Below are 461,373 nucleotides of genomic sequence, written 5' to 3'. Positions count from 1 at the left end.
ATTCCTGGAGTCCCTCGAATCTCTCGAATGGCGCGAACTCAAGGGAATTGATCAACAAGTAGCCGCATTGCGGGGCAAGCGGGAGCCCTTGTGGGACAAGGAGTTGCCCTTATAGGCGGCTGAGGCGGTGTGAAGCCCCTGGGGTAGCCGTGTTTTTACCGGGCGGGGCTCCAAGATTCGCCTACGCGCGGTAAGTTTCTGGCCATGCCACGTGGACGTCACCGCCATTCCCCACCTCTGCACCGGCTGCTGCCTCCTTCGGCGATCGCAGGCGTCTCGCTCGTCTGCGCCGTGGGGCCGTGGCTGTTCACGGAACCAACGGTGCTCCGCGCCTTGGCCGCGGCCGCCGCGGTGACCGCCGTCGTGGGCGGCGTCGTCATGCGCCGCTGGGACACGGCGGCGGGCAAGCGCGTCGCGGACCTCACGCGCGCGCGTGCGAGTGACGAGTGGCGTCACGAGGAGCGCGTCGCCGAGCTCGAGACCGACCTCGACGAGTCGCGCGAGCTGCGCACCAAGCTCGAGCACAAGCTGCGCGCGAAGCGGGCGGAGCTGGCGGGCCTGCGCAACGAACACGCGGCGCTGCTGCGGCGGTACGCCACGGCGGAGACGGAGCGGGCGAGCGCCCTGGAGGGTCGCCGGCTGCTCGAGATAGAGACGGTGGCCCCCGCTCGCGCGCTGCCCGCCGCGACGGAGACCGTGGAGTCCGCGGAATCCGTGGACGCCGTGGACTCGGCGGAGCCGGAGGCTCCCGAGGGCCTGGCTGCTACGGACGAGGACATGAACGAGGGCGCGGGCGAAGGCACGGGTGAGGACACCGAGGCCGGTGTCACCGGCGAAGACGTGACCACCGTAGAGGCGGAGGACGCCGCCGAGGAGTCGACGGACGTGCCCGTGTCTCCCCAGGTCTTCTCCCCGGCCGGGTCGTCGCTCTTCCTGCGCGCCGACGCCGCGCTGAGCCGGATCACGACCGGCGATGCGGCGACCGACGTCTCCGACGCGGACACCGACCCGCACACCGATCCGGACGACGATGCGAAGCCCGGCGCCGAAGTCGAAGGCGACACTGAGGCCGACTCCGAAGCCGAGGTCGAAACCGCAGCCGCCTCGGATTCCGAGGCTGATGCCGATGCCCCCGCCTCCGGCGAGCGCGAGTCCGCCGAAGGAGAGCTCGCCAAGGGAGAGCCCGCCAAAGGAGGGTCCGAAGACGGAGAACCCCCGACGGACGGTCCTCCGAAGGGCAACCGCCCGCTGACCGACGCCAAGACGGCGGCGCTGCCCGTCCCCGCCGCACGCACGGCGTCCATCGAGGCGGAGCCGGCCGCCCCGGCGGCCCACCCGGTGAACCCTTCGAAGCCCTCCCGTGCCTCCGGGCACTTCACCGTTCCGACCGCGGTGGCCGTCGCCCCGGCCGCGCCCGTGCGGCGCCCCTCGGTCGAGGGAGGGTTCGACTTCTTCGGTACGCAGAAGGGGACGTCCTCGGCCGCCATGGAGGCCATGCAGAACGAGGACCTCGCGGACGTGGTCGGACAGGAGGCGCTCGCCCTGCACAAGGCCGAGGCCGAGTCCGGTTTCAAGCCCGCCGACGAGGGGTCCCGCGGTGTCGGCCAGGTCATCGACCTGACCGCGCACGACGAGACCGAGCACATCGACCTGACGGAGCTGCGGACCGCGGCTTCCTGAGGCCGCCTGTACGTGACTCACGCGCATGAGGGCAGTGGCTCGGGCCACTGCCCTCACGCGGTCTCGGGCCGCACCCCGATTCACGATTCACATCGGCTCACGTCAAGTCACGCAGTCTCCCGCGTCTCCCGCGTCTCCCGCAGTCTCACGCCATCCACCGGTCCGGCCGGGCCTCGCGCCGACCCGTCCGCGACCGGTCGGCCTGCGCCTGAAGAAGCTCCGCGGCCTCCGAGGCGTCCCGCAGCCGCGCCGTCACCGTCTGGTTGGCCCCCGTGTCCACATGGACGTCGGCGACGCCCCTGAAGCGCTCCCAGGGCCCCTGTGCCAGCCGTACGCTCTGCACCTTCGCGTGCGGTACGAGCGAGAGGCGGCGGCGCAGCAGCCCGTGACGCGCCGCGAAGACGGTGTCGGTGACGGCGAGCCCGTACCCCCGCCACCACAGCGGCGCGCACCACCAGGCCCGGCGTGGCGGCCGGGACAGGCCGGACGGCACCGTCACCCCTGGCAGCACCCGCGCGATCACCGACTCGGCGACCTCGCGCGGAGCGACGGGCACGAGGACGGAGTTCGAGGACCCCGCCACGTCGAGTTCCACGCGTACCCAGCCGCGTCGCCGCCACAGCAGCGGTTCGACGATCCGTACGGTCTGCACACGTCCGGGCGGCACCGTCTCGTGCGTACGGTCGAGGAGGCCGTGGTCGATGCGCAGCCCGTCCGGCGACTCGCCCACCGTCCAGTCGTACTCGCCGACGAACCGCCCCACGCTGCTCGCGCCCGCGGCGCCGAGCAGTGGCACCCCGGTGGCGAGGACCGTCCACACGCTGTGGGTGGTGAACCACAGGAACGGGGGTACGACGAGCGCGGCGGCCAGGGAACCCCAGGTGGCGCCGGTGAGGACGAGGGAGACGGCGAGGAAGCCCGCCGGGACGTGCAGCAGCTGCCGCACCGGCGCCTCGCCGACCTCGTGAGCCGTCTCGGGGGCGAAACCGGCGGCGCGGGCGAGGAGTTCGGCGCGCAGGGCACGGGCCTCGTCCTCGCCGAGGAAGGCGAGTTCGTCCTTCTTGTCCGTTCCTATGACGTCGAGTTTGAGCTTGGTGACGCCCGCGACGCGGGCCAGTAGCGGCTGGGTGACGTCGACGGCCTGCAGCCGGTCGAGCCGGATGTGCGCGGTGCGCCGGAACAACAGGCCGGTGCGGATGCGCAGTTCGGTCTCGGTCACCGCGAAGTGCGTGAACCACCAGCTCAGAAAGCCGTAGAGGGCGGCGGCCGGGACGATGACGGCGAGCCCGATGAGCAGCGCGGTCGTCGTCAGCCTGGTCAGCTGCTCCTGCGCCTGGTTGGGGTCGTGCACGGCCCATCCGGCGACCACGGCGACCGGCGCCCAGGCGCGCCGGAACGGTGTCACGGGGTGCAGCCGCCGCTCCATCAGCGGCTTCTCCTCCGGTATGGCGTCCTCCGCGCCGGGCGCCGGCGTGCTCACAGCCCCGCCGATCGGGCCTCGCCCAGCTCGGTCAGCCGGTCACGCAGCCGCTCGGCCTCGGCCGGGTCCAGGCCCGGGATGCACGCGTCGGTCGCGGCGGCCGCCGTGTGCAGCTGCACGCTCGCCAGTCCGAAGTGCCGCTCCACGGGCCCGGAGGTCACCTCGACCAGCTGCATCCGTCCGTACGGCACCACGGTCTCCTCGCGGAACAGCACACCCCGGCTGATCAGCAGGTCGTCCGCGCGCTCGGCGTACCGCCAGGAGCGCCAGTTGCGCCCCAGCATTCCCCAGCCCCACACCAGCAGGGCCAACGGCAGCAGTGCGAAGGCCGCCCAGACGGCGCCCGCGAACACTGCGAGGAGCAGCCCAAGGACGATCGTCAGCAGTCCCAGCCACACCACCAGCAGCAGCCGGCGCATCCGCAGCAGCCCCGGCGGCAGCCCGGTCCAGACCGGCTCCGTCGCCGTGCTTCCCACGGTGTTTCCCGCGGTCTCCGCGCTCCCCGTATCCATGCCGCAAGGGTACGTACGACAGACTGTCCCCATGACTCCTACGACGGAGACCATGGTCGGTATCGGCGGCGCCGCGGAGAGCACCGACATGGTGCTCAACATCGGACCCCAGCACCCGTCCACGCACGGTGTGCTGCGGCTGAAGCTGGTCCTGGACGGTGAGCGGATCCAGCACGCGGAGCCGGTGATCGGGTATATGCACCGCGGCGCGGAGAAGCTCTTCGAGGCCCGTGACTACCGCCAGATCGTCATGCTCGCCAACCGCCACGACTGGCTCTCGGCCTTCTCGAACGAGCTGGGCGTGGTCCTCGCCGTGGAGCGGATGCTCGGCATGGAGGTCCCCGAGCGCGCGGTGTGGATGCGCACACTCCTCGCGGAGCTCAACCGGGTCCTGAACCACTTGATGTTCCTGGGCTCGTACCCCTTGGAGCTGGGCGGGATCACCCCGATCTTCTACGCCTTCACGGAGCGCGAGGAACTCCAGCACGTCATGGAGGAGATCTCCGGCGGGCGCATGCACTACATGTTCAACCGCGTCGGCGGTCTCAAGGAGGACCTTCCGGCCGGCTGGACCACCCGCGCGCGCGGCGCCGTCGCGGCCCTGCGCTCGCGGATGGGCGTGTACGACGACCTGGTGCTCGGCAACGAGATCTTCCGGGGACGTACGCGGGGCGTGGGTGCCCTCGCGCCGGAGACCGTGCACGCCTACGGAGTGAGCGGGCCGATCGCGCGCGCCTCGGGTGTCGACTTCGACCTGCGCCGGGACGAGCCGTACCTCGCCTACGGGGAGCTCCAGGACACCCTGAAGGTCGTCACCCGCCAGGAGGGTGACTGTCTGGCCCGCTTCGAGTGCCTCCTCGGGCAGACGCACAACGCGCTCGACCTCGCGGAGGCCTGTCTCGACCGGCTCGCGGACCTTCCGCCCGGGCCGATCAACCAGCGCCTCCCGAAGGTCCTGAAGGCGCCCGAGGGACACACCTACGCCTGGACCGAGAACCCCCTCGGGATCAACGGCTACTACCTGGTCAGCAAGGGCGAGAAGACCCCGTACCGGCTGAAGCTGCGCTCGGCCTCGTTCAACAACATCCAGGCGCTGGTGGAGCTGCTGCCCGGGACGCTGGTCGCGGACATGGTGGCGATCCTGGGGTCACTGTTCTTCGTGGTCGGGGACATCGACAAGTAGGCCGTCAGCCAGTGGATCGTCGGCAAGTAGGCCGTCGATCATCGGGTTTGGAATTCCAACCGACTGGAGCAGCCAGCCGAAGTCGCCCAGGCCGCCGGTCGCGGTGAGTTCGGCGGCTTCCCCTGCGCCTGCCAGAGCGCGTACGTAGGCGGTGGGGTCCGTGGCGGCGAGCGTGAGCGCCGGTCGGGCGCCGCTCACGCCGAGCGCGCGCAGGGCCGCCCGCTGGGTCACCACGCGTCCTCCGGGCAGCGCGCACGCGTCCAGCGCCACATGCGCCGTGATGTCGCACGAGCCGTCCGGCACGGGCACCGTCTCCCGGCCCTCGCGGAAGCCGGTGAGTGTCCCGAAAGGCGGTCGCGCGGCGGCGAAGTGCGTGTAGTCGACGGCGACGGCGAGACCCCGGTCCACGGAGGCGACCGCACTGGCCCAAGCGGTGTCCCTGGGGAGGCCGATCTCGGCACGGGCCCCCTCGAAGGGCGCCTCCTCGGAGGGCGTCCCCGGGAAAGGCGCCTCTTCGGGGGCCAGCGGCCACCACCTCCGCAGCCACTCCGCCGCCACCCCGGCCACGGGCTCACCCAGGCGCTCGGCCCCGTCGTCATCCCGTACGAGAACCAGCCGGGGTACGCCCGTCGCGTCCACCTGCGCCACGTCCACCGGCACGTTGTCCAGCCACTCGTTGGCGAACAGCAGCCCGGTGATCCCCTTCGGGGGCTGGGCGAGCCACTCGATCCGGTGATCGAGACCGGCGGGGCGGTCTGCACGTTCGACGGCGTACCCGCGCGCGCGGGAGGCCACTTCGGCGGGGAGCGCGGCGAGGACACCGGTCACCAGCTCACCGCGGCCCGCCGCCATGTCCACGAAGGCGAGCTCGGCAGGGCGGCCGAGGGCCTCGTCGACCCGGCACAGCAGCCGGGCGACGGCCGCGGCGAACAGTGGGGACGCGTGCACCGACGTACGGAAGTGCCCGGCCGGCCCCTCGGGCCCGCGATAGAAGCCGGAGGGCCCGTACAGGGCCTCCTCCGTGGCCTCGCGCCAACCTCGCCACGTACCTGTCACCACACGTCTCACTGCACCAGGCTAGGCCCCCCTGGAAGACAGGCCCTAGCCGTCCCGGGCGGGGGAGCATCCACCTTGGGGAGTACGAGCGCCTCTTGCGGATCGACCCTCCGGTTGACCCCTGCACACTGCATGCTTCCCTACGCTGGGTTACGTGCAGCGCCTCTATGACTTCCTCCGCAGGCACCCGACGTGGGTCGACAGCTTCTGGGCCGTCGTCCTGCTCGGGATCTCCGGCGTGAGCCTGAGCAATGTCAACGGCGCCTCCGACCAGCGAGGGTCGCTCGCCGCGGCGCTCCCGATCGCCGTCGTACTGAGTGCGGTCGTCGCGCTGCGCCGCCTGATGCCCGAGAAGATGCTGGTCCTGGCCGCAGTGGTAGGTGTCGCACAGGTGGTCCTGGACGTCCCGCCGGCGCCCGCGGACTTCGCGATGTTGGTGATCATCTACACCGTCGCCGCGGACGGTGCCCGCTGGGCTTCGCGCCTCGGGCTGATCGGCGGCCTGTGCGCGGCGACCGTCGGGCAGCTCCGCTGGCCCCTGAGGGACCAGGGTCCGCTGGGCGCCGTCCTGATAGTGATCTTCCAGACGGTTCCGTTCGCGCTCGCCTGGGTCCTCGGTGACTCCATCCGCACCCGCCGCGCCTACCTCGCCCAGCTGGAGGAGCGCGCCGCCCGCCTGGAGAAGGAGCGCGAGGCGCAGGCCAAGGTGGCCGTCGCCGCCGAGCGCGCCCGGATCGCCCGAGAACTGCACGACGTGGTCGCGCACAACGTCTCGGTGATGGTGGTCCAGGCGGACGGTGCCGCGTACGTCATGGACGCCGCCCCCGAGCAGGCCAGGAAGGCCCTCGAGACCATCTCCGGGACCGGCCGCCAGGCCCTCGCCGAGATGCGCCGCCTGCTCGGCGTGCTGCGCACCGGCGAGCACCAGGAGAGCGGTGAGTACGTGCCGCAGCCCGACGTCGAGCAGCTCGACGACCTCATCGAGCAGTGCCGCACCTCGGGCCTGCCCGTCGACTTCAAGGTCGAGGGCACCCCGCGCCCGCTGCCCAGCGGGGTGGAGCTCACGGCGTACCGGATCGTCCAGGAGGCGCTCACCAACACGCGCAAGCACGGTGGCCCGAACGCGGGTGCGAGCGTGCGCCTGGTCTACTTCGACGACGGGCTCGGACTGCTCGTCGAGGACGACGGCAAGGGCGCGCCCCACGAGCTGTACGAGGAGGGCGGCGCCGACGGCCAGGGGCACGGCCTGATCGGGATGCGCGAGCGTGTCGGTATGGTCGGCGGCACTCTGGACGCGGGGCCGCGCCCCGGTGGAGGCTTCCGCATCAGCGCCCTGCTGCCGCTCAAGTCGGCTCACTGACACCTGTAACGACATCTTTTGGCCAGTTCTAAAGCTTTTTGACCGTTGATGGAGAGGGAAGAGACCCCGATGGCGATCCGCGTGATGCTCGTCGACGACCAGGTGCTGCTGCGCACCGGCTTCCGGATGGTGCTCGATGCCCAGCCGGACATGGAGGTCGTGGCCGAGGCGGGCGACGGCGTCGAGGCCCTCCAGGTCCTGCGGTCGACCGCGGTCGACGTGGTGCTGATGGACGTACGCATGCCGAAGCTGGACGGTGTGGAGACCACCCGCCGCATCTGCTCGGATCCCAACCCGCCGAAGGTGCTGATACTCACCACCTTCGACCTCGACGAGTACGCCTTCTCCGGGCTGAAGGCGGGCGCCTCCGGCTTCATGCTCAAGGACGTGCCGCCCGGCGAGCTGCTCACCGCCATCCGCTCCGTGCACAGCGGTGACGCCGTGGTCGCGCCCTCCACCACCCGGCGCCTGCTCGACCGGTTCGCGCCGATGCTGCCCCACGTCGGCAAGGAGCCCCAGCACAAGGAGCTGGAGCGGCTCACCGACCGTGAGCGCGAGGTGATGGTGCTGGTCGCACAGGGTCTGTCGAACGGCGAGATCGCGGCCCGTCTCGTGCTGTCCGAGGCCACCGTGAAGACGCATGTGGGGCGCATCCTGACCAAGCTGGGGCTCCGGGACCGGGTGCAGGTGGTGGTCCTCGCCTACGAGACGGGGCTCGTACGGGCGGGCGGGCAGCGTTGATCCGGGACGGGCACCGCTGATCCGGGCCGACGGGGCGACCGTGGGTGCGTGACCGGGGCGTGACCGGGGCCCACTAGGGTCTGCGCATGCTCCTGTGGATCAACGGCCCCTTCGGGGGCGGCAAGACACAGACCGCACACGAGATCCAGCGGCGGCTGCCCGGCAGCGTCGTCTGCGACCCGGAACACGCCGGCTTCGGTCTGCGCCGCATGCTGCCGCCCGAACTGCGCGGGGACTTCCAGGACTTGGCGTCCTGGCGGCAGGGTGTGGTCGAGGTGCTCGACCTCGCCCTCGGCAAACACGACGGCGTGGTCATCGCCCCCATGACGGTCACCAACGCCCGCTATTTCGAGGAGACGGTCGGGCGGCTTACCGAACTGGGCCACGACGTACGGCACTTCGCGCTCCTCGCCGAGCGCGAGACCGTACTGAAGCGGCTGCGCGAGCGCGGCTTCGGACACCTCCTTCAGTACGTCGCCGGGAAGGACGCCCCGCTGCGGCACGAGAGCTGGGCCGTGCGGCAGCTCGACGACTGCCTGGAGCGGCTGCGCGAGCCGGAGTTCGCGGAGCACCTGTGGACCGATCACACGACGGTCGCCAAGACGGCCGACCGGATCGCCGTGCTCGCGGGACTGACGCTGACGCCGAACAAGGACGGGGTGGTGCGGGGGCGGCTGCGGCGGGCGTGGACCGGCGCCAAGCACATCCGGTTCGACTGAGCTTCCGGAGCGCCGGACACAGGTCTGCCTACCTCGACGCGGGCCGCCGGGCTCGACGTGGGGCCGCAGGGTTCAGCGCAGGATGCCCTCAAGGAAGTCGCTGCCCAGCCGGGCCACGACGCTGACGTCCAGCTGGTGCAGCACGTACCGCCCGCGGCGCCTCGTGGTGATCAGGCCCGCCTTCTTCAGCACGCCCAGGTGCCGGGATATCTCCGGGGCCGTCATCCCGTTCACCTGCGCCAGCTCGCCCGTGGTGAACGCGCTGCGGGCCAGGCTGCGGCAGATCCGCATCCGGACCGGATGGGACAGGGCGGTCATCCGCAGGGTCAGCTGCTCCAGCGAGAACGGGGCCGCGAGCTCCGGGGAACCGACCGGGTAGTGCAGCACCGGCTGCCAGCCGTAGCGGTGCAGCACCATCAGGTGCGGCCAGCCGAGACTGGTCGGCACGAGGAGGAGCCCGCCCTCCCCGGTGGCCGTCTGACCCTGGCCCAGCTTGTCGACCGTGATCGTCCGGCCGGTCTCGTCGAGCGTCACCGCCGGTGACACCGAGGCCATGGCCTCGGCCAGGCCCTTGTGCCGCAGGAGATCCGTCTTGTGGCGGGCGTCCGCCGCGAGCTGGTGGCGCAGCCGGGACCAGGTCTCGGCGAAGAAGGCCTCGTCGCAGTCCTCCAGGAACTGCCGCAGCCATGCCCGGATCTGCGGCGGATCGTCCAGCAGCCGCTTGCTGAACCGCACCTGCTGGGGTCCGCGTGCGGCGGCCAGCTCCAGCGCGCGCTGCTGCAACTCCGGGTCGGAGAGCGTGTCCCGGCCCGGCGCCGCGTACGGAAGCGCGCAGGTGAACTCCAGGGCGGCGTCCACGAACTGCTCGTCGGTCAGCTTGTCCAGCAGGTCCAGCTCCTCGGCGAGCGTGGCGCCCGGGAGCGTGGTCCTGCCGGGAATCCCCGCGTACGGCAGGAACAGGTCCGAGAACGTCGTCCGCCACAGGAAGTCGGCCTCGCACATCCGGTCCGCGAGATGCGAGTCGAGCCGGGCGGTCACACCGGTCGCCCAGCCCTGCAGCCCGGGGTGGTGACCCGGCTCGGACAGCGCGTGCAGCGCCATGCAGAGCTCGGCCAGGGGCGACGGCACGACGGAGATCCGCTCCTGCCGCAGCCCGGTGACGTCGATGTGCACGCTCATGACCTCATGGTGCACCCCGCCACTGACAACGCCGTCGTCGATTGACGGCGACCGTCAATCGAGGCGACAGCCACCGAGGACGGGCGCAATCTGGGACGACCGGGGCAACCGCGGGCCTTCGGATCCCCCTTCCGTCGCGCGTTTCCGTCCCGAGAGGCGATGAGCCATGAGCATCACCCAGCAGTACCTGCTCGACAGCTACCGGGCCAGCCGGCACGGCGAGCCGGCCCCTCCGGCGCCCGGCGCGCACGACTGGCAGGTCGCCCGCGAGCTGCGCGACCTCCGGCGGTTCCGGGCGGTCGTGGCGGGCCGCCCGGCCCACGGGCGGATACGCCAGGCCCTGGGCCGGTGGCTGCGCGGACGGCCGCCGCACCCGGGCCGCTGACCTCCGTGCGGGGTGGTCGACCGCCGGCGTCCGTGCGGGGTCGGCCGGGCGCCGGACTCCGTGTGCGGTCAGCCGGGCAGTCGCTCGACGAACTCCCGGACGGCCGCCCGTACGTCCTGCGCCGTCCACTCCAGACCGGGCGCCGCCACCGTGACCTCGGTGAGCGCGAGCCCCGGACCACCCCGCATCCAGCTCTGAGAGAAGAGCGAGGTCTTGGTCTCCTCGGTCTGCCGCAGCGCCGCGTCCGTGAGGACGTCGGGGTCGTACGGCAGCCACACCTGGAACTGGTGGGTGTGCGGCTCTTCCGGGTGGACGCGCGCCCAGGGGACCTTGGCCTCCGTGAAACCGTCGCGCAGGGCGGCGGCGACCACGCGCGCGTGGGCCACGTACTCCGGCAGCCGGGGCAGCTCCCGGTCCAGGCCGATGAGCGCGGCGAGCACCGTCGGGAACTGCTGGAGGATCATGCCGCCGTACCGGTGCCGCCAGGTCTTCGCCTCGTCGATCAGCGTCTTCGGGCCCGCGACAGCCGCCCCGCCGAAGCCTTCGAGCGACTTGTAGAACGACACGTAGACGCTGTCCGCGAGGCCCGCGATCTCGTCCAGCGGGCGGCCGAAGTGCGAGGTGCACTCCCACAGGCGGGCTCCGTCGAAGTGGACCACCGCGTCACGATCCCGGGCGGCTTCCACGACCTCGGAGAGTTCCTCCCAGGAGGGCAGCACAAAACCGGCGTCCCTGAGCGGCAGTTCGAGCAGCAGCGCCCCGAAGGGCTCCTCGAAGTCCCGTATCTCCTGGGCCGTGGGCAGCCGGGGCTCGTCGGTCACCCGCACCGGGCGCAAGCCGCTGACCTGGCTGAACGCGTGCCGTTCATGGACCTCGGGGTGGCCGAGCGCATGGAGGGCGACGGTCGGGTTCCCGGTGCGGCCCGCCCAGCAGCGCAGGCCGACCTGCTGGGCCATGGTGCCGGTGGGGAAGAAGGCGGCCGCCTCCTTGCCGAGCAGGCCCGCGACCCGCTCCTCCAGGGTCTCGACGATCTGGCCGCCGTACATGTCGACGGGCCGGTCGAGGTCGTACACGCCCTTGGCGCCCTCGTTCAGCCAGGTCAGCCGCTCCCGGACCGTGTGCTGGTGGCTGGGCCGCCACAGCACGCGCCGGGCCGCCCGCAGCGCGGCACTCCGCCGCTCCCGCAGCCGCTCGGCCGCCTCTTCCGGATCCTGGCCCGCACTCTCCGGGTCCTGTCCCACCGTCATCGGGTCCTGTCCCGCCGTCGCTTCCGCCGTATCGCTCATCCCCGGATGATGTCGCGCGCGGCCCCGCCTCGGCATCCTCGTTTTCCGCACCCCCCCGCGACCTGCGGAAACCCACAGCCTGTGGACAACGAAAACGACGCTCGAACCAATCGCGTTAACATGACGAGAAATCGTCCGGTACCCCGAGCGGACTGGAACGGAAGGCCGCCGTCGAGTGAGTACATTCCCCCAGCCAGACCCCAAGGACCGCCCCGCGCGGCTCACCGTCGGCGTTGTCGGCGCGGGCCGGGTCGGCCCCGCCCTCGCCGCGGCGCTCCAGCTCGCCGGGCACCGCCCGGTGGCCGTGTCCGGGGTCTCCGACGCCTCCAGGCGGCGCGCCGCGCTGCTCCTGCCCGACGTGCCGCTGCTCTCCCCGGCGCAGGTCCTGGAGCGCTCCGACCTGGTCCTGCTGACGGTTCCGGACGACGCTCTGCCCGGGCTCGTCGAGGGGCTCGCCGAGACGGGCGCCATCCGGCCCGGACAGCTGCTCGTGCACACCTCCGGGCGGTACGGCGCGCGAGTGCTCGACCCGGCGCTCAGGGCGGGCGCCCTGCCGCTCGCGCTGCACCCCGCCATGACGTTCACCGGCACCCCCGTGGACGTGCAGCGGCTCGCCGGATGCTCCTTCGGAGTCACCGCGCCCGAACAGCTGCGCCTGGCCGCCGAGGCCCTGGTGATCGAGATGGGCGGCGAGCCCGAGTGGATCGCCGAGGAGTCCCGCCCGCTCTACCACGCGGCCCTCGCGCTCGGCGCCAACCACCTGGTGACCCTGGTCGCCGAGTCCATGGAACTGCTGCGCACCGCCGGCGTGGAGGCCCCGGACCGGATGCTCGGCCCGCTGCTCGGCGCCGCCCTCGACAACGCCCTCAGGTCGGGCGACGCCGCCCTCACCGGGCCCGTCGCGCGCGGGGACGCCGGCACGGTCGCCGCGCACGTCGCCGAACTGCGCAAGCACGCCCCGGGGACCGTCGCCGGCTATCTCGCGATGGCCCGCGCGACCGCCGACCGGGCGCTGGCCCACGGACTGCTGAAGCCGGAACTCGCCGAGGACCTCCTCGGGGTACTCGCCGACGGCGCGACCCTGCCCGACGACGGGAGCGACCGATGACCACCCTGCTGCGCACCGCCGACGAGCTGCACGCGCGCGTACACCGCGGCAGCCGGGCCGTCGTGATGACCATGGGCGCCCTGCACGAGGGCCACGCCACGCTGATCCGCGCCGCCCGCGAGATCGCCGGGCCCGAGGGCGAAGTCGTCGTCACGGTCTTCGTGAACCCGCTCCAGTTCGGCGCGGGCGAGGACCTCGACCGCTACCCGCGCACCCTCGACGCCGACCTCAAGATCGCCGAGGAGGCGGGCGCGGACGCCGTGTTCGCCCCCTTCGTGGACGAGGTCTACCCCGGCGGCGATCCCCAGGTCCGCCTCTCCGCGGGCCCCATGGGCGAGCGCCTGGAGGGTGCCGTGCGCCCCGGCCACTTCGACGGCATGCTCACCGTCGTCGCCAAGCTGCTGCACCTCACCCGGCCCGACACGGCGCTGTTCGGGCAGAAGGACGCCCAGCAGCTCGCCCTGATCCGCCGCATGGTGCGCGACCTGAACTTCGGCGTGGAGATCGTCGGCGTGCCCACCGTGCGCGAGGAGGACGGGCTCGCCCTCTCCAGCCGCAACCGCTACCTCTCGCCCGAGGAGCGGCGCACCGCGCTCGCCCTCTCCCAGGCACTCTTCGCGGGCCGCGACCGGCACGCCGCCCAGGAGGCCCTGCGCGCCCGGGCCCGCGAAGTGCCCGCCACGCGCGCGCGTGCCGAGGCGCTCAGCGCGATCGGCGAATCCCGCGCCGCCGCCGACGCGCACGCGGTCGCCAAGGCCGTACCCGGCGGCCCCGCCGCCGTCCGCGGCGCCGCCCGCCTCGTCCTGGACGAGGCCGCCCGCCTCCAGCCGCCGCTGGTCCTGGACTACCTGGCGCTGGTCGACCCGTCGGACTTCACCGACATCGAGGACGACTTCACCGGCGAGGCGGTCCTCGCCGTCGCCGCCCGGGTCGGCACGACCCGCCTGATCGACAACCTCCCCCTCACCTTCGGAGCCGCCTCGTGACCGCCACAGGCACAGGTACACCTACGGGTACTGGCATACGACTGCACGCACCCGCCCCCGGCTGGGCCCTCACCGCCGACGTGGTGGTCGTCGGCTCCGGCGTCGCGGGCCTCACCGCGGCACTGCGCTGCGAGGCCGCGGGCCTGAGGACCGTCGTCGTCACCAAGGCCCGCCTCGACGACGGCTCCACGCGCTGGGCGCAGGGCGGCATCGCCGCGGCCCTCGGCGACGGCGACACCCCCGAACAGCACCTCGACGACACCCTCGTCGCGGGCGCGGGCCTGTGCGACGAGGACGCCGTGCGCATCCTCGTCACCGAGGGCCCCGACGCCGTACGCCGCCTGATCGAGACCGGCGCCCACTTCGACGAGTCCACCGAAGGCGAGCTGGCACTCACCCGTGAGGGCGGCCACCACCGCCGCCGTATCGCGCACGCGGGCGGCGACGCGACGGGCGCCGAGATCTCCCGGGCACTCGTCGAGGCGGTACGCGCGCGTGGCCTGCGCACGGTCGAGAACGCGCTCGTCCTGGACCTCCTCACGGACTCCGACGGCCGCACCGCGGGTGTGACCCTCCACGTCATGGGAGAGGGCCAGCACGACGGCGTGGGAGCCGTCCACGCCCCCACCGTGGTCCTCGCCACCGGCGGCATGGGCCAGGTCTTCTCCGCGACGACGAACCCGTCGGTGTCCACGGGCGACGGCGTGGCACTCGCCCTGCGCGCGGGCGCCGAGGTCTCCGACCTCGAATTCGTCCAGTTCCACCCGACCGTGCTCTTCCTCGGCCCGGACGCCGAGGGCCAGCAGCCGCTGGTGTCGGAGGCGGTACGCGGCGAGGGCGCCCACCTGGTCGACGCGGACGGCGTGCGCTTCATGGTCGGCCAGCACGAGCTGGCCGAACTGGCGCCCCGGGACATCGTCGCCAAGGGCATCATGCGGCGCATGCAGGAGCACGACGCCGAGCACATGTACCTCGACGCCCGGCACTTCGGCGCCGACATGTGGGAGCACCGCTTCCCGACCATCCTCGCCGCCTGCCGCGCCCACGGCATCGACCCGGTCACCGAGCCCGTCCCGGTCGCCCCGGCCGCCCACTACGCCTCCGGAGGCGTCCGCACGGACGCCCGCGGTCGCACCACCGTGCCCGGCCTCTACGCGTGCGGCGAGGTCGCCTGCACCGGCGTCCACGGCGCCAACCGGCTCGCCTCCAACTCCCTCCTGGAAGGCCTCGTCTACGCCGAGCGCATCGCCGCGGACATCGCGCGGAGCCGCTCGGAAAACGGCCTCCACGCGCGCGTGCCGGTACCGGTCCCGCACCCCGAGAAGCCCGCCCACCCCCTGCTCGCCCCCGAGGCACGGTTCACGATCCAGCGGATCATGACGGAGGGCGCCGGTGTGCTGCGCTCCGCCGAGTCCCTCGCGACCGCCACCGGCCGGCTCCAGCAGCTCCACACCGACGCCCGCGACGCCCTCGACGAGAACGGCAAGACCTCCGAGCCCGGCGTCGACACCTGGGAGGCCACCAACCTCCTGTGCGTGGCCAGGGTTCTGGTCGCGGCCGCGCGCCTGCGCGAGGAGACTCGTGGCTGCCACTGGCGCGAGGACCACGCCGACCGCGACGACGCCGACTGGCGCCGCCACATCGTCGTACGGCTGAATCCCGACCGCTCGCTGGCCGTACACACCACGGACACCGCAGACTTCCCCCCGACCCTCCCGCAAACCTCCGGCTTCCCCCGACCAGGGGGGACCCCCGTGCCCCAGCGCCTTCAGGAGCAGTGACAGCAGTGAGCACCCCCGACCTTCCCCTCGCCCAGAGCGGCGGCTGCGGCGACGGCTGCGGCTGCGGCGCCGAAGCGGACGACGACACGTACATGGAGTGCGGCCTCGACCCCGCGCTCGCCCAGCTCCTCGCCGACGCCGGGCTCGACCCCCTGGAGGTCGAGGACATCGCGAACGTCGCCATCCAGGAGGACCTCGACCACGGCGTGGACGTGACGACCGTCGCGACCATCCCCGAGGACGCCGTCTCCACCGGCGACTTCGTCGCCCGTGACGCGGGCGTCGTCGCGGGCCTGCGGGTGGCCGAGGCGGTCATCTCCGTGGTCTGCACCGACGAGTTCGAGGTGGAGCGGCACGTCGAGGACGGCGACCGGGTCGAGGAGGGCCAAAAGCTCCTCAGCGTCACCACCCGCACCCGCGACCTCCTCACCGCCGAGCGCAGCGCGCTGAACCTGCTGTGCCGGCTGTCCGGCATCGCGACCGCCACACGCGCGTGGGCGGACGCCCTGGAGGGCACCAGCACCCGCGTGCGCGACACCCGCAAGACGACGCCGGGCCTGCGCGCCCTGGAGAAGTTCGCGGTGCGCATGGGCGGCGGCGTCAACCACCGCATGTCGTTGTCGGACGCGGCGCTGGTCAAGGACAACCACGTGGTCGCCGCCGGCGGCGTCGCCCAGGCCTTCGAGGCCGTCCGCGAGGCCTTCCCGGAGGTGCCGATCGAGGTCGAGGTCGACACGCTGCACCAGCTGCGCGAGGTCGTGGACGCGGGCGCCGACCTGATCCTTCTCGACAACTTCACGCCCGTCGAGTGCGAGGAGGCGGTGGCCATCGTGGAGGGCCGGGCGCTCCTCGAAGCCTCGGGGCGGCTCACGCTCGCGGGCGCCGGGGTGTACGCGAAGACCGGCGTCGACTTCCTGGCCGTGGGCGCGCTGACCCACTCCTCGCCGATCCTGGACATCGGCCTCGACCTGCGCGAGGCGTCGACGGACGAAGCGTCGGACCAGGCCTCGACGAACGAGGCGGAGTAGGACCCATGCTGCTCACCATCGATGTCGGCAACACGCACACCGTCCTCGGTCTCTTCGACGGCGAGGAGATCGTCGAGCACTGGCGCATCTCCACGGACGCCCGCCGCACCGCCGACGAGCTCGCCGTGCTCCTCCAGGGCCTGATGGGCATGCATCCGCTGCTCGGCGAGGAACTGGGCGACGGCATCGACGGCATCGCGATCTGCGCCACCGTCCCGTCCGTGCTGCACGAACTGCGCGAGGTGACCCGCCGCTACTACGGCGACGTGCCCGCCGTGCTGGTCGAGCCCGGAGTCAAGACCGGCGTGCCGATCCTCACCGACAACCCCAAGGAGGTCGGCGCGGACCGCATCATCAACTCGGTCGCCGCCGTGGAGCTCTACGGGGGGCCGGCGATCGTCGTCGACTTCGGTACGGCGACCACGTTCGACGCGGTGAGTGCGCGCGGTGAGTACGTCGGCGGTGTCATCTCGCCCGGTATCGAGATCTCCGTGGACGCGCTCGGCGTCAAGGGGGCTCAGCTGCGCAAGATCGAGGTGGCTCGGCCTCGGGCGGTCATCGGCAAGAACACCGTCGAGGCGATGCAGTCCGGGATCATCTACGGGTTCGCGGGGCAGGTCGACGGCGTCGTCAACCGGATGGTGCGCGAGCTGGCGGAGGATCCTGACGACGTCACCGTCATCGCTACGGGTGGGCTGGCGCCGATGGTTCTCGGCGAGTCCTCCGTCATCGACGAGCACGAGCCGTGGCTCACGCTGATCGGTCTGCGCCTGGTCTACGAACGCAACGTGTCCCGCACCTGAGTCCCTCGCCCCCGCCGCCCTTACCCGTCCCAACCTTCTGGGGCTCTGCCCCAACCCCCGCCAGGGGCGCTGCGCCCCCTGGACCCCAGCATCGGCCTGAACGGCCTCGTCCTCGATCGCCGGACGGGCTGGACGGTGCGGGCCGGGATGGATGGGTCGACGGGGGTGGGTGGGGCTCGGCCTTTGGCCCCGTCCTCAAACGCCGATCGAGCGGCCGTCAGCCGAACGAACCCGGGCGGGCGGGGAATGCGGGGCGAAGCCCCCACCCTGGGGGCGCGGGGAACTGCGCGAGCAACCCCCACCGTCCCGCAGCCGAAGGGATCGGGTGGACGGGGGTTCGGGGCGGAGCCCCGGTGGGGGCGTCGTCGGGGAGGACACTCACCTGCGGCCCAACCACCCGCCGACCCCCGGAGGGACACGCGCAGACGCTATGCGGATTTTGTCTGATTAGCGCGTATCGTCGCCGCATGCCCACGCCCTACGGATCCCGCGGCGGCATGGCGTTCGGAGCACAGGAGCTGCGTGTGCTCCGTCGCGCTCTCGCCCTCGCCCTCCACCCCACCCCCGCCTCGGCCGAAGACGTCCAGGACTGCCTCCGTCTCGCCGAGTCCGTCGACGAGGCGGCCCGCGAGGGAGCCAGGCTCAGGGCCTTCCTGCTGGCCGACCTCGCCCGCTACCGGGCCGCCCTGCCCGGCACCGCCGCGGGCTACCTCGTCCTCCTGGAGGAGGCACTCGGCTCGGGCTACCGTCCCGACCCGGACGACCTCGCCGCGCTCCGGGCGCTGAGCGGCAACCCCGCCGCCGCCACCCTCCTGGACCGCTGCCGCGCCCTCGTCGAGCAGGACGTCCGCACCCGCCTCGCGGGCCTCTCCGCCACGCCCACGGTCCCCGCCTCCCGTACCCGCCTGACGGCCCTGCCCGGCGGCCTGGCCGCCACCTCGGCCTCGGAGGAACCCGTGAAGAAGCCCGCGGGCAGCCCCGCCGCCGAGCCGCGGCCGCAGTCCCCGGTCAGGAGCCCGCGCCCGGACCGTCCGATCCCGACCCCGGGCGAGGTCTTCCCGCCGAAGCGCAAGCCCACGCCGCCACCGGCGAACCCGCCGCAGCAACTCGCCGCGGGCTAGCTACTCTGGAGGCATGGACTATGTCTCCGCGCTGGTGCCCCCCGTAGTGATGGCCGTGTTCTTCATCGGGTTGATCGTGACGATCGTGAAGACCCAGGGCGGGGCCAACAAGTCCAAGGAGGACGCGGTCGTCGACGCCGCCCTCGCGCGCGCGGAGAGCGCGCGCCAGGCCTCTCCCGACATCAAGGCCTGAGGCGATAGCAGGGCCACAGCCCCGGCCGACGCGGCTCGCGTCCCCGCCGGGGCACTCATCGGCGTACGACTCATACGTTCTCATACGTTTTTCGAGTCGTACGCCCTTTTTGTTGCTGATCTCCCACTATTGTTCTGAGCTGTGCCTCGCCCATTGGGAGAACTCGAAGACGCGGTCATGACGCGGGTGTGGAAGTGGAACCGCCCGGTGACCGTTCGAGAAGTCCTGGAAGACCTTCAGCAGGAACGGTCCATCGCGTACACCACGGTGATGACCGTTTTGGACAATCTCCATCAGAAGGGCTGGGTGCGCAGGGAGGCGGAAGGCCGGGCCTATCGATATGAGGCGGTCTCCACGCGTGCCGCCTACTCGGCCGCACTGATGAACGACGCGTGGTCCCAGAGCGACAACCCTGCCGCCGCTCTCGTCGCCTTCTTCGGCATGATGAGTGAGGAGCAGCGGCGCGCGCTGCGGGATGCCGTACACATCGTGCAAGGGCCTGAAGAAGGCCCCGAACATGGCGGGGCCGGCGGCGAAACACGTGTAACCCCGGACGCCGCAGACGAGAAGCGGGTCGAGAAGCCAGTCGGGAAGCCCGATGAGGCGTCGGGTGAGAAGCCGGGCGAGAACCCCGACTCCGGCCCGGGCGGTACCGGGCGATAGCGTCCGCCCATGCCAGCAGAGCATCCAGCACCGCGTCCCGAAGACACCGCAAAAGCCGTCACCGTCCGGCGGGCCAGGACCAGTGATGTCCCGGCCGTGCGCCGCCTCCTCGACGCGAACGTCCGCCGCGGCATCCTGCTCGACAAAGCGACGGTGACGCTTTACGAGGACATCCAGGAGTTCTGGGTCGCGGAACGTGATGACAACGCCGAGGTGGTGGGGTGTGGTGCGCTGCACGTCATGTGGGAAGACCTCGCCGAAGTCCGCACTCTCTCGGTGAACCCCGTGGTCAAGGGCGTCGGTGTCGGTCATCAGTTGCTGGAGAAGTTGCTGCAGACCGCCCGCTGGCTCGGCGTTCGCCGGGTTTTCTGTCTGACCTTCGAAGTCGACTTCTTCGCGAAGCACGGCTTCGTGGAGATCGGCGAGACACCCGTCGACAGGGATGTCTACGCCGAGCTGCTGCGTTCCTATGACGAGGGCGTGGCAGAGTTCCTCGGTCTCGAACGAGTGAAACCGAACACCTTGGGCAACAGCCGGATGCTTCTGCATCTGTGATCGCCGGCGGCTATTCCGCCCGACCGCCTTGCCCGCGTTCCCTATGTCCGAAACGCGCACGTTTCCGGTCTTCCAGCGGCCCCCGAGTCTCACCCAGGGGTTTGTGTTTTTCCAGCAAAAGCGGTTTGCTTTCCGACGTACTGCAGTACTGCATATAACAGGGGACGTGAAACAGCGGCAGACGCCGCAGGCCCTCGGCCCTCAAGTTATCGATGAAAGGAAATCCGGTGGCACAGAAGGTTCAGGTCCTTCTTGTCGACGACCTCGACGGTGGCGAGGCGGACGAGACCGTGACGTTCGCGCTGGACGGCAAGACGTACGAAATCGATCTCACGACCGCCAATGCGGACAAGCTCCGTGGCCTTCTCGAGCCCTACGTGAAGGGTGGTCGTCGTACCGGAGGCCGTGCTGCGGGGGGGCGTGGAAAGGCGCGTGTCGCTTCCGGTGGCAGCCAGGACACCGCACAGATCCGCGCGTGGGCGAAGGAGAACGGTTACGAGGTCAACGACCGTGGCCGCGTTCCGGCGTCCATTCGCGAGGCCTACGAGAAGGCCAACGGCTGAGTCGAGGCCCATGGCCCAGCTGCCCAGCCAAGGTCTACGAGTAGGCCGGCGGCTGGGCGCACGCGCGTCGAAGCCGGACCCGGTGGCACTGTGTCGCCATCGTGTCCACGAGTCGTACGAGATCGGGGGCGCCCCCATCGCCCCCCACGGCCGACAGAGTCGGCAACGAGGGTTCCACCTCGCACCCCGGCTCGGGGGGTCGCAGCCAGACAGCGGCCCCCTGTGGACCGGCCCCGCCGGCCCCGTCCGTCCCGGCCCCGTCCGTGGTGAGTGGCCCCTCGGGCATCCCCGGCGGCAGCGGAGCCTCGATGCTCCCGCCCGCGCCGATCGCCGTGAGATCGAGCGCGAGAGCGCCCCACTCCAGCCAGTCGAGCAGCCCCGGCAGTTCCTCCGCGCTTCCCGCGGCCACCAGTAGCCACATCCGCGTCCCGTGCCGAGCCGGCCACTTCGCACGCCGAGCCGCCGGATCCTCGCACGGCGCCGATCGGCTTGTGTGCAGTGCCACCGGAGAGGCCGGTCCCAGGTGTCGCAGGGCCCTGACACCCGCCTCCGCAGGGACGTCCAGGACGTCGAAGCGCAGGCCGGCGGCCAGTCGTAGCGGCGAACCGGGCACTGTCGCCCAGCCGAGTTCGTTCTCGTACCACCGCCGCACCGGGTCGCTCGGGTGGAGCGGGCGGCGAGGGAGGGGGACAGTGGGAAGCATGTCAGGAGCAACCGTCAGAAGGGCTCCAGAGTTACGCTGGGTGTTTCATCATGTGCGCTGAGTATCGAAAGAAGAGCTGCGCGGGGGTGATCGGTGGCGCAAGGATGTTCGCCCATAGCGGAGGGAACCGGTGCGCGCGGCATGGAGTGTCAGTGCGTACGGGTAAGACATCCCTAGTGAGAGGGGCGACACGCATGGCTCGGGCATCTCACGTTCGCCATCGGCGTACAGCCGGTGCGGGTATCTGCCTGGCCTGCGGGAACATCGTCTCGCACCATCAGGTTGGAGCAGATGTCGGCGTTCGGGGTCAGGAGGCCAAGGACGGTGTCGGCAGTTGGAATGAGCGGTCCCCGCTTGCGGGACTAAGCTGCGGAAGGACAGCGAGGGGAGCGTCCCCTCACTGCCTGACCGCTCTGAGGAGCGATTAACGATGTTCGAGAGGTTCACCGACCGCGCGCGGCGGGTTGTCGTCCTGGCTCAGGAAGAAGCCCGGATGCTCAACCACAACTACATCGGCACCGAGCACATCCTCCTGGGCCTGATCCACGAGGGTGAGGGTGTCGCCGCTAAGGCCCTGGAGAGCCTCGGGATTTCGCTCGAGGCGGTCCGCCAGCAGGTGGAGGAGATCATCGGGCAGGGGCAGCAGGCCCCGTCCGGGCACATCCCCTTCACCCCCCGTGCCAAGAAGGTCCTGGAGCTGTCGCTCCGCGAGGCCCTTCAGCTGGGCCACAACTACATCGGCACGGAGCACATCCTGCTCGGCCTGATCCGAGAGGGCGAGGGCGTCGCCGCCCAGGTCCTGGTCAAGCTGGGCGCAGACCTCAACCGGGTGCGGCAGCAGGTCATCCAGCTGCTCTCCGGCTACCAGGGCAAGGAGACCGCCACCGCCGGCGGTCCTGCCGAGGGCACCCCCTCCACGTCCCTGGTCCTCGATCAGTTCGGCCGGAACCTCACCCAGGCCGCTCGTGAGTCCAAGCTCGACCCGGTCATCGGGCGCGAGAAGGAGATCGAGCGGGTCATGCAGGTGCTGTCCCGCCGGACCAAGAACAACCCGGTCCTCATCGGCGAGCCCGGCGTCGGCAAGACCGCCGTCGTCGAGGGCCTGGCGCAGGCCATCGTCAAGGGCGAGGTGCCCGAGACCCTCAAGGACAAGCACCTCTACACCCTCGACCTGGGCGCGCTGGTCGCCGGTTCCCGCTACCGCGGTGACTTCGAGGAGCGGCTGAAGAAGGTCCTCAAGGAGATCCGCACCCGCGGCGACATCATCCTGTTCATCGACGAGCTGCACACGCTCGTGGGTGCGGGTGCCGCCGAGGGCGCCATCGACGCGGCGTCGATCCTGAAGCCGATGCTGGCGCGCGGTGAGCTCCAGACCATCGGTGCGACGACTCTGGACGAGTACCGCAAGCACCTCGAGAAGGACGCGGCCCTCGAGCGCCGCTTCCAGCCGATCCAGGTGGCGGAGCCTTCCCTCCCCCACACGATCGAGATCCTCAAGGGCCTGCGCGACCGTTACGAGGCGCACCACCGGGTCTCCATCACGGACGAGGCGCTGGTCCAGGCCGCCACCCTGGCCGACCGGTACATCTCGGACCGCTTCCTGCCGGACAAGGCGATCGACCTCATCGACGAGGCCGGTTCCCGGATGCGCATCCGCCGGATGACCGCGCCGCCGGACCTCCGCGAGTTCGACGAGAAGATCGCGGGCGTCCGCCGCGACAAGGAGTCGGCCATCGACTCCCAGGACTTCGAGAAGGCGGCCTCTCTCCGCGACAAGGAGAAGCAGCTGCTGGCGGCGAAGGCCAAGCGCGAGAAGGAGTGGAAGGCCGGCGACATGGACGTCGTCGCGGAGGTCGACGGCGAGCTGATCGCCGAGGTCCTCGCGACCGCGACCGGCATCCCGGTCTTCAAGCTGACCGAGGAGGAGTCCTCGCGTCTGCTGCGCATGGAGGACGAGCTCCACAAGCGGGTCATCGGCCAGAAGGACGCCGTCAAGGCGCTCTCGAAGGCGATCCGTCGTACGCGGGCCGGTCTGAAGGACCCGAAGCGTCCGGGTGGTTCGTTCATCTTCGCGGGCCCGTCCGGTGTCGGTAAGACCGAGCTGTCCAAGGCCCTCGCCGAGTTCCTCTTCGGTGACGAGGACGCGCTGATCTCCCTCGACATGTCGGAGTTCAGCGAGAAGCACACGGTGTCGCGTCTCTTCGGTTCGCCCCCCGGATACGTGGGCTACGAAGAGGGCGGTCAGCTGACGGAGAAGGTGCGGCGCAAGCCGTTCTCGGTGGTCCTCTTCGACGAGGTCGAGAAGGCCCACCCGGACATCTTCAACTCGCTGCTGCAGATCCTGGAGGACGGTCGCCTAACCGACTCCCAGGGCCGGGTCGTGGACTTCAAGAACACGGTCATCATCATGACGACCAACCTCGGCACGCGGGACATCTCGAAGGGCTTCAACCTGGGCTTCGCGGCCACGGGTGACACGAAGTCGAACTACGAGCGCATGAAGAACAAGGTCTCGGACGAGCTCAAGCAGCACTTCCGCCCCGAGTTCCTCAACCGCGTCGACGACGTGGTCGTCTTCCCGCAGCTGACGCAGGAGGACATCCTCAAGATCGTCGACCTGATGGTCGGCAAGGTGGACGAGCGCCTCAAGGACCGGGACATGGGCATCGAGCTCTCCCAGTCCGCCAAGGAACTGCTGTCCAAGAAGGGTTACGACCCCGTCCTGGGTGCGCGGCCGCTGCGTCGCACGATCCAGCGCGAGATCGAGGACACGCTCTCGGAGAAGATCCTCTTCGGCGAGCTGCGCCCCGGTCACATCGTGGTCGTCGACACGGAGGGCGAGGGCGACACCAAGACCTTCACCTTCCGCGGTGAGGAGAAGTCGGCGCTGCCCGACGTCCCGCCGATCGAGCAGGCCGCGGGTGGAGCAGGGCCCAACCTGAGCAAGGAGGCGTAGCGCTCGGCGCTCGCCTGAACGAAGGGGCTGCCCCGGGACTTCGGTCCCGGGGCAGCCCCTTTTTTTCACACCACGCTGTCGGTCTTCTCGATGGTGACGGCGGCGGTCTCCGGGAGGAACGCCAGGAGATGTTCCGGTAGGTCGATCACGTTCGAGGCGAGATGGAACGTGACCCTGCGCAGGCCGGGAAAGAGAACCGGGACATTCGAGAGGTCTTCGTTTCCCGTGAACTTGTTGAGCCGCAGTCTCGCCACGTTCGGCAGCACCGGACCCGCGCTCCACCCGACGGCATTCCAGTTCACACGAAGTTCTTGTAGAGCGGGAAGCCGGGTGATCTCTTCGAAGTCCTCGGGGGTGAGGTTTTCGGGGAGTGTGGCCAGACTCAGCTGCTTCAGCGAGTGCATATGACTCAGGCCGCGCAATCCGGTGAATCGCAGGGCGTTCCTGGTGAGCCGCAGATAGGTCAGCGGCAGGTCCCGGGGGAGAGCGGCGTCGAGGGAGTCGCCGTGCAGCGGAAAACCGATGTCGAGCATCCGTAGAGTGCGGGAGGCGGAGAGCGGCGTCAGGGCACCCGGCTTCTCGAGTCCTGGCACGGTATCCACCGAAAGCCATTTCAGGGGCAGTTCGGCGAGCGGGGTGAGGTCGTCGACGTTCGGGTTGCTGCCGCTGATGTCCAGGTGCGTGAGCCGCCCCTGGTCCGACAGGAACGTCATGTCGCGCAGGATCCGGTTGTCGCGTACAACGAGTTCACACAGCTGGTCCGGCAGCAGCCCCTCGCGTATGTCGTGCGAGTCGATGTCCCCGATGACCTGGAGCATGGGGCGGCCGCCGAGTTCGCGCAGGGCGCGCAGTTGGTCGACGGAGTGCGCGCAGAAGTACAGGTCGTCCGGTGGCAGGTGGGCGATGACGTCGGCCGCGTAGCGCCGGGTGTCGAACCGGTGGGCGGTCCAGGCGAGTTGGGCCCGTACGAGCAGTGACGGATGCGACCGGAAGCGGGACAGGACCGGGAGTGCCGCGTCCGTGCCGATGAGCGACGCGGTGATGACCACGGCCCTGGCCTCGTCGTCGGTGAGCCCCTCGGGTCCGGGCAGCAGCTCCAGGACGAGCGGGCCCGCGTCGGCGAGGGTACGGGCCTCCTCGGTCGTACGGGGCGGGATGAGCGAGGCGGCGTTGCGCTCCACGGCCGCGCGGACGTGGGGGTCGAGTTCCGTGGCATGTTCCAGCGCGGCCAGGGCGAGCAGTCGTATACGCGTACCCGCCGCTCCGGACGTCTCCTCGGCGGACTTGGCCAAGTCGGCCAGGAGGGTGGCCCGTTCGCGGGGGCGGGCGTGCGCGACCGCCATCCGGATGACGTCCGACCACTGGGAGTCGAAGGCGTTGCGCACCAGCAGCCCGAAGTCCCCGTCCTCCACCGCCGCTCGCGCGCCCAGGTAGTCCTGGAAGGTGCGGTGGACGAACTCGACGGTGCCGGGCATGGGTTCGCGGAGCAGGCCGCTGCGGACGAGGAGATGGCGCAGGATCGCCGGGGCGTCGCCCTGCGCGGCGGCGGACGGGAGGGACGGCAGGACGTCGGCGACGATGCGTTCGGCACGGTCGCGGTCCATCTCGGACTGGTTGTTGCGGATGAGCCAGTAGGCCAGCCGCTGGAGGAGCTGGACCTGCGGGAGTTCCGTGAGGTGGATGCCGCCGGTGCGGTCGGGCGCGAACATGTCGCGCTCCTCGTCACGGCGCGACAGCAGCATGGACAGGGCGGCGTCGTACAGCTCCTGCCGGCCGTGCGGCAGATAGCCCCGCCGGTCGCGGTGCAGCGCGCAGATCAGCCCGCACATCAGCGGATTGGTGGCGAGTCGGCCGAGGTCGGGCTTGGTGCCGACGGCGGTGAGGAGGGAGTGTTCGTAGCCGTCGAGGCGGTCGGTGTCCGGGGCGTCGAGCCGGGCCGCCGTGTGCCAGCGGCGGATGAAGGCGGTGACGTCGTCACGGCTCATGGGGGTGAGGGCGAGCTCGGTGAAGGCGTCGGGGGTGAGCCAGTCCTCGCGGACGGCCGAGGGACGGGAGGTCACCAGCCATTGGTTGCCGGGATAGACGTCCAGCAGCTCGCGCAGCCAGCGGCGGGTCCGCTCGCGGTCGCGTTCGGGGATCTCGTCGATGCCGTCGACGAGGAGCAGCCCGCGTCCGGCGCCGAGGACGCGGTCGCTCCAGCCGTCCGGCTGGGTGGCGTGGAAGGGCACGCGGGCGGCGGCGAGGAAACCGTCGGGCGCCGGGAGTCCGTCGGGGCGGCGGACGAGGGTGCGCAGGGGCAGGACGAACGGGATCCGGTCGCCGCGCTCGCCCCGGGCCGCGGTCACGGCCAGCCACTGCACGAGGGTGGTCTTGCCGGAGCCGGCCACTCCGCGCAGCAGCACCAGGTCCTGTTCGGCGAGGGCCTGCTCGGCGGGGAGGGTGCTGCCGGCGGCCGCGATGTGCGTCCCGCTCGGGCCGGTCGCCTCCGCGTCCTCGGTGGCCCGCACGGCCTGCAGGCCGAGGTAGGCGGCGTCGAGGGGCCAGCGCTCGGGGGAGTTGACGAGGTCGATGCCGTAGATGGTGAGCCGGCTGTGCTTGGTCGCGACGTATGCGAGATACCGCTGTTCGAAGGCGGGATCCGTGCCGCCGGGCGGGGGAGTCCGTGCGATCAACTCGTCCATCTTGGAGATGAGTTCGCTCTGCCTGCGGCTTTGCTCCACCAGCGTGCGGGCCACGAAGGCCGAGCGCTGGGTGAAGAAGTGCAGGATGTGCAGGCAGGCCGCGCTCAGGATCCGTTCGTAGAACAGGGTCGCGTCGAAGGAGAGGTCCCGCTCGGGGTTGCCGCTCGCGGCGCGCAGCCGCAGGGCGAGCGCCTCGTGACCGAGTTCCACGGCCTGTACGTCGGTCATGGCGAGGTCGCCGAGGGCGTGCAGGGTGTCGGCGAGGGCGTGGACGACGGCCTGTTCCTCGTCGGCGGCCAGCGGGCGTTCCCCGGTGCGCAGGGCTCGGGCGACCAGCTCGGCGGCCAGCGTGGTCAGTTCCTTCTCCCCGAGGGTCCGCTTCTCTCCCCTGAAGGAGACGAACCCGGAGATCCGCACCGGCTTCTCGACCAGCCCGGCGCCCGGCCCGTCCGCCACGAAGAGCTTCTTGACGAGCGGCGCGACCACGCTCGAGGCCAACTTGGCACCTATGGCTGCTGGTTCCATGTCGCTCCCCCGGACGGCACGGTGACGGCTGCTCAGATCACCCTAGTGCTGCTCCGCGTTAGTTCGTGGAGGGTGGTGTGGTCCAGGCGGTGGGGTCGTTGAGGTAGAGACCGCATGCACAGTCGAGCGCTTCTTCGGGTGAGCCGAATGGCAGGCCGGTAGGAAGGAAGTTGTCTTGGTATTTGCTGCTGCTGGCGAGGTAGATGGCAAAGCCCCAGGTGTGCAGGACGCCGGTGAAGCGCAGACGGCACAGTGGCAGCGGTTCCTCTATGCCCGGCATTTCGCCTGCCACGTAGGCGAATCCGGTCCGAAAACGGACCTGGATGCCCGAGAGTTGGGGCCAGCGTTCCCGCGCGCGGTCGCGCAGGCGGACGCGGAGGTGGTGCTGCATGGACTCGGGCGGGTTCTTCGGCACGGTCCCCATCCTGCCCGGCAACGATCGCGCTGCGCCATGATCACCAGTCATGGGCGGGAACAGGCAGGCAGTGTCGGTGGTGCTGGACGAGGCGTTACGAGCGCGGCTGACAAGCCTTGCCGGCTCCACGCGCGGGCAAGTGCGGGCGGTGCTGCGGGCGAAGATTGTGCTCGCTGCCGCTGCGGGAGCGTCCAACGCGGCGATCGCCCGCACGCTGGGAGTCAGCGTGAACACGGTCCGCAAGTGGCGAGGGAGGTTCACCGCCGCCGGGATGGAGGGACTCAAAGACGCTCCACGCCCAGGGCGGCCCCGCCTTTACGACAGCCGGGTGCGGCTGGCCGTGGTGGCTTCCGCGACCAGTGCACCGACCCACCCGGAGTCGACATGGACGCACCGGACCATCGCCACCCTGGTCGCGGACACTACGTCCGCCGCTATCTCCCCGTCCCAGGTCGGCCGGATCCTGGCCGGCCTGGACCTCAAGCCGCACAAAGTCCGCGGCTGGCTCACCCGCCGCGACAATCCCCAGTTCTGGGAACGGGCCGCCGACATCTGCAATCTCTACCTCAACCCGCCAAACGACGCGGTGGTGCTGTCCATCGACGAGAAGACCGCCATCGCCGCCCGCTCCCGCAAGCACCCCGGCCGTCCCGCCGGACCCGGCCGGCCGTCCCGCCAGGAATTTGAGTACATCCGCCACGGCACCGTCTCGATCAGCGCCGCGCTCAATGTGCGCACCGGCGAGGTCCTCACGCAGCCCATCGCCCGCAACAACGCAGCGACCTTCATCGACTTCCTGCGGATGCTCGAGCGGACCATCAACCCGTGCCACGCCATCCACGTCGTGCTGGACAACGGCGCCTCCCACATCGCACGGACAACCAAGGCATGGCTGGCCGACCACCCCCGCTGGCACGTGCACTGGACCCCGCCGCACGCCTCCTGGCTCAACCAGGTCGAACTCTTCTTCTCAGCCCTGACCCGCCGGGTTCTACGACACGGCGACTTCCCCAGCCGCGACGACCTCATCGACAAAATGGACGCCTACGTGATCGCGCACAACACCACCGCCAAGCCCTACCGCTGGACCTACGACGCCAGGCCACTCAAAGCCGCATGACACCTCCACGAACTAACGCGGAGCAGCACTAGGGCCTGTCGCGGGTTGGGAGTGGCGCCGCGGAGAAGATCGCGTGCCGGTCGTAGTGGCGTTCGGCGGCGAGGAGCCTTGCGGCGGCGCCGTGGGACGGGGGGATGGTGATGCCGGACAACGGCGAGGTCAGGGCGGAGCCCGCGTCGAGGAGCGCCCGTACGACGTCCGGGGTGACCGCGGTCACGGTCCGGGTACGGATCGCGTAGCGGTTCCCCGGGACGCCGCAGGAGTGAGCTGCCGCCGTAGTCGTAGTCGTAGTCGTAGCCGTAGTCGTAGTCGTAGTCGTAGTCGTAGTCGTAGTCGTAGTCGTAGTCGTAGTCGTAGCCGTAGCCGTAGCCGTAGCCGTAGCCGTAGCCGAGGACAGGGACAGGGACAGGGACAGGGACAGGGACAGGGACAGGGCCGGAGACGGCGACCCGGTCCGGGCCCAGCCGTGCCGACAGCTCATCGGCCACCGCCGAACAGCCTTCAGCCACGCCCTTGCGGTGACATGACGCACAGGCGATTTGTCCCCTACTAGGGCGGGTAGTGGACAGCGAGGAGCGGGCAAAACGGACGTAATGGTGCGGAACCCCCATGGGGTGTGCGGCGCTGCGGTCGGCGGTGCGGTGAGGGCCGTATCGGGCCGGAATGCAGTGCCCGTAAGTGGGTTTAAACGTCTCTACCCCTAAAAATCGGGCGTATTCGATACGGGGTGGGGCGTCTGTCAAGAAGGTGGAAATTTCAGGGTGAACTACGACCTGGCGTCGTAGATGAGGACTTTGAACGCCGGCCAGGACTCGGGTTACCAAGGGATGGCCCACTCGGCGACAGCTTGTCCGTCGGGTGGACCTGACCCCCGTCTCCGTTCCCACGAGGTTCCGAATGTCGAAGCGCGTCACGTCCCGCCACTCCCGTATGTCCCTGCTCCGCTCCAGGGCGGCCGTCCTGGCCGTCGGCGTGGGTGCCACGGCCGTACTGGGCGCCGGGGTCGCGGCCGCCGCCACCGAGGCGGCCCCGCAGGCCGCCGTGAAGACGGCCGCCACCAAGGCGTCCGCCTCCTGGGTCGACCCGGTGAAGAAGTACACGCTCTCCGCGGGCTTCAACCAGGCCGGCAACCTGTGGCAGCACAACCACTCCGGGCAGGACTTCGCCGTGCCCACCGGCACCGAGGTCGTCGCCGCGCACGGCGGCACCGTCGTCAAGGCCGGCGGCAACGGCGCCGGTGACGGTCCCGCGTACGGCAACGCCATCGTCATCAAGCACGGCAACGGGACCTACTCGCAGTACGCCCACCTGTCCCGGATAGACGTGCGGATCGGGCAGGTCGTCGCGACCGGCCAGCACATCGCGCTCTCCGGCAGCACCGGCAACTCCACCGGCCCGCACCTGCACTTCGAGATCCGTACGACCCCGAACTACGGCTCCGCGGTCAACCCGGTCGTCTTCCTGCGCGCCCAGGGCGTGACCGTCTAAGACGCCTCAGGGGTGACGCCGGCGCCGCCGTGCGCCTGCGTCACCAAGTCGATCGCGACCTCCAGGACAGCCTTGCGCTTCTCCTCGGGGTCGCCTTCGACGTCCTTGAGCAGGAACATCCCGGCGTGCATCGAGAACAGCGCGCTGATGCAGCGCACCTGGTCCGTCAGATCGGCGTCCGGCTCCTTGAGCAGGCCGACCATCCGGATCATGCGGTCCTTGAAGTCCTCGCCCGTGCGCAGCTCGCGGACGGCCGCCTGGTTCTCCTGCATGAAGCGGAAGAGCGGGGCCGCCTCGGCGAGCGCGTTGCTGTAGCGGCGCAGGATCTCCTGCTTCGTCTCCAGCGTGCGAGGCTGCTGCCGCGCCCACTCGATCAGCTCGTCCATGGGCCTGGACAGGTCCTGGAAGAGACTGATGAGGATGTCTTCCTTGGTCTTGAAGTGGTAGTAGAGCGCCGCCTTCGTGACGTCGAGGTGCTCGGCGATCTCGCGCAGCGAGGTCTTCTCGTAGCCGTGCTCGGAGAAGAGTTCGAGGGCGACGTCCTGGATGCGCTGGCGGGTGTCCCCGCGGCGCTGTCGCTTGGTGCCGTCCATGGTGTCGCCGCCCATCCCTGTACTCCTCGCACTCCCTGAAACGTACGTGTCGTCCGACTGGCAAATCCAGGAAAACTTACTTGACGCCCGGCTAGTTACCGGTCTAACTTCCCTCAGTGTAGTCAACTTGCCGGGCGGCAAGTAAGTACCCAGGGGAGTGGAACCGTGGCGGACAACAAGGAAGCGGTCATAGAGACCGAGAAACAACCGCGCAGCGTACGCGTCGTGCTGCTCGCGCTCATGATCACAATGATGCTGGCAATGCTCGACAACATGATCGTGGGCACGGCCATGCCGACGATCGTGGGCGAGCTGGGCGGCCTCCAGCACCTGTCATGGGTCGTCACCGCGTACACCCTCGCGACCGCCGCCTCCACCCCCATCTGGGGCAAGCTCGGCGACATGTACGGGCGCAAGGGCGCCTTCATGACCTCGATCGTGATCTTCCTGGCCGGCTCCGCGCTCAGCGGTATGGCCCAGGACATGGGGCAGCTCATCGGCTTCCGTGCCGTTCAGGGTCTGGGCGCCGGTGGTCTGATGGTCGGCGTCATGGCGATCATCGGTGACCTGATTCCGCCGCGGGAGCGCGGAAAGTACCAGGGCATGATGGCCGGCATCATGGCGCTCGCCATGATCGGCGGACCGCTCATCGGCGGCACCATCACCGACCACTGGGGCTGGCGCTGGTCCTTCTACATCAACCTGCCGCTCGGCATCGTCGCGCTCCTCGCCATCAGCGCCGTACTGCACCTGCCGAAGAAGCGCGTCCAGGCGAAGATCGACTATCTCGGCGCCGGACTGCTGGCCCTGGGTATCTCGTCCATCGTGCTGGTCACCACCTGGGGCGGCAGCGAGTACGCCTGGGGCTCGGCCAGGATCATGGAGCTCATCGGCATCGGTGTCGCCGCGCTGGTCGGCTTCGTCTTCGTGCAGACCAAGGCCGCCGCGCCGATCATGCCGCTGCACATCTTCCGCAGCCGCAACTTCACGCTGATGTCGATCATCGGCTTCATCACCGGCTTCGTGATGTTCGGCGCCACGCTCTTCCTGCCGCTGTACCAGCAGTCCGTGCAGGGCGCGTCCGCGACGAACTCCGGGCTGCTCCTGCTGCCGATGCTCGGCGCGATGCTGGTGACCTCGATGGTCGCCGGCCGGGTCACCACCGGCACCGGGCGCTACAAGGCCTTCCCGATCGTCGGCGGCGTGCTCATGGCGGTCGGCCTGTTCCTGCTCTCTCAGATGGACACCGGTACGACCCGGTTCACGTCCGGGCTGTACATGGCCGTGCTCGGCCTCGGCATGGGCTGCCTGATGCAGATCACCATGCTGGTCGCGCAGAACAGCGTCGAGATGAAGGACATGGGCGTCGCGTCCTCGTCCACCACCCTCTTCCGTACGCTCGGCTCGTCCTTCGGCGTCGCGATCATGGGTGCGCTGTTCAATCAGCGGGTTCAGGACGTGATGACCGAGCGGGCCGGGGCGCTGGGGTCCAAGGTCACCGAGCAGTCGGCGCAGCTGGACGCGGCGAGCCTGGCCAAGCTGCCGGCCGCGGCGCGGGAGGCGTACCAGTACGCGGTGTCCTCCGGAACGCACTCCGCGTTCCTGCTGGGTGCGGTGGTGTCGGTGGGGGCGCTGGTGGCCGCGGTGTTCGTGAAGGAGGTTCCGCTGCGGGGGGCGGGTGCGGGGGTGTCGGAGCCGGAGGGCGCGGTGAGCGACTCGGCGCCGAAGCCGACCGTCGCCGAGACCGTCTGACCTGGCCCGATCCGACCTCGCCCGATCCGACCCCGCTTGATCCGAAGACCCCCGGAGTGTCCGCCCCGGGGGTCTTCTCCTGTACGCGCCCGGTGCGACGTCCTCGATCGCCGGACGGGCCGAGTGCCGGACGGGTTGAAGGGTGCGGGTCGGACTTTGGCCTTGTTCTCGAAGCGCCGGTCGAGTCGAGGCTTTTGAGGGGCGCGGGAAACTGCGCGCCCAGCCCCCACCGGCCCGCAGCCGAACGAATCGGCGGGGCCGGGGACTGGCCGAGCCGGGCCCGGCCTACGGCAAGGGCAACGGCAACCGGTACTCGCTCACCCGCATCAGGTCGGCAGCATCGGATAGCTGCCGGTGTTCGTCGGCGCGTGCTCCGGCAGCCACAGCACCGCGACCGCGCCCTCCGCGGGCACGTGCTCGGGGGCCCCCGCGGGCCGGACGTTTCGGAAGGTCAGCCGCGCGCCGAGCACCCGGGCCTGACCGGCCGCGATGGTGAGGCCGAGGCCGTGACCGTGGCCCGAGCGGTCGCTGCTGCCGGTACGGAAGCGGCTGGGGCCCTCGGCGAGGAGCTCCTCGGGGAAGCCGGGACCGTGGTCGCGGACCCGGATGACCCGGCCCTCGACCGAGACCTCGATCGGCGGCTTGCCGTGCCGTGCCGCGTTGGCCAGCAGGTTGAACAGCACGCGCTCCAGGCGACGGGGATCCGTCGTGACCTCCGACTCGTGGATCACGCGTACGTCGACGTCGGCGTCCTTGGCGGCCACGCGCCGCGACACGAACTCGCCGAGCAGGATGTCCTGGAGTTCGGCCCGCTCGGAGGCGCCGTCCAGCCGTGCCACTTCGAGGACGTCCTCGACCAGGGTCCGCATGGCCTGGGCGCGGTCGCGGACGAGCTCCGTGGGGCGGCCGGGGGGAAGGAGTTCCGCGGCCGTCAGCAGGCCGGTCACCGGCGTGCGCAGTTCGTGGGCGATGTCGGCGGTCACCCGGCGCTCGGCCTCGATGCGCTGTTGGAGCGCGTCCGCCATGGCGTCCACCGCACGCGCGAGGTCGTCGGTCTCGTCCCGTACGACCCCGCCGATCGCTTCCCGGACCCGTACGTCGGTCTCACCCTTGGCGACCTGGTTCGCCGCGGCGGCGGCCTTGCGCAGCCGGCGCGAGAGCTGGCCGCCGATCAGCACGCCGAGCGCGCTGCCGCCGAAGACGACCGCGATCGAGCCGATGATCAGCGCCTGGTCGAGGTCCTTCATGACGTCGGTGTTGCGGTCCGTGAAACCGGTGTGGAGCGAGAGGACGCGGCCGTCCTTGAGGGGTACGGCCGCCCAGATGTCCGGGACCCCGTTCGGACGGTCGGCCACGAAGGTGGCCCGCCGGCCCTGCATGACCTTCGCCAGCAGGTCCTTCGGGATGGCCGGGTCGTCGACCTTGACCCCGAAGGCCTGGGTCCGCCCGGACTCGTACATGCGCTCGGCGACCGTGATGCGCTCGTCCGCCAGGTCGCGCGAGTTGTCGAGCATCGAGACGCGCGCCGCGTTGTGCACGACGAGGCTGAGCGCGACCGCGACCAGCGCGCCGACCATGGCGATCGCCGCGCTGAGTTTCCACCGGATGCCCGTGCGAATGCCGGAGTTCCCGGCGGCGGCCGCCATGCGCATGCCCACAGGCACGCCACGGCCGGCAGACGGGCTCCGACCGACGGATGCGACCCGCCCGGCAGATGGGCCCCGGCCGACGGGTGTGCCCCGGCCGGTCCGACTGCTCCCGGTCACCGCGCTGCTCCCGATCACCGGACTGTTCCCCGTCACCGAGCCGTACCCGTCGGCCGGGCCGTACCCGTCGGCCGGGCCGTACCCGTTGCCCCTGTCGCCCCCGCCGGCCGGTCTGTTGGGACCGGTCGGGCCGTTGCCGCCCGCCGGAGTCCGGCGCCGAAATATCCCCCGCATGTCCCTGCTCAGGCCTTCAACTTGTAGCCGAAGCCGCGGACCGTCTCGATCCGGTCCTGGCCGATCTTCGTCCGCAGCCGCTGTACGTGGACGTCGACGACTCGGGTGTCCCCGCCCCAGCCGTAGTCCCACACGCGTTCGAGCAGCTTGTCGCGGCTCAGCACCGTACCCGGCGCGGAGGAGAACTCCAGCAGCAGCCGCATCTCGGTGGGCGTCAGGGCCACCGGCGTACCGCCCTTGTGGACTTCCATGCCCTCGGTGTCGATCTCCAGGTCGCCGAAGGAGAGCATCCCGCCGTCGACGGACGAGGCCTCTTCGGGGGCTCCGTTCGAACCGCTCGCGTGTCCGAAACGGCGCAGCACGGCGCGGATCCGGGCGACCAGCACGGCCCCGTCGAAGGGCTTGGTCACGTAGTCGTCGGCGCCCGCCTCCAGGCCCAGCACGACGTCGATCGAGTCGGCGCGCGCGGACAGCATGATCACGGGGACGGTGGACTCGTCACGGATGCGGCGGCACAGCGAGACGCCGTCGAGTCCGGGGACCATCACGTCCAGCAGGGCGATGTCGGGACGGTCGGCGCGGAACGCCTCCAGGCCCGACAGCCCGTCGGGCATGGCCGTCACCGCGAAGCCGTCGCGCTCGAGAGCGAGCTGCGTGGCCTCGCGGATGACGTCGTCGTCCTCGACGAACAGGACGTGGGTCTGTTCTGCCATCCGGCTGCTCCGTCTGCGCTCAGTTCGCGGGAGCGGGTGTGTCCACGCCGCCCACCGCGTTGCTGTAGTCGTTGTGCGTCCGGGACCTCTCGGTGAAGTGGGTCGCGGTCCACCCGTAGGTGATCACTTCTTCACTGGAGGGGTACTCCACCGGGTCGCCCTTCTTGTACAACTGCTGGGTGATCACCAGGTCGCCCCGGTCGATCTCCGCGTAGACCGGCGGCTCCTCGGTCTTGAAGACATTCTCGTACCTGCCGCTTTCCTCGCGGTAGACGTACGAGCCGATCCCCACGGCATCCCCGCAGGTCATGACGTTGACCACGACGTCGTCCGTGGTTCCTCCGGTCAGATCCCCGTACGACACGTCGACCGGGTACTCGTCGGCGACGCACGGTTTCGTCAGCGCGTTCTTGACCGAGTCGCTGACCTCCGGGTCGTCCTTGACGAGCTTGACCGCGTCCACGCGCTTGGGCGTCTTGGACGGGGAGGCGGAGGGCGCGGGGCTCGGGGCCGCCCCCTTCGCCACCGCCTCACTGCTCGCCGGGCCCTCGTCGCGGGCGCCCGTGCCACCCGTGGCGCAGGCGGTCAGGAAAAGGCCGAGGGCGGCGAGCGCGGCCGTCACCACGCTCCCCGCCTTCAGGACCTGCCTGGCCCGAGTTCCTAGGCCGCGCAACGCTCCCGCTCCTCACGTTCGAGCGCGCGTGCGTCCAGGTCGCGGCTCTCCAGCTCCTCGCGGAGCCGGGCGAGTGCCCGGTGCAGCGTGCTCTTGACCGTTCCGGCCGACATGCCGAGGGCGGCGGCCGTCTCCTCCGTGGACATCTGCTCCCAGTGTCGCAGCACCACGACGCTGCGTTGCTTGGGAGCGAGAACCTTCATGATGTCCATAAGGAGCGCGCGGTCCGCGTGCTGCTCGGTCGAGTCGTCGACGCAGGCGTCCGGGAGCTGCTCGGTGGGTACCTCTTCGAGTTTCCGCGCCCGCCACCACTCGGTCCGCGTGTTGATCATCACGCGGCGCAGATAGGCGTCCGCGAGCCGCTTGTCCGCGATGCCGTCCCAGCGGCCGTACGTCCGTACGAGCGCGGTCTGCAGGAGGTCCTGGGCGTCGACGGGGTCGGGGACCAGGCGACGGGCACTGCGCAGCAGCGCGTCCTGCCGAGTGCGGACGTACTCCTCGAATTCGAGCACCTCGCCGTGCGCCATGATCAACCGCCTCCATCCCCGTTTCCGACGTGCCTGGCTCGCGCCTGCTGCCGGTTGTCCGTTTCCTGTGTCCCGCTGTCGTTCTGCTGTGTGCGGTACGGAAATGAAGCTACGGAGGCGTTGTCACGGGGTTGTCCGAGGCAGCCTTCGGTGAGCGCTCGGCTGTACGTCGGTTGTGTAACGGATGTATGAGGTGGGTAAGGCGGTGTGGTTACAAGTCCCGGTTGGGGTGGTTTTGCGGGTGTGACCGGTGTCCTGGGGGCGGTGACTAGGTCAAGGGCAGCCGATACAAACCACCCGGGAGCGGCTCGACGAGTCCGTCGGCGACGAGTCCGTCGAGGGCGCGGGCCCGCTGCACGGGCTCGTCCCACACGCGATCGAGTACGGACTGCGGGACCGGACCCTCTACGGCCTCCCTCAGTACGGCGAGGAGTTTGCCGCGCACCTGGCGGTCCGTGCCCGCGTACGTCTGGCCGCGCCGCGGCGGGCCGTCGTGCGCCGGCTTGCCCGCCAGCCGCCAGGCGCACTGCGCGGCGATCGGACAGCGCTGGCAGGCCTCGTTCTTCGCCGTGCAGATCAGTGCGCCGAGCTCCATGGAGGCGGCGGCCCAGTGGGAGGCGGTGCTCTCGTTCTCGGGCAGGAGGGCACGGGCGAGCTTGCGCTCGGCGGCGGTGGTGGCGTTCGGCGGATACTGCACGCCGCTGACGGCTCGTGCGAACACCCTTCGGACATTGGTGTCCAGCACGGCATGCCGCTGCCCGTAAGCGAACGAGGCGACGGCGGCGGCCGTGTACTCCCCGATACCGGGCAGCGCGAGCAGCTGAGCGTGCTCCGTGGGTACGTCGCCGCCGTGCCGTTCCGTTATGGCGACCGCGGCGCCGTGCAGCCGGAGCGCGCGGCGGGGGTAGCCGAGCCGGCCCCAGGCGCGGACGGCTTCGCCCGGTGTCTCCTTGGCCAGGTCGGCGGGGCGGGGCCAGCGGGCGACCCACTGCTCGTACACGGGCAGGACACGGCTGACCGGGGTCTGCTGCAACATGAACTCACTGACCATCACGCCCCAGGGGCCGGCGTCGGGGCGGCGCCAGGGGAGGTCACGGGCGTGCTCGTCGAACCAGGTGATCACCGGTTCGTGCAGGGTCTTGCCGACGGCGTCGGGCTGGGGGCTGGGTGTGGGCTTGGTGGGTGCAGTCATGGCGGTTCCGATCCTGCCATGCGGGGGTGGGGCTACGCGGTTTCCTCCGAGGCGCGGAGTGGCTTTTCACGCCCACCCCCTGACCGGCCGCATCCCGCCCCCGTGGGCCCCGTGGGGCTGCGCCCCCCGGCCCCGTCTGGGACTGTGCCCCCGGTCCCACGCGGGTTCCTTTGTCTGCGGGGCGGTGGGGGCTGGTCGCGCAGTTCCCCGCGCCCCTGAAGGGGCGCTCTGGTCGGCCGGAGGTCCGGGCCCAGCAGCCCCCAGAGGACGGGAAAGGGCGGTGTGGGGGTAACTCGGGTGGTGTGCCGGGATGATGATCCGGAAAAGTTGGCGCTCAGGGCGGCGGGTGGGGCGAGCGCCGGCGTGGATCTCTCGTACAGTTTGCGCCGTGGGATCTATGCGCAATCCGGTCGGGCCACTTCCCTCCACGATCTACTGGCGTCGGAGGGCCGTTCTGCTGTCCCTGGTAGCGCTGTTGGCGCTGCTGATCGTCTGGGTCGTCAGCAGCGGCGGCGGAGGCGGCAAGAAGAACGCGGACGGATCCAACGGGAAGAACCCCGTGCAGACGATCACCCCGGGCCCCTCCGGTTCCGGACCCGCGATCAGCCAACACCCGGGCGGCCGCGACGAGTCCAGCCCCGGCGCGAGTACCGGCACGGCAAGCGGCAGTGGCAGTGGCAGTGGCGGGGACGGGGACGGCTCCGGCGGGACAGGCAGCGCGGGCGGTGGTGGCTCGGCAGGCGGTTCCAGCGGTGGCACCAGCTCCGGGGATCAGGTACCGGCCGGCTCCACCCTCCCCAACTGCACCGCGAGCACCGTCAAGTTGACCCTGCGCAGCGTGCACAACACGTACGCCCCCGGTGACAAGCCTTCGATCGAGCTGATCGCGAAGAACTCCTCCGCCAGTGACTGCAAGGTGGATCTCGGCCCGAAGAGCGCGGTACTGACGATCACTCAGGCCGGTGGCGACAAGAGCTTCTGGTCCTCGAGCGACTGCCCCAAGGACGCCGCCAGTCTCTTCTTCCGCGTTCCGGCCGGCGACCAGGTGACCTACACGGTCGACTGGGACCGTACGGCCAGCGCCGCCCAGTGCGCGACACCCCCGGCGGGTTCCGCGACCGCGGGCACCTACCTGGTGGAGGCGAAGGCACCGGGCCTGGCGAAGGCGACGACGTCGTTCGTGCTGTCCCAGGACTGAGCGCGGGGGCGGGTTGAAGCGCGCCCGGCCCCGTCAGCGGTAGCGCGTCAGACGTAGCGCTCCAGGATCGACGACTCCGCCAGTCGCGACAGCCCCTCACGGACGCTGCGCGCCCGCGCCTCGCCCACCCCGTCGACCGCCTGAAGGTCGTCGACGCTCGCGGCGAGGAGCTTCTGCAGACCGCCGAAGTGCTCCACGAGGCGGTCGATGATCGCGCCGGGCAGACGCGGAACCTTGGCGAGGAGGCGGAAGCCGCGCGGGGAGACCGCGGAGTCGAGCGCCTCGGGGGAGCCGGTGTAGCCCAAGGCTCTGGCCACCGTGGGCAGTTCGAGCAGCTCGGAGTGGGCCAGGGCGTTCAGGTCGGAGAGGGCCTCGTCGACCGTGCGGGAGCGCTTCGCGGTCGGCTCCGGCACGTAGTCCCGGACCACCAGCTCCCGCTCGGGCTCCACGCCCGCGATCAACTCGTCCAGCTGGAGGGCGAGCAGACGCCCGTCCGTGCCCAACTCCACCACGTACTCGGCGATCTCCGTGGCGATGCGCCGCACCATCTCCAGGCGCTGCGCCACCGCCGACACGTCCCGGACGGTGACCAGGTCCTCGATCTCCAGCGCGGAGAGCGTGCCCGCGACCTCGTCGAGGCGGAGCTTGTAGCGCTCCAGGGTCGCGAGGGCCTGGTTGGCGCGGGAGAGGATCGCGGCGGAGTCCTCCAGGACGCGGCGCTGACCGTCGACGTACAGCGCGATCAGACGCATCGACTGGGAGACCGAGACGACGGGGAAGCCGACCTGCTTGCTCACCCGGTCCGCCGTGCGATGCCGGGTGCCGGTCTCCTCCGTCGGGATCGTCGGGTCGGGCACGAGCTGGACGCCCGCCCGCAGGATCTTGGTGATGTCCTTGTCGACGACGATGCCGCCGTCGAGCTTGCACAGCTCGCGCAACCGGGTCGCCGTGAAGTCGACGTCCAGGACGAAGCCGCCCGTGCACATCGACTCGACGGTCTTGTCCCAGCCGAGCACGATGAGTCCGCCGGTGTTGCCACGGAGGATTCGCTCGAGCCCGTCGCGCAGGGCCGTGCCAGGTGCCACGGCGCTCAATGAGGCGCGCATCAGGCCATCGGCACCGGAGCTCCCACCGGACTTTCCGGGAGCTGCTGCCCGGTCGTTGGCTGCCACTGCACTCCTCCGGTCGCGGGTTTCCGGTCGCCCAAGATTCGTCCAGGGTTCGTACGGACGGGCGAGACCAGGGCAAAGTCTACCGGCGCTGCTCCTCGTCCCGTGGGGCCTCTCTGCGACGGGAGCGTGGGAGGACCCGCAGCGCCTCGCCCATGTCGGCGACTTCCAGGACCTTCATACCGGCAGGGATCTTGCCCGGATCGCTCGGAACGAGGGCGTGCGTGAAGCCCAGACGGTGGGCTTCGGCGAGCCGCCGCTGCACTCCCGTGACCCGTCTGACCTCGCCCGCGAGCCCTACTTCGCCGATCGCCACGAGGTTCTTGGGGAGCGGGGTGTCACTCGCCGCCGACGCGAGCGCGAGGGCGATGGCGAGGTCCGCGGCGGGCTCGGAGAGCTTCACGCCGCCCACCGTCGCCGAGTAGATGTCCCGCTTCCCGAGGGCGCTGATCCGGCCCCGCTGCTCCAGGACCGCCAGCATCATCGACACCCGGGAGGTCTCCAGACCGGACGTCGTACGACGGGGGGAGGGGATCTGGGAGTCGACGGTGAGGGCCTGCACCTCGGCCACCAGCGGGCGGCGGCCCTCCAGGGTGACCGTCAGACAGGTGCCGGGGACGGGCTCGGCACGGCGGGTGAGGAAGAGGCCGGAGGGGTCCGCGAGGCCCGTGATGCCCTCGTCGTGCAGCTCGAAGCAGCCGACCTCGTCCGTCGTCCCGTACCGGTTCTTGACCCCCCGGACGAGACGCAGGCGCGCGTGGCGGTCGCCCTCGAAGCTCAGGACGACGTCCACGAGGTGTTCGAGCAGGCGGGGGCCCGCGATCGCGCCGTCCTTGGTGACATGGCCCACAAGGAGCGTGGACATGCCGCGCTCCTTGGAGGCACGGATGAGCGCCCCGGCGACCTCCCGCACCTGGGCCATGCCGCCGGGCGCCCCGTCGATCTCCGGAGAGGCGACGGTCTGGACCGAGTCCAGGATGAGAAGCGAGGGCTTCACGGCGTCCAAGTGGCCGAGCACGGCGGCCAGGTCGGTCTCCGCCGCCAGGTACAGGTGGTCGTCGATCGCCTTGATGCGGTCGGCGCGCAGACGGACCTGGCTGGCCGACTCCTCACCCGTCACGTACAGCGTGCGGTGCTCGTCGCTCGCCGCCTTCGCCGCCACGTCCAGGAGGAGCGTGGACTTGCCCACACCGGGCTCGCCCGCGATCAGGACGACCGCGCCGGGCACGAGACCGCCGCCGAGGACGCGGTCCAACTCGGGCACGCCGGTGGAGCGGGCCGTGGCCTGGCGGCCGTCGACCTGCCCGATCGGCACCGCGGAGGTGGTGACGCGGCCCGGTGCCGTCGTACGGACCGCGGGCGCGCCGTACTCCTCGACCGTGCCCCACGCCTGGCACTCGGGGCAGCGGCCGAGCCACTTGGCCGTCTGCCATCCGCACTCGGTGCAGCGGTAGGACGGCCGGTCCTTCGCGGTTTTCGTACGGGCAGCCATGACGGAACCGTAGCCGAGAGGACTGACAGCACGGGCGGGCCCGCTCGGCGGGGCATCTGCCATGGTCTGCCGTTGCCGCCTGTGACGGTGTGGGCCACGGAATCGGAGGCTCCTGTCCCCTTTTGAGGGATCGTTTCACCCGTACGGATTAAATGTGCTCAAGGGGGAAGAAGGGGCCACCCTGGGGCACCTACGGTCGCACGGGTGATGAGCAGCAGTCCGGAGACCTCCACGCACACCACCGGCGCACACCGGGCGCACGGAGACGCACATAAGCGGGTGACCGCGCCCCGTGGCGCGCACACCCGCACCCTGGCTCAGCGCCCTCCCGCGCGGTACGAGCCCTACTTGGACGGCCTTTTCACCTACTGCCTGTCCGTGCTGTGCGACCACGACGAGGCCACCGCCGCCCTCGGGGACGCCCTCGCGCTGGCCGAGCGCCGTGGCCAGCGCGGCCCGGCGTCCGCGGACGACCGCAGGGCCTGGCTGTACGCCCTCGCCCGCTGGTCCTGTCTGCGCAAGCTCACCGAGGCCCGGCGCAGGCGCCAGGCGGCCCACGCCTCCGGTCGGGGTACACCCGCCAAGGGCCACAAGGCCCTCTTCAAGGGGCACAAAGACGACCGGAGTGCGGCCGAGGCGCTGAGCGCCTCCGTCTCCGAGGAGGCGCAGGACCGGCGCCGGCACGAACTCGCCCTGCTGGCCTGGCCGGAGGCGGCCGGCACCACCCCCGAGCAGCGCGAGGCGCTCGAACTCGCCGTGCGCCACCAGCTCGCCGCCGCCGAGGTCGCCGCCGTCCTCGGCCTGGACCTCGTCAAGGCGCGCGAACTGCTCGCCACCGCTGCCTGCGAGGTCGAACGCACCCGCGCCGCCCTCGCCGTCGTGGAGACCGGCACCTGTCCGAGCGTCGCCCGTCTCACCGGCGACAACCAGCTCGTCCTGAGCACCACCCTGCGCCGGGAACTGGTCCGGCACGTCGACGACTGTCCGCGCTGTCGCCGTACCGCCGAGCGCGCCGCGCCCGGCGCCTGGCCCGGCACCAGCGTCACGCCCGCCGCGCTCCCCGTCCTCGAGGCCCCGCGCGCGGCCCTGCACATCGCGATGGCACACGTCCCGCGCGCGCGAGGCGCCGCTCCGCGCTTCGACCGGCGCGGCTTTCCCGTGGACCCCAAGGACCACGCCGCCCGCAGGGACCGCCTTCGCGCGCGTGCCGTCACGACGACCGTCGTCGCCACCGTCGTCGCCGCGCCCGTTCTCGCCCTCTGGGCGGCCTACCGCGGCGCGCCCCTCACCGGCGAGGGGGCCGACGGCCGCTCGATCACCGCGAGCGAGGCGCACGCGCCCGACGGCATCACCGGCGAGGAGGCGGGCGGCTACGAGAACGCCGGCAACGCCGGCGCCAGGCCCGGCGCCCGTTTCGCCAAGGGGAACCGCTCGCCCGACGTCTCCGTGGAGGTCATCAGCGCCCCCAGTGCGGGAAGCGGCGCCGGCCACCTCGCGGTCCGGGCCTCGGGCAGCGGCGACACGACCCTCGTCACGCTCGCCGCCTCCGGGAACTCACCGGTCCACTGGTCCGCCGAAACGGGGGCGTCCTGGCTCTACTTCAGCCAGTCGTCGGGAACGCTGGCCCCAGGAGAAACGTTCACGATCAAGGTGTACGTCGACCATCTTCGCGAGCCGGTGGGCCCCTGGGGCGCGCGGGTGGCGATCGCACCGGCGGGAGCGGTGGTCACGATCGGGGGGTACGGAACAGCGGGTCCGTCCGCCCCGGGCAGCTCCGGCCCGACGCCCGGCCGACCCACCCCGTCCGCCCCCGGCCCGACCCCGCCCGCCTCGGACCCGCCACCGACGCCCGGCGACCCCCAGCCGACGCCCACGGACCCGTCGCCCCCGCCACCTTCGCCGGACCCGTCGAACCCCGGCGGTTCGACGCAGCCGCCCAGCGACAGCTCCGCCCCGAGCCCGTCCTCGTGAAGCTCGCGGGGCGGGAAGGGGCGGGAAGACGATGGACCGGGGGGTCTCAGGCGACCGGATCCGCGGGATGCGGCGCCAGCAACGGCAGCTGCGAGGCCAGCCGCTCCTCGCAGAGCTCGACCAGCCGGTCGTACCCCGCCTTGCCCATCAGCTCGATCAGTTCCGGGCGGTACGAGACGTACACCGGGTCGCCCGCGCCGTGTGCCGAGGTCGCCGACGTGCACCACCAGTGCAGGTCGTGGCCGCCCGGACCCCAGCCCCGGCGGTCGTACTCGCCGATGGAGACCTGGAGCACACGCGTGTCGTCGGGCCGGTCGATCCACTCGTACGTCCGGCGCACGGGCAGCTGCCAGCAGACGTCCGGCTTGGTCTCCAGGGGTTCGCGCCCCTCCTTGAGCGCCAGGATGTGCAGCGAGCAGCCCGCGCCGCCGGCGAAGCCGGGCCGGTTCTGGAAGATGCACGAGCCCTGGTAGGGGCGGGTCTGGCGGTCGCCGTCCTCGTCCTCGGAGACCCAGCCGGTCTTCAGCCCCACGTCATGGTGCTGCCAGATGTCCGGCGTGAGCCGTGCCACGTGCCCGGCCACCCGCTTCTCGTCGTCCTCGTCGGAGAAGTGGGCCCCGAGCGTGCAGCAGCCGTCGTCGGCGCGACCGGCCTGGATGCCCTGACAGCCGCTTCCGAAGATGCAGTTCCAGCGAGAGGTCAGCCATGTCAGATCGCACCGGAAGACCTGCTCGTCGTCGGCGGGATCCGGAAACTCCACCCATGCCCGAGCGAAGTCGAGCCCCTTCTCGTCGGACACGGTGGCCTTCTTCGGGGACTTCGTCGGGGACTTCTTGGACGCGGAGGCCTTCGCCTGCGAAGAACCCTTGGTCGATTTGTCGGGCTTCGCCTTTTTCGTCTTTGGCACCCGTCCAGGGTAAGTCGCTTCAGCCCGCTCCGGGGACGGTCGACCGCCGTACTCGCAGTAGCGTTCCGTACATGAGACTCGGTGTCCTCGACGTGGGTTCGAACACGGTGCACCTGCTGGTGGTGGATGCACACCCCGGCGCGCGCCCGCTGCCCGCGCACTCGCACAAGGCCGAATTGCGGCTTGCCCAACTGCTCGACGAGAGCGGAGCGATCGGCCTCGACGGCGTCGAAAAACTGATCGCCACGGTCCGGGACGCCCTTGAGGCCGCCGAGGACAAGGGCGTCGAGGCCCTGCTGCCGTTCGCGACCTCCGCCGTGCGCGAGGCCAGCAACGCCGACGACGTGCTGGCCCGGGTGCAGGCCGAGACCGGTGTCGAGCTCCAGGTCCTGACCGGGGCGGAAGAGGCCCGGCTGACCTTCCTGGCGGCCCGCCGCTGGTTCGGCTGGTCGGCGGGGAAGCTGCTGGTCCTCGACATCGGCGGCGGCTCGCTGGAGATCGCGTACGGCATGGACGAGGAGCCGGACGCGGCGGCGTCGCTGCCACTCGGCGCCGGACGGCTGACCGCGGGCTGGCTGCCCACCGACCCCGCCGACCCGGCGGACATCAAGGCCCTGCGCCGCCACGTCCGGGCCGAGATCGCCCGGACCGTCGGCGAATTCAGCCGCTTCGGCGCCCCCGACCACGTGGTCGCCACCTCCAAGACCTTCAAGCAACTCGCCCGCCTGGCCGGCGCCGCCCGCTCCACCGACGGCCTCTACGTCCAGCGCGAACTCAAGCGCCGCTCCCTGGAGGACTGGGTCCCCCGGCTGGCCTCTATGACCGCCGACGAACGCGCCGAACTCCCCGGCGTCTCCCCCGGCCGCTCCGGCCAACTCCTCGCCGGCGCCCTCGTCGCCGAGGGCGCCATGGACCTCTTCGCCGTGGAAACCCTGGAAATCTGCCCCTGGGCCCTACGAGAGGGCGTCATCCTCCGACGCCTGGACCAGATGGCATCAGAGTGACCGAGTAACCGACGTCACGTTCCCCGCGCCCCGACAGGGGCGCGGGGAACCGCGCGCCCAGCCACAAACCACCCGCACCCGCCCACGGTGAACCCCACAACGGCGATAGGGCGCCCCACCCGGCGCCCCACCCAGCGCACACCCGACCCCCTCCAACGCCGACCCCCCAGCCAACCCCCACCGCCCCCCGCCCGACCGCCGGAGGCTTACGCTGTCCCTCGTGGCAGAACCAGTCGTGCGCATCCCGGATGCGAAGGTCGCGCTGTCCACGGCGTCCGTGTATCCGGAGTCGACGGCGACGGCCTTCGAGATCGCCGCGCGCCTCGGTTACGACGGCGTAGAGGTGATGGTCTGGACCGACCCGGTCAGCCAGGACATCGAAGCCCTCCGCCGCCTCAGCGACTACCACCAGATCCCGATCCTCGCCGTTCACGCCCCCTGCCTGCTGATCACCCAGCGCGTCTGGTCCACCGACCCCTGGGTCAAACTCCAGCGCGCCCAGGCGGCGGCGGAGAAGCTGGGCGCGTCGACGGTCGTCGTACACCCCCCTTTCCGCTGGCAGCGCCAGTACGCGCGCGACTTCGTCACGGGGATGTGGCGCATGGCGAACGAGACGGACGTACGGTTCGCCGTCGAAAACATGTACCCCTGGCGCTACCGCGACCGCGAGATGCTCGCGTACGCCCCCGACTGGGACGTGACGAAGGACGACTACCGCCACTTCACGATCGACCTCAGCCACACCTCGACGGCCCGCAGCGACGCCCTGCAGATGATCGACCGCATGGGCGACCGCCTCGGCCACGTCCACCTCGCCGACGGCAACGGCTCCAACAAGGACGAGCACCTGGTCCCGGGCCGCGGCACTCAGCCCTGCGCCGAACTGCTGGAGCGCCTCGCGCTCTCCGGCTTCGACGGCCACGTCGTCATCGAGGTCAACACCCGCCGTGCCATGTCCAGTGCCGAACGCGAGGCGGACCTGGCGGAGGCGCTGGCCTTCACCCGCCTGCACCTGGCCTCCGCGGTGAAGGTGCCCCGCCGGTGACGGACGCCGCCACCCCCCGTCGTAGGGGACGGCCTTCCCGTACGGAGACGGAGGCGGCCCCCGCCACCCGCGACCGCATCCTGGACGCCGCCCGCGAGGAGTTCTCCGAGCGCGGCTACGAGAAGACGTCGGTGCGCGGCATCGCCAAGGCCGCCGGGGTGGACTCCGCCCTCGTGCACCACTACTTCGGCACCAAGGAGCAGGTCTTCGAGGCGGCCATCGAGGTCGCGTTCGCGCCCGCCCTGGCCGCGCCCACCGCGGTCGAGGACGGCCCCCTCGACACGGTCGGCGAGCGCCTGACCCGCTTCCTCCTCGGTATCTGGGAGAACCCCACCACTCGGACCCCGCTGCTCGCCATCGTCCGTTCCGCCGTGAACAACGAGACCGCGGCCGCCGTCTTCCGCCGCCTGGTCGCCGCCCAGCTGCTGCGCCGCATCGCGGGCCGCCTCGACCTCCCCGACGCGGAACTGCGCGCCGAACTGGCGGCGGCCCAGCTGGTGGGGGTGGCGATGCTCCGCTACGTCATCAAGGTCGAGCCGCTGGCCTCGGCGGACGTGGAACGCATCGTGGAGCGGGTGGCCCCGGTGGTACAGGGCCACTTGACAGCCCCGTGAGCTGAGCGCCCCCGAAGGGGCGCGGGGAACTGCGCGCTCAGCCACATCGGACCCCCACCCACCCAGCCACCCACCCACTGAGAACAACCCCGGCACTCGCCCCCTGGCACTCGCCCCCCGAGACGCGCATCCCGCATTCCGGACGCCCCGTCCGAATCCTGGCGCACCGGCGTAGGCTCGACCTCAGTCATTACTCTCCGAAGGAGCGAGCGACGATGCCCGAGCTGAGGTCCCGCACAGTCACCCACGGCCGCAATATGGCGGGCGCACGCGCCCTTATGCGCGCCTCCGGTGTACCGGGCGCGGACATCGGACGGAAGCCGATCATCGCGGTCGCCAACTCCTTCACGGAGTTCGTGCCGGGCCACACCCACCTCCAGCCCGTCGGCCGCATCGTCAGCGAGGCGATCACCGCGGCCGGGGGCATCGCGCGCGAGTTCAACACGATCGCGGTCGACGACGGCATCGCGATGGGCCACGGCGGCATGCTGTACTCCCTGCCCTCCCGCGACCTGATCGCGGACTCGGTCGAGTACATGGTGGAAGCCCACTGCGCCGACGCCCTGATCTGCATCTCGAACTGCGACAAGATCACCCCCGGCATGCTCATGGCGGCCCTGCGCCTGAACATCCCGACGGTCTTCGTCTCCGGCGGCCCCATGGAGTCCGGCCGCGCCACCCTGGTCGACGGCACGGTCCGTACGCTCGACCTGGTCGACGCGATCTCCGACGCGGTGAACGACAAGATCTCGGACGAGGACATCCTCCGTATCGAGGAGAACGCCTGTCCGACCTGTGGCTCCTGCTCCGGCATGTTCACCGCCAACTCGATGAACTGCCTGACCGAGGCCATCGGCCTGTCCCTCCCCGGCAACGGCTCGGTGCTCGCCACCCACACGGCCCGCAAGGGTCTGTACGAGGACGCGGCCCGCACGGTGGTCGAGATCACGCACCGCTATTACGACCAGGACGACGAGTCGGTCCTGCCCCGCAACATCGCCACGCACGCCGCGTTCGAGAACGCCATGGCCCTCGACATCGCCATGGGCGGCTCCACCAACACGATCCTGCACCTGCTGGCCGCCGCCCAGGAGGCGGGCGTCCCCTTCGGCCTGGACGAGATCAACGAGGTCTCGCGCCGCGTGCCGTGCCTCGCCAAGGTCGCCCCGAACGTCGCCAAGGACCGCACGTACTACATGGAGGACGTGCACCGGGCAGGCGGCATCCCCGCCCTGCTGGGCGAACTGCACCGCGCGGGCCTCCTGAACGAGGACGTCCACTCGGTCCACAGCCCGTCCCTCTCCGACTGGCTGAAGACCTGGGACGTGCGCGCCGGCTCCCCGTCCCCCGAGGCGATCGAACTGTGGCACGCGGCCCCCGGCTGCGTCCGCTCCTCCGAGGCCTTCTCCCAGTCCGAGCGCTGGGAAGCCCTCGACGAGGACGCCGAGAACGGCTGCATCCGCTCCGCCGAGCACGCCTACTCCAAGGACGGCGGCCTGGCGGTCCTCAAGGGCAACCTGGCGGTCGACGGCTGCGTCGTGAAGACGGCGGGCGTCGACGAGTCCATCTGGACCTTCGAGGGCCCCGCGGTCGTCTGCGAGTCTCAGGAAGAGGCCGTCGACAAGATCCTCCGCAAGGAGATCACGCACGGCGACGTCGTCGTCATCCGCTACGAGGGCCCCAAGGGCGGCCCCGGCATGCAGGAGATGCTCTACCCGACGTCCTTCCTCAAGGGCCGCGGCCTCGGCAAGACCTGCGCCCTGATCACCGACGGCCGCTTCTCCGGCGGCACCTCGGGCCTGTCCATCGGCCACGCCTCCCCCGAGGCGGCCTCCGGCGGCACCATCGCCCTGGTCCAGGACGGCGACCGCATCCACATCGACATCCCGAACCGCTCGATCGAACTCCTGGTCTCCGACGAGGAACTCGCCACCCGCCGCAGCGCCCTGAACGGCGTCTACGCCCCCGCAAACCGCGACCGCAAGGTCTCCGCCGCCCTCCGCGCCTACGCCGCGATGGCAACGAGCGCGGACAAGGGCGCCGTACGAGACGTTTCCAAGCTGGGCTGATCCGCCCCCAGAAGCTCATCGGAAGGGGCCGCTCCGTGGGAGCGGCCCCTTCGGCGCTTCACCAGGCGGAGGGATCGCGCCCGTCGACCGCGAAGAGCGATCCGTCCGGAGCGGCCGAGTAGACCTTCCCGTCGGCCGCGAGCGGCGCCGGGATCGCGCTGACGAGCGAGCCCCGGTCGTCGCCGAGCCGCGACCTCGTCTGACCGAGCAGGGTGCCGCGTGCGGTGTCCACGGCCAGGAGCCGTCCGTCCACCGCGGTCAGATAGAGCCGTCGCCCGGACACGACCGGAGCCGAGGCCGTGCTGACGGAGGTCTCCACGCGCCAGAGCTGGGCCGACGTCCCGGTGTCCACGGCGACCAACGCCCCTCCGCCGGCCAGCAGGTACACCGTGTCGCCCTGTACGGCGCCTTGTGACGACGGCAGCGGAATGGGCAGCGGAATCCGGCGGACCGAGCGATCGGCCGTGTCGTACCGCACGACGGCATCCGTGTACTGGTCGGTCGCGCTCGAGGTGAACCAGACCACTCCGTCACGGGCTCCCACGATGGTCAGCGTCCCGTCCAGACCCCGCTGCCAGCGCGTGGCGCCGGTCTGCGGGTCCACGGCTGTCACCCGTGTCCCGTTCCCGGTCCCCGTCACGGCGTAGGCGACTGCGTCCCCGTACGAGAAGAAGCTCGGCGACGGCTGGCCGGGGATCGAGCGGTGCCACTTCTCCTCGCCCGTCGCGGCATCGAGTGCGGTGACCTTGCCGTCCGGCCCGGTGAGCAGGACGACGCCGCCGACGTGGGCGATACGACCCTGGTAGCGCGCGGTGTCTCGGCTCCACCGGGTTGTGCCCGTGGCGGGGTCCAGCGCCGTCAGCCGTCGTCCGTCCCCGCTGACGACCTGCAGTAGCCCGCCGGACAGCACGGGCGGCGCCGTCGTCGAGTAGTGGCTTCCCCGGTCCGTGTCGCCGCGCGACCACAAGATGTGTCCGTCGGCCGGGTCGACCGCGGCGGCCAGGACGCCGGGACGGACGCAGTACAACTCGTGCGGTGTGTACGCGCATCGGGGCAGGCCCGCGGCCTTGGCGCCGCGGGTGCTCAGGGAGGTGTCCCATGGCCGGAAGCCGCTCTGCGACCGCTGTCCCGCGCTCTTCTTCGGCGTCTTGACGTCGGGGCTGTCGAGGAGGGCGAAGGCGCCGACGACCACAGCGGTGACCACGGCCGCGGTAACGGCGACCGCGAGCCGCCAACGCCTTGCGAGGACCCTCTTGAGTTTCCTGGACTCCTCGGGCCTCTTCGGCATGGAGGGTTTGACCCGCGCGGACGTCGCCGACTGCCCGCTCGGTCCACGCTGTTCAGGGACGCCCGAGCTGCGCTGCTCGGCAATGTCTGATCCACGCTGCTCAGGAATGAACGCCTGCGTGTCGTACGAGGCCGACACCGACTTCAGCGCCGTCATCAGCTCGTCCGGTGTGGGCCGGTCCTCGGGCTCCTTGGCGAGGCAGCGCGCGACAAGGCCGGCCATCTCCTCCGGGACACCTGTCAAGTCCGGCTCGTCATGGACGACTTGATAGGCCACGAGATACGGGCTGTCGGAGTCGAAGGGGCCGCTCCCGGTGGCCGCGTGCACGATCACCGAGCCCAGCGCGAAGACATCGGCGGCCGGTCCGACCTCCCGCGGCCTGCGGAATTGCTCCGGCGCCATGAACGGCGGCGTGCCGATCAATTTGCCTGTCTCTGTCCGCAGTTCACTGTCGGAAGGCCGCGAAATGCCGAAGTCGATGACTTTGGGGCCGTCGTCGGCCAGGAGGACATTGCTGGGCTTGAGATCGCGGTGCACGACACCGGCCCGGTGAATGTCGCGCAGCGCCTCGGCGAGGCCGGCCATCAGGTGGCGCAGCCGGGCCGGAGACAGTGCCCCATTCCGCTTCACATGCTCGGCGAGGGTCGGCCCGGGAATGAACAGCGTGGCCATCCACGGGTGTTCGGCCTCGGGATCGGCGTCCACCACGGGCGCGGTGAAGGCACCGCTCACCCGCCGAGCCGCCGCGACCTCCTGCCTGAACCGCCCCCGGAACTCGGGGTCTTGTGCGAATCCGGCATGTACGACCTTGACGGCGAGCCGCAACCCGGAGGCGGACCGCGCCAGATGCACGATGCCCATGCCACCGGAGCCGAGCTGCGCCTCCAGCTGGTACTGCCCGGCAAATCGCGGAAGTTCCGCTTCCGGGTCTGTACCGGCGCTGCGCTCTGGCGGCATCACTCACCCCCCGTGGGTCCGTCCGCATGCGCGACGCGCAGAGCCTAGTCGATGCTTCGTGCGAACCATCGGCGGCTTGCTAGCCTCGACGCGCAGCGCGATTTTGGCGTGAACCGTTCACGGCAAGCGTTTCGGACAAGCATTCAACGGGGGAGGCCAGGATGGCCACGGAAGACATAGAGATCGCAGGCGCGGGGGAGACGGTGGCGGCCGAGCCGCTGAGCGCGGAGTCGACCCGCACGTATCCCCTCGCACCGGGATACAGCGTCAACGTCCGCAGCGGCCCGGGCACGCACTACAGCATCGTCCGCACCCTGCCGGCGGGCTCGAGCGTCCCGATCTACTGCCAGTGCCCGGGGGAGTCCGTCAGCGGTTACTACGGGACGACGAACGTCTGGGACAACATCGCCAACGGCCAGTTCGTGTCCGACGCCTATGTGAAGACGGGCAGCGACGGTTACGTCGCGCCGCGCTGCGCCTGACCGAACGAGACCAGGGGCCCGAAGGAGGTCCGGGGCCCCGCGGCCGACCGGAGCGATAATCGTCGAGTGAGTGACGAGAACCAGTCCGGGACCCCCGCGGGACCCCAGCCCGAACCCCTCCGTTTCTTCGGGACGACCTGGGTGGCCCAGGACGGCGGCTACACGGCCCGCCGCATCGCCGTGGCCGTCGGCTCGCTCGCCGCCGCGGTCGCCGCCTGTTTCGTGCTCCGCTTCGCCTACCAGGGCCTGGCGATCGCGGACGTCGGCAAACCGGTGACCCTCCTGGTCGTGGTGATGTTCGCGGTGTGCAGCGCGCTCGCGTTCCGGCACACCTGGGACGCCTTCTCCAAGCGCCCCGACCCCGACCGCCAGGCCTCCATCCGGGGCCTCCTGGCCATCGGCTTCATCGGCTCCCTCCTCGCCTACGCCTTCCGCACCCTCACCGAGGCCCCGGGCGAGCAGCTCGCCCGCGAGGAGTACGAGGGGGCGCGCCGCCAGTACGAGCGCCGCTCCCGCAACCCCTCAAAAAAACGCCGCCGCCCCTGACACACCCCCTGGAGTCCCTTCGTCGACGGGTGCCGCCCACTTCCCCGCGCCCTCAAGAGGCCTGGGCGCATCCTTCCGCCCCTCTGGCGCGCGGAACGAGGCCGATGGGCCGATGGGCGTCGGGGCACTGGGGCGCAGCCCCGTGCCCCAGGGGCGCGGGGAACTGCGGGACCGGCCCCCACCCACCCGCAGCCGAAGAACCCACCTGGGGGGTCCGGGGGCGGAGCCCCCAGGTACGGATGATGGGGGTACCCCCTGCTCGAGCGAAGCCGAGAGCTTGGGGGGAGGGTAGGGGCGGCGGGGGCGAAATCCGCTGTTCTCCACCCCCGACCCGCACCACCATTCCCTTATGACGACCCACCCGCGGTTCTCCCACACCACCCGAGCCCACTCCTTCAACACGGCCGCAGCCCAGTACGCCGCGAACCGCCCCTCCTACCCACCCGCCCTCTTCACCACCCTCGAAGACCTGGCCGCCCGCCCCCTCAAGGGCGCGAAGGTCATCGACGTAGGCGCGGGCACCGGCATCGCCACCACCCTCCTGCACGCCCGGGGCGCGGACGTCATCGCCGTGGAACCCGGCGAGGGCATGGCCGCGGAGTTCCGTCGCGCCCACCCCGACATCCCCCTCGTCCGGGGTACCGGCGACACCCTCCCCCTCGCCACCGCCTCCGCCGACTTCCTCACCTACGCCCAGTCCTGGCACTGGACGAACCCGGCCCGCTCCCTCCCGGAGGCCTTCCGCGTCCTGCGCCCCGGCGGCGCCCTGGCGCTCTGGTGGAACACGTCCGCCCTCGACGTCCCCTGGATCGCCGCCCAGTCCCAGCGCATCGATCAGTACTTCGAGGACGCCCACCCCACGGAAGAAGGCACCGCCGCCACGAAAGCCAAACAAGGCGCCGCCACCAAGACCGAAGAAGACACCGCCACCAAGACCAAGAAAGACACCGAATCCCACCAGCGAACCGCAGGCTTCCTCACCGAACGCGCCTTCAAAGGCGCCCCCGAACTCCCGCCCCACACCCACCGCATCGTCCGCTGGAGCCGTCACGTCCCCGTGGACACCCACCTCGCCAACATCGGCAGCCACTCGGCCTTCCTGGTCCTCGGCAAGGAGGACACCGACGCCTTCCTCGCCGAGGAGCGCACCCGCCTCCTGGAGACCTTCCCGGACGGCCGGGTCGAGGAGGTCTACGAGGTACTGGTGATCGTGGCCACCCGCTCGTGATCGCGCGCGGCGGTCCACCGCTCCAGGGCCGCCGCACACGCGTGGTCCACATGCCGCAACCCGCCCAACTCCAGCCGTACGTCACGATCGTGCGGCAACGCCTCCAAGGCGTCCAGCAGCTTCGGCAGCCGCAGGAACGTGGCGTTGCCCATCACCCGTACGACCATCCCCGCGGCCCCCCGGTCCTCCGTCTCCACGTGCACATGGCTGATGTCCCACGCGGTCTTTGCGACGGCGAGCGCAAGCCCGACCAGCACCCCTTCAAACAGATTCCCCACCACGATCGCCACCGCCGTCACACCCAGTACGACTACCTCCCCGCGATGCCCGCGCCACAGCACCCGCACCTCCCGCACCGGCACCAACTTGCAGCCCGCGTGCACCAGCAACCCCGCCAGCGCCGCCACCGGAATGATCCCGAGGACCCCGGGCACCACCACCGTGAAGACCAGCAGCCACACCCCGTGCAGTACGCGCGAGACCTTGGTCTGCGCCCCGGCCTGCACATTCGCCGCGCTCCGCACGATCACCGCGGTCATCGGCAGCGCCCCGAGCGCCCCGCACACGGTGTTCCCCGCACCCTGCGCGATGAGCTCACGGTCGTAGTCGGTCCGTGGCCCCCGGTGCAGACGGTCCACCGCCGCCGCGCTGAACAGCGACTCGGCGGAGGCGATCAGAGCGAAGGCGACCACCGTCCCGAGCATGCCCACTTCCGTGAGCCGGCCCAGGTCCGCCAAGGACGGCGGCTGTACGGCATCGAGCAGCCCGCGCACCTCGACCCGCCGCACGGGCAGATCGAACACCCCGGTCACACCCGCCGCGAGCGCCACCGCCAGCAACGGCGCCGGCACCACCCGCGCCCCGCGCCGCCAACGCGGCCACAGCAGCAGTACGACCACGGTGGCGCCCCCGACCGCGAGAGCCACCGGGTCCGCGTCCCCGGGCAGCGACACCAGCCCGGCGATCTTCCCGAGCCCGCTCGCGGGCGCGGACGCGTCACCCATCGCGTAGACCTGGCCCGCGATCAGCACGAGCCCGATCCCGGCGAGCATCCCCTGCACCACCGCGACGGACACGGCCCGGAACCACCGCCCGAGCCGCAGCGCCCCGAGCGTGAGTTGCACCAGCCCGGCGCCGAGCACCAGCACACCCAGGGCCCGCAGCCCGTACGTCTGCACCGCCTCGTACACCAGCACGGTCAGCCCGGCCGCGGGCCCGCTCACCTGAAGGCTGCTCCCGGGCAGCACCCCGGCGACCAGGCCACCGACTATTCCGGTCACCAGCCCCAACTCGGCCGGCACGCCCGAGGCGATGGCGACCCCTACACACAACGGCAACGCGACGAGAAACACGACGAGAGACGCGGACAGATCGGCTCGACGCAGATCGGCTTTACGCATGGCGACGGCACCTCCGGTTGAGTGCGGAAGATGCGTGGGTGCCGAGCCGGGGGAGGGCGCGGCGGATCCAACGGCGCGGCACCAAGGCCGGTGGGCATATGACCGCGCACTGAAATCCATTGTCGGTAACGGGAGTTGATCGCGCAGCCCTTCCGTGTAACCGCCGAGTGAACACGGAAGCGCACCACCCCACCGCACGCCGGAGTGCCCCCTTCCGATCGCGCCGCCGCGCGCCTGCGCCGGCGGATGCGACCGGGCTTGACGACGCCACTCCTCCCGCGCAATATTCATCGCATGATGAATATTGCTCCCCGGCCCCCCGACCGCCCCACGGCCACGGCCATCCGCGCCGAAGGCCTCACCGTCGTACGCGGCCCCCGTACCGTCCTGCGCGGCCTCGACTTCGCCGTACCCCGCGGCCAGATCACCGGACTCCTCGGCCCTTCCGGCTGCGGCAAGTCCACCCTCATGCGCGCCATCGTCGGCACCCAGGCCAAAGTCACCGGCACCCTCGAAGTCCTCGGCCGCCCCGCCGGCGACGCCGCACTGCGCTCCCGCATCGGATACGTCACCCAGGCCCCCTCGGTCTACGACGACCTGACCATCCGCCAGAACCTCGACTACTTCGCCGCGATCCTCGACCCCGGCCGCGCCGCCGCCGACCGCCGCGACGCCCATGTCACCCAGGCCATCGCCGACGTCGACCTCACCAGCCACGCCGACGCCCTCGCCGGCAACCTCTCCGGCGGCCAGCGCAACCGCGTCTCCCTCGCGGTCGCCCTGCTCGGCACCCCCGAACTCCTGGTCCTCGACGAGCCCACCGTCGGCCTCGACCCGGTCCTGCGCCGCGACCTGTGGAACCTCTTCCACGCCATCGCCACGGAATGGAAGGCGACGCTGCTGGTCTCCTCCCATGTCATGGACGAGGCCGAGCGCTGCCACCGACTGCTCCTGATGCGCGAGGGCGAGATCCTCGCCGACGACACGCCCGACGCCCTGCGCGAACGCACCGGCCGCGACACCGTCGAGGCCGCCTTCCTCCACCTGGTCGACGAGGCCACCGCGACCGGCGACGCCCGCAAGGAGACCGTCCGATGAACACGGCCACCACCACGCACACGGGCACGGACACGACGGCCCCCGCCCGTCCGAGCGCGATCAACTACTCCCGTACGACCGCCACCGCGACCCGCGTCCTGCGCCAGCTCCGCCACGACCCGCGCACCATCGCGCTGATGATCCTCATCCCGTGCCTGATGCTCGTCCTGCTCCGCTACGTCTTCGACGGCAGCGCGCGCACCTTCGACTCCATCGGGGCCTCCCTCCTCGGGATCTTCCCGCTGATCACGATGTTCCTGGTCACCTCCATCGCCACCCTGCGCGAACGCACCTCGGGCACCCTGGAACGCCTCCTCGCCATGCCGCTCGGCAAGGGCGACCTGATCGCCGGCTACGCCCTGGCCTTCGGCGCCGTCGCCGTCGTCCAGTCGGCCCTGGCCACGGGCCTCGCGGTCTGGTTCCTCGGCCTCGACGTCACGGGGTCCCCCTGGCTCCTGCTGCTCGTGGCCCTCCTCGACGCCCTGCTCGGCACGGCCCTCGGCCTCTTCGTCTCGGCCTTCGCGGCCTCGGAATTCCAGGCGGTCCAGTTCATGCCGGCGGTGATCTTTCCTCAACTCCTCCTCTGCGGCCTCTTCACGGCCCGCTCCACCATGCACCCCGTCCTCGAAGCCCTCTCCGACGTCCTCCCCATGTCCTACGCAGTCGACGGCATGAACGAAGTCCTCAAGCACACCGACATGACGGCCAACTTCGTCCGCGACGCGTTCATCGTGGCGGGATGCGCCCTCCTGGTCCTGGCCCTGGGCGCCGCAACCCTGAGGCGCCGCACCGCATGACGAACCCATGCCGACGGGCACCGGGGCGCAGCGCCGTGCCCCAGAGGCGCGGGGAACTGCGCGCCCGGCCCCCACCCACCCGAAGCCAAGAACCCACCCCCGTCCGCCCAACGGACACCCCACCCCGCCCAACCCCCCAAGTGCGAGGATGACCCCAGGACGACGCACCCCCGGAGGGCACCCGCACCATGACCCAGAAAGTCGCAGTCCTCGGCACCGGCAAGATCGGCGAAGCCCTGCTCAGCGGAGTGATCCGATCAGGCTGGGCCCCCGCCGACCTGCTGGTCACGGCCCGCCGCCCCGAGCGCGCCAGGGAACTCCAGGAGCGCTACGGCGTCACCGCCGTCACCAACGCCGAGGCCGCCAAGAACGCCGACACCCTGATCCTCACGGTCAAGCCGCAGGACATGGGCACCCTCCTCGACGAACTCGCCCCCCACGTCCCCGCCGACCGCCTGGTGATCAGCGGCGCGGCGGGCATCCCCACCTCCTTCTTCGAGGAGCGCCTGGCCGCGGGCACCCCCGTCGTCCGGGTCATGACGAACACCCCCGCCCTCGTCGACGAGGCGATGTCCGTCATCTCCGCCGGCAGCCACGCCACCGAAGCGCACCTCGCCCACACCGAGGAGATCTTCGGCGCCGTCGGCAAGACACTGCGCGTCCCCGAGTCCCAGCAGGACGCCTGCACCGCCCTCTCCGGCTCGGGACCGGCGTACTTCTTCTACCTGGTCGAGGCCATGACGGACGCGGGCATCCTGCTCGGCCTGCCCCGCGACAAGGCACACGACCTGATCGTCCAGTCCGCGATCGGCGCCGCCGTGATGCTCCGCGACAGCGGGGAGCACCCCGTGAAACTCCGCGAGGCCGTCACCTCTCCCGCGGGCACCACGATCAACGCGATCCGCGAACTCGAGAACCACGGCGTCCGCGCGGCCCTCATCGCCGCACTGGAGGCAGCCCGCGACCGCAGCCGCGAACTGGCCTCCGGCAACAGCTAGAGGCAGCGGGGCCGGGGCCACCGCCCCGGCCCGCCGTCAATGACCTCTCTCCCCTCAGGGACTTCAGCCGGCGGCCAGCAGCCCGATCGCCCGATACGCCTCGTCCACCCGAGGCCGCGCCATCTCCCGGGCCTTCCCGGCGCCGTCGCGCAAAACCGCCTCCACATATGAGGGATCCGCGCACAACCGCTTGTGCCTCTCCTGCACGGGCCTGAGGAGTTCGATCACGGCCTCGGCGGTGTCCTTCTTCAAAGCGCCGTAGGACTCGTACGCACCGCCGAGGGTCTCCGGATCCCCACCTTCACAGGCGGCGAGAATCTCCAGCAGGTTCGAGACCCCCGGCCGCGTCTCGGGGTCGTACAGGACGTCCTGCCCGCTGTCGGTCACAGCCCGCATGATCTTCTTCCGTACGGCATCCGGCTCGTCGAGCAGATAGACGACGCCGGGCCCCACGTCATCGCTCTTCCCCATCTTCGACATCGGCTCCTGCAGATTCATGACCCGCGCCGCGATCTGAGGCCGCGTGGCCCGGGGCACCACGAAGGTGTGCCCGTAGCGCTGGTTGAACCGCACCGCGAGATCCCGGGTCAGCTCCACATGCTGCGTCTGGTCGTCCCCGACCGGCACCTCGTCCGTCCCGTAAGCCAGGATGTCCGCCGCCATCAGCACGGGATAAGTCAGCAGGGACAGCCGCACACTCCCGCCCCGCTCCCGCTCGCGCGAGGCCTTCTCCTTGTACTGGATCATCCGCCGCATCTCCCCGTCGGTCGCGACGCACTCCAGCAGATACGACAGCCGCGCGTGCTCGTCCACATGACTCTGTACGAAGACGGTGCACAGCTCCGGATCGAGCCCCGAGGCCAGCAACAACGTCGCCGCCTGCCTACTGAGCCTGCGCACCCGCCCCGGATCGTGGTCCACGGTCAGCGCGTGCAGATCGACGACGCAGAACAGGGCGTCGGCCTGGTGCTGATCGACATCGACCCACCGCCGGATGGCCCCGAGATAGTTCCCCAGCGTCAGATGCCCGGTCGGCTTGACCCCACTGAAGACCCGTGTCATCACTCCACCTCCTGGTCGAGGCCGCCGCACCCGCCGGCCGGCTCCCCAGGAGGGAGACACAAAAACGGCCGCCGAGGCGGCGGCCGTTGAGTACATACGTGAGTACGGCCGCCCGTCAGGCGGCCCACCACTGCTGGGTGCACGTATGTGTAGTCATGGCTCCGAGCGTACGCCTCCGGAGGGCATCCCGGAGCGGAGTTGACACGCCCCCACCTGGTACGTAATGTTCTCCGAGTTGTCCGACGTGAGCGCCGACCCCGGTCGGTCCCCGGACAGCCATTCCGCAACAAGCACTCAACGAACGGCGACCCGTCGTCGGCTCGTTTTCATGCGTGTTTGCGAAATGAGGAATCCGCGTTCGAAAGGGCGCCACCCCGATTAGCTCGGGAGCCAGGAATCCGCTAAAGTCTCACTCGTCGGAACGGCCCAAGGGCTGGGAAGGCAAGCCCCACTGACTGGGAATCAGGCCCGAAAGGATCTGATAGAGTCGGAACCGCCGGAAAGGGAAACGCGAGAGCGGGAACCTGGAAAGCACCGAGGAAATCGGATCGGGAAACGGTCTGATAGAGTCGGAAACGCAAGAACAAAGCAAGACAGCAAGACAGCAAGACCGAAGGGAAGCGCCCGGAGGAAAGCCCGAGAGGGTGAGTACAAAGGAAGCGTCCGTTCCTTGAGAACTCAACAGCGTGCCAAAAATCAACGCCAGATATGTTGATACCCCGTCTCCGGCCGATCGGCTGGGACGAGGTTCCTTTGAAAAAGTCCTGCCGGGCACTGTCCGGTAGGCGCACAGCGAGGACGCTGTGAACCGAGGGGATTATTCCTCTCCTTGGTTCCGCTCTCGTGGTGTCGTCCCGATTACGGGAAAACATTCACGGAGAGTTTGATCCTGGCTCAGGACGAACGCTGGCGGCGTGCTTAACACATGCAAGTCGAACGATGAAGCCCTTCGGGGTGGATTAGTGGCGAACGGGTGAGTAACACGTGGGCAATCTGCCCTTCACTCTGGGACAAGCCCTGGAAACGGGGTCTAATACCGGATAACACCTGCCCGGGCATCCGGGTGGGTTAAAAGCTCCGGCGGTGAAGGATGAGCCCGCGGCCTATCAGCTTGTTGGTGAGGTAGTGGCTCACCAAGGCGACGACGGGTAGCCGGCCTGAGAGGGCGACCGGCCACACTGGGACTGAGACACGGCCCAGACTCCTACGGGAGGCAGCAGTGGGGAATATTGCACAATGGGCGAAAGCCTGATGCAGCGACGCCGCGTGAGGGATGACGGCCTTCGGGTTGTAAACCTCTTTCAGCAGGGAAGAAGCGAAAGTGACGGTACCTGCAGAAGAAGCGCCGGCTAACTACGTGCCAGCAGCCGCGGTAATACGTAGGGCGCAAGCGTTGTCCGGAATTATTGGGCGTAAAGAGCTCGTAGGCGGCTTGTCACGTCGGGTGTGAAAGCCCGGGGCTTAACCCCGGGTCTGCATTCGATACGGGCTAGCTAGAGTGTGGTAGGGGAGATCGGAATTCCTGGTGTAGCGGTGAAATGCGCAGATATCAGGAGGAACACCGGTGGCGAAGGCGGATCTCTGGGCCATTACTGACGCTGAGGAGCGAAAGCGTGGGGAGCGAACAGGATTAGATACCCTGGTAGTCCACGCCGTAAACGGTGGGAACTAGGTGTTGGCGACATTCCACGTCGTCGGTGCCGCAGCTAACGCATTAAGTTCCCCGCCTGGGGAGTACGGCCGCAAGGCTAAAACTCAAAGGAATTGACGGGGGCCCGCACAAGCAGCGGAGCATGTGGCTTAATTCGACGCAACGCGAAGAACCTTACCAAGGCTTGACATACACCGGAAACGGCCAGAGATGGTCGCCCCCTTGTGGTCGGTGTACAGGTGGTGCATGGCTGTCGTCAGCTCGTGTCGTGAGATGTTGGGTTAAGTCCCGCAACGAGCGCAACCCTTGTTCTGTGTTGCCAGCATGCCCTTCGGGGTGATGGGGACTCACAGGAGACTGCCGGGGTCAACTCGGAGGAAGGTGGGGACGACGTCAAGTCATCATGCCCCTTATGTCTTGGGCTGCACACGTGCTACAATGGCAGGTACAATGAGCTGCGAAGCCGTGAGGCGGAGCGAATCTCAAAAAGCCTGTCTCAGTTCGGATTGGGGTCTGCAACTCGACCCCATGAAGTCGGAGTTGCTAGTAATCGCAGATCAGCATTGCTGCGGTGAATACGTTCCCGGGCCTTGTACACACCGCCCGTCACGTCACGAAAGTCGGTAACACCCGAAGCCGGTGGCCCAACCCCTTGTGGGAGGGAGCTGTCGAAGGTGGGACTGGCGATTGGGACGAAGTCGTAACAAGGTAGCCGTACCGGAAGGTGCGGCTGGATCACCTCCTTTCTAAGGAGCATCTAGGCCGCCAAGCTTGCTTGGTGGTCCAGGGCCATTACGTCGGCACACGTTCGACGGTGGTTGCTCATGGGTGGAACGTTGATTATTCGGCATCTTCAGTCATCTCAGGCTGTGAGTACTGCTCTTCGGGGCGTGGAAAGCTGATCATGAGTGGCGGGGGTGTCGGGCACGCTGTTGGGTGTCTGAGGGTACGGCCGATTGTTGGCTGCCTTCAGTGCCGGCCCCAGTGAACTCCGGTGGTAACCGGGGGTGATGGGTGGTTGGTCGTTGTTTGAGAACTGCACAGTGGACGCGAGCATCTGTGGCCAAGTTTTTAAGGGCGCACGGTGGATGCCTTGGCACCAGGAACCGATGAAGGACGTGGGAGGCCACGATAGTCCCCGGGGAGTCGTCAACCAGGCTTTGATCCGGGGGTTTCCGAATGGGGAAACCCGGCAGTCGTCATGGGCTGTCACCCTTGCCTGAACACATAGGGCAAGTGGAGGGAACGCGGGGAAGTGAAACATCTCAGTACCCGCAGGAAGAGAAAACAACCGTGATTCCGGGAGTAGTGGCGAGCGAAACTGGATGAGGCCAAACCATATGCGTGTGAGACCCGGCAGGGGTTGCGTATGTGGGGTTGTGGGATTTCTCTTTCACGGTCTGCCGGCCGTGAGACGAGTCAGAAACCGTTGATGTAGGCGAAGGACATGCGAAAGGTCCGGCGTAGAGGGTAAGACCCCCGTAGTCGAAACGTCAACGGCTCGTTTGAGAAACACCCAAGTAGCACGGGGCCCGAGAAATCCCGTGTGAATCTGGCGGGACCACCCGCTAAGCCTAAATATTCCCTGGTGACCGATAGCGGATAGTACCGTGAGGGAATGGTGAAAAGTACCGCGGGAGCGGAGTGAAATAGTACCTGAAACCGTGTGCCTACAAGCCGTGGGAGCGTCGCGCATTGAGTTTACTCAGTGCGTCGTGACTGCGTGCCTTTTGAAGAATGAGCCTGCGAGTTTGCGGTGTGTTGCGAGGTTAACCCGTGTGGGGAAGCCGTAGCGAAAGCGAGTCCGAATAGGGCGACATAGTAGCGCGCTCAAGACCCGAAGCGGAGTGATCTAGCCATGGGCAGGTTGAAGCGGCTGTAAGAGGTCGTGGAGGACCGAACCCACCAGGGTTGAAAACCTGGGGGATGACCTGTGGTTAGGGGTGAAAGGCCAATCAAACTCCGTGATAGCTGGTTCTCCCCGAAATGCATTTAGGTGCAGCGTCGTGTGTTTCTTGCCGGAGGTAGAGCACTGGATAGGCGATGGGCCCTACCGGGTTACTGACCTTAGCCAAACTCCGAATGCCGGTAAGTGAGAGCGCGGCAGTGAGACTGTGGGGGATAAGCTCCATGGTCGAGAGGGAAACAGCCCAGAGCATCGACTAAGGCCCCTAAGCGTACGCTAAGTGGGAAAGGATGTGGAGTCGCAGAGACAACCAGGAGGTTGGCTTAGAAGCAGCCACCCTTGAAAGAGTGCGTAATAGCTCACTGGTCTAGTGATTCCGCGCCGACAATGTAGCGGGGCTCAAGCGTACCGCCGAAGTCGTGTCATTGCAGCAATACGCCCAACGGCGGCTGTGATGGGTAGGGGAGCGTCGTGTGCCGGGTGAAGCCGCGCCGGAAGGCAGTGGTGGACGGTTCACGAGTGAGAATGCAGGCATGAGTAGCGATACACACGTGAGAAACGTGTGCGCCGATTGACTAAGGGTTCCTGGGTCAAGCTGATCTGCCCAGGGTAAGTCGGGACCTAAGGCGAGGCCGACAGGCGTAGTCGATGGATAACCGGTTGATATTCCGGTACCCGCTGTGAAGCGTCAAACATTGAACCAGGCGATGCTAAGTCCGTGAAGCCGCCCCGGAGCCTTCGGGCAAAGGGGAGTGGTGGAGCCGACGGACCAGACCTGCAGTAGGTGAGTGATGGGGTGACGCAGGAAGGTAGTCCATCCCGGGCGGTGGTTGTCCCGGGGTAAGGGTGTAGGACGTCAGGTAGGTAAATCCGCCTGGCACATAGTCTGAGACCTGATGCCGAGCCGATTGTGGTGAAGTGGATGATCCTATGCTGTCGAGAAAAGCCTCTAGCGAGTTTCATGGCGGCCCGTACCCTAAACCGACTCAGGTGGTCAGGTAGAGAATACCGAGGCGTTCGGGTGAACTATGGTTAAGGAACTCGGCAAAATGCCCCCGTAACTTCGGGAGAAGGGGGGCCATCACCGGTGATGAGTCTTGCACTCTGAGCTGGGGGTGGCCGCAGAGACCAGCGAGAAGCGACTGTTTACTAAAAACACAGGTCCGTGCGAAGCCGTAAGGCGATGTATACGGACTGACGCCTGCCCGGTGCTGGAACGTTAAGGGGACCGGTTAGTCACTCTTCGGGGTGGCGAAGCTGAGAACTTAAGCGCCAGTAAACGGCGGTGGTAACTATAACCATCCTAAGGTAGCGAAATTCCTTGTCGGGTAAGTTCCGACCTGCACGAATGGCGTAACGACTTCTCGACTGTCTCAACCATAGGCCCGGTGAAATTGCACTACGAGTAAAGATGCTCGTTTCGCGCAGCAGGACGGAAAGACCCCGGGACCTTTACTACAGTTTGATATTGGTGTTCGGTTCGGCTTGTGTAGGATAGGTGGGAGACTTTGAAGCGGCAGCGCCAGCTGTTGTGGAGTCGTCGTTGAAATACCACTCTGGTCGTGCTGGATGTCTAACCTGGGTCCGTGATCCGGATCAGGGACAGTGTCTGATGGGTAGTTTAACTGGGGCGGTTGCCTCCTAAAGAGTAACGGAGGCGCCCAAAGGTTCCCTCAGCCTGGTTGGTAATCAGGTGTTGAGTGTAAGTGCACAAGGGAGCTTGACTGTGAGACCGACGGGTCGAGCAGGGACGAAAGTCGGGACTAGTGATCCGGCGGTGGCTTGTGGAAGCGCCGTCGCTCAACGGATAAAAGGTACCCCGGGGATAACAGGCTGATCTTCCCCAAGAGTCCATATCGACGGGATGGTTTGGCACCTCGATGTCGGCTCGTCGCATCCTGGGGCTGGAGTCGGTCCCAAGGGTTGGGCTGTTCGCCCATTAAAGCGGTACGCGAGCTGGGTTTAGAACGTCGTGAGACAGTTCGGTCCCTATCCGCTGTGCGCGTAGGAATATTGAGAAGGGCTGTCCCTAGTACGAGAGGACCGGGACGGACGAACCTCTGGTGTGCCAGTTGTCCTGCCAAGGGCATGGCTGGTTGGCTACGTTCGGGAGGGATAACCGCTGAAAGCATCTAAGCGGGAAGCCTGCTTCGAGATGAGTATTCCCACCCCCTTGAGGGGTTAAGGCTCCCAGTAGACGACTGGGTTGATAGGCCGGATCTGGAAGGCGGGTAACCGCTGGAGGTGACCGGTACTAATAGGCCGAGGGCTTGTCCTCAGTTGCTCGCGTCCACTGTGTTGGTTCTGAAACCACGAACAACCCCATTCCCAGGGCCACTGGGCATGGTGCGGTAGTGACAGTTTCATAGTGTTTCGGTGGTCATAGCGTGAGGGAAACGCCCGGTTACATTCCGAACCCGGAAGCTAAGCCTCACAGCGCCGATGGTACTGCAGGGGGGACCCTGTGGGAGAGTAGGACGCCGCCGAACTCATTGTAGGGAGAACCCCCGTACCGGGAAATCGGTACGGGGGTTTTCTGCGTTCGGGGGCCTAGGGTTTTGTCATGCGCTATGACTTGGTGATCTTCGACAACGACGGCGTCCTCGTGGACAGTGAGCCGATCTCCAACACGATCCTGGCCGCCTATCTGACCGAACTCGGGCACCCGACCTCGTACGAGGAGTCCATCCGGGACTACATGGGGTCCGCCATGCACCGCATCCACGAGCTCGTCCAGGAGCGGAGCGGGCAGCGGCTGCCGGAGGAGTTCGACGACGTCTTTCACGGGCGGGTGTTCGCCGCCTTCGAGCGGGAGCTGCAACCCGTCCCCGGTGTCGTGCAGTTGCTGGAGAAGCTGGCCGCGGACGAGGTCCCGTACTGCGTGGCCTCCTCCGGGAGCCATGAGCGGATCCGGGTGGGGCATCGGAAGACCGGGCTCGACCGGTGGTTCGACGAGGGGCGTGTCTTCAGCTCGCAGGACGTGGGGCGGGGCAAGCCGGCACCCGATCTGTTTCTCTACGCGGCCGAGCGGATGGGCGTGGCGCCGCACCGGTGTGTCGTCGTCGAGGACAGTCCGCTCGGGGTGCGGGCGGCGAACGCCGCCGGGATGGACGTGTACGGGTTCACCGCCATGACACCGGCCGCCAAGCTCACCGGTGCCACTCAACTCTTCTCCGAGCTGGGCGAGTTGGCTGACCTGCTCGTATGACGGCACCCACCGCCCGGCACTGACATTTGTCACGCCCAGCTCCGGACGATCGTTTCTGTTGGCGAGTGGGGTCCGACCGCGAAGCTGAGTACATCGAACGGGACGTACACAGCGACGACGGAGGGACCCGATCATGAGCATCACGGCCATCGAGACCAGCACTGGAGCGACCACTGTCGAGGCACCGGCCGCCACGAGCGCCGATGTCGCCGCCAGGCCCAGCTTCCTGCCGCTGATCCTCGACGTGGCGGTGCCCGTCGGGTCGTACTACCTCCTCAAGAACGGGTTCGGCATGAGCACCATGGCGGCCCTCGGCTGGAGCAGCGTGGTGCCGGCGGTGCGGACCGTGTGGAGCGCGGTGAAGGAGCGCAAGGCCAACGCCCTGGCCGGGCTGATTCTGTTCGTCAACGTTGTCGGGCTGGCCCTCAGCCTCGTCGCCGGTGACCCGCGGCTGATGCTGGCCAAGGACAGTGGGGTCAGCAGCGCGATCGGCATCGGCATCCTGGTGTCCGTGAAGCTCGGCAGGCCGATGATGACGGCGGGCATGAAGCCGTTCCTCATCAAGGGCGACGCGGCCAAGAACGCCGCGTGGGACCGGCTGACGGCCGGCTCCCCGCGGTTCCGGAAGGCCGAGCGGACCTTCTCCCTGGTCTGGGGCGTGGCGCTGCTCGGGGAGTGCGTGGCGCGGGTCGTGGGCGCGTACACCCTGCCGGTCGACACGATGGTCTGGCTGGGCACGGTCGTGATGATCGGTGCGATCGCGCTGGCCATCCTGGTTGCCGGTCGGCTGGCGGTCGTTCCGATGGAGAAGATGCTGGAGAACGAGGTCGCCGGGACCATCCAGCCGAAGAGTTGAGCAAAATTCACCTTCGGTTGGATCTACCCACCGGTAAGCCGGGGCCCTACGCTCGCCGCCATGACAGATGTGCTGCGGCGCGGTAGGGCCTCTTTGGCGTTCAGCTTCTTTGCTCAGGGCGCCACCTTTGCCCTGCTCGTGACGCGCATTCCGGCCATCCAGGACCGGTACGGCGTCTCCGACGCGTTGCTGCCCGCGTTCCTGGCCGCCGTGCCGATCCTCGCCGGGGTCGGCAGCGTGACGACCGAGCAGCTGGTGAGGCGAATACGGCCCAGTCGGCTGCTGCGCTGGTCCCAGCCCGTTGTGCTCCTGGCGCTGCTCGGGGTCGGGTCGGGGGACCGGCTCGTCGAACTGGCGGTCGCGCTCGGCGCCTTCGGGCTCGCGGTCGGCGCGCTCGACGCCTCCATGAACATGCTCGGGGTGAGCCTCCAGCGGACGTACGGGCGCAGCATCATGCTCGGCTTCCATGCCACGTACAGCCTGGGCGGGATCGTGGGCGCCTCGCTCGCGTGGGTCGGGGCGCACTGGCATCTCTCGCTGTTCGTGTCCTATCTGCCGGTGGTGCTCGTGCTGCTGCCGGCGGCGTTCGTGGGGAGTCGGTGGTACGTCGACGGGGGCGCCGCCTCTGTTCCTGAGGCCGATGCCGAGGCCGCCGCCGAGGTCGGGAAGGGGCAGGGGCAGAGTGGGGCCCTGGTCTTCAGACTGCTGTTGCCGCTGTGTCTGGTGATGACGTTCGCGTACATCGGGGACTCGACAGTTTCAAACTGGAGTGCGAAGTATCTGCAGGACGTGCTGGGCAGTTCGGAGCAGTTGGCGACCGTTCCGTACAACGTCTACATGGTGATGACGCTGGTGGGACGGGCCGTCGGGGACTTCGGGGTGCGGCGGTTCGGGGCGGTGGCCGTCGTACGGCTGGGGGCGGTCGTGGCGGCGCTGGGGTTCGCGGTGGTGGCGGTGGCGCCGGGGGCGTGGGTCGGGATGCTCGGGTTCACGTTGCTGGGGCTGGGGTTGTGTGTGCTGGTGCCGCAGACGTTCGCGGCGGCCGGACGGCTGTTTCCGGGGGCTTCGGATGCGGCCATCGCGCGGCTGAACATCTTCAATTACGTCGGGTTCTTGATCGGTTCGCCGTTGGTGGGGGCGTTGGGCGACGCCTGGAACTACCGGGGCGCCATGCTTGTACCGATGGTGTTGGTCCTGGCGACCTTGGGGTACGCCCGCTCGTTCGCGCCCGAACCGGACCGATACGGTGACGGACATGAGCGGCCGCGCACAGCTGATGTGGGACGAGGCAGTAACGGGCTATGACTTCGGCCCGGACCATCCGATGGATCCGGTCCGGCTTGCGCTGACCCGGCGACTGGTCGATGCCTTCGGGCTCGACCGGGAGGTGGATGTCGTCGCGGCGAAGCCGGCCGGGGAGTCGACGTTGCGGCTCGTGCATCGTGAGGACTATGTCGAGGCGGTCAAGGCCGCGTCGGTGGATCCGGGGGCCGCGGACGCCTCGTACGGGCTCGGGACCATGGACGATCCCGCCTTCGCGGGAATGCACGAGGTGTCGGCGCTGATCGCCGGGCAGTCGGTCGGGGCGGCGGAGGCGGTGTGGCACGGGGACGCGCTGCACGCGGTGAACTTCGCGGGTGGGCTGCACCATGCGATGCCGGGTGGGGCGTCCGGGTTCTGTATCTACAACGACGCCTCGCTCGCGATCGCGCGGCTGCTGGAGCTGGGGGCCGAGCGGATCGCGTACGTGGATGTCGATGTGCACCACGGGGACGGGGTGCAGGCGGCGTTCTGGGAGGACCCCCGGGTTCTGACGATCTCGCTGCACGAGCATCCGCGGACACTGTTCCCGCAGACCGGGTGGCCGGAGGAGACGGGGGCCTCCTCGGCGGAGGGCTCCGCCGTCAACGTCGCGCTGCCGGCCGGGACCGGGGACGCGGGGTGGCTGCGGGCGTTCCACTCCGTGGTGCCCGAGCTCGTCGCCGAGTTTCGGCCGCAGGTGCTTGTCACCCAGCACGGTGCCGACACCCACTTCGAGGATCCGCTCGCTCATCTCGCCGTCTCGCTCGACGCGCAGCGGGCCGTGCAGGTCGCCTGTCACGACCTGGCGCACGAGTATGCCGACGGGCGGTGGGTCGCGTTGGGTGGGGGCGGGTACGCGGTAGTGGACGTCGTACCGCGGTCGTGGACGCATCTGGTCGCCGTCGCGGCGGGGCGGCCCATCGACCCTGAGACGGTGATTCCCGAGAGCTGGCGGCAGGAGGTCTTCGCTCGCACGCGGCAGTTGGCGCCCGTGCGGATGACGGACGGGCGGTGGCCCGTGTCCTGGAAGGGGTGGGAGTCCGGGTACGACCCGGCGGACCGCCTCGACCAGGCGATCGTCGCGACGCGCCGTGCGGTGTTCCCCCTACGCGGCCTCCTCCCCTGACACCCACCAGCGCCCACCACCCCGTCCCCGCTCCCTGAGCCCCCGACTCCTGGCGGGGCTGCGCCCCTGCACCCCGGGGGCTGTGCCCCCGACTCCTGGCGGGGCTGCGCCCCTGCACCCGGGCGGGCTCTGCTCCGGACTTCCCGCGGTGTATGCCCGTCCCCTTGGCGGGGCTGCGCCCCGGCCCCCTTACGGGGCCGCGTTCCTGTATCCCACCTGGGGAGCCTCTGCCCCGGTCCTCCCGTGGGGCTGGGCTTCGGAACCCCCGGCGTGGCTCCGCCCCTGCATCCCCGGGGCTTCGCCCCTGGCGCCCCGGCGGTATGTGCCCCGGCATCCCCGGAGCTCCGCTCCGGTCCTCCCGTGGGGCTCCGTTTGCATTCCCTTGGCAGGCCTGTGTCCCGGACTTCCTTGCGGGGCTGCGCCCTTGTATCCCAGCTTTGGCTCCGCCCGAACTTCCCGGCCGGGCTCCGCCCGACCCCCCGGACCTCCCGTGGGGATGTGCCCCGTCCCCGCGGCGGGGGTGCGCCCCAGCCCCCCGGCGGGGCTCGGCTGGCCCCCGGCGGGGCTCGGCCTGCCCCCCGGCGGGCTGCGCCCAGGACTCCGGCGGGGCTCCGCCGCGCCCCCAGCGGGGCTCCGCTCCGAACCCCCGGCGGGAGCAGCCGGGGCAGAGTGTGTATTACGCCAAGTGTGGGGTGTTTTCAGGAAATTCGGGGTTAAGGGGGTTCATGTGCGTCAGCATCGCTGTCGTGTTGAGCACCGGAGCATTACGTGCGCACCTGCTGGCGGCCCGGTTGGCCGGGCCCGTTGCGACCTCGCGTGAGGAGAGTCTGCGGAGCTATCGGCTCTTCGCGGCCCGCGATCCCCGTGTGCTGCTCGGGCTCGATCCCGAGTGGACGTGGGAGCAGCGGGATCTGATCGAGTTGATGGCCGACAAGTGTGGAGTTTCGGCCGATCCGACGCACACGAGTGGGCATGATGTGATCGACCCCGAGCGGACTTTGGTCGCGCTCGATTCCTTCGCGGCGCGACTCGGAACGGCGGCCCGGAAGCGCGAGGCGGTACTCCTCGGGACCGGTCATCCGCACCGTCTGCTCGGTTTCTACGCCGCCCTTGCGGACGCCCTGTCGGCGGCGGGATGTACCGTCCTCACCCCCGCGCAGGGTAGCTCTGTCGACATAACGACCCGGTTCGGTCTACGCACGTACAACCTTGACTACGTACAAGGTGTCGCGCTGGTACGCGAACCCGGCACGCAAGCCCCCGGTGGTGCGACCGGCGCACATACCCACTCACCGCTGCCGGTTCGGACCGTTCTGGCGGCCGCCGCGGAGGGTGGCGGGCCGCTCCCGGAACTCGTCATCGGGGACCACGGCTGGGTCTGCGGAGCAGGTCAGCTGGGGTTCGAGGCCATGGGGCTGGCCGATACGGACGATCCTGCGCTCTTCGTCGGAGAGGCAGAGGGGCGGGTGTCCGTCGTCGTTCCGCTTGATGACGCTGTGCGGTCTGATTACTACCGACCGCTTACTCGCTATGTACTCAATCGAGCGTGTCTGTCACAGTAGGCGGCCGATGCCATCCCCTCTTCCCCACTCGCATCACCCGCCCCTACATTGGGGAGTGAGCACGCAACGACGAAGAGTCACCGGAAGGGGAAGCCGGTGGCCGTCGAGTGCGGAAGGTTCAGGTGTGTCATGGCTGCAGCTGGCGAGAGGCCTCTGAACGAGGTTCAGTTCCTTACCGTGGCGGAAGTCGCCTCGGTGATGCGAGTGTCGAAGATGACCGTGTACCGCTTGGTGCACAGTGGTCATCTGCCGGCGATCCGGGTGGGGAGGTCCTTCCGGGTGCCGGAGCAAGCGGTTCACGAGTACCTCCGCGAGAGCTATGTGGGGGTGGAGACAGCCTGACGGATGCTTCGAGGGGTTCCCGAGAGGCCCTTGTGGCCGCCTCGGGAATCCACTCGGATCCCCTCGATTACGACCTCAGCGCTCGGACGGGTAGGCTGGCCCCTCATAGGTCGTGTGGGCCCATGCAGCCCAGCACCGAGTAAAGAGAAGTGAGCGAGGGTAGTCGTGGGCTCTGTTATCAAGAAGCGGCGCAAGCGGATGGCCAAGAAGAAGCACCGCAAGCTGCTCAAGCGCACTCGCGTTCAGCGTCGCAACAAGAAGTAGGGCCGTGCCCCGCATCGCGGGGCTCGTCCTTGCGCTTGTGCGAGCGCTGCGAACGGCGCGCTCTGTGGCCCCCCACCGGCCGGTGGGGGGCCACAGCCGTTTTCCGGCCGGAGTCAGGGCCCCCGGCTTCCGCCGTCGCGGCGGCTTTCGCCCAGAGCGGGTACTTTCCGAGAGGAGCGGGCGCGCGTCTCCTGCGCGAGGGCCCCGGAGGGCGATGCTGTGCATACGCCCGTGTGCCGTGTGGCTTGGTCTGATCGTATGTCCGTGGCTGTCGTCACTTCGTGCATCGGGTGGTCATCACAGCGCAACATCAACCCGCTAGGTTGGCGGCACACGGGGAACACGGCAGGGTACGAGCAGAGCTAGGTCCGCTCATGTCCAGAACGGGAAGAGAGGCGCTGATCTTGGGGAAGGTCGTGCTCGTCACCGGAGTGGCCCGTCAGCTGGGAGGCCGGTTCGTACGACGGATCCAGCGTGACCCCCAGGTGGACCGGGTGATCGCCGTGGACGCGGTGCTGCCCGACCACCATCTGGGCGAGGCCGAGTTCGTCCAGGCCGACATCCGCCAGCCCACGATCGCCCGCGTGCTCGCCGAGCACTCCGTCGACACGGTCGTCCACATGGACGTGACGGGCATCGCGCTGGGCGGCGGCAGCCGGACGACGGTCAAGGAGACCAACGTCATCGGCACCATGCAGCTGCTGGGCGCCTGCCAGAAGTCCCCGTCGGTCAAGCGGCTCGTCGTGAAGTCCAGTACGAACGTCTACGGGTCCGCGCCGCGAGATCCGGCCGTGTTCACCGAGACCACCCCGCCCAAGTCGCTGCCCAGCGGCGGCTTCGCGAAGGACACGGTGGAGGTCGAGGGGTATGTGCGTGGCTTCGCGCGGCGGCGGCCCGACGTCGCCGTGTGTGTGCTGCGGTTCGCGAACATCCTCGGGCCGAGCGCCGACTCGCCGCTCGCCTCGTACTTCGCGCTGCCGGTGCTGCCGACCGTCTTCGGCTACGACCCGCGGCTGCAGTTCGTGCACGAGGACGACGTGATCGAGGTGCTGCGGATCGCCTCGCACGATCCACAGCGCGGCACTCTCAACAGCGGCACCTTCAACATCGCCGGAGACGGCGTCCTGTTGCTCTCGCAGTGTGCTCGACGTCTGGGGCGTCCCACGGTGCCCCTGCTGCTGCCGGCGCTCAGCTGGGCGGGCACGGCGGTGCGTACCCTGGGCGTGACGGACTTCTCGCCGGAGCAGCTGCGGCTGCTCACCCACGGCAGGGTCGTGTCGACGAACCAGATGCGCGAGACGCTGGGCTACAAACCGAGATACTCGACCGCGGAGACCTTCGCGGACTTCGCACGCAGCCGGGGGCCCGGACTCCTGCCCCCCGAGGCCCTCGCGGGGGCCGTCGACCGGATCGCCGCGCTGCGTTACGTGGGCGGCGGCAACCCCCCGACACTGAGCGCCAACTGAGGAGCGCATCGACGATGGCGGACGCCAAGGTCATTCCGTTCGACGACGACCGGTCGCGCGGGGGTGCTGTGCAGCGCCCGCCGCGGCGGCGGGCCGCGGGGAGCCGGCGCAAGGGCGATCCCGTGGTGGTACGTGAGGTCCAGCCCCTGCCCGGCCGGACCTTCCCGCAGGATGATGTTCCTGTGACGCGTGAGGAACAGCCGCCTCAGCCGTCGACGCCGAAGAACGCGCCGTCGACGTCACAGGCGCGGGAGGGTGGCGGGCTGGAACGGCGCGTCGCCGGTGGTCTCGCCTTCCTGCGCCGGCGCCTCACCGGTGACTACGAGATCGATGACTTCGGGTACGACCAGGAGCTCACCGAGCAGGTCCTGATGTCCCTGATCCGGCCGCTGTACGAGAAGTACTTCCGGGTCGAGGTGAAGGGCATCGAGAACATCCCGACCGACGGCGGCGCGCTGATCGTCGCCAACCACTCGGGCACCCTCCCGTTGGACGGCCTGATGATGCAGGTCGCCGTCCACGACAACCACCCCGAGAGCCGCCATCTGCGCCTTCTCGCGGCGGACCTGGTCTTCATGCTGCCGGTGGTCAACGAGCTGGCCCGCAAGGCCGGTCACACCCTCGCCTGTGCCGAGGACGCCGAACGGCTTCTGGAGCGCGGCGAGCTGGTCGGTGTGATGCCGGAGGGCTTCAAGGGCATCGGCAAGCCGTTCGGCGAGCGCTACAAGCTCCAGCGCTTCGGCCGGGGCGGGTTCGTGTCGACGGCCCTGCGGCAGGGCGCCCCGATCATTCCGTGCTCGATCGTCGGCGCGGAGGAGATCTACCCGATGATCGGCAACGCGAAGACGCTGGCGCGGCTGCTGGGTTTCCCGTACTTCCCGATCACGCCGACCTTCCCGTGGCTGGGTCCGCTGGGCGCCGTCCCGCTCCCCACGAAGTGGACGATCCAGTTCGGCGAGCCGATTCCCACGGACGGCTATCCGCCGGAGGCCGCCGAGGACCCGATGCTGATGTTCAACCTGACGGACCAGGTCAGGGAGCAGATCCAGCACACGCTGTACAAGCTGTTGGTGCAGCGCCGGTCGGTGTTCTTCTGACGGACGTTCCGCCGGTGACGGACATACGAGGCTGGGGGCGCCCTTCCTGAGAAGGGCGCCCCCAGCCTCGTACCGGAGTTACTTGCTGTCCTCGCTGTCGATGCCCAGACCCGGCAAGAGACCGGGCAGCAGCGGGGGCAGGGTGACGTCCGGCGCGCCACTCGTCGGGCTGGACTTGCCGGCCGACGGGGACGAGCTGGTGCTGTCCTTGGGCGGGTCCAGGAGGCCGCCCGTGGTGCCGCCGAGCAGGCCCTCGCCGGTACTGCTGGAGCTGGACGGCTTCGGCTTGCCGCTGCCGTGGCTGCCGGTGGTGGAGCCGCTGCTGTCGCTGGGCGCCGGACGGTCCGTACCGGACGACGAGCCCGGGGCGTCCGAACTGGCACCCCGGTGACGGCCTGTGCCCTCCTTCGCCGGGGTGCCCGGGAGCAGCGGGTCGACCTCTTCGTCTATGGCGGCGAACACCGACGAGACCTGCTGACTGACGTCGCCGAGCTGGACGGGCAGCCGGTCGCGCAGCGCGCCCCAGGCCTCGCGGTGCGACTGGGCGAAGGCGGACAGGGCCTGGATGGGGCCCAGCGAGCCGTCCCGCTCGTACGCCTCGTACAGCAGGCGGTGGCCCTCGGAGGCGTCGTGCTGCATGCCCGACAGGGCGCGGCGGATCTCGCCCAGGGACTCGTGGTCGAGCTGGCCCGAGCGGCCCCGCTCCATCAGCCGGCGTGCCTCGCTCAGGCGTGTGGACGCCTGGTCGAGGTAGAGCTCGCCGCGGTCGCTGTCGCCGTGGGCCAGGCCGAGTTGGATGTCCTCCATGCCTCGTTTGAGCCCGTAGAGCGAGTCACCGGGCAGGGCGTCGGAGCTGGCGGCTGCCACGCCGCCGAAGGCTCCCGCGGCCACACCCACGGTGAGCCCGCCCGCGGCCAGGCCCTTGGACAAACGCGAACGCGGTCGCAGCTTCCCCAGTCCGGTCGCCCGGTGTGCGCCCCGTGCCCGGTGCGAGCGCTGCTCGGGCACGGAACGGTCCGGGCCTTCGCCCCCCGCGGCGGTGCCTTCCAGCAGCATGGCCTCCATCGCTGCCACGAGCTGTGCTCGCTGCACGACCTTGACCTCGGGGTCCAGCTCCGGTTTGGGCAGTTCGCCGAGACCGGTGGCGAGGGCCAACAGGAGGCCCTGCTCGGTCTGTTCCGATGCAGCCCGGGACGGTGCCGATCCATCGGGCTGCTCGGCCGCCGTGCCCTGGTCGGACTGCTCCTCCAGGGCCTGGGCGAAGGCGTTCGCCCGCCGGTGTGCCGATACGTTCGCGATCACTGGCGGCACCTCCTCTCGTCAAGACGGTCGACTCCCCAGGGGGTCCTGAGGGTTGCACGCCCCGAGCGCATCCACACGATCGAGTGATCGGCGATGGCCGGGTCGTGACCACAGGGAGCCTGTATCCCGCACAACGAGCGTCGCGGCACTTGGGTTACGGACGACGGATGACCGGACCGCGAAGTCAACGGACTTTCACGGAAGGTGAGTTGAGTGTCGCAGAGCGTGTGGGATCACCATGGCGTTCGTACGGACCGGCGTTCGTACGGGTTTCAGCGGGCGTCGTCCGGGAGGAGCCGCGCCAGGGTGCGGACGGCTCGATACTGGAGGGTCTTGATGGCGCCCTCGTTCTTGCCCATCACCCGTGCGGTCTCGGCGACCGAGAGCCCTTGCAGGAAGCGCAGGGTGACGCACTCCTGCTGCTGGGGGTTGAGTCGTCGTACGGCGTCGAGCAGGGCCGCGTTCGACAGTGACTCCAGGACGGAGTCCTCGGGGCTTCGCTCGACCTCGTTCGCGTCGAGCATTTCGCCGGTGGTCACTTCGAGTCGGAATCGGCTCGATTTGAAGTGGTCCGCGACCAGGTTGCGGGCGATGGTGACCAGCCAGGCGCCGAAGTCACGGCCCTGCCAGGTGAACGTTCCGATGCGGCGCAGGGCGCGCAGGAACGTCTCACTGGTGAGGTCCTCGGCGGTCGCCTTGCCGCCGACGCGGTAGTAGATGTAGCGGTACACGGTGTCGCTGTACTGGTCGTAGAGGCGGCCGAAGGCGTCGGCCTCGCCGGCCTGGGCGCGCTCGACCAGATCCATCATCCGGGCGCTGTCGCTGTCTGCGGCCGGGCGGCGTGCGGTGGGCGTGGCGGCCGGGCCCGAGCGGCCTCGTCTGCCGACCGCCGCGCTGCCCTCGGCCAGGGCGTAGCAAGGACCGAGGGGCGCGGGGACGGCGGCGAGGGCGGGGACGGCGTACGCGGTGGGGACGAAGCCGCGCAAACGGTCCAGGACCGTTGCGCGCAGCGTAGCCAGGCCCGAGGCGTCAACCCCGACGTGTGAGTACACGGGACTCCCAGAGGCAGAGCTTCCATCACGTGCAGTGCGGGACCTTTCACCCGTCGTAGCGACGGAGGGGTACCGGTTTGCGTCTGAGGAGAATAACGCTTCGTACAGGCAGCGCTACACCGAGTTGCTCAAATCATCGATTACGTCGCTTCTGTAACCGATTGACGCCGGATCAAGTGCCGGACAGTGACCGGTTGTTGATCGGATTGGTTCGGGTTCCGTCTGGGTGCGAGGCGTGTTGTGGCCGTGTGGGGGTGGGGTGACTGGGCGGGGGGCCGCGGGGGTAGGACAGCAGATTGGCCGACTCCGGGCGAGATCCTCGGGGGCTGCGCCCCCAGACCCCCGTGGGTTGGTTGCCTGCGGGCCGGTGGGGGCTTGGCGCGCCGTTCCCCGTGCTCCTGGGGGCGGGGCTGCGCCCCAGCCCTCGGCCCCCGTCGGCCTGAACGGCCTCGTCCTCATACGCCGGACGGGTTGGAGGCCTTCAGGGGTGCGGGGAACTGCGCGACCAGCCCCCATCGGCCGGCAGCCGAACAGCTGCAGACGGCCGGGGGATCCGGGGCGCGGCCCCGGGGGTCAGCGGCGGCGGCGGTGGAGGGCGATGGCGGCTGCTGTGCCGCCGGCCACGGCGCCGACGCCGGCCGCGGCGGGGATGCCGACCTTCGCGGCCTTGCGGGCCGTGCGGTAGTCGCGCAGACGCCACTCGAACGTACGAGCGTGCTTGCGGAGTTTCGTGTCCGGGTTGATCGCGTAGGGGTGGCCGACCAGGGACAGCATGGGGATGTCGTTGTGGGAGTCGCTGTAGGCGGCGCAGCGGGAGAGGTCCAGGCCCTCGGCGGCGGCCAGCGCGCGGACCGCCTCCGCCTTCGCCGGCCCGTGCAGGGGCTCGCCCACCAGCTTGCCCGTGTAGACGCCGTCCACCGACTCCGCGACCGTGCCCAGCGCACCGGTGAGGCCCAGCCTGCGGGCGATCACCGTGGCGATCTCGACGGGGGCCGCCGTGACCAGCCAGACCTTCTGGCCCGCGTCCAGGTGGGCCTGGGCGAGGGCGCGCGTACCGGGCCAGATGCGTTCGGCCATGTACTCGTCGTAGATCTCCTCGCCGATCGACATCAGCTCCGCGACCCGGTGGCCCTTGACGATCGAGAGTGCCGAGTCACGCGCGTCCTGCATGTGTTCCGGGTCCTCGACTCCGGCCAGCCTGAACCATGCCTGCTGCCAGGCGAATCGGGCGAGGTCGCGGGTCTCGAAGAACTTCCGTTTGTACAGGCCCCGGCCGAAGTGGAAGAGGGCGGCGCCTTGCATCACGGTGTTGTCGAGGTCGAAGAAGGCCGCGGCCTTCTCGTCGCCGAGGACCGGGAACTCCGGTTCCTGGTCGGGCGCGTCGACGTCGGGCGCGGCGTCGTGGGCTAGTTCCTCCAGTTCCTGGGAGGACTTGCGCGCTGCCTCCGCCGAGGCCTCGCCTGCCAACACGCTCCGCGCGGTGGCGGAGCGCCTACGGGGAGTGAGCCATCCGAGAGCGGCCATGTCGTGAGCATAGCCAGTTTGTTCGGAGCTTCCGGAGTCGAGAGGATGCGAGGCTGTGAACTCTCCGCGACCGAGCCGTTAAAGAAGTCGTCCGACCGGCACCTCCTGGCCGCGCGGGTGGCGGGAGAATGACCCGTATGAGTTCCATGTTCCGGCGCGGTGGGCGCCGTACGACGCAGAAGGCACCCTCGGAGCGGCTGGTCACGCTCATCAGGAAACCTGGTTGTCATCTGTGTGATGACGCACAAGAAGTGGTGGAGAAGGTGTGTGGGGATCTCGGGGTCCCCTGGGAGCACAAGGACATCACCGAGGATGAAGAGCTGCACCGTGCCTACTGGGAGCAGATCCCCGTGGTGCTGGTGGACGGGGCGCAGCACACCTTCTGGCGTGTGGACGAGGCGCGGCTGCGCAAAGCCCTCGCTCCGTAGCGGCGCCTTGTGGCGCGGTGTGGCGCGGTGTGGCGCGGTGTTCCGTCCGGATTGTGCCGTGATCGGGTCCGGGCCCCGTCCTGACCGGTGAGTCCAACGGGTCCGGAAAGTCGCCTAGGATCGACGGCGATTGGTCTCGGGGGCGGGATTTGTTGAGGAGAGTGTACGGTTTTGCCCCCTTCAGGTGCGGAACGAAGTTGTGCGCGAGCCGGTTCCATACGGGCGCGCCGGGAGTGCGTGACCCCCGTCACGTTGCCCGGGCAAATCGGACACCATCTTTGTGCACGCGTTCACAAAGACATAGCCTGCATTCGACGGGGCGGTCTAGGTACGTGTGACCGCCTGCAGCCCCGCGCTACCCGCAGGAGCACCGTGGCAACTGGCCGAACTCACCGACCGGCGACCCGCAGCCGAGGGATTCCCGAGGCCACCGTCGCCCGGCTTCCGCTGTACCTCCGAGCCCTCACCGCACTGTCGGAGCGCTCGGTACCCACGGTCTCCTCCGAGGAGCTCGCGGCCGCGGCGGGGGTCAACTCCGCGAAGCTGCGCAAGGACTTCTCCTACCTCGGCTCCTACGGGACGCGTGGTGTGGGGTACGACGTCGAGTATCTCGTGTACCAGATCTCCCGTGAGCTGGGCCTGACCCAGGACTGGCCGGTAGTGATCGTCGGTATCGGTAACCTCGGCGCCGCGCTGGCCAACTACGGCGGGTTCGCCTCCCGTGGTTTCCGGGTCGCCGCGCTGATCGACGCCGATCCGGAGATGGCCGGAAAGCAGGTCGCCGGGATCGCCGTGCAGCACAGCGACGGCCTCGAGAAGATCATCGACGAGAACGGCGTCTCCATCGGCGTCATCACCACCCCGCCGGGCGTGGCCCAGCAGGTCTGCGACCGCCTGGTCGCGGCCGGAGTCACCTCCATCCTCAACTTCGCGCCGACCGTCCTGTCCGTCCCGGACGGCGTCGACGTGCGCAAGGTCGATCTCTCCATCGAGCTGCAGATCCTCGCCTTCCACGAGCAGCGCAAGGCCGGCGAGGAGGCCGAGGCCCAGGCCGGTGCCGCCGCCGTGGCCCAGGCCGCCCAGGAGGACAACGGCAAAGGTCCTGACGGGGACGTCCCCGCCGTGATGCCGGCATGAGTCTCCTCGTCGTCGGGCTGAGCCACCGCAGCGCCCCGGTCAGCGTCCTGGAGCGGGCTACGCTGAACGCGGACGCCCAGATCAAGCTGCTGCAGGACACGGTCGCCGCCGAACCGGCCGCCGAGGCCACGCTGCTCGCCACCTGCAACCGCATCGAGCTGTACGCCGATGTCGACAAGTTCCACGCGGGCGTCGCCGAGCTGTCCACGCTGCTCGCCCAGCACAGCGGTGTCGGCCTCGACGAGCTCACCCCCCACCTCTACGTGCACTACGAGGACCGGGCCGTCCACCACCTCTTCTCGGTGTCCTGCGGGCTCGACTCGATGGTCGTGGGCGAGGGCCAGATCCTCGGCCAGATCAAGGACGCGCTCGCCACCGCGCAGGAGCTGCACTCCGCGGGCCGGCTGCTGAACGACCTGTTCCAGCAGTCGCTGCGGGTCGGCAAGCGCGCGCACTCCGAGACCGGCATCGACCGCGCCGGGCAGTCCCTCGTCACCTTCGGCCTCCAGCAGCTGTCGGCCGGCACCGCCGTCGACGCCTGGGCCAAGGGCAAGAAGGCCCTCGTCATCGGCGCGGGCTCGATGTCCTCGCTGGCCGCGGCGACGCTCGCGCGCGCCGGAGTCTCCGAGATCGTCATCGCCAACCGCACCCCGGACCGCTCGGAGCGACTCGCCCAGATCCTCAACGAGAACGAGGGCGGCGACACGGACGTGCTGGCCCGCGCGGTACCGATGGATTCGGTGCCGCTCGAGCTGACACGTGCCGACGTCGCCATCTCCTGCACCGGCGCCACCGGGCTCGTCCTGACGGCCGAGACGGTCGCGGCGGCCGTGGAGGGACGTACGGGAGCGTCCGTGGTCACGGCCGAGCCCGCGGCGAAGCCCCTCGTGCGAGGTGCCGGCTCCGCTCGTACGGCGTCGCCCGCGGCCGTGGGCGACCAGACGCAGCTCGCTCCCACCAGCGTCGGCACGGACGACGACTGCCCGCTCGACCTGTCCGCCGTGCAGGGCACGGCCGGCTTCTCCGTACTCGGCGAGGCCGCCGTCGCCGGAATGGCCGCCGCCGAGCTGGAGCAGCACGCGGCCTGGGTGGACAAGGGCGATGTCGCGGCCCGTGCCCCGCGCGGGGCGGCCGTACTCGACCCGGAGGCCGACGCCGACGCCATCGCCGCGCTCGTGCTGGCCGTCGCCACCGTCGGCCGGGTGCCCGAGCGCCGCAGGCCCGAGCCGGTCGCCGAGGCCCCCCGGCCCGCGCCCGTGCTCTCGCTGCTGGACCTCGCCATGCCCCGTGACATCGACGCGGCCGTGCACCGGCTGCTCGGCGTGCGGCTCGTCGACATCGAGTCGCTGGCCGAGGCGTCCGCGGACGCGCCGATGGCGGCGGACGTGGACCAGGTGCGGAGGATCGTTTCCGACGAGGTGGCCGCCTTCAGCGCCGCCCAGCGGGCCGCCCACATCACCCCCACCGTCGTGGCGCTGCGCACCATGGCCGCCGACCTCGTCGCGAGCGAGATCGCGCGGCTCGACGGGCGGCTGCCGGACCTCGACGACAAGGAGCGGGGCGAGATCACGCAGACCGTGCGGCGCGTCGTCGACAAGCTGCTGCACGCGCCGACCGTACGGGTCAAGCAACTCGCCGCCGAACCCGGTGGCGCCGGGTACGCGGACGCGCTGCGAACCCTGTTCGACCTGGACCCCGAGACGGTCGCCTCCGTCTCGCGGGCCGAGAACAACAACGAGAACGCCAAGAACCGAGGGCGAGCATGAGTGAGCCACGTGAGCCACGTGCGCCGCAGGGGCAGGCTGGAGCGCCCCAAGGGCGACCAGATGAGAAGGCGGCACTGAGGCTGGGGACCAGGCGCAGCAAGCTCGCCATGGCCCAGTCCGGGCTGGTGGCGCAGGCCGTGAGCCAGGTGACCGGCAGGCCCGTCGAGCTCGTGGAGATCACGACGTACGGCGACACCTCCCGTGAGCACCTCGCCCAGATCGGCGGTACGGGCGTCTTCGTCACCGCGCTGCGCGAGGCGTTGCTGCTCGGCGAGATCGACTTCGCCGTGCACTCCCTGAAGGACCTGCCGACCGGGCAGCCCGACGAGCTCGCGCTGGCCGCCGTACCGCTGCGCGAGGACCCGCGCGACGTGCTCGTCGCCCGCGACGGGCTGCGCTTCGAGGAGCTTCCGGACGGCGCGCGCGTCGGTACCGGTTCGCCGCGCCGGATGGCCCAGCTGAACGCGTACGCCCGCAACCACGGGATGACGATCGAGACGGTCGCGATCCGTGGGAACGTCGACACGCGGATCGGATACGTACGCAGCGGGGAGCTCGACGCCGTCGTGCTCGCCGCCGCGGGCCTCGGCCGCCTGGGGCGGATAGAGGACGTGACGGACTTCCTGTCCGTCGACACCGTTTTGCCCGCCCCCGGCCAGGGGGCCCTGGCGATCGAGTGTGCCGCGGACAACGCGGATCTCGTCGCCGCGCTCGGCGAACTCGACGACCCGTTCACCCGGGCCGCCGTGACCGCCGAGCGGTCCCTGCTCGCCGCCCTGGAGGCCGGCTGCAGTGCACCCGTGGGTGCTCTCGCCGACCTTCTGGCCGACGGGCAGATTGTCAAGGAGATGCGCCTGCGCGGCGTCGTCGGCACGACCGACGGCACGACGCTGGTGCAGCTGTCCACCACCGGTCCCGTGCCCGAGACACATGACCAAGCAATGGCGCTCGGCCGTGAACTCGCCGCCGAGATGCTTGCCAAGGGCGCGGCCGGTCTGATGGGGGAGCGAGCACATTGAGCCCCACCACCCTTCCCGCCGGTCCCGAAAACGGGCACGTCACCTTCCTCGGTGCCGGACCCGGAGATCCGGGACTACTGACACTGCGCGCCGTCGAGGCGCTGGCGAACGCGGATGTTCTCGTCGCCGAGTACGAGGTACTCGACATGGTCCGCGTCCATGCCAGACAAGGCGTCGCCGTACTGAGTACGAATACGGACGGGGGGACGCCTTTGGGCACGTCTTCCAGTACGTATCCGGGCACAGGCACGCCTCAACTAGCGGTTGTTGACGCCGTGTCAACGTCCGCTGGTGACCCCGCGTTGAGGGACGCTGCCAATCTTGTCATGGAGGCCGCGCGGGGCGGCAAGCGGGTCGTGCGTGCGGTGTCCGGTGACCCCGGGCTCGACACGTACGCCGCCGAGGAGATGCTGGCCTGCGCCGCCGCGGGCGTGCCGTTCGAGGTCGTGCCGGGTGTCGCCGCGGCCGTGGGCGTGCCCGCGTACGCCGGTGTGCCGCTGCGCGACGCGCAGGGCGCCGATGTGCGGTTCGTCGACGCGCGTACGGCCTCCGACCGGTGCTGGACCGAGGTCGGGGCGTCGGACGGGACGGTCGTCGTCTCGTCGACGCTGGACTCCGTGGCCGCCGCCGCGGGCGAGCTGGTCGCGGCCGGTCGCAAGCCGGACACGCCGATGACGGTGACGATCGCCGGTACGACGACGCGTCAGCGGACCTGGTCGGCCACGCTCGGGACGATCGCCCAGACCCTGAAGCAGGCGAAGGTGCTGCCGTCCCCGGACGGTGGGCGCCCGGTGATAGCCGTGGTCGGTGAGCGTTCCGCCGCGGCTCAGCGCGAGCAGCTCTCGTGGTTCGAGTCCAAGCCGCTGTTCGGCTGGAAGGTGCTCGTACCGCGGACGAAGGAGCAGGCGGTCTCACTCTCCGACCAACTGCGGTCCTACGGCGCTGTGCCGCACGAGGTGCCGACGATCGCCGTCGAGCCGCCACGGACGCCGCAGCAGATGGAACGCGCGGTCAAGGGCCTGGTGACGGGCCGCTACGAGTGGATCGCCTTCACCTCCGTGAACGCGGTCAAGGCCGTGCGGGAGAAGTTCGAGGAGTACGGGCTCGACGCGCGGGCCTTCGCCGGGATCAAGGTCGCGGCGGTGGGCGAGCAGACGGCGAAGGCGCTGGTTGCCTTCGGCGTGAAGCCGGATCTGGTGCCGAGCGGTGAGCAGTCGGCCGCGGGGCTTCTGGAGGACTGGCCGCCGTACGACCCGGTGTTCGACCCGATCGACCGGGTGTTCCTGCCGCGGGCCGACATCGCCACCGAGACGCTGGTCGCGGGGCTCATCGACCTGGGCTGGGAGGTCGACGACGTCACGGCCTACCGGACGGTGCGGGCCTCGCCGCCGCCGGCGGAGACGCGAGAGGCGATCAAGGGGGGCGGTTTCGACGCCGTGCTCTTCACGTCGTCCTCGACCGTACGCAATCTCGTGGGCATCGCGGGCAAGCCGCACAACGTGACGGTGATCGCCTGTATCGGTCCGGCCACCGCCAAGACGGCGGAGGAGCACGGTCTGCGGGTCGATGTCATGGCCCCGGAGCCGTCGGTGCACAAGCTGGCTGAGGCGCTGGCGGACTTCGGTCTCAGGCGGAGGGCTGCCGCCGCGGAGGCGGGGGATCCGGTTACTCGGCCGAGTGAGCGTCGGCCGGGGGCGCGGAGGCGTCGCACGACGTAGGGGTGTGTAGGGGGTGCGGGGCGGTCGGGGCGGACCAAGGGTTTTCCGCCCCCGCCGCCCCGGGCTTTTAGGGGCGCGGGGAACTGCGCGATCAGCCCCCACCGGCCGTCAGTCGAACAGGGACCCCTTGCATCCGCGGCCGTACCGGCAAGGTGTCGGCAAGGGGGGCCCAGGGGCGGGCGTAGCGTAGGGGGCATGACGAAGTACGGATCCTTCCCCGGTACGCGGCCGCGGCGGCTGCGTACGACGCCGGTCATGCGGCGCATGGTCGCCGAGACCCGGCTGCACCCCGCCGACTTCATCCTCCCCGCGTTCGTACGGGAGGGCGTGAACGAGCCGGTTCCCATCGCGGCGATGCCCGGCGTCGTACAGCACACGCGAGACAGCCTGAAGAAGGCCGCGCTGGAGGCCGTGGAGGCCGGGATCTCCGGGATCATGCTCTTCGGCGTGCCGGAGGACGCGAAGAAGGACGCCGTCGGAACCCCCGGGACCGACCCTGACGGGATTCTGCAGGTCGCCCTCCGTGACGTGCGTGCCGAGGTCGGCGACGAACTGCTCGTCATGTCCGATCTGTGTCTCGACGAGACCACCGACCACGGGCACTGCGGAGTGCTCGACGCGGAAGGCCGCGTCGACAACGACGCGACCCTGGAGCGGTACGCCGAGATGGCCCAGGTCCAGGCCGACGCCGGGGCGCACGTGGTGGGGCCCAGCGGGATGATGGACGGGCAGATCGGGGTCGTCCGGGACGCCCTGGACCAGATCGGGCGCGAGGACGTCGCCATCCTCGCCTACACCGCGAAGTACTCCTCCGCCTTCTACGGGCCCTTCCGGGAGGCCGTCGCCTCCTCGCTGACGGGCGACCGCAAGACGTACCAGCAGGACCCCGCCAATGTGCGGGAGTCCCTGCGGGAGTTGGCCCTCGATCTGGAGGAGGGGGCCGACATGGTGATGGTGAAGCCGGCGGGACCGTATCTGGACGTCCTGGCTCGGGTCGCGGACTCCGTCGACGTGCCCGTGGCCGCCTACCAGATCTCCGGCGAGTACTCGATGATCGAGGCGGCGGCCGAGAAGGGCTGGATCGACCGTGACAAGGCGATCCTGGAGACGCTGACCGGCATCAAGCGGGCCGGCGCCCAGAACATCCTCACCTACTGGGCCACCGAGGTCGCGCAGAAGCTCCGCTAGGGCCTGACAGCCGCTCGCTCAGTAGGCCAGCGCGTCGTCCAGGCTCTGCTGCCAGTACGTCACCGTGAGCTTGTCGTCCACGTACACGCCCTTCGCCGGGAGCGCCGGGGTCGCGCTGCTGCCCTTGGCGAAGCCGACGACGAGGGTCTTGGCCGTGTAGCCGTTGCCGCCGCTGCCGTCGGCGGCCGAGAGCAGGACGCCCGCGTAGCCGGACTCGCCCGGAGCCAATGTGACGACCGCCTGCGGGTGGGTCGACTCGGCGACCGGCGGGACCGACTGGGCCTCGCCGAAGCGGGCGATCGGGTAACCGGTCAGATCGCAGTTCTTCGCACCGGTGTTGGTGACGGTGAGGAGCAGGTGGTTGAGGGGGCGGGAGACCTCGGTCGCGGTGGTCTTGCTGTTGGCGCCGTTGCAGGCGGGGTTCCGGGTGGCCGTGGTGCCTGCGCCGTTCTTGCCGGCGGAGCCGGAGCCGCCGCTGGTGCCCGCCGTGGTGGTGCCTGCCGTGGTGGTGCCCTTCGGGGCGGTCGTCGAGCCCCCCGTCTCGCCCGCCGGCTTCGCCTTCGTACCGCCGTCGGCCGTGGACCCGGTCGGCTGCGCCGAGGAATTGGACGCGGCGGACGGACCCTCGTCACGTACGCCCTTCCCGTTGTCGCACGCCGTGAGGGCGAACGCGGCGAGCGCGACCGTCGTGGCGGCGAGGAGGCGGGTGCGGGCGGTGCGTGCGGACATGGGTGATCCCCCTGTGGGTGTGGCTGGTCGGCAGCCGCTCGACCGGTCGAGGGGAGCGGCGTGCTTGGATGACCACAGCTTGGTGGTTGATCCGTCCCGGCCGCCACGGTTGCCGGGGGATACGGGACGCCGGAACGGTCGTATGGGGTCTGACCAGGGGGAATGCCGTCCCCCTGGAACGCGGCCCGGGACGCGGGGGATGGAGGAACGGTGGCCGGGGACGAGTTCGCGGGGCTGCTGCGGGAGCTGAAGGAGCGGTCCGGACTCAGTTACGGGGTGCTCGCGAAACGGCTGCACGTGAGTACGTCCACGCTGCATCGCTACGTCAACGGGGACGCCGTACCGACGGACTACGCACCCGTGGAGCGGCTCGCGCGCGTGTGCGGGGCGACTCCCGAGGAGCTGGTGGAGCTGCATCGGCGGTGGGTGCGGGCGGATGTGCTGCGGGGGCAGAAGGGGGTGCCTGCGGCGCCTGGGACGGATACAGCTTCCGTGGCGGACGTGGCGTCTGTGACGGATGAGGTGTCCGTGGCGGATGTGACGTCCGTGATGCCGGTGGGGGTGGAGGGTTCCTCGGGGGAGCCGGATGCGGCTTCGGAGGTTGTCGGCGGGCCCTCGGGTGAGGCTTCGACCGGGGGGCGGCGACGGCGTACGGTCCTCCTCGCCTCGGTCGCCGTCGCCGCGGTGCTCGCGTCCGCCGCGCTCGCGGTGCGGTTCGTGCCGGACGGCAAGGGGGACGGGAGCGGGGGGCGGGAGGTCTTGGGGGCCGCCGCGTCGTCCGGTCCCCGGGAGGGTTCGCGGGGGACGGCGTCCGCCGACGGCAAGCACCGGGAGCCGTCCGCCTCGGTCAGCGCCTCCGTCTCCGCCTCGCACAGTGGTGGGCCCGAGGCGTCCGTCTCGACGGCGGCTTCGGGTGGCGGTGCGGGCCAGGACGTCGCCGACGGCGCCACCGCGCCCGTCGTGGCCGCCAACCCGTACAAGTGGGAAGGCCCGTGCAGCCAGCACTACCTGGTGAACCGGAAGGCCGCGCAGGTGCCCCCGCCGCCGAACGAGTCGGACGCGCGCGGGTGGGTCACGGCGCTCGGCGGGGTCGCCGGTCAGGAGCAGATGCTCGCGCTGACCGTGCAGGGGACCGGGAAGGCCACCGTGGTCCTGGACGGGCTGCACGTGCGGGTGGTGGGCAAGGACGTGCCGCTCGCCTGGAACGACTATGCGATGGGCGTCGGCTGCGGGGGTGGCGTGGAGACGAAGTCGTTCGCCGTGGATCTCGACGCGGGGCGGCCCGTGACCACGCCCAAGGCCGGGCAGCGGGACTTCCCCTACAAGGTCAGCGAGTCCGATCCCGAGGTCTTCTATGTCTTCGCGGACGCGCGGGCGCACGACGTGAGCTGGTACCTGGAGCTCGACTGGTCCAGTGGAGCGCGCAGTGGCACGGTGCGTATCGACGACAACGGCAAGCCGTTCCGGACGAGCGGGAATGCGGGGCGGCCCGCGTACGACTATCCGCTGGGCGGCAGCGAGTGGGAGACGGCCGCGACAGGTTAGTCAGGGGAGGGGCACTATCAAGTCCCCCTAGGAGTTACGTTGTTGCCCATCGAATGACGCGACTCTCCAGGGAGAGGCTTTATGCCCGGTGATGCTCTCAGCCAGGACCCCGCCGAGCTGAGAAGGAGGATCGACACCACCAAGGCGCACCCGGCGCGCGTCTACGACGTCTTCCTCGGGGGCAAGGACAACTACCCGGTCGACCGGTCCGCGGCCGCCGCCGCGATCGTGGCCAATCCGCGCGGGTACCTCGACGTCCGGCACAACCGGGACTTCCTGCGCAGGGCGGTCACCACGCTGACCCAGGAATCGGGTATCCGCCAGTTCCTGGACATAGGTACCGGGTTGCCGACCCAGGAGAACGTCCACCAGATCGCGCAGCGGATCACTCCGGAGTCGCGGGTCGTGTACGTCGACAACGACCCCGTTGTGCTCGCTCACGCGCGTGCGTTGCTCACCAGTGGGCCCGAGGGACAGACGGACTACATCGACGCGGACCTCGAGGAGCCCGCGCGGATCCTCGAAGGGGCCGCGAAGACCCTCGACTTCGAGCAGCCGATCGCGCTCGTGCTGGTGGCGATCCTGCACTTCATCGAGGACGAGCAGGCCTATCCGATCGTGCGTGAGCTGGTGGAGGCGTTGCCTTCGGGCAGCCGGCTCGTGCTCAGCCATCTCACCGAGGATCTCAACGCGGAGAACATTCGGGCGGTTCAGCGGACGTTCACCGAGCGGGGGTTCACGTTCGTGCTGCGGTCCAGGGCCGAGGTGGAGCGGTTCTTCACGGAGAACGGGCTCGAGGTGGAGGAGCCGGGTGTCGTGCCTGTGCACCGCTGGCGGCCGGACGGTGCGGCTCCGCTGGCCGAAAAAGTGGATCCCGCGTACTTTGCCGGCCTCGACGACATCGAGAAGATCCGCTATCGCGACATCAATGACGTGACGGACGCGGACATCAATGTGTACGGGGTGACGGGCGTCAAGCCCTGACTCCCGCCCCCGCGGCCCCTACCCGTCCCCTCCCTACCCGGGGGCTCCGCCCCCAGACCCCCGGGTGCGTTCGCCGCCTGCGGGCCGGTGGGGGCTGGTCGCGCAGTTCCCCGCGCCCCTGAAGGCCTTCAGCCCGTCCGGCGTTTGAGGACGAGGGAAGTTCTTCGTGTCCGTATCGCGGAATTGGTCGGTGTAGGGCGCAGGTTTCTTTCTAGGGTGGCGCGTCAGGGGTTGTGGGAGCCGTAGGAGAAGGAGTCGTCCTGTGACCGGTCTCGAGATCGCTCAAGCCGTGCCGCCGCTCGCCACGCGGGCCACCGCGATCGGTGGGTCGCCGGTACGGGAGATCCTCGCGGTCACCGCGCGGCCGGAGGTGATCAACTTCGCGGGCGGGCTGCCGGCTCCGGAGCTGTTCGACGCGGAGGGGATCGCCGCCGCGTTCCGTGACGTGTTCGCCCACGAGCCCGAGCGGGCGCTGCAGTACTCGACCACCGAGGGCGAGCCCGTGCTGCGGGCAGCCCTCGCGGAGCGGACCACCGCACGAGGGCTGCCGACGGACGCGGACGACGTACTGGTCACCACCGGGTCGCAGCAGGCGCTCTCGCTGCTCGCCACCGTCCTGGTCGAGCCCGGCGACACCGTGCTCGTCGAAAGTCCCTGTTATCTGGCGGCACTCCAGGCGTTCGCGTTCGCCGGGGCGCGGGTGGTCGCGGTGCCGGTGGATGGGGACGGGATCGATCCGGACGCGCTTGAGGAGCTTGTCACTCGCGAGCGGCCCAAGCTGCTCTACACCGTGCCGACCTTTCAGAATCCGACCGGCCGGACCATGGCGGGTGAGCGCCGGGCCGCCGTCGCGTCCGTCGCCGCCCGGTGCGGGGTGTGGATCGTCGAGGACGACCCGTACGGTGAGCTCCGTTTCGAGGGCGGGCGGGTGCCGTGGATCGCCTCGTACGACGGTGCCCAGGACCGGACCGTGCTGCTCGGTTCCTTCTCCAAGGTCATGGCGCCCGGCCTCAGGCTCGGCTGGCTGCGGGCCCCCGCCGCGCTGCTGCGGGCGTGCGCCGTCGCCAAGCAGGCCGCCGATCTGCACACCCCGACCGTCAACCAGCTCGCCGCCGCGCGTTATCTCGCCGACCGGGACCTCGACGCCCATGTGGCACGGGTCGCGGGCGTCTACCGCGAGCGGCGCGACGCCATGCTGGCGGGTATCGCCGACGCCCTTCCGGCCGGGTCCACGTGGACCCGGCCCGAGGGCGGCATGTTCCTCTGGGCGCGGCTGCCCGAGTCGTACGACACCACGGCCCTGCTCCGGGGAGTGGTGGAGCAGGGAGTGGCGTACGTGCCGGGCGCGCCCTTCTACGCCGGGGAGCCCGACCTCGCGACGCTGCGGCTCTGCTTCGTCACCCAGACCCCGGACGAGATCGGTGAGGGGCTGCGGCGGCTGGCGAAGGGGCTTCGGTAGGCAGGGGAGCCGGTCAGTCCCACCAGAAGGACCACACCCGCTTGCCGAGCACCTCGTCCGCCGCGTACGCGCGCAGCGTCTCGCTCTCGCCCTGCGTGATGTTGTCCGGGCAGAAGGCGAAGTGCTCGGCGGCCACCGCCTCGGCCTCGGCCGGTGTCGTGGGCGGGGCCGCCACCGACAGGACCAGCTGGTCGAAGGTGAGGGCCACGACCCGTACGCCGAAGCGGTCCTCCCAGGAGCGCAGGACCGCGCAGAGGCGGGCCACGTCGCCCTCGTAGTTCACCGGACCGGACCAGCCGATCGCCGCCGGGATGTCCGCGCTGCGGCGCGCCGGGACCAGGGCGAGGCGCGGCTCCTTCAGCCAGGAGCCGCCGCCCGCGAGGGAGTCGGCGACCTCGGTGGCTCGGTCGTCCGCGTCCGCCTCGGGCGCGGCGGCCGGTGCCAGGCCGGGCCACTGCACGCCGTGCGGCGCGATCGTCTCGGCGAACTCCTCGGCCTCACCGAAGAGTTCGGTGACCGCTTCCTTGCCGGGGTAGTCCACGTCGGCGTCGAGCTCGAGCTCGTCCTCCGCGTACTCCTCCCAGTACCCCGCCAGTACCTCGTCGGCGTCGTGATCCCCCGGATACGACATCTCCTCGGGCATCAACTCCCATTCCTCCGGGCCGCCCTGGCCGCCGCCGACGTCTATGAGGAGGGGGAGCAGGCCGGCCGTGCGCGGGGCGGAACCCAGCGTGGCCCAGTCTCCGGGGGCGGCTGGTGCCTCGGTGTGCCACAGCAACGGCTCGTGCCAGGGGCCGTCATCCGTCGTGTCGATCAGTTTCCCGGGCGGGAGTTCGAGGCCGAGCGCGCGCCCGCTCGGATCTGCCGCCAGCGAGGGCAGCGGGTTCGGAAGTGTCGCCATGCCGGTGACTTTAGGGCCCGCCACTGACAGCGGACCCGGGGGTCCGCCCACGAGGTCCTGGAGCGCCGGGACACACGAACGCGGCGTGCCACAGGTGGTTCGTGGCACGCCGCGCGAAGAGGGTCAGGCGCGGGTCGAGGGTGGCGCAGTCCGTACGCCGGTCTCGACCCGCCAGGGGTCAGCGGTGGCCGTGGCCCGGGCCGCGGCCGTGGTCGTCGCCGTGGCCGCGACCGTCGTCACCGTGGTGCCTGGCGTCCCAGGAGATGGTGTCGACCACACGACGGTGGTCGTTGCGGAGCGTGGCGGTGTCCTTGCGGTCGTCCCAGACGAAGTTGCGGCGGTCCTGGTAGACGTCGCGGTAGGTGTCACGCCCGACACCGGTGTGGACGCGGACGGTGGAGTGGCCGTCCAGGCGCAGGTGGTGGAACGTGTAGACGCGGCCCTGACGGTTGGCCAGCGTCCAGTCGTCCAGGTTCACGCTTTCGCGCCCGCTGTTGGTGATCTGCACCCACTCCTCGTTCAGCGAGCGGTTGGACCTGGAGCCGTGTCCCGGGGCGTCGTACTGGACCTTGCTGATCTCCACCTGCGGACCGCGCGGCCCGGCTCCGTTGGCCGACGCCGGCAGGGCGGCTGCTCCCACCAGCGCGGCGGCGGACAGAGCGGCGGCGGCCAGGCGACGGGCCGTGAAGGTCTGCGAAGCGGTCATGGGTGCCCCCTTGGGGTACTGGCGGGTCGCGGCGACAGGATCGTGCCGGCGGCCCGCTGTTCGTGCACCCGGCCTGCTGGCCGGACACCGCATAGCTTGCCGACTGAAGTGCTCCGCTACGTCCCGGAATCGGAGGGCGTTGCCGATCAACGACATTGTCGTGATAGTCGCATGTAGTGCGCACGTTTTGTGAAGGTGTGTCGGGTTGACGACTCTTAGGGGGGTGTGGCCGCATCGGTACTGGCCTGCGCCACTTCTTCGCCATGCCGCGCCACCCGTCCGCGACCTCCGCTGTCACCCGAAAGTGAGTAACAGTCCCGAGCGGGCAGAGGTACCCGCGCGGGTGGTCGTGCGTACGCGCTTTCGGGTGCGGAAGCGCCTGATCCCGCAGGCGGCTTCAGCGGCCTGCGGGATCAGGTACTACGGGATCGGCGAGATCAGAGGCGCTCGGGCGTCCTGATGCCCAGCAGGGCCATGCCCTGGTGCAGGGTGCGCGCCGTGAGGTCGCACAGGAACAGGCGGTTCTCGACCTGGGCCGGGGTGTCCGCCTTCAGGACCGGGCACTCCGAGTAGAAGGTCGTGTACAGGGACGCCAGCTGGTACAGGTACGCCGCCAGCTTGTGCGGGGCGTACTCGTCGGCGACCTCCGTGATCGTCTCCGCGAAGCGGTCCAGGTGCAGGCCCAACTCGCGCTCGGCCGGGGCCAGTTCCAGCTCCGGGTGGGCGGCCGGGCGGACCTCGCCCGCCTTGCGCAGGATCGACTGGATACGGGCGTACGCGTACTGGAGGTACACGGACGTGTCGCCGTTGAGCGACACCATCTGGTCCAGGTCGAACTTGTAGTCGCGGTTCGCCGAGGTCGACAGGTCGGCGTACTTGACCGCGCCGATGCCCACCTGCGTGCCGCGCTCGGAGATCTCCTCCTCCGACAGCTGCCCCAGGGTGTCCTTCTCCCGCACGACCGCCGTGGCCCGCTCGATCGCCTCGTCCAGGAGATCCACCAGCCGGACCGTCTCGCCCTCACGCGTCTTGAACGGCTTGCCGTCCTTGCCCAGCACCGTGCCGAAGGCCAGCTGCTGCGCATGCACGTCGTCGCTCAGCCAGCCCGCCCTGCGCGCGGTCTCGAAGACCATCTTGAAGTGCAGGGACTGACGGGCGTCGACCACGTAGACGAGGGTGTTCGCCTTGAGGTTGAAGACACGGTCCCTGATCGCCGAGAGGTCGGTCGCCGCGTAGCCGTAGCCACCGTCCGACTTCTTCACGATCAGCGGGACCGGGTTGCCGTCCGGGCCCTTCACGTCGTCGAAGAACACACAGAGCGCGCCGTCGGAGCGGACCGCCACGCCCGACTCCTCCAGGAGGCGGCAGGTCTCGTCCAGCATGTCGTTGTAGCCCGACTCGCCGACCACGTCCGGGTCCCGGATCTCCATGTCCAGCTTGTCGAAGACCGAGTAGAAGTAGATCTTCGACTCGTCCACGAACTTCTGCCACATGGCGAGGGTCTCGGGCTCGCCCGCCTGGAGGTCGACCACCCGGCGCCGCGCCCGCGTCTTGAACTCCTCGTCGGAGTCGAAGAGCGTGCGCGCCGCCTTGTAGAGCCGGTTCAGGTTCGACATGGCCTCCTCGCCGGAGACCTCCGCCGCGCCCTTGTGGTCCAGCTCGTGCGGGTGCTCGATCAGGTACTGGATGAGCATGCCGAACTGGGTGCCCCAGTCGCCGATGTGATGGCGCCTGACCACGCTCTCGCCGGTGAACTCCAGGATCTGGACCACCGCGTCGCCGATGACCGCCGAACGCAGGTGACCGACGTGCATCTCCTTCGCCACGTTCGGCTGCGCGTAGTCGATGACCGTGGTGCCCGGGTTCTCGGCGAGCGGCACGCCGAGGCGCTCGCCGTCCTCGTACCGCGCCGCCAGGTTCTCGGTGATGGCCTTGTCGGTGATCGTGATGTTCAGGAAGCCGGGCCCGGAGACCTCGATGTCCTTGATCACGTCACCCGACTCGACCCGCGCCACGACCTGCGTCGCCAGCTCTCTCGGGTTCGCCTTCGCCTTCTTCGCGAGGGCCAGGATCCCGTTGGCCTGGAAGTCGGCCCGGTCGCTTCGTCGCAGCAGCGGGTCCGCGGAACCGGCCTCCGGCAGGGCTGCCGAGAGGGCGTCCGCGAGGCGCTGGTGGACGGAGGCGGTGAGGGACGTGACCGAGGCCATGGAGTGGCTGCCGTTCTGCTCGGGTTCCGGGAGTTTCTGAGTACAGGAAAGCCAGTATCCCATGCGGTGAAAAGCCGTTTTCGCGGTTCAGGCCCGAGCTGGGAGAATGGTGCGGTCAGCCGTACTGGCGTATGAGAAAGAAGGACGTGCCGATCGTGGCTCAGAGCACCGAGACCACCGACTGGGTCTCCCGTTTCGCGGATGAGGTCATCGAGGAATCGGAGCGTCGGGCCCCGGGCAAACCTGTGGTCGTCGCGTCCGGGCTCTCCCCCTCCGGCCCGATCCACCTCGGCAACCTCCGCGAGGTCATGACCCCGCACCTGGTCGCCGACGAGATCCGCCGCCGCGGGTACACCGTGCGACACCTGCTCTCCTGGGACGACTACGACCGCTACCGCAAGGTCCCGGCCGGCGTCCCCGGCATCGACGAGTCCTGGGCCGAGCACATCGGCAAGCCGCTGACCTCCGTCCCCGCCCCCAAGGGCTCGGAGTACCCGAACTGGGCCGAGCACTTCAAGGCCGCGATGGTCGAGGCGCTGGCCGAGCTCGGCGTCGAGTACGACGGGATCAGCCAGACCGAGCAGTACACCTCCGGTGTCTACCGCGACCAGGTGCTGTTCGCGATGAAGCACCGTGGTGACATCGACGCGATCCTCGACCAGTACCGGACCAAGAAGGGCCCCGCGAAGAAGCAGCAGGGCCAGAAGCCGGTCGACGAGGCCGAGCTCGAAGCCGCCGAAGGCTCCGGCGCCGCCGCCGAGGACGACGGCAGCTCGGTCGCCGGGTACTACCCGTACAAGCCCTACTGCGGGCAGTGCGAGAAGGACCTCACCACCGTCACCTCGTACGACGACGAGACCACCGAGCTGGCGTACACCTGTTCCGCCTGCGGCTTCTCCGAGACCGTCCGGCTGAGCGAGTTCAACCGCGGCAAGCTGGTCTGGAAGGTCGACTGGCCCATGCGCTGGGCCTACGAGGGCGTCATCTTCGAGCCGAGCGGGGTGGACCACTCCTCTCCGGGGTCCTCCTTCCAGGTGGGCGGCCAGATCGTGGGCATCTTCGGCGGCAAGCAGCCGATCGGGCCCATGTACGCGTTCGTCGGCATCTCCGGCATGGCCAAGATGTCCAGCAGCAAGGGCGGGGTGCCCACCCCGGCCGACGCGCTCCAGATCATGGAACCGCAGCTGCTGCGCTGGCTGTACGCCCGCCGCCGTCCCAACCAGTCGTTCAAGATCGCCTTCGACCAGGAGATCCAGCGGCTGTACGACGAGTGGGACAAGCTCGCGGGCAAGGTCACCGACGGCTCGGTCCTCCCGGCCGACGCCGCCGCGTACGCGCGCGCGGTCGGCACAGCCTCCGGGGAGCTGCCCAGGACCCCCCGTCCGATGCCGTACCGCACCCTCGCCTCCGTCGCCGACATCACGGCCGGCGCCGAGGACCAGACCCTGCGGATCCTGAGCGAGCTCGACCCCGAGAACCCGCTCGCCTCCCTGGACGAGGTCCGGCCCCGGCTCGACAAGGCCGAGACCTGGATCAACACCCAGGTGCCGGCCGAGGAGCGCACCGTCGTGCGCGACGAGCCCGACGTCGAACTGCTCAAGTCACTCGACGACCCGGGCCGCGAGTCGCTGCGGCTGCTCCTCGACGGGCTGGAGCAGAACTGGTCCCTGGACGGCCTCACCCACCTCGTCTACGGCGTCCCCAAGGTCCAGGCCGGCTTCCCCGCCGACGCCACCGCCAAGGAGCTCCCGCCGGAGATCAAGGTCGCCCAGCGCACGTTCTTCGCGCTGCTGTACCACCTGCTGGTCGGGCGTGACACCGGCCCGCGTCTGCCCACGCTGCTGCTCGCGGTCGGCCAGGACCGGGTGCGCAAGCTGCTCGCCGCGTAAGGCCTTCGGCTGTACGAGGATGGGGGCGCCCGGTGATCACCGGGCGCCCCCATCCTCGTACGCGCTGACGTGCCTACGCGATGTGGTCTTCCTGGAGTTCCGCCGTGTGGCGGTTGGTGAAGCGGTTGACCATGCGGTCGGCCTCGCGCTGCGGGATCGTGGTGCCGTACGTCGCCTCCACGTCGCCCCTGAACTGGCCCGAGGTCGGATAGCTGCCGTCTATCGACTTCTTGAAGACCAGGTAGTAGTCCTCCTCGGTCGGCTCCGAGCCGCCGCCCGCACCCAGCTCGCGGGTACGGCCCGGGCCGGACGGGATCGGGAAGGTGCCGGTGTCCTCCGGAGAGGGTTCCGGGGCGGGGGCAGGCTGCTCCTGGTACGGCTGCTGCGGGAACGTCTGCTGCTCGAACCGCTGCTGTTCCTCGAACTCCTGCCGAGCCCGGAACCGCTGCTGCTCCTCGAACTGCTCGGCCTGCTGCTGCTCCTCGTACCACTGCCGGTACGCGACATCCGGGTCGTACGTCGGGTCGTAGCCGCCCTGATACGCGACGGACTGGGGGTTCCGCGCCTGAAGCCACTGACTCTGCGGCTCGGCGTAGTCCTCCTGCTGCTCGGGGGGCTCGTTCGCCTCAGCGGCGGGAAGCTGTTCCCGGACAGGCGCCGCGTTGCTCTGTACGACGGGTGACGTCGGTTCCGGCTCGCGCGCCACCGCCAACTGCGGCGCCGGGGGCAGGAGGGCCGGTTCGATGCCAGCGGCAGCGAGGCCGGAGGGGGCGGTCTCGGCGAGCGGGACGCCGTAGCGGGCCAGGCGCAGCGGCATCAGCGACTCCACCGGGGCCTTGCGGCGCCAGGCGCGGCCGAAGCGGGAGTGAAGGCGGGCCTGGTAGACGAGGCGGTCCTGCTCCAGCTTGATGACCTGCTCGTAGGAGCGCAGCTCCCACAGCTTCATCCGGCGCCACAGGAGGAAGGTGGGGATCGGCGAGAGCATCCAGCGGGTGAGGCGGACGCCCTCCATATGCTTGTCGGCGGTGATGTCCGCGATCCGGCCGATCGCGTGCCGGGCCGCCTCGACGGAGACCACGAACAGGACCGGGATGACGGCGTGCATGCCGACGCCCAGCGGGTCCGGCCAGGCCGCCGCGCCGTTGAAGGCGATCGTCGCGACCGTCAGCAGCCACGCCGTCTGGCGCAGCAGCGGGAAGGGGATGCGGATCCAGGTCAGCAGGAGGTCCAGGGCGAGCAGGACGCAGATACCCGCGTCGATGCCGATCGGGAAGACGTACGCGAAGTTCCCGAAGCCCTTCTTGAGGGCCAGCTCGCGTACGGCCGCGTACGAACCGGCGAAGCCGATACCCGCGATGACGAGCGCACCGGCGACGACCACACCGATGAGAATCCGGTGCATTCGTGTGAGCTGGATTGGCGCGGCCACCTGTACTCCCCTCTCCTTGCGTGTTGTTGCGCGCAACAGGGTGGCACATGTGTACGGCGCACGGGTGGCCGGTATGGCAGGAGCCCGGCCCGCGAGGCGACCGGGCTCCGTCAAATACCCTGCTGGGCAGGCGATTTGCGCGCCGAAGCCCGTTGAATGTCAGTACTTCTCGAATGTCAGTTCTTCTTGGTGGCCGACGCCGAGGGCTTGGAGCTGGCCGACGCCGACGGGGAAGCCGACTTTGACGGGCTCGCCGACTTGGAGGGGGAGGCCGACTGCGACGGGGCGGTGGTCGCCCGGCTGCCGTCCTGGTTCGCGGAGGCCACCGCGGCCACCGCCTCCTTGGCGGCCTTCTCCGCGGCCTTCGTCAGGTCGTCCGCGCTGGGGGCCTTGTCGCCGGCGAGACCGGCGCCGTTGTAGTCGAGCGTGATGACGACGTTCTCGACGCGCGTCACGACCGTCTGCTGCTTGAAGGAGCCTTCCTTCTTCTTCAGGCCGTAGCGCACCGCCGTCGACGCGTCCCCGATCCCGGAGACCGGCTCCGACCGGGCGCCCGTCGCGCCGGTCACCGTCTGCGCGTCCTTGACCTGCTTGTCGTAGTAGGTCTGCGCGAGCTGGTTGCCCTCGCCGCGGGTCGCGTCCGAGTCGAAACGCAGCAGGGAGACGTTCAGCCAGCGGAACTGGGAACCCTTGACGCCCTTGTTGTCGAGGCTGTTCCAGGAGCAGCTGCTGCGGTCCTTCGCGTCGTCCGACTTGCCCGACTTGGCGGACTTCACGCCCTTCGGGACGAGTTCGCCCAGTGTGTTCTTCGAGAACACCGAGCAAGGGGCCGGTAGTGTCGCGTACGCGGCCGGCTTGACGGCGTCCGCGGAGGTGCTCGGGGACGCGGACGAGGTCGCGGCGGTCCCCTTCTGGGCGGCGTTGTCGGCGCTCGAGCCCGATCCCGAGCCGGAGCCGGAGTCCGAGGAACAACCGGCGGCGGTGAGTACCACCGGGACGGCGGCTGCGCTGACAAGGATGCGGGTGAGTCGCGGGGCTCGGCCTACTCGCTGTGCTGGTCGGTGCATGGTTCCTTCACTCGTGGCGCTCGTGGTGCGACCGCACATGGCAGGTGCGACCGGTCGGGTCCGAGGGGCCACGGTACGCGGTGAGGCGGCGATGCGTTTCCTGTTCGAGGGGTTCGCGTGGGGTGCCCCCGCGCCCCGGCGGACCCGCTAGCCGTTGAACCGGTCGACGAGCTTCTGCGCCAGATTCCGGGCCTTGTCCTGCATTTCTTTGCTGTCCGGGGTGCCGGTGGAAGCGGTCGGCTGCTCGGCGTACTCGATCCTCACGATCACGTTGGACGTGCGGAACACCACAGTCACGGTGCGCTGCTGAGCCGTCGAAGACGCGGAGTTGAGTTTGTCGTTGAGGAACGCCTCGTCGCCGAGGCCGCTGAGCTTGCGGGGCTGGAGGTCGGCGGGGGTCTCGCTCGCGCCGGCGGAGGTCGAGGCGGAGGCGGAGGCGGAGGAGGTGGCCGAGGAGGCGGGCGCGGAGGGGGCGGGCGCGGAGGGGGTTGCCGAGGGGGTGGCGCTGGCGGAACCGGTGTCGGACGGCGTGGCCGAAGCGGAGGGCTCGGGGAGGTTCGCCGCGGTCTCCTCGGTCGCGTAGATGTCCTGGGCGCGGGAGTCGTCGCTCACCGCGTTGTCGTAGGAGACCACGCGCTCGAAGTCGACGTTGAGATGGTCGGTGGCGTCCGTGGAGTCCACCTTCCAGCCGCAGCCGACGCGGCGGTCGGTGTCGTAGGTGAGGGTGGCCTGGCCCTCGTACGCCTTGTCGCGCTGGTCCTGGTCGGTGATCTGCTTGATGCCGGGCAGCAGGGAGTCGAGGCTGTCGTGACTCACCGCGGCGCAGGCCTCCGGGAGCGTGCGGTACTTGCCCGGCTGGGCGGCCGGGGTGTTCGCGCTGATGTCGCCCGGCTTGGGGTCGGCCGCCGCGCCGTTCTTTGCCGAACCTCCGGTGCAGCCGGCCAGCAGGGCCGCGAGGAGCGCGGCGATGCCGGGGACGTACGCCTTCCGCTGCACGGTCGGGCTCCTCTCGACGGCTCCCAGGGCCTGTGGCCGGGAGCTCTGTGGTGCTGTCCTGTGGTTATTCGGTTGCCGCGCGGGGGCGGCCCCTGCAGACAATGTGTATCGCACGCACAGCCGTGGACGCCGGTCCGTTGTCCCATACGTCGACCTTGGCGCAGGTTTTGCGTTCTATGACTTTTGTCGTTTGTCGGGGGAATGAGGATGTTATGTCGTACGTAGAGATACCGGGCGCCAAGGTGCCCATCCGCATGTGGACGGACCCGGCGTCGGTCGAGGACGTGGCCCTGCGCCAGCTCCAGAACGTGGCCACGCTCCCGTGGATCAAGGGGCTCGCCGTCATGCCGGACGTCCACTACGGCAAGGGCGCGACGGTCGGGTCGGTCATCGCCATGCGCGACGCGGTGTGTCCGGCGGCGGTGGGGGTCGACATCGGGTGCGGGATGTCCGCGGTCAGGACGTCGCTCACGGCCAATGATCTGCCGGGGGATCTTTCGCGGCTCCGGTCGAAGATCGAGGAGGCGATTCCGGTGGGACGGGGGATGCACGACTCCCCGGTCGAGCCGGGCGGCTTCCATGGGCTGGCGACCAGCGGGTGGGACGACTTCTGGAGGCGGTTCGACGGGGTTGCGGAGGCGGTCAAGTTCCGTGAGGAGCGTGCGACCAAGCAGATGGGTACGCTCGGATCGGGCAATCATTTCATCGAAATCTGCACAGATACGACCGGTTCCGTCTGGCTGATGCTGCACTCCGGTTCGCGCAACATCGGCAAGGAACTGGCCGAGTACCACATCGGCGTCGCCCAGAGGCTCCCGCACAACCAGGGGCTGGTCGACCGTGACCTCGCGGTCTTCGTCGCGGACACCCCGCAGATGGCCGCGTACCGCAACGACCTGTTCTGGGCGCAGGAGTACGCGAAGCACAACCGCACCCTGATGATGGCGCTCCTGAAGGACGTGGTCCGCAAGGAGTTCAAGAAGGCGAAGCCGACCTTCGAGCAGGAGATCAGCGCGCATCACAACTACGTCGCCGAAGAGCGGTACGACGGAATGGACCTGCTGGTCACCCGCAAGGGCGCGATCCGCGCGGGCTCCGGCGAGTACGGAATCATTCCGGGCTCGATGGGCACGGGTTCGTACATCGTGAAGGGACTCGGCAACGAGAAGGCCTTCAACTCGGCGTCGCACGGCGCGGGTCGGCGCATGAGCCGCAACGCGGCGAAGCGCCGCTTCTCGACGCGGGACCTGGAGGAGCAGACGCAGGGCGTCGAGTGCCGTAAGGACTCCGGCGTCGTGGACGAGATCCCGGGTGCGTACAAGCCGATCGAGCAGGTCATCGAGCAGCAGAGCGACCTCGTGGAGGTCGTGGCGAAGCTGAAGCAGCTTGTCTGCGTGAAGGGCTAGCTACAGCGTTGGGGCGCGACGCACAGCGGTGCGCGGCGCCCCAACGTGAGTCGCTCAGTCGGGTGGACTTGCGGCCGTAGGGCAGGCCGAGTTGGTTGAGTTCGCTCCTGGTTTCGAGGAGTCAGGAGAGGCCGGTTCGAGGAGGGTCGCGCGGAGGGCCGCGGTGAAGGTGGTGTCCAGGCCCAGGTTCTGTGTGACGTAGGACTGGACGGAGCCGTAGCGGGACCTCAGGTCCGACAGAAACCTGGTCATGATCTCGACGGGTGCCGTGCCGTAGGCCGGCCACATCAGTTCGCGGTCGGGGTTGTTGGCGCGCCAGTCCGCCACCAGGAGCGGCGTGGCACGTTCCGTGAGGGTGAAGTCGTCGGTGATCGTCTGCTCGGGGACGCCCAGGAGGGACAGGACCAGGGCCGCCACCAGGCCCGTGCGGTCCTTGCCCGAGGCGCAGTGGAAGACGAGGGGTGTGTCCGACTCGGCGGCCTGTGCGACGAGGCGCAGCGTCTCGCGGATTTCCTTGGTGCCGTCCTCGGCGACCTCCGCGTAGCGGGCCGCCAGGTAGGGGCCGGGGGCGACGGAAGGGGGCAGTGCCGCCTGGTCGTACGGGCGGTGCTCGATGCTCTGGTTGTGGTACGCGAGGGAGGGGTGCTCGGGGACGCGGCCCTTCGCGTCGATCTCCCACGGGTAGCGGAGGTCCACGACCGTGCGGATGCCGAGGGAGAGGAAGAGATCCCAGTCCTGCGTCCCGGGGGTCAGTTTGCCGAGCGAGTCCGCGCGGTACAGGCGGGACCGGCGGACCGTACGGCCGTCCGCGGTGGTGTATCCGCCCAGGTCGCGGAAGTTGTGCAGGCGGGCGAAGGGTATGTGTCTGTTCACATCGTGTCCGTTCACAACGCGGCAGCGTACGGCGGACGTACGGCTGCCTCGATCACTTCGCGTGGGTCACCGCGTAGATCATGACGAAGGCCACGATGTGGATGCCGAAGAGGAAGTACGCGAGGTACCACCAGACGTAGCGCTGGTTCTTCTTCTCCGCGGCCAGGTGGCGGCGCTCCACGGAGGATGCGACCGGCGCTTCGCCCGAGATCTCGCCCGACGCCTCGTCCTGCATCCCGTCCGGCATCACAGTTCCCGGTGGACCTTGGTGTTCGACGCCTGGGCGCGGGGTCGTACGACGAGGAGGTCGATGTTGACGTGGCTGGGGCGGGTGACGGCCCAGGTGATGGTGTCGGCGACGTCGTCGGCGGTCAGCGGCTCGGCCACGCCCGCGTAGACCTTGGCCGCCTTCTCCGTGTCGCCGCCGAAGCGGGTCAGCGCGAACTCGTCCGTCTTGACCATGCCGGGCGCGATCTCGATGACCCGGACCGGCGTTCCGACGATCTCCAGGCGGAGGGTCTCGGCGAGGACGTGTTCGGCGTGCTTGGCGGCGACATAGCCGGCGCCGCCCTCGTACGTGCCGTGCCCCGCCGTCGACGACAGCACGACGACCGTGCCGTCGCCGCTCGCGGTGAGAGCCGGGAGCAGGGCCTGGGTGATGTTCAGGGTGCCGATGACGTTCGTCTCGTACATCTGGCGCCACTCGGCCGGGTCGCCGGTCGCGACCGGGTCGGCGCCCAGCGCGCCGCCCGCGTTGTTGACCAGGACACCGATCGTCTTGAAGGCGCCGGCGAACTCGTCGACCGCCGCGCGGTCCGTGACGTCCAGCGCGTACGCGGTCGCCTGGTGGCCCGTCGCGTTGATCTCCTCGGCCAGCGCCTCGATGCGGTCCTTGCGCCGGGCGGTCAGTACGACGCGGTAGCCGGCCGCGGCGAGCTGCCGGGCCGTCGCCGCGCCGATGCCGCTGCTCGCGCCGGTGACGACGGCGATGCGGGAGGAGGCGGAGGGCACGGCGGACGTCATGGGCTGCTCCTAGGACGTTTGAGGCGTACGGCGTGCGCGCACACGGGGGGTGCGTGGCCACGGACGTACGTGTCTGTCCTCGTCAGGATAGGCAGGCGGTCGGCGCCCGCGGGGCCGTGGGCTCAGTTGCCGCCGCGCGGCGCGTACATGATCACGGCCATTCCGGCGAGGCAGATGAGGGCGCCGGTCACGTCCCAGCGGTCGGGGCGGTAGCCGTCCGCGACCATGCCCCAGGCGATGGAGCCGGCAACGAAGATCCCGCCGTACGCGGCGAGGATGCGGCCGAACTCGGCGTCCGGCTGGAGTGTCGCCACGAAGCCGTAGACGCCGAGCGCCATGACGCCCGCGCCGATCCACAGCCAGCCGCGGTGTTCGCGCACGCCCTGCCAGACCAGCCAGGCGCCGCCGATCTCGAAGAGCGCGGCGATGACGAAGAGGGCGACGGAGCGGACGATCAGCATGCCGTCACTCTCGCACGGGCCGCATGCGCCGCTTCCGTCACCTGATGGACGGCGCCTGTCGACGGTCAGGGGTGGCATACATCGGGTGATCACGTGAGCGTGAGTGTGTGCGGGGCCCGAGCGAAGGAAGCGACGTCATGCGGATGATGGAGATGCGGGTGCGATGGGGGACGGGGATCGGTGCGTGGGTGCGGGGCGTGGGTGTGGTGGGTGTGGGGGCGGCCCTGACGCTGGGTGGGGCGTCGTCCGTCGGCGCCCTCGCTCCCGAGGCCGATCTCGCCTATCACGGCTCGGTGGCCATGGCGGCGGGGCTCGTCGACGTGCGGCTGACTCCGCAGAACCACGGCCCGAGCGCCGTCGAGGACGCGACGGTCCGGCTGCGCTGGTCGGCCCCGCTCGCGGATGTGCAGAGGCTGCCGGGCGACTGCGCGCGTTCGGGCGAACGGGTGGTGGTGTGCCGTACGGGGCCGCTTGCGGCGGACTGGCCGGGGGACCCGATCCGGCTGAAGGTACGGCTGCTGGGGGAGCCGTCGGAGGTGACGCTGGAGATCGACACGGTGTGGGGCGGCGGTGCGGTCGACCGCAATCACGGCAACGACCAGCAGCGGGTGCTGGCGCTGGACACCGGCGACTCGTACGTGTTCTAGGACCTGTCCGGTTCCCCGTACTCCAGGATCTGTCCGGTCCCCCAGGTGGTTTCGCTGGTTGCACGTACGATCTTTGTCTGACGCGGGTGAAGCGGCAGAAACAGGCAGTAGGGGCAGACGAAGGGGCGTGCCATGTCCGGGAACGCGCGTGCGCGGCTGCTCGACGAGCTGTCCACCGTCTCGCGCCGCTACATGGCCTCGTACGCGCTCTTCAACCAGGCCCTCGCCGACCGTCTGAAGCTGCACCCCACGGACATGCAGTGCGTGAACCTGCTCAGCCTGGAGGGCGGACCGGTGACGACCGGCCGGATCGCGGAGCTGACCGGTCTGACGACCGGTTCGGCGACGCGGCTGGTGGACCGGCTGGAGAAGGCGGGCTATGTCGTACGGCAGCGGGACGCCGTCGACCGGCGACGGGTGCTGGTGGCGACCGTGCCGGAGAAGGTCGCCGAGTTCGGGCGGGTGTGGGACCGGCTGGGCGGCGGCTGGTACGCGCTCTTCGACGAGCTGGCGGACGACGAACTCGCCCTGATCATCGGGCACATGCGCCGCACGGTGGACCTGAGCGCGGAGCAGATCGCCCGCCTGCGGGACGGGGACCTTCAGGAGTCCGACGAGGACCGTCCGGAGCCTTCTGACGAGGCGTTGCCGTCGCCGTCGTCGTCGTAACGCTCCCGCGCCCCCGGAGCCGGGGGCCCGGCAGATACGGATCAAGGTCGCGGCCGCCGCGCTCAATCCGGTCGACGCCGGGGTGCGCGCGGGCGGCTTCGGGGGCGCGGGGCGGCGGCTCGGACTGGGCTGGGACGTCGCCGGGACGGTGGACGCGGCGGGCGCGGACGCGGGGTGGAGGGTCGGCGACGAGGTGGTGGCGCTGTCGTACGGCCCGGTCAAGTCCCTTGGCACGCACGCCGACTACGTGGTCGTGGACGCGGATGCGGTGGCCGGGGCGCCGGGCTCGGCGGACCCCGTCCACGCGGCCACCCTGCCCCTCAACGCCCTGACCGCCGCCCAGGCCCTGGACCTGCTGGCCCTGGAGCCCGGGCAGAGCCTGGCGGTGACGGGTGCGGCGGGGGCGGTCGGCGGATACGCCGTCCAACTCGCCGCCCACCGGGGTCTCGTGGTGACGGCGGTGGCCCGCGAGAGCGACGAGGAGCTCGTACGGTCGCTGGGGGCGGCCCATTTCGCGCCGGGCGGCGTGGACGGGGTGCTGGACGCGGCGATTCTCGGCGCGGCGGCGTTGGAGTGGGTGCGGGACGGAGGGGTGTTCGTGGGTGTCATCCCGGGGGCGCATCCGGCATCCGTACGGGGGGTGCGGACGGACTCGGTGGAGGTGAGCGCCGACGGGGCGCGTCTCGCGGAGCTGGTGGCGCTCGTCGACGAGGGGGTGCTCACGACCCGGGTCGCCGACACGTACGGGCTGGAGGAGGCGGGGAAGGCGCACGCGCGGCTGGCCGAGGGCGGGCTGCGGGGGCGGCTGGTCCTGATCCCTTGAGTCCGCGGGGTGCCCGGGAGTTCCTGGGAGTTCTCGTGGGTTGTGGTGGGTTCTCAGTGCCGGTCTTCCTGTGCCTTGAGCGGCAGTAGGCGTACGAGGGGGACGCACAGGAGGGTGACCGCGGCGACCACGGTGAGGCTCACGGCGGTGGCGTGGGCCTCACCGCCGCCGGTCCTGAAGTAGACGCTGGTGACGGCGGCGGCCCCGAGTGCGTTCGCGAGCTGCTGGACCGCGCCGAGCGAGCCGCCGGCGCTGCCCGCCTCGGCGGGAGCGATGTCGCCGACGGTCACGTCGTAGAGCGAACCGAAGCACGTGCCCATGCCGAGGCCGACGACCAGCAGGGGCGGGACCAGGGCCCAGCCTCCGGTGTCCGTACCGGAAGTCGCCACGAGGGCGAGCAGAAGGCCGGTCCCCGCGAGGGTGATCACCAGGCCGAGGAGGACCAGACGGCGTCCCAGCCTGTCGATGAGCCGGTAGCAGGCGATCGAGGCGACGACGATTCCGGCGGACAGGGGGATCAGGCCGAGCGCGGCGCCCGTGGGGGAGCGGCCGAGGCCCTGTTGGAGGAAGAGGGACACGACGTAGAGGAGGCCCGCGACCGCGGCGAAGAAGACGACGCCGAGGACGAGTCCCGAGGTGAAGCCCCGGTTGTGGAGGAGTGAGGGCTGGATCAGGGGGTTCGTCGCGGTGCGCTGGCGGTGGCAGAAGGCGGCGAAGAGGGTCAGGCCGACGGCGGTGAGCGCGGTGCCGGTGGGGGTCCAGCCGTGGGCCGCGCCCTGGATGAGGGCGGAGAGCAGGGCGAGCATCGTGGCGGCGAGGAGGGTTGCGCCGGGGATGTCGACGGTGATCGCGCGGTCGCCGGGGTCGTGGGGGAGGAGGCGGGCGGCGGCGAGGAGGGCGGCGGTGCCGAGGACGAGGTTGATGAGATACATCGAGCGCCAGCCGAGGCCGGCGAGGTCGGTGTCGATGAGGAACCCGCCGAGGATGGGGCCGGCGACGGCCGAGAGGCCCATGACGGGGCCGAAGAGGCTGTAGGCCTTGCCGATCTGGTCTCTGGGCCAGGTGGCGCCGAGGATGCCGAAGCCCTGCGGGACGACGAGGGCGGCGGAGGCACCCTGGGTCAGGCGGGCGATGACGAGGGTGGTGGGGGTGGGGGCGAGGCCGCAGGCGATCGAGGCGGTGGTGAAGCCGGTGAGGCCGGTGAGGAAGAGGCGGCGGTGGCCGTACTTGTCGCCGAGTCGGCCGCCGAGGACGAGGAGTACGCCGAGGGAGAGGGCGTAGGAGGCGCCGAGCCACTGGATGAGGTCGGCTCCGCCGCCGAGGTCCTTGGTGATGGTGGGGGCGGCGATGGTGGTGAGGGTGCCGTCGAGGAGGTCCAGGACGTCGGCGGCGAGGACCACTCCGAGGATGGCCCAGCGGGTCCTGGAGGGCGTGTTTTCGTTTGCGCTATGCAGTATCTGCGTCACGCAGATAAATCTCCCGCAGAGAGCGGCTCCCACGCAAGAGGGTTTCGCCCCCGCCGCCCCTACCCGTCCCATCCCGTTCCTGGGGGCTGTGCCCCCAGACCCCCGGGTGGGTTCGTCGGCTGCGGGCCGGTGGGGGCCGATCGCGGGGCTGCGCTCCGGCGCCCCATCGGCCTGACGGCCTCGTCCTCAAACGCCAAACGGCCCTGAAGGCCTTTGGGGACGCGGGGAACTGCGCGATCGGCCCCCACCGCCGGCGGCCAAGCGAGTGGAGCGGGCGGGGTGTGCGGGGCGAAGCTCCGCCTTGGGGCGCGGGAACTGCGCGATCATCCCCCGCCCGCCCGCCCGCCCGCCCGCCCGCCCGCCCGCAGCCGGAGTCGGGTCAGTGGGTGGTGGTTGCGTAGGTGGTGGGGGGTACTCCTACCGTCGCTGTGAAGTCGCGGACGAGGTGGGCCTGGTCGGCGTAGCCGAGGTCGGCGGCGAGGGCGGCCCAGTCGACCGGTCCGGCGGCCTCCGCGCGGGACAGGGCCTCATGGATCCGGTAGCGCAGGATGATCCACTTCGGGCCGACGCCGACGTACGCGGCGAAGAGGCGTTGCAGGGCCCTTACGGTCATCCCCTCGGCGCGCGCGAAGTCGCCGACGTGCCGGATGGTGCGGTCGCCCCGGATGCGGTCCACCAGGGCCATGGCGAGGTCGGCCTGGGGATCCGGGCGCGGACCGAGACCCAGGAGGAACGCGTCGAGCGCGGCCACGCGTGCGTCCTCCTCGGCGGGGTTGAGGACGGAGGGGACCGTGGCGGCGTCCACCGAGGGAAACACCGTGTGGAGTGGGATTCGCTCGCCCGTGAGTGACGTCAGGGCCCGTCCCGGCGCGAAGGGGCGGAAGCCCCCCGGGCGGAACTGGATCCCGCACACCCGTCCCCGGCCCTCCAGTTTCTGTGTGAACAGGTCGAGGCCGATGCCGGCCACCTCGCCGAGGCCGAGGGGGTCCTGACCCGCGTACCTCTGGAAGACGATGTTCACGGACGGGTGCGGGACCACGTGGGAGGCGTACGGCTCGGGCAGGTCCCAGTCGATCAGCCAGTAGTGCTCCAGGTAGGGGCGGAGCGGCTCGGCCGGTTCGCGGCGGCGGAAGTGGACGCGCGCGAAGAGCTCCGCGGCGTCGACGATGCCTCGGGTGTCACGGCGTGGGGCGGCCATGACGGGATCGTAGGACGGGGCACTGACAGTCGGGGTCGGGGCGAGGGGCCGGGAGGTGGATGGTGCGCGGAATAGCGAGGTGGGGTGGATCGTTTGAGGGTATAGTTGAATCGTAAACAACCTGGAGGGTGAGCGACCATGCAGTTCGGGATCTTCAGCGTCGGCGATGTCACACCGGACCCGACGACCGGCCGTACGCCGACCGAGGCCGAGAGGATCAAGGCCATGGTCGCGATCGCGCAGAAGGCGGAGGAGGTGGGCCTGGACGTGTTCGCGACGGGTGAGCACCACAACCCGCCGTTCGTACCGTCGTCGCCGACCACGATGCTCGGCTATGTCGCGGCGCGGACCGAGCGGCTGATCCTGTCGACGTCCACCACGCTGATCACCACCAACGACCCCGTGAAGATCGCGGAGGACTTCGCGATGCTGCAGCACCTGGCCGACGGGCGGGTGGATCTGATGATGGGGCGGGGGAACACCGGACCGGTGTATCCCTGGTTCGGTCAGGACATCCGACAGGGCATCAACCTGGCGGTGGAGAACTACGCGCTGCTGCGCCGGCTGTGGCGCGAGGACGTGGTGACGTGGGAGGGCAAGTTCCGCACGCCGCTGCAGTCGTTCACCTCGACGCCGCGTCCGCTGGACGGGGTACCGCCGTTCGTGTGGCACGGCTCGATCCGGTCGCCGGAGATAGCCGAGCAGGCCGCGTACTACGGCGACGGCTTCTTCCACAACAACATCTTCTGGCCGGCCGACCACACCAAGCAGATGGTCGAGCTGTACCGGGAGCGGTACGCGCACTACGGGCACGGCACGCCCGAGCAGGCGATCGTCGGTCTCGGCGGGCAGGTGTTCATGCGGAAGAATTCCCAGGACGCCGTGCGCGAGTTCCGGCCGTACTTCGACAACGCGCCGGTCTACGGGCACGGGCCCTCCCTGGAGGAGTTCACCGACCAGACCCCGCTGACCGTCGGCTCCCCGCAGGAGGTCATCGAGAAGACCCTGGCCTTCCGCGACTACGCCGGTGACTACCAGCGTCAGCTGTTCCTGGTGGACCACGCCGGGCTGCCGCTGAAGACGGTGCTCGAGCAGCTCGACCTGCTCGGCGAGGAGGTCGTGCCGGTGCTGCGCGAGGAGTTCGCCAAGGGGCGCCCGGCGGATGTGCCGGACGCGCCGACCCACCAGTCCCTGCTCAAGGCTCAGGAGGTGAGCGTCGCATGAAGCTCGTCGTCGTCTCGGCGGGGCTGAGCGTCCCCTCGTCGACCCGGCTGCTGGCCGACCGGCTGGCCGCCGCCACCGGCCAGTACACGTCCGTCGACGTCCAGGTCGTCGAACTGCGAGACCTGGCCGTGGAGATCGCCCACAACTTCACCAGCGGCTTTCCCGGGCGGGCCCTGTCCGCGGCCCTGGAGGCGGTGACGGAGGCGGACGGGCTGATCGTGGTCACACCGGTGTTCTCCGCCTCCTACAGCGGCCTGTTCAAGTCGTTCTTCGACGTACTGGACCAGGACGCGCTCACCGGCAAGCCGGTCCTGATCGCCGCGACCGGCGGCTCAGCCCGGCACTCCCTCGTCCTCGAACACGCCCTGCGTCCCCTCTTCGCCTACCTGCGCGCCGTGGTCGTACCGACCGCGGTCTACGCGGCCTCGGAGGACTGGGGTGCGGAAGGCCTCGCCGAGCGGATCGACCGCGCGGCGGGCGAACTGGGGAGGCTCATGGAAGGCCTGGGCTCTGGGGCCGGGGCTGTGCGAAGGGCCGATGTGGCGGACACGGCAGATGCGGCGGAAAGGGCGGACGCGTCGGTGGCCGTGGACACCGACACCGCCGCCGCCATCGCGCCGCGCGCTCTCGACGGGGCCATCGCCTCGGCCGACAGGTTCACCGTCATCCCCTTCGAGCAGCAGCTCGCCGCGCTGCGGCCGTAGGGGGAGAAGGCCGTGAAGGCCGGAAGAGGGGGTGGGCCGCCACCGTCGTGCGCTTCCGGCCCACCCCCTCCGCACGGGCCGGACCCCTACCGGGGGATTCGCGGGTCGGCCCGTCCTGACATACGGGACAGACTGGCCGGGCGAGGTAAGGGGCGCGCGGGAGGAGGGGTGAGAGGCCGGTAAGAAGCCCACCCTCACCACCGCCCACCAGGTGGTACCCGGCCAGGGGCTTGGCAGACTGGTGGGGTGCCCCAGAATGTGCTGCTCGCCGAGGACGACCGTGCCATCCGCCATGCCCTGGAAAGGGCACTGACGCTGGAGGGCTACGCGGTGACGGCCGTCGCCGACGGCGTAGAGGCGCTGGCCCAGGCCCACCGCACGCCACCGGACGTCCTCGTCCTGGACGTGATGATGCCCGGTATCGACGGGTTGCAGGTGTGCCGGGTGCTGCGCGCGGAGGGGGACCGTACGCCGATCCTGATGCTCACCGCACTGGTCGAGACGGCCGACCGCATCGCGGGCCTGGACGCCGGGGCCGACGACTACGTGGTCAAGCCGTTCGACGTGGAGGAGGTCTTCGCCCGGCTGCGGGCCCTGCTCCGCCGGACCGGTCCGGTGAACGGCACCCCCGCCGACGTACCGTCGCCGTCCGTGTCCGTGTCCGCGTCCGCGTCGAAGGAGGCGTCGGGGCAGATCTCCGCGGCCGGGCTGCGCATGGACATCCAGGCGCGCCGTGCCTGGCGCGGGCAGCGCGAGCTGGAGCTCACCCGGACCGAGTTCGAACTGCTCGAACTGCTCGTCCGCAACGCGGGCATCGTCCTTGACCACGCCACGATCTACGACCGCATCTGGGGCTACGACTTCGGTCCCGGTTCCAAGAACCTCGCCGTGTACGTGGGGTATCTGCGGCGCAAGCTCGACGAGCCGGGAGCGCCGGCGCTGATCCACACCGTCCGGGGCGTGGGGTATGTGCTGAGGGAGGACTGAGTGCCCCCCCGATGGCTCACGGGGCTGCGGCCCCGGCGGGTGTCCTCCCTGCGGGCCACCTTCACCCTGTCCTTCGCCGCCGTGGCCGCCGCGGTCACCGTCCTCGTCGGGTTCCTGAGTTACGACGCCGCCGCCCGGCTGGTGCGGGTGGACCAGCAGACCGTCTTCTCCGGGGTCGTGCAGGATCTGCGGGTCCAGGTGCGCGAGACGGCGTTGGACCCGGGTGATTTCTCGTCGTCCGACCCCGATCACGACGGGCCCCTGGACGACATCATCCGGCCTGCCCGTACGGATGTGCAGGTGCTCGGGCGCGGTGGGGTGATATCCGACCGCGGGAACCCCGCGCTGCCCGTGACCGCCACCGACCGGCGGACAGCCGCGTCCGCCACCGCGGGCAAGTGGGTGGAGCACGGGGAGGTCGACGTCGCAGGCGACCGCTACCGGGTGGCGACCGTCGCGCTCGGCGGCGGGCGGGGCGCGGTGCAGGTGGCCCAGCAGTTCAGCGACACGGAGGATCTGCTGCGGGAGCTGCAGCAGCGGACCGTGCTGCTGGTGGGGGCGGTGGTGATCGCGTCGGGGCTGTTCGGCTGGTGGCTGGCCCGGCGCATCACCCGGCGGCTGGTGCGGCTGGCCGGGGCCGCGGAGGACGTGGCGCGCACCGGGCGGCTCGGCATCCAGGTGCCGGTGGCCGGGTACGACGAGGTGGCCCGCCTCGGCCGCTCCTTCGACCGGATGCTCGGCCGGCTCGCCCAGTCCGAGGAGGACCAGCGCCGGCTGGTCCAGGACGCGGGCCATGAACTCCGTACGCCGCTGACCTCGCTGCGTACGAACATCTCCATGCTGCGCCGCATCGACGAGCTGCCGCCCGACGCCCGCGAGGAGCTGGTCGCCGACCTGGCGCAGGAGTCCCGTGAGCTGACCGACCTCGTCAACGAGCTGGTGGCGCTCGCGGCCGGGCGGTCCGACACCGAGCCCGTGCAGCGGATCGACCTGGCCGATCTCGCCGAGGACGTGGCGGTCGCCTCGCGGCGCCGCACCGGGCGGGACATCCTCATCAGGGTGGGCGGTGACACGACGGTCGACGGCCGTCCCACGGCGCTCCAGCGGGCGATATCCAACCTGGTGGAGAACGCGGCCAAGTTCGACCGCGAGGGCAAGGCGCCGATCGAGATCGCGGTCACCGGTCCGGTGCGCCCCGGCGTCGGGGCGGGCGGCGGTCTTCCGGGCAGCGTCCGGATCGAGGTCCTCGACCGGGGTCCGGGCGTGGTCGAGGGCGATCTCGTCCGCGTCTTCGACCGTTTCTACCGCGCCGCCGACGCCCGCAGCCTGCCCGGTTCCGGGCTCGGTCTGTCCATCGTCCGCGAGGTGGCCACCGCCCACGGCGGAGCGCCGTTCGCCTTCCGGCGGGAGGGGGGAGGCGCGGTCATCGGGTTCACGGTGAGCGCGGACTACCCGACGGAAGAGGACTGACGGACTGACTGACGGACGGGCGAGCGAGCGGGGTCACGTCACCGTGGCTAACCGACGTGCACGCGCGGTCGGCGGGCGCGGTCGGGTTCGGCCTCGCGCAGGACCTCTCGGGTGACGGGGGCGACCTCGCCCTGGCCGAAGAGGAAGAAGCGCAGGAAGTTGGTGAAGGGGTTGCCCTCGGTCCACTCGAAGTAGATGTGCGGGGTGCAGCCGGTGCGGTCGCGGACGTGCAGGAGGAGGGCGGCCAGGGCGTTGGGGACGGAGGAGGACTCCAGGGTCAGGACGCGGTAGCGGCCGTGGAGCACCTCGCCGCGTACGGTCAGGCCCGCCTCGAACTCCGAGGGGTCCAGGACGGTGACCTCGACGAAGACGAAGTCCTCCTGGGCCGGGAGGTCGTTGTCGGCGCGGATCTGTTCGATCTTCTCGCGGTACTCGGCCTTGTCGCGGTTGTCGGGTTCGTTGGCGATGAACCGGATGCGGCGGCTGGCTATGTCCCGTACGAACCGTTCCGCCATGTCGTCCAGGCTCACGCTGGTCACCCGCAGTTCGAAGGCGCGGGCCAGCCGGGAGAGCAGCGAGACGAGGATGATGCCGGCGATGAAGCAGGCACCGATCTTGACGCCGTCGGGGCGTTCGATGACGTTCACGACGGTCGTGTAGAGGAAGACCGCGGAGATGACGGCGAAGGCGATGGTCCAGTTGCGCTGGCCGGCCTTGCGCGCGGCGATGGTCACGGCGATCGCGGCGGAGCTGATGAGGACGAGGACACCGGTGGCGTAGGCGCCGCCCTGCGCGTCGACGTTCGCGTCGAAGATCCAGGTGACCAGGAACGCCACCAGGATGAAGACGATCACCATGGGGCGGACGGCGCGTGCCCAGTGCGGGGCCATGCCGTAGCGGGGGAGGTAGCGGGGCATGAGGTTGAGCAGTCCGGCCATGGCGGAGGCGCCCGCGAACCACAGGATGGCGATGGTCGACACGTCGTAGACGGTGCCGAAGGCGCCGCCGAGGTACTCGTGCGCGAGATAGGCGAGGGCGCGGCCGTTGGCCTGGCCGCCGGACTTGAACTCCTGCTCCGGGATGAGGAGCGTGGTGATGAAGCTGGTGAGGATGAGGAAGACGCTCATGATCACGGCGGCGGTGGTCAGCAGCTTCTTGGTGTCTCGGATGCGGCCGGCCGGCTTCTCGTCGGTGTCGGTGGCGTCGCCCTGGACGTGCGGCATGACGGCCACGCCGGTCTCGAAGCCGGAGAGGCCGAGGGCCAGTTTGGGGAAGACCAGGAGGGCGACCCCGACCATCGCGAAAACGTTTCCGTGCGCGGTGGTCAGGGCGCTGGTCCAGTCGGTGATCACATGCTCGGCCGTCGCCACGTGCCACAGGCCCACGACCACGACCACGGCGTTGAGCGCGAGATAGATCCCCACCAGGACGACGGCGACGCCGATCGCCTCCAGGAAGCCCTTGAGGAACACCGCGCCGAGGAGCGCCACCAGGATGAGGGTGATCAGCATCTGCTTGTCGTGCAGTGTGCTGGTGAGGTGGGGGTTCTCGACCAGGTGGGTGGAGGCGTCGGCCGCCGACAGGGTGATGGTGATCAGGAAGTCGGTGGCGGCGAAGCCCAGCAGGGTCAGCACGAACAGCTTGCCCTGCCAGAACGAGAGCAGCCGCTCCAGCATCGCGATCGAGCCCTCGCCGCGCGGGCTCTCCTCGGCCACCCGCCGGTAGACGGGCAGTGCGCCCGCCAGGGTGACGATGACGAGCACGATGGTCGCGACGGGCGAGAGGAGTCCGGCGGCCAGGGCCGCGATGCCGGGCTGGTAGCCCAGTGTCGAGAAGTAGTCGACGCCGGTCAGGCACATCACCCGCCACCAGCGCTGCCCCTGGTGCACGGGCTCCGGCAGGGCGTGCGGGCCCTGCGGGGTCTTGCCCATGTCGGACAGTCCTTCGAGCATCCACGCGCGCAGCCGGCTCGTACCCGTCGTACCGCTGGTACGAGAGTGGTCGGTGGTGGCCATCGGGGTGCTCCTGACGTGCTGCCCGGCGTGGTGCCCATTGTGATCCGATTGTGGGCAATGGGGGAGGAAACGGCAGGGCGGGTGGACATTACGGCGATCGGGGTACGGCGGTGCGGTCACAGGGGTGGCAACCCCCGGTCCGGCACCCCGGTTCGGGTCCGGCGCCCCGGTTCGGCACTCCGGTCCGGCACTTGGTCCGCCCCCGCCGACGAGGATGCCCTGCTTTTCGCACGTGTGGTCGGCCGACGGCGTCAAGGCCGCGTCAAAGTCGTCCGGGATGACATCAGGGGCCCATCAAGGTCCGGTGTGCGTGACGTGAAGCGGTCGCAGACTGGGCGCGGCACGGGGGACACGGACGAGCGTCCGTGGCGTGCCGATGGAGGGGCTCGTGGCTGTCACGGCCGGTACCACGCACAGTCCTGCGGCGCGAGCCGGGACCACGCACAGTCCTGCGGCGCGAGCCGGGACCGTCGGAGCGCCACCGCGCGTGGCGACCGCCCCCTCCGGGGGTGGGCACCAGCCTCGGCCCAGGCGCGGGGGGCCGCGATCGAGACGCCCTCGACGCGCCAGGCGGCCCCGAAGTCCCAGGCCCCCTCTCCGCCTCGCACACCGAAGAGCCGCCACCGCCCTGCACCGCCGCTTCTGGGCGACCCTGCCCGCGCGACTGCGGCTGCTGAGGACCGTCACCCTCCTGCTGACCGTCGCCCTCGCCCTGCTGCTCGCGCTGGCAGGCCTCGCCGCCACCGGCACCTGGGACACCGTCGCGGGCCGCGACGCACCCCGCACCACCAGCGCCGCGGACCTGAACCTCGCCCTCAACGACATGGACGCGCAGGCCGCCAACCTCCTGCTGGCCGGCGGCGACGGGGGCAAGGGGCGGCTGGCGACGCCGTACGAGAAGGCGGTCGGCTTCTACGGTGACGCGCGCCGCGCGATCGGCCACGACCTGCGCGCGCTCGCCGTCGCCGCCCAGGGCGACGCCACCGACGAGCACACCGTCGAGTCGCTCACCGACGACTTCGCCGAGTACCAGGAGCTGATCGGCCGCGCGCTGGAGAACGACGACCGCGCCGGCGGCAGACCGGCCGCGCTCGTCGACTACCGCGAGGCCACCGATCTCCTCCAGGCCCAGCTCCTGCCGAGCGCGAGGAAGCTGGTGGACTCCAACAACAGCGCCTTCAACCGGCAGTACGACCAGGCCCGTTCGGTGCTCTCGGCCCAGCTCGCCGCCGTCTTCGCGCTCGGCGCGCTGCTGCTCGCCGCCCTCGGCGTCCTCCAGTGGTACCTGGCCCGCCGCTTCCACCGGATCCTCAACCCCGGTGTGCTGGCCGCCACCGTCTGCGCGCTGCTCGCCGTGCTGCTCGGCAGCCAGGCGCTCTCCGCCTCAGCCGACCGGCTGTACGGCGCCCGCCGCGACGCCTTCGACTCCGTCGTCGCCCTCTCCCGCGCCCGCGCGATCGCCTACGACGCGAACGCCGACGAGAGCCGCTACCTGCTGGATCCCGAGCGCCGCTCGCAGTACGCGCAGGCGTTCCTCGCCAAGTCGCAGCAGCTGTACGGGATGAAGGGCGCGACCCTCGACTCGTACGACTTCGGGCTCGCCACGACCTGGAAGGAGTACCGCGCCGACCACCGCACCCTCCACTTCGGCGGCGAGTTCGCGCGCGAGCTCGCCAACCTCACCTTCCCCGGCGAACGGGCCGCGGCGGAGCGGACGGTGGACGCGTACGCCGTCTACCAGCGCGACGACCGGAGGATCCGGGCCCTGGTCGCGCAGGGCAAGGAGCACGAGGCCGTCGCGTTCTGCATGGGCTGGGGGCCGGGCACGTCCAACGCCCACTTCGGAGCCTGGATGACGGCGCTGGACCAGGTGACGGACATCAACCGGCGGCACTTCACGGCGGCGGTCCGCGCGGGCCGCTTCGAGGCGACCGGGCTGCTCCCGTGGCCGTGCGGTCTGCTGCTCGGCGCGGGTGCGCTGATCCTGCTGGGGCTGCGACCGAGGCTCGCCGAGTTCCGCTGAACCGGGGTCCGCTGAACCGGGGTCCGCTGAACGGGGGTGCGCTGAACGGGGGTGCGCTGAACCGAGTTCCGTCGCGGGCGCGTCACCGCTGCCGGGTGCCCGCCCGGGGCGCCGGCCCCTGCGGTTCCCCCCGCCGGAAGGACCCCGGCGCCCTGGCCGTGGGCCGGTCGGCATGGGCCGAGGACGTCAGCTGCCACGGCACGCTCGTGACCATGACCCCCGGGGTGAACAGGAGCCGGTTCTTCAGCCACAGCGCCGACTGGTTGTGCAGCAGGTTCTCCCACCAGTGTCCGACGACGTACTCGGGGACGAAGACGGCGACGATGTCCCGCGGGCTCTCGCGGCGGATCGAGCGGACGTACTCCACGACCGGCCGGGTCACCTCGCGGTACGGCGAATCGATGATCTTCAGCGGGACCTCGATGCCGTACTCCTCCCAGCGCCTGAGCAGCGCCGCCGCCTCGTCACGGTCGACGGAGACCGTCAGGGCCTCCAGCCGGTCGGGGCGGAAGGCGCGTGCGTAGGCGAGGGCGCGGAGGGTCGGCTTGTGCAGGGTGGAGACCAGGACGATCCCCAACACCCTTGACGGACGGGTGAGTTCGACTTTCGGATCGGTCACCGCCAGCTCCGCGGAGGTGGCGTCGTAGTGGCGCCGGATGCCGCGCATCATCACCCACAGCACGATCGCCGCGAGTACGGCGAGCCACGCGCCCTCCGTGAACTTGGTGGCCAGCACGATCACCAGGACCAGGCCGGTGACGACCGAGCCGAGTGCGTTGATCACGCGGGCCGTGTGGTGGCGGCGCCGCGGCGCCGGGTCGCGTTCCGCGCGCAGTTCTCTGTTCCAGTGCCGGACCATGCCCAGCTGGGAGAGGGTGAAGGCGGTGAACACGCCCAGGATGTAGAGGTGGATGAGACTGGTGACGTTCGCCTTGAAGCCCCACAGCAGCAGAGCCGCGACGATCGCGAGCGCCAGGATGCCGTTGGAGAAGGCGAGCCGGTCGCCCCGGTTGTGCAACTGGTGAGGAAGGTACCGGTGTTGGGCCAGGATGGAAGCGAGCAGGGGGAAGCCGTTGAAGGCCGTGTTCGCCGCCAGGATCAGGACCAGCGCGGTCGCCGCCTGGATCACGTAGAAGCCGACGCTGTGCTCGCCGCCGAAGACCGCCGCCGCGATCTGCGCGATGACCGTGCGCTGGGTGTACGAGCCGCAGTCGCCGGTGAGTCCGGTCAGCCGGCACGCGTCGTCCGCGATGTGCACCTTGGTGATCAGCGCCAGCGCGGTGACGCCCACGAACATGACGATCGCGAGGGCGCCCATCGCGGTCAGTGTCTCGGCCGCGTTTCTCGACTTGGGCTTGCGGAAGGCCGGTACGCCGTTGGAGATGGCCTCCACCCCGGTCAGCGCCGTACAGCCGGAGGAGAACGCGCGCAGCACCAGCATCAGCAGGGCGAGGCCCGTCAGGTTCGCGTCCGAAGGGTCCGGCGTGACCCCGTATCCGGCGCTCTCGGCGACCGGCGCGTCCCCGAGGGCGTAGCGGATCAGGCCCGTGACCACCATGACGAGCACACCGCTGATGAAGAGGTAGGTCGGTGCGGCGAAGGCGCGTCCCGACTCCCGGACGCCCCGCAGGTTCATCGCCGTCAGGACCGCCACGAAGCCGATCGCCATCAGGACGCGGTGGTCGGCGAGGCGTGGGACGGCGGAGATGATGTTGTCGACGCCGGAGGCGACCGAGACGGCCACCGTCATGACGTAGTCGACGAGGAGTGAGGCGGCGACGACCAGTCCGGCGGTCGGGCCGAGGTTGGTCGACACCACCTCGTACGAGCCGCCACCGCTCGGGTAGGCGTGCACCACCTGGCGGTACGACAGCACCACGACCGTCAACAGGGCCACGACCGCGGCCGCGATCCACGGAGTGAAGTGCAGGTAGGCAAGGCCGCCCAGGGTGAGGACCAGCAGGATCTCCTGGGTCGCGTACGCCACCGAGGACAGCGGGTCCGAGGCGAAGATCGGCAGGGCGAGCCGCTTGGGCAGCAACGTCTCGTGCAGCTCTTCGCTGCGCATGGCCCGGCCGATCACCAGCCGCTTGAGGATCCCCGTGACATTGAACACGGGCGGAGGGTAAGCCGGGGGAGGAGCCAGGAGGGGGCCCGACACTCACTCCGGCCTGCTCCTCCCCTGGAGGTCGCGCTCCTGCGGGCGCCCGCTCCCTCCGCCGGGGGCGACCAGGCCGGTCTCGTAGGCGAGGACGACGGCCTGGGCGCGGTCGCGCAGGGCGAGCTTGGCGAAGATCCGGGCGACGTGGGTCTTCACGGTGGCCTCGCTGAGGGTGAGGGCTTCGGCGAGTTCGTTGTTCGACAGGCCGCGGCCCATCAGGGCCAGCACCTCGAGTTCACGGGGGGTCAGCGGAGCGAGGTCGCGGTGGACCGCGAGCGTGCGGGCCGCGGCGGCCGGAGTGGCGGGGCGGTGCGACGTGCGGGCCTGCTCGGCATCGCGGGCGGTCGCGTAGCGCTCGACCAGACGGCGGGTGATCGAAGGGGCGAGCAGTGCGTCGCCGGTGTTCACCAGTCGCACGGCCGCGGCGAGGTGGGCGGCGGTGACGTCCTTGAGCAGGAATCCGCTCGCCCCGGCGGCGAGCGCCGCGTAGACGTAGTGGTCGAGGTCGAAGGTGGTGAGCATGAGCACCCGGCAGTGCGGGAGCAGCCGCAGGACGCGCTTGGCGGCTTCCAGGCCGTCCAGGTGAGGCATCCGGATGTCCATCAGAAGGACGTCCGGGCGCAGCCGTTCGGCTTCCGCGACGGCCTGTACGCCGTCTGCGGCCTCGCCGATGACGTCGATGCCGCGCGAGGTGAGGATGAGGCGGAAGCCGGTGCGGATGAGCTCCTCGTCGTCGGCGACGAGGACGCGCGGGGCGCGGCGGTCGGGGGCGGATTCGGTCACGGGCGCTCCAGGGGGATGCGGGCGCGGACGCGGTAGCCGCCGCCGATGCGGCGCCGGGCGTCGAAGCGGCCGCCGTAGACGGCGACGCGCTCGCGCAGACCGATCAGACCGCGCCCGGTACCGTCGTCCCGGCGTCTGCGGGCGCCCGGTCCGGCATCCGTGCTCGCGCGGTCGGCGGACAGCACGCTCGGTCCGCTGTTGAGCACCTCGACCCGCAGACTGTGGTCGGCATAGCGCACCGTCACCGCCGCGTTGCCGCCGTCGCCGTACTTGAGCGCGTTGGTCAGCGCCTCCTGGACGATCCGGTAGGCGGTGACGTCGATGCCGGGCGGCAGCGGGCGCGGTTCACCGGAGATCCGCACCTCGACCGGGAGGCCGGTGAAGGCGATCCGGTCGACGAGGGTGCTCAGTTGACTCAGGCTCGGCTGCGGTGCGAGTCCGGAGAGGTCCCCTTCGCCGTACGGCCCGGCCCGGTCATCGTCGTCGTCACCGTCGGGTGACGGCGCCAGCAGGCCCAGCAGGTGGCGCAGTTCCCTCATCGCGTCGCGTCCGGCTCCCTCGACGGCCCGCAGTGCGCTCTCCGCCTCGTCCGGCAGAGTCGCCAGCACCTCGCGCGCGGCGCTCGCCGATACGACCATCAGGCTGACCTTGTGGCTGACGATGTCGTGGAGTTCGCGGGCGATGCGGGCGCGCTCGGCCGCCACCGCCGTGCGGGCGGCGGCCTCCCGCTCGCGCTCCAGCAGCCAGCCCCGCTCCTCCAGGACCCTGCGATGGCGGCGGCGGGCCCGCGCCAGCAACACGACAGCGCGCCCGGCCACCGCCAGGCTCACCCCCGCGAGGGCGATGAGCAACCGGCTCGTCCCCGATGTCCACACGCCGTCCATCGTGCCAGGCAGCCGGCGAGCGGGCGTCCACCCTCGGGTCCACTCCGTACATCGCCAGGATGACCACCGTCGGGGGTTACCTCCGGGGACTGACGCCCGGGCGGCCCCCGCCGCCTACCGTGCCTGCCATGACCACCGAAGACATCAGCGACGGCACGGCCCCGGGGGCCGCCCCGGCCGCTGTGCGCGACCAGGAAGTCGTGCGGGTGAGCGGCCTGCGCAAGGAGTACGGCGACACCGTCGCCCTGGACGGGGTGTCGCTGGAGATCCGGGCCGGGGAGGCGGTGGCGGTGATGGGCCCGTCCGGCTGCGGCAAGTCCACCCTGCTCAACATGGTCGCCGGGCTCGACCGGCCGAGCGCCGGCTCGGTGCGCGTACACGGCGAGGACCTGGGCCGGATCAACGAGACCGGCCTCGCACTCTTCCGGCGCCGCCGGATCGGCATGATCTTCCAGTTCTTCAACCTCATCGACGACCTGCCCGCGATCGACAACGTCGCCCTGTCCGCCCAGCTCACCGGAACCACGGCCCGTCAGGCCCGGCGCCGGGCGCTGGAGTTGCTGGACGAGCTCGGCATCGCCGACCGCAGGAACGTCTACCCCGCCGCGCTCAGCGGCGGCGAGCGCCAGCGTGTCGCGGTGGCCCGCGCGCTGATGAACCGCCCCGCGCTGCTGCTGGCGGACGAGCCGACCGGCGCGCTGGACAGCCACGCGGGCGAGCAGGTGATGGATCTGCTCATCGACCTCAACGAACTGGGCCAGACCCTTCTGCTGGTGACGCACGATCAGCGGCTGGCGACGCGCTGTGCCGGCCGCCTGGTGACGATGGCCGACGGCCGGATCACCGGGGAGCGGACCCTGGAGCGGTCGGCATGAGCGCGGTGTGGCGCGCCTCGCGCGCGGCCGTGCGCCGCCGCCGGCTGCAGACTGCCGTGATCGGGGCAGTGGTCCTCGTCTCCTCCATGGCCCTGGTGGTCGCCCTCGGGCTGCTGGACGTCGCGTCCGGGCCGTTCGACCGGAGCTTCGGCCAGGCCCATGGCGCCCACGTCGTCGCCACGTTCGACGCGACGAAGGTCTCCGGCACCCGGCTGGCACGTACCGCGCACCGACCGGGCGTGCGGGCCTCGGCCGGGCCGTTCCCGGAAGCCGTGGTCGACATGCCGCAGAACGCGGTGTCCGAGATGCCCGGGATCGGGCCCGGCCCTCTGACCGTGGTGGGGCGGGCGAAGCCCGGTGGACCGGTCGACCGCCTTGACCTCTTCGCCGGGCACTGGGCCACCGGCCGCGATCAGATCGTGCTGGCGTTGCCGGACGCGCCGGGGATGGGAGAGGGGCCGCACTCGCCGATCGGCAAGCGGATCCAGCTGCCCGGGCTGGCGCCGATGACCGTCGTCGGCCTCGCGTCCGGCGTGAGCGGGACCGCGCAGGCATGGGTCTCCCCGCAGCAGATCGCGGCCCTGCACCCCACGACGTACCAGATGCTGTACCGGTTCGAACAGGCCGCGACTGCCCGGCAGATCACCGTGGACACCGCCGCGGTGACCGCCGGCCTGCCGTCCGGATCGCTGATCGCCCACCAGTCGTATCTGACGTTGAAGGCGCAGGTCGCGGCCGAGCCCAACACCTTCGTGCCGTTCCTCATGGCCTTCGGGATTCTCGGCCTGTTGGTGGCCGTCCTGATCGTGGGGAATGTCGTGAGCGGTGCGGTCGTGTCCGGCTTCCGGCACATCGGGGTGCTCAAGTCCGTGGGATTCACGCCCACTCAGGTCGTCGCGGTCTATCTGGTGATGGCCTGCGTCCCCGCGACGGCGGGCGCGGCGATCGGCACGGCCCTGGGCGCCGTGGTGGCCCAGCCGCTGCTGCACCAGGTCTTCCAGGGCGCTGACCTCGGCACGGTGAGCGTCGCGCCGGCGATTGGCTCCTGGGTGTACGCGACCACCATGCTCGGCATGCCCGCGGTGGTGGTGCTGGCCGCGCTGATCCCGGCGCTGCGCGCGCACCGGCTCTCCGCGGCACGGGCGCTCAGCGCGGGCAGCGCGCCCGGTGGCGGACGTCGGCCGGCGGTGCAGCGGTGGCTGAGCGGGGTGCGGCTGCCGCGCTCGGTGACGCTGGGCCTGGGCCTGCCCTTCGCGCGGCCCGGACGGGCGCTGCTCACCGTTTGCGCGGTCCTACTAGGGGTGGCGACGGTGACCTTCGCCACCGGCCTGTCGGCCACCATGGTCTCCTACGGCGTCGCGGTCGAGGGCACCGGCAGGACGCAGGTGGTCGTCTGGCGCGGGGAGGCCAGGTTCGGTCAGACCGTCCCGCACCACGGCGACACCGGGACACAGGCGCTGCTGCGCTCGCTGCCGCACACGGCGGACGTGTCCGCCGTGGGTTTCGCCGGCGTGCGGATGCTCGGGCAGAGCGACAACGTGTCGATGGAGGGGGCGCGCGGGGGGCGGTCCGTTCTCCAGGACGACCTGGCCAGGGGCCGGTGGACACGGAAGCCCGGCGAGGTGGTGGCCTCCGGCAGGTTCCTGTTTAAGCATGGTCTGCGCGTCGGTGACTCGTTCACGCTGAGCGCGGCGGACGGTCGGCGGGAGCGCGTGACACTGGTCGGGGAGGTCATGGCCGGGCCGGCGAATTGGCTGCGCGCGGACTGGACGACGATGACCGCCCTGGCACCGGACGCGCAGGCCAACCAGTACTGGGTGCGGCTCAGCCCAGGAGCCGATGTCAGCGCCTATATGAGGGCGGTTCGAGCCGCCGATCCTGGGCTCTACCCGGAGGAGCAGACCTCGACCAACGCCGGGGCGGTGACGGTGATCAGTTCCGCGTCCGTGCTGACCCTGATGCTGACGGTGGTCGCCGCGATGGGTGTGTTCAACACGGTCGTACTGAACAGCTGGGAGCGGCGACGTGACCTGGGCATGCTGAAGTCCATCGGCATGACGCCACGGCAGGTCACGGCGATGATGGTGGTGTCCATGGCCGGACTCGGTCTGCTCGGCGGGATCCTGGGGCTGCCGCTGGGAGTCGCCGCGTACTGGGTGGTGGTCCGGACGACCGAGCACAGCGCCCACCTCGCCTTCCCGGCCCGCATGCTGGACGTGTGGCACCCGGGTTCGCTGGCCCTGCCGGCCCTGGCCGGGGTGGCGATCGCCGCACTGGGCGCGGTGATACCGGCACGTGCGGCGGCGCGGCAGACGATCGCCCGGGTCCTGCACACCGAGTGACGGCAGCGCTACCTCTCGCTCACTCCAGCCCCGACACCTTGAAGACCGTCAGTGCCGTCTCGCGGTCGATCCGCTCCGAGACGCGGTGCAGCGCGGTCTCCCCGCACGAGAGCGTGGAGCGCAGGGCGGACAGGCGCGCGTCCTCGTCGAGGCGGCGCCACAGCGGCGGATTGGCGACCAGGACGCGGGGGTCGATCTCGACGCGTGCGCCGAACGTGTCGCGCAGCACGAGCCGCTGGCCGACTCCGTCGAGGCAGCGCACCGACACCAGGTGGTCGGTGCGCACCAGCCGCGCGCGCAGCAGCCCGCGCGAGACCAGCCAGCCCTCGCCCGCGGAGACCCGGGTGGGGTACAGCACGAGAAACAGCAGCACCGCGAGCGCGGCCCACAGGGTGGCGCGCGGCGCGGAGAGGGTGCCGACTCCCCAGTCGATGAGGACGAGAAGGGCGAGGAGCACGGCCGCGCAGCGGATCGAACTGCGTACGTCCTGGGCCCAGAGGCGGTCGCGCGCGACTTCCGCGGAGGGTGGGGCGGGTGCGTCGACCGCGGTGCGCGCGTTGTTGCGGCGGTTGCGGCGTTCCATACGACTGACGGTAGAGACCGGGGAGGCCGGAGGCAGCATGCCTTGACGGGTCTCTGATGACTTGGGCGTCAAGGATGCGACAAGAGGCGTCGGCCGCCGCTACGAGGCAGAGGCGTCGGCCGCCGCTACGAGGCCCGAGCGGCCCGGCCTCCCGCGGCCCATCGCCCGAGTACCGGCTCCGCGAGGGTGCGGGCCGGGAGGCACAAGGTCTGGCCGTGGCGGGCGAAGAGTTCGTCGCGGGAGGTGAAGTGACCGAGGTCGAGGGGGAGGTGGTCGGACAGGTCGCAGACGGCTCCCGGGCCGCCGTCGCAGCTCGCGGGTGCTGCGCGGCGGCGGCTGGTTCGACGAGCACTGGAGCTGCCGGGCCTCCGCGCGTCGCCGCAGTCACCCGACCTTCCGGGTCGACGACGTGGGATTCCGCGTCGCGCGTTCCTTCGGTCCCGTCCGCCAGAGGGGAACGTCGGCGATTTGACGGCTCAGGTCGGGTCGGCGTCCTGGTCGGCGAGGATCATGCGCGCGCCTCGGGCCGTGTCCATGTACTCGCGCACCCGGTGGATCAGCCCGTTGCGAAGCGCCATGGCCTCTTCCACGCCGTGAAGTCATGGCCCGGAGCCCGGGCACGCCCGCCCGGGCAGGGCCGGCGGGTTTCCGTCATGGTCGGAGCCTCAGTGCACGGAAGCGGTGTGGTACGGGCCGTCCAGGTCGACGTGATGCGGCCCGTGGTGGTGGGCGATACCGACCACCTCCAGGAGGTCGTGCAGGTCGTGGGTGGCGGCGACGGTCGACACCATGGTGAGGGCCAGGCACGCCATCGTGACGAGGGCGAGTCCGGGACGGCGGGCGAGGGGTGGGGCGAGGAGGGCGGCGACCCGGCGGGGGACCGGGCCCGCGCCGGCGAGCGGGCCCCGGCGGCCGAGGACACCGCGGAAGCCGAGGGTGGAGAGGCGGGGGGCGGGGGTGCCGTGGGCGGCCAGGGCCGCCTTGCCGACCGCGCGGGCGACCCGGCGGCGGTCACCGGTGGCGCGGGCGGCCTGTTCGTCGGCCCAGCGCTCCACGGTGTAGGTGACGGCGGTGGCAAAGGGCCGCAGGAGGGGGTTGGCGGCGGCGCCCAGGCCGGCCAGGGCCACGAACAGGTAGTGGTGGGCGGCGAGATGAGCGCGCTCGTGGGCGAGCAGGATGTCGTGCTCGGCCTTGTCCAGGGTGCGCAGCATGCCGGTGGAGACGACGACCCGCCCGGGCAGCCCCGGCAGCGCGTACGCGTCCGGCGCCTCGTCCTCGACGATGACGAGCCCGTCCGGCGTGGGCATGCACGCGGCGTCCCAGATGGCGGAGGCGATGGAGCGGGCCCGGCGCCACAGCATCCGCGCCGCGGTCATCAGTGCGCCGCCGAGCAGGAGGCCGGCAAGGAGTGCGACCGGCGGTTCGGCGGGGTCGTTGATCTGCGCGGTGCGGGCCGACCAGTGGCCGAGGCCGGCGAGGAACGGGACGCCTATCAGGCCGGTGATCGCCAGTAGTCCCAGCGAGATGACGGTCGCCACGCCCAGGATCAGCGCGGAGGCGGTGAGCAGCCAGGTGGCCAGGCGCGGTTCGCAGCGTTCGGAGAGCGGGCGGGCGCCGAGGGGCGCGATCACGGACAGCAGCAGCGGCAGATAGACGGCGATACGCATCCGGGCGGGCTCCTTGTCCTACCGGTCGGGGTCCGCGTCGGGTCCCAGCAGGTGGCGCAGCAGGTCCGCGTCGGTGTCGGACAGGCTGTCGGCGAAGCGGGCGAGGACCGCCTCGCGGTCGGGGCGCTCCTCGAGCACGGTGCGCATCCGGCGGGCGGCGAACCCGGGGTCGTCGGTGACGGGCGCGTAGGCGTACGCCCGTCCGCGCCGGGTGCGGGTGAGCAGCTGCTTGGTGTGCATCCGGGTGAGGATCGTGACCACGCTGCTGTACGTCAGCTCGCCCCCGAGCCGTTCGGCGACCTCACCCGGGGTGAGCGCGGCCTCGGCCTGCTGGAGTACGCCGAGGATCTCGGACTCCCGCTCGCCGTTGGCCCTCTTGGAGCCCCGAGCCTGTGAATCGCCTGAATCGCGGCCCATGGGTTTGTCGTTCACCCACCCATCTTCTACAGTCGTGTAAAACTTGAGCTTCTACGGCGGTGTAAATGCTGCCGTGGTCCGAGTCTGCCATGTGTCGCCGTGCGCCCGTGCCCCGGGGGACACGTGCTCGTCCTGTTCACCGCAGAGATGGATCCCATGAGTGCTATCAGCGTCGGCCAGGCCGTCGTACTCGGAGTCGTCGAGGGAGTGACCGAGTTCCTCCCCGTCTCCTCCACCGGCCACCTCAAGATCACCGAGGGGCTGATGAACATCCCGGTCGACGACACGGCCGTGGTCGGCTTCACCGCCGTCATCCAGGTCGGCGCGATCGCCGCCGTACTCGTGTACTTCTTCAAGGACATCGTGCGGATCGTCTCCGCGTGGGGCCGGGGGCTGCGCAATCGTGAGGAACGGCAGCACCACGACTACAAGTTCGCGTGGTGGGTCATCTACGCCACCGTTCCGATCGTGATCGTGGGCCTCGCCGCCAAGCCGCTCATCGACGGGGCGCTCGGCTCCCTCTGGGTGGTCGCCGTCTCGCTGATCGTCGGCAGTGGCGCGATGTGGGCGGCGGACCAGATGGGGCGCCACAAGCGCGGCGAGGACGACACCACCTTCAAGGACGCGATGCTGGTGGGCTGTTCGCAGATCCTCGCACTGCTCTTCCCGGGCTTCTCGCGCTCCGGCGCCACGATGTCCACCGCGCTCGTCCTCGACCTGGACCGGGTCGCCGCCACCCGGCTCTCCTTCTTCCTCGGCATCCCCGCCCTCACCGGCGCCGGTCTGTACGAGCTGAAGGACGCCGTCGGCGCGGGGGTGGGCGCCGTACCGCTGGCCGTCGGCACCGCCGTCTCCTTCGTCGTCGCCTACGGGTCGATCGCCTGGTTGCTGAAGTTCGTCGCCAAGCACTCCTTCAACGCCTTCGTGATCTACAGGATTGTCGTCGGCGTGCTGCTTCTCGGGCTGCTGGGCTCGGGAGCGCTCAACGCCTGAGGGCTCAATACCTGACCGCCGAGCCGGTGGCGGCGACCTCGGTCACCCCTGTGTTTGTTTCCTTCGCCTTTGTTCCGGCGAGTCGGTGACGTCCCCCGTCATGCCCTCACCACTCTGGAGGCTGATCCGCTGTGCCCCACTCCGACAGTCCCACCCGCATCACCGTCATCTCCGCGAGCATGGGGGCCGGGCACGACGGCGCCGCCACCGAACTCACCCGCCACCTCACGGCGGCGGGCTTCCTCGTCGACCGCCACGACTTCCTCGACCTGCTGCCCGCCCGCATCGGGAAGCTGCTCTCCGGCGCCTACCTCCGGCTGCTGACCTGGGCCCCCGGGGGCTACCAGCGCATCTACGCCGCCACCGAGCACGAACGACGCCCCAACCCCGCCGTACGGGCCCTGTTGCGCGGCGCCGAACGCCGCACCCTCGCCACCGTCACCCCCGACACCCGCGCGGTCGTCTCGACCTACCCCGGAGCCAGCCAGGTCCTCGGCGCCCTGCGGCTGCGCGGCCGGCTCGCGATACCGGCCCTGACCTACCTCACCGACTTCTCCGTCCACTCCCTGTGGGTGGCGTCCGGCATCGACGCCCACCTCGCCGCCCACGCGATACCCGCCGCCCAGGCGCACGAGCAGGGCGCGGCGGGCGTCACCGTGACCGGCCCGATGACCGACCCGCGCTTCACCCCCGCCGACGAGGACGAACGGCGTTCCGCCCGCACCCGTTTCGGCCTCCCCCAGGACGCCTCGCTCGCCCTGCTGGTCGCGGGCTCGTGGGGAGTCGGGCCCGTCCGGGAGGCCGCCGCCGAGATCCTCGACACCGGGGTCGCGCTGCCGGTCGTGGTCTGCGGACGCAATCACGCGCTGGCCGAACGGCTGCGCGCGGACGGCATCGCCCATGTGCACGGCTGGGTGGACGACATGCCCGGCCTGATGCACGCGTGCGACGTCCTCGTCCAGAACGCGGGCGGGCTCACCTCGCTGGAGGCGCTCGCGGGCGGACTCCCCGTCGTCAGCTACCGCTGCATACCCGGGCACGGCCAGACCAACGCCGCCGCGCTCGACGAGGCGGGCCTCGCCCCCTGGATCCGCGAGCCGGACCAGTTGGCGCCGACCCTGACCGAACTCCTCCACGGTCCGCGCGGCCGGGCGCAGCGCGAGGCGGGCCTGGCCCTGTTCACCGCGGCCCCCGGTCCCGTACCGGCCGTCACGGCGATGGCCCGCGGCCCGCTGTCCGCCGTACGCCCGGGACGTCAGGGTTCCTCGACAGCGGTGCCGGCCGGGACGCCGGACCTGTCCGCAGCCCCCATACTGTCCCGGCGCCGTCCGGCCGACGCGCAGACCGGCGCAACGGTCGACGCGTTGACCGCCGTAACGGCCGACGCGCTGCGTCTTCCCGTCGCCGCGCGGTTCGCCGCCAGGTCACGCCAGGCCCGGCGCCGTACGGTCCTCATGGTCGCCGCCGTCGCGGCCACCCTCTCCCTCGGTATCGGCGCCCCGCTCGCCTACGCCTACGGGGAGTCCCCCGGCCACCACTTCGGTGCGCTCACCCACTACCTGGAGGACGACGACCGATGAGGTCAGGCCCGGGCCAGTTGGCCCGTAGCGTTCGGCGGGCCGGGGCGATCGCCCTGCCCGCGCTCGCCGCCGCGCACGCCGCGCCGGTGATCTCCACCTTCGGCCCGCTCCGCAACCGGGCCATGCCCCGCCTCGCCGGCCGCGGCCACCCCGACCATGTCGCGCTCACCTTCGACGACGGGCCCGACCACCTCTCCACCCCGCACTTCCTGCGGCTGCTGGACGCCCGGGGCATCCGGGCGACCTTCTTCCTGCTGGGCTCGATGCTGGCCCGCTCGCCCGGCCTGGCCAAGGAGATGGCCGCCGCCGGGCACGAGATCGGCATCCACGGCTGGCACCACCGCCCCCTGCTGCTGCGCGGCCCGCGCGCCACGTACGACGACCTCGCGCGGGCCCGCGACGCCGTCGCCGACGTCACCGGCCGCCCGCCCACGCTGTTCCGGCCGCCGTACGGGGTGATGAACACCGCCGCCCATGTCACCTGCCGCCGCCTCGGGCTGACCCCGACGCTGTGGACGGCCTGGGGCGAGGACTGGCGCAAACGGGCCACCCCGGACTCCGTCCACCGCACCGTCACCCGCGATCTGTCCGGCGGCGGCACCATCCTGCTGCACGACTCCGACTGCACCTCGGCCCCGGACTCCTGGCGCACCACCCTCGCCGCCCTGCCCCGCGTCCTCGACACCTGTGAGACGCACGGCTGGCGCATCGGGCCCCTGCGCGAGCACGGAGTCCCGGGCCTCTGACACATCACCGGCCGTGCGGACACGTGCAGTCAGACGAGGTGGGCGAAGACCACCAGGTTCTCGGTGTAGTCCTTCGCCGAATGGTCGTAGTCGCCGGCGCAGGTGATCAGCCGGACCTCGGCGTCGCGGGTGTCGGCGTACACGCGCTTGTCGGGGAAGTCGTCCTTCGCGAACGTGTCGGCGCTGTCGACCACGAAGGTGGCGTCACGCCCGTCGGCCCTCTTCACGGTGAACTGGTCCCCCTCCTCCAACTCCCTGAGGTTGGCGAAGACGGCCGCGGAGATGGTCGTGTCGACGTGACCGGCGATGATCGCGGCCCCCGGCTCACCGGGGGACACGCCCTTGGCGTACCAGCCGACCAGGTTCGTGTCGTCGGCGGTCGGAGGCTGGAGCTTGCCCGCGGCGTCGACGGCCAGTTCGGTGAACGGGGCGTCCACGTCGATCTTCGGGATGAGCAGCCGCGTCGGCTCGGACCGCGGCAGATGCTTGCCCGCCGGCCGGGCCGCGGACGACGGTGCGAGGCCCGCCGCGGCATGGGGCTTGGCCGAGGGGTCGAATGGGCCGGAGGGCTTGCCATGGCCGCCGAACAGGCTCAGCGCCAGGACCAGGATTCCGACGCACCACACGAACAACGGCACGCCGGACCGCGGGCCCTGGAGCGGCGTCACGGACTGTGGCTCGACAGGGGAGGACAACCGGGATGCCATCGGGCACCACCTCACTGAAACACGTACGGAACAACTCACTGGACTAAGGCGGCGGAGCCGGCGCGGCACGGGGACAACCAGCCGGGCCGCCACGCTGTGCGCAGGAGGCGGCCCGGGCTGCTATGCCGTCAGGCATGGATCAGGACAGGCCGTCCGCCGCACGCTTGCGGCGCACCACGTAGACGCCCGCACCGGCGAGGGCCAGGACCGCCAGCCCACCGGCCGTCGTACCCGTCGTGGCGAGCGCACCGCCACCCGTGTGCATGCCGCCGCGGGGCTTGTCGCGCTCCGAGTCCGAGTCGTCCTTGCCACGGCCGGAACCCGAGTCGTCGTTGCCCTTGTCGCCCTTGTCGCCCTTGTCGCCCTTGTCCTTGTAGGTCTCCGGGTCGAACTTCTCGTCGTCCTTGTTCCAGTCGTCGCTGCGTACGGCGCTGAGGGCGCCGCCGCCGGTGTGCATGCCGCCGCGGGGCCCGCGGTGCTCGGAGCCGGAGTCGTCGCCCTTGCCGTGGTCGGAGCCGCCCTTCTTGCCGTGTTCGGAGTCCGACGAGTCACCCTTGCCACGGTCGGAGCCCGAGTCGCTCTTGCCGCGGTCGGAGCCGGAGTCGTCCCTGCTCGAGTCGTCGCCGCGCACGGCGGTCAGCGCTCCGCCACCCGCGTGCACCCCCCCGTTCGGCCTGTCGTGCTCCTTGCTGTAGGAAGAGTCATCGTGGCCCCCGTCACCCGCCGTGGCGGCGAGGGCGCCTGGTGCGCCGATCGCGAGGGCGGCTGTGGCCGTCGCGGTGGCGAGGAGCATGCGGGCAGATCGCATCTTCGGAGTCCTTCCGTCGCAGCCAGGCAGCTGACACTGCGTCAGCTCGTGAGAACCCGACCCCGACGTGATCCACCGTCAATCCGCCGGGCTCCGCGCACCACTCGAGCCGCTCACCTGGCGCACCCCCGAGGCCGTGTCCACCCGGCCCGTTCGGCCAACCGATGACTCGTCAGACTCCACTGACCTGCTGTTTCACCAGGGACGAGCGGTCGTGCCCCCGCCCGCACCGCGCCTCGGGTACTACCCGATCGGCGGCAACACGACTGCGCGCCCCGCACCTTCGGTCCGCCGCGGCCCTGGCGCGTCCTTACCCCTCCACACCGCACCACGCCGGTCACACTGACCTCAGACACCCCCACCCCCGCGAGGTCCCCCATGGCGTACGGCCTGGCCCGCCGCGAACTGCGGCCGAGAGTTCCGCTGCGGCACGGGGAGGGCGACAAGTACCGCCTGACCAGCGTCGAGGGGCTCGCCGCGCTCTCCCTGGACGCGCTGAGCTCGGTGGCGTACGGGCCCGAGGCGATCGTGCTCGTACTGATCGCCGCCGGAACGGGCGCGCTGTCCGCCACGCTGCCGGTGACGCTCGTCATCGCCGGACTGCTGGCGGTGCTCGTCGTGTCGTACGGACAGGTGATCGCCGTGCATCCGGACGGCGGCGGCGCGTACGCGGTGGGGAAGAAGGATCTCGGACCGACCGTCAGCCTGCTCGCGGCGGCCAGCCTGGTCGTGGACTACGTGCTGACCGTGACGGTCAGTCTGGCGGCGGGCGCGGCCAGCCTCGCCTCCGCGTTCCCGGTGCTCGGCTCGCACCTGCTCGCGATCTGCCTGATCGGGCTCGCCCTGCTCACGGCCGTGAACCTGCGCGGTGTGGCCGAGAGCGCGCGGGTGCTGATGCTGCCCACCGCGCTGTTCATCGTGAGCATCCTCGGCATCGTCGTGCTCGGCCTGGTGCGAGGCCATCCCGTGGCGGTCGTCGGCACCGACCAGCCGGTCCACGTCACCGAGGCGTTGAGCGTCCTGCTGCTCCTCAAGGCGTTCTCCTCCGGCTGCTCCGCGCTCACCGGAGTCGAGGCCATCGCCAACGGCGTGCCCTCGTTCCGCGAGCCGTGCGTCAAACGCGCCCAGCGCACGGAGTTGATGCTCGGCGCCCTGCTCGGACTGATGCTCATCGGCATGGCCCTGCTGATCCGCCGTGACCATGTCGCCCCGCGCGGCGGCGTGACCGTACTCGCGCAGCTGACGGCGGGCGCGTACGGGACGGGATGGCCGTACTACGCCACCAACCTCATCGTCACCCTGGCCCTCGCCTTCGCCGCGAACACCAGCTTCGGCGGTCTGCCCGTCCTGATGAGCCTGCTCGCCAAGGACCACCGGCTGCCGCACTTCTTCGGGCTGCGCACGGAACGGCCGGTGTACCGCTGGGGCGTGGTGACCCTCGCCCTGCTCGCGGCCGTTCTCCTGATCGCCGTGAACGCCGACACCCACCGGATGATCCCGCTCTTCGCGATCGGCGTGTTCATCGGCTTCACCATCAGTCAGACCGGTCTCGTACGGCACTGGGCCGGGCAGCGTCCGCACGGCTGGCTGCGGCGCGCGGTCCTCAACGGGGTCGGCGCGGTACTGACCGCCGTGGCGGGCGTCGTCCTGCTCACCACCAAGTTCCTGGAAGGGGCCTGGGTGGTGGTCGTCGCCATCCCGCTGCTGATGCTGCTGTTCGACCGCATCCAGCGCTACTACACGACCGTCGGCCGGGAACTCGGACTCGGCGAGGTCCCGCCGCCCGTGCACGTCGGCGACTCCCTCGTCATCGTGCCGGTCGGCGAGGTCAGCAGACTCACCCAGCACGCGCTGTCTGCCGCCCGCGCCCTCGGCCACGAGGTGGTCGCGGTCGCCGTGTACGCCGACCCGGTCAAGGTCCGTGCCCTCAGGGAGAGTTGGGACCGCTGGAACCCGGGTGTGCGCCTGGACGTCGTCGACAGTCCGCAGCGCTCGCTCGTGGAACCGATCGTCGACTACGTCCGCAGGGCGGAGGTGGGAGGACGGCAGATCGCCGTCCTCATCCCCGAGGTGGAGCCCCTCCACCGCCGCTATCAGATCCTCCAGAACCAGCGCGGTCTGCTCCTCGCCGCCGCGCTGCGGGCCCGTACGGACGTGGTCGTCTGCGTGGTGCCGTACCGGCTCAGCCTCTGAACCGGCCGCCGGGCCGAAGCCTGATCCCGAAGAGGGGGACCGTGCTTCTCGCTGACGGAGGCCTGACGCGCTGCCCCGGACCCGAACGCGCCCCTGATGTGGGAGCCTCGGTCGCTCAGGACCTGTCCTCGGTCAGCTCCCGCGCGTCGAGCGGCAGCCACAGCCGGATACGGCGGTGCACCGAGGCGAGCTCGCGGGACAGGGGCGAGGGCGGCAGGGTCAGCACCGGGCAGACGGCGTGCGCGAGGCAGTACCGAGCGACGGACGGGAACAGCGACCGGTGCAGCCTTCCTCGGCACCCCGGGCCCACCACCAGCAGGTCGTCGGCCCGGTCGGCGGTCTCGACCAGCGCCCGCCCCGGTGTGCCCCGTACGACAAGACCCCGGTACGGGATCCCGGGCCCCGCGTCGCCGAAGGCGGTGTCGAGCGCGGCGAGCAGCCGCCGGCCCGCGTCCCGCCGGAGCATGGCCATCGGCAGCGGACTGAGCGCACTGCGGTGGGCGAAGTCACCACCGGGCGGCTCCCAGGCGATCACGACCAGCAGCTCCGCCCCGCCGCGCCGGGCCTCGGCGGCGGCCCGGCGCAGGGCCGCCAGGCTCCCCGGCGAACCGCTCACTCCGGCGACCACGCGCGGTCCCCGCTCTTCCTCGCTCATCGCTCGCGCACTCCTCGACGTCGGTCCACACACGTACCCGTCCGCCATCGAAGGGCCGCGGGACGGCGGCGGACCGACGCCTTGGCGCGGGTCTGACGGCGCGGGTGTGATTCCTGACGCCCCCCTGACACCGCGGGGCCGGGCGCGGGGCGCACGCTCGAACCGGGCTCTGACGTCGGTCTTACCCCTTGCTGGCACACTGGCCGTCCGTTCCGGGAAATCCGGGGAAGGAGCACCGCATGTCGATGGTCGGCAACCTGCGCAAAGTCGCCCGTCTGGCACGCGGCGGACGCCGGGTGGACCTGAGTCACCCCGCCCGCTCCCCGCTCGGCTCCGCCGTCGTCAACTGCGTGATCTACCGCGACGGCGTCCGCCAGGAGGCCGCGCCCAGCGTCGAGGAGTCCGTCGCCCGGGTCCGCAAACGCGGCGGCCAGGGCTTCGTCTGGCTGGGGCTGCACGAGCCGACCGAGACGGAGTTCGCCCGGGTCGCCGAACTGTTCGGCCTGCACCCGCTCGCCGTCGAGGACGCGGTCCACGCCCACCAGCGCCCCAAGGTCGAGCAGTACGGCGACGTCCTGTTCGCCGTCTTCAAGACGGTCTCCTACGTCGAACACGCCGAACTGACCGCCACCAGCGAGGTCGTGAACACCGGCGAGATCATGGTCTTCGCAGGCCGCGACTTCGTGGTGACCGTGCGGCACGGACGGCACGGCTCCCTCGGCCCCCTGCGAGAGGACCTGGAGGCCGAGCCGGAGCAGCTGGCCAAGGGCCCGGCCGCGGTGCTGCACGCCATCGCCGACCACGTCGTGGACGACTACCTGACCGTCACGGACGCCGTCCAGGACGACATCGACCAGGTGGAGACGTCCGTCTTCTCACCCCGTGGTGCCAAGGGCGCCGACGCCGGCCGCATGTACCAGCTCAAGCGCGAGCTCCTCGAACTCAAACGCGCGGTGGTCCCCCTCGGCCGCCCTCTCCACATCCTGGCGACCGAGCCGATGCGCCTCATCGCCCCCGAGATACAGGCGTACTTCCGTGATGTCGCCGACCACCTGTCCCGGGTCACCGAACAGATCACCGCCTTCGACGGCCTCCTCGACTCCATCCTCCAGGCCCACCTCGCCCAGGTCTCCGTCGCCCAGAACGAGGACATGCGCAAGATCACGGCCTGGGCCGCGATCGTCGCCGTACCGACGATGGTGTGCGGCGTCTACGGCATGAACTTCGACCACATGCCCGAACTCCACTGGCGCTTCGGCTACCCCCTGGCCCTCACGGTGATCGCCGCGGCGTGCTTCGTCATCCACCGGGGGTTCAAGCGCAACGGCTGGCTGTGACCGCGGACCGGAGAGGTTCGTGTGCTCTCAGGCCAGGGATGCGTCGGTTCAGACGCTCGCCCCGCCGGCCAGCAGCCGGGCGAGCGTGCTCACCGCCCCGTCGATCTCGCGGGCGCATCCGTACAGGACAGCGTGGGGCCTCCCCCACGGGTCCGAGATGTCGTCCTCGGCCGGCGGGACCGGGGCGGTGGCACCCCGACGGCCGGCCGTGGCCGCGACCACGGCGTCGAAACCGTCCACGACCCGCGGGACCTCTCCGTCAGGTACGCCGCCCTGCGCGGTCGCCGCGCTTTCCCCGCCCCGCACTTCATCGGCTCCCCCCACGGCGAGCCGCACGAACTCCTTCAGGGTGAAGCAGCGTCGCATCGCCGACGGCGCGAGCCGCACCGCCGCCTCCCGGTGCTCGCGTGCGAGCCCGAGGACCAGCGTCGCTCCCGCGACGAGTCGCGCGGTGAGCGGGCGGGCGATGAAGCCGGAGCCGTCACCGCCCAGTTCCTCCAGTACCGCCCTGGTGGAGGCCTCCATGCCGGACCAGGGCCGCGCCTGCGTTCCGGCGCTCTGCGGCCTCAGGGCCGAACCGGGCGGAAGCCTCGCGGCCAGCAGCCGCTCGGCGAGCACCGAGCGGTGCACGTTGCCCGTGCAGACGAACAGGACCCGGGTCATTTCCCGCCCGCGAGACGTGTCGCCGCGGCTGCCTCCCTCCGGGGGTCCGACACACGAGGAGCGGGCAGCTCGCCGTACGACCCGTAGGTGCCGTAGCGATCGCCCCGGGGCACCGGAGCCATGTTGAAAACGGTGCCGAGGACGCGGACATTCACGCGGTCCAGCGATTCCGCGGCGGTGCGGACCTGCTCCCGGCTGGTCTTCGCGGCTCGGACGACGAGCAGCGCGCCCTGGGTGAAGGAGGCGAGTCCGAGGGTGTCGGCGACCGGCAGCAGCGGCGCTGTGTCGACGATCACGACCTCGTAGGTGTCCGCCAGTTCGCGCAGTACCTCTTCCATGCGCGCCGAGGCGAGCAGCTCCGTGGGGTTCGGCGGTACGGCGCCGCTGGCGAGAACCGAGAGCCGGCCGCCGGCCTGCTGCATCACGTCCTCGATGCGGGCCTGTCCGATGAGCACGGTGGTCAGACCGGCGTCCTGGACGAGACCGAAGGTCGAAGCCACGCACGGTCGGCGCAGGTCCCCGTCCACGAGGCAGGTGGAGAGACCTGCCTCGGCGAGCGAGAGGGCGAGGTTCACCGCGGTGTTGGTCTTGCCCTCACCAGGCATCGAACTTGTCACCGCGATGATCCGGGGCGGCTCGTCGACCTGCGCGAACTGCAGGTTGGTGCGCAGCTTGCGGAAGGCCTCGGCACGGTGGGAGTGCCCGTCGGCGCTGACGAGCGGTTGTTTGGGGACGTTCCTGTCGTACGGGATGGTGCCGAGACCCGGCAGCGTGGTGAACTCGCCCAGCGCCTCACTGGTCTTGAGGGTGGTGTCGAGGGTCTCGCGCAGGGCGACGAGTCCGGCACCGAGCAGCAGGCCGCCGAGCACTCCTGCGGCCAGGTTCAGCAGCGGGCGGGGTGAGACCGGACCGGTGGGGGCGACGGCTTCCTGGGTGACGCCCAGGGAGACGGGCGAGGCACCGTCGCCCGTGCGGCGGTTCTTTCCTGACTGCTCCGAGCCGGGCGCGGGCTTGGGCGCCTCCAGTCGCTCGACGACCGCGCTGAACCGCTGCGCCACGGCGTTGGCGATGCGCGCCGCACGCTCGGGCTCGGTGTCCCGGACGGTGATGTCGATGAGCACGGTGTTGAGCGGGGCGACGGCGGTGATCCGCGACGCCAGTTCCTCCGGAGTGGTGCGCAGTCGCAGCTCCTTCACCACGGGCCGGGTCACCTGACGGGTGGTCACGATCGCGGCGTACGACTGAACGCGCGCCTGCGAGAAGCTCTGCCCCTGGTTCATCTCGGCGGTGTCGTCGCCGTTGCGGGTGGCGACGAAGAGCTGGGTCCTCGCCTCGTAGACGGGTGTGCTCAAGCTCGTCGCGGCGAGCGCCGCCCCGGTCGCGAGAACGAGACAGACCACGACGGTCGGCCAGCGTCTGGCAAGAGCCTTCAGGAATCCGTGGAGATCCAAGCTGCACCCCTCATGGGACCGAGGGAACCACCCGAAATGGAATGTTCTGTTCCCTATGTACGCAGCCGACGATAGGGACTCGCGCACGTCAACCGGGGGAGCCACCCCTGTGTCGGCACGCCGAACGTGGGCCATTGGGAAGCGAGTGCTCCACCATCCGGTGGCTTCTGGCGGGCGTCACGCCAGTCGGTACCTATATATCCCATTTATTCCATGTATCTAGATGTCGGTACCCAGATCCTGCTCACGGCCGACGCTGCGGCTTGGCCCGGACTGAAGTCGAGGAGAGTGAAGAAGATGACGACACCGCCCAGATGGCGGGTTGCTCTGGCATCGGCAGCATCTGCTGCCGTGCTCGTCGCGGCACCGCTGGTGGGGGCGCAGACCGCCCATGCGCAGTACCCGCCACCGCCCCCGAGCCTCACCCTCAGCCGCACCACGCTGCCCGCCGGAGGTGCACTGACCTTCCGCGGCACCGGCTTCGCCGCCAGGCAGCTGGTCACCGCGGCGCTGTTCTCGAAGGAAGTCGACCTGGGCAGGTACAGGGCGGACAGGAGAGGAGTCGTCAGAGGCACGGTGGCCATCCCCAGGCGCACCGTGCTGGGCCGCCACACGTTCAAACTGATCGCCCGCCACCCCAGCCTGACGCTTTCGGTCCGCATCAAGGTGCAGGGCAGGGTCGGTCGGCCAGGCAGCGAATCCGGCGTTTCGTGGAACCCCCATCACCGCCCGAACCTCGCGGAGACAGGCAGTGAAAAGGCCCTGGCGCTGGGAGGCACCGCGGCGGGGCTGGTCGCGGCGGGCGGGGGCACGATGCTGGCCGTGCGCCGTCGCCGCAGTTCATGACGGAGCAGGACATCGGCACGGCGGAACCACGGCGTCCCGGCTCCGGCCGAGACGCCTTCCGCATGCGCGGGCCCGGCCGCTCCCGCGAGGGGGCACCGGGCCGCCGTCGCGTGCTCAGGAACACCCTGCTGGCCGCCGCGGTGCTTCCACTGGCCGGCGCCGTCTGGATCGGTGTCACCGGGCTGCTCGCCCGTTCGGAGCTGATCGCGGCAGGGCGGGACCTCGACGCGCTGCGGCAGTCGGTGGCGCCCGTGCCCGGCGCCGCCTCCGGTGCCGTGCCCGCGTCCGCCCGGGAGCGGGAGGTGCGTTCCGCCGCCGCCCACGCCGCTCGGGCGCATCGCCTCACCACCGGCCCGGCCTGGTACCCCGCAGCCGCGCTGCCCTTCTTCGGCGGCCCGTTCAGGACCGTGCGCGGCGCCGCGTACGCGGCCGACCGGCTGGCCGGCGATGTGCTGTCCCCGCTGGTGCGAGCCCTGCCGGCGCCCACGCCGGACAGCCGCGGTGACGGGATGTCCGAGGCCCTCATGACCTTGCAGAAGCATGCGCCGGAAGTCGTCCGGGCCGCCCGCGCCGCGGTCGAGGTGCAGGCCGACGTGGACGGGCTGCCCCGGTCCACCTGGTTGCCGGCGGCCGACCGGGCCCGGGCCGGGCTCGCGCGGCAGGTCGACCGCCTCGGCCCGGTGATGACCGACGCCTCCCTGGCGGCCCGCGTCCTGCCGCCCATGCTCGGCGCCCGAGGGGAACGGCGCTATTTCCTCGCGTTCCAGAACATCTCCGAGGCGCGTGGCACCGGGGGCGTTCCGGGGGCTTTCGCCGTGCTGTCGGCCGACCGGGGTCATCTGTCCTTCGAGCGGTTCGGCAACAACACCGAGATGGCCACGACGAAGACGGGCCTCGACCTGGGAGCCGACTTCACGGCCCGCTACCAGGGCAGCGAGCCCACCCGCGTGTGGGCCAACTCCAACATGAGCCCGCACTTCCCCTATGCGGCCCGCATCTGGGCCGCGGCGTGGCGCGAACACACCGGCGAGCGCGTGGACGGCGTGTTCGCCGTCGACCCCGCCACGCTGAGCCGTTTGCTGCGCGTCACCGGTCCGGCCCGCATGGCGGGCGGCACGGAGCTGACCGCCGACAACGTGGTGGACCTCACCGAACGGGCCAGCTACGCGATGTACGACGACGTCGCCCGGCGCAAGGCGTTCTTCGTCGAGGCGGCCCGCGCCGCCGCCGGACCCCTGATCACCGCGACCGGCGACATGCGCCGGCTGCCCGCCCTGCTCGTCGCCCTGAACGACGCCCAGCGGGAGGGCCGGCTGAAGGTGTGGAGCGCGCATGCAGCGGAGCAACGTCTCATCGAGTCGCGCCCCTACGCGGGCACGCTCCCGGAGACTCCGGGCCCCTTCGCGGGGCTGGTGGTGAACAACGCGGCCGGCGGCAAGTTGGACTACTACCTCGACCGGAGCCTGACCTGGGAAGCGGGCGCCTGCTCCGGCGGCGACCGCACGGTCACTGCAACCATGACCCTGGCAAACCGGGCGCCGACCTCCGGCCTGCCCGACTACGTGACCTTGAGGGGGGACTCCCCTCCCTACCGCACCCGGCCGGGTGACAACAGGCTCCTGGTGTCGTACTACGCGGGCGTCGGCGCCACCCTGACCGGCGCCACCCTGGACGGCCGTCCGGCGCAGCTCGCGCCCGGCGTCGAACGTGGCCACTCCGTGTACACGCTGGACCTGGAGCTGCCCGCCCGCTCCCGCCGCACGCTGGTGCTGCACCTGCTGGAGCCGCACGCGGACGGCGCCCCGGTCCTTCTGCAGCAGTCCCTGGTGACGCCGCTGCAAGCCACTCTGCGACCGGGCGGTTCCTGCCGTGTCTGAGCGCCCGTGCCGCACCGGGGCGGCCGTGCTCGTGGGTGTCCTGCTGCTCGCGTCGTGCGCGGCGGGAGAGCGCGCCCCGGACGATCCGGCAGGCGGGGCCGCGGGTGGGCGGCGGGTCGCCGCGCACCGGGTCGAGCACCTGCGGGTCAAGGTGCTCAAGACCTTTCCGCACGACCCGGCGGCGTTCACCCAGGGACTCGAGATGGCCGGCGGCACGCTCTACGAAGGCACCGGCATCTCCGGCCGTTCCTCGGTACGGGCAGGACCTTTGGACAAGAAGCCCACGGTCCGCACGGCACTCCCCGCGCCCCTGTTCGGTGAGGGCATCACCGTGCTCGGCCGAACCCTGTGGCAGCTCACCTGGCGGAACCGGACCGCCATCGAGCGCGACGCCAGGACGCTCGCGGAGCTGCGTCGCGTCCCGTACCGGGACGAGGGCTGGGGCGTGTGCCTCGAGCGGGCCCGGCACCGGCTGGTGACCAGCGACGGCTCGTCACGGCTGACGTTCCGTGACCCCAGGACGCTCGCGAAGACGGGCGAGGTCGCCGTGACCGAAGGGGGTCGCCCGGTGAAGGAGCTGAACGAGCTGGAGTGCGTCGGTGCCGCCGTGTATGCGAACGTGCTCTTCACCGACCGGATCGTGCGCATCGATCCCGCCACCGGAGCGGTGACGGCGAGCATCGACGCCTCGGGCCTGCTGCGTGACGACGAACTCGTCCCGGGGGCCACGCTGAACGGTATCGCGGCGGTCCCCGGCACGGATCAGTTCCTGATCACGGGGAAGTTCTGGCCCAGAATGTTCCGTGTGGTGTTGGTCTCGGGCTGACGAACGGGCGGCCCCGCGTATGCCAAGGCGGCCGGGCTCGTAAAGGTCCGCGCGCCCCCGCGCGCCCCCGGCACCCTCCCGCGGAATCGCCCTGCCGGGGACTCTCGCCTCTCGGCCCGGGCGTCTGCATATGCACCAGGCATGGAGCTCTGCTCATCGGGTGAGAGTTGCCCGCAGCCCAGCGTCGCGCCCCGCTGTTCGGCGGGCGGCCATTCACACTCGAATAGTCCTTTTTTGATGCGCTTGGAGGGCGAATGTGGCTGTTCGGGGAGACGATGCCCCACGTACCAGTGGCAAGACCTGCGCAGGCGCAGGTCATCCGGGAGCGGCCGCCGACCGGCCGCCGCACCGGCAAGCCCGTCTGGTACGCGCCGGCCGCCGTCATCGGCGACGTGACCGGCGCCGCCGTGCCGGTGTATCTGGCCTTCGCGCTGACCGGCGGCACGCATGCCGCGGCCTACGCGATCGTGGCGGCCGCAGCATGGCTTCTCGTACGCGGCGCACGGGACCGCTACGGCGAGCGCTGTCTCGGTGAGCGCGACAACATCGGCCCCGCGCTGCAGGACTGGCTGGTACTGGTCGGACTGCTCGCGGTGGTGCGGGCGGCGACAGGCGAGGAGTCCCCGTTCCTCCTCGCGCTGGCCGCCCTGGTGCCCTGCGCCCCGATGAGCGCCGCCGTACAGAATCTGATCCACCGTCATCTGCTCGCGCGACGCCGCGACGGCCGGACCGTCCGCAGGGCCCTGGTGATCGGGGAGGCGAACGCTGTCGACGGTCTGGTGAGCCACCTCGCGAAGCGGACGGACCACGAGTTCGTCGTCGTCGGGGTGTGCCCGATCGGCGACGAGGACCCGCATGCGCTGGCCCCGGTCGCCACCCGTATCGGCCGGCAGACACCGCCACGCCCGTCGGCCGACTCCGCCCCGGTGCTGACGGCGGCCCGGCGGCTCTACGCGGACGTGGTCCTCGTCGTGCCGGGACCGTACATGAACGGAACACGCCTGCGGCGGCTGTCGTGGGCCCTGCACGGCGAGGAATGCCCGCTCGTTGTCGTACCGGGTCTGACGGAGGTTGCCGGGCGCCGGGTGGGCGTCCTCTCCGTGGCCGGGATCACCATGCTGACCGTGGCCCCGCCCCTGAGGCGGGGGCTTGCGACGCTGCTCAAGTCGGTCACGGACCGGCTGGGCGCGGCGCTGCTGATCGTGCTGCTCGCCCCGGTGTTCGTGGCGGTGGCCCTCGCCGTCCGGATGGACTCCCCGGGCCCGGTCGTGCACCGGCAGACGCGCATCGGACGCGGCGGAAAACCGTTCACCATGGCCAAGTTCCGCACCATGGTCGCCGACGCGGAGCGGCTGAGGCATCAGCTGACCGGGACCAACGAGCAGGACGGCCGCATGTTCAAGATCCGCCGCGATCCGCGGATCACTCGCGTCGGCCGGGTGCTGCGCCGCTGCTCTTTGGACGAACTGCCGCAGCTGTTCAACGTGGTGCGGGGACACATGTCCCTGGTCGGTCCGCGACCGCCGCTGCCCGACGAGGTCGCCGGTTACGACGAGGTGGAGCGGCGCCGGCTGGCCGTCAAGCCGGGGCTCACCGGCCTGTGGCAGGTCAGCGGCCGCTCCGACCTCTCCTGGGACGAGACGGTCGCCCTGGACCTCAGGTACGTGGACAACTGGTCGCCGGCGGGGGACCTCGGGGTGCTGGTGCGGACGGTGCGCGCGGTCGTCGGGGGCACCGGGGCCTACTAGCGGTGTTTCGCCAGGGAGGGAGCGAGAGGTAGTGGCTGAGTGGTCGGCCGGTCCGCGGAGCCGGCGGCAGTCCGGCGGCAGTCCGGCTGGAGTACTGGGTGGGGTCGGAGCTCCTCGCACGGGAAGGGGCTCCGGCTGCCACGTCGCTTTCACGTCGATCTCTCGTATCGGTGCGTGGGACATCACCCGGCGAAACAGGTTTCTCATCCGTGCGGCGCATTCGGGCTCCGGAATTCACCCGGGAAGGTGCGTCGTCCAACACCTTTACGGAGATTCTGAGACTAGCCTGACTTTCCGTAACTTCGGCAGGGAAAACCGAACCAGCCGGACGGATCTTCGGAGTGCCAGTGGCCGCTTGGCAAAGCAGCAGTCTGACAGCGACTGAATTCACCGCCGATCTGATGACACCCGAAGAACTCGAAAGACGTGCCGATTACATTTTCCATCTGCTCGACGGCTGCGACTGGGCGGGCCCGGACCCCTACGACGGTCTGACAAGTCCCCTGGCATCCCTTGCCATCCATCCCTTTCTGCGCCAGGTTCTCCTGCAGACGGTGAAGAGAAGCCCGGTCGATATCCGCCCCTGGCTGGCGATCCGCCCACTGCGCACGGCAACGGCCTGCGGCCTGGGGGCGACCGCTTGCAGCCGTTTCGCCGCTTCGCCCCTCTGGCACAGTCGGGCTCGGCAGCTCGGGCGGTGGACCGCCACCAGACAACTGCGCGGCCGCTATGCGGGACTCTGGAACTACGAGTTCGACGTGCAGACGCGCTGGGGGCACTACCCGGCTTCGATGCCGAACATCGTCGCCACCACGTTCTGCGCGGACGGATGCCTCGACACCGGAATGCTGGACGGCGCCGCCGCCGAAAGTCTCGCCACAGCGCTGCTGGACCAGCTGTACACCGGTCGTCATTTCGCCTATACGCCGGCGTCCGCCACGCTGATCCACAACGCGAACCTCATGGGCGCGGCACTGGCGGCACGACTCGCCAGTCTGGACGGGATGCGCCGGCCGCTCGCCTCGCGCCTGACCGATGCGGCACGCTCGGCGGTGTCCGCCACTGCGGAGGGGCAGCGCCCCGACGGCTCGTGGCCGTACGGTACGTCCGCGAACCTCGGGTGGGTGGACGGCTTCCACACCGGCTATGTGCTGCTGCGGTTCGACGCGGCGTCTCGAGGACTCGGGCTCGAGACGAACAAGGTGATCGACTCGGGAACTCGGTACTACCTCGATCACTTGTTTGACGGCTCGGTGCCCCGCTACTACGCGGACGTGAAGACTGCGCGGGGCCGGCACGTACGCCGTGACCCGAACAACGACGCGACGGCCGTCCGCATGGCGGCCTGGGCGGAGGAACGCGGTTACGTCCGCCCCGGCTTCGCAGACCAGGTCCTGGAAACCGTCAGCCCGGCGCTTCTCGAAGAAGGCGGGGCGCAGGCGCTGTACGCCAACGCCCTGCCGGGCCCCCCGGTTCGGAGGTCGCCGCGGTGGAGCCTGGCACCGTTCCTCGACGCGCTGACCGCCTTCTACGTGACTCGGCGCGCACAGTGAGCGCGCCGGTGAGGACGACCCGATCCATGAGGATCACTCCGTCGGCCGCTTGGACCGTCCTCTACACGGCCGTCGGCATCCTCACGCTGAGCGCCGTCCTGATCTCACCGAGTGTGCCGACGGTGGTGCTGTTCACCGCCTCGATGCTGACGGCGTTCGCCCTCCTGTGCGGTCGGAGCCCGCTGGCTGCCGGTGTGGCCTGGCTGGTCCTTTCGCCGGCCCTCTACCCCTTCGTCCGCTATCCCCAGTCGGGCTCGCTTCTGACGTTCGACCGCATGTACCTGAGTGCGCTGGTTCTCGCGCTCGTCATGAAGCGGAGCACCAGGAGGCCCAGCGCCCCGAGCGTGCGCGCCTTCGTCATCGCCGCAGTGGTGTTCGCGGCCCTGTTCCTGATCCGCGCCGCGACCACGCGCCCCAATGTCGTGGGCGCGCTCGAGACCTTCGTCGACGCGGTCCTGCTCCCCTGCGCCGCCTTCTGCATCTGCCGTCACACAGCGGACACGCCCCGGAAGCTGCGGGTGTGGGCAGCGGGGCTCATGGTGAGCGGGACCCTTGTGGCCCTGCTCGGCATCACGGAACGCCTCTTCGGGTACGAGCTCGCTTCGCTGAGCGGTGGTGCCGTACGAGCCGACTCGGAGGCCGGCGGCGTGATCAGGGTCTCCGGTCCCTACTCGGTCCCGGAGGTCTACGCACTCACCCTGGCACTCACCCTGGCCGCGACGCTGTTCTGGTGGATGAGCGGACGGACTCACGGCGCACGCCTCAGAGCGCTCCCCTCGTTCGTGGGCCCGGTGCTCGCCACCGTGCAGCTCGTAGGCATGGTTGTCTCGCTTTTCCGCGTGGCCTGGGCCTGTGTCCCGGTCATCCTCGTCATCGGCCTCGGCCTGCGGTTCGGGCACAGGCTGAGATTCGCCGTCGTGGGATTCGCCGTCGCCCTGGCAACGCTGACGCTGTACGTGCCGCTCCAGGACAACGCGGTGTTCCGCACGCGCATGGGCAACACGGCCAATGTGGCGGGGCGGCTCGCCACCTACCAGATGGGAGTGGATATCTGGCGATCCGCCCCCCTGACGGGCGTGGGCATCAACCAGTTCGCCGACACGCAGAGCCGCGTCGGCGTCCGGGAGGTGTGGGGGGTGCGGGCGGTGAAGTCTCCGCACAGCTCGTTCGTCGCGACCCTGGCGGAGCAGGGAGCAGTGGGGTTCACGGCTCTGGTCGCCGTGTGCGGATTCTGTGCCAGGATGCTCCGTCGGCTCAGCCGATCGGCGTCTGCGGATCAGACGTACCAAGCGCTGCGAGCAGCAGTGATCGCCGGGGCCGTGTCCTACCTGGCGTTCTCCGTCGAGCTGACCATGCTGCCCCTGGGGCCGAGCAACGTCGTCCTCGCCGTGCTCCTGGGACTCGCGGCAGCGGCGATCCAGCAGTCCCAACCGCCGGCCGCCGAGAGGCAGGCTGAAGTCGGCACGGGCCGGGCCGCCAAACCGCGGCTGGTGGAGTCGGCGTCATGACCTCCGTCGGTCTTGGTGGCGTCGTCCGGGGGTGCGTGAAGGTCAGGATGGCCTTCGCCTCCACCACGGTCCGTCAGGCCGTCGGCTTCGCCGCCTCGAGCGCGGTGCTCGGCGGACTCGGCATGGCCACATCGGCTCTGCTCGCCAGATCCCTGGACGTCGACGGTTACACGAGCTACACCTTCGGCAAACAACTGCTGCTGTTCAGTGCGATGTTCTTCGAGTTCGGGCTGTTCCTGCCCGCGGCACGGATGCTGGCGTGTTCGGAGTCGGCAGAACGGCATCGCATCACCGGCGCGGTCGTGACGTTCTTCCTGCCCGTGTCCGTCCTGTTCGGTCTTACGATCTTCGCGCTGTCGTGGATCGTGGACTCCGGCTTCAATGTTCACGCGGGGCCGGCTCTGAGACTGGTGGCCCTCGTATCCGTGGGTTTTCCCCTTGACTTCGTGTGTCTGCAGACAGCGCAGGGGCTCGGCCGACTCCACAGCTACTCGATCGCCTCAGTGCTTTCGCGGACGGGCTTTCTCGCCCTGCTCACGGCCATGCCGGCGTTCGGAGTACACCTGACGTCGTCCGCGGTGCTTCTGGCGGACGCCCTGTTCCTTCTCGCGGGATGGTCCGCGCTCCTGGCGTACCTCCGGCCCGTTTTCTGCGGGCTCCGCGAATCCATGGCGCGGATGATCCGGGGTGCTCGTGACTATGGCTTCTCGGCCTACATCGGTCGGGTACTGAGCATGGGCACGTACCACATGGACACACTGATGCTCGGTGCCGGCAGCGATCCACGCTCGTTCGCCTGCTACATGTGTGCCGCATCGCTCGCGTTCCCCATCGGGCTTGCGGGTGCGGGTCTGGCGACGGCGCTCTTCGGGCGGCTCGCCCGCCAGCCTCGTATGGACCTGTACTGGGTCGCGGCGGTGACGGTGGCGAGTGCCCTACCAGCAGTCGCGTTGAGCATGCTTGCCGCGCCGTTGGTCCGGTTGGTCTATTCCGACGAGTTCCTGATGGGGGCGGGGCTGGTGCCGGTCCTCGCGGCGGCGCAGGTCATGGGCGCCGTGACCCGCCTGTTCAATACCTTCCTGGCGGCGCACGGTCTCGGATCCGACCTGCGGACCGCGGCGATCACCCTGACGGTGTCCAACCTCATCCTCAATCTTCTGCTGATTCCTGGCTTCGGGGCCGCGGGAGCGGCGTGGGCGAGCTTTCTGGCGCTTGCCGTCAACCTGGTTGTTCACATCATTCGGTACCGGCGAGCCGTGAGCGCGGGGGAGACCACCCCCCAGGTCGGAGAGGCGGCCTCGGGGACCGCCTCCGAAACTCTCCGTCCGGCGACGGGGCAGGGCGCGGCCGCGCGGTAGCCCGGAGCGTTTCTACGACCCTTCCGGCACCGCCGCCGTTGGCTTCCCACCACGCCACCACGCCACCACGCAGAACAGGCCGAAAGGGGCGGGCCCGCGCTCCGTTCTCCCGGAACGGACTCGGACCCGCCCTGGGGAACTCACGTGCCGGAGAACCCTGTTGTACCCACGGCTTCCTCGTGCGTGACCTGGGCTCGCTCCCGGTCCGCACCCCGGGGCTTCCCGCCTTCACCGGCGCCGGGTGTGCAGCCGAGGGCCTCCGCGAGCGCCGGGGTGGTCGGGGTGGTCCCTGCCCGACCGCTTCCCGTGAGGGCAGCGGACGCCCTGCATGCCACGAGCGAACTCCACAGCGCCAGCCGGAAGTCTGCCTCGGCGACCTTTTCGCCCTGCAGCAGCCGCCTCAGGGCCCGCATCTCCTCGGCGTGTCCCTTCGGAGCCCCCCGATAGACCGACTCCGACTTCTTCCCGCCCTTCCACACCGCCAAGGACTCGAAGTCCTCGATCCTGGCGGCGACACCGTCGCAGGCCACCTCGATGAACTCCTTGGGGGCCCCGGGCGGTGTGAGACCGCCGTACACGATGGAAGCGGTCGACGAGTCGGCGTAGGCGATCTGCAGAGTGACACTCTGGGCCGACACGGGGTCCCTGCTGTCCACGCCCGTGACGGTCACACTCACCGGCCTGCCCGGGACGAGGAAGTTCGCGGTGTCGATGAAATGGCAGACTTCACCGAGCAGTCGGCCACCCTGCCGGTGGTCGAAGTACCAGTGATCGGAAGGCAGTCGGCCGGCGAAGACCCGGTAGACAACCTGGAGCGGCACCCCCTCGGGCAGTGCGGCACGCAAGTCCCTGACTGCTGGGGCGAACCGCCGGTTGAAGCCGGCGAGTGCCGGGGCGCCGGACCGGGACCAGGCGGCCGCCACCTCCTCCAGCTCCTGTTCCGAGAGGCCCAAGGGCTTCTCGCAGTACAACGCGACACCACGGCGCAGCACTTCTGCCGCATAGCGTCCATGGCTGTCATGGCGGGACAGCACCATGACGCAGTCGGCATCGCCTGACGCCAGTCCGTGCTCGGCGCTCTCCGCGACACTGCGGAATCCCCATCGCCTGCTCTGCTGGACGGCCGTGAGACCTCGTGCGCTCGCCACCCACGAGAAGCTGACACCTCGTTCACGGCGCAAATGCGGAAACAGCATCTTGGTGGCGAAGTTCCCCGCCCCGATCGCGGCGATCCTCGCGTCCACAGCAGGCGGTGACCAAGTGGCGGGCTTGCCCTGACGCCGCGGTGGCTCGGTCACCTCGGCGGTACCGGGATAGCGCAACAGCAGAGCGACACGCCGTCGCGGCCGTTCTGTGTTGAGGACGCGGTACGCCTCGGCGGCGTCCTCGACGGCGAAGACCCGGGGGTCGAGGCTCTCCAGGCCGAGTCCGGGCACAAGCCTGAGGACCTCGGCCAGGTTGCGGCGTTCGGTCCATGGCACGTAGCCCTCGGGGTACTCCTGGCCCGACTCCTCGAAGCGCGGGTCGTACCGTCCCGGTCCGTACGAGCGGGAGTAACGGACCGAAAGTTCCTTGTGGTAGTAGGACGCACGAGGCGGGGCCACCTTGACGTCTCCCACGATGACCACGGTGGCCCGGTCTCGCGCCAGGCTCCCGGCCAGCTCCACCGGATCCGTGCTCGAGGTCGCCGCCGTCACCAGAACGGCGTCCGCGCGTGCGCCACCCCAATGACGCGCGACGGTTCCCGGGAGGTCTTCCGTCTCCCTGCGGTAGGCGACGAATCCGCTGCTCCGGGCCGCATCGACGGCTGCGGAGTCCTGGTCCACGCCGACCGGGTCGTACCCGTAGGCCCGCAGGAGCCGCAGGGTGAGCTGTCCCACAAGTCCGAGGCCGATCACCGCGACACGGGATCCCGGAACCGCCTCGGCCTGGTGGATTCCCTGGAGTGCGATGGCCCCCACGGTGGCGAACGCGGCCCAGCGGTCCTCCACACCATCCGGCACGGGCACGACGAGATTACGGGGCACGGCCACGATCTCCGCGTGGGATGCGTAGCCGGCTCCCCCCGCTGCCACACGCATACCGGGGGTGATGTCGCCGACTCCCTCGCCGACCGCGATCACCTCACCCGCGCAGGAGTACCCGAGCGTCATGGGCCGGTCGAGCCGGTCCTGGACCATCCGGTAGGTCTCCACGACGCCGAGCTGCCGAGCCGTGTTGAGGACCTGTCGGACCTGGTCGGGGCGCTGACGTGCCTTTCCCACGAGGCTACTGGCGCCCGTCTCGAGCGTCGCCCGCTCGGTACCGGCGCTGATCAGCGAGTAGGTGTTCCGGATCAGCACCGTGCCCCACTGCACCACCGGGGGCGGAATCTCCGCCACACTGATCGAACCGTCCCGAGCCGACAGCAGTACTGCCTTCACGTCAAGCGCCTTTCGGAAGAGTGGACGGCTCAGCCGGCCGCCCCTGTTCGGTATCGGGCCGTGTGTCCCCCGGCGTGGCGAGCGCGCGGTACAGGCGCGTCAGCGTCCTGCTCTCGCTCTCCCAGGAATACGCGGCCCGTGTTTTCTCGGCGTTGCGCCGGAACGTCGCCAGGTCGGCGGCGACCTCGCGCAGGGCCTGGGCGACCGACGCGGAACTCGCCGGATCGAACACCGCCCCCGTCGGGCCGGCCGGGCTCTCCAGCACGGCCCTTCGCACCTCGGGGAAGTCGCTGCCCACCACCGCGAGGCCGGCCATCAGGTACTCGAAGAGTTTGTTGGTGTCGCCCAGGTAGCAGTTCAGACCGGAGTTGGTGAGAGCCACCACGCCGACGTCCGCGCCGGCGGTGTACGAGAGGAGCTCGTCCACCGGCGCGGCGGGCAGGATGCTGGTTCTGTCCTCGATCCCGCACTCCGCGATCAGGTCGCGCAGTTTTCGCACGGTGTCGTCACTACCGAAACCGATGAGCACCCAGTGCCAGTCCGGCAGCCCGCGCAGGGCGGCCGCGACCGCCCGGAAGCAACGGGAGTCGAGGTAGAAGCCCCCCTGAAAGATCAGCACCAGCCGGTGGCCGGGAATGCCCAGCCGAGAGCGGAGGTCCTTCGGCTCCATGCCGGGGTCGGGTGTCCGTGGATAGTTGCCGATGACGGCGGGGCGGCTGCCGTGCAGTTGCTGCAGGTATGCCGCGCGTGAGGGATTGGTGGTGATTCTGGCATGCGAGTGGCGCCAGACCACTCGTTCCCATCTTTGGATCACCCATCGCACCGGCCCCCGGTACTTGCAGGCCTCCAACTCATGCGCGTCGTACACCAGCGCGGCGCCGTTGCGGCGCGCCACGAGCAGCGCGGGCAGGCTGAGGTGGAGATTGTGGCAGTGCACGGCGTCCGGCCTTCCGCGGCCCATGAGCAGCACAGCCCGCGCGGCGCCGATGCCCGCGCAGGCCAGCCGCAGCAAGCGGGGAAGATTCCGCGACGGGAAGGGCACCACGTCGTAGCGAACCCCCTCCTCGACGGTGCTGCTTCGGCGCCGGACGCCGGAATCGAAGCCCACGACCCGCACGTCATGGCCATCCGCGGCGAGCGCGGCGGCCTCCCGTCGTACGCGGGCGTCGCTGCGCAGGTCCGACACCACAGCCATGAGGATCTTCATGTCCGTGCTCCGTCCGCCGCCCGGAACCGAAGCTCCCATGAGACCGGACCCTCGGCCCGCAGCGTGGCGCGAAGGACGGGTGCGGTGACGACCCGGCCGTAGGCGGGAGACCAAGGCATCTCCTCCACGGCGAAGGTGAGCCGGGGGCCGGCTGTCTGGCTCAGGACCACCACCGTGCCGTCGGCCATCAGCAGCGTTTCGCCGTCGCGCGGCTCGGCGCGCACGCCGGGGGCCAGTGGAAAGCTGACCGTGAGGGTGTGTGGGGCGCGGCACCCGAAGTGGTCGGAAACCGTCAGGCCCTGCCGGTCCAGGGTGAACCGGCGCCGGTGCACCACCGGGTCGTCGAGCCGGCGGTACCCCTCGTGGATCGCCTCGACGACCTGACGGCCCGAGCCGTCCCCGTGGTGGTCCACGACCCGGGCGCGGTCGTCGCTCCGCATGGTGAACAGCAACGCGGAATCGAAGCGGTTCTGCTCCTGACCGTCCACCTCCACCGTGGAATGCGAGCGGGTGGCGCGCAGCAGGTTCCGCAGACGGGGATCCGGTGTGTAGACGCCGGTCCCGGGGTCCGTCACGATCTCGTGCCCGTCCACGCAGAGCACGAACGACAGCGTGTCGTTGTGGCCGTGGCCACCATTGCCGAGCTGTCCCACTCCGCCGCACTCCGCGAGGCACCAGTACGGCCCCGCCGACAGGACATACCAGCCGGCCGAAGCGAAGGAGGCAGCCTGTGGCCGGGTGCCGGTCCGCCTCGTCGGCGCTCCGCACCACTGGGCCAGTTCCGGCCCCACCGTCTCCCCGGGCGGGTCCGTTTCCTCCAGAGCCGCCGCGGCGGCAACGACCGGCGACGCGTCGCGTGGATCCCGCCCGGACTGCAGACCGATCACCAGACCGCTGTCGTCGTCCCCGAGGGCGGGCAGAAGTCCGTCGGGTTTGGTCAGTGCGGACAACGCCTCGACCGCCGCCAGAAGACGGGTCTGGACTTCGGGCCGCACCGGCATGCGGAGGCGGCGCAGCGCGAGCAGGCCGACGAGGGCCAGCTCCGTCGACAGACGGTGGTAACCCGTGGATGCCTCGAAGTTGGAACCGTCCTCGTGGAACTGCTTGACGATCTCCCGCTGCAGTTGCCGGCCGCCGATGCGGAGCCAGAGCCGTCCGGCGGGGCTGTGGCGCAGGGCCCCGCCGGCGTGGACGAGTCCGACAAGGTCGGCCAGGTAGTGGTTGCTGGTCAGGCGCGGACTGTATTCGAGGTTGGCCACGATGAACCATCCGTGGTTCCGCAGCATCCCGCCGGCCAACGACGTGAAGCGCGGGTCGCCGAGGATCTCCGCCGCCCACACCAGATTGGCCGCCCGGATTCCCGCCTCCATCGCGTTCGTCCAGTTCGGCCCGGCCCCCACCGGATTGGCGGCTGCCCAGGAACGGAGGAGTTCCACCGCCCCGTCGCGGTACCGGGAGTCGCCCGTGTAGGCGTGGGCACGCGCGAGAGCGGTGAGCCACTGCAGCCGGCCGACCTCCCACGGCACCTTGATGTCGGCGCGGCCCGGAACGGGGCCGAGAAGACGGTGGTGCCGGTCCGGCCACGTGAAGCCGTGGACCGGATCCTGATGCCAGCCATGCGGCTTCCTGTCGACTGCCACGGTGCCGTAACCAAGGACGGTGAACCTGCCCTCGAGCGCCGCGTCCGCCTCACGAAGGCATTCCTCCAGCTCCAAGGGGCTCGGCCCCACCTTCGGGCGGGCGTCCACAGCGCCGAGGACGAAGGGACGCCAGCTCTCGGGGAGCGGCGGACGTGCGCCGACCGTCCGATCCCGCCTGTCCGCACATGCCCTGCATCCGGTCCGGAAGGTGCGCCAGCCCAGTTCGGCGGCGAGCACACGGGGCGGCAAGGCGGCCGCCGAGACGGCCAGTCGGCGCAGACGGGTCAGGTGCGGGCGCCCCACACGCACGGTGTTTGTGTGGTCGTCAGCGTGCCTCAACGGTGCACCTTCTCAGCAACCGGTCGGTCAGCTCGTCCGCCGATTCCCCTTCGATCCACACGCGGTGCCACACCGCGAAGTTGAGGATCGGCCAGAGGAACCAGGCATGGTGCGCCCGTCCGGACCGGTGTTCCGCGACCATGTCGGCGACTGCGTCGGTCCGGAAGTAACGTCGCATCGCGGGTGCGGTCAGGAGATCGAGAAGTGCGTCCCCCATGGGACCGCGCAGCCAGTGCGCGATCGGAGCCCCGAACCCCTGCTTCGCCCGGTTCGCCACCCTCTCGGGGACGATGTCGGCGAGAGCTCGGCGCAGCACCACCTTGGTGCGGTCGCCGTCCAGCTTGTGGTGCACAGGCAGCCGATAGGCGTACTCCACCAACTCCTGGTCAAGGAAGGGGACGCGGGCCTCGACCGAGTGCGCCATGGAGAACCGGTCGATGCGCATGAGCAGCAGCTCGGGCAGCCGGAGCGCGAACTCGTAGTGCTGTGTGTCGAACGCCACCGTCTGGAGGGCGGTCTCATCACCGGTGAGTTGCGGTGGGATCAGAGGCGGGTCGTACGGGTGCGCCACCAGTACCTGGGAGCGAACCGAGGACGGCATGCCCAGGGGATAGTGTATCGGGAGCTGCCTGCCGCCGACGGCCCCCATCATCAGATCGAAGCCTCTTCGGCGCCGTGAGCGGGGTACCGCAGCCGCGAGGAAGCGGCGCGACCCGGCGGGCAGCCTCTGCAACAGCCGCAACTCACGCTGTCGTTGCATCGCCCGCACATAACCCGGATAGCCCCAGAACAGTTCGTCGGCGCCCTCGCCGGCCAGCACCACGGGAACCCCACGGCGCCGGGCCAGCGCGCAGACGAAGCCCAACGGCATGCACACCGGATCCGCGAGCGGCTCGTCCTGGTGGTGCACCATGGTCGTCAGCGATTCCAGTGCCTGTCGCGGAGACACCGTCACCTCGTGGTGGTCTGTGCCGAAATGCTGGGCGACCCAGCGCGCCTCGTGTCGTTCATCGAGACCGGGCGCGTCGGTGAAGCCCACGGAGAAGGTCGAGGTTCGAGCGGCCCGATCGCGGAGCAGGGCGACCAGCGAGGTGGAATCGAACCCCCCGCTGAGCAGGACCCCGACCGGAACGTCGCTCATCAGCCGTGCCTGCACGGACCTTTCCAGCAGGTTCCGTACGTGCGACGCGGCGTCGGGCAACGACACGTCCAGGAAAGAGCGTTCCGTGGTGACGTCCCAGTACCGCCAGGTACGGACCCCTCCGGCGTCGCAGGTACCGGCTGTCCCGGGAGGCAGCTTGTTGATCCCCTGGTAGAGGGTCGCCGGGGAGGGAACCACGAGGTTGGCGAGGTAGCTCTCGAGGACCGTCATGTTGACTTCGGGGGCGACCCTGGGGTGTGCCAGCAGTGCCTTCGCCTCGGAGGCGAACAGGAAGGTGCCGTCCCGAGCGGTCCAGTAGAGAGGCTTTTCGCCGAGCGGGTCCCTTGCGAACAGCAGACGTGCCGCCTTGGGGTCCCAGAGCGCGAAGGCGAACATCCCCGTCAGATGCTTGACGCACGCGTCGCCGTAGTGCCGGTACGCGTGGAGGATGACCTCGGTGTCGCACTGGGTGCGGAACCTGGCGCCCCGGCCTTCGAGATCACGGCGCAGGGCGGGGTAGTTGTAGATCTCGCCGTTGAAGACCAGGCACTCTCCGCCTTCGCCGAACATGGGCTGGGCGCCGTGAGCGAGGTCCACGATGGCCAACCGCCGGTGACCGAGACCCACCCGGCCGTCCTCGCTGACGTGGACTCCGGCGCCGTCGGGGCCGCGATGGGCCAGTCTGTCGCGCATCTGTGTGACCGCTTCGGGCGTGACACGTCCCTCTGAACGCCCGTACTCATAGATGCCTGCAATCCCGCACATGGTCAGCCCTTCTCCGTGGCCGGGTGGGGGGTCGGCAGGGACAGCCTGGAGAGGATCTGTCCGGCCCGCCGTTCCCAGGTGTGCTCGGCGAGCGCTTCCCGACGCGCGTTGCGACCGAGCGCCGCCCCGCGGTCGGTCAGCTCCAGCACTCGTGTGACGCCCTCGGCGAGGGACTTCGGGTCACCGGGCTCCGTGAGCACCGCGGTCACGCCGTCTGTCAGCATCTCGCCGATCTGCTCCAGACGGCTGGCCACGACGGGCCTGCCGAGCGCCATGTACTCGAACAGCTTCGTGGGGGAACCGAAAAAGGGGTCGGGTCCCTTCCACACGTGCGGCGAGACAAGAACGTCACAGCGCGACAGGACATCGAGCGCCTCGCCGTGAGAGACGCTGCCGGTCCAGGTGATGCGGTCGCCGACACCGAGCCTGTCAGCCATCCGCACACAGTCCTGCCGCCGCTCTCCATCACCGACAAGGACCAACCGGACGTCCGGTGGAAGGTGACGGAGGCTTTCGATCGCCACTTCCACCCCATGCCAGTGACCGAAGCTGCCGACCCAGCCCAACCGGGCTCCCTCGCGGGCCGGCAGCGGTGAGGGCTCGGGGACGCACGCCGCGTCGACCGCATTCGCGACCACCTCCACCCTGGAGGGGGCGGCTCCCATGTCGGTTGCCATCGCCGCAGCGGCCCGCGAGACCGCCGCAACGACACTCGCACTCCGCACCGCGTGCAGCTCGTACCGTGCCCCGATGACCTGGAAGAGCCTCTTCAAGGGTGCTTTCCGGTACCAGTGCCGGTTCTCCCACACGACGGAGGCGTTCCATTCCAGCACCAGCGGAACGCCCAGTCGCCTGCTGATGTCGGCCCCGGCGCGCGACAGGAACGAATTCCGCTCATAGACCAAGGAGGGCGGTGTTCGCAGGGCGAGGGCCAGTGCCGCCTCGCGCATTCCGTCATTGGCAGCCAGCTGGGCCGACTCCCGGATGAAACGTTCACCGCGTGGCAGGGGTGCGGCGATCTCGACGACATCGACGGCGGCTCTCAACTGCTCGGGCGGGCGGCCGTTGGTCACCAACGCCACCCGCCAGCCGAGTTGCCGGAAACCGTTGAGGATTCCTGAGACATGACTGACAGCCCCACCGACCCCGACCTCCCCCGCGTCCCGCCATAAAGCGAGGACCCACAGCCTCTCGGGTGAGCCGACCGTGCGGCGGTTCTGCGGAGCCCACGCCTCACGGGCCACCAGTTCACGCAGAACGCGACGGCCGGCCGTTGCCGCGTCCAGCACACAGCGGACCGTCAGCGCTCCGCGACTGCCGACGGGAACGCACTCGTCGGGGCGGCTCATGTCGATGATGCACCGTTCACGCACCGGTGCCAGCGCAACGACCAGCTCGACAAGGGTTGCGAAGGGCCTGCGTGCCCTGTCGTTGGTGAGCAGAGCGACCGCTGAGACACGCTGCCGCCGCAGCTGCGCCCGGTACCCGCGGACATCGCGGATGGCGTCGGACGCGGCCATCACCACGACGGGTTCCTGCCCGAGCATCGAGGCGGCGGTACGCCTGACGCCGGGGACCCCGAAGCGAGACTCGGTCAGGACCGCCCACCGCTGCCGGCCGTTCGTACCACCTCTTTGATCAGGATGGGCAGTCAGGGGAACCTCCGGAAGGCGACTGTGTTCGGTCCGAGGATGCCAAGGTATTCCGCACGAAGCATTGCGTCGCAATACAACACAGCAAAGCGAAGGAGTGACGTCAAAAATGAATTAATGACGGCGCGACGGGCGCTGGATGCGGCTGCCCGCAACCGCAACGGCCGATCGACGTATATCCGACCGGAAACGGCCGAGCGGTTTTCCTTCGCAGGCAGCGCCGTTGAGTAGGATCTCACGCATGAAAACCGAGGCTCGTAAAGCGGCGAGCGAACAGTGGTCGGCAAACCCTGCGGGTACAAATCACGCGGCCGCCCCTGAAGGCACGAAGGAATTCTACGATCAAATGACCAGCAGTCGTTATCGGCTGCAGCCCTGGCTGCCGAATCTGCTGCGCTCGTGGGTGCCGTCCGGACGCGTGCTGGAGATCGGCTGCGGCGCCGGGACCGATCATTCGGTGATCGCCGGAATCGCCCGGGACACCGTCGCGATCGACCTGGCGGAACGCGGGGCTCGGCTGACGCAGGCAAGACTGAAGCTCGAGGGCCGACCCGGGGTCGCACAAGTCGCCGACGCCGAGTGCATGCCCTTTCCCGACGAGTCCTTCGACGGGGTGTATTCCTTCGGCGTCCTGCATCACACCGATCATCCGGAGCAGGCCGTGGCCGAAATGTGGCGGGTCATGCGTCCGGGGGCGACATTCATGGTGGCGCTGTATCACAAGCACAGCACGTTCGCTGCGCAGAAAGCCCTCACCTATCTCATCGGAATGCGCTGGCGTTCGCAGAGCTGGCGCGATTATCTGCCGGAGCTCGAGTACGGCGCGGCCCAGCTGAAGGACCGGCCACTGGTGCGCCTGTACAGCCGGGGGTCGGCCAAGCAACTCTTCTCAAGGTTCTGTGATGTTCGGGTGACCGTCGAACATCCGTCGCTGCGCGGCTACCTTCTGCCGCGTTGGCTGCGTCCTTTCGGCTGGTACGTCATCGTCACCGGCCGCCGGTGACCCGGGCGGGGCCGGGTTCCCCTGTGGTACCCGGCCCCCGGATGTGCTGTCAGGCACGAGGAACGTCAGTGCCACAGACCGCGGGTGTCGAAGACGACCTTGCCCCGCACCATGGTGCGCTTGACACCGTGGAAGGCGTCGTGGTCGACGAGCAGCACGATCAGGTCCGACTCGTTGAGGGCCGCCTCGAGATCCACAAGCTTCGCCTGACCCGTGTCCGCGAGCACGGAGGGCAGTTCGGTGATGTGCGGCTCGACCACCAGCAGACGGCCCACCTCCTGCCGGGCGAGTTCGGCGGCGATGTGCAGGGCGGGACTCTCCCGCAGGTCGTCCACGTTGGCCTTGAACGCCAGTCCAAGGCAGGCGATGACGGGGTCCTTGAAGCGTGCCGCGGTCCTCGACACCTCCGCGATCACGTGGGTCGGCTTGGCATCGTTGACCTGTCGGGCGGTTTTGATCAGCCGGGCCTGCTCGCCGGCCGCACTGACGATGAACCAGGGATCGACGGCGATGCAGTGGCCGCCCACCCCCGGGCCCGGCTGCAGGATGTTCACCCGTGGGTGCCGGTTGGCCAGTGAGATCACGTCAGCCGTGTCGATGCCGAGGTGGTCGCAGATCATCGACAGCTCATTGGCGAAGGCGATGTTGACGTCGCGGAACGCGTTCTCGGTCAGCTTGGCCATCTCGGCGGTGGTGGCGTCCGTGGCATGGCATCGCCCCTGGGTGAACAGCTCGTACAGGCTCTTCGCCCGAGCGCCGCAACATTCGCTCACCCCGCCGATCAAACGGTCGTTGGTGACGATCTCGATCATGATCCTGCCCGGCAGGACGCGCTCCGGGCAGTGTGCGATGTGCACGTCCGCGGCACTGCCGGCGCTGTGCGGGAAGGTGAGGTCCGGTCGTCGCTCGGCCAGCCACTCGGAGAGCCGCAGCGTCGTTCCCGGCGGCGACGTCGACTCCAGCACGACGAGAGCGCCCGGTTGCAGCACCTCGGCCACCGATGCCGCCGCGTCCCGGACGTACGACAGATCCGGTTCCCGGTCCTCGCCCACGGGAGTGGGGACGGCGATGATGAAGGCGTCGGCAGGCTCGGTCTGCGAGGAGGCGCGCAGGCGTCCCATCGCCACCGCGCCGCTCACCGCGACGGCGAGGTCCGGTTCCACGAAGGGCGCCTGTCCGGCGTTGATCAGGTCGACCGTGGCCTGGTTGACGTCCACACCGACGACGTCCACCCCCTTGGTGGCGAGTGCGGCAGCGGTCGGCAGCCCGATGTAACCGAGCCCTACAACGGAGACAGTGCTGAACACACGAGTTCCTTTCTGAACTTCGTAAAGGAGCACAGGGAGTACGGCGGTTCGCCGCTGAAGTGCGGGGAGGGCGGACAGTCACGGCGCTACCGGTGCGCTTTCCGCTGCATCACGGCGTCGCGCAGGACCAGCAGGACGAACGCGGTATTGCCGATGAGGTAGCGGACAAACAGACGCCGTGGCTCCTGCATGAGCCGGAAGGACCACTCCAGGCCGACTCTGCGCATCCATCGGGGTGCACGAGCCCTGATCCCGGCCACCACGTCGAAGGACCCGCCGACGCCCACTGCCAGTCCGCAGTTCAGATCGGCCAGGTGCCGGGCGAGGAAGTACTCCTTCCGCGGCGTCGGCACCGCGAGGAAGAGGAGGTCGGGCCGGGCCGCGCGGACGGCGGCCACCACCTTGGGCTCCTGTTCGTCCGACCAGTAGCCGTCGCGGTATCCGACGACGTCCACGCCCCGGCTCGTCGCGATGGCCGCCACCCGGCGCACCACGGCAGGCTCGGCACCCAGCAGGAAGACCCGATAGCGCTCGTGCGCCGCTCGTTCCCACAGCGCCAGCATGAAGTCGATGCCGGTGACTCGTTCGGGAAGAGGACGTCCGAGCATCCGGCCGGCCCACACCACGGCCTGCCCGTCGGCATTGACCAGCTCGCAGGAACGGATAATGCGTGCCAGCTCGGAATCCCGTTGGGCCCTGACGATTTTCGCCGCGTTTACCGAGACGTGTTGGTGAGGTCGCCCATCGGCGATCAACTCATCGGCCGCGGCGATACTTTCCGCCAGGGTGAGCGCGTGCACCGGCAACCCGCAGACGGAAACCGGAACTGTGTCGCTCAAGCGGTGAGACCGGTCCATCGGTGCGGGAACATTGTCTGGCCCCATAGCCTCCGCCTGGACAGTGGACGTGTCCGCCACGCTAAGTCCAATTGACGCCCGCACGGCCCCAAAGTGCGCCAAGGGCCGGCAATGCAACTCGAACGGACCACCGCACGGCCCCGGTTCCTCCTTTCCGGCAGTCGACGCCGGACTCCCCGGACTCTTGACGGGCCGTCATGGTGAAACTTCCCCGCCTTCCCCTGTCGAAAGGGAGAGGGAAACAGCGGTATGGCCGATCAGGGACGACCTGAAAGAGCGATTTCTCTCATCCGGCCAGCCGACCGGCGCGCTCGCCTCCGCCCCGGCCGCTGTCCAGCGGGATAGCTAGCTGCATACACATCAGTACGCCCACCCCCACAGTCAGAGGCGAACCTTGAAGCGAATCATGGCCGTTTACGGAACCCGTCCCGAAGCGATCAAAATGGCCCCCGCTATCGAGGCACTACGCGAATCGGCGGACTTCGAGCCGCTGGTCGCGGTCACCGGGCAGCACCGGTCGATGCTCGACCAGGTGAACCGGCTGTTCGGCATCGCGCCCGACTACGACCTGGACATCCTCACCGCCGGACAGACGCTGACGGACATCACCAACCGCACGCTGCACCGGCTCCAGCCGGTTCTCGAGAAGGAGCAGCCGGACGCGGTGCTCGTCCAGGGCGACACCACCACCACGCTCGCCGGTGCGCTGGCCGCCTTCTACCAGAAGATCCCCGTCATCCATCTCGAGGCGGGGCTGCGGACGCGAAGCAAGTACTCGCCCTACCCGGAGGAGATGAACCGCCGGCTCACCACCCGGCTGGCGGACCTGCATCTGGCACCGACTTCGAGCGCACGGCAGAATCTCCTGCGCGAAGGAGTCGAAGAGAAGTCGGTCGTCGTCACCGGCAACACGGTCATCGACGCCCTGCTGAGGACCCTGGACCGCACTGCCGGCCAGGTGTCCGACCCCACCGTGGGGCTCCTGGAGACGGACTCCCGGCGAGTCCTCCTGGTCACAGCACACCGCCGTGAGTCCTGGGGCGAGGGCATGGAGTCCATCGGTGGCGCCCTCGCCTCACTGGCCGCGCTCCATCCCGACCTGCTGGTGGTCTTCCCCATCCACCGCAACCCGGCGGTACGGGCCGCCATCCTGCCCAAGGTCGCGGGACTGGAAAACGTGAGGGTTGTCGAGCCGCTGGACTACGAGGGCTTCGCTCATCTGATGAACCGTGCGTACCTGATCCTCACGGACAGCGGTGGTGTCCAGGAGGAGGGACCGAGTCTCGGCAAGCCGGTACTGGTGATGCGCGAGGCCACCGAGCGTCCCGAGGGGGTGGCCGCCGGCACCGTGGCGCTCGTGGGCACGGACGCTGCGCGCATCGTGGCGGAGGTGACGCGGTTGATCCGGGACCCCGGGGCGCACGCGAAGATGGCGCAGGCGGTGAATCCCTATGGTGACGGGCTCGCGGCGGAACGCACGGTTCAGGCCCTGGGACACTGGTTCGGACTGTGCGATGCGCCGGCGGACTTCACCGGTACGACGGTCACGGTCGCCGCCGCGACGACCGCGGACGACCTCCCGGCGCAGTCCCGTCGGCCCGATGCAGCCGCCACCGACCTCGAAGCGGACGGGCTCCGGTTCTCCCTCTCGAGCAGTGGCAGCAACCTGTAGGAAGGTCGCACTGAAAAGCGCGGAGCGCGTCCGGAGAGCGGGGCAGCCGCCGTCGCCGCGGGGCCGCGCTGCTCGCGGAGCCGTCACGACGGTCTGGCCGTCGTACGCCACCGCCCGGTAAGCGGTCGCGGCCCGAGTGCCCCGAAGCTGCCCGTGCCCCGCGGTACGGGCAGCAAGGTCCCCGACGGCTTCAACGGTGACGACCAGAATCCGCAAAGCCTCAGCGCACGAGCCTCAGCTCACGCGTCCCGGCTCACGGCCACACGAGGCAGTACGGCTGATGCCCCGCCTCATGAAGCCGATGTGAGAAGTCCTGCCACTCGTGCAGCAACTGGTAGACGTTGAACGCGTCCCGGGGGCCGCCCCGGTCCGGGACCGTCGACCAGATGAAGGCCGCCGCGCCGACGGCCTCCTCGCCGATGCCCCGCAGGGGGTCGACGACGGTCATGGGGAGCTTCACGACGGCGTAGTCGGGGTGGAGGACGACCAGTTCCAGGGGCGGGACCTTGTGGAGAGGGACGCCCTCGATGCCGGTGAGGACCATCGCGGCCATGGTCTCCGGCTTGATCTTGGTGAACATGCCGTTCATGCCGAGCTCGTCGCCGCCGAGCTCCTCGGGGCGCATCGAGATCGGCACGCGGGCCGCCGTCGCGCCGTCCGGCGCGCCGAAGTATTTGTAGGTCACCCCCACCCGGCCACCATTCCCGCTTCCTGCCCTGAGCCGGTCTGCCCCGCGGTCCGTGTAGTCCATACCGTCCATACGGCCCGACGGGTCGATCCGCTCAGGATCGTTCTGTGATCCTTGTGACCCGGATGATCCGGGAGAGCCCGGCGACCCCTGCGTCTGTCGTGCCTCGGCCGCTTCCTCCGCCTCGCGCCGGTGCCTTCCCCGCCGGGCACGCCGAGGACCGAGGTCATCGGTCCCCTCGCCCAGTCCGCCACCGCGATGCATATCTCCACCCGACTGCTTTTCTAAGGCGCGCGACCCCCGCCACGCAACCCGATCATCGTGACAGTGACCTCCCCCACGGCCGCACGCCGAAACGTACGCTGAAACACCTGTCCGCAGGATCTTCGCAGCCTCTGACACCATGGCCCGTGTGAGCTATCCGTACGAAGCCCCAGTTTCGCAGACTCTTTTCGACCGTGCGGCTGCCGTCACGCCCGGCGGCGTGAACTCTCCGGTGCGCGCGTTCCGCGCCGTGGGCGGTACGCCCCGCTTCATGGTGTCCGGAAACGGTCCATACCTGACCGATGCCGACGGGAGGGAATACGTCGACCTCGTGTGTTCATGGGGGCCGATGATCCTCGGGCACGCGCATCCCGACGTCATCGGCGCCGTCCAGGAGGCCGTCGCTCGCGGCACCTCCTTCGGCACTCCCGGTGAGGGCGAGGTCGTGCTCGCCGAGGAGATCGTCGCCCGCGTCGAGCCCGTCGAGCAGGTCCGCCTCGTCTCCAGCGGGACCGAGGCGACCATGTCCGCCATCCGGCTCGCCCGCGGGTTCACCCGGCGGTCGAAGGTGATCAAGTTCGCCGGGTGTTATCACGGGCACGTCGACTCGCTGCTGGCGTCGGCGGGGAGCGGGGTGGCGACCTTCGCGCTGCCCGACACCCCGGGTGTCACCGGCGCCCAGGCCGCCGACACGATCGTCCTGCCCTACAACGACCTCGAAGCCGTGAACGAGGCCTTCCACGCGCACCCCGGTGAGATCGCCTGTGTGATCACCGAGGCCTCGCCGGGCAACATGGGCGTCGTACCGCCCCGGCCCGGGTTCAACCAGGGACTCAAGGACGCCTGCGCGCGCAACGGCGCCCTGTTCATCTCCGACGAGGTCATGACCGGATTCCGGACCAGCAAGGCCGGTTGGTACGGGATTGACGGGGTGCGTCCCGATCTCATGACCTTCGGGAAGGTCATGGGCGGAGGATTCCCCGCCGCCGCCTTCGGTGGCCGCAAGGACGTCATGGAGCACCTGGCTCCCGCGGGACCCGTCTACCAGGCAGGCACGCTCTCCGGTAACCCCGTCGCGACCGCCGCCGGGCTCGCCCAGCTGCGGCTGCTCGACGACGCCGCGTACGACAAGGTCGACGCCGTCTCCGAGCAGATCCGCGGACTGGTCACGGAGGCGCTGAGCAAGGAGGGCGTGGCGCACCGGCTGCAGAACGCCTCCAACATGTTCTCGGTCTTCTTCACCGGGCGTGAGGTGCGCGACTACGAGGGCGCGAAGGCGCAGGAGTCCTTCCGGTTCACCGCGTTCTTCCACTCGATGCTGGCGCAGGGCGTCTATCTGCCCCCGTCGTCCTTCGAGTCGTGGTTCGTGTCCACGGCCCACGACGAGCGGGCTATTCAGCGGATCGCCGACGCCCTTCCGGCGGCGGCCCGGGCAGCGGCGGAGGCCACGGCATGAGCCAGGAACAGACGCAGGGTCAGATGCAGGATCAGACGCAGGGCCGGAATCAGGACATCACCGTCGTGCATCTCATGCGGCACGGCGAGGTCGCCAACCCGGACGGGGTGCTCTACGGGCGGCTGCCCGGTTACCACCTGTCCGAGCTCGGGCGGCAGATGGCCGAGCGGGTCGCCGAGCACCTGGCGCCGCGGGACGTCACGCATGTCGTCGCCTCCCCGCTGGAGCGGGCGCAGGAGACCGCGACGCCCATCGCGAAGGCGCACGGTCTCGACCTCGACACCGACGGGCGGTTGATCGAGGCCGAGAACGTGTTCCAGGGGAAGACCTTCGGCGTGGGGGACGGGGCGCTGCGGCGGCCCGAGAACTGGAAGCACCTCGTCAACCCGTTCAAGCCGTCCTGGGGAGAGCCGTACGTCGATCAGGTCGTACGGATGATGGGGGCGCTGGACGCCGCCAAGGACGCGGCCCGCGGGCATGAAGCGGTGCTGGTCAGCCACCAGTTGCCGATCTGGATCGTGCGGTCCTTCGTGGAGAAGCGGCGGTTGTGGCACGACCCGCGCAAGCGGCAGTGCACGCTGGCGTCCCTGACGACCTTCACCTACCGCGGCGACAAGATCGTGTCCGTGGGGTACAGCGAGCCCGCCAGGGATCTTGTCCCCGTCCATCTCCTCGCGGGCGCCAAGCCGGTGAAGGGGAAGGGCAAGGCGTTCGGGGCGTAGAGCGCCCATTTCCGTACACCTTGGCGCAAAGTGTTCGTATGCGTCGTTACCCGAGCTGTTCTTCGTAAAATATGATCAATGTTGCGCGTTCGAAGGAACCTATCTGCTTGTCGTGCCCTCTCATTGTGTGTCAGCTGGGAGCCAGCTGAGAGGGCGCGATGAGATGGGGACCGAATGCGGGACATCAGCCGGCGGGGAATGATCGGCCTCGGGGCGGGTGCCGCGGCGGCGATGGGACTCGCGGCGTGCGGCACCGACCAACAGGACGGTCATGGCGGGGGCGGTGGTTCCGGGTCGGGCAAGCCCGGTGCGTCCGGCAAGCCCGGCGCCTCCTCGCACCCCGCCCGCCCGATAGGCGACGGCTCCACCTCCTTCACGGGCAAGCAGCCGAAGCAGCCCGCGAAGCCGGTTCCCCTGGAGCCCGGCCAGACCCCTCCGCAGTTCGTGGTCTTCTCCTGGGACGGCGCGGGTGAGGTCGGGACCGGTCTCTTCTCCCGCTTCCTCGGGCTCGCCCGCGAGCACGAGGCGCACATGACCTTCTTCCTCTCCGGGCTGTACCTCCTGCCCGAGTCGAAGAAGCGCAAGTACCTGCCGCCGAACAACCCCCGGGGCGCCTCCGACATCGGCTATCTCTCCGACGACCACGTCAAGTCGACGCTCGGGCTCGTCCGGCAGGCCTGGCTCGACGGCCACGAGATAGGCACGCACTTCAACGGCCACTTCTGCTCCGGCCACGGCACCGTCGGCAACTGGACGCCGGCGCAGTGGCGCAGTGAGATCGACCAGGCCAAGTCCTTCGTCAAGGAGTGGCGGACCAACACGGGCTGGACCGATCTGCCCTCGCTGCCCTTCGACTACGAGAAGGAACTCGTCGGCGGGCGCACCCCCTGTCTGCTCGGCCAGAACAACCTGCTGCCCACCGCCAAAGAGCTCGGCTGGCGCTACGACGCCTCCTCGCCCGGCGGCCGCCAGGTCTGGCCGGAGAAGCGGCACGGCCTGTGGGACCTGCCCCTCCAGGCGATCCCCTTCCCGGGGCGCAGCTTCGAGGTGCTGTCCATGGACTACAACATGCTGGCCAACCAGTCGATCAACTCGACGAAGGCGCCCGCGCACAACTACCCGGCGTGGCGGCAGCAGGCGGGCGAGGCGTATGTCGCCGGATTCCGGCGGGCCTACGAGAGCAACCGGGCGCCCTTCTTCATCGGCAACCACTTCGAGCACTGGAACGGCGGCATCTACATGGACGCCGTCGAGTACGCCTTCAAGCACATAGCCCGGGAGAAGGAGAAGGGCGAGGACGTCCGCCTCGTCTCCTTCCGGCAGTACGTGGACTGGATGGACGTACAGAAGCCCGAGATACTGGCCAAGCTGCGGACGTTGGACGTGGGACAGCGGCCCGCGGGTGGCTGGAAGACGTTCCTCGGCGACACCGGCAAGGGGGCTGGTACGGGTTCGGGTACCAGCACCACTACCGGTACTGGGACGGGTGCTTCCAAGGGGTCCGGGGACGCCGCCTGAAATGGTGTTTTCCGCCCGCAAGGGGGGTGCGGAAGATCCTCGAAACGGGCATGCGAAACTTTTCACATGAGTGCCGCCTGCCGCGCCGAACAGCGCTCGAACCGCACCCGTAGCCGCGCCGCCCTGCTCACCGCCGGGGCCGCCGTCGCCGCGCTTGTCCTGTCCGCGTGCGGTTCGGGCGGGACGTCCGGGGGCTCGGGCAACAGCAACTTCGTGGCGGGCAAGGACGGCATCTCGACCGTCGCCAAGGGCTCCCGGGTCGAGGCCCCCGACCTCTCCGGCCCGACCGTGGACGGCAAGCAGCTCGACGTCAAGGACTACAAGGGCAAGGTCGTCGTCCTGAACGTGTGGGGCTCCTGGTGCCCGCCGTGCCGTGCCGAAGCCCCGAACTTCGCCAAGGTCGCCAAGGACACCGCGGCGCAGGGCGTGCAGTTCGTCGGCATCAACACCCGTGACGCCAACGTCAGTCTGGCCCAGGCGTTCGAGAAGCAGCACGGCGTCAACTTCCCCAGCCTCTACGACCCCACGGGCAAGCTGCTGCTCCGCTTCAAGAAGGGCACGCTGAACCTGCAGACGATCCCCTCCACGATCGTCATCGACCGGGACGGGAAGGTCGCGGCCCGTACGCTGCAGGCCCTCAGCGAGGAGAAACTCCGCGAGATGCTCGACCCCGTCCTCGCGGAGAAGTGACCGACGTGTCCCTTCTCGCCGCGTCCACGAACCTCGCCGCGTCGTCCGACACCGTCGTCAGCGGTGCCCTGGTGCTCGCCCTGCCGATCGCCGTCCTCGGCGGGCTCGTCTCCTTCTTCTCGCCGTGCGTGCTGCCGCTCGTCCCCGGCTATCTGTCGTACGTGACCGGTGTCACCGGCACGGATCTGGCGGAGGCCAGGCGGGGGCGGATGGTCGCGGGCGCCAGCCTGTTCGTGGTGGGCTTCACCGCCGTGTTCGTCTCCGGCGGGGCGCTGTTCGGCTACTTCGGGTCGACCCTCCAGGAGTACCAGAGCACGCTCAGCAAGATCCTCGGCGTGCTGATGATCGCGATGGGCGTGTTCTTCATGGGGATGATGCCCTGGCTCACGCAGCGCGAGTTCCGCTTCCACAAGCGGCCGGTGACCGGCCTGGTCGGTGCTCCGATACTCGGCGCGCTCTTCGGCATCGGCTGGACGCCCTGCCTGGGACCGACGCTCTCCTCCATCAATTTTCTCTCCATGAACCAGGCGAGCGCGGGCCGCGGCGCCATACTGACCGTCGCGTACTGCGTCGGTCTGGGAGTGCCCTTCGTCCTCGCCGCCGTCGCCTTCCGCAAGGCGCTCGGTGCCTTCGCCTGGGTCAAGCGGCACTACGCGTGGGTGATGCGGATCGGCGGCGGCATGATGATCGCGACCGGCCTGCTCCTGCTCACCGGTGCCTGGGACAGCATCGTGCAGCAGATGCAGACCTGGTCCAACGGCTTCACGGTAGGGATCTGATCGATGAGCACGACCGACACCGACACCGGCACGGGCAGGACGAAGGCCCCGGCGGCCGCCAAGCGGCACATCGGGGTGAGCGCCGACGGCGAACTCGGCGAAGCCGGATCCCAGCTGTCCACCGCGCCGGTCGACACGGCCGTGCCCGGCTCCTTCGGCGGGTCCCGCGCGCCCGGCGCCCTGGGCTGGCTGACCTGGACCGGCCGTGAGGTCGTCGGCTGGGCCCGCTGGTTCTGGCGGCAGCTGACGTCGATGCGGGTCGCCCTGATCCTGCTCTTCCTGCTGTCGCTCGGGGCGATCCCCGGCTCGCTGATCCCGCAGTCCGGGACCGACGCCCAGAAGGTGGCGGACTTCAAGGACGCGCACAGCATCCTCGGGCCCGTCTACGACAAGCTCGGCCTGTTCCACGTCTACAGCTCGGTGTGGTTCTCCGCGATCTACATCCTGCTGTTCGTCTCGCTCATCGGGTGCATCGTGCCGCGCACCTGGCAGTTCGTCGGGCAGCTGCGCGGCCGTCCGCCGGGCGCCCCCAAGCGGTTGAACCGGCTGCCCGCGTACGCGACCTGGCGCACCGGGGCCGAGCCCGAGCAGGTCCGCGAGGCCGCCCTCAAGATCCTCAAGCAGCGACGCTTCCGGGCGCACATCGAGAAGGACGCCGTCGCCGCCGAGAAGGGCTACCTCCGCGAGACCGGCAACCTGCTCTTCCACATCGCGCTGATCGTGATGCTGGTCGCCTTCGCCTGGGGCCAGCTCTTCAAGTCCGAGGGCAACAAGCTGATCGTCGAGGGCGACGGGTTCTCCAACACGATCTCGCAGTACGACGACTTCAAGTCCGGCAACCTCTTCAGCACCGACGACCTCACGCCGTTCAGCTTCAACCTCAAGAAGTTCACCGGCACCTACGAGCGGACCGGCCCCAACAAGGGCACCCCCCGCACGTACCAGGCGGCCATCACCTACAGCGTCGGCGCGTACGGCAAGGAGAAAAAGACCACCGTCAAGGTCAACGAGCCGCTGAGGATCGGCGACTCGAAGGTCTATCTCACCGCCCACGGTTACGCGCCGGTCGTCACCGTCCGGGACGGCAAGGGCAACGTCGTCTACCACGACGCCGTGCCGATGCTGCCGCTCGACTCGAACGTCACCTCGCAGGGCGCGATCAAGGTCATGGACGGTTACAAGAACGCGCAGGGGACGACCGAACAGCTCGGTTTCTCCGCCTTCTTCGTGCCGACCTTCGCGGGTGCGGGCAAGGGCGACATGTTCTCCCAGTTCCCCGCGCTCGACTTCCCCGTGCTCGCGCTGTCCGGGTACCACGGCAGCCTGGGTGTCGACGCGGGCATCCCGCAGAACGTGTACCAGCTCGACACCTCGAAGATGAAGCAGTTCAAGGACGCGAAGGGCAACATCGTCAAGGCGCGCCTGCTGCCCGGCGAGACGATGAAGCTGCCGAACGGCGCCGGCTCCATCACCTTCGACAAGGGCATCAAGGAGTGGGCGAACTTCCAGGTCACCCAGCAGCCCGGCAGTGACTGGGCGCTGATCGGTGCCTTCACCGCGATCTTCGGTCTCGCCGGTTCGCTCTTCATCCAGCGCCGCCGCGTGTGGGTGCGGGCGACCGCCGGGGCCGACGGCGTCACCGTCGTCGAGATGGCGGGCCTCGGCCGCAGCGAGTCCGCGAAGCTTCCCGAAGAACTGGGGGACCTGGCCGCACTCGTCCACGAACAGGCGCCCACCAAGCCCGACACAGATGAAGCCGCAGTCGAAACCGACCCCGACGCCGAATCCTCCGTACCTGCCGCCGAAGGGGCTGAGAAGTGACTCTCGCCACCGCAACCGACCTGGGTGCCGTGACCGATCTGGCCACGGCCACCAACGAACACCTCGCCAACATCAGCAACACGCTGATCTACTCCGCGATGGCCGTCTACACCCTGGCCTTCTTCGCGTACATCGCCGAGTGGATCTTCGGCAGCCGCAGCAAGGTGGCCCGTACGGCCGCCGCGCTCACCACCGCCGAGAAGGCGAAGGCCCCCGCGGTCACCGTGCAGTCGGCGGGCGGTACGGCCGTCCTGGAGCGGCCGAAGGTCGTCACCCGGTCGGCGGCGGGCGCCCGTGACGTGCCCGACGGGCCCGGCGCACACGGCGGGGACGAGCAGGGCGACCTCTACGGCCGGATCGCGGTGTCCCTCACCGTGCTCGCCTGGGCCGTCGAGACGGCCGGTGTCGTCGCCCGCGCGCTGTCGGTGCAGCGGGCGCCGTGGGGCAACATGTACGAGTTCAACATCACCTTCTCCACGGTCGCCGTCGCCGTGTACCTGGCGATGCTGGCGCTGAAGAAGAACATCCGCTGGCTGGGCCTGCCCCTGGTCACCACGGTCCTCCTCGACCTCGGCCTCGCGGTCACGGTGCTCTACACGGCGAGCGACCAGCTGGTGCCCGCGCTCCACTCGTACTGGCTGTACATCCACGTCTCGACCGCGATCTTCTGCGGCGCCGTCTTCTACGTGGGCGCGGTCGGCACCCTGATGTACCTCTTCAAGGACTCGTACGAGAACAAGCTCGCCACCGGCGGCCGGCCGGGCCGCTTCGCCACCTCCGTCATGGAGCGGCTGCCCTCCTCGGCCTCCCTCGACAAGTTCTCCTACCGCGTCAACGCCGCCGTCTTCCCGCTGTGGACCTTCACGATCATCGCGGGCGCCATCTGGGCGGGCGACGCGTGGGGCCGCTACTGGGGCTGGGACCCCAAGGAGACCTGGGCGTTCATCACCTGGGTCGCCTACGCCTGCTACCTCCACGCCCGCGCCACGGCCGGCTGGAAGGGCCGCAAGGCCGCGTACATCGCCCTGATCGCCTTCGCCTGCTTCCTCTTCAACTACTACGGGGTCAACATCTTCGTCTCCGGCAAGCACTCCTACGCGGGCGTCTAGCCTTCGGCGCGTGCGGAACGGCCCCTCCCGGGCCACGCTGGTGTCATGACCCGAGCCATCGAAGAGGGCGCCACCGAGACCCGGGAGGACGGCACCCGCGTCCTGCACTACGTGCTGCACCTTCCCCAGCCTGTGGAGAACGTCTGGGCGGCGGTGGCCACCTCGGAAGGACTACGGGGATGGCTGGCCGCCGCCGAGGTCTTCGAGCCGCGACTCGGCGGCGCGGTCACGCTGCGCGGGATCGGCAGCGGCCGGATCACGGCGTGGGACGTCGAGCGGATCGCCGAGTACACGGTCGAGGGCCGGGGCCGCATCCGCTTCCACCTGGAACCGACCCGCCCCACAGGCACGACGGTCCGCTTCACCCACGAGAGCCCCGAGAGCGAGAACCCGGGCTGGCCCCGGCGCTTCGAAAGATTGGTCGCCCACTTGGCAAGCGCCCCGGACAGGAGCGCCCCTTAGGGGCGCGGGGCTGTGACATTGTGTGGCTCCGCCGCGTGGGCGCGACCAGCCACGAACGACCCGCACGCACCCTCCCACCGATCCCCGACGGCGCCCCCGTCAAGCCGGCGGCAGACACTCCGTCGGCGGCTTCCCTTCAGGCCACGCGATCTTCACAAAGCGAGCCCGGGACTCGGGCGTCAGCTGCACGATCGGCACCGCCTTGTCGTACGGATTGCCGTGGGCGTCCAGACAGATCCACCCGCTCGCCCCGTTCACCCGCAGCTCCTTGCCCTTGACCTGCGGCCACTGGAGCCCGACGTCCGCGAGGGCCGGGATCTTCCCCGTCGGCGACGCCCCGCGGATGCCGCGCACGGCGAGCCGCATGGCGTCGTACGCGATGATCAGCTGGCCGTCGTCCAGGGCGATCGGCCCGAGGGGCCCGACCGGCTCCTTCCCGGCACTCCCCAGAAGCGACTGCAGCACGTTCGCGTCGGCCGCGCTGCCGCCCGTCTTCGCGGTGTCCTTCAGCCAGGCGTCCGGGTGGGCCAGGGACGTGTAGCGGACGGTCAGCAGCGGGTCCTTGAGGGCGGCCGGGTCGAGGTCCTTGTCCCCGGCGAGGTAGGAGCCCTCGTCGCCGGTGAGCACGGTGAACCGGCGGTCGTGGCAGCCGCGCTGGCCCAGCATGTTGATGAACTGCCGCAGCTGGGTGTGACGCCCCGCGAACAGGATGGTGTTCGTGGTGGTCGGCGTGTTGCAGAGGATGTTGGTGATCTGCATGAAGACGTTGGAGGTGCTGCCCTCCTTGCTGCGGTCTGCGGGCGGGGTGAACGGCTGGGCCTCGTAGCGCGAGCCCTTGAGCATCTTCTCGAAGGACGCCTGGAGCGTGCGCGTGTACGGGTCGCCGGTGCGGTCGTAGACGAGGAAGGCGTTGGCGGCGGAGACCTTGGCGAAGGAGGCGAGGGCGCGTGCCTCGTCGGTGTTGGTGGGGGAGACCCGGGCGAGGCCGGGGAACGGGTCCTTGCCGTTCTGCCCGTTGGCCAGGTCGTCGGCGGTGATCGAACTCCCTATCACCGGGATGCCCCGGCTGGTCAGCTCCTTGACGGCCTTCTTGTTGTTGTCGGTGCTCAGACCGACCCCGGTCACCGCGCGCAGCCGGTCGGAGCCTCCCGTCATGCCCGCCAGCTGGTCGACCGTGTGCTGCCAGTACGTGCCGGTGGAGCCGGGGTTGGCCAGCACCAGGCGGATCTTCGGCTTCAGGCCGGTGGTGTCGTGGTTGGCCTGGTACTGGGCCAGATAGGCGCCCTGGAGCTCGTGCAGCACATCGCCCAGGTTGTCGGCGTCGGTGGCGGTGAAGGGTTCGAGGAGCGCGACGGTGACGTAACTGCCGGGCGCCAGACGGGCGTTCTCGCGGTGGATGGCCCGTACGGTGTCGGCGAACTGCGGACGCCCGAAGGCGTACGTCGTCCACGAGACGCCCACGCACTCGTCGCTGCCCTTCGGCTGGACGACGCCGGGCGCGCAGGAGCGATTCTCCTTGGTGGCCGTCATGCCGCCCCAGATGCCGAGGCCCGCCAGTACCGCCGCGAGGGTCAGCGCGACATACCTGCGGAAACGAATCTCCCAGACGTCCTCGCGCAGCCAGGTCCACAAGCGCGCCATCACAGGTCCCCGTTCCCGTTCTCGTCGTCGTCACCAGGGATGCGCAGGGGGCGGCCGGCGAGGGCGTCCGACGGCCACTCCCGCGAGGCCCGCCACAGCAGCGGGTTGCCCGCGGGCCGCAGGTTCGACAGCTGCTCCAGCTCGAAACGGAGCCGGTCGGACACCTTCGGATCCGGCAGCACCAGCGGATCGGTCAGCTGCCAGACCGCGTGCAGCAGCCGTCGTACCCGCAGATGCAGTACGGCGTCCACGCTGTCCGGCGGCTGCTGGGCGGCGTCGGTGCGGCCGAGCGCGACGGCCGCCCGGTCGTCGTGACCGCCGTGACCGCCGAAGTCGCGGCCGTCCGGGTCGTGTGCGTGGTAGTAGGGCGCGGACGCGATGAAGACGAGCGAGGACAGCCAGGACCCGGTGTCGGTGCGCGGGAAGGTGTCGCGCAGGTGCGCCACCGCGAAGTCGGCCTTGCCGAGCGCGAGTTCGTGGTGCAGTCGATAGCGCGCGCTGTCCGGCAGGTCCCCGTCGCCGTAGTGGTCGATGAGGGCGCGGTGCACGGACCGCCAGTGTGCGTGGTCGGGGTCGTCGTGGTGCAGCCGCAGCAGGAGCAGCGCGCGCAGGAACGGATCGCCCACGAACTGCCCGGCGGCGCTCGTCCAGCCCTCCTCGGCGAGCCGCTCCTCCAGCGCGAGGACCCCCGACGCGCCGAAGTCGTCGGAGAGCTGGACCTCCGCGAGCACGCAGGCCGAGTCGCGGTCGTGGGCCGCGGCGAGCACGGTCAGCTCGTCGAGCCGGCCACCGGGTACGAGCCGGTCGAGCAGCTCCTGATAGGTGGGTCGGCCGTCGTTGTCCTCGTGGACGGCGACGTCGGAGGTGAGCAACTCGCCCAGGGACTTGGCTCCTTGGGGCAGGTTCTGGCGGGCGGATTCCGCGAGGAGGGTGACGCCGAGCGGGCTGCCGCCGGACAGCCGGTGGGTGGCGTGCGGGAGTTGAGGGGGGACGGCGAGACCCTGCGAGACGCCGCCCACGAGGTGCAGGGTGTCGTCCGGGGTCAGCGGCGGCAGCGCGACGAGCAGCGCTCGCGAGGACGGCGAGGTGCCCGGCTCCCAGCCGGTGTGCCGGGCGACCTCGGGGAGGGTGCGGCGGCTCGCGTTGCGCAGTGCTCCATGGCTGTAGCCGCGCAGGGCGGCGAAGAAGACGACGTGGTCGGCGATGCCGTCGGCGCGGTCGCGCAGCACCGGTTCCATCAGGCCGAGGCCCGCCCGTTCCTGCACGTTGTCGATCAGCACGACCGGGCGGCCCAGCCGGTGCGAACGCTGCATGACCCCCGCGTACGCGTCGTCGAGGTCGGCCAGCAGGGCCCGTACGAGATAGCGCTCGGCGTGGGTGCGGGAGTCGCCGCCCGCGCGGAAGTGCGAGGAGAGCAGGATCAGGCCGAGCTTGGGATTGCCGCCCGCGTTCGGATAGTCGCGGTACCAGGTGGCGGCCCTGCGCAGCCGGCGGGGAGCGGGGCCGATCCCCTCGGCGAACGCCTCCAGGGTGGCTTCGATGATCGGCGCGATCACGGGACCCGTACCGCTGAGCGAGGCGATGAGCTTGGAGATGACCTTGCTCACCCAGCGGCCCGCGAACCCCGAGAGCCATGAGCCGGTCTCGTTCAGCAGCAGGATCCGCTCCGCCTCCTGCCGGATGCGGGGCACGTCACGGTCGCTCCAGCCGCCCGCCGCGACGGCCAGCAGCCCGGACGTCAGGCGTGGAAAACCGATCCGCCCGGCGCCGGTCACCGGCTCCGCGAGCTGCTCGGCGATGGTGGTGAGCGCCTGTCCCACCGGCGACCAGGACTCCGCGGGCCGCTCGGCGGGCGGCCCGGCGAACTGCCGTTCCTCGCCGTCGACCAGCGCGACCGGCGTGTGGCCGCGGTACGCGTCGCGCAGCTCCCGCAGTACGGCGCTCTTGCCGAGCCCCCGCCCGCCCGCGAACACCACGAAGGGGAGTTCCTTCGGGTGTTCGTACGGGTTCGAGCGCAGCTGGTACGGGCGCAGGCCGACGAGCCGTGGTGCAAGACCGGGCGGATCGGTGTCGAACAACGCTCCGCGTCCGTGCAGCCCTCTGTGCACCGCATCTCCCCCTGGCGCGGTCCGGTCCTGCTCTGTGCTGCTGTGAGGTCTATCAACACCAGTGTAAAAAGGGGGAGTTGATTCGGACTAGGGCATGGGATGTCCGTTTGGTTACGAAATTTTTCCGCGCCCTTTCATTCGGCTACCCCACGGTGATCGAATCCAGCTTTTCGCGCAGATAAACATGGGAGTCGACGGGCGGATACGCGACGCGGCCCACCGGCGCGGGCACCGACTCCACCACCGTCCCCGGCGTGCACTCGCCGAAGTAGACCAGCGACATCAGCTCCTCGGCCGGCGCGTCGGCGGGCGGGGGCAGCACACGGTGCCGGCCCGAGCGCCACCGGTCGCCGGTCCAACGGGCCATCAGATCGCCGATGTTGATCGTGAACGCCGCCGGGTCGAAGGGCGCGTCCTCCCAGCCGCCCGCGTCCGTGTAGACCTGCAGCCCGCCCTTGCCGGCCTGCCGGTCGAGGATGGTGACGGTGCCGAAGTCGGTGTGGGGGCCGATACGGAACTGGCCGGGCTCCGGCTCGCCGACGACCTCCGTTCCCGGGTACCAGTTGATGTTGAAGCCGTACGTCGGGTGGTCCATGTGCCGGGTGAAGAAGTCCGGCTCCAGTCCCAGGGCCTCACCCAGGAGGGCCAGCAGGTGGTTCTCCAGTTCACCCATCCCCGCCAGGTACTCCTCGCAGAGTTTCCGCAGCTCGGGGGCCTCGGCGGGCCAGACGTTGGGCGCGTACCACTCCGCGTTCGTCTCCGGGTCCTCGAAGGGCTCGTGCGTCGCGAAGGTCAGCGACTCCTTGAGGTCGGGAGGCGTCCGAGTACCTTCCGAATAACCGTTGGCCTCGGCACCCGGGCCGAGCCAGCCGCGCCCTCCGACCTGGACGGCGTACGGCTGCTTGACCTCCGTGGGGAGGGCGAAGAAGGCGCGGGCGGCCTCGCGGATGCGGGTGCGAAGGGCCGGGTCCACACCGTGTCCGGTGACGAGGAGGAAACCGGCGCTCTGGAGGGCTTCGTCGACGGTGCGGGCGATGCGGGTACGGGCCTCGGGGTCGCCGTCCAGCCAGGGCCGCAGGTCGACGGTCGGGATGCGGGGGGTACGGGGGCTACTCACCAATGTCCTCGTTCCACAGAGCCGGGTTGTCCTTGATGAAGTCACGCATCAGCGCGGTGCACTCGGGGTCGTCCAGGAGCACGATCTCCACGCCGTGCTCGGCCAGCCAGTCGTGGCCGCCGTGGAAGGTCTCCGCCTCGCCCACCACGACCCGCGAGATGCCGAACTGGCGGACCAGGCCGGAGCAGTACCAGCACGGCGACAGGGTCGTCACCATGGTCGTACCGCGGTACGAACGCTGTCGTCCCGCAGCGCGGAACGCCGAGGTCTCCGCGTGCATGGACGGGTCGCCGTCCTGGACCCGCCGGTTGTGTCCGCGGCCCAGAAGCGTGCCGTCCGCGCCGTACAGCGCGGCGCCGATGGGGATGCCGCCCTCCGCCAGCCCGGCGCGGGCCTCCGCGACGGCGGTCGACAGCCACACCCGTGCCCGTGCTTGATCGATGCGCTCCATGACTCCACTCTCCTGTGGCCGAAACACGAGGGCAACGTGCGGAAAGTACTCTCCCGGCAACCCGCACCCGGACGGACTGTCAGCACTTCTGGAGGTTCCCGTGCCCGCACTCACCCTCCGCGACATCCTGGCCCTCGACCCCGTCCGCGGCAGCGAGCCCGAACTCCTCGCCGGCGAAGGCGCCCTGGACCGCCCGGTCCGTTGGGTGCATTCGAGCGAGGTGTACGAGGGGGCGAACTTCCTCGACGGCGGCGAACTGCTCCTCACCAACGGCTTCGGGCTGACCGACGCGGACGAGGACACCCGCCGGCGCTACGTCCGCGAGCTGGCCGCGCGCGGAGCGGCGGGGCTCGCGGTGGAGGTCGGACGGTCGCTGGTGCGGATGCCGGAGGAGGTCGTCGACGAGGCCCGGCGGCTGGGGCTGCCGCTGCTCGCCCTGCACCGGGTGGTGCCCTTCGTCCGCATCACCGAGGCCGCGAACCGGGCGATCGTGGCGCGCGGTCTGTCGGGGCGGGCGGCGTCCGTACGGCCCTGGGGCGGCGACCACACCGCCGCCCTGCTCGCCGATCTCGCCGACGGGCAGGCCCTCAACCAGCCCGAGGTGGAGGCACGCGCGGCGCTCGCCGGGTTCCATCCGGGTCCGGGCGCGCGGCTGGTCGGGGTGTCGGCGCACGGGGCGCGCGAGCTGGGCGTGGTCGACCGGGCGGCGCGCTCCCTGGGCGGGGTCGCGGTGCTGCGGGCGGCGTTCCCGGGGGACGTACTGGCGCTGGTGGCGATGCCGGACGACGCCGTACGGTCGGTGACGGCGCGGCGGGATGTCGTACGGGCCGTGCAGGAGGCCTTCCGGACGGCCGCCGAGGCCGGGGTGACCGTGGCGGTCGGACACGCGGTTCTCGCGGGCGGTGGCTGGCTGCGCTGGAGCGAGACACTGCGGGCGGCCCGGACGACCCTGGAACTGGCGCTCACCGTGTCGTCCGCCGAACCCGGCCCGACCGGCGGCCCGGTCGTCACCTCCTCCCGCGCCCTCACCCTGGAACGCGAGCTGACCCGAGGCGGTGTGGACGCCAACCGGGACCGCCTCGCCCGCCTGGTCCAGCACACCCTGGGCCCCCTGCTGGTCTGGGAGGCCGCCCACCCCAGCGACCTCGTGCGCACCCTGGAGATCCACCTCCGCCACGGCTGCTCACCCACCCGCACCGCGGCCCTGCTCCACATCGGCCGCCAGTCCCTCTACCAGCGCCTGGAACGCATCGAATCCCTCCTGGGCCTGGAGATCGACGACCCGGACCTCCTGGGAGAGCTGCTCGCGGCCCTGTGCGCGCACCGGATCGTGCGGGGGGTGCCGGCGGCCGCGGGAGGCGGCCTGCGGACGGTGGCCTGACCCGACCGTCAGCAGGTGCGCGCGCGTGCGTACTGCCGGGCCAGCGCGCGGAAGGACTCCTTCGGCTCCCAGTGCCGTCCGCCGTGGCGGTCCTCGACCGTCTTCACGATCCCGTAGCTCGCCATGTCGAGGTCGTGGCGGGGGTCGCGGGGGCGGTGCGGGGCGTCGGGGGTGACGAAGGTGTACGCTATCGCCGAGTACAGGCCCATCGACTCGAACACCGACAGCACGTCCGTCAGATACGCGGCCTGTGTGCGCTCACTGCGGACGAGACCGCCCTTGATCTCCGGCGGTTTTTTGCCGTAGTCGACGACGTCCCAGCCCATGCCGCCCTTCTCCGGCGCGCCCTCGAAGGTGCAGCAGCCGAACTCCATGACGGCGACGGGCTTCCCGAAGCGCCGCAGCGCGGCGAGGTCGCGGACGTAGGCGTTCCGGTCCCGGAAGTAGCCGTAGTAGTCGACACCGACGAGGTCGAAGAGGCCCCAGTCGACGTCCTCGTCCTGCGCGGCGGCGTACGTCAGCCGCCCGTGGAAGACGGACCTGCCCACGGACGCCGCCCTCGCCGTGAACCGGTGCAGGCGCCGTGCCATCAGTACGGGGTCGAAGTCGCCCTTGAGCAGATGTTCGACGCGCTCCTGGGCGTTGGCGCCGGGCACGATCCCGGGCACGTACAGCACGAACTCGCAGCCGACACTGAGATGCACTCCCGCGCCCCGCCGCCGCAGCCGCTCGGCGAACCGGCCCGTCTGCGCGAGGTGGTCGAGGATCTCGCGTTCCGGTACGTCGCCCAGGGTCGGCTCCAGCCAGACGTTCAGACCGAGCTTCGCCGCCTCGGCCGCGGTGGCGGTGAGCCGTTCGACGCCGTCGCCGGTGACCTTGACTGAGTCGGCGTGCAGGTCGTGCGCGATGGCGCGCAGGTCGCGGCGCATGCGCCCGGGGCTCCACCCGGTGCTCGGCGTCTCCCCGTCCGTCACCTCGTACACCACACCCCGGTACGTCAGTCCCGGCCGTCGCCCCGTCGCCCCGGCCCGCCCGACCGGCAGCACCACCGCGCCCCCGGCCGCCGCGGCCATCCCCATGAACCGTGCCCGAGTGATCTCCCGCATCGCGCCTCCCCGTGTCCGTCCTGCGGACTTCAGTCTGGGAAGCGGTCGTCCGCCCGGCAGTCGGCCGATGGTCTACGGAGGGTCGACGAAAGTACGGAACCGCTGAGCGAACGTCACACCTCGGACGCCGCCTCGACGATGCCGTTCGCCAGGGCGTCGAAGTTCTCCCGGTAGAAGCCCAGCCGGATGTGGAAGGGCTCCTGGATGAACGCGCCGTCGCGTGAGACGAACATGGTCGGCGCGGCGGTCAGCGCGCTGTGCACCGCGTGCAGTTCCTCCGCACGGAGGCGGATGTCGCGTGACTCCGTGGGGCCGCCGGTGAGGCGCTCGATGAGCGCGTCGACCGTCTCGCGGCCGGTACCGAGCAGCACGGTCAGGGTGAGGTCGCTGACGTCCCGGTGACGCAGGTAGCTCAGCGCCTCGTACATCGCCGCCCGCTGGGACGGGGTGAGGCGGGCGACGAACGCGTCCCCGTCCCGGACCAGCCTGATCCGTGTTCTCATTCGTCTCCCTCTCGCCTCCTCGTCCCGTCCCTCGAAGGGGGACCGACAGTCCTGAGGAGCTGTCGTCACGCGATGTCGGCCTCCCCGGCCGAGCCGTGGGTGCGCAACAACAGTTTCCCCGTGCTCGTCCGCGTCCCCATCAGCCGGTGCGCCTCCGCCGCGTCCGACAGGGCGAACTCCGCCGTCACCGGCAGGGACACCACCCCGTCCACCACCGTCCGGAAGGCGCGTTCGGTCAGGGCGCGCAGTTCGGTCGGGGCCGTCTGGGCCAGGGTGAGGATGGAGAAGCCGGAGACCGACAGGGCCAGCGGGTAGAGGTCCGGCTGGCCCACCTGCCACGGCTGCGCCCCGCTCGCGTTGCCGAAGGAGACCAGGCGGCCGAAGGGGGCGAGCGCGGCGAGGGAGGCCCGGAGGGTTTCGCCGCCGACCGGGTCGAGGGCCAGGTCCACCCCGCGACCGTCCGTCGCCTCGCGCACCTCCTTCGTGAAGGAGGCGGAGGAGGTGACGAAGACCTCGTCGTAACCGTGCTCCCGTGCGTACTCGGCCTTCGCCGCGCCCGACACCACCCCGTAGACAGCCCCGGCCCCCGCCGCGCTCGCCAACTGCCCCAGCACCGTGCCCACCCCACCCGCCGCGCCCTGCACGAGCACCGTCTCGCCGGGCTGGAGCCGGCCCACGGCATGGATCAGGGCGTACGCGGTGGGCAGCACGGTGGGGAGGGTCGCGCCCGTGCGCAGGCCCACACCGGGCGGCAGCGGGAAGACGGTCACCGCATCGGCCACGACGACGTCCGCGTACGCGCCGCCCTGCGTCAAGGCGGCCACCTCCTGCCCCACGGCGAGGCCGGTGACCCCGGCGCCGAGGGCCCGGACGCGGCCCGAGACCTCCAGACCGGGGACGAAGGGCAGGGCGGGCACCCGGTAGCCCTCGGCCCGTGCCTTGAGGTCGGCGAAGTTCACACCCGTGTACGCCACGTCGATGCTCACCTGCCCCGGACCGGGCTCGGGCACCTCCGCCTCCACGACCTTCAGTACCTCGGGACCGCCGTACTCCTGGATCTCGACCGCGCGCATGGCACACCCCTCGCGAGAGCTCGTCAACTCGACTGTTCAATGAAAACCGAACAGTCGGGAGTGTATGGTTTCCATCGAACACTCGGCAAGGTGTGGAAGATCTGAGGGGAGTCGGGCGTGGCGGAACGAGCGAGTCACAGAGCCGCCCCGGAACACACCCATCCCGACGACGTTCCGGTCCAGACCGCCCTCGCCGCCCTCGCCGATCCCGTACGCGTGACGCTCGTAAGGGAGTTGGCCGACTCGGCGGAGTGGACACGGAGTTGCGGCAGCTTCGATGTGCCGGTCGGCAAGGCGGGCCTCAGCCACCACTTCGCGGTGCTGCGCGGGGCGGGTCTGGTGGAGCAGCGCGACGAGGGTCCCAAGCGCGTCAACCGCCTACGACGCGAGGAGTTCGAGGCCCGCTTCCCCGGACTCCTCGACCTGGTGCTGCGTGAGGACCCGACGCACTGAACCGATGCGCCGCCCCCCGCGTCAAAGGGGCATGAAGAAGCGTGTGAGGGGTCGGACGGCCACCGGTGCCAGCGTGACGGGTGCCGTCGTGCTGCTGGGAGCGCTGCTCCAGGGATCGAGCGCCGTCGCACAGGCCGAGCCCGCGCATACCGCGCCCGTCACCGCCACCTGCGTCGGCACGCGGCCGGCCGGGAGCCCTTCCGGCCGCGGCGCCGAGGACTTCACCCCGCTGGACCGCACCCTGGCCCACGTCGGCAGGATGGGGGAATCCGCCCGCTACGCCGCCGTCTACACGGGCATGTCGGTCGACGAGGAGGACCGGGCCACGGACGTGTACCGCATGCCGTCCGTCTCCTTCGACGCCGACCTCTGCGGCGCCGCCGAGAGGGGCGTCACGGTGCGGCTGCACGACACCGATGCCAACCGGACCGACCTGGAGGCCCTCGCCGACCGGATCGCCGAGGACATGTCCCGCTGGGACGGCACCTTCGACCTGCGCGAAGTCGGCGTGGACGAGGCCGGGTTCGTGTTCGTGGGCGTCGACGACCCCACCACCGCCCGACCTCTCGTCCAGAAGGCCTTCGGCGCACGGCACATCGAGGTGGGGTACGCCGAACAGGCCTCGCTGCTGAGCGCCACCGGCTGACCGCTCAGCCCGTGCGGGGCGCCCGCCGCAGCAGCGCGTACAGCGCCGCGCTCGCCACGAAGCCCACCAGGCAGGTGATGTCGCCGAAGGACGCCCAGTGCTTCGGCACCCAGCCCACGTACTTCTCCTGGTTGGAGAAGAGCGGAACCGAGACCGCCACGCCGATCAACAGGGCGGTGATTCCGGGCCAGTTGGTGAACGCGCGGTCGCCCAGACGCCGGGCCGGCTCGTCGTCGGGTGTACGGGTCAGGAACCACCGTTCCACCAGCACCACTCCCAGCCACGGTCCGATCCAGTACGCGATGACCAGCAGGAACGCCTCGTACGCATGCCCGGCGTCGGACAGCGACGCCCACGCCGCCGCCGTGCCCGCCACGCCCGAGAGCACCACCAGCGCGCCGCGCCCCAGCCAGGCCGGCAGCCGCAGGCCGAGCGAGGTGATGGACATGGCGGAGGAGTAGACGTTCAGCGCGTTCGCCGAGACACCGCCCAGGATGATGGAGAGCAGCACCAAGTCGCCGAGCCAGGACGGGAGATGGCCGGTGAAGGCGGCCGTCGGGGTCGCGCTCCCGGGGGCTGCGATCGTCGCTGACGCCGCGCCGATGAGGGAGACGACCGCGACGGAGAGGAAGAGTCCGACGGCCGGGTAGAGGGCGGTCCTGAACTTGTTCGCCGTGCGGGGAAGGTAGCGCGAGTAGTCCGTGGCGTACGGGTTCCAGCCCGCCGCGTACCCCCACGCCGTGCTGAAGGCCAGCAGGAAGCCGCCGATGCCGCCGCCCCCGCCCGTGGTGCCCAGGGCCGCGTGGTCGAACGTCCACACCCCGGCCACCAGGAACACCACCGCCAGCGCCGGGAACGCGTACTTCTCGAAGGCGTGCACGAAGTTGTGGCCGATGAAGCCGATCACGATCTCGACCGCCACCACCAGCAGCAGCGAGGGCAGGGGGCGCAGACCCGTCAGCGTGTTCAGCGCGAACGCGGCGCTCACGCTGTTCACGGCGAACCAGCCCACGCCCGCCACCAGGGCGTTCACTCCGGCCGGCAGCAGATTGCCCCGGTAGCCGAAGGAGAGGCGGCCGATCACCATCTGCGGGACGCCGAACCGGGGTCCGTCGAGGGACAGGACGCCTTGCGTCAGGGCGCCCAGCGCCGTGCCCAGCAGCAGTGCCGCGGCCGCCTGCCAGAAGTTCAGCCCGAAGAAGAGGACCGAGATCACGCCGATGTACACGGTCGCGAACTCGATGTTCGGGGAGGCCCAGGTCCACAGCAACTGGAGCGGACTGCCGTGGCGTTCGGCGTCGGGGATCGGTTCCGAGCCCGCCGTCTCGACGGCGATGACTCTGTCGCCGTACTCGGGCGTGATCGGTGCGGTGGTGCCGGCGGGAGCGGTCGTCATGCACCGTAAGTGTCCGGGGCCCCGCCACCCCCGGCCAGAGGCGCACTGTCCGTTCCGGGAGGCTCGTCGGCGTACACCTTGTACGGGCGTCAGCTCTCGGACTCCTCGCCGGCCTCGCGCCGGCGCAGCTCCTCCTCGCGGCGCCGCAGGTCGGCCTCCCAGTCCTTCAGGAGTGCCTCGTCCTTGACGTTCTTGGACGGGGACGACTCCGCGTTGAGGGAGTTCAGGAACTCGGGGTTGTCGTCGGGGGCGACGTACTGCGGGCGCTGGTCGCGGTGCCACTCGGAGGGCGTGACGCCTCGGGTCGGGCCCCGGCCGACCTTGCCCGCGACGAGCCAGGCGATCGGGCCGACGAGGACTTCTCCGAAGAGCAGGATGATGATCACCCACACCACCTTGGGCAGGCCGCGGACCTCCTCCTCCGGCGTGTTCAGGCAGTCGATGAACGAGTAGATCCACAGCGCCAGGACCAGCAGGAACGGCAGATACCTGAGCATGGCGGAACGGTCCCCCAGTGGACGGTGGCGGGGCGGGGCCCCGGTGACGCGCACAGGGTAGCGGCTGACTTCAACGGGGGGATGACACTTTCCCCGCCCCACCGCCCCAGTCCCTGGAGCGGGGTTCTTCGGCTGCGGGTGGGCAGGGGCCGGTCGCGCACTTCCCCGCGCTCCTAAAAACCCCGGGTTGCCCGGCGTTCGAGGGCGGGCCCTTCGGGCGGTGCGGGGGCGAGAGGGGTGGTCCCGCCCACGGCGGTGGGGCGCACGTCGGTGTCGGGCGGCCCTCAGCGATACTTGGACGCATGGCTTACGACGATCTTCGATCCCTGCTGAGGGCGCTGGAGCGCGAGGGCGACCTCAAGCGCATCAAGGCCGAGGTGGACCCGTATCTGGAGGTCGGGGAGATCGTCGACCGGGTGCAGAAGGCGGGTGGACCGGCGCTGCTCTTCGAGAACGTGCGCGGGTCCGCCATGCCGCTCGCCATGAACGTCTTCGGGACCGACCGGCGGCTGCTGAAGGCCCTCGGCCTGAAGTCGTACGGCGAGATCAGCGAGAAGATCGGCGGCCTGCTCAGGCCCGAGCTGCCCCACGGCTTCGTGGGCGTACGTGAGGCCTTCGGCAAGCTCGGCGCGATGACCCACGTCCCGCCGAAGAAGGTGAAGTCCGACAACGCACCCGTGCAGGAGGTCCTGCTGCACGGTGAGGACGTCGACCTGGACGCCCTCCCCGCGCTCTTCACCTGGCCCCAGGACGGCGGCTCGTTCTTCAACCTCGGGCTCACCCACACCAAGGACCCCGAGTCCGGGATCCGCAATCTCGGGCTCTACCGCCTCCAGCGCCACGACAAGCGCACCATCGGCATGCACTGGCAGATCCACAAGGACAGCCGCAACCACTACCAGGTGGCGGCGAGGAGGGGAGAGCGACTGCCCGTCGCGATCGCCTTCGGGTGCCCCCCCGCCGTGACGTACGCCTCCACCGCTCCCCTGCCCGGTGACATCGACGAGTACCTCTTCGCCGGGTTCATCCAGGGCAAGCGGATCGAGATGGTGGACTGCAAGACCGTCCCGCTGCAGGTCCCCGCGAACGCGGAGGTCGTGCTCGAAGGGTGGCTGGAGCCGGGGGAGATGCTCCCGGAGGGGCCCTTCGGCGACCACACGGGGTTCTACACACCCCAGGAGCCCTTCCCGGCGCTGACCATCGACTGCGTCACCATGCGCAAGCGGCCGCTGCTCCAGTCGATCGTCGTGGGGCGGCCCCCGACGGAGGACGGCCCCCTCGGGCGAGCGACCGAGCGCTTCTTCCTCCCCCTGCTGAAGATCATCGTGCCGGACATCGTGGACTACCACCTCCCCGAGGCCGGCGGTTTCCACAACTGCGCGATCGTCGCCATCGACAAGAAATACCCCAAGCACGCCCAAAAGGTGATGCATGCCGTCTGGGGGGCGCACATGATGTCCCTCACGAAGCTCATCGTGGTCGTGGACTCGGACTGCGACGTCCACGATCTGCACGAGGTCGCGTGGCGGGCCCTCGGCAACACCGACTACGCCCGCGACCTCACCGTCGTCGAAGGTCCCGTCGATCATCTCGACCACGCCTCCTACCAGCAGTTCTGGGGCGGCAAGGCGGGCATCGACGCGACGAGGAAGTGGCCCGAGGAGGGTTACACCCGGGACGGGGGATGGCCGGAAATGGTTCTCTCCGACCCGGAGACGGCGGCGACGGTCGACCGCCGTTGGAAGGAGTACGGCCTGTGAGGTCCATCAACAGCACAAGGACGGGCGGCCGGTGACCAGCGCATCCGCCGCGCTCCCGCAGCAGCCGGGGCGCACCAAGGCCTTCCTCCGGCTCGTCATGATCGAGCACTCCGTCTTCGCGCTGCCCTTCGCCTACATCGCCGCGCTGACCGCGATGTTCGAGTGGGACAAGAACATCCACTGGGGCAGGCTGCTGCTCGTCACGATCGCGATGGTCGGGCTGCGCACGTTCGCGATGGCGGCGAACCGGATCATCGACCGCGAGATCGACGCCCGCAACCCGCGCACGGCCCACCGTGAGCTGGTCACCGGCGCGATGAGCGTGAAGCACGCGTGGACGGGCGCGCTGGTCGCGCTGGTCTTCTTCCTGGGCGCCGCGGCCCTCCTGAACCCCCTGTGCCTGGCCCTGGCCCCCATCGCCGTGATCCCGATGGTGGTGTACCCGTACGGCAAGCGGTTCACGAACTTCCCGCAGGCCATCCTGGGTCTGGCCCAGGCGATGGGCCCGATCGGCGGCTGGCTGGCGATCTCCGGCGAGTGGTCGTGGGACGCCGTCATCCTCGGGCTCGCGGTCGGGATCTGGATCGGCGGCTTCGACCTGATCTACGCCTGCCAGGACGTCGAGACGGACCGCGAGATCGGGGTCATGTCGGTACCGGCGCGCTTCGGTATCCCCGCCGCGATCTGGGGGGCGCGCGCCTGCCACGCCCTCACCACCGTCCTGTTCACCTGGTACGCCGTCGCCACCGACGCGGGTGCGTTCTTCTGGCTCGGCCTGCTGATCGTCGCAGGCGCGTTCCTCTACGAGCACTCCATCGTGAAGCCGCACGACCTGTCCCGTCTGAACCGCGCGTTCTTCCAAGTCAACGGATTCATCGGCATCGCCCTGTTCGTGTGTGCCCTGCTCGATCTGCTGGTCCGCGGGCTCACGGTCTGAATCCCGACAGTCGCCGGATACCCTCGACATCATGAAGCCAGGACAGACGCAGCGCCGGCCTTGGATCGTGGGGGTGTCGGGCGCCTCCGGTACGCCCTACGCCGCCTCCGTGCTGCGGGCGCTCCTGGCGGCGGGGGAGAGCGTCGACCTGGTGGTCTCGCGCGCCTCCCGGCTCACGCTGCTCGACGAGACCGGCCTCTCCTTCCGGGACGCCCACTGGCAGGACGACCTGCGGGTATGGCTGGCCCGTGGCGCGGACGGCAAGCCCGGCACCTTCGACGCCTTCGAGGGGCGCCTCGACGCCGTACGGCACTGGAGCGCCGGTGACCTGGCGGCGGGGCCGTCCTCGGGCTCGTACCCCTCGAAGGGCATGCTCATCGTGCCCGCCTCGACGGCCTGCGTGGCCGGAGTCGCCCTGGGGCTGTCGAAGGACCTGTTGCAGCGCGCGGCGAGCGTGACGCTCAAGGAGGGGCGCAAGCTCGTCGTAGCAGTCCGCGAGACCCCGTTGAACGGGCAGACGCTGCGCCACCTGGTCTCCCTGGACGACGCGGGCGCCACCGTGCTGCCCGCCTCGCCGGCGTTCTACGCGGGGGCCACGCACATCCAGGACCTGGTGGACTTCGTCGCCGGGCGGGTGCTGGACGCGGCGGGCGTCGAACACGGGCTGTACCGCCGGTGGGAGGGCGAACTCGGCGGCGGCTTCCGAGCGACCTGAGCGGCCACGACCCCGAGCACGTACGACCTCGGCACGCACGACCCGAACACGCACGACCCGAGCACCACTGAGCAACATCGCACCACTCACGACTCACACACTTCAGCGGAAGGCTAGCGATCGCATGGACGCGGTGGACAGGCAGCTCATCCAGGCCCTGAGAGAGAACGGCCGGGCCTCCTACGCGGAGCTGGGGCGCCTCGTCGGTCTGTCGGGACCCAGCGTCACCGACCGCATCAACCGGCTGGAGGCGGCCGGGGTCATCACCGGCTACCGCGCCACCGTCGACTCCGCCTCGCTCGGTCTCGGCGTCACCGCCCTGATCGGCATCTCGCTCTCCGACGCCGCCGACCACGAGGACGTGGCCCGGCGGCTGCGGGACCTCGGCGAGATCGAGGACTGCTGGTTCATCGCGGGCGACGACTCGTTCATGCTCAAGGTGCGGGCGAGTGATGTCGACGGGCTGGAGAAGACCATCCGGCGGCTCTCGGGGACGAAGGGCGTCTCCCGGACCCGTACGACGATCGTGCTCTCCACGAAGTGGGAGAACCGGGTCGGAGAGCTGCCTGAAGAGGGTTAGGCGTACGGTTTACGAAGTCTGTCTTAGGAAGAGGTAGTGGCATGGACGTCGGGCTCAAGCGCGAGCTGGAGCAGAAGGTTCGAGCCGGTGAGCGGCTGACCCGCGAGGACGGCATCGCGCTGTACGAGTCGGACGACCTGGCCTGGCTGGGCGGGCTCGCCCACGAGGTGCGCACGCGGAAGAACGGCGACGTCGTCCACTTCAACGTCAACCGCCACCTCAACATGACGAACGTGTGCACCGCGTCCTGCGCGTACTGCTCGTTCCAGCGCAAGCCGGGCGAGAAGGACGCGTACACGATGCGCATCGAGGAGGCCGTCCGCCTCGCCAAGGCGATGGAGAACGACAACCTCACCGAGCTGCACATCGTCAACGGGCTGCACCCGAACCTGCCGTGGCGCTACTACCCGCGGTCGCTGAGCGAGCTGAAGAAGGCCCTCCCGAACGTCTCCCTGAAGGCCTTCACGGCGACGGAGATCCACCACTTCGAGACGATCTCCGGGCTGTCGGCGTCGGAGATCCTCGACGAGCTGATCGAGGCGGGCCTCGAGTCCCTGACCGGTGGCGGCGCGGAGATCTTCGACTGGGAGGTCCGCCAGCACATCGTGGACCACCGCACGCACTGGGAGGACTGGTCGCGCATCCACCGGCTCGCGCACGAGAAGGGTCTGAAGACCCCGTGCACGATGCTGTACGGGCACATCGAGGAGCCCCGCCACCGCGTCGACCACGTCCTCAGGCTCCGTGAGCTCCAGGACGAGACCGGTGGCTTCCAGGTCTTCATCCCGCTGCGCTACCAGCACGACTTCGTGGACATGAAGGACGGCAAGGTCCGCAACCGGCTCCAGGCGCGCACCCAGATGGCGACCGGCGCCGAGGCCCTGAAGACCTTCGCGGTCTCCCGTCTCCTCTTCGACAACGTGCCGCACGTCAAGGTCTTCTGGGTGATGCACGGCGTACAGACCGCGCAGCTCGCCCTCCAGCACGGTGCCGACGACATGGACGGCTCGGTCGTCGAGTACAAGATCACGCACGACGCGGACAACTACGGCACGCCGAACAAGCTGACCCGCGAGGACCTGCTCGACCTGATCCGCGACGCGGGCTTCCGGCCGGTCGAGCGCAACACCCGTTACGAGATCATCCGCGAGTACGACGGTCCGGACCCGGCGCGCCGCGAGTCGCCTCAGCCGATGCGCGTCTGACGCTCCGCGGTCCGGTCGTACGCCCATGACGGCCCCGGTGCCGGTTCCCTCCTCGCGGAGGGGGCCGGCACTTCGCTTCGTCCGACGACTCCGCCCTCGTGTTCCGGAAGTTCAACCCGGCGTGGACGGGCGACATCTGCAGTTGGTCCACTCCGACCTCGGTGTTCTACGCTCGGTGGCCGTGCCACTGACCTTCACCCTGTTCACCCGTGACGCGAAGCCGACCCACCCCCTGCCCGACCAGCTGCTCACCCTCTGGACGGATGTCACCAACGCGGGCGGAGCGGTCGGCTTCGTGCCGCCGGTGACCGCCGTCGACATACGCCCCCGCGCCGAGGCCCACCTCACCGCGATAGCCGAGGGCCGCACCCGGCTCCTCGCCGGATTCGCCGCCGACGGCCGGCTCGCCGCCACCGCGTTCCTCGCCCTCAACGAACACCCCCTCATGCGCCACTGGGCCTGGCTGTACACCGTCATGGTCGACCCGGCCCTCCAGGGCCGCGGCTACGGCGCCGACCTGCTCCGCGAGGCCGAGGACCGGGCCCGCGCACTCGGCCTGGAGGGACTCCGCCTCACCTGCCGGGGCGGGGAGGGACTGGAACGCTTCTACGCCTCCTGCGGCTACAAGGAGATCGGCCGGGCTCCCGACGCGCTGCGTGTCGCGACGGGCGACGACCGTGACGAGGTCACGATGCTGCTGCCTCTCCCGCCCGGCGACTGACGACCCCCTGCACGAGGATCGGGCCGGGCGTGCTTCACTGGACGGTGCCCTTTGGGAACGTTCGAAACGGTTCGGAACGGAAGAGTGGATTGACATGGGCCGCTACACACTGATGCGCCTCGGCGTCTTCGCCGGCTGCCTCGTGGTCGTCTGGGGCCTCGTCTACTCGGGCATCGCCCCGCGCGGCCTGGGTGACTCCAACTACATGTGGATCGTCCTGCTCGCGCTGGTGATCTCCGCGCCCATCAGTTTCGTCGTGCTGCGCAAGGAGCGCGACCGCGCCTCCGCCCAGGTCGTCGCGCGCGTGGATCGCATGAAGACCAACCTGGAGCAGAACCGCAGCCAGGAGGACGGCGCGGACGACGCCGCCCGCGGCGGCGTGCAGGGCCAGACCTCGTAACGCTGTGCCTGGCCGACGGCGGCCGATCGTACGCTTGCCCGTATGGGTGCTGTGAAGAACAAGCGGATGCCGCGCGCGGTACGTGAACAGCAGATGCTGGACGCCGCCGTGCGGACCTTCGGGCAGCGGGGGTACCGATCCGCTTCGATGGACGAGATCGCCGATCTGGCGGGCGTGTCCAAGCCCTTGGTGTATCTGTACCTGAACTCCAAGGAAGACCTCTTCACCGCCTGCATCCGCCGTGAGGCGGCCGCACTGACCACGGCGGTACGCGCGGGCGTCCAGTCCGGTCTGCCCGCCGACCGTCAACTCTGGGCAGGTCTGCGGGCGTTCTTCACGCACACGGCGGAGAACCCGGACGGCTGGGCGGTCCTGCACCGTCAGGCGCGCACGCACGGCGAGCCGTTCGCGGCCGAGGTCGCGGCGATGCGTGAGGAACTCGTCGCGTTCGTCACCCAGCTGATCGTGGTCGCCGCGCGCGATGGGGGTACCCCCTGTTCGAACGGAGTTGAGAGCTTGGGGGAGCACCGTGACCCGTCCCTGGCCGAACGGGAGGTCGCCGGACTCGCCGAGGCACTCGTCGGCGCCGCCGAGTCCCTCGCCGCCTGGGCCAACGCCACGCCGGGCGTCTCCGCGAAGCAGGCGGCGGCGACGCTGATGAACTTCGCCTGGGCGGGCCTGGGCGACCTGATGGAGAACCGCCCGTGGACGCCCCCGCAGGACTGACTCTTTCGCCCTATGGGCGCCCTATGGGCTGTATGTCGCCGGTCAGATGCAGGCGCCCGGAGTCCGTGCCGCGGAGCTCGAAGGCGGGTCCGTCGGCGGCGTAGGTGACCGTGCCCGGGAGGAGGACGGGGGCCTTGAAGTCGGCACGCAGCCGTACCGCGTCCTGGGGGCCCTGTTCCGCGAGGCAGCGGGCCACCGTCCACATGCCGTGCGCGATGGCGCGGGGAAAGCCGAACAGGCGGGCGGTGAGGGGGTGCAGGTGGATGGGGTTGCGGTCCCCCGAAGCGGCGCCGTACCGCCGCCCGACGTCACCGCCGAGCCGCCACTCGGCACGGACGGGGAGGAGCTTGCCGTCGTCCGGCTCCCGCGGGGGCGTGGAGGTCGGTTCCCCGACCGTCCGGTGCCGGGCGAGATAGGTACTCCTCGACTCCCACACCAACGTGCCGTCGACCCTCGCCTCGGTCAGCACGACGGCCTGCGTCCCCCGGCGATGAGGCGCCAACCCCGCTACGTGCGCAACGAGTTCGTACATCTCCGTGGCGGCCAGTGGCTGCCGCTGGGTGATCTCGATCGAGGTGTGGACGAGCCCGAGCAGCGGCAGCGGGAACGAGCGGCTCGCCATGATCCGCATGGCGAGCGGAAACCCCAGGACGTGCGGATACGTCACCGGCAGCGCGTCCGCCCCCGTGGCGAACCCGCAGACCCGCTCGTACGTGGCGAGCCGGGCGAGATCGATACGGACGTCCGGGAGGACGAGACGGGCCGGCGGGACGTGGGCGTCCGGGCGGGGCCGCCGCTTGAGGGGGGAGAACAGGGCACCTCGGGCCAGGAGGGGGGTGAGGGCCGGGGGAGCGGTGAGGGTGAGCGTGTTCATGGTTCCCTCCCGGGATTGGTCGAGTCCGAACGGCGAAGGGGCTCCGCCCCTCAGGGGCGCGGGGAACTGCGCGACCGGCCCCCACCCATCCGCAGCCAAAAGACCGCCCCACGGGGTCCGGGGCGGAGCCCCGGAAGGATGTGGGGGTCCCCCCTGCTCGAAGAGCTTGGGGGAGGGTAGGGGCGGCAGGGACGAACAACCCTCCTACGCCCCCAGCAGGCTCTGGCCACACACCCGAACCACCTGCCCGTTCACGGCCCAGGACCCCGGCCCGGCGAGCCACGCGATCGTCTCGGCGACATCGACCGGCAGCCCCCCTTGCCCGAGGGAGTTCATCCGTCGCCCCGCCTCCCGGATGAACAACGGCACGGCCGCCGTCATCTTCGTCTCGATGAACCCGGGCGCGACGGCGTTCACCGTCACCCCGTGCTCGCCCCACGCCCGCGGAGCCAGCGCCCGTACGAACCCCACGACCCCCGCCTTACTGGCCGCGTAGTTGGTCTGCCCGACGTTCCCGGCGATCCCGGCGATCGACGCGGTGGCCACGATCCGCCCCCCGCGCCGCACCACCCCGTCCCCCAGCAGCACATCCGTCGTCCGCAGCACACTCGCGAGATTCACGTCGAGCACCGACCCCCACCGCTCCGCGGGCATGTTGGCCAGCTTCCGGTCCCGCGTGATCCCGGCGTTGTGGACGAGAACGTCCAGCCCGTCGGGCAACGCCTCCCCGATCCGCGCCCCCGCGTCGGCGGAGGTGATGTCGAGCGCCAACGCCCGCCCACCGTCCAGCCGCGCGGCGACCACGTCGAGCTCGGACGCGGCGCCGGGCACGTCCAGACACACCACCCGCGCCCCGTCCCGCGCCAGGGTCTCGGCCACCGCCTGCCCGATCCCCCGCGCGGCCCCGGTGACGAGGGCGGTCCGCCCGGCGAGGGGCCGCGCCCAGTCGTCCGGCACGGACACCTCACCAGCACCACCGCCATCACCACCGGCGCGACCGATCTCGATCACCTGCCCACTGACATACGCCGACCTGGGTGACAGCAGAAACCGGAACGTGGACTCGGCACCGGCGACGGAACCCGCCGCTCCCGCTCCCGCTCCCGCGATCCGCACCAACGTCACCGTCCGCCCCCGCCCGATCTCCTTCCCCAGAGACCGCACGAACCCCTCCAACGCCTGTTGCGCCGCCGCCTGATGGTGATCGACGGGGTCGAGCGCCGCGCCGAGCACCACCACCCGCCCACCGTCGGCGACCGACCGCACCACGGGATGCAGCGCCGTGTGCACCTCGGCGAGCGCCTCCACGTCGGCGACCCCGGTCGCGTCGAGCACGATCCCGGCAGGCCGCTGTGCCGTCGCCTCCGTCCGCACCTCGAGCCCCGTCCGGGCCAGTACGGCGGCCACGTCGTCCAGCGTCGGCTTCCCGGCCGCCAGGAGCAGCAACGCCCCCTCCAAGGTGGGCCGTTCCGGCGACCAGCGGTGCAACGCGGCCGGCTGGGGCAGCCCGAGCCGACGGGTCAGAAAGCGACCGGGTGCGGTGCTGGTGAAGCTCAGATAGCGGTCCGCCATTGTCCAACTCCCAGCTCGGACGTAAATTTACTCTGGAGTAAGGTTACCCAGGGTAAGGCTACGTGAAGGATCAGGAGCAGGTCGAGATGAGCCCCCGCAATCCACGGAGAACAAGCCGCGCCGGAAGGCCGTCCGGGACGCGCCCCGTCGCGGTCGTCGGCGGCGCCCGCACCCCGTTCGCCCGCTCCGACGGCCCGTACGCCACCGCCTCCAACCAGGAGATGCTGACCGCGACGGTCGACGGCCTGGTCGAGCGGTACGGTCTCGAAGAGCCGGGAGCGGTGGGCGAGTTGGTCGCCGGGGCCGTCCTCAAGCACAGTCGCGACTTCAACCTCGCCCGCGAGACCGTCCTCGGCTCGAAACTCGACGCGCGCACCCCGGCGTACGACATCCAGCAGGCCTGCGGCACCGGCCTGCAGGCCGTCATCGCCGCCGCCAACAAGATCACGCTGGGCCAGACCGAGTCCGCGATCGCGGGCGGCGCCGACACCGCGAGCGACGCCCCGCTCGGGGTCAACGACGCACTGCGCCGCATCCTCCTGGAGGTCCGCCGCGCCAAGTCGCCCGGCGCCCGCCTCCGGGCCCTCGCCCGCGTCCGCCCCTCCCACCTCGTCCCCGACATCCCGCGCAACGCCGAGCCGCGCACGGGTCTGTCCATGGGGGAGCACGCCGCCGTGACGGCCCGCGCGTGGGGGGTGACCCGCGAGGCGCAGGACGAACTGGCGGCCACCAGCCATCAGCGACTGGCGGCGGCGTACGAACGGGGCCTCTTCGACGACCTCGTCGTCCCGTTCCGCGGACTGGCCCGCGACCAGAACCTCCGCCCGGACTCGACGCCCGCCGAACTGGCCGCGCTCAAGCCGGTGTTCGGTACCGAACGGCCCGACCCGACCATGACCGCGGGGAATTCGACACCGCTGACGGACGGGGCGGCCACGGTGCTCCTGGCGAGCGACGACTGGGCCGAGGCGCGGGGTCTGTCCCCGCTCGCCCACCTGACCGCGTACGAGACCGCCGCGGTCGACTTCGTCGAGGGTGACGTGGTCGGCGGCGAGGACGGCCTGCTGATGGCCCCGGCGTACGCCCTCCCGCGCCTCCTGGAACGCGCCGAACTCACCCTGGAGGACTTCGACTTCATCGAGGTCCACGAGGCATTCGCCTCCCAGGTCCTCGCCACCCTGGCCGCCTGGGAGAAACGCGGCCTGGGAACGGTCGACCGCTCCCGCCTCAACGTCGCGGGCTCCTCCCTCGCCACCGGCCACCCCTTCGCCGCCACCGGCGCCCGCATCGTGGCCACCCTGGCCACACTCCTGGCGGAACGCGACACCCCCGGCCGGGGCCTCGTCTCGATCTGCGCGGCAGGCGGCCAGGGAGTCACGGCCATCCTGGAACGCCAGTAACGGCGGCACCCTCCAACGCCGCCCGCCCCGGGTCTTCAGGGGCGCGGGGAACTGCGCGCCCAGCCCCCACCGGCCCGCACCCGAAAAGCACCCGCACCCGAATTCCCGTACCGGAGGTAACTCGCACCCCGCCCGCCCCAAACACCCACAAACCCCACACCCCAAGCCCGTACGATCCCGGTCACCCATGCCTTGTTGAAACTCGCATGAACCCCCCACGCCCCAGGCACGTATGAGGCTTTGCGCCCCCAACCCGCCTCATACCGACCGGGTCCTGGCAGCCAAGGAGCCGCCCCATGTCCAGCCAGCCCAGCCCCTACGACTCCCCGCCCTCTCTCGTGGAGCCCGAGATCAAGCGGCTGGACGGAGTGGTGCGCGAGGTGTCCATGCCGCCCCTCGTCGGTCAGGTGACCCACGGCTCGCTGGCGGACATCCCGTTCGACAACGCGACCGTGGCCCCGAACGCGGCGGTTCTCAGCAGGAAGAACGCCGACGGCGCCTGGGAGGACGTGACCGCCACCGAGTTCGCCGCGCAGGTGCTGGCGGTCGCGAAGGGCCTGATCGCCGAGGGCCTGGCGCCCGGCGACCGCATCGCGATCATGGCGCGGACGACCTACGAGTGGACGCTCCTGGACTTCGCGGCCTGGGCTGCGGGTCTGGTCACCGTCCCCGTCTATCCCACCTCCTCCGTCTTCCAGGTCCGCTGGATCCTCCAGGACTCCGGAGCCGTCGCCCTCGCCACGGAGACGGTGGCGCAGGCGTCCGCGCTCGGCCCGGAGCGCGACCGGATCCCCGACCTGCGGCACATGTGGGTCTTCGACAAGGGACACCTGGAGCGGCTGGCCGAGCTGGGCCAGGACATCCCGGACCAGGAGGTCGCCGTACGCCGTGGAGTGCTCGGCCCCGACACGCTCGCCACCCTCATCTACACCTCGGGCACCACCGGCCGTCCCAAGGGCTGCGCACTCACCCACGGCAACTTCTTCGCCGAGATCGACAACGCGATCGAACTGCTCTACCCGATCTTCAAGGCGAAGACCTCGGACGCCGCGTCGATGCTTCTCTTCCTCCCCCTCTCCCATGTCTTCGGGCGGATGGTCGCGGTCGCCTGTCTGCGCGCACGGGTGCGCCTGGGCCATGCGCCGAGCCTGAGTACCGAGGATCTGCTCGCGGACCTGGCGAGCTTCAGACCCACCTTCCTGCTGGCCATCCCCTATGTCCTGGAGAAGGTGTTCAACACCGGCCGGGCCACGGCCGAGAAGATGGCCCGCGGGTCCTCCTTCGACCGCGCCGCGCGCATCGCGTGCAGCTACGGCGAGGCGGTCGAGGCCAAGCAGCACGGCACCGGGCCGGGTCCCTCGCGTTCCCTGCGCGCCGCCCGCGCCCTGTACGACCCCCTGGTCTACCGCCGTATCCGCAACGCGCTGGGCGGCAAGGTCCGCTACGCGATCTGCGGCGGCTCTCCGCTGGGCCGCCGTCTCGCCGCGTTCTACGCGGGCGCCGGCATCGAGATCTTCGAGGGCTACGGCCTGACGGAGGCCACCGCCGCCGCGACCGTCACGCCCCCGCTCAAACCCCGACTGGGCACGGTGGGCTGGCCGCTGCCCGGCACCAGGGTCCGGATAGCCGGGGACGGCGAGATCCTGCTGGGCGGCGAACAGATCTTCCGCGGCTACTGGGACCCGAACGCGGGCGGCGTCGTCGACGCGGCGCCGGACGGCTGGTTCGCGACCGGTGACATCGGCGAACTGGACGACGGGGGCTACCTCACCATCACGGGCCGCAAGAAGGAGATCCTGATCACCGCGGGCGGCAAGAGCGTGGCCCCCGCACCCCTGGAGAACTGGCTCCGCTCGCATCCGCTGATCGCCCAGTGCATCGTCCTCGGCGACCGCCGCCCCTACGTCACCGTCCTCATCACCCTCGACCAGGACGGCGTCACCCACTGGCGCCAGATGATCGGCAAGCACCCCGTCCCGCCGGAGCTCCTCACGGACGACCCGGAGCTGAACGTCATCCTCCAGCGCGCGATCGACGAGGCCAACAAGCTCGTCTCCCGCCCCGAGTCCATCCGTCGCTTCGCCGTCCTTCCGGGGGACTTCACGGAACTCGCGGGCCACGTGACCCCCACCATGAAGCTGAAGCGGGCGGCGATCGAACGTGACTTCAGCAAGGAGATCGAGGAGCTGTACGTGCGGTAGGGGCGCACCGAGGGCGAGGCAGGGCAAGAGAGACAAGACAGGGCAACGGAGACAAGGCAGGGCAAGAGAGACAAGGCAGGGCAACGGAGACAAGGCAGGAGCCCCACGCCAGGCAGGCGTGGGGCTCCTTGGGTATTGCGATCCGTTCCGGATCAAAGCATTGGGCTCATGAAGCCCGCAGACTCAGATCGGGGTGACGTTCTCCGCCTGCGGGCCCTTCGGACCCTGCGTGACGTCGAAGGAAACCGACTGGTTCTCTTCGAGAGAGCGGAATCCGCTCGCGTTGATCGCGGAGTAGTGGACGAAGACGTCCGGGCCGCCGCCTTCCTGGGCGATGAAACCAAAGCCCTTTTCGGCGTTGAACCACTTCACGGTTCCGGTAGCCATAAGCCCTCCTTGGGCCCAAAGGGTTGCCCTGCTCCAGAACCTGCGATTGTGTAAACAACTGCATACGTCTGAAAACGACGAGAGCCCGCGGTCACATGCTCCGCAGGCTCTGTACTGCAAGGGAAACCAAACTGCAACTTGCGGCGAGCCTAGCACGCAGGCAGCCGAAAGCAATAGGGGGCAAGATCACGCCACCCGGATGTTTGACCCGTATGGCGGATGGGTTGACGTGATGGTGTCGACTTGCTGTCGCAAGGGTTGACACAAGAGGGCGGAAGGGTTTCGGAAACCACGCGGGGACCCTGGAGACTGCACGGTACTCCATGGGGTCTAGCCTCGCGATGTGGACAATTACCGCACCCGGCCGCGCGTCGGCCACATCCAGTTCCTGAACTGCCTGCCCCTCTACTGGGGGCTCGCGAGAACGGGCACGCTCCTCGACTTCGAGCTCACCAAGGACACCCCGGAGAAGCTCAGCGAGAAGCTGGTGCAGGGCGACCTCGACATCGGGCCCATCACGCTCGTCGAGTTCCTCAAGCACGCCGACGAGCTGGTCGCCTTCCCGGACATCGCGGTCGGCTGCGACGGTCCGGTGATGTCCTGCGTGATCGTCTCGCAGGTCCCGCTGGACCAGCTGGACGGCGCCCGGGTCGCGCTCGGCTCCACCTCTCGCACGTCCGTTCGACTCGCGCAGCTGCTGCTGGCCGAGAGCGTGGGCGTCCAGCCGTCCTACTACACGTGCCCGCCCGACCTCAGCCTGATGATGCAGGAGGCCGACGCCGCCGTCCTCATCGGCGACGCGGCACTGCGGGCCAATCTCCTCGACGGGCCGAAGTTCGGTCTGGAGGTGCACGACCTCGGCACGCTGTGGAAGGAGTGGACGGGCCTGCCGTTCGTCTTCGCCGTGTGGGCGGCCCGCCGCGACTACCTGGAGCGCGAGCCCGTCGTCACCCGCAAGGTGCACGAGGCCTTCCTCGCCTCCCGGGACCTCTCGCTGGACGAGGTCTCCAAGGTCGCCGAGCAGGCGGCCCGCTGGGAGGCCTTCGACGAGCGGACCCTGGAGCAGTACTTCACCACGCTCGACTTCCGCTTCGGCGGCCCGCAGCTCGCGGCCGTACAGGAGTTCGCCCGGCGGGTCGGCTCGACCACCGGCTTCCCGACGGACGTGAAGGTCGAACTGCTGACTCCCTGAGAACGCGGGGGCGTACGGAACTACCCTGCTGGGCAGTGCGTCCGTGCGTACGGGGGAGGTGGGAGCGCCATGCAGCCGCTCGGAGTGGATGAACCCACGGTCGTGGGGCCCTACCGGCTCCTCGGCCGGCTGGGGGCCGGCGGCATGGGGCGGGTGTACCTCGGCCGCAGCGCGGGCGGGCGGACGGTCGCGGTCAAGATCGTGCACCCGCACTTCGCGCTCGACGAGGAGTTCCGCGCCCGCTTCCGCCGCGAGGTCGAGGCCGCGCGGCGGGTGGGCGGCGCGTGGACGGCCCCGGTCCTCGACGCGGACCCGGAGGCGTCCGTGCCATGGGTCGCGACCGGCTACGCGGCCGGTCCCTCGCTCGCGGCGGCGGTCGCCGACGCGAGCGGTCCGCTTCCGGCGCATTCGGTACGGGTGCTGGGCGCGGGCCTGGCCGAGGCGCTCACGGCGGTCCACGCGCTGGGTCTCGTCCACCGTGACGTCAAGCCCTCCAACGTCCTGCTCACCCTCGACGGCCCCCTCCTCATCGACTTCGGCATCGCCCGCGCCACCGACGGCACCGCCTCGCTCACCTCGACGGGCGTCTCCGTCGGCTCCCCCGGCTACATGTCCCCCGAGCAGATCCTCGGCAAGGGGGTCACGGGCGCGGCGGACGTCTTCTCCCTGGGCGCGGTGCTGGTGTACGCGGCGACGGGCGAGTCCCCCTTCCCCGGCGACTCCTCGGCCGCCCTCCTCTACAAGGTGGTGCACGAGGAACCCCGGCTCGGCTCCCTGGAGGGGGAGCTACGGGAACTCGTGGCCGCCTGCCTCGCCAAGGACCCGGCCGGCCGGCCGACCCCGGGTGAGGTGGCCGGACGGCTGGCCCCCGAGGGGGCGGCCCGGCTGGTGACCGCCGGCTGGCTGCCGGGGCCCCTGGTGGAGCAGGTCAGCCGCAGCGCGGTGCAGCTGCTGAACCTGGAGGCGGCGGAGGTGACGCCGTCCGGGCCGGTGGGCTTCAGCAGCCCTTCGGTGGGCACGGACTCCGGGGCCGGGGCGCCGCCGCCCGACGGGGTGTTCGGTCCGCCGCCGACCATGCCGCCGTACGCCATGCCGCCGTACGCCATGCCGACGTACGTACCGGGGCAGCGCGATGTCCAGGACGCGGTCGCGGCGCCGACGGTCCACCCGGGCAAGCTCTCCGTGAGCGTGGCCGCGGCCTCGGCGCCGGGTGCGAACGGTCGTGGCCGCAGGGTGAGTTGCACGCTCGCGCTGGCCGTCGCGGGAGCGCTGGCCGCGGTGACCGTGGGTTCGGTGTTCATGTTCCATCTGCTCCCGGGCGGCGGTGACGACAACTCGGCTTCCAGCGGCTCCGATTCCGCGGCCAGCCCTCCGGCGGCGACACCGAGCGCCCCCGGCTCGGCCGGCGCGACGCTCGCCTCCGTGCCCGCGCACTACCTCGGTAGCTGGTCGGGCGATGCCTACGCACTGAGCGGGAAGCTGCCCGCGGGCACGTTCCGGGTCACCCTCCACCAGGCCGCCGTGGGCAAGGAGTTGGGCACGTTCCGGTCGACCGACCTGATCGGCGGCATCTGTGACGACGTACTCGTCCTGAAGAAGGTCACCGACAAGCAGCTCACCGCGACGAGCACCGCCAAGACGTCCAACCCCGGCACCTGCACGACGGGCAGCCACGAGGTGCGGCTGATCCCCGCCGGGGGCGACCTCAAGTACGAGACGGACAACGCGGACGCGGGCGATCCGGTGGCCCGCATGTCGAAGGCCGAGTAGCCGTGGACCTCGAACTCTGGTCCGTCCGGCCGCTGTGGCTGACCGTCCTCGCCGCCCTCTGGGGCGCGGCGGCGGGACTGCTGGTACCGCGGGCCGCCTACCGGTTCGCGGTGGAGCCGGACGAGGCGTGGCGGACCCGGTGCCCCGACGGACACGCCCTCACCGGCGCCGCGGGCGGCTGGCTCGGCCTCGCCCGCTGCGCCGACTGCGCCCAGTACCTTCGTGACCTTCGTACGTCGTGGTCGGCGCCCGGCGACGCGGGGCGCGTGCCCGGTGATGCGGGGACCGTGCCGGGTGGTGCGGGGCGGGAGCCGGGCGGTGTCCCGACGACCTACCGCTACGGCCCCAGCACCCCCCTCGTCGCCCTCACCACCGCGGGGGCCTGCGCCGGGCTCGCCCTCGCCACCGGCGCCCGCCCCGAACTGGCCGTCTGGCTGCTGCTCGCGCCGCTCGGTGTGCTGCTCGCGGTCGTGGACTTCCGGGTGCAGCGGCTGCCGGACGTCCTGACCCTGCCGCTCGCGGGCCTGGCGCTGGTACTGCTGGGCGTGATGGCCCTCGTACCGGAGCACGCGGGGGAGTGGCCGACCGCACTGTTCGGGTCGCTCGTGCTGGGCGGCGCGTACTTCCTCCTCTTCCTCGTCAACCCGAACGGCATGGGCTTCGGGGATGTGAAGCTCGCGCTGGGGATCGGGGCCGTGCTCGGCTGGTACGGATGGGGGACCGTGGTGCTCGGGACCTTCGCCGGGTTCTTGTTCGGCGGCCTGTACGGGCTGGGGCTGGTGCTGATGCGACGCGCGGGGCGCAAGACGTCCATCCCCTTCGGACCGTTCCTGATCGCGGGGGCGTACGTCGGGCTGCTGATCGGGGCGTACGCGGCCTGACGTCGGGCCACGGACGGGGCTGGCGTAGGCTGGCCGGGTCCGCCCACCCGTCTCCCACCACCACCCTTATTTCGAAGCGCTTCGCGCCTGTTTCATTCCTTACGAAAGGGACGCTCCCGGTGACCGAGAAGGCCGACCTCACGTGTTTTGATGTCACAGCCGTCCTCGACCGTGCTGCCGCGGGTGGGCGGATCACCCCCGAAGAGGCGCTCGTCCTCTACCGCGACGCCCCGCTGCACGCCCTGGGCGCCGCCGCGGACGCGGTACGCCGCCGCCGGTACGCGGGGACCGAGCACATCGCCACGTACATCATCGAGCGCAACATCAACTACACGAACGTGTGCGTCACGGCGTGCAAGTTCTGCGCCTTCTACGCGGCTCCCAAGGACACGGCCAAGGGCTGGACGCGCGACCTCGACGACATCCTCCGCCGCTGCGCGGAGACCGTCGAACTCGGCGGTACGCAGATCATGTTCCAGGGCGGACACCACCCGGATTACGGCGTCGAGTACTACGAGAAGCACTTCGCCGCGATCAAGGCCGCCTACCCGCAGCTGGTCATCCACTCCCTCGGCGCGTCCGAGGTCGAGCACATGGCCCGCATCTCCAAGGTGAGTGTGGAGGAGGCCATCCAGCGGATCCACACCGCCGGCCTCGACTCCTTCGCGGGCGCAGGTGCCGAACTCCTCCCAGCCCGCCCCCGCAAGGCGATCGCCCCCCTCAAGGAGTCCGGCGAGCGCTGGCTGGAGATCATGGAGACCGCGCACGGGCTGGGCGTCGAGTCGACGTCCACCATGCTCATGGGCACCGGCGAGACCAACGCCGAGCGTATCGAGCACCTGCGGATGATCCGTGACGTACAGGACCGCACGGGCGGCTTCCGCGCCTTCATCCCGTACACCTACCAGCCCGAGAACAACCACCTGAAGGGCCGCACGCAGGCGACGCTCTTCGAGTACCTGCGGATGATCGCGATCGCCCGGCTGTTCATGGACAACATCGCCCACATCCAGGGCTCCTGGCTGACCACCGGCAAGGAGGTCGGCCAGCTCTCCCTGCACTACGGCGCGGACGACCTCGGCTCGATCATGCTGGAGGAGAACGTCGTCTCCTCGGCGGGCGCCAAGCACCGCTCCAACCGCATGGAGATCATCGACCTGATCCGCAAGGCCGGCCGCGTGCCCGCCCAGCGGACCACGACGTACGAGCACATCGTCGTCCACGACGACCCGGCGAACGACCCGGTCGACGAGCGCGTCATGTCCCACATCTCGTCCACCGCGATCGAGGGCGGTACGGCGCATCCCGAGCTGAAGCTGCTCGCCTCCAACTAGCCCCGCCGTGCTGACGATCCACACCGCCGACGAGCTGCGCATCAGCTGGGACGCGGACCCGCTGAAGGACGGCGCGGTCGCCGTGGAGGGCGACCGGGTGGCGGGCGCCGGGCCGCTGGACGTGCTGCTGGAGCGCTTTCCGGGGGCGCGGGTCCGCAGATGGCCCGGGGTCCTCGGACCGGCGCTCGTCCACGAGGGCCCACTGCCCGAGGCACCGTCCCCACGGGAACGTGTTCACGCGGTGCTGAAGTCGGGGGCCACGGCGGTACTGGCGGAGTACGCCGACACCCCCGACCTCCGCGCGGCGGCCTCCCGCAACGAGGTCGCCGTACTCCCGTGTACGCGGGAGACCGCGATCGTCGACGCGGGACGTGCCGACCTCGCGGTCTTCGATGCGGACGGAGCATGCATCGCGACGGTGTGCGCGGGCCGTCTGGTACACAGACGCCGCTGAACTTCTTCACCCCGGGCGGGGAAGTGCCCCGTTTTCAGGGGCGCGGGGCTGTGTATATGTGCGGCTCCGCCGCGGGGCGCGACCAGCCCCCACCGGCCCGCAGATCAGATATGCGCCCTCACCCGGCGAACGCCTCCGCAAACGCCCCCGAACTCTGCGAAACCCCACTGCAATTGGTGGCCGCATTGTCCGAAGAAGCGTCATCACTCGAACACTGCTGATCCCGGAACGTCGACCACAGCGACACCCAAGCGATCTTCTTCGACTCGGCGAACGCACGGACCTGTGCCGCGTCCGAGAGGCTGAACGTCTCATTGGCCACGTCGTTGTCCCCGATCATCGAGGTCAACGCGAGCCCCTGCCAGGCGCCCGCACTCGACAGTCCGAAAACATCCTGCAGTTGATCATGGGTCGCCTTGGCGGACGTCTCGGCGTAGTCGCCCATGTCCCCGGAGTACGAACTCCCGTAGTTCATCGTCATGATGTTGACCGTGGAGACCGTCACGGAGTTGTCGTTGGCGGACTCCAGCAGCGCCAGACTGTCCGAATCCAGCCCCGACGGCATGACCGGCAGCGTGAAGGACACCTTCAGATCACCGCGCTCCTTCTGGAGCAGCGCGATCGCCTTGGACCGCAGCGCGACCGACGCGGAGTCGGTCAGCGCGTCCCCCTCGATGTCGAAGTCGGCCTGGGTGGACCCGGCGGCGTCGAGCGCCGCCCCGTACGCCGCCGCGAGCGCGCTCGCGCTGTCGCAGACCTCCGCCAGCTCCTTGCCCGACGCCCCGCCGAACGAGACGCGCACCCTCGCGCCGGACTCCTTCAGCGCCGAGATCCGGGACTTCACGGCGGCCTTGTCGATGGCGTCCGTGCCGTTCCACTTGGCCGTGCAGTTGGTGCCGTCGGAGATCACGAAGGCCAGGTTGTACGTGGTCGGAGACCCCTTCGAGTCCGTCGCGGAGGCCTCCGTGGCGCTCACGTAGGGCGCGTACGAGGTGCTGGAGGAGGACGCGCTCTCGGAGGGCGCCGCACTCGTCCGCGGGGCCGGGGAGGTCTGCGCGGGCGCCGCGTCCGTGGCACCCGTACCACCGGAAGAGCACCCCGCCGCCGCCAGAGCAAACAGACAGGTGAGCCCGGCAGCCGGCCTCAGATAACCCCTCATTGCGTATGCACCCGCTCTCGTGATTTCTGTCTCAGGACCGAAACAAAGTGCGATTCGGGAGTTCCAAGGTGGCACATCCGAGGGTGATTCCCGAATACAGGAAGCGCATGGGTAACCCATGACTAGCGGTACGCGAATCGGGCAAGCCGGGCCGCTAATCGGTACACAAGGTAAATATGTATCGACCCTGAGCTGCGCAGATGTTCAAGGATTCTCTCAGGGAATGGACAGCTTGGGCCAAGTTTCATGGGCGCCTCACATGAGAACCAGAGAATTGGCCACATAAAGGAGCCCTAATATCCGGGGAATGCAATCCGAGTCAGCCATCGAAAACCACAGTCAAGGGCGCGGCCGTCGCCGCAAACGTGGCAACGCGTCCGAAGACGGTCCCGTGTTCGTTGACAACTCCGGGCGCAGAGCACGTCTGCTGCGCAGGTTCGGCATGCTCGTCGGCGCCGTCTGCTTCGGCTACGCGGTCGTCCTCGGGATGGCCTTCATGGGCTGGGGCACCTCGCTGACCCCGTCCTCGCTCTTCCCGTTCAGCGGCGGCCAGGCCGGCTCCGCACCCGGGGGCAATCTCCGGCCGCAGGGCGGCGTGGCCCCCACCGGCAGGCCGACCGGCACCCCGCCGTCGGGCCTGCGCACGGGCACGGCCCCCTCCTCGGCCGCTTCCCCGGCCGCATCCGCGTCCGCTTCCACCGGCGCCAACTGACCGGAACGGACCCACCTCCATGACTTCGACGACGCCTTCACGCGGCCGCCGGCGCGCCCCCACCAAGATGGAGCGGGCGGCCGGCAAGGCCGCGGCGCTGCAGAAACCGCGCGTGATCCTCGCCCTGCTGCTCCTGCTGGGGCTCACCAGCGTGATGCTGCTCGACGGCTATCTGCGTTCCGAGATCGGCAACGACGCGCGGGTGCGCGACGGCGCGGCCTACGACAAGGTGCCGCAGAAGATCCTCGACGGCGGTCCGCTTCTGACGTTCACAGGCGGCACGGCCAAGACTCAGTCCGTCCCGAAGAAGACCATCGTGCTCACCTTCGACGACGGTCCGACCCCGACCTGGACTCCCCAGATCCTCAAGGTGCTCGAAGACAACGGCGTCGAGGCCACCTTCTTCATGGTCGGCTCGATGGTCTCCCGCTATCCGAGCGTCGTGAAGGACCTCGTGGACCAGGGCAATGAGGTCGGCATCCACACCTTCACCCACGTCGACCTCTCCTACCAGGGCACGGGCCGGCTCCAGCGCGAGCTGAAGCAGACCCAGCTCGCGCTCGCGGGTGCGGCGGGGATCACGACGACGCTGTTCCGGGCCCCGTACTCCTCGGAGATCAACGCCGTCGACAACTACAGCTGGCCCGTCTACAAGGAGATCGGCAACCTCGGCTACACCAGCGTCTTCGTCGACACCGACAGCGACGACTGGAAGAAGCCGGGCGTCTCGAAGATCGTCCAGTGGGCCACGCCGAAGAACAACAAGGGCGCCGTCGTCCTCATGCACGACGCGGGCGGCGACCGCTCGGAGACGGTCAAGGCGCTCGACACGTACATCAAGAAGATGAAGGCGAAGGGGTACTCCTTCACCACCGTCAGCGGCGCGACGGTGAAGCTGAACAGAGCGGCGAACGGTGCCGGCCGCACGGGCACCGCCGGTTCCGGACAGGCCGTCGAGGCCGGGGTCGGACAGACCGGTGCCGGTGCCGGTGGGGGGGCGGGTGCCGGTACGGACACCGGCGCGCTGGGCGAGCAGCCGGGCGGCACACAGTCCGCGCCCGGTTCGAGCTCCACCAACAACTCCACCAACAAGGTGAACGTCGAGCAGTCCGGCCAGCAGAAGGCCACCGGCTCGACCCTCTACGAGGGCAAGGCGCTCGTCTACGCGGTCGCGGTCGCCGAATGGGTCCTGCCGCTGCTCTCCTGGCTGCTGCTGGTCGTCGGCATCTCCGTCATGGGCCGCTTCGGGATGATGCTGATCCTCGCCCGCCGTCACTACAGACAGCGCAACAGGAAACGCGGCAAGGGCGGCAAGTTCAGCTGGGGGCCGACGGTCACCGGGCCGGTCACGGTGATCGTGCCCGCGTACAACGAGAAGGAGTGCATCGCCAACACGCTCCACTCACTGGCGCAGAGCACCCATCCGATCGAGATCATCGTCGTCGACGACGGCTCCACGGACGGCACCAAGGAGATCGCCGAGTCGCTGGGCCTGCCCAATGTCCGGGTCATCCGCCAGGAGAACGCGGGCAAACCGGCCGCCCTCAACAACGGCGTCCGCAACGCCAGTTACGACATCGTCGTGATGATGGACGGCGACACCGTCTTCGAACCGGACGCCGTGCACCAGCTCGTCCAGCCCTTCGCGGACCCGGGCATCGGCGCGGTCGCGGGCAACGCCAAGGTCGGCAACCGCAACACCATCATCGGCGCCTGGCAGCACATCGAGTACGTGATGGGCTTCAACCTCGACCGCCGCATGTACGACCTGCTGCGTTGCATGCCGACCATCCCGGGCGCGATCGGCGCGTTCCGCCGCGACGCGGTCCTCGAGGCCGGCGGCATGAGCGAGGACACGCTCGCCGAGGACACCGACATCACCATCGCGATGCACCGCGCGGGCTGGCGGGTCGTCTACCAGGAGCACGCCAAGGCCTGGACGGAGGCACCGAGTTCCCTGAAGCAGCTGTGGTCGCAGCGCTACCGCTGGTCGTACGGCACCATGCAGGCGCTGTGGAAGCACCGCAAGTCCCTGACGGACAAGGGCCCGTCGGGCCGCTTCGGCCGCATAGGCATGCCGCTCGTGGTGATCTTCCAGATCATCACGCCGGTCCTCGCTCCGCTCATCGACGTGTTCACCATCTACTCGATGATCTTCGTGGACTTCTGGGCCTCACTGCTGGCCTGGCTGGCGGTGCTGGTCGTCCAACTCGTCTGCGCCGCCTACGCGTTCCGCCTCGACCGTGAGAAGTACCGCTACCTCGCGATGCTGCCGCTGCAGCAGCTCGCATACCGCCAGATGATGTACCTCGTCCTGATCCACTCCTCCGTGACCGCCCTGACCGGCGGCCGCCTCCGCTGGCAGAAGCTCAAGCGCACGGGTGAGGTCGGGACCCCGGCAGGAGTGAGCTGACATGAGCTGGGGCTCGGAACAACAGCGGTACCAGGGACATGAGGGGTACCAAGGCCAGCAGGAGTACCAAGGGCAGCAGGGGCAGCAGGGATATGACTATGGGTACGGGCAGCAGCCCGATCCGTACGGCCAGGGCCGGCGGCATCAGGTCCCCCAGCAGTACGGCTACGGGCAGGGGTACGTCGACCATGGCCAGGTGTACGTCACCGAGACGGCACCCCTGCCGGTGATCGAGCCGGAGCCCGCGGCGGACGCTGCCGTCCGGACCGGGCCCAGCCCTGACGCCGGGGAGCCCGAAAGCCCCGCCGCCGACCCCGCGCCGAAGGCCAAAGGCACCGGACGCGACCGCTACTTCGACGCGCTGCGCGCCGTCGCGCTGGTCCGTGTCGTGGCGTACCACACCTTCGGCTGGGCCTGGGCAGGCCTGGTCTTCCCGTCGATGGGCGTGATGTTCGCGCTCGCCGGCTCGCTGATGGCCAAGTCCCTGGAACGCCCCGCGCTCAAGGTGGTCAAGAGCCGCATGCGGCGGCTGCTGCCGCCCTTCTGGTTCTGGGGCTCCTTCGTCGTGGTGGCGATGCTGATCCACGACTGGATGCCGGGCTGGCAGATCGTCTTCTGGATCGTGCCGGTCGGCGACCCGCCGGGCAACCAGTGGGGCATCCAGGCCTGGGAGATCCTCTGGTACCTGCGGACGTACCTCTGGTTCGTCCTGATGTCCCCGCTTCTCCTGAAGGTCTTCCGCAAGGCCCCCCTCCCGGTCCTGCTCCTGTCCCTCGCCCCGATCCTGGTCTTCCAGTACGCCTGGCAGCCTCCGTACAACCGCTTCGGCAGCGGCCTGACGGACTTCGCCACCTTCCTGTTCTGCTGGCTGGTCGGCTTCGCGCACCGCGAGGGCGTGCTCCAGCGGCTGAAGCCGGCCCTGGTGATCCTGGCGTCGCTCGCCCTCCTGGCGTACGGCGGCTGGTACGCCTTCGCGCACCAGGCGGAGTTCGGTACGTACGACCTGGACGAGGTCCCCGTCGCGCAGACCTTCTGGTCGGCCGGCTTCGTGACGCTGCTGATGTACTTCAAGGCGTATTACAACGTCGACTTCGCCTGGCTCGCCCGCTTCAAGCGGCTCGACCGGACCGTGACGATCTTCAACGGGCGGGCGGTGACGATCTACCTCTGGCACGAGATCGCCCTCGTGCTCGCGGTCCCGCTGATCGACCAGTTCTGGAAGGTGCCCGCCTTCGAGAAGTGGCTGCCGCTGGAGAGCCAGTGGTTCATGTTCGGCATCGGCTGGGTGCTGATCTGGGTCGCCATCCCGCTGGTCGGCTGGGTCGAGGACGTGGCCGCCAAGAAGAAGCCGAAGCTGCTCCCCTGAAGGAACCTCCGGGAGATCCCCTGAGGGGGTTGCACGAGACCGGCGTACGGGCCGGGCGCCGCAAAGTCGCCCGGCCCGTGCTGCCACAATGGGGGAGTGACCCGCGCATCCCTGGACAAGCAGCCGCACGAAGTCGCCTCGATGTTCGACGACGTGGCGGAACGGTACGACCTGACGAACGACGTGCTGTCGCTCGGCCAGGACCGGGTGTGGCGCAGGGAGGTCGCGAAGGCGGTCGACGCGCGTCCCGCACAGAAGATCCTGGACCTGGCGGCCGGTACGGCGACCTCGTCCCTCCCCTTCGCCCGCACCGGCGCCTACGTCGTGCCCTGCGACTTCTCCCTCGGCATGCTCCGGGTCGGCAAGAAGAACCACCCCTGGCTGCCGCTGACCGCGGGCGACGCGACGAAGCTGCCCTTCAAGGACGACACCTTCGACGCGGTGACGATCTCCTTCGGCCTGCGCAACGTCCAGGACACCGACACGGCGCTGAGCGAGCTGTACCGGGTGACCAAGCCCGGCGGCCGGGTCGTGATCTGCGAGTTCTCGCACCCGACCTGGGCGCCGTTCCGCACGGTCTACACCGAGTACCTGATGCGCGCGCTGCCGCCGGTCGCCCGTGCGGTGTCCTCCAACCCCGACGCGTACGTCTATCTCGCCGAGTCCATCCGCGCCTGGCCGAACCAGCCCGAGCTCGCCGAGAAGCTGCGCAAGGCCGGCTGGTCGAAGGTGGCCTGGCGGAACCTGACGGGCGGCGTGGTGGCCCTGCACCGGGGCTTCAAGGCCGCCTGACGCCTCCTCCGGGCGAGCGCCGTCTGACTCCTCTTCCGGGCAAGCGCCGCCGGACGCGTTCTCCGGGCAAGCGCCGCCTGACACGTTCTCCCGGCGAGCTGCCGCTCTCGGTTCCGGAGAGCGCCTGTCTCACCTGAGTACTTCGAACGGGTCCCCGGGCTCGTCGAGCTCACGGCGCATGCCGCCCGACGGCGGACCCGGCAGCCGCGGCTCCCGCACACCCGCGCCGCCCTCCGCGTCACCGAGGTCGAACCACACGGTGACCACGGCCCCGCGCGGCACCTCGGAGCCGGGCGGCGGATATTGGCGTACGACGTAGTCGACGACGGTGAGATGGAAGTCGGGCCGGTCGGGCGCGGCGAGCAGCACACCTCGCGCGTCGGCCGTCTCGCGTGCGTCCACGGCCATCAGGCCGATGAGCCGCGGCACGCGCACTTCGGGTGTCTTGGGTGTCAGGCGCACGGACGTCACCCCCAGCGGTACCGGAAGGGTAAGCCAGGGCCCGGCCCTTCCGGAAGCCGTCGGGTGGCTGCCGGAAACCGTCGGGTGGCTGCGAGAAACCGTGAGGCGGCCTTCCGGAAGCCGTCAGAGGGCGAGGCGGTAGCAGTGCGCGGGTTCGGCCGTCGTGGGATGGGTGACGACCTCGGCCAGTTCCATGCCGACGCGTCGGGTCACGGCGATGGAGCGCTCGTTGCCCGCCCTGACCACGGCGACGACATCCGAGACGCCCGCCGCGCGCACCCGCTCCAGGGTGGTGAGCGCGGCGGCGGTGACGTACCCCTTGCCCCAATGCGCCCTGCCGAGCCGCCACCCGATCTCGATCTCGCCCTTCGGCCCCCACTCGCGCGGCCACGGCTGCGCGCCGGTGAAGCCGAGCACCTCACCCTCCGCGTCGACCAGGGTCCACAGACAGAATCCGAGTTCGGCGTCGTGCCGGCGCTGCCGCGCGGTGAGCTCCTCGTACACCGACAGTTCGGCCGCCTTCCCACCGTGGAACTCCATGACCTCGGGGTCGGCGAAGATCCGGTGCCAGGCGAACGCGTCCTCGTCGGTGGGGACACGCAGCCGTACGTCGGGGAGAGCTCGGTTCACGGGGCAACCCTTCAGCCAGGTGATCAGTACCGCTGCATAGACTGCCCATGTCCAGTGCCCGTCAGCACGCAGATTTCGAGTCTTGGGGAGACCCCGCCGTGACCGAGCCCCAACCCCTCTCCGAAAACACCGCAGATGTGATCGTCGTCGGGGCTGGACCAGCCGGTTCCACGACCGCGTACTACCTGGCGAAGGCCGGACTCGACGTCCTGCTCCTGGAGAAGACCGCGTTCCCGAGGGAGAAGGTCTGCGGTGACGGCCTGACCCCGCGCGCCACCAAGCAGCTCGTCTCCATGGGGATCGACATCTCCGAAGAGGCCGGCTGGCTGCGCAACAAGGGCCTGCGCATCATCGGCGGCGGCGTCCGCCTCCAGCTGGACTGGCCGGATCTCGCCTCCTACCCGGACTACGGACTCGTCCGCAAGCGCGACGACTTCGACGAGCAGCTGGCCCGGCAGGCGCAGAAGGCGGGCGCGCGGCTGTACGAGCGCTGCAACGTCGGCGCCCCCATCATCGACGACCGCACCGGCCGCATCACGGGCGTGCACGCGAAGCTGGGCGACGTGGGGGAGAAGCGCGAGGTCACCTTCCACGCGCCGCTGGTCGTCGCCGCCGACGGCAACTCGACCCGCCTGTCCCTGGCGATGGGCCTGCACCGCCGCGAGGACCGCCCGATGGGTGTCGCGGTCCGTACGTACTTCACGTCCCCGCGCCACGAGGACGACTACCTGGAGTCCTGGCTGGAGCTGTGGGACCGCCGGGGCGCCGAGGACCGTCTGCTGCCCGGCTACGGCTGGATCTTCGGCATGGGCGACGGCACCTCGAACGTGGGCCTGGGCGTGCTCAACACCTCCAACTCCTTCAAGGAGCTGGACTGGCGCGAGGTCCTGAAGGCCTGGTGCGCGTCCATGCCGGAGGACTGGGGCTATACGCCGGAGAACATGACCGGCCCGATCCGCGGCGCCGCCCTCCCCATGGCCTTCAACCGCCAACCGCACTACACCAAGGGTCTGCTGCTGGTCGGCGACGCCGGCGGCCTGGTCAACCCCTTCAACGGCGAGGGCATCGCCTACGCCATGGAGTCCGGCCAGATCGCCGCGGACGTCATCGTGCAGGCCCACGCCCGCTCGACGCCGACCCAGCGCGAACTGGCCCTCCAGCGCTACCCCCGTGTCCTCAAGGACACCTACGGCGGCTACTACACCCTCGGCCGCGCCTTCGTGAAGCTCATCGGCAACCCGAAGGTCATGAAGATCGCGACCCAGCGCGGCCTGACCCACCCGCTGCTGATGAAGTTCACCCTCAAGATGCTCGCGAACCTCACGGACCCGACCGGCGGCGACGCGATGGACCGCATCATCAACGGCCTCTCGAAGGTGGCACCGAAGGCCTGACGCCATCACGGGGCGCCCGGGGGACCTCCGGGGACCTCCCGGGGTCTCCGGGGTCGTTCCGGGGGCGTCCGGGGGCGGTCCCGCCCCCGGGGCAGCACGACGAGGCCGCCACCCACTCGGGTGGCGGCCTTCATGCCGTATGACTTACAAGGTCCCGCGACTCAGAGAACGCGCACCGCGCCCGTGGCCGGGTAGCCCGAAAGGTCCTGAATCACCACACCCTTGGAGGGGTTGGCCGCGTCCAGGTACTGGCCGTTACCGATGTACACACCCACGTGGTACGCCGAACCGGCCGAACCCCAGTACAGGATGTCGCCGACCTGGATGTTGGACAGCGAGACCGGCGTACCGGACGTCGACTGGTCCTGCGAGACGCGCGGCAGGTCGACACCGACCTGCCGGAACGCGGCCTGCACGAGGCCGGAGCAGTCCCAGGCGTTGGGGCCCGTACCGCCCATCACGTACGCGTCGCCGACCTGAGCCTTGAGGAAGGCGATGACGGTGGCGACACTGCCGCTGGCCGGGGCGGAGACGGTCGAACTCGAGGAGCCCGCGGAGCTGGACAGGACGGTCCGCGTGGACGACCGAGAGGCGGCCTGGGCGGCTGCGGCCTTGCGCGCGTCCTCGGCCTTCTTCTTGGCCTCGGCCTTCTTCTTGGCGTCCGCGAGGTCCGCCTTGGCCTGCTTCGCGGCCTTTGCGGCGGCCGCGTCGCGCTCGGCCTGCAGCTCGTAGTTGGCAGCTGCCTGCTGCGTGGCGTCCGCGGACTGTGCCAGCTGAGTGGCCAGGTCGGCCGTCAGGGTGGGCAGTTCGAGGGTCTGCGTCACGGGCTCGGCCGCGTTCGCCGAACCAGCCGCACCGGCCACGGCCAAGGTGCTGAGAACGCCACCGGCAACTCCGGCGCGCATCGCTAGCGTCGACGCGTTGCGGCGGGGCTTCCGGTGGTTGCGTATGTGAGCGGTGTGGGACATGGGTACAACCGGTATCAGGGACTCCCTCATACCTTCAAGAAACGTGTGGTGCGCCACAGTTGTTCAATCCGCGGCCGAATCCGGGGCGCGTCACTTCTTATTGACGCCGTAACGGGCATTATGGACAGAGGTGATCAAGCCTGTGATCATGCTCTTTCCGTATTACGTCCGAATTGCCCTCCGCCTACCACTGGTCGCAGCCTGTGGCCAAGGCCGGCTTATCTGACCCATAGGCCGATGTGACGCAGGTCACGGAACGGTCACCGGGCCGGCGGCGTCTCGCGCGCACCTCTCGACCGCCTCCCCCTCGTGAATGTGTGCACGCGCCGATGTCTGTCCACATCCGTCCACACCCCTCCCTCTGATGTGTGAACGCGCTCCTCTACCAAGCCCCTGCGTCCAGCACCAATTTGCATGCATCGGAAGTCTCTTGATATTGAGACGCCGCCCCGGACCTGTGGTGACGAGCGGAAATGTCACATCTGGTGATCGCACGGACGCTTCGCGTATGAAGATCACTGCTCATCCGACTTCATGATCCTTCGTCAGGTGGTGGAGATCACAAAGCTTGTGCAATACCCCGTGTCGCAGATCACAGACCGGCGGGCATAAGATGCGAGGCAGTTGGGCTTGTGACCTGCTTCACATGTACGCGATCTTCGTCGGGACGCACGGGGTTCGTGGGACGGGTGGAGCGGAAGTGCTTGCCTGACGCAACCGCCAGCAGTCAGTGCCGACTGAGAGGAGCGAGGAGCGTGAACGCGTATGCGCCGATCCTCGTACTGGGAGCCCTCGGGGCAGGCTTTGCGATCTTCTCCGTGGTCATGGCCACGCTTATCGGTCCAAAGCGATACAACCGGGCCAAGCTCGAGGCCTACGAGTGCGGTATCGAGCCGACCCCCACGCCGGCCGGCGGCGGGCGCTTCCCCATCAAGTACTACCTGACGGCGATGCTCTTCATCGTCTTCGACATCGAGATCGTCTTCCTCTACCCCTGGGCCGTCACCTTCGACGCCCTGGGTGTTTTCGGGCTCGTGGAGATGCTGCTCTTCGTGCTCACCGTCTTCGTCGCGTACGCGTACGTATGGCGGCGCGGCGGCCTGGAATGGGACTGAGGGGCCTTTAAGACATGGGACTCGAAGAAAAGCTGCCGAGCGGATTCCTGCTGACCACCGTCGAGCAGGCCGCGGGCTGGGTGCGCAAGGCGTCCGTCTTCCCCGCCACGTTCGGACTCGCCTGCTGCGCCATCGAGATGATGACGACCGGCGCGGGCCGCTACGACCTCGCGCGCTTCGGCATGGAGGTCTTCCGCGGCTCACCGCGCCAGGCCGACCTCATGATCGTCGCCGGCCGCGTCAGCCAGAAGATGGCGCCGGTACTGCGGCAGGTCTATGACCAGATGCCCAACCCCAAGTGGGTGATCTCCATGGGGGTCTGTGCCTCATCGGGCGGAATGTTCAACAACTACGCCATTGTGCAGGGCGTCGACCACATCGTCCCGGTCGACATCTATTTGCCCGGCTGTCCGCCGCGGCCCGAGATGCTGATCGACGCGATCCTCAAGCTCCACCAGAAGATCCAGACCTCCAAGCTCGGCGTGAACGCCGAGGAGGCGGCCCGCGAGGCGGAGGAAGCGGCGCTCAAGGCGCTCCCCACCATCGAGATGAAGGGCCTGCTGCGGTGAGCGACGCGAACGGCAACGGGGTGAACCCCGAGAAGGACCTCGGCGCCTCCAACCTCCCCGGCCAGCGCGGCGAGGGCGGCGAGGAGATCCGCGTCCAGCGCGGCATGTTCGGCGCCAACAACGGCGGCGACACCACCGGCTACGGAGGCCTGGTCCGCTCCATCCGGCTCCCCGGCCCGGCCACCCGCCCCTACGGCGGCTGGTTCGACGAGGTCGCCGACGAACTGGAAGGCGCCCTGGAGGAACAGGGACTCGTCCCCGACAACGCCATCGAGAAGACGATCGTCGACCGCGACGAGCTCACCTTCCACATCGAACGCGAGTACCTGCTCCGGGTCGCCCAGACCCTCCGCGACGACCCGGCCCTCCGCTTCGAACTGTGCACGGGCGTGAGCGCAGTGCACTACCCGAGCGACAAGGGCCGGGAGCTGCACGCCGTCTACCACCTGCGTTCGATCACCCACAACCGGCTGATCCGCCTCGAAGTCAGCGCCCCCGACGCCGACCCGCACGTCCCCTCGCTCGTCTCCGTCTACCCGACGAACGACTGGCACGAGCGCGAGACGTACGACTTCTTCGGCCTGATCTTCGACGGCCACCCGGCCCTGACGCGGATCATGATGCCGGACGACTGGCAGGGCCACCCGCAGCGCAAGGACTACCCCCTCGGTGGCATCCCCATCGAGTACAAGGGCGCCCAGATCCCTGCCCCGGACCAGCGGAGGTCGTACTCATGAGCACGCAGACCCCTTCTTCCGGCGCGTCCGCCGCGGCGGCGCGGGAGACGACCGAGGGCACCGTATATACGGTCACCGGTGGCGACTGGGACGAGATCGCCCAGTCCGCGGCGAAGTCCGACGACGAGCGCATCATCGTCAACATGGGCCCGCAGCACCCGTCCACCCACGGCGTGCTCCGGCTCATCCTGGAGATCGACGGCGAGACGGTCACCGAGGCCCGCTGCGGCATCGGCTACCTCCACACCGGCATCGAGAAGAACCTCGAGTTCCGCACGTGGACCCAGGGCACCACGTTCGTGACGCGCATGGACTACCTGACGCCGTTCTTCAACGAGACCGCCTACTGTCTCGCCGTCGAGAAGCTCCTCGGCATCGAGGACCAGATCCCCGACCGCGCCTCGATCATCCGCGTCCTCCTGATGGAGCTGAACCGACTCTCCTCCCATCTGGTGTGCATCGCCACCGGAGGCATGGAACTCGGCGCCACCACGATCATGATCTACGGCTTCCGTGATCGTGAACTCATTCTCGACATCTACGAGCTGATCACCGGCCTGCGGATGAACCACGCGTACATCCGCCCCGGCGGACTCGCCCAGGACCTGCCGCCCGGCGCGGTGGACCAGATCCGCGAGTTCGTGAAGAAGATGCACAAGAACCTTCCCGAGTACGACAAGCTCGCCACCGGGAACCCCATCTTCAAGGCCCGTATGCAGGACGTCGGCTACCTCGACCTGGCCGGATGCATGGCCCTCGGCGCCACCGGCCCCATCCTGCGCTCCGCGGGCCTACCGCACGACCTGCGCAAGGCCCAGCCGTACTGCGGCTACGAGACGTACGACTTCGAGATCCCGACCGCCGACACCTGCGACTCCTACGGGCGCTTCCTGATCCGCCTGGAGGAAATGCGCCAGTCGCTGCACATCGTCGAGCAGTGCCTGGACCGGCTGCAGCCCGGCCCGGTCATGGTCGCCGACAAGAAGATCGCCTGGCCCGCCCAGCTCGCACTGGGCCCCGACGGTCTCGGCAACTCTCTCGACCACATCAAGAAGATCATGGGCACCTCCATGGAGGCCCTGATCCACCACTTCAAGCTGGTGACCGAGGGCTTCCGCGTCCCGCCGGGTCAGGCGTACGCGGCGGTCGAGTCGCCCAAGGGCGAGCTCGGGGTGCACGCCGTGTCCGACGGAGGCACCCGCCCCTACCGGGTCCACTTCCGCGACCCGTCCTTCACCAATCTGCAGGCCATGGCGGCGATGTGCGAGGGCGGCCAGGTCGCCGACGTCATCGTCGCCGTCGCGTCCATCGACCCCGTGATGGGAGGCGTCGACCGGTGACCACCACCCCCGAGGGCGTCAGCCTGGGCATGCCCCAACTGCCCGCGCCCGACTATCCGGACGACGTTCGAGCCCGGCTCGAAGCGGACGCGCGCGAGATCGTCGCCCGCTACCCGGACTCCCGTTCGGCGCTCCTTCCGTTGCTGCATCTCGTGCAGTCGGAGGAGGGCCACGTCACGCGCACGGGGCAGCGGTTCTGCGCCGACGTACTGAACCTGACCACGGCCGAGGTCACCGCCGTCGCGACCTTCTACTCGATGTACCGGCGCAAGCCGAGCGGTGACTACCAGGTGGGTGTGTGCACCAACACCCTGTGCGCGGTCATGGGCGGCGACGCGATCTTCGAGGCCCTGCAGGACCACCTGGGCGTCGGCAACGGCGAGACCACCGACGACGGCAAGGTCACGCTGGAGCACATCGAGTGCAACGCGGCCTGCGACTTCGCACCGGTCGTGATGGTCAACTGGGAGTTCTTCGACAACCAGACCGTGGCCTCCGCGAAGCGCCTCGTCGACGACCTGCGCACGGGAGCACAGGTCGCGCCCACCCGCGGCGCCCCCTTGTGCAGCTTCAAGGACACCGCGCGGATCCTGGCGGGCTTCCCGGACGAGCGTGAGGGAGCCGTGGAGGCGGGCGGCAGCGCGGGCCCCGCCTCACTGATCGGTCTCCGCCTGGCCAAGGGGGAGAGCGTCCACGCGCGCGTGGTCCACCCACGAGGCGGCGGGGCACCGCAGGATCAGCCGCCGGCCGAGCACCTGAGCTCGCACGACGCGCCGCAGGACACATCGGCCTCTGATCCGTCACACCCGGCGGGTCCCGCAGCCGAGGAGGGGGAGTGATGACGTTGGCACCCGAGATCGACGAGACCAGCCCGGAGAAGCTGCTCGCACCCGTGCTGTCGGCCTTCTGGGACGAGGAGAAGTCCTGGACGCTGGACGTCTACCGGAGGCACGAGGGGTACGAGGGGCTGCGCAAGGCGCTGGCCATGTCACCGGACGACCTGATCGCGTACGTCAAGGACTCCGGTCTGCGCGGCCGGGGCGGCGCGGGATTCCCCACCGGAATGAAGTGGCAGTTCATTCCTCAGGGCGATGGCAAACCTCACTATCTAGTTGTCAACGCCGACGAATCGGAGCCGGGAACCTGCAAGGACATCCCGCTCCTCTTCGCGAACCCGCACAGCCTCATCGAGGGCATTGTGATCGCGTGTTATGCCATCCGGTCTTCGCATGCGTTCATCTATCTCCGCGGTGAAGTCGTCCCCGTATTGCGGCGGTTGCACGAGGCCGTTCGAGAGGCCTACGCGGCGGGCTACCTCGGCGAGAACATCCTGGGCAGCGGACTCGACCTCAAGCTCACCGTGCACGCGGGCGCGGGCGCGTACATCTGCGGTGAGGAGACCGCACTGCTCGACTCGCTCGAAGGCCGCCGTGGTCAACCGCGGCTCCGTCCCCCCTTCCCAGCCGTCGCGGGCCTCTATGCGTGCCCGACTGTGGTGAATAACGTCGAGTCGATCGCGTCAGTTCCCGCCATTCTCCGAAAAGGCAAGGAATGGTTCAGGTCGATGGGCAGCGAGAAGTCCCCGGGCTTCACGCTCTACTCGCTCAGCGGCCATGTCGCCAGCCCGGGCCAGTACGAAGCTCCGCTCGGCATCACACTCCGTCAACTCCTCGAGATGAGCGGCGGGATGCGCCCCGGCCACCGGTTGAAGTTCTGGACGCCGGGCGGCTCCTCGACCCCGATGTTCACCGACGAGCACCTCGACGTCCCTCTTGATTACGAAGGAGTGGGTGCCGCGGGTTCCATGCTCGGCACAAAAGCACTCCAGTGCTTCGACGAGACGACCTGCGTCGTGCGGGCGGTCACCCGGTGGACCGAGTTCTACGCCCACGAGTCCTGCGGCAAGTGCACACCCTGCCGCGAAGGGACCTACTGGCTCGTGCAGTTGCTGCGCGACATCGAGGCCGGCAAGGGCGTCATGTCGGACCTCGACAAGCTCAACGACATCGCCGACAACATCAACGGCAAGTCGTTCTGCGCCCTCGGCGACGGCGCCGCCTCGCCGATCTTCTCCTCGCTCAAGTACTTCCGCGAGGAGTACGAGGAGCACATCACGGGCCGCGGCTGCCCCTTTGATCCGGCCAAGTCCACCGCTTGGGCCGACCGCACGGAGGTGAACGCATGACGGTGACCACCAGCGCTCCCTCGGGAGGGGGAGAGGCGGCGGTTCCGCCGGAGGACCTCGTCTCGCTGACGATCGACGGAGCCGAGATCAGCGTGCCCAAGGGCACCCTGGTCATCCGGGCCGCCGAACAGCTCGGCATCGAGATCCCCCGATTCTGCGACCATCCGCTGCTCGACCCGGCCGGCGCCTGCCGCCAGTGCATCGTCGAGGTCGAGGGCCAGCGCAAGCCCATGGCGTCCTGCACGATCACGTGTACGGACGGAATGGTGGTGAAGACTCACCTCACTTCGCCCGCCGCCGAAAAGGCCCAGCACGGTGTGATGGAGCTGCTGCTCATCAACCACCCGCTGGACTGCCCGGTCTGCGACAAGGGCGGCGAGTGCCCGCTGCAGAACCAGGCGATGTCGCACGGCAACGCCGAATCCCGCTTCGAGGGCAAGAAGCGGACCTACGAGAAGCCGGTCCCGATCTCCACGCAGGTGCTGCTCGACCGCGAGCGGTGCGTGCTGTGCGCCCGCTGCACCCGTTTCTCCAACCAGATCGCGGGCGACCCGATGATCGAGCTGATCGAGCGGGGCGCGCTCCAGCAGGTCGGCACCGGCGAGGGCGACCCGTTCGAGTCGTACTTCTCCGGGAACACCATCCAGATCTGCCCGGTGGGCGCGCTGACCTCGGCGGCGTATCGCTTCCGCTCGCGTCCGTTCGACCTCGTCTCCTCGCACTCGGTGTGCGAGCACTGCGCGGGCGGCTGCGCGACCCGCACCGACCACCGGCGCGGCAAGGTCATGCGGCGCCTGGCCTCCCCCGACCCCGAGGTCAACGAGGAGTGGCTCTGCGACAAGGGACGGTTCGGGTTCCGGTACGCGCAGCAGCGGGACCGGCTCGACACACCCCTGGTAAGGGGTGAGTCGGGTGAACTGGAGCCTGCTTCCTGGCCCGAGGCCCTGGAAGCGGCGGCTCGGGGCCTGTCGGCGGCACGCGGCCGGACCGGCGTCCTGACCGGTGGCCGCCTCACCATCGAGGACGCCTACGCCTACAGCAAGTTCGCGCGCGTGGCCCTCGACACGAACGACATCGACTTCCGCGCGCGTGTGCACAGCGCCGAGGAGGCCGACTTCCTGGCCTCCCGGGTCGCCGGACACGGACGGGACCTCGACGGTACGGGCCTCACCTACACCACCTTGGAGAAGGCGCCCGCCGTCCTGCTCGTCGGCTTCGAGGCCGAGGAGGAGGCGCCCGGAGTCTTCCTGCGGCTGCGCAAGGCCTGGCGCGGACACGGACAGAAGACCTTCTCGCTCGCCACGTACGCGACACGCGGCCTGGACAAGGCGGGCGGCACGCTGCTGCCCGCCGCGCCCGGCACCGAGACCGAGTGGCTGGACGCCCTCGCGAGCGGCGTCGGTCTGGAGGGCGACGGTGCCAAGGCCTCCGAGGCGCTGCACACCGAGGGCGCGGTGATCGTCGTCGGCGAGCGGCTCGCGGGCGTGGCGGGCGGGCTCACCGCCGCCGTACGGGCCGCGTCCGCGACCGGCGCCACACTGGTGTGGCTCCCGCGCCGGGCCGGGGAGCGCGGCGCGATCGAGGCGGGTGCGCTGCCGTCGCTGCTGCCGGGCGGGCGTCCGGCCACCGACCCGCGCGCGCGGGAGGAGGTCGCGGCAGCCTGGGGCGTCTCCGAGCTCCCGCACCGCTACGGGCGCGACACCGGTCAGATCGTCGAGGCCGCCGTCGGCGGGGAGCTGCGAGCCCTGGTGGTGGCGGGCGTGGAGGTCGCCGACCTTCCCGACCCGGCACGCGCGCGTGCGGCCCTTTCCGAAGTCGGCTTCCTGGTGTCGCTCGAACTGCGGCCCGGCGAGGTCACCGAGCACGCGGATGTCGTCCTCCCGGTGGCCGCGGTCGCCGAGAAGGCGGGCACCTTCCTGAACTGGGAAGGCAGGGTGCGCTTCTTCGAGGCCGCGCTCAAGCCCGACCAGATGACCCGCCGCCTGGCGCCCACCGATGCGCGCGTCCTGCAGATGCTCGCCGACGCCATGGACGTACACCTGGGTCTGCCGGATCTGCGCACCACGCGCGGGGAGCTGGACCGGCTCGGTCCCTGGGGTGGCCTGCGGGCCACCGGGCCCGTGGAGATCGCGGCATCGCTGCCGCGTCCCGCCGCGGGGGAGGCCGTGCTCGCGGGCCACCGGCTGCTGCTCGACCAGGGACGCCTCCAGGAAGGCGATGACGCGCTCGCCGGGACCCGGCATGCTGCACGCGCGCGTGTGTCGGCCGCCACGGCCGCCGAGGCGGGCGTCAAGGAGGGCGACCTCCTCGCGGTCACCAGTAGCGCCGGAACCGTCGAACTCCCGCTGCAGATCACCGAGATGCCCGACCGCGTGGTCTGGCTCCCGCTGAACTCCACCGGAGGGGGCGTCGCCTCCGACACGGGGGCGCTGCCCGGCGCACTCGTCCGCATCGGCCCGGCGACGCTCGCCACCGAGGCCCCCAAGGAGGTGGAGGCATGACGCCGTACCTCGCCGCTGAAGACCTCTCCATGTTCGGCCGCGACCCCTGGTGGCTGGTCGTCGTCAAGGCGGTCTTCTGCTTCGCCTTCCTGATGGTGACCGTTCTCTTCTCCATCGTGTGGGAGCGCAAGGTCGTCGCCTGGATGCAGCTGCGCATCGGACCCAACCGGCACGGCCCCTGGGGCATGCTCCAGTCGCTCGCCGACGGCGTCAAACTGATGCTCAAGGAAGACGTCATCGTCAAACGCGCGGACAAGGTGGTCTACGTCCTCGCGCCGATCGTCGCGGCCATCCCGGCCTTCATGGCGATCGCGGTGATCCCCTTCGGACCCGCCGACAACGAGATCTCGATCTTCGGCCATCGCACCACGATGCAGCTCACGGACCTGCCGATCGCGATGCTCTACATCCTCGCGGTCGCCTCGGTGGGCATCTACGGGATCGTGCTGGCGGGTTGGAGTTCTGGATCCACCTACCCGCTGCTGGGCGGTCTGCGGTCCTGCGCGCAGATGATCTCTTACGAGATCGCCATGGGCGCCGCTTTCGCCTCGGTGTTCCTCTACTCCGGGTCGATGTCGACCTCGACGATCGTCGAACAGCAGCACGACCGCTGGTACATCATCCTGCTGCCGGTCTCGTTCCTGATCTACATCATCACGATGGTGGGCGAGACCAACCGCGCCCCCTTCGACATGCCGGAGTCCGAGGGCGACCTCGTCGGCGGTTTCAACACCGAGTACTCCTCCATCAAGTTCGCGCTGTTCATGCTCGCCGAGTACGTGAACATGGTGACGGTCTCGGCCGTGTCGACCACGCTCTTCCTGGGCGGCTGGCGGGCCCCGTGGCCCATCAGCACCTTCTGGGAGGGTGCCAACCACGGCTGGTGGCCGATGCTCTGGTTCGTGGTGAAGGTGCAGCTGCTGCTGTTCTTCTTCATCTGGCTGCGCGGCACGTTGCCGCGCGTCCGCTACGACCAGCTGATGAAGCTCGGCTGGAAGGTCCTCATCCCGGTCTCCGTGGTCTGGCTGATGCTCGTCGCGACCGTACGGACCCTCAGGAACGAGAACTACGACTTCGCCGACATCGCCCTGTACGTCGGCGGCGGTGTCCTCGTCCTGCTGCTGCTCTCGTTCGCCGCGGACATCTTCCGCGACAAGCAGGGTGCCCAGGAAGCGCCTGCCGAGCCCGCCGCCTTCGACCCGATGGCCGGTGGATTCCCGGTGCCGCCACTGCCGGGACAGGAGCTGCCACCCGTGCCGCGGCGCCGTCCACGCCGCGAGCGCGAGTTGATTGTCAGTGGCGGGTCCGATACTGCGAGTGACGGATCGAATGGCGGAACTCGTGACGGAAAGGAGGGGTCCGATGGCTGAGGAGCCGAAGGAGACCAAGCCCGGTTTCCAGAACCCCGTCGCCGGCTTCGGCGTGACCTTCAAGGCCATGTTCAAGAAGCGCCTGACGGAGCAGTACCCGGAGCAGCAGAAGACCACCGCCCCGCGGTTCCACGGCCGGCACCAGCTCAACCGCCACCCGGACGGTCTGGAGAAGTGCGTCGGCTGCGAGCTGTGCGCCTGGGCCTGCCCCGCGGACGCCATCTATGTGGAGGGCGCGGACAACACCGACGAGGAGCGCTACTCGCCGGGCGAGCGGTACGGCCGCGTCTACCAGATCAACTACGCCCGCTGCATCCTGTGCGGCCTGTGTATCGAGGCGTGCCCCACCCGCGCGCTCACGATGACGAACGAGTTCGAGCTCGCCGACTCCAGCCGGGCCAACCTCATCTACACCAAGGAGCAGCTGCTCGCCGGGCTCGATGAGGGCATGGTCGACACACCGCACTCGATCTTCCCCGGCACGGACGAGCAGGACTACTACCAGGGCCTGGTGACCGAGGCGGCGCCGGGCACTGAGCGCCAAGTCGCCGTCTCCAAGGGCGAGAAGCCCACGGAAGAGGGGGTGGGGGCATGAGCGCGCAGCTCGCCGCCTACTCCACCTCCACCGGAGAGGCCTTCCAGTTCTGGGTCCTCGGCACGGTCGCCGTGATCGGCGCCCTGTGCACCGTCTTCATGAAGAAGGCCGTGCACAGCGCGCTCTGTCTCGCCGGCACCATGATCGTCCTGGCGGTGTTCTACCTCGCCAACGGCGCCTACTTCCTGGGTGTCGTGCAGATCGTCGTCTACACCGGCGCGATCATGATGCTGTTCCTCTTCGTGGTCATGCTCGTCGGTGTCACCGCGGCGGACTCCCTGAAAGAGACCATCAAGGGTCAGCGCTGGCTGGCCCTGGTGTGCGGACTCGGCTTCGGCGTCCTGCTGATCGCGGGCATCGGCAACGCGTCCCTGAAGGACTTCAACGGCCTGAGCAAGGCCAACGCCAACGGGAACGTGGAGGGCCTCGCCGCCCTCATCTTCACGAAGTACGTGTTCGCCTTCGAAATCACCGGCGCCCTGCTCATCACTGCCGCCGTCGGCGCCATGGTGCTCACGCACCGCGAGCGCACCGAGCGCGCCAAGACCCAGCGCGAGCTGTCCGAGCAGCGCGTACGGGAAGGCAAGCACGTACCGCCGCTGCCGGCCCCCGGTGTCTACGCCCGGCACAACGCGGTGGACATCGCTGGCCTCCTCCCGGACGGCACCCCGTCCGAGCTGACCGTCAGCAAGACGCTGCGGGACCGCGGCCAGATCCGTGACGTGTCCACCGAGGCGCTGAGCGATCTGAAGGCGCTGGAGCAGCGAGCCGAAGAACGCCTGGAGCGCACGAAGACGGAGGAGGCGTCCAAGTGAACCCGGTCAACTACCTCTATCTTGCCGCCCTGTTGTTCACGATCGGCGCCACCGGCGTGCTGATCAGACGCAACGCGATCGTGGTGTTCATGTGCGTCGAGCTCATGCTCAACGCCTGCAACCTCGCGTTCGTGGTCTTCTCCCGCCTGCACGGCAATCTCGACGGCCAGATCATCGCCTTCTTCACGATGGTCGTCGCCGCCGCGGAGGTCGTGGTCGGACTCGCGATCATCGTGTCGCTCTTCCGTTCCCGCCACTCGGCCTCGGTCGACGACGCCAGCCTGATGAAGCTGTAAGGGGTCGCTGAATCGTGGAGAACCTGATTGCGCTGCTGGTAGCGGCGCCTCTGCTCGGAGCGGCCGTACTGCTGTGCGGCGGCCGGCGGCTCGATGCCGTCGGCCACTGGATCGGCACGGCGCTCGCGGCCGCGTCCTTCGTGATCGGCGCGGTCCTTTTCGCCGACATGCTGGGCAAGAGCGCGGACCACCGGGCCATGAGCCAGTACCTGTTCAGCTGGGTCCCCGTCGAGGGCTTCCAGGCGGACGTCTCCTTCCAGCTCGACCAGCTGTCGATGACGTTCGTCCTGCTGATCACCGGCGTCGGCTCACTGATCCACCTGTACTCGATCGGGTACATGGAGCACGACGAGCGGCGCCGCCGCTTCTTCGGCTACCTGAACCTGTTCCTCGCGGCGATGCTGCTGCTCGTCCTCGCCGACAACTACCTGCTGCTGTACGTCGGCTGGGAGGGCGTCGGCCTCGCCTCGTACCTGCTGATCGGCTTCTGGCAGCACAAGCCCAGCGCCGCCACCGCCGCGAAGAAGGCCTTCCTGGTCAACCGCGTCGGCGACATGGGCCTGTCGATCGCCATCATGCTGATGTTCACCACCTTCGGGTCCTTCGCCTTCGGGCCGGTGCTCGGTACCGAGGGGCACCCGGGGCTCGTCGGTGGCGCGACCGAGGGCAAGCTCACCGCCGTCGCCCTGATGCTGCTGCTCGCCGCCTGCGGCAAGTCCGCCCAGGTGCCGCTGCAGTCCTGGCTCGGAGACGCGATGGAGGGCCCGACCCCGGTCTCGGCCCTCATCCACGCCGCGACCATGGTGACCGCGGGTGTCTACCTGATCGTCCGCTCCGCCGCGATCTTCAACGCCGCGCCCGACGCCCAGCTCGTCGTCACCGTGGTCGGCGCCGTCACGCTCCTGTTCGGTGCGATCGTCGGTTGCGCGAAGGACGACATCAAGAAGGCGCTCGCCGGATCGACGATGTCGCAGATCGGCTACATGGTGCTGGCCGCGGGCCTCGGCCCCATCGGCTACGTCTTCGCGATCATGCACCTGGTGACGCACGGCTTCTTCAAGGCCGGACTGTTCCTCGGCGCCGGCTCGGTCATGCACGGCATGAACGACGAGGTCGACATGCGCAAGTACGGCGGCCTCCGCACGTACATGCCTATCACCTTCGTCACCTTCGGCCTCGGCTATCTCGCCATCATCGGCTTCCCGGGTCTGTCCGGCTTCTTCTCCAAGGACAAGATCATCGAGGCGGCCTTCGCGAAGGGCGGCACCGAGGGCTGGATCCTCGGCGGCGCGGCCCTGCTGGGCGCGGCCATCACGGCGTACTACATGACCCGCGTGATGATCATGACCTTCTTCGGGGAGAAGCGCTGGCAGCCGGACGCCGAAGGCCATGAGCCGCACCCGCACGAGTCCCCGCGGTCCATGACGATCCCCATGATCGTGCTGGCCTTCGGATCGGTCTTCGCGGGCGGTTTCTTCAGCATCGGCGACCGCTTCCTCAACTGGCTTGAGCCGGTCACCGGGCACTCGGAGGGCAACTCGCCCGTCAGCGCCCTCACCGTCACGCTGGCCACCATGGTGCTGCTCGTCGTCGGCGCCGGAATTGCGTACGCCCAGTACGGGCGCAGCCCCGTCCCGGTCGTCGCCCCGCGCGGTTCCCTGCTCACCCGGGCCGCCCGGCGCGACCTGCTCCAGGACGACTTCAACCACGTCGTGCTGGTACGCGGCGGGGAGCACCTCACACGCTCCCTGGTGTACGTCGACCACACCCTGGTCGACGGGGTTGTCAACGGCACCGCGGCCTCCATGGGTGGCCTCTCCGGGCGGCTGCGCAAGTTGCAGAACGGCTATGCGCGCAGTTACGCGGTCTCGATGTTCGGCGGTGTGGCGATCCTCGTCGCCGCGACCCTGCTGATGAGGGCGGTCTGATACCGATGTCCTTTCCTCTGCTGACAGCGACGGCGGCGCTCCCGGCGATCGGGGCGATCGCCACGGCCGCCGTGCCGGCCGCGCAACGCGTCGCCGCCAAGTGGCTGGCGCTGCTCGTCTCGCTCGCCACGCTCGTCCTGGCCGCGATCGTGCTCGTACGCTTCGACCCCGGCGGCGACCGCTACCAGCTCACCGAATCCCATGCCTGGATCAAGGACTTCGGAGTGCGGTACGAGCTGGGCGTGGACGGCATCGGGGTGGCGCTCGTCGCGCTGACCGCGCTGCTGATCCCGTTCGTGATCCTGGCGGGCTGGCACGACGCCGACCCGCAGGAGACAGGAAACAGGCGCTGGCGGCCGACCCAGGGCTTCTTCGCCCTGATCCTGGCCGTCGAGGCGATGGTGATCATCTCCTTCGAGGCCACCGACGTCTTCCTCTTCTACATCTTCTTCGAAGCCATGCTGATCCCGATGTACTTCCTCATCGGCGGCTTCGGGGACCGTGCCCACGAGCACGGGGACGGCGCGGCGGCGACCCAACGCTCGTACGCCGCGGTGAAGTTCCTCCTCTACAACCTGGTCGGCGGCCTGATCATGCTGGCCGCCGTCATCGGCCTCTACGTAGTGGCCGGAAACTTCTCGCTCCAGGAGATCGTGCAGGCCCGCGCCAACGGCTCGCTGCACATGGCGACCAGCACGGAGCGGTGGCTGTTCCTCGGCTTCTTCTTCGCGTTCGCGGTGAAGGCGCCCCTGTGGCCGCTGCACACCTGGCTGCCCAACGCCATGGGAGAGGCCACGGCCCCGGTCGCGGTACTGATCACGGCGGTGGTCGACAAGGTCGGCACCTTCGCGATGCTCCGCTTCTGCCTCCAGCTCTTCCCGGAGGCGAGCAAGTGGGCGACGCCGGTCATCCTCGTCCTCGCCCTCATCAGCATCATCTACGGGGCGCTGCTCGCGGTCGGCCAGCGGGACATCAAGCGGCTGGTGGCGTACGCGTCGATCTCGCACTTCGGGTTCATCATCCTGGGCATCTTCGCGATGACCAGCCAGGGCCAGTCGGGCGCGACGCTCTACATGGTCAACCACGGGATCTCGACCGCCGCCCTGATGCTGGTGGCGGGCTTCCTGATCTCGCGGCGCGGCTCGCGTCTGATCGCCGACTACGGAGGGGTGCAGAAAGTCGCCCCGGTGCTCGCGGGCACCTTCCTGATCGGCGGCCTCGCGACCCTCTCGCTCCCCGGGCTCGCGCCCTTCGTGAGTGAATTCCTGGTCCTGGTGGGCGCGTTCGAGCGCTACCCGGCCGTCGGCATCGTCGCCACCTTCGGCATCGTCCTCGCCGCGCTCTACACGCTCGTCCTCTATCAGCGGACGATGACGGGCCCGGTGAAGGCGGAGGTCGCCGAGATGCCCGACCTCAGGGTGCGTGAGCTCCTGGTGGTCGCCCCGCTGATCGCCCTGCTGATCTTCCTGGGCGTCTATCCGAAGCCGGTCACCGACATCGTCAACCCGGCGGTCCAGCAGACCATGTCCGACGTCCATAAGACGGACCCCAAGCCCGAGGTGGAGGCGGCCAAGTGAGCGCAGCAGCCGTCCACAGCCTGTGGACAACCGCGGCCGAACCGATCTCCAAGATCAACGCGCCGAAGATCGAATACGGGCAATTGTCGCCCACCCTGATCGTGATCGGGGCGGCGCTCGTAGGAGTGCTCGTCGAGGCCTTCGTGCCGCGCAAGTTCCGTTACTACACGCAGGTCTTCCTGTCCGTCGTCGCGCTCGCCGCCGCCTTCGCCGCGGTGATCGCACTGGCGGCGGGCGGATACGGCACCACGAAGGCGCATATCGCGGCCATGGGCGCGATCGCCGTCGACGGACCGTCCCTGTTCCTGCAGGGCACGATCCTGCTGGCGGGCATCCTCGGTGTCTTCACCTTCGCCGAGCGACGGCTCGACCCGGAGGCGCACGGCAACCGCGTCGACTCGTTCGCCGCGCAGGCCGCCTCTGTGCCCGGCAGCGACAGCGAGAAGGCCGCGGTGAAGGCCGGGTTCACCACCACCGAGGTGTTCCCGCTGCTGCTCTTCGCGATCGGCGGCATGTTGGTCTTCCCGTCGGCCAACGACCTGCTGACGCTGTTCATCGCGTTGGAAGTCTTCTCTCTGCCCCTCTACCTGCTGTGCGCCGTGGCCCGCCGCAAGCGGCTCATGTCGCAGGAGGCCGCGGTCAAGTACTTCCTGCTCGGCGCCTTCGCCTCCGCGTTCACCCTTTTTGGCATCGCCCTGCTCTACGGCTACGCGGGCTCCGTGTCGTACGCGACGATCGCGCAGGTCGTGGACGGCACGATCCCGAGCGTCGACCTGGCGCTCGCCGGCACCATGGGCAACGACGTGCTGCTGCTCATCGGCGCCGCGATGGTCGTCATGGGCCTGCTCTTCAAGGTCGGCGCGGTGCCGTTCCACATGTGGACGCCCGACGTCTACCAGGGCGCGCCGACACCGGTCACCGGCTTCATGGCCGCGGCGACGAAGGTGGCCGCCTTCGGGGCGCTGCTGCGGCTGCTGTACGTCGTCCTGCCGGGCCTGCGCTGGGACTGGCGGCCGGTCATGTGGGCCGTCGCGATCGTCACCATGCTGGGCGGTGCGATCGTCGCGATCACCCAGACCGACATCAAGCGGCTCCTTGCGTACTCGTCCATCGCGCACGCCGGATTCATCCTCGCGGGCGTCATCGCGACCTCGCCGGACGGCGTCTCGTCGGTCCTCTTCTACCTGGGCGCGTACTCGTTCGTGACGATCGGGGCCTTCGCGGTCGTGACCCTGGTCCGGGACGCGGGCGGCGAGGCCACGCACCTGTCCAAGTGGGCGGGCCTCGGACGCCGCTCCCCGCTGGTGGCGGCAGTCTTCGCGGTCTTCCTGCTGGCGTTCGCGGGCATCCCGCTGACCTCCGGCTTCGCCGGGAAGTTCGCCGTCTTCAAGGCGGCGGCGGAGGGCGGCGCGGGCCCGCTGGTCGTGGTCGGTGTGATCTCGTCGGCGATCGCGGCGTTCTTCTACATCCGCGTGATCGTGCTCATGTTCTTCAGCGAGCCCCGGCCGGAGGGACCGACGGTCGCCGTGCCCTCGCCGCTGACCATGACGGCGATCGGGTTCGGCGTGGCGGTCACGCTTGTGCTCGGTGTGGCGCCGCAGTACTTCCTGAACCTGGCGAGCCAGGCGGGAGTCTTCGTCCGCTGAACCACGCATGGGCCGGGCCCCGCTCCCTCCTCGTGACGGAGCGGGGCCCGAGCTGTGATCAGCGCATCGCGTGCCCTGTCTGAGCCGCCTGGCCCGGACGCCGTTGCGGTAGTGCTTCCAGAGCCAGACATGCAGGTCGTAGTGGATCGGCATGGTCGCGTAGTGGCCGGGCATCGGCCCGTCGAACTTCCGCCCTCCGAACATCGAGGGTCTGTCGTCGCTCGTCTTCAGCTTCCGGTCGGCGTCCGGAACGATCCACTCCACCCCGACGAGCTTGCGCTTCCCGTGCTTCCCGTCTTCGCAGAGGAGAGACGCGGGTTTCGCCGGGTCGACCGAGCCGTAGTGACGTATCCGTCGGCGATGGCCACTGACTCGTCGAGGTACTTCGCGGTCGCGGTGTGAGCGGGGACGGCGGCCAGCGAGACGGAGGCGACGGCCGCCGTCGCGAGAGCGAGGGCGGTCCTGAGGGGACGCTGGGACATGCGGGGGCTCCTAGAGGCGTGAGAGGCGTACGTGGCGGTGCCGGCCCGTCGATCGCGGGCCTACTCCTCCCGGCCGAGCAGCATGTTCCCGGCTGGAGAGGCGTCGCCATGCGAGTGGGGCCACCGGATTGAAAGCGCGCAGGGCGCGCCGTGAAAGGGAGTGAGACCGGGGGGACGCGAGTGCGTAGGGAAGCCGATCGGTCGCAGCCTGTGGATAACTCTCGGGCTGTCGGCGCGGACCCCTATCGTGGACGCAGTGGTCGAGGCGCGACGTACGGGGGACAGGACGATGGGCGGGACGGGTGTGATGACCGAAGCGGACGCGACGGGGATGCTGGGAGAGAGCGAGGCACTGGCCACGCTCCACCGGGTCTTCGGGTACGACGCCTTCCGCGGCGAGCAGGAAGCGATCATCGAGCACGTGGTGTCGGGCGGTGACGCTGTCGTCCTGATGCCGACGGGTGGCGGCAAGTCGCTCTGCTACCAGATTCCGGCCCTGGTCAGACCAGGTACGGGAGTCGTGGTCTCGCCCCTCATCGCGCTGATGCAGGATCAGGTGGACGCGCTGCGCGCGCTGGGCGTGCGCGCCGGGTTCATGAACTCCACGCAGGACTTCGACGAGCGGCGCGTGGTGGAGGCCGAGTTCCTGTCAGGGGAGCTCGACGTGCTCTACCTGGCCCCGGAGCGGCTGCGCCTGGAGACCACGCTGGACCTGCTGTCACGCGGGAAGATCTCCGTCTTCGCGATCGACGAGGCGCACTGCGTGGCCCAGTGGGGCCACGACTTCCGCCCCGACTATCTGGCGCTCTCACTGCTCGGCGAGCGCTGGCCGGACGTCCCGCGTATCGCGCTGACGGCCACGGCCACCCGCGCGACGCACAAGGAGATCACCCAGCGCCTGGCCATGCCGACCGCCCGTCACTTCGAGGCGAGCTTCGACCGTCCCAACATCCAGTACCGGATCGTCCCGAAGGCCGACCCCAAGAAGCAGCTGCTGTCCTTTTTGCGCGATGAGCACGCGGGCGACGCGGGCATCGTGTACTGCCTCTCGCGCAACTCGGTCGAGAAGACGGCCGAGTTCCTCTCCCGCAACGGCGTCGAGGCGGTGCCGTACCACGCGGGTCTGGACGCGGGCACCCGCGCCACCCACCAGTCGCGCTTCCTGCGCGAAGAGGGCCTGGTCGTGGTCGCCACCATCGCCTTCGGCATGGGTATCGACAAGCCGGACGTGCGGTTCGTCGCCCACCTCGACCTGCCCAAGTCGGTCGAGGGCTACTACCAGGAGACGGGACGCGCGGGCCGTGACGGACTGCCGTCCACCGCATGGATGGCGTACGGGCTTCAGGACGTCGTCCAGCAGCGCAAAATGATCCAGGGCTCCGAGGGCGACGAGGCGTTTCGCCGCCGGGCCGCCGCCCACCTGGACTCGATGCTGGCCCTGTGCGAGACGGTCCAGTGCCGGCGCTCCCAGCTCCTCGCCTACTTCGGCCAGGACCCGCACACCCCGGCATGCGGCAACTGCGACACGTGCCTCGCACCGCCCGAGACCTCGGACGGCACGGTCGTGGCACAGAAGCTGCTGTCCACGGTGGTACGGCTGCAGCGCGAGCGTGGACAGAAGTTCGGCGCCGGCCAGATCATCGACATCCTGCTGGGGCGGCGCACCGCCAAGGTGATCCAGTTCGATCACGACCAGCTGTCCGTGTTCGGCATCGGTGAGGACCTCGCCGAGTCCGAATGGCGCGGCGTGGTGAGGCAGTTGCTGGCGCAAGGCCTGCTCGCGGTCGAGGGCGAGTACGGGACGCTGGTGCTGACCGAGGAGAGCGGGACGGTGCTGCGGCGCGAGCGCGAGGTGCCGCTCCGCAAGGAGCCGCCGAAGCCGACCGTCTCCCGCTCGTCCTCGCGCGGCGAGCGCAAGGCCAAGGCCCCTGCGGCCGACCTGCCCGAGGAGCTCGTCCCCGCCTTCGAGGCCCTGCGCTCCTGGCGCGCCGAACAGGCCAAGGAACAGGGCGTCCCGGCGTACGTCATCTTCCACGACGCCACGCTCCGGGAGATCGCCACGGTGTGGCCCACCTCGGTCGAAGGCCTCGGCGGCATCAGCGGGGTGGGCGAGAAGAAGCTCGCGACGTACGGAGAGGGCGTGGTCGGAGTGCTCGTCTCCCTGGGCGGCGGCGCCCCCGGAGCAGCACCGGTTCCCGCGGCCGGCGAGGCACCGGACCCGGACTGGCCCGAGATGGACGCGGAACCCGAGCCGGAGGACTGGATATAGGGCGGCGCCCCGGCCCTCTGCCCGACGCTGTGGTCAAAGGGCCCGTGACGCGTACGCCCTGACGTCCGCGTCGGAGTCTGCCGTGGCCGTGGCCAGGGCCACGCGGGCGCCCTCGTCGATCGCGGAGTGCCGTACGAGGGCCAGGACCGCCGCCTTGCGGACGTCGGCGTTCGGGTCTTCCAGAGCTCGGGTGAGCGCCGGGACGGCGACCCCGGCCTCCGCGGCGGACAGCGCGGTCGCGGCGCCGGAGCGCACCTGCCAGGCGGGGTCGGCCTGAGCGGCGACGGCACGCGCGGCCAGGAACGCAGGGCAGCCGGTGACGGCCAGCGTCGCGAAGGCCGCTGCCCGGGCCAGGGCGTCCGGGTCGGTAGTGAGCCGGTCGAGGGTGTCCTCGACGAGCTTTCCCGGGGTCACGTTGGCGAGGGCCTTGGCCACCGTGACGCGGACCTCGCGGGAGGGGTCGGCCGCTGCCCGGCTCAGGGGCTCCGTGGCGTCGACGGAGACCAGGGCGCGCACGGCCTCGACGCGGACGGCGGTTTCGGGATCGGCGAGGGCGTTCGCGAACAGTTGCGCGTCGCCCAGGCGCAGCGCGCGCAGGACGTCCAGGGCGGCGGCGCGTACGACGCGATCGTCCTCGGTCAGGGCGGCGGCGAGGCCCTCGCGCAGGTCCGGCTCGGCCGGCAGGGTCTCCACCAGCTCGCGCAGCGAGGCCGCGGCGGTGGCCCGGACGTCGCCGTGCGGGTCCCGGAGCGCGGCGGCGAGGGCGGGACCGGTGCCGGGCGGCACGGTCTCGGTGAGGACGCCGACGGCCGAGCGTCGGACAGCGGGGGACGGGTCGTCCAAATAGGGCAGCAGCGCGCTGAGTTCGGGCTCCTGTTCCGTGAGGGTGAGGAGTGCGAGGAGGCGGGGCGAGGTGCCGCCGCCGGTGTGGTCGAGTCCCCTGCCGTCGGGATCGGTGACGGGGAACGTGACGGAAGGGGGCGCCGAGGCCACCGGCGCGGCGTCCCGTGCCCCAGCCGTGGCGACCGCCTCCGGCTGGACCTCGCCGAGGTGTCGGGAGGGGCCGCCCGTCGGGGCGAAGTCGAGAACCGGGACGAGATAGGGGGCCACGGGACGGGCCGTGAACTCCATGGAGCCGGAGGGGGACTTGTGCAGGTCGAGGTGGTGGAACCAGGAGTCGTCGTCGCGCGTGGGATGGTCCGTGCGGTCGTGGTACAGGCCCCAGCGGGACTCCGTGCGGGCCAGGGAGGCGCGGGCCGCCATCTCCGCGCAGTCGCGGATGAACGTGACCTCGGCACACCGCATCAGCTCGTGCGGAGTACGGGCACCCATCTCCGCGATGTCCGTGCGCATCCGCTCGAACGCCTCCAGGGCGAGGGAGAGCCGGGCGCCGGACTTCGGCGGTGCCACGTAGTCGTTCACGAAGCGGCGGAGTTTGTACTCGACCTGGGCCTGCGGGGGCCCGTCCGGGTGGTGCAACGGGTGGTAGACCAGTTCGTGCGCGTCGCGCAGCTGGTCCTGCGGCAACTCGCCCTCGTAGGGCTTGTACTGGGCGGCGTCCGCTCCCGCGAGGTCGCCGAAGACGAACGCGCCGATCATGTAGTTGTGGGGGACACAGGCCAGATCCCCGGCGGCGTACAGGCGGGGCACGGTCGTACGGGCGTGGTCGTCGACCCGTACGCCCGAAGCGGAGTGGCCGCCGCACAGGCCGATCTCGGAGATGTGCATCTCGATGTCATGGGTGCGGTAGTCGTGGCCGCGACCGGCGTGGAAGGTACCGCGCGTGGGGCGTTCGGTTGTGTGCAGAATGGACTCGAGGGCGCTGATCGACTCCTCGGGGAGGTGGCTGAGTTTGAGGTACACCGGGCCCCGGTCCGAGGCGATCTCGGCGGCGAACTCGGCCATCATCTGGCCCGACCAGTAGTCGGAGTCGACGAAGCGTTCGCCGTGCCGATTGACCTGGTAGCCGCCGAAGGGGTTGGCGACGTAGGCGCAGGCGGGACCGTTGTAGTCCTTGATCAGCGGGTTGATCTGGAAGCACTCGATGCCGGTGAGTTCGGCGCCGGCGTGGTAGGCCATGGCGTAGCCGTCACCGGCGTTGGTGGGGTTCTCGTATGTGCCGTAGAGGTAGCCGGAGGCGGGCAGACCGAGGCGGCCGCAGGCGCCGGTCGCGAGGATCACCGCCCCGGCACGTACGGAGACGAACCGCCCCGTGCGGGTGTTGAAGCCCGCGGCACCCACCGCACGCCCCTCCGCCGTGAGGACCCGTACCGGCATCACCCGGTTCTCGATCCGGATGCGCTCGCGCATCTCGCGGCGCCGCAACTGCCGGTAGAGGACCTTCTTGACGTCCTTGCCCTCGGGCATCGGCAGCACGTACGAGCCGGAGCGATGCACCTGGCGGACCGCGTACTCACCGTGCTCGTCCTTCTCGAACTTCACGCCGTACGACTCCAGGCGCCAGCTGGGGTTTGAGGGCCGGGTCGAAGGTGGCGATGCCGTGAGCGCCGTTGTAGAGGTAGACGACCTCGGCGGGCAGATCGGTCGCCTTCGCGACTTTCCGGGCGGCGGCCAGTGGGTGGTCGTGCAGGTAGGTCGTCGCCTCCGCCTGGGCCTTGAGGTAGGCCTCCAGCGCGGCCGGGTGCTTCTTCGTGAAGTCCTCGCGGGCGGTGACGCCGTGGAAGGTCGGCAGATCGAGTGCGGCGCCGTCGTACAGGGCCTTCGCCTTGCCCTGGAAGGCGAGCAGGCCGGGCCAGGCGACGAACTGCGAGAGCGCGTCGGTGCTGCCCGCGGCGAGGGCCGAAGCGCCCACCGCCGGCTGCTGGTTGAGCTTCTGGATGCCCTTGTCCGGGTCGATTCCGGCGCGCTGCAGGGCTCGTACGAGGGTGCCGTCGGCCGCCGAACCGATGCTGGTCGACACCTTCTTGCCGCGCAGGTCGTCGAGGGTGGCGAGCTTCGAGTCCGGCGCCGTGACGATGGTGTTGAGGCCGCCTCGGAGGTTGTAGCCGGTGACGGAGACGAGGCGGGTGGGGCGGCCGAGCTGTTTGCCGCGGGCCGCGTTGATCAGCAGCGGGAAGTCGCCCATCGAACCGATGTCGATCTTACCGGCGGTCATCTGGGCGGTGATCGGGGCGCCGGTCGCGTAGTCCTGCCAGTTCACCTTGTACGTGGTGCCGTCCCCGAGGGCGTTGAGCTCCTTCTCGAAGTAGCCGAGGGAACGAAGCAGGGTTCCCGCCGTGACGGTGTTGATGGTCTTGGACTGGTAGCCGACCGTGATGGTGACCGTGGAGCCGGCGCCGCTCGTGGCGCCGCTGCCGCAGGCGGTGAGAGGAAGGACGAGGGCGGCCGTGGCGAGAGCGGCGAATGCCTTGAGTTTCATGGGAGTTCTGTCCTCTCACCGGAGGAGGTAGGGCATGTTGACCGTGACGGCCCCGGTGGGGCAGCGGGCCGCGCAGGGGCCGCAGTACCAGCACTCGTCGACGTGCATGTACGCCTTGCCGTTGCTCTCGTCGATGGCGAGGGAGTCCAGCGGGCACATGTCCACGCAGAGCGTGCAGCCGTCGATGCACTTCGACTCGTCGATGGTCACGGGCACGTCGGCCCGCTGGGGCGCCAAGGGCATGGCTGTCTCCAGAAAATTCGTGCGTGGGATGAACCGGAAGGGCCCTTCGAAACGATGAAGGGGTGGAGGGGCGCGGTGGCGAGGGGGCGCGGTGAGGAAGGGGGGTGACGGTGACGTGGTGAAGAGAGTCGTCAGAGCGTGCGGCGGAGCTGGCCGCTCATCGTGATGCGGTCGCCGCGGAAGCGGATGAACTCCAGGTCCACGGGGCGGCCGTCGGCGAGGTGAGTGAGCCGCTCCAGCATGAGGACGGCCGCACCGCGGGGCGCTTGCAGGACGGCCGCCGAGTGTGCGTCGGAGTTGACCGCCTCCAGGGTGATCTCGGCGTGCTCCAGCGGCTGGCCTGAGATGGCTTCCAGGAGGCGGAAGACATCGGTGTTCTCCAGGTCGGCGCCGAGCAGGGCGGTGCCCAGGTCGAGCGGGATGTAGGTGAGGTCGAGGGAGAGGGGGAGTCCGTCGAGGCGGCGGAGTCGTTCGATGTAGAGGACGTCGGCGCCGGGGGCGATACGAAGGCGGTCGGCCACTGGGGTGGGCGCGGTCACGGGGCCGACCGTGCGGATCTCGTTGGTGACCTGGCCGTGTTCGCGCAGGGTCTCCGCGAGTCCCATCAGCCGGTCGAGTCCGTGCGGGTACTTCTGGGCGACGACGACGGTGCCGACGCCGGGAAGGCGTTCCACCAGGCCTTCCGCGCGGAGCAGGTCGAGGGCCTGGCGGACGGTGTTGCGCGAGGCGCGGTAGTCGGTGCCGAGGGCGGCTTCGTGCGGCAGGGTGCCGTCCGGGAAGCTGCCGGTCAGCACCTGGTGGCGGAGCAGGTCGGCGAGTTGCCTCGCCCGGTCCGCGCGCAGCCGGCGCCGGCGGGCGGCGACGGTGGTCGCGCCTGGGCCGGCGTGCTCTCGGATGCGTTCGGTGGGCATGCGACGGACCATACCGACGGGGTGCGGGTGGTGGTGTTGCTGGAGTGTTGCGCCACCTGCCGATGGTGAGGGTCGGGGGTTGGCCTGCGGTTTTGGTCGGGAGGAGGGGAGATCTGCCACCCCGTGGGGGCGCGGTGTGGGGCGGGGGTGTCCTGTGGGTGTGGGGGCGTGGGACCGGCGGGGTAGGGGTTTTCGCCCCCGCCGCCTCTACCCGTCCCATCCCAGAGACGCCGCCCCTTCGATCCCCCTTCGCCCCCGGGGGACTCCCCTCCCTGGGGGACTACCGCAGAGTGGGGACTCCCCTCCCCCGGGGGACCACCGCGGGGCTTCGCCCCCGCATCCCGACGGGGTTTGCGCCCCCGGACCGTCCAGGGCCGGGAGTCAGGAAGGGTCGGGTGCCGGGGTGATGCGGCCCGTCACCTCGCCCAGCCCCACCCGCGTGCCGCCGGGGCCCGGGGCCCAGGCCGTCAGGGTGACCTCGTCGCCGTCCTCCAGGAAGGCCCGCTTGCCGTCGGGGAGGTCGAGGGTGTCGCGGCCGTTCCAGGTGAGTTCCAGGAGGGAGCCGCGCTCGTGCTCGGAGGGGCCGCTGACCGTTCCCGAACCGTACAGGTCGCCGGTGCGCAGGGAGGCTCCGTTGACCGTCATGTGGGCCAGTTGCTGGGCGGCCGTCCAGTACATGGTGGAGAAGGGGGGTTCGGAGACGACGTGGCCGTTGACGGCGACGGAGATACGGAGGTCGTAGCCGCCGGGCTCGTCCTCGGAGTCGTCCAGGTAGGAGAGGAGGGGGTGCGTGCGCGCCGGGGGCGCGACCCGTGCGTCGTCCAGCGCGTCGAGCGGGGTGATCCAGGCCGACACCGAGGTGGCGAAGGACTTGCCGAGGAAGGGGCCGAGAGGGACGTACTCCCAGGCCTGGATGTCGCGCGCCGACCAGTCGTTGAGGAGGCAGAGGCCGAAGACGTGGTCGCGGAAGGAGGAGAGAGGGACAGGCGTGCCCCTGGTCGAGGGTGCGCCGACCACGAAGCCGACCTCCGCCTCGATGTCCAGCCGGACGGAGGGGCCGAAGACGGGGGCGGTGTCGGAAGGGGCCTTGCGCTGGCCCGAGGGGCGGACCACCTCCGTGCCCGACACCACGACCGTGCCGGAGCGGCCGTGGTAACCGATCGGCAGGTGCTTCCAGTTGGGGGTGAGGGAGTCGGTGGCGTCGGGGCGGAAGATCTGGCCGACGTTCCGGGCGTGGTTCTCGGAGGCGTAGAAGTCGACGTAGTCCGCGACCTCGAAGGGGAGGTGCAGGGTCACCTCGGAGAGGGGGTGCAGGAGGGGCGCGATGGTCTCCCGGTGGGCCGGGACCGTCACCCAGGCGGTGAGTGCGCGGCGTACGTCGGACCAGGCCGTGTGGCCGGCGGCGAGCAGCGGGTTCAGGGTGGGCTGCGCGAGCAGTTCGGCGTACGGGGAGCCGAGTGCCCGGGCGGTCGCTCCCGCGTCGAGGACGTGGTCGCCGAGCCGGACGCCGACGCTCCGCTCGGACGCTCCGGCCCGGGAGAAGACGCCGTAGGGGAGGTTGTGAGGGCCGAAGGGATCGCCCTCGGGGACGTCGAAGGGGGGCATCGGGTGGTGCCTCGCTTTCGTGGTCGTGCGCGCTGTGTGATCCGTGTGATCTGGCTTGGCCGTGTGATCCGCGCGGTGCACGTGTGGGTGTTTCACGTGTTCCGGGTGGTCGCGGCACAGGTTACGGGGGAGTGACGTGCTGTGGCAGTGCCCAGAGAGTTGCCGTGAGTCGCCGCGAGCTGTCTTGAGTCGCAGTGGCAGTACTCGAAGAGTTGCCTCGGCAGTGCCTAAAGAGTTCGCAATGTCCGAATAGGCCTTGTCGGAGGCGGTAGTTCCGGCTTAGCGTCCTTTGGGGACACGGACGGGGTGGGTCCGGTCCGTAGGGGGGGACACGTGGGGGGACCCGTGGCCAGGAGCGTCAGCGGAGTACCGGTCGACGCCGACCGGAACGTTCCGGGCCTGATCGTGAAGTTTGGTGACTATCCGCTGCACCACGGCGGTGTGGGTGCCATCCGTAGTCTGGGCCGCCTCGGCATACCGATGTATGCGATCACCGAGGACCGTTACACGCCTGCCGCGGCCTCGCGCTATCTGCGCCGTGCCTTCGTCTGGCCGACTACGGGGACGGAGGAGCCGGAGCGTCTCGTCGAGGGGCTGCTGCGGATCGGGGCCCGCATCGGGCGGCCGACGGTGCTCGTCCCGACGGACGAGGAGGCGGCCGTCCTGATCGCCGAGCACCAGGAGGAGCTGGGGGAGCGGTTCCTCTTCCCTCGGGTGGACGCCAAACTGCCCCGGCGCCTCGCCAGCAAGCAGGGCCTGCACGAACTCTGTGTGGAACACGGCATCCCCAGTCCGGCGGCGGCCTTTCCGCAGTCGTACGAGGAGATCGTGGCGTTCGCCGAGAGCGCCCGGTTTCCGATCGTCGCCAAGAACCGGGAGGCGTTCGTACGCCGCAGCCAGCCGGCGGTGAACGGGACGACGAGGATCGCGACCCGGGAGGGGCTTCTGTCACTCGCCCGGGACTGGGGTGATCAGCCTGGCGTGATCCTCCAGGAGTACCTGCCCAGGGAGGAGGCAGAGGACTGGATCGTGCACGCGTACTTCGACGCGGACTCGACGCCGCTCGCGATGTTCACGGGCGTGAAGGTCCGCTCCTGGCCGCCGCACGCGGGAATGACGGCGAACGCGTACGTCGTCGACAATCCGGAACTCGCGGACCTCGCCGCGCGTTTCATCAAACAGATCGGCTTCAGCGGCGTCATCGACCTCGACCTGCGCTTCGACCGGCGCGACGGGCGATACAAACTCCTCGACTTCAACCCCCGGATGGGCGCGCAGTTCCGGCTCTTCGAGAACGAGTCGGGGATCGACGTCGTCCGTGCCATGCATCTCAACCTGACCGGGCGCACCGTTCCCGAAGGTGAACAGCGGGCCGGTCACCGGTACATCGTGGAGAACATCGACCTGCCGGCCCTGCTCGCCTACCGGCGCAGCGGCTACACCACCCCGCACGCGCCGGCTCGCGCGAGCGGTACGGAGCTGGCCTGGCTCGCGGGTGACGACCTGCGGCCGTTCTTCACGATGCTCGCGCGCTTCGTGCGGCCGGGCGCGAGGCATCTGTATCAGCTGTGGCGGACCAACCGCCGTGGCAACAGCACCAGTACGACCACGAAGTGACGAAAGTACGTCCTGGGGAGGGACTTCGTGATTCATCCGGTAGCAGTCATCGGTGCCGGCCCGTTCGGCCTGTCCACCGCCGCCCATCTGCGGGCGCGCGGTATCCCGGTGCGCGTGTTCGGCGAGCCCATGGTGAGCTGGCGTGACCACATGCCCGAGGGGATGCTTCTCAAGTCGACTCCGGTCGCGTCCAGCCTCGACGCCCCACAGCCCGGCCACACGATCGCCGACTACTGCGACGCGGCGGGGATCCGCCGGCTCGTCACGGACGAGGACATCATTCCGGTCGAGACGTTCATCGCGTACGGGGAGTGGTTCCAGCAGAAGCTGGTGCCCGAGCTGGAGCGGGTGCGGGTCGTGTCCGTCGACCGCCGGGGCGGCGAGGGCTTCGAACTCAAGCTGGACTCGGGGGAGTCGTTCACGGCGCGGGCGGTCGTCGTGGCCACGGGACTGTACGGACTCGCCCATCTGCCGCCCGAACTCGGCGGCGCGGCGGCGGACGGCCCCACACCCACCGGCCCCGTCTCGCACAGCTCCCAGCACCACGACCTCACCCGGTTCTCCGGCAAGGAGCTGATCGTCGTCGGCGCGGGCCAGTCCGCGCTGGAGACGGCGGCGCTCGCGGCGGAGGCGGGCGCGCAGGTGCGGGTGGTGTCCCGGGGACGAGGCAGGGTCGCCTTCGGCGCGCCGCCCTGGAAGCAGCCGAAGCTGCGCCCCGAGTCGCCCTTCGGACGCGCCTGGTCCCTGTGGGCGCTCAGCTACTACCCGCACCCCTACCGCTATCTGCCCGCTGAGACCCGGCACTACCTGGTCCGCCGAGTCCTCGGCCCCCTCGGCGCGTGGTGGCTGCGCGACCGCTTCGAGGGCAAGGTCGAGGTCAGCGAGGTCTCCGGGATTGTTCGCGCCGACGTCTCCGACGGGCGTCCGGTCCTGACCGTGCAGACCCTGGGGGGCCGGACCGAGGAGGTTTCCGCCGACCATGTCATCGCGGCGACGGGCTATCGCGTCGACATCGCCGCGATGGACTTCCTGGGACACGAGTTGCGTACGGCGCTCGTGGTGAGCCGCGGCACTCCCAAGCTCGGTGCGGGGTACCGCTCCTCGGTGCCCGGGCTGTACTTCACGGGGTTGCCGGCGGCGGCTTCCTACGGGCCGGTGATGCGGTTCGTGTGCGGTACGGAGTTCGCTTCGCCGCGGCTGGCCAAGCACTTGGCGGGCGCGCACGGGTGAGGTGGCCGGGGTCCGTACGGCCGAGGGGGCGGCGGCTTGTGAGCCACGTCCCCGGGCCGGGCCCAACCGGCCGCGCCGGAGCTCGTGTTGGGCTCAGGCAGCCACAGTCACCGCAGCCGCGTCATCCTCTGGAGTGACATTCCGCTCGGAGTCTTTTCGTACCGCCCGCTTCGGTGGGCGGGCAGAAGTGCACTCTGTACGCCCGGTACGCCCCGTACGGTGAACGGCGTTGCTGACGGGATACCGGACGTCGTCCGGTTCACGCCGGGCCGATGAGTCGTTCGATCCGTATTCTTCGGATCATGGCCGCTCCGACTGCATATTCACTTATCGCCACTGACCTGGACGGAACGCTGCTCCGCGGCGACGACACCCTCTCCGACCGGTCCCGGGCCGCGTTGGCGAGGGTGGCCGAGGCGGGCGCCCGGCACCTGGTCGTGACGGGGCGCCCGGCGCCGAGAGTTCGACCGCTGCTCGACGAACTCGGCGGCGCGGGGCTGGCGGTGTGCGGGCAGGGGGCGCAGTTGTACGACGCGGCGGCGGACCGCCTGCTGTGGTCGGTGACCCTGGACAGGGAACTCGCGGAGACCGCGCTCGGGAAGATCGAGGCGGAGGTCGGGCTGCTCTACGCCGCGGTGGACCAGGACGGCGTGGACGGGCTGACGCTCATCGAGCCGGGGTACGTGATGCCGCATCCGACGCTTCCGGCGGTACGGGTGCACCGACGCGACGACCTGTGGACGGAGCCGATCAGCAAGGTGTTGCTCCGTCACCCGTCGCTGTCCGACGACGAGTTGGCATCGGCGGCTCGGGGTGTGGTGGGCTCGCTGGCCACCGTCACCATGTCGGGGCCCGGGACCGTCGAACTCCAGCCATGCGGCGTGACCAAGGCGACCGGGCTGGCGCTCGCCGCCGCCCACCTCGGTCTCACTCCCGCCGCCACCATCGCCTTCGGTGACATGCCCAACGACATCCCCATGTTCGACTGGGCCGCCCGGGGGGTCGCCATGGCCAACGCCCATCCGGAGCTGAAGGCGGTGGCCGACGAGGTGACGCTGTCGAACGAGGACGACGGGATCGCGGTGGTACTGGAGCGGTTGTTCCCGTGCCGGACGGATCGGTTCCGGGAGTCCGGAGAGCCCCGTAGTCCCCGGCAGCCGTCCGAGTCTCCTCGACCCCATCAGCCCCATCAGCTCCGGCAGTCGTACCAGCCCTACCAGCCCTACCAGTCCCACCAGTCCTATCAGTAGGGCCCGTTGACGTTGTCGATCGAGCCGTACTTCGCCGCCGCGTAGTTGCAGGCCGCCGTGATGTTCGCGACCGGGTCGTAGGGGTTCATCGACGTGCCCGGCACGTGGTAGGCCTTGAACGTCGGGTCGATGACCTGGAGGAGGCCCTTGGAGGGGATGCCGGCCTTGGCGTTGGAGTCCCAGTTGTTGATGGCCAGGGGGTTCCCGGAGGACTCGCGCATGACGTTGCGGTGGATGCCGTTGTAGGTGCCGGGGATCTTGGCGCGGGCCATGATGTCCAGCGAGTGCTTGATCCATCCGTCGAGGTTGTTCGCGTACGTCTTCGCAGGGGCCTTGGTGGCGGTGGGCGCCGGGGTCGCCTTGGTGGGGATTTGGACCCTTTTGGTGCCCACGGTCAGGGTGAGGCCCGGGCGGAGCGTCGACGGGTCGGGGCCTATGACCGCGCGGTTGGCGACGTACAGCTTCGCCGCGCCACCGCTCGTGGGGTACTTCTGTGCGATCTTGGCCAGGGTGTCGCCCGCGACCACCTTGTACGTGATGAGCTGGACGTCGGTGGTGGTGGCGGCGGTGGGGGTGGCGGCCTGTGCGCAGGTCGCGCCCACGATCGGAAGGGCGAGCGTGACTCCGCCCAGTCCCGCGGCGAGGATGCCCCGAGTGAGGATGCTGTGGGTCTTGAAGCTGCGGCGTTTGCCTCGTGCGGACATGGCGAATTCCTCTCCGGCGCCTGCGAGGTGAGCTGTCGGGTTCGGGCGGGAGCTGCCCGGCCGCACGGTGTGTGCGACTTCACCCCTAGCCGTTCCGGTGTCCGGATCGGCGGCTTACCTGGGTCCCCCGCTCCTGCCGTGCGCGTGTGGGTGGCTGGGATATTCCGGTCGGCGGCAGGATTGGGCGGTCCGTCCGGATCGACGTGAACGTATGCGAGAGCACATGTCCGGAACAAGCCCTCATTTCCCGGTGTAGATCGCTTTCACCTGCGAAATGCGTGGGAGAAAATGCCCGATTAATCCGGAACGTGACACTCAACTTGCCTTATGCAAAGGGGGAGTCGTCAAAGGGGGATAAAGAGTCCACCCCACGTGGACGTGACCCAACTCACGCGACCAAGCAGAAATAAAGCGGCACTGGCGGCAAATCGGACATCAGGCTTCGAGTGTCCAGGCCGGTGAGGCCGCGGGCGGAGCCGGGCGCACCTCCCACACGGACAGGTCCGTGTCGGGGTCGTCGTCGGGGAGCCGGCCGGCGTTGGGCTTGAAGTAGAGGCCGCGGGCCCAGTATTCGGGGAGTTCGTGGCACATCAGGTCCGGGTAGGGGCCGAACTCCTGCCCCGCGTAAGCCCTGTTGATCCTCGCAACCGCCTCGGCCCGGGGGATCCCGAAGCGCGTGACCATCTCGTCGGCCATCTCGCGGAAGTACGCGAGCATCCCCTCGTCCAGGGCCATCAGGAACTCACCGGTCCGCGCCATGCTCCTCAGGGTTGCCCATGCCGCCGCCGGGACTCCAGTCCGCCGTCCGGGGGATTCGCCTCTCCCACGTCCGATGGAAGACCACCTCGTTGCCGTCCTTGCGGATCAGCTCGTTCGAGGTGATGAACTCCCAGGCGTCGCAGCTGAGTTCGGAGCGTGTCTCGACCCGGGCGTCCCAGGGCAGCTCCGGGCGGTGCAGACGGATCGACCTCGTCGAGCGGGTGCGGGCGGAGAGCGGGTCCGACTCATCGATGGTGTACGTGTCCAGGGCGTCCTCCGTGCATTCGAGGCCGTCCGGGTGGACACGGGTGCCGTCCTGGCGAGGATCGACCTCCACACGCCACTCGCCCCTCGCCACGTCACGGGCGACCAGGCGTTCGGGGCGGGGTTCGTCAAGGGTGGCCGGGGACGTCACCCCCAGGGGCCCGGACTGCTCCGGCTCCTCGAAGGTGATCCCCGGGTCCGACTCCCTTGCTCGCACCGGAAGTTCGAGGGAACTGGCCGCCGGGTCCAGGGCGAACCCCACAGTCGAGCCCGGCTGGGGCCAGATCCACGGCCAGTAGGCGGAGGAGAGGGAGAGCCGGATGCGGTGGCCGGGCGGGAACGCGTAGCCGATGGCGGTCAGGTCGAAAACCACGTCTTCCGTAGAGCCCGGTTTCCAGGAGACCGCCTGGTCGGAGCCGTAGCGCGCTGACAGGTTCAGAGCACCCCGGGTCACCAGCGTCGAGGAGCAGTCGGCAGCGACGTCACACACCCGGGCGATCACCTGGCCCCAGGGGGAGTGGGACGTCAGACGGAGGCGGACCCTCGGGCGCCCCAGGACCCAGGTCTCCCCTGGGACCTCGAACTCGAAGCAGGCCGATCTCGCGTCCTCCTCCCGCTGGTTCGGCGGCAGGTCCGCGTCGTTCCCGTCGGGACGGAAACGGCCCGCGTCCACGCCCGTGTGCTGAGGGGAGCGCACCAGCACCGGTGCGCCCCGCAACGCGTACGCGATCGGGGTCACGGAAGGTGAGGGCCAGGCGGTGTCGCCCACCCAGCGGCCGGGGAGGGACGGGTACGTCGTCGCCGGGGGGTGCGCGGCCATGACGTAGGAGCGCAGGAGGGGCTGCGCCATCACGTCACGGTTGTTCATGCCGGGGTCCGGTTCGGCGGTCGTGCCGGGGTTCGGATGGGCGGTCGTGCCGGGGTTCGGATGGGCGGTCGTGCCGGGGTTCGGACGGGCGGTCGTGCCGGAGTCCGGGTGGGCGGTTGCGCCAGGGCCCCGATCGGCGGTCCCGTCGGGGCCGGGATTGTTGATCGCACCGAGGTCGGGATTGCCGATCACGTCGGGCTCGGGCTCTGGGAGGCTCGTATCGGTCGGCCTGAGCCAGTGGCCCCACCACCTCAGCGTCTCCTGGAGGAAGCCGATTGCCGGGCCCGGCGGCAGGCCCCGGTCCGGGTGCTGGTGGCACCAAGGGCCGATCAGGCCGCGCACGCGGTCGGACGGAAGGCTCTCGACCAGCCGCAGCACCGTGTCGCGGTACGGGTCGTGCCAGCCGCCCACCGCGAGCACGGCGGCCCGGATCCCTCCGTATCCCCCGTCCTCGCGCACACCGGCGTGGCGCCAGTACGCGTCCCGGGTCGGGTGGGGCAGCCACGTATGGATGAACGGTTCCACCGTCTCCAGGCGCTTCACCCACATGTCGCGCCACATCACCTGGCCCACGTGTGCCGGATCCGGCGGACGGGCGACGTCGGCGAGCGCCGTGGCCGCCCGTGCGTGCGTCTCGACGGCGAGGACGGAACCTCCCATGCGGTGCCCGTCGTTGTCATAGGGATCGTCGGTCGAGCAGACCGTGACGATCGCCTTGAGCGGTTCGGGCGCGAGGGCCGCGATCCGGAGGGAGGTGAAGCCGCCCAGGGAGACGCCGAACCTGCCTACCGCGGCGCTGCACCAGGGCTGGTCCGCCAACCAGTGGATCACTTCCACCCCGTCGGCCCGCTCGCCCTCCCCGTACGGGTCCGCCGGCACGCCCTCCGAATTGCCGTAACCGCGGGCATCCACCCGGACGGAGGCGTAGCCGTGGCCTGCGTACCAGGGGTGGCGCTGCCAGTCGCGTGGCGCGGTCCGGTCGGTGAGCCGGTCCGGGAGATATTCGAGGAGCGCGGGGACGGGCGTGTCGGCCAGCGGGCGCCACACGCGCGCGTGCAAGCGGGTGCCGTCCGGGAGAGGGATCCACAGATCCTCGTGAGTCGTCTCGTGCGAGAAGGACGTACGGATGTGCATGCTCATCACGGTGTCCTCTGCGTCCGCAGTGCCCTGCGGTCGTCCTCGGTGCCCCGGTCGTCTTCGGCGGTCGGCTCTCAACCCGTCCGATCAGCCAATACGTCTGATATCCGGCCGAATCTACTGATCAAGAACATACCGGCCGTGATCCCGCACCGCCCGGGTGTGGGACTGTCTGCCGCTCGGGGGACATCGGGTGGCGGGGGAGAGGGAAGTCGGGAGGAAGTCGGCGGTGGGGACGGTGGGCGCTCGTGGTGATCGAAACGTGACCGGATACGCTGACTTGAGTGATGGCAGCGACACATCGACAAACCGTGTCATCGACCGAATGATCGACCGAGTTCGCCATGTGATCGTCAGCAGACAGGAGAACCTCTCGTGACCGTCGTCGGGCCGTTCGGGCTGAGCGTGCGGGACCAGGCTCTCGAAGCCGATGTCCAGGCCGGATTGACGGCTGTGGAGGAGGGCTTGCTCGAAGTCACCAAGAGCGAGGTCCCCTTCATCACAGAGGCCGCGCAGCACCTGCTGCGCGCCGGCGGGAAGCGGTTCCGTCCGCTGCTCGTGATGCTCGCCGCGCAGTTCGGTGACCCCTACGCGCCGGGTGTCGTGCCCTCGGCCGTGGTCGTCGAACTGACCCATCTCGCCACCCTGTACCACGACGACGTGATGGACGAGGCCGACGCGCGGCGCGGCGTGCCCAGCGCGAACACCCGCTGGGGCAACTCGGTCGCCGTGCTCACCGGCGACTTCCTCTTCGCGCGCGCGTCCCACACCCTGGCCGACCTCGGGCCCGAGGCCGTCCGCATCCAGGCCGAGGCGTTCGAGCGGCTCGTCACCGGACAGATCCTGGAGACGGCGGGGCCCCGCGACGGGCGCGACCCGGTCGACCACTACCTCGACGTGCTCAGCGGCAAGACCGGCTCGCTGGTCGCCGTGGCGTGCCGGTTCGGCGCGATGATGTCGGGCGCCGACGAGACGGTCGTGGACGTGCTGACGCAGTACGGGGAGCGGCTGGGCGTCGCCTTCCAGCTCGCGGACGACGTGCTGGACATCGCCTCCGACTCGCACGAGTCCGGGAAGACGCCGGGTACGGACCTGCGCGAGGGCATCGCCACGCTGCCGGTGCTGCGGCTGCGTGAGCGGGCGGAGCGGCTCGGTCTCGCCGAGGACATCGCGCTGTGCGAGCTGCTCGACTCCGACCTCACGGACGACGACCGGCACGCGGAGGCGCTGGCCCTGCTGCGGGCGCATCCCGCGCTGGAGCAGGCCCGCCGTGACACCGTGCGGTACGCGGAGGAGGCCCGGGCCGCGCTCGTTCCGCTCCCCGAGTGTGGCGCGAAGGCCGCGCTCGTGGAGCTGGTGGACGCGGTGGTGCACCGGGCCGGATAGGCGCCCGGAACGCGCCGCTGGCGTACGCCCCCCGGTACCGACGCACACCCTCTCGGGTGTGACGCACGTCACATTGTTGGATTGAGTCCAGGGTAGGAATCGATCCGTACTCCCGTACAGAAGCTGACGCAGGGGGCGTCAGCTGCATTACGGGGAGAAAAAAGAATCATGGAATCGAACGCCACGTTCAATGCCATGTCGGACATGCGTCGCAAGGGCCTGGCCCTGGCCGGTGTCGCGGTGGCAGCCGCGGCCGGTGTGGCCGCCGCCGTCATCCCGGCGGTCGCCGCCGGCGGCAGTCACCACAGTGACCGCGGCGGCATGAGTCACTCGGCGCACGGCGATCAGACGATCGTCGCGCAGAGCGGAGTCGTCGGCGGCAGCGGCGGCACCATCCTCGCCACCAGCCTCCGTGGCGCCAACGAGGTGCCCGTCCAGGGTGGCCCCGCTGTCGGCGACAAGGACGGCGCGGCAATGGAGTTCATCAAGGTCAAGGGGGACAAGGTGTCCGTCGCCGTGACCTGGCGCGGCACCGGCAGGCCGACCATGCTCCACATCCATCAGGGCGCCAAGGGCACCAACGGCGGCGTCAAGATCGATTTCACCAAGCTGCTCGACAAGATCAAGGACCACCACGTGGTCGGCACCGTGAAGGTGAAGGACGCCGCGCTGCTGGAGCGGTTGAAGAACGACCCGGGTGCGTTCTACGCCAATCTGCACACCGCAGAGTTCCCGGGCGGAGCCGTCCGCGGCCAGCTCCACAAGGTCACCGGCTCCTTCGACTTCCGTGACGCCCTCGACAACTTCCAGGCGTCCGTGGTCAAGGGCAAGCAGATCTACGAGTGCAAGCCCGCCGAGGGCGGTGGCTACGCCTTCGCGCAGCGTGACGTCGCGGCGCTGCTCGGTGGCGACATCGTGCACACGTTCGTGAAGCCAAACTCCGGTACGCCGCAGTGGGTCGCGCCCGACCGCAGCGCGGTCACCGGAGCGGTGATCTCCAAGACGCCGAACGGCGACAAGAACATCGCCGAGCTGGACCTCAAGGCCACCCGGTCCGGCAAGCACCGCGGTCTGCTGGCCGACACGCAGGAGATCCTGCGGCTCAACACCGTGGGTGGGGTCGCCCCGGCCGGCTCCTGCTCGCCGGGCACGATCGTGGGCGTGCCCTACCGGGCGGACTACGTGTTCGTGCAGCGCTGACGGGCACGGGCTTCGTGCGGCCCTGACGGGTACCGAGGCGCAGTGAGGCTCATGCGGTGGTTTCCCCAACCCCTACGGGTCGGGGGAGCCACCGCCTCCTCACGTCATACCGCAGGACTACGTGGAGTTGAGTCCGGGGTCTGACGCTTCTCGTCGGCCGATTTGGTCAGATTGAGAACACCACTCCTCACCGGTTCGGGTGAGAATGGCGGCTACAGGGGTGGAGAAGTGAGGACGGTAGGCCGCCGCCGACGACGGAGGTAAGGCACACATGGCACCGTACGAATCCGACAGGACCGCCGGGGCGGAAGGGCTGCCCGACGAGGCCGCCGACGTCCGCGCCGGTCGGCGCAAGGCGGCTCGTTACGTCGTTCCGGTCGCAGTGGTGGGGGTGGCGGCCGCGACCATCGGGCTCGTCCCGGCGCTCGCCGACTCCGGCGACCCCAGCCTGCCGAAGATCACCGCAGAGCAGCTCATCGAGAAGATCGCCAAGTCGGACGTCCAGCAGCTGTCCGGCACGGTCAAGGTCAGCACCGATCTCGGACTGCCCAGCCTGGGCGGCCTGGAGAGCGGCATGCTGTCCGGCGCCACCAAGGGATCCGGCGGCTCCTCCGCCGACCCGCAGTCCAAGCTCATGGAGCTGGCCTCCGGCACGCACACGGTGCGCGTCGCGGCCGACGGCCCGGACAAGGCCAAGGTCTCCGTCCTGGAAAACGCCGCCGAGTACAGCGTCATCCACAACGGCAGCGACGTATGGGCGTACGACAGCAAGTCGAACGAGGTGTACCACTCGACGGCCCCCGCAGCCGAAAAGGGCCGGGAGAAGGCGCCGAAGGACGTCCCGACGACGCCCAAGGAGCTCGCCGACGAGGCCCTGAAGTCGGTCGACGACACGACCTCCGTGACGGTCGACGGCACGGCGCAGGTCGCGGGCCGTGACGCCTACAAGCTGCTCATCAAGCCGAAGCAGTCCGGTTCCACGGTCGGCGCGATCACCGTCGCGGTGGACGCGAAGACCGGGGTGCCGCTGAAGTTCACGCTGGTCCCGAAGAGCGGCGGCGCGGCCGTCGTGGACGCCGGTTTCACCCAGGTCGCCTTCGCCAAGCCGGCCGCCTCGACCTTCGACTTCACCCCGCCGAAGGGTGCGAAGGTCACCGAGGGCAAGGACTCCAAGGACACCAAGGCCCCGGAGTCCGCTCCGACCCGCGGTGACCTCGGCAAGGGGCTCGACGGTCTTAAGACCATCGGCAAGGGCTGGAGCACCATCGCGGAGTTCGACACGGGCGGCCAGGGCATGCCCTCCGGCTCGTCGTCCGAGGGCGGCAACGTCTCCGGGTTCCTGAACTCCCTCGGTGATCACGTCAAGGGCAAGTTCGGTTCGGGCACGGTCTTCTCGACCCGCCTGGTCAACGCGCTGATCACGGACGACGGCAAGGTGTACGCCGGTGCGGTCACCAAGGACGCGCTGGTGAAGGCGGCCAACGCGGCCCACTGAGCACCGTACGGACGGAACCGACGGACGGAACCGACCAGAGTACGGACGAAGCCGAAACGAGGGAGCCCATGGAGGAGCGGTCCGCCGAGGTTACGGACCCGCCTGTGGCGGGCACCGCCACCGCGTCCGCCGAGGGCACGGTGATCGCCACCCGCGCGCTCACCAAGCGCTTCCGCGGCGGACAGGTCGCCGTGGACGGCCTCGACCTGACCGTCCCGGCGGCCAGCGTCTTCGGCTTCCTCGGGCCCAACGGCTCGGGCAAGACCACCACCATCCGCATGCTGATGGGCCTGATCGAGCCGACCTCGGGCACGGCGCGTGTGCTGGGGCAGCCCATGCCCCGCGCCACCCGCGCCGTGCTCCCGCACGTGGGCGCCCTCATCGAGGGCCCCGCGCTGTACGGCTTCCTCTCCGGCCGTGACAACCTCCTCCGGTACGACGCCGCCGACCCGACCGCCGACCCGCGCACCCGGCGTACCCGCGTCGCGGCCGCCCTCGACCGGGTCGGACTCACCGCGGCCGCGGGCAAGAAGGCGAAGGCGTACTCGCTCGGCATGAAGCAGCGGCTCGGGCTCGCGGCCGCGCTGCTCCAGCCCCGCCGCCTGCTCGTCCTGGACGAGCCGACCAACGGCCTCGACCCGCAGGGCATGCGCGAGATCCGTTCCCTCGTGCGGGAGCTGGCCTCGGACGGCACGACCGTCTTCCTCTCCTCACACCTGCTCGACGAGATCGAGCAGGTGTGCACGCACGCCGCCGTGATGGCACAGGGGCGGCTGATCACCCAGGGCCCGGTGGCGGAGCTCGCGGCGGGGGCGCGAGGGCGGCTTGTCGTGACCACCCCGGACCCCGGGGACGCGGCGCGCGTGCTGAAGGAACAGGGAATCGCGGATCTCGTCGTGACGGAGACGGGCGTGACCGCCGAACCTCCGGACCGCGAACTCGCCGAACTGAACGCCGCGTTGGTCACGGCGGGCGTCCGCGTCCGTGGCTTTGGCGTCGAACGGGCCTCACTGGAGGACGCGTTCGTGGCGCTGACGGGGGAGGGGTTCGATGTCGCGGGCTGAGACCGAGGCCGAGGTCGAGGCCGAGGCGATACGCGTCCAGGACACGGCGGTACGGAAACCGAGCCCCCTGTGGACCTTCGGGCTCTTCCGCAGCGAGCTCCTCACCACCTTCCGGCGCTGGCGGACCATCGCGCTGCTCGCCGTGCTCGCGGCCGTGCCGATCCTCATCGGCATCGCGATCAAGATCGAGACCCGCGACGGCTCGACGGGGGGCGGTGGTGGCGGCGAAGGACCGGCGTTCATCTCGCAGATCACCAACAACGGCCTGTTCCTGGTGTTCACGGCGCTCGCCGCGACCCTCCCCTTCTTCCTGCCGATGGCCATCGGCGTCATCGCGGGCGACGCGATCGCGGGCGAGGCGAACGCGGGGACGCTGCGCTACCTGCTGGTCGCGCCCGCCGGCCGCACCCGCCTGCTGCTCACCAAGTACGCGACCACCATGACGTTCTGCCTGGTCGCGACCCTGGTGGTGGCGCTCTCGGCGCTCACGGTCGGCGCGCTGCTCTTTCCCCTGGGCGAGCTGACGACGATCTCCGGGACCCGGATCAGCTTCACCGAGGGGCTCGGGCGGGCGTTCCTCATCGCACTGGTCGTCGCCGCGTCACTGATCGGCGTCGCGGCCCTCGGCCTGTTCGTCTCGACGCTGACCAACAGCGGCATCGCGGCGATGGCGACGACGGTCGGCCTTGTCATCACCATCCAGATCCTGGACCAGATCCCCCAGCTCCACGCCCTCCAGCCGTACTTCTTCTCCCACTACTGGCTGTCCTTCGCCGACCTCATGCGCGACCCGGTGTACTGGGACGACCTGGTCCGCAATCTCGGACTCCAGGGCCTGTACGCGGCGGTGTTCGGCTCGGCGGCGTGGGCGCGGTTCACGGCGAAGGACATCACCGCGTAGCTGCTAGCGCGCGGCTGCCACGCCCTGCGTTTCGCGCCTCTCGCGCCTGTCGTCGGTGTCGTGCGTCTCGTAGGGGTAGCGGGCGAGCGGTGCCTCCCGTGCGAAGAACGTCTTCGCACGCGCCAGCGCGGCCGTGTCCTCCAGTACGTCACCGGGCTTGCTGCCGTTGCCGAGCAGGACCCCGCCGAAACGCATGCCCAGGTACGCGGCCGAGTGGTCGAGAGTGCCGATCAGCGGGTCGGCGACCTCTTCCTCCTCGTGCGCCAGCGCGGTGACGCCCCAGAGGGTGCGCCCGGCCATCCTGGCCTTGAAGTCGACGCCGGGGGTGCGCAGCCAGCCCGACCAGTAGTCCAGGTAGCGCTTGGTGAGGCCGGACACCGAGTACCAGTACAGCGGTGAGGCGATCACGATGTCGGTGGCCGCCAGGGTCGCGTCGAGCAGCAGGGCCGGGTTGCTCCCGGCGGCCGGGTGCACGTGGTCGCTGTCGCGCCGCAGGTCCACGAAGTCGGGCAGCGGGTGCTCGGCGAGGCTCAGCCAGCGCTGCTCGACATCCGCGGGCAACTGTTCGGCGGCCCGGCGGGCCAGCAGCTCGGTGTTGCCGTCGGGGCGGCTGCTGCCCAGCAGGAACAGGAAATGACGGCTCATGGGTCCCCCAGGGTGCGTGTGCGACGGGTCGTGGAGCACCACGACCACAACTGCATGCGTGCACAATATATGCATGCGCATGCGACGTCCATCCTGCGATACGGGGATGGGGGATGCCTGCCGCCTGCCGTTGGCTGCCTGCCGCAGGCCGCCGGGGGTCTTCTCGGGGGTCAGAGCAGACGCGCGGCGCCCGTCAGGCGGGCCAGCGGCGCCGTTTCGCGGGGCGGCGGCGAGGCGAGGTCACCGATGCGCCACGCCGGGATCCACGGCACCTGATACACGTCGATCATCGAATCGATCACCTTGACGCGTTGGGCGAGTGGGCGGGGCAGCCGTCCGGGCGCGTCCGCGACCAGCACCACGGCGTCGAGGTCGAGCCCTGGGGGCGCCTCGCCCCGGCGGAAGGTGTCCAGGGTGTGCGAGACGGCGTCCAGTCCCACCGCGTGCGTACGTCCGACGAGGAGCACCGACCCCGGTTCTCCCTGGTCGGGCCGGGGCCAGTTCCGCCCGGCGTCATGGCCGCCGAAGACCGCGGCGAGTGTGGTGGTGCCGGCCCCGCCGTGCGTCGCGACCCAGGCGAACCGTCGTGGGCCGACGGCGAGGTGGCCCGGTTCGCTCCCGGCGGGTTCGGGCCACCGAGTGGGTTCCACCGTGTCGGCGACCGGCCCGCGGAGCCAGATTTCGGGCCCCTCCGTCCCCTGCCGCGTGCTCCCCTGCATCACCTGACCACTCTCCTCGGCCGTCCGTTGTCAGTCATCGGTCGTCACCGACCGTCATCCTTGCTGTCGGCCACTCTTACGAGCCTGTGACGTCGTAGTGACGCATGCAGCGGTGGTGAGCCGAGAGACTTGACTGTATGTACCCGACCGGATCTTGAGGCAAGGTCGACGCATGGAAGTACGACCCGAGTGAGGGAAGCGATGTCTCGACTCAGCCGCGAACAGAAGCGGGAATCCAAGCGGCAGCGCTCGGCGGTCGGCCCCGGTGCCGGCCCGCTGGAGGTGTGGGTCCCCATGCCCTCGGGGGAAAGCGGGGGCGCCGCCACGGTCGGCGGTGTGCCGGTCGTCGTCGTGCCCGGCGAGACCGTCCAGGCCGCCGTCCTGAACCACCTCCACGGACTCGCCCTCGCGGTCGGTCACTCCGTCCTAGCCACCGTCCACGACGAACGGATCGGCTTCGTCGTACCGCTGGAGGTGTACGGGGACGGGTCGAGCCGGTACACGGGCGAGCCGGTACGGGTGGGGCCGCCGGCCGAGGTGCCCGGGGTGCAGGAATCCCCTCCCGCGATGCCCGCGGCTCCACCCGCGCCGCCGCAGGTGCCTCCGGTTCCGCCGCGGGACAGCGCGACGCACGTGGTGCGGGCCGTGGAGGAGCCGGTGTCGGAGCCTCAGCCGGTGTCGCAGCCGATGCCGGTGTCGGAGCCTCAGCCCCTGCCCGGGGCCGCGGCGACGCATGTGCTGCGGGCGCTGCCGGAGCCGACGCGGGACGCCACGCCCGGCGTCGCGGTGGCTCCGACGGGCGAGTTCGGCCCGCCGCCCGTGGGGCTGACTCCTGAGCGTCCGGCCCCCGCGATGGAGGCCATGTCCCTCATGGACCCCGAGCCGGAGCCGGAACCGAAGCCCACTCCCGCGCGCGGCTTCGACGCCGTCGCCGAGTCGGTGCTGGCACCGGTTCAGGAGACGGAGGGAGCGGCGTTCCTCGTGGAGCCCGTGGCGCGGATCAACGACGCCGTGAAGATGGGCCGGATCGAAGAGGCCACGGTGATGGCGGAGCGGGTCGGCGCGGACGCGGCGCGGTCGCTGGGCCCCGAGCACCCGGAGGTGCTGCGGCTGCGTGAGCTGACCTCGTACATCGCCTACTTGGCCGGTGACCCGCTCCGGGCGTTCCACCTCTCCCTCGACCTCGCCCGGGTCCGCAGGCGGCACCAGGACCCCGACGCCGCGTACGGCAACGTACAGAGCGCCGCCGCGGCCTGGCGCGCCGTCCGCGACCCCGTGCAGGGACTGAACCTGGGGCAGGACCTGATCACGCTGTGGACCGAACTCGTGGCCGACGGCGGCCCCGCCGCCGACGACCTCGAACAGCTCGACTCGGCCCGCACCCGCATGACCCGCCTCGCGGACCGGGCCCGGGCCCGCTCCCTGGCGGACAACCCGTACACGCCCTAGGAGGGCTGGGAGGACGAGGCCCCGCAGGGAAGGCTCCCTTGGGGGCCCCTGGGAGCCCCCTAAGAGCCCTCTGGGAGCCCCCTAAGAGCCCCCAGGGAGTCCTGGAGCCCTAGGAGGACAGCGTCCACACGGCGTGCGCCAGCGCGTCCGCGTTCCGGTTCAGCGCCGTGTCGTCGATGTTGGATGCCGTGTCGCAGGAGGCGTGGTAGCAGCGGTCGAAGGCCTGGCCGGAGGTGCCGCCCCACTTGGCGGCCTGGGCGGCCGTCTTGATGTAGTCGGCGCCGCTGAAGAGGCCGCCGACCGGTATGCCCACGTTCTTGAAGGGGGAATGGTCCGAGCGGCCGTCGCCCTCGGTCTCGGGCTCCGTGGCGATGCCGACGCCCGCGAAGTAGTCCTTGAAGGTCTTCTCGATCGTGGGGTCGTCGTCGTAGACGAAGTAGCCGGGGTTCGGCGAGCCGATCATGTCGAAGTTCAGATAGTCGCTGATCTTCGCCCGGTTCGCGGAGGACAGACTGTTCACGTAGTACTTCGAACCGACCATCCCCAGCTCCTCCGCGCCCCACCAGGCGAAGCGCAGGTGCTTGGTGGGCTGGTACTGGGCCCGGGAGACGGCGAGCGCGGTCTCCAGGATCGCGGCGGACCCGGATCCGTTGTCGTTGATGCCGGGCCCCGCGGTCACGCTGTCGAGGTGGGAGCCCGCCATGACGACCTGGTTGGTGTCGCCGCCGGGCCAGTCGGCGATCAGGTTGTACCCGGTGCGGCCGGAGGACGTGAACTGCTGGAGGGTCGTGGTGAATCCGGCCGCGTCCAGCTTCGCCTTCACGTAGTCGATGGAGGCCTTGTAACCGGCGCGGCCGTGTGCGCGGTTGCCGCCGTTGGCGGTGGCGATGGACTGCAGCTGTGCGAGATGGGCCTTGACGTTGGCCACGGGGATGTCGGGTGCGGCGGCCGCGGCGGTGGGGGCGGGCGCCGCGCCGGTTATCGCGCCGGTGGTGAGGAGCGTGACGGCCGCGACGACGACGGCGCCGGTGGCACGCCCGGGAACGGAGAGCTTCATGTGGGGGGCTCCGGATTCCTTGTGGGAAAGAGGTGCCTGATGGTGTTTCTGAGGCTGACGTTCCGTCAAGAGCGCAATCCGGTCAGGGTGGTTCGCATAGCGGACCCGGGCCACGGGGGTGAGCGACGCTCACTGCACGCAGAACTCGTTCCCCTCCGGGTCGGCCATCACCACCCACTCGCCGGCCGGTTCCTTCACGTGCCGCAGCACGTCCGCGCCCAGCCCCTCCAGCCGGGCGACCTCGTCCGCGCGTCGGCCCTCGCCCGGGTGCAGGTCGAGATGGAGCCGGTTCTTGACGGTCTTCGGCTCAGGGGCGCGCTGGAAGAGCAGGCGCCGCCCGAGCCCGATGCCGCGCTCCTTGTCGTACGGGTCGTCCGGATGCCGTACGGCGATCAGGTCCCGGAAGGCCGGGCGGCCGTGGAAGTCGACGGCGGCCTCGGCCGGCAGGGCACCGAGGCCCAGCAGTCGTTCGACGAGCGCGCTGTTGTCCTCGACCTCGTAACCGAGGGCGGCGGCCCAGAAGTCGGCTTGGGCGTGCGGGTCGGTGGCGTCGATGACCAGCTTCCAGTGCACGGGCGTAGGCGTCATGCAGCTACTCATAGTGGTTGCGCGACCGAGCGTGCAACGGATTCGCGTGCCCCTCGAACACCTGACCTCGAACACCGGCCCCCGGACACCCGAGGCTTCCAGGGGTGCGGGGTAGGGACGGCGGGGGCGAAACCCTCTACGACTTGGCGTCCACGGCGGCGGCACTCCGCACGCCGGCAACGGCACCCCCGGCGGCCCCGGCCTTGAGTGCCCGAGCCGCCCGCCGCGCGGTCCGCAGCGCGTCGAAGGTGAGCAGCGACAGCGCGAGCCAGACCAGCGCGAACCCGGCCCACCGCTCCAGCGGCATGGCCTCGTGGAAGTAGAGGATGCCGAGCAGGAACTGGAACACCGGGGCGAGGTACTGCAACAGCCCCAGTGTGGACAACGGCACCCGTATCGCGGCCGCGCCGAAACAGACCAGCGGAAGCGCGGTCACCACGCCCGTCGCCGCGAGCAACGTCGCATGCCCCGCACCCTCCGTGCCGAAGGTCGCGCCCCCGCTCGAACCCAGCCACAGCAGATAGGCGAGCGCGGGCAGGAACTGGATCGCCGTCTCGGCGGCGAGGGACTCGATCCCGCCGAGGTTGACCTTCTTCTTCACCAGCCCGTACGTGGCGAAGGAGAAGGCGAGGGTGAGGGAGATCCACGGTGGCCGGCCGTACCCGATGGTGAGGACGAGCACCGCGGAGAAGCCGACACCGACCGCCGCCCACTGCACGGGGCGCAGCCGTTCCTTCAGCAGCAGGACGCCCATGGCGATGGTGACGAGCGGGTTGATGAAGTAGCCGAGGGATGCCTCGACGACGTGCTCGCTGTTCACGGCCCAGATGTAGACGCCCCAGTTGATCGTGATCACGGCCGCCGCGACGCTGATCAGCGCCAGCTTGCGCGGCTGTCGCAGCAGCTCGCCGAGCCAGGCCCAGCGCCGCATCACCAGCAGGGCGACGCCGACCACGGCGAGGGACCACACCATCCGGTGGGCGAGGATCTCCAGGGCCCCGGCCGGCTTCAACAGCGGCCAGAAGAGGGGAACGAGCCCCCACATGCCGTACGCGGCGAAGCCGTTCAAGAGCCCGATGCGCTGCTCGGCCTTGGATATCTGGGGACCCGTCGAGCCGACGGGGCCACCGGAACCCATGGAGCCGGTCGCACCCATCGAATTCTTCGCCTGCTGCACGGCCACCGGCCCTCCCTCTCGCACAGCTGCTCCCGCGCAGCCTCCAAGAAGGTAGCGCCGAGCACCCCCGCCTGTCATGCCCGTATCGCTATACGGTCATGACAGGCGGGGGTGCGGGTGGCGACGGTGCCGGGGCCCGAGGGGGAGTCAGCCCTTCAGCGCCGCCGCGATCGACTCGGCGACCGGCGTGGTCGGGCGGCCGGTCAACCGGGACAGGTCACCGCTGGTGCCCGCGAGCTCGCCCTTCTCGATGGACGCGTCGACGCCCGCCAGGATCGCGGCGAGGGGGCCGGGCAGTCCGGCGCCGGTCAGGATGCCGGTGAGCGCCTCGACGGAGACGGCGTTGTAGACGATCTCCTTGCCGGACTGCTCGGCCACCAGGGCGGCGTACTCGGCGAAGCTCCACGCGGTGTCGCCGCTCAGCTCGTACGTCTTGTTCTCGTGGCCCTCGCCGGTCAGTACGGCCACGGCGGCGGCCGCGTAGTCGGCGCGGGTGGCGGAGGCGACCTTGCCGTCGCCGGCGGCCTGGGTGACGGCGCCGTACTCGAGAACCGGGGCGAGGTTCTCGGTGTAGTTCTCGTTGTACCAGCCGTTGCGCAGCAGGGCGTAGGGCACACCCGACTCCAGGATCGCCTTCTCGGTGCCCTTGTGGTCGTCGGCGAGGGCGGCGGTGAGGGTGCCCGGGGCGCTGGTGTACGCGAAGAGCGCGACCCCGGCGGCCTTGGCGGCGTCCAGGACGACCTGGTGCTGGGCCACGCGGCCCTTGTCGAACTCGTTGCCGGAGATGAGCAGCACCTTGTCGCCGGCGGTGAAGAGGGTTCCGAAGGTCTCGGGCTCGTTGTAGTTGGCGACCGCGATCTTCACACCGCGGGCCGCGAAGTCGGCGGCCTTCTCCGCGTCGCGGACGACGGCGGTGATCTGGTCGGCCGGAACCTTCTCCAGCAGCCCCTCGATGACGTGGCGGCCGAGGTGTCCGGTGGCTCCGGTGACGACGATGCTCATGACTTAGCTCCTTGTGGGGTTGGGTCTGTCACTAACCCTAGGAGGTGCGCTAACTCTGCGAAAGTACCCACTTTGAAGTAAGGTACTGGCATGGGAGTAAGTGCAAAAGCGCCCGCGGCCGTCTCCAAGTACGACACCGGCGAGGCGATGTGCCCGTACCGCCTCGTCCTGGAGCACGTCACCAGCCGCTGGGGCGTGCTCGTGCTGATCGAGCTTCTCGACCGTCCCTACCGCTTCAGTGAGCTGCGCCGGGCGATCGGCCGGGTCAGCGAGAAGATGCTCACCCAGACTCTCCAGACCCTGGAGCGCGACGGTCTCGTCCACCGTGACGCGAAGCCCGTGATCCCGCCCCGCGTCGACTACTCGCTCACGGAACTGGGCCGCGAGGCCGCCGAGCAGGTGCGCGCGCTGGCCGTCTGGACCAAGGACCGGATGGACGACGTCGAGAAGTCCCGCCACGCGTACGACGAGGCCCGGGCGTCAGCCACCCGGGCCCCTGGAACTTCTTGAACGCCTCGAAGAACGCCTCGAAGAACGCCTCCAAGAACGCCTCCAAGAACGCCTCGAACGGTCGGCTCGCTCAGCCGACGACCGTCCAGGTGTCCCCGCCCGCGAGGAGCGTCGCGAGGTCGCCCTTGCCGTTCTGTTCGATGGCGGTGTCGAGCTGGTCGGCCATCTGGGTGTCGTAGACCGGCCGCTCCACGGAGCGCAGGACGCCGATCGGGGTGTGGTGCAGGGTGTCCGGGTCGGCCAGCCGGGAGAGCGCGAAGGCCGTGGTCGGGGACGCGGAGTGGGCGTCGTGGACCAGGATCTGTGCCTCGTTCTCCGGGGTGACGGCGACGACCTTCAGGTCACCGGTCAGCTGATCACGTACGACACCCTTGGCGCGGTCCGCGCCGAAGCGGATCTGCTGCCCGTGTTCGAGGCGGATCACCGCCTCTTCGGCCTGCTGCTTGTCCTTGAGGACCTCGAAAGCGCCGTCGTTGAAGATGTTGCAGTTCTGGTAGATCTCCACCAGCGCCGTGCCCGGGTGGGCGGCGGCCTGCCGCAGTACGTCGGTGAGGTGCTTGCGGTCGGAGTCCACGGTCCGGGCCACGAAGGACGCCTCCGCGCCGATGGCCAGGGACACCGGGTTGAAGGGCGCGTCCAGCGAGCCCATCGGCGTCGACTTGGTGATCTTGCCGACCTCGGAGGTCGGCGAGTACTGCCCCTTGGTGAGGCCGTAGATCCGGTTGTTGAACAGCAGGATCTTCAGGTTCACGTTGCGGCGCAGCGCGTGGATCAGATGGTTGCCGCCGATGGAGAGGGCATCCCCGTCACCGGTCACCACCCACACACTCAGGTCCCGCCTGCTGGAGGCGAGCCCCGTCGCGATGGCGGGCGCGCGGCCGTGGATGGAGTGCATGCCGTACGTGTTCATGTAGTACGGGAAGCGGGACGAGCAGCCGATGCCCGACACGAAGACGATGTTCTCCTTGGCGAGGCCGAGCTCGGGCATGAAGCCCTGCACGGCGGCCAGGACCGCGTAGTCACCGCAACCGGGGCACCAGCGCACTTCCTGATCGGACTTGAAGTCCTTCATGGACTGCCTGGCCTCGGCCTTGGGCACCAGAGTGAGCGCCTCGATCGTGTCCGCGCTTCCTGTGGTCGTCTCAGCCATCGATGGCCTCCTTGAGCGCCGTGGCGAGCTGTTCGGCCTTGAACGGCATGCCGTTGACCTGGTTGTAGGAGTGCGCGTCGACCAGGTACTTCGCCCGGACGAGCGTGGCGAGCTGGCCGAGGTTCATCTCGGGGATCACCACCTTCTCGTAACGCCTCAGCACCGCGCCGAGGTTCTGGGGGAACGGGTTGAGGTGGCGCAGATGGGCCTGCGCGATGTTCTCCCCGGCGGCCCGCAGTCGCCGTACCGCCGCGGTGATGGGTCCGTACGTCGAACCCCAGCCCAGAACCAGGGTGTTGGCCTCGCCGGACGGGTCGTCGACCTCGATGTCCGGGACGTCGATGCCGTCGATCTTCGCCTGGCGGGTGCGGACCATGAAGTCGTGGTTGGCGGGGTCGTAGGAGATGTTGCCCGTGCCGTCCTGCTTCTCGATGCCGCCGATGCGGTGTTCGAGACCCGGTGTGCCTGGGATCGCCCAGGGGCGGGCCAGGGTCCCCGGGTCGCGCTTGTACGGCCAGAACACCTCGGTGCCGTCGTCCAGGGTGTGGTTCGGACCCTGTGCGAACTGCACCCGCAGGTCCGGGAGTTCGTCGACCTCCGGGATCCGCCACGGCTCGGAGCCGTTGGCCAGGTAGCCGTCGGAGAGGAGGAGGACGGGGGTGCGGTAGATGAGGGCGATCCGGGCCGCCTCCAGGGCGGCGTCGAAGCAGTCGGCCGGTGTGCACGGGGCGACCACCGGGACCGGGGCCTCTCCGTTGCGCCCGTACATCGCCTGGAGCAGGTCCGCCTGCTCCGTCTTCGTCGGCAGACCCGTGGAGGGCCCGCCGCGCTGGATGTCGATGACCAGGAGCGGCAGTTCGAGGGAGACCGCGAGCCCGATGGTCTCCGATTTCAGTGCCACGCCCGGCCCGGAGGTGGTGGTGACGGCGAGGGAGCCGCCGAAGGCCGCGCCCAGGGCGGCGCCGATGCCCGCGATCTCGTCCTCGGCCTGGAAGGTGCGCACGCCGAAGTTCTTGTGCCGGCTCAGCTCGTGCAGGATGTCGGAGGCCGGGGTGATCGGGTAGGAGCCCAGGTAGAGGGGCAGGTCCGCCTGTTTGGAGGCGGCGATCAGGCCGTACGACAGGGCCAGGTTCCCGGAGATGTTGCGGTAGGTGCCGGTCGGGAAGGTCTTGGCGGCCGGGGCGACCTCGTAGGAGACCGCGAAGTCCTCGGTCGTCTCGCCGAAGTTCCAGCCCGCCCGGAACGCGGCGATGTTGGCGGCGGCGATCTCGGGCTTCTTCGCGAACTTGGTCCGCAGGAACTTCTCGGTGCCCTCGGTGGGCCGGTGGTACATCCAGGACAGCAGACCCAGCGCGAACATGTTCTTGCTGCGCTCGGCCTCCTTGCGGGACAGCTCGAACTCCTTGAGCGCCTCGACCGTCATCGTCGTCAGCGGGACCGGATGGACGGCGTACGCGTCCAGCGAACCGTCCTCCAGCGGGCTGGCCGCGTAACCGACCTTCGCCATCGCCCGCTTAGTGAACTCGTCCGTGTTGACGATGATCTCCGCGCCGCGCGGCACATCGCCGATGTTCGCCTTGAGTGCCGCCGGATTCATGGCCACCAGCACATTCGGCGCGTCACCGGGCGTGAGGATGTCATGGTCCGCGAAATGCAGCTGAAATGAAGAAACGCCCGGCAGTGTGCCTGCGGGCGCTCGGATTTCGGCGGGGAAGTTCGGCAGCGTCGAAAGATCGTTGCCGAAGGACGCCGTCTCGGAGGTGAAGCGATCGCCGGTGAGTTGCATTCCATCACCGGAGTCACCCGCGAACCGGATGATCACCCGGTCGAGCCGGCGTGTTTCCTTTGCCCCCGCCGGTTTGCGCTGTTCTCCTACGACGGCTTCGTCGGCCTGCTCCGCTGGGCTACTGACCTGGCTGGTCACTTAACTGGACCTCCTTCGAGGCGGCTGTCTGGGAACGGCCTTCCCGCAGGCCTTCCCAGGACCAACCCTACGTCTGTAAGGGTCGCCTTCCCTCGGCTGTTCGCATGATGGACACCATTTTGAGACGGTTCGACGCCCTGACTTGTCATGACTTACTCGCCCCCGACGCTCCTCTGGAAGACGCTTCTACCTCATCCTTTGGTTCTCGTGCCGGTCTCGCGCCGCTCTGGTGCCGTGTCGGGCGCCCCTGTCCTTCGAGTGTCCTTCGAGGGCGATTCCGTTCGGCTGACCCAGTGTCAGCCCCTCAGGAGTTCAGATAGGTGAGGACCGCGAGAACACGCCGGTGATCGCCGTCGCTCGGGGAAAGCCCGAGTTTCAGGAAGATATTGCTGACGTGCTTCTCGACCGCCCCGTCACTCACCACGAGCTGCCGCGCGATCGCCGAGTTGGTGCGTCCCTCGGCCATAAGTCCTAGGACCTCCCGCTCCCGCGGGGTGAGCCCGGCCAGTACGTCCTGCTTACGACTGCGCCCGAGCAGCTGCGCGACCACTTCCGGGTCCAGCGCGGTACCCCCCTGGGCCACCCGCACCACCGCGTCCACGAACTCGCGCACCTCCGCGACGCGGTCCTTGAGCAGGTAGCCGACGCCACGGGTCGAACCGGCCAGCAGTTCGGTGGCGTAGCGCTCCTCCACGTACTGCGACAGCACCAGCACCCCCACCCCCGGGTGCTGCTTGCGCAGCTGTACGGCCGCCTTCACACCCTCGTCGGTGTGCGTCGGCGGCATCCGTACGTCCGCGACCACGACGTCCGGCAGCGAGTCCTGGGCCGCCAGGTCGTTGATCGTCTTGATCAGCGCGTCGCCGTCTCCGACACCGGCCACGACGTCGTGCCCGCGGTCGGTCAACAACCGGGTCAGGCCCTCCCTGAGCAGCACTGAATCCTCGGCGATGACCACCCGCACCCTGTCCTCCACGATTCTCGGCCCCCACACCATTCCCCGACCCACGCCGGCAGCGTCCCCGCTCATACCTCAGCCCACAGCATCCCAGCATTCGGACCACCCTGCGCCAGGACGAGGGGAATCAACGGGAATCAAGGGGAATCAGGGGGTATCAGGGGGAAAGAGGAAGGGGGAATACGGGGGGCGCACTTTTGGCTCCGGGTGGGGTTTTGGGGGCGGGGGCGGAGCCCCTGGGGGCCGCGCCGCCTCGCAAGGGTTCTTGGTGGGGGGCAGGGGCAGGGCCCAGCTGTGGGGCTCGGGGAGCCTACGAGGAGGGTGGGCTCGGGAGGGCCCGCGAGGGGGTGGGCTCGGGCGGGCCCGCGAGGAACCGGGGCGGAGCCCCTTGGGGGTCGGGGGGACGCCCTTGGCGGGGTGCAGGGGCGGAGCCGCGCGGGGTTTGGGGCCGTGCCCCGGTGGGGTGCAGGGGCGGAGCCCCGGGGATGGGACGGGTAGGGGCGGCGGGGGCGAGAAGCACCCCACCCCGCGCCCCCCGCTCACCCCCGCCAGGGCAACTCCGCAGTAATCCGAGTGGGCCCACCCACAGGAGAGTCCACCACCAGAACCCCGTCCACCGCATCGAGCCGCTCCGCCAGCCCCGCAAGCCCGGACCCACCGGAAACATCGGCCCCACCCACACCATCGTCGACAACCTGAAGCATCAACCGGTTCTCGACCCGCCACACATCGACCATGGCCCGCGTCGCCCGCGCATGCTTACTGATGTTCTGCAGCAGCTCGGAGACGGTGAAGTACGCGATCCCCTCGATCGCCGGCATCGGCCGAGCGGGAAGATCCACATCCACCTGCACCGGCACGGTGCACCGCGAGGCCACGGAAGACAGCGCCGCATCCAGCCCACGATCGGTCAGCACGGCCGGATGAATCCCACGTGCCAGATCCCGCAGCTCTTGCAGCGCCGTCTTCACCTCACCGTGTGCCTCGTCCACCATCCGCGCCGCCGCCCGCGGATCCTCCGTGAGCTTCTCCTTGGCCAGACCGAGCCCCATCGCGAGGTTGACGAGCCGCGCCTGCGCCCCGTCGTGCAGATCCCGCTCGATGCGCCGCAGGTCCGCCGCGGCCGTGTCGACCACGACCCCCCGGTCCGACTCCAGCTCGACCACCCGGCTCGCCAGCCGCGACGGCCCGAGCAGCCCCGCCACCATCACCCGGTCCACCGTGGTCAGCGCCCGCACGATCCACGGCGTGGCCATCGTGATCAGCAGCCCCAGCAGCGCGGTGACGGTGATCTCGAAGGGGTTGTCCAGGTAGATGCGGTGTGTGCCGTCACCGTAGAGCTGGAGGCCGCCCTGCCCGCCGTATACGGGGAACAGCCAGAACCACAGCGGATACGTCAGCATCGCCCAGCCGTACGCCCAGAAACTCAGGGTCACCACGAACGAGAACACCGACCACGGGAACTGCACCACCGAGTACAGCAGATGCCGCCACGCCGAACCGTTCTTGAGGATCGCCCCCATCCACGCCATCGCCCCGTGCTTGCGCACCCGCAGGGGCTCCGGCGCGGCCACCTCGATCCCGAGCAACCCGCGCGCCCGCGCCCGCTCCAGCGCGCCGAACCCGAGGACGCCGGCGAGGGCCGCGGCGAGCACCGGGATCCCCAGGAAGGTGACCAGCAGCCCCATGCCGAGCGAGAACATTGTGACGGCGAAGGTGAACATGAGGATGCCGACCGGCAGGCCCGACATCACATAGCCGAACTCGCGCCAGCTGCGCGCCTCGATCGGCGCCCGCAGCGGTGCCGGGAGACGGTGCCGCCGCTCCTCGGCACCCGCCTCGTGGAATCCGGGCCCGCTCGGGTACCCGTACCCCTGTCCGTACTCCGTCGCCATCGGTGTCGTCCGTTCTACTCGTCCTGCTCGTCGGCTCGTACTCCCACCCTGCTGTCCCCGGCCCTTCCCGACCATGGAGCGGGTCGGCGTCTTGGGGCGGGGGTTTTCCCTACCCCGGGGCCCGACGCCACCCCGGAGCCCGACGCCCGTACGCAGAACGCAGGGGCCGCGCCCGCCAAGGCCCGTCCACCGGTCCCGCCCGTCCCACTCGCCCCGTCAGCCCTGCCCATCCCCCCGGTCCCGCCAGGGCAGCTCCGCCGTGATGGTGGTCGGTCCGCCGGGCGGTGAGTCGACGACGAACAGCCCGTCCACCGCGCCCAGCCGGTCCGCGAGCCCCGCCATCCCCGTACCGCCGTCGAGGGCGGCCCCGCCGCGGCCGTCGTCCTGGACCTGTATGAGCAGCCGCTCGTCCGACCGCCACACGTCGACGGACGCGGTGCGCGCCCCGCTGTGCTTGCTGACGTTCTGCAACAGCTCGGACACGGTGAAGTAGGCGATGCCCTCGATGGCGGCGGCCGGTCTCGTCGGGAGGTCGGCCGTCACCTTCACCGGCACGGTGCAGCGCGAGGCGACCGACGACAGCGCCGCGTCGAGGCCCCGGTCGGTGAGGACCGCGGGATGGATGCCGCGGGCCAGATCGCGCAGCTCCTGCAGGGCCAGCTTCACCTCGCCGTGCGCCTCGTCGACCATGGCCGCGACGGTCTCGTCGGCCTGGCCCTCGAGGAGCTTCTCCTTGGCCAGACCGAGCCCCATCGCGAGATTGACGAGCCGCGCCTGCGCCCCGTCGTGCAGATCCCGCTCGATGCGCCGCAGGTCCGCCGCTGCCGTGTCGACCACGACCCCCCGGTCCGACTCCAGCTCGGCGATGCGCCGCTCCAACTCGTCCGAGGGAGACAGCAGCCCGCGCACCATGGCCCGGTCCACGTTCGTCAGCCCCCGCGCGAGGAACGGCAGCACCGGCCACAGCAGGAACAACGACGTCAGCGTGACCGTGAAGGTGACGATGCCCCACGGCAGCCGGATGAAGTCGTACAGCACCGTCCGCCAGGCCACCGGGTCCCGCAGGCTCGACCACAACCAGGGAAAGAAGCCCGTCCCGCGCACCGGCATCGGGCTCGGCTCGTCGATCCGCACGCCGAGCAGTTTGCGCGCCCGTGCCCGCTCCATCCGGCCCAGCAGCCGTGTGCCCCGCAGCCCGCCCGCGAGCAGCGGCAGCCCGATCACCGTCACGGCCAGCCCCGCGCCCGTGGAGACGAGCGTCACGACGTACACGAAGCCGAAGATCGAGACCGGCAGATTGGCGAGGAGGTGCGCGATCTCCTTCCAGGTCTGCCGGCCGAGGGCGAAGCGTGGGGGAGGCAGCCGGTCACCGTCGGCCGACCCGTCCGGTATGTCTGATGCATCTAGTAGACCCGGTATGTCCGAGGCTTGCGGCGTGTCCGACGGGCCGAGGGGGCCGACAGGGATGATGCGTTCGGTCATATTCGCTAGCCTGCCCGGCCGCGAGCCGCCGCGCCATGAGGTCGACCGCCACGATCCACTGGGGAAAACCCCACCCCTTGAGGTGAAAGCGAACGTCGCCGCGCGGTGTACCTGGATGTGCTCGCGAGGTGAAATAGGTAGTGACCGCGAGGTGCGGACGGGAACCCGGTGACACGTGAGCCGGGCGAGTGTGGGAACCCGGCGACGGGCAAGGCGGACGAGTCCCTGACATGTCCCCGATAGCCAATGCGTGACGGGCTGCTTACCGTCTCTTTAGCAGGCCCTAGACTCCCGTCCGTACAGATCGTCGAACGGGGCGCATCACAGCGTGCGCGACGGGGCGCGCGCCGGGCGCAACGAGGTCAGGGAGTGAGGGGCTGACGTGCCGGAACCGACCGTTGTCACGGCAACCGGGGCCGTCGTCGCGGCGGGCTACTTCCAGTCGTACTCGGTCGTCGGACTGCTCGTCGTCGTCGGCGTGCTCTTCGTCGCCGTCGCCTTCGGGGCGGGCCGTCTGCTGCGGCCGGTGGTCCCGACCCCCGAGAAACTCCTGACGTACGAGTGCGGCGTCGATCCCGTCGGCGAGGGCTGGGCCCACACCCAGGTCCGCTACTACGTCTACGCCTTCCTCTACGTCATCTTCGCCGTCGACTCGATCTTCCTCTTCCCCTGGGCGACCGTCTTCGCCGCGCCCGGCTACGGCGCGGCCACCCTCGTGGAGATGTTCATCTTCCTCGGCTTCCTGGCCGTGGGCCTGCTGTACGCATACAAGAAGGGCGTCCTGACATGGACGTGACCCCCTCGGACGTGACCCCCTCGACGACCTCCGAGCCGGCGCCGCTGCCCGAGCCCGTGCTGCTTCCCGAGCCGGTGCTGCTTCCCGAGCCGAAGCGGCTCGGCGTGCTCTCCCGGCTGGCTCCGGAGCCGATGAAGGTGGTTCTGAACTGGGGCCGCCGCTACTCGCTCTGGGTCTTCAACTTCGGCCTCGCCTGCTGCGCGATCGAGTTCATCGCCGCGTCGATGGCCCGGCACGACTTCATCCGGCTCGGCGTGATCCCCTTCGCCCCGGGTCCGCGCCAGGCCGACCTGATGGTCGTCTCCGGCACGGTCACGGACAAGATGGCCCCCGCCGTCAAGCGCCTCTACGAGCAGATGCCCGAGCCGAAGTACGTCATCTCCTTCGGCGCGTGCAGCAACTGCGGCGGCCCCTACTGGGACTCCTACTCCGTCACCAAGGGCGTCGACCAGATCATCCCGGTGGACGTCTACGTCCCCGGGTGCCCGCCCCGCCCCGAGGCGCTGCTCCAGGGCATCCTCAAGCTCCAGGAGAAGATCGCCCGGGAGTCGCTGGGGGAGCGCTACAGCTCCTCGCCGCGTCCGTCGGCCGCCGCCCTCCAGAGCGACCTGGTGCGTCCGCCCGCCGTGGGGGAGGAGCGATGACCGTCGGCTGGCTCCCCGCCCCCGTCGAGGAACTCTTCGGTCCGGAGGCCACGGCCGAGGAGTCGTACGAGGTCCTGACGGTCGACGTACCGCCGACTGCCTGGCTCCCCGCCCTGGAGACCGCGCGCGACTCGCTGGGCTGCACCTACTTCGACTGGTTGAGTGCTGTCGACGAACCCGGCACGGGCTTCCGCGTCGCCGCGCACGTGGTGGCTCTGTCTCCCGTGCGCCGCCTCCTCGTCCGTACGACCGTCCCGCACTCGGCACCCGTCCTGGCGACGGCGGTCTCCGTGTACGCCGGCGCCGGCTGGCACGAGCGCGAGACCCACGAGATGTTCGGCGTCACCTTCGAGGGCCACCCGGGCCTCGACCCCCTTCTTCTCCCCGAGGGCTTCGAAGGCCACCCCCTCCGCAAGGACTTCGTCCTCGCCGCCCGCGTCGCCAAGGCCTGGCCCGGGGCGAAGGAGCCGGGGGAGTCCGATCACGGTGGCCCCAAGCGCCGCCAGATGCTTCCGCCCGGCGTCCCCGACCCCAACGAATGGGGTCCCCTGAAGGGCCAGCTCCCTCCGGCCCCCGCCCGCCCGGCGCGCGGAGCGGCCCGAGCCGCCGGCGACCGCCCGGTGCGGCGGGCCCGCACGGCGGGCGAGGGCTCGGCAAGCCAGGTCACCACCACAGGCGGCGGCACGGGGACCGATCCCGCCGCCGGTGCCACCACGGCAGCTACTACTGCCGCTGCCGGCGCGCAGGCCCCGACGCCCCCTCGCCGGGCACGCAGCGCCAGCCAGGGCTCGGCCAGCCAGCAGAGCGAGGCCCCGGCCGCCGACCAGCAGGCGACCACGACGGCCCCCGGCGCCCCAGGTACCGCCGAGCCGACGCCTCCCGCCGGCCCCCGCCGTACGCGCAGCGCGAGCCAGGGTTCGGCGACGCAAAGGACACAGGCCGCCGAGCCGCCCGCTGCCGCCGCACCAGCAAGGCCCGCGGCGCCGCGCAGCTCCGATGCCCCTTGGCACCACGCCCGCCCTGCGTTCGACGAGCAGGAGCAGGATCCGAAGCACGAGCAGGAACCGAAGCACGAGCAGGAACCGAAGCACGAGCAGGAACCGAAGCGGGAGCAGGATCCGAAGCGCGAGCAGGAGTCCAGTTCGGAGTCGGAGCCGGGGGCCACCCCGGAGCCCGCAGCCGCCCCGAGTCCCGACCCCGAGGGCACCGCGAAACCCCCGGCGTCCCCCGATTCGGACTCCGACTCGGACCCCGGCTCCACCCCCACCCCCGAAGACCCCACCCCCAGAAACCCAACCGGAGGCACGCAGTGAACGACGCTCTCGACGTCGCCCTACGCCTCCTCGTCGTCTTCGTGGTGTTCCTGACGTTCCCCCTGATCGTCGGTCAGACCGAGCACAAGGTGATGGCCCACATGCAGGGCCGCCTCGGCCCGATGTACGCCGGCGGCTTCCATGGCTGGGCCCAACTCGTCGCGGACGGCGTGAAGTTCGCGCAGAAGGAAGACATCGTCCCCGCTGGTGCGGACCGCCGTATCTTCCAGCTCGCCCCCGCCGTCGCCCTCCTCCCGTACCTCCTCGTCCTCCTCGCCATCCCGATCGGCCCGGGCGAGGGCGCCGTCGGCCAGGTCGTCGACGCGGGCATCTTCTTCGTTCTCGCCGTGATGGGCGTGGGCGTCCTCGGCTCGCTCATGGCGGGCTGGGCCTCGGCCAACAAGTTCTCCCTCCTCGGCGGCCTGCGCACCGCCGCCCAACTCCTCGCGTACGAACTTCCGATGCTGCTGACCGCCGCCTCCGTCGCGATGGCGGCCGGCACGGTCTCCCTGCCCGGCATCGTCGCCGCCTTCGAGTGGTGGTGGGTGCCCTGGCAGATCGTCGGCGCGATCGTCTTCTTCGTGGCGGGCCTCGCCGAACTCCAGCGCCCGCCCTTCGACATGCCCGTCGCCGACTCGGAGATCATCTTCGGCGCGTACACCGAATACACCGGCCTGCGCTTCGCGCTCTTCCTCCTCGCCGAGTACGCCGGAATCGTCGTCCTGTGCGGTCTGACCACCGTCCTCTTCCTGGGCGGCTGGCACGGCCCGTGGGGTGCCGACGGCCTCGGCTGGGTCTGGACCCTCCTGAAGACGGCCCTCCTCGCCTTCGTCGTGATCTGGCTGCGCGTCACCTACCCCCGCCTGCGCGAGGACCAGCTCCAGAAACTCTCCTGGACCCTCCTCGTCCCCCTCTCTCTCGCCCAGATCGCCCTCACCGGCATCGTCAAGGTGGTGATCTCGTAACCATGGCCGAGCCTCTCCCGCCCACCCGCCCCCGCATTCCTGGCTCCGGACTCGCCAAGGGCCTGGCCGTCACCCTCCGCACGATGACGAAGAAGACCGTCACCGCGCAGTACCCGGACGCCCAGCCGCATCTCCCGCCCCGCTCCCGCGGCGTCATCGGCCTGTTCGAGGAGAACTGCACGGTCTGCATGCTGTGCGCCCGCGAGTGCCCGGACTGGTGCATCTACATCGACTCCCACAAGGAGACGGTCCCGCCGGCCGCCCCCGGTGGCCGCGAGCGCAGCCGCAACGTCCTCGACCGCTTCGCCATCGACTTCTCCCTGTGCATGTACTGCGGTATCTGCATCGAGGTCTGTCCTTTCGACGCGCTGTTCTGGTCCCCGGAGTTCGAGTACGCGGAGACCGACATCCACGAACTCACCCACGAGCGCGACAAGCTCCGCGAGTGGATGTGGACGGTTCCGGCCCCGCCCGCCCTCGACCCCGGCGCCGAGGAACCGAAGGAACTGGCCGCCGCCCGCAAAACAGCCGACAAACTCGCCGCAGAGGCAGCCACGGCAACCGAGGCAGCCGAACTCGCGGCGCAGACAGCCGACCAGGCTGTCCAGCCCGAACCCCCGGCCGGGGACACGCCCACGACCACGGACCCGGCCACAGGTACGACCACGGGCCCGACCACGGGCACGCCCGAGCCCTCCAAGCCCTCCGACCCGCTGGACGGTGCGTCGTGAGCCTCGCAGCAGCCACGGCCGCCGCGGCGCGGGCCACGACCACCGCCGCCGAAAGCCACGGCTTCCTCTCCCCGACGGGCGTCGAGATCGCCTTCCTCCTCGTCGGCCTGGTCACCTTCGGCGCCGCGATCGTCACCGTCACCACCAAGCAGCTGGTACACGCCGCCCTGTGGCTGGTGATGGCGCTCGGCGGCCTCGCCGTCGAGTACCTCCTGCTCACGGCCGAGTTCATCGCCTGGGCGCAGGTCCTCATCTATGTCGGTTCCGTTGTCGTCCTCCTTCTGTTCGGTCTGATGCTCACCAAGGCGCCGATCGGCCGCTCCCCGGACGCCGATTCCGGCAACCGCTGGGCCGCCCTCACCGTGGCCGTCGCCGCGGCCACCGCCCTTGTCTGGGTGGTCGTGGACGCCTTCCGCACCACCTGGGTCGACCTGAAGGGCCCCGCCGCCGGCTCCACCGAGGTCACCGGAGCGAGCCTCTTCCAGAACTGGGTCCTCCCCTTCGAGGCCCTCTCCGTCCTCCTCCTCGCCGCCCTGGTCGGCGCGATCGTCCTCTCCCGCAAGGCGAAGGCGGACGCGACCATCCCCGCGGGCACCGCCACCCCCGCGGGTGCCCAGAGCCGCCGGAGCGAGAAGGAAGGGACCCGCTGATGCACCTCGCCTATCCCGCCGTGCTCTCCGCCCTCCTCTTCTGCACGGGCCTGTACGGAGTCCTCGCGCGCCGCAACGCGATCCTGGTCCTGATGTCCGTCGAGCTCATGCTCAACGCCGTCAACCTGAACCTCGTCGCCTTCGACGTCTGGCTCTCCAGGACCGCCCGCGACACGCTCCACTCCGGCCAGGCCCTGACCCTGTTCACCATCGCCATCGCGGCCGCCGAGATCGGCATCGGCCTGGCGATCGTCCTCGCCGTCTACCGGGGCCGCGGCACCTCGGACATCGACAAGCTCCGCGACACCGCCGAGGGCCCCGCCCCGGACGGCTCCCACGGCGACGACACCGAACAAGCCCCCGTCACGGGAGACGAGAAGGCTGAGGCCACCGCGTGACCACGACCACCCTCGCCGTCCTCGTCCCCCTCCTTCCGTTCCTGGGCGCCGCGGCCGGACTCCTCCTCGGCCGCACGGCCCCCGGCTACGTCCGCCCCCTCGCGGTACTCCCGTCCCTCACCTCGCTCGTCCTCGCCGTACTGGTCGCCGTGCGCCAGGGCGGCGGCCAGGCCATCAACGCGGCCACCGAACTGACGCCCACCGGCTCGGTCCCGATCGAACTCTCCCTGCACATCGACGGCTTCGCCTCTCTCGTCGCCGTACTCGTCGGCGTCGTCGCCTCCTGCGTGCAGATCTACTCGACGGGCTACCTGCGCAACGACCCGCGCTACCCCTCGTACGCCGCTCTCGTCTCCCTCTTCACCTCCGCGATGCTGCTCGTCGTCTACTCCGGCGACCTGATCGTGCTCCTGGTCGGCTGGGAGGTCATGGGCATCTGCTCGTACTTCCTGGTCGGCCACTACTGGGAGACCCCCGAGGCCCGCGCCGCCTCGATCAAGGCCTTCCTGGTCACCAAACTCGGCGACGTCCCCTTCCTCATCGGTCTGTTCGCCCTCGGCACCGACGCCGGGTCCTTCCGCATCACCACGGTCCTCGGCACCGTCGCGAGCGGCGGACTGCACCATCCGACGCTGGTCGCCCTGCTGCTCCTCGCCGGCGTGGCGGGCAAGTCGGCGCTGTTCCCGCTGCACACCTGGCTGCCCGACGCGATGGCGGGCCCGACACCCGTCTCCGCCCTGATCCACGCCGCGACGATGGTCGCCGCCGGTATCTACTTCGTCGCCCGGCTCCTCCCCGTCTTCCAGGCCTCCTCGGCCGCGATGGTGGTCCTCGCCGTCATGGCCGCCGTCACGATGGCGGGCTCGGCACTCGCCGCACTCGCCCAGGACGACATCAAGCGTGTCCTCGCGTACTCGACGATCGGCCAGCTCGGCTACATGGCCGGCGCCCTCGCCGTCGGCGACCGCGGTGCCGCCGTCTTCCACCTCCTGTCCCACGGCGCCTTCAAGGCGCTGCTGTTCCTCGCCGCCGGCCTGATCATCCACGCCTCCGGCACCAACTCGCTGGCTGTCATGTCCCGCATGACAGGCCTTCGATCCCGCGTCCCCGACGCCTACTGGACGATGACCGTGGCGCTGCTCGCGCTCGCCGCGATCCCGCCGTTCAGCGGCTTCTTCTCCAAGGAGGCCGTCCTCGGCGCGGCCGAGCACGTCGCCACCGGCCACACCGAGCACGCCCCCGGCTCCGCGGGCTGGATCGTCCTCATCGCCGGTCTGGTCACCGCCGTACTCACCGCCGCGTATGCGACCCGGCTGTGGCTGCTGACCTTCCACGGCCGGGGCGTCGAGGCCCCCGACCACGGCAAGGAACCACGCAGCATGACGGTCGTGCTGTGGGTGCTCGCGGTCCCGTCCCTCGCCTTCGGGCTCGCGTACGGCGCGCTGCCCGACTGGTTCGACGGCCGCGACCTGACACCGGTTCTCACCACCTCCGTCCTCGGCACGGGGCTCGCCCTGGTCGGCGGGATCGTCACCTACGGCGCCTGGCGGCACACCACCGCGCTGGCTCCCCGCGTGTCGATGGGCGCGGTCGTGGCCCACCCCGACGCCGAGCCCGCGCGGGTCGAGGCGGAGGCGATCGCCAGCCACGCACCCGCGTTCGGAAACGTGGCCTACGCCCCCGACCCGGCGGACCCCGGACGGCTGCTGCTCGGCCCGCTGCACCGGCACGCGGCCGTCGGCTTCCACCTCGACGCCGTGTACAACGTGCTGTTCGTCCGCCCCGTCCAAGCCGGAGCCACACTCGTCCGGTTCCTCGACCGCGAGGTCGTCGACACCTACGTACGCGGTGCCGCCGCCCTACCCCGCCTGCTCGGCGCCGCCGTACGGCGCGCGCAGACCGGCAATGTGCAGACCTATGTGAGCGCGCTGCTCGCCGGCACCGTCGTCCTGGTGGTCGCCGCCCTCCTCGTCGCCACGGGAGCGTGAGCAGGCGTGATCGATATCAGTGAATCCGTGATGCAGATTCTTCTCGCGTTGATCGTCGTCGGGCCGCTCATCGGAGCCGCCGCCGCTCTCCTGCCTGCGCCGCCCGGACTGAAGGGAAAGTCGCCGGACCAGGCCGTGCTGCGGCACGGTGTGATCGTCACCGGCGTGGTGCTCATCGCCGCGATCGTCCTCGCGCTCGGCTTCGACCATGACCACCCGTCGAAGATGCAGGCCACGACGGACATCAGCTGGATCCCCGCACTCGACGTGCGGATCCACCTCGGCATCGACGGCATTTCCCTCCCCCTCCTGGTCCTGACCGCGCTGCTGACCTTCCTCTGCGCGCTCTACAGCTACTTCAAGATGCCCGCGGGGCCGACCCCGAAGGCCTTCGTCGCACTGCTGCTCGTCCTCGAGGCCGGCACCCTCGCGACCTTCGCCGTCCTCGATCTGCTGCTGTTCTTCCTCGCGTTCGAGATGGTGCTCATCCCGATGTACTTCCTCATCGCCCGGTGGGGCGGTGCGCAGCGCCAGGCCGCGGCCTGGAAGTTCATCCTCTTCACGCTGCTCGGTTCGGTCGTCATGCTGCTGGGCCTGCTCCTGATCGGAATCAAGGCGGGCACATTCGACATGGTGGCACTCGCCACTGACAACGGCCGGTCGCTGACCACATCCGTGCAGGTCATCGCCGTTTTGGCGATCGGAATCGGGCTCGCGGTCAAGACGCCGATGTGGCCGCTGCACAGCTGGCTGCCGGACGCCCACACCGCCGCGCCCACCGTCGGCTCGGTCCTGCTGGCCGGTGTACTGCTGAAGATGGGCACGTACGGTTTTGTCCGGATTCTGCTGCCGATCGCGCCGGACGGCATGCACACCTTCGCCCCCTACCTCGCCGCCTTCGCCGTGGTCGGAATCATCTACGGATCCCTGGCCTGCCTGGCCCTCGCGAAACAGGGCGCGAAGGGCGATCTCAAGCGGCTCATCGCGTACTCGTCCGTCGGCCACATGGGATTCGTCCTGCTCGGCATCGCGACGATGACCCCGACCGGCGTGAACGGCGCGCTGTTCGCCAATATCGCCCACGGCCTCATCACCGGACTCCTCTTCTTCCTCGTCGGGGCGCTGAAGGACCGCACGGGCACCACCGACCTCGACACCCTCGCCGAGGAGACCGGCGCCGCGCTCTACGGCAAGGCTCCACGTCTCGGCGGCCTCCTCGCCTTCGCCGCCGTCGCCTCGCTCGGGCTTCCGGGCCTCGCCGGATTCTGGGGCGAGATGCTGGCACTGTTCGGCGCGTTCAAACCCGCCGCCGACCTCAGCCGCCCCGCGTATCTGACGTTCATGGCGATCGCCGCCTTCGGCACGCTGCTCACGGCCGCGTACATGCTCGTCGTCGTACGCCGTGTGTGCATGGGCGAGACCCCGCGGCAGGAGGCGCCGAAGCTCGCCGACGTCCAGAGCTACGAGTTCGCGGCCTGGACGCCGCTCGTCGCCCTCACCGTCGTCGCCGGTCTGTGGCCCAAGGCACTCCTCGGCCTGACCGATCCGGCCGTACAGCAGCTCTTCGCAGGAGGCACCCGATGAGCTCCCTGGTCCAGTCCGTCGACTGGCTCGCGATCGCGCCGCCCACCCTCACCGCGGTCGTCGGACTCGTCGTGCTCGTCGCCGACCTCTTCATCGGAGAGGGGAAGAAGGCGGTACTCGGCTGGGTGTCGGTGGCGGGGCTCGCCGCGTCAGCGCTCATGCTGCTGCCCCTCCTGGACGGCGACCGCGCCACCTTCTGTCTGACGGGCGACGCGCACGCCTGTAGCTACACGGCGGACCGCTTCACCCTCGTCATCCAGTTCCTGGTCCTCGGCGGCGCGCTCCTGGCAGCACTGCTGTCGGTCACGGCCCTGAAGGACGCCAACAAGGAACTCCCCGAAGGGGAGTTCTGGTTCCTGCTGCTCTCCTCGGCCGCGGGCGCCGCCCTGCTGCCTGCCTCCCGTGATCTCGCGACGCTCATCGTCGCCCTCGAAGTCGCCTCATTGCCCGCCTTCGCACTCGTCGGCATCAAACGCGGCGACAAGAAGTCCTCCGAGGCAGCCCTGAAGTTCTTCCTGTCCTCCGTCACCGCGACCGCCGTGAGCCTCATGGGCGTCAGCTTCGTCTATGCGACGACCGGCACCCTCTACCTCACCCAGATCGCGGACAAGATCCAGCACGTCGACGGACAGTTCCACACCCTCGCACAGGCGGGCGTCGTCCTCACCCTCGTCGGCTTCGCCTTCAAGACGGCCGCCGTGCCCTTCCACTTCTGGGTGCCCGACACCTACGTAGGGGCGCCCTTGCCGATCGCCGCCTACTTGTCGGTCGTCGGCAAGGCGGTCGGCTTCTCCGGCCTGATCCTCGTCACCGTCGTAGCCCTCCCGTCGTACGCGGACGTCTGGGGCCCCGCACTCGCCGCGCTGGCCGCCCTCACCATGACCGTCGGCAACGTCGGCGCCCTGCGCCAGCAGGCCACGCGCGCGTACAGCGCGGTCCGCCTGCTCGCCTGGTCCTCCGTCGGCCAGGCCGGCTACCTCCTGGTCCCGATCGCGTCCGCCGGCTACTCCAAGGACGCCGACAAGGCCGTCGGCTCCACCGTCGCGTACGCCCTGATGTACGCGGCCGTGAACCTCGGCGCCTTCGCCGTGGCCGCCCTCGTCGCCCGTACGAGCCCCCTGAACCGCATCAGCGACTACCGGGGCCTGTACGCGTCGCGCCCCCTCTCGGCCCTCCTCCTCGGCTTCTTCCTGTTGTGCCTCGCGGGGCTGCCGCCGGGCATCATCGGCCTCTTCGCGAAGGTCACCGTCTTCTCGGCGGCCGTCGACGCCGGGCTCGGCTGGCTGGCCGTGATCATGGCCGTCAACGTCGTGATCGCGCTCTTCTACTACCTCCAGTGGACGACCCTGCTCTTCCGCGCCCCCGAGGGCGAGCCCGAGAAACACCGCGTCCCGGCCCCACTGACCGCCGCGATCGCCCTGACGGCAGTCCTGGGCATCGCCCTGTCCGGAGCACCCCAGCTGGTCCTGCGCTTCTCGGCCACCGGCCTGTTCTGACACCGTCACCCGCACGGCCTACGCGCGCCACCGCCCGCACAAGGGAACTAGTGCTCCCCGCCTGGCGTTGACCAGTACGGGAGGGTCCACTGAAGAGTGGACGCAAGGCATCAGCAAGCAAAGGGTTCCCCTGCCGCACCACTTGGAGGGCGTACCGTGCACCGCCGGCACAACGGGCTCAGGACCGCCGTACTCCTCGGGGGACTGTCCGCACTCATCATCGTCATCGGCAGCTTCTTCGGGCGTACCGGCCTCGTCGTCGCGCTGTTCATCGCGATCGGGACGAACGCGTACGCGTACTGGAACAGCGACAAACTGGCTCTACGCGCGATGCGCGCACGCCCGGTGAGCGAATTCGAGGCCCCGGCCCTGTACCGCATCGTCCGGGAGCTCTCGACCCAGGCCCGCCAGCCCATGCCGCGCCTGTACATCTCACCGACGGAAGCGCCGAACGCGTTCGCGACGGGACGCAACCCCCGCAACGCGGCGGTGTGCTGCACCGAAGGAATCCTGCGCATCCTGGACGAACGCGAGCTGCGCGGCGTCATCGGCCACGAACTCAGCCATGTCTACAACCGCGACATCCTGATCTCGTCGGTCGCGGGTGCCCTCGCCTCCGTGATCATGTTCTTGGTGAATTTCGCCTGGCTGATCCCGGTCGGCCGTTCGAACGACGACGAGGGTCCCGGCATCCTCGGCATGCTGCTGATCATGATCCTGGGTCCGCTCGCCGCGTCCCTCATCCAGCTGGCCATCAGCCGCTCCAGGGAGTACGAGGCGGACGCGTCCGGCGCCCAGCTCACTGGCGACCCCCTCGCCCTCGCCAGTGCCCTGCGCAAGCTCGACGCGGGCACCAAGCAACTGCCGCTGCCCCCCGAGCCGCGTATCGAGACCGCGAGCCACATGATGATCGCCAACCCCTTCCGCCCGGGCCAGGGGATGTCGAAGATGTTTTCCACGCACCCGCCGATGGCGGAGCGCATCGCCCGGCTCGAGCAGATGGCAGGTCGCCAGCAATGAAGACAATCCTGAACGTCATTTGGCTCGTCCTGAGCGGCTTTTGGCTGTTCCTCGGCTACTTGGCCGCCGGCTTGCTGTTGTGCATCACCATTATCGGCATCCCCTTTGGCATCGCGGCCTTCCGTATCGGCGTCTACGCCCTGTGGCCCTTCGGCTATACGACGGTGGAGCGCCGCGACGCGGGCGCACCCTCCTGCGTCGGCAACGTCCTGTGGCTGGTCCTCGCGGGCTGGTGGCTCGCCCTCGCCCACATCGTGACCGGCATCCTCCTGTGCATCACGATCATCGGCATCCCGTTCGGCATCGCCAACTTCAAGCTCATCCCGGTCTCGTTGCTCCCGCTGGGCCGCGAAATCGTCCGCACGGACGAGCCGTTCGCCACGCGCTGACGGGGCGGCGCGGGGGTGCAGAATCCGAAGTACGCCGTGGCGGCGTACAGCAACAGGGGCGTCGGCGAGTCGATATGGGCCCTGTGCAAGGACGCCACTGACGAGCTCTACGCCGATCCGCTCCCTCCGCCGCGCGTCCGGTACGAACTCCTCGGCTGCGCACCCCGGGGCGAGCTGGCCGGGGCCATGGAGCGGGCCCGCACCACGGGCTCCGCTCCGTTGGGCGGCTTATTGGTGCGGACCCTCGACGCCACATACACCCCGGTCGGGGAGGAATGGCCACTGGAGTACGCAAGGGTCCTCGGTGACCGCGCGTGCCCGCTCGACCCGACGCTGCGCGACATCACCGTCGAGGCGTCGGCGGTCCCGGACACCCAGCCCGAATACCCCCAACGGCCTTTACTCTCCGCGGGACACCGGCTCCTGGGCGCGGGCGGCGAGCAGTGGGGCCACTGCAGGGACCTCGGCCAAGTCCCCGTCGAATTCCTCGAACCGGCCGAGCCGCCGGTGCGCCTGCTCGGCTGCTCCCCACGCGGATCCCTGCGCGACGCGCTCGAAGCGGGCGACGAGGACCTGGGGCATGCTCGCGTGCTGCGCCTCAACCGGGTCGGCCGGACGGCCGGCTCCGTACTGGAAGGCGAGATCATCGCGTGGATCCCCTCCGCGCACGGCCGGGGCCTGGTCGATCTCACCCTCGACCCCTGGTCGCGGCGGCTTCCCACAGCAGCCCGGGAGGCCTGGGACGTGTGGTGGCACGAACGCCAGTCCGAACCGAACAGCTGGGTCCGATGCGGCCCACAGGGGCGCGAGTTCTGGCTCGACCGAGCCCGGGAAAGAACGAACCCGTACGGGCCCGACCCAGAGCCCGGCTCCACCTACCACCTCGACGGCCGCCACGTCACCGACGCGCCGGCCTTCCACTGCGCGCTGGGCGAGGCGGTGAACGGCCCCGGCGGCTACTTCGGCCACGACCTGAGCACCGTCGCCGACCGCCTGCGAGGCGGCTACGGCGCCGAGCCGCCCTTCACCCTCGTCTGGCACGACGCCGACGTCGCCCGCACCTGCCTCGGCGTGACACCGTGCCGCGACCGCAGACCCCCGACATTCGAGGAACTCCTCGCCTTCCTCACCGAGAACGGCGTCGACGTACGCATCGCCTGATGGGTTATCCACAGGCCGCCCGATTGTCAGTGCCGCGCTGCATCATGAACCCATGACCGAAATCGAGCAGTTGCTGGCACGGGTCGGTACGGAGGCCCGCAACACCCGCCCGTGGGGCTGGCCTTCACTCCCCGAGCCCGTGGACGCGACGGCGGTCACCCGCGCCGAAGCCGTCCTGGGGTTCACCCTGCCGCCCCTGCTCGCCGCGCTCTACCTGCGGATAGGGGACGGCGGCTTCGGTCCGGAGTACGGTCTGTTGCCGCTGCTCGACGGTTCCCCGTCAGGCGAGCCCGCCGCCGTCCCGCAGTACCTCGCCCACCGGGAGAGCGGCCGCCAGGACCCCGACTGGCCCTGGCCGGAGGGCGTCCTGCCGATATCCCACTGGGGCTGCGGGATGTACGCGTGCGTGGACTGCCGCAGCCCCCGGGGCACGGTCCTGCTCTTCGAGCCGAACGCCGACGAGGCCGACCACGCCTGGTACGTGGACGCACCCGACCTGGAGGCGTGGCTGGACACCTGGCTGGAGGGCTCCGGCTGGTACGAGGAGTCCAACGACGACACGGACTTGGCCCCCTGGCCCGACTTCCGCATACGCACGGCGGCGGCACAGACCTCGTAGCGACCCGCCCACCACCGAGGCCCCGCCGGTGGCTACCGCGAGGCCGCCCACACCCTCACGCCGTACGCCGCCGCCCCCACAGCCAGCACAGCCGCGCCCACGATCACCGAATCCGCCGGCAGCGCGAACGCCAGGGTCACACATCCGACGAGTCCCACCACCGGCATCACCCGCGCCGCCGGAGCGGGACTCAGCGTCCAGGCCGACGCGTTGGCCACGGCGTAGTACGCCAGTACACCGAAGGAGGAGAACCCGATCGCGCCCCGCACGTCCACCGTCGCGGCCAGCGCGGCGACCACCGCGCCCACGGCCAGCTCCGCCCGGTGCGGCACCTGGAAACGCGGATGTACGGCGGCCAGGGCGCCCGGCAGATGACCGTCGCGGGCCATGGCCAGTGATGTCCGTGAGACGCCCAGGATCAGGGCGAGGAGCGAGCCGAGCGCGGCCACGGCCGCACCCACCCGCACCACCGGCACGAGCCCCGGCACACCGGCCGCCCGCACCGCGTCGGCCAGCGGCGCCGAGGCGCGCCCGAGCCCGTCCGGCCCCAGCACCGAAAGGACCGCCACCGCGACCGCCGCGTACACGACGAGTGCGACACCCAGAGCCATCGGGATCGCGCGTGGAATGGTGCGCGCCGGATCCCGTACCTCCTCACCGAGCGTCGCGATCCGCGCGTACCCGGCGAACGCGAAGAACAGCAGCCCCGCCGCCTGGAGCACCCCGCCCGCGCCACCGGAGACCCCGGCGTCCAGCCGCCCGGCCTCGGAGGCCTCCGAACCGAGACACACGACCACCACGGAAGCGAGGACCGCGAGGACCACCGAAACGATCACCCGGGTCAGCCAGGCAGTCTTCTGCATGCCGCCGTAGTTCACCGCGGTGAGCACCACCACGGCCCCGACCGCCACCGCGTGCGCCTGCCCCGGCCAGACGTACGCCCCCACGGTGAGTGCCATCGCCGCGCAGGAGGCCGTCTTCCCGACGACGAACGACCAGCCCGCCAGATACCCCCAGAAGGCGCCGAGACGCTCACGCCCGTACACATAGGTGCCACCGGAGGCGGGATACAGAGCGGCCAGCCGTGCGGAGGACATCGCATTGCAGTACGCGACCACGGCCGCGACCGCGAGCCCGAGGAGCAGACCGGACCCGGCCGCCCGTGCCGCGGGGCCCAGCGCCGCGAAGATCCCGGCACCCACCATCGACCCGAGCCCGATGACCACGGCGTCCCCGACGCCCAGGGTGCGCCGCAACTCGGATCCGAACTGTGTCATGGGTGGCACCCTACTGATCGCTGCAACCGACCGCCGCCGACGAGGCGTCCTTCCCGAAGACGCGCCAGGAACACCAGCACGACCACCGGCTGCTCGAACTCGAAGGCATGACACAGCAGGTCCGGAGCAGGATCACAGCACAGGGACAGCGCGGAGAGGCAGGTTCAGGGCATGGGCATCATCAGCTGGATCATTCTGGGACTGTTGGCCGGAGCCATCGCCAAATTCCTGCTGCCGGGCCGTGACCCGGGCGGCTTCATCGGCACGACCGTCATCGGCATCGCGGGCGCCTTCATCGGCGGCTGGATCTCCGCGCGCTGGCTGGACCACCCGATCGCCAAGCAGTTCTACGACGGGGCCACGTGGGCCGCCGCGATCGGCGGCTCGCTCGTCCTGCTCATCCTCTACCGCATCCTGTTCGGCGACTCGCGCCGTTGAGCGCGCGCCCCGAGGCCGCAGCCAGCAGGCGAGAAGGGTGGGCACCTCCGGGGGCCCACCCTTCCTCGTACGCGCAACTTCGCTCGACGCGCAATGAATCACCGGCCGAAGCCGGTTGACGGCCGACGGCTACCGGTAGTTCACGTACTGCAGCGCGAAATCGAAGTCCTTGCCCTTGAGCAGCGCCTGCACGGCCTGCAGGTCGTCACGGCTCTTGGAGCTGACGCGCAGCTCGTCGCCCTGCACCTGCGCCTTCACGCCCTTCGGGCCCTCGTCGCGAATGATCTTCGCCACCTTCTTCGCGTTCTCCTGGGAGATGCCCTCCTCGATGGACGCGAAGATCTTGTACTCCTTGCCGGAGAGCTGGGGCTCGCCCGCGTCCAGCGCCTTCAGCGAGATACCGCGTTTGACCAGCTTGGTCTCGAACACATCGAGGATGGCCTTGACCCGCTCCTCGGAGTTCGCCTCCATCAGGATCTTCTCGCCGGACCAGGAGATGGAGGCGCCCACGTTCTTGAAGTCGTAGCGCTGCGAGATCTCCTTGGCGGCCTGGTTGAGGGCGTTGTCGACCTCCTGCCGCTCGACCTTCGAGACGATGTCGAAACTGGAGTCGGCCATGTCCTGTGGCTCCTTGTATCGGGGTGCGTAGGGGCGGCCGTCGAACCCGGCGTAGGTCCCCGGCCGCATCCGCATAAGCCTAGCCACCCCCTCCCCTCCAAGCGCAGATCAATCGGGTGGCGAAGCACCCCCGAGCATCAGGTATCGTTTACGTCGTTGCCAGGGAGCACCGCTGAAAAGCGGTCCTCAAGGCAGCAACCCCGGCGGTGTGCCCGAGCGGCCAAAGGGAGCAGACTGTAAATCTGCCGGCTCAGCCTTCCCAGGTTCGAATCCTGGCGCCGCCACATGAAGGTAGACCCCCTCCGATCTGCGGAAACGTAGATCGGAGGGGGTCTCTTCATTATCGAACGCGATCTTTCGATCGGAATCGAAATGGGGTGACTTGTCTCACCCCGTCTCGCCTGGATCCCACTCCTGATCAGCCTGCCCGTCCCCCCAGGCATCCCCCGGGGGCGGGCGGACGGTCACTCCGGCTCGTTCCACTCGCGCAGGGCAGCGTCTGTCCGCCGGTTGGCTCGCTCCTGGGTCTGCGCGAGCACCCTCGCGTAGACCCTGAACGGCACCGCGATCGTGTGACCTGCCCGCCGGGCGCATTCCATCGGGTCCACGCCGGAGCCCAGCCAGAAGGAGACCTCGGCATGACGCAGGTCGGTAGGGCCGCCGTGCGAGCGGGGAAGCGACCTCAGCCGCGCTGAGCACTTTTTCCCGAGCTTTAGCCCAGACCTCCCCGTACCCGATTCCTTGCCGCAGGCCCCCGCGGCTGGTCCGAAACGGCCGCAGGTCAGTCATCCCATACCGGCGGACGTAGATCCGGCGGACAGGGGCGGCTCTTGAGAACCGTCGTGGTGCGAGTCCGGGTGGGTTCAGATCCCACACCCACCGTCAGGTGGACGGCCTCCGACCGGGTGAAACAGTCAGAGGCCGTGGTGTTGTCCGAGCAGGATTCCCCTACTGCTCGTAAGGGTTGAAGCACTTGAGCGCGGCCCAGCCGTAGATGACCTTGTGGTCCTTGCGCACCACCTTGCCGTAGATCCAGGCCTTGTCCACCTTGATGTCCTTGTAGCCCTTGTAGTCCACCTTCGTGCCGTTCATGAGGTCGCCCTTGTAAGCGACGCCAGTGATCTTCGCGCTGGTGTTGGAGTTCGCTCGTATGTTGACCGAGCTGCACGTCGCCTTCAGCTTCCAAGTGGAAGCTGCCGAGGCGGACTCGGCGCTCAGTCCGAGCGCCCCTATGGCGAGGGCGGAAGCGCTCAGAACCGCCACCAGTGACTTCTTCAGCATTGCCGTGCTCCTTATCGACTATCGGCTCCGACTGTCCGCGGCAAGCACAGCCGACCGTGTCCGGCTGTCCGCGTGGACAGACGCGACTGTCTAGTAAACCCCCGCGAGCGGGCCGGATTTCGACAGGTCGTCGACGATCCTTCGATAGATCGTCAACGGCCTGACTCCTGCTTTGCTCAATCAGGTCCCGTGACAGCAAACGTAGTTGGCGATGGGTACGCGTTACGCGGGCGGGGTCTCAGGGGCGGCGGCCCGTCATCCGTGCTGCCGCGGCGATCGTCGAGTGGGTCTCGCGGAAGGGGGACGGCAGCGTCTGGGGCTGGGGAGGAAACCTAAAGGGGGCGTTGGGTGATGGCATCACCGGGTGGGCCGGTCCAGCCATCCTCGGTGGGCCGGACCGATGCGATCCCCTGGTAGTTGCGACCTCACGGACAGTGGGACGCTCCTGCGTTGAGTAGCGAACGGGGCGGCGCTGCTGTGCGGCCCCGAGAGCCGTTTGCGTGTTTGCCGGACGGTCGCTCGTTGAAAGGGCCCCCTAACGTCGGCTGGGGTTAGCGGCCGACTCCGAGACGCGGGATTCTGGTGATACGCCGGCCGCGGAGCTTCGATCAAAAATGTGGGCTGAACGCATCTCGCGCTGCGTGAAGCCCACCTCAGGCTCATACGGCCATCAGCGCGGCGGGTACCCGTCGCGTCTTCCGGAAGGAGGCCGGGCGATGAATGTCCCTTCGTACCGTGACCGTAGAAGCGCGACAGCACCACCGCGGCTCCCCGGCCGGGCCACGACCGCACGCAGACTGAGCACGGCTGCCGCTGTGGCGGCGGTGCTTCTGGCGGGCTGTGGCACGGGCACCCCCAAGGCGTCCCCGCACTCCAGTGGCCCCGACGTGTCCCTCGCCCCGCCCGCCACGCGTTCCCCCTCCTCTTCGTTCCTCGCTCCTGCCCTCACCACCGCCGCCACCGCGTGCACCAACAGCACGAAGCTGGCCGGGTGGTCGAACCGCCGGCTGGCCATGCTGACCATCGCCGTCCCGGTGCCGGAGACCTCGGTGTCCGGCGTCACCTCCGAGGTGAGCGCCGGTGCGGGCGGCGTGCTTCTGTTCGGCAGCAAGGCGCCGTCCGACCTCGGCTCGCGGCTGACCGCCCTGAAGTCCCACGTACCCGGCCACCTGGGCCTGCTGGTGATGACCGACGAGGAGGGCGGCGGCATCCAGCGCATGTCGAACCTCGTCGGGTCCCTGCCCTGGCCCGCGTACATGGGTGCACACTGGACCCCGGCCCAGATCCAGCAGAACGTCACCAAGGTCGCTACCAAGATGGCGGCCGCCCAGGTGAACATGGACCTCGCGCCCGTGGTCGACGTCGACGGCAGGAACGTGGCCCCCAGCCGGACCAACCCTGACGGATGGCGGTCCTTCAGCGGCAACACCTCGGTGGTCTCCAAGGCCGGTGTCGCGTACATGAACGGGTTGCGCGCCGGAGGCGTGATACCCGTCGTCAAGCACTTCCCGGGCCTTGGCGGCTCCAGCTACAACTCCGACTTCGGCCCCGCCCGCACCCTGCCCTGGTCCACCCTGCAAAAGGTGGGCATCCCGCCGTTCACAGCGGCCATCAAGGCCGGTGCCCCGGCCATCATGGTCTCCAACAACATCGTGCCGGGCCTGGGCACCAATCCGGCGAGCCTGTCACCCACCGTCATCAGCTCCGAGTTGCGCGGCAAGCTGGGATTCAAGGGGCTGGTGGTCACCGACTCGCTCAGCGCGAAGGCGATCTCCGCCGCCGGCTTCAGCATCCCCGCCGCCGCCGTCCAGGCCCTGCGCTCTGGTGCCGACATGGTCATGTTCGACCTGGGGGGCAATGTCAGTTCCCAGACGTCCTCGATCGCCTCGGCGATCACCAATGCGGTGGGCGGCGGACACCTCGCCCGCAGCCGTCTCATCGACGCGGCAGGGCACGTTCTGGCCGTCAGGCATGTGAATCTCTGCTCCTGAGTGCGAATGGACGCATCCCAACCCTTGCCCGGTCAGGGCTCCTGAGCGCGAGTGGACGCAGCCCGTGCCCAGTCGGGCCGGCCACGCCTCTCAACACCCGTAGGTCAGGGGCCGGCCCCCGCGGTCTGCGAATCCGCCGGCTCAGCCTTCCCAGGCTCGAATCCTGGCGCCGCCCGGCGTGCCCCAAAGGGGCACCGCCGGTCATTGGCGCCGAGCGCCCGCCTCGGCCACGGCCACTGAGCGCGTGCCTCGCCCGGGGCACGGCGTTCAGCGGCCGGCGAAGCGAGTGCACCGGTACGCATGCGTTGCTCCACCATCAGTCTTGACGTGACCGCGCCACAGTCCTACTGTCGCGACACCAAGTGTTCATGCTGACATATGAAGTTCATGTACATGAACGCTCCGTGCTGAGAAACACGCGCGCCCGCCAACCGAGCCCACCGAGCCGACAGGAAGGCACCCCCCATGCGCATGCGTACGCTGCTCACTTCCCTGGCCACCGCCACCGCCGTCACCGGCGGCCTGGCCCTTGTGACTCCCGCCGCGCCGGCCAGTTCACTTTCCGCCGCCGCGGGCGTGGCCGGCGCACCCAGCGGCCAGCGCAGTACCAACGTCGTTTTCTCACCCATGGCGGACCCGTCCGTCGCGCCCGGTGGGAATTTCGACCTGTCGGTATGGCAGCTCCAGGAGCCGGTGGGCTCTCCCGGCTCGCCGACGACGATCCCGTCCTCCCGGCTTCAGGGGGCCAACGGGTTCCAGGACTCGTACTTCTACACGGACACCCGTGACGGCGCGATGACCTTCTGGGCACCGGAGAAGGGTGTCACCACACCGAACTCGAACTACGCCCGCTCCGAACTGCGGGAGATGAACCGCAACGGCACCGCCGCCGACTGGTCGCTCAGCGGCACGCATCAAATGAAGGCGACGCTACGGGTCGTGTCCGTCACATCGAACGTCTGCGTAGGACAGATCCACCTCGGCACAGGAGGCTCGTCCACCAAACCGCTGCTGGAGCTGTACTACCGGTCGAGCGGTGACATCGTCCTCGGCACGGAGAACTCGCCCTCCGGAGGGCAGACACTGCACACCGTCGGCCACGTATCGGTCGGCAAGACATGGAACTACGCGATCGCAGTCTCGGGCGGACACACCATCGACCTGACGGTCAACGGGAGCACCACGCACTACGCCATCCCGTCGTCGTTCGACGCCTACAAGCAGTACTTCAAGGCCGGCTCGTACAACCAGTCGTCCTCCGACAGCACCACCAAGGGCGCTCGGGTCGCTTTCTACGGCCTCACCGTCTCCCATAGTTGAGGGGAACGTTTCCGCAGGTCACGTGGCTGGATCATGCTGACATGCCATCGCCTTGAGGCCACAGGTTCGGGCGGCGTCGGGACCTGCCGCACCGCCTTTTGCGGCCGGGGTCGGGGCCGGAGTCGGGTGCTGTCGGTGCGGCTGCTGCCGGCCGGGCAGACTGATCTCATGTCATCGCGTCGTAGGAACTGCCCCGAGTGCCGTCGGGAGATCGCCATCGTCGCGGGACGGTTCGCCCGGCATGATCCGCCTGGTGTGCGGGGGAGCGGGGAGCTGGTCTCGTGTCCCGGCTCGCGGCGGCCGGCGCAGCTGGGGGCGGCCCAGCCGACGTTGGACGGGTACTCCGTGCCCGACTTTCCCGGGCAGCTTCCGTTGTTCTGAGGGGGCCGGCGGATGGCCCGGCCCGGGTCCGGTCCGGTCCGGTCCGGGTCCGTGCGGTGGCTAGTTCCCCGCGATCGATTTGACCGCCACCGAAATCGGCGTCGAGCCGCCGATCAACTCCAGGGTCAGCCCGGCCGTCGCGGGAGTCTCCACCAGCTCCGCCAGGACCGCGGCGACGTCGTCCCGTGGGATCGGTCCGCGGCCGGTCGAGGCCTCCAGGCGTACGAGGCCGGTACCGGCGTCGTCGATCAGCGATCCGGGGCGCAGGATCGTCCAGTCCAGGGACGTACGACCGCGTACGTAATTGTCGGCCGCGCCCTTGGCGCGCAGATACAGGTCGAAGACGTCGTCGCCCGGGTGCGCCGGGTCCGCGCCCATGGACGACACGACGACGTGGCGTCGTACGCCCGCTCGTTCCGCGGCGTCGGCGAACAGGACGGCGGCGCCCTTGTCCACCGTCTCCTTGCGGGCCGGACCGCTGCCCGGGCCCGCGCCCGCCGCGAAGACGGCCGCGTCCGCGCCCTGCAGATGGGCGGCGACCTCCTCCACCGAAGCCGACTCCAGATCGCAGAGGACCGGCTCGGCGCCGGCCGCCCGCAGATCGTCGCCCTGCTCGGCGCGGCGGATGATCCCCGCGACCTCGTCACCGCGCGCGGCGAGCAGTCGCTCCAGCCGCAGCGCGATCTGACCATGACCTCCAGCGATGACAATGCGCATGTTTCCGACCGTACGCCCGGATGGACCCGTTCGCCGCACGACCCTGTGGACAACTCAGGGGTCTCTTGAGTTGTCCACAGGGGCGTGCGGCGGCGGAGGCCGTCAGGCACTCGTCCCGCGTGGTGAACAGGGGGCGCTCGGGGGGCGGTTGCGGCCGTGCGTGCACAACGTGTGGGGTCGTGGACGTTAGTTGTGGCTAGGAAGGCTCTCCGCGTCCCTGTCGGGGCAGGTCCAGCCCCGCCGCTGCCGCCGAGTTGCAGTACTCCCGCACCGCGCTGGTCCGCGCCACCACGCGCCCCCGGTGCACCACGATCCGGCTGTACGCGAGCGACAGTGCCCCTGCCAGCCGGTTGCCGCGCACCGCGAGCAACTCGGCCGGGAAACCGGCTTCCACGCGCACCTCGGGCAGTCCGAGGGCAGCCCGCGCGCCGGAGCTCACGGTGTCGTACGCGTCCTCGGGGCGCAGACCGTGCCGTGAGGCCAGCAGGTACGCGGCCTCCAGGGGGTCGCCGCGGCCCACCGGGTTCGATACGTCCCGGAGGGCGCCGCTGCCCGCCGCGATCCGTACCCCGGCCGCCCGCAGCATCCGTACCGGAGCCGTTCCGCGCCGGTCCACGCCTCCGCAGCCGCCCTGCGGCAGGCACACCACGGTCACGCCCGCCGCGGCGAGTTGGTCGGCTGCCCGGGAGGCCACCTCGGACGGCAGCCGGCCGAGGCCGCCGCACGGGCCGAGCGTCACTCCGGACCGCAGTCCGCCCGCCATTGCCGCGAGCCGGGCGAGCCGGGCGGGATCGGAGGCGTCCGTGTGCAGGTCGACCGGGCAGCCGTGTTCCGAGGCGAGTTCCAGGACCGCCTCCACGTACCCCGTCGGATCCGGGTCGGCGTCCGGGCAGCCGCCCACCACCGAAGCGCCCATCTTCACGGCGTCCCGCAGTATCGCGAGCCCGTCGGCACCGGCGACCCCGGTGAGCACCCGCGGCATCGCCACCGCCGTCAGCTCGGCCAGTCCGCGCAGCGCCCGCCGCGCCTGAAGCACCGCCGCCAGCGCGTCGAGGCCCTGTACGTCGCCGACGCGCACGTGCGAGCGCAACGCCGTCGCCCCGTGCCCGAGTTGCAGCAACGCGGCCTCGGTGGCCCGGCGCTGGACCTCCTGGGTGTCGTACGAGAGGGGTCCGTCGCCGTCGGCCGTCAGGGCCGTGTCGCCGTGTGCGTGGGGCTCGGCGGGGGCCGGCAGGAGCAGGTAGCCGTCGAGGTCCACCTTCGCGGCGCGCGAGCCGGAGGCGGGTGTCGCCAGGCTCCCGGCGGTGCCGACCGCCTCGATGCGCCCGCGGCCCAGCCGCACGTCCACAGTCCGGCCGTCGGTGAGCCGCGCCCCGCGCAGCAGCAGGGTGGCGGTGTCGGTCTGTCCCCACGAGGAGTGGGGTGGCTGCGGCTGACTGTCGGGCATCGCGCTCCTGGGGCTCGGGGGCGGCTGCGGGGAGGGGCGACTGGGGGGTGGGCGCTTTCCGCGGCGGGGGGGGTGGGGTGGCGGGAGGGTGATGGGGTGGAGGGGTGGGCGACGTCGCGGGGAATGGGGGAGTGAGGGGCAAGATCACGCAGCGTGAGTCGAGCCTAGGGTGGCGAGCCCTTCTCGTCCGGGAGGAGCGCAATAGTCGTACCGGTGTGGTCCGTGCACGGACGGAAAGCGGGAGATGAGAGCCGGACGCGCGAGTCGGGGCGGCCGGACGGAGTCGCTGGTCAGCCGGGCCGTGAGGCTGGTGCCGGGGGCTGTTGGCCGGGCGGTGTGCCCGTGATTCGTGGGGCGGGAGCGGCCGGAGTCGCGGCCGTGACGCACCGTTCGTGAGGGGCCGGAAGAGCGGCGGGGAACGGCCGGGAACGGGCCGGGGCGGGTGCCGCGAAACGGATTTGGGCGATCGGCGGGCGAGCGTGTAATGTCTTCATCGCTCGCCCCAATAGCTCAGTCGGTAGAGCGTCTCCATGGTAAGGAGAAGGTCTACGGTTCGATTCCGTATTGGGGCTCTGGTGTGAGAGGTTCCCGTCGCAAGACGGGGACCAATCGCATCACAGCGGTGTAGCTCAGTCGGTAGAGCAAGCGGCTCATAATCGCTGTGTCACCGGTTCAAGTCCGGTCACCGCTACAGACAGTAGCCGATTGTGGGGTCGGTCCTTCGATCGGCTACTCTTCTATGCGTTAATGTCCCATCCGTTCGTCAAGGAGCACTCCTGTGGCTGCCACCGACGTCCGCCCGAAGATCACGCTGGCCTGCGTGGAGTGCAAGGAGCGGAACTACATCACCAAGAAGAACCGGCGTAACGACCCGGACCGACTGGAGATGAAGAAGCACTGCCCGCGTTGCAACGCGCACACCGCGCACCGCGAAACGCGATAAATCAGGCTCGTACACGAGGCCGTCCCCAGTAACGGGGGCGGCCTCGCGTCGTTCACCGGCGGAGTGCCGACGTGCGAGTGGTCGTCGAGCAGTCGCCGACAGTCCTCGTACGGGCATCGGTCCGAGAATCGCTGCACCGGCTGAAAACCAGGAGGTACCGAGCCCATGGCGCTCGACCAGTCCTTCGTGGGGCGGTCCTACCCGCCCACCGACCCCTATGAGGTCGGTCGGGAGAAGATCCGCGAGTTCGCGGAGGCCGTGGGGGACACCAACCCGGCGTACACGGACCCGGAGGCCGCCAAGGCGCTCGGGTACTCCGATGTGATCGCCCCGCCGACCTTTGTGTTCGCGATCACCTTCAAGGCCGCGGGGCAGGTCGTCCAGGACCCCCAACTGGGTCTCGACTACAGCCGTGTGGTGCATGGTGACCAGAAGTTCGCCTACACCCGTCCTGTGCGTGCGGGCGACCGGCTCACGGTCACCTCGACCATCGAGGCGATCAAGTCCATGGCGGGCAACGACATCGTGGACATCCGTGGCGAGGTCCATGACGAGGCGGGCGAGCACGTGGTGACGGCCGTCACCAAGCTCGTGGCTCGCGCGGCGGAGGAGGGCTGACCATGACGGCGAAGATCGCGTATGACGACGTCGAGGTCGGTGCCGAGCTGCCGGCCCAGACCTTCCCCGTGACACGCGCCACACTCGTGCAGTACGCGGGCGCCTCCGGGGACTTCAATCCCATCCACTGGAACGAGAAGTTCGCGGTCGAGGTCGGTCTCCCTGACGTCATCGCGCACGGCATGTTCACCATGGCCGAGGCGATCCGCGTCGTCACCGACTGGGCCGGCGATCCGGGTGCGGTCGTCGAGTACGGCGTCCGCTTCACCAAGCCCGTCGTCGTCCCCAACGACGACAAGGGGGCGACCATCGAGGTCAGCGGCAAGGTCGCGGCCAAGCTGGACGACAACACCGTCCGCGTCGACCTCACCGCGATGAGCGCGGGGCAGAAGGTCCTGGGCATGTCGCGAGCGGTCGTTCGACTGGCCTGATGGCCGTCGTGAGGAGCGATGGGTAAGCGGGGTAAGGGGCGCTGGCCATCGCCGGCGCCCCTTACGTGCGCCTTGGCCGCGCCAGCCGCACCCGGCCGTATCCGGTTCGTCCGTCCACGGTCCGGTTGTTTGCGGGTGACTGTGGTCTGTCTGCGGTACCGGTTGTCTGCAGGCGCCCGTGGTTCGTCCGTCCGCGGTCCGGCTGTCCGCGGTCCGTCCGCTCGGCCCGCTGTGTGGTGGGTCGGGGCCGTGCCGGTACGTCGAGCCCGTCGCCGCCGGATCAGACGTGGGCCGGGCAAGGGAGCCGCTGCTCGATCCGGGCGTGAGCGACGGGCTTGCGACGTACCGGCACGGCCCCTTCCGTCCGTGCGCGGCTGCCGGTCGTGGGGGCGTACGCGTCATTCGTAGCCGCTCCCATCTACCGCTTGACTTAGTTAGTGATTGGGCACTAACTTAGCCGCATGGTCAGGATGAGCGCAGACGAGAGGCGCGAGAGCGTCATCCGCGCGGCGATCGTGGAGTTCGCCCGGGGTGGTTACTACGGCACGTCCACCGAGGTGATCGCCAAGCGTGTCGGCGTCTCGCAGCCGTATCTCTTCCGGCTCTTCCCCGGCAAGCGGGCGATCTTCCTCGCGGCGGCGCAGCGTTGCATGGAGGACACCATCCGCACCTTCGGGGAGGCCGCGAAGGGTCTGGAGGGTGAAGACGCCCTGCATTCCATGGCGAACGCGTACACCAAGGCGATCGCGGAGCACCCCGAGCAACTGCTGATGCAGATGCAGATGTACGTCGCGACCGCGGCCGCGGAGCAGGCCGGCGATCGCGAGCTCGGTGAGGCCGTACGGGCCGACTGGATGCGGCTGTGGGAGACGGTTCATCTGCCGCTCGGCGCCGACCTGAACGACACGACGGTCTTCATGGCGTACGGCATGCTCGTCAACTGCCTGGTGGCCATGGGTTTTCCGCCCGAGCACAGGGTCTGGGAAGGGATGTATCCGTCGGCGAGGTTCAAGGGTCGACTGGAGAAGTAGGTAGGGGCAGGGAGCGGGCGGAGGGGGCGGATGTCGGCGCTCCTTTCTGGTCGCGAAAGTTAGTCATCAATAACTAACCGTAGGAACGATCGCCCTTAGGGGGAGCGATGTCACAGCAGACCGCACGTCGCGGGGGAGCCACCTGGGCCCTCATCATCACCAGCGTCGCCGGATTCATGGCGGCCCTCGACAATCTCGTCGTCACCACCGCACTGCCCTCCATCCGCAAGGATCTCGGCGGCGCGCTGGACGACCTGGAATGGACCGTGAGCGCCTACACGCTCACCTTCGCCGTCCTGCTGATGTTCGGTGCGGCGCTCGGCGACCGGTTCGGCCGCCGTCGGCTCTTCCTCGTCGGTCTCTCCGTCTTCACCGGCGCGTCCGCGGCCGCCGCCATGGCACCCGGCCTCGACTCGCTGATCGCCGCCCGCGCTGTCCAGGGCGTCGGCGCGGCGATCATGATGCCGCTCACGCTCACCCTGCTGACGGCCGCGGTGCCGGCCGCCAAGCGCGGCATGGCGTACGGGATCTGGGGCGCCGTGAACGGACTCGCGGTCGCCTCCGGGCCCCTCATCGGGGGCAGCCTCACCGAACACGTGTCTTGGCACTGGATCTTCTGGCTGAACGTTCCGCTGGGCCTCGCCCTGCTGCCCCTCGCCCGACTGCGGCTGGCCGAGTCCCACGGCACCGGCGCCCCGCTCGACATCACCGGCACCCTGCTCGTCAGTGGCGGTCTCTTCGGGATCGTGTACGGCCTGGTCCGCGGGCCCGCCGAGGGCTGGACCAGCCCGATCGTCCTGACCGGTCTGCTCGCCGGCGCCGCGCTGCTCACCGGCTTCGTCTTCCACGGCATCCGCGCCAAGAACCCGATGCTGCCGATGCGGCTCTTCCGCTCCCGTGCCTTCGCCGGCATCAACGCCGCGAGCCTGCTGATGTTCCTCGGGATGTTCGGCTCGATCTTCCTGCTCAGCCAGTACATGCAGGGCGTCCTCGGCTACTCGCCCACCCAGGCCGGCCTGCGGATGCTGCCCTGGACCGGGATGCCGATGCTCGTCGCGCCGATCGCCGGGTACCTCTCCGACCGCGTCGGCGGGCGTCCCGTGGTCGCCGCCGGGCTCTTCCTGCAGGCCGCCGGGCTCGCGTACTACGCCTCCGTGGTCGCCGCCCACGCCTCGTACGCCGCCCAGCTGCCCGCCCTGATCGTCAGCGGCATCGGAATGTCCCTGTACTTCGCCCCGGCCTCCAACCTGGTCATGTCCAGCGTCCGTCCCGAGGAGCAGGGCATCGCCTCCGGCGCCAACAACGCGCTGCGTGAGGTGGGCGGCGCGCTCGGTATCGCGGTGATGTCCTCGATCTTCTCCGCGCAGGGCGGCTACGGGACCGCGCAGACCTTCGTGGACGGTCTGCGGCCCGCGCTCGTGGTGGGTTCCGCCGTGGTCGCCCTGGCGGGTGTCGCGGCGCTGCTCATCCCGACGGCGCGGCGTGCGGCTCAGGCCCGGGTCGTCGCCTCCGAGTCGCCCCAGGGGCGGGATCTGGCCCAGGTGCCGGTTCTGGAAACCGCCTCGCGCTGAGGGGATGGGATCCGCCTCGCAGCGAGTGGGAGGGAAACCGCCCGCCGGTAGAGGGTCCAGGATCCAAACCCTTGATTGGTCCATCTCGTGAACACACAGAAGCGGCCCCGCCTCGACCGGCGGGGCCCTTCTCGTACTCTTGAGCCCGTGCAGGAACTCCACGACGCCCCGCTCGCCCCGCTGACCACCTTCCGGCTGGGGGGTCCCGCGACCCGGCTGATCACCGCCACGACCGACGCCGAGGTGATCGCCGCCGTCCGAGAGGCCGACGACACCGGTACGCCGCTGCTGATCATCGGCGGCGGATCCAACCTGGTCATCGGCGACAAGGGCTTCGCCGGGACCGCCCTGCGCATCGCGACCACCGGCTTCGCCCTCGAAGGTACGAGGCTGGAGCTGGCGGCGGGCGAAGTCTGGACCGACGCGGTCGCGCGCACCGTCGAGGCCGGGCTCGCCGGCGTCGAGTGCCTCGCCGGGATCCCCGGCTCCGCAGGCGCGACCCCGATCCAGAACGTGGGCGCGTACGGCCAGGAAGTGTCGTCCACCATCACCGAAGTGATCGCGTACGACCGTAGGGCGCGCGAGACGGTCACCCTGGCCAACGCCGACTGCGCCTTCTCGTACCGCCACAGTCGTTTCAAGGCCGACTCCGAGCGGTATGTCGTGCTGCGCGTCAGGTTCGAGCTGGAGGACGCGGACGGGCTGTCGGCGCCGATCAAGTACGCCGAGACGGCACGTTCCCTCGGGGTCGAGCCCGGTGACCGGGTGCCGCTCGCCGCCGCCCGCGAGAACGTCCTGAAGCTGCGCTCCGGCAAGGGCATGGTGCTCGACCCCGAGGACCACGACACCTGGTCGGCCGGGTCGTTCTTCACCAACCCGATCCTCACCGACGAGGAGTTCGCCGTGTTCCACGCGCGCGTGGCGAAGCGGCTGGGCACCGAGATCGTGCCGCCCGCGTACCCGGCGGGCGAGGGCCACACCAAGACCTCCGCGGCCTGGCTGATCGACAAGTCCGGCTTCACCAAGGGCTACGGCTCCGGACCCGCCCGGATCTCCACCAAGCACACCCTGGCCCTCACCAACCGGGGCCTGGCCACCACCGAGGACCTCCTCGCGCTGGCCCGCGAGGTCGTCGTCGGCGTCCGCGACGCCTTCGGGATCACCCTGGTCAACGAGCCGGTGACGGTGGGCGTGGAGCTCTAGACAGAGCTCTAGACAGAGCTCAGGACTGAGCTCAGGACAGAGTTCGAGGTGGAACTCTGGAGGGTGATTCGCGCACGCCGCCAGGTCACTCGGCGGAGTCCTGGCTAGTACGCGACTCCGACGCCCTGCTTCACCGCCCCGGGGTCGTCGATCATCGCCAGCATGGCGTGCGCCACGTCGGCGCGCCCGATGAACCGGCCCTTGAGCGGGAAGCCCCCGACGACCGTCCGGTACGAGCCGGTCACCGGCTTGTTCTGCAGCCGCGGCGGGCGTACGACCGTCCAGTCGGTCGCACTCCGGGCCAGTTCGCCCTCCATGGCCGCCAGGTCGGCGTAGACGTCCTTCAGGATCAGCGAGACCAGACCCCGCGCGGCGCGGTCGGCGAACGCCGCGCCCTCGGGGTCGGGGCCGACCGGCCCCGCGCTCACCACCAGCAGGCGGCGCACCCCCTCGGCCTCCATGGCGCCCAGCACCGTACGGGTCAGCCGGGTGGCGATCCCGGCGTCCCCGCGGGTGCGGGCGCCGAGCCCGGAGAGGACGGCGTCCCGGCCCGTGACCGCGGGGCGCAGCGCCTCCGGGTCAGTGAGGTCCGCGCGGAACACCTCCAGGCCCGCACCCGTGACGGTCAGCCGCGTCGGATCCCGTACGACGGCCGTGACCTGGTGGCCGGAGCCCAGCGCCTGCCGGACGATCTCCTGGCCGATGCCGCCGGTGGCACCGAAGACGGTGAATTTCATGACGTGATCCCCCCTGGGTGGATCTGGTGGGTGAGTATTCACTCACCAGTGCTTGCTCCTAGGGTGGGTAAGCACTCACCCACCCGTCAAGGCCGAACAGGGGTGACCATGGAATCCTTGGGGCCCATGCAGCAGAAACCGGCCCGGATCCGCATCCTCGACGCGGCGCACGAGCTCATGCTCACCGTCGGCCTCGCCCGCGCCACGACCAAGGAGATCGCCAAGGCCGCGGGCTGTTCGGAGGCGGCGCTCTACAAGTACTTCCCGAGCAAGGAGGAACTGTTCGTCAAGGTGCTCAAGGAACGCCTGCCCCAGCTGACCCCGCTGCTGGCCGGCCTCGCGGCCGAGCCGGGCCGGGGCACCCTCCTGGAGAACCTCACCGGGATCGCCCGCCAGGCGGCCCTCTTCTACGAGCAGAGTTTTCCGATCGCCGCCTCCTTGTACGCGGAAACGCAACTCAAGCGCCGGCACGAGGAGTCGATGCGCTCCATGGGATCGGGCCCCCACATGCCCATCCGGGGCCTCGACGCCTATCTCCGCGCCGAACAGGACGCGGGCCGGGTCCGCGCCGGGGTCGACACCTACGCGGCGGCCTCGCTCCTGCTGGGCGCCTGCGCCCAGCGCGCCTTCGCCTACGACTCGACGGAGGAGGGCAAGCCGCCGCCCGTGGACGAGTTCGCCTCGTCGATCGCCCGCACGTTGCTGGGCGGAATCTCCGTTGCGGACGAGCCCTCGTGACGGTCACCCTGGCCCGATGAGACCAGCCCCCACGGCCGTGCGGCACTCCCCGTGCGGCTGAGCGTCACGGAATTCACGCCGCGGGTCGGCCCGCGCGCCTACCGGGTCGTCCAGCCGCGTCCGCCGCTGCGGCACACCACGCTCAGTGACCCCTTCGAAGGCTGGGGCTACCTCGTGGGCGACCATGACGGACTCGCCCGGCTCGCCGCGCTCTTCTCGTTCGCCGCGTTCTCCCGGCACACGATCGCGTACGTCCCACTGCGACGGAGCATCCCCAGGGCCTACGCGCCCGGGGTGCCGGTCGACCTCGTCCTCGCCCACCGGTCGCCGGGCCTGCGGGCCTCCGCCTGGCCCGAGCTGCGCCGTCGGCTGCGGGAGGGCACCCCGCTCACCGTGCGCACGAACGAGGAGCGCACGGTCACCCACGCGGCCGCCCGGGTGGCGCGTTGGGAGCAGAGCTGGGACCGCCTCGACGCGCGGGACCGGATCCATCCGGCCGTACACGCGGGGACTCTCTTCCTCCTCGGGGCCCGGGACACCTTCGCCTCGGCCGCCACGTACCTGGAGGCGGCGGCCGGGTTCGGGCCGCGTGGGAGGCGGGCCGCCAAGGGGCATGACGTGCTCGTCGCCTCCCTCACCCCGCACCTGCCGCTGTCCCAGGGCCGTCATGTCGAGCTGGACATCGGCTTCCAGGCGTATCCGCCGTTCACCCACTTCAGGCGACCGGGGCGGCCAGCCACTCGTCGATGCCCGACAGCAGCTTCTCCTTGACGTCCTCGGGGGCCGCCGTGGCCCGCACCGACTGGCGTGCCAGCTCGGCCAGTTCCGCGTCCGTGAAGCCGTGGTGGTGGCGTGCCAGCTCGTACTGGGCGGCGAGCCGGGAGCCGAACAGCAGGGGGTCGTCGGCGCCGAGGGCCATCGGGACGCCGGCCTCGAAGAGGGTGCGCAGGGGGACGTCCTCGGCCTTTTCGTAGACACCCAGGGCGACGTTCGACGCCGGGCACACCTCGCAGGTGATGCCGCGGTCCGCGAGCCGCTTCAGCAGCCGCGGGTCCTCGGCGGCGCGCACACCGTGCCCGATCCGGGTGGCGTGCAGGTCGTCCAGGCAGTCGCGGACCGACGCCGGGCCGGTCAGCTCGCCGCCGTGCGGCGCGGACAGCAGCCCGCCGTCCCGCGCGATCGCGAAGGCCCGGTCGAAGTCCCGCGCCATGCCCCGCCGCTCGTCGTTGGAGAGCCCGAAGCCGACGACGCCGCGGTCCGCGTAGCGCACGGCGAGCCGGGCCAGGGTGCGGGCGTCCAGCGGGTGCTTCATGCGGTTCGCGGCCACCAGGACGCGCATCCCGAGCCCGGTCTCCCGCACGGCCGAGTCCACCGCGTCCAGGATGATCTCCAGCGCCGGGATGAGCCCGCCCAGCCGGGGCGCGTACGAGGTCGGGTCGACCTGGATCTCCAGCCAGCCGGAGCCGTCCTTGATGTCCTCCTCGGCGGCCTCGCGCACCAGGCGCTGGATGTCCTCGGGCTCTCTGAGGCAGGACCGCGCCGCGTCGTACAGCCGCTGGAAGCGGAACCAGCCGCGCTCGTCGGTCGCCCGCAGCCTGGGCGGTTCGCCGCTGGTCAGGGCGTCGGTCAGGGCTTCGGGCAGCCGGACGCCGTACTTGTCGGCCAGTTCCAGCACGGTGGTGGGCCGCATCGAACCGGTGAAGTGCAGGTGCAGATGGGCTTTCGGCAGTTCAGAGAGATCACGTACGCGCTCCATCCCAGGATCCTGCCGTACGTTCCCGCCGTGCCGGTAGCGCTTTCCCCGTTAGTGGTCTTGCTCGCACGAAGAAGCGGGCCGCCTCCCCGGAGGGAAACGGCCCGCACACACGCGTGGAGCGCGAAAACGTCAGTCCCGTGCCTCGGCCAGGAGCTTCTGGATCCGGCTGACGCCCTCGACGAGATCCTCGTCACCCAGGGCGTACGACAGACGCAGGTACCCCGGGGTGCCGAAGGCCTCACCCGGGACGACCGCGACCTCGGCCTCCTCCAGGATGAGCGCGGCCAGCTCGACCGTGTCCTGGGGGCGCTTGCCGCGGATCTCCTTGCCGACGAGGGCCTTGACCGAGGGGTACGCGTAGAAGGCGCCCTCGGGCTCGGGGCAGAGCACGCCGTCGATCTCGTTGAGCATCCGCACGATGGTCTTGCGGCGGCGGTCGAAGGCCTCGCGCATCTCGGCGACGGCCGTCAGATCGCCGGAGACGGCGGCGAGGGCGGCGACCTGGGCGACGTTGGACACGTTCGAGGTGGCGTGCGACTGGAGGTTGGTCGCGGCCTTGACGACGTCCTTCGGGCCGATGACCCAGCCCACGCGCCAGCCGGTCATGGCGTACGTCTTCGCGACGCCGTTCACGACGATGCACTTGTCGGCGAGCTCGGGGACGACCACCGGGAGGGAGTGGAATTCCGCATCGCCGTAGACCAGGTGCTCGTAGATCTCGTCCGTCAGGACCCACAGGCCCTTCTCGGCGGCCCAGCGGCCGATCTCCTCGATCTGCTCGCGGCTGTAGACCGCGCCCGTCGGGTTGGAGGGGGAGACGAAGAGCAGCACCTTGGTGTTCTCGGTGCGGGCGGCCTCCAGCTGCTCGACCGAGACGCGGTAGCCGGTGGTCTCGTCGGCGACGACCTCGACCGGGACACCGCCGGCGAGACGGATCGACTCCGGGTACGTCGTCCAGTACGGCGCCGGGACGATGACCTCGTCGCCCGGGTCGAGGATCGCGGCGAAGGCCTCGTAGATGGCCTGCTTGCCACCGTTGGTGACCAGGACCTGGGCGGCCTCCACCTCGTAGCCGGAGTCGCGCAGGGTCTTCGCGGCGATCGCGGCCTTCAGCTCGGGCAGGCCGCCGGCCGGCGTGTAGCGGTGGTACTTCGGGTTGGAGCACGCCTCGATGGCGGCCTGGACGATGTAGTCCGGGGTCGGGAAGTCGGGCTCACCGGCGCCGAAGCCGATCACCGGACGCCCGGCGGCCTTCAGGGCCTTGGCCTTGGCATCCACGGCGAGGGTGGCGGACTCGGAGATCGCGCCGACTCGGGCGGAGACCCGGCGCTCGGTGGGAGGGGTTGCAGGGCTCATGGCCCCCATCGTTTCAGACCGGAAACTCCCCCGGCACGCGGGTTTCACAGACTGAACAACAAGAGAACAACCGTCCGTATCCGGACCCCTCGCCGGTCGATCTTCGGCGGACAAAGCCCGTACGGACACTTTCTGTTCGACGACCGGCCCCGGACCACGTACACTCTCACCTCGTTGGCCTTCAGCGGTCGCACTCATCCGATGCACACCGAGCATCCGGGTGGATGCGGTACGTTGGGGGAAACAAAGGGTCGTAGCTCAATTGGTAGAGCACTGGTCTCCAAAACCAGCGGTTGGGGGTTCAAGTCCCTCCGGCCCTGCTACACACACCTTCGCCAGGATGTGTGCGCATGTACGTACCGCAATGCACCGCCGTGCGGCTCAACCGGGCGCGGCACGGCCACGACCCGGAATCAGGTGAGGACGAGTGACGGACGCCGTGGGCTCCATCGACATGCCTGATGCCGAGGCGCCCGAGTCTCAGAAGAAGGCCCGCAAGGGCGGTAAGCGTGCCAAGAAGGGCCCGCTGAAGCGCCTTGCCACTTTCTACCGCCAGATCGTCGCGGAGCTCCGCAAGGTCGTCTGGCCGACTCGCAATCAGTTGACGACGTACACCACAGTGGTGATTGTCTTCGTCGTCATCATGATTGGCCTGGTGACCGTGATTGACTATGGGCTCAACCACGCCGCCAAGTACGTCTTCGGCTGAGCCGAGAGCGAAGGGCGCCGTCACCGGCGCCCCCTTTCGCGTGTTCCACCCCCATGTATCCAGGAAGAAGCAGCCACCGTGTCTGACCCGAACCTGAACGATGCCAGCGAGTCGGTCGAGTCCGTTGACGACGAGCTCGACATCGTCGAGGGCGCGGACGTCGTGGACGAGTTCGAGGCTGCCGATGCCGCCGCCGGCGAGCCCGCCGAGGAAGCGGCCCTGCACGTCGAGGACGAGTCCGGTGAGGACGTCGAGGACGAGGACGTTCCCGACGAGGCCCTCGCTGAAGACGCCGAGGAAGGCGACGAGGAAGAGGCCGAAGAAGAGGCCGAGCCCGTCGACCCCGTCACCGCACTGCGCGAGGAGCTGCGCACGCTCCCCGGCGAGTGGTACGTCATCCACACGTACGCCGGTTACGAGAACCGCGTGAAGACCAACCTCGAGCAGCGCGCAGTCTCGCTGAACGTCGAGGACTTCATCTTCCAGGCCGAGGTGCCGCAGGAAGAAGTCGCGCAGATCAAGAACGGCGAGCGCAAGACGATCAAGCAGAACAAGCTCCCGGGCTACGTCCTGGTCCGCATGGACCTGACGAACGAGTCCTGGGGTGTCGTCCGCAACACTCCCGGTGTCACCGGCTTCGTGGGCAACGCCTACGACCCGTACCCGCTGACGCTGGACGAGATCGTCAAGATGCTCGCCCCGGAGGCCGAGGAGAAGGCCGCCCGTGAGGCCGCCGAGGCCGAGGGCAAGCCCGCTCCGCAGCGCAAGGTCGAGGTCCAGGTGCTGGACTTCGAGGTCGGCGACTCGGTCACCGTCACGGACGGCCCGTTCGCCACGCTGCAGGCGACCATCAACGAGATCAACGCCGACTCCAAGAAGGTCAAGGGCCTGGTGGAGATCTTCGGTCGCGAGACCCCGGTCGAGCTTTCGTTCGACCAGATCCAGAAGAACTAACACCTTCTGGACGTACGTCTTCCGAACAGGTCAGACGGGCTCACACAGCCCGTCTGACCTGCTCGGTTTTTGGCCGCGCATGGATACCCGTTATCGTTGTGCGGTATGCCTCCATCCGGATGAACCGGGCGGAAGCTGAAAACTCTCACTAGGACCCGGAGAGAGCACATGCCTCCCAAGAAGAAGAAGGTCACGGGGCTTATCAAGCTCCAGATCCAGGCCGGCGCGGCCAACCCGGCTCCGCCGGTCGGCCCGGCGCTGGGCCAGCACGGCGTCAACATCATGGAGTTCTGCAAGGCCTACAACGCCGCGACCGAGTCGCAGCGCGGTTGGGTCATCCCGGTGGAGATCACGGTCTACGAAGACCGCTCCTTCACCTTCATCACCAAGACTCCGCCGGCCGCCAAGATGATCCTCAAGGCCGCGGGTGTCGAGAAGGGCTCCGGCGAGCCGCACAAGACCAAGGTCGCCAAGATCACCCAGGCGCAGGTCCGCGAGATCGCCACCACGAAGATGCCCGACCTCAACGCCAACGACCTGGACGCCGCGTCGAAGATCATCGCCGGCACCGCCCGTTCCATGGGCATCACGGTCGAGGGCTGACACCCACCTTCGTAGGAACCATGCGGCGTGAGTCGCACGTGGCAGGGCCTGCTCGGTCCGTACCACGACTCCTCAGAACACATCAGGAGCAGTAGTGAGCAAGCGCAGCAAGTCTCTCCGCGCTGCGGACGCCAAGATCGACCGGGAGAAGCTCTACGCCCCGCTCGAGGCCGTCCGTCTCGCCAAGGAGACCTCCACGAGCAAGTTCGACGGCACCGTCGAGGTCGCCTTCCGCCTGGGTGTAGACCCGCGCAAGGCCGACCAGATGGTCCGCGGCACCGTGAACCTCCCGCACGGCACCGGTAAGACCGCCCGGGTCCTGGTCTTCGCGACCGGTGACCGTGCCGAGGCCGCACTCGCCGCGGGCGCCGACATCGTCGGCTCCGACGAGCTCATCGACGAGGTGTCGAAGGGCCGTCTGGACTTCGACGCCGTCGTCGCCACCCCGGACCTCATGGGCAAGGTCGGCCGTCTGGGCCGTGTCCTCGGCCCGCGTGGTCTGATGCCGAACCCGAAGACCGGCACCGTGACCCCGGACGTGGCCAAGGCCGTGACCGAGATCAAGGGCGGCAAGATCGAGTTCCGCGTCGACAAGCACTCGAACCTGCACTTCATCATCGGCAAGACCTCGTTCGACGAGACCAAGCTGGTGGAGAACTACGGCGCCGCGCTGGACGAGATCCTTCGTCTGAAGCCGTCCGCCGCCAAGGGGCGCTACATCAAGAAGGCCGCGATCAGCACCACGATCGGCCCCGGCGTTCCGGTCGACCCGAACCGCACCCGCAACCTCCTCGTCGAGGAGGACCCGGCCGCCGTCTGAGCCTTCCGCTCACCACGGTGACCGCGTCGCATACGCGTTCTTGGCACGGGCCCCGCAACCTTTCGAGGTGCGGGGCCCGTCCCCATTCTTGGATACGTGTGTCAGTGGGCTGCGTTAGCGTGCAGCTCTCAGGATTCGCATAGGGGTGGGACGAATGAAGAGCACGCGCGTGCGCCGAGTGACCCTTTCGATCGCGCTGGTGAGCGCGCTGGCGGGGGTGGCCGCCTGTTCCTCGGGCTCCTCCGGAGGCTCCGGCAAGGACGACAAGGCGGCCCAGGGCACGACTCACGTCAGCCCCATAGCGGCCCTGCAGTCCGCCGAGAAGTCCACCGACGGCGCCGACTCCGCCAGGATCGAGTCCACGATGAGCCTGGGCACGCTGATGTCCATGAAGTCGGACGGCTCCATGGGCTGGGGCAACGGCCTCACCGGTGACATGACGATCACGTACACCGGCGGCACGATGGCCGAGACGATGCGCAAGACGGGCAGCACTTCCATGCAGGCCCGCTATCTGTCGGACGCCTACTACGCCAGGATGGGCGAGGCGTTCGCCAAGCAGGTGGGCGGCAAGCACTGGATCAAGTACGCGTACGACGACCTGGCGAAGCTCGCGGGTGGTTCCGGCGCGTTCCTGAAGGACCAGATGCAGAACAACTCGCCGAACCAGTCGGTGAAGCTCCTGCTGGCCTCCGGCGATGTGAAGAAGGTCGGCGACGAGACGGTCCGCGGCGAGAAGACCACGCACTACGCGGGCACGGTCAACGTCTCGGACCTCGCGGCCAAGAGCTCGCACCTCACCGCGAGCCAACTCGCCGACCTGAAGAAGCAGTTCACCCAGGCCGGCATCACGACGGAGGACGTCGACATCTGGGTCAACGGCAAGGACCTGCTCGTCAAGGCGGTCTCCAAGGGCGAGATGTCGAGCGGCACGATGTCCTCCACGACGTACTACAGCGACTACGGAGTGAAGGTCTCCGCCGTGGCGCCCCCGGCGAGCGACACGGCCGACTTCAAGGACCTGCTGAAGACGCAGGGCCTGACGCCGGGCAGCGGCGACACTTCGAGCGGGTCGGGCACCACGAGCTGAGGCTCCAGGCGCCTGGAGGACCGGGTGCCCAGGTGCCCAGAGGTCCAGGTACCAAGAAACTCGAGTACCAAGAAACTCAAAAGAATTCAGGAGACGCTCGAACCTCCCTGGGCTACGCTGCTGGCGCAGTCTGTGTATCGCTCATGTGTTCCCTGGGGGGATCCTGATGTTTTCTGTGCGTGACTCCGTACGGCACGGAGCGGCGGGGGCCGCACTCGCGGCCCTGGTCCTCGGAGGGGGCGCCGTCGCCTGTGCGAAGGGCGACGAGTCGCCGAAGATGACGCCCGCGGCGGCCGTGGCCAAGGCGGCGAAGAACAGCGAGGCCATCACCTCGCTCAGCTACCGGATGACCGGCAAGGTCCCGGAGACGGGCCGCGTCGAGGCCCAGGCGTCGATGAGCATGAAGCCGCTGGCCATGAGCATGAAGATGACCGCTCTCGACCAGGGCGCCGACGGCAAGATGGAGATCCGGGTCGTCGACGGGGCGATGTACCTGGGCGGGGGCGCGGCCGCCGCCAAGGAGATGGACGGCAAGAGCTGGATGAAGTTCGACATCTCCGGGATGGCCAAGGGCGCCGACGGCTCCGCGGGCATCGACGCGAGCAAGCTCTCCGACCAGGCCGACCAGGACCCGTCTCAGGCGTCCACCTACCTGACCGGCTCCAAGGACGTGAAGAAGGTCGGCACCGAGAAGATCGACGGCGTGCAGACCACCCACTACAACGGCACGGTCACCCTCGACGAACTCCGCGCCGACCTCAAGAAGAAGGACAAGGCGACGCGGGACAAGCGCGAGAAGAGCCTGAAGCAGTACGAGGAGCTGGGCGCCGACAAGCTCACGATGGACATGTGGGTCGGGCCGGACGACCACACCAAGCAGGTCCGGGTGCGCGCCGCCTCCGACAAGGGCCCGCTCGACATGACCATGGTCTTCCTCGACTACAACAAGCCGGTGACGGTGAAGGCCCCGCCCGCCAAGGACACCGTCGACCTCGCGCAGCTGATGAAGGACGCCCAGAAGGGCTGATCCGGCACCGAACCGCCGCTGAGCCGAGGCGCCGTGCGCCGCTGAGCCGAGGCGCCGTCGACTGCCGGGACGAGGCGCTGTCGAGCGGATTTGCTTGACAGCGACCGCGTCACGTACTGTTCCCCAGAAGCCAAAGACCGCTGGTCGTTGCCTTGCGCTCGCGAGAGGGCAGGGCGGCCGAAGGATCCGCTGAAACTGCGGACGACCCGCGTAGGTGACCGTGGATGTGCTCCCGGAGTTCGCTTGCCCAGCTTGCGGACATACCGGTCGAGCTACGCCCCGTGCGCCTGCGCCGGGGCGTTTCGTTTTGCCCAGCCCCTTCTGAGCGGTCCTCATCACCCGGAAGGAGGCCGACGCTCTATGGCAAGGCCCGACAAGGCTGCCGCGGTAGCCGAGCTCGCGGACCAGTTCCGCAGCTCGAACGCCGCTGTGCTGACCGAGTACCGGGGTCTCACCGTGGCGCAGCTCAAGACGCTGCGTCGTTCGCTCGGTGAAGACGCCCAGTACGCCGTGGTGAAGAACACGCTGACCAAGATTGCGGCCAACGAGGCCGGGATCTCCACGCTCGACGACCTGTTCAACGGTCCGACGGCGGTCGCGTTCATCACCGGTGACCCGGTGGTGTCCGCGAAGGGTCTTCGTGACTTCGCCAAGGACAACCCCAACCTCGTCATCAAGGGCGGTGTCCTTGACGGCAAGGCGCTGTCCGCCGACGAGATCAAGAAGCTTGCGGACCTCGAGTCCCGCGAGGTTCTGCTCGCCAAGCTGGCGGGTGCCTTCAAGGGCAAGCAGACTCAGGCTGCCCAGCTCTTCCAGGCGCTCCCCTCGAAGCTCGTCCGCACCGTGGACGCTCTTCGTGCCAAGCAGGCCGAGCAGGGCGGTGCCGAGTAATTCGGCTCGCGCATTGATCGCCGCCTAAGCAGTTCCGTCTAGGCAGTGGTCGCAGCGGGCCGAAAGTACGCCCGCCTCACATGTACATCCGGCACCAGCCGAATAAGTGGAAGGATCGCCCATCATGGCGAAGCTCAGCCAGGAAGACCTGCTCGCGCAGTTCGAGGACATGACCCTCATCGAGCTCTCCGAGTTCGTGAAGGCGTTCGAGGAGAAGTTCGACGTCACCGCCGCCGCCGCGGTCGCCGTTGCCGGTCCGGCCGGCCCCGCCGCCGCTGCCGAGGCCGTCGAGGAGCAGGACGAGTTCGACGTCATCCTCACGGGTGCCGGCGAGAAGAAGATCCAGGTCATCAAGGTCGTGCGTGAGCTGACCTCCCTGGGTCTGAAGGAGGCCAAGGACCTCGTGGACGGCGCCCCGAAGCCCGTTCTCGAGAAGGTCGCCAAGGAGGCCGCCGAGAAGGCTGCCGAGTCCCTCAAGGGCGCCGGCGCCTCCGTCGAGGTCAAGTAGTCCCACGGGCCCGCTGAGGGCCCCTCGCGAGCTGATACAGGGCCACTAGTGGACCTGTAACGCTGACGCACCGAAGAGCGATCACCCATCTGGGTGGTCGCTCTTCGGGGTTCCTGGGGGTCCGGCGGCGGCTGCCTTGCACTGTCGGTGGCGACGAGTATGGTGATCTTCGTTGTGCCTCCGGCCGAGCCCGTGACGGGCTGCAAGACGGGCTGCAAGACAGGTTGCACGTGACGATCGCGGCACTTGCTTAGGGCATGGGGGGCCTTGACGAACCGCACGCAGCGCGCAATTCTCAGGACGCGTCGTCACAACGATCCGGATCCGAGGCATGGATCGGTGGCGAAGAGGGCAGTATCGATGTGCATTGAGGGCGTGGCTTGCCGCAGGTGTTGAGAACAACGATGGTCTCAAAAAACCGGGACTGGACATCAGTGGGCCTAGTGGCTACACTGACCCTTTGCGCTGCCTGTTAGCTGCCTCCTGCCCGTCACCAGGGGCATGCCCTCGCGTGAGCACCGATGACTAGATCATCCCTGACCTGGCCTTTTGGCTGAATCGGGAACGGACTGTCTCTGTGCCCACAGTGGGGGGCCGGTACGCGCGTAGTGAGTCCGAGCCCTCGGAAGGACCCCCTCTTGGCCGCCTCGCGCACTGCCTCGACCGCGAATACGAACAACGGCGCCAGCACCGCCCCGCTGCGCATCTCCTTTGCAAAGATCAAGGAGCCCCTCGAGGTTCCGAACCTTCTTGCGCTGCAAACCGAGAGCTTCGACTGGCTGCTCGGCAACGACGCGTGGAAGGCTCGTGTCGAGGCGGCTCTGGACAACGGACAGGACGTCCCCACGAAGTCCGGTCTGGAGGAGATCTTCGAGGAGATCTCCCCGATCGAGGACTTCTCCGGGTCGATGTCCCTGACGTTCCGGGACCACCGCTTCGAGCCCCCGAAGAACTCCATCGACGAGTGCAAGGACCGCGACTTCACGTACGCGGCCCCGCTCTTCGTCACTGCCGAGTTCACCAACAATGAGACCGGCGAGATCAAGTCCCAGACGGTCTTCATGGGCGACTTCCCGCTCATGACCAACAAGGGCACCTTCGTCATCAACGGCACCGAGCGTGTCGTGGTGTCGCAGCTGGTCCGCTCGCCGGGCGTCTACTTCGACTCCTCGATCGACAAGACGTCCGACAAGGACATCTTCTCCGCGAAGGTCATCCCGTCCCGGGGTGCCTGGCTGGAGATGGAGATCGACAAGCGCGACATGGTCGGTGTCCGCATCGACCGCAAGCGCAAGCAGTCCGTCACCGTTCTCCTGAAGGCTCTCGGTTGGACGACCGAGCAGATCCTCGAGGAGTTCGGCGAGTACGAGTCCATGCGCGCCACCCTGGAGAAGGACCACACCCAGGGCCAGGACGACGCGCTGCTCGACATCTACCGCAAGCTGCGTCCGGGCGAGCCCCCGACCCGCGAGGCCGCGCAGACGCTTCTTGAGAACCTCTACTTCAACCCGAAGCGCTACGACCTCGCGAAGGTCGGCCGCTACAAGGTCAACAAGAAGCTGGGCGGCGAGGCCCCGCTGGACGCCGGGATCCTGACCGTCGAGGACATCATCTCGACGATCAAGTACCTGGTGAAGCTGCACGCCGGTGAGACCGAGACCGTCGGTGACAACGGCACGCAGATCGTCGTCGAGACGGACGACATCGACCACTTCGGCAACCGTCGTCTGCGCAACGTCGGCGAGCTCATCCAGAACCAGGTCCGCACGGGTCTGGCTCGTATGGAGCGCGTCGTCCGCGAGCGCATGACGACTCAGGACGTCGAGGCGATCACGCCGCAGACCCTGATCAACATCCGGCCGGTCGTCGCCTCCATCAAGGAGTTCTTCGGCACCAGCCAGCTGTCGCAGTTCATGGACCAGAACAACCCGCTGTCGGGTCTCACCCACAAGCGCCGTCTGTCGGCTCTTGGCCCGGGTGGTCTCTCCCGTGAGCGGGCCGGCTTCGAGGTCCGTGACGTGCACCCCTCGCACTACGGCCGCATGTGCCCGATCGAGACCCCTGAAGGCCCGAACATCGGTCTGATCGGCTCGCTCGCCTCCTACGGCCGCGTCAACGCGTTCGGTTTCGTCGAGACGCCGTACCGCAAGGTCACCGGCGGTGTCGTCACCGACGAGGTCGACTACCTCACGGCCGACGAAGAGGACCGATTCGTCATCGCGCAGGCCAACGCGCCGCTGACGGACGAGCTCCGCTTCGAGGAGTCCCGCGTCCTGGTCCGCCGTCGTGGTGGAGAGGTCGACTACGTCCCCGGTGAGGACGTCGACTACATGGACGTCTCGCCGCGCCAGATGGTGTCGGTCGCGACCGCCATGATCCCGTTCCTCGAGCACGACGACGCCAACCGTGCCCTCATGGGCGCGAACATGATGCGTCAGGCCGTGCCGCTCATCAAGTCCGAGGCGCCGCTGGTCGGCACCGGCATGGAGTACCGCTGTGCGGTCGACGCCGGTGACGTACTGAAGTCGGAGAAGGACGGTGTGGTCCAGGAGGTCTCCGCGGACTACGTCACCACCGCCAACGACGACGGCACGTACACCACGTACCGCCTGCACAAGTTCTCCCGCTCGAACCAGGGCACCTCCGTCAACCAGAAGGTTGTCGTGGACGAGGGCGCCCGGGTCGTCGCCGGTCAGGTTCTGGCCGACGGCCCGGCGACCGAGAACGGCGAGATGGCGCTCGGCAAGAACCTGCTCGTGGCGTTCATGCCGTGGGAGGGTCACAACTACGAGGACGCGATCATCCTGTCGCAGCGCCTCGTGCAGGACGACGTCCTCTCCTCGATCCACATCGAGGAGCACGAGGTCGACGCCCGTGACACCAAGCTCGGCCCCGAGGAGATCACCCGGGACATCCCGAACGTCTCCGAGGAGGTCCTCGCCGACCTCGACGAGCGCGGCATCATCCGCATCGGTGCCGAGGTCGTCGCCGGCGACATCCTGGTCGGCAAGGTCACGCCCAAGGGTGAGACCGAGCTGACCCCGGAGGAGCGCCTGCTCCGCGCGATCTTCGGTGAGAAGGCGCGCGAGGTGCGCGACACCTCGCTGAAGGTGCCGCACGGCGAGATCGGCAAGGTCATCGGCGTCCGCGTCTTCGACCGTGAAGAGGGCGACGAGCTGCCGCCGGGCGTGAACCAGCTGGTTCGTGTCTACGTGGCGCAGAAGCGCAAGATCACGGACGGTGACAAGCTCGCCGGCCGTCACGGCAACAAGGGTGTCATCTCCAAGATCCTGCCGATCGAGGACATGCCGTTCCTGGAGGACGGCACCCCGGTCGACATCATCCTCAACCCGCTCGGTGTCCCGTCCCGAATGAACCCGGGACAGGTGCTGGAGATCCACCTCGGCTGGCTCGCCAGCCGCGGCTGGGACGTCTCCGGTCTCGCGGACGACTGGGCGCAGCGCCTGCAGGCCATCGAGGCCGATGTGGTCGCCCCCGGCACCAACGTCGCCACCCCCGTGTTCGACGGTGCGCGTGAGGACGAGCTGGCCGGTCTGCTGAACCACACGATCCCGAACCGCGACGGCGAGCGCATGGTGCTTCCGTCCGGCAAGGCGCCGCTGTTCGACGGCCGCTCTGGCGAGCCGTTCCCGGAGCCGATCTCGGTCGGCTACATGTACATCCTCAAGCTCCACCACCTGGTCGACGACAAGCTGCACGCCCGCTCGACCGGTCCGTACTCGATGATCACCCAGCAGCCGCTGGGTGGTAAGGCTCAGTTCGGTGGCCAGCGCTTCGGTGAGATGGAGGTGTGGGCGCTGGAGGCGTACGGCGCCGCTTACGCCCTCCAGGAGCTGCTGACCATCAAGTCCGACGACGTGACCGGCCGCGTGAAGGTCTACGAGGCCATCGTCAAGGGCGAGAACATCCCCGAGCCCGGCATCCCCGAGTCCTTCAAGGTGCTCATCAAGGAGATGCAGTCTCTCTGCCTCAACGTGGAGGTGCTGTCCAGCGACGGTATGTCCATCGAAATGCGTGACACCGACGAGGACGTCTTCCGCGCGGCGGAGGAGCTCGGCATCGACCTGTCCCGGCGCGAGCCGAGCAGCGTCGAAGAGGTCTGACGGGAGTTCGGCGGGCCTTTGACCACCTGTGGAAAAGGTGACAAAGGCCTGCCGGCCCCAGGACCCCCGTTTCAGACCCCAAGACTTACAACCCTGAGAGGGATTGACGCATAGTGCTCGACGTCAACTTCTTCGATGAGCTCCGGATCGGTCTGGCCACCGCTGACGACATCCGTCAGTGGAGCCACGGCGAGGTCAAGAAGCCCGAGACCATCAACTACCGCACCCTCAAGCCCGAAAAGGACGGACTCTTCTGCGAGAAGATCTTCGGTCCGACCCGGGACTGGGAGTGCTACTGCGGTAAGTACAAGCGTGTCCGCTTCAAGGGCATCATCTGTGAGCGCTGCGGCGTCGAGGTCACTCGCGCCAAGGTGCGTCGCGAGCGGATGGGCCACATCGAGCTGGCCGCTCCCGTCACCCACATCTGGTACTTCAAGGGCGTTCCGTCGCGTCTGGGCTACCTGCTCGACCTCGCCCCGAAGGACCTCGAGAAGGTCATCTACTTCGCGGCGTACATGATCACGTTCGTCGACGAGGAGCGCCGCACCCGCGACCTGCCCTCGCTGGAGGCGCATGTCTCCGTCGAGCGTCAGCAGATCGAGAACCGTCGCGACGCCGACCTCGAGGCCCGCGCCAAGAAGCTCGAGACCGACCTGGCCGAGCTCGAGGCCGAGGGTGCCAAGGCCGACGTGCGCCGCAAGGTGCGCGAGGGTGCCGAGCGTGAGATGAAGCAGCTGCGTGACCGTTCGCAGCGCGAGATCGACCGTCTCGACGAGGTGTGGACCCGCTTCAAGAACCTGAAGGTCCAGGACCTTGAGGGCGACGAGCTCCTCTACCGCGAGCTGCGTGACCGCTTCGGCACGTACTTCGACGGTTCGATGGGTGCCGCGGCGCTGCAGAAGCGCCTGGAGTCCTTCGACCTCGACGAGGAGGCCGAGCGCCTTCGCGAGATCATCCGCACCGGCAAGGGCCAGAAGAAGACCCGTGCGCTCAAGCGCCTCAAGGTCGTCTCCGCGTTCCTGCAGACCAGCAACAGCCCCAAGGGCATGGTGCTCGACTGCGTGCCGGTCATCCCGCCGGACCTGCGTCCGATGGTGCAGCTGGACGGTGGCCGCTTCGCGACCTCCGACCTGAACGACCTGTACCGCCGCGTGATCAACCGCAACAACCGTCTGAAGCGACTCCTTGACCTCGGTGCCCCCGAGATCATCGTGAACAACGAGAAGCGCATGCTTCAGGAGGCCGTCGACGCGCTCTTCGACAACGGCCGTCGTGGTCGCCCGGTCACGGGCCCCGGCAACCGTCCGCTGAAGTCCCTCAGCGACATGCTGAAGGGTAAGCAGGGTCGATTCCGTCAGAACCTGCTCGGCAAGCGTGTGGACTACTCCGCGCGTTCCGTGATCGTCGTCGGTCCGCAGCTGAAGCTGCACCAGTGTGGTCTGCCCAAGGCCATGGCGCTGGAGCTCTTCAAGCCGTTCGTGATGAAGCGCCTGGTCGACCTGAACCACGCGCAGAACATCAAGAGCGCCAAGCGGATGGTCGAGCGCGGCCGCACGGTCGTGTACGACGTCCTGGAAGAGGTCATCGCCGAGCACCCGGTTCTGCTGAACCGTGCGCCCACGCTGCACCGCCTCGGCATCCAGGCCTTCGAGCCGCAGCTGGTCGAGGGCAAGGCCATCCAGATCCACCCGCTCGTCTGCACCGCGTTCAACGCGGACTTCGACGGTGACCAGATGGCCGTCCACCTGCCGCTCTCCGCGGAGGCGCAGGCCGAGGCCCGCATCCTGATGCTGTCCTCGAACAACATCCTCAAGCCCGCCGACGGCCGCCCGGTCACGATGCCGACCCAGGACATGGTCCTCGGTCTGTTCTTCCTGACCACGGACGGCGAGCTGCGCGACGTCAAGGGCGAGGGCCGTGCCTTCGGCTCGACCGCCGAGGCGACGATGGCGTTCGACGCCGGGGAGCTCGCGCTCCAGTCGGCCGTCGACATCCGCTTCCCGGTGGGCACCATCCCGCCGCGCGGCTGGACCCCGCCGGCGCAGGAGGAGGGCGAGCCCGAGTGGCAGCAGGGTGACACCTTCCGCCTCCGTACGACCCTGGGCCGTGCGCTCTTCAACGAGCTGCTGCCCGAGGACTACCCGTTCGTCGACTACTCGGTGGGCAAGAAGCAGCTCTCCGAGATCGTCAACGACCTGGCCGAGCGCTACCCCAAGGTCATCGTGGCGGCGACGCTCGACAACCTGAAGGCGGCGGGCTTCTACTGGGCGACCCGTTCCGGCGTCACCGTGGCCATCTCCGACGTCGTCGTTCCCGAGGCGAAGAAGGAGATCGTCAAGGGCTACGAGGCGCAGGACGAGAAGGTCCAGAAGCAGTACGAGCGCGGTCTGATCACCAAGGAAGAGCGCACTCAGGAGCTCATCGCGATCTGGACCAAGGCGACCAACGAGGTTGCCGAGGCGATGAACGCGAACTTCCCGAAGACGAACCCCATCTTCATGATGGTTGACTCGGGTGCCCGAGGAAACATGATGCAGATGCGTCAGATCGCCGGTATGCGTGGTCTGGTGTCGAACGCCAAGAACGAGACGATCCCGCGTCCGATCAAGGCCTCCTTCCGTGAGGGCCTGTCGGTGCTGGAGTACTTCATCTCGACGCACGGTGCTCGTAAGGGTCTGGCGGACACGGCTCTGCGTACCGCCGACTCGGGTTACCTCACCCGTCGTCTGGTCGACGTCTCCCAGGACGTCATCATCCGCGAGGAGGACTGCGGCACCGACCGTGGCCTCAAGCTGCACATCGCGGAGCGCGGCGCGGACGGTGTCCTGCGCAAGGCGGAGAACGTCGAGACCAGCGTGTACGCACGTGCGCTGGCCGAGGACATCACCGTCGACGGCAGGGTGCTGGCCCCGGCCAACACCGACCTCGGCGACGTCCTCATCGACGAGCTGGTCAAGCACGGCATCGAGGAGGTCAAGACCCGTTCGGTCCTGACCTGCGAGTCCGCCGTCGGCACCTGCGCCATGTGCTACGGCCGTTCGCTGGCCACCGGCAAGCTGGTCGACATCGGTGAGGCGGTCGGCATCATCGCCGCCCAGTCCATCGGTGAGCCCGGTACCCAGCTGACGATGCGTACCTTCCACACCGGTGGTGTGGCCGGTGACGACATCACCCAGGGTCTGCCCCGTGTCGTCGAGCTCTTCGAGGCTCGTACGCCGAAGGGTGTCGCCCCGATCTCCGAGGCCTCCGGCCGCGTGCGGATCGAGGAGACCGAGAAGACCAAGAAGCTCGTCGTCACCCCGGACGACGGCAGCGACGAGACGGCGTTCCCGATCTCGAAGCGTGCCCGGCTCCTGGTGTCCGAGGGCGAGCACGTCGAGGTGGGCCAGAAGCTCACCGTGGGTGCCACCAACCCGCACGACGTGCTGCGCATCCTGGGTCAGCGTGCCGTCCAGGTCCACCTGGTCGGCGAGGTCCAGAAGGTCTACAACTCGCAGGGTGTGTCGATCCACGACAAGCACATCGAGATCATCATCCGGCAGATGCTGCGCCGCGTGACGATCATCGAGTCGGGCGACGCGGAGCTGCTGCCCGGCGAGCTGGTCGAGCGCTCGAAGTTCGAGACCGAGAACCGTCGTGTGGTCCAGGAAGGCGGCCACCCGGCCTCCGGCCGTCCGCAGCTGATGGGTATCACCAAGGCCTCGCTGGCGACCGAGTCGTGGCTGTCGGCGGCGTCCTTCCAGGAGACGACCAGGGTTCTGACGGACGCGGCGATCAACGCCAAGTCCGACTCCCTGATCGGCCTCAAGGAGAACGTCATCATCGGTAAGCTCATCCCGGCCGGTACGGGTCTGTCCCGCTACCGCAACATCCGGGTCGAGCCGACCGAAGAGGCCAAGGCCGCGATGTACTCGGCCGTCGGCTACGACGACATCGACTACTCGCCGTTCGGCACCGGCTCCGGCCAGGCCGTTCCGCTGGAGGACTACGACTACGGTCCGTACAACCAGTAAGGCGTACGTCTGAAGTACTGAAGGGCGGCCACTCCGTTTCGTACGGGGTGGCCGCCCTTCGGCGTTGTCAGGGGTCAGCGGCTGAGCTGGAGGTAGGGCTCCAGGGCCTGGAGCCGGGTGTAGTTGTCCGGGTGGGTGGTCAGCAGCTTGGCCAGGCCGCCCGGTTCCTTGAGCTGCCTTCCCTGCGCTGCGGCCTGCGCCTTCACGGCGTCCTCCTGGGCTTGGAAGTGGTACAGGACCTGCGCCAGCTGGGGTGCGAAGCCGAGGTCGGCCGCCTGCCGGTCGGCACGCAGCTCGCCCTGGCGACCCACGTAGGCGAGCAGGTAGGGGGCGACGACGAGCGGCACGGTGATGTACCAGGCGGCGACGAACCCGCCGATCACGAATATCCCGATGAAGAGGTAGACCATCCCGGTCGCGGCGAGTGAGAAGACGCTCGCGACCCGGATCGCGATCCGGGCGATGCCCCGCATGAAGGCCCAGGCGATCCGGCCGGGCAGCGAGTACCAGTAGCCGAGCAGGCCCGTCCAGGCGTGACCGCCGGTGTGGTGCCCGAGTTCATGGGCGAGTACGGCGGCGAGGTTGCTGCTGGGGATCTCGTTCAGCGCGTACGTCGTGACGCCGACGACATGGCCGGCGGCCGCCACGGCGTTCAGGTCCGTGCTGTTCTCCACCATCAGCTCGTACGTGTGTGCCTCGACGCCCGCGCGGGCGGTGACCTCGCGCCAGATCGGCTCCAGACGGGCCCGCTCCTGGGCGAGCGGCACCCTGAGCTTCATCACGTGCCGGGCGAAGGCCAGCTCGGTGGGCCGGTGGAAGACGAGCGCCCCGGAGGCCAGCCAGGCGAGGATGACCAGCCAGCCCATGGCCGTGCCGAGGATTCCCACGGCGAAGGAGGCAACCACGGCGAGGCTCACCAGGAAGCCCGGCACCTGGACCGCCAGCTGCCCGATCGCGGTGGCGTCGGCACCGCGCTGGTGCGCGGCCACGTGGACGCGGGAGCCCGCGTGCCGGTAGTCGAGGTCGTCGGGTGCGGGTGCCTCCGGCGGTGCTGGAGGTACTGGCGGTGCCGTGTGTGAGGCGGCGGGGGGCGTTTGCATGGGGGGCGTCTGCGGCGGGATGTACGGCGGTGCGGTGGCGGTGGGGGGCTGCGGGCCGCTCGGGTACGTGGGCGTGGCCCCCGGATGGGCGGGCGGCGCCGCGGGGTACGACGGTGCGGCCCCGGCCCCCGGGTACTGGGGTGCGCCGCCCGGAGAGGACGGGGGCGCGGGGGCCTCCGGGTACAGGGGCGGAGTGGCTGCCCCGGGGTACGGGGGCGGGGGAGTGGCTGCCCCGGGGTACGGGGGCGGGGGAGTGGCGGCCCCGGGGTACGGTGGCGGGGGCGCGGGTGTGCCCGGGTACGGGAGGTCCGGGTAGACGGGGCCGGGCTCGGGGGCGGCCGGGTCTGGTGGGTAGGACAAGGTGGGGCTCCTTCAGGATGGGGACGTCAGCCGATGAGCAGCCCGGCGGGAAGCAGCACCGTGCCCGCGCAGAAGGCGATCAGACCGGTGCGGATCCACTGGTGCTTGCGGGCGGCGATACGGCTGGTCTCGGTGAGCGCCGCGGTGAGTCCGGCGGCGGGGTCGCGGTCGGTGTCGGCGAGAGCGGTCGCCAACTGACCTTCACGTACGGCTTGTTGGATGTCGCCGAAGAAGCAGAGGGGCCGGCCCGGGGCCCATGAGCCGGCGCGGTACCGGGGGAGCACCGCGAGCAGCAGCGCGAACAGGGCGAAGGCGAGGGCCAGGGCGCCGGTCCACCAGACGGCCGTACCGGGCGGGGAGAGCGAGCTCGGTGACCAGTTCCGTCCGGCCAGCAGCCCGCTGAACACCCCCGCCGTCATCCCGAGCGCCGCCACGAGCACGGACGCCTTGCTGTCGGCCCGGGCGATCTCGTCCCGCAGCTCCTCCAGCAGCCGTTCGGCGGTTCTGGTGCCGGGAGCGGTGGTGGTCACTCCGGTCCCGCCCCGGGGGACTCCGGAGCCGGGGGCGGGGGAGAGGGCGGCGGATACGCGGAGGGCGCGGGCGGAATGACGGGCGTGGGAGCCACGGCCGGGGGCGGCGGGGCCTGGTCGTAGGGGCTGCCGGCGGCGGGCGCGGGTGGGGCCGGGGGCTCGGCCTGGTAGGGCCCCGGCGGCACGGTTCCGGGCGCGGGCGGGACGTAGGGCTGATGGGACACGGGCGGCCCCGGCGGGGTGTAGGGGGCGCCCGGTAACCCTCCGGGGGCCGGAGCGCCGCCATAGGGCTGGGCGGCGGCCCCGTACGGCTGCGAGGGGTCGTACGGCTGTGAGGCGGCGTACGGCTGCGAGGGATCGTACGGCGGCTGTTGTACGCCCCCGGGCGGCGGCGCCGGTCGGCCGGGAACCGGCGGCTGCGGCGGAGGCTCCTGGCGGCTGTTCAGTTCCTTGACGACGCGCAGGGTGGAGCGGGCCGACTCGGCCTTCTGGTAGTCCTCCAGGGTGTCTCCGGCGATCAGCTCCAGCTGGCTCTCGATGGCGGAGAGCTGGTCCTTCTGGAGGGCGTTGATGACCATCCGGGTGTCCTCGGGGTGCGCGGCGAGGTGGAAGGCCCACTGGGCGACGCCCCCGTGTTGCAGGTGGTACTGGTAGAAGGCGATCTTCTGGGCCATCAGCTCCTGGGACTGGTGCTGGCGCAGCACCTCCAGCTCGTGCAGCTGCTGCGCCTGGCGCAGCCGGTACTCGTGCTCGGGGTCGAGCATGTCGGCCTCGTAGCGCAGCGCCCGTTTGCGCCGTCTGTGCGCGATCGCGTCGTCGTCCAGGCGTAGCCGCACCGCGCATGTGACCGTGAGCCCGATGCCGTCGGCGAAGACGCCGCTCTCGATCGCGTACTGGACCTCGGCCTCGGCCTCCCGGCTGTCCTCGATGGAGAACCGGCGGCTGACCGGCCGCGCGAACTGGTGGATTTCACGGGCCAGCCGCGTGGGCACATCGCGTTCGCCGCCGGCCACGTACGCGATCGGGTCCGAGACGCGCCAGGTCAGATCGGCGGTCGCGCTGAACGAGAACGCGTCGTCGTCGCTGGGCAGTTCGAGTTCCAGCTGGACCGGGTGGCTGCCCATGTCGACCTCGTAGACCGAGGTGTAGCGGCGGGTCGCGGCGTCCGTGCGGCTCGGCCGGTGCGGGGGCATGTACGCGTCGTAGGCGCCGCCCACGGTGGCGAACACCAGCGCGTGGTCGATCGCGGAGACCGGCCGCCGGGCCGTGTAGTCGAAACGGGAGATCGGCCGCACGGTGAGCACCGGGTCGATCAGCATGGTGTGCCGGTCGGCCTGTTGCTGCCACTCCGGCGGGCGGCGGAATTCCGCCATGGGTCAACTCCTCGTAACTCTGTGTCAGGGTGTCGGGACGGTGGGACGCAGCGCGGCGAGCAGGCGGTCGGCGAGCGGCGGGCGCGGGCCGCCGTCCCGGCCGCGCAGGGCGCGCAGTTCGTGGCCGAGGCGTTTGTGGTCGTCCGCCGTGACGACCAGTGCGGGCAGCAGCAGCTCCAGGGCCTGGGCCGCGTCCGGGCGGCGCTCGGCCACGTACACCCAGGTGTGCAGGGCGTTCAGGGCGCCCCGGGTGTGGGCGCGGTCGCCGAGGGCGGTGCGCCAGAGTGTGGCGAGGTCACGGGCCGAGTCCGCCTCGTACATACCGGTGTCGGCGTACCACTCGACGAGCGCGCCCTCCTCGGCGTTGTCGCTCGCCAGTACGAAGGCACCCAGCGCCAGCGCGCGGACCGCGGGGGTGTCGTGGTGGAGCAGCCGCACCAGCTCGGAGAGCATCTCGCCGCGCCTGAGGCCCACGGAGAGCAGCAGGGCCGTGGACTCGATCAGGTTGGCCGCCTCGGCCGGGCTGCTGTTGTCGGCGCGGGCCCGCGCCGCGAGCGCGCTGAGAGCCGGGCCCACGAGTTCCGGCCGCAACGGCGTGAGCAGTCCGAAGGCGCGGATCGCGGTCCAGCGGCGACCCCAGTGGGTGTCCGTGCACCACTGGGTGAGCAGGCGCAGGACGACGGGCGCGTCGAGGAGCTGGGCGAGCGTGAGGGTGTTCGCGGCGGTGACGCGGGGGCCGAAGGTCTTCGACACCGCCCAGCCGTCGATCAGCAGCGCGACCGCGGAGGGCAGATCGGCGAGCGCGAGCATGGCGGTGGCCGCGGCGGCCCGGGTCCGTACGACGGGACGCCCGTCGCGCGCCAGCTCCTTCAGCCAGGCGATCAGCGCGGGCCGGGCGGAGGGATGGCCCGTCCACACCTCCGTGAGCAGGGCGCGCGGAGTGTTCTCCTTCCGGAAGAACGCGGTGAACTGCGGCACCGGGCCCCATTCGGTCGCCTCGTTCCGCACTTCCCCCTCGGCGCGGGCCCGCGCGAGCCGGGTCTCGGCGGCGAGCCCGAACACCGGGATCTCCGGCGGCTCTTCGGGGTGCTGCAGGCGCTGGAAGTGCACGAACAGCTTGTCCGCGAGCTCGGCGGCGAGGACGTACGGCGACCGGTCGAAGACGGCGAGCGAGATGAGGAAGGCCTTGTCGCGCAGCGTGGACTCGGGGTCGCTCAGCCACTCCCGGCACTGCTGCTCCACGGCCGCCTGCCCGAACTCCGCGAGCCGGGCCGCAGCAGCCTCGCCACCGTCGTAACCCGCCACCTCCTTCGCGAACTCGGCCGCCTCGGCGGGCTGATGGTGCCCCCGGGCGAGGAAGTCCCGCACCGGGGCGAGGGCGAGGAGGCGGTCGGTGTCCTGCGCGCGGTGCTTGCTCACATACGCGCGGACGACGGCCGACGCCTCCGGCGGCCGCCAGACGGAAGCGGTGACGCCCAGCAGGAAGGGCGAGTTCTCGACGGTCACCACCAGATACCCGTCGACCTTCTTCAGCTGGTCGCGGGCCGCGTAGAGATGGGTGTCGCGCAGCGGCCGGTTGCGGCTCAGCGGCAGATCGCGCAGGACGTGCCCGCCGGGCGCGGTGAGCGGGGCGCTCAGGGTCGCCGGGCTCGTCTCCGGCGAGAGGGCGTGCACGACGGGCACGCCCAGACGGTGCAGGAGCATCAGCGCGGCGGCGTGGCGGCCGGTGGCGTGGGCTCCGGCGAGGACGAGGACGCGTTCTTCGCGGAGCCGGTCCAGGGCGGCGGCGAAGGCGGGGCTCTCGACGAAGACGGCGTCCAGGTCTTCGAGGTGGCGCCGCGGGATCTCTCCGGAGGCGTACGCAGCCGAAGCCGCCGGGCCGTGGTGGTGGATCTCCGTCTTGCCGCCCATGAACACGTCACCGGCGACCTCGCCGCCGGACACGCCGTGCTGGGCGCCGCCGACCAGGCTCCCGCCGAAGGACGCGGCCGAGCCGAGGATGAATCCCGGGGTGTGCGCGAAGAGCTCGCGCTGAGCCGCGCGCGCCTCCTGCGTCCGCTCCCGTTCCCCCTCTCCTTCCCCCTCTTCGTCCTGGCGCCTGGTGTCCGGTTCGGGGACCGGGTGTACGTCCTTCGGGGGTACGTCGTCGGGGGCCGGCGCCGTGGGTGGAGCCACCGTCACGCCGACTCACCCCCGGACCCGCCGAGGTGGACGTCTCCGGTGACCTGGCCGCCGGACACGCCGTGCTGGTCGCCGCCGACCAGGCTGCCGCCGAAGGTGGGGGCGCCTCCGTCGAAGTGGAAGACGGCGCCCGTGGGAGGGGCGGAGGGCTGGGGAGCGCGGGCCTCGGGGGCCTGGAGCCCGGACTCCTGGGCCCCTGGCTGGTCCCGCCTCGGTGCCGGACGCTCCCCCGAGCTGGCGCCCGGCACCGAGGTTCCCCCCTTCTCACTGTGGTCGTCGCCGCCCCCCGGCACCGGGCCGTGCAGCCAGGCGCGCAGCGGGCCGTTCTTGCTGTCCACGGTCACCGCGTGGAAGTCCTCCGCGGGGATGCCCGCGTGGCCGTGCCGCACGATCCCCGTGTGCACGCTCTCCGAGACGCACAGGGCGAAGTCGTCTCTCCGCTCCCGCAGGGCCGCGCGCAGCAGCTGGGCGTCGAGGAGGCGGCAGGCGTGGTTGAGGTCGGAGCCGACCCAGCCGTCGTGCTCGTCCACGGCGACGTAGCCCGTGGCGACGACGCCGCGCAGCCGGATCTGCGCGGAGCTGGACGCCATCCGGTTGACCGTGTGCAGCTGGGTGGGGACCTCGGTGAGCAGGGCGCGCAGCAGTGCGGTGACGGAGGCGTTGGCGTCGATCAGCTCCATCACGGAGTCGCCCCGGTCGGCGCGCAGGCGCAGGCGTTCGTCGATGCCGGCGCGCTCCAGGGTGCGGTCGGCGACGTCGTACAGCATGCGCCGCAGGTACGCCTGCTCGATGTCGTCCCGGTCGCTGTACTTCTCGATGTCGAGCAACAGGATCGTCCGGCTCACGGGGTCGGTCATGGTCGCCTTTCGCTGGTGGTGCGGCAGTGGCAGAAGAGTGGCGGGCGGGGTTGTGGTGGCGTGAGGGCGGATGACGCAGTCGGAGTGTGACGGCGTGCACAGAACCGCCGGTCCCTCGCCGCCCCTACCCGCCCCATCCCCAGGGGGCTCCGCCCCTTCGACCCGGCCCCGGCTTCGGCCTGAACGGCCTCGTCCTCAAACGCCGGACAGGCTGAAAACGCGGGCCGGGGTGGGTGGCGTACGGCCTACGACTTCGAACGCCGGACACGCCGTGGCTTTTAGGGGCGCGGGGAACTGCGCGACCAGCCCCCACCGGCCCGCAGTGATCCACCGGACCCGACCCCCACCCGCCCGCAGCGGCCCGCCCGCCCAGCCCCACCTCACCCCCGCGCAATCTGCCGCAGCACATCCGGCCGCACGATCACCAGCGCCCGGCGCCCCGTCATCACGACCCCCCGTTCCCGCAGGTCCTTCAGCAGCCGTTGGACCATTTCCCGGGAGGCCCCCACCGACCCGGCGAGTTCCTGTTTGCTCAGGGGGACGGAGAGTTCGATGCCCTGGTCGGTGCGGCGCCCGTGGGTGCGGGCGAGGTCCAGCAGCAGGATCGCGAAGCGCTCCCGCACGCTGAGGGAGGCGAATTCCAGGCGGCGCCGATCGGCCGCCCGGGTGCGATCAGAGGTGAGGCCGAGGAGGGCGAAGGAGACGGCGGGGGAGCGGGCGAGGAACTCGGTGAAGCGGCCGCGTTCGACGGCGACCGTACGGACCGGCTCCAGGGCCGTCACGGTGGCCGACCGCGGGCGCCCGGTGAGCGCCGCGGACTCCCCGATGATGTCGCCGGGGCCGCGCAGCGCGAGCAGCGCCTCGTAGCCGTTGGAGGCGGCCGCGGTCACCTTCGTCCAGCCGTGCGTGACGAACAGGACGTGCGAGGACGGCTCGCTCTGGTGCAGGAGCACCATCCGGGGCGCGTACGAGAGCTCGTGCCCGAGACCGAGCAGCGCCGAGCGGTCCTCGCTCTCCAGCCGGGCCAGGAACGGCACCCGGTCGTCGAGCCCCCCGTCGCCGGGTAAGCCCGACGAATCCCATGAATCCGGTAAGTCCGATGAGCCCGATGAGCCCGATGACCCGGATGTGTCCGGTGCGTGTGCTGCCGTCATGTTGCCCCCCGATCGCCGCAGCCGACCGATCAAAGTACTGAAGGGCATGCGATGGTGGACAGAGATTGCGCGGTACCGTCCAGGATCGGAAACTTTTGGGGACGAGGGCCCGGAGAATGCGCTAAGGCCGGCCTGGCGACCGTCCCGCGGCCCCACGACCGCACCGTCTCCCGCTCGCGCTCCCACTCGCGTCCGACCTGCGGGAGCACCGCGGTGACGTGGCAAGAAGTCCGGCGTGTCGCCCTGGACAGCATTTGTTTTGACCGAAGTCCTTGAGGTAGGTACGCTCAGACCTTGTGCCTGGGGTGTGCCCTGGCTCGCGTGCGTGCCTTCAAACCGCAAGGCGAGCCGTAACCGGCCACCGTAATCTGCGCCCTTTTCGCCTCGCGGCGGGAGTCTGCAGCATTCGACACACCCGACCGCGTGGGTCGGAGATGTTCCAGGTTAGCTTCACCATTCGGCACACAGAAACCGGAGAAGTAGTGCCTACGATCCAGCAGCTGGTCCGGAAGGGCCGGCAGGACAAGGTCGAGAAGAACAAGACGCCCGCACTCGAGGGTTCGCCCCAGCGTCGCGGCGTCTGCACGCGTGTGTTCACGACCACCCCGAAGAAGCCGAACTCGGCCCTGCGTAAGGTCGCGCGTGTGCGTCTGACCAGCGGGATCGAGGTCACCGCTTACATTCCGGGTGAGGGACACAACCTGCAGGAGCACTCCATCGTGCTCGTGCGCGGCGGCCGTGTGAAGGACCTGCCGGGTGTTCGCTACAAGATCATCCGTGGTTCGCTCGACACCCAGGGTGTCAAGAACCGCAAGCAGGCCCGCAGCCGCTACGGCGCCAAGAAGGAGAAGTAGAAATGCCTCGTAAGGGCCCCGCCCCGAAGCGCCCGGTCATCATCGACCCGGTCTACGGTTCCCCTCTGGTGACCTCCCTCATCAACAAGGTGCTGCTGAACGGCAAGCGCTCCACCGCCGAGCGCATCGTCTACGGCGCCATGGAGGGTCTGCGTGAGAAGACGGGCAACGACCCGATCATCACGCTGAAGCGCGCGCTGGAGAACATCAAGCCGACCCTCGAGGTCAAGTCCCGCCGTGTCGGTGGTGCGACGTACCAGGTTCCGATCGAGGTCAAGCCCGGTCGTGCCAACACGCTCGCGCTGCGCTGGCTCGTCGGTTACTCCCGCGCCCGTCGCGAGAAGACCATGACCGAGCGTCTGCTCAACGAGCTTCTCGACGCCTCCAACGGCCTCGGTGCCGCTGTGAAGAAGCGCGAGGACACCCACAAGATGGCCGAGTCCAACAAGGCCTTCGCGCACTACCGCTGGTAGTCGCTACCCCCATCGAGACCGAGAGAAGACCGAAGCCTTATGGCTACCACTTCACTTGACCTGGCCAGGGTCCGCAACATCGGGATCATGGCCCACATCGACGCGGGCAAGACGACCACCACCGAGCGGATCCTCTTCTACACCGGCGTCAGCTACAAGATCGGTGAGGTCCACGACGGCGCTGCCACCATGGACTGGATGGAGCAGGAGCAGGAGCGTGGCATCACGATCACCTCTGCTGCCACCACCTGTCACTGGCCGCTCGAGGACAACGACTACACGATCAACATCATCGACACCCCGGGGCACGTCGACTTCACGGTCGAGGTGGAGCGTTCGCTCCGCGTCCTCGACGGTGCCGTCACGGTGTTCGACGGTGTCGCCGGTGTCGAGCCGCAGTCCGAGACGGTGTGGCGTCAGGCCGACCGTTACGGCGTGCCGCGCATCTGCTTCGTGAACAAGCTTGACCGCACCGGCGCCGAGTTCCACCGCTGCGTGGACATGATCAAGGACCGGCTTGGCGCCGTTCCGATCATCATGCAGCTGCCGATCGGTGCCGAGATGGACTTCAAGGGCGTTGTGGACCTGGTCCGCATGAAGGCGCTCGTGTGGTCCGCCGAGGCCGCCAAGGGCGAGATGTACGACGTCGTCGACATCCCGGCCACGCACGCCGAGGCTGCCGAGGAGTACCGCGGCAAGCTGGTCGAGACCGTCGCGGAGCACGACGACGAGATCATGGAGCTGTTCCTGGAGGGCCAGGAGCCCACCGAGGAGCAGCTGTACGCCGCGATCCGTCGTGTCACCATCGCGTCCGGCAAGTCCAGCGACGTCACGGTCACCCCGGTGTTCTGCGGTACCGCGTTCAAGAACAAGGGCGTTCAGCCCCTGCTCGACGCGGTCGTGCGCTACCTGCCGACTCCGATCGACGTCGAGGCCATCGAGGGCCACGACGTGAAGGACCCGGAGCTGGTCGTCAAGCGCAAGCCGTCCGACGACGAGCCGCTCTCCGCCCTCGCGTTCAAGATCATGAGCGACCCGCACCTGGGCAAGCTCACCTTCGTCCGGGTGTACTCGGGCCGCCTGGAGTCCGGCAGCGCCGTGCTGAACTCCGTCAAGGGCAAGAAGGAGCGCATCGGCAAGATCTACCGTATGCACGCGAACAAGCGTGAGGAGATCGAGTCGGTGGGCGCCGGTGACATCGTCGCCGTCATGGGCCTGAAGCAGACCACCACCGGTGAGACGCTGTCCGACGACAAGAACCCGGTCATCCTGGAGTCCATGGACTTCCCGGCGCCGGTCATTCAGGTCGCCATCGAGCCCAAGTCCAAGGGTGACCAGGAGAAGCTGGGTGTCGCCATCCAGCGTCTCGCGGAGGAGGACCCCTCCTTCCAGGTTCACTCGGACGAGGAGACCGGCCAGACCATCATCGGTGGTATGGGCGAGCTGCACCTCGAGGTGCTGGTCGACCGTATGCGCCGTGAGTTCAAGGTCGAGGCCAACGTCGGCAAGCCGCAGGTCGCGTACCGCGAGACGATCCGCAAGGCCGTCGAGCGTCACGACTACACGCACAAGAAGCAGACCGGTGGTACCGGTCAGTTCGCCAAGGTGCAGATCGCGATCGAGCCGATCGAGGGCGGCGACGCCTCGTACGAGTTCGTGAACAAGGTCACCGGTGGCCGCATCCCGAAGGAGTACATCCCTTCGGTCGACGCGGGTGCGCAGGAGGCCATGCAGTTCGGCATCCTGGCCGGCTACGAGATGACGGGCGTCCGCGTCATTCTTCTCGACGGTGGCTACCACGAGGTCGACTCCTCCGAGCTCGCGTTCAAGATCGCCGGTTCGCAGGCCTTCAAGGAGGCCGCGCGCAAGGCCAGCCCCGTGCTGCTCGAGCCGATGATGGCCGTCGAGGTCACCACGCCCGAGGACTACATGGGTGAGGTCATCGGCGACATCAACTCCCGCCGTGGTCAGATTCAGGCCATGGAGGAGCGGATGGGTGCCCGGATCGTCAAGGGTCTGGTGCCGCTCTCGGAGATGTTCGGCTACGTCGGCGACCTCCGCAGCAAGACCTCGGGTCGCGCAAGCTACTCGATGCAGTTCGACTCCTACGCCGAGGTTCCCCGGAACGTCGCCGAGGAGATCATCGCGAAGGCCAAGGGCGAGTAACACACCCCGTTTACACGCTTTAGGCTTGACACCGACCGCCGGGGCTTCGAACCGGCAAGGGGACGAGAGATCGTCCCCCGGGGGAGAACCCCGGCGGGCGGCATCCCAGCAAAGATCACCTGGCGCCGATGAGTAAGGCGTACCAGAACCACTCCACAGGAGGACCCAGTGGCGAAGGCGAAGTTCGAGCGGACTAAGCCGCACGTCAACATCGGCACCATCGGTCACATCGACCACGGTAAGACGACCCTCACGGCCGCCATTACCAAGGTGCTGCACGACGCGTACCCGGACCTGAACGAGGCCTCGGCCTTCGACCAGATCGACAAGGCTCCTGAGGAGCGCCAGCGCGGTATCACCATCTCCATCGCGCACGTCGAGTACCAGACCGAGACGCGTCACTACGCCCACGTCGACTGCCCCGGTCACGCGGACTACATCAAGAACATGATCACGGGTGCGGCGCAGATGGACGGCGCCATCCTCGTGGTTGCCGCCACCGACGGCCCGATGCCGCAGACCAAGGAGCACGTGCTCCTGGCCCGCCAGGTCGGCGTTCCCTACATCGTCGTCGCCCTGAACAAGGCCGACATGGTGGACGACGAGGAGATCCTGGAGCTCGTCGAGCTCGAGGTTCGCGAGCTGCTCTCCGAGTACGAGTTCCCGGGCGACGACCTGCCGGTCGTCAAGGTCTCGGCGCTCAAGGCCCTTGAGGGCGACAAGGAGTGGGGCCAGACCGTCCTCGACCTGATGCAGGCCGTCGACGAGAACATCCCGCAGCCCGAGCGTGACGTCGACAAGCCGTTCCTGATGCCGATCGAGGACGTCTTCACGATCACCGGTCGTGGCACCGTCGTCACCGGTCGTATCGAGCGCGGTGTCCTCAAGGTCAACGAGACCGTCGACATCGTGGGCATCAAGCAGGACAAGACCACCACCACGGTCACCGGCATCGAGATGTTCCGCAAGCTGCTCGACGAGGGCCAGGCCGGTGAGAACGTCGGTCTGCTCCTCCGTGGCATCAAGCGCGAGGACGTCGAGCGCGGCCAGGTCATCATCAAGCCCGGTTCGGTCACGCCGCACACCGAGTTCGAGGCCCAGGCCTACATCCTGTCCAAGGACGAGGGTGGCCGCCACACGCCGTTCTTCAACAACTACCGTCCGCAGTTCTACTTCCGTACGACGGACGTGACCGGCGTTGTGACCCTCCCCGAGGGCACCGAGATGGTCATGCCGGGCGACAACACTGAGATGACCGTTTCGCTCATCCAGCCCGTCGCCATGGAGGAGGGCCTGAAGTTCGCCATCCGTGAGGGTGGCCGGACCGTGGGCGCCGGCCAGGTCATCAAGATCAACAAGTAGTCCTTGTTGGCTTGACAGCCTGGTAGCTCCTCGCGAGCTCCTTGAAGGGGCCCGTACGACTTCGGTCGTACGGGCCCCTTTGCCGTGCCCATCGCGCACACTTCGTGCGTGGATTCCAATGACCTGGGCGCGGTGGGACGTCGGCCGCTGCCACCGAAGCCGGATCTTCCGGACGTGGCGGCTGCGCATCGGCGTGGCCCGGCCGATGCCGTGGAGGCGCGGTGGCGGCAGCTGGCGCTGGTGTGGCAGTGGCGTCGCGAGCGGCAGGAGGTCCTCCGTCCGGGGGTGGGCTACCCGGGCGTCGTGCACCTCATCGAGGTGGCCCGCGCGGAACGGACACTGCGGCGGCTGTATCCGTACACCAGCCATTTCGCCTTGCATCTGAGCAGCTGCACCCGGTACCCGTACGCGCTGCGGGTGCCGAGCGTCCTGCCTCGGCACGACGGGCGCTTCCAGGTCTTCGTGCCACGCGGCGGGACCCTCCTCGGCGAGACCGACACGGCGGAAGCGGCCGTCGCCCTGGTCGTGGCCCACCTTCCGGCGGGACTCGGCCCGGCCGTGGCCGGCACCGCCGACGATCTTTGCCGATGACGGTCTCCGTATGCCGATGGCGGCCTCCGTAAGCCGATGACGGTGTCCGTAAGCGTGATGACGGCCTCCGAAAGTATTCGACGCCGACGACCCGTTCCCCCCGCGTGACCCTCCCTCCACTATTTGTCATGCCGCTGAGCAAATTCGTACGCCGTCGGGGCGAGGGGTGAGGCATGTCTGGAGACGTCAGTCGCAGAACCGTTCTCGGTGCCGGGCTCGGTGCCGGGCTCGCGGCGCTACCGGGGTTGCCGGGAGTGGCGTGGGCGGACGGCGGGCAGCCACGGCCCACCGACCCCGGCGCGTACATCTCCTTCACCGGCGGAGCGTTCTCGCTGGTGGGCGCGCCGGTCGTGGTGTCCCCGGAGGACCACCCCGGAGTCGTACGGGTGGCGGGCGACCTCCGTGACGACCTCGAACGGGTGACGGACGTACGGCCCGGTGACGGGATGGCCCGAGAGGTCGTGCTCGCCGGGACGATCGGGCGCAGCCCGCTGATCGACGGCCTGATCGCCTTCGGGAAGCTGGATGTCACGGGGGTGCGGGGAAGGTGGGAGACCTCCCTGCAGACCGTCGTGGAGCGGCCGATGCCCGGCGTCGACCGGGCCTTCGTCATCGCGGGCAGCGACCCCCGCGGCACGATATTCGGCGCGTACGACGTCTCGTACGGCATCGGCGTCTCGCCCTGGTACTGGTGGGACGACGTACGCCCGGTCCACCGAGACGCGCTCCACGTGCTGCCGGGACGGCATACGCAGGGCACCCCCGCGGTGAAGTACCGCGGGATCTTCATCAACGACGAGAACCCGGCCCTCGGGACCTGGGCCCCCGCCTTCTTCGGCCCCGGCAGGGCGCCCGGCCACGACGGCGGTTTCAACGCCGACTTCTACGCGAAGGTCTTCGAGGTACTGCTCCGGCTGAAGGCGAACTACCTGTGGCCGGCGGTGTGGGGCCGCGCCTTCGCCGAGGACGATCCGCGCAACCATGCCCGCGCCAAGGAGTACGGGATTGTCATGGGCACGTCTCACGAGGCGCCCATGATGCGGGGCATCGAGGAGTGGAACCGGCACGCGGTACCCGCCGTGCGCGACAGCGCCGGAACCGTCGTCACGCCCGGCCATGACCCGTACGGCGGTACGGGGGAGTGGTCGTTCCGCCGCAACGCCGACGCGCTCAAGGCGTACTGGCGCGACGGCATCCGCCGGATGGCCGACCAGGACTTCGAGGGCGTCGTCACCCTCGGGATGCGCGGGAACGGCGACACCGGCCTGCCGGACGGCGACGGCGTCGAGCTGATGCGGGAGATCATCGACGCACAGCGGACGATCATCGCCGAGGTGACGGGCCGCGACCCGGCCACGGTCCCCCAGGTGTGGACGCTCTACAAGGAGGTCCAGCGGTACTGGGACCGCGGGCTGCGGGCCCCGGACGACGTCACCGTCGTACTGACGGACGACAACTGGGGCAACATCCGCAAGCACCCCGACCCGGCCGAGCCCGCGCGGCCCGGTGGCTACGGCCTCTACTACCACTTCGACTACGTGGGCGCGGGCCGCAACTACAAGTGGGTCGACACGGCCGGCCTGCCCAACCTCTGGGACCAGCTCCACCAGGCGCACGCGTACGGCAACCACGGGCTGTGGGTGACGAACGTCGGCGACCTCAAGGGCAACGAGCTGCCGACCGAGTTCTTCCTCGACTATGCCTGGAATCCCGGCCGTTGGGACGACCCTGGCGCGCTCGGCGAGTGGGAGAGGCGGTACGCGCGGCAGAACTTCGGCGCGCGGCACGCGACGGCGATCGCGGACGTACTGGCGACGTACGGACAACTCCAGTCGCGCCGAAAGCCGGAACTCCTCAACCGCCGGATCACCCTCGACCCGGCATCGGGCGCGGTGGTGTACGACGACCAGGCAACCCCCTTCTACGGACGCGAACTCGAGCAGGTCACGCAGGAGTGGCGGACGCTCGCGGCACGGGCCGGGCGGATCGCGCGACGGCTGCCGGACTCGGCGCAGGACGCATGGTTCGAGCTGATCGGCTACGAGGTCGAGGCGACGGCCAACCTGTACGAGCTGCGGGAGGCCGAGTTCACGAACCTGCTCTACGCCGCCCAGGGCCGGGCGGCGACGAACGACCTGGCCGCGGCGGCGGAGGCGGGCCTGGAACGGGACTTCGCCCTCGCCGAACGCTTCAACCATGGCGTCGCGGGCGGCAAATGGGCGGGCTTCCAGACGCAGCCGCACATCGGCTACGGCGATGTGGCGCGCTACGGCCCGAACGCGAGCTGGCAGCAGCCGGAGCTGAACAACGTGGCACTGCCGGACGTCCTGTTCCCCGCGGTGCGCCGCATCGAAGTGCCGCCGGGCGCCGAGCTGGGGGTGGCGGTCGACGGCTCCCCGGGCGCGGAGGTGGTGCTGAGCCCGTACCGGACGGGCCCGGCGCCGTACATCGAGGTGTTCAACCGGGGCCGGGACGCCTTCGACTACCGGATCGAGGCCTCGGAGCCGTGGACCACCGTGGACCGTCCGCGCGGGAGAGTCCGTGACCAGGCGCGGGCGGTGGTGAAGACGGACTGGTCGCGGGCACCGCACGGTCGTACGCAGGCCCGGATCACGGTGAGCGGCGCGGGAGCCTCGGTGGTCGTGCCGGTGATCGCCGACAACCCGTCCGCCCGCGGGCTGCGGGGATTCGTCGAGGCGGGCGGGTATGTGGCGATGGACGCGGAGCACTGCGTACGGGCGGTGGGCACCTGGCGGCGGATCGACCGGATCGGCCGCACCGGGGCGGGCATGACGACGTACCCCGTGACGGCCCCGCGCCGGACGCCGGGCGGCACGGCCTCCCCCCGCCTGGAGTACGAGGTGAGCCTGTTGAGCGCCGGCACGGTGACCGTGTGGGCGTACCTGTCTCCGCGCAACCCGGCCCTCCCGACGGGCGGTCTGCGCTACGCGCTCTCCTTCGACGACGCGCCGCCGCGGACGGTCGACATCCACGCGGCCACGGGAGCCGACGACGGCCTGATGAACAGCCAGTGGGCCCGCAACACGTCGGACAACGTGAACGTGACGTCGACGAGGCATGCGATCGCCGCTCCCGGCGTGCACCTCCTGAAGTTCTGGATGGTCGACCCGACGGTGGTGCTGCAACGGCTGGTGATCGACACGGGTGGGCTCGGGCCGACGTACCTGGGCCCGCCGGAGAGTCGCCGTGTGGACCGGGGTGTCACCAGGTGACCGGCAAGGCCACCGGACCGCGGATCATCGTGCGCTGCCGGAAGGGGACCTGATCGGCGGGTACGGCGAGACGCAGCCCGGGCAGGCGTTCGAGCAGGGTGTCGATCAGCAGCTCGATCTGCATACGGGAGAAGACGGCACCCGTGCAGAAGTGCGGCCCGTTGCCGAACGACACGTGGGCGCCCGCGTCCCGGTCGAGGTCGATCCGGTCGGGGTCGGGGAAGACGTCCGGGTCGCGGTTGGCGGCCAGGTAGGAGACATAGACGGCGTCGCCGGTCCTGACGAAGGTGCCGTGGATGTCGACGTCCTCCGTGGCGATGCGGGGCAGGCCGACGGCGGCGCGGTGCGGGATGTAGCGCAGGAGTTCCTCGATGGCCGCCGGGCGGGAGACGGGGTCGTTGTGGAAGCGTTCCAGCAGGTCGGGCCGGGTGAGGAGGAGGTAGAATATCTGGCCGCTGTTGTTGGTGATGGCCTCGCCGCCGATCTGGAGCGGCCCGGCGACACTGATCGCCTCCTCCAGGCCGAGCTCGCCCCGCCGCACGGCACCACCGAGCAGGGACAACACGTCCTCGCCTGCACCGTCGCCTTCGCTGTCGCGGCGCTCGCGGACGGCCTCCCCGATCCACCCGAAGAGCCCCTTCTTGGCGTGCTCGGAGGCCTCGGCGCCGCCCGCCGTGGAGATGATCTCCCGCGTCCAGTCGTGCAACTTCTGCCGCTCGTCGACGGGTACGCCCATGACCTCGCAGACGACGTTGATCGGGAAGGGTTCGAGGACCCGCTCGATCAGGTCGGCCGGAGGGCCGTCCGCCACCATCCCGTCCACCAGGACGTCGAGCATCTCCTGGGCACGGGGGCGCAGACGCTTCACGGCGCTCACGGTGTAGGCGTTCGAGACGGCGTGCCGGAGCCGGTTGTGGTCGGGCTGATCGGCCCAGGCCAGGGCTCCGGGCCGCGGCGCGAAGTGCGGCGCCAGTCGCGTGACCTGCCGGACGGAGGCCTCCCGCCGGCTGAACCGGGGATCGTTCGTGATCATCTTCACGTCGTCGTGGCGCGTCGCCAGCCACGCCCAGCCCTCCCCGTACGGAAGCCGGATCCGCGTCAGCGGCCCTTCCCGCATCAGCTCCGCGAGCACCGGCTCGAACTCGATGGCGTTCAGCTCACCGGCGGGCCAGTCCCGAACAGGCGGAAGGGGCTGCTCGGGCCGCTCGGGGAGTGTGACGGTCTCTTCTGCCATGCGTTCAGCATCGTGGGGCGGGGGTGAGGTGTCGCGTGGGAGTGCTCCAGGCGGAGCAGCGGAATACCTTCGTCGTGCCCTCGTCGCCGCGGTCCGGCTTACTGGTTCGGGTACCGGGGCAGGTCCGCGGTCGAGATCGTCCATTCGGCGATGGTCACGTCTTCGCCGTACATGAAGTCCTTGCGGGTGGCGTAGCGGGGGCCGCTGGGGGTGGGGTGGATGTCGCAGAGGACGGCGCCCTCTCCCACGCGCGGGTCGAAGATCACGTACAACGGAATGCCCAGCAACGGATAGTCCCGCACCTTGCTCACCCAGTCGTTGTCCGGGTTCGAGCGGGAAACGATCTCGATGGCGGCGATGATCGTACGGGGGTCGAAGGAGCCGTCTCCCTCCATGTCCGCCTCGGCGATCAGCATGATGTCGGGGTGGCGCATGACGCCCTCGGGCTCGTTTTCCACGTCCGGGGTACCGGTGTGGGCCACGAGGTTCTCCGGCATCACCTTCTCGAGGCGTTTCCGGAGGCGCAGCGCGGTGAGTTCGTGCTGCTTCACGGGCGACATCATGTCGTGGACGATCCCTTCCTTGGTGATCTCGAACTTGCCGGGAAGGGTGTCGTCCATGGACTGAACGAAGTCCCGCATGGCCCGGTACAGATGGGAGGCGCCCTGTTGCGCGTCGTCCGCGGCGATGGTCATGGCGCTCGCTCCTCGTCTGCCGTGCCCGGGGGCAAGGATCGTCACGTTCATGCTAGGCGGCCTCCAGGAGATCGGATCGGCAGTCGCGGCAGTGCCCGGGCACGGGGGAGCGGAAGGCGCGGTCGCAGCCCTCGCAGTTCTGGAGCGGATGCCGTACGTCCGGTGGCGGCGTGGGCACGCGGAACGGCGGCGGAGGAGGCGGCAGCTGCACGGCGAGTCGATGGGCGAGAAGGGCGGCTGGGCGGCGTAGATCCTCCGGTGGTAGGTCCGCGGTCAGCGCGCGTTGTACGGCGGTGGGGGTGAGGTCGCGTTCCAGCCAGGCGGCGACTCCGGGGGCGAGGTGCTCCGCGTCGCTGCCGGAGAGAAGCAGGCGGGGGTCGTGGCGGCGGAGGCCGGCGAGGAGGTCGGTGGCGGTCCGGAGGAGGTCGGGGGAGGCGTGCGCGGGCCGGGGCACGGTGGGGAGGAGCTTGCGGGGCGGGCTTTCGGCTGGGTTTGGGCGTCGGGTGGGCCTGCTGGGGGTGTCGGCTGCCGGTCCGTGGTGTCCGGGCTGGTTGCAGGAGACGGTGCGGGTGACGATGCGGCCGCCGGGGGTGCGTTCGCGGGTGCGGCGGAGGTAGCCGTGGGTTTCGAGTTCGCGCAGGGCGGCGGCGATACGGGTGGGGCCTTCGGGGAACCGGGCGGCGAGGGTCTTGATGTCGACGCGGGCGCCGGTGGGGAGCGACTGGATGTAGACGGCCAGCCCGATCGCGAGTCCTGAGAGCTCCGGGTGCTGGGCGAGGTGGTTGCCGATCACCGTGAAGCGGGTGGTGTGGCGGGTGTTGTCGTGGATGACGCCGCCGGGGCGGGCGTGAGCGTTCTGGTGGGTGTGGTTTTTGCCCGCGATACGGGACTGGGCGCGCGGGGGCGCGCTAGGGTTTTGCGTATCCATCGGGAAGGGTCTTCTTCCTTGGTGGTCAGGCCCTCGCATTGGGATGCCAGTCCCGGCGGGGGCCGTCGCATGTCTGCGGTTGTGCTGTGTCGCGCTGAGCGTAAGGCAGGCAACCAGTCCCGAATCCACCCGAGTTGGGCATATTCACTCGCGGGAGTGAGTTTGCGCGGCGGTCACCGTTTCGGCGGGCGGGAGGGGTGGGGTGGGGTTTGGTGGGGTTCTTTCCCTCTCGTGTTTCTTGGGGAAGATCGCCGGGCGCACCGGAACACGCTCCGCCGTGCTCCGGTGATGCGAGATCGAGTTCGGCCCGGACCGGCACTTGGATACTCCCGCCTCCCTCATATGAGTACGGGCACTCATGTGCCGTCTCCTGCACTGGGGTTGAGTGGAGCCATGCTCTTCCTCACCGGCCTCGGCGACTGGCCGAGCCGCTACTCGGAATGGCCCGATTCCGGTCACGCCCTGCCAGAGGCTGACTGTGGACTGTCACAGCCGATAGCTAGAGTTGCTGGTGAAGCTTCGGCTGTTTTGGCTGTACGGGGGAGAGATTGTGTTGCCGAGCGATAGTGGGGCGGCGCCTGGACCGTCGTCGTGGGCGTCGGGCGTGTTCGACGCGGCGCAGAACGCGATCGGTGATGTGGTCACCGAGCTGTCGTCGTTCACGAAGTTCCAGAAGCGCGTCGACGACCTGATCCGCGACCTCAAGGGTTCGGCGGCGGGACCGGGCGAGGTGGGGCAGGAGCAGCTGGCGCGCCACCAGTTCGGCGGCGGGAGCGGGGCGTGGGCAGAGGCGTCCGGCCTCTTCAGCTCGTACGAGACGGTGATCACCGAGCTGGAGAGCCTGTCGAAACTGCTGTCCGACTCGATGGAGGGCATGGGTATCGCTGTGCTGGCCTCCCACAAGGGCTACCAGAACATCGACCTGGACATCCGCGACCGTATGACGGCGATCAGCACGGAGACGACGAAGCACTACGGGGGGAGCTACGACCCCGCGCTGCCGAAGAAGACCCACGAAGGCGGCACCGGGTCGAAGCCGGCCCAGACACCTTCAGGTGCCGACTCGGGAGGCACGATCTGATGTCCGGCAAGGGGACCGGCGGCGGTACGTCTTTCGAGGACATGAGCCACGAGCAGATGCTCGCGTGGCTGGACCAGGCGAACGCGGGGACGGTGCAGGGCGCCGCCGACCGGCTGATCGCCGCGGCCAAGGAGATCCGCAAGATCGCGGAGGAGCTCAAGGTCCGCCCGCAGTACGTGGAGTGGAAGGGCGACGGCGCGGACGCGTTCCGCACGTGGAGCGGCGACCTGGCCAACTCGACTTTGCGCTTGGGTGATTTCAGCGAGGGCGCCGCGAAGTGGCTGGGCGAGGCCTCGGGAGCGATCGCCACGGCGCAGGCGTCCATCCCGCGCGACAAGGCCGGCGCACAGGCGAACCTGGACGCGGCCCAAGCGGCACACAACGACCCGGACGCAGCGGCGGTGAGCAGCAAGTCCACGAGCGAACTCGCGGCGCTGGCAGCGGACAAGGAGAAGGTACGGCAGGAGGCGGCCGCGCAGATGCGGAAGCTGGGCCAGACGTACTCGCTGTCGGCCACGCAGCTGGACGGGCTGGAGAGGCCCAAGTTTCCGCCGCCGCCCGCGGCTTTCGTGCCGCCGCGTGACAATGCGGTCGAGGACCTGGCTCGCCCGGCACCCGGGAGCTCCGCCGGTGTGAGCGGGGGCGGCACCGCTTCCGGAGTCGTCGGAACCGCCGGAACCGTACGGCCTGAGCATGGGCATGCCGTGACCTCGGGGCGGCTTGAGACGGAGCAGTTCACGAGTGAGGCGCCGTCAGATCATCTGCGCGCGCGGACCATCGAGCCTGTCACGCATGTCGGCATTGACTCGGCGACTACTCTCCCAGGAGTTCATCAACCGCCCGCAGGAGCGGCGAACGGGATGCCCACACCCTCTCGTCCGGACACAGGCGTACCTTCAGCGGGGAGTGGCATGGCTCCGCCGTTCTCAGGCGGCGCTCCACGCATACCTTCGGCCTCCGTCGGCCCGGGTAGATCGGACGTTGCTGGACGCACGCCTGCCCGACCTGGGCAACGAGCTGTCGGCTCCCTTCCTGGTCGTGGAGCCACTGGAGTCGGCCCGATCTCGAGCCGCAACATGCCAGGCTCCGGCGTGGCTCCGAGCCGTTCCGTTCCAGGCCAAGGCTCCGGCCGTGGTCTTCCGGCCAATTCAGGCATCACTGGGGGGCGTCCGACTGCGACGCCCAGCACTGGCAGACCGGCGGGTCGGCTACCCGGCGGGACGGTCGTCGGCAACGAGCCCGCAGGCAGCCGCGGCTCGACCGCAGGACCGGGAGGGCAGGCGGTTGCCCGCCCGGCCGTCGGCCGACCCGTTGGACGCTCCGCGCCCACGCTCTCTAACGGCGTCGCGGGTGGCACCCCGCAGCAGACGGGCCGCGCGCCGGCCCGCCCCGGCGCGCCGGTACCCTCCGCACCGACGCGAGGAGGCATCTCCGGCGGTACGCCCAGCGAGGCAGGCAATCGCAGAGGTGCTCGCGGGGGTGCCGCTGGACAGACCGGTGACGCCCGGCAGGCAAAGCAGAAGCGGCAGACCGACCGCCGCGGTGAAGCACCGACCGCCGACTGAACTCCAGTTATACGAAAGGGACGTACATGCCCACCGGCAATACGCGGCACAGGAGGTTGCAGGTTCTGGCCTCAGCGGCCATCGGGCTACTGCTGGCGGGCGGTACGGGCTCTCAGGCTCACGCCGACTCCACCCGCTCCCAGCAGTGGTACCTGGACGCCATGCACGCCGAGGACATGTGGCGGACGAGCACGGGCAAGGGGATCACCGTCGCCGTGATCGATACCGGAGTCGACCCGAACAATCCCGATCTCAAGGGACGGGTGCTCGACGGACTGGATCTGGCACCTTCAAGCCGTTCCGGAGACGAGCACACGGACTATGACGGCCACGGCACGGGGATGGCCGGACTCATTGCTGGCACGGGGGCGTACGGAGGTGGAAACGGCGCGTTCGGTCTCGCGCCGGGTGCCAAGATTCTTCCCATTCGTTTGCCTGCCAAGGGTGACGAGAATGGCTTTGCGGGGCCCTCGTACCTCGGGAAGGCCATCCGCTACGCGGCAGACTCAGGTGCTCAGGTCATCAACATTTCAGCGGGTACGACTGTCACCGCACCCCAGCTGACTGCTGCCGTGAAATACGCACTGGACCACGGCTCGCTCGTTTTCGCGGCCGTAGGGAATAGCGGCGACAAGGGCAACCCCGTGGAGTATCCAGCCGCCACCCCAGGTGTCGTTGGTGTGGCAGCCGTGGGCAAGAACCTCCGGCGGACTTCCTGGTCCCAGTACGGCCCTCAGGTGGACATCTCAGCCCCAGGCGAAGACATGGTCCACGCCTGCGGCGGCAAGACGGGCCTCTGCAAGGGGAGCGGCACCAGCGACGCCACCGCCCTAGCCTCCGCCAGCGCCGCCCTGATCTGGTCCAAGCACCCCACCTGGACCAACAACCAGGTCCTGCGCGCCATGCTCAACACCATCGGCGGCCCCACGGACGGCGCGAAGCGCAACGACTCCATCGGCTACGGCATCGTGCGCCCCCGCGTCGCCCTTCAGAACCCGGGCAATCCGGGCCCTGCCCATGCCTATCCGCTCCCGAACTTCCCGGCCACGGCCTCGACATCGCCCTCTCCGGGCGCTGCGGCCTCCAAGGAACCTGCTACTCCTGCAAAGGGCGGCAAGGCGGCAGCCGAGGCCTCCTCCAAGGGCAACGACCGCAGCATCCTTTGGATCGCGCTGGGCGTCGGTGCCGTAATCCTCGGCGGAGCAGTAACCGCCGCCGTCATCGGCAAACGTCGACGGTCCATTGCATAGCCGCTGTTGTCGGTAACGCAGTCTGGACATACGGCCGCTCCGCGCCGAAACATCCCGTCAGATGGGTGGTTGTAAAGGGAATGTAGTGGCTCAGGATCCATCACGGCGAAGCTCCGGCTGGTTGATAGCCTGACAGGCGCACGCCAATTGAGCGCAACGGGGGCAGGTATTCATGGCTGAGTCTGCAGGAGAGCAGCACATAGTCAGCAGCGAGGCTGTACGCCCGGTCGGCATGCGGCTGAACCAACTCCCCGCGGACCCGGGCGGTGGGGCCCCTGGCGGTCAACCGGATCTGGCGTCGTCGCCTGCCGAGAAGCGGGCCGCGGCTCGCGCCATCGAACTGCACATCGAGCCCGACACCCGGAAGTCAGGTGACTGGGCGGACGGGGAGACCGACGCCGCCGTCAAGGCATTCGGGCCCAAGGACGGCCACGGATGGTTCACCTCAGGATGCCTCAAGAAGGCACACGAGACGTGGGGCGAACAGGTTCAGAACCTCATGAACCGGCTCGCGTCTGAGAAAGCGGCCTTGGGGAGCACCAACATCTTGCTGCAGAGCACGGACCTCGGAGTCGGGGCAGGCGTGCGCGGGGTGTCTCCGATCGACGAGTACTGACCGAAGCGCGGTTGTCCTCACCGCCATCGCGACCGACTCGCACGCCAACGCAGACAACGGGGATCCATGCCGACGTACCACGAGATCATGACGACTGACCTGGCCACGCTCACCACGGCCGCTGAGCGCTGGGACGGTATGGCGAAGGGGTTCCACAAGCAGGAGACGGCGTACAGGCGGGATGTGTACGGCATCTCCATGGGCCGGACGTGGACGGGACTGAGCGCGGATGCCGCCAACAGACGCTTCGATGTCACGCTGAAAGAGTTCCAGAACGCCCAGACCGAGGCCAAGGCGATTGCCTCCCTGCTGCGTGACGCGCACACGCAGTTCGTGGACCTGCGCAAAAAGCTGGAGGCGGCTCGGGACGAAGCCTTGGCGAAGGGCATGAAGGTCTCGGACCAGGGCGTGATCTCGTACGACACCGAGAAGCTGAGCCAGGGGGATCGGACCGCTCTTGCTCACGACCCTGATTACCAGGAGAGCATTCGCACGAGTGTCAGTTCGTGGCAGCAGCGCATCGACCAGCTGATCGGGGACGTGGACGACGCCGACAAGGGCGTCGAGGTCGCCTTCAAAGCCGTCGTGATCGACTCCGACGTCAACGACGGCACCCTCAACGGTTTCAACGGGAAGGCCCAGGGCGACATCGAGAAGTACGAGGCGGACGAGGCCAGGGACATCGCGCTGCGCATCGATACCGGGAAGGCGTCCGCGCGCGACCACCAGGAACTGCAGCGGCTCTTCCATGACAATTCAGGCGACAAGGCGTTCAGCCAGACCTTGCTCGATGACCTCGGCGCGCGCAGGACGTTGAAGCTCGCCAATGACCTCGACAGCCTCGCCCACTACGACGACAAGAAGCACAGCAGCCAGTACCTGGACATCCAGAAGGGCCTCGCGACAACGCTGGCGACTGCGACGCGTGACCCGAATTCCTCCTTCTACAAGCACTTTCGTGCGGAAATGCAGAAGGCTGGAACCGAGGAATTCAAGGTGGACGGCCTCAGCCCGATTCCGGATGAGAAGGTCCGGGGCTATCAGAGCCTGGTCACCCTGATGCAGCAGGGGCACGGTTATTCCGGCCAGTTCCTCGAGGACACCGCGGACGACATCCGGCACGCGGAGGAGTCGTACACGGCCAAGGGGCACACCGAGTCCATCTGGGCCCTGCGGGACAACTTCACTGGCAAGGATCGGGGTTGGTTCGCCAACGACCCGCTCGACGGTGTCCTCGGCATCATGTCCGATGACCCGGCGACCAGCACCGAGTACCTGGATCCGGCGCACAACGACAATCTGGAGTACCTGCTCCACGGGCGGGACTGGGACACCGTAATCGACCATTACGCGACCCCGCCCGGTGGCACCACGACAGGTCCGCCGGTCGTCGTCGAGGACGGTGACGTCCGCAAGGGGTTCGGCGCCGCTCTGGAGGCCGCTACGACCGGGGGCGCGCCGGGCGCCTATCACGCGGTCGGAGAGCACACCCTGCCCCAGGCCAGCATCCTGCAGCACACCATCAACACCCTGTACTCGGCGGATCAAGCACAAGAACTGCCGAAGAATCTCGCCACGCCCTTGGCGCACATCCTGACGTCGTACACGCCCGACACGCACGGCATCTACGCGGAGTCGTCGTCGCGCTACGACATCGACTGGGACAGTTCGGGTTCCGTCTGGAACGACAAGGACGGAGCGCACCTCGCTGTGGGGCACCAACGCCTCGCCGCCGTCATGCGGGGCATCGCCGACGATCCGGAGGCCTTCGGGCATCTCTACGGGGCGGAGCAGCAGTACTCGCACCATGTCCTGGCCGGTATTCCCCAGGACGCCGGTGACAAGACGATCCACGACCGCATTGTCGACAGCTCACGCGCCATGGGTGCCTACGACGGCGTACGGTCCGACGTCATCTTCGACGAACGGTTCAAGAAGACGCAGTGGGCCGCCGACTTCAACCACGGTCTGGGCACCTCCCTGAGCACGGCACTGATGTTCAATCCCGTGTCCGATCTCAGCCCCGTCGGAGACCTCGCCACGAAGACCGTCGATGTGTGGGCGTACGAGTCCAACAAGGAGCATGTGGCCGAGGCGAACCTCGCTGCCACCCAGAAGAACGCCGAGACCTACGATGCCGGCCAGCACGATGTGGAGCACATGGTCAGGGCGTGGGCGAACAGCCGCGGCCACGGCATCGACAGCGACTACACGCAGTTCTTTGTCCACGCAGGCCAGGATCAGTACGACTTCGGCCGCAATCACACGCTCAACACCCTTCGTAGCGACCGCTGAGCGCCGCAGAGAGCAGCCCTCGACAGAATGAGCACGATGCAGATCAACTCCAGGCTCCGACGCATACACGCAGGCTGGTACGTGGGGGCATTCGTCCTCGTCCTAGGAGTCGTGGCCCAGGTGCTGTACAGCACCGGGGCATACGACTCCTGGCGGAACGGCCGCTCACTGGACCAGGCTTGCGACGGCACGTTGGCCCAAGGCGGACTCGACGCCGCCCTGGGCTCCTCGAACCTGCGGGTCGGATCACTTGACTCCGACGGTGAGTACCTGGCCCAGTGCTCCGTGAAGACCACGAAGTCCGGCGCGCGGGGCGGCGCCCTGCAGGTCAGACTGCGCTGGAGCGGCACAACGGCCCCCTCCGGCAGCCTCGTTTGGTACAACCAGGACTACGAAGGCGTCCGGGGACAGGCGGCACCCCTTGGTAACGGCTGGCCTGGCATTGCCAGGCATGACGACACCTGGCAGGTCATGGTCGCGATCGACTGCCAGAACGAGAGGAACAAGGCTCTCGTCGCATACGGAGACCTTTATGCGTCGAGCAGCGGCCCCGCACTCACCGGGCTGGGTCGGGTAGTCACGGAGAGCGCCCAGAAAGCAGCCGCCAAGTACGGGTGTCGGGCGAGGGCCGGGAAGCAGCTCACTCAGGTGTCCGCCGCCACGCTCGGTAAGTCCCGTACGGTCAAACCACTGGCGCAGGCGCAGGGTTCCTGCGCCGCGCTTCGAGAGCCGGCTTCGACGGCGGCGGAGAGCGGCACGCCCTTGATCATGGAGTATCCCACCGATACTCAGGCTCCGCAGGTGAACTGTTACCTCGTCACACCGGCCAAGAAGCCTGGATACGGCCTGTACGCCTACTACGGTGCCGTCGCCAAGGACTTCCTTGCGAGTGAAGGTCGCAATCTCAAGGAGGGATACGGCCCCACCCGCAAGGACAACGACTACTCCTGGGCCACCGCGAAGTGCCCCCAGTCCACACAGCCTGCCGTGTTCGTGCTGTACCGCCTCTACGACAGGGACACCGACACGTACCCGGTCCGTCACTACTCCGCCCAATTCGCCGCATCCGCGGTGAAGGCGTTCGCCGACCACGAGGCGAAACAGCGTGGCTGCACCGATGTGCAGATGGCATCCCAGCCTTAGGGCCTGTCCGGCGGGTCAGGGCGCAGAGGAGCAACGGTGCCTCATGAACAAGCACAGGCGAGCGTGCCAAGCCCCGCGCGGACGGCACCAAGCCTGGGGAATCCGATGTCACACTGCCAGACCTTCATAGGTTGATCCGATGGGCCTTCTCGACAAACTGACCGGCACCAAGTACCCCGACAGCGGTGTCGTACCGCTGCCGACCATGGAACTCCGGGCCGCGCTGCTCGCGCTCAACGAGCCGGACGTACCGTTTCGCGTGCGCAACGCCCTCCCCAAGGAGAAGGCCGATTTGGTCGCGGAGTGCCGGATCCGGGAAGTGGGCGTGACCCTTAAGACCCGGATGCGCCTGCTCCCGGAGAAACGCGAGGTGCGTTTCCTCGACGAGCGGTGGGAGAACCGCTCGTCCGACCACGCCAATCCGCAGTACGGACGTGGGCACGCGCCTGCGGTGTACCGGCGGTGGGAGATGAAGCAGGGTCTCGATGGCCGCCAGCACAAGGTGGAGGCGTTCCGTTTCGACACGCGGGAGATGACGAATCCCCTCCAGCAAGCGGTCCTCGACGCGGGTTGGACCTGGCGCGGAATGCTGGTGAAGCTGTGACCGGTCGGCCCGTGAAACGCGGGGTTGCGCGGAGGGGCCGCGGTCGCTGGTCCACGCACGGCAGTTGAGTACGCGTGCTCATGCCCCCCTCGCCCTCCCCGCCACACGATCTCCGCATGAGACAGCTACGCCGTCCCCTCGGACCGCACCGGAAAATCCTTCTCGCCACGGCCGCTGCGTTGGCCATGGCAGTGACGGCAGCCGGAGGGGTGTGGGTCGCTCGCGGGGCCGGGCGGCTCTGGAACGGCGACCTCTACCCCGTCGCGGATCCAGCCGTTACCTCGCAGCGCCTCGACGGCCTCACACAACAGGTCTACGACACACTTGACGTGCCGCAGGCCACGCTGGACCCCAAATGGCCCGGCGGCGGCCAGGAGGCCGACGGCTCCGGGTGCTACTACACCGGGCTCAAGGACCTGAGCAAGCAGGTGAGCGACTCACCGCCCAGTGTGCCGGGTGTGGTCGCGGTGAGCAGTGAATGGGGGCTGAAGGGTGTTACCCCGTCTCAGGCGGTGTCGGCGCTGCGACGGGCGCGGAAGGAATTGACGCGGCGTGGATGGAAAGTCACCAGGTACGAGATCAGCGACCACTGGACGGTACTGAGCGTGCAGCCTCCGGGCACCGACGACGTCGTCCGGGTTGAGGCTTTCCCCTATGACCGTCTGGGTGTCGTCGCCTACTCCGATTGCGCCCGATATCCGTCGGGTACGCCTATGACCGAGTGGGGCGATCCGGAACTCCCGGCTCAACAGGCGCCGGCCCCACTCCGAGGCTGAGCCTCCTCGGCGCGTGGGGTGTCGGCGGTCTGTCACCGCGAGTGCGGCCCGTCATTCGTACGTGGCTGGAGCCGGATCATCGGGATACCGGGCCGCACCTTGGCGATGGCGGCGAAGTCGTCGTCGACGGGGGGCACGGTCGGGCCGTGGTGTTCGGCCGTGAACACGATCAGGGAGTCCATGGGGGAGGGCGCTCGCTGGTGTCCGATCTTCACCGGTTCCCGCCGTTGCTCGACGACCCTGCGCCACCGCTCGTCGAGCAACGGGCCCCAGCCGAAGGTCTGACTGTCGACGGGAGAACAGATGGCCACCAGACCGCGAGCGACGTGGGCCGATGCTGGGACGGCGCGCAGGTCCACCTGTCCATGCTGGACGCCGCCGACCCGCGCAACCGGTCGGTGATCCGCCTGCTCCTGACCGCCGGAGTGGCGGATGCTGGAGCCGGCCTGGCAGACCTTCTTCACCCGCAACTAGGAGAGCCGGGTGTTCCAGGTCCGTATGCGCCTGGTCCCGGAGAAGAACGAGGTGCGCTCCCTCGACCAGCAGTACGAGGTCACCTGGGTCGGCGGCACCCCTAGCCTGTCCATCTCGGCCGAGGTCCAACGTGGTCAGGTGCGGACGGTCTCGAAGCAGTGGACGCTCGGCGGGGGCGAAGACGGTGGCCTCGAAGTGACCGAGACGTTCAGCTTCGACAGCTCCGAGCTCAAGAACCCACTGCACGCCGACTTCTTCATCCTCGTGACTGTTATGAACTCGGCGGACTCGGAGGGATGGCGTTCGCCCTGGCCGATCCTGCGGACACCGGTCACGCAGCTCGCAGTGGCGGCTGTCGTACTGGGCGGCCTCTACTTCGCTCCGGGCTTTCGCCGCTTGGCTCGAACGACCCGGCTCGCCCTGCTCGGGCCCCTGGCGTGTGCCGTACCCGTATTCGTCGCCCTGTGGCCCTGTGCCGTCGCCGCATGATCCCGAGCCCGCTCCGCGCGGGATACTCGTTCATCGGCTGTGCCGGCGCCGCCCACCGCGCCGACGGGCGTCACGTACAGTGTGCGGACTTCCACTCATCGTCACGATGCGTCCCGGCCGGCCGGCTCAAGGGCGACCAGGGCGACCTCCGTCGGGGCACGCAGGCGGCAAGGGTTTGACCTGCCTCGCTCAAGGGGTACGATCCTCGGCTCGATTGGCCAGGCCCCCGCCCCGTATGGCAGACTGTCGGAGTTGCTCGGTCGAGTGCCGATGCTGCGCGCCTCCCGTCGGGAGGACCGGAAGCGAGTCCCACAGTACTCGTCGCCTCAACTGCCGTAAGGCAGCGCTGGGGCGGACGTACGGGAATCTTTCGGGAAGTGTCAGCGGGGTGCGGGCCAGGCACCCGGTGGGTGTTCCAGCCTCCGGTCCTGCGGTTGCTTTCGGGCGGGCCGCGTCCCTCGTAGGGAAATCCGTTACGGATATTTCTGCGGCAGGAGCGCGACACACCCGACCGCGTGGGTCGGAGATGCGGGACGCGAACCCCCGGGTTCCAGAGCGTTTCACGAGACAAAGGACTACTGAGTAGCCATGGCGGGACAGAAGATCCGCATCCGGCTCAAGGCCTACGACCACGAGGTCATCGACAGCTCGGCGAAGAAGATCGTCGAGACGGTGACCCGCACTGGTGCGTCGGTCGCGGGCCCGGTGCCGCTGCCCACTGAGAAGAACGTGTACTGCGTCATCAAGTCGCCGCACAAGTACAAGGACTCGCGCGAGCACTTCGAGATGCGCACGCACAAGCGCCTGATCGACATCCTCGACCCGACGCCCAAGACCGTTGACTCTCTGATGCGACTCGACCTCCCGGCCGGTGTCGACATCGAGATCAAGCTCTAGGGATCGGTGATCTGAGAATGGCTAAGCAGATCAAGGGCATCCTGGGCGAGAAGCTCGGCATGACGCAGGTGTGGGACGAGAACAACCGTGTTGTTCCGGTCACCGTCGTCAAGGCCGGCCCCAACGTCGTCACCCAGGTGCGTACCAACGACATCGACGGCTACGAGTCGGTCCAGATCGCCTTCGGCGAGATCGACCCGCGCAAGGTGAACAAGCCCCTCAAGGGTCACTTCGCCAAGGCCGACGTCACCCCCCGTCGTCACCTCGTCGAGATCCGCACCGCGGATGCCTCCGAGTACACCCTCGGCCAGGAGATCTCCGCCGAGGTCTTCGAGGCGGGCGTGAAGGTCGACGTCACCGGCAAGAGCAAGGGCAAGGGCTTCGCCGGTGTCATGAAGCGTCACAACTTCAAGGGCCTCGGCGCCGGTCACGGCACCCAGCGCAAGCACCGCTCCCCCGGCTCCATCGGCGGCTGCGCCACCCCGGGTCGTGTGTTCAAGGGCCTCCGCATGGCGGGTCGCATGGGCAACGAGCGGGTCACCACCCAGAACCTGACCGTTCACGCCGTTGACGCGGAGAAGGGCCTGCTCCTTATCAAGGGCGCGGTTCCTGGTCCGAACGGCGGCCTCGTCCTGGTCCGCACCGCGGCCAAGGGGGCCTGAGGACTATGAGCACCATTGACATTCTGTCGCCCTCCGGCGACACCGCCGGGACCGTTGAGCTCCCGGCCGAGATCTTCGACGTAGAGAAGATCAGCATTCCGCTGCTTCACCAGGTCGTCGTCGCACAGCTGGCCGCCGCCCGTCAGGGCACGCACAAGGTCAAGCGTCGTGGCGAGGTCCGCGGTGGCGGTAAGAAGCCTTACCGCCAGAAGGGCACCGGCCGCGCGCGCCAGGGTTCGACCCGTGCGCCGCAGTTCGCCGGCGGTGGCGTCGTCCACGGCCCCACGCCGCGTGACTACTCGCAGCGGACCCCGAAGAAGATGAAGGCCGCGGCCCTGCGCCACGCCCTCACCGACCGGGCCCGCAACGCTCGCATCCACGTCATCACCGGCGTGATCGAGGGCGAGACCCCCTCCACCAAGGCCGCGAAGAGCTTCCTCGGCAAGGTCAGCGAGCGCAAGAACGTGCTCCTGGTCATCGAGCGCTCCGACGAGGCCGCGCTGCTCTCCGCGCGCAACCTGCCCCAGGTCCACATCCTGGAGCCGGGCCAGCTGAACACGTACGACGTTCTCGTCTCGGACGACGTGGTCTTCACCCAGGCCGCTTTCGAGTCCTTCGTGTCTGGCCCCCAGGCCGCTGACACCGAAGGGAGCGAAGCCTGATGGCTACGCGTCACCCGAGCATTGCCTCGAAGGCCGCCAAGGCCAAGAAGGTCGCGCGCGTCGCCAAGGCGAAGCGTCACGAGACCGAGGGCAAGAACACCGTCGAGACGCCGCTGAGCAAGAGCTTCACGGACCCCCGTGACGTCCTTCTCAAGCCGGTCGTCTCCGAGAAGAGCTACGCGCTGCTCGACGAGGGCAAGTACACCTTCGTCGTGGCGCCGGGCGCCAACAAGACCCAGATCAAGCAGGCCGTCCAGGCGGTCTTCTCGGTCAAGGTCACCGGGGTCAACACGATCAACCGCCAGGGCAAGCGCAAGCGGACCAAGAGTGGCTTCGGTAAGCGTGCTGACACCAAGCGCGCCATCGTGACCCTCGCTGAGGGCGACCGTATCGACATCTTCGGCCAGGCCTCCTAACGGAGCGCCCTGGTCCGATATCGGACGAGGACTGAGAAATGGGAATCCGCAAGTACAAGCCGACTACGCCGGGCCGTCGTGGCTCCAGCGTCGCCGACTTCGTCGAGGTCACGCGGTCCACGCCGGAGAAGTCGCTGGTCCGCCCGCTGCACAGCAAGGGCGGCCGTAACAATTCCGGTCGTGTGACCGTTCGCCACCAGGGTGGCGGACACAAGCGCGCCTTCCGAGTGATCGACTTCCGTCGTCACGACAAGGACGGCGTGCCGGCGAAGGTCGCGCACATCGAGTACGACCCCAACCGCACCGCGCGCATCGCGCTGCTGCACTACGCGGACGGCGAGAAGCGCTACATCCTCGCCCCGCGCAACCTGCAGCAGGGTGACCGCGTCGAGAACGGTCCCGGGGCCGACATCAAGCCGGGCAACAACCTGGCGCTCCGCAACATCCCGGTCGGTACCACGATCCACGCGATCGAGATCCGTCCCGGTGGCGGTGCCAAGTTCGCCCGCTCCGCCGGTGCCTCGGTGCAGCTGCTCGCGAAGGAGGGCACGATGGCCCACCTTCGTATGCCTTCCGGTGAGATCCGCCTGGTCGACCAGCGCTGCCGCGCCACGGTCGGCGAGGTCGGCAACGCCGAGCAGAGCAACATCAACTGGGGTAAGGCCGGCCGCAAGCGCTGGCTGGGCGTTCGCCCGACCGTCCGCGGTGTGGCGATGAACCCGGTTGACCACCCGCACGGTGGTGGTGAGGGCAAGACCTCCGGTGGTCGCCACCCGGTCTCCCCGTGGGGTCAGAAGGAGGGTCGTACTCGTTCGCCGAAGAAGGCTTCGAACAAGTACATCGTCCGCCGCCGCAAGACGAACAAGAAGCGCTAGGAGCGGGTTTAGATGCCGCGCAGTCTCAAGAAGGGACCCTTCGTTGACGGCCACCTCGTAAAGAAGGTGGACGCTCAGAACGAAGCCGGTACCAAGAACGTCATCAAGACCTGGTCCCGTCGCTCGATGATCATCCCGGCCATGCTCGGTCACACGATCGCGGTGCACAACGGCAAGATCCACATCCCGGTGTTTGTCACCGAGTCGATGGTCGGCCACAAGCTCGGCGAGTTCTCGCCGACGCGCACCTTCCGGGGTCACGTCAAGGACGACCGGAAGTCGAAGCGCCGCTAACGCGGGGTGGAATGACCATGACAGACACTGGAAGGACAACCATGGAAGCCAGGGCCCAGGCGCGGTACATCCGCGTTACGCCCATGAAGGCCCGCCGCGTGGTGGACCTTATCCGTGGCATGGATGCCACGGAGGCTCAGGCGGTCCTGCGTTTCGCCCCGCAGGCCGCGAGCGTGCCGGTCGGCAAGGTGCTTGACAGCGCCATTGCCAACGCCGCGCACAACTACGACCACACCGACGCCGACAGCCTCTTCATCTCCGAGGCGTACGTCGACGAGGGTCCGACCCTGAAGCGGTTCCGTCCGCGCGCCCAGGGCCGTGCCTACCGGATCCGCAAGCGGACCAGCCACATCACCGTGGTCGTCAGCAGCAAGGAAGGAACCCGGTAATGGGCCAGAAGGTTAACCCGCATGGGTTCCGGCTCGGCATCACCACGGACTTCAAGTCCCGTTGGTACGCCGACAAGCTGTACAAGGACTACGTCAAGGAAGACGTCGCCATCCGTCGGATGATGACGTCCGGCATGGAGCGCGCCGGCATCTCGAAGGTTGAGATCGAGCGCACCCGTGACCGCGTGCGGGTGGACATCCACACCGCGCGTCCCGGCATCGTCATCGGCCGCCGTGGCGCCGAGGCCGACCGCATCCGCGGTGACCTCGAGAAGCTCACGGGCAAGCAGGTCCAGCTGAACATCCTCGAGGTCAAGAACCCCGAGACCGACGCTCAGCTGGTTGCTCAGGCCGTTGCCGAGCAGCTGTCCTCCCGCGTCTCCTTCCGTCGTGCCATGCGTAAGAGCATGCAGGGCACGATGAAGGCCGGCGCCAAGGGCATCAAGATCCAGTGTGGTGGCCGTCTCGGCGGCGCCGAGATGTCCCGCTCGGAGTTCTACCGCGAGGGCCGTGTGCCCCTGCACACGCTCCGTGCGAACGTCGACTACGGCTTCTTCGAGGCCAAGACGACCTTCGGCCGTATCGGTGTGAAGGTCTGGATCTACAAGGGCGACGTCAAGAACATCGCCGAGGTCCGCGCCGAGAACGCCGCTGCCCGCGCCGGCAACCGCCCGGCCCGTGGTGGCGGCAACGACCGCCCGGCCGGCCGTGGTGGCCGTGGTGGCGAGCGTGGCGGCCGCGGCCGCAAGCCGCAGCAGGCTCCCGCTGCCGAGGCCCCCAAGGCCGAGGCTCCGGCGGCTGCCGCTCCGGCTGAGAGCACCGGAACGGAGGCCTGACCGACATGCTGATCCCCCGTAGGGTCAAGCACCGCAAGCAGCACCACCCCAAGCGCCGTGGTCAGGCCAAGGGCGGTACGCAGGTTTCGTTCGGCGAGTACGGCATTCAGGCCCTCACGCCGGCGTACGTGACGAACCGCCAGATCGAGGCCGCCCGTATCGCGATGACCCGCCACATCAAGCGTGGCGGCAAGGTCTGGATCAACATCTACCCGGACCGCCCGCTCACGAAGAAGCCTGCCGAGACCCGCATGGGTTCCGGTAAGGGTTCGCCGGAGTGGTGGATCGCGAACGTGCACCCGGGCCGGGTCATGTTCGAACTGTCCTACCCCAACGAGAAGATCGCCCGTGAGGCCCTCACTCGCGCAGCCCACAAGCTGCCGATGAAGTGCCGGATCGTCAAGCGCGAGGCAGGTGAAGCGTGATGTCGGCCGGTACCAAGGCGTCCGAGCTGCGCGAACTGGGTGACGAGGAGCTTCTCGCGAAGCTTCGCGAAGCCAAGGAAGAGCTGTTCAACCTCCGCTTCCAGGCGGCGACCGGTCAGCTCGAGAACCACGGTCGGCTCAAGGCCGTCCGCAAGGACATCGCGCGGATCTACACCCTGATGCGTGAGCGCGAGCTGGGCATCGAAACGGTGGAGAGCGCCTGATGAGCGAGAGCAACGTGACCGAGAACACCACTGAGGCGCGCGGATTCCGCAAGACCCGTGAGGGTCTCGTCGTCAGCGACAAGATGGACAAGACCGTCGTCGTCGCCGTCGAGGACCGCGTCAAGCACGCCCTGTACGGCAAGGTCATCCGCCGTACGAGCAAGCTGAAGGCCCACGACGAGCAGAACGCCGCGGGTATCGGCGACCGCGTCCTCCTCATGGAGACGCGTCCGCTGTCCACGACGAAGCGCTGGCGCATCGTGGAGATCCTCGAGAAGGCGAAGTAATCAGACGGGGGACTCAGTTCCCCCGTTGCCCCCCGCCGGGGGCCTGCCGCACCGTCAGGTGCCCGGCCCCCGGCGGAGGTTTTCTCCCTCAACAGGCCAAGTAATTCCTGCGGGGCTTACCCGCAGGACGGTTCCGCCAGGCTCGCGGGGCGACCCGAAAGGGATCCCTGCGGGAACCGGCAGACAATCAGGAGATAGACGTGATCCAGCAGGAGTCGCGACTGCGTGTCGCCGACAACACGGGGGCGAAGGAAATCCTTTGCATCCGTGTGCTCGGTGGCTCCGGTCGCCGCTACGCGGGCATCGGTGACGTCATCGTCGCCACCGTCAAGGACGCGATCCCCGGCGGCAACGTGAAGAAGGGTGACGTCGTCAAGGCGGTCATCGTTCGCACCGTCAAGGAGCGCCGCCGTCCGGACGGCTCGTACATCCGCTTCGACGAGAACGCCGCCGTCATTCTGAAGAACGACGGCGACCCTCGCGGCACCCGTATCTTCGGCCCCGTCGGCCGTGAGCTGCGCGAGAAGAAGTTCATGAAGATCATCTCGCTCGCGCCGGAGGTGCTGTAAGCATGAAGATCAAGAAGGGTGACACGGTTCAGGTCATCACCGGCAAGGACAAGGGCAAGCAGGGCAAGGTCATTGCCGCTTACCCGCGCGACGAGCGCGTCCTGGTCGAGGGTGTCAACCGGGTCAAGAAGCACACCAAGGCCGGCCCGACCGCCAGCGGTTCCCAGGCCGGCGGCATCGTCACGACCGAGGCCCCGATTCACGTGAGCAACGTTCAGCTCGTCGTGGAGAAGGACGGCAACAAGGTCGTCACGCGTGTCGGTTACCGCTTCGACGATGAGGGCAACAAGGTTCGCGTTGCCAAGCGGACGGGTGAGGACATCTGATGGCTACCACCACGACTCCGCGTCTCAAGACGAAGTACCGCGAGGAGATCGCGGGCAAGCTGCGTGAGGAGTTCTCCTACGAGAACGTCATGCAGGTTCCCGGCCTCGTCAAGATTGTGGTCAACATGGGTGTCGGTGACGCCGCCCGTGACTCGAAGCTCATGGACGGTGCCGTCCGTGACCTGACCACGATCACCGGTCAGAAGCCGGCCGTCACCAAGGCCCGCAAGTCCATCGCGCAGTTCAAGCTGCGTGAGGGTCAGCCGATCGGTGCCCACGTCACGCTCCGTGGCGACCGCATGTGGGAGTTCCTGGACCGCACCCTGTCGCTCGCGCTGCCGCGCATCCGCGACTTCCGTGGTCTGTCCCCCAAGCAGTTCGACGGCCGTGGCAACTACACCTTCGGTCTCACGGAGCAGGTCATGTTCCACGAGATCGACCAGGACAAGATCGACCGTACCCGGGGCATGGACATCACCGTGGTGACCACGGCGACCAACGACGCTGAGGGCCGTGCCCTTCTCCGTCACCTCGGCTTCCCCTTCAAGGAGGCGTAAGCGAGATGGCGAAGAAGGCTCTGATTGCCAAGGCTGCTCGTAAGCCCAAGTTCGGCGTACGTGGCTACACGCGCTGCCAGCGCTGCGGCCGTCCGCACTCCGTGTACCGCAAGTTCGGCCTGTGCCGCGTGTGCCTTCGTGAGATGGCTCACCGTGGCGAGCTGCCGGGCGTGACCAAGAGCTCCTGGTAGTCCCCCAATAAGGGATTCCAGGGCTCTCGGTAAGTAAAGGGTTCGGTCAGGTGCCCTGCCCTCCATGGCTTAGGCTAGGAGGGTTGGGCGCCTGACGCCCGTACGACTTACTACGCCGTAGGTCCCCGCACCGCACCCGTCCCGCCACTGAGTGGGGAGAGGGATGGCGCATACAGGAAACCCCGGCGAGAGAGGCCGAAGGCCAATTCATGACCATGACTGATCCCATCGCAGACATGCTTACTCGTCTGCGTAACGCGAACTCGGCGTACCACGACGATGTCGCGATGCCGCACAGCAAGATCAAGTCGCACATCGCGGAGATCCTCCAGCAGGAGGGCTTCATCACCGGCTGGAAGGTCGAGGACGCCGAGGTCGGCAAGAAGCTCGTCCTCGAGCTGAAGTTCGGCCCGAACCGTGAGCGCTCCATCGCGGGCATCAAGCGGATTTCGAAGCCGGGTCTGCGTGTGTACGCGAAGTCCACCTCCCTGCCCAAGGTGCTCGGTGGCCTCGGCGTGGCGATCATCTCCACGTCGCACGGTCTCCTCACCGACAAGCAGGCCGGCAAGAAGGGCGTAGGCGGAGAAGTTCTCGCCTACGTCTGGTAGCGGAAGGGAACGGAGGAAACAGCTATGTCGCGTATTGGCAAGCTCCCCATCACGGTTCCCGCCGGCGTGGACGTCACCATCGACGGCCGTACGGTCCAGGTGAAGGGCCCCAAGGGCACCCTCTCCCACACCGTCGCGGCGCCGATCGAGGTCGCCAAGGGTGAGGACGGCATTCTCAATGTCACCCGCCCGAACGACGAGCGTCAGAACAAGGCCCTGCACGGCCTGTCCCGCACGCTGGTGGCGAACATGATCACCGGCGTGACCCAGGGTTACGTGAAGAAGCTCGAAATCAGCGGTGTCGGTTACCGCGTCCTGGCGAAGGGCTCCAACCTGGAGTTCTCGCTCGGCTACAGCCACTCGATCACCGTCGAGGCCCCCGAAGGCATCACCTTCAAGGTCGAGAACCCGACGCGGTTCTCGGTCGAGGGCATCGACAAGCAGAAGGTCGGAGAGGTTGCGGCCAACATCCGCAAGCTGCGCAAGCCCGACCCGTACAAGGCCAAGGGCGTCAAGTACGAAGGCGAAGTCATCCGCCGCAAGGTCGGAAAGGCGGGTAAGTAAGCCATGGCATACGGTGTCAAGATTGCTAAGGGCGACGCTTACAAGCGTGCTGCCATCAAGCGTCGTCACATCCGGATCCGTAAGCACATCTCGGGTACGGCTGAGCGTCCGCGCCTGGTCGTGACGCGCTCCAACCGTCACATCGTGGCCCAGGTCATCGACGACGTTAAGGGTCACACCCTCGCGTCGGCGTCGACCCTGGACACCACGGTCCGTGGTGGCGAGGGCGACAAGTCCGCGCAGGCCAAGTCGGTCGGCGCCCTTGTCGCCGAGCGCGCCAAGGCCGCCGGTGTCGAGGCTGTCGTATTCGACCGTGGTGGTAACCAGTACGCCGGGCGCATTGCCGCTCTGGCGGACGCCGCCCGCGAAGCCGGACTCAAGTTCTGAGTCGGTTCCGTAGCTAGCGGAAACAGAGAGAGGTAATTCCAATGGCTGGACCCCAGCGCCGCGGAAGCGGTGCCGGTGGCGGCGAGCGGCGGGACCGGAAGGGCCGTGACGGCGGCGCTGCTGCCGAGAAGACCGCGTACGTTGAGCGCGTTGTCGCGATCAACCGCGTCGCCAAGGTTGTGAAGGGTGGTCGTCGCTTCAGCTTCACCGCGCTGGTCGTGGTGGGCGATGGTGACGGCACCGTCGGTGTTGGTTACGGCAAGGCCAAGGAGGTGCCGGCCGCCATCGCCAAGGGTGTTGAGGAGGCCAAGAAGCACTTCTTCAAGGTCCCCCGTATCCAGGGCACCATCCCGCACCCGATCACGGGCGAGAAGGCTGCGGGCGTCGTCCTGCTCAAGCCTGCTTCCCCCGGTACCGGCGTTATCGCCGGTGGCCCGGTGCGTGCGGTGCTCGAGTGCGCCGGCGTTCACGACATCCTGTCGAAGTCGCTCGGCTCGTCCAACGCGATCAACATCGTGCACGCGACCGTGGCGGCCCTCAAGGGCCTGCAGCGTCCCGAGGAGATCGCGGCCCGCCGCGGTCTGCCCCTCGAGGACGTCGCCCCCGCGGCTCTGCTTCGTGCACGTGCGGGAGCGGGTGCGTAATCATGGCTCAGCTCAGGATCACGCAGACGAAGTCGTACATCGGCAGCAAGCAGAACCACCGCGACACCCTGCGTTCGCTCGGGCTCAAGCGCCTGAACGACGTGGTCGTCAAGGAGGACCGCCCCGAGTTCCGCGGAATGGTGCACACCGTCCGCCACCTCGTGACGGTTGAGGAGGTCGACTGATCATGGCGGAGAACAACCCGCTCAAGATCCACAACCTCCGTCCCGCCCCGGGCGCCAAGACCGCCAAGACCCGTGTGGGTCGTGGTGAGGCGTCGAAGGGTAAGACGGCCGGTCGTGGTACCAAGGGCACGAAGGCCCGCTACCAGGTTCCGGAGCGCTTCGAGGGCGGGCAGATGCCCCTCCACATGCGCCTCCCGAAGCTGAAGGGCTTCAAGAACCCGTTCAAGACCGAGTTCCAGGTCGTGAACCTCGACAAGCTGGCCGCGCTGTACCCGGAGGGTGGCGAGGTCACCGTCGAGGGTCTCGTCGCCAAGGGTGCCGTTCGCAAGAACAGCCTCGTCAAGGTCCTCGGCCAGGGCGAGATCTCCGTCGCGCTGCAGGTTTCGGTTGACGCCGTCTCCGGCTCCGCCAAGGAGAAGATCACCGCCGCCGGCGGTACCGTCACCGAGCTCGTCTGAGCCTTTCAGGCGTCTCGATGACATGAGCGATCCCGACCGGGGGTGCCCCTACAAAAGGGGTATCCCCGGTTGGTCGTTCCTAGGGGGGCAGTCTCGCCGGTAAGGTGGCCTGCACTGCCGACTTTCGTCCGGCGTTCCATCGGGCGGCAGTCGACCGATACCTACCTATTCGTCGAACCTCAAGACCGTCACCTCTGACGCAGTTGCGCGGGGGTCGCAGGAGGCACCGTGCTCACCGCGTTCGCCCGGGCGTTCAAGACGCCCGACCTGCGCAAGAAGCTGCTCTTCACGCTCGGCATCATCGTGGTCTACCGGGTCGGTACCCACGTACCGATCCCAGGTGTCGACTACAAGAACGTCCAGACCTGTATCGACGTGGCCAAGGGCAACCAGGGTCTGTTCGGTCTGGTCAACATGTTCAGTGGTGGTGCGCTGCTGCAGATCACGATCTTCGCGCTCGGCATCATGCCGTACATCACGGCGAGCATCATCCTGCAGCTGCTGACGGTGGTGATCCCGCGCCTCGAAGCCCTCAAGAAGGAGGGTTCGGCCGGCACCGCGAAGATCACGCAGTACACCCGTTACCTGACGGTGGCGCTGGCGATCCTGCAGGGCACCGGCCTTGTCGCGACCGCCCGCAGCGGCGCCCTGTTCAGTGGCTGCCAGGTGGCCAACCAGATCGTTCCTGACCAGTCGATCTTCCAGACCATCGTGATGGTCGTCACCATGACCGCCGGTACGGGCGTCGTCATGTGGCTGGGCGAGCTCATCACCGACCGCGGCATCGGCAACGGCATGTCGATCCTCATGTTCATCTCGATCGCCGCGACCTTCCCGTCCGCGCTGTGGGCGATCAAGACTCAGGGCACGCTGGCCGGCGGCTGGATCGAGTTCGGCACCGTGATCCTGGTCGGACTGGTCATGGTCGGCCTGGTCGTCTTCGTCGAGCAGGCCCAGCGGCGTATCCCGGTCCAGTACGCGAAGCGCATGATCGGGCGCCGGTCGTACGGCGGTACGTCCACTTACATCCCGCTGAAGGTGAATCAGGCGGGTGTGATTCCCGTCATCTTCGCGTCGTCGCTGCTCTACATCCCGGCCCTCATCGCGCAGTTCTCGAAGGGCAACTCGGGCTGGAAGACCTGGGTCACGCAGAACCTGACCAAGGGCGATCACCCCATCTACCTGGTCTCTTACTTCCTCCTGATCGTTTTCTTCGCGTTCTTCTACGTGGCGATCTCGTTCAACCCCGAGGAAGTCGCGGACAACATGAAGAAGTATGGTGGCTTCATCCCGGGCATCCGGGCTGGCCGGCCGACCGCTGAGTACCTGAGTTACGTACTCAACCGGATCACCTGGCCGGGGTCGCTGTATCTGGGTCTGATCGCTCTCGTACCGACAATGGCGTTGGTGGGTTTCGGGGCAACCGGCAACTTCCCGTTCGGTGGTACCAGCATCCTGATCATCGTGGGTGTCGGTCTTGAGACGGTGAAGCAGATCGAGAGCCAGCTTCAGCAGCGCAATTACGAAGGGTTCCTCCGCTGATGCGAATCGTCCTCGTCGGGCCGCCCGGTGCCGGGAAGGGAACGCAGGCCGCGTTCCTTGCCAAGAACCTGGGGATTCCGCACATCTCCACGGGCGACCTCTTCCGCGCCAACATCAGTCAGGGCACGGAGCTGGGCAAGCAGGCCAAGGCGTACATGGACGCCGGCAAGCTGGTACCGGACGAGGTCACCATCGGGATGGCCAAGGACCGCATGGAGCAGCCCGACGCCGCGAACGGCTTCCTGCTGGACGGCTTCCCTCGTAACGTCTCGCAGGCCGAGGCGCTCGACGAGATGCTGAAGGCCGAGGGCATGAAGCTGGACGCGGTGCTGGACCTGGAGGTCCCCGAGGACGAGGTGGTCAAGCGCATCGCGGGCCGCCGCATCTGCCGCAACGACTCTTCGCACGTCTTCCACGTGACGTACAAGCAGCCGAAGACGGATGGCGTATGTGACGTCTGCGGCGGCGAGCTGTACCAGCGGGACGACGACTCCGAGGAGACCGTGCGTACCCGGCTCGAGGTCTACCACACGCAGACCGAGCCGATCATCGACTACTACGCCGCTCAGGGCCTGGTCGTGACGATCTCGGCGCTCGGCAAGGTGGAAGAGGTCACGGGGCGCGCCATGGAGGCGCTCAAGAGCAAGGTCGGCGACAAGTAGTCGTCACGCACTACGGCCGCGGTGCCCTCCGGGGGTGCCGCGGCCGTAGTGTTGTGTAGGTAGTCGTGTACGTAGTGGTGCACGACTAGGTTGTGTACGTCGTCGGAATGACGGAGAAGACGGAGAGCGCGGGCCGCCATGGTGCAGATCAAGACCCCCGAGCAGATCGCCAAGATGCGTGAGGCGGGGTTGGTCGTCGCGGCCATTCACGCGGCCACACGTGAGGCGGCTGTGCCGGGTGCGACGACGAAGGACCTGGACGAGGTCGCGCGCAAGGTGCTGGCCGAGCACGGGGCGAAGTCGAACTTCCTCGGGTACGGCGGTTTCCCCGCGACCATCTGCACCTCGGCCAACGAGGTCGTCGTCCACGGCATCCCGTCCGACGAGGTGGTCCTGAAGGACGGCGACATCATCTCGATCGACTGCGGCGCGATCGTGGACGGCTGGCACGGGGACGCGGCGTACACCGCGTTCGTGGGCTCCGGTCACGCCCCGGAGCTGTTCGAGCTCTCCCGGGTGACCGAGGAGTCGATGTGGGCGGGCATCGCGGCGATGAAGCAGGGCAACCGGCTCGTCGACGTCTCGCGTGCGATCGAGACGTACATCCGCCGCCAGCCGAAGCCCGGCGGCGGCAAGTACGGAATCATCGAGGACTACGGCGGCCACGGCATCGGCACCGAGATGCACATGGACCCGCACCTGCTGAACTACGTCGAGAAGCGGCGCGGCAAGGGTCCGAAGCTGGTCCCCGGCTTCTGCCTGGCCATCGAGCCGATGGTGTCCCTGGGCACGCCGAGGACCGAGGTGCTGGAGGACGACTGGACCGTCATCACGACGGACGGCACGTGGTCCTCGCACTGGGAGCACTCGGTGGCGCTGACGGAGCAGGGCCCGCTGGTCCTCACCGCCCCCGACGGCGGCAGGGCGAAACTGGCGGAGTACGGGGTCACGGCGGCGCCGGACCCGCTGGCCTGACGGCGGTCCTCGCCACGGCCGTCGGTCGGAGGCCCGCTGGTGCTGACGGCTCCGGACCGCTGGACTGACGGCGGTGGGCGAGGTCGGCGGATCGCGGTGGCGTGGCGCCGGATCCGTTCTGGGGAGACCGGGCCGTGGGTGTCGGGCGGTGCCTGTGGGGGCTGCACGGCCGCCGGAGCGCGGGCACCGCGGCCCCGAGTGACGGGTGCCGGGCGGCTACGGCGGGTGGTGGCGCGATCGCCGTACGTCTCCCCGGTGCCGGTGCGAAAGGTCCGCGGTGGCGCGTCGGTGACCCCCGTTGCTTAACGATCTCCGTAGTGGGGCATTCTTTCTCGATTCGTCTTTCCGAGGGCCCTGACGTAGACTGACTCGTCGGCTCTCGTGCACCCGCATGTCTGCATGCGCTCGTGCGAAGTCGATCAAGGTAGTCGATTCGAAGGGCGAAGCGTGGCCAAGAAGCAAGGTGCCATCGAGATCGAGGGCACTGTCGTCGAGTCTCTTCCGAACGCCATGTTCAAGGTCGAGCTCCAGAACGGCCACCAGGTCCTGGCACACATCAGCGGCAAGATGCGTATGCACTACATCCGCATCCTCCCTGACGACCGGGTCGTGGTGGAGCTGTCTCCGTACGACCTCACGCGTGGCCGGATCGTCTACCGCTACAAGTAGATCTTGCCTTTACTCCGTGTTCCCGGTTCCGGGGCGCGGGGGGTGGCACTGACCCGGAGAACCTCACCCAATGAAGGTCAAGCCGAGCGTCAAGAAGATCTGCGACAAGTGCAGGGTGATCCGCCGTCACGGTCGGGTCATGGTCATCTGCGAAAACCCGCGCCACAAGCAGCGCCAGGGCTGACGCACGACCGCACCTTCTGCACCCGCAGATACTTCGCGCGACGCAAGCAGTACATGTTCATACGCAGAATCCAGGGCTGAGTCTCATCAGGCCTGACACCCCCGGTCGGAGGCCGGGGACCCGGTTCGTACCGAATCTTCAGCGTGAAGAGGACGGCGGGCGGGATCCGGTTCTGCGGAAGACCTCCGAACGACAACTGGAGCCATTGAATGGCACGCGTTTCCGGTGTTGACATCCCGCGCGAAAAGCGTGTGGAGGTCGCCCTGACCTACGTGTTCGGCATCGGCCGGACCCTTTCCCAGCAGACGCTGGCCGAGACCGGCGTGAACCCGAACACCCGCGTTCGTGACCTCTCCGAAGAAGAGCTGGTCAAGATCCGCGAGTACGTGGACGCCAACATCAAGACCGAGGGTGACCTCCGTCGCGAGATTCAGGCCGACATCCGCCGCAAGGTCGAGATCGGCTGCTACCAGGGTCTGCGCCACCGCCGTGGCCTGCCCGTCCACGGTCAGCGCACCAGCACGAACGCTCGTACCCGCAAGGGCCCGCGTCGCGCCATCGCCGGTAAGAAGAAGCCGGGCAAGAAGTAGTCCTCAGCGGACGCTTATCAGCGGTCTTCGCTGTAGGACCGACCACCTCCCGTAGGAGTAATAGATGCCCCCCAAGGGTCGTCAGGGCGCTGCCAAGAAGGTGCGCCGCAAGGAAAAGAAGAACGTCGCTCACGGGCACGCTCACATCAAGAGCACGTTCAACAACACGATCGTCTCGATCACGGACCCCTCGGGCAACGTGATCTCCTGGGCCTCCGCCGGCCACGTCGGCTTCAAGGGCTCGCGCAAGTCCACCCCCTTCGCCGCGCAGATGGCCGCCGAGTCGGCCGCCCGTCGCGCGCAGGAGCACGGCATGCGCAAGGTTGACGTCTTCGTGAAGGGCCCGGGCTCCGGTCGCGAGACCGCGATCCGCTCCCTCCAGGCCACTGGCCTCGAGGTCGGCTCCATCCAGGACGTCACCCCCACCCCGCACAACGGCTGCCGTCCGCCCAAGCGCCGCCGCGTCTGAGGCTCGGTTGTCTTGAGGTTCCGGGCGGTACGTCTCTTCGGAGGCGTGCCGCCCGTACCCTTGCAGTAGCAGCAGGGCGTCAAATAGCGGGCGCCCATGACTGAAGGATCGCAACATGCTGATTGCTCAGCGTCCCTCGTTGACCGAAGAGGTCGTCGACGAATTCCGCTCCCGGTTCGTGATCGAGCCGCTGGAGCCGGGCTTCGGCTACACCCTCGGCAACTCCCTGCGCCGCACGCTCCTCTCCTCGATCCCGGGTGCGGCGGTCACGTCCATCCGCATCGACGGTGTCCTGCACGAGTTCACCACCGTGCCGGGCGTCAAGGAGGACGTCACCGACCTGATCCTCAACATCAAGCAGCTGGTCGTCTCCTCGGAGCACGACGAGCCGGTCGTGATGTACCTGCGCAAGCAGGGCCCGGGTCTGGTCACCGCCGCCGACATCGCGCCCCCGGCCGGTGTCGAGGTGCACAACCCCGACCTCGTCCTCGCCACGCTCAACGGCAAGGGCAAGCTGGAGATGGAGCTGACCGTCGAGCGCGGTCGCGGCTACGTCTCCGCCGTTCAGAACAAGCAGGTCGGTCAGGAGATCGGGCGCATCCCGGTCGACTCGATCTACTCGCCGGTGCTGAAGGTCACGTACAAGGTCGAGGCGACCCGTGTCGAGCAGCGCACCGACTTCGACAAGCTGATCGTCGACGTCGAGACCAAGCAGGCCATGCGTCCCCGTGACGCCATGGCGTCGGCCGGTAAGACCCTGGTCGAGCTGTTCGGTCTGGCCCGCGAGCTCAACATCGACGCCGAGGGCATCGACATGGGCCCGTCCCCCACGGACGCCGCCCTCGCCGCGGACCTCGCGCTGCCGATCGAGGAGCTCGAGCTCACCGTTCGTTCCTACAACTGCCTCAAGCGTGAGGGCATCCACTCCGTGGGTGAGCTCGTCGCCCGCTCCGAGGCCGACCTCCTGGACATCCGCAACTTCGGTGCGAAGTCCATCGACGAGGTCAAGGCGAAGCTGGCCGGCATGGGCCTGGCCCTCAAGGACAGCCCGCCCGGATTCGACCCCACCGCTGCGGCGGACGCGTTTGGCGCGGACGACGACGCGGATGCGGGCTTTGTGGAGACCGAGCAGTACTAAGAGCTCGGGTTCCACTGCCGGTTCTAGGCTGCGGGCCGGTTCTTGGCCGGTCGCGCAGTTCCCCGCGCCCCTCACGGGGCGCGGGTCCTCCGGTGCCTTGAAAGAGGTGGCCGGATCTCCGACGGGCAATCGCCCGCTCGGACACTGACCCCGGTACCTGATACGGCCGGGGCAGACACCTAGGAGAAACACCATGCCGAAGCCCACCAAGGGTGCCCGTCTGGGCGGCAGCGCCGCGCACGAGAAGCTGCTCCTCGCGAACCTCGCGAAGTCGCTCTTCGAGCACGGCCGCATCACCACCACCGAGGCGAAGGCCCGTCGCCTGCGCCCGTACGCGGAGCGTCTGGTCACCAAGGCGAAGAAGGGTGACCTTCACAACCGCCGTCAGGTGCTCTCGGTGATCACGGACAAGAGCATCGTGCACACGCTCTTCACCGAGATCGGCCCGCGCTACGAGAACCGTCCGGGTGGCTACACCCGTATCACCAAGATCGGTAACCGCCGTGGCGACAACGCGCCCATGGCCGTCATCGAGCTGGTGGAGGCCCTGACCGTGGCCCAGCAGGCCACCGGTGAGGCCGAGGCGGCCACCAAGCGTGCCGCCAAGGACGCCGAGGTCAAGACCGAGGCTCCGGCCAAGGTCGAGGACGCCAAGGTCGAGGACGCCGCCGAGGCTCCCGCCGAGGAGTCGAAGGACGCCTGAGGCACTGCCTGGCTGTGAGCGGGTCCGTCCCTTCGGGGGCGGGCCCGCTTTCGTGTTCCGGCACAGATGCCGGCCTTGAGAGGATCTAGGTGTGAGTGACGAAGTACAGCCCGGGTTCGTACGGGTGCGTTTGGATCTGTCGTACGACGGGACCGAGTTCTCCGGGTGGGCCAAGCAGGCCTCGGGGCGTCGGACCGTGCAGGGGGAGATCGAGGACGCCCTCAGGACCGTCACGCGGTCCAAGGACACCACGTACGAGCTGACCGTCGCCGGGCGCACCGACGCCGGTGTGCACGCGCGCGGGCAGGTGGCGCACGTCGATCTTCCCGTCGAGCTGTGGGCCGAGCACGAGGAGAAGCTGCTCAAGCGGTTGGCCGGACGGCTGCCCAAGGACGTGCGGGTGTGGTCCCTGCGGGAGGCCCCCAGCGGGTTCAACGCCCGCTTCTCCGCTATCTGGCGGCGCTACGCCTACCGCGTCACCGACAACCCCGGGGGAGTGGATCCCCTGCTGCGGGGTCACGTCCTGTGGCACGACTGGCCGTTGGACGTCGACGCCATGAACGAGGCGGCCGAGCGGCTCGTGGGCGAGCACGACTTCGCCGCCTACTGCAAGAAGCGCGAGGGCGCCACGACCATTCGTACGCTCCAGAAGCTGAGTCTGGTGCGCGGGGACGACGGGGTCATCACCGCCACTGTCCGCGCCGACGCCTTCTGCCACAACATGGTGCGCTCGCTCATCGGTGCGCTGCTGTTCGTGGGGGACGGGCACCGGGGCCCCGACTGGCCCGGGAAGGTGCTCGCGGCCGGCGTACGGGACTCGGCCGTCCATGTCGTACGGCCGCACGGGCTGACGCTTGAGGAGGTCGGCTACCCCGCGGACGAACTGCTCGCCGCGCGCAACAAGGAGGCGCGGAACCGGCGGACGCTGCCGGGGGCCGGCTGCTGCTGACGTGATCTCGGTCTCCCCGCAGAGGAGATCGGTCCGTTATGCGGCGTGCCGAAATGCGTGTGTAACCAGGATGTTCCCTCTTTACATCGCCCATCATGTGCGATACCCGACTTAGTGCGCAGGTTGTACCTTACGAAGCTCTTACCTCCCGGCTATGATTTCGTTTCCCGGTCAATAGTTCGAAATGGGGTGGCTGGGGCGAGGGTGGGGGTCATCGGGTCATTTCCGACCCGGGGGTGGGTTTTGCATGAGTTCAGTTGGTCCTGTCCGCACGGGTGGGCGCCGCGCTACGCGGCAGAACGGAAGGCGAAGAGCGGGGCGCGGCGGCCAGGTCTCCCTGGGATTGCTGCCGCTGCCGCCCAGCGAGGCTGAGAAGTACTCGTACGCCAAGCGGCATCTGTGGATTTTGACGATCAGCTCGCTGGTCAGCTTTCTCTGCCTGATCGTGAGCCAGTTCAAGCTGGCGCAGTCCACGCCGGTGCTGTGGATCTACACGCCGCTGCTCGTCTTCACGGTGATCTATTACCTGATCTCGCTGCGGGTGAACGGCTTCACGCGGGACTTCGACATCAAGCACCACCGGCGTCTGGTGGCGAACTGGCGGCCCGAGGTCTATCCCTCTGTCGACGTCTTCCTGCCGGTGTGCGGTGAGCCCATTGAGGTGCTGCACAACACCTGGACGCATGTACGGGCGATGGCCGACCGGTACCCGGGCGTCTGTGTGCCGTTCGTGCTCGACGACGGGGCCAGCTCCGAGCTCGAGGCGATGGCCCATGACTTCGGGTTCCGCTACGGCACCCGGGAGAACCGCGGCTGGTTCAAGAAGGCGGGGAATCTGCACTTTGGCTTCGGGCAGTCGGAGGGGGAGTTCTGCCTCATCCTCGACGCCGACTTCACACCGCGCGCCGACCTGCTCGAAGAGCTGCTGCCGTACATGGCCGAGGACCCGCGCGTCGGGATCGTCCAGTCCCCGCAGTACTTCCGCGTCCTGGACTCGCAGAACTGGATCGAGCGCGGTGCGGGCGCCGTACAGGAGCTGTTCTACCGGTCCGTGCAGGTGTCCCGGCAGGGGAGCGACGGCGCGATCTGCGTCGGCTCCTGTGCCATCTACCGGCGGGCCGCCCTGGACACAAACGGCGGGACAACGCTGATCGAGCACTCCGAGGACGTCCACACGGGCTTCGACCTGCGCGGCCTGGGCTGGGACCTGCGGTACGTGCCGGTCGCCGTTTCCACGGGGGTCTGCCCGGACAGCGCGGGTGCCTTCTTCAACCAGCAGTACCGCTGGTGCTCAGGCTCGATGAGCCTGCTCGGCAGCAAGAAGTTCTGGCAGCGGAAGATCAAGCTGTCCAGCCGCCTCTGCTACATGTCGGGCTTCTTCTACTACATCCACACGGCGCTGTTCACCTTCGCGGCGCCGGTGATCCCGATCGTGCTGCTGTTGATGATGCCGGAGAAGCTCAAGGTCGAGAATCTGCTCCTGGTGGTGCCCAGCATCGTCTACACCACGATCATCTTCCCTATGTGGCACAAGGCCCCCTACCGGCTCGAGGCCTGGGCGGCCCGCATGATGTACGGCTGGGCCCATGTCTTCGCGATCTGGGACATACTCCGCAAGAACCGCATGGGCTGGCAGCCGACCGGCTCCTCCGGCGCCAAGAAGAACAAGACTCGGCGCTTCTGGATCGGCATGTGGGTGTGGAGCGGCGGCACCGCCTTGATCTGGGTGGGTGCCGGGGCATGGCGGATGTTCACGATGAACGCCCCCGACTTCGCCCTGATCCTGTCCTCCGGACTCTTCTACGCCCTCGTCGTGGGCCGCGTTCTGGTCCAGCCCCGAGCGGAGGCGGCCGCCTGATGTTGTTCACCCGCGCACGGTCCGCCGTGCTCGCACTCTCCGCGCTGCTCATGCTCAGCGGCTGCTCGTTGCTCGGCGATGACACAGACACGTCGGCCTCCTCCGGAGGCGCGAAGACGGATCCCTCGGCGAGCGCCGGGTCGGATGTCCCGTACGACGTCGTACCGCTGCTCAAGCCGGCGAAGAAGTACTACGGAGCGGCCGTCGCGGGCGCCCCGACCTCGATGAAGAACGTCGATGCGTACACGAAGATGACCGGCAAGCAGCCGAACCTGATCGAGTACTACGCAGGGTGGGGCGACGGCTTCGACGCCAGCGGGGTCCGCAAGGCCTGGGGCGAGGGCGCCCTGACGCTGATGTCCTGGGAGCCCTTCGACGTCTCGTTCACCGACATCGCGGCCGGTAAGTCGGACGCGTACATCAAGAAGTACGCGACGGCGGTCCGGAAGCTGAACCTGCCTGTCGTGATCGACTTCGCCGACGAGATGAATGGTCACTGGGAGAAGTGGGGCACCCAGAGCGTCACGCCCCAGCAGTACGTGGCCGCCTGGCGGCACATCCACGACACGTTCCTCGACGCGGGTGCCTCGAACGTGATCTGGGCCTGGGCGCCCAACATCATCAACCCGGTCAAGACCGTCAAGCTGAAGCCGTACTACCCGGGCGACGCCTATGTCGACTGGGTCGGCCTCGTCGGCTACTTCACGCTCGGCGAGGACAACGCCTTCGAGAGTGTCTTCGGCCCGACTCGGGACCAGATCCGCACCTTCACCAAGAAGCCCATGCTGCTTCTGGAGACCGGGGCCATGCCCGGCGAGCGGCGTCGCGCCGACATCCGCAACCTCTTCGCGGGTGTGAAGGCCGACGACAACATGATCGGCTTCATCTGGTTCAACCACCGCAAGCGTGCCGACTGGCGGCTGGAGGCGAGCCCGCTGGCCCTCGAGGAGTTCAAGCGCCTCGCCGCGAACGACCTCTTCGGCTTCGACATACGGAAGTCGCGATGAACGCCGGACAGAACCACTACACGCCGCAGCCCTACGACCCGTACGGCGCGGACGAGGAGGATGTCACGTGGTTCAACTCCGAGGGTGAGCCGGCCACGTACCAGCAGCAGTACCAAGGGCAGTACCAGCAGGAGCAGTACGCCCCGGCCATTCCCGAGCAACGGCACGACGACCAGCCCACATACGCTCTGCGCACCGTCGAGCAGCAGGTGCCCGTCGAACCCGCTTACACGATTCCCGAGACCCCGGACGCCGGGTGGGACGACACCCCCAGCCGGCGGCGCTCCTGGGTGAGCCGCGGGGTGCTGCTGTTCGTCCTGGCGATCCAGGCCGTGCTGTCGCTGCGGCTGTCCAACACCGCCTTCCAGGACGAGGCCCTGTACCTGGCGGCCGGGCACAACATCATCGACCACCTGATGAACGGCACACCGCTGCACAGCGGTTACGCGTCGTACTTCTCGGGGTCGCCGATGCTGTACCCGGTGGCGGCCGCGGTCGTCGACGGATACTTCGGGCTGTCCGGAGCGCGGCTGCTCAGCCTGCTGTGCATGCTGGGCGCCACCAGCCTGCTGTACTCCTTCACCCGACGCATGTTCAACGAGCGCGTCGCGCTGGTGGCCGCCGCCCTGTTCGCGGTCACCCAGCCGACCATCGTGCTGGGCTGGTTCGCCACCTACGATGCGCCCGCGATCTTCCTTCTCGCTCTGGCCGCCTGGATCGTCGTACGCACCAATCGGGCGCCCGCGGTCGTGGTGCTGCTCGCGGCACCCGTGATGGTCCTAGCCGTCGCGGTGAAGTACGCGTCCGCGCTGTACGTGCCCACTCTGATCGTGCTCGCCGCGCTGACGAGCTGGCACCACCGCGGCTGGCGCTGTCTGCTGCGGGCGACCCTGCTGACCGTGGGCACCGGTGTGCTCGTCGGCGTCGGGCTGATGTACACGAACGTTCTGGCGGGCGTGAAGCAGACCACCACCAACCGTGCGCACGGCACCGATGCCGCCATGGATCTCCTGGAGAAGTCGGGGGAGTGGGGCGGGCTGATGTTCGCCACGGCCTGCGCGGGAGCGTTCTTCTACGCGCGCCGGGGCCGGATGAACGAGTCCCCGCGCTCGTACGGGTTGCACGGGCCGGGATGGCGCTGGCGCACGCTGCTCGGGCTGCTGCTGACCGGTACGGCGTTGCTGGCCCCGGCGTACCAGATCCATCTGCAGACCTCCGTCTCGCTCTACAAGCACCTGGACTTCGGTCTGCTCTTCGCCGCACCGATGGCAGGGATCGGCGTGATCCGCCTGGTGGGCAAACACTTCCGCTACCCCCAGCTTGGCATCCTGATCTGGGTCACCGCGTTGTGCCTCGGTGTCTCGCAGTCGGAGTGGCGCTTCGGCCTGTGGCCGGACTCGACGCCGCTCGTCAAGGCGATCGAGCCGTACATGAAGCCCAAGGGCAGGTATCTGGGCGCCACGTACGAGGTTCCCGTCTACTACCTGCGGGACAAGACGGACCACTCGCAGTGGACCTCGACGTACGGCATCGGGTACGCGGACAAGAAGGGCGCCGTCCACCACGGCAACGAGGGTTACCGGCTCGCCCTGAAGGACGGCTACTTCGACCTCGTAGTCCTGGACGGCATCGCCACCCCGGAGCTCGACAAGTACCTCGAACGACAGGTGCGCGAGAGCGGGCACTACCGCCTGGTCGGCGCGATCCCGTTCAAGCTCAGCTCGGGCGGCTCGGGCACGTACAAGATCTGGACGAAGACGTCCTGAATGCCGGTCACCTCTCACCTTTTCGTTCCTGATCCCGTAGGAAAGGCCGTGCTCATGCGGCTCACAGTCATCGGCACCGGCTATCTCGGTGCCACCCACGCCGCCTGTATGGCGGAGCTCGGGCACGAGGTGCTCGGGGTCGATGTCGACCCCGACAAGGTGGCCGCGCTGGCCGCCGGGCGGGTGCCCTTCCATGAACCCGGGCTCGGTGAACTCGTCCGCAAGCACCTCGGCTCGGGACGGCTGCGCTTCACCACCTCCTACGAAGCGGCGGCGGCGTTCGGGCAGGTGCACTTCGTGTGCGTCGGGACCCCGCAGCGGGCCGACTGCGACGGCGCCGACCTGCGGTACGTCGACGCGGCGTTCGCGGCGATCGCCGCGCACGCGGCCGAGGACGCGCTGCTCGTCGGGAAGTCGACCGTGCCGGTGGGAACGGCCCGGCGGCTCGCGGACACCCATGCCGTGGAGGTCGCCTGGAACCCCGAGTTCCTGCGCGAGGGCTTCGCCGTCGAGGACACCCTGCGGCCCGACCGGCTGGTGTTCGGCGTCGGCTCCGCACGTGCCGAGGCGATCCTCCGGGAGGTGTACGCCCCGGTCCTGGCTGCCGGGACGCCGCTGGTCACCGCGGACTTCCCGACCGCCGAGCTGGTCAAGACGGCCGCCAACGCCTTCCTCGCCACCAAGATCTCGTTCATCAACGCGATGGCGGAGGTGTGCGAGGCGGCGGGCGGCGACGTGTCCGTCCTGGCCGAGGCCATCGGCCACGACGACCGGATCGGCGCCAAGTTCCTGCGCGCCGGCGTCGGGTTCGGCGGCGGTTGTCTGCCCAAGGACATCCGCGCCTTCGCGCACCGCGCCGACGAGCTCGGCGTCCCGCTCGGGTTCCTGCGCGAGGTCGACGCCATCAACATGCGTCGCCGCGACAGGGTGGTCGCGCTCGCCCGGGAACTGTGCGGGGGAGGGGTCCTCGGGGCCCGGATCGCTGTCCTGGGCGCCGCGTTCAAGCCGGACTCGGACGACATCCGCGACTCGCCCGCGCTGAACGTGGCCGCCCGGTTGCGGCTCGACGGCGCCGACGTCACGGTCTACGACCCCGAGGCGATGGACAATGCCCGCAAGGCGTATCCGCTGCTCGGGTATGCCGTCTCGGCCGAGGAGGCACTCGGCGGGGCGGACCTCGTGCTGCATCTGACGGAGTGGCCGCAGTTCCGGGAACTGGACCCGGGGCGGCTCGCGGCCCTGGTGGCCCGTCCGCGGATCCTGGACGGCAGAGGAGTGCTCGACGCGGACCGCTGGACCGCGGCGGGCTGGGAATTCCGGGCGCTGGGACGTCCCGCGCCCGGCGGGGAGGGGAGAAGGGCTTGACGCACGACATGGGGGCGGACACGGCGGTGACCGTGGTCATGCCTACCTACAACGAGGCGGCCAATCTGCCGAGAATGGCCGAAGCCGTACTTCAACTGCCGCTCGACGGCCTTCACTTGAAGATCGTGGACGACTCCAGCCCGGACGGCACCGGCAGGATCGCCGACGAGCTGGCGGAGAAGTACAACACCAAGGGGCGGCGCCGGATGAGCGTGCTGCACCGCACCGAGAAGGACGGACTCGGGCGTGCCTACGCGGCCGGGATGAGCCTCGCGCTCGACGAGGGCGCCGAGTACGTCGTCCAGATGGACGCCGACGGCAGCCACCCCGTCGAGGCCGTGCCCCGGATGCTCGGCACGGCCCTGGCCAACGGGGTGGGCCTGGTCATCGGCAGCCGGTACGTCGAGGGCGGCTCGCTGGACGAGGACTGGGGCGCGCACCGCGTCCTGCTCTCCCGCTTCGCCAACCGGTACGCCCGTACCGTGCTCGGCACCCGGATCCGGGACATCACGGCCGGGTTCAACCTCTGGTCGGCCCAGGCTCTGCGCGACATCGATCTGGCCACGCTGGACAGCGCCGGTTACAGCTTCCAGGTCGAGCTGAAGTACAAGGCCGTACGGGCGGGGCACAGCGCCGTCGAGATCCCGATCCGTTTCGAGGAGCGGACCGAGGGGGTCTCGAAGATGACGCTGAAGACGCAGCTGGAGTCGGCGGTGGTGCCGATCCGGCTGCGTATGAAGAACAAGTGACCCGGGTCCCGGGTGCGGGGGGCGGCCGGCCGGTTACTGGTTGGCCGCCGTCGACGCCTGGGCCTCGCCGCGGCGGCGGATCTGGCGGAAGGCGAACTCGGCCAGGTCGTCGCCGGTCGTGAAGACCTTGGCGTCCTTCGTCGTCACGTCCTTGCCGTTGATGAAGCCGGCCAGCGTGAAGTAGGCGTAACGGCCGTAGGAGTTGGTGGTCGAGCGACAGACCGCCGTACGGCAGAAGTTGGCGACGCCCTGGCCGGACAGCGAGGTGATGATGCTCTTGCTGTCCGCCTCGGACTTCGCCTTGGCCGCCTGGGCCGCGGTGTTGAAGACCGCGACGCCGACGGTCACCCCGACGCCGTCCTTGCTGTAGGTGACGCGCATCAGCCGGGTGCAGTCGTTCTTGGTGAGCACCGCGGGCAGTGTGCCCTGCACGGCCGACGCGCACTTCTCCGTCGAGGCGGTGGGGCCCTTGCGGTAGACGCGGTCACCCATCGTCAGCTGCGAACCGGGGAAGAGGATGTCCGGGCTGAGCGGCGCGGTGTCCTTCTGCACGCTGGATATGAAGTCCATCGGATCCAGCGGCGGCGGCGCCGAGGTCGGCGCGAACGTCGGTACCGGCGCCGTGCTGTCGCTCGGGATGGTCGCGGTGGCGGGCAGCTTGCTGGGCGTGTTCCCGGCCTGGTTGTCCCCGTTCGAGGAGACGACGGCCACGGCGACGGCAGCGCCGACCGCGATCGTGGCGACCGCCGAGCCGACGATCACCAGCAGTCTGCGCCTCCGGTTGCGTGTCTCGGACGCCTCGGCGAGTGCCGCCCAGTCCGGAGTCTGGTTCCGACGTCCCCAATCGGGTTGCTGAGAACCAGGCTTCCAGGGATCCCACGGAGGCTCCCCCTGCCCACCCTGCCCATAACTCATGGGGCGCATCTTAGACGGGCCATGGGGGGTGGCGTTCCGCACCGGAGGGCACTTGAGCCCCTAGCGTGACCTGAGTGCGCAAGGGCAAAAGTGACATCTCCGGGTGGTTGGTGCGACACGCTTCGACAGGCTTCCGGGCACCGGCCGTCCGGTGACGCGGGGTAGTCGGACCGTTGCGGAGGAAAGGACTCCCTTACTCTGTTTCCAGGGACTGTTCGCGTGGCCCTGAGTGCCGAGGTGCTCGGGTCGCGAACCCGCGTTTTGACCCTTCCGGGCAAGCGCGGGTACTCTTGCAGTTCGTTATGTGTATTGGCTTGCTCATTCTCACGTGAGGGGCCCTTACACCGGTCCACCGGGGCCGATGACCAGCGACCAGCACTCGGTATGCGTCACCGAGGTGCGGTCAGGGCTGTCGTGATCGTCCGTGGTGGCCATGTCAGGACCCACTCACTGAAGAAGCGAAGGCTACGACCGTGCGTACGTACAGCCCCAAGCCCGGCGACATCACTCGCCAGTGGTACGTCATCGACGCCCAGGATGTCGTCCTGGGCCGTCTGGCGACCACTGCCGCGAACATCCTGCGGGGCAAGCACAAGCCGATCTTTGCGCCGCACGTCGATGCTGGTGACTTCGTCATCATCATCAACGCCGACAAGGTGCACCTCTCCGGCAACAAGAAGACCCAGAAGCTGGCGTACCGCCACTCCGGTTACCCGGGTGGTCTGCGCTCCGTCCGTTACGACGAGCTGCTGGCGAAGAACCCCGAGAAGGCCGTCGAGAAGGCCATCAAGGGCATGATCCCCAAGAACACCCTGGGCCGTCAGGTGCTCTCGAAGCTGAAGGTCTACGCGGGCGAGAACCACCCGCACGCTGCCCAGCAGCCGGTCCCGTTCGAGATCACCCAGGTCGCGCAGTAGTTCCGGCCACCACCCCCTAAGACAGAAAAGAATCTGAGGAGAATCGTGGCCGAGACCACCGTTGAGCAGCCGGTCGAAGAGACTGAGCTCGTCGACATCGAGAACTACACCACCGAGTCCGAGGTCCCCGTCGAGGGTGAGTACACCTCGGAGTCGCTCGCGGGCCGCTTCGGTGACCCGCAGCCGGCCGCCGGCCTGGGCCGTCGCAAGAACGCCATCGCCCGCGTCCGGATCGTCCCGGGCACCGGCAAGTGGAAGATCAACGGTCGCACCCTTGAGGACTACTTCCCCAACAAGGTGCACCAGCAGGAAGTCAACGAGCCCTTCAAGGTGCTCGAGCTCGACAACCGCTACGACGTCATCGCCCGCATCTCGGGTGGCGGCGTCTCCGGTCAGGCCGGTGCGCTCCGTCTCGGTGTCGCCCGCGCGCTGAACGAGGCGGACGTGGACAACAACCGCCCGGCCCTGAAGAAGGCCGGCTTCCTCAAGCGCGACGACCGTGCGGTCGAGCGCAAGAAGGCCGGTCTCAAGAAGGCCCGTAAGGCTCCGCAGTACAGCAAGCGTTAATCACTGGCTGCTGCGTATTCGTACGACCGTTCGCCCCGGCGGCACGCTGTGTGCCGCCGGGGCGTTCGTTTATCACAGCCCAGGGCGTATAACGGCACAAGGCGCTCAAAGGCTTGCATGATCGGATGACTTCCGAAAACTGAGCTTCATCTGGAGGACACCAGTGGGACGACTCTTCGGCACGGACGGCGTGCGCGGTGTCGCCAACGCGGATCTGACGGCCGAGCTGGCGCTCGGTCTCTCCGTGGCGGCGGCACATGTGCTGGCCGAGGCGGGTACGTTCGAGGGCCACCGGCCGGTGGCAGTGGTCGGGCGGGACCCACGTGCGTCCGGGGAGTTCCTGGAAGCGGCCGTGGTCGCGGGCCTGGCCAGCGCGGGTGTGGACGTCCTGCTCGTCGGTGTGCTGCCCACCCCCGCGGTGGCGTACCTCACCGGTGCGCTGGGCGCCGACCTCGGCGTGATGCTCTCGGCCAGCCACAACGCCATGCCCGACAACGGCATCAAGTTCTTCGCCCGCGGCGGCCACAAGCTCGCCGACGAGCTGGAGGACAGGATCGAGGGCGTCTACGAGGAGCACCGCACCGGCGCTCCCTGGGACCGGCCCACCGGCGCCGGGGTCGGGCGCGTGCGCGCGTACGACCAGGGGCTCGACCAGTACGTCGCCCACCTCCTCGGCGTGCTCCCGAACCGTCTCGACGGCCTGAAGGTCGTCCTCGACGAGGCGCACGGCGCCGCCGCCCGAGTGTCTCCCGAGGCCTTCACACAGGCCGGTGCCGAGATCATCACGATCGGCGCCTCGCCCGACGGCCTGAACATCAACGACGGCTGCGGCTCCACCCACCTCGACCTCCTGAAGGCCGCCGTCGTCGAGCACGGGGCCGACCTCGGCATCGCGCACGACGGCGACGCCGACCGCTGCCTCGCCGTGGACCACACGGGTGCCGAGGTGGACGGCGACCAGATCCTGGCCGTACTCGCGCTGGCGATGCGGGAGCGTTCCGCACTGCGCTCCGACACCGTCGTCGCGACGGTCATGTCCAACCTGGGCTTCAAACTGGCCATGGAGCGCGAGGGCGTCTCCCTCATCCAGACCGCGGTCGGCGACCGCTATGTCCTGGAGGAGATGAAGGAGCACAACTACGCGCTCGGCGGCGAGCAGTCCGGGCACGTGATCATCCTCGACCACGCCACCACCGGTGACGGCACGCTGACCGGCCTGCTGCTGGCGGCCCGGATCGCCCAGACCGGCCGTACGCTCCAGGACCTCGCGTCCGTCATGGAGCGGCTGCCGCAGGTTCTCATCAACGTCCCCGACGTCGACCGCACCCGGGTGCAGAGCTCCGCGGAACTCGCGACCGCGGTCGCCGAGGCCGAGCGGGAACTCGGCTCCACCGGCCGCGTGCTGCTGCGCCCCTCCGGCACCGAGCCGCTCGTCCGGGTCATGGTCGAGGCCGCCGACATCGACCACGCACGGTCGGTGGCGGGCCGGCTCGCGGACGCGGTCAAGTCGGCGCTGGGCTAGAAGCGACCTGTTCTGGCGGTACGTTCACGCTGCTGGGCCCAGAGCCACTTCTGGACCAGCAGCGTGAGCGTGCCGGCAAGGATGATGCCGAGCAGGTTCAGCAGCAGTTGCACCGTCGATCCCCAGGTCTGGGCGGTGTCTCCGTAGCTCAGGGCCACGGCCGCGTTGGCGGCGGCCGGGACGGTGGTCACGGAGATGGCGACGCCGACCAGGGCGCCCGACTTGGCGGAGGTCAGCGAGAGCGTGCCGGCGATGCCCGCGAGCACCGCGACGACGAAGGAGAACGCGTCGGGCGCGTAGACGAAGCTCGTGTTGGGTCGCGCACCCTTCAGCTTGGCCTGGCTGAACAGGCCGACCGTGTCCATGAAGACACTGAAGAACACGGTCGTCGCCATCGCCACGGCGAAACCCACCAGCAGCGCGATCAGTGACCGCGCCGCGAGCCGTGGATGCCGCTGCACGAGGGCCGTACTGAACCCCGCCAGGGGCCCGAACTCCGGGCCGACCGCCATCGCGCCCACGATCAGGATCGCGTTGTCGAGGACCACACCGCAGGCCGCGATCATCGTGGCCAGCGTGAGGAAGGCGACGTAGGTGACCGAGAGCGTCGACTCCTCGTGCGTCGCGTCGGCCAGGTGCTCCCACAGCACCGCGTCCGCACCCTCGCCCGGCGACTCCCGCTGGGCCTTGTCGGCGCGCTTCGACAGCGACAGATCGATGTTCTCGACGGCGATCGACCCGGTCCGGTCGAGCTCCATCTCCCGCAGCGTGCCGATCAGTTCGTCGCCCGCCTCGCGCGCGACGTCGCACATGACGACGTCCCCGGCCGGGTTGCGGGCGGCGCCCGCGAGCACGACGAGATGCGTCGTGCCGACGGTCCGCTCGATCAGCCGTACGACGTCGTCGGTGCGGTCGGCCGGGGTGATCAGACGCAGATGCAGCATGCGGCGCAGGGTATACGCACGGGATGACGGCGTTACGGCGGGCGATGGCAGCCGGCGTCGGGGGCCTCGCGACTACAGCTTGCGCAGGCTCAGGCGCTGCACCTTGTGGTCCGGGCCCTTGCGCACGACGAGGGTGGCGCGGCCGCGGGTGGGGGCCACGTTCTCCAGCAGGTTGGGCTTGTTGATGGTGCGCCAGGTCGTGCGGGCGTAGTCGAGCGCCTCCTCTTCGGAGACCTGTGTGTACCTGCGGAAGTAGGAGTCGGGTTTCTGGAAGGCGGTCTGGCGGAGCTTCTTGAACCGGTTGAGGTACCAGCGCTCGATGTCCTCGGCGCGGGCGTCGACGTACACGCTGAAGTCGAAGTAGTCGGCGAGGCCGACGCGGGTGCGGCCGTCCTTGCCGGGGAGGGCGGGCTGCAGGACGTTCAGGCCCTCGACGATGAGGATGTCCGGGCGGCGGACGGTGAGCCGCTGATCGGGGACGATGTCGTAGATCAGGTGGGAGTAGACGGGGGCCGTGACCTCGTCCTTCCCCGCCTTGATGTCGGCGACGAACCGGGTGAGGGCGCGACGGTCGTACGACTCGGGGAAACCTTTCCTCGACATCAGGCCGCGCGCCTCCAGCTCCTTGGTGGGGAGCAGGAAGCCGTCCGTGGTCACCAGTTCGACGCGTGGGTGTTCGGGCCAACGGGAGAGCAGGGCCTGCAGAAGGCGCGCGACGGTGGACTTGCCGACGGCGACCGACCCGGCCACCCCTATGACGAACGGGGTGCCGGACTGGGAGCCCTTCTCACCGAGGAAGGTGTTCAGCGCTCCTCTGAGCCCGTCCGTGGCGCCGACGTACAGATTGAGCAGTCTGGACAGCGGCAGATAGATGTCCCGCACCTCGTCGAGGTCGATGACATCGCCCAGACCGCGCAGCTTCTCGACCTCCTCGGCGGTCAGTGGCAGCGGCGTCTTTTCGCGCAGCACGCTCCACTCGGCTCGGGTGAGGTCGACGTAGGGAGTCGCCTCCGGCCTGTGCCGGTGGGCGCTCCGGGGCATCGGGGAGACCGGAGAGATCACAGTCCATTGTTACGGGAGTGTGGACCGGGTGGGGGGTGGGGTGGGTCACGTAGTTGGCTACTCGGGGTCACTCTGGAGCGTCCAAGGGCGTCCAGGGGGTCGGGGGACCCACCGAAAGGTGGCTGGAATTTCCGAATTCGGGCACGGAGTGCCGGGTTCGGGCGGCCGTTGGCGCTTAGGCTGCGGCGCATGTGCGGAATCGTGGGATACGTGGGGTCGCAGTCGGCGCTTGATGTGGTGATGGCCGGGCTGAAGCGGCTGGAGTACCGGGGGTACGACTCGGCGGGCGTCGCCGTGCTGGCGGACGGGGGGCTCGCCGCCGCGAAGAAGGCCGGGAAGCTGGTCAACCTGGAGAAGGAGCTGGTCGGCCGGCCGCTGCCGACCGGGTCGACGGGGATCGGGCACACGCGCTGGGCCACGCACGGGGGGCCCACGGACGCGAACGCCCATCCGCATCTCGACAACGCGGGGCGCGTCGCCGTCGTGCACAACGGGATCATCGAGAACTTCGCGCTGCTGCGTGCCGAGTTGGCCGAGCGCGGGCACGAGCTGGCCTCCGAGACCGACACCGAGGTGGTCGCACACCTGATCGCCGAGGAGTTCTCGGCGTGCGACGACCTCGCGGAGGCGATGCGGCTGGTGTGCCGCCGTCTGGAGGGCGCGTTCACGCTGGTCGCGGTGCACGCGGACGATCCGGACGTGGTGGTGGGGGCGCGGCGGAACTCGCCGCTCGTGGTGGGCGTTGGGGAGGGCGAGGCCTTTCTCGCCTCGGATGTCGCCGCGTTCATCGCCCACACGCGGTCGGCGATCGAGCTGGGGCAGGACCAGGTGGTGGAGCTGCGCCGGGACGGCGTGACGGTGACCGGTTTCGACGGCCGTCCGGCGGACGTGCGCTCCTATCACATCGACTGGGACGCGTCGGCCGCGGAAAAGGGGGGGTATGACTACTTCATGCTCAAGGAGATCGCCGAGCAGCCCAAGGCGGTCGCCGATACGCTCCTGGGCCGGATCGACGCGGCCGGTTCACTGACGCTCGACGAGGTGCGGATCCCGGTTCACGAGCTGCGCGAGGTCGACAAGGTCGTCATCGTGGCCTGCGGGACCGCCTTCCATGCCGGGCTGATCGCCAAGTACGCCATCGAGCACTGGACGCGGATCCCGTGCGAGGTGGAGCTCGCGAGCGAGTTCCGGTACCGGGATCCGATTCTCGGTACGCGGTCGCTGGTGATCGCCATCTCCCAGTCCGGCGAGACCATGGACACGCTGATGGCGCTGCGGCACGCCCGTGAGCAGGGCTCCAAGGTGCTGGCGATCTGCAACACGAACGGTTCGACGATCCCGCGCGAGTCGGATGCGGTGCTGTACACGCACGCGGGTCCGGAGGTTGCGGTCGCGTCCACGAAAGCGTTCCTGACGCAGCTGGTCGCCTGCTATCTCGTTGCGCTGTACCTGGGCCAGGTGCGTGGCACCAAGTGGGGCGACGAGATCCAGGCCGTCATCCGTGACCTTTCCCAGATCTCCGGCGAGGTGGAACGGGTCCTGGAGACCATGGAGCCGGTACGGGAGCTCGCACGATCGCTCGCCGACAAGAAAACCGTGCTGTTCCTAGGGCGGCACGTCGGCTATCCGGTCGCCCTGGAAGGCGCCCTCAAGCTCAAGGAGCTCGCCTACATGCACGCCGAGGGCTTCGCGGCGGGTGAGCTGAAGCACGGGCCGATCGCGTTGATCGAGGACGATCTGCCGGTCGTGGTCGTCGTGCCGTCGCCGCGCGGGCGCTCGGTTCTGTACGACAAGATCGTGTCCAACATCCAGGAGATCCGGGCGAGGGGTGCGCGGACGATCGTGATCGCGGAGGAGGGGGACGAGGCGGTGGTCCCTTACGCCGATCACCTGATCCGGATTCCGGCTACGCCGACGTTGCTTCAGCCGCTCGTCGCGACGGTGCCGTTGCAGGTGTTCGCGTGTGAACTGGCGACGGCGCGGGGCAACGAGGTGGATCAGCCGCGGAACCTGGCGAAGTCGGTGACGGTGGAGTGAGTTGTCTTCAGGGCTTCGATGAAGGGGGTGAAGGCTCCGGCCGGGAAGGTGAGGGTGCGGTCGGCCGGGGCCTTTGTGTCGCGGACGGCTATGTGGGTGCGGCGGTTAGCGATCTCGACGCAGGAGTTTCCGTCACCGCCGCCGGAGTAGGACGACTTCCGCCAGTTGTCGGGGGTGGTCACCATGCGCCTCACAGTTCCTTGGTCAGCCTGTAGATGACGTCACGCGAACGGGCGGGGTCGAGTGACACGGCCTCCATTTTACGGAAGAGCTTTCGAAGGACGCCGAGTTGAGCCTCGGAATCGATGAACGCTGTGCCATGAGGTGCGTCGCGGACGGCGGTGTCGAGCTTGGGTACGGCACCACCCGCGAACATCATGGGGGTCCAGGTCCCGCCGAAGCCGTCCAGGTCGAACGGGATGACACGTACGGTGATGTGGTCCGCTTCGCAGAGTTCGACAAGGTGGGCGAGCTGGGCACGTGAGGCAGCGCGGTCGCTGACCCGGATGTGTAGCGCCGCCTCGTGGATGAGCGCTTCGTACGAGGTGGGGTTGAGGTCTTCGAGGATCACCCTGCGTTGCATCCGATGCAGGACACGCAACTCAAGTTCTTCGTCAGGGAGTTCAGGGATCCTGTCGGAGAAGACGGCGCGGGCGTAGTCCTCGGTCTGGAGCGGGCCGGGAATGTACAGGAACTGCACCTCCCGCAGGAACGTGGCGTGGTGCTCCAGCTCGGACAGGTCCAGGAATGACGTGGGCAGCAGACCCCGGTATTCCTCCCACCAGCCGCGTGTCCGGTCCGCGGCCATCGCGACCAGCGCGTCGATGAACTCCTCGTCCGTACAGGCGTAGTGGGACGCCAGACGGCGGAGTCGTTGCTCGCTCACGCCCGTGAGCCCGGATTCGATGTGGCTGATCTGGACGCGACCGGTCCCGAGCAGCGCCGCCGCCTCGACAGCGGTGAGCCCTGCCGCCTCGCGGAGTCTGCGCAACTCGACGCCCAGGCGCATCTGACGTGCCGTTGGTTCGCGCCTCAGGACCATCGATTGCTCCTCCTCGTCCGGGGTCAGATTACGCGATCGGCTTGCCTGGGATGACAGGTTAGCCCTACCGTCGGTGACGCGACGCACACGCTGCGAAACCCCGGGGCACCGGAAGCGCACCGCTCCGTCCTGCCATGACGGCTGCGTCAATGCCACCGCCCGCCACCGCCGCGTATCTCCAACCCCCCACCACCCGAACGGAGTTCACCCATGCCCGAAACCGTCGCCGAGCCCTGGGAGTACATGATGTACATCCCCCACGACCTCCGTGCCGTCACCGTCAGTCGCCGTACCGTTCGCCTGATCCTCACCCTGCACGGCCTGATCCGTCTCGCCGACGTCGCGGAGCTGGTCGCGGCCGAGCTCCTCTCCAACGCCGTACGGCATACGAAGGGCCAAGCGGCGCTACGGGTGCAGTGGCGGGCCGGGGTCCTGCGCATCGGCGCCTGGGACGCGGACCCGCAGCCGCCGGAGCCGTCCCTGCCGTGGGACCGGGTCGCCGAGGCGGAGGAGGGGCGCGGCCTCGCCCTCGTGCGGGCCTGTGCCGATCTGTGGGGCTGGCAGCCGCTGGCCAGGAACGGGCAGCGAGGCAAGTACGTGTGGTGCGAGTTGGCGGCGGCCTAGTTTCGGGCGGGCGTCCCGTGGGGCCCTCCCTCCTGAGAGGATCACCCGCACCGTACGGATATGCGAATGCAGGGTGGGGAACATGGGCGTTCTGGTGCTGGCCGGTCTCCTGGTGCTTGTCATCGGTGGGAGCGTGTGTGTGGTGTGGGCCTCGCGCGGCGGGCCCCGCTGGGTCCGGGGCGTGGCGGCGGTGACGCTCGTCGTGGGGCAGCTGGTGCGCGCCGCCGTGAAGAGCAACGGGCGACGGAGCGTGAATCAGTCCAGCAGCGACGGCGACTAGGGCCTGACCCGTCGGACAGGCCCTGGCGCCGGCGAGGAGGCTCGTTCCGAGGGTGGCGTTAGGCCGTTTGTCCCGCTGTGGGGGTTCCCGCTGCGACCCGTGGGCCGGTGCCCTCTTATTCTCGGACACGACCTTTCGAATACAAGAGGAGCAGTGCCATGGGACAGAACGTCTTCTTCGAGGTGTCCGCGGACGGGGAGTCGCTCGGCCGGATCGAGTTCAAGCTGTACGACGACGTGGTCCCGGAGACGGCCCGCAACTTCCGTGAACTGGCCACCGGCCAGAACGGGTTCGGCTACAAGGGCTCGCCGTTCCACCGTGTCATCCCGGACTTCATGCTGCAGGGCGGTGACTTCACCAACGAGAACGGCACCGGCGGCAAGAGCATCTTCGGTACGAAGTTCCCGGACGAGAACTTCAAGCTCAAGCACACCAAGCCGGGTCTGCTGAGCATGGCCAACGCCGGCCCGAACACCAACGGCTCGCAGTTCTTCATCACCACGATCGTCACCGACTGGCTCGACGGCAAGCACGTCGTCTTCGGTGAGGTCGTCGAGGGCATGGACGTCGTCAGGGCCGTCGAGAAGCTCGGCAGCCGTTCCGGCTCCACGTCCAAGAAGATCGTCATCGCGGACTCCGGCACCGTCTGAGAGATCCAGGCCAGGACTCGTCCGGCCGTACAGCACAGAGATCGAGCGGGAACGGCTGCGGCCGTTCCCGCTCGTTCGGTATCGGGCACCCTCGACCCTCGCCTCTCCTCGGCGTGACGCGGACCACACCGGATGAATTTCGGCTCGCCCTGTAAGAAGTGGGCCGTCACACGCATTGCTTGGTGAGAGAGCCGATATGAGGGGATGGCGTGTGACACATGCCCAACGCTTCAGGGATGTCTACGAGGAGTGCTATCCGCGCGTCCTCGCCTATGCCACGAGTCTGGTGGGTCGACAGGTAGGCGAGGACATCACGAGCGAGACGTTCACCGTCGCCTGGCGGCGCGTGCGGGACATGCCGCAACCCGCACTGCCCTGGCTGCTGGGAGTGGCCCGCAACCTGGTGCGCGAACTGCGCCGCCGGGACAGCCACCAGTACGCCGTCGCCGCCCAGGAGGCGCAGCGCATCAGCAGCGGTGCCCGGAGCGACGTCGGTGACGTCGCGGCGGACGTGACCGACCGGGAAGCCGCGTTGCAGGCCCTGGCGAGTCTGTCCGACGCCGACCGGGAGCTGCTGACTCTGATCGCCTGGCACGGGCTGAGCCCCAAGCAGGCGGCACGGGTCCTGGGCTGCACCATCGCGACGCTGACCGTCCGGCTGCACCGGGCCCGCCGCCGTCTGGAGAAAGCCCTGGAGGCGGTGTCCCCGGCGGAGACGGCGTCCGTAGCCCCCACACAAGTACCGCCCGCACAAGCGCCCCCTGCACGGGTGCCGCCCGCACAAGCGTCACCCGCACACGCGCCGGCCGCGCAAGTGCCACCGCCTCGGGCCCCGCACCGCAGCACCGATCGCAAAGGAGCACTCACATGAAGAACACCCACGCACGGTCCGGGCGGCCCGACGCCATGACGGTGCTCGCGGACGCCCGGCCCGACGAACTCGACCCGGCCCGGCTGGCCGACTCCCCGCGGCAGCACGACGACCTGGCACGCATCCTGGCCGGAGCGACGGACGGTCGCGCGGCACGCTCCCAGGAACCACGGCGCCTCTGGGTCGGGATCCGGCCGCTCGGGACCGTCGTGGCTGTCGCAGCCGTCGCGGCGTCCGTGGTGGTCGTGAGCACGCTCGACCGGCAGGATCCTTCAGGCGTGCGCGCGAGCGCCCACCCGCAGTCCTCCGCCGCCACGCCGGGGTCGGCTTCGGCGGCGTCGGACGGTCGCGCCGACGTCCAGGTCGACGGCCGCCTCGAACTGCTCAGCGTGGCGAAGAAGGCGGAGACACCGGCCGCCGAGGGAACGTACTGGCAGACCACCACGCGCTCGCAGGACGTGAACGTCGTCGGTGCGAAGGGGCAGCTCTTCGCCGTGCGCACCACGTCGACCGGGGAGTGGTCGGTGGGTGTGCGTCCGGGAACCCGGAGCCTGATGGTCTCCGGTCTGGACGACGTGACCGCGCCCCGCACCGAGGCGGACAAGGCACGCTGGCGGGCCGCGGGCTCGCCCGCCACCGTGCAGGCCGAGGTCTCGACAGCGGCCGGATCGGGAACGCTCGGGTACAGGATCGGAACCGGGCGGCCGATGGTCATGCGGACCGACGCCGACGACAAGATCTACGCCCTCGGCCCGCGGAACGTCTCGTACCAGGATCTGCGCGAACTTCCCTCCAACAGTGGGGAGTTGCGCCGTCAGTTGGAGAAGCTGTACGGGGAGGACGGCAGCGGTGCCGAGACCAGCGGCGGTCACACGGCCTATGTGCTGCGTCAGGCGGCCGACCTCATCACGATGCCGGTGAAGCCCGCCGTACGGGCGGCCGCGTATCGGGTGATCGCGGACCTGCCCGGCGTCCGGGGGCTGGGGCGTGTCACCGATCCACTGGGGCGTGAGGGCGTCGGTGTCGCGTTCCCTGGCACGGCGCGGACCCCGCTGGGGAGCGTGCAGCAGCGGCTGGTCGTGGACCCGTCCACCGGCGCGATGCTCTGCGAGCAGAGCGTGCTGGTCGAACCGTCGGCCAGGGCCCGGGAAGCGGGTCTCGACGCGGGGACGACGGTGAACTACGAGGCGACGACGCGGATGAGCTGGGGGGAGCACCAGATCACCGTGCCGAAGAACGCCGAGCGCTGAGCTCGCGCAACCAACGCCGAGAGGTCGGCACGTCGGCGGCCGTCCGGCCCATAGGGTGCTGGACATGAGCATCATCGGGGTCGGTATCGACGTGGCCGAGATCGACCGGTTCCTGGCGGCGCTGGAGCGTACGCCGGGGCTGGCCCATCGGCTCTTCCTGGATCAGGAGTTGCACCTGCCGAACGGGGAGCGCCGCGGCATCGCGTCCCTGGCCGCGCGCTTCGCGGCGAAGGAGGCGGTCGCCAAGGCGTTGGGCGCTCCGGCGGGCATGCACTGGACGGACGCGGAGGTCTACGTCGAGGACAGCGGCCGGCCGCGGCTGCGGGTGACGGGGACGGTGGCGGCGCGCGCGGCCGAACTGGGCGTCCGCTCGTGGCACGTGTCGCTGAGCCATGACGCGGGGGTGGCCTCGGCGGTGGTGGTGGCGGAGGGGTAGGGGTAGGTCCGGGGAGGGCGGTTTTTCCGTCGGCCGGAGCGGCGCGGTGAGCCCGCGTACGGGAGACTCGACCCATGCGTACTGCGTACAGCGTGGAGACGGTCAGGGCGGCAGAGCGTGAGTTGATGGCGCGGCTTCCGGAGGGTGCGCTGATGCAGCGCGCCGCGGCCGGACTGGCCGCTGCCTGCGCGGACTTGTTGGGACGGGTGTACGCCGGCCGGGTCGTGCTGCTCGTGGGCAGCGGGGACAACGGGGGCGACGCCCTGTACGCCGGGGCCCGGCTGGCGCGGCGGGGGGCGGGGGTCACCGCCGTGCTGCTCGCGCCCGAACGGACGCACGGCGCGGGCCTGGCCGCGCTGCGGCGGGCCGGGGGCACGGTGGCCGGGTCCGGCGCCGCCGAGGAGTTGATCCTGCGGGCCGACCTCGTCGTGGACGGGATCGTCGGCATCGGGGGCAAGGGAGGGCTGCGGTCCGAGGCGGTGCCGCTGGCCGAGTACGCCGCGGACTCCCGGGCGGCCGTGGTCGCCGTGGACCTGCCGAGCGGGATCGAGGCCGACACGGGAGAGGTCCGGGGCACCGCCGTCCGCGCCGATCTGACGGTGACCTTCGGGACGCACAAGCCCGGACTGCTGATCGACCCGGGGCGTGAGTACGCCGGTTCCGTACGCCTCGTCGACATCGGGCTCGAACTGCCCGAGGAGGCCGAACTTGAGGCCCTTCAGCACGTGGACGTGGCGGCGCGGCTGCCGGTGCCCGGGGCCGAGAGCGACAAGTACCGGCGCGGGGTCCTCGGGATCGCGGCCGGGTCCGCGCGGTATCCCGGGGCCGCCGTGCTCGCCGTGTCCGGGGCGTTGCGGGGTGGGGCGGGGGCGGTGCGGTACGTCGGGCCGGCGGCGGATGCCGTGATCTCCCGCTTTCCCGAGACGCTCGTGTCCGACCAGGGGCCCGAGCGGGCCGGGCGCGTCCAGGCGTGGGTGGTGGGGCCCGGGATCGGGGACGACGCGTCGGCGGTGGCGCAGGTGCTCGGGGCGGACGTGCCGGTGCTGGTGGACGCGGACGGGCTGCGGCTCGCGGACCGGTCCGCCGTACGGGCCCGCACCGCGCCCACGCTGATGACTCCGCATGCCGGGGAGGCGGCGGCGTTGCTCGGGGTTTCGCGGGAGTCGGTGGAGGGGGCTCGGCTGGCGTCGGCGCGGGAGTTGGCGCTTCGGTACGGAGCGACCGTGCTGCTGAAGGGGTCGACGACGCTGGTCGCCGACCCGGCGGGCGGTGCGGTGCGGGTGAATCCGACGGGGACGGCGTGGCTGGCCACGGCCGGGAGCGGGGACGTGCTGTCGGGGCTTGCGGGGTCGTTGCTCGCGGCGGGGCTGTCGGCGTTGGACGCGGGGAGTGTGGGCGCGTATCTGCATGGGCTGGCGGGGAGGCTCGCGGCGGACGGGGCGCCCTTGGGGGCGCATGATGTCGCGGCGGCGATTCCGGAGGCCTGGCGGGACGTCCGCGACGCGCTCCGCTGACCCTGCCGTTCTTTGTCCGCGGGTGGGTGGGGGCTGGGCGCGCAGTTCCTCGCGCCCCTTACGGGGGCGCTGCGTTGCCCATTACGGGGGACCCCGTCCGCGCGGCTCACCCCCGCTCGCCCCGGGGTTGCGTATCGCTGGTCGCATGATGATGAGCAGACGAATGAGATCCGGGAGCGTGGGGGTGCTCCTCGCGCTGCTGGTGGTGATGCCGGTGGAGGGTGCGGCGGCGAAGGCCGGGCCCCCGGCGCCCGGGCCGGGGAGCGAGCTGGTGCCCGGCGTGGCGCCGGGGCCGTATCAGCCGTGGCAGGTGGACACGCCGGACCAGATGCTGCCGCCCAAGGTGTACACACCGAGCGCGCAGGAGCAGGCCGTCGAGCCGAGGGACGCCCCCGCGGCGACGGACGCGCTCATCGAGTACGTCCCCCTCCGCGAGGCCGCCGCGGGCAAGTCCGTGACGTGCAGCATGCTGACCGGGCCGTACCAGCGGCAGGTCGAGCGGTGGCTGAAGCTGAAGGTCGACGGGAAGCAGTCGGCGAGGGACTGCGCCGCCATCCGGGCGTTCCAGACGAAGGAGGGGATCAAGCCGAACACCGGCTTTGCCGGCCCCGTCACCTGGGCGCGGATGCAGCTGATGTCCGCGAAGAAGAAGCCGAACGCGGCCGGGAAGTGTCCCGTGCGGTCGTACCGCGTCGCGTGTGTGGACCTGACCAGGCAGCTCACCTGGGTGCAGAAGGGGAAGAAGGTGCTGTGGGGACCGGTGCCGATGCGCAGCGGGCGGGCCGGGTACCGGACCAGGACCGGCTGGTTCAAGGTCTACTGGAAGCACAAGAACCACTGGTCGACGCTGTACAACAGCCCGATGCCGTACAGCCAGTTCTTCAGCGGCGGAGAGGCCTTCCACGCCATCTACGGCAGCATCTACGACCCGAACGGCTCGTACGGCTGTGTCAATCTGCGCCTCGCCGACGCCCGCTCCCTGTGGAACGTCACCAAGACGGGCGACCACGTGTACGTGTGGGGCCGCAGGGCCGGTACCTGACCGTCCTCCCGGGGCCCTCGGGCCCCTCTGAGACACTGGGGGCGCGATGAACGACACAGCACCCCTGCGCGCCCGCGCAGAGATCGACCTGGCCGCCCTGCGGGCCAACGTGCGGACCCTGCGCGCCCACGCGCCGTCCGCGGCCTTGATGGCCGTGGTCAAGTCCGACGCGTACGGCCACGGCGCGGTCCCGTGCGCCCGCGCGGCGCTGGAGGCGGGCGCCACCTGGCTCGGCACCGCCACCCCCGAGGAGGCCCTCGCCCTGCGCGCGGCGGGCCTGACCGACAGCCGGATCATGTGCTGGCTGTGGACGCCGGGCGGGCCGTGGCGGGAGGCCGTCGAGGCCGACCTCGACGTGTCGGTGAGCGGGATGTGGGCCCTGCGGGAGGTCACCGCCGCCGCCGAGGCGGCCGGGATGCCCGCCCGGGTCCAGCTCAAGGCGGACACCGGGCTCGGGCGCTCCGGCTGCCAGCCCGGCGACTGGCCCGAACTCGTGAGCGAGGCGTTGCGTGCCGAGGAACGCGGGCTGATCGACATCACCGGTCTGTGGTCGCACTTCGCCTGCGCCGACGAACCCGGGCATCCCTCCGTCCAGGCCCAACTGAACCTTTTCCGCGCGATGGTGACGTACGCCGAGGAGCGGGGCGTGCGCCCCGAGGTGCGGCACATCGCCAACTCGCCGGCCACGCTCACCCTCCCCGAGAGCCACTTCGACCTCGTACGGACGGGGATCGCGCTCTACGGCATCTCGCCCAGCCCCGAGATCGGCACCCCGGCCGACTTCGGGCTGCGCCCGGTGATGACGCTGAGCGCGTCCCTCGCGCTGGTGAAGCACGTACCGGGGGGCCACGGGGTCAGTTACGGGCATCACTACGTCACCCCGGGTGCCACCACCCTCGGCCTCGTCCCCGTCGGGTACGCGGACGGAGTTCCGCGCCACGCCTCCGGCACCGGGCCGGTGCTGGTGGGCGGCAAGTGGCGGACGGTCGCGGGGCGGGTCGCGATGGACCAGTTCGTGGTCGACCTGGGCGGGGACGAGCCGGTGCCCGGTTCGGAGGCGATCCTGTTCGGTCCGGGCGACCGGGGCGAGCCGACCGCCGAGGACTGGGCGCGGGCCGCGGGCACGATCGCGTACGAAATCGTCACCCGGATCGGAACCCGAGTGCCGCGCGTATACGTGAATAAGGAACAAGGCGGGTAACCCGCAAGGAGTACAGGGGGTGCCCCGTGCAGGACAACAGGGCAACAGGACATAGTTGCACCATCAGTGGTACCTCCGGCACCACCCCCAGCACCACCTTCTGAAGTGAACGACACCCCGGCGAAGAGGAGCGGTACGTGAGCGAGAGCAGCGCGGAGGCCGTCGCGGACGTCGCCGCGGCGGCCGTCGCCTCCGCCGCCGGGAACTGGCGCAAGGCCGGCATCGCCGGCGTCGCCATAGGCGTGGTCGCCGCGGGCGCCGCCGCCGGAGTCGCCATAGAGCGGCTCACGGTGGGCCGCGGCATGCGCAGCAAGGCCCGCCTCGCGCTCGACTCGACGGGCCCGTACGGCTCGCTGCGCGGCACGCCCGGCAAGGCGTACGCCGACGACGGCACCGAGCTGTACTACGAGGTGGACGACATCGAGCAGGACGTCACCTTCACCCCGCGCCGGCGGCGGCTCTTCGGGCGCAAGGCTCCGGCCCCCGTCACCGTCGTCTTCAGCCACGGGTACTGCCTCAACCAGGACTCCTGGCACTTCCAGCGGGCCGCGCTGCGCGGTGTGGTGCGCACGGTGCACTGGGACCAGCGCAGTCACGGCCGCTCCGGGCGCGGGGTCGCGCAGACGCAGGACGGCACACCCGTCTCCATCGACCAGCTGGGCCAGGACCTGAAGGCCGTCATCGACGCGGCCGTGCCCGAGGGGCCGATCGTGCTGGTGGGGCACTCCATGGGCGGGATGACCGTCATGGCGCTGGCCGACCAGTACCCGGACCTCGTCCGCGAGCGGGTCGTCGCCGTCGCGCTCGTCGGTACGTCGTCGGGGCGGCTCGGCGAGGTCAACTTCGGGCTGCCCGTCGCGGGCGTCAACGCGGTGCGGCGGGTGCTGCCCGGTGTGCTGAAGGCGCTCGGTCAGCAGGCCGCCCTGGTGGAGCGGGGGCGGCGGGCCACGGCCGACCTGTTCGCGGGGATCATCAAGCGGTACTCGTTCGCGTCCCGGGACGTCGACCCGGCCATCGTGCGGTTCGCCGAACGAATGATCGAGGGCACTCCGATCGACGTCGTCGCGGAGTTCTACCCGGCGTTCACCGAGCACGACAAGACCGAGGCGCTCGCGTACTTCGCCGAACTGCCGGTGCTGGTGCTGGCCGGGGTCGGCGACATGGTGACACCGAGTGAGCACAGCGAGGCGATCGCGGATCTGCTGCCGGACGCCGAACTGGTGCTCGTCCCGGACGCCGGGCACCTGGTCATGCTGGAGCACCCCGAGGTGGTCATAGACCGTCTCGCCGACCTCCTGATGCGTGCGGGCGCCGTCCCGGCAGGGGCTACCGTGGGTGGCTATGGAAGCACCAGCAGCAGCGCACAACCCGGCTGAGCCCGCCGCCGAGGGCGTGAACGTCCGGATCACCGTCAACTCGCCCGAGCAGATGCGGGAGTTGGGCCTTCACCTGGCCAAGCTGCTGCGCGCGGGTGATCTCGTGATGCTGAACGGGGAGCTCGGCGCGGGCAAGACGACGCTGACGCGCGGGCTCGGCGAGGGGCTCGGCGTACGGGGCGCGGTCACCTCGCCGACGTTCGTCATCGCCCGTGTGCATCCCTCCCTGGGTGACGGTCCCCCGCTCGTGCACGTGGACGCGTACCGGCTGGGCGGTGGCCTCGACGAGATGGAGGACCTCGACCTCGACGTGTCGCTCTCCGACTCGGTGATCGTCGTGGAGTGGGGCGAGGGCAAGGTCGAGGAGCTGACCGACGACCGGCTCGACGTCGTCATCCACCGGGCCGTCGGCGACACCACGGACGAGGTACGGCACGTCACGCTCACCGGGCTCGGGGAGCGCTGGGCGACGACCGATCTGAGCGTGCTCGCGGCCTGATCACCCTGGGTGAGGGTTCCGGGGGACGTGAAGGTTCCGACAAGTCGTCGGCAAGATGTTGCGTTCGGCGTCTCGGCCGTGGTCACATGGACCTCAGTCCGTAGTTAGGTCTACCTAACCACGCTTGCCCCCGAATCCCCAGGAGGCGTCCATGTCGGCTTCGGAACGTGACGTGCCGGTGCGGCCGGTGCCGCAGCCGTGCGGTGGGGTGTCGATGCGGGATCTGTTGGCGTCGTGTGCGGCCGCCGACGCGGTGTCCAGGCCGCCCCGGGCGCCCATGCCGGAGGCGCCGCGTGCGGCTGAGCGGCCCCGCAAGGCGGCGTGAGCGCTTCGCTGGAGGACGGTTCTTCGGCCGCGGGCCCGGTGGGGGCTTGTCGCGCAGTTCCCCGCGCCCCTTTCGGGGCGCTCCTGCGCAGGTCCGCTGATGAGTACAGGTCCGCCGACTAGCGGATGACGACCACCTTCACGCCGATCGTCGCGAAGTTCCACATCGCGGTGCCGTCCTTGCGGGACTCCCGGATGCCGCCGAGTTTCTTGGTGGAGTCGGGGGAACCCGTGGAGCCGTCTGTGGCGGAGCTGAAGCCGATCGTCACGCCGTCCACGAGGGCGAAGCGGACGACGTGCTCGATCTGGGCGCCGTCCGATCCGGTGACGGCCTTGGAGCGGGAGGTGACGGCGTAGCTGCCGACCGCGGGGTCCACCGTGCCGGGGGTGACCTTGAAGGTGCGCTCGGTCCTGTTGTTCGCTGCGACCAGCCACACGCGGTCGTCGTCGACCGAGTAGACGACCCGCTCACCCCTGCCGGAGAGGGTCGGCAGCGCCACCGGGTTCTTCTTGTCCCGGGGCGCCTTCGTGGTGGGGACCTTGGGGGTCGCGCCCGCGAGGGGCTTGCTCAGGGTGTCGGGCACGTTCGCGGACGCCTGGTAGGCGAGGAAGCCGACCACTGCGACAGCCGCCGCGGTGAGCCCGGCCACGAATCCCGAGCTGCTCCTAGCCACCTTGTGTACCCGCCTCTCGTACCGCGTTCGTGTCCATTACGTCCTTTGTGGTGACGGTAGCAGCCGCCACCACGCAGACCGGGGCGGCCGTGCGTCGCGCTCGGGCGCCGTAGGCTGTTTGCGTGCTCTTGCTCGCTCTGGATACCGCCACCCCCGCCGTGACCGTCGCCCTGCACGACGGCACGTCCGTCATCGCCTCGTCGAGCCAGGTGGACGCGCGCCGGCACGGAGAGCTGCTGCTGCCGGCCGTCGACCGGGTGCTCGCCGAGGCAGGCCTCAAGCTGGACGCCGTCACCGGCATCGTCGTGGGCGTAGGCCCCGGCCCGTACACGGGGCTGCGTGTCGGCCTCATGACCGCCGACACCTTCGGCCTCGTGCTCGGCGTGCCCGTGCACGGCCTGTGCACCCTCGACGGGCTCGCGTACGCCGCCGACGGCACCGGCGTCGAGGGGCCGTTCGTCGTCGCGACGGACGCCCGGCGCAAGGAGGTGTACTGGGCGCTGTACGACGACCCCCGTACGCGTGCCTCCGAGCCCGCCGTCGACCGGCCCGCCGACATCGCCGAGACGGTTGCCGGTCTGCCCGCCGTGGGCGCGGGTGCGCTGCTCTATCCCGACACCTTCCCGGACGCCCGTGCGCCCGAGAATGTCTCGGCTGGTGCGCTCGCGTCCCTGGCTGCGGAGAAACTCGCCGCGGGCGAGGAGCTCGTGGCGCCCCGGCCGCTCTACCTGCGCCGCCCGGACGCCCAGGTGCCCAAGAACTACAAGGTGGTCACCCCGAAGTGACCGCCGAGCTGCGCGAGATGCGCTGGTGGGACATCGATCCCGTACTGGAGCTGGAGAAGGACCTCTTCCCCGAGGACGCCTGGTCGCGGGGGATGTTCTGGTCCGAGCTGGCCCACGCCCGCGGGCCCGGGGCGACGCGCCGGTACGTGGTCGCGACGGAGAGCGGCCGGCTCGTCGGATACGCAGGGCTCGCCGCCTCCGGCGACCTGGGCGACGTACAGACCATCGCCGTACGACGTGATCAGTGGGGCACCGGCCTCGGCGCCCGGCTGCTGACCGAGCTGGTGCGGGCCGCGACCGCGTTCGAGTGCGCCGAGGTCATGCTCGAGTGCCGCGTGGACAACGTCCGCGCGCAGAAGCTGTACGAGCGCTTCGGCTTCGAGCCCATCGGCTTCCGCCGCGGCTACTACCAGCCGGGCAACGTCGACGCCCTGGTCATGCGGCTGCACACCGCGTCCGACAGCGGCTCCACCGCGGGTCCACCCTCAGTAAACGGCGTACAAGGAACAGAGAGCAATGGCTGACGAACCGCTGGTCCTGGGTATCGAGACCTCCTGCGACGAGACCGGAGTCGGCATCGTCCGCGGTACCACGCTGCTCGCGGACGCCATCGCGTCCAGCGTCGACGAGCACGCCCGCTTCGGCGGCGTCGTGCCCGAGGTCGCCTCCCGCGCCCACCTGGAGGCGATGGTGCCGACCATCGACCGGGCGCTCAAGGACGCGGGGGTGAGCGCGAAGGACCTGGACGGCATTGCGGTCACCGCCGGTCCCGGCCTCGCCGGCGCCCTCCTCGTCGGCGTCACCGCCGCCAAGGCGTACGCCTACGCGCTGGGCAAGCCCCTCTACGGCGTCAACCACCTCGCCTCCCACATCTGTGTGGACCAGTTGGAGCACGGCCCGCTGCCGGAGCCGACGATGGCCCTGCTGGTCTCCGGCGGTCACTCCTCGCTGCTGCTGTCGACCGACATCACCTCGGACGTCCGCCCGCTGGGCGCGACCATCGACGACGCGGCCGGCGAGGCCTTCGACAAGATCGCGCGCGTGCTGAACCTGGGCTTCCCCGGTGGTCCGGTCATCGACCGGTACGCGCGCGAGGGCGACCCCTCGGCGATCGCGTTCCCGCGCGGCCTGACCGGCCCGCGCGACCCGGCGTACGACTTCTCCTTCTCCGGGCTGAAGACGTCCGTTGCCCGCTGGATCGAGGCCAAGCGGGCGGCGGGTGAGGAGGTGCCGGTGCGTGACGTGTCGGCCTCCTTCCAGGAAGCGGTCGTCGACGTGCTGACCCGCAAGGCCGTACGGGCCTGCAAGGACGAGGGCGTCGACCACCTGATGATCGGCGGTGGCGTGGCCGCCAACTCACGGCTGCGGGCGCTGGCCCAGGAGCGCTGCGAGGCCGCGGGGATCCGGCTGCGGGTGCCACGGCCGAAGCTGTGCACGGACAACGGGGCGATGGTGGCCGCGCTGGGCGCGGAGATGGTCTCCCGGAACCGGGCCACCTCCGACTGGGACCTGTCGGCCGACTCCTCACTGCCGGTGACGGACCCGCATGTGCCCGGTCGTTCACACGAGCACGGCCATGATCATGATCATGTGCACGAGGTCTCGAAGGAGAACCTGTACTCGTGACCGTCGCGTTGATGTGGGAGGCGCGGGCCGTCCCCGGGCGGGGCGAGGAACTGCTCGCCTGGGTACGGGGACAGGAGTCGGCGACGCAGCCGCTGCGGCGGGAGATCCTGCGCGCGCCGCAGGACCGGGTGCTCGTCATCACCTGGTGGGATGCGGCCTACGACGCCGAGCTCCCCGAACTCCCGGAGCCGGACGGGGACTTGGTGACCCGGGCGGTCCATCGGTGGCGGTTCGAGTCGGTCTCCTGACGTCTTCGTTTCCGTCTTCGTTTCCGGCTGGGCTTCACGCCGACCTCGCTTTTCCGGAAGACTCCTGCAAAGTTTCGTCCGTGGGTGTGGAACGGTAGAGGGGCGGTTCGACGTGTCGACGGAGGTGGGCGCAGTGGCCCGGGAGAGCATCAAGAACAAGGTGACGATCACCGAGATCGCCCGGCAGGCCGGCGTCTCGGTGCCCACCGTGTCGCGTGTCGTCAACGGCCGCTCCGACGTCTCGCCGGAGACCCGGGCCCGCATCGAGGACCTGCTGCGGCGCCACGGCTACCAGCGCAGGTCGTCCGCGCCCGGAGACCGGGCGGCCCTGATCGACCTGGTCTTCAACGACCTCGACAGCCCCTGGGCGGTGGAGATCATCCGAGGGGTCGAGGAGGTCGCGCACGCCTCCGGAGTGGGCACGGTGGTGTCCGCCATCCACGGTGCGTCGGGCTCGGCCCGGCAGTGGATGACCAATCTGCGCGCCCGCGCCTCGGACGGCGTGATCCTCGTGACCTCGGTCCTCGAACCCCGGCTGCACGAGGAGTTGCGGCGGCTCGGGGTGCCGCTGGTCGTGGTCGATCCTGCGGGGTCCCCGACCCTGGACATACCGACCGTCGGCGCCGCCAACTGGGCGGGCGGGATGGCGGCGACGGAGCATCTGCTCGGGCTCGGGCACCGGCGGATCGGCTTTGTCGCGGGGCCGGTGCGGTTGCTGTGCTCGCGGGCGCGGCTCGACGGGTACCGGGCGGCGCTGGACGGGGCGGGCGTCGCGGTCGACGACGCGCTGATCGTACCGGGGGACTTCTACCACCAGGCCGGCTTCGACGGCTGCAACACGCTGCTCGACCTGGAGGAACCGCCGACCGCGCTGTTCGCGGCGAGTGACCAGATGGCGCTCGGGGCGATCGAGGCGTTGCGTCGGCGGGGGTTGCGGGTGCCCGAGGACATGAGTGTCGTCGGGTTCGACGATCTGCCGGAGGTCCGGTGGTCGGCGCCGCCGCTCACGACGGTGCGGCAGCCGCTGGCGGACATGGGGAAGCTGGCCACGCGCACGGTGCTCCGGCTGGCGCTGGGCGAGGACCCGGTCTCTCCGAGGGTTGAGCTGGCTACCGAGCTGGTTGTTCGGGCGAGTACGGCGCGACGGGGTTGAGAGGCGCCTCAGGGGCGGGGTGTCTGAGGGCGGTTCGGCGGCTGCGGGTGATTCGTGGCCGGTCGCGCAGTTCCCCGCGCCCCTTCAGGGGCGCGGGGAACTGCGCGACCGAAGGGGCGCGGGGAACTGCGCGACCAGCCCCCACCGGCCCGCACTCGAAGAACTCTCGATATTTGTCAGGGGCGTTGACACGGCTGTCCCGCACCCGTAACTTCCGGCGCACTCGGCCGATAATTATCGGCTCTCTTCCGGAAGGTGTGCGATGCGAGCGTTGGGCGACACCTACACCTCTTTCTCCCGCCGGAGGTTCCTGGCGGCATCCGCGGCGACCGGACTGGGCGCGGCCGCCCTGAGCGCGTGCGGCTCCTCCGACAGCGGGAACAGTTCGGGCAAGACCACGATCGAGTGGTGGAACATCACCACCACCCAGCCCGCGAAGAAGTTGTGGGCCCAGCGCGCCAAGGACTTCGAGGCCGCGCACCCGGACGTGAAGGTCAAGGTCGTCACGCTGGAGAACGAGGCGTACAAGTCGAAGATGACCGCGCTGACCACCTCCGGAAAGCTTCCGGACGTCTTCCACACCTGGGGCGGCGGGGTCCTCAAGCAGCAGATCGACGCGGGTCTGGTCGAGGACCTGACCGACAAGACCGCCTCCTGGACGAAGGACTATGTGCCCGCCTCGCTGGCGGCCTACCAGTTCGACAAGAAGACGTACGCGGTCCCGTTCGACATCGGCATGGTCGGCTTCTGGTACAACAAGGCGCTCTTCAAGAAGGCCAAGATCGACACCCCGCCCACCACCTGGTCCGGCTATCTCGACACCATCAGGGCCCTCAAGAGCGCCGGGATCACGCCCATCGCGCTGGCCGGCAAGGAGAAGTGGCCCGGCATGTACTACTGGGCGTATCTGTCGATGCGCGTCGCCGGACTGGAGGCGATGCAGAAGGCCGCCACCGACGCCGACTTCACCGGCGAGGGGTTCGTCACGGCCGGCCAGCACCTCAAGGACCTCGTCGCGCTCGAACCCTTCCAGAGGGGTTTCCTCGGCGGGGCCTACTCCGATCCCAACGGTGAGGCGGCCCTGATGGGCAACGGCAAGGCGGCCATGGAGCTGATGGGCCAGTGGGCGCCGACCGTCGAGAAGGACTCGGGCAAGGGCATCGGCGACGACCTGGGCTTCTTCTCCTTCCCCTCCGTGGAGGGCGGAAAGGGCGCGCTCACCGAGGTGTTCGGCGGGGGCGGCGGCCACGCGGTGCGCAAGGGGGCGCCGGACGCGGCGGTGGAGTTCCTGAAGTTCTTCGCGGAGAAGCAGTTCGCCGAGACCCTCGTCAAGGAGACCGGCCTGATACCGGTGTCCAAGGACGCACGCCCCGCGCTGACCGACCCCAACCTCACCGCCGTGTCGGACGCCCTGAACAACGCCACCGGCTTCCAGCTCTACCTCGACCAGGCGTACGCCCCCGCCGTCGGCCAGGAGATCAACGACAGTGTCGCCGCGCTCATCGCCGGCTCCAAGTCGCCCGAGCAGGTCACACGTTCGGTGACCCAGGTCGCCAAGAGCGAGAAGAGCTAGCGGCCGGCGATGACGCACTCGACCTCGACCTCGACCGCGTCGACGTATGTGCCCGATCTCGGCAAGTCGACCGGCGTGACGGCCGTTTCACCGGGCCCAGGGCCCCGCCGTCCCGTCCTGCGGCGCGTGCGCGACTGGTTCGCGGCCTTCGTCTTCACCATTCCGGCGCTCGCCCTGTTCGGGATGCTCGTCCTCCTGCCGATGGGCTACGCCTTCTACGTCAGCTTCTTCAACTGGGGCGGGTTCGGCTCGCCCACCGACTCCGTGGGGTTCGACAACTACACCCGGCTCTTCCAGGACCCGGTGTTCCTCGGGGACCTGTGGCGCGGCGTCCTGCTCGTCGCCTTCTCCCTGGTCCTCCAGCTGCCGTTCGCGCTCGCCATGGCCGTGCTGCTCAACCAGAGACTGCGCGGCCGGGCCGTCTACCGGATGTTGTTCTTCGCGCCGTACATCCTGTCCGAGGTCATCACCGGCGTGCTGTTCAGCATGATCTTCGCGCCGGGCGGCGGACTCGCCGACAAGGTCCTCGGCGCGGTCGGTCTCGACGGCCTGGGCGGGCTCTGGTTCGCGGGTCAGAACACCGTCCTGCCCACCCTCTTCCTGGTCATGACCTGGAAGTACTTCGGCTTCCACATGATGCTCTACCTGGCAGGCCTCCAGGGCATCCCGGCGGAGCTGCACGAGGCGGCACGCATCGACGGCGCCGGCAGCTGGCAGCGCTTCCGCCACGTCACGCTCCCGCTGCTCGCGCCGACCCTGCGGATCAGCGTGTTCCTGTCCGTGATCGGCGCCATCCAGCTCTTCGACCTGGTCTGGGTGATCTCCGCGGGCGGTCCCGACCACCACTCCGAAACCATGGTCATCAGCATGTTCCAGTACGGCTTCAAGCGCTACCAGATGGGCTACGCCAGCGCGATCAGCGTGGCGATGTTCCTGATCAGCCTCGTCTTCGCCCTCGCCTACCAGCGTTTCGTGCTGCGTCGTGACACCGAAGGAGCCATCACCACCATGCGAGCAGGCCGATGAGCGCGGTCGTGAAGAGCACGGTCCCGGAAAGCACGGTCCCTGAGAGCACGGTCCCGAAGAGTGTCGTACGCCGTCGCAGGCTGCGCTCGCTGCCCGTGTACGTGATCCTGTGGCTGGTCGGCGCCGTCATGGTGACCCCGCTGCTGTACGCCCTCGTCTCCGGCTTCAAGTCCACCGACCAGCTCTCCAGCAACACCTTCGGCCTTCCCCACCCCTGGGTGACCTCGAACTACACCTCGCTGCTCGGTTCGGGTCCGTTCTGGCGGTCCGTCGGCAGCAGCACCCTCATCGCGGTCGCCACCGCCCTGCTGACCGTGGGGGCGTCGGCGCTCGCCGCCTACGCGCTCGCGCGGTTCGCCTTCCGGGGCAGGGAAGTGCTGTTCACCGTCTTCACGATGGGGCTGATGTTCCCCTTCGCGGTGGCGATCCTGCCGCTGTTCATCCTGCTGCGCACCTTCGGGCTGCTGGACAACCCGTGGGGCGTGATCCTGCCCCAGGCCGCCTTCGGCCTGCCCATGACGATCGTCATCCTGCGCGGCTTCTTCCGGGAGATCCCCGGAGAGCTGGAGGAGGCGGCCACCCTCGACGGCTGCTCCTCGTTCGGCTTCTTCTGGCGCATCCTGCTGCCGCTGGCCCGCCCGGCGCTCGGCACCGTCTCCGTCCTCGCCATCGTGGGCAGTTGGAACAACTTCCTGCTCCCCCTGCTCGTCTTCAGCGAACCCACCTGGTGGACGGTCCCCGTCGGCATCCAGCAGTTCCAGGGCCAGTACGCCTCCGACGTGGCCCGCATCTTCGCCTATCTGGTCCTCGCCATGGCGCCCGCCCTGGCCTTCTACGCGGTCGCCGAACGACAGCTCATCGGCGGCATCACGCTCGGCGCGACCAAGGGCTGAGTGCCGGCCCCTCCCGATGCCCCTGTGGATGTGAGGAGTTACATGACCGACCCCTGGCAGGACACCGCTCTGCCCGCAGGCGTCCGCGCCGCCGACCTGCTCGCCCGTATGACCACGGAAGAGAAAGTCGCCCAGCTCTACAGCGTGTGGCCCGGCTCGAACGAGACCCCGGGCGGGGACATGGCGCCGCTGCAGCACGCGCTGTCCGAGGACATCGACCTGACGCGGCTGCTCCCGCACGGGCTCGGCCAGCTGACCCGCCCCTTCGGCACCGCGCCGGTCGACCCGGCCGAGGGCGCCGCCCGCCTCGCCTCCCTCCAGGAACGCATCCGCTCCGCGAACCGCTTCCGGCTGCCGGCGCTCGCCCACGAGGAGTGCCTCACCGGGTTCACGGCCTGGCAGGCGACCGTCTTCCCGACCCCGCTCGCCTGGGGCGCGAGCTTCGACCCTGCTCTGGTGAAGGAGATGGCGGCGGCGATCGGCGCCTCGATGCGCTCGGTCGGCGTCCACCAGGGCCTCGCCCCGGTCCTCGACGTCGTACGCGATCCCCGCTGGGGCCGTACGGAGGAGTCGATCGGCGAGGACCCCTACCTCGTGGCGACCGTCGGCACCGCCTATGTCCAGGGCCTGGAGGCGGCGGGTGTCGTCGCCACCCTCAAGCACTTCGCCGGCTACTCGGCCTCCCGCGGCGCCCGCAACCACGCGCCCGCCTCGCTCGGCCCGCGCGAACTGGCGGACGTCATCCTGCCGCCGTTCGAGATGGCCGTACGGGAGGGCGGGGCGCGGTCGGTGATGGCCTCGTACAACGACCTCGACGGGCTGCCCGCCCACGCGCACCGCCGACTGCTCACCGAACTCCTGCGGGAGGAGTGGCAGTTCACCGGCACGGTCGTGGCCGACTACTTCGGGGTGTCCTTCCTGGAGACCGCGCACGGACTCACCGACTCGCCCGCGGGGGCCGCCGGGCTCGCGCTCGCGGCGGGCGTGGACGTCGAGCTGCCCGCCGTGCGCTGCTACGGCGCCGGGCCCCTCGACGAGGAGTTCGTGGACCGGGCCGCGCTGCGGGTGCTGACGCAGAAGTGCGAACTGGGGCTGCTGGATCCAGACTGGGCGGCGGAGCCCGCGGACTCAGGATCCGTCGACCTCGATCCGCCGCACATGCGAGAGCTGGCCCGGCAGTTGGCGGAGGAGTCGGTCGTCCTGCTCGCCAACGGGGGCACGTTGCCGCTGGCGTCCGGGGTGCGGCGGATCGCCGTGCTCGGTCCGTTGGCCGACGATCCCGCGGCCATGCTCGGCTGCTACACCTTCCCCCGCCATGTCCTCCTCGACCACCCCGAGGTCGAGATGGGGGTGGGCGTGCCGACGCTGCTGGAGGCGCTGCGCGCCGAGCTGCCGGACGTGGAGTTCACCGACGATCCGGTGGCCGCCGACGTGTGTGTGGTCGCGGTCGGCGACCGCTCGGGGCTGTTCGGGCGGGGCACCTCGGGCGAGGGGTGCGACGCGGCCGATCTCCAACTGCCCGAGGGACAGGGAGAGTTGGTCGACAAGACGCTGGCCTCCGGGACACCGGTCGTGCTGGTACTGCTCTCGGGTCGGCCGTACGCGCTCGGGCGCTGGGCGGACCGGTGCGCGGCGGTGGTGCAGGCGTTCTTCGCGGGACAGGAGGGGGGCCCCGCGGTGGCCGGGGTGCTGTCCGGGCGGGTGAACCCGTCGGGGCGGCTTCCGGTGAGCGTGCCGCGCGAGCGGGCCGGACAGCCGTGGACGTATCTCGCGCCGCCGCTCGGGCAGCGCAGCGGGGCCAGCAACCTCGACCCGACGCCGCTGTTCCCGTTCGGACACGGGCTGTCGTACACGACGTACGACTGGCAGGCGCCGTCGGTCGACGACACCGCGTTCCCGACGGACGGCGAGACGACCCTGCGGCTGACCGTCCGCAACACGGGAGAGCGGGCCGGTACCGAGGTCGTGCAGCTCTATCTCCACGACCCGGTCGGCAAGGTGGCGCGGCCGGTGGCCCGGCTGGTGGGCTACGCGCGGGTGCCGCTGGAGGCGGGCGCGTCGGCGGAGGTCCATTTCACGATCCCGGCGGACCTGGCCGCGTACACCGGCCCGGACGGCGACCGGATCGTCGAACCGGGGGAGCTGGAGCTGCGGTTGGGGGTGTCCAGCGCCGAGGGCGGGGTGCGGTACGCGGTGCCGGTGACGCTGACCGGGCCCGAACGGGTGGTGGGCCGGGAGCGGCGGATGCGGTGCGAGGTGCGCGTGAAGTGAGCCGCCGGTTCGCGCCGTCGCCGAATTTTTCCTGCCAGTTCTCGAATGTTACGGACCTTCCTGAGGTCGGAGAGGGGTCGCCCGGCGTGCACCCGGGGATACGATCGCGCCCATGAATCCCGCGAAGCCCGTGGAGAAGCGGATGGCGGAACGGTCCTCGGGGACCGCGACCCTCGCCGAGATCGCCCGCGAGGCAGGCGTCTCCGCTCCGACTGTTTCGAAGGTGCTCAACGGCCGGGCCGATGTCGCCCCGGCCACCCGCACCCGTGTCGAGGAGCTGCTGCGTGCGTACGGCTACCGGCGCCGCCGGGCCGAGGCGACCCGCTCACCCCTCATCGACCTGGTCTTCCACGAGTTGGAGAGCGCCTGGGCGATGGAGGTCATCCGGGGTGTCGAGAACGTGGCGCGGGACGAGGGGCTGAGCGTCGTCCTCTCGGAGAGCGCGGGACGGCTGACCCCCGGGCGGACCTGGGCCGACCAGGTCGCCGCCCGTCGCCCGCACGGCGTGATCCTCGTGCTGTCCCGGCTGGACGAGTCCCAGCGCGCGCTGCTGACCAGCAGGTCCATCCCGTTCGTGGTGATGGACCCGGCGGGCGACCCGGGCGACGAGGTGCCGTCCATCGGCGCCACCAACTGGCACGGCGGGCTGGCCGCGACCCGCCATCTCGTCGACCTGGGGCACCGGCGGATCGGCGCGATCAGCGGGCCCTCGCGGATGATGTGCAGCCGCGCGCGCGTCGACGGATACCGGGCGGCGCTGGAGACGGCGGGACTGCCGGTGGACCCGGAGCTGATCAGAGTCGGGAACTTCCACCACGAGGACGGCTATCGGCTGGGCCTCGACCTGCTGCGCCGCCCCGACCGCCCGACGGCCGTCTTCACCGGCAACGACCTCCAGGCGCTCGGCCTGTACGAGGCCGCCCGCGAGCTGGGCCTGCGCATCCCGGAGGACCTGAGCGTCGTGGGGTTCGACGATCTGCCGGTGACGCGCTGGGTCGGGCCGCCGCTGACGACCGTACGGCAGCCCCTGACGGAGATGGCGGAGGCGGCGGCCAGGCTGGTGCTGGAGCTGGGGCGCGAGGAGCGGCCGGCGGCGGGGACCAGAGTGGAACTGGCCACGAGCCTGGTGGTGCGCAGCAGTACGGGGGCGGCTCCGGCGGTCGGCTCGGCGTGAAGTGGACGTATTGACGAGTGGGGCATCCCGCTCCACACTCCTCCGAAGCCAATCGGTTGCAAGACCGAAACTTTCGGAGGCACCCGCATGAGATCTCTGAGAACAGGCTTATCCCTGGGTTCCGTTCTCACCGGCATCGCCACCCTCGGCGCCCTGCTGGTCGCGGCCCCCGCCGCCCACGCGGCCGACACCCCGCTGCGCGACCTGGCCGCCGCGAAGGGCAAGGTGATCGGCACCGCCGTCACCGGGTCCAAGCTCACGGGGACGTACGGCGACATCGCCGGGGCCCAGTTCAGCTCGCTCACTCCCGGCAACGCCATGAAGTGGGAGACCGTCGAGCCCACCCGGGGCACCTACAACTGGGCCGAGGCCGACCAGATCGTGGCCTTCGCGCAGGCCCACAACCAGCAGGTGCGCGGCCACACCCTGGTCTGGCACAGCCAGAACCCGAGCTGGCTGACGAACGGCACCTGGACGTCCGCCCAGCTCAGCTCGCTGCTCCAGGACCACATCACCACCGAGGTCACCCGATACAAGGGCAAGCTGGCCGCCTGGGACGTGGTGAACGAGCCCTTCAACGAGGACGGCACCTACCGTTCGACCCTCTGGTACAACGGCCTCGGCTCCGACTACATCGCCCAGGCCCTGACCTGGGCGCACGCGGCCGACCCGGGCGCCAAGCTCTACATCAACGACTACAACGTCGAAGGCGTCAACGCCAAGAGCACCGCCCTCTACAACCTGGTCAAGTCGCTGAAGGAGCGCGGCGTCCCGATCGACGGGGTCGGCCTCCAGGCCCACCTCATCCTCGGCCAGGTGCCGTCCACGCTCCAGCAGAACATCCAGCGCTTCGCCGACCTCGGAGTCGACGTGGCGATCACGGAGCTGGACATCCGTATGCAGGTCCCCTCCGACAGCGCGAAGCTGACGCAGCAGGCCGCCGACTACAAGGCGGTGTTCGACGCGTGCGTCGCGGTGTCCCGGTGCTACGGCGTCACCGTCTGGGGCTTCACCGACTCCGACTCCTGGATCCCGGACGTCTTCTCCGGGTACGGCGCGGCGACCCCGTACGACGAGAACTACGTGCCGAAACCGGCGTACTACGCGATCGCGGGCTCGCTGGGCGGGACCTCGACGCCACCGCCCACGGGTGCCTGCACGGCGACGTACAGCGTCCAGAGCCAGTGGAACACGGGGTTCACGGGGCAGGTGAGGATCGCCTGTTCCGGGGCCGCGCTGTCGTCGTGGAAGGTGAACTGGACGTACGGCGCGGGCCAGCGGATCACCCAGGCCTGGAACGCCGACTGCACCCAGTCCGGTGCGGCGGTGACGTGCGCGAACGCCTCCTACAACGGAACGGTACCGAACGGCGGATCAGTGACGTTCGGGTTCAACGCGTCATGGAGCGGGAGCAATCCGGTGCCCACGGTGACGCTGGGCTGAGGGTGGCGTGAGAAGTCTGAGATTTTCCGAAGGAAACCCCAGAAGAGGTTCCTGCTCGTAATAATTCGGACTTACGTTCCTCCGCGTGACTGCAGAAGAGGAGCGTGGGGGCGGACGTGAGGCCGGGCGCGGGGACGGGAACGGGGTCGAGAGCGGAGACGGGAACGAGGGCGCCGCGAGACGTGCCGGACGGCGGAGAGGTCTGCTGAAAGCCGCCGGCATCACGCTCGCCGGCGTCCTCGTGCTCTCCGCGGCCGGGGCGGGCTGGGCGTACTGGCACCTGAACCACAACATCAAGAGCGTGGACATCAACAGCGCGCTGGGCGACGACCGTCCGGCGAAGGCGGTGTCGACCCCGTCGGCGTCCGCCTCCGCCTCGGCCGCCCCGCTGCCGAGCGGCGCCCTGAACATCCTGGTCCTCGGCTCCGACTCGCGCAGCGGGAAGGCGAACGCCGCGCTCGGGGGCGGCGACAGCTCGGGCGCCCGCTCCGACACGGCGATGGTCGTCCATGTCGACGAGGGGCGCACCAAGGCGACGGTGGTGAGCATCCCCCGGGACACCCTGGTGACCCGCCCGTCGTGCCCGACCTCGTCCGGCGGGACGACCTCGGTGGCGTACAACGCGATGTTCAACAGCGCGTACTCGGTGGGCGGTCCGGTCTGCGCGGTGAAGACCGTCGAGTCCCTCACGGACGTCCGCATGGACCACTACATCGAGATCGACTTCTCCGGCTTCGCGAAGCTGGTGGACGCGCTCGGCGGCGTCACCGTGACAACGGACCAGAACATCGACGACGACAAGAGCCATCTGCACCTGAAGGCGGGCACGCACCATCTGGGCGGCACCCAGGCCCTGGCGCTGGCCCGCACCCGGCACGGCATAGGCGACGGCAGCGACCTCGGCCGCATAGGCCTCCAGCAGAAGCTGGTGAAGGCACTGCTGGAACAGATGGCGTCGACGTCCCTGCTGACCGACCCCGCCAAGCTCTACAAGGTCGCCGACGCCGTCACCGGCAGTCTGACGACGGACACGGGGCTCGACTCGCTGGGCGAACTGATGAAGCTCGGCCAGAGCCTGAAGTCCCTCTCCTCCGACAAGGTCAAGACGATCACCATGCCGGTGGTGACGGCTCCGTCGAACCCGAACCGGGTGGTGGCCGACGAGCCGGAGGCGAGCGACCTGTGGACCTCGCTCAAGTGAGCCGGTCGACCCCGCCGACCCGGTACGTCAACAGATAACGCCAGTAGAGGAGTTGGCGGACGCGGGAGCCGGGCAGCAGCCGGTCCGCTTCGCTCCGGACGTCCGCCAGCGACATCCGCGGCTCGCGCACCGGCGCCCGCAGTGGCACGGCTTCGCTTCCGCGCAGCCGCTCACCCATCGCCACCCCCGCCCGTGCCACGGCATTGGCGGGCACGGCTGCGAGATCCCACCAGGTGATCCCGGCGTAGCAGCCCAGCACCAGCAGCACCCCGCCGGGCGCGAGCGCCTCGCGGAACCTGGTCACCGTGCCGAACGGCATGTGGTGCAGGCTCGCCAGACAGGTGATGACGTCGTAGTGCCCCTTCGGCAGCCCGGCGGAGACGACGTCCGTCCGCCGGAACCGGGGGCCGCCCCCGATCCGCCGCGCCGCGGCGATCACCTCGGCGGACGGATCGACGGCATCGACCTCATAGCCCCGCGCCGCCAGCCGCCGCGCGAAACGCCCGGTGCCACAGCCGACGTCGAGGGCGATACGACCGTGCTTCGGTAACTTCCGCAGCAACAGCCGGTGGTAGTGGTCGTTGTGATCGAAGGGCATACGGGAACCTGCCCACACGGCTCCCGGGTCAGCCCCGCACTTCCGCGAGCACGTCTGCGCCCCGTTCGCCGGGACTTGAGCTTCGGGGGTCGGGATTCGAGACGCTTTTGTATGGATTGGGCGGGAGGCTCGACCCACCCACCCTCCCTGTCCGGCGGCCCAAGTACCGCTCCGGCCAGGGGTGATGACTTTTCGTGATCGGGCCGCGGCGGAGCGTGGCGGACGTGTGGCGTGCGCCAGGAAAAGCATCGACCCCCGTGGGTGTTAGAGCACCGCGCGGGGGTCTGACCAACTAGATCGAAAGCAGTCGATCCATGGCTACCGTCCAGCTTAGTGCTGCCCCGCGCCCCTCCGCCCATCCACTGGCCAATCCGGGTTACGGAAAGCGGTCGGCGCCCGATCAAACCCCCCGTACGGGTCGCGACTTCGCGCATCTGCCCACCCGCGAGGCGTCGATCGCGACGTACATCGACCGGCTCGCCGACGAGTCGGACCTCTCCTCGACGAGCATCTGGGGACGGTCGGCAGTGCTGGGGGTCATGGCGTCGCCTCCTCCCCTCCATCCTGCCCCGGTCACGGGCGGACCGTGCTGCAAGGTCGTCATGTGCCTGCTCCTTTCTCCGTCTTCTCCATGCGGGTCCCGGTACGCAGGGCCTCAAGCGGTGCATGCAGTACCGCCCCGAACTTTTTCTCTTCCCGGAACAAGGTCTCCAAGTCCAGGCGTACCGCAAGGGGCGCGCCCGGCCGGACGGAGCACTGGCGCCCGAGGAGTACTTCGCCGGAAAGGGCGAGTGGGCCGAGCCCGCGGGTGTCCTGATGGTCGTCGAGGTCACCTCGCACGACCGGGACGCCGACCGGCGTGACCGGATCGAGAAGCCCGACGGATACGCGGCCGCCGGCATCCCCGTCTACCTCCTCGTCGACCGGGACACGGACAGCGTGACCGTGCACTGCGACCCCGAGGGCGGCGTCTACCGCTCTCTCACCACCCGGGCGTTCGGAGCGGTGATCGAGCTGCCGGATCCGGTCGGGTTCACGCTGGATACACAGAAGCTCAAGGACTTCGCCGACTGAGCCGCAGCCGCCGAACCCCGCCGGGAGAAAAAAATCCAGAGAAATCCGGGGACGGTGTCGAAACCGGTGTCTCCCGTTCGACGCACGGGTGAGAGGCAGGGAGAAGCCCCGCCTCCGAGGCACCACGGATACGAGGAGTCACCATGCCGCGTTACCTGTCGCTGGTCCAGATCGACGAGAGCACCGCGCCCGCCGAGGGCCCGAGCCCGGAGCTGATGCAGCGGATGGGCGAGCTGATCGAGGAGATCACCAAGGCGGGGGTCATGCTCGACACCGCCGGGCTGACGCCGTCCGCCCAGGGCAAGCGGGTGCACTGGTCGGGCGGGCAGCTGTCCGTCACCGACGGGCCCTTCACCGAGTCCAAGGAGGTCGTCGGCGGGTACGCGCTCATGCAGTGCAAGGACATGGCCGAGGCCCTGGAGTGGACCAAGCGGTTCCTGAAGGTGCACGAGGAGCACTGGACGGTGACCTGCGAGGTGCGGGAGATCGCCGAGGGCTAGGGCCTGTCCGGCGGATCACGCCGCAGACGCGGGGCTTGGCACGCACATCTGCGGCGTTGTCGTCGGTTGCCGACGCTCCGCGTCGACGCCCTCCTCCGCCTTGCAGCTGCACGCACCAAGCCCCGCTCACCTGCGCTAGTGAGGCACCGTTGCTTCCCTCCGACTTGATCCGCCGGAAAGGCCCTAGCCATTCCTTGGCCTGCGGCCGCCGTGGGTGTCTGATGGTGGGTTGTGGAAGAGCAACAGCCCACCGTCACGCCCGTCACGCCGCCGGACCTGTCCGGGGCCACCAGAGGTGCCGGCGAAGCCGTCGAAGCCGTCGAGACGATCTTCCGGATCGAGTCGCCCCGCATCATCGCCGGCGTCTCCCGCATCGTCCGTGACGTCGGCATCGCCGAGGAGCTCGCGCAGGACGCCCTGGTCGCGGCGCTGGAGCAGTGGCCGCGGGACGGCGTCCCGGACAACCCGGGCGCGTGGCTGACGACCACGGCCAAGCGTCGTGCGATCGATCTCGTACGCCGCAGGGAGCAGTACGCGCGCAAGCTGGAGGAGGTGGGGCGGGACCTTTCGGTGACCGCCCCGCACCACCTCGACGAACCCTCCGACCCGGACGACATCGACGACGACCTGCTGCGGCTCGTCTTCACCGCCTGCCACCCCGTCCTCTCCGCCGAGGCCCGTATCGCCCTCACCCTGCGCCTGGTCGGCGGTCTGACCACCCCCGAGATCGCCCGCGCCTTCCTCGCCCCGGAGGCGACCGTCGCCCAGCGCATCGTGCGCGCCAAGCGGACCCTGGCGACGAAGGACGTCCCCTTCGAGGTCCCCTACGGCCCGGACCGCGAGGCCCGCCTCGGGTCCGTACTCGAGGTCATCTACCTGGTCTTCAACGAGGGGTACGCGGCCACGGCGGGCGACGACCTGCTGCGCCCCGCCCTGTGCGAGGACGCGCTGCGACTGGCACGCGTGCTCGCCGAGTTGATGCCCAAGGAGCCCGAAGTGCACGGGCTGGTGTCCCTGCTGGAGCTCCAGGAGTCCCGCGCCGCCGCCCGCACCGGCCCCTCGGGCGAGCCCGTCCTCCTCAAGGACCAGAACCGGCGCCGCTGGAACCGCCTGCTGATCCGCCGCGGCTTCGCCGCCCTCGGCCGGGCGAGCGCCGTCACCACCGGACCCCCCGGCCCGTACGCCCTCCAGGCCGCCATCGCCGCCTGCCACGCCCAGGCGTACGCGTACGAGGACACGGACTGGCGGCAGATCGCCACCCTGTACGGGCTGCTGGCGACCCGTTCCCCGTCTCCCGTGGTCGAGTTGAACCGCGCCGTCGCCGTCTCCATGGCCGAGGGCCCCGCCGTGGCGCTGGAGATCGTCGACCGTCTGACCGGTGAACCGACCCTGCGCGACTACCACCTGCTGCCCAGCGTCCGCGGCGACCTGCTGGCCCGCCTCGGCCGTACGGCGCAGGCCCGCGCGGAGTTCGAACGAGCCGCGGGCCTGGCCCGCAACGAACGGGAACGCGAGCTGCTGGAGACGCGGGCGCGGGACTGCGGCTAGAGGACTGCCGGCAGGAGGACTGCTGCCAGGGGGACTGCCGCTAGGAGGCGTGCCGCCGGACCGGGTGGCCGAGCAGCATCGTCGGTGCCCCCGCGACCCTGGTCAGGAAGACGGTGGCCGAGTGCGGGCCGTGCGACTTGGGCAGGGCCTTCTTGCGGAGTTCCTCCGGCTCGACCGCCGACCCCCGCTTCTTCACCGTCAGCACCCCGACCCCCCGCTCCCGCAGCAGCGCCTTCAACTTCTTCACGTTGAAGGGGAGTCGGTCGGTGATCTCGTAGGCGGAGGCGTACGGCGTCGGGCGCAGTTCGTCCGCCGTGACGTACGCGATCGTCTCGTCGACGAGTCCGCCGTCGACTTCCTCGGCGACCTCGGCGACCAGATGGGCGCGGATGACGGCGCCGTCGGGCTCGTACAGGTAGCGCCCGACCTCGCGCACCGCGGGGTCGGGGAGGCCGCGGCCGCGCAGCTCGCGCGGGCCGGGCAGCAGGGTGGCCCGCACCAGCCCCGGCTCGGTGCCGAACCACAGCACCGCCTCCTTCACGTCACCGGCGTCCGAGATCCACTCGGCCTCGGCCTCGGCGGGGACCGCCTCGTGGGGGATGCCCGGGGCGATCTTCAGGGCGGCGAGCGGGGCCTTCAGAGCCGTCGCGATCGCCCAGGAGAGCGGGGGCGAGTACGCCTCCGGGTCGAAGATCCGGCCGCGTCCGCCGCGCCGCGCCGGGTCCACGAAGACCGCGTCGTACGCCTGCGTGTCGACCTCCGTGACATCGGCCTCGCGCACCTCGATGAGGTCGGCGAGCCCGAGCGCCTCGGCGTTCGCGCGCGCCACCACCACCGTCAGCGGGTCGCGGTCGACGGCGAGGACGCGGATTCCGGCACGGGCCAGCGCGATCGCGTCGCCGCCGATGCCGGAGCACAGGTCGGCGACCGAGCGCACGCCCAGGGACCGCAGCCGCCGCGCGCGATGGGTGGCGACCGTGGTGCGCGTCGACTGCTCGACCCCGTTCGGGGTGAAGAACATCCGCTCCGCGTCCTCGGCGCCGAACTTCGCCGCCGCCCGCTGCCGCAGCCGCGCCTGCCCGAGCGCGGCCGAGACCAGTTCGGCCGGGTGGTCGCGGCGCAGCCGGGTGGCGACGGCCAGCTCCTGGGCCGGTTCGGTGCCGCGCACCTCGTCGAGCAGGGCGCGGCCCTCGGGGGTGAGGAGGGAGGCGAAGGAGACGTCGTTCACCGGCCCATTGTCGGTCAGCGCGGGCGGGTGTGGGCCAGTCGGTGGACGGTGCGTCCCCGGTCGCGGTGTCGGAGCCCCGGACGCGCGGTGGCCTGCAAGGATCCGACACCATGCGATCAGTACGACAAAAGTACAAAAACAACGCAAAGAGGGCGCGCGTATGGGGCGGGGTCGCCGTCCTCGCCGTCGCCGCCCTCGCGTCCGGTTGCGCCGACGACGACACCAACGGCGCCCGTTCGGCCCAGGGGCCCCAGCAGGCGCTGCACGCGCCCCCGGCCCGCGCCCTCGACTCCTACGCCGCCAGACTCCGCGAGCAGCAGGCCGCCCGGGCCGCCGCGGCCAAGCACTGGGGGCTCACGAAGGTCCCGCTGGCCGCGCCGCCGGCCCCGGCGAGAAAGCCGGTCATCAGACCCCGCGACGGCTTCGAGGTCACCGATCAGGAAGAGCTCGGCCTGCCGCCGGTCTTCACGACCGTCCCCACCAAGGACAAGGTCGTCTTCCTCACCATCGACGACGGCTCCGAGAAGGACCCCGCGTTCCTCAGGATGATGAGCGACCTGAAGATCCCGTACACCGCCTTCCTGAGCAACTACCTGGTCAAGGACGACTACGGGTACTTCCGGAAGATGCGTGACCAGGGCGTCACCCTCAACAACCACACCCTCACCCACCCCTACCTGCCCGGGCTGTCGTACGAGGAGCAGCGGCACGAGATCTGCGGCATGCAGGACATCATGGAGAAGCAGTTCGGCAAGCGCCCGAAGGTCCTCAGGCCGCCCTACGGCAACTACAACCAGGACACCCTGCGCGCCGCCAAGTCCTGCGGCATCAAGTACGCGCCCATCTGGGACGAGGAGGTCTTCGTCGACCACTGGGAGTACCGCGACTGGGACCGCGACCTGCACCCCGGCGACATCGTCCTCACCCACTTCCGCGGCAAAGAGGACTGGGACGGCACCATGCCCGACATGATCCGCCGCTTCCTGAAGCTGGTCACCGACAAGGGGTACGCGGTGGCACGGCTGGAGGACTACCTGTGAGAACGCGGGCGCTGGTCGCGGGGGCGCTCACCGCGGCGCTCCTGACCGGCTGCACCGGCTGTGCCCAGTCCGTCGACCCGATCGAACGGCTGGGCAAGAAGGCCGCGCAGGAGGTGCGCAGGTCCAGGCCGAACGGGCCGACCCCGGCGACGTACCGCCACTGGGGGCTGCCCACCCCGCTCGCCGCCCCGCCGCAGCAGCCCGCCCGGCCCGCCCTCCGCGGCGCGGCGCCGGGACTGGCCCCCGTCGTGGACCGCGTACCCACTCGCGACAAAGTGGTCTTTCTGACGTACGACGACGGTGCCGAGCGCGATCCGCGGTTCGTCGACATGGTCCGTGAACTGCGGCTGCCGGTCAGCATGTTCCTCACGGACAGTGTCGTCGGGCCGGGGTACGGGCACTTCGCCCAACTGCGGACGGTCGGTGCGAGCGTGCAGAACCACACCCTCCACCACGCCTCGCTGCGCGGACTGCCGTACGCGGGCCAGCGGGCCGAGATCTGCGGCCAGCAGGAGAAGCTCAAGGCCCGTTTCGGCATCCGCCCCCGGCTCTTCCGTCCCCCCTACGGCGCCTACGACACCACCACGCTGCACGCCGCCGCCGACTGCGGGGTCGTGGCCGTCGTCCTCGGCCGGGGGCCCGACGCCCACCGTCTGCGACCGGGTGACATCCTCTCCGGCTTCGAGGAGCCCAACCTCACGGAGGCGACGGTCAGACTCCTGCGACGCATCCAGGCGGAGGGCTTCACACCGGCGCGCCTGGAGAACTACCTCTGACCGTTCGGCTCGGGGAGGCATCAACTCGGGGAGGCATCGATCAGCCCGTCCGGTGTTCGAGGACGAGGCCGTTCAGACCGATGGCGGGGGTCTGGGGGCGGCAGCCCACGGGCGCGCCGACACGCACGCCGGGTGCCCAAAACCCCACGCCACGCCGGACGCTTTGGCACTCCGCTTGACCGAGTGCTAATCGCGGTCATAGTCTCGGCCCTGGCACTCCCCCCTGGAGAGTGCCAATAGCGACGGGCAGGTCCGGCACCCGCGACGACGGATCCACCTGGTCGCCACCTCAGACAGTTAACCCCGTGAGATCTCCGAAGGGGGAGGTCGGATCGTGACGACCACCAGCTCCAAGGTTGCCATCAAGCCGCTCGAGGACCGTGTTGTGGTCCAGCCGCTGGACGCCGAGCAGACCACGGCTTCCGGCCTGGTCATCCCGGACACTGCGAAGGAGAAGCCCCAGGAGGGCGTCGTCCTCGCCGTGGGCCCGGGCCGCTTCGAGAACGGCGAGCGCCTGCCGCTCGACGTCAGCACCGGCGACATCGTGCTGTACAGCAAGTACGGCGGCACCGAGGTGAAGTACAACGGCGAGGAGTACCTCGTCCTCTCGGCTCGCGACGTGCTCGCGATCATCGAGAAGTAGTTCACCGAGCTTCACCGTTTCACCCAGTTTTGCAGTGAACTGCGCCCCTGGCCCCCGCGACCATAACCAGCCGGGCGTCGGGGGCGCGGTTCGTTCACCCCAGTTTTCCGAGAGGGCTGAATCGCTCCCATGGCGAAGATCCTGAAGTTCGACGAGGACGCCCGTCGCGCCCTCGAGCGCGGCGTCAACAAGCTTGCCGACACGGTCAAGGTGACGATCGGCCCCAAGGGCCGCAACGTCGTCATCGACAAGAAGTTCGGCGCACCCACCATCACCAACGACGGTGTCACCATCGCCCGCGAGGTCGAGCTCGACGACCCGTACGAGAACCTCGGCGCCCAGCTGGTGAAGGAGGTGGCGACCAAGACCAACGACATCGCGGGTGACGGTACGACCACCGCCACCGTGCTGGCCCAGGCGCTCGTCCGCGAGGGCCTGAAGAACGTCGCCGCGGGTGCCTCCCCGGCGCTGCTCAAGAAGGGCATCGACGCGGCCGTCAAGGCGGTCTCGGACGAGCTCCTCGCCACCGCGCGCCCGATCGAGGAGAAGTCGGACATCGCCGCCGTCGCCGCGCTGTCCGCCCAGGACCCGCAGGTCGGCGAGCTCATCGCCGAGGCGATGGACAAGGTCGGCAAGGACGGTGTCATCACCGTCGAGGAGTCCAACACCTTCGGCCTGGAGCTGGACTTCACCGAGGGCATGGCCTTCGACAAGGGCTACCTGTCGCCGTACATGGTGTCCGACCAGGAGCGTATGGAGGCCGTCCTCGACGACCCGTACATCCTCATCCACCAGGGCAAGATCAGCTCCATCCAGGACCTGCTGCCGCTGCTGGAGAAGGTCATCCAGTCCAACGCCTCCCGGCCGCTGCTGATCATCGCCGAGGACGTCGAGGGCGAGGCCCTGTCGACCCTGGTCGTGAACAAGATCCGCGGCACGTTCAACGCCGTCGCCGTGAAGGCCCCCGGCTTCGGTGACCGCCGCAAGGCCATGCTCGGCGACATCGCCACCCTCACCGGTGGTCAGGTCATCGCCGAGGAGGTCGGCCTCAAGCTCGACCAGGTCGGTCTGGACGTGCTGGGCAGCGCCCGCCGTGTGACCGTCACCAAGGACGACACCACCATCGTCGACGGTGGCGGCAACTCCGAGGAGGTCCTCGGCCGGGTCAACCAGATCAAGGCCGAGATCGAGAACACCGACTCCGACTGGGACCGCGAGAAGCTCCAGGAGCGCCTCGCGAAGCTGGCCGGCGGCGTGTGCGTGATCAAGGTCGGCGCCGCCACCGAGGTCGAGCTCAAGGAGAAGAAGCACCGTCTGGAGGACGCCATCTCCGCGACCCGCGCCGCGGTCGAGGAGGGCATCGTCTCCGGTGGTGGCTCCGCGCTCGTCCACGCCGTGAAGATCCTCGAGGGCAACCTCGGCAAGACCGGCGACGAGGCCACGGGTGTCGCGGTCGTCCGCAAGGCCGCCGTCGAGCCGCTGCGCTGGATCGCGGAGAACGCCGGCCTTGAGGGTTACGTCATCACCTCCAAGGTCGCCGAGCTCGACAAGGGCCAGGGCTTCAACGCCGCCACCGGCGAGTACGGCGACCTGGTCAAGTCCGGTGTCATCGACCCGGTCAAGGTCACCCGCTCCGCCCTGGAGAACGCCGCCTCCATCGCCTCCCTGCTCCTCACGACCGAGACCCTGGTCGTCGAGAAGCCGGCGGAGGAGGAGGCCGACGCCGGTCACGGCCACGGGCACTCCCACTGAGTCTCGTACTCCCGAAGAAGCCCCCGTTCCGCACGGAACGGGGGCTTCTCCCGTACTCGGTACCACCTGCCAGGTCCCGCACCACCGGCACCGACCGGTACTACTGCTCCAGCGCGTCCAGCGCCCCCAGCTGACCCAGCAGCCCCAGCTGGTCGTACTGCCACCAGCCCTCGGCGATCTTCCCGTCCTCCTGGCAACGGAAGACGGTCGTACCGGTCATGGTGACCTGCTTCCCGGTCGCCGGGATTCCCATGAAGTCGCCCTTGTGGGTGCCGTTCCAGGTCCACCGGGTGCAGACCCGGTCGCCCTGGGTGAGCTGGTCCTCGACGGTGAACGTGAAATCGAAACCGCCGCGCCACATCTCGATCTCGCGCCGCATCGCGTCGAGGCCGATGGTGTCCTGCGCGTTGGCCGGATCGTGGTCGTGGTAGCTCTCCGTCATCAGACCGTTGAGCGGCGGCAGTTCACCCGGCGTCGCGAGCGTCTCGAAGAACCTGCGGATGTTGGCCGCGTACAACTGCTCGTCCCGCACCACGTCCAGGTCGGTGAACGTCGGCAGCTCGTCGCAGAGCGCCACCATCTCCTGGAAGATCCGTTCGGTCTCGGGGAGGTTCGAGTTCCGCATCGCCTCCTCGAACGAGGGGAACTCCACGATCTCTATGAAGTGGGTCGCGTCGGAACGGTCCTTGCCGATCACACTGTGCGTCGCGGTCCGCTTGCCCCTGGTCTTCTCGACCCATGTGTCCATCAGCTGGTTCATCTCGTCGAACCGGCTGGTCCTGCAATCGATTAGCTGTACGAATGTCATGGCGTCGCCTCCGGCCCCCTGGGTCCGGTTGAACACCCTCAGTTTCCCACCGGAGGGACGACACCACCCACTGCGCGGTGGCCCTTACTGGGGGCCGTACTTCCGGCCCGTCTTCGACGTGATCCCGCCCAGCAGTCCTCGCGGCGCCACCTTCACCAGGCCCATCAGCGCCTTGTAGCGGGGGTCGGGGATGGACAGCGACTTGCCGCGGGCCAGGTCCGCGAGCGCCGCCGCGACCAGCTTGTCCGCGTCGAGCCACATCCAGTTCGGGATGTTGTCCGTGCCCATCCCGGCCCGCTGGTGGAACTCGGTGCGGACAAAGCCGGGAGCCAGCGCCATCAGCCGTACGCCGCTGCCCGCCAGATCCCGCGCCGCGCCCTGCGTGAACTGCACGACCCACGCCTTGGACGCCCCGTACGTACCCCGCGGCACGAACGCGGCCACCGACGCGACGTTGACCACTCCGCCCCGGCCGCGCTCCCGCATGGCCTCGGTCGCCGCCGAGGTCAACCGCAGCACCGCCTCGCAGTGCACCTTGAGCATCGTCAGCTCGTCGGCCATCGACACCTCGAGATAGTGGCCCTTGTTGCCGAAGCCCGCGTTGTTGATCAGCAGGTCGACCGGGTTCTTGCGGTCGGAGAGGCGGGCGGCCACCGCCTCGATGCCCTCGTCCGTCGCCAGGTCGGCGGTCAGCACCTCCGCCTCGATGCCGTGCCGGTCGTGCAGTTCGGTCGCCTGCTCGCCCAGCCGCTTGGTGTCGCGCGCCACCAGCACGAGGTTGTGCCCGTCAGCCGCCAGCCGCCGTGCGAAGGCGGCGCCGATGCCCGCGGTCGATCCCGTAATCAGAGCCGTTGTCATGGCCCAAGGCTAGTGACCTGACCAGGCGCGCCGCGCTCCGCCACCCAACGCCCGAGCTTGCTCCACGAGTTCCCCGCACACCCCGGACGCCCCCGTCCCGCGCCCCTGCTTCGAGCGGCTAGTCGCTGTGCCGCGCCACGTACTTCTCCGCCATCGCCAGCAACTCCGGGTGCAGCGCGTCGCCCGCGGCCAACACCTTTGCCAGCAGCGCCCGTTCGGTCGTCTCGGCGCGGAAGGCGAGGGCGACCGTCACCTCGTGGTCGGGCCGGTGCACGACCTCGATCGGGTCGCCCGCCCGGATCTCGCCCGGCTCGATCACCCGCAGATAGGCGCCGGGCGCGCCCTTCTGGGTGAACCGCTTCACCCAGCGCTGCTCGCCGAGGTGCTCCTGGAACGTACGGCAGGGGATGCGCCCGCAGGTGACTTCGAGGACCACCTCGGAGCCGACGCGCCAGCGCTCGCCGATCCGAGCGCCGGACACGTCGAGTCCCTGAGTCGTCAGGTTCTCGCCGAACGCGCCGCTCGCCAGCGGCCGGCCGAGCTCGCGCCCCCAGTCGTCGAGGTCCTCGCGGGCGACCGCGTACACCGCCTGGTCGTTACCGCCGTGATGGCGCAGGTCGCACACCGCGTCCCCGGCGAGGCCGCTCGCGCCGACCCCCTTGGGCCCGGGTGCCGCCACCCGCACCGGCCCGTCCACCGGCCGCTTGTCGATGCCGGTCACACCCTCGGGCTGGTCCGTGTACGGGACCGCCCGCGGGCGGCCGATGTTCAAGGACAGAAGCTTCATGGCAGCACGCTAGGCGATGAGGACCAAAGCGGCGAAGCAATATTCACCGCTGTACCCAAGGACCACTTATGCTCGAAAGGTGATCGAGGCCCGTCATCTCCGTGTCCTGCGCGCCGTCGCCGCCACCGGCTCCTTCTCGGCGGCGGGACGTGAACTGGGCTGCACCCAGCCCGCCGTCAGCCAGCAGATGAAGGCGCTCGAATCGTCCGTCGGCACCCCGCTGCTCATCCGCACGGGCCGCGAGATGCGCCTCACCCAGGCGGGCGAGGCGCTGGTCCGGCACGCGGCGGGCATCATCGCGGGCCTGACCGCCGCCGAGGAGGAGGTCGCCGCGATCGCGGGCCTGCGCGCGGGCCGGGTCCGGCTCGTCTCCTTCCCCAGCGGCAGTTCCACGCTCGTCCCCACGGCCCTCGCCGCGCTGCGCGCCGCGCATCCCGGCACCCGGGTCTCCCTGGAGGAGGCCGAGCCGCCGGAGTCCGTCGAGAAGCTCCGGGCCGGTGACTGCGACATCGCCCTCGCGTTCCGCTACGAGGGAGCCGCGGGTGCCGAGGAGTGGGACGACCTGGTCGTACGGCCCCTGCTGCGGGACCGGCTCGTCGGGCTGGTCCCCGAGAGGCACCGGCTCGCGCGGGCCGGGTCGGTCGCGATCGCCGAACTCGCCGGGGAACCGTGGATCGCGGGCTGCCCGCGCTGCCGCGGACAACTGGTGGAGGTCTGCCGCGCAGCGGGCTTCGTGCCCCGCATCGACTTCGCCACCGACGACTACCCGGCCGTGGTCGGGCTGGTCGGCGCGGGTCTCGGGGTCGCGGTCCTGCCGGAGCTCGCGATCGAGTCCGTACGCCCCAAGGGTGCACGCACCGTGACGGTGGAGCCGCCGGTGCGGCGCGAGATCGTCGCGCTCACCCTGCCGGACCTGGCACAGGTGCCGGCGGTGGCGGCGACGCTCCACCAACTGGCGCGGGCCGCGAGCCGCTGACGCCGCCCCAAAGCGGCTGACGCCGCCAAAAAGCATGGGCACGCGTGCGCGTGCCCGACGGTGGACTGAAAAGAAGAAACGTTCCTTCAGTTGTTCGAAGAGGGATCGCCGCTCCCGGTGGTCGACGCCGCCACCAGCCGGTTGCGCGCCCGCCCCATGAGTTCCTCGCGCTCGTCCTCGGTCAGGCCGCCCCATACGCCGTACGGTTCGCGCACCGCCAAGGCGTGCGCCGCGCACTGGGCTCGTACCGGGCATCGCATGCAGACCTCTTTGGCCGAGTTCTCGCGAGCGCTCCGTGCCGCACCGCGCTCGCCCTCCGGGTGGAAGAAGAGCGAGCTGTCGACCCCGCGGCAGGCCGCGAGGAGCTGCCAGTCCCAGAGGTCCGCGTTCGGACCGGGAAGGCGGGAGAAATCTGCCATTGCTTTGTCCCCTTGTTGCCGTTCTGGGCCGCTCTGTGCCCACCGACCGTACATCTACGATCTAAGGAGATGAAAATATGACTCATTGCGAATCTAGCCGCAGACACCAGCAAATGGGAAGAAAACAGGCTGAATGGGGCATAGGTTGTGATGAAACGTTGAGGGTCCGTGCGCATGTCTGCGTCGTATCCACGCCCTCACGTAGAGTGCCGAAGACGACCGACTGCCCCGTAACTCTTTCGAGTGACCATCGTTGAGAGTGCGGAGGCGGTTGAAGGAACAAGCGCTCGGGCAGACGGCAGTTCCGTCGGCGAGTGTCGACCGCACAGATGACGATTCGTACCAGCCTGGAGGCTCAAGGTGACGCGCATCAGCTGCGGAGGGCGGCCATGACATCCGTCCTCGTCTGCGACGACTCCCCGCTTGCCCGAGAGGCGCTCCGCCGTGCGGTGGCGACCGTGCCCGGCGTCGAGCGCGTGACGACGGCAGCCAACGGCGAGGAAGTCCTCCGCCGCTGGGGTGCCGACCGCTCGGACCTGATTCTGATGGACGTACGCATGCCCGGACTGGGTGGCGTCGAGACCGTTCGGCGGCTGCTGTCCGCCGACCCCGGTGCGCGCATCATCATGCTCACCGTGGCCGAGGATCTGGACGGTGTGGCGCTCGCCGTCGCCGCCGGGGCCCGCGGCTATCTGCACAAGGACGCCTCCCGCGCGGAGCTGCGCGCGACCGTGACCCAGGCGCTCGCCGACCCCACCTGGCGGCTCGCCCCGCGCAGACTGCGGTCGGCCGAGATGGGCGCGGCGCCGACGCTCACGGCGCGTGAGATCCAGGTGCTGGAAGGCATGAGTCACGGTCGCTCCAACGCCGAGATCGGCCGCGAGCTGTTCCTCTCCGAGGACACCGTGAAGACGCACGCCCGGCGGCTCTTCAAGAAGCTCGGCGCTTCGGACCGCGCGCACGCCGTGGCGCTCGGTTTCCGGTGGGGTCTGGTTCGTTAGGTGAGCCGTCGCGGGGGTACGACGCACCCCGCCTACCTCATGGTGGGCGGGGCCGACAAAAGGGCCCGCCGAGTGCCCGCTGCTCGTTTCGCCGCGGATGCCGCATGCTTGAGGTGTGGAGTTCCTCGGGGACGAGTCGGTCGAGCGGAAGGGGAGGGCGACGGAGATGAGTTCCGGCGCACCTGCTCATAACGCTTCGGTGCACAACTACGGACGCGGTGCCACGGACAAGACGACGCCAAGGCACCATGGACCGATGCGCGACGACGAGACGACGGTGATCGGTGCGCTCGTCCATCGCGCGGTCGACGGCGACGAGCAGGCCACGCACGACCTGCTCGCGCATGTACATCCCTTGGCGTTGCGCTACTGCCGCACCCGCCTCTCCCGGCTTCCGGGCGACGCGCGGCACTTCGTCGAGGACCTGGCCCAGGAGGTCTGCGTAGCGGTGCTCCTCGCACTGCCGCGCTACAAGGACACCGGGCGCCCCTTCGAGGCGTTCGTCTTCGCCATCGCCGCGCACAAGGTCGCCGACCTGCAGCGCGCCGCGATGCGCCACCCCGGTTCGACGGCGGTTCCCTCGGACGAGATGCCCGAGCGCCCCGACGACTCCCTCGGCCCGGAGGAGCGCGCTCTCCTCAGCAGCGACGCCGAGTGGGCCAAGAAACTCCTGGCCAACCTCCCCGAAAACCAGCGCGAGCTGCTCCTGCTGCGCATCGCGGTGGGCCTCACGGCCGAGGAGACGGGCCAGATGTTGGGAATGTCACCGGGCGCCGTACGGGTGGCCCAGCACCGCGCACTGAGCCGGTTGCGGGCGCTGGCGGAGCAGTAGACGGGTCTCAGAGGTCTCCGGCCACCGGGACCTCTGGGGACGTGTCGGCCGGCGCGGCGGGTCAGCCCTCCCAAGGGGCGGACCGGTTTTTCCTCGGGCGTGGGGCTCGCGTCGTTCTCCCGCGGGGACCGGACCCCGGCCCACAACTGAACGGCATCGCCACCCCGCCCGTACGAACCTACGAAGCCCAAGGGCGGTCCGAACCGTGGAATGGGAGAGCCTTGCTTCCCGTTAGCATGGACATCCGCACCGATCAAGGCCATTTGGGGAAGGTGTCATGACTGCCAACGTCGACGGAGTGCCCGCCAAATTCGCGACACTCGGGCTGACCTACGACGACGTGCTGCTGCTGCCGGGCGCCTCTGAGGTGCTGCCCAATGCGGTCGACACCTCGTCCCGCATCTCCCGCAACGTACGTGTGAACATCCCGCTGCTCTCCGCGGCGATGGACAAGGTGACCGAGTCGCGCATGGCGATCGCCATGGCCCGGCAGGGAGGCGTCGGTGTACTGCACCGCAACCTCTCCATCGAGGACCAGGTCAACCAGGTCGACCTGGTGAAGCGCTCCGAGTCCGGCATGGTCACCGACCCGATCACGGTGCACCCGGACGCGACGCTGGCCGAGGCCGACGCGCTGTGTGCCAAGTTCCGCATCAGCGGTGTCCCCGTCACCGACGGCAGCGGCAAGCTGCTCGGCATCGTCACCAACCGTGACATGGCCTTCGAGACCGACCGTTCGCGCCAGGTGCGCGAGGTCATGACGCCGATGCCCCTGGTCACCGGCAAGGTCGGCATCTCCGGCACCGACGCCATGGAACTGCTGCGCCGCCACAAGATCGAGAAGCTTCCGCTGGTCGACGACGCGGGCGTCCTCAAGGGCCTCATCACGGTCAAGGACTTCGTGAAGGCCGAGAAGTACCCGAACGCCGCGAAGGACGCCGAGGGCCGCCTGCTGGTGGGTGCCGCCGTCGGCGCCAGCCCCGAGGCTCTGGAGCGCGCTCAGGCGCTGGCCGAGGCCGGGGTGGACTTCCTGATCGTCGACACCTCGCACGGGCACAACAGCAACGCGCTCAACTGGATGGCGAAGATCAAGTCGAGCGTGAACGTCGACGTGATCGGCGGCAACGTCGCCACCCGTGACGGTGCCCAGGCCCTGATCGACGCCGGCGTCGACGGCGTCAAGGTGGGTGTGGGCCCCGGCTCGATCTGTACCACCCGTGTGGTCGCCGGCATCGGCGTCCCGCAGGTCACCGCCATCTACGAAGCGGCCCTCGCGGCCCGTGCCGCGGGTGTCCCGGTGATCGGTGACGGTGGTCTGCAGTACTCCGGCGACATCGGCAAGGCGCTGGCCGCCGGTGCCGACACGGTGATGCTCGGCAGCCTCCTGGCGGGCTGTGAGGAGTCCCCCGGCGAGCTGCTCTTCATCAACGGCAAGCAGTTCAAGTCGTACCGCGGCATGGGCTCCCTCGGCGCCATGCAGTCCCGTGGGCAGGGCAGGTCGTACTCGAAGGACCGCTACTTCCAGGCGGACGTCGCGTCCGACGACAAGCTCGTGCCCGAGGGCATCGAGGGGCAGGTGCCCTACCGCGGCCCGCTGGCCAACGTGCTGCACCAGCTCGTCGGCGGTCTGCGCCAGACCATGGGGTACGTGGGCGCCGCCACCATCGACGAGATGGAGTCCAAGGGCCGGTTCGTCCGGATCACCTCGGCGGGCCTCAAGGAGAGCCACCCGCACGACATCCAGATGACGGTCGAGGCGCCGAACTACAGCCGTAACGACTAGCCGTACCTGTACTGACGACCAGCCGTACACGTACGTGAGGGCGGTCCCGGAGGTTCCGGGGCCGCCCTTGTCGTAGGTGTCGGGGATACTGGGAGGCGCAGAAGCGAAGAGGGAAAGGCCACACACGTGACTGAGATCGAGATCGGGCGCGGCAAGCGCGGCCGCCGGGCGTACGCCTTCGACGACATCGCCGTCGTCCCGAGCCGCCGTACGCGAGACCCGAAGGAGGTCTCGATCGCCTGGCAGATCGACGCCTACCGCTTCGAGCTGCCGTTCCTGGCCGCCCCGATGGACTCGGTCGTCTCCCCGGCCACCGCGATCCGCATCGGCGAGCTGGGCGGCCTGGGCGTACTGAACCTCGAAGGACTGTGGACGCGGTACGAGGACCCGCAGCCGTTGCTCGACGAGATCGCCGAGCTGGACGCGGACACCGCGACCCGCCGCCTCCAGGAGATCTACGCCGCTCCCATCAAGGAAGAGCTGATCGGGCAGCGCATCAAGGAGGTGCGCGATTCGGGCGTCGTCACCGCGGCCGCCCTGTCGCCGCAGCGCACGGCCCAGTTCTCCAAGGCCGTCGTCGACGCGGGCGTGGACATCTTCGTCATCCGCGGTACGACGGTCTCCGCGGAGCACGTCTCCGGTGCCGCCGAACCGCTGAACCTGAAGCAGTTCATCTACGAGCTCGACGTCCCCGTGATCGTCGGCGGCTGCGCCACGTACACGGCGGCGCTGCACCTGATGCGCACGGGCGCGGCCGGTGTCCTGGTCGGCTTCGGCGGCGGTGCCGCGCACACCACGCGCAACGTGCTGGGCATCCAGGTCCCGATGGCGACCGCCGTCGCCGACGTGGCAGCGGCCCGCCGCGACTACATGGACGAGTCCGGCGGCCGCTATGTGCACGTGATCGCGGACGGCGGTGTCGGCTGGTCCGGCGACCTCCCCAAGGCGATCGCCTGCGGCGCCGACTCGGTGATGATGGGCTCCCCACTGGCCCGCGCCACGGACGCGCCCGGCAGGGGCCACCACTGGGGCATGGAAGCGGTCAACGAGGAGCTGCCGCGCGGCAAGAAGGTCGACCTCGGCACCGTCGGCACCATCGAGGAGATCCTCACCGGGCCCTCGCACATCCCCGACGGCTCCATGAACATCTTCGGCGCCCTCCGCCGCGCCATGGCCACCACCGGCTACAGCGAGCTCAAGGAGTTCCAGCGCGTCGAGGTGACGGTCGCGGACTCCCAGCACAAGCGCTAGCGGTAGCGGTACGGCGGCTCGTACGACGCCGAAGGGCCCGTCCACCATGAGGTGGGCGGGCCCTCACGCATACCGGGCGGGGTTACTGACCGGCCTTCTTGGCGCCGGAGAAGGCCGCGTACGCGGCGATGGCGAAGAAGAGGAAGGTCAGCGGGTCGGCCTCGGCCTTCCAGGCTTCCTGGACCACGCTGAAGTGCTGGAAGAAGACCTCGTTGAAGCCGACGCCGACCTCCTTGGCTCCGATCATGGCCTCGCCGACCAGCTGGCCGAGGTAGACCGAGGCCACCGAAAGGATCAGGCTGGCGATCGGCAGGATCGGGTTGCGCCCGCCGACGCGGCCCGCGGCGAGGCCGATCACGAAGCCGACACCGACGGCCGCCCAGCCGATCTCGTGCTTGGTGAGGCCGATGATGACTCCGTAGACGCCCGCCGCGACCAGGGCGGCACCGACGGCGGCCGCGAGGCCGAGCCCGAGCTTGTCGCGCACCGGAGCGGCCGGGGCGACGGGAGCCATCGGGAAGCCCGGCTGGGGTGCGCCCTGCGGGGCACCCTGCTGCGGGAACCCGGCCTGGGCGGCTTCCTGCGGCGGCGCGGGCGGCTGGCCCGGCCGGCCGGCGTACGGGTTCTGGTCCGCGTACGGGTTGTCGACCGGTGGACCGGACGGCGGCGGAGACGACTGACTCATGTGGTTCCCCCCAGGGATGTGAGCGCACACCTGGGAGCGCCCGGGACGCGGGCGCACTGGTGTGCGAGAGCTGACGCACAGTAGCAGTCGGCAGTGACATCCCGTCCAGGGGTTTCGCCGGGGTCAGAGTCGGTGCGCGGCTCCGGTCGGGGTCGCTCCCCTGGTGTCGAGGAGGAGCTGGGCCTTCACGGAGAGCCCCTGGAGGTCGTACGTGCGGTGCTGCTGGAGCAGGATCGTCAGGTCGGCGTCGGCGGCGGCCTCGTAGAGGGAGTCGGCGCGCGGGACGGGGCGGCCGAGGACGTTCCAGGCCGGGACGTGCGGGTCGTGGTAGCTGACGGTCGCGCCGAGCTCCATCAGACGCAGGGCGATCTCGTGGGCGGGCGTGCCCTGTTGGTCGGCGAGGTCGGGCTTGTAGGTGACGCCGAGGAGGAGCACGCGTGCGGCGCGGGCCGATTTCCCGTGCTCGTTGAGGAGCGTGGCGGCGCGCTGGATGACGTACCGCGGCATGTGGCTGTTGACCTGCTGGGCCAGTTCGACCATTCGGAGGGTGCGGCCCGAGTGGCCCGCCAGGTCCTGGGCGATGCCGTGGCCGCCGACGCCGGGTCCAGGCCGGAACGCCTGGAATCCGAACGGCTTGGTCTCGGCGCAGCGGATGACGTCCCACACGTCGACGCCCAGGTCGTGGCAGAGCACGGCCATCTCGTTGACCAGGGCGATGTTGACGTGCCGGTAGTTGTTCTCCAGGAGTTGCACGGTCTCCGCCTCGCGGGGGCCACGCGCGCGTACGACCTTGTCGGTGAGGCGTCCGTAGAAGGCGGCGACCGACTCGGTGCAGGCGGGGGTGAGGCCGCCGATGACCTTGGGGGTGTTGGCGGGGGTGAAGCCGCGGTTGCCGGGATCGACGCGGCTGGGCGAGTACGCGAGGTGGAAGTCGCGCCCCGCGCGCAGGCCCGAGCCCTCTTCGAGGAGCGGGCGCAGGAAGCCCTCGGTGGTGCCGGGGTGGACCGGCGACTCCAGGATCACGGTGGTGTGCGGGCGCAGCCGTTCGGCCAGGGTGCGGGCGGCCGAGGCCACTTGGCCCAGGTCGGGGGTGCCGTCCGGGCCGGGTGGGGTCGGGGCGCAGATGACGGCGGTGCGGACGCGGCCGAGTTCGGCGGGGTTGGTGGTGGGCCGGAAGCCCCCCGAGAGCATCCGGCGCAGTTCGGCCGGGGTGAGTGAGCCGCCTTCCGGCCCGGTCTTGTAGCCGAGCGTGGGGATGCCGGCGGCGACGGCGGCCTGGGCCAGGGGCAGGCCGAGATGTCCGAGTCCGATGACGGCGAGATCTGCGGGCATGGCGTGGGCCGTCCTTCCCAGTAACCGAAACGGGACAGGTGCGCAAGCCCTGTGGACAGAACGGGCGAGCGCAATGTCAGACTAGGAGTAAATATGACCGATTTACGGTATTGGGTGGGCGAGTTTCCGGGAGTGTTGTCCACAGGCCGGGGGTGCGTGGTGGCCGATGACGGACATCACGGTCAGACTTTGGGGCAGGGGGACGTGAGCCGGGCGTAGCCGGACAGGTGCGGCCAGCGCTACAGACAGCGGGAGGCAGCGGTGAGGACAGCGAAACTGGGGCCGGCGGAGCGCGCCGAGTCCCTGGCGGGAATGGCCGAGCGTGAGCTGGATGTGCTGGTGGTGGGCGCGGGCGTGGTCGGTGCGGGGACGGCGCTCGACGCCGTGACGCGCGGCCTGTCCACGGGCCTGGTCGAGGCGCGCGACTGGGCGTCGGGCACCTCCAGCAGGTCAAGCAAGCTGATCCACGGCGGCCTGCGCTATCTCGAGATGCTCGACTTCGCCCTCGTGCGCGAGGCCCTGAAGGAGCGTGGACTCCTTCTGGAGCGGCTCGCACCGCACCTGGTGAAGCCGGTGCCCTTCCTCTATCCGCTCCAGCACAAGGGCTGGGAGCGGCTGTACGCGGGATCGGGCGTCGCGCTGTACGACGCCATGTCGATGACGAGCGGACACGGACGAGGACTGCCCGCCCACCGCCATCTGACGCGCAGCCACGCCCTGCGCATAGCACCCGCCTTGAAGAAGGACGCGCTGGTCGGCGCGTTGCAGTACTACGACGCGCAGGTGGACGACGCCCGCTACGTGGCCATGTTGGTGCGCACAGCGGCGGCGTACGGCGCGAAGGTCGCCAACCGTGCCCGCGTGACCGGATTCCTGCGCGAGGGCGAGCGCGTGGTCGGCGCCAGGGTGCAGGACGTCGAGGGCGGCGGGGAGTACGAGATCCGCGCCAAGCAGATCGTCAACGCCACGGGCGTGTGGACCGACGACACCCAGGCCATGGTGGGCGAGAGAGGCCAGTTCCACGTACGGGCCTCCAAGGGCATCCACCTGGTCGTGCCGAAGGACCGGATCAACGCCGCGACGGGTCTGATCCTGCGCACCGAGAAGTCCGTCCTCTTCGTGATCCCCTGGGGCCGGCACTGGATCATCGGCACCACGGACACCGACTGGAACCTCGACAAGGCCCACCCCGCGGCCTCCAGCGCCGACATCGACTATCTGCTGGAGCATGTGAACTCGGTGCTCTCGGTGCCCCTGACCCGCGACGACGTGGAGGGTGTGTACGCGGGACTGCGGCCGCTGCTCGCGGGCGAGTCGGACGCCACCAGCAAGCTCTCGCGCGAGCACACCGTGGCCCATCCGGTGCCGGGACTGGTGGTCGTGGCGGGCGGCAAGTACACGACCTACCGGGTGATGGCCAAGGACGCGGTCGACGAGGCGGTGCACGGTCTCGACCAGCGGGTCGCCGAATGCGTCACCGAGGACATTCCCCTGCTCGGGGCCGAGGGGTACAGGGCGCTGTGGAACGCGCGGGCGCGGATCGCGCAGCGCACCGGACTCCATGTGGTCCGCGTGGAGCATCTGCTGAACCGGTTCGGTGTGCTGGCCGAGGAGATACTCGAGCTCATCGCCGCCAACCCCGCGCTGGGCGAGCCCCTTCCGGCCGCCGAGGACTACCTCAAGGCCGAGATCGTCTACGCCGCCTCGCACGAGGGAGCCCGGCACCTGGACGACGTGCTCACCCGGCGCACCCGTATCTCCATCGAGACCTTCGACCGCGGTACGCGCAGCGCCCGCGAGGCCGCCGAGCTGATGGCGCCGGTCCTCGGCTGGGACAAGGACCAGATCGAGCGCGAGGTGGAGCACTACGAGAAGCGGGTCGAGGCCGAGCGGGAGTCCCAGCGCCAGCCGGACGACCAGACGGCGGACGCGGCGCGGCTGGGGGCGCCGGACATCGTGCCGCGCTGATCGTGTCCCGCTGCCTATGAGGGCCTGCCCGGGAGGTCCCGTGAATGTCACTCGAACGGGTGTCGTGAGCTGGGATCTCTGCTCGAAACCCGGCCGTTCTACTGGGTGCGGGAGCAGAACTCGGCGGCGAGCAGTTCGGGTTCCAGGTCAGGGTCCTCGATCCCGTCCGTGTTCACCCGGAAGGTGAGGACACGACGGCCGTCGACGGTAGCCGCGGTGCGCACGTAGCTGCCGGATATATGGCCGTTGTGCCCCCACACGGTGGTACCGCACGACAGCTTCACCGGATACAGACCCATGCCGTACAGGCCTTGTGCGGTGCGGGTGTCGAGCATCTCGCGCAGCTGGCGGGGCGGGAGCAGGTCGCCGGCGAGCAGGGCCGCGTAGAAGCGGTTCAGGTCGGTGAGCGTGGTGACCAGCTCACCCGCCGCGCCGGCCACGCGCGGGTCGAGGGCGGTCACGTCGGTGCCGTCGCTGGAGTAGGCGCGGCCGTGCGGGGAGGGCAGCGAGGTGCGGGTGCCGGGGAAGGAGGTGCCCGTCAGACGAAGGGGGTTGATGACCCGGCGCTCGGCTTCGGTGGCGTACGAGTGGCCGGTGACCTGGCGGATGACCATGCCGAGCAGGATGTAGTTGGTGTTCGAGTAGGCGAAGCGGCCGCGGGCGGCCGGGGGGTGGGTGAGTGCGATGCGGACGGCCTGGAGTGGGGTGAGGGGGACGGCGCCCTTGGTGTCATCGGTGAAGTCGTACAGGCCGCTGGTGTGGGTGAGCAGGGAGCGCAGCGTCAGACGCCGGCCGTCGTTGCCCGCGCCGCGCACCAGACCCGGAAGGTGAGCGTCCAGGGTGTCGGACAGGGACAGCCGGTGCTCGGCGGCGAGTTGCAGCACCACGGTCGCGATGAACGTCTTGGTGATGCTGCCCGCGCGGAAGTGGTCGCCGCGGGCGATGCCGTCGCCGGCGCGGGCGAAGCGTGCGCCTGAGGCTTCACCGGCCAGCAGCGCAGCGGCGGGAGCCTTGCCGCGGGTGACGAGAAGGGGGAGCAGACGGCGGAAGGCGCGGGTGGCGCCCGTTGCCGGGGCGGCGGGGGAGTGTGAGCCCGTCGAGGCCGCGGACCTGGGGGTGTGACGGGCGGCCGAGGGTGTGGTGGAGTGGGAAGGACCGGCGGTCGGCATCAGGCGCGGCAGGCCGATCGGGGCCAGGACGAGGACGGCCAGAGACACGGGTATGACCAGGAGTGTCCGAGGTGTCCGGGGCGCAGGCATCGGCGTTCCTTCCTTGTTGCGGCACATCATGGGGGACGGACCTGTGTGCACGAGCGGGTGGTCCGCAGGTGAGGGGCGTGCCGGTCGCCGAGGACTTGTCGGCCGAAGGGCCCCCTGGGCGCTGAGCGCTTGTCGGGTGAGGGACAATGAAGGCTCTGTCAGGGCGGGTTGCATGAGGGGACGCATGTCGGAGGCGGAGCGGGCGGGAGCATCCCGTCAGGACAAGAGCGAACGTCTCCTCGCCGGGCGCTACCGGCTGGGAGATGTTCTCGGCCGCGGCGGCATGGGCACGGTGTGGCGGGCCCAGGACGAAACGCTGGGCCGCACGGTCGCCGTCAAGGAGCTGCGGTTCCCGTCGAGCATCGATGACGACGAGAAACGGCGGCTGATCACGCGCACCCTGCGTGAGGCCAAGGCGATCGCCCGGATTCGCAACAACGGCGCGGTGACGGTCTTCGATGTGGTCGACGAGGACAACCGGCCGTGGATCGTGATGGAGCTCGTCGAGGGCAAGTCGCTCGCCGAGGTCATCCGCGAGGACGGCCTGCTCACGCCGAAGCGCGCTGCCGAGGTGGGGCTCGCGATACTCGACGTGCTGCGTTCCGCGCACCGCGAGGGCATCCTGCACCGCGATGTGAAGCCGTCGAACGTGCTGATCTCCGACGACGGCCGGGTGGTGCTGACCGACTTCGGCATCGCGCAGGTCGAGGGCGACCCGTCCATCACCTCGACCGGCATGCTCGTGGGCGCGCCCTCGTACATCTCGCCGGAGCGGGCGCGCGGGCACAAGCCCGGCCCCGCGGCCGACCTGTGGTCGCTGGGCGGGCTGTTGTACGCGTCGGTCGAGGGTGTGCCGCCGTACGACAAGGGTTCCGCGATCGCGACGCTCACCGCGGTGATGACCGAGCCGGTGGAGCAGCCGAAGAACGCGGGCCCGCTGGAGAACGTGATTTACGGGCTGCTCGTGAAGGACCCCGCGCAGCGGCTCGACAACGAGCGCGCCCGGGCGATGCTCAGCGAGGTGATCTACGCCCCCGAGCCCAAGGAGACCGTGCCGGAGCCGGCGGACGCGACGAAGGTCGTGGCGCTGCCGCCGGTGCCGGACGAGGGCCGGGGCAAGAAGAGTTCGGGTGGCTCGGGCGGCTCGGGCGGCTCGGGCGGTTCCGGGGCCAAGCGGGGCGAGGAGGCCGGGGAGCGACTGCGCGGGGCGCTGCGTTCCGTGCGCAAGGCCGCCTCGGTCGCCGGTGCGGCCACGGCGGCGGCCACCGCTGCGGCGACGGCCCGTGCGAAGTCCGGCGCTCCGGGCGGTGCGGGTGGTGCCGGCGGTACCGAGGCTTCCGGTTCGGTGGGCGCGGAGGGGGCGCCTCCCGTCGCTCCGAAGGCTCCTCCGGCTCCGCCGCGCGTGGATGTGTCGAAGCCCGCCGCGGCTGCGGGGAAGTCCGGGACGGTCACGCCCGGCCAGGGCGGCAAGGCGGCGGAGGGCTCCCCGAAGCCGGGCGTGCGTGACGGCGCGCCAGTGGGCTCGGCCTCCGGTTCCGATGGCTCGAAGGGGGCTCTCGGCTCGGCGGGTTCGGGGGGTGCCGCCTCCACCGGTTCGGCCGGCGAGGCCAGGGCGGCCTCCGGGTGGCCCGTGGCGCCCGAGCGGCCGCCGCGGCCCGTGCCGCGGGCGCCGCTCACCGATGTGGTGCCGCGGCGGACCCTGGTGATCATCGCGGTGGTCGTGGCGCTCGCCGTGATCGGGACCGTGCTGGCCCTGACCCTCGGCGGCGGTGACGACAGCGGGTCGAAGAACGGCAAGAGCGGTGACACCAAGGCGGCAGCGTCCAGCGGGGTGACCGCGGGCAGTGGCGGCAAGGGCGCGACCAGCGGCTCTCACACCGACAGCGGTGACAACACGGACGGTGCCACCGGGTCGGCCGGGGACGGGAGTTCGGGCAGCACGCCGAACACCGACGCGTCGGGCAGCGCCGCCGCCACGAACGGGACGAGCGGCGACGGCAAGGAGTCGGGCTCCTCGGGCTCCACCGCCGTGTCGACGTACACGGCCGGCCAGGGGTTCAAGATCGGGCTGCCCAAGGGGTGGAAGTACCAGTCGACGGATGACGCGGGAGCCCGCTTCACCGGTCCCGACGGGCAGAAGCTCCTCGTCGGCTGGACGACCACGCCCAAGAGTGACCCTGTGGCGGACTGGAAGAACCAAGAGGGGTACATGGTGCGCTCGCAGTACAAGCGGGTGCGCATAGAGCAGGTGGACTATCGCGGTTGGAACACGGCCGACTGGGAGTTCACCTATCAGGACGGTGGCACGAAGTACCGGTCGATCGACCGCGGATTCGTCGTGAATGATCATCTCGGGTACGGGCTGATGTACACGGCGAAGGCATCCGACTGGGACAGTCAGCTGCGCAAGGACACGTGGCAGACGCTGACGAAGACGTTCCAGCCGAAGTCGTGAGGCCAGGGGCCCGAACCCACGTCGTGAGGCGCGTGCCCATGCCGTGAGGTTCGGGCCGGTTCGCCCGGGGTGTCTGTTGTAGGGGTCGGTCACGGGCCGGTGACATCTCGCATCCCGACATTGCGGCTTGCCTCCGGCACGTATCGTGAGTGGTTGCGGACCGTACGAAGCCGTAACGGGGCGCAAGGCGAACGGAATTGACCACCGGGCGGCCGGGGGAGGCATCGTGGACGACTATGCGGGACGGGTACTCGCCGACCGTTACCGCCTGCCGCTGCCGCCCTCCGACGAGTACGAACTCGCCGAGAGCCGGGCCTTCGACACCTACAGCGGACAGGAAGTCCTCGTCCGGCAAGTGCCGTTGCCGGAGGTCGTCGAGGCGGAGATGCTCGACGCGGACGGGCTGCCCGAAGGGTTCGTGGCGCGGGACGGCGGGGTGCGGCGCGCCTCCGCACGGACCACGCGCAGGCCCACCGAACCCGCCGTACGACGGGCGATCGAGGCGGCGCAGGCCGCCGCGCAGATTCCCGACCATCCCCGGCTCGACCAGGTCTTCGACGTGTTCGCCGAAGGCGGGTCCTTGTGGATAGTGAGTGAGCTGGTGCCCGCGCGGTCGCTGGCCGCGCTCCTCGCCGAGAAGCCGCTGAGCCCCTATCGGGCAGCCGAGGTCGCCGCCGACGTCGTCACCGCGCTGAGGGTGCTGCACGCGCACGGATGGGTCCACCGCAACATCACCGTGCGCACGGTGCTCGTCTGCGACGACGGCCGTGTGATGCTGACCGGCCTGGCCGCCGGCGCCGCGGAGGAGGCACTGTGCGGGTACGACCCGGTGCCGGTACAGGACTTCGAGGGTCCCGGGGGTGAGGGAGGCGTCGGCGCCGGTTCGCCCCACACGGGTCCCGGTGCGGATTCACGAGCGGGTACGGGCACGGTCACCGGCGTCCCGCGTGGCGCGGCCCGTACGCGCGGCGCCGCGCCCGGTGCAGTGACCGGAGGGCTGCCCGCCGGTGGTGCGTCCGGCGGGGGTCCCGGAGCCTCGTTCGGTGCGGTGGTCGCCAGTGTGCAGGGGGCCGATGCCGAGGCCGCGCGGCGGGCCGCGATCGAGGCGCGGGCCGAGAACACCACACCTGTGGGGGAGCCGCCCGCCGAAGGCGGGGCGGCCCTGGCGCGCAGGGCGCTGGAGGCCGGAGGCGACGCCCGGGCGGCCCGGGCCGGGGCCATCGCCGCGTACCGGGCCGGAGCCCGGGCCGCGGCGCGCGTGCATGAGCAGCAGCGGGGCGGTCCGGCGGCACTGCCTGCGCCCCGTCCTGCCCCACCGGCCGACGGCTCCGTGCCGGGGGCCCAGGGCTCCGGGCAGGGTGTGGAGCAGCGGCCCGAGACCCCGCCCCCCGGTCAGATCGCCGACCCGTACGGCGTCGGCGGCGGGCGTGCGGGCGCCTGGCCCGGCGCGCAGCCGCGCCCCGGAACCGGCCCCGGCGGCAACGGCCCTGGCTTCGGTGGTCCCGGCCCCGGCGGCAACGGCGGTCAGGGGCGCCCGGCGCTCCCCGGCCCCGCGACCGGTCCTGGAAGTGGCCACAGCGGCGCCCCGGTGCCCCCGGGACCCCAGGACCTTCACGGCACCCAGGGCCCCCACGCCACCCAGGGCCCCCACGCCACCCAGGGCACCCAGGGCCCCCACGGCGCCCAGAACCACGGCATCCAGAACCACGGCACCCCCGCCCTCGTGCCCGGACAGCAGTCCACCCCCGCCCCGACTCCCAACGGCCGTTGGGACGAGCTGGTCGCCGGTGCGCCCCCGCGGCGCGGTCCCGCCACCGCGCTCGCCGCGGAGCGGGCCCGGCAGGCGCGGATGGCCGTCGTCGGTCCGGTGACCGAGCGATGGGCCCCGGAGCAGGCCGGGCCGGTGCACGAGAACTGGCAGTTGGCGGCGCCGATCGGCCCCCAGACCGATCTGTGGGCGCTGGGCGCCCTGCTCTTCCGGGCCGTGCAGGGACACGCTCCCTACCCGGAGGACAACACCGCGGAGCTGGTGCAGCTGGTCTGCGCGGAGCCGCCCGCGTTCGCCGAGGAGTGCGGGCCGCTGCGGCCCGTCGTGGAGTCGCTGCTGCGTCAGGACCCCACCGAGCGGCTGGACTTCGAGGAGCTGAGCGGCTGGCTGCGCTCGCTGGTGCGGTCCGCGCCGGAGCCCGAGGCGGGCGCGCACGTCGTCGCGGCGCCGCCCGTCGACCCCAGCCGGCTGCCGATCGTACGGCGCAGGGGCGAGCTCGTCCGCAGGCGCCGGGCCAGACTGCCCGCGACCAGCGCACACGCCCGCCACAAGCGCGCGAAGCCCGACCGGCAGGCGAGGCCGGCCAGGTCGACGGAGACGGCCAAGCCGCGCAAGCTGGGCCGGAACCTGGTCCTGCTGGTCCTGCTCCTGCTGGCCGCGGCGGTCGCGTACGCGATGGTCTTCATGCCGAAAAAGACCGACCCGAACAGCGACGCGAACGGCGGACGGACCGGCTCCGCGGGCCAGGTGAGCCCGGCACCCGGGAACACCGCGGGCACGGGCGCCGACGGCAGCGCCAGCAGCCGGCCGCGCCCCGACCAGACCTCTCCCGGCACGGACACGAACCCTTCTGGCGGCGCCAGTTCGACGACCTCGCAGTCCAACGACCCGGCGGTCGGCCAGGGCTTCACCCTGCGCAAGGACTCCGAGGGCTTCCAGGTCGCCGTGGCCAACGGCTGGAACCGCACGCCCAAGAACGGGCGCGGCCAGGTGGTCTACTCCCAGGGCGACTTCGAGCTCATCGTCGTACCCGGACGGGACAGCACCGGCAAGTACGGCAGCGATCCGCTGACGTACCAGCGGGAGACCGAGAGCGAGTTGCAGCCGTTCCGCGACTCGACGTGGGCCACGTCCAGCGGGATGCGGCGGATCGACGTGGGCGGACGGACCATGGCGGAGGGGCAGTTCACCTGGCAGAACTCCGCCGGGCAGTCACTGTACGTCCGCAATCTCGCGATCATCGTCGGCGGGCACTACCACGTGGTGCAGGTCCGCGGCCCGGAGGCCGAACGGGACGAGGTCACGAGACTGTACGAGCAGGCGTCGGCGACGTACCAAGTCACCGGCTGAGCAATTCCCGTAGTCATGAACCGCTGAACGCTGAATGGTTCCCTCCCGTACCCCGAAGGGAGAACCGTCACAGTGCGGTCTCCGTACGACCCCGCCGGTTCCCTGCGCGGGGACCGCTCTTTAGTCTGACCCTGTCAATACCATTGCGGGGAAACGTGAATCAGATGCAGGGCCTGCTCCTCGCGGGCCGCTACCGACTTGTCGAATCCATCGGCAGCGGTGGCATGGGCCGCGTGTGGCGCGCGCACGACGAAGTGCTGCACCGTGCCGTCGCGATCAAGGAGCTGACGGCCGCGCTGTATGTGACGGAGAGTGACCGGGCCGTTCTGTTGGCGCGCACCCACGCCGAGGCGCGGGCCGCCGCCCGGATCAACCACTCGGCCGTCGTCACCGTGCACGACGTCCTGGATCACGACAACCGGCCCTGGATCGTCATGGAGCTGGTCGAGGGCAACTCACTGGCCGACGAGGTCAAGGAGCAGGGGCGCGTCGAACCGACCGAGGCGGCGCGGATCGGGCTGTGGGTGCTGCGCGCCCTGCGCGCCGCGCACTCCGCCGGCGTACTGCACCGTGACGTGAAGCCCGGGAACGTACTGCTGTCCTCCGACCGACGAGTACTGCTCACCGACTTCGGGATCGCGCAGGTCGAGGGCGACACGACCATCACGCGTACCGGCGAGATCGTCGGCTCGGTCGACTACCTGGCGCCCGAGCGGGTGCGCGGGCACGACCCCGGTCCGTCCGCCGACCTGTGGGCGCTCGGCGCGACGCTGTACACGGCGGTGGAGGGGCGGTCGCCGTTCCGGCGGACCTCGCCGCTGACCACCATGCAGGCCGTGGTCGACGAGGAGCCCGCGCCGCCGCAGCACGCCGGTCCGCTCGGGCCCGTCATCACCGCGCTGCTGCACAAGGACCCGGCCGTGCGGCCCGGTGCGGAGGAGGCCGAGCAGATGCTCGCCGAGGCCGCGGAGGGGCGCAGGCCGATTGCGGCGCAGGCGTATGTGCCGACGCAACAGCATGTGGACACGGGCACCATGGGGATGGGCGCGCAGCCGGCGGCGGCCTACGGGACGGCGCCCCGTGGGAGGGGATCCCACGGCGCCGCGCCCCACGGACCGGGGGCGCACGAGACGGCGTCGCACGGGTCCGTGGCGCACGGATCGGGCGCGCACGGGGCGACGCCGACGCTTCATGCGCCGGTGCCCGGGCCCATGGGCGACGGTACCGGCACGGGGGGCGCGTCCGGGAGACGGCGCCGCGGTCGTACGATCGCCCTCGTCGTCGTACTCGCCGCCCTGATCGGCGGTGGCGGCGCCGTGGCCATGAACTACCTGAACGGCGCACGGACCGACGACACCCACAACAGTGCCTCGCCCGGCACCGCGAACCCCGGCACCACCAAGCCCGGGAGCACCCCGACCGCGACTTCGAGCACTCAGGAGCCGTCCGGCGCCGTGCCCGATTCCTGGGTGCAGCGGGACGACGTCGAGGGCTTCACCATCTCCTTGCCCGACAAGACCTGGCAGCGGCAGGCCAACGGCAACCAGGTCGACTACACGCCCGACGGCGGCAAGCACTTCGTCCGCATCGCCATCGACGACTCGCCGGACTTTCCCACACCGTTCGCACACCAGCAGGACCTGGAGGAGCAGTTGACCAAGCTGGTCGACTACCACCGGGTGCAACTGCAGTCCAACACGTTCCGCGACTGCCCGGGCTCCCTGTGGGACTTCACCTGGACCGCGCTGGAGAAGCAGACGCCGTTCCCCGGCAAGCGGCGGGCGATCGAGCAGACGTACCTCAGCCGCGAGGGTGTCGAGTACGCGATCTACATGTCCTCGCCCGCGGCGGACTGGGACACGGCGCGCCGGCAGTTCGACGTGATTCTCCGCAGCTGGCTCCCCAAGACCTGACGGGCCGGACGGACACGAACTGGCCGCAACCGGTCTGACAAGGCCGGATAACAGCCATCGCGCGGTCCGGTGCCCGGAGCGCGTCCGTCCGGTGCGGCATGATGGGGCGTATGGGGACCGAGGGGGAGAACGTCCGTGTGATCGGCGGCCGTTACCGGCTGGAGGCCAGGATCGGCCGGGGCGGCATGGGCGTCGTCTGGCGCGCCACCGACCAGCTGCTCGCCCGGCAGGTCGCGGTGAAGGAGCTCGCCCTCGACGACTCGCTCTCCGACGACGAGGCCCGGACGCAGCGCGACCGCACCCTGCGCGAGGCCCGCGCGGTCGCCCAGCTGCACCACCCGCACATCATCGTCGTGCACGACGTGGTCGAGGAGGACGAACGGCCCTACATCGTCATGGAGCTGATCGACGGCGGCTCGCTCGCCGAACGGATCTCCGCCGACGGTCCTGTCGACGCGCGCGAGGCCGCCCGGATCGGCCTCGCCCTCCTCGGCGCGCTGCGCCGCGCGCACGACGCGGGTGTCCTGCACCGTGACCTCAAGCCCGCCAACGTCCTGATGGAGGCGGGCACCGACCGTGTCGTGCTCACCGACTTCGGCATCGCCCAGGTCGCGGGCGCCACGACCCTCACCGAGAGCGGGTCGTTCGTCGGCTCGCCCGAATACACCGCGCCCGAGCGGATGTCCGGGGTCAGGACCGGTCCCGAGTCCGATCTGTGGTCGCTCGGCGCGCTGCTCTGCACGGTCCTGAGCGGCGAATCGCCCTTTCGCCGTGACTCGTTGGGCGGCATCCTGCACGCCGTCGTCATGGACGAGATCCGCCCGCCCGCGCAGGCCGCACCCCTGCTGCCCGTCGTACGGGGGCTGCTGGAGCGCGATCCGGAGCGGCGGCTCGACGCGTTGGAGGCGGAGCGGCTGCTCAAGGCGTTCCTGGAGACGGGCCGTACGCCGAGGGCCGCGTCGGCCGGCTACACGCCCACGCAACGGGACGTACCGAAGCGGAAATCGCCCGCCCAACAGGCCACGCACTCCTCCCCTCCGCCGGTTCCTCCTCCTGCCGCCGCGCCCGGCCGTGCCCCGAAGCGGTCGGCGCGGACCATGCTCGTCGTCGCGGCGCTGGTCGCCGCCGTGGCCGGGGCCGGTGTGTCGGCGGTGCTGCTGGTGAACCACGACGGAGGCGGTGGAGGCGGTACGTCGACTCCGTCCGCCAGTTCGGCGCCGGGCACGTCCGTGAGCGCGTCGCACTCCCCGAGCGCGTCCGCAGCTCCGGGGTCTTCGGCCTCACCGAGCCCCGCCCCGACGGTCACCGTCACCCGGCAGCAGAAGCCGACCGCCGCCTCCGGCACGGCGCCCTCGGGCTACCGGACGGTCCATGACCCGGACGGGTTCTCGCTCGCCGTGCCGGACGGCTTCACACGCGATCCGGAGGGCGAGCGGATCTTCTACCTGTCGCCGGGCCAGACCTTCCGCCTCGGCATCAAGGCGACCGACCCCGAGGCGGGCGGCCCGCTCGCGGTGATGCGGCGCGCCGACGCCGACGGGCCGTCCACGAACCCGGGCTACCACGACGGCACCGTCACCTCGACCACGCACGACGGACAGCCCGCCGCGCTCTGGGAGTTCACCTGGAACGGCTTCACCAAGGCGGAGGGCGCGCGGCACACGTACGACCTCTGCTGGGAGGAAGGCGGCCGGATGTACGACGTGTGGGTGTCGGCGCCGGTCGGCAAGGTGACGGAGGCGAAGGAGTACTTCGACGTGGCGTTGGACACCTTCGTGGCCTCGTAGACGGCAGATAAACGGGAGATAAGGGATGGTCCGCGTCACGGGTCTGTGACCGGTGCGCGACGGGTCTGGATGCCGGAGAGCGTGCCGCGATAGGGATGGACCCATGAGGAACAACGGGGGAGTCCCTTACGGGTCCGACGAGCCGACGAGTTTCGTTCTGCAACCGCCGACCCGGGTCGCCCCGGAGCCGACGGTCGAGTCCGCGCCCGATCCGGTGCCCGCGCCCGATCCCGACCCCGGCACCGGGCGGCTCGTCGCGGGCCGCTACCGGCTGCTCGGCAAGCTCGGTCACGGTGGGATGGGGACGGTCTGGCGGGCCAAGGACGAGACGGTGGACCGTGAGGTCGCCGTCAAGGAGCCGCGCGTCCCGGACCACCTTCCCGAGCGTGAACGCGCCAATGTCTTCGAGCGGATGCGTCGCGAGGCGCGCGCCGCGGCCCGGCTCGATCACCCGGCGGTGGTGAACGTCCACGACGTCGCGGTCGTGGACGGACAGCCCTGGATCGTCATGGAGCTGGTGCGGGGCCGTTCGCTGGGCGCAGCCCTCCAGGAGGGCACGCTCGGGGTGCGTGAGGCGGCGCGTATCGGTCTGGAGGTGCTCGGCGCGCTGGAGGCCGCACACGCGGCGGGCATCCTGCACCGGGACGTCAAGCCCGACAACGTGCTGCTCGGCCCGCACGGCCGGGTCGTCCTCACCGACTTCGGCATCGCGCAGATCGAGGGCGAGACGAATCTGACGGCCACCGGTGGCTTCGTCGGGTCGCCGGAGTACATCGCGCCGGAGCGGGTGCTGGGCCAGCGTCCGGGCCCGGCCTCCGACCTCTGGTCGCTCGGTGTCGTTCTGTACGCGGCCACGGAGGGCGTGTCGCCCTTCCGTCGCAGCAACACGCCCGCGACGCTCCAGTCGGTCCTCAACTCCACGCCGGCGGCGCCCGCTTCGGCGCGGGGTCCGCTGGCGGAGGCCATCAACGGGCTGCTGGACAAGGAGCCGTCCCGCCGCCCCGGCGCGGACCGGGTCCGACGGATGCTGGAGGAGGCCGCCGCGCCACCCGCCCCGGAGCCGACGCAGGTGGTGCAGATCGCGGGTCCGGGCGGCCAGGGTCTGCGCGTGCGCCGCACGCCCCTGTTCATCGGCCTCGGCGCGGTGGTCGTCGCGGCGGCGGTGGCGGCGTACCTGGTGTTCGCGAACCCGTTCGCGGGGCCGCTGCCCGACGGCTGGAAGAAGCACCACGAGACGGACGTCGCCGCGACACTGGCGGCGCCCGCGGGCTACCAGAGATCGACGCCGGACCGGACGTCGGACAAGGGGCACTGGGTCACGTACACCGACTGGAGCGGCAGCATCTGGATCGGCCTGACCCTGATCAAGAAGTCCGAGGACACGAGCCACCGGATCAAGGACTCCTCGGCCGCCGAGATGTACGCCGACAACGACGACTTCAAGGGCAGCGGCGCGTACGAGCTGAGCATGCCCGAGGCCCCGCGGACAGCCCCGGAGAACGCGAAGTACCACGGCAGGCAGGCCGCCGAGAACACCGTCGTCTACACGACCACCGACAGCCAGAACCCGCGCCCGCGCGAGGTGAAGATCTTCTACTACAAGTCGTCCAAGGGCGACATGTACAAGTTCACGATCAGCTATCCGGGCAAGGGCGACTTCACGGCACGCGGCCGTGAAGTCGCCAGGACGGCGATCGCGAACCTGGACGTCGACCGGCTGTAAGGGACTGGCGAGGGCTCAGGCGAGCTTGGCGGCCTGGGCCTTGATGAGGTCGGCCGGGATGCCGTACTCCTTGGGCTTCCCGTCGGCGAGGAACGCGGCCAGGTTCAGCGAGTAGTACGTGGCCACCGTGCCGCCATGACGCACCGCCTCGGCGTGTACGACGATCTTGTCACCGTCCGCTTCGCCGGTCACGGCGAAGGCGACCGACTCGTCGCCGCTGCCCGAGGCCTTCTCCGCCTCGACCTTGGTGAACTTCTGGGGGTCGTCCTTCGCGCCCTTCGACGTCGCCTTGAACCCGCCCGCGCAGCCCTTGACCGCGTCGGAGACGGAGGACATGACCTTCTGGGCGCCGTCGCCCTCGTACGAGGAGAGCGAGACAATGGTGACTGTCCCGCCGAGGGTGTCGGTGATCGAGTTCAGCGCCTCGTCGAGCTCCTTCTCCGTCATGTCCTCCATGCTCTTGGTGGAGGACGCGCTGGGCTTGGCCTCCACCGGCTTGGCCATGGTGTTGACGTACGCGGTCGAGTCGCCCGGCGCGAAGCCGGTGAGGACATAGGCGAGCGGCGCGCACTTCTCGTCGACGACGGTGATCTCCTCCTTGGAGGAGGCGAACCGCTCGGACTGGTCGGCCGCCGCGAAGCGGTATCCGGCGAGGTCGCCCTTGCCGACGATCAGCTTCTTCAACTCGGCGTCGCTCAGGGCCTTGACCGCGGCCGCCGCCCCCTTGCCGCCCGTCGCCTTGCCACCGGAGCCGGAGCCGGAATCCGAACCGGAGTCGGAACAGCCCGTGGCCAGGGCGAGCGCGAGCGTCGACGCGACCACTGCGACGCCGGGGCGCGACAGCGCGGATCTCTTCATTCTGAGGAAGTCCTTCGGTGCGCGGACACGACCGGCCGCGCCTGAGGCGCGGCCGGTACCTGCCGTGTACATGAGGTGAAAGGACTATGTGGTAAAGGTCAAGGAAACGTCAAGTTGGTAAAGCGCCGCCCGAGGTGATGGCGGTCACGCCTTCAGCTTGCCCGCGACTGCCTTGACCAGGTCGGTCTTCGTGACCAGCAGGGCGAAGCGCCCGCCGGAGCCGGAAGCCGACTTCGCGTACCAGGGCAGACCCCGGCGGCGCCACTTGCTCGCTTCCAGGTCCTTCGGGATCTTCGGCAGGGCGAAGGACCAACCGGAGAGTCGAAGTTCGCCGGTCCAGACGCCGGCGGCGAGATCGGAGACCGGCACGCGGGCGGTGAAGGTGTCGGCGTGGGCGGTGCGTGCGACGGGGAAGGCCGCGGTGGCGCCACTGTCGTTGCTGAGGGCCAGGGTCAGCGGGCTGTCCGGGTAGGCACCGAGGGTCCAGCGGCCGGTGATCAGCAGTTCGGTGGGGTTGCTGGCGTTCCAGCGGGACTCCCCGAACTTGAGGTGCGGCAGGACCCGGTTCTTCTTCTCGCCCAGGTCGAGCGTGAAGTTGCCGTGCGGCTTGGTGGTGTAGAGGGTGACGGCGCGCACGCCGCGGGTGGTGTCCACGACACGGGTGTCCGCCGTGCCGGAGACGTCCAGGGCCCGCTTGCTGCCGATCCGCACCTCACGCGACAGGCCCTGGGCGCCGACGGCCAGGGAGATGTCCCACAGCCCGTCGCCGAGCGGTGCGCCGCCCGCGGCGGTGTCGATGTCGACGGTCGTCTCGAATCCGGCCTCTTCGTAGGTGTACGCCCCCTCGTCCTCGTGCGCGCCGAGCCCCGGAGTGGCGGTGTGCTTGACGGGGAGCCGGTACTCCGTCCCGCTGTCGCGCTCGCGCAGGACGAGGTCGGTGGTGACGTCCTCGGTGGCGACGCGGTGGAGGTACCCGTACCCGGCCAGGTGGAGAGTGGTGCCGTGCAGTTCGGCGCGGGTGACCTGGTGGCGCAGGCCGAGCTGGTCGGTGACGTCGTAGCAGCTGTCCGGGACGGAGCGGGCGGGGTCGCGGAGGAAGGGGTAGCGGGCGTAGGCCCGGCCGCCGTCGACCAGTACGGGGGTGGCGGCCGCGCTCTTGGCCAGCTGCTTCTCGAACCTGGTCAGTTCGAGCACCTCGTCGAGCATCCGGTGCCGTACGAGGTGGAGCCGGAGCCGGGCCATCGCCGAGAGCTGCTCGTTCAGCCCCTCGTGCCACAGCGGTGCGATCGCGTCGGCCAGCCGGTCCAGCTGCTTCTGCTGCAGCTCGCGGGGTTCGCGCGCCACATGACCGAGGAGCTGCTGCACCTCGACGGTCAGATGCCGGTGCGCGAGGTGGTCGCGGCCCGGGCCGGCCGGGACGTTCTCCAGGATCACGTCGACGATGCGCGGCAGGAAGCGCAGCCGGGGCTCGGAGCCCCCGGTCTGCAGGGTGATGTTGCCGTCGTCGTCCCGCTGCACCCAGTACAGGCAGTCGTACGAGGCCAGCACGGAGATCCCCGAGGCGTGCAGATACGCCGGGCCGACGAACATCTGGTCCTCGCCGATCTTGAGATCGGTCGGGAAGCGGAGGTGGTGCCGTTCCAGGAGCTCGCGGCGGAACAGCTTCATCGGGTTCAGGGTCCAGTAGACCCGTGAGGAGAAGACGTCGGTCTTCGGCTGGTCGCGCCGGAACATGGAGGTGGGCGCGCCGCGTCCGCCCACACCGACCATCTTGCCGAGGACGACATCCGTGCCGTTCTCCTCGGCCATCGCCACCATGCGCTCCAGGGCCTCCGGCCCCAGGTAGTCATCGGCGTCGAGGAAGAAAACGAACTGTCCCCGCGCGTGGTCGAGTCCGCGGTTGCGCGGGGCGGAGGGGCCACCGGAGTTCTCCTGATGGATCACCCGCATCAGGGCCGGATACGTGTCGGACAGCCGCTCGAGTTCGGCGGCCGTGCCGTCCGTGGAGCCGTCGTTTACGACGATGATCTCCAGTTTGTCCTGCCCGATGCTCTGATCGGCGACGGACGTAATGCACCGTGTCAGGTAGGGCATCGCGTTATAAGCAGCGACAATCACCGAAACAGTGGGCACAGCCATCGTCACGTTCTCCTGGCAAGACGGGGCACGCCCCTCGTTTGCTGGCCACTTGGGAAACCGCGTAAGCAAGATCCATATATGTGGGAGAAGGTGCCGACAGGGATGTGAACATACCGTGAGTCGTCGGTGCGTTCAACATGAATGCTCAGTGAAGCGAGGGCCCCGAGTGTGGTTCAGCTCACTTCTCGAATGACCGATTCGCTCACGCTTTCTCCCGAAAGCAGCGCTCTGGATAATTGGTGGGGGAAAGGGCGGTGCGGCAGAAGAGGATTTTCCTGGGAAATTTCCCTTGCGGTAATCGTTGGACACGGGCGGAACATAAGTGGGGCATAAAGGGTGCCTCGGATGCTGCGCACGCCGCCGGGGCACCTCGCTGTTCACGAGCGCCCGCGCACGCCTCGACGTCGGCAAGACGGCGCTGAGCTCCCGAACAACGCCCTGATCAGGGCATTCGCTGCCAGTGCCCACTGGCACGGTGTGTGCAGTCGGTGAAAGCGAGTTACCAACGGGTACCCAAAGCCCCCGCTCCGTCATACGCTGCGCCTCATGACGGACTCGCAGGCCTCGGAAATCACCGGCACGGTCAAGTCGGAAAAGACCGGCACCAACCCTCTCGCCCCCGCTCCCGTGGGCGCCCGCACCGCCGCCGACGTGGTCACGCCCGAGCTGGTCGCGCAGCTCACCAAGGGTGTCGTCGGCTCCGGACGGACCGCCAACCACACCCCGTTCACCGGCGAGAAGCTGGCCGACCTGCCCGAGTCCACCCCCGAGGACGTACAGGAGGCCTTCGAGCGGGCCCGTAAGGCGCAGATCGCCTGGGGTGCCACGCCCGTACGGCAGCGCGCCGCCGTCCTGCTCCGCTTCCACGACCTGGTGCTCGCCCGCCAGGCCGAGGTGCTCGACCTCATCCAGCTGGAGACCGGCAAGGCCCGGCTGCACGCGCACGAAGAGGTGCAGGCCGTCGTCGTGGCCGCCCGCCACTACGGCAGGAAGGCTCCCGCCTACCTCCGACCCAAGCGGCACGCCGGGGCCATGCCCACCCTCACCAAGGTCACCGAACTGCGTCACCCGCGCGGTGTCGTGGGCCAGATCGCGCCCTGGAACTACCCCCTCGAACTCTCCGTCGGCGACGCGCTCCCGGCCTTCGTCGCGGGCAACGCGGTGGTGATGAAGCCGGACACCGAGACCTGCCTCACCGCCCTGTGGGCGCGTGACCTGCTCATCGAGGCCGGGCTGCCCGCCGAGGTCTTCCAGGTCGTCATCGGGGACGGGCCGGTCGTCGGGCCGGAAGTCGTCAAGCACGCCGACTACGTCTCCTTCACCGGGTCCACCCGGACCGGCCGCGAGGTCGCCCAGGGCGCCGCCGCCCGGCTCGTCGGCGTCTCCCTCGAACTCGGCGGCAAGAACGCGATGGTGGTCCTGGCGGATGCCGACATCGACAAGGCCGCCGCGGGCGCCGTCCGCGCCTGCTTCTCCTCCGCCGGTCAGCTCTGCATCTCCATCGAGCGGTTGTACGTCCACGAGTCCATCGCCGACGCGTTCGCGGAGCGCTTCGCCGCCCGGACCAAGGCCATGCGGCTCGGCACCTCCCTCGCCTACGGCGCGGACATGGGCTCGCTGGTGGGGGAGCGGCAGCTGGAGACCGTGACCCGACATGTGGACGAGGCGGTCGCGAAGGGCGCGAAGGTCGTCGCCGGTGGCGTCGCCCGCCCCGACATCGGCCCCTACTTCTACGAGCCCACCATCCTCGACGGCGTGGAGGCCCCCATGGCCGTCTGCAACGAGGAGACCTTCGGGCCCGTCGTCTCCCTCTACCGCTTCAAGACGGACGACGAGGTCGTCGAACTCGCCAACTCCACGTCGTACGGCCTCAACTCCTCCGTCTGGACGAAGGACGGGCGGCGCGGACGCGCGGTCGCGGCGCGGCTGCGCACCGGCACGGTGAACGTCAACGAGGGATACGCGCCCGCGTACGGCAGTGTCCAGTCGCCGATGGGCGGCATGAAGGACTCCGGCCTCGGCCGTCGACACGGCTCCGAGGGCATCCTCAAGTACACCGAGGCGCAGACCGTCGCCCAGCAGCGACTGCTGCCGATGGCCCCCTCGCTCGGCATGGACGACGAGAAGTACGCGGAGTTCATGAGCCGCAGCCTGAGGGTGATGAAGGCGCTCCGGCTGCGATAAGGGCCCCGGCTAGGGCTCCGTCAGGCCGCACCACGTTCTCAATGAGGAGAGCAGCACGTGTCACAGGAGAACTCCGTCCACAACCCGGACGACACCGCGTACGACTACGACGTCATCGTCGTCGGCTCCGGCTTCGGTGGCTCGGTCACGGCCCTCAGGCTCACCGAAAAGGGCTACCGCGTAGGCATGTTGGAAGCTGGCCGTCGCTTCACCCGCGACGCGTTGCCCAAGAACTCCTGGGACATCAAGAACTACCTGTGGGCGCCGGCGCTCGGCATGTACGGCATCCAGCGCATCCATCTGCTGGGCAACGTCATGGTGCTGGCGGGCGCCGGAGTCGGCGGCGGCTCCTTGAACTACGCCAACACCCTCTACGTACCGCCGAAGGCGTTCTTCGACGACCCGCAGTGGAAGGACATCACCGACTGGCAGGCGGAGCTGAAGCCGTACTACGACCAGGCCCGCCGCATGCTCGGCGTACGGCTCAACCCGACGATGACCCCCTCCGACGTCCATCTCAAGGCGGCCGCGCAGCGGATGGGTGTCGGCGACAGCTTCCACATGGCGCCTGTTGGCGTCTTCTTCGGCGATGGGCAGGACGCGGACGGCACGGCGAAGGCCAGGCCCGGCGGTGAGGTGGAGGACCCCTACTTCGGGGGCGCCGGACCCGCCCGCAAGGCGTGCACCGAGTGCGGCGAGTGCATGACCGGCTGCCGGCACGGCGCGAAGAACACCCTCAACGAGAACTACCTGTACCTGGCGGAGAAGGCGGGCGCGGTCGTGCACCCGATGACCACCGTCGTGTCCGTCACCGACGACTCACAGGGCGGATACGCCGTCGCCACCCTGCCCACGGACGAGAAGCGCAAGGGCGAAGGGCGGACGTTCAAGGCGCGCAGGGTCGTCATCGCCGCGGGTACGTACGGCACGCAGACACTGCTGCACCGGATGAAGGCGGGCGGCCAACTGCCGTACCTCTCCCCGAGGCTGGGCGAGCTGACCCGTACCAACTCGGAGGCGCTGGTGGGCGCCCAGACCGACAACCGCCGCTACCGCAAGGCGCACGGCACGCTCAAGGCCGACTTCACCCAGGGTGTCGCCATCACGTCGTCGATCCACCCGGACGAGAACACCCACATCGAGCCCGTCCGCTACGGCAAGGGCTCGAACGCCATGGGCGGCCTGTCCATCCTCCAGGTTCCGTACGCGGAGGGCTCGTCGAGGGTGGCGGGATGGCTGGCGAACGCGGTGAAGCACCCCCTTCTGGTGCTCCGCTCCCTCTCCAACCGCCGATGGTCCGAGCGGACCATCATCGGGTTGGTGATGCAGTCGCTGGACAACTCCCTGACGACCTACCTGAAGCCGAAGGGCGCGGGGAAGGGCCTGCTGACGGCCCGGCAGGGCCACGGCGCGCCCAACCCCAAGCAGATCAGGGCCGCGTCCGAGGCGGCGTCCGCCGTCGCCGCGGAGATCAACGGCTTCGCGGGCAGCAACGTGGGCGAGCTGATGGGAACGCCGCTGACGGCGCACTTCCTGGGCGGCTGCCCGATCGGCGACTCCCGGGAGACCGGTGTGATCGACCCCTACCACCGGCTGTACGGCCACCCGGGCATCTCCGTCGTCGACGGCGCCGCGGTCTCCGCGAACCTCGGGGTGAACCCGTCCCTCACCATCACCGCCCAGGCCGAACGCGCGATGTCGTACTGGCCCAACAAGGGCGAGGCGGACCCGCGTCCGGCGCAGGGAACGGCGTACGAGCGTCTGAAGCCGGTCGAGCCCCGTGACCCGGCGGTGCCCGCGGACGCCTTCGGCGCGCTGCGGCTGCCGTTCCTGGGGATGCCGGCGGTGCCCCCGAAGCCGTAAGCGGTACAGCCGTAGCAGTACAGCCATGAGCAGTACAGCCGTAAGGCAGTACCCAAGGGCAGACGGCCCATGTGAACGCGAAGAAGGACCTGTGCCCCCCTCCGAGCCCAGGTCCTTCTTCTCTTACGAGGCGTGCTGCCTACGTGGGTGTGTCGCCGGCCGCTTACGCGGTCGCGTCACCCGACTTGCGACGCCGCACCACGAACACCGCACCCGCACCGGCGACGACGGCGATGCCACCGGCGAGCGCGATCATCGGCAGGGCGGAGCTGGAGCCGGTCTCGGCGAGGCTGCCGTTGACCTCAGGGGTGTTGCCCTTGTCGGCCGGCTTGTCCGAGACCGGAACCTTGCCGCCTTCCTGCGGCTTGGTGCCGTCGGTGTCGGTACCCGAGGAGACGATCTGGAACTTGTACGCGACCTCGCCGAAGCCCGTGCACTGGCCGTCCGTGTCGCCGTAGATGCTGGCGCCGAGCGAGAAGCCGGCGCCGACCGGGGCGCTGGACTTCACGTTGATACGGAGCGGGATGTCGACCTCGTAGTCGGGCTTGAGCTCGTCGGTGTAGCCGACGTAACCGACCGCGTAACCCTCGGAGTCGACGTCCTCCCAGGCCTTGGTGTCCTCGTTGTACGCCTGGAGCTGGACCTTCTTGCTCTGGAAGAGGTCGTCGCCCGCCTTGTCCGAGGACGCGCCGGCGAAGAAGCCGAGCTCGTTCAGCGTGGACTTGGAGTTGTTGAGCACGTTCAGGGAGAACTTGTGCCAACCGCTGCCCGCCGCGATCTTGCCGGGCAGGCCGGAGATGGAGACGTCGACCTTGGAGTCTTGGCACTCGGACGGCTCGGGCTCCGGCGTGTCGGACGGCTTGGGAGACGTCGACGTGCTCGGCGCGGGGGTCGCGGAGGTCGAGGTGGTGGCGGTGGCGGAGGCGCTCGAAGTCGGAGCGGTCTCGGTCGCCGACGCGGACGTGGTCTCGGCGGGCGCGGGAGTGGTCTCGGTCGGGGTCGCCGACGCGGACTCGGTCGCGGACTCGGACACCGTCGCGGTGGGGGAGGGGCTCTCGTCCGCGAACGCGGCCGGCGCCGAAAGCAGCGCCAGAGGGGCTATTGCTGCCGTTGCGGCCGCCAGGGCCATGGCACGGCGAAGCTTCATGAAGACCTCGGAAAGTCCGGTACCGCGTCGTCACGGTACTCGTATGGGATGAGGCCTCCGCGTGTGGGGCGCGGGTGTGGCCGTTGGTTCAGCAGGTGTGACCCGCGAAACCCGTGAACGGTTGTGCCTTCATTCACAGAATTCTTATGTGGGCTGTGTCACACACGGATGTGCCTTGTGTGCAGCCTTTCGATCCACTTAGAACTGATCCTCGTGTCTGACAAGCAGCCCGAAGGGGCGGGGGAGTCCGGGGAGTTCGAGCAACCCTCCGTCCCCGACGACGTGTGGGAGCGGTTCGCCCGCGACACCGAACGTGACATCCGCAGTTCGGCGCCGAAGGAGCCGTCCGCCCGGGCGCGCATGGTGACCGAGCGGCTCCGGCAGAACGACGCCAAGGGTGCCCAGCCGGAGGGGTGGCGAACGGGTCCGGCCATGGGGGTCTCCCCTGGTCGAGCGAAGTCGAGAGCTTGGGGGAGGGAGATGGACGGGCGCGCGGCCCGTCGGCGCCGGCTGTGGGCGATCCTCGGCGTGCCCGTCGCGATCGCCGTGGCGCTGGTGGCGGTCAAGCCGTCGCTGCTGCCCGGCGACCCCTTCGGCACGTCGTCCAACGCGTCGTCCGGTACGCCGTCCGGGGGCGCGTCCGCCGCCGCGCTGCCCGCCGAATCCGCGCCTCCGACCGCCGCTCCCTCCAGCGCCGCGCCCGACACGCCCACCCTCGACAGGCCGTTCGCCGGCTCGCCCGCCGAGCGCTGGGCCGACGGCGCCGCCGCCATCGTCGTACCGAAGGCGACGCCGGTCGGTACGTTCACGAGCGCGCAGGTGGCCGCCGCCCTGAAACTGGCGAAGACCCTGCTCGTCGGCGCGAACCTGGCCCCGGGAACCCTGCGGGGCGAGCGCCCCGAGAGCGCGCTCGCCGTCCTCGACCCGAAGCAGCCCCGCATGCTCGACGACGTGAACAGCTGGCTGCGCGCGCCGGGCAAGAAGCACGATCCGCTGATGCTCTTCAGCCGGTTCGACCCGGCCGAGGTGCGGCCGGCCGGGGATGTGGTCAAGGTCCGTGGCCGGATGACGTTCAAGGCGGGCGCGCACGGGTCCGTCGCCATCCACATGGACTACACCTTCGTCTACCCCCTGATCCAGGCCGACCAGGCATCAAAGACGCCGGGGGCGACGGAGACGTCGGGGGCGCCGACCGAGGGTTCCGGCGGGGGCTCGACCGAGGTGGCCCGCACCATCGTGCGCCGCGTCCTCGACCTCGAACTCCTCGACCCGCGGAAGTACCGGGCCACTCCCGGCAAGCTGTCGATCATCCGGTACGACCAGGACCTCGGCAACACCGCCTGCGATGTCTACGACGGTTTCCTGCACCCCCAGTTCGACTCGGCCGCCCCCACCGGCGCGCCTCCGACGGGGCCCACGACCGACCCGTACGACCGCAGCCGGGACATCCAGCACTCCGGCACGAAGACATGCGGCACGTTGTCCCGCACCTGATGGGATCCGATGGGATCTGACGAGACCTGACGGGATCTGACGGGCGTGCGAAGGGCCCCGCGGGACGGAGACCGCGGGGCCCTTCTTCGCCAGCACCGACGTCAGGTCGGCGCCGGTGCCTGGGGAGCGGCGCCGGGGGGTTGCGCCGCGGGTCTTGGTACGGATACGGGAGGACACGGCGGGGACGGACACGGGGTACGGGACTTGGGACCGTGGAGCGGAGTGGAGCAGAAGCCAAAGCCTGGAGGGTGTGCTCGGCCCGTTGAACAGATTCCGTCGGACGGCTCCGGGCGTCCCCGGAGCCGACCGTTCTCTTGAGTGACCGGGCTGCTGTCCCCTGCCGTCCGGTCACACCCCTGGGGTGAGGTCCCACGACGTACGGCACGATCCGTACGTCTCATCGCCCCAGTGGAGCCACGCGTGGTTCTTTCGGGCCCGCCCCTGGCTGACACGGACACCAGGACCAACGAAGTCCGCGGCGCCTCGGTCACGCGCCGTACGGGTGAGAGGGCATGCGTACGTGCGTACGTTGTGTACGTTGCGTACGAGGTCAGACGCGGCCGCGGCACAGCTCCAGCAGCGTCATGGCGAGCGATGTGCCGGGCTTGCCGAGCGCGTCCCTGAAATGGGCGAGGATCTCCATCTCGCGCGAGAGGTTCACCCGGCGGCCACCGGACTCGATCCGGGCCTCCTGGATCACCTTCGACACGGCCATCCGTTCCTGGACGAGGCCGATGATCCGGTCGTCGAGGGCGTCGATGCGTTCACGGGCGCCGGTGATCACGTCCGCGGCCTCGTCGGTACGGGCGCCGGTCTTGTCGAGTACGTCGGCCATGGTGGGCTCCTCTTGGGATGAGGTGCCCCGGATCGGCAGGACCCGGAAACGACAGACGCCCCGGGCCTTGTCGGCCCGGGGCGCCTGGGAAGTCGCTTGTCAGTTGCTCAAGCAGCACGACCATGGCAGCCGGTGGGCCGGTTGCCATAGGTAAACAGGAAGGTCGCCTGCGAAAGCATGGCAGCAGTATGCCCGCAGGGCCGTGCCACGTCCAAGCGGGTTCGGATCCTGAGACCCGGACTCGCCGGGCGGGTGGCGCTGTGTGCATCTTCAGCCCGTCCGGCGTTCGAGCACGAGCCCTTCGGGCGATGTGGGGGTCCGGGGGGAGCCCCTGGCGGGGTCGAAGGGGCGGAGCCCCTGGGGGTGGGACGGGCAGGGGCGGCGGGGGCGGAGAAACCCGGTGCAGGCACACCCCCGTGGACCCCCGGTAGACTCGGTACCCCACACCCCCTGCTCACCGCCGGAAGGCAAACCGTGCCAGAAGCGTCCCCCGCCGCCCCCGACACCGTCCTGGTCGTCGACTTCGGTGCGCAGTACGCCCAGCTCATCGCCCGTCGCGTCCGCGAGGCCCGGGTCTACAGCGAGATCGTGCCGAGCACCATGCCGGTCCAGGAGATGCTCGCCAAGAACCCGGCGGCGATCATCCTCTCCGGAGGCCCCTCGTCGGTGTACGCCGAGGCCGCCCCCCGTCTCGATCGAGCGATCTTCGAGTCCGGCGTCCCCGTCTTCGGCATGTGCTACGGCTTCCAGCTGATGGCGACGACCCTCGGCGGCACGGTCGACAACACCGGCGCCCGCGAGTACGGCCGTACGCCCCTGCACGTCTCCAAGTCCGGATCGACCCTCTTCGAGGGCACCCCGGACGAGCAGTCGGTGTGGATGTCGCACGGTGACGCGTGCAGCGCCGCCCCGGAGGGCTTCACGGTCACGGCGTCCACGGATGTCGTCCCGGTCGCGGCCTTCGAGAACGACGAGAAGAAGCTGTACGGCGTCCAGTACCACCCGGAGGTCATGCACTCCACGCACGGCCAGCAGGTGCTCGAGCACTTCCTGTACCGCGGCGCGGGCCTCACGCCGAACTGGACGACCGGCAACGTCATCGACGAGCAGGTCGCCCTCATCCGCGAGCAGGTCGGCGACAAGCGCGCCATCTGCGGCCTCTCCGGCGGTGTGGACTCCGCCGTCGCCGCCGCCCTCGTGCAGAAGGCCATCGGCTCCCAGCTGACCTGCGTGTACGTCGACCACGGCCTGATGCGCAAGGGCGAGACCGAGCAGGTCGAGAAGGACTTCGTGGCCGCGACCGGCGTACAGCTGAAGGTCGTGGACGCGCAGGAGCGGTTCCTCACCGCGCTCAAGGGCGTCTCGGACCCCGAGGAGAAGCGGAAGATCATCGGCCGGGAGTTCATCCGGGTCTTCGAGCAGGCCCAGGCGGAGATCATCGCCGAGGCCGCGGAGGGCGAGGACGTCGCCTTCCTGGTCCAGGGCACGCTCTACCCGGACGTGGTCGAGTCCGGTGGCGGCACCGGCACGGCCAACATCAAGTCCCACCACAACGTGGGCGGTCTCCCCGAGGACCTCGAGTTCGAGCTCGTCGAGCCGCTGCGCAAGCTGTTCAAGGACGAGGTCCGGATGGTCGGGCAGGAGCTCGGTCTCCCCGACGAGATCGTCCAGCGCCAGCCCTTCCCGGGCCCGGGCCTCGGCATCCGGATCGTCGGCGAGGTGACGAAGGAGCGGCTCGACCTGCTCCGCGAGGCCGACGCCATCGCCCGCGAGGAGCTCACGGCGGCCGGTCTGGACCGTGACATCTGGCAGTGCCCGGTGGTCCTGCTCGCGGACGTCCGCAGCGTGGGCGTCCAGGGCGACGGCCGCACGTACGGTCACCCGATCGTGCTGCGCCCCGTCTCCTCCGAGGACGCGATGACCGCCGACTGGTCGCGCCTCCCGTACGAGGTCCTCGCCAAGATCTCGACCCGCATCACCAACGAGGTCGCGGACGTCAACCGAGTCGTCCTCGACGTCACGAGCAAGCCCCCGGGCACGATCGAGTGGGAGTAGTCCCACCCGTCAGGTCCGCCTGAGAGTCCGCACCGGCTCTCCGGGCTTCCAGATCTCGACGACCAGATACGTGTCGTCCTCGACGTAGGTCCGTACGACCTCCGTCAGCTCGGTGCGGAAGAGGTGGAACGGCTCCGGCGGTTCCACCTCTTTCACGTACGCGGCCTTCGCCGCCCCGTCGTCGACCTCGACGGCCCGTCCGCTGATCCGGACGTCCCCGCCTCCCATCGCCGTGCCCGGTCCCGGGTTCGCCTGGAGTGCGAAGCGCGGGTCGCGGCGCAGGTCGAGCGCCTTGAGCGAGTCCGGCATCATGCCGAGCCACAGCTCGCCGCGCAGGAAACGCACCTCCAGGCCGGTGGTCCGGGGCGAACCGTCCTTGCGGAGAGTTGCGAGGACGTGGTGCGTGAAGGCCCCGAAACGCTCTTCGACCGACCGGGCGAGTGAGGATTCGGCGGCGACGAAGGTGCCCCAGCGCGCAGGGTCCGCATGTTCGGCAGGGCTCTCGGTAAGGCCGTTGGTAGCGCTCATACGGTGAGTGTGGCGCCAATACCAGACACGTACTGTCGGGTTTTGGCGGCCGCTCGACAAGCGCCCTCGGGCAGCGGCCCGGGCCCTCTCGTAACGGTTGCGCACTCTCTTCACCGAACGGCTCTGTTCTCCTGCACCGACCAGAGGTAACTTCCGCTGCGTATCGGACACGCCAGTGCTGGAGGACCTATGCAAGGGCCCACGCCGCCCGTGCCCCTGCCCACCGACCAGCTGCAGTTCGCCATGCCGCCGATGTACGACTCGTTGGACGACGAGCGACGCCATCGCAAGGAGCGGTTGGCGGGGGCGCTGCGGATCTTCGGGCGGCTCGGCTTCGAGGACGGGGTCTCCGGTCACATCACCGCGCGCGACCCGGAGTACAGCAACTGCTTCTGGGTGAACCCCTTCGGGATGCCGTTCAAGCACGTCACCGTGAGCGACCTGGTCATGGCCAACCAGGACGGGCAGGTGATCGAGGGCCGCTACCACGTGAACCAGGCGGCGTTCACCGTGCACGCCCAGGTCCACGCCGCCCGCCCCGACGTCGTCGCCGTCGCGCACTGCCACTCCGTGCACGGCCGCGCCCTGTCCGCCCTCGGTGACCTGCTCGACCCGATCAGCCAGGAGAGCTGCGCCTTCTACGAGGACCACGCGCTGTACGACTCGTACACCGGTGTCGCCGTGGACACCGAGGAGGGCCGCCGGATCGCCTCCGCGCTCGGCACCCGCAAGGCGCTCGTGCTGCGCAACCACGGGCTGCTGACCGTGGGCGACTCGGTGGACGCGGCGGCCTGGTGGTTCCTGTCGATGGAGCGCTCCAGCCAGGTTCAGCTGACCGCACGGGCCGCGGGCCGCCCCATCCTCATCGACCACAAGCAGGCGGTCGCGACCCGGGAGCAGCTCGGCGGCGATCTGGTGGCGTGGATCAACTACCAGCCGCTGTGGCAGGACATCAGCCGCAGCGAACCGGACCTCCTCAGCTGAATACCGGACCTCCTCAGCCGAGTTCCGAAGCGCGACGGCTAGAAACCCCGCAGTACGGCCGCCTTGGTCGTCGCGAACTCCTCGTCCGTGAGGACACCGTCGCGGTGCAGCTCGCCCAGCTCCCGCAGTCGGCGCAGCAGTACGTCGTGATGGTCGGCCTGGGCCGGTACTGACGCTGTTACCGGTGCCGATCCTGGTCCCGCCGCGGCGGTGAGCTGCGGCGGCCGGTCGATGTGCTCGCCCGCCCGGAGGGACGGGTGCGGCAGCCGGGCGGTCACCGCGGCGGCGACGAGCGCCGTGAGCAGGTCGCGGCGGGCGCTGCCCCACAGGTCGAGGGCGAACGGGTCCTTCTCCGGCGGCAGTTTGGAGAACACGGTCTCGCGCGTCACGAACCGCAGAAACCCGTCCTCGTACCCGGAGTTGGGCAGCCACTCCACCTGCACCAGGTCCCCGACGGCGATGATCCGAGGCCCCGTCGCCCGCTTGACCCGGTCCGAGGTGTCCGCCCAGTCGATCCGCACCTGCGCGCCGTCGAAGGAGACCGTGCCGTCGCTGGACCGGACGGACACGGGCACGGGCGGCCCCGCGAGGAGGAAGGCCTTCGCCGGCTCCTTGGGGATCTGGTCCAGGAGCAGAGCGTGCCGGATCTCCTCGGCGACGTACTCGGCGACCCCGGTACGGTCGATGTCGACGGTCAGCCGGTACGGGTTCGCCGCGTCGGGGAGGCGCCCGCCGGTCGCCTGGAGCAGCGGATCGGCGCCCTCACGGAGCCTGAGGCGCAGTCTGCCGCGCTTGCGTTCGGGTTCGTAGACGATGCCTGAAACCGCCTCCAGGGGAACGGCGATCTCTCCGTACGTCTGCCGGAACAACGGCACGGAGCGGTGGAGTCCCGGCGTGATCCTGACCGTGCTGCCGTCGAAGGCCCAGGTCCCGTCGCGCTGGATGATCTCGGCCATGGGGAAATTCTCGCAGCCGGGTCAACACGGGGTCCCCCGCTTCACCCGCGCTGACCAGACCTGCCCGACGCGAGAACTGATTCGTGCGGCACAATGCCCTGTCATCGCAAGGCAGTTGGAAGGCTTGCGAGGCAGCTCTCGGCGCGGGGAAGGCGGCAGCGGGCGTGGCGGTGCAGGAGGCGAGACACGGCGCGGAGCGCGGTGGCGGGCTCGGCGCGGGACAGGGGGCGGCGCACACGGGCGGCTGCACCTGCGGGGACTGTCCGCACGGGGCGCGCGAGGGGCACCGGCGCGCCGTCGCCGCGTTCCTCACCAAGCGCGACGAGCTGGCGTCCGGACAGGGACTGCCCGCCGCCGTCGCGCACTCGGCGTCCGCGTCCCGGCAGTGGGTCTCCGACGAACTCACCCAGTCCGCCGATCTGGTCGCCGAGCGCGGGCGCGTCGACGGCGAGGCATGGCTGGGACGCCTGTGGCGACGCACGGCGTACGCGGTGTGGGGAGCCGTCCTGACCCTGCTCATCGTCCAGGCCCTCACGGCGATCGGCGCGGGCTGGACGGCGGCGCGCACGGCGGGCCTGCTGGCCGCTCTGGTGGTGGCCGCAGGGCTGACGGGCGCGGGCTATCTGCACCGGGCGCGGGGCGGGGCCCTCGCCCCGGTCGTCGGCGAGGACAACCGCCTCTCCACCTCGCGGGCGATGGCCGCCGGCTGGGTCCTGTTCGTCGTCTACGCCGTCCTCGTCCTCGTGGGCCAACTTGCGGCGGCCTCCGCCCACGGCAAGCGCGACGACCTGATCGCGGGCCTCGAACTCGCGCGCGGTGCCGGTGTGGTGACCGTCGTCGCCGTCGTCTGCGCGATCGCGGTGCTGGTACGCCGGGTCGTGGGCCTGCGGGTCCTCGGGCAACGCCTGCAGAAGGTACGCGCGGACCGGCCGCGCGCCGCCGACCTCCTCACGGACGACTCCGGCCGGGGCAGCTTCGCCGACATCCAGTACGTCGTCATCGGCGCCGTCGCCCTGGTCTTCGCGGCGGTACGGCTCGCCAGGCGCCCGGAGCAACTGCCCGATCTCCCCTGGGGCTTGGCGCTCCTGGTCCTTGTCTCGGCGGCCACCTACCTCGCCGGGAAGTACGCCGAGGGCGGCCGCCCCGTCATCCTCTCCGTCGTCCGCTCCCGCGAGGCCGGCGACCTCGACGCGCCGATCCGCACCGGCGACGACATCGAGATCCGGGGCGCCGGTTTCGTCCCGCCCGGCGCCCAGAGCGCGGACCGTCTGTCCCGCATGGTCGTCCGCATCGGCGCAGTGCATGTCCATGTCCCTCTGGTGCCGGTCCCCGGCGGCTTCAGCAACCCCACGGACGCGGTCCTGACCGTGCCGGTCCCGGTCGACGTGGAACCGGGCCGGGTGGAGGTCCAGGTCGTGACGGCAGCCGGAGTGGAAACAAACCGCTGCCAGATCGAGGTGACGGACTGAACCCCGCGGCTGCGGGCGGGGGTCTCACCGGAGTAAGTTCGAATGAGGGCGGGTGGGCTCACCGGAGTCGTTCGACTGCGGGCCGGTGGGGGCCGTTCGCGCAGTTGTCCGCGCCCTTTGGGGGTGCGCCCGCGCCATCGAAAAAAACTGGCCCCGAGCGTTGAGCGGGAACCCGTTCTCGTACGTATGGTCTGTTGAGGGGTCAACGGCACGTGGCGAGAGGCGGCGGAGAGCGATGACTCACGGTATGCGGTCGGACACCCAAACCCCCTATCTCGGCGGCGGCGGACGAGACTGGCGGGAAACCGCCACCCGCTATGCCCTGTTGCCCCTGCGCGTCTTCCTCGGCGTCACCTTCATCTACGCCGGCATCGACAAACTCACCAACAGCGCCTTCCTCTCCGACTCCGGCTCCGGCTCGATCGGTGACCTGATGCGCAATGTGCGCGATTCCTCCGCGATCCCGGCCCTCGTCGACCTCGCCCTGAAGAGCCCCGTGGGCTTCGGCTACGCCATCGCCTTCGGTGAACTGGCCGTCGGCATCGGCACTCTGATCGGCCTGCTGGCCCGCCTCGCGGCCCTCGGCGGCGCGCTCATCTCCCTCAGCCTGTGGCTGACGGTGAGCTGGGCCTCCGACCCGTACTACTACGGCAACGACCTCGCCTACCTGATGGCCTGGCTGCCCCTGGTCCTCGCGGGCGCATCGTTCTTCTCCGTCGACGCGGCCTTGCGCGCGAGGCGCAGCCAGCGGTCCGGGAACCTCCGCTACTAGCCGTCACGGGTCAGAGCAGTTCGGCGCACGGCATCGCAGGGTGGTGCTAGGTGCAGGGCGTAGATCGCCCTGCACCTACCGGCGTTCCGTTCACGCCCCCGCTACCCGGACACCCCCGCCCCCCGCCGCAACCGTCGCCGACGTAGGCCATGGGTCAGGAACGCCACCGCGCCCGCCAGGCAGAGCCCACCCGTGACGACGGGGATGATCGCGAACCACGGTGTGTCCCACCAACCGCCCGCGTCGCCCGCGTAGGTGACGCCCGCGGCGGTGAGGAAGAGGCCGGCGACCAGCTTTCCCGGCTGGAACTCATGACGTGCCACGGATCACCTCCGCCTGTCCCACGCCGACCTGGAGGTTCAGGTCGAGCGTGCCGCCGTCCTTGCCGCCGGTCGGGGCCGGCAGGGTCACCTGCTTGTGCTTGCTGGGTTCCACGTCCACGTCCTTCTTGCCGTCGCCCGGCAACTGGATGTCCCCGACGCCCACGTCGATGTTCAGCTTCACGGTCGCGTCCTTGGGAACGATCACCTTCAGCCGGCCCGCGCCCACCTCCGCGGTCGTCGTCACCGTCTGGCCCTTGGCGAGGCCGAGATGGGTGAGATCGAGAGTGCCCACACCCGTGCCGAGGTCGAAACTCTCCGGCACGGCGGCGGCGGACCTGGGAGTCCACTCGACCCGCATCCAGTGGGTGCTGATGTCCTTCGGCATGGCCACGGAGCCCGCCAGCAGCGCCGCCGTGATCACTGCGAGGAAGATCGACCCGGCGCCCGTACGCCCCACGAACGCGCTGAGCGCGATGCCCAGGCCGAACACGACGAGCGCGCAGGACAGACCGGTCTGCAGGCTGATGGCGAGCGGATGGTCGTTCCACGTCAGGCTCGTGCCGAGGCCGCCTGCGACCAGCGCGAGCAGAAAGACCCAGCCGCCGATCCAGCGCGGGCCGCGCGGCTGCGGCTCACGGGCCGCGCGGAGGTCCCGTATGTCCGGGCGGGGCGTGCCGCGGGCGATGTTGAGCGCCGCCGCGACATCCCGGTCCCGGGCGTCCGGCGGGCCCCACAGATAGCCGGTGCCGCCCACGTGCGAGCCGTCCTTGACGATCGGGTCGCGCCACCAGGAGGGGTAGGAGACGGGGACGGGCGGGGCCTGCGCCTCCGGCGGGGCGTCCGCCACCGCCTGGGCGGCGAGCGGGTCGGGGTCGGGGGCGCCGCGCTGCTGCGACCAGTACCCCGCGCCCGCGAGAAGCAGGGAGAGGACGACGGCGAACGTCAGCACGCTGCCGTTGTTCAGCATCGACAGGAACACCCCGCAGCCGACCAGCGCGAAGAGCACGGCCGCCAGCGCGTGGCCGTCGACGCGGCCGGTGAGGAGCTTGCGGACCTCGTTCTCCTCCTCGTCGTCGTAGGGAACGAACAGCCAGACGAAGCCGTAGAAGATGAGACCGATGCCGCCCGTGGCAGAGAGCACGGCGAGCACGATCCGGAAGATCACCGGGTCCATGTCGCACTGCCGCCCCAGCCCGGCGCACACGCCGCCCAGCATCTTCTGCCGACGGTCGCGCCGGAACCTGCGCGGGCCCTCGGGCGCGGGCGGCTCCCCGTGCGCGCGCGGTTCCTCACCTGTCGCGCCCGGCGCTCCCGCACCCTCCGCGGCTCCCTCGGCGCCCGTGGCGGTGCCCGCGGAGGGCGGCACGGCGTCCCGCGGCCCGGCGCCCGATGGTGGGGCGCCCGGGCCGGGGCCGGGATCCGGCTCCGCCGCCGCGTGCTGCTGATCTGTCATGTGTCCATGGTGACGGGCGGGAAGGCCCGGCGGCAGTCGGGACGACCCTGGCCGAACCCTGATATCGGCCCTGACGGGGGTGGAGGGAACCGTTCGAGCACCGGTCTCTCGAAGATCAGGGGAGTCTCGGGGGTCGACCCTGATGCTCCTGCCCTCCGGCCGTGTGAACATCGATGGCATGCCGGAAGCCGCAGCAGTGCCCCTCGACGACCCGCGGCCCCCGCGCAAGCTCTACCGCAGCAGCGACGGACGCTGGCTCGGGGGCGTGGCGCGAGGGCTCGCCGGGCACCTCGGGCTGCCTGTGATCTGGGTGCGACTGGTGTTCGTCGGCCTGTTCATGGCGGACGGTCTCGGGGCACTGCTCTACGCCGCGTTCTGGTTCTTCGTGCCGCTCGGCGTCGGCGGCGTCGACTCCGAGCGCACCCCGGCCTTCACCACCGAGACCGCCCCCGACGGCCGCCGCAGACTCGTGGCCCGCAAGCCGGACCGGGGTCAGATGGTCGCCCTGCTCCTCATGGTCGTCGTGGCCATGGTCTTCGTGGGCAATGTGAATCTCGGCGGTGGGGCAAGGGCCTATCTCTGGCCGACCGTTCTCGTCGGCGCGGGCGTCGCCCTGGTCTGGCGCCAGGCGGACAACGCGCGGCGGGCCCGCTGGGTCGAGGTCGGCCGTCGTCGTCGTACGCTCACGCTGCTGCGCTCCGCGGCCGGTGTCCTGCTCGTCACCGCGGGCGTCTCCGGAATATTCGTGCTCCAGGGCTCGGCGGCCCACCTCGGTTCGGTCCTTCAGGCGGCACTCGCGGTCCTGGTCGGCACAGCACTCCTCGCCGGCCCCTATCTCGTGCGCATGACCCAGGACCTCTCCGAGGAGCGCCTGATGCGCATCCGCGCCCAGGAGAGGGCCGAGGTCGCCGCCCACGTCCACGACTCGGTACTGCACACCCTGACGTTGATCCAGCGCAACGCGGAGAACGCGAACGAGGTGCGACGGCTCGCCCGCGCCCAGGAGCGCGACCTGCGCGCCTGGCTCTACAAACCGGAGGGCACCGGCAAGGACGAGGCGGACGAGCCCGCGACCCTGGCCGAGGCGGTCCGCCGCAACGCGGCCGAGGTCGAGGACAAGCACGGCGTCCCCATCGAGGTCGTCGTCGTGGGCGACTGCCCGCTCGACGAGGGCCTGACCGCACAGATGCAGGCCGCGCGGGAAGCGATGGTGAACGCCGCCAAGTACGGTGGCGAGGGCGGCGCCGTACAGGTCTACGCCGAAGTCGAGGGCAGGACGGTCTTCGTGTCCGTCCGCGACCGCGGTCCCGGCTTCGACCTCGACGGGATACCCGCCGACCGCATGGGCGTCAGAGAATCGATCATCGGCCGCATGGAGCGCAACGGCGGCACGGCGCGACTGCGCGCGGTGCCGGACGGCGGCACGGAGGTCGAGCTGGAGATGGAAAGGGCGGAGAAGACGTCATGAGCGACGTGAACGGACCGACCGGGCAGGCCCCGGCATCGAACGGGCCGGAGGATGCCGCCGTGGGTACGGCCGGGACCGGGGCCGAGGCCGCGACCGAGTCGACCATCGGGCCGGCCGCCGAGTCCGTCGCCGGTGTGGGCGCGCCCACGGGTTCGACCGCCGTCGGCGCCAACGCGACCGCTGCCGCGGGCGGCCGTCGTGTGCGGGTCGTGCTCGTCGACGACCACCGCATGTTCCGTACGGGAGTGCAGGCCGAGATCGGAGAGACCGAGCGGACCGGCGTCGAGGTGGTCGGTGAGGCCGCGGACGTCGACCAGGCGGTCACGGTCATCACGGCCACCCGGCCCGAGGTCGTCCTGCTGGACGTCCATCTGCCGGGCGGCGGCGGTGTCGAAGTGCTGCGCCGCTGCGCCCCGTTGATGGCCGACGCCCGGCAGCCGGTCCGATTCCTCGCGCTCTCCGTGTCGGACGCCGCGGAGGACGTCATCGGCGTGATCCGCGGCGGCGCCCGTGGGTACGTCACCAAGACCATCACCGGCACCGACCTGGTGGACTCCGTCTTCCGTGTCCAGGACGGCGACGCGGTCTTCTCGCCCCGCCTGGCCGGATTCGTCCTGGACGCGTTCGCCTCCACCGACGCCCCGCCCGTCGACGAGGACCTCGACCGTCTCACCCAGCGCGAGCGCGAGGTCCTGCGTCTCATCGCCCGCGGTTACGCCTACAAGGAGATCGCCAAGCAGCTGTTCATCTCGGTGAAGACGGTCGAGTCGCACGTCTCGGCGGTCCTCAGGAAGCTCCAGCTGTCCAACCGCCACGAGCTGACCCGATGGGCCACGGCGCGTCGGCTGGTCTAGCCGATCGCGTCGTGAGGGTTCAGGGCCACGTCCACTGAGCCCGCCGGAGGTGCCCGGTGCCTACCGGTGTTTCGCGTCGGGCGCCGGGCCCAGTATCCGTAGCGCCCAGCGGTAGTGGCGTACGGCCTTCACGATGCCGATGAGGCCGGTCAGCCACAGGATCAGGCCGATGCCCATGCCCTGGACGACATCGCTGTACAGGGCGTGGCCGGGCTCGGCCCGCGCGGCCGCCGTGAAGGACGTCCAGGCACCGATCGCGCAGACGCCGAGCGAGGAGAGCAGCCAGAAGAGGCTGAGGCCGGGGGAGCGGAGCCGGGAGTCGGTCGCGGGGTGCCGGTCCAGCTCGGACCAGGCGTCGAGCAGTCGGTGTATGTGGTGGTCCCGGCGGACGGAGAGGGCGACGGCGACGACGGTCGGGGCGAGCGCGGCCAGGCCCAGCAGGGCGAAGAGCGGGCCCAGGACGAAACCGGTGGGGTCGCGCTGCTCGAGTTGTCGCAGCGGCAGCACCAGCAGCGCCCAGCCGACGATCGCCGCGAGCGCCAGCAGCCAGAGCAGCAGCACCCGGTGCACCCCCAGGCTCCGCCGGCGCAGCTCCTCCAGCGCCCGCCCCCGGTCGGCCAGCAGCGCGGCCCGGTCCGGCCAGGTCCTGATGTGCGCGGGCGGCGGCGGAGGCGGCAGCAGAGAGCCGGGCATCAGAACCTCTCGGACGACGGAGCGTCGACGGAACGACGGTGGGACGACGGAGCGATGACGACGGAAACAGAGTCCGCGCCGACGCTACCGTGATCCACTTCTCCGTCCGCACCACACCGCGGTCGCCCCCGCGTCTTTCACGCCACTCGGGTGGCTCCCGCGAACGGCATCTCGTCGACCGGCGCCAGCCGCACGGGCGCCGACGGGTTCGGGGCGTGGATCATCTGGCCGTTGCCCACGTAGATGCCCACATGGCTGATTCCCGAGTAGAAGAACACCAGGTCACCGGGGAGGAGTTCGGACCGCGAGACCCGGCGTCCGGCGTTGATCTGCGCGTACGTCGTGCGCGGCAGCGAGATGCCCGCGGCGCGGTACGCGGCCTGGGCCAGGCCCGAGCAGTCGAAGGCGTCGGGCCCGGTGGCGCCCCAGACGTAGGGGCTGCCGAGCTTCCCGTAGGCATACGCGACGGCCTCCGCCGCACGGGAGTTGGGCGCCGCGACGGAGCCGGGCGACGACACCGGGCCGAGGTCCCGCGCGGCGGAGCGCGAGGCGCGCTGCCCGGCGCTTCCCGTACCCCCGGCCGCTCCCAGGTCCCCGAGCTGCGCGCGCTGCTCGTCGGTGAGCCGCGACAGCAGTTGCCGCGCCGTGTTCAGCTTCCCGGTGATCGTCTTCTTGGCCCGCTTCAGCTCCGCCTGACGCGACTTGAGTGAGGCCAGCTCGACATGCGCGGCCCCGCGCAGCTGCTCGATCTCCCGCAGCTGCTTGCGCACCCGGGCCACGGCCTCCGCCTGTCGGCTGCCGGCCCGCTCGGCGAACGCGGCCCCTTCCAGGTACTGGTCGGGGTTGTCGGAGAGCGCGAGTTGCAGCGCGGGGTCCAGGCCTCCGCTGCGGTACTGCGCGGCGGCGATCGAACCCAGCGCGTCCCGAGCCGTGTTGAGCCGGTCCTCCCTGCGCGCCGCCTCGTCACGCAGCGCGTTCAGCCGCTGCTCGGCCTTGTCTGCCTTGTCCTTCGCGCCGTCGTACTTCTGGGTGGCGACCTCCGCCTCCTCGTACAACTTGTCCACCTTGGCCTTCACCTGTGCCGGCGACAGCTGCGGGTCCGCGTGCCCCGTCCCGTCGAAGCCCGTCGCCGTGGCCGCTCCCGCGAGGGCGATGGTCGCGGCTGTGCGGGCCGTGTTTCCACCGAGCGAGCGCTGTCTGGGCTTTCGGTGCGCTGCCACGAGGGCCCACATCCTTCCCGGGACTTGCGTACGACCGCCGGGGACGAGCGCGGTCAGCGGGGACACGTCCGGCGGCGGCCCCACACAGGGGGAGCGGGCCGCCGCCGGACCTTTCTCGGCGGTGGTGTCCGGCTGCCGCCCCTGGCCCGGGCGGCGGTGGGGAGCCGGCCACCTGGTGGAGGACGCTAAACCTGAGAGTGATGTCCCGGTAACGTCATGTACGGAAGTGGCGCCACTGGATCGCGGGGTGACCGCATGTGACCGTGATCCCGGCCCGGCGCCGTCGACTTCACGCGGTGTGATGACCGATGGGGCGGTTCCGGGACAATCGGTGGTTCCCGGGTGGTAGTGGTCTACAGGGGGTGGGCCGGTGACAAGAGGGGTGAGGGCCGCCGATTAGGCTCCGGCTCCATGGACGTACTCATCCATCTCTTCGTCGGCCTGCACATCATCGGCATCGCCTCGCTCCTCGGCGGTTTCCTCACCCAGATGAAGGCGATGGGCCAGGGCACCGCCCGGTTCGTCCCCGCCATGCTGTACGGCGCGCTGACCATGCTGGTCACGGGCGTCGCCCTCGTCGGCCTCAACCAGGCCGACGACCACTCGGTCAACACCATCAAGATCGGCGTGAAGCTCGCCCTGCTGATCGTGATCCTCGGGCTCGTCTATGTGAAGCGGGACGACGAGAAGGTGGACAAGGGCCTGTTCGGGCTCGTAGGGCTGCTCACGACCGCGAACATCTTCATCGCGGTGCTCTGGACCTGACGGCCCCCCGAAGGCCCCCACGGACGGCTACGGCGCTTCCGGACATCTGACGGCTACGGCTCGTGCGGACGCCCGACGCCTACGGCTCCTGAGGACGCCTGACCGCTACGACCACCACCGCCAGCCACGCCGCGACCGAGATCCACAGCAGTACCTGCCCGAGCCCCCTGAGCCAGCCGACGCCGATGGCGGCCGCGACCGACAGCGCCGCCACCGCCGTCATCCCCAGCGGGAACACGGTCGCCCAGCGCAGCACGTCGTAGCGCGGGCGGGGCCACCGGGCCTCCGCCACGGCCAGCACGCAGTACGAGCCGAGGACGAGCACGAGCAGCGCCTCGGTCACCCAGCGCAGCACGCCGTTGTCGTCGTTGTTCCACAGGTAGATGTTCGCCTGGTACGCGAGGATCAGCTTCGACCCCGCCAGCGCCGAGATGGCGAGCGCGCCGGCCGCGACCCACTGGTCCCCGGCGCCCGTGGCGACCTCGCGGTAGTCGAAGTAGAACATCGCCAGCGCGTAGAGCAGGAGCCCCAGCCAGAACAGCACCAGCGCGGTGTGCGCGAGCCAGTCCGTGTGCGTCGCGGGGGCGAGCGTCGCGCCGAGCACCGCGAGCCCCTGCGTGGCCACACAGCCGAGGAACACCGCTCCGGGCATACGGGGCCGCCATTGCCGTACGACCAGGAAGAGCAGCCCGGGCCAGAGCACCGCCGACAGGGCGAGCAGGGCCTCGGCCGGCACCTCCCACCCCAGCGTGACCAGCCGCGTGCCGAGCACGGTGGTCGCCGCGACCGCGGTGAGCGCGCCCGGCGCAGCGGCCTCCGCCAGCCACCGCTCCCGTTCCCGCAGCAGCCGTACGACGAAGGCCGCGGCGAGCCCGAGCCAGCCGACGGCCGCCAGGGCCAGCACGATCCGGGACAGGATCTCGTAGCCGGTCTGCTCCAGCCCGATCGAGATGATGCCGGTGGCCAGGATCGCGGCTCCGGCGCCCGGCGGACTCTGCGCCCACCAGGTGCGCAGGCCGGTCCACCGGGGGCCGGGCGGGGAGATGGCTGACATGGGCCCGATGCTAAGGACCTTCGAGCGGGTTGGCGGCGGGCCACGCGCGCGTGGAGTCCGATGAGCCCCACGCGCGCGTGCCGGGCGCCGGGGCGTTAGGCCGGACGCACCACGCTGTGGATGATTGACTCACCGCCGTAGAAGATCGACTCCTCGCGGACGTACGCGCCCGGCTTGGGGGCGTGGATCATCATGCCGTTGCCGATGTAGAGGCCGACGTGGCTGATGTCGTCGTAGAAGAAGACGAGGTCACCGGGCTTGATATCGGCGAGCGGGACCGTCGTGCCCACGTTGACCTGGTCCCAGGTGGTACGCGGGAGATCGACGCCGGCGGCCTTCCAGGCGGCCTGGGTGAGGCCGGAGCAGTCGTAGGAGCCGGGCCCGGTCGCGCCCCAGACGTACGGCTTGCCGATCTGGGTGCGGGCGAAGGCGAGGGCCTTGTCGGCCTTGGCGGTGTACGAGGAGTCGGTGGCCGAACTCCCCGAGGTGCCCGAGGTGCCGGTGGTCCCGGAGGTCGTCTGCTGCTGGGCGGCCGCCTCCTGGGCCTTCTTCTCCGCCGCGGCCTGCTGCTGCGCCAGTTCCGCCGCCTTGCGGTCGGCCGCTTCCTGCTTCTTCTTCTCGATCGCCGCGAGCCGCGCCTTCTCCTCGGCGGTCAGCTTCGAGAGCAGGTCGCGCGCCTCGGCGAGCTTGCGCTGCACGTCGGCCTTGGACGTCTTCAGCGCACTTTGCGTCGTGGTGAGCGTCTGCAGGCTCTGGGAGGCCTCCGCGCGCTTCTTGGTGGTGGCGGCCTGCTCGGTGATGTAGTCGTCGACGGCCACCTTCTGGCGGCTGGTCAGCCGGTCCATCAGCTGGGTCTGGTCGAAGTAGTCCTGTGGATTGTCGGCCAGCAGGAGGGTCGCGGTGTCGGGGGCGGAGGCACCGGTGCGGTACTGCGCCGCGGCGAAC

Annotated in this window: 412 protein-coding genes, 4 tRNA genes, 3 rRNA genes, 2 pseudogenes and 1 riboswitch (1 of these 422 running past the window's edge); of the genes and pseudogenes, 282 read left to right on the top strand and 139 right to left on the bottom strand. The window is 69.8% G+C overall.

The window, feature by feature from the left end; translation table 11 throughout:
* Positions 1-204: 204 nt before the first annotated feature.
* Positions 205-1,680 (top strand): coiled-coil domain-containing protein, encoded by a 1,476-nt coding sequence (locus tag SMIR_RS16125; RefSeq protein WP_212727150.1) that lies wholly within the window; start codon positions 205-207, stop codon positions 1,678-1,680.
* A gap of 145 nt (positions 1,681-1,825) precedes the next feature.
* Here the strand turns inward: SMIR_RS16125 and SMIR_RS16120 are convergent, their stop codons facing one another.
* Positions 1,826-3,106: a PH domain-containing protein gene (locus SMIR_RS16120; RefSeq protein ID WP_168501208.1), complete on the bottom strand. Its 1,281-nt coding sequence runs from the start codon at positions 3,104-3,106 to the stop codon at positions 1,826-1,828.
* 50 nt (positions 3,107-3,156) lie between these two features.
* Positions 3,157-3,672: a PH domain-containing protein gene (locus SMIR_RS16115; RefSeq protein ID WP_168494241.1), complete on the bottom strand. Its 516-nt coding sequence runs from the start codon at positions 3,670-3,672 to the stop codon at positions 3,157-3,159.
* A gap of 31 nt (positions 3,673-3,703) precedes the next feature.
* Here SMIR_RS16115 and SMIR_RS16110 point away from each other — a divergent pair, with 31 nt between their 5' ends.
* Positions 3,704-4,855, top strand: a complete 1,152-nt coding sequence (locus SMIR_RS16110; RefSeq protein WP_168494243.1) for an NADH-quinone oxidoreductase subunit D — start codon at positions 3,704-3,706, stop codon at positions 4,853-4,855.
* Here the strand turns inward: SMIR_RS16110 and SMIR_RS16105 are convergent.
* Positions 4,820-5,923, bottom strand: coding sequence for an SAM-dependent methyltransferase (locus SMIR_RS16105; RefSeq protein WP_212727149.1), 1,104 nt, complete (start codon positions 5,921-5,923; stop codon positions 4,820-4,822). The two genes, SMIR_RS16110 and SMIR_RS16105, sit on opposite strands and share 36 nt — an antisense overlap.
* A gap of 142 nt (positions 5,924-6,065) precedes the next feature.
* On the opposite strand from SMIR_RS16105, the gene SMIR_RS16100 reads away from it, so the two are divergent.
* The 3 genes from SMIR_RS16100 to SMIR_RS16090 all read left to right on the top strand — a co-directional run bounded on the left by SMIR_RS16100 (position 6,066) and on the right by SMIR_RS16090 (position 8,731).
* Entirely contained in the window at positions 6,066-7,271 is a 1,206-nt protein-coding gene (locus tag SMIR_RS16100; RefSeq protein ID WP_168494247.1) for a sensor histidine kinase, read from the top strand.
* Between the two features lie 69 nt (positions 7,272-7,340).
* Entirely contained in the window at positions 7,341-8,012 is a 672-nt protein-coding gene (locus tag SMIR_RS16095) for a response regulator transcription factor (protein WP_101399904.1), read from the top strand.
* 86 nt (positions 8,013-8,098) lie between these two features.
* Entirely contained in the window at positions 8,099-8,731 is a 633-nt protein-coding gene (locus SMIR_RS16090; RefSeq protein WP_168494249.1) for an AAA family ATPase, read from the top strand.
* A 72-nt stretch (positions 8,732-8,803) separates the two neighbouring features.
* On the opposite strand, the gene SMIR_RS16085 is transcribed toward SMIR_RS16090, so the two are convergent.
* Entirely contained in the window at positions 8,804-9,910 is a 1,107-nt protein-coding gene (locus tag SMIR_RS16085) for a DUF5937 family protein (protein ID WP_168494251.1), read from the bottom strand.
* Between the two features lie 166 nt (positions 9,911-10,076).
* Here SMIR_RS16085 and SMIR_RS16080 point away from each other — a divergent pair, with 166 nt between their 5' ends.
* Entirely contained in the window at positions 10,077-10,295 is a 219-nt protein-coding gene (locus tag SMIR_RS16080; protein WP_168494253.1) for a hypothetical protein, read from the top strand.
* Positions 10,296-10,363: 68 nt separating this feature from the next.
* Here SMIR_RS16080 and SMIR_RS16075 read toward each other — a convergent pair whose 3' ends face one another.
* On the bottom strand, positions 10,364-11,542 hold the full coding sequence (locus SMIR_RS16075) for a threonine aldolase family protein (protein WP_248003687.1): 1,179 nt from the start codon (positions 11,540-11,542) through the stop codon (positions 10,364-10,366).
* A 214-nt stretch (positions 11,543-11,756) separates the two neighbouring features.
* On the opposite strand from SMIR_RS16075, the gene SMIR_RS16070 reads away from it, so the two are divergent.
* From SMIR_RS16070 to SMIR_RS16025, 10 genes are all read left to right on the top strand, one after another.
* Positions 11,757-12,689, top strand: coding sequence for a Rossmann-like and DUF2520 domain-containing protein (locus SMIR_RS16070; RefSeq protein ID WP_075032433.1), 933 nt, complete (start codon positions 11,757-11,759; stop codon positions 12,687-12,689).
* Positions 12,686-13,675 (top strand): pantoate--beta-alanine ligase, encoded by a 990-nt coding sequence (gene panC / locus SMIR_RS16065; protein ID WP_168494257.1) that lies wholly within the window; start codon positions 12,686-12,688, stop codon positions 13,673-13,675. The genes SMIR_RS16070 and panC overlap by 4 nt, the downstream gene beginning before the upstream one ends.
* Entirely contained in the window at positions 13,672-15,456 is a 1,785-nt protein-coding gene (locus tag SMIR_RS16060; RefSeq protein ID WP_168494259.1) for an L-aspartate oxidase, read from the top strand. Before panC ends, SMIR_RS16060 begins: the two co-directional genes overlap by 4 nt.
* A gap of 5 nt (positions 15,457-15,461) precedes the next feature.
* Positions 15,462-16,484, top strand: a complete 1,023-nt coding sequence (nadC, locus tag SMIR_RS16055; protein WP_168494261.1) for a carboxylating nicotinate-nucleotide diphosphorylase — start codon at positions 15,462-15,464, stop codon at positions 16,482-16,484.
* Positions 16,485-16,489: 5 nt separating this feature from the next.
* On the top strand, positions 16,490-17,287 hold the full coding sequence (locus SMIR_RS16050; protein ID WP_101399912.1) for a type III pantothenate kinase: 798 nt from the start codon (positions 16,490-16,492) through the stop codon (positions 17,285-17,287).
* Positions 17,288-17,784: 497 nt separating this feature from the next.
* Positions 17,785-18,408, top strand: a complete 624-nt coding sequence (locus SMIR_RS16045; protein ID WP_212728368.1) for a hypothetical protein — start codon at positions 17,785-17,787, stop codon at positions 18,406-18,408.
* Positions 18,409-18,421: 13 nt separating this feature from the next.
* On the top strand, positions 18,422-18,601 hold the full coding sequence (locus SMIR_RS16040; RefSeq protein WP_095853288.1) for a hypothetical protein: 180 nt from the start codon (positions 18,422-18,424) through the stop codon (positions 18,599-18,601).
* 177 nt (positions 18,602-18,778) lie between these two features.
* Complete coding sequence (locus SMIR_RS16035) at positions 18,779-19,264, top strand: BlaI/MecI/CopY family transcriptional regulator (RefSeq protein WP_248003688.1); 486 nt, start codon at positions 18,779-18,781, stop codon at positions 19,262-19,264.
* 9 nt (positions 19,265-19,273) lie between these two features.
* Complete coding sequence (locus tag SMIR_RS16030; protein ID WP_168494265.1) at positions 19,274-19,819, top strand: amino-acid N-acetyltransferase; 546 nt, start codon at positions 19,274-19,276, stop codon at positions 19,817-19,819.
* Between the two features lie 227 nt (positions 19,820-20,046).
* The gene (locus SMIR_RS16025; RefSeq protein WP_054237508.1) at positions 20,047-20,382 is read left to right on the top strand and encodes a histone-like nucleoid-structuring protein Lsr2; all 336 of its coding nucleotides are present in this window, start codon (positions 20,047-20,049) and stop codon (positions 20,380-20,382) included.
* Between the two features lie 34 nt (positions 20,383-20,416).
* Here the strand turns inward: SMIR_RS16025 and SMIR_RS16020 are convergent, their stop codons facing one another.
* Positions 20,417-21,085 (bottom strand): SCO3374 family protein, encoded by a 669-nt coding sequence (locus SMIR_RS16020; protein WP_168494267.1) that lies wholly within the window; start codon positions 21,083-21,085, stop codon positions 20,417-20,419.
* 430 nt (positions 21,086-21,515) lie between these two features.
* Between SMIR_RS16020 and SMIR_RS16015 the strand changes: the two genes are divergently transcribed.
* Entirely contained in the window at positions 21,516-24,041 is a 2,526-nt protein-coding gene (locus SMIR_RS16015) for an ATP-dependent Clp protease ATP-binding subunit (protein WP_054237510.1), read from the top strand.
* Between the two features lie 65 nt (positions 24,042-24,106).
* On the opposite strand, the gene SMIR_RS16010 is transcribed toward SMIR_RS16015, so the two are convergent.
* Positions 24,107-27,247 carry an NACHT domain-containing protein gene (locus tag SMIR_RS16010; protein ID WP_212727148.1) on the bottom strand — a complete coding sequence of 1,047 codons (3,141 nt, stop codon included), beginning with the start codon at positions 27,245-27,247 and terminating at the stop codon, positions 24,107-24,109.
* A gap of 58 nt (positions 27,248-27,305) precedes the next feature.
* Complete coding sequence (locus SMIR_RS16005; RefSeq protein ID WP_211118857.1) at positions 27,306-27,662, bottom strand: hypothetical protein; 357 nt, start codon at positions 27,660-27,662, stop codon at positions 27,306-27,308.
* A gap of 49 nt (positions 27,663-27,711) precedes the next feature.
* Between SMIR_RS16005 and SMIR_RS16000 the strand changes: the two genes are divergently transcribed.
* Positions 27,712-28,782: an IS630 family transposase gene (locus SMIR_RS16000; protein ID WP_168497310.1), complete on the top strand. Its 1,071-nt coding sequence runs from the start codon at positions 27,712-27,714 to the stop codon at positions 28,780-28,782.
* Here the strand turns inward: SMIR_RS16000 and SMIR_RS15995 are convergent.
* Positions 28,752-29,291 (bottom strand): hypothetical protein, encoded by a 540-nt coding sequence (locus tag SMIR_RS15995; RefSeq protein ID WP_212727147.1) that lies wholly within the window; start codon positions 29,289-29,291, stop codon positions 28,752-28,754. The genes SMIR_RS16000 and SMIR_RS15995 overlap by 31 nt on opposite strands.
* A 388-nt stretch (positions 29,292-29,679) precedes the next feature.
* Between SMIR_RS15995 and SMIR_RS15990 the strand changes: the two genes are divergently transcribed.
* The gene (locus tag SMIR_RS15990) at positions 29,680-30,270 is read left to right on the top strand and encodes a M23 family metallopeptidase (RefSeq protein WP_168494273.1); all 591 of its coding nucleotides are present in this window, start codon (positions 29,680-29,682) and stop codon (positions 30,268-30,270) included.
* On the opposite strand, the gene SMIR_RS15985 is transcribed toward SMIR_RS15990, so the two are convergent.
* The gene (locus SMIR_RS15985; RefSeq protein WP_248003057.1) at positions 30,267-30,878 is read right to left on the bottom strand and encodes a TetR/AcrR family transcriptional regulator; all 612 of its coding nucleotides are present in this window, start codon (positions 30,876-30,878) and stop codon (positions 30,267-30,269) included. The genes SMIR_RS15990 and SMIR_RS15985 overlap by 4 nt on opposite strands.
* Before the next feature lie 150 nt (positions 30,879-31,028).
* Here SMIR_RS15985 and SMIR_RS15980 point away from each other — a divergent pair, with 150 nt between their 5' ends.
* Positions 31,029-32,615 (top strand): MDR family MFS transporter, encoded by a 1,587-nt coding sequence (locus tag SMIR_RS15980; protein ID WP_248003058.1) that lies wholly within the window; start codon positions 31,029-31,031, stop codon positions 32,613-32,615.
* A gap of 326 nt (positions 32,616-32,941) precedes the next feature.
* Here SMIR_RS15980 and cseC read toward each other — a convergent pair whose 3' ends face one another.
* The 5 genes from cseC to SMIR_RS15955 all read right to left on the bottom strand — a co-directional run bounded on the left by cseC (position 32,942) and on the right by SMIR_RS15955 (position 37,660).
* On the bottom strand, positions 32,942-34,267 hold the full coding sequence (gene cseC, locus SMIR_RS15975) for a two-component system sensor histidine kinase CseC (protein ID WP_095853280.1): 1,326 nt from the start codon (positions 34,265-34,267) through the stop codon (positions 32,942-32,944).
* A 296-nt stretch (positions 34,268-34,563) separates the two neighbouring features.
* On the bottom strand, positions 34,564-35,268 hold the full coding sequence (gene cseB, locus SMIR_RS15970) for a two-component system response regulator CseB (RefSeq protein ID WP_168494275.1): 705 nt from the start codon (positions 35,266-35,268) through the stop codon (positions 34,564-34,566).
* A gap of 19 nt (positions 35,269-35,287) precedes the next feature.
* A complete protein-coding gene (locus tag SMIR_RS15965) occupies positions 35,288-35,941 on the bottom strand; it encodes a hypothetical protein (RefSeq protein WP_422664434.1) in 654 nt (217 codons plus the stop codon).
* Positions 35,929-36,468, bottom strand: coding sequence for a SigE family RNA polymerase sigma factor (locus SMIR_RS15960; RefSeq protein ID WP_060898668.1), 540 nt, complete (start codon positions 36,466-36,468; stop codon positions 35,929-35,931). Before SMIR_RS15960 ends, SMIR_RS15965 begins: the two co-directional genes overlap by 13 nt.
* Positions 36,469-36,736: 268 nt before the next feature.
* A complete protein-coding gene (locus tag SMIR_RS15955; RefSeq protein ID WP_168494279.1) occupies positions 36,737-37,660 on the bottom strand; it encodes an HhH-GPD family protein in 924 nt (307 codons plus the stop codon).
* Positions 37,661-38,048: 388 nt separating this feature from the next.
* Between SMIR_RS15955 and SMIR_RS15950 the strand changes: the two genes are divergently transcribed.
* Positions 38,049-38,858, top strand: a complete 810-nt coding sequence (locus SMIR_RS15950; RefSeq protein WP_168494281.1) for a hypothetical protein — start codon at positions 38,049-38,051, stop codon at positions 38,856-38,858.
* Positions 38,859-38,905: 47 nt separating this feature from the next.
* Here SMIR_RS15950 and disA read toward each other — a convergent pair whose 3' ends face one another.
* Both disA and radA read right to left on the bottom strand, forming a co-directional pair.
* The gene (gene disA / locus SMIR_RS15945) at positions 38,906-40,030 is read right to left on the bottom strand and encodes a DNA integrity scanning diadenylate cyclase DisA (RefSeq protein ID WP_054228678.1); all 1,125 of its coding nucleotides are present in this window, start codon (positions 40,028-40,030) and stop codon (positions 38,906-38,908) included.
* 79 nt (positions 40,031-40,109) lie between these two features.
* Complete coding sequence (radA, locus tag SMIR_RS15940) at positions 40,110-41,519, bottom strand: DNA repair protein RadA (protein ID WP_168494283.1); 1,410 nt, start codon at positions 41,517-41,519, stop codon at positions 40,110-40,112.
* A 204-nt stretch (positions 41,520-41,723) separates the two neighbouring features.
* On the opposite strand from radA, the gene SMIR_RS15935 reads away from it, so the two are divergent.
* On the top strand, positions 41,724-43,490 hold the full coding sequence (locus SMIR_RS15935; RefSeq protein ID WP_168494285.1) for a BACON domain-containing protein: 1,767 nt from the start codon (positions 41,724-41,726) through the stop codon (positions 43,488-43,490).
* A 46-nt stretch (positions 43,491-43,536) separates the two neighbouring features.
* Here SMIR_RS15935 and SMIR_RS15930 read toward each other — a convergent pair whose 3' ends face one another.
* Positions 43,537-44,397 carry a DUF3109 family protein gene (locus tag SMIR_RS15930; RefSeq protein ID WP_168494287.1) on the bottom strand — a complete coding sequence of 287 codons (861 nt, stop codon included), beginning with the start codon at positions 44,395-44,397 and terminating at the stop codon, positions 43,537-43,539.
* Between the two features lie 71 nt (positions 44,398-44,468).
* Here SMIR_RS15930 and SMIR_RS15925 point away from each other — a divergent pair, with 71 nt between their 5' ends.
* From SMIR_RS15925 to ilvD, 4 genes are all read left to right on the top strand, one after another.
* Positions 44,469-45,401, top strand: a complete 933-nt coding sequence (locus tag SMIR_RS15925) for a Ppx/GppA family phosphatase (RefSeq protein WP_168494289.1) — start codon at positions 44,469-44,471, stop codon at positions 45,399-45,401.
* 220 nt (positions 45,402-45,621) lie between these two features.
* On the top strand, positions 45,622-46,446 hold the full coding sequence (locus SMIR_RS15920) for a sugar phosphate isomerase/epimerase family protein (protein ID WP_075032411.1): 825 nt from the start codon (positions 45,622-45,624) through the stop codon (positions 46,444-46,446).
* A complete protein-coding gene (locus tag SMIR_RS15915) occupies positions 46,443-47,060 on the top strand; it encodes a TetR/AcrR family transcriptional regulator (protein ID WP_168494291.1) in 618 nt (205 codons plus the stop codon). The genes SMIR_RS15920 and SMIR_RS15915 overlap by 4 nt, the downstream gene beginning before the upstream one ends.
* Positions 47,061-47,275: 215 nt before the next feature.
* Entirely contained in the window at positions 47,276-49,129 is a 1,854-nt protein-coding gene (gene ilvD, locus SMIR_RS15910; protein WP_168494293.1) for a dihydroxy-acid dehydratase, read from the top strand.
* A gap of 58 nt (positions 49,130-49,187) precedes the next feature.
* Here ilvD and SMIR_RS15905 read toward each other — a convergent pair whose 3' ends face one another.
* Complete coding sequence (locus SMIR_RS15905; protein ID WP_212727146.1) at positions 49,188-51,374, bottom strand: serine/threonine-protein kinase; 2,187 nt, start codon at positions 51,372-51,374, stop codon at positions 49,188-49,190.
* Between the two features lie 161 nt (positions 51,375-51,535).
* On the opposite strand from SMIR_RS15905, the gene SMIR_RS15900 reads away from it, so the two are divergent.
* The 3 genes from SMIR_RS15900 to SMIR_RS15890 all read left to right on the top strand — a co-directional run bounded on the left by SMIR_RS15900 (position 51,536) and on the right by SMIR_RS15890 (position 53,630).
* Complete coding sequence (locus SMIR_RS15900) at positions 51,536-51,856, top strand: peptidase (protein ID WP_168494297.1); 321 nt, start codon at positions 51,536-51,538, stop codon at positions 51,854-51,856.
* A gap of 66 nt (positions 51,857-51,922) precedes the next feature.
* Positions 51,923-52,402 carry an EamA/RhaT family transporter gene (locus SMIR_RS15895; RefSeq protein ID WP_212727145.1) on the top strand — a complete coding sequence of 160 codons (480 nt, stop codon included), beginning with the start codon at positions 51,923-51,925 and terminating at the stop codon, positions 52,400-52,402.
* Between the two features lie 349 nt (positions 52,403-52,751).
* A complete protein-coding gene (locus tag SMIR_RS15890) occupies positions 52,752-53,630 on the top strand; it encodes a class I SAM-dependent methyltransferase (protein WP_212727144.1) in 879 nt (292 codons plus the stop codon).
* Here the strand turns inward: SMIR_RS15890 and SMIR_RS15885 are convergent.
* Positions 53,594-55,030, bottom strand: a complete 1,437-nt coding sequence (locus SMIR_RS15885; protein ID WP_212727143.1) for a SulP family inorganic anion transporter — start codon at positions 55,028-55,030, stop codon at positions 53,594-53,596. The two genes, SMIR_RS15890 and SMIR_RS15885, sit on opposite strands and share 37 nt — an antisense overlap.
* 294 nt (positions 55,031-55,324) lie before the next feature.
* On the opposite strand from SMIR_RS15885, the gene SMIR_RS15880 reads away from it, so the two are divergent.
* The 3 genes from SMIR_RS15880 (at position 55,325) to proC (ending at position 57,923) form a co-directional block, all read left to right on the top strand.
* Positions 55,325-56,128: an ABC transporter ATP-binding protein gene (locus SMIR_RS15880; RefSeq protein ID WP_212727142.1), complete on the top strand. Its 804-nt coding sequence runs from the start codon at positions 55,325-55,327 to the stop codon at positions 56,126-56,128.
* On the top strand, positions 56,125-56,925 hold the full coding sequence (locus SMIR_RS15875) for an ABC transporter permease (protein WP_212727141.1): 801 nt from the start codon (positions 56,125-56,127) through the stop codon (positions 56,923-56,925). Before SMIR_RS15880 ends, SMIR_RS15875 begins: the two co-directional genes overlap by 4 nt.
* Before the next feature lie 188 nt (positions 56,926-57,113).
* The gene (proC, locus tag SMIR_RS15870; RefSeq protein WP_101399937.1) at positions 57,114-57,923 is read left to right on the top strand and encodes a pyrroline-5-carboxylate reductase; all 810 of its coding nucleotides are present in this window, start codon (positions 57,114-57,116) and stop codon (positions 57,921-57,923) included.
* 63 nt (positions 57,924-57,986) lie between these two features.
* Here proC and trpS read toward each other — a convergent pair whose 3' ends face one another.
* The gene (gene trpS, locus SMIR_RS15865) at positions 57,987-58,985 is read right to left on the bottom strand and encodes a tryptophan--tRNA ligase (protein WP_168494305.1); all 999 of its coding nucleotides are present in this window, start codon (positions 58,983-58,985) and stop codon (positions 57,987-57,989) included.
* A gap of 871 nt (positions 58,986-59,856) precedes the next feature.
* Between trpS and SMIR_RS15860 the strand changes: the two genes are divergently transcribed.
* The 12 genes from SMIR_RS15860 to SMIR_RS15805 all read left to right on the top strand — a co-directional run bounded on the left by SMIR_RS15860 (position 59,857) and on the right by SMIR_RS15805 (position 73,765).
* Positions 59,857-61,382 (top strand): 16S ribosomal RNA (locus tag SMIR_RS15860).
* A 315-nt stretch (positions 61,383-61,697) separates the two neighbouring features.
* Positions 61,698-64,820, top strand: a 23S ribosomal RNA gene (locus SMIR_RS15855).
* Positions 64,821-64,914: 94 nt separating this feature from the next.
* A 5S ribosomal RNA gene (gene rrf / locus SMIR_RS15850) occupies positions 64,915-65,031 on the top strand.
* Together the 16S, 23S and 5S rRNA genes form the textbook arrangement of a ribosomal RNA operon.
* Before the next feature lie 74 nt (positions 65,032-65,105).
* The gene (locus SMIR_RS15845) at positions 65,106-65,750 is read left to right on the top strand and encodes an HAD family hydrolase (RefSeq protein WP_168494307.1); all 645 of its coding nucleotides are present in this window, start codon (positions 65,106-65,108) and stop codon (positions 65,748-65,750) included.
* A 133-nt stretch (positions 65,751-65,883) separates the two neighbouring features.
* Entirely contained in the window at positions 65,884-66,606 is a 723-nt protein-coding gene (locus tag SMIR_RS15840; RefSeq protein WP_212727140.1) for a VC0807 family protein, read from the top strand.
* Between the two features lie 60 nt (positions 66,607-66,666).
* Positions 66,667-67,911 carry an MFS transporter gene (locus tag SMIR_RS15835; RefSeq protein WP_168494309.1) on the top strand — a complete coding sequence of 415 codons (1,245 nt, stop codon included), beginning with the start codon at positions 66,667-66,669 and terminating at the stop codon, positions 67,909-67,911.
* The gene (locus tag SMIR_RS15830) at positions 67,862-69,034 is read left to right on the top strand and encodes an acetoin utilization protein AcuC (protein WP_168494311.1); all 1,173 of its coding nucleotides are present in this window, start codon (positions 67,862-67,864) and stop codon (positions 69,032-69,034) included. The genes SMIR_RS15835 and SMIR_RS15830 overlap by 50 nt, the downstream gene beginning before the upstream one ends.
* 746 nt (positions 69,035-69,780) lie before the next feature.
* Entirely contained in the window at positions 69,781-70,596 is an 816-nt protein-coding gene (locus SMIR_RS15825; protein ID WP_168501212.1) for a phosphatase, read from the top strand.
* A 129-nt stretch (positions 70,597-70,725) separates the two neighbouring features.
* Complete coding sequence (locus SMIR_RS15820; protein WP_004984898.1) at positions 70,726-70,938, top strand: helix-turn-helix domain-containing protein; 213 nt, start codon at positions 70,726-70,728, stop codon at positions 70,936-70,938.
* A 165-nt stretch (positions 70,939-71,103) separates the two neighbouring features.
* Entirely contained in the window at positions 71,104-71,202 is a 99-nt protein-coding gene (locus tag SMIR_RS15815; RefSeq protein ID WP_003948845.1) for a 30S ribosomal protein bS22, read from the top strand.
* A gap of 404 nt (positions 71,203-71,606) precedes the next feature.
* Positions 71,607-72,668, top strand: a complete 1,062-nt coding sequence (locus SMIR_RS15810) for an NAD-dependent epimerase/dehydratase family protein (RefSeq protein WP_212728367.1) — start codon at positions 71,607-71,609, stop codon at positions 72,666-72,668.
* Positions 72,669-72,682: 14 nt separating this feature from the next.
* Complete coding sequence (locus SMIR_RS15805) at positions 72,683-73,765, top strand: lysophospholipid acyltransferase family protein (RefSeq protein WP_168494313.1); 1,083 nt, start codon at positions 72,683-72,685, stop codon at positions 73,763-73,765.
* Positions 73,766-73,843: 78 nt separating this feature from the next.
* Here the strand turns inward: SMIR_RS15805 and SMIR_RS15800 are convergent, their stop codons facing one another.
* From SMIR_RS15800 to SMIR_RS15790, 3 genes are all read right to left on the bottom strand, one after another.
* Positions 73,844-75,067, bottom strand: coding sequence for a DUF5667 domain-containing protein (locus SMIR_RS15800; RefSeq protein WP_212727139.1), 1,224 nt, complete (start codon positions 75,065-75,067; stop codon positions 73,844-73,846).
* A gap of 272 nt (positions 75,068-75,339) precedes the next feature.
* Positions 75,340-76,119: an ECF subfamily RNA polymerase sigma factor, BldN family gene (locus tag SMIR_RS15795; protein WP_168494317.1), complete on the bottom strand. Its 780-nt coding sequence runs from the start codon at positions 76,117-76,119 to the stop codon at positions 75,340-75,342.
* Between the two features lie 573 nt (positions 76,120-76,692).
* Positions 76,693-77,643: an HAD family hydrolase gene (locus tag SMIR_RS15790; protein WP_168494319.1), complete on the bottom strand. Its 951-nt coding sequence runs from the start codon at positions 77,641-77,643 to the stop codon at positions 76,693-76,695.
* Between the two features lie 128 nt (positions 77,644-77,771).
* On the opposite strand from SMIR_RS15790, the gene SMIR_RS15785 reads away from it, so the two are divergent.
* From SMIR_RS15785 to hemB, 6 genes are all read left to right on the top strand, one after another.
* Positions 77,772-78,071: a glutaredoxin family protein gene (locus SMIR_RS15785; RefSeq protein WP_075033738.1), complete on the top strand. Its 300-nt coding sequence runs from the start codon at positions 77,772-77,774 to the stop codon at positions 78,069-78,071.
* Positions 78,072-78,443: 372 nt separating this feature from the next.
* Entirely contained in the window at positions 78,444-79,208 is a 765-nt protein-coding gene (locus tag SMIR_RS15780; RefSeq protein ID WP_054228018.1) for a redox-sensing transcriptional repressor Rex, read from the top strand.
* Positions 79,205-80,974, top strand: a complete 1,770-nt coding sequence (locus SMIR_RS15775) for a glutamyl-tRNA reductase (protein WP_168494321.1) — start codon at positions 79,205-79,207, stop codon at positions 80,972-80,974. The genes SMIR_RS15780 and SMIR_RS15775 overlap by 4 nt, the downstream gene beginning before the upstream one ends.
* The gene (gene hemC, locus SMIR_RS15770; protein WP_168494323.1) at positions 80,971-81,993 is read left to right on the top strand and encodes a hydroxymethylbilane synthase; all 1,023 of its coding nucleotides are present in this window, start codon (positions 80,971-80,973) and stop codon (positions 81,991-81,993) included. The genes SMIR_RS15775 and hemC overlap by 4 nt, the downstream gene beginning before the upstream one ends.
* Positions 81,990-83,711, top strand: a complete 1,722-nt coding sequence (locus SMIR_RS15765) for a bifunctional uroporphyrinogen-III C-methyltransferase/uroporphyrinogen-III synthase (protein WP_168494325.1) — start codon at positions 81,990-81,992, stop codon at positions 83,709-83,711. The genes hemC and SMIR_RS15765 overlap by 4 nt, the downstream gene beginning before the upstream one ends.
* A gap of 195 nt (positions 83,712-83,906) precedes the next feature.
* Positions 83,907-84,899 carry a porphobilinogen synthase gene (hemB, locus tag SMIR_RS15760; protein WP_168494327.1) on the top strand — a complete coding sequence of 331 codons (993 nt, stop codon included), beginning with the start codon at positions 83,907-83,909 and terminating at the stop codon, positions 84,897-84,899.
* An 18-nt stretch (positions 84,900-84,917) separates the two neighbouring features.
* On the opposite strand, the gene SMIR_RS15755 is transcribed toward hemB, so the two are convergent.
* The gene (locus tag SMIR_RS15755) at positions 84,918-85,628 is read right to left on the bottom strand and encodes a DUF4232 domain-containing protein (protein ID WP_168494329.1); all 711 of its coding nucleotides are present in this window, start codon (positions 85,626-85,628) and stop codon (positions 84,918-84,920) included.
* A gap of 210 nt (positions 85,629-85,838) precedes the next feature.
* Between SMIR_RS15755 and SMIR_RS15750 the strand changes: the two genes are divergently transcribed.
* The 3 genes from SMIR_RS15750 to SMIR_RS15740 all read left to right on the top strand — a co-directional run bounded on the left by SMIR_RS15750 (position 85,839) and on the right by SMIR_RS15740 (position 89,616).
* Positions 85,839-87,173, top strand: a complete 1,335-nt coding sequence (locus SMIR_RS15750) for a helix-turn-helix domain-containing protein (RefSeq protein WP_249938430.1) — start codon at positions 85,839-85,841, stop codon at positions 87,171-87,173.
* An 81-nt stretch (positions 87,174-87,254) separates the two neighbouring features.
* Complete coding sequence (locus SMIR_RS15745; RefSeq protein ID WP_168494331.1) at positions 87,255-88,157, top strand: SAM-dependent methyltransferase; 903 nt, start codon at positions 87,255-87,257, stop codon at positions 88,155-88,157.
* 262 nt (positions 88,158-88,419) lie between these two features.
* The gene (locus SMIR_RS15740; RefSeq protein WP_168494333.1) at positions 88,420-89,616 is read left to right on the top strand and encodes an aminotransferase-like domain-containing protein; all 1,197 of its coding nucleotides are present in this window, start codon (positions 88,420-88,422) and stop codon (positions 89,614-89,616) included.
* 13 nt (positions 89,617-89,629) lie between these two features.
* On the opposite strand, the gene SMIR_RS15735 is transcribed toward SMIR_RS15740, so the two are convergent.
* From SMIR_RS15735 to argS, 3 genes are all read right to left on the bottom strand, one after another.
* Positions 89,630-90,517, bottom strand: a complete 888-nt coding sequence (locus tag SMIR_RS15735; RefSeq protein ID WP_168494335.1) for a DUF4253 domain-containing protein — start codon at positions 90,515-90,517, stop codon at positions 89,630-89,632.
* A 178-nt stretch (positions 90,518-90,695) separates the two neighbouring features.
* Positions 90,696-91,223: a lamin tail domain-containing protein gene (locus tag SMIR_RS15730; RefSeq protein WP_168494337.1), complete on the bottom strand. Its 528-nt coding sequence runs from the start codon at positions 91,221-91,223 to the stop codon at positions 90,696-90,698.
* 437 nt (positions 91,224-91,660) lie between these two features.
* On the bottom strand, positions 91,661-93,430 hold the full coding sequence (argS, locus tag SMIR_RS15725; RefSeq protein ID WP_168501214.1) for an arginine--tRNA ligase: 1,770 nt from the start codon (positions 93,428-93,430) through the stop codon (positions 91,661-91,663).
* A 146-nt stretch (positions 93,431-93,576) separates the two neighbouring features.
* Here argS and lysS point away from each other — a divergent pair, with 146 nt between their 5' ends.
* The gene (lysS, locus tag SMIR_RS15720; protein WP_168494339.1) at positions 93,577-95,319 is read left to right on the top strand and encodes a lysine--tRNA ligase; all 1,743 of its coding nucleotides are present in this window, start codon (positions 93,577-93,579) and stop codon (positions 95,317-95,319) included.
* Between the two features lie 73 nt (positions 95,320-95,392).
* Here lysS and SMIR_RS15715 read toward each other — a convergent pair whose 3' ends face one another.
* From SMIR_RS15715 to SMIR_RS15705, 3 genes are all read right to left on the bottom strand, one after another.
* Positions 95,393-96,721, bottom strand: a complete 1,329-nt coding sequence (locus SMIR_RS15715) for a DUF2637 domain-containing protein (RefSeq protein WP_212728366.1) — start codon at positions 96,719-96,721, stop codon at positions 95,393-95,395.
* A 203-nt stretch (positions 96,722-96,924) separates the two neighbouring features.
* Positions 96,925-97,815 (bottom strand): DUF3558 domain-containing protein, encoded by an 891-nt coding sequence (locus tag SMIR_RS15710; protein WP_168494341.1) that lies wholly within the window; start codon positions 97,813-97,815, stop codon positions 96,925-96,927.
* A gap of 147 nt (positions 97,816-97,962) precedes the next feature.
* Positions 97,963-98,811, bottom strand: a complete 849-nt coding sequence (locus SMIR_RS15705) for a DUF3558 domain-containing protein (protein ID WP_212727137.1) — start codon at positions 98,809-98,811, stop codon at positions 97,963-97,965.
* Positions 98,812-99,023: 212 nt separating this feature from the next.
* On the opposite strand from SMIR_RS15705, the gene SMIR_RS15700 reads away from it, so the two are divergent.
* Positions 99,024-100,217: an RtcB family protein gene (locus tag SMIR_RS15700; RefSeq protein ID WP_168494345.1), complete on the top strand. Its 1,194-nt coding sequence runs from the start codon at positions 99,024-99,026 to the stop codon at positions 100,215-100,217.
* Between the two features lie 54 nt (positions 100,218-100,271).
* On the opposite strand, the gene SMIR_RS15695 is transcribed toward SMIR_RS15700, so the two are convergent.
* The 4 genes from SMIR_RS15695 to SMIR_RS15680 form a co-directional block, all read right to left on the bottom strand.
* Entirely contained in the window at positions 100,272-101,090 is an 819-nt protein-coding gene (locus SMIR_RS15695; protein WP_168494347.1) for a tyrosine-protein phosphatase, read from the bottom strand.
* Positions 101,091-101,142: 52 nt separating this feature from the next.
* Complete coding sequence (locus SMIR_RS15690; protein ID WP_168501216.1) at positions 101,143-101,325, bottom strand: hypothetical protein; 183 nt, start codon at positions 101,323-101,325, stop codon at positions 101,143-101,145.
* Between the two features lie 11 nt (positions 101,326-101,336).
* Positions 101,337-102,113: an SDR family NAD(P)-dependent oxidoreductase gene (locus SMIR_RS15685; RefSeq protein ID WP_143608893.1), complete on the bottom strand. Its 777-nt coding sequence runs from the start codon at positions 102,111-102,113 to the stop codon at positions 101,337-101,339.
* A 122-nt stretch (positions 102,114-102,235) separates the two neighbouring features.
* Entirely contained in the window at positions 102,236-102,574 is a 339-nt protein-coding gene (locus tag SMIR_RS15680; RefSeq protein WP_168494350.1) for a YnfA family protein, read from the bottom strand.
* A 143-nt stretch (positions 102,575-102,717) separates the two neighbouring features.
* On the opposite strand from SMIR_RS15680, the gene SMIR_RS15675 reads away from it, so the two are divergent.
* The 3 genes from SMIR_RS15675 (at position 102,718) to SMIR_RS15665 (ending at position 104,713) form a co-directional block, all read left to right on the top strand.
* Entirely contained in the window at positions 102,718-103,221 is a 504-nt protein-coding gene (locus SMIR_RS15675) for a hypothetical protein (protein WP_422664518.1), read from the top strand.
* Positions 103,222-103,353: 132 nt separating this feature from the next.
* Positions 103,354-103,890, top strand: coding sequence for a MarR family winged helix-turn-helix transcriptional regulator (locus SMIR_RS15670; RefSeq protein ID WP_168494352.1), 537 nt, complete (start codon positions 103,354-103,356; stop codon positions 103,888-103,890).
* Positions 103,856-104,713 carry a zinc-binding dehydrogenase gene (locus SMIR_RS15665; RefSeq protein WP_168501218.1) on the top strand — a complete coding sequence of 286 codons (858 nt, stop codon included), beginning with the start codon at positions 103,856-103,858 and terminating at the stop codon, positions 104,711-104,713. Before SMIR_RS15670 ends, SMIR_RS15665 begins: the two co-directional genes overlap by 35 nt.
* 53 nt (positions 104,714-104,766) lie before the next feature.
* Here the strand turns inward: SMIR_RS15665 and SMIR_RS15660 are convergent, their stop codons facing one another.
* Positions 104,767-106,179, bottom strand: coding sequence for an MFS transporter (locus SMIR_RS15660; protein ID WP_212727136.1), 1,413 nt, complete (start codon positions 106,177-106,179; stop codon positions 104,767-104,769).
* 379 nt (positions 106,180-106,558) lie between these two features.
* Positions 106,559-107,377, bottom strand: a complete 819-nt coding sequence (locus SMIR_RS15655; protein ID WP_168494356.1) for a helix-turn-helix domain-containing protein — start codon at positions 107,375-107,377, stop codon at positions 106,559-106,561.
* 138 nt (positions 107,378-107,515) lie between these two features.
* On the opposite strand from SMIR_RS15655, the gene SMIR_RS15650 reads away from it, so the two are divergent.
* From SMIR_RS15650 to SMIR_RS15635, 4 genes are all read left to right on the top strand, one after another.
* Entirely contained in the window at positions 107,516-108,601 is a 1,086-nt protein-coding gene (locus SMIR_RS15650) for an LLM class flavin-dependent oxidoreductase (RefSeq protein ID WP_168494358.1), read from the top strand.
* On the top strand, positions 108,598-109,305 hold the full coding sequence (locus SMIR_RS15645) for an FMN reductase (protein ID WP_168494360.1): 708 nt from the start codon (positions 108,598-108,600) through the stop codon (positions 109,303-109,305). The genes SMIR_RS15650 and SMIR_RS15645 overlap by 4 nt, the downstream gene beginning before the upstream one ends.
* A gap of 246 nt (positions 109,306-109,551) precedes the next feature.
* Positions 109,552-110,292: a response regulator transcription factor gene (locus SMIR_RS15640; RefSeq protein ID WP_212727135.1), complete on the top strand. Its 741-nt coding sequence runs from the start codon at positions 109,552-109,554 to the stop codon at positions 110,290-110,292.
* Positions 110,293-111,762, top strand: coding sequence for a sensor histidine kinase (locus SMIR_RS15635; protein WP_212727134.1), 1,470 nt, complete (start codon positions 110,293-110,295; stop codon positions 111,760-111,762).
* Between the two features lie 47 nt (positions 111,763-111,809).
* On the opposite strand, the gene SMIR_RS15630 is transcribed toward SMIR_RS15635, so the two are convergent.
* Positions 111,810-113,777: an APC family permease gene (locus tag SMIR_RS15630; RefSeq protein WP_168494366.1), complete on the bottom strand. Its 1,968-nt coding sequence runs from the start codon at positions 113,775-113,777 to the stop codon at positions 111,810-111,812.
* A 487-nt stretch (positions 113,778-114,264) separates the two neighbouring features.
* Here SMIR_RS15630 and SMIR_RS15625 point away from each other — a divergent pair, with 487 nt between their 5' ends.
* On the top strand, positions 114,265-115,800 hold the full coding sequence (locus SMIR_RS15625; protein ID WP_212727133.1) for a GlnX family signal transduction membrane protein: 1,536 nt from the start codon (positions 114,265-114,267) through the stop codon (positions 115,798-115,800).
* Positions 115,801-115,882: 82 nt separating this feature from the next.
* Here the strand turns inward: SMIR_RS15625 and SMIR_RS15620 are convergent, their stop codons facing one another.
* The 3 genes from SMIR_RS15620 to SMIR_RS15610 form a co-directional block, all read right to left on the bottom strand.
* Positions 115,883-117,868 carry an APC family permease gene (locus tag SMIR_RS15620; RefSeq protein ID WP_422664517.1) on the bottom strand — a complete coding sequence of 662 codons (1,986 nt, stop codon included), beginning with the start codon at positions 117,866-117,868 and terminating at the stop codon, positions 115,883-115,885.
* 93 nt (positions 117,869-117,961) lie between these two features.
* Complete coding sequence (locus SMIR_RS15615; RefSeq protein ID WP_168494372.1) at positions 117,962-118,744, bottom strand: response regulator transcription factor; 783 nt, start codon at positions 118,742-118,744, stop codon at positions 117,962-117,964.
* A complete protein-coding gene (locus tag SMIR_RS15610; RefSeq protein WP_168494374.1) occupies positions 118,741-119,628 on the bottom strand; it encodes a sensor histidine kinase in 888 nt (295 codons plus the stop codon). The genes SMIR_RS15615 and SMIR_RS15610 overlap by 4 nt, the downstream gene beginning before the upstream one ends.
* Before the next feature lie 128 nt (positions 119,629-119,756).
* Here SMIR_RS15610 and SMIR_RS15605 point away from each other — a divergent pair, with 128 nt between their 5' ends.
* Positions 119,757-120,503: an ABC transporter ATP-binding protein gene (locus SMIR_RS15605; protein ID WP_168494376.1), complete on the top strand. Its 747-nt coding sequence runs from the start codon at positions 119,757-119,759 to the stop codon at positions 120,501-120,503.
* Positions 120,500-122,845 carry an ABC transporter permease gene (locus tag SMIR_RS15600; protein ID WP_168494377.1) on the top strand — a complete coding sequence of 782 codons (2,346 nt, stop codon included), beginning with the start codon at positions 120,500-120,502 and terminating at the stop codon, positions 122,843-122,845. Before SMIR_RS15605 ends, SMIR_RS15600 begins: the two co-directional genes overlap by 4 nt.
* Before the next feature lie 19 nt (positions 122,846-122,864).
* Here SMIR_RS15600 and SMIR_RS15595 read toward each other — a convergent pair whose 3' ends face one another.
* Positions 122,865-123,428 carry a hypothetical protein gene (locus SMIR_RS15595; RefSeq protein ID WP_248003062.1) on the bottom strand — a complete coding sequence of 188 codons (564 nt, stop codon included), beginning with the start codon at positions 123,426-123,428 and terminating at the stop codon, positions 122,865-122,867.
* Positions 123,429-123,744: 316 nt separating this feature from the next.
* Between SMIR_RS15595 and SMIR_RS15590 the strand changes: the two are divergent.
* A pseudogene (locus tag SMIR_RS15590) lies at positions 123,745-123,900 on the top strand (SUMF1/EgtB/PvdO family nonheme iron enzyme); the annotation flags it as partial.
* A 193-nt stretch (positions 123,901-124,093) separates the two neighbouring features.
* On the opposite strand, the gene SMIR_RS15585 reads toward SMIR_RS15590, so the two are convergent.
* Both SMIR_RS15585 and SMIR_RS15580 read right to left on the bottom strand, forming a co-directional pair.
* Complete coding sequence (locus tag SMIR_RS15585) at positions 124,094-125,095, bottom strand: M56 family metallopeptidase (protein WP_168494379.1); 1,002 nt, start codon at positions 125,093-125,095, stop codon at positions 124,094-124,096.
* An 18-nt stretch (positions 125,096-125,113) separates the two neighbouring features.
* Entirely contained in the window at positions 125,114-125,527 is a 414-nt protein-coding gene (locus SMIR_RS15580; protein ID WP_248003063.1) for a BlaI/MecI/CopY family transcriptional regulator, read from the bottom strand.
* Positions 125,528-125,668: 141 nt separating this feature from the next.
* Here SMIR_RS15580 and SMIR_RS15575 point away from each other — a divergent pair, with 141 nt between their 5' ends.
* From SMIR_RS15575 to SMIR_RS15565, 3 genes are all read left to right on the top strand, one after another.
* Entirely contained in the window at positions 125,669-126,505 is an 837-nt protein-coding gene (locus tag SMIR_RS15575; RefSeq protein WP_168494381.1) for an undecaprenyl-diphosphate phosphatase, read from the top strand.
* A gap of 131 nt (positions 126,506-126,636) precedes the next feature.
* A complete protein-coding gene (locus SMIR_RS15570; protein WP_422664433.1) occupies positions 126,637-128,085 on the top strand; it encodes a glycosyltransferase in 1,449 nt (482 codons plus the stop codon).
* Entirely contained in the window at positions 128,082-128,831 is a 750-nt protein-coding gene (locus SMIR_RS15565; protein WP_211118775.1) for a polysaccharide deacetylase family protein, read from the top strand. Before SMIR_RS15570 ends, SMIR_RS15565 begins: the two co-directional genes overlap by 4 nt.
* A gap of 29 nt (positions 128,832-128,860) precedes the next feature.
* Here the strand turns inward: SMIR_RS15565 and SMIR_RS15560 are convergent, their stop codons facing one another.
* Positions 128,861-129,538: a class F sortase gene (locus SMIR_RS15560; protein ID WP_168494383.1), complete on the bottom strand. Its 678-nt coding sequence runs from the start codon at positions 129,536-129,538 to the stop codon at positions 128,861-128,863.
* A gap of 139 nt (positions 129,539-129,677) precedes the next feature.
* The gene (locus tag SMIR_RS15555) at positions 129,678-130,346 is read right to left on the bottom strand and encodes a hypothetical protein (protein ID WP_212727132.1); all 669 of its coding nucleotides are present in this window, start codon (positions 130,344-130,346) and stop codon (positions 129,678-129,680) included.
* 378 nt (positions 130,347-130,724) lie between these two features.
* Between SMIR_RS15555 and SMIR_RS15550 the strand changes: the two genes are divergently transcribed.
* Entirely contained in the window at positions 130,725-132,539 is a 1,815-nt protein-coding gene (locus SMIR_RS15550; RefSeq protein WP_168494387.1) for an APC family permease, read from the top strand.
* A gap of 115 nt (positions 132,540-132,654) precedes the next feature.
* Here SMIR_RS15550 and SMIR_RS15545 read toward each other — a convergent pair whose 3' ends face one another.
* Positions 132,655-133,194, bottom strand: a complete 540-nt coding sequence (locus tag SMIR_RS15545; protein ID WP_168494389.1) for a universal stress protein — start codon at positions 133,192-133,194, stop codon at positions 132,655-132,657.
* 245 nt (positions 133,195-133,439) lie between these two features.
* Between SMIR_RS15545 and SMIR_RS15540 the strand changes: the two genes are divergently transcribed.
* The gene (locus SMIR_RS15540) at positions 133,440-134,531 is read left to right on the top strand and encodes a magnesium and cobalt transport protein CorA (RefSeq protein WP_211119055.1); all 1,092 of its coding nucleotides are present in this window, start codon (positions 133,440-133,442) and stop codon (positions 134,529-134,531) included.
* A 48-nt stretch (positions 134,532-134,579) separates the two neighbouring features.
* On the opposite strand, the gene SMIR_RS15535 is transcribed toward SMIR_RS15540, so the two are convergent.
* Together SMIR_RS15535 and SMIR_RS15530 are read right to left on the bottom strand one after the other, a co-directional pair.
* Positions 134,580-135,194 carry an arsenate reductase/protein-tyrosine-phosphatase family protein gene (locus SMIR_RS15535; protein WP_212727131.1) on the bottom strand — a complete coding sequence of 205 codons (615 nt, stop codon included), beginning with the start codon at positions 135,192-135,194 and terminating at the stop codon, positions 134,580-134,582.
* Positions 135,191-136,645, bottom strand: a complete 1,455-nt coding sequence (locus SMIR_RS15530; protein ID WP_168494395.1) for a tyrosine-protein kinase domain-containing protein — start codon at positions 136,643-136,645, stop codon at positions 135,191-135,193. The genes SMIR_RS15535 and SMIR_RS15530 overlap by 4 nt, the downstream gene beginning before the upstream one ends.
* Before the next feature lie 351 nt (positions 136,646-136,996).
* Between SMIR_RS15530 and SMIR_RS15525 the strand changes: the two genes are divergently transcribed.
* The 7 genes from SMIR_RS15525 (at position 136,997) to SMIR_RS15495 (ending at position 146,361) form a co-directional block, all read left to right on the top strand.
* Positions 136,997-137,491: an LAVTG motif-containing sortase-dependent surface protein gene (locus SMIR_RS15525; RefSeq protein ID WP_212727130.1), complete on the top strand. Its 495-nt coding sequence runs from the start codon at positions 136,997-136,999 to the stop codon at positions 137,489-137,491.
* On the top strand, positions 137,488-139,368 hold the full coding sequence (locus SMIR_RS15520; RefSeq protein WP_168494399.1) for a DUF4012 domain-containing protein: 1,881 nt from the start codon (positions 137,488-137,490) through the stop codon (positions 139,366-139,368). The genes SMIR_RS15525 and SMIR_RS15520 overlap by 4 nt, the downstream gene beginning before the upstream one ends.
* Entirely contained in the window at positions 139,361-140,194 is an 834-nt protein-coding gene (locus SMIR_RS15515) for a glutaminyl-peptide cyclotransferase (RefSeq protein ID WP_168494401.1), read from the top strand. The genes SMIR_RS15520 and SMIR_RS15515 overlap by 8 nt, the downstream gene beginning before the upstream one ends.
* A gap of 275 nt (positions 140,195-140,469) precedes the next feature.
* Positions 140,470-141,942, top strand: coding sequence for a sugar transferase (locus SMIR_RS15510; RefSeq protein WP_168494403.1), 1,473 nt, complete (start codon positions 140,470-140,472; stop codon positions 141,940-141,942).
* A 401-nt stretch (positions 141,943-142,343) separates the two neighbouring features.
* Positions 142,344-143,495: a hypothetical protein gene (locus SMIR_RS15505; protein WP_168494405.1), complete on the top strand. Its 1,152-nt coding sequence runs from the start codon at positions 142,344-142,346 to the stop codon at positions 143,493-143,495.
* Positions 143,496-143,521: 26 nt separating this feature from the next.
* On the top strand, positions 143,522-145,003 hold the full coding sequence (locus SMIR_RS15500) for an O-antigen ligase family protein (RefSeq protein ID WP_168494407.1): 1,482 nt from the start codon (positions 143,522-143,524) through the stop codon (positions 145,001-145,003).
* Entirely contained in the window at positions 145,000-146,361 is a 1,362-nt protein-coding gene (locus SMIR_RS15495; protein ID WP_212727129.1) for a lipopolysaccharide biosynthesis protein, read from the top strand. Before SMIR_RS15500 ends, SMIR_RS15495 begins: the two co-directional genes overlap by 4 nt.
* Before the next feature lie 140 nt (positions 146,362-146,501).
* Here the strand turns inward: SMIR_RS15495 and SMIR_RS15490 are convergent, their stop codons facing one another.
* The 5 genes from SMIR_RS15490 to SMIR_RS15470 are packed head-to-tail and all read right to left on the bottom strand — an operon-like array spanning position 146,502 to position 155,423.
* Positions 146,502-148,784, bottom strand: coding sequence for a bi-domain-containing oxidoreductase (locus SMIR_RS15490; RefSeq protein WP_168494411.1), 2,283 nt, complete (start codon positions 148,782-148,784; stop codon positions 146,502-146,504).
* A gap of 1 nt (position 148,785) precedes the next feature.
* Positions 148,786-149,991 carry a glycosyltransferase family 4 protein gene (locus SMIR_RS15485; RefSeq protein WP_212727128.1) on the bottom strand — a complete coding sequence of 402 codons (1,206 nt, stop codon included), beginning with the start codon at positions 149,989-149,991 and terminating at the stop codon, positions 148,786-148,788.
* Positions 149,988-151,940, bottom strand: coding sequence for an alginate lyase family protein (locus SMIR_RS15480; RefSeq protein WP_168494415.1), 1,953 nt, complete (start codon positions 151,938-151,940; stop codon positions 149,988-149,990). Before SMIR_RS15480 ends, SMIR_RS15485 begins: the two co-directional genes overlap by 4 nt.
* Before the next feature lie 16 nt (positions 151,941-151,956).
* Entirely contained in the window at positions 151,957-153,876 is a 1,920-nt protein-coding gene (gene asnB / locus SMIR_RS15475; RefSeq protein ID WP_168494417.1) for an asparagine synthase (glutamine-hydrolyzing), read from the bottom strand.
* A gap of 2 nt (positions 153,877-153,878) precedes the next feature.
* A complete protein-coding gene (locus SMIR_RS15470; RefSeq protein WP_168494419.1) occupies positions 153,879-155,423 on the bottom strand; it encodes a glycosyltransferase family 4 protein in 1,545 nt (514 codons plus the stop codon).
* 346 nt (positions 155,424-155,769) lie between these two features.
* Here SMIR_RS15470 and SMIR_RS15465 point away from each other — a divergent pair, with 346 nt between their 5' ends.
* Positions 155,770-156,531 carry a class I SAM-dependent methyltransferase gene (locus SMIR_RS15465; RefSeq protein ID WP_168494421.1) on the top strand — a complete coding sequence of 254 codons (762 nt, stop codon included), beginning with the start codon at positions 155,770-155,772 and terminating at the stop codon, positions 156,529-156,531.
* Positions 156,532-156,596: 65 nt separating this feature from the next.
* Here SMIR_RS15465 and wecC read toward each other — a convergent pair whose 3' ends face one another.
* The gene (gene wecC / locus SMIR_RS15460) at positions 156,597-157,838 is read right to left on the bottom strand and encodes a UDP-N-acetyl-D-mannosamine dehydrogenase (RefSeq protein WP_168494423.1); all 1,242 of its coding nucleotides are present in this window, start codon (positions 157,836-157,838) and stop codon (positions 156,597-156,599) included.
* A gap of 86 nt (positions 157,839-157,924) precedes the next feature.
* Complete coding sequence (locus SMIR_RS15455; protein ID WP_211118776.1) at positions 157,925-158,755, bottom strand: WecB/TagA/CpsF family glycosyltransferase; 831 nt, start codon at positions 158,753-158,755, stop codon at positions 157,925-157,927.
* Between the two features lie 346 nt (positions 158,756-159,101).
* Between SMIR_RS15455 and wecB the strand changes: the two genes are divergently transcribed.
* Entirely contained in the window at positions 159,102-160,367 is a 1,266-nt protein-coding gene (wecB, locus tag SMIR_RS15450) for a non-hydrolyzing UDP-N-acetylglucosamine 2-epimerase (RefSeq protein ID WP_168494425.1), read from the top strand.
* A gap of 253 nt (positions 160,368-160,620) precedes the next feature.
* Here wecB and SMIR_RS15445 read toward each other — a convergent pair whose 3' ends face one another.
* Positions 160,621-161,058, bottom strand: a complete 438-nt coding sequence (locus tag SMIR_RS15445) for a hypothetical protein (RefSeq protein WP_003974483.1) — start codon at positions 161,056-161,058, stop codon at positions 160,621-160,623.
* Positions 161,059-161,458: 400 nt separating this feature from the next.
* Between SMIR_RS15445 and hemL the strand changes: the two genes are divergently transcribed.
* The 8 genes from hemL to SMIR_RS15405 all read left to right on the top strand — a co-directional run bounded on the left by hemL (position 161,459) and on the right by SMIR_RS15405 (position 169,876).
* Positions 161,459-162,775, top strand: coding sequence for a glutamate-1-semialdehyde 2,1-aminomutase (gene hemL, locus SMIR_RS15440; RefSeq protein ID WP_168494427.1), 1,317 nt, complete (start codon positions 161,459-161,461; stop codon positions 162,773-162,775).
* On the top strand, positions 162,772-163,497 hold the full coding sequence (locus SMIR_RS15435) for a histidine phosphatase family protein (protein ID WP_168494430.1): 726 nt from the start codon (positions 162,772-162,774) through the stop codon (positions 163,495-163,497). The genes hemL and SMIR_RS15435 overlap by 4 nt, the downstream gene beginning before the upstream one ends.
* A 174-nt stretch (positions 163,498-163,671) precedes the next feature.
* Entirely contained in the window at positions 163,672-165,015 is a 1,344-nt protein-coding gene (locus SMIR_RS15430; protein WP_168494432.1) for a polysaccharide deacetylase family protein, read from the top strand.
* A gap of 66 nt (positions 165,016-165,081) precedes the next feature.
* Positions 165,082-165,705 (top strand): TlpA family protein disulfide reductase, encoded by a 624-nt coding sequence (locus tag SMIR_RS15425; protein ID WP_168494434.1) that lies wholly within the window; start codon positions 165,082-165,084, stop codon positions 165,703-165,705.
* Positions 165,702-166,484 carry a cytochrome c biogenesis CcdA family protein gene (locus SMIR_RS15420; protein ID WP_168494436.1) on the top strand — a complete coding sequence of 261 codons (783 nt, stop codon included), beginning with the start codon at positions 165,702-165,704 and terminating at the stop codon, positions 166,482-166,484. The genes SMIR_RS15425 and SMIR_RS15420 overlap by 4 nt, the downstream gene beginning before the upstream one ends.
* Before the next feature lie 3 nt (positions 166,485-166,487).
* Positions 166,488-168,305 (top strand): cytochrome c biogenesis protein ResB, encoded by a 1,818-nt coding sequence (gene resB / locus SMIR_RS15415; RefSeq protein ID WP_168494438.1) that lies wholly within the window; start codon positions 166,488-166,490, stop codon positions 168,303-168,305.
* Complete coding sequence (gene ccsB / locus SMIR_RS15410) at positions 168,302-169,414, top strand: c-type cytochrome biogenesis protein CcsB (RefSeq protein WP_211118778.1); 1,113 nt, start codon at positions 168,302-168,304, stop codon at positions 169,412-169,414. Before resB ends, ccsB begins: the two co-directional genes overlap by 4 nt.
* A gap of 45 nt (positions 169,415-169,459) precedes the next feature.
* A complete protein-coding gene (locus SMIR_RS15405; RefSeq protein WP_168494440.1) occupies positions 169,460-169,876 on the top strand; it encodes an SRPBCC domain-containing protein in 417 nt (138 codons plus the stop codon).
* A 99-nt stretch (positions 169,877-169,975) separates the two neighbouring features.
* On the opposite strand, the gene SMIR_RS15400 is transcribed toward SMIR_RS15405, so the two are convergent.
* The 4 genes from SMIR_RS15400 to SMIR_RS15385 all read right to left on the bottom strand — a co-directional run bounded on the left by SMIR_RS15400 (position 169,976) and on the right by SMIR_RS15385 (position 175,193).
* Positions 169,976-171,517 carry an ABC transporter substrate-binding protein gene (locus SMIR_RS15400; protein ID WP_212727127.1) on the bottom strand — a complete coding sequence of 514 codons (1,542 nt, stop codon included), beginning with the start codon at positions 171,515-171,517 and terminating at the stop codon, positions 169,976-169,978.
* Positions 171,517-173,625, bottom strand: a complete 2,109-nt coding sequence (locus SMIR_RS15395) for a hypothetical protein (protein ID WP_168494444.1) — start codon at positions 173,623-173,625, stop codon at positions 171,517-171,519. The genes SMIR_RS15400 and SMIR_RS15395 overlap by 1 nt, the downstream gene beginning before the upstream one ends.
* A gap of 142 nt (positions 173,626-173,767) precedes the next feature.
* Positions 173,768-174,742 carry an isopenicillin N synthase family dioxygenase gene (locus tag SMIR_RS15390; protein WP_212727126.1) on the bottom strand — a complete coding sequence of 325 codons (975 nt, stop codon included), beginning with the start codon at positions 174,740-174,742 and terminating at the stop codon, positions 173,768-173,770.
* The gene (locus SMIR_RS15385) at positions 174,735-175,193 is read right to left on the bottom strand and encodes a nucleoside deaminase (RefSeq protein WP_168494448.1); all 459 of its coding nucleotides are present in this window, start codon (positions 175,191-175,193) and stop codon (positions 174,735-174,737) included. The genes SMIR_RS15390 and SMIR_RS15385 overlap by 8 nt, the downstream gene beginning before the upstream one ends.
* 100 nt (positions 175,194-175,293) lie before the next feature.
* Here SMIR_RS15385 and SMIR_RS15380 point away from each other — a divergent pair, with 100 nt between their 5' ends.
* Entirely contained in the window at positions 175,294-176,574 is a 1,281-nt protein-coding gene (locus tag SMIR_RS15380; protein ID WP_168494450.1) for a PucR family transcriptional regulator, read from the top strand.
* 8 nt (positions 176,575-176,582) lie between these two features.
* On the opposite strand, the gene SMIR_RS15375 is transcribed toward SMIR_RS15380, so the two are convergent.
* The 3 genes from SMIR_RS15375 to SMIR_RS15365 all read right to left on the bottom strand — a co-directional run bounded on the left by SMIR_RS15375 (position 176,583) and on the right by SMIR_RS15365 (position 179,256).
* A complete protein-coding gene (locus tag SMIR_RS15375; protein WP_249938429.1) occupies positions 176,583-177,680 on the bottom strand; it encodes a glycoside hydrolase family 113 protein in 1,098 nt (365 codons plus the stop codon).
* A gap of 113 nt (positions 177,681-177,793) precedes the next feature.
* Positions 177,794-178,183 (bottom strand): hypothetical protein, encoded by a 390-nt coding sequence (locus SMIR_RS15370; RefSeq protein ID WP_168494452.1) that lies wholly within the window; start codon positions 178,181-178,183, stop codon positions 177,794-177,796.
* Between the two features lie 65 nt (positions 178,184-178,248).
* Complete coding sequence (locus SMIR_RS15365) at positions 178,249-179,256, bottom strand: quinone oxidoreductase family protein (RefSeq protein ID WP_168494454.1); 1,008 nt, start codon at positions 179,254-179,256, stop codon at positions 178,249-178,251.
* Positions 179,257-179,373: 117 nt separating this feature from the next.
* Here SMIR_RS15365 and SMIR_RS15360 point away from each other — a divergent pair, with 117 nt between their 5' ends.
* Positions 179,374-179,709 (top strand): ArsR/SmtB family transcription factor, encoded by a 336-nt coding sequence (locus SMIR_RS15360; RefSeq protein WP_168494456.1) that lies wholly within the window; start codon positions 179,374-179,376, stop codon positions 179,707-179,709.
* 43 nt (positions 179,710-179,752) lie between these two features.
* On the top strand, positions 179,753-180,355 hold the full coding sequence (locus SMIR_RS15355) for a hypothetical protein (RefSeq protein ID WP_248003065.1): 603 nt from the start codon (positions 179,753-179,755) through the stop codon (positions 180,353-180,355).
* Positions 180,356-180,359: 4 nt separating this feature from the next.
* Here the strand turns inward: SMIR_RS15355 and SMIR_RS15350 are convergent, their stop codons facing one another.
* Together SMIR_RS15350 and SMIR_RS15345 are read right to left on the bottom strand one after the other, a co-directional pair.
* Entirely contained in the window at positions 180,360-181,751 is a 1,392-nt protein-coding gene (locus SMIR_RS15350) for a purine-cytosine permease family protein (protein WP_212727125.1), read from the bottom strand.
* 89 nt (positions 181,752-181,840) lie between these two features.
* On the bottom strand, positions 181,841-182,248 hold the full coding sequence (locus SMIR_RS15345) for a PLD nuclease N-terminal domain-containing protein (protein ID WP_168494462.1): 408 nt from the start codon (positions 182,246-182,248) through the stop codon (positions 181,841-181,843).
* Positions 182,249-182,550: 302 nt separating this feature from the next.
* Between SMIR_RS15345 and SMIR_RS15340 the strand changes: the two genes are divergently transcribed.
* The 8 genes from SMIR_RS15340 (at position 182,551) to SMIR_RS15305 (ending at position 189,292) form a co-directional block, all read left to right on the top strand.
* Positions 182,551-184,008, top strand: coding sequence for a menaquinone biosynthesis decarboxylase (locus tag SMIR_RS15340; protein ID WP_212727124.1), 1,458 nt, complete (start codon positions 182,551-182,553; stop codon positions 184,006-184,008).
* Positions 184,009-184,039: 31 nt separating this feature from the next.
* Positions 184,040-184,945 (top strand): menaquinone biosynthesis prenyltransferase MqnP, encoded by a 906-nt coding sequence (gene mqnP / locus SMIR_RS15335; protein ID WP_168494465.1) that lies wholly within the window; start codon positions 184,040-184,042, stop codon positions 184,943-184,945.
* 31 nt (positions 184,946-184,976) lie between these two features.
* Positions 184,977-185,660 (top strand): UbiX family flavin prenyltransferase, encoded by a 684-nt coding sequence (locus SMIR_RS15330; protein WP_168494468.1) that lies wholly within the window; start codon positions 184,977-184,979, stop codon positions 185,658-185,660.
* A gap of 124 nt (positions 185,661-185,784) precedes the next feature.
* Entirely contained in the window at positions 185,785-186,240 is a 456-nt protein-coding gene (locus SMIR_RS15325; RefSeq protein WP_101400019.1) for an Lrp/AsnC family transcriptional regulator, read from the top strand.
* Positions 186,241-186,281: 41 nt separating this feature from the next.
* On the top strand, positions 186,282-187,445 hold the full coding sequence (gene mqnE / locus SMIR_RS15320) for an aminofutalosine synthase MqnE (protein ID WP_067367542.1): 1,164 nt from the start codon (positions 186,282-186,284) through the stop codon (positions 187,443-187,445).
* A gap of 181 nt (positions 187,446-187,626) precedes the next feature.
* Complete coding sequence (locus SMIR_RS15315; protein ID WP_248003066.1) at positions 187,627-188,166, top strand: GNAT family N-acetyltransferase; 540 nt, start codon at positions 187,627-187,629, stop codon at positions 188,164-188,166.
* A gap of 94 nt (positions 188,167-188,260) precedes the next feature.
* The gene (locus SMIR_RS15310) at positions 188,261-188,566 is read left to right on the top strand and encodes a DUF4229 domain-containing protein (protein WP_168494472.1); all 306 of its coding nucleotides are present in this window, start codon (positions 188,261-188,263) and stop codon (positions 188,564-188,566) included.
* Between the two features lie 42 nt (positions 188,567-188,608).
* A complete protein-coding gene (locus tag SMIR_RS15305) occupies positions 188,609-189,292 on the top strand; it encodes a TetR/AcrR family transcriptional regulator (protein WP_212727123.1) in 684 nt (227 codons plus the stop codon).
* Between the two features lie 10 nt (positions 189,293-189,302).
* Here SMIR_RS15305 and SMIR_RS15300 read toward each other — a convergent pair whose 3' ends face one another.
* Entirely contained in the window at positions 189,303-190,166 is an 864-nt protein-coding gene (locus tag SMIR_RS15300; protein ID WP_168494476.1) for a MaoC family dehydratase, read from the bottom strand.
* 204 nt (positions 190,167-190,370) lie between these two features.
* Positions 190,371-191,738 (bottom strand): 3-oxoacyl-ACP reductase, encoded by a 1,368-nt coding sequence (locus SMIR_RS15295; protein WP_168494478.1) that lies wholly within the window; start codon positions 191,736-191,738, stop codon positions 190,371-190,373.
* Positions 191,739-191,824: 86 nt separating this feature from the next.
* Here SMIR_RS15295 and SMIR_RS15290 point away from each other — a divergent pair, with 86 nt between their 5' ends.
* Together SMIR_RS15290 and SMIR_RS15285 are read left to right on the top strand one after the other, a co-directional pair.
* Positions 191,825-193,138, top strand: a complete 1,314-nt coding sequence (locus tag SMIR_RS15290) for an acetyl-CoA C-acetyltransferase (protein ID WP_168501226.1) — start codon at positions 191,825-191,827, stop codon at positions 193,136-193,138.
* A 296-nt stretch (positions 193,139-193,434) separates the two neighbouring features.
* A complete protein-coding gene (locus tag SMIR_RS15285; protein WP_168494480.1) occupies positions 193,435-195,339 on the top strand; it encodes an AMP-dependent synthetase/ligase in 1,905 nt (634 codons plus the stop codon).
* 183 nt (positions 195,340-195,522) lie between these two features.
* On the opposite strand, the gene SMIR_RS15280 is transcribed toward SMIR_RS15285, so the two are convergent.
* Complete coding sequence (locus SMIR_RS15280) at positions 195,523-195,726, bottom strand: cold-shock protein (RefSeq protein WP_028805073.1); 204 nt, start codon at positions 195,724-195,726, stop codon at positions 195,523-195,525.
* A gap of 343 nt (positions 195,727-196,069) precedes the next feature.
* Between SMIR_RS15280 and SMIR_RS15275 the strand changes: the two genes are divergently transcribed.
* From SMIR_RS15275 to SMIR_RS15255, 5 genes are all read left to right on the top strand, one after another.
* Positions 196,070-196,918, top strand: coding sequence for a menaquinone biosynthetic enzyme MqnA/MqnD family protein (locus tag SMIR_RS15275; protein WP_099921219.1), 849 nt, complete (start codon positions 196,070-196,072; stop codon positions 196,916-196,918).
* 69 nt (positions 196,919-196,987) lie between these two features.
* A complete protein-coding gene (locus SMIR_RS15270) occupies positions 196,988-198,688 on the top strand; it encodes a serine/threonine-protein kinase (RefSeq protein ID WP_168494482.1) in 1,701 nt (566 codons plus the stop codon).
* Positions 198,689-198,690: 2 nt separating this feature from the next.
* Positions 198,691-199,569, top strand: a complete 879-nt coding sequence (locus SMIR_RS15265; protein WP_168494484.1) for a prepilin peptidase — start codon at positions 198,691-198,693, stop codon at positions 199,567-199,569.
* A gap of 119 nt (positions 199,570-199,688) precedes the next feature.
* A complete protein-coding gene (mqnC, locus tag SMIR_RS15260; protein WP_212727122.1) occupies positions 199,689-200,903 on the top strand; it encodes a cyclic dehypoxanthinyl futalosine synthase in 1,215 nt (404 codons plus the stop codon).
* 7 nt (positions 200,904-200,910) lie between these two features.
* Positions 200,911-201,357 (top strand): imidazolonepropionase-like domain-containing protein, encoded by a 447-nt coding sequence (locus SMIR_RS15255; RefSeq protein WP_168494486.1) that lies wholly within the window; start codon positions 200,911-200,913, stop codon positions 201,355-201,357.
* A gap of 118 nt (positions 201,358-201,475) precedes the next feature.
* Here the strand turns inward: SMIR_RS15255 and SMIR_RS15250 are convergent, their stop codons facing one another.
* Positions 201,476-202,516: a chitinase gene (locus SMIR_RS15250; protein WP_212727121.1), complete on the bottom strand. Its 1,041-nt coding sequence runs from the start codon at positions 202,514-202,516 to the stop codon at positions 201,476-201,478.
* Between the two features lie 391 nt (positions 202,517-202,907).
* On the opposite strand from SMIR_RS15250, the gene SMIR_RS15245 reads away from it, so the two are divergent.
* The 4 genes from SMIR_RS15245 to SMIR_RS15230 all read left to right on the top strand — a co-directional run bounded on the left by SMIR_RS15245 (position 202,908) and on the right by SMIR_RS15230 (position 207,799).
* A complete protein-coding gene (locus SMIR_RS15245; RefSeq protein WP_348774739.1) occupies positions 202,908-203,228 on the top strand; it encodes a hypothetical protein in 321 nt (106 codons plus the stop codon).
* Between the two features lie 19 nt (positions 203,229-203,247).
* Positions 203,248-205,641, top strand: coding sequence for a bifunctional polysaccharide deacetylase/glycosyltransferase family 2 protein (locus SMIR_RS15240; protein ID WP_212727120.1), 2,394 nt, complete (start codon positions 203,248-203,250; stop codon positions 205,639-205,641).
* A 1-nt stretch (position 205,642) separates the two neighbouring features.
* Complete coding sequence (locus tag SMIR_RS15235) at positions 205,643-207,007, top strand: acyltransferase family protein (protein ID WP_212727119.1); 1,365 nt, start codon at positions 205,643-205,645, stop codon at positions 207,005-207,007.
* Between the two features lie 96 nt (positions 207,008-207,103).
* Entirely contained in the window at positions 207,104-207,799 is a 696-nt protein-coding gene (locus tag SMIR_RS15230) for a demethylmenaquinone methyltransferase (protein ID WP_168494496.1), read from the top strand.
* 129 nt (positions 207,800-207,928) lie between these two features.
* Here the strand turns inward: SMIR_RS15230 and SMIR_RS15225 are convergent, their stop codons facing one another.
* Together SMIR_RS15225 and SMIR_RS15220 are read right to left on the bottom strand one after the other, a co-directional pair.
* On the bottom strand, positions 207,929-208,261 hold the full coding sequence (locus tag SMIR_RS15225) for a PASTA domain-containing protein (RefSeq protein WP_054232190.1): 333 nt from the start codon (positions 208,259-208,261) through the stop codon (positions 207,929-207,931).
* 123 nt (positions 208,262-208,384) lie between these two features.
* Positions 208,385-208,891, bottom strand: coding sequence for a GNAT family N-acetyltransferase (locus SMIR_RS15220; protein WP_168494498.1), 507 nt, complete (start codon positions 208,889-208,891; stop codon positions 208,385-208,387).
* 98 nt (positions 208,892-208,989) lie between these two features.
* On the opposite strand from SMIR_RS15220, the gene SMIR_RS15215 reads away from it, so the two are divergent.
* On the top strand, positions 208,990-210,285 hold the full coding sequence (locus tag SMIR_RS15215; RefSeq protein WP_168494500.1) for a geranylgeranyl reductase family protein: 1,296 nt from the start codon (positions 208,990-208,992) through the stop codon (positions 210,283-210,285).
* A 161-nt stretch (positions 210,286-210,446) separates the two neighbouring features.
* Here SMIR_RS15215 and SMIR_RS15210 read toward each other — a convergent pair whose 3' ends face one another.
* Positions 210,447-211,283: a C40 family peptidase gene (locus tag SMIR_RS15210; RefSeq protein WP_060901541.1), complete on the bottom strand. Its 837-nt coding sequence runs from the start codon at positions 211,281-211,283 to the stop codon at positions 210,447-210,449.
* A 725-nt stretch (positions 211,284-212,008) separates the two neighbouring features.
* Here SMIR_RS15210 and SMIR_RS15205 point away from each other — a divergent pair.
* The 14 genes from SMIR_RS15205 to nuoN are packed head-to-tail and all read left to right on the top strand — an operon-like array spanning position 212,009 to position 227,927.
* Entirely contained in the window at positions 212,009-212,368 is a 360-nt protein-coding gene (locus SMIR_RS15205; RefSeq protein WP_007383963.1) for an NADH-quinone oxidoreductase subunit A, read from the top strand.
* 14 nt (positions 212,369-212,382) lie between these two features.
* Positions 212,383-212,937, top strand: coding sequence for a NuoB/complex I 20 kDa subunit family protein (locus SMIR_RS15200; protein WP_053743379.1), 555 nt, complete (start codon positions 212,383-212,385; stop codon positions 212,935-212,937).
* Positions 212,934-213,674, top strand: a complete 741-nt coding sequence (locus tag SMIR_RS15195; RefSeq protein ID WP_168494502.1) for an NADH-quinone oxidoreductase subunit C — start codon at positions 212,934-212,936, stop codon at positions 213,672-213,674. Before SMIR_RS15200 ends, SMIR_RS15195 begins: the two co-directional genes overlap by 4 nt.
* Positions 213,671-215,014 carry an NADH-quinone oxidoreductase subunit D gene (locus SMIR_RS15190; RefSeq protein WP_101400039.1) on the top strand — a complete coding sequence of 448 codons (1,344 nt, stop codon included), beginning with the start codon at positions 213,671-213,673 and terminating at the stop codon, positions 215,012-215,014. The genes SMIR_RS15195 and SMIR_RS15190 overlap by 4 nt, the downstream gene beginning before the upstream one ends.
* A gap of 29 nt (positions 215,015-215,043) precedes the next feature.
* Positions 215,044-215,853, top strand: a complete 810-nt coding sequence (gene nuoE / locus SMIR_RS15185; RefSeq protein ID WP_101403667.1) for an NADH-quinone oxidoreductase subunit NuoE — start codon at positions 215,044-215,046, stop codon at positions 215,851-215,853.
* On the top strand, positions 215,850-217,199 hold the full coding sequence (nuoF, locus tag SMIR_RS15180) for an NADH-quinone oxidoreductase subunit NuoF (protein ID WP_211118779.1): 1,350 nt from the start codon (positions 215,850-215,852) through the stop codon (positions 217,197-217,199). The genes nuoE and nuoF overlap by 4 nt, the downstream gene beginning before the upstream one ends.
* Positions 217,196-219,700, top strand: a complete 2,505-nt coding sequence (locus tag SMIR_RS15175) for an NADH-quinone oxidoreductase subunit G (RefSeq protein WP_212727118.1) — start codon at positions 217,196-217,198, stop codon at positions 219,698-219,700. Before nuoF ends, SMIR_RS15175 begins: the two co-directional genes overlap by 4 nt.
* Entirely contained in the window at positions 219,697-221,070 is a 1,374-nt protein-coding gene (gene nuoH / locus SMIR_RS15170; protein ID WP_101400042.1) for an NADH-quinone oxidoreductase subunit NuoH, read from the top strand. Before SMIR_RS15175 ends, nuoH begins: the two co-directional genes overlap by 4 nt.
* Positions 221,063-221,665 (top strand): NADH-quinone oxidoreductase subunit NuoI, encoded by a 603-nt coding sequence (gene nuoI, locus SMIR_RS15165; protein ID WP_168494507.1) that lies wholly within the window; start codon positions 221,063-221,065, stop codon positions 221,663-221,665. The genes nuoH and nuoI overlap by 8 nt, the downstream gene beginning before the upstream one ends.
* A complete protein-coding gene (locus tag SMIR_RS15160; RefSeq protein ID WP_168494509.1) occupies positions 221,662-222,480 on the top strand; it encodes an NADH-quinone oxidoreductase subunit J in 819 nt (272 codons plus the stop codon). Before nuoI ends, SMIR_RS15160 begins: the two co-directional genes overlap by 4 nt.
* Positions 222,477-222,776 carry an NADH-quinone oxidoreductase subunit NuoK gene (gene nuoK / locus SMIR_RS15155; protein WP_095853175.1) on the top strand — a complete coding sequence of 100 codons (300 nt, stop codon included), beginning with the start codon at positions 222,477-222,479 and terminating at the stop codon, positions 222,774-222,776. The genes SMIR_RS15160 and nuoK (SMIR_RS15155) overlap by 4 nt, the downstream gene beginning before the upstream one ends.
* Positions 222,777-222,790: 14 nt before the next feature.
* Positions 222,791-224,704: an NADH-quinone oxidoreductase subunit L gene (gene nuoL, locus SMIR_RS15150; protein ID WP_212727117.1), complete on the top strand. Its 1,914-nt coding sequence runs from the start codon at positions 222,791-222,793 to the stop codon at positions 224,702-224,704.
* Between the two features lie 5 nt (positions 224,705-224,709).
* Positions 224,710-226,281, top strand: coding sequence for an NADH-quinone oxidoreductase subunit M (locus SMIR_RS15145; RefSeq protein ID WP_212727116.1), 1,572 nt, complete (start codon positions 224,710-224,712; stop codon positions 226,279-226,281).
* Positions 226,278-227,927, top strand: coding sequence for an NADH-quinone oxidoreductase subunit NuoN (gene nuoN, locus SMIR_RS15140; protein ID WP_212727115.1), 1,650 nt, complete (start codon positions 226,278-226,280; stop codon positions 227,925-227,927). The genes SMIR_RS15145 and nuoN overlap by 4 nt, the downstream gene beginning before the upstream one ends.
* Before the next feature lie 227 nt (positions 227,928-228,154).
* Here nuoN and SMIR_RS15135 read toward each other — a convergent pair whose 3' ends face one another.
* The gene (locus tag SMIR_RS15135; RefSeq protein ID WP_168494513.1) at positions 228,155-228,409 is read right to left on the bottom strand and encodes a hypothetical protein; all 255 of its coding nucleotides are present in this window, start codon (positions 228,407-228,409) and stop codon (positions 228,155-228,157) included.
* Positions 228,410-228,698: 289 nt separating this feature from the next.
* On the opposite strand from SMIR_RS15135, the gene recQ reads away from it, so the two are divergent.
* Positions 228,699-230,678, top strand: a complete 1,980-nt coding sequence (gene recQ, locus SMIR_RS15130; RefSeq protein ID WP_212728364.1) for a DNA helicase RecQ — start codon at positions 228,699-228,701, stop codon at positions 230,676-230,678.
* 33 nt (positions 230,679-230,711) lie between these two features.
* Here the strand turns inward: recQ and SMIR_RS15125 are convergent, their stop codons facing one another.
* From SMIR_RS15125 to fahA, 5 genes and pseudogenes are all read right to left on the bottom strand, one after another.
* The gene (locus SMIR_RS15125; RefSeq protein WP_249938428.1) at positions 230,712-233,120 is read right to left on the bottom strand and encodes a fumarate reductase/succinate dehydrogenase flavoprotein subunit; all 2,409 of its coding nucleotides are present in this window, start codon (positions 233,118-233,120) and stop codon (positions 230,712-230,714) included.
* 19 nt (positions 233,121-233,139) lie between these two features.
* A pseudogene (locus SMIR_RS15120) lies at positions 233,140-234,057 on the bottom strand (ABC transporter substrate-binding protein); the annotation flags it as partial.
* 15 nt (positions 234,058-234,072) lie between these two features.
* Positions 234,073-234,300 carry a 4Fe-4S dicluster domain-containing protein gene (locus tag SMIR_RS15115; protein WP_010986276.1) on the bottom strand — a complete coding sequence of 76 codons (228 nt, stop codon included), beginning with the start codon at positions 234,298-234,300 and terminating at the stop codon, positions 234,073-234,075.
* Between the two features lie 131 nt (positions 234,301-234,431).
* Entirely contained in the window at positions 234,432-235,211 is a 780-nt protein-coding gene (locus SMIR_RS15110; protein ID WP_211118780.1) for a GntR family transcriptional regulator, read from the bottom strand.
* Positions 235,212-235,592: 381 nt separating this feature from the next.
* The gene (gene fahA / locus SMIR_RS15105; protein WP_212727114.1) at positions 235,593-236,816 is read right to left on the bottom strand and encodes a fumarylacetoacetase; all 1,224 of its coding nucleotides are present in this window, start codon (positions 236,814-236,816) and stop codon (positions 235,593-235,595) included.
* A gap of 345 nt (positions 236,817-237,161) precedes the next feature.
* Here fahA and SMIR_RS15100 point away from each other — a divergent pair, with 345 nt between their 5' ends.
* The 3 genes from SMIR_RS15100 (at position 237,162) to SMIR_RS15090 (ending at position 240,913) form a co-directional block, all read left to right on the top strand.
* Positions 237,162-238,433: a carboxylate--amine ligase gene (locus SMIR_RS15100; RefSeq protein ID WP_212727113.1), complete on the top strand. Its 1,272-nt coding sequence runs from the start codon at positions 237,162-237,164 to the stop codon at positions 238,431-238,433.
* 27 nt (positions 238,434-238,460) lie between these two features.
* Complete coding sequence (locus SMIR_RS15095; protein WP_168494521.1) at positions 238,461-239,663, top strand: FAD-dependent oxidoreductase; 1,203 nt, start codon at positions 238,461-238,463, stop codon at positions 239,661-239,663.
* Between the two features lie 302 nt (positions 239,664-239,965).
* The gene (locus SMIR_RS15090) at positions 239,966-240,913 is read left to right on the top strand and encodes an HAD family hydrolase (RefSeq protein ID WP_348774740.1); all 948 of its coding nucleotides are present in this window, start codon (positions 239,966-239,968) and stop codon (positions 240,911-240,913) included.
* On the opposite strand, the gene SMIR_RS15085 is transcribed toward SMIR_RS15090, so the two are convergent.
* The 3 genes from SMIR_RS15085 to SMIR_RS15075 all read right to left on the bottom strand — a co-directional run bounded on the left by SMIR_RS15085 (position 240,907) and on the right by SMIR_RS15075 (position 244,642).
* Positions 240,907-241,617, bottom strand: coding sequence for a transglycosylase SLT domain-containing protein (locus SMIR_RS15085; RefSeq protein WP_168494523.1), 711 nt, complete (start codon positions 241,615-241,617; stop codon positions 240,907-240,909). The genes SMIR_RS15090 and SMIR_RS15085 overlap by 7 nt on opposite strands.
* Positions 241,618-241,621: 4 nt before the next feature.
* Positions 241,622-241,780: riboswitch (cyclic di-AMP (ydaO/yuaA leader) on the bottom strand.
* Between the two features lie 272 nt (positions 241,781-242,052).
* Positions 242,053-242,376, bottom strand: coding sequence for a hypothetical protein (locus SMIR_RS15080; RefSeq protein ID WP_168494525.1), 324 nt, complete (start codon positions 242,374-242,376; stop codon positions 242,053-242,055).
* Positions 242,360-244,642: a CocE/NonD family hydrolase gene (locus SMIR_RS15075; RefSeq protein ID WP_212728363.1), complete on the bottom strand. Its 2,283-nt coding sequence runs from the start codon at positions 244,640-244,642 to the stop codon at positions 242,360-242,362. The genes SMIR_RS15080 and SMIR_RS15075 overlap by 17 nt, the downstream gene beginning before the upstream one ends.
* Positions 244,643-245,020: 378 nt before the next feature.
* On the opposite strand from SMIR_RS15075, the gene SMIR_RS15070 reads away from it, so the two are divergent.
* The 5 genes from SMIR_RS15070 to SMIR_RS15050 all read left to right on the top strand — a co-directional run bounded on the left by SMIR_RS15070 (position 245,021) and on the right by SMIR_RS15050 (position 250,691).
* The gene (locus SMIR_RS15070) at positions 245,021-246,031 is read left to right on the top strand and encodes a polyprenyl synthetase family protein (RefSeq protein ID WP_168494527.1); all 1,011 of its coding nucleotides are present in this window, start codon (positions 245,021-245,023) and stop codon (positions 246,029-246,031) included.
* 168 nt (positions 246,032-246,199) lie between these two features.
* Complete coding sequence (locus SMIR_RS15065) at positions 246,200-247,231, top strand: CHRD domain-containing protein (protein WP_211118781.1); 1,032 nt, start codon at positions 246,200-246,202, stop codon at positions 247,229-247,231.
* Positions 247,232-247,502: 271 nt separating this feature from the next.
* A complete protein-coding gene (locus SMIR_RS15060; protein WP_212727112.1) occupies positions 247,503-248,726 on the top strand; it encodes a LolA family protein in 1,224 nt (407 codons plus the stop codon).
* Positions 248,727-248,794: 68 nt separating this feature from the next.
* The gene (locus SMIR_RS15055; protein WP_168494531.1) at positions 248,795-249,790 is read left to right on the top strand and encodes an ABC transporter ATP-binding protein; all 996 of its coding nucleotides are present in this window, start codon (positions 248,795-248,797) and stop codon (positions 249,788-249,790) included.
* Positions 249,777-250,691 (top strand): ABC transporter permease, encoded by a 915-nt coding sequence (locus SMIR_RS15050; protein ID WP_212727111.1) that lies wholly within the window; start codon positions 249,777-249,779, stop codon positions 250,689-250,691. The genes SMIR_RS15055 and SMIR_RS15050 overlap by 14 nt, the downstream gene beginning before the upstream one ends.
* 3 nt (positions 250,692-250,694) lie before the next feature.
* On the opposite strand, the gene SMIR_RS15045 is transcribed toward SMIR_RS15050, so the two are convergent.
* On the bottom strand, positions 250,695-251,336 hold the full coding sequence (locus SMIR_RS15045; RefSeq protein ID WP_168494535.1) for a flavodoxin family protein: 642 nt from the start codon (positions 251,334-251,336) through the stop codon (positions 250,695-250,697).
* Between the two features lie 170 nt (positions 251,337-251,506).
* Complete coding sequence (locus tag SMIR_RS15040) at positions 251,507-252,055, bottom strand: DUF6668 family protein (RefSeq protein ID WP_168494537.1); 549 nt, start codon at positions 252,053-252,055, stop codon at positions 251,507-251,509.
* Positions 252,056-252,256: 201 nt separating this feature from the next.
* Here SMIR_RS15040 and SMIR_RS15035 point away from each other — a divergent pair, with 201 nt between their 5' ends.
* Positions 252,257-253,504 (top strand): tetratricopeptide repeat protein, encoded by a 1,248-nt coding sequence (locus SMIR_RS15035; protein WP_212727110.1) that lies wholly within the window; start codon positions 252,257-252,259, stop codon positions 253,502-253,504.
* A 109-nt stretch (positions 253,505-253,613) separates the two neighbouring features.
* Here the strand turns inward: SMIR_RS15035 and SMIR_RS15030 are convergent, their stop codons facing one another.
* The 4 genes from SMIR_RS15030 to SMIR_RS15015 form a co-directional block, all read right to left on the bottom strand.
* On the bottom strand, positions 253,614-254,561 hold the full coding sequence (locus tag SMIR_RS15030; RefSeq protein ID WP_168494541.1) for a M28 family metallopeptidase: 948 nt from the start codon (positions 254,559-254,561) through the stop codon (positions 253,614-253,616).
* A gap of 129 nt (positions 254,562-254,690) precedes the next feature.
* Positions 254,691-255,149: a VOC family protein gene (locus SMIR_RS15025; RefSeq protein ID WP_212727109.1), complete on the bottom strand. Its 459-nt coding sequence runs from the start codon at positions 255,147-255,149 to the stop codon at positions 254,691-254,693.
* A gap of 136 nt (positions 255,150-255,285) precedes the next feature.
* Positions 255,286-256,287, bottom strand: coding sequence for an EamA family transporter RarD (rarD, locus tag SMIR_RS15020; RefSeq protein WP_212728362.1), 1,002 nt, complete (start codon positions 256,285-256,287; stop codon positions 255,286-255,288).
* A 186-nt stretch (positions 256,288-256,473) separates the two neighbouring features.
* Positions 256,474-257,328, bottom strand: coding sequence for an SDR family oxidoreductase (locus SMIR_RS15015; protein WP_212727108.1), 855 nt, complete (start codon positions 257,326-257,328; stop codon positions 256,474-256,476).
* 90 nt (positions 257,329-257,418) lie between these two features.
* On the opposite strand from SMIR_RS15015, the gene SMIR_RS15010 reads away from it, so the two are divergent.
* Entirely contained in the window at positions 257,419-257,838 is a 420-nt protein-coding gene (locus SMIR_RS15010; RefSeq protein WP_168494547.1) for a winged helix-turn-helix transcriptional regulator, read from the top strand.
* Between the two features lie 70 nt (positions 257,839-257,908).
* Here the strand turns inward: SMIR_RS15010 and SMIR_RS15005 are convergent, their stop codons facing one another.
* From SMIR_RS15005 to abrC1, 5 genes are all read right to left on the bottom strand, one after another.
* Positions 257,909-258,988: a 2-oxoacid:ferredoxin oxidoreductase subunit beta gene (locus SMIR_RS15005; protein WP_212727107.1), complete on the bottom strand. Its 1,080-nt coding sequence runs from the start codon at positions 258,986-258,988 to the stop codon at positions 257,909-257,911.
* On the bottom strand, positions 258,981-260,912 hold the full coding sequence (locus SMIR_RS15000; protein ID WP_168494551.1) for a 2-oxoacid:acceptor oxidoreductase subunit alpha: 1,932 nt from the start codon (positions 260,910-260,912) through the stop codon (positions 258,981-258,983). The genes SMIR_RS15005 and SMIR_RS15000 overlap by 8 nt, the downstream gene beginning before the upstream one ends.
* Before the next feature lie 304 nt (positions 260,913-261,216).
* Entirely contained in the window at positions 261,217-261,876 is a 660-nt protein-coding gene (gene abrC3 / locus SMIR_RS14995) for a response regulator AbrC3 (protein ID WP_527252132.1), read from the bottom strand.
* Positions 261,877-262,409: 533 nt separating this feature from the next.
* Entirely contained in the window at positions 262,410-263,765 is a 1,356-nt protein-coding gene (gene abrC2, locus SMIR_RS14990) for a sensor histidine kinase AbrC2 (RefSeq protein WP_168494555.1), read from the bottom strand.
* Positions 263,766-263,981: 216 nt separating this feature from the next.
* Positions 263,982-265,247, bottom strand: coding sequence for a sensor histidine kinase AbrC1 (abrC1, locus tag SMIR_RS14985; RefSeq protein ID WP_168494557.1), 1,266 nt, complete (start codon positions 265,245-265,247; stop codon positions 263,982-263,984).
* A 382-nt stretch (positions 265,248-265,629) separates the two neighbouring features.
* Here abrC1 and SMIR_RS14980 point away from each other — a divergent pair, with 382 nt between their 5' ends.
* From SMIR_RS14980 to SMIR_RS14915, 14 genes are all read left to right on the top strand, one after another.
* Positions 265,630-266,043, top strand: a complete 414-nt coding sequence (locus SMIR_RS14980) for an NADH-quinone oxidoreductase subunit A (protein WP_075028564.1) — start codon at positions 265,630-265,632, stop codon at positions 266,041-266,043.
* Positions 266,034-266,687, top strand: coding sequence for an NADH-quinone oxidoreductase subunit B (locus SMIR_RS14975; protein ID WP_249938427.1), 654 nt, complete (start codon positions 266,034-266,036; stop codon positions 266,685-266,687). The genes SMIR_RS14980 and SMIR_RS14975 overlap by 10 nt, the downstream gene beginning before the upstream one ends.
* Entirely contained in the window at positions 266,684-268,000 is a 1,317-nt protein-coding gene (locus SMIR_RS14970; RefSeq protein WP_212727106.1) for an NADH-quinone oxidoreductase subunit C, read from the top strand. Before SMIR_RS14975 ends, SMIR_RS14970 begins: the two co-directional genes overlap by 4 nt.
* Positions 267,997-268,965, top strand: a complete 969-nt coding sequence (locus SMIR_RS14965; protein ID WP_099942838.1) for a complex I subunit 1/NuoH family protein — start codon at positions 267,997-267,999, stop codon at positions 268,963-268,965. The genes SMIR_RS14970 and SMIR_RS14965 overlap by 4 nt, the downstream gene beginning before the upstream one ends.
* Before the next feature lie 2 nt (positions 268,966-268,967).
* Positions 268,968-269,696: a NuoI/complex I 23 kDa subunit family protein gene (locus SMIR_RS14960; RefSeq protein WP_248003069.1), complete on the top strand. Its 729-nt coding sequence runs from the start codon at positions 268,968-268,970 to the stop codon at positions 269,694-269,696.
* Positions 269,693-270,346, top strand: coding sequence for an NADH-quinone oxidoreductase subunit J family protein (locus tag SMIR_RS14955; RefSeq protein WP_168494561.1), 654 nt, complete (start codon positions 269,693-269,695; stop codon positions 270,344-270,346). The genes SMIR_RS14960 and SMIR_RS14955 overlap by 4 nt, the downstream gene beginning before the upstream one ends.
* On the top strand, positions 270,346-270,744 hold the full coding sequence (nuoK, locus tag SMIR_RS14950) for an NADH-quinone oxidoreductase subunit NuoK (RefSeq protein ID WP_168494563.1): 399 nt from the start codon (positions 270,346-270,348) through the stop codon (positions 270,742-270,744). Before SMIR_RS14955 ends, nuoK (SMIR_RS14950) begins: the two co-directional genes overlap by 1 nt.
* Positions 270,741-272,732 carry an NADH-quinone oxidoreductase subunit 5 family protein gene (locus tag SMIR_RS14945; protein WP_168494565.1) on the top strand — a complete coding sequence of 664 codons (1,992 nt, stop codon included), beginning with the start codon at positions 270,741-270,743 and terminating at the stop codon, positions 272,730-272,732. Before nuoK (SMIR_RS14950) ends, SMIR_RS14945 begins: the two co-directional genes overlap by 4 nt.
* 6 nt (positions 272,733-272,738) lie before the next feature.
* Positions 272,739-274,316, top strand: coding sequence for an NADH-quinone oxidoreductase subunit M (locus SMIR_RS14940; protein WP_168494568.1), 1,578 nt, complete (start codon positions 272,739-272,741; stop codon positions 274,314-274,316).
* Positions 274,313-275,812, top strand: coding sequence for an NADH-quinone oxidoreductase subunit N (locus tag SMIR_RS14935; RefSeq protein ID WP_168494569.1), 1,500 nt, complete (start codon positions 274,313-274,315; stop codon positions 275,810-275,812). Before SMIR_RS14940 ends, SMIR_RS14935 begins: the two co-directional genes overlap by 4 nt.
* 156 nt (positions 275,813-275,968) lie before the next feature.
* On the top strand, positions 275,969-276,832 hold the full coding sequence (htpX, locus tag SMIR_RS14930; protein WP_060901518.1) for a zinc metalloprotease HtpX: 864 nt from the start codon (positions 275,969-275,971) through the stop codon (positions 276,830-276,832).
* Positions 276,829-277,221, top strand: a complete 393-nt coding sequence (locus tag SMIR_RS14925) for a YccF domain-containing protein (RefSeq protein WP_168494571.1) — start codon at positions 276,829-276,831, stop codon at positions 277,219-277,221. The genes htpX and SMIR_RS14925 overlap by 4 nt, the downstream gene beginning before the upstream one ends.
* 15 nt (positions 277,222-277,236) lie before the next feature.
* Positions 277,237-278,382 carry a barstar family protein gene (locus SMIR_RS14920; protein ID WP_212727105.1) on the top strand — a complete coding sequence of 382 codons (1,146 nt, stop codon included), beginning with the start codon at positions 277,237-277,239 and terminating at the stop codon, positions 278,380-278,382.
* Positions 278,383-278,434: 52 nt separating this feature from the next.
* Complete coding sequence (locus SMIR_RS14915) at positions 278,435-279,001, top strand: SMI1/KNR4 family protein (protein WP_168494575.1); 567 nt, start codon at positions 278,435-278,437, stop codon at positions 278,999-279,001.
* 32 nt (positions 279,002-279,033) lie between these two features.
* Here SMIR_RS14915 and SMIR_RS14910 read toward each other — a convergent pair whose 3' ends face one another.
* Positions 279,034-280,278 (bottom strand): APC family permease, encoded by a 1,245-nt coding sequence (locus tag SMIR_RS14910; RefSeq protein ID WP_168494578.1) that lies wholly within the window; start codon positions 280,276-280,278, stop codon positions 279,034-279,036.
* Between the two features lie 171 nt (positions 280,279-280,449).
* On the opposite strand from SMIR_RS14910, the gene SMIR_RS14905 reads away from it, so the two are divergent.
* Entirely contained in the window at positions 280,450-280,716 is a 267-nt protein-coding gene (locus SMIR_RS14905; RefSeq protein WP_054228314.1) for a GlsB/YeaQ/YmgE family stress response membrane protein, read from the top strand.
* Positions 280,717-280,845: 129 nt separating this feature from the next.
* On the opposite strand, the gene SMIR_RS14900 is transcribed toward SMIR_RS14905, so the two are convergent.
* Positions 280,846-281,334 (bottom strand): YajQ family cyclic di-GMP-binding protein, encoded by a 489-nt coding sequence (locus SMIR_RS14900; RefSeq protein WP_101403673.1) that lies wholly within the window; start codon positions 281,332-281,334, stop codon positions 280,846-280,848.
* A gap of 202 nt (positions 281,335-281,536) precedes the next feature.
* Here SMIR_RS14900 and SMIR_RS14895 point away from each other — a divergent pair.
* Positions 281,537-281,618, top strand: a tRNA-Tyr gene (locus tag SMIR_RS14895).
* 664 nt (positions 281,619-282,282) lie between these two features.
* On the opposite strand, the gene SMIR_RS14890 is transcribed toward SMIR_RS14895, so the two are convergent.
* Positions 282,283-282,615 (bottom strand): hypothetical protein, encoded by a 333-nt coding sequence (locus tag SMIR_RS14890; RefSeq protein ID WP_168494580.1) that lies wholly within the window; start codon positions 282,613-282,615, stop codon positions 282,283-282,285.
* An 815-nt stretch (positions 282,616-283,430) separates the two neighbouring features.
* Here SMIR_RS14890 and SMIR_RS14885 point away from each other — a divergent pair.
* From SMIR_RS14885 to SMIR_RS43475, 3 genes are all read left to right on the top strand, one after another.
* Positions 283,431-284,606: a glycoside hydrolase family 3 N-terminal domain-containing protein gene (locus tag SMIR_RS14885; RefSeq protein WP_212727104.1), complete on the top strand. Its 1,176-nt coding sequence runs from the start codon at positions 283,431-283,433 to the stop codon at positions 284,604-284,606.
* A gap of 465 nt (positions 284,607-285,071) precedes the next feature.
* A complete protein-coding gene (locus SMIR_RS14880; protein WP_168494584.1) occupies positions 285,072-285,926 on the top strand; it encodes a polysaccharide lyase family 7 protein in 855 nt (284 codons plus the stop codon).
* A 168-nt stretch (positions 285,927-286,094) separates the two neighbouring features.
* Positions 286,095-286,307 (top strand): hypothetical protein, encoded by a 213-nt coding sequence (locus tag SMIR_RS43475; protein ID WP_168494586.1) that lies wholly within the window; start codon positions 286,095-286,097, stop codon positions 286,305-286,307.
* Positions 286,308-286,367: 60 nt separating this feature from the next.
* On the opposite strand, the gene SMIR_RS14875 is transcribed toward SMIR_RS43475, so the two are convergent.
* On the bottom strand, positions 286,368-287,024 hold the full coding sequence (locus SMIR_RS14875) for an SDR family oxidoreductase (RefSeq protein ID WP_168494587.1): 657 nt from the start codon (positions 287,022-287,024) through the stop codon (positions 286,368-286,370).
* 196 nt (positions 287,025-287,220) lie between these two features.
* Positions 287,221-288,471, bottom strand: coding sequence for an amidohydrolase family protein (locus SMIR_RS14870; RefSeq protein WP_168494588.1), 1,251 nt, complete (start codon positions 288,469-288,471; stop codon positions 287,221-287,223).
* 499 nt (positions 288,472-288,970) lie between these two features.
* Here SMIR_RS14870 and SMIR_RS14865 point away from each other — a divergent pair.
* From SMIR_RS14865 to SMIR_RS14830, 8 genes are all read left to right on the top strand, one after another.
* Positions 288,971-289,043 (top strand) — tRNA-Thr (locus tag SMIR_RS14865).
* Between the two features lie 46 nt (positions 289,044-289,089).
* Positions 289,090-289,162 (top strand) — tRNA-Met (locus tag SMIR_RS14860).
* Between the two features lie 87 nt (positions 289,163-289,249).
* Positions 289,250-289,414, top strand: a complete 165-nt coding sequence (rpmG, locus tag SMIR_RS14855) for a 50S ribosomal protein L33 (protein WP_004571794.1) — start codon at positions 289,250-289,252, stop codon at positions 289,412-289,414.
* A 165-nt stretch (positions 289,415-289,579) separates the two neighbouring features.
* Entirely contained in the window at positions 289,580-290,032 is a 453-nt protein-coding gene (locus tag SMIR_RS14850) for a MaoC family dehydratase N-terminal domain-containing protein (RefSeq protein WP_060899260.1), read from the top strand.
* A gap of 2 nt (positions 290,033-290,034) precedes the next feature.
* Positions 290,035-290,463, top strand: coding sequence for a MaoC family dehydratase (locus SMIR_RS14845; protein ID WP_095853131.1), 429 nt, complete (start codon positions 290,035-290,037; stop codon positions 290,461-290,463).
* Between the two features lie 461 nt (positions 290,464-290,924).
* A complete protein-coding gene (locus tag SMIR_RS14840; protein ID WP_211118782.1) occupies positions 290,925-291,494 on the top strand; it encodes a TetR/AcrR family transcriptional regulator in 570 nt (189 codons plus the stop codon).
* Positions 291,495-291,601: 107 nt separating this feature from the next.
* A complete protein-coding gene (locus SMIR_RS14835) occupies positions 291,602-293,065 on the top strand; it encodes a DHA2 family efflux MFS transporter permease subunit (RefSeq protein ID WP_168494590.1) in 1,464 nt (487 codons plus the stop codon).
* A 147-nt stretch (positions 293,066-293,212) separates the two neighbouring features.
* On the top strand, positions 293,213-294,268 hold the full coding sequence (locus tag SMIR_RS14830; protein ID WP_168494591.1) for a UDP-N-acetylmuramate dehydrogenase: 1,056 nt from the start codon (positions 293,213-293,215) through the stop codon (positions 294,266-294,268).
* A gap of 104 nt (positions 294,269-294,372) precedes the next feature.
* On the opposite strand, the gene SMIR_RS14825 is transcribed toward SMIR_RS14830, so the two are convergent.
* Positions 294,373-295,005 carry an NAD(P)-dependent oxidoreductase gene (locus SMIR_RS14825; protein ID WP_168494593.1) on the bottom strand — a complete coding sequence of 211 codons (633 nt, stop codon included), beginning with the start codon at positions 295,003-295,005 and terminating at the stop codon, positions 294,373-294,375.
* Between the two features lie 126 nt (positions 295,006-295,131).
* Between SMIR_RS14825 and SMIR_RS14820 the strand changes: the two genes are divergently transcribed.
* Together SMIR_RS14820 and SMIR_RS14815 are read left to right on the top strand one after the other, a co-directional pair.
* On the top strand, positions 295,132-295,743 hold the full coding sequence (locus SMIR_RS14820) for a TetR/AcrR family transcriptional regulator (protein WP_168494595.1): 612 nt from the start codon (positions 295,132-295,134) through the stop codon (positions 295,741-295,743).
* 51 nt (positions 295,744-295,794) lie between these two features.
* Entirely contained in the window at positions 295,795-296,514 is a 720-nt protein-coding gene (locus tag SMIR_RS14815) for a hypothetical protein (RefSeq protein WP_212727103.1), read from the top strand.
* Here SMIR_RS14815 and SMIR_RS14810 read toward each other — a convergent pair.
* Both SMIR_RS14810 and SMIR_RS14805 read right to left on the bottom strand, forming a co-directional pair.
* On the bottom strand, positions 296,459-297,499 hold the full coding sequence (locus tag SMIR_RS14810; protein ID WP_168494599.1) for an adenosine deaminase: 1,041 nt from the start codon (positions 297,497-297,499) through the stop codon (positions 296,459-296,461). The genes SMIR_RS14815 and SMIR_RS14810 overlap by 56 nt on opposite strands.
* A 129-nt stretch (positions 297,500-297,628) precedes the next feature.
* Positions 297,629-298,855, bottom strand: coding sequence for a pyridoxal phosphate-dependent aminotransferase (locus SMIR_RS14805; protein ID WP_099921157.1), 1,227 nt, complete (start codon positions 298,853-298,855; stop codon positions 297,629-297,631).
* 247 nt (positions 298,856-299,102) lie between these two features.
* On the opposite strand from SMIR_RS14805, the gene SMIR_RS14800 reads away from it, so the two are divergent.
* The 11 genes from SMIR_RS14800 (at position 299,103) to SMIR_RS14750 (ending at position 313,594) form a co-directional block, all read left to right on the top strand.
* Positions 299,103-299,175: transfer RNA gene (locus SMIR_RS14800), tRNA-Trp, on the top strand.
* 107 nt (positions 299,176-299,282) lie between these two features.
* Entirely contained in the window at positions 299,283-299,564 is a 282-nt protein-coding gene (gene secE / locus SMIR_RS14795) for a preprotein translocase subunit SecE (RefSeq protein WP_067367170.1), read from the top strand.
* A gap of 78 nt (positions 299,565-299,642) precedes the next feature.
* The gene (gene nusG / locus SMIR_RS14790) at positions 299,643-300,518 is read left to right on the top strand and encodes a transcription termination/antitermination protein NusG (RefSeq protein ID WP_168494601.1); all 876 of its coding nucleotides are present in this window, start codon (positions 299,643-299,645) and stop codon (positions 300,516-300,518) included.
* A gap of 168 nt (positions 300,519-300,686) precedes the next feature.
* Positions 300,687-301,121, top strand: coding sequence for a 50S ribosomal protein L11 (rplK, locus tag SMIR_RS14785; RefSeq protein WP_030359033.1), 435 nt, complete (start codon positions 300,687-300,689; stop codon positions 301,119-301,121).
* 94 nt (positions 301,122-301,215) lie between these two features.
* On the top strand, positions 301,216-301,941 hold the full coding sequence (gene rplA, locus SMIR_RS14780) for a 50S ribosomal protein L1 (protein WP_099942858.1): 726 nt from the start codon (positions 301,216-301,218) through the stop codon (positions 301,939-301,941).
* Between the two features lie 154 nt (positions 301,942-302,095).
* A complete protein-coding gene (locus SMIR_RS14775; RefSeq protein WP_168494604.1) occupies positions 302,096-303,031 on the top strand; it encodes an SCO4651 family lipoprotein in 936 nt (311 codons plus the stop codon).
* Between the two features lie 175 nt (positions 303,032-303,206).
* Positions 303,207-304,058: an SCO4651 family lipoprotein gene (locus SMIR_RS14770; RefSeq protein WP_212728360.1), complete on the top strand. Its 852-nt coding sequence runs from the start codon at positions 303,207-303,209 to the stop codon at positions 304,056-304,058.
* Between the two features lie 360 nt (positions 304,059-304,418).
* A complete protein-coding gene (gene rplJ, locus SMIR_RS14765; RefSeq protein ID WP_060901499.1) occupies positions 304,419-304,949 on the top strand; it encodes a 50S ribosomal protein L10 in 531 nt (176 codons plus the stop codon).
* Positions 304,950-305,073: 124 nt separating this feature from the next.
* Positions 305,074-305,457, top strand: a complete 384-nt coding sequence (rplL, locus tag SMIR_RS14760) for a 50S ribosomal protein L7/L12 (RefSeq protein ID WP_067367157.1) — start codon at positions 305,074-305,076, stop codon at positions 305,455-305,457.
* Between the two features lie 638 nt (positions 305,458-306,095).
* Complete coding sequence (rpoB, locus tag SMIR_RS14755) at positions 306,096-309,581, top strand: DNA-directed RNA polymerase subunit beta (protein ID WP_060901497.1); 3,486 nt, start codon at positions 306,096-306,098, stop codon at positions 309,579-309,581.
* Positions 309,582-309,694: 113 nt separating this feature from the next.
* A complete protein-coding gene (locus tag SMIR_RS14750) occupies positions 309,695-313,594 on the top strand; it encodes a DNA-directed RNA polymerase subunit beta' (protein WP_060901496.1) in 3,900 nt (1,299 codons plus the stop codon).
* Positions 313,595-313,668: 74 nt separating this feature from the next.
* Here the strand turns inward: SMIR_RS14750 and SMIR_RS14745 are convergent, their stop codons facing one another.
* The 6 genes from SMIR_RS14745 to SMIR_RS14720 form a co-directional block, all read right to left on the bottom strand.
* Positions 313,669-314,694: a M48 family metalloprotease gene (locus SMIR_RS14745; protein ID WP_212727102.1), complete on the bottom strand. Its 1,026-nt coding sequence runs from the start codon at positions 314,692-314,694 to the stop codon at positions 313,669-313,671.
* A 386-nt stretch (positions 314,695-315,080) separates the two neighbouring features.
* Positions 315,081-315,584, bottom strand: coding sequence for a Pycsar system effector family protein (locus SMIR_RS14740; protein ID WP_212727101.1), 504 nt, complete (start codon positions 315,582-315,584; stop codon positions 315,081-315,083).
* Positions 315,581-316,957 (bottom strand): PE-PGRS family protein, encoded by a 1,377-nt coding sequence (locus SMIR_RS44305; RefSeq protein WP_168494612.1) that lies wholly within the window; start codon positions 316,955-316,957, stop codon positions 315,581-315,583. The genes SMIR_RS14740 and SMIR_RS44305 overlap by 4 nt, the downstream gene beginning before the upstream one ends.
* Positions 316,958-316,981: 24 nt before the next feature.
* The gene (locus SMIR_RS14730; RefSeq protein ID WP_212727100.1) at positions 316,982-319,138 is read right to left on the bottom strand and encodes a hypothetical protein; all 2,157 of its coding nucleotides are present in this window, start codon (positions 319,136-319,138) and stop codon (positions 316,982-316,984) included.
* Complete coding sequence (locus SMIR_RS14725) at positions 319,135-319,995, bottom strand: single stranded DNA-binding domain-containing protein (RefSeq protein WP_168494616.1); 861 nt, start codon at positions 319,993-319,995, stop codon at positions 319,135-319,137. Before SMIR_RS14725 ends, SMIR_RS14730 begins: the two co-directional genes overlap by 4 nt.
* Positions 319,996-320,375: 380 nt before the next feature.
* On the bottom strand, positions 320,376-321,032 hold the full coding sequence (locus SMIR_RS14720; protein WP_249938426.1) for a Crp/Fnr family transcriptional regulator: 657 nt from the start codon (positions 321,030-321,032) through the stop codon (positions 320,376-320,378).
* A 599-nt stretch (positions 321,033-321,631) separates the two neighbouring features.
* Here SMIR_RS14720 and rpsL point away from each other — a divergent pair.
* The 6 genes from rpsL to SMIR_RS14690 all read left to right on the top strand — a co-directional run bounded on the left by rpsL (position 321,632) and on the right by SMIR_RS14690 (position 329,828).
* Positions 321,632-322,003, top strand: coding sequence for a 30S ribosomal protein S12 (gene rpsL, locus SMIR_RS14715; protein WP_003948652.1), 372 nt, complete (start codon positions 321,632-321,634; stop codon positions 322,001-322,003).
* Positions 322,004-322,005: 2 nt separating this feature from the next.
* The gene (gene rpsG, locus SMIR_RS14710) at positions 322,006-322,476 is read left to right on the top strand and encodes a 30S ribosomal protein S7 (RefSeq protein ID WP_003992340.1); all 471 of its coding nucleotides are present in this window, start codon (positions 322,006-322,008) and stop codon (positions 322,474-322,476) included.
* Between the two features lie 39 nt (positions 322,477-322,515).
* Positions 322,516-324,642 carry an elongation factor G gene (gene fusA, locus SMIR_RS14705; RefSeq protein ID WP_075028533.1) on the top strand — a complete coding sequence of 709 codons (2,127 nt, stop codon included), beginning with the start codon at positions 322,516-322,518 and terminating at the stop codon, positions 324,640-324,642.
* Between the two features lie 168 nt (positions 324,643-324,810).
* Entirely contained in the window at positions 324,811-326,004 is a 1,194-nt protein-coding gene (tuf, locus tag SMIR_RS14700) for an elongation factor Tu (RefSeq protein WP_101400105.1), read from the top strand.
* A gap of 108 nt (positions 326,005-326,112) precedes the next feature.
* Positions 326,113-326,595: a DUF6193 family natural product biosynthesis protein gene (locus SMIR_RS14695; RefSeq protein WP_168494620.1), complete on the top strand. Its 483-nt coding sequence runs from the start codon at positions 326,113-326,115 to the stop codon at positions 326,593-326,595.
* 173 nt (positions 326,596-326,768) lie between these two features.
* Positions 326,769-329,828 (top strand): glycosyl hydrolase 115 family protein, encoded by a 3,060-nt coding sequence (locus tag SMIR_RS14690; RefSeq protein WP_168494622.1) that lies wholly within the window; start codon positions 326,769-326,771, stop codon positions 329,826-329,828.
* Here the strand turns inward: SMIR_RS14690 and SMIR_RS14685 are convergent.
* The 3 genes from SMIR_RS14685 to SMIR_RS14675 all read right to left on the bottom strand — a co-directional run bounded on the left by SMIR_RS14685 (position 329,818) and on the right by SMIR_RS14675 (position 332,685).
* On the bottom strand, positions 329,818-331,062 hold the full coding sequence (locus SMIR_RS14685; RefSeq protein ID WP_168494624.1) for a cytochrome P450: 1,245 nt from the start codon (positions 331,060-331,062) through the stop codon (positions 329,818-329,820). The two genes, SMIR_RS14690 and SMIR_RS14685, sit on opposite strands and share 11 nt — an antisense overlap.
* A gap of 98 nt (positions 331,063-331,160) precedes the next feature.
* Positions 331,161-331,757, bottom strand: a complete 597-nt coding sequence (locus SMIR_RS14680; RefSeq protein ID WP_168494626.1) for a Uma2 family endonuclease — start codon at positions 331,755-331,757, stop codon at positions 331,161-331,163.
* Positions 331,758-331,809: 52 nt separating this feature from the next.
* The gene (locus tag SMIR_RS14675) at positions 331,810-332,685 is read right to left on the bottom strand and encodes a helix-turn-helix domain-containing protein (RefSeq protein ID WP_211118783.1); all 876 of its coding nucleotides are present in this window, start codon (positions 332,683-332,685) and stop codon (positions 331,810-331,812) included.
* A gap of 604 nt (positions 332,686-333,289) precedes the next feature.
* On the opposite strand from SMIR_RS14675, the gene SMIR_RS14670 reads away from it, so the two are divergent.
* From SMIR_RS14670 to SMIR_RS14640, 7 genes are all read left to right on the top strand, one after another.
* On the top strand, positions 333,290-333,766 hold the full coding sequence (locus tag SMIR_RS14670; protein ID WP_168494630.1) for a DUF2563 family protein: 477 nt from the start codon (positions 333,290-333,292) through the stop codon (positions 333,764-333,766).
* Between the two features lie 1,591 nt (positions 333,767-335,357).
* Positions 335,358-336,581, top strand: a complete 1,224-nt coding sequence (mycP, locus tag SMIR_RS14665; protein ID WP_212727098.1) for a type VII secretion-associated serine protease mycosin — start codon at positions 335,358-335,360, stop codon at positions 336,579-336,581.
* 172 nt (positions 336,582-336,753) lie between these two features.
* Positions 336,754-337,197: a hypothetical protein gene (locus SMIR_RS14660; protein WP_168494634.1), complete on the top strand. Its 444-nt coding sequence runs from the start codon at positions 336,754-336,756 to the stop codon at positions 337,195-337,197.
* Positions 337,198-337,284: 87 nt separating this feature from the next.
* A complete protein-coding gene (locus tag SMIR_RS14655) occupies positions 337,285-339,492 on the top strand; it encodes a hypothetical protein (protein WP_168494636.1) in 2,208 nt (735 codons plus the stop codon).
* A gap of 27 nt (positions 339,493-339,519) precedes the next feature.
* Positions 339,520-340,635, top strand: a complete 1,116-nt coding sequence (locus SMIR_RS14650; protein WP_212727097.1) for a hypothetical protein — start codon at positions 339,520-339,522, stop codon at positions 340,633-340,635.
* Between the two features lie 139 nt (positions 340,636-340,774).
* Positions 340,775-341,239 carry a hypothetical protein gene (locus tag SMIR_RS14645; RefSeq protein WP_168494639.1) on the top strand — a complete coding sequence of 155 codons (465 nt, stop codon included), beginning with the start codon at positions 340,775-340,777 and terminating at the stop codon, positions 341,237-341,239.
* Between the two features lie 116 nt (positions 341,240-341,355).
* The gene (locus tag SMIR_RS14640; protein ID WP_212727096.1) at positions 341,356-342,015 is read left to right on the top strand and encodes a hypothetical protein; all 660 of its coding nucleotides are present in this window, start codon (positions 341,356-341,358) and stop codon (positions 342,013-342,015) included.
* Between the two features lie 32 nt (positions 342,016-342,047).
* Here the strand turns inward: SMIR_RS14640 and SMIR_RS14635 are convergent, their stop codons facing one another.
* Positions 342,048-342,479: a PIN domain-containing protein gene (locus tag SMIR_RS14635; protein ID WP_212727095.1), complete on the bottom strand. Its 432-nt coding sequence runs from the start codon at positions 342,477-342,479 to the stop codon at positions 342,048-342,050.
* 19 nt (positions 342,480-342,498) lie between these two features.
* Between SMIR_RS14635 and SMIR_RS14630 the strand changes: the two genes are divergently transcribed.
* The 37 genes from SMIR_RS14630 (at position 342,499) to SMIR_RS14450 (ending at position 368,060) form a co-directional block, all read left to right on the top strand.
* Positions 342,499-342,978 (top strand): hypothetical protein, encoded by a 480-nt coding sequence (locus SMIR_RS14630; RefSeq protein ID WP_212727094.1) that lies wholly within the window; start codon positions 342,499-342,501, stop codon positions 342,976-342,978.
* A 588-nt stretch (positions 342,979-343,566) separates the two neighbouring features.
* Complete coding sequence (gene rpsJ, locus SMIR_RS14625; RefSeq protein ID WP_003948644.1) at positions 343,567-343,875, top strand: 30S ribosomal protein S10; 309 nt, start codon at positions 343,567-343,569, stop codon at positions 343,873-343,875.
* Positions 343,876-343,892: 17 nt separating this feature from the next.
* On the top strand, positions 343,893-344,537 hold the full coding sequence (rplC, locus tag SMIR_RS14620; RefSeq protein ID WP_101400119.1) for a 50S ribosomal protein L3: 645 nt from the start codon (positions 343,893-343,895) through the stop codon (positions 344,535-344,537).
* A 5-nt stretch (positions 344,538-344,542) separates the two neighbouring features.
* The gene (gene rplD / locus SMIR_RS14615) at positions 344,543-345,199 is read left to right on the top strand and encodes a 50S ribosomal protein L4 (protein ID WP_037747970.1); all 657 of its coding nucleotides are present in this window, start codon (positions 344,543-344,545) and stop codon (positions 345,197-345,199) included.
* Complete coding sequence (gene rplW, locus SMIR_RS14610; protein WP_097285857.1) at positions 345,199-345,615, top strand: 50S ribosomal protein L23; 417 nt, start codon at positions 345,199-345,201, stop codon at positions 345,613-345,615. The genes rplD and rplW overlap by 1 nt, the downstream gene beginning before the upstream one ends.
* 38 nt (positions 345,616-345,653) lie before the next feature.
* On the top strand, positions 345,654-346,490 hold the full coding sequence (rplB, locus tag SMIR_RS14605; RefSeq protein WP_075028519.1) for a 50S ribosomal protein L2: 837 nt from the start codon (positions 345,654-345,656) through the stop codon (positions 346,488-346,490).
* Positions 346,491-346,502: 12 nt separating this feature from the next.
* Positions 346,503-346,784, top strand: coding sequence for a 30S ribosomal protein S19 (rpsS, locus tag SMIR_RS14600; protein WP_168494643.1), 282 nt, complete (start codon positions 346,503-346,505; stop codon positions 346,782-346,784).
* Positions 346,785-346,825: 41 nt separating this feature from the next.
* On the top strand, positions 346,826-347,173 hold the full coding sequence (rplV, locus tag SMIR_RS14595) for a 50S ribosomal protein L22 (RefSeq protein ID WP_003974262.1): 348 nt from the start codon (positions 346,826-346,828) through the stop codon (positions 347,171-347,173).
* Positions 347,173-348,009 (top strand): 30S ribosomal protein S3, encoded by an 837-nt coding sequence (gene rpsC / locus SMIR_RS14590; protein WP_067367107.1) that lies wholly within the window; start codon positions 347,173-347,175, stop codon positions 348,007-348,009. The genes rplV and rpsC overlap by 1 nt, the downstream gene beginning before the upstream one ends.
* Before the next feature lie 5 nt (positions 348,010-348,014).
* A complete protein-coding gene (gene rplP / locus SMIR_RS14585; RefSeq protein WP_010986348.1) occupies positions 348,015-348,434 on the top strand; it encodes a 50S ribosomal protein L16 in 420 nt (139 codons plus the stop codon).
* Entirely contained in the window at positions 348,434-348,658 is a 225-nt protein-coding gene (gene rpmC / locus SMIR_RS14580; protein WP_003998824.1) for a 50S ribosomal protein L29, read from the top strand. The genes rplP and rpmC overlap by 1 nt, the downstream gene beginning before the upstream one ends.
* A complete protein-coding gene (gene rpsQ, locus SMIR_RS14575; protein ID WP_099921127.1) occupies positions 348,658-348,945 on the top strand; it encodes a 30S ribosomal protein S17 in 288 nt (95 codons plus the stop codon). Before rpmC ends, rpsQ begins: the two co-directional genes overlap by 1 nt.
* Positions 348,946-349,145: 200 nt before the next feature.
* Positions 349,146-349,514 (top strand): 50S ribosomal protein L14, encoded by a 369-nt coding sequence (gene rplN, locus SMIR_RS14570; RefSeq protein ID WP_003998823.1) that lies wholly within the window; start codon positions 349,146-349,148, stop codon positions 349,512-349,514.
* A 2-nt stretch (positions 349,515-349,516) separates the two neighbouring features.
* Positions 349,517-349,840 (top strand): 50S ribosomal protein L24, encoded by a 324-nt coding sequence (rplX, locus tag SMIR_RS14565; RefSeq protein WP_067367101.1) that lies wholly within the window; start codon positions 349,517-349,519, stop codon positions 349,838-349,840.
* Positions 349,840-350,397, top strand: a complete 558-nt coding sequence (gene rplE, locus SMIR_RS14560; RefSeq protein ID WP_075028517.1) for a 50S ribosomal protein L5 — start codon at positions 349,840-349,842, stop codon at positions 350,395-350,397. Before rplX ends, rplE begins: the two co-directional genes overlap by 1 nt.
* A gap of 5 nt (positions 350,398-350,402) precedes the next feature.
* On the top strand, positions 350,403-350,588 hold the full coding sequence (locus tag SMIR_RS14555; RefSeq protein ID WP_003948630.1) for a type Z 30S ribosomal protein S14: 186 nt from the start codon (positions 350,403-350,405) through the stop codon (positions 350,586-350,588).
* A gap of 209 nt (positions 350,589-350,797) precedes the next feature.
* Complete coding sequence (gene rpsH, locus SMIR_RS14550; RefSeq protein ID WP_055614920.1) at positions 350,798-351,196, top strand: 30S ribosomal protein S8; 399 nt, start codon at positions 350,798-350,800, stop codon at positions 351,194-351,196.
* Between the two features lie 24 nt (positions 351,197-351,220).
* Positions 351,221-351,760, top strand: coding sequence for a 50S ribosomal protein L6 (rplF, locus tag SMIR_RS14545; protein ID WP_101400121.1), 540 nt, complete (start codon positions 351,221-351,223; stop codon positions 351,758-351,760).
* A gap of 3 nt (positions 351,761-351,763) precedes the next feature.
* Complete coding sequence (gene rplR, locus SMIR_RS14540) at positions 351,764-352,147, top strand: 50S ribosomal protein L18 (RefSeq protein WP_067367094.1); 384 nt, start codon at positions 351,764-351,766, stop codon at positions 352,145-352,147.
* A 41-nt stretch (positions 352,148-352,188) separates the two neighbouring features.
* Positions 352,189-352,791 (top strand): 30S ribosomal protein S5, encoded by a 603-nt coding sequence (gene rpsE, locus SMIR_RS14535; RefSeq protein WP_055513610.1) that lies wholly within the window; start codon positions 352,189-352,191, stop codon positions 352,789-352,791.
* 2 nt (positions 352,792-352,793) lie between these two features.
* Complete coding sequence (gene rpmD / locus SMIR_RS14530; protein ID WP_060901490.1) at positions 352,794-352,976, top strand: 50S ribosomal protein L30; 183 nt, start codon at positions 352,794-352,796, stop codon at positions 352,974-352,976.
* A 2-nt stretch (positions 352,977-352,978) separates the two neighbouring features.
* Positions 352,979-353,434, top strand: coding sequence for a 50S ribosomal protein L15 (rplO, locus tag SMIR_RS14525; RefSeq protein ID WP_060901489.1), 456 nt, complete (start codon positions 352,979-352,981; stop codon positions 353,432-353,434).
* Positions 353,435-353,662: 228 nt separating this feature from the next.
* Positions 353,663-354,976, top strand: coding sequence for a preprotein translocase subunit SecY (secY, locus tag SMIR_RS14520; RefSeq protein ID WP_168494645.1), 1,314 nt, complete (start codon positions 353,663-353,665; stop codon positions 354,974-354,976).
* Positions 354,976-355,638, top strand: coding sequence for an adenylate kinase (locus SMIR_RS14515; RefSeq protein WP_101400123.1), 663 nt, complete (start codon positions 354,976-354,978; stop codon positions 355,636-355,638). The genes secY and SMIR_RS14515 overlap by 1 nt, the downstream gene beginning before the upstream one ends.
* Positions 355,639-355,776: 138 nt before the next feature.
* The gene (map, locus tag SMIR_RS14510) at positions 355,777-356,613 is read left to right on the top strand and encodes a type I methionyl aminopeptidase (protein WP_168494647.1); all 837 of its coding nucleotides are present in this window, start codon (positions 355,777-355,779) and stop codon (positions 356,611-356,613) included.
* Positions 356,614-357,060: 447 nt separating this feature from the next.
* The gene (infA, locus tag SMIR_RS14505) at positions 357,061-357,282 is read left to right on the top strand and encodes a translation initiation factor IF-1 (RefSeq protein ID WP_003948620.1); all 222 of its coding nucleotides are present in this window, start codon (positions 357,061-357,063) and stop codon (positions 357,280-357,282) included.
* Between the two features lie 70 nt (positions 357,283-357,352).
* Complete coding sequence (rpmJ, locus tag SMIR_RS14500) at positions 357,353-357,466, top strand: 50S ribosomal protein L36 (RefSeq protein ID WP_003998809.1); 114 nt, start codon at positions 357,353-357,355, stop codon at positions 357,464-357,466.
* A gap of 209 nt (positions 357,467-357,675) precedes the next feature.
* Positions 357,676-358,056, top strand: a complete 381-nt coding sequence (gene rpsM, locus SMIR_RS14495) for a 30S ribosomal protein S13 (protein WP_060901485.1) — start codon at positions 357,676-357,678, stop codon at positions 358,054-358,056.
* 64 nt (positions 358,057-358,120) lie between these two features.
* Entirely contained in the window at positions 358,121-358,525 is a 405-nt protein-coding gene (gene rpsK / locus SMIR_RS14490) for a 30S ribosomal protein S11 (protein WP_003956432.1), read from the top strand.
* A gap of 115 nt (positions 358,526-358,640) precedes the next feature.
* Positions 358,641-359,663, top strand: a complete 1,023-nt coding sequence (locus tag SMIR_RS14485; RefSeq protein ID WP_003966937.1) for a DNA-directed RNA polymerase subunit alpha — start codon at positions 358,641-358,643, stop codon at positions 359,661-359,663.
* 193 nt (positions 359,664-359,856) lie between these two features.
* Positions 359,857-360,366: a 50S ribosomal protein L17 gene (gene rplQ / locus SMIR_RS14480; RefSeq protein WP_060895277.1), complete on the top strand. Its 510-nt coding sequence runs from the start codon at positions 359,857-359,859 to the stop codon at positions 360,364-360,366.
* 91 nt (positions 360,367-360,457) lie between these two features.
* Positions 360,458-361,315: a tRNA pseudouridine(38-40) synthase TruA gene (gene truA, locus SMIR_RS14475; RefSeq protein WP_168510330.1), complete on the top strand. Its 858-nt coding sequence runs from the start codon at positions 360,458-360,460 to the stop codon at positions 361,313-361,315.
* 442 nt (positions 361,316-361,757) lie between these two features.
* Complete coding sequence (locus SMIR_RS14470; protein ID WP_212728359.1) at positions 361,758-363,173, top strand: glycosyltransferase family 2 protein; 1,416 nt, start codon at positions 361,758-361,760, stop codon at positions 363,171-363,173.
* Positions 363,173-364,180 (top strand): glycoside hydrolase family 26 protein, encoded by a 1,008-nt coding sequence (locus SMIR_RS14465; protein ID WP_212727093.1) that lies wholly within the window; start codon positions 363,173-363,175, stop codon positions 364,178-364,180. Before SMIR_RS14470 ends, SMIR_RS14465 begins: the two co-directional genes overlap by 1 nt.
* The gene (locus tag SMIR_RS14460) at positions 364,177-365,946 is read left to right on the top strand and encodes an ArnT family glycosyltransferase (RefSeq protein ID WP_212727092.1); all 1,770 of its coding nucleotides are present in this window, start codon (positions 364,177-364,179) and stop codon (positions 365,944-365,946) included. The genes SMIR_RS14465 and SMIR_RS14460 overlap by 4 nt, the downstream gene beginning before the upstream one ends.
* Positions 365,947-366,000: 54 nt before the next feature.
* Positions 366,001-367,311: a UDP-glucose dehydrogenase family protein gene (locus SMIR_RS14455; RefSeq protein ID WP_168494656.1), complete on the top strand. Its 1,311-nt coding sequence runs from the start codon at positions 366,001-366,003 to the stop codon at positions 367,309-367,311.
* Between the two features lie 8 nt (positions 367,312-367,319).
* On the top strand, positions 367,320-368,060 hold the full coding sequence (locus tag SMIR_RS14450; protein ID WP_101400129.1) for a polyprenol monophosphomannose synthase: 741 nt from the start codon (positions 367,320-367,322) through the stop codon (positions 368,058-368,060).
* Positions 368,061-368,093: 33 nt separating this feature from the next.
* Here the strand turns inward: SMIR_RS14450 and SMIR_RS14445 are convergent, their stop codons facing one another.
* The gene (locus SMIR_RS14445; protein ID WP_168494658.1) at positions 368,094-368,975 is read right to left on the bottom strand and encodes a hypothetical protein; all 882 of its coding nucleotides are present in this window, start codon (positions 368,973-368,975) and stop codon (positions 368,094-368,096) included.
* 473 nt (positions 368,976-369,448) lie between these two features.
* Here SMIR_RS14445 and rplM point away from each other — a divergent pair, with 473 nt between their 5' ends.
* The 3 genes from rplM (at position 369,449) to glmM (ending at position 371,981) form a co-directional block, all read left to right on the top strand.
* On the top strand, positions 369,449-369,892 hold the full coding sequence (rplM, locus tag SMIR_RS14440; RefSeq protein WP_101400131.1) for a 50S ribosomal protein L13: 444 nt from the start codon (positions 369,449-369,451) through the stop codon (positions 369,890-369,892).
* A 45-nt stretch (positions 369,893-369,937) separates the two neighbouring features.
* Positions 369,938-370,459: a 30S ribosomal protein S9 gene (gene rpsI / locus SMIR_RS14435; protein ID WP_060895271.1), complete on the top strand. Its 522-nt coding sequence runs from the start codon at positions 369,938-369,940 to the stop codon at positions 370,457-370,459.
* A gap of 163 nt (positions 370,460-370,622) precedes the next feature.
* Positions 370,623-371,981 (top strand): phosphoglucosamine mutase, encoded by a 1,359-nt coding sequence (gene glmM / locus SMIR_RS14430; RefSeq protein WP_168494660.1) that lies wholly within the window; start codon positions 370,623-370,625, stop codon positions 371,979-371,981.
* Here the strand turns inward: glmM and SMIR_RS14425 are convergent.
* Positions 371,978-372,925, bottom strand: a complete 948-nt coding sequence (locus tag SMIR_RS14425; RefSeq protein ID WP_212727091.1) for a TIGR00271 membrane domain-containing protein — start codon at positions 372,923-372,925, stop codon at positions 371,978-371,980. The genes glmM and SMIR_RS14425 overlap by 4 nt on opposite strands.
* 72 nt (positions 372,926-372,997) lie before the next feature.
* A complete protein-coding gene (gene coaA / locus SMIR_RS14420) occupies positions 372,998-373,966 on the bottom strand; it encodes a type I pantothenate kinase (protein WP_168494664.1) in 969 nt (322 codons plus the stop codon).
* Between the two features lie 210 nt (positions 373,967-374,176).
* Here coaA and glmS point away from each other — a divergent pair, with 210 nt between their 5' ends.
* Positions 374,177-376,024 carry a glutamine--fructose-6-phosphate transaminase (isomerizing) gene (gene glmS, locus SMIR_RS14415; protein ID WP_168494666.1) on the top strand — a complete coding sequence of 616 codons (1,848 nt, stop codon included), beginning with the start codon at positions 374,177-374,179 and terminating at the stop codon, positions 376,022-376,024.
* Here glmS and SMIR_RS14410 read toward each other — a convergent pair.
* Positions 375,985-376,206: a DUF397 domain-containing protein gene (locus SMIR_RS14410; RefSeq protein WP_212728358.1), complete on the bottom strand. Its 222-nt coding sequence runs from the start codon at positions 376,204-376,206 to the stop codon at positions 375,985-375,987. The two genes, glmS and SMIR_RS14410, sit on opposite strands and share 40 nt — an antisense overlap.
* Before the next feature lie 8 nt (positions 376,207-376,214).
* The gene (locus SMIR_RS14405; protein WP_212727090.1) at positions 376,215-377,066 is read right to left on the bottom strand and encodes a helix-turn-helix domain-containing protein; all 852 of its coding nucleotides are present in this window, start codon (positions 377,064-377,066) and stop codon (positions 376,215-376,217) included.
* 210 nt (positions 377,067-377,276) lie between these two features.
* Between SMIR_RS14405 and SMIR_RS14400 the strand changes: the two genes are divergently transcribed.
* The 12 genes from SMIR_RS14400 to SMIR_RS14345 all read left to right on the top strand — a co-directional run bounded on the left by SMIR_RS14400 (position 377,277) and on the right by SMIR_RS14345 (position 387,134).
* A complete protein-coding gene (locus SMIR_RS14400) occupies positions 377,277-377,690 on the top strand; it encodes an ATP-binding protein (protein WP_212727089.1) in 414 nt (137 codons plus the stop codon).
* An 82-nt stretch (positions 377,691-377,772) separates the two neighbouring features.
* Positions 377,773-377,970 (top strand): hypothetical protein, encoded by a 198-nt coding sequence (locus SMIR_RS14395; RefSeq protein ID WP_168494675.1) that lies wholly within the window; start codon positions 377,773-377,775, stop codon positions 377,968-377,970.
* Positions 377,971-378,128: 158 nt separating this feature from the next.
* On the top strand, positions 378,129-378,620 hold the full coding sequence (locus tag SMIR_RS14390; protein ID WP_168494676.1) for a peptidylprolyl isomerase: 492 nt from the start codon (positions 378,129-378,131) through the stop codon (positions 378,618-378,620).
* A 211-nt stretch (positions 378,621-378,831) separates the two neighbouring features.
* Positions 378,832-379,491: an RNA polymerase sigma factor gene (locus SMIR_RS14385; protein ID WP_168494677.1), complete on the top strand. Its 660-nt coding sequence runs from the start codon at positions 378,832-378,834 to the stop codon at positions 379,489-379,491.
* Complete coding sequence (locus SMIR_RS14380) at positions 379,488-380,741, top strand: CU044_5270 family protein (protein WP_168494678.1); 1,254 nt, start codon at positions 379,488-379,490, stop codon at positions 380,739-380,741. The genes SMIR_RS14385 and SMIR_RS14380 overlap by 4 nt, the downstream gene beginning before the upstream one ends.
* 64 nt (positions 380,742-380,805) lie before the next feature.
* Positions 380,806-381,177, top strand: a complete 372-nt coding sequence (locus tag SMIR_RS14375) for a holo-ACP synthase (protein ID WP_060895278.1) — start codon at positions 380,806-380,808, stop codon at positions 381,175-381,177.
* A gap of 74 nt (positions 381,178-381,251) precedes the next feature.
* Positions 381,252-382,691, top strand: a complete 1,440-nt coding sequence (locus SMIR_RS14370) for an NAD(P)H-hydrate dehydratase (RefSeq protein WP_168494679.1) — start codon at positions 381,252-381,254, stop codon at positions 382,689-382,691.
* Positions 382,692-382,854: 163 nt separating this feature from the next.
* Complete coding sequence (locus SMIR_RS14365; RefSeq protein ID WP_212727088.1) at positions 382,855-383,733, top strand: L,D-transpeptidase family protein; 879 nt, start codon at positions 382,855-382,857, stop codon at positions 383,731-383,733.
* Positions 383,734-383,779: 46 nt separating this feature from the next.
* Positions 383,780-384,934 carry an alanine racemase gene (alr, locus tag SMIR_RS14360; protein WP_168494682.1) on the top strand — a complete coding sequence of 385 codons (1,155 nt, stop codon included), beginning with the start codon at positions 383,780-383,782 and terminating at the stop codon, positions 384,932-384,934.
* Between the two features lie 137 nt (positions 384,935-385,071).
* Entirely contained in the window at positions 385,072-386,310 is a 1,239-nt protein-coding gene (locus SMIR_RS14355) for an alpha/beta fold hydrolase (RefSeq protein WP_168494684.1), read from the top strand.
* Positions 386,276-386,809, top strand: coding sequence for a tRNA (adenosine(37)-N6)-threonylcarbamoyltransferase complex ATPase subunit type 1 TsaE (gene tsaE / locus SMIR_RS14350; RefSeq protein ID WP_095853078.1), 534 nt, complete (start codon positions 386,276-386,278; stop codon positions 386,807-386,809). Before SMIR_RS14355 ends, tsaE begins: the two co-directional genes overlap by 35 nt.
* Positions 386,810-386,960: 151 nt before the next feature.
* A complete protein-coding gene (locus SMIR_RS14345; protein WP_212727087.1) occupies positions 386,961-387,134 on the top strand; it encodes a hypothetical protein in 174 nt (57 codons plus the stop codon).
* Positions 387,135-387,252: 118 nt separating this feature from the next.
* Here SMIR_RS14345 and SMIR_RS14340 read toward each other — a convergent pair whose 3' ends face one another.
* Positions 387,253-387,807: a hypothetical protein gene (locus tag SMIR_RS14340; RefSeq protein ID WP_168494686.1), complete on the bottom strand. Its 555-nt coding sequence runs from the start codon at positions 387,805-387,807 to the stop codon at positions 387,253-387,255.
* A 122-nt stretch (positions 387,808-387,929) separates the two neighbouring features.
* Between SMIR_RS14340 and tsaB the strand changes: the two genes are divergently transcribed.
* The 12 genes from tsaB (at position 387,930) to SMIR_RS14280 (ending at position 401,200) form a co-directional block, all read left to right on the top strand.
* Entirely contained in the window at positions 387,930-388,592 is a 663-nt protein-coding gene (gene tsaB / locus SMIR_RS14335; RefSeq protein ID WP_101400148.1) for a tRNA (adenosine(37)-N6)-threonylcarbamoyltransferase complex dimerization subunit type 1 TsaB, read from the top strand.
* Between the two features lie 17 nt (positions 388,593-388,609).
* A complete protein-coding gene (rimI, locus tag SMIR_RS14330; RefSeq protein ID WP_168501234.1) occupies positions 388,610-389,116 on the top strand; it encodes a ribosomal protein S18-alanine N-acetyltransferase in 507 nt (168 codons plus the stop codon).
* A complete protein-coding gene (tsaD, locus tag SMIR_RS14325) occupies positions 389,109-390,218 on the top strand; it encodes a tRNA (adenosine(37)-N6)-threonylcarbamoyltransferase complex transferase subunit TsaD (protein ID WP_168494688.1) in 1,110 nt (369 codons plus the stop codon). The genes rimI and tsaD overlap by 8 nt, the downstream gene beginning before the upstream one ends.
* A complete protein-coding gene (locus SMIR_RS14320) occupies positions 390,215-390,466 on the top strand; it encodes a hypothetical protein (RefSeq protein ID WP_212727086.1) in 252 nt (83 codons plus the stop codon). The genes tsaD and SMIR_RS14320 overlap by 4 nt, the downstream gene beginning before the upstream one ends.
* Positions 390,467-390,578: 112 nt before the next feature.
* Positions 390,579-391,619: a LacI family DNA-binding transcriptional regulator gene (locus SMIR_RS14315; protein WP_422664432.1), complete on the top strand. Its 1,041-nt coding sequence runs from the start codon at positions 390,579-390,581 to the stop codon at positions 391,617-391,619.
* Between the two features lie 271 nt (positions 391,620-391,890).
* Positions 391,891-393,192, top strand: coding sequence for an extracellular solute-binding protein (locus SMIR_RS14310; protein ID WP_168501235.1), 1,302 nt, complete (start codon positions 391,891-391,893; stop codon positions 393,190-393,192).
* A gap of 9 nt (positions 393,193-393,201) precedes the next feature.
* Entirely contained in the window at positions 393,202-394,218 is a 1,017-nt protein-coding gene (locus SMIR_RS14305; RefSeq protein WP_168494691.1) for a carbohydrate ABC transporter permease, read from the top strand.
* Positions 394,219-394,346: 128 nt separating this feature from the next.
* Positions 394,347-395,111: a carbohydrate ABC transporter permease gene (locus SMIR_RS14300; RefSeq protein ID WP_248003692.1), complete on the top strand. Its 765-nt coding sequence runs from the start codon at positions 394,347-394,349 to the stop codon at positions 395,109-395,111.
* Positions 395,112-395,153: 42 nt separating this feature from the next.
* Positions 395,154-397,382, top strand: a complete 2,229-nt coding sequence (locus SMIR_RS14295) for a beta-xylosidase/alpha-l-arabinosidase (RefSeq protein WP_212727085.1) — start codon at positions 395,154-395,156, stop codon at positions 397,380-397,382.
* Positions 397,383-397,494: 112 nt separating this feature from the next.
* Positions 397,495-398,556 (top strand): LacI family DNA-binding transcriptional regulator, encoded by a 1,062-nt coding sequence (locus SMIR_RS14290; protein WP_212727084.1) that lies wholly within the window; start codon positions 397,495-397,497, stop codon positions 398,554-398,556.
* A gap of 87 nt (positions 398,557-398,643) precedes the next feature.
* Positions 398,644-399,999 (top strand): glycoside hydrolase family 10 protein, encoded by a 1,356-nt coding sequence (locus tag SMIR_RS14285; protein ID WP_212727083.1) that lies wholly within the window; start codon positions 398,644-398,646, stop codon positions 399,997-399,999.
* Positions 400,000-400,201: 202 nt separating this feature from the next.
* Positions 400,202-401,200 (top strand): LCP family protein, encoded by a 999-nt coding sequence (locus SMIR_RS14280; RefSeq protein WP_168501237.1) that lies wholly within the window; start codon positions 400,202-400,204, stop codon positions 401,198-401,200.
* Here SMIR_RS14280 and SMIR_RS14275 read toward each other — a convergent pair.
* Complete coding sequence (locus SMIR_RS14275; protein ID WP_212727082.1) at positions 401,193-401,798, bottom strand: class I SAM-dependent methyltransferase; 606 nt, start codon at positions 401,796-401,798, stop codon at positions 401,193-401,195. The genes SMIR_RS14280 and SMIR_RS14275 overlap by 8 nt on opposite strands.
* A 400-nt stretch (positions 401,799-402,198) precedes the next feature.
* Positions 402,199-402,339: a hypothetical protein gene (locus SMIR_RS44905; protein WP_168494701.1), complete on the bottom strand. Its 141-nt coding sequence runs from the start codon at positions 402,337-402,339 to the stop codon at positions 402,199-402,201.
* Positions 402,340-402,464: 125 nt separating this feature from the next.
* Here SMIR_RS44905 and SMIR_RS14265 point away from each other — a divergent pair, with 125 nt between their 5' ends.
* From SMIR_RS14265 to SMIR_RS14255, 3 genes are all read left to right on the top strand, one after another.
* On the top strand, positions 402,465-402,872 hold the full coding sequence (locus SMIR_RS14265) for a Uma2 family endonuclease (RefSeq protein WP_168494703.1): 408 nt from the start codon (positions 402,465-402,467) through the stop codon (positions 402,870-402,872).
* 143 nt (positions 402,873-403,015) lie between these two features.
* The gene (locus SMIR_RS14260; protein ID WP_060901481.1) at positions 403,016-403,372 is read left to right on the top strand and encodes a YciI family protein; all 357 of its coding nucleotides are present in this window, start codon (positions 403,016-403,018) and stop codon (positions 403,370-403,372) included.
* A gap of 276 nt (positions 403,373-403,648) precedes the next feature.
* Positions 403,649-404,920: an RNA polymerase sigma factor gene (locus SMIR_RS14255; RefSeq protein WP_168501238.1), complete on the top strand. Its 1,272-nt coding sequence runs from the start codon at positions 403,649-403,651 to the stop codon at positions 404,918-404,920.
* A gap of 40 nt (positions 404,921-404,960) precedes the next feature.
* Here the strand turns inward: SMIR_RS14255 and SMIR_RS14250 are convergent, their stop codons facing one another.
* Positions 404,961-406,148, bottom strand: coding sequence for a class I SAM-dependent methyltransferase (locus tag SMIR_RS14250; protein ID WP_212727081.1), 1,188 nt, complete (start codon positions 406,146-406,148; stop codon positions 404,961-404,963).
* A 110-nt stretch (positions 406,149-406,258) separates the two neighbouring features.
* Here SMIR_RS14250 and SMIR_RS14245 point away from each other — a divergent pair, with 110 nt between their 5' ends.
* From SMIR_RS14245 to groL, 4 genes are all read left to right on the top strand, one after another.
* Positions 406,259-407,188 carry a polysaccharide deacetylase family protein gene (locus tag SMIR_RS14245; protein ID WP_168494707.1) on the top strand — a complete coding sequence of 310 codons (930 nt, stop codon included), beginning with the start codon at positions 406,259-406,261 and terminating at the stop codon, positions 407,186-407,188.
* Positions 407,185-407,964, top strand: coding sequence for a polysaccharide deacetylase family protein (locus SMIR_RS14240; protein WP_168494709.1), 780 nt, complete (start codon positions 407,185-407,187; stop codon positions 407,962-407,964). Before SMIR_RS14245 ends, SMIR_RS14240 begins: the two co-directional genes overlap by 4 nt.
* A gap of 334 nt (positions 407,965-408,298) precedes the next feature.
* Entirely contained in the window at positions 408,299-408,607 is a 309-nt protein-coding gene (gene groES / locus SMIR_RS14235; protein ID WP_060901476.1) for a co-chaperone GroES, read from the top strand.
* A gap of 129 nt (positions 408,608-408,736) precedes the next feature.
* On the top strand, positions 408,737-410,359 hold the full coding sequence (gene groL / locus SMIR_RS14230) for a chaperonin GroEL (protein ID WP_067366966.1): 1,623 nt from the start codon (positions 408,737-408,739) through the stop codon (positions 410,357-410,359).
* A gap of 100 nt (positions 410,360-410,459) precedes the next feature.
* Here groL and SMIR_RS14225 read toward each other — a convergent pair whose 3' ends face one another.
* The 3 genes from SMIR_RS14225 to SMIR_RS14215 all read right to left on the bottom strand — a co-directional run bounded on the left by SMIR_RS14225 (position 410,460) and on the right by SMIR_RS14215 (position 412,812).
* A complete protein-coding gene (locus tag SMIR_RS14225) occupies positions 410,460-411,167 on the bottom strand; it encodes an ester cyclase (RefSeq protein WP_168494711.1) in 708 nt (235 codons plus the stop codon).
* A gap of 84 nt (positions 411,168-411,251) precedes the next feature.
* Positions 411,252-412,025: an SDR family NAD(P)-dependent oxidoreductase gene (locus tag SMIR_RS14220; protein ID WP_099921090.1), complete on the bottom strand. Its 774-nt coding sequence runs from the start codon at positions 412,023-412,025 to the stop codon at positions 411,252-411,254.
* A 118-nt stretch (positions 412,026-412,143) separates the two neighbouring features.
* Positions 412,144-412,812 carry an MOSC domain-containing protein gene (locus tag SMIR_RS14215; protein WP_168494713.1) on the bottom strand — a complete coding sequence of 223 codons (669 nt, stop codon included), beginning with the start codon at positions 412,810-412,812 and terminating at the stop codon, positions 412,144-412,146.
* 79 nt (positions 412,813-412,891) lie between these two features.
* On the opposite strand from SMIR_RS14215, the gene SMIR_RS14210 reads away from it, so the two are divergent.
* Positions 412,892-413,788, top strand: a complete 897-nt coding sequence (locus tag SMIR_RS14210; protein WP_168494714.1) for a LysR family transcriptional regulator — start codon at positions 412,892-412,894, stop codon at positions 413,786-413,788.
* A gap of 86 nt (positions 413,789-413,874) precedes the next feature.
* On the opposite strand, the gene SMIR_RS14205 is transcribed toward SMIR_RS14210, so the two are convergent.
* Positions 413,875-414,207: a WhiB family transcriptional regulator gene (locus SMIR_RS14205; protein WP_168494715.1), complete on the bottom strand. Its 333-nt coding sequence runs from the start codon at positions 414,205-414,207 to the stop codon at positions 413,875-413,877.
* A 389-nt stretch (positions 414,208-414,596) separates the two neighbouring features.
* Here SMIR_RS14205 and SMIR_RS14200 point away from each other — a divergent pair, with 389 nt between their 5' ends.
* The 4 genes from SMIR_RS14200 (at position 414,597) to SMIR_RS14185 (ending at position 419,074) form a co-directional block, all read left to right on the top strand.
* Positions 414,597-415,208, top strand: coding sequence for a response regulator transcription factor (locus SMIR_RS14200; RefSeq protein WP_003948568.1), 612 nt, complete (start codon positions 414,597-414,599; stop codon positions 415,206-415,208).
* Positions 415,209-415,464: 256 nt separating this feature from the next.
* Positions 415,465-416,040, top strand: a complete 576-nt coding sequence (locus tag SMIR_RS14195) for a sigma-70 family RNA polymerase sigma factor (RefSeq protein WP_060901477.1) — start codon at positions 415,465-415,467, stop codon at positions 416,038-416,040.
* A 277-nt stretch (positions 416,041-416,317) separates the two neighbouring features.
* Positions 416,318-417,823: an IMP dehydrogenase gene (gene guaB, locus SMIR_RS14190; RefSeq protein ID WP_101400163.1), complete on the top strand. Its 1,506-nt coding sequence runs from the start codon at positions 416,318-416,320 to the stop codon at positions 417,821-417,823.
* 126 nt (positions 417,824-417,949) lie between these two features.
* Positions 417,950-419,074 carry a GuaB3 family IMP dehydrogenase-related protein gene (locus tag SMIR_RS14185; protein WP_067366955.1) on the top strand — a complete coding sequence of 375 codons (1,125 nt, stop codon included), beginning with the start codon at positions 417,950-417,952 and terminating at the stop codon, positions 419,072-419,074.
* Between the two features lie 82 nt (positions 419,075-419,156).
* Here SMIR_RS14185 and SMIR_RS14180 read toward each other — a convergent pair whose 3' ends face one another.
* Positions 419,157-419,759, bottom strand: coding sequence for a hypothetical protein (locus tag SMIR_RS14180; RefSeq protein WP_168494716.1), 603 nt, complete (start codon positions 419,757-419,759; stop codon positions 419,157-419,159).
* Positions 419,760-419,882: 123 nt separating this feature from the next.
* Positions 419,883-421,091, bottom strand: coding sequence for a nucleotide sugar dehydrogenase (locus tag SMIR_RS14175; RefSeq protein WP_168494717.1), 1,209 nt, complete (start codon positions 421,089-421,091; stop codon positions 419,883-419,885).
* A 261-nt stretch (positions 421,092-421,352) separates the two neighbouring features.
* Here SMIR_RS14175 and SMIR_RS14170 point away from each other — a divergent pair, with 261 nt between their 5' ends.
* Positions 421,353-423,059 (top strand): glycerol-3-phosphate dehydrogenase/oxidase, encoded by a 1,707-nt coding sequence (locus SMIR_RS14170; RefSeq protein WP_168494718.1) that lies wholly within the window; start codon positions 421,353-421,355, stop codon positions 423,057-423,059.
* 98 nt (positions 423,060-423,157) lie between these two features.
* On the opposite strand, the gene SMIR_RS14165 is transcribed toward SMIR_RS14170, so the two are convergent.
* Positions 423,158-424,318: a serine hydrolase domain-containing protein gene (locus SMIR_RS14165; RefSeq protein WP_248003072.1), complete on the bottom strand. Its 1,161-nt coding sequence runs from the start codon at positions 424,316-424,318 to the stop codon at positions 423,158-423,160.
* Between the two features lie 184 nt (positions 424,319-424,502).
* Between SMIR_RS14165 and SMIR_RS14160 the strand changes: the two genes are divergently transcribed.
* From SMIR_RS14160 to SMIR_RS14140, 5 genes are all read left to right on the top strand, one after another.
* On the top strand, positions 424,503-426,773 hold the full coding sequence (locus SMIR_RS14160) for a serine/threonine-protein kinase (protein WP_212727080.1): 2,271 nt from the start codon (positions 424,503-424,505) through the stop codon (positions 426,771-426,773).
* Between the two features lie 226 nt (positions 426,774-426,999).
* Positions 427,000-429,891 (top strand): serine/threonine kinase C-terminal domain-containing protein, encoded by a 2,892-nt coding sequence (locus SMIR_RS14155; protein WP_212727079.1) that lies wholly within the window; start codon positions 427,000-427,002, stop codon positions 429,889-429,891.
* Positions 429,892-430,055: 164 nt separating this feature from the next.
* Positions 430,056-431,804: a serine/threonine-protein kinase gene (locus tag SMIR_RS14150; RefSeq protein ID WP_168501240.1), complete on the top strand. Its 1,749-nt coding sequence runs from the start codon at positions 430,056-430,058 to the stop codon at positions 431,802-431,804.
* A 110-nt stretch (positions 431,805-431,914) separates the two neighbouring features.
* On the top strand, positions 431,915-433,591 hold the full coding sequence (locus tag SMIR_RS14145; protein WP_168494719.1) for a serine/threonine-protein kinase: 1,677 nt from the start codon (positions 431,915-431,917) through the stop codon (positions 433,589-433,591).
* 103 nt (positions 433,592-433,694) lie between these two features.
* Positions 433,695-435,314 carry a serine/threonine-protein kinase gene (locus tag SMIR_RS14140; RefSeq protein ID WP_168494721.1) on the top strand — a complete coding sequence of 540 codons (1,620 nt, stop codon included), beginning with the start codon at positions 433,695-433,697 and terminating at the stop codon, positions 435,312-435,314.
* Positions 435,315-435,329: 15 nt separating this feature from the next.
* Here SMIR_RS14140 and SMIR_RS14135 read toward each other — a convergent pair whose 3' ends face one another.
* Both SMIR_RS14135 and SMIR_RS14130 read right to left on the bottom strand, forming a co-directional pair.
* Positions 435,330-436,172 (bottom strand): hypothetical protein, encoded by an 843-nt coding sequence (locus tag SMIR_RS14135; protein ID WP_168494723.1) that lies wholly within the window; start codon positions 436,170-436,172, stop codon positions 435,330-435,332.
* 144 nt (positions 436,173-436,316) lie between these two features.
* Positions 436,317-438,311: a glycosyltransferase family 2 protein gene (locus SMIR_RS14130; RefSeq protein ID WP_168494725.1), complete on the bottom strand. Its 1,995-nt coding sequence runs from the start codon at positions 438,309-438,311 to the stop codon at positions 436,317-436,319.
* A 546-nt stretch (positions 438,312-438,857) separates the two neighbouring features.
* Here SMIR_RS14130 and SMIR_RS14125 point away from each other — a divergent pair.
* Positions 438,858-440,495: a succinic semialdehyde dehydrogenase gene (locus tag SMIR_RS14125; RefSeq protein ID WP_168494727.1), complete on the top strand. Its 1,638-nt coding sequence runs from the start codon at positions 438,858-438,860 to the stop codon at positions 440,493-440,495.
* Between the two features lie 57 nt (positions 440,496-440,552).
* The gene (locus SMIR_RS14120; protein ID WP_168494729.1) at positions 440,553-442,358 is read left to right on the top strand and encodes a GMC family oxidoreductase N-terminal domain-containing protein; all 1,806 of its coding nucleotides are present in this window, start codon (positions 440,553-440,555) and stop codon (positions 442,356-442,358) included.
* A gap of 163 nt (positions 442,359-442,521) precedes the next feature.
* Here the strand turns inward: SMIR_RS14120 and SMIR_RS14115 are convergent, their stop codons facing one another.
* A complete protein-coding gene (locus SMIR_RS14115; RefSeq protein ID WP_079174090.1) occupies positions 442,522-443,505 on the bottom strand; it encodes an LAETG motif-containing sortase-dependent surface protein in 984 nt (327 codons plus the stop codon).
* Positions 443,506-443,718: 213 nt separating this feature from the next.
* Between SMIR_RS14115 and SMIR_RS14110 the strand changes: the two genes are divergently transcribed.
* Positions 443,719-444,999 carry a hypothetical protein gene (locus SMIR_RS14110; RefSeq protein WP_212727078.1) on the top strand — a complete coding sequence of 427 codons (1,281 nt, stop codon included), beginning with the start codon at positions 443,719-443,721 and terminating at the stop codon, positions 444,997-444,999.
* A 550-nt stretch (positions 445,000-445,549) separates the two neighbouring features.
* Here SMIR_RS14110 and SMIR_RS14105 read toward each other — a convergent pair.
* Positions 445,550-445,873 carry a chorismate mutase gene (locus tag SMIR_RS14105; protein WP_282459373.1) on the bottom strand — a complete coding sequence of 108 codons (324 nt, stop codon included), beginning with the start codon at positions 445,871-445,873 and terminating at the stop codon, positions 445,550-445,552.
* A 435-nt stretch (positions 445,874-446,308) separates the two neighbouring features.
* Between SMIR_RS14105 and guaA the strand changes: the two genes are divergently transcribed.
* Positions 446,309-447,889, top strand: coding sequence for a glutamine-hydrolyzing GMP synthase (guaA, locus tag SMIR_RS14100; RefSeq protein WP_067366905.1), 1,581 nt, complete (start codon positions 446,309-446,311; stop codon positions 447,887-447,889).
* A 9-nt stretch (positions 447,890-447,898) separates the two neighbouring features.
* On the opposite strand, the gene SMIR_RS14095 is transcribed toward guaA, so the two are convergent.
* Positions 447,899-448,417 carry a pyridoxamine 5'-phosphate oxidase family protein gene (locus tag SMIR_RS14095; RefSeq protein ID WP_212727077.1) on the bottom strand — a complete coding sequence of 173 codons (519 nt, stop codon included), beginning with the start codon at positions 448,415-448,417 and terminating at the stop codon, positions 447,899-447,901.
* Between the two features lie 189 nt (positions 448,418-448,606).
* Between SMIR_RS14095 and SMIR_RS14090 the strand changes: the two genes are divergently transcribed.
* A complete protein-coding gene (locus SMIR_RS14090; RefSeq protein ID WP_168494735.1) occupies positions 448,607-449,401 on the top strand; it encodes a class II aldolase/adducin family protein in 795 nt (264 codons plus the stop codon).
* A gap of 38 nt (positions 449,402-449,439) precedes the next feature.
* On the opposite strand, the gene SMIR_RS14085 is transcribed toward SMIR_RS14090, so the two are convergent.
* Positions 449,440-450,357 (bottom strand): DUF4429 domain-containing protein, encoded by a 918-nt coding sequence (locus tag SMIR_RS14085; protein ID WP_168494737.1) that lies wholly within the window; start codon positions 450,355-450,357, stop codon positions 449,440-449,442.
* 164 nt (positions 450,358-450,521) lie between these two features.
* Between SMIR_RS14085 and SMIR_RS14080 the strand changes: the two genes are divergently transcribed.
* The gene (locus SMIR_RS14080; protein WP_422664431.1) at positions 450,522-451,826 is read left to right on the top strand and encodes a hypothetical protein; all 1,305 of its coding nucleotides are present in this window, start codon (positions 450,522-450,524) and stop codon (positions 451,824-451,826) included.
* Positions 451,827-452,061: 235 nt separating this feature from the next.
* Positions 452,062-452,598 (top strand): DoxX family protein, encoded by a 537-nt coding sequence (locus tag SMIR_RS14075; protein ID WP_168494739.1) that lies wholly within the window; start codon positions 452,062-452,064, stop codon positions 452,596-452,598.
* 101 nt (positions 452,599-452,699) lie between these two features.
* Here the strand turns inward: SMIR_RS14075 and SMIR_RS14070 are convergent, their stop codons facing one another.
* Together SMIR_RS14070 and SMIR_RS14065 are read right to left on the bottom strand one after the other, a co-directional pair.
* Complete coding sequence (locus SMIR_RS14070) at positions 452,700-452,921, bottom strand: hypothetical protein (RefSeq protein WP_168494741.1); 222 nt, start codon at positions 452,919-452,921, stop codon at positions 452,700-452,702.
* A complete protein-coding gene (locus SMIR_RS14065) occupies positions 452,908-454,374 on the bottom strand; it encodes a PspC domain-containing protein (protein WP_212727076.1) in 1,467 nt (488 codons plus the stop codon). Before SMIR_RS14065 ends, SMIR_RS14070 begins: the two co-directional genes overlap by 14 nt.
* 178 nt (positions 454,375-454,552) lie before the next feature.
* Between SMIR_RS14065 and SMIR_RS14060 the strand changes: the two genes are divergently transcribed.
* The gene (locus SMIR_RS14060) at positions 454,553-455,842 is read left to right on the top strand and encodes an ATP-binding protein (protein ID WP_422664430.1); all 1,290 of its coding nucleotides are present in this window, start codon (positions 454,553-454,555) and stop codon (positions 455,840-455,842) included.
* The gene (locus SMIR_RS14055; RefSeq protein ID WP_282190319.1) at positions 455,839-456,696 is read left to right on the top strand and encodes a LuxR C-terminal-related transcriptional regulator; all 858 of its coding nucleotides are present in this window, start codon (positions 455,839-455,841) and stop codon (positions 456,694-456,696) included. The genes SMIR_RS14060 and SMIR_RS14055 overlap by 4 nt, the downstream gene beginning before the upstream one ends.
* A 60-nt stretch (positions 456,697-456,756) precedes the next feature.
* Here SMIR_RS14055 and SMIR_RS14050 read toward each other — a convergent pair whose 3' ends face one another.
* Positions 456,757-457,389, bottom strand: coding sequence for a hypothetical protein (locus tag SMIR_RS14050; protein WP_212727075.1), 633 nt, complete (start codon positions 457,387-457,389; stop codon positions 456,757-456,759).
* A gap of 137 nt (positions 457,390-457,526) precedes the next feature.
* The gene (locus SMIR_RS14045) at positions 457,527-458,609 is read right to left on the bottom strand and encodes a C40 family peptidase (protein ID WP_212727074.1); all 1,083 of its coding nucleotides are present in this window, start codon (positions 458,607-458,609) and stop codon (positions 457,527-457,529) included.
* A gap of 411 nt (positions 458,610-459,020) precedes the next feature.
* Between SMIR_RS14045 and SMIR_RS14040 the strand changes: the two genes are divergently transcribed.
* Positions 459,021-459,374: a hypothetical protein gene (locus SMIR_RS14040; protein WP_212727073.1), complete on the top strand. Its 354-nt coding sequence runs from the start codon at positions 459,021-459,023 to the stop codon at positions 459,372-459,374.
* Positions 459,375-459,453: 79 nt separating this feature from the next.
* Here SMIR_RS14040 and SMIR_RS14035 read toward each other — a convergent pair whose 3' ends face one another.
* On the bottom strand, positions 459,454-460,428 hold the full coding sequence (locus SMIR_RS14035; protein ID WP_212727072.1) for a tellurite resistance/C4-dicarboxylate transporter family protein: 975 nt from the start codon (positions 460,426-460,428) through the stop codon (positions 459,454-459,456).
* Positions 460,429-460,523: 95 nt separating this feature from the next.
* A protein-coding gene (locus SMIR_RS14030; protein WP_212727071.1) for a C40 family peptidase crosses the window boundary here: on the bottom strand, positions 460,524-461,373 show its 3' portion. Its footprint extends 320 nt past the window's final position; only the last 850 of its 1,170 coding nucleotides appear in the window; the start codon falls outside the window, past its right edge; it ends in the stop codon at positions 460,524-460,526.

The sequence above is a fragment of the Streptomyces mirabilis genome (genome assembly GCF_018310535.1).
Classification (GTDB): domain Bacteria; phylum Actinomycetota; class Actinomycetes; order Streptomycetales; family Streptomycetaceae; genus Streptomyces.
Note: the sequence above shows the minus strand (reverse complement) of the source record. Positions and strands in the feature narration are given on the sequence as shown.

Coding starts and splice junctions, on each gene's coding strand:
- rplK (WP_030359033.1), top strand. CDS start 300,687: ATGCCTCCCAAGAAGAAGAAGGTCACGGGGCTTATCAAGCTCCAGATC.
- SMIR_RS15835 (WP_168494309.1), top strand. CDS start 66,667: ATGACAGATGTGCTGCGGCGCGGTAGGGCCTCTTTGGCGTTCAGCTTC.
- SMIR_RS14130 (WP_168494725.1), bottom strand. CDS start 438,311: ATGGCTGTGCCCACTGTTTCGGTGATTGTCGCTGCTTATAACGCGATG.
- panC (WP_168494257.1), top strand. CDS start 12,686: ATGACCACCCTGCTGCGCACCGCCGACGAGCTGCACGCGCGCGTACAC.
- SMIR_RS14090 (WP_168494735.1), top strand. CDS start 448,607: ATGCAAGGGCCCACGCCGCCCGTGCCCCTGCCCACCGACCAGCTGCAG.
- SMIR_RS14975 (WP_249938427.1), top strand. CDS start 266,034: ATGGACGTGACCCCCTCGGACGTGACCCCCTCGACGACCTCCGAGCCG.
- SMIR_RS14125 (WP_168494727.1), top strand. CDS start 438,858: ATGACGGACTCGCAGGCCTCGGAAATCACCGGCACGGTCAAGTCGGAA.
- SMIR_RS15605 (WP_168494376.1), top strand. CDS start 119,757: ATGACCACCGAAGACATCAGCGACGGCACGGCCCCGGGGGCCGCCCCG.
- nuoI (WP_168494507.1), top strand. CDS start 221,063: ATGGCTGAGGAGCCGAAGGAGACCAAGCCCGGTTTCCAGAACCCCGTC.
- SMIR_RS15250 (WP_212727121.1), bottom strand. CDS start 202,516: ATGAGGGGTTATCTGAGGCCGGCTGCCGGGCTCACCTGTCTGTTTGCT.
- SMIR_RS15630 (WP_168494366.1), bottom strand. CDS start 113,777: ATGGCCACCACCGACCACTCTCGTACCAGCGGTACGACGGGTACGAGC.
- mqnE (WP_067367542.1), top strand. CDS start 186,282: ATGGACGTCGGGCTCAAGCGCGAGCTGGAGCAGAAGGTTCGAGCCGGT.
- SMIR_RS15210 (WP_060901541.1), bottom strand. CDS start 211,283: ATGAGGGAGTCCCTGATACCGGTTGTACCCATGTCCCACACCGCTCAC.
- SMIR_RS15290 (WP_168501226.1), top strand. CDS start 191,825: ATGAGCCCCCGCAATCCACGGAGAACAAGCCGCGCCGGAAGGCCGTCC.
- SMIR_RS14725 (WP_168494616.1), bottom strand. CDS start 319,995: ATGACCGACCCCGTGAGCCGGACGATCCTGTTGCTCGACATCGAGAAG.
- SMIR_RS14690 (WP_168494622.1), top strand. CDS start 326,769: ATGTCTGGAGACGTCAGTCGCAGAACCGTTCTCGGTGCCGGGCTCGGT.
- SMIR_RS14880 (WP_168494584.1), top strand. CDS start 285,072: ATGCGCATGCGTACGCTGCTCACTTCCCTGGCCACCGCCACCGCCGTC.
- SMIR_RS14925 (WP_168494571.1), top strand. CDS start 276,829: ATGAAGACAATCCTGAACGTCATTTGGCTCGTCCTGAGCGGCTTTTGG.
- resB (WP_168494438.1), top strand. CDS start 166,488: ATGAGCACGACCGACACCGACACCGGCACGGGCAGGACGAAGGCCCCG.
- SMIR_RS14035 (WP_212727072.1), bottom strand. CDS start 460,428: ATGTCAGCCATCTCCCCGCCCGGCCCCCGGTGGACCGGCCTGCGCACC.
- SMIR_RS15045 (WP_168494535.1), bottom strand. CDS start 251,336: ATGAGCCGTCATTTCCTGTTCCTGCTGGGCAGCAGCCGCCCCGACGGC.
- abrC1 (WP_168494557.1), bottom strand. CDS start 265,247: ATGACCGAACGCATCATCCCTGTCGGCCCCCTCGGCCCGTCGGACACG.
- SMIR_RS15600 (WP_168494377.1), top strand. CDS start 120,500: ATGAGCGCGGTGTGGCGCGCCTCGCGCGCGGCCGTGCGCCGCCGCCGG.
- SMIR_RS15565 (WP_211118775.1), top strand. CDS start 128,082: ATGAGGTCAGGCCCGGGCCAGTTGGCCCGTAGCGTTCGGCGGGCCGGG.
- SMIR_RS15405 (WP_168494440.1), top strand. CDS start 169,460: ATGACCCGAGCCATCGAAGAGGGCGCCACCGAGACCCGGGAGGACGGC.
- SMIR_RS14900 (WP_101403673.1), bottom strand. CDS start 281,334: ATGGCCGACTCCAGTTTCGACATCGTCTCGAAGGTCGAGCGGCAGGAG.
- SMIR_RS16075 (WP_248003687.1), bottom strand. CDS start 11,542: ATGACGGTGGGACAGGACCCGGAGAGTGCGGGCCAGGATCCGGAAGAG.
- SMIR_RS14205 (WP_168494715.1), bottom strand. CDS start 414,207: ATGGCAGATTTCTCCCGCCTTCCCGGTCCGAACGCGGACCTCTGGGAC.
- SMIR_RS15035 (WP_212727110.1), top strand. CDS start 252,257: ATGTCTCGACTCAGCCGCGAACAGAAGCGGGAATCCAAGCGGCAGCGC.
- SMIR_RS15595 (WP_248003062.1), bottom strand. CDS start 123,428: ATGGAACGCCGCAACCGCCGCAACAACGCGCGCACCGCGGTCGACGCA.
- SMIR_RS16085 (WP_168494251.1), bottom strand. CDS start 9,910: ATGAGCGTGCACATCGACGTCACCGGGCTGCGGCAGGAGCGGATCTCC.
- proC (WP_101399937.1), top strand. CDS start 57,114: ATGACCCAGAAAGTCGCAGTCCTCGGCACCGGCAAGATCGGCGAAGCC.
- SMIR_RS15645 (WP_168494360.1), top strand. CDS start 108,598: ATGAAGCTCGTCGTCGTCTCGGCGGGGCTGAGCGTCCCCTCGTCGACC.
- SMIR_RS14245 (WP_168494707.1), top strand. CDS start 406,259: ATGCGATCAGTACGACAAAAGTACAAAAACAACGCAAAGAGGGCGCGC.
- SMIR_RS15675 (WP_422664518.1), top strand. CDS start 102,718: ATGATGGAGATGCGGGTGCGATGGGGGACGGGGATCGGTGCGTGGGTG.
- SMIR_RS14370 (WP_168494679.1), top strand. CDS start 381,252: ATGCGTACTGCGTACAGCGTGGAGACGGTCAGGGCGGCAGAGCGTGAG.
- SMIR_RS15715 (WP_212728366.1), bottom strand. CDS start 96,721: ATGCACCGGATTCTCATCGGTGTGGTCGTCGCCGGTGCGCTCGTCATC.
- SMIR_RS16125 (WP_212727150.1), top strand. CDS start 205: ATGCCACGTGGACGTCACCGCCATTCCCCACCTCTGCACCGGCTGCTG.
- nuoK (WP_168494563.1), top strand. CDS start 270,346: ATGCACCTCGCCTATCCCGCCGTGCTCTCCGCCCTCCTCTTCTGCACG.
- SMIR_RS14305 (WP_168494691.1), top strand. CDS start 393,202: ATGACGCACTCGACCTCGACCTCGACCGCGTCGACGTATGTGCCCGAT.
- SMIR_RS14375 (WP_060895278.1), top strand. CDS start 380,806: ATGAGCATCATCGGGGTCGGTATCGACGTGGCCGAGATCGACCGGTTC.
- SMIR_RS14655 (WP_168494636.1), top strand. CDS start 337,285: ATGACGACTGACCTGGCCACGCTCACCACGGCCGCTGAGCGCTGGGAC.
- radA (WP_168494283.1), bottom strand. CDS start 41,519: ATGGCTGCCCGTACGAAAACCGCGAAGGACCGGCCGTCCTACCGCTGC.
- SMIR_RS14915 (WP_168494575.1), top strand. CDS start 278,435: ATGACCGAAATCGAGCAGTTGCTGGCACGGGTCGGTACGGAGGCCCGC.
- SMIR_RS15685 (WP_143608893.1), bottom strand. CDS start 102,113: ATGACGTCCGCCGTGCCCTCCGCCTCCTCCCGCATCGCCGTCGTCACC.
- SMIR_RS14460 (WP_212727092.1), top strand. CDS start 364,177: ATGAACGCCGGACAGAACCACTACACGCCGCAGCCCTACGACCCGTAC.
- SMIR_RS16090 (WP_168494249.1), top strand. CDS start 8,099: ATGCTCCTGTGGATCAACGGCCCCTTCGGGGGCGGCAAGACACAGACC.
- SMIR_RS15385 (WP_168494448.1), bottom strand. CDS start 175,193: ATGGAGCGCATCGATCAAGCACGGGCACGGGTGTGGCTGTCGACCGCC.
- rplX (WP_067367101.1), top strand. CDS start 349,517: ATGAAGATCAAGAAGGGTGACACGGTTCAGGTCATCACCGGCAAGGAC.
- rplE (WP_075028517.1), top strand. CDS start 349,840: ATGGCTACCACCACGACTCCGCGTCTCAAGACGAAGTACCGCGAGGAG.
- SMIR_RS14290 (WP_212727084.1), top strand. CDS start 397,495: ATGAATCCCGCGAAGCCCGTGGAGAAGCGGATGGCGGAACGGTCCTCG.
- SMIR_RS14400 (WP_212727089.1), top strand. CDS start 377,277: ATGCCCGAAACCGTCGCCGAGCCCTGGGAGTACATGATGTACATCCCC.
- tsaD (WP_168494688.1), top strand. CDS start 389,109: ATGGCTGACGAACCGCTGGTCCTGGGTATCGAGACCTCCTGCGACGAG.
- SMIR_RS15890 (WP_212727144.1), top strand. CDS start 52,752: ATGACGACCCACCCGCGGTTCTCCCACACCACCCGAGCCCACTCCTTC.
- rpsE (WP_055513610.1), top strand. CDS start 352,189: ATGGCTGGACCCCAGCGCCGCGGAAGCGGTGCCGGTGGCGGCGAGCGG.
- rplJ (WP_060901499.1), top strand. CDS start 304,419: ATGGCAAGGCCCGACAAGGCTGCCGCGGTAGCCGAGCTCGCGGACCAG.
- SMIR_RS14085 (WP_168494737.1), bottom strand. CDS start 450,357: ATGGCCGAGATCATCCAGCGCGACGGGACCTGGGCCTTCGACGGCAGC.
- SMIR_RS15960 (WP_060898668.1), bottom strand. CDS start 36,468: ATGGCGCACGGCGAGGTGCTCGAATTCGAGGAGTACGTCCGCACTCGG.
- SMIR_RS14745 (WP_212727102.1), bottom strand. CDS start 314,694: ATGCAAACGCCCCCCGCCGCCTCACACACGGCACCGCCAGTACCTCCA.
- SMIR_RS15350 (WP_212727125.1), bottom strand. CDS start 181,751: ATGACGACCGCTCCCGCCGGCACCACCGCACCGATCACGCCCGAGTAC.
- SMIR_RS15145 (WP_212727116.1), top strand. CDS start 224,710: ATGTCCTTTCCTCTGCTGACAGCGACGGCGGCGCTCCCGGCGATCGGG.
- SMIR_RS14640 (WP_212727096.1), top strand. CDS start 341,356: ATGAGACAGCTACGCCGTCCCCTCGGACCGCACCGGAAAATCCTTCTC.
- SMIR_RS15370 (WP_168494452.1), bottom strand. CDS start 178,183: ATGAGAACACGGATCAGGCTGGTCCGGGACGGGGACGCGTTCGTCGCC.
- SMIR_RS14970 (WP_212727106.1), top strand. CDS start 266,684: ATGACCGTCGGCTGGCTCCCCGCCCCCGTCGAGGAACTCTTCGGTCCG.
- SMIR_RS15690 (WP_168501216.1), bottom strand. CDS start 101,325: ATGCAGGACGAGGCGTCGGGCGAGATCTCGGGCGAAGCGCCGGTCGCA.
- SMIR_RS14515 (WP_101400123.1), top strand. CDS start 354,976: ATGCGAATCGTCCTCGTCGGGCCGCCCGGTGCCGGGAAGGGAACGCAG.
- groL (WP_067366966.1), top strand. CDS start 408,737: ATGGCGAAGATCCTGAAGTTCGACGAGGACGCCCGTCGCGCCCTCGAG.
- argS (WP_168501214.1), bottom strand. CDS start 93,430: ATGGCCTCGGTCACGTCCCTCACCGCCTCCGTCCACCAGCGCCTCGCG.
- SMIR_RS15485 (WP_212727128.1), bottom strand. CDS start 149,991: ATGAAGATCCTCATGGCTGTGGTGTCGGACCTGCGCAGCGACGCCCGC.
- SMIR_RS15110 (WP_211118780.1), bottom strand. CDS start 235,211: ATGCCCACCGAACGCATCCGAGAGCACGCCGGCCCAGGCGCGACCACC.
- SMIR_RS16020 (WP_168494267.1), bottom strand. CDS start 21,085: ATGCTTCCCACTGTCCCCCTCCCTCGCCGCCCGCTCCACCCGAGCGAC.
- SMIR_RS15040 (WP_168494537.1), bottom strand. CDS start 252,055: ATGCAGGGGAGCACGCGGCAGGGGACGGAGGGGCCCGAAATCTGGCTC.
- SMIR_RS14220 (WP_099921090.1), bottom strand. CDS start 412,025: ATGACAACGGCTCTGATTACGGGATCGACCGCGGGCATCGGCGCCGCC.
- SMIR_RS15340 (WP_212727124.1), top strand. CDS start 182,551: ATGGCTTACGACGATCTTCGATCCCTGCTGAGGGCGCTGGAGCGCGAG.
- SMIR_RS15025 (WP_212727109.1), bottom strand. CDS start 255,149: ATGACGCCTACGCCCGTGCACTGGAAGCTGGTCATCGACGCCACCGAC.
- SMIR_RS15535 (WP_212727131.1), bottom strand. CDS start 135,194: ATGACCCGGGTCCTGTTCGTCTGCACGGGCAACGTGCACCGCTCGGTG.
- SMIR_RS14135 (WP_168494723.1), bottom strand. CDS start 436,172: ATGAAGAGATCCGCGCTGTCGCGCCCCGGCGTCGCAGTGGTCGCGTCG.
- rplL (WP_067367157.1), top strand. CDS start 305,074: ATGGCGAAGCTCAGCCAGGAAGACCTGCTCGCGCAGTTCGAGGACATG.
- cseB (WP_168494275.1), bottom strand. CDS start 35,268: ATGGCAGAACAGACCCACGTCCTGTTCGTCGAGGACGACGACGTCATC.
- SMIR_RS15905 (WP_212727146.1), bottom strand. CDS start 51,374: ATGCCGCCAGAGCGCAGCGCCGGTACAGACCCGGAAGCGGAACTTCCG.
- SMIR_RS14285 (WP_212727083.1), top strand. CDS start 398,644: ATGAGATCTCTGAGAACAGGCTTATCCCTGGGTTCCGTTCTCACCGGC.
- SMIR_RS14805 (WP_099921157.1), bottom strand. CDS start 298,855: ATGAGCCCTGCAACCCCTCCCACCGAGCGCCGGGTCTCCGCCCGAGTC.
- SMIR_RS15545 (WP_168494389.1), bottom strand. CDS start 133,194: ATGAGCGAGGAAGAGCGGGGACCGCGCGTGGTCGCCGGAGTGAGCGGT.
- asnB (WP_168494417.1), bottom strand. CDS start 153,876: ATGTGCGGGATTGCAGGCATCTATGAGTACGGGCGTTCAGAGGGACGT.
- rplQ (WP_060895277.1), top strand. CDS start 359,857: ATGCCGAAGCCCACCAAGGGTGCCCGTCTGGGCGGCAGCGCCGCGCAC.
- SMIR_RS15310 (WP_168494472.1), top strand. CDS start 188,261: ATGGGCCGCTACACACTGATGCGCCTCGGCGTCTTCGCCGGCTGCCTC.
- SMIR_RS15115 (WP_010986276.1), bottom strand. CDS start 234,300: ATGCCCTTGGCGCCCCAGCGGGCCGACGTGCCCGTGACCATCGACGAG.
- SMIR_RS14095 (WP_212727077.1), bottom strand. CDS start 448,417: ATGAGCGCTACCAACGGCCTTACCGAGAGCCCTGCCGAACATGCGGAC.
- SMIR_RS14910 (WP_168494578.1), bottom strand. CDS start 280,278: ATGACACAGTTCGGATCCGAGTTGCGGCGCACCCTGGGCGTCGGGGAC.
- SMIR_RS15400 (WP_212727127.1), bottom strand. CDS start 171,517: ATGGCGCGCTTGTGGACCTGGCTGCGCGAGGACGTCTGGGAGATTCGT.
- SMIR_RS15755 (WP_168494329.1), bottom strand. CDS start 85,628: ATGTCCGCACGCACCGCCCGCACCCGCCTCCTCGCCGCCACGACGGTC.
- rplP (WP_010986348.1), top strand. CDS start 348,015: ATGCTGATCCCCCGTAGGGTCAAGCACCGCAAGCAGCACCACCCCAAG.
- SMIR_RS14395 (WP_168494675.1), top strand. CDS start 377,773: ATGGGCGTTCTGGTGCTGGCCGGTCTCCTGGTGCTTGTCATCGGTGGG.
- SMIR_RS14825 (WP_168494593.1), bottom strand. CDS start 295,005: ATGAAATTCACCGTCTTCGGTGCCACCGGCGGCATCGGCCAGGAGATC.
- SMIR_RS16035 (WP_248003688.1), top strand. CDS start 18,779: ATGACGCGGGTGTGGAAGTGGAACCGCCCGGTGACCGTTCGAGAAGTC.
- SMIR_RS15240 (WP_212727120.1), top strand. CDS start 203,248: ATGACTTCGACGACGCCTTCACGCGGCCGCCGGCGCGCCCCCACCAAG.
- rpsK (WP_003956432.1), top strand. CDS start 358,121: ATGCCCCCCAAGGGTCGTCAGGGCGCTGCCAAGAAGGTGCGCCGCAAG.
- SMIR_RS16015 (WP_054237510.1), top strand. CDS start 21,516: ATGTTCGAGAGGTTCACCGACCGCGCGCGGCGGGTTGTCGTCCTGGCT.
- SMIR_RS15620 (WP_422664517.1), bottom strand. CDS start 117,868: ATGCGCAGCGAAGAGCTGCACGAGACGTTGCTGCCCAAGCGGCTCGCC.
- SMIR_RS14685 (WP_168494624.1), bottom strand. CDS start 331,062: ATGGCAGAAGAGACCGTCACACTCCCCGAGCGGCCCGAGCAGCCCCTT.
- SMIR_RS15735 (WP_168494335.1), bottom strand. CDS start 90,517: ATGGCGACACTTCCGAACCCGCTGCCCTCGCTGGCGGCAGATCCGAGC.
- rplD (WP_037747970.1), top strand. CDS start 344,543: ATGAGCACCATTGACATTCTGTCGCCCTCCGGCGACACCGCCGGGACC.
- hemL (WP_168494427.1), top strand. CDS start 161,459: ATGGCCCGTGTGAGCTATCCGTACGAAGCCCCAGTTTCGCAGACTCTT.
- SMIR_RS14835 (WP_168494590.1), top strand. CDS start 291,602: ATGTCACAGCAGACCGCACGTCGCGGGGGAGCCACCTGGGCCCTCATC.
- nuoH (WP_101400042.1), top strand. CDS start 219,697: ATGACGCCGTACCTCGCCGCTGAAGACCTCTCCATGTTCGGCCGCGAC.
- SMIR_RS16120 (WP_168501208.1), bottom strand. CDS start 3,106: ATGGAGCGGCGGCTGCACCCCGTGACACCGTTCCGGCGCGCCTGGGCG.
- SMIR_RS15555 (WP_212727132.1), bottom strand. CDS start 130,346: ATGCGATCTGCCCGCATGCTCCTCGCCACCGCGACGGCCACAGCCGCC.
- SMIR_RS14450 (WP_101400129.1), top strand. CDS start 367,320: ATGGGGGCGGACACGGCGGTGACCGTGGTCATGCCTACCTACAACGAG.
- abrC2 (WP_168494555.1), bottom strand. CDS start 263,765: ATGGCGACGGAGTACGGACAGGGGTACGGGTACCCGAGCGGGCCCGGA.
- SMIR_RS15330 (WP_168494468.1), top strand. CDS start 184,977: ATGAAGCCAGGACAGACGCAGCGCCGGCCTTGGATCGTGGGGGTGTCG.
- SMIR_RS15585 (WP_168494379.1), bottom strand. CDS start 125,095: ATGCGTATCGCCGTCTATCTGCCGCTGCTGCTGTCCGTGATCGCGCCC.
- SMIR_RS15300 (WP_168494476.1), bottom strand. CDS start 190,166: ATGAACACGCTCACCCTCACCGCTCCCCCGGCCCTCACCCCCCTCCTG.
- rpmJ (WP_003998809.1), top strand. CDS start 357,353: ATGAAGGTCAAGCCGAGCGTCAAGAAGATCTGCGACAAGTGCAGGGTG.
- SMIR_RS14215 (WP_168494713.1), bottom strand. CDS start 412,812: ATGAAGCTTCTGTCCTTGAACATCGGCCGCCCGCGGGCGGTCCCGTAC.
- SMIR_RS14060 (WP_422664430.1), top strand. CDS start 454,553: ATGCCGGAAGCCGCAGCAGTGCCCCTCGACGACCCGCGGCCCCCGCGC.
- tsaE (WP_095853078.1), top strand. CDS start 386,276: ATGGAAGCACCAGCAGCAGCGCACAACCCGGCTGAGCCCGCCGCCGAG.
- SMIR_RS14040 (WP_212727073.1), top strand. CDS start 459,021: ATGGACGTACTCATCCATCTCTTCGTCGGCCTGCACATCATCGGCATC.
- SMIR_RS15500 (WP_168494407.1), top strand. CDS start 143,522: ATGAGGATCACTCCGTCGGCCGCTTGGACCGTCCTCTACACGGCCGTC.
- SMIR_RS14050 (WP_212727075.1), bottom strand. CDS start 457,389: ATGCCCGGCTCTCTGCTGCCGCCTCCGCCGCCGCCCGCGCACATCAGG.
- SMIR_RS15805 (WP_168494313.1), top strand. CDS start 72,683: ATGGCGGACGCCAAGGTCATTCCGTTCGACGACGACCGGTCGCGCGGG.
- SMIR_RS15785 (WP_075033738.1), top strand. CDS start 77,772: ATGACCCGTATGAGTTCCATGTTCCGGCGCGGTGGGCGCCGTACGACG.
- coaA (WP_168494664.1), bottom strand. CDS start 373,966: ATGCCCCGGAGCGCCCACCGGCACAGGCCGGAGGCGACTCCCTACGTC.
- SMIR_RS15495 (WP_212727129.1), top strand. CDS start 145,000: ATGACCTCCGTCGGTCTTGGTGGCGTCGTCCGGGGGTGCGTGAAGGTC.
- SMIR_RS14810 (WP_168494599.1), bottom strand. CDS start 297,499: ATGGAGCGCGTACGTGATCTCTCTGAACTGCCGAAAGCCCATCTGCAC.
- SMIR_RS15730 (WP_168494337.1), bottom strand. CDS start 91,223: ATGACCGCTTCGCAGACCTTCACGGCCCGTCGCCTGGCCGCCGCCGCT.
- cseC (WP_095853280.1), bottom strand. CDS start 34,267: ATGCGCATGGCGGCCGCCGCCGGGAACTCCGGCATTCGCACGGGCATC.
- SMIR_RS15670 (WP_168494352.1), top strand. CDS start 103,354: ATGTCCGGGAACGCGCGTGCGCGGCTGCTCGACGAGCTGTCCACCGTC.
- SMIR_RS15425 (WP_168494434.1), top strand. CDS start 165,082: ATGAGTGCCGCCTGCCGCGCCGAACAGCGCTCGAACCGCACCCGTAGC.
- SMIR_RS15510 (WP_168494403.1), top strand. CDS start 140,470: ATGCCCCACGTACCAGTGGCAAGACCTGCGCAGGCGCAGGTCATCCGG.
- SMIR_RS14275 (WP_212727082.1), bottom strand. CDS start 401,798: ATGCCCTTCGATCACAACGACCACTACCACCGGCTGTTGCTGCGGAAG.
- SMIR_RS14390 (WP_168494676.1), top strand. CDS start 378,129: ATGGGACAGAACGTCTTCTTCGAGGTGTCCGCGGACGGGGAGTCGCTC.
- SMIR_RS14405 (WP_212727090.1), bottom strand. CDS start 377,066: ATGGTCCTGAGGCGCGAACCAACGGCACGTCAGATGCGCCTGGGCGTC.
- SMIR_RS14845 (WP_095853131.1), top strand. CDS start 290,035: ATGACGGCGAAGATCGCGTATGACGACGTCGAGGTCGGTGCCGAGCTG.
- SMIR_RS15005 (WP_212727107.1), bottom strand. CDS start 258,988: ATGGCTGAGACGACCACAGGAAGCGCGGACACGATCGAGGCGCTCACT.
- SMIR_RS15030 (WP_168494541.1), bottom strand. CDS start 254,561: ATGAAGCTCTCCGTTCCCGGGCGTGCCACCGGCGCCGTCGTCGTCGCG.
- rpsC (WP_067367107.1), top strand. CDS start 347,173: ATGGGCCAGAAGGTTAACCCGCATGGGTTCCGGCTCGGCATCACCACG.
- SMIR_RS15175 (WP_212727118.1), top strand. CDS start 217,196: ATGACGGTGACCACCAGCGCTCCCTCGGGAGGGGGAGAGGCGGCGGTT.
- SMIR_RS14935 (WP_168494569.1), top strand. CDS start 274,313: ATGAGCTCCCTGGTCCAGTCCGTCGACTGGCTCGCGATCGCGCCGCCC.
- SMIR_RS14160 (WP_212727080.1), top strand. CDS start 424,503: ATGTCGGAGGCGGAGCGGGCGGGAGCATCCCGTCAGGACAAGAGCGAA.
- SMIR_RS15820 (WP_004984898.1), top strand. CDS start 70,726: ATGGCTGCAGCTGGCGAGAGGCCTCTGAACGAGGTTCAGTTCCTTACC.
- SMIR_RS15560 (WP_168494383.1), bottom strand. CDS start 129,538: ATGGCATCCCGGTTGTCCTCCCCTGTCGAGCCACAGTCCGTGACGCCG.
- wecB (WP_168494425.1), top strand. CDS start 159,102: ATGGCCGTTTACGGAACCCGTCCCGAAGCGATCAAAATGGCCCCCGCT.
- SMIR_RS15925 (WP_168494289.1), top strand. CDS start 44,469: ATGAGACTCGGTGTCCTCGACGTGGGTTCGAACACGGTGCACCTGCTG.
- SMIR_RS15270 (WP_168494482.1), top strand. CDS start 196,988: ATGCAGCCGCTCGGAGTGGATGAACCCACGGTCGTGGGGCCCTACCGG.
- SMIR_RS15845 (WP_168494307.1), top strand. CDS start 65,106: ATGCGCTATGACTTGGTGATCTTCGACAACGACGGCGTCCTCGTGGAC.
- SMIR_RS14465 (WP_212727093.1), top strand. CDS start 363,173: ATGTTGTTCACCCGCGCACGGTCCGCCGTGCTCGCACTCTCCGCGCTG.
- SMIR_RS15880 (WP_212727142.1), top strand. CDS start 55,325: ATGATGAATATTGCTCCCCGGCCCCCCGACCGCCCCACGGCCACGGCC.
- SMIR_RS14265 (WP_168494703.1), top strand. CDS start 402,465: ATGCAGTACCGCCCCGAACTTTTTCTCTTCCCGGAACAAGGTCTCCAA.
- SMIR_RS15190 (WP_101400039.1), top strand. CDS start 213,671: ATGAGCACGCAGACCCCTTCTTCCGGCGCGTCCGCCGCGGCGGCGCGG.
- SMIR_RS15305 (WP_212727123.1), top strand. CDS start 188,609: ATGGGTGCTGTGAAGAACAAGCGGATGCCGCGCGCGGTACGTGAACAG.
- rpsQ (WP_099921127.1), top strand. CDS start 348,658: ATGAGCGAGAGCAACGTGACCGAGAACACCACTGAGGCGCGCGGATTC.
- SMIR_RS15830 (WP_168494311.1), top strand. CDS start 67,862: ATGAGCGGCCGCGCACAGCTGATGTGGGACGAGGCAGTAACGGGCTAT.
- SMIR_RS14960 (WP_248003069.1), top strand. CDS start 268,968: ATGGCCGAGCCTCTCCCGCCCACCCGCCCCCGCATTCCTGGCTCCGGA.
- SMIR_RS16030 (WP_168494265.1), top strand. CDS start 19,274: ATGCCAGCAGAGCATCCAGCACCGCGTCCCGAAGACACCGCAAAAGCC.
- SMIR_RS15365 (WP_168494454.1), bottom strand. CDS start 179,256: ATGCGCGCGGTCGAGATCCAGGAGTACGGCGGTCCCGAGGTACTGAAG.
- map (WP_168494647.1), top strand. CDS start 355,777: ATGGTGCAGATCAAGACCCCCGAGCAGATCGCCAAGATGCGTGAGGCG.
- rpsG (WP_003992340.1), top strand. CDS start 322,006: ATGCCTCGTAAGGGCCCCGCCCCGAAGCGCCCGGTCATCATCGACCCG.
- SMIR_RS14850 (WP_060899260.1), top strand. CDS start 289,580: ATGGCGCTCGACCAGTCCTTCGTGGGGCGGTCCTACCCGCCCACCGAC.
- SMIR_RS15655 (WP_168494356.1), bottom strand. CDS start 107,377: ATGGCCGCCCCACGCCGTGACACCCGAGGCATCGTCGACGCCGCGGAG.
- SMIR_RS15345 (WP_168494462.1), bottom strand. CDS start 182,248: ATGCTCAGGTATCTGCCGTTCCTGCTGGTCCTGGCGCTGTGGATCTAC.
- SMIR_RS15540 (WP_211119055.1), top strand. CDS start 133,440: ATGGTCGGCAACCTGCGCAAAGTCGCCCGTCTGGCACGCGGCGGACGC.
- rpmD (WP_060901490.1), top strand. CDS start 352,794: ATGGCTCAGCTCAGGATCACGCAGACGAAGTCGTACATCGGCAGCAAG.
- SMIR_RS15280 (WP_028805073.1), bottom strand. CDS start 195,726: ATGGCTACCGGAACCGTGAAGTGGTTCAACGCCGAAAAGGGCTTTGGT.
- SMIR_RS44305 (WP_168494612.1), bottom strand. CDS start 316,957: ATGGCGGAATTCCGCCGCCCGCCGGAGTGGCAGCAACAGGCCGACCGG.
- SMIR_RS15790 (WP_168494319.1), bottom strand. CDS start 77,643: ATGGCCGCTCTCGGATGGCTCACTCCCCGTAGGCGCTCCGCCACCGCG.
- SMIR_RS14650 (WP_212727097.1), top strand. CDS start 339,520: ATGAGCACGATGCAGATCAACTCCAGGCTCCGACGCATACACGCAGGC.
- SMIR_RS14660 (WP_168494634.1), top strand. CDS start 336,754: ATGGCTGAGTCTGCAGGAGAGCAGCACATAGTCAGCAGCGAGGCTGTA.
- SMIR_RS15080 (WP_168494525.1), bottom strand. CDS start 242,376: ATGGCGCGGACCGGTGAGTTCCTGATGGCCCTGGACGAGGGGATGCTC.
- rplB (WP_075028519.1), top strand. CDS start 345,654: ATGGGAATCCGCAAGTACAAGCCGACTACGCCGGGCCGTCGTGGCTCC.
- SMIR_RS15775 (WP_168494321.1), top strand. CDS start 79,205: ATGAGTCTCCTCGTCGTCGGGCTGAGCCACCGCAGCGCCCCGGTCAGC.
- SMIR_RS15885 (WP_212727143.1), bottom strand. CDS start 55,030: ATGCGTAAAGCCGATCTGCGTCGAGCCGATCTGTCCGCGTCTCTCGTC.
- SMIR_RS15375 (WP_249938429.1), bottom strand. CDS start 177,680: ATGCGGGAGATCACTCGGGCACGGTTCATGGGGATGGCCGCGGCGGCC.
- SMIR_RS14225 (WP_168494711.1), bottom strand. CDS start 411,167: ATGACATTCGTACAGCTAATCGATTGCAGGACCAGCCGGTTCGACGAG.
- recQ (WP_212728364.1), top strand. CDS start 228,699: ATGGGCGGGACGGGTGTGATGACCGAAGCGGACGCGACGGGGATGCTG.
- SMIR_RS14295 (WP_212727085.1), top strand. CDS start 395,154: ATGACCGACCCCTGGCAGGACACCGCTCTGCCCGCAGGCGTCCGCGCC.
- mycP (WP_212727098.1), top strand. CDS start 335,358: ATGCCCACCGGCAATACGCGGCACAGGAGGTTGCAGGTTCTGGCCTCA.
- SMIR_RS15900 (WP_168494297.1), top strand. CDS start 51,536: ATGGCCACGGAAGACATAGAGATCGCAGGCGCGGGGGAGACGGTGGCG.
- SMIR_RS14075 (WP_168494739.1), top strand. CDS start 452,062: ATGACTCACGGTATGCGGTCGGACACCCAAACCCCCTATCTCGGCGGC.
- SMIR_RS15575 (WP_168494381.1), top strand. CDS start 125,669: ATGAGTGCTATCAGCGTCGGCCAGGCCGTCGTACTCGGAGTCGTCGAG.
- SMIR_RS14055 (WP_282190319.1), top strand. CDS start 455,839: ATGAGCGACGTGAACGGACCGACCGGGCAGGCCCCGGCATCGAACGGG.
- SMIR_RS16010 (WP_212727148.1), bottom strand. CDS start 27,247: ATGGAACCAGCAGCCATAGGTGCCAAGTTGGCCTCGAGCGTGGTCGCG.
- SMIR_RS15295 (WP_168494478.1), bottom strand. CDS start 191,738: ATGGCGGACCGCTATCTGAGCTTCACCAGCACCGCACCCGGTCGCTTT.
- rplR (WP_067367094.1), top strand. CDS start 351,764: ATGGCATACGGTGTCAAGATTGCTAAGGGCGACGCTTACAAGCGTGCT.
- SMIR_RS15160 (WP_168494509.1), top strand. CDS start 221,662: ATGAGCGCGCAGCTCGCCGCCTACTCCACCTCCACCGGAGAGGCCTTC.
- rplV (WP_003974262.1), top strand. CDS start 346,826: ATGGAAGCCAGGGCCCAGGCGCGGTACATCCGCGTTACGCCCATGAAG.
- SMIR_RS16115 (WP_168494241.1), bottom strand. CDS start 3,672: ATGGATACGGGGAGCGCGGAGACCGCGGGAAACACCGTGGGAAGCACG.
- rpsJ (WP_003948644.1), top strand. CDS start 343,567: ATGGCGGGACAGAAGATCCGCATCCGGCTCAAGGCCTACGACCACGAG.
- SMIR_RS15085 (WP_168494523.1), bottom strand. CDS start 241,617: ATGTCCGCACGAGGCAAACGCCGCAGCTTCAAGACCCACAGCATCCTC.
- rpsS (WP_168494643.1), top strand. CDS start 346,503: ATGCCGCGCAGTCTCAAGAAGGGACCCTTCGTTGACGGCCACCTCGTA.
- SMIR_RS14140 (WP_168494721.1), top strand. CDS start 433,695: ATGAGGAACAACGGGGGAGTCCCTTACGGGTCCGACGAGCCGACGAGT.
- SMIR_RS15955 (WP_168494279.1), bottom strand. CDS start 37,660: ATGACTGCACCCACCAAGCCCACACCCAGCCCCCAGCCCGACGCCGTC.
- SMIR_RS15520 (WP_168494399.1), top strand. CDS start 137,488: ATGACGGAGCAGGACATCGGCACGGCGGAACCACGGCGTCCCGGCTCC.
- SMIR_RS15700 (WP_168494345.1), top strand. CDS start 99,024: ATGTCGTACGTAGAGATACCGGGCGCCAAGGTGCCCATCCGCATGTGG.
- fahA (WP_212727114.1), bottom strand. CDS start 236,816: ATGCCCCCCTTCGACGTCCCCGAGGGCGATCCCTTCGGCCCTCACAAC.
- SMIR_RS14365 (WP_212727088.1), top strand. CDS start 382,855: ATGAGATCCGGGAGCGTGGGGGTGCTCCTCGCGCTGCTGGTGGTGATG.
- rplC (WP_101400119.1), top strand. CDS start 343,893: ATGGCTAAGCAGATCAAGGGCATCCTGGGCGAGAAGCTCGGCATGACG.
- fusA (WP_075028533.1), top strand. CDS start 322,516: ATGGCTACCACTTCACTTGACCTGGCCAGGGTCCGCAACATCGGGATC.
- SMIR_RS15060 (WP_212727112.1), top strand. CDS start 247,503: ATGGCACCGTACGAATCCGACAGGACCGCCGGGGCGGAAGGGCTGCCC.
- SMIR_RS15015 (WP_212727108.1), bottom strand. CDS start 257,328: ATGAGCATCGTCGTCACCGGAGCCACCGGACACCTCGGCCGCCACGTC.
- nuoE (WP_101403667.1), top strand. CDS start 215,044: ATGCCCCAACTGCCCGCGCCCGACTATCCGGACGACGTTCGAGCCCGG.
- SMIR_RS14840 (WP_211118782.1), top strand. CDS start 290,925: ATGGTCAGGATGAGCGCAGACGAGAGGCGCGAGAGCGTCATCCGCGCG.
- SMIR_RS16050 (WP_101399912.1), top strand. CDS start 16,490: ATGCTGCTCACCATCGATGTCGGCAACACGCACACCGTCCTCGGTCTC.
- rplF (WP_101400121.1), top strand. CDS start 351,221: ATGTCGCGTATTGGCAAGCTCCCCATCACGGTTCCCGCCGGCGTGGAC.
- SMIR_RS15090 (WP_348774740.1), top strand. CDS start 239,966: ATGGCCGCTCCGACTGCATATTCACTTATCGCCACTGACCTGGACGGA.
- SMIR_RS15650 (WP_168494358.1), top strand. CDS start 107,516: ATGCAGTTCGGGATCTTCAGCGTCGGCGATGTCACACCGGACCCGACG.
- SMIR_RS14175 (WP_168494717.1), bottom strand. CDS start 421,091: ATGCCCGCAGATCTCGCCGTCATCGGACTCGGACATCTCGGCCTGCCC.
- rpsH (WP_055614920.1), top strand. CDS start 350,798: ATGACCATGACTGATCCCATCGCAGACATGCTTACTCGTCTGCGTAAC.
- trpS (WP_168494305.1), bottom strand. CDS start 58,985: ATGACACGGGTCTTCAGTGGGGTCAAGCCGACCGGGCATCTGACGCTG.
- SMIR_RS43475 (WP_168494586.1), top strand. CDS start 286,095: ATGTCATCGCGTCGTAGGAACTGCCCCGAGTGCCGTCGGGAGATCGCC.
- SMIR_RS14645 (WP_168494639.1), top strand. CDS start 340,775: ATGGGCCTTCTCGACAAACTGACCGGCACCAAGTACCCCGACAGCGGT.
- alr (WP_168494682.1), top strand. CDS start 383,780: ATGAACGACACAGCACCCCTGCGCGCCCGCGCAGAGATCGACCTGGCC.
- SMIR_RS15200 (WP_053743379.1), top strand. CDS start 212,383: ATGGGACTCGAAGAAAAGCTGCCGAGCGGATTCCTGCTGACCACCGTC.
- SMIR_RS15430 (WP_168494432.1), top strand. CDS start 163,672: ATGCGGGACATCAGCCGGCGGGGAATGATCGGCCTCGGGGCGGGTGCC.
- SMIR_RS14445 (WP_168494658.1), bottom strand. CDS start 368,975: ATGAGTTATGGGCAGGGTGGGCAGGGGGAGCCTCCGTGGGATCCCTGG.
- SMIR_RS14890 (WP_168494580.1), bottom strand. CDS start 282,615: ATGCTGAAGAAGTCACTGGTGGCGGTTCTGAGCGCTTCCGCCCTCGCC.
- SMIR_RS15465 (WP_168494421.1), top strand. CDS start 155,770: ATGAAAACCGAGGCTCGTAAAGCGGCGAGCGAACAGTGGTCGGCAAAC.
- SMIR_RS14260 (WP_060901481.1), top strand. CDS start 403,016: ATGCCGCGTTACCTGTCGCTGGTCCAGATCGACGAGAGCACCGCGCCC.
- SMIR_RS14675 (WP_211118783.1), bottom strand. CDS start 332,685: ATGGATACGCAAAACCCTAGCGCGCCCCCGCGCGCCCAGTCCCGTATC.
- SMIR_RS14145 (WP_168494719.1), top strand. CDS start 431,915: ATGGGGACCGAGGGGGAGAACGTCCGTGTGATCGGCGGCCGTTACCGG.
- hemB (WP_168494327.1), top strand. CDS start 83,907: ATGACGAAGTACGGATCCTTCCCCGGTACGCGGCCGCGGCGGCTGCGT.
- SMIR_RS14820 (WP_168494595.1), top strand. CDS start 295,132: ATGCAGCAGAAACCGGCCCGGATCCGCATCCTCGACGCGGCGCACGAG.
- SMIR_RS14300 (WP_248003692.1), top strand. CDS start 394,347: ATGGTGACCCCGCTGCTGTACGCCCTCGTCTCCGGCTTCAAGTCCACC.
- SMIR_RS14115 (WP_079174090.1), bottom strand. CDS start 443,505: ATGAAGCTTCGCCGTGCCATGGCCCTGGCGGCCGCAACGGCAGCAATA.
- guaB (WP_101400163.1), top strand. CDS start 416,318: ATGACTGCCAACGTCGACGGAGTGCCCGCCAAATTCGCGACACTCGGG.
- SMIR_RS15235 (WP_212727119.1), top strand. CDS start 205,643: ATGAGCTGGGGCTCGGAACAACAGCGGTACCAGGGACATGAGGGGTAC.
- SMIR_RS15505 (WP_168494405.1), top strand. CDS start 142,344: ATGACACCCGAAGAACTCGAAAGACGTGCCGATTACATTTTCCATCTG.
- SMIR_RS15680 (WP_168494350.1), bottom strand. CDS start 102,574: ATGCTGATCGTCCGCTCCGTCGCCCTCTTCGTCATCGCCGCGCTCTTC.
- rpsM (WP_060901485.1), top strand. CDS start 357,676: ATGGCACGCGTTTCCGGTGTTGACATCCCGCGCGAAAAGCGTGTGGAG.
- SMIR_RS14775 (WP_168494604.1), top strand. CDS start 302,096: ATGAAGAGCACGCGCGTGCGCCGAGTGACCCTTTCGATCGCGCTGGTG.
- SMIR_RS14200 (WP_003948568.1), top strand. CDS start 414,597: ATGACATCCGTCCTCGTCTGCGACGACTCCCCGCTTGCCCGAGAGGCG.
- SMIR_RS15550 (WP_168494387.1), top strand. CDS start 130,725: ATGGCGTACGGCCTGGCCCGCCGCGAACTGCGGCCGAGAGTTCCGCTG.
- rarD (WP_212728362.1), bottom strand. CDS start 256,287: ATGGGTTCCGGTGGCCCCGTCGGCTCGACGGGTCCCCAGATATCCAAG.
- SMIR_RS14870 (WP_168494588.1), bottom strand. CDS start 288,471: ATGCCCGACAGTCAGCCGCAGCCACCCCACTCCTCGTGGGGACAGACC.
- hemC (WP_168494323.1), top strand. CDS start 80,971: ATGAGTGAGCCACGTGAGCCACGTGCGCCGCAGGGGCAGGCTGGAGCG.
- SMIR_RS15075 (WP_212728363.1), bottom strand. CDS start 244,642: ATGCACATCCGTACGTCCTTCTCGCACGAGACGACTCACGAGGATCTG.
- SMIR_RS15325 (WP_101400019.1), top strand. CDS start 185,785: ATGGACGCGGTGGACAGGCAGCTCATCCAGGCCCTGAGAGAGAACGGC.
- SMIR_RS15055 (WP_168494531.1), top strand. CDS start 248,795: ATGGAGGAGCGGTCCGCCGAGGTTACGGACCCGCCTGTGGCGGGCACC.
- rplW (WP_097285857.1), top strand. CDS start 345,199: ATGGCTACGCGTCACCCGAGCATTGCCTCGAAGGCCGCCAAGGCCAAG.
- SMIR_RS15285 (WP_168494480.1), top strand. CDS start 193,435: ATGTCCAGCCAGCCCAGCCCCTACGACTCCCCGCCCTCTCTCGTGGAG.
- SMIR_RS15050 (WP_212727111.1), top strand. CDS start 249,777: ATGTCGCGGGCTGAGACCGAGGCCGAGGTCGAGGCCGAGGCGATACGC.
- SMIR_RS14165 (WP_248003072.1), bottom strand. CDS start 424,318: ATGCCTGCGCCCCGGACACCTCGGACACTCCTGGTCATACCCGTGTCT.
- SMIR_RS14680 (WP_168494626.1), bottom strand. CDS start 331,757: ATGACCATCGCCGCGGACGACGCGCAACAGGGCGCCTCCCATCTGTAC.
- SMIR_RS14065 (WP_212727076.1), bottom strand. CDS start 454,374: ATGACAGATCAGCAGCACGCGGCGGCGGAGCCGGATCCCGGCCCCGGC.
- SMIR_RS16080 (WP_168494253.1), top strand. CDS start 10,077: ATGAGCATCACCCAGCAGTACCTGCTCGACAGCTACCGGGCCAGCCGG.
- SMIR_RS15065 (WP_211118781.1), top strand. CDS start 246,200: ATGGAATCGAACGCCACGTTCAATGCCATGTCGGACATGCGTCGCAAG.
- SMIR_RS15010 (WP_168494547.1), top strand. CDS start 257,419: ATGGGAGTAAGTGCAAAAGCGCCCGCGGCCGTCTCCAAGTACGACACC.
- SMIR_RS15985 (WP_248003057.1), bottom strand. CDS start 30,878: ATGGGCGGCGACACCATGGACGGCACCAAGCGACAGCGCCGCGGGGAC.
- SMIR_RS14150 (WP_168501240.1), top strand. CDS start 430,056: ATGCAGGGCCTGCTCCTCGCGGGCCGCTACCGACTTGTCGAATCCATC.
- SMIR_RS14180 (WP_168494716.1), bottom strand. CDS start 419,759: ATGAGTCAGTCGTCTCCGCCGCCGTCCGGTCCACCGGTCGACAACCCG.
- SMIR_RS14345 (WP_212727087.1), top strand. CDS start 386,961: ATGTCGGCTTCGGAACGTGACGTGCCGGTGCGGCCGGTGCCGCAGCCG.
- SMIR_RS16040 (WP_095853288.1), top strand. CDS start 18,422: ATGGACTATGTCTCCGCGCTGGTGCCCCCCGTAGTGATGGCCGTGTTC.
- rimI (WP_168501234.1), top strand. CDS start 388,610: ATGCGCTGGTGGGACATCGATCCCGTACTGGAGCTGGAGAAGGACCTC.
- SMIR_RS15135 (WP_168494513.1), bottom strand. CDS start 228,409: ATGTCCCAGCGTCCCCTCAGGACCGCCCTCGCTCTCGCGACGGCGGCC.
- SMIR_RS15990 (WP_168494273.1), top strand. CDS start 29,680: ATGTCGAAGCGCGTCACGTCCCGCCACTCCCGTATGTCCCTGCTCCGC.
- rpmC (WP_003998824.1), top strand. CDS start 348,434: ATGTCGGCCGGTACCAAGGCGTCCGAGCTGCGCGAACTGGGTGACGAG.
- SMIR_RS15710 (WP_168494341.1), bottom strand. CDS start 97,815: ATGCACCGACCAGCACAGCGAGTAGGCCGAGCCCCGCGACTCACCCGC.
- SMIR_RS14555 (WP_003948630.1), top strand. CDS start 350,403: ATGGCGAAGAAGGCTCTGATTGCCAAGGCTGCTCGTAAGCCCAAGTTC.
- glmS (WP_168494666.1), top strand. CDS start 374,177: ATGTGCGGAATCGTGGGATACGTGGGGTCGCAGTCGGCGCTTGATGTG.
- SMIR_RS15470 (WP_168494419.1), bottom strand. CDS start 155,423: ATGCTCGGGCAGGAACCCGTCGTGGTGATGGCCGCGTCCGACGCCATC.
- SMIR_RS16110 (WP_168494243.1), top strand. CDS start 3,704: ATGACTCCTACGACGGAGACCATGGTCGGTATCGGCGGCGCCGCGGAG.
- rplO (WP_060901489.1), top strand. CDS start 352,979: ATGGCGGAGAACAACCCGCTCAAGATCCACAACCTCCGTCCCGCCCCG.
- SMIR_RS16045 (WP_212728368.1), top strand. CDS start 17,785: ATGGCGTTCGGAGCACAGGAGCTGCGTGTGCTCCGTCGCGCTCTCGCC.
- SMIR_RS14455 (WP_168494656.1), top strand. CDS start 366,001: ATGCGGCTCACAGTCATCGGCACCGGCTATCTCGGTGCCACCCACGCC.
- SMIR_RS15875 (WP_212727141.1), top strand. CDS start 56,125: ATGAACACGGCCACCACCACGCACACGGGCACGGACACGACGGCCCCC.
- SMIR_RS14875 (WP_168494587.1), bottom strand. CDS start 287,024: ATGCGCATTGTCATCGCTGGAGGTCATGGTCAGATCGCGCTGCGGCTG.
- SMIR_RS15840 (WP_212727140.1), top strand. CDS start 65,884: ATGAGCATCACGGCCATCGAGACCAGCACTGGAGCGACCACTGTCGAG.
- SMIR_RS15435 (WP_168494430.1), top strand. CDS start 162,772: ATGAGCCAGGAACAGACGCAGGGTCAGATGCAGGATCAGACGCAGGGC.
- SMIR_RS15610 (WP_168494374.1), bottom strand. CDS start 119,628: ATGGACGGCGTGTGGACATCGGGGACGAGCCGGTTGCTCATCGCCCTC.
- SMIR_RS16095 (WP_101399904.1), top strand. CDS start 7,341: ATGGCGATCCGCGTGATGCTCGTCGACGACCAGGTGCTGCTGCGCACC.
- SMIR_RS14195 (WP_060901477.1), top strand. CDS start 415,465: ATGCGCGACGACGAGACGACGGTGATCGGTGCGCTCGTCCATCGCGCG.
- SMIR_RS16000 (WP_168497310.1), top strand. CDS start 27,712: ATGGGCGGGAACAGGCAGGCAGTGTCGGTGGTGCTGGACGAGGCGTTA.
- SMIR_RS14485 (WP_003966937.1), top strand. CDS start 358,641: ATGCTGATTGCTCAGCGTCCCTCGTTGACCGAAGAGGTCGTCGACGAA.
- SMIR_RS15745 (WP_168494331.1), top strand. CDS start 87,255: ATGCCCGGTGATGCTCTCAGCCAGGACCCCGCCGAGCTGAGAAGGAGG.
- SMIR_RS14380 (WP_168494678.1), top strand. CDS start 379,488: ATGAAGAACACCCACGCACGGTCCGGGCGGCCCGACGCCATGACGGTG.
- SMIR_RS44905 (WP_168494701.1), bottom strand. CDS start 402,339: ATGACCCCCAGCACTGCCGACCGTCCCCAGATGCTCGTCGAGGAGAGG.
- SMIR_RS14905 (WP_054228314.1), top strand. CDS start 280,450: ATGGGCATCATCAGCTGGATCATTCTGGGACTGTTGGCCGGAGCCATC.
- ilvD (WP_168494293.1), top strand. CDS start 47,276: ATGCCCGAGCTGAGGTCCCGCACAGTCACCCACGGCCGCAATATGGCG.
- SMIR_RS14425 (WP_212727091.1), bottom strand. CDS start 372,925: ATGCTGCATCTGCGTCTGATCACCCCGGCCGACCGCACCGACGACGTC.